The 452,730-nt window shown below is 71.7% G+C and carries 400 protein-coding genes, 2 tRNA genes, 13 pseudogenes, 2 CRISPR repeat arrays and 1 riboswitch (2 of these 418 only partly in view); of the genes and pseudogenes, 182 read left to right on the forward strand and 233 right to left on the reverse strand.

What is annotated here, in order from left to right; genetic code table 11:
* Nucleotides 1-602: the end of an NAD(P)-binding domain-containing protein gene (locus OG393_RS09125; protein ID WP_327374132.1), read on the forward strand. Its footprint begins 1,306 nt before the window's first position; 602 of the gene's 1,908 nt are visible here — the last part of the coding sequence; its start codon lies off the left edge, out of view; the stop codon is at nt 600-602.
* A 410-nt stretch (nt 603-1,012) separates the two neighbouring features.
* Nucleotides 1,013-1,618 (forward strand): response regulator transcription factor, encoded by a 606-nt coding sequence (locus OG393_RS09130; protein WP_327374133.1) that lies wholly within the window; start codon nt 1,013-1,015, stop codon nt 1,616-1,618.
* Between the two features lie 188 nt (nt 1,619-1,806).
* On the opposite strand, the gene OG393_RS09135 is transcribed toward OG393_RS09130, so the two are convergent.
* The 12 genes from OG393_RS09135 to OG393_RS09190 form a co-directional block, all read right to left on the reverse strand.
* On the reverse strand, nt 1,807-2,343 hold the full coding sequence (locus OG393_RS09135) for a hypothetical protein (RefSeq protein ID WP_327374134.1): 537 nt from the start codon (nt 2,341-2,343) through the stop codon (nt 1,807-1,809).
* A gap of 248 nt (nt 2,344-2,591) precedes the next feature.
* Nucleotides 2,592-3,800 (reverse strand): sensor histidine kinase, encoded by a 1,209-nt coding sequence (locus OG393_RS09140; RefSeq protein ID WP_327374135.1) that lies wholly within the window; start codon nt 3,798-3,800, stop codon nt 2,592-2,594.
* Nucleotides 3,801-3,946: 146 nt separating this feature from the next.
* Nucleotides 3,947-5,578 carry a SagB family peptide dehydrogenase gene (locus OG393_RS09145; RefSeq protein WP_327374136.1) on the reverse strand — a complete coding sequence of 544 codons (1,632 nt, stop codon included), beginning with the start codon at nt 5,576-5,578 and terminating at the stop codon, nt 3,947-3,949.
* Between the two features lie 30 nt (nt 5,579-5,608).
* Entirely contained in the window at nt 5,609-7,879 is a 2,271-nt protein-coding gene (locus tag OG393_RS09150; RefSeq protein ID WP_327374137.1) for a TOMM precursor leader peptide-binding protein, read from the reverse strand.
* Nucleotides 7,880-7,975: 96 nt separating this feature from the next.
* Complete coding sequence (locus OG393_RS09155) at nt 7,976-8,119, reverse strand: hypothetical protein (RefSeq protein ID WP_327374138.1); 144 nt, start codon at nt 8,117-8,119, stop codon at nt 7,976-7,978.
* Between the two features lie 126 nt (nt 8,120-8,245).
* Complete coding sequence (locus OG393_RS09160; protein WP_327378364.1) at nt 8,246-9,565, reverse strand: sulfate adenylyltransferase subunit 1; 1,320 nt, start codon at nt 9,563-9,565, stop codon at nt 8,246-8,248.
* Between the two features lie 8 nt (nt 9,566-9,573).
* A complete protein-coding gene (cysD, locus tag OG393_RS09165) occupies nt 9,574-10,533 on the reverse strand; it encodes a sulfate adenylyltransferase subunit CysD (protein ID WP_327374139.1) in 960 nt (319 codons plus the stop codon).
* Nucleotides 10,534-10,573: 40 nt separating this feature from the next.
* Nucleotides 10,574-11,161, reverse strand: a complete 588-nt coding sequence (cysC, locus tag OG393_RS09170) for an adenylyl-sulfate kinase (protein WP_327378365.1) — start codon at nt 11,159-11,161, stop codon at nt 10,574-10,576.
* A gap of 5 nt (nt 11,162-11,166) precedes the next feature.
* Complete coding sequence (locus OG393_RS09175) at nt 11,167-13,023, reverse strand: M20/M25/M40 family metallo-hydrolase (protein ID WP_327374140.1); 1,857 nt, start codon at nt 13,021-13,023, stop codon at nt 11,167-11,169.
* A 73-nt stretch (nt 13,024-13,096) separates the two neighbouring features.
* Nucleotides 13,097-13,867, reverse strand: a complete 771-nt coding sequence (locus OG393_RS09180; protein ID WP_327374141.1) for an SDR family NAD(P)-dependent oxidoreductase — start codon at nt 13,865-13,867, stop codon at nt 13,097-13,099.
* Nucleotides 13,864-14,904, reverse strand: coding sequence for a sulfotransferase (locus tag OG393_RS09185; RefSeq protein WP_327374142.1), 1,041 nt, complete (start codon nt 14,902-14,904; stop codon nt 13,864-13,866). Before OG393_RS09185 ends, OG393_RS09180 begins: the two co-directional genes overlap by 4 nt.
* Before the next feature lie 71 nt (nt 14,905-14,975).
* A complete protein-coding gene (locus tag OG393_RS09190; protein ID WP_327374143.1) occupies nt 14,976-15,869 on the reverse strand; it encodes a family 3 encapsulin nanocompartment shell protein in 894 nt (297 codons plus the stop codon).
* A 272-nt stretch (nt 15,870-16,141) separates the two neighbouring features.
* On the opposite strand from OG393_RS09190, the gene OG393_RS09195 reads away from it, so the two are divergent.
* The 8 genes from OG393_RS09195 to OG393_RS09230 all read left to right on the forward strand — a co-directional run bounded on the left by OG393_RS09195 (nt 16,142) and on the right by OG393_RS09230 (nt 24,210).
* Nucleotides 16,142-17,119, forward strand: coding sequence for a LysR family transcriptional regulator (locus OG393_RS09195; RefSeq protein WP_327374144.1), 978 nt, complete (start codon nt 16,142-16,144; stop codon nt 17,117-17,119).
* A gap of 185 nt (nt 17,120-17,304) precedes the next feature.
* Nucleotides 17,305-17,487, forward strand: a complete 183-nt coding sequence (locus OG393_RS09200) for a lysine biosynthesis protein LysW (protein WP_327374145.1) — start codon at nt 17,305-17,307, stop codon at nt 17,485-17,487.
* A gap of 44 nt (nt 17,488-17,531) precedes the next feature.
* Nucleotides 17,532-18,401, forward strand: coding sequence for a RimK family alpha-L-glutamate ligase (locus OG393_RS09205; protein WP_327374146.1), 870 nt, complete (start codon nt 17,532-17,534; stop codon nt 18,399-18,401).
* Nucleotides 18,398-19,423, forward strand: a complete 1,026-nt coding sequence (gene argC / locus OG393_RS09210; RefSeq protein ID WP_327374147.1) for an N-acetyl-gamma-glutamyl-phosphate reductase — start codon at nt 18,398-18,400, stop codon at nt 19,421-19,423. Before OG393_RS09205 ends, argC begins: the two co-directional genes overlap by 4 nt.
* 260 nt (nt 19,424-19,683) lie before the next feature.
* Nucleotides 19,684-20,454 carry a transketolase gene (locus tag OG393_RS09215; RefSeq protein ID WP_442817409.1) on the forward strand — a complete coding sequence of 257 codons (771 nt, stop codon included), beginning with the start codon at nt 19,684-19,686 and terminating at the stop codon, nt 20,452-20,454.
* Nucleotides 20,451-21,413, forward strand: a complete 963-nt coding sequence (locus OG393_RS09220) for a transketolase family protein (protein WP_327374149.1) — start codon at nt 20,451-20,453, stop codon at nt 21,411-21,413. Before OG393_RS09215 ends, OG393_RS09220 begins: the two co-directional genes overlap by 4 nt.
* The gene (locus OG393_RS09225; RefSeq protein ID WP_327374150.1) at nt 21,410-23,050 is read left to right on the forward strand and encodes an AMP-binding protein; all 1,641 of its coding nucleotides are present in this window, start codon (nt 21,410-21,412) and stop codon (nt 23,048-23,050) included. Before OG393_RS09220 ends, OG393_RS09225 begins: the two co-directional genes overlap by 4 nt.
* A complete protein-coding gene (locus tag OG393_RS09230) occupies nt 23,047-24,210 on the forward strand; it encodes an acyl-CoA dehydrogenase family protein (RefSeq protein ID WP_327374151.1) in 1,164 nt (387 codons plus the stop codon). The genes OG393_RS09225 and OG393_RS09230 overlap by 4 nt, the downstream gene beginning before the upstream one ends.
* 74 nt (nt 24,211-24,284) lie before the next feature.
* Here the strand turns inward: OG393_RS09230 and OG393_RS09235 are convergent, their stop codons facing one another.
* On the reverse strand, nt 24,285-24,875 hold the full coding sequence (locus OG393_RS09235) for a CGNR zinc finger domain-containing protein (protein ID WP_327374152.1): 591 nt from the start codon (nt 24,873-24,875) through the stop codon (nt 24,285-24,287).
* 125 nt (nt 24,876-25,000) lie between these two features.
* On the opposite strand from OG393_RS09235, the gene OG393_RS09240 reads away from it, so the two are divergent.
* Together OG393_RS09240 and OG393_RS09245 are read left to right on the forward strand one after the other, a co-directional pair.
* Nucleotides 25,001-26,470: an MFS transporter gene (locus OG393_RS09240; RefSeq protein ID WP_327374153.1), complete on the forward strand. Its 1,470-nt coding sequence runs from the start codon at nt 25,001-25,003 to the stop codon at nt 26,468-26,470.
* 200 nt (nt 26,471-26,670) lie between these two features.
* The gene (locus OG393_RS09245) at nt 26,671-27,900 is read left to right on the forward strand and encodes an FAD-dependent monooxygenase (protein ID WP_327374154.1); all 1,230 of its coding nucleotides are present in this window, start codon (nt 26,671-26,673) and stop codon (nt 27,898-27,900) included.
* Nucleotides 27,901-28,007: 107 nt separating this feature from the next.
* On the opposite strand, the pseudogene OG393_RS09250 reads toward OG393_RS09245, so the two are convergent.
* Nucleotides 28,008-28,922 (reverse strand): annotated as a pseudogene (locus OG393_RS09250) (helix-turn-helix transcriptional regulator); the annotation flags it as partial.
* Between the two features lie 90 nt (nt 28,923-29,012).
* Between OG393_RS09250 and OG393_RS09255 the strand changes: the two are divergent.
* Nucleotides 29,013-29,420 carry a VOC family protein gene (locus OG393_RS09255; RefSeq protein ID WP_327374155.1) on the forward strand — a complete coding sequence of 136 codons (408 nt, stop codon included), beginning with the start codon at nt 29,013-29,015 and terminating at the stop codon, nt 29,418-29,420.
* 299 nt (nt 29,421-29,719) lie between these two features.
* Here OG393_RS09255 and OG393_RS09260 read toward each other — a convergent pair whose 3' ends face one another.
* From OG393_RS09260 to OG393_RS35460, 13 genes and pseudogenes are all read right to left on the reverse strand, one after another.
* A complete protein-coding gene (locus OG393_RS09260) occupies nt 29,720-32,080 on the reverse strand; it encodes a non-ribosomal peptide synthetase (RefSeq protein ID WP_327374156.1) in 2,361 nt (786 codons plus the stop codon).
* Nucleotides 32,081-32,338: 258 nt separating this feature from the next.
* Nucleotides 32,339-33,445, reverse strand: coding sequence for a 3-deoxy-7-phosphoheptulonate synthase (locus OG393_RS09265; protein WP_327374157.1), 1,107 nt, complete (start codon nt 33,443-33,445; stop codon nt 32,339-32,341).
* Between the two features lie 51 nt (nt 33,446-33,496).
* Nucleotides 33,497-34,519 (reverse strand): ketoacyl-ACP synthase III family protein, encoded by a 1,023-nt coding sequence (locus tag OG393_RS09270; RefSeq protein WP_327374158.1) that lies wholly within the window; start codon nt 34,517-34,519, stop codon nt 33,497-33,499.
* An 80-nt stretch (nt 34,520-34,599) separates the two neighbouring features.
* A complete protein-coding gene (locus OG393_RS09275) occupies nt 34,600-36,564 on the reverse strand; it encodes an anthranilate synthase family protein (protein WP_327374160.1) in 1,965 nt (654 codons plus the stop codon).
* Nucleotides 36,561-37,223 (reverse strand): isochorismatase family protein, encoded by a 663-nt coding sequence (locus OG393_RS09280; RefSeq protein ID WP_327374161.1) that lies wholly within the window; start codon nt 37,221-37,223, stop codon nt 36,561-36,563. Before OG393_RS09280 ends, OG393_RS09275 begins: the two co-directional genes overlap by 4 nt.
* Before the next feature lie 131 nt (nt 37,224-37,354).
* Nucleotides 37,355-38,125 (reverse strand): 2,3-dihydro-2,3-dihydroxybenzoate dehydrogenase, encoded by a 771-nt coding sequence (locus OG393_RS09285; protein WP_327374162.1) that lies wholly within the window; start codon nt 38,123-38,125, stop codon nt 37,355-37,357.
* Complete coding sequence (locus OG393_RS09290; protein ID WP_327374163.1) at nt 38,122-39,666, reverse strand: amidohydrolase family protein; 1,545 nt, start codon at nt 39,664-39,666, stop codon at nt 38,122-38,124. Before OG393_RS09290 ends, OG393_RS09285 begins: the two co-directional genes overlap by 4 nt.
* Nucleotides 39,663-39,956: a phosphopantetheine-binding protein gene (locus OG393_RS09295; protein WP_327374164.1), complete on the reverse strand. Its 294-nt coding sequence runs from the start codon at nt 39,954-39,956 to the stop codon at nt 39,663-39,665. Before OG393_RS09295 ends, OG393_RS09290 begins: the two co-directional genes overlap by 4 nt.
* Before the next feature lie 6 nt (nt 39,957-39,962).
* Nucleotides 39,963-41,819, reverse strand: coding sequence for a (2,3-dihydroxybenzoyl)adenylate synthase (locus OG393_RS09300; RefSeq protein WP_327378366.1), 1,857 nt, complete (start codon nt 41,817-41,819; stop codon nt 39,963-39,965).
* Nucleotides 41,819-42,883 carry a ketoacyl-ACP synthase III family protein gene (locus OG393_RS09305; protein WP_442817280.1) on the reverse strand — a complete coding sequence of 355 codons (1,065 nt, stop codon included), beginning with the start codon at nt 42,881-42,883 and terminating at the stop codon, nt 41,819-41,821. The genes OG393_RS09300 and OG393_RS09305 overlap by 1 nt, the downstream gene beginning before the upstream one ends.
* Before the next feature lie 2 nt (nt 42,884-42,885).
* The gene (locus tag OG393_RS09310) at nt 42,886-44,232 is read right to left on the reverse strand and encodes a salicylate synthase (protein WP_327374166.1); all 1,347 of its coding nucleotides are present in this window, start codon (nt 44,230-44,232) and stop codon (nt 42,886-42,888) included.
* A gap of 216 nt (nt 44,233-44,448) precedes the next feature.
* Nucleotides 44,449-44,799, reverse strand: a pseudogene (locus OG393_RS35455) (M4 family metallopeptidase); the annotation flags it as partial.
* 84 nt (nt 44,800-44,883) lie between these two features.
* Nucleotides 44,884-45,228, reverse strand: a pseudogene (locus OG393_RS35460) (M4 family metallopeptidase); the annotation flags it as partial.
* A 160-nt stretch (nt 45,229-45,388) separates the two neighbouring features.
* On the opposite strand from OG393_RS35460, the gene OG393_RS09320 reads away from it, so the two are divergent.
* A complete protein-coding gene (locus OG393_RS09320; protein WP_327374168.1) occupies nt 45,389-46,201 on the forward strand; it encodes a hypothetical protein in 813 nt (270 codons plus the stop codon).
* Between the two features lie 178 nt (nt 46,202-46,379).
* Here the strand turns inward: OG393_RS09320 and ku are convergent, their stop codons facing one another.
* Nucleotides 46,380-47,477, reverse strand: coding sequence for a non-homologous end joining protein Ku (ku, locus tag OG393_RS09325; protein WP_327374169.1), 1,098 nt, complete (start codon nt 47,475-47,477; stop codon nt 46,380-46,382).
* Between the two features lie 58 nt (nt 47,478-47,535).
* Here ku and ligD point away from each other — a divergent pair, with 58 nt between their 5' ends.
* From ligD to OG393_RS09350, 5 genes are all read left to right on the forward strand, one after another.
* Nucleotides 47,536-48,420 (forward strand): non-homologous end-joining DNA ligase, encoded by an 885-nt coding sequence (ligD, locus tag OG393_RS09330; protein ID WP_327374170.1) that lies wholly within the window; start codon nt 47,536-47,538, stop codon nt 48,418-48,420.
* Nucleotides 48,417-49,316, forward strand: coding sequence for an ATP-dependent DNA ligase (locus tag OG393_RS09335; protein WP_327374171.1), 900 nt, complete (start codon nt 48,417-48,419; stop codon nt 49,314-49,316). Before ligD ends, OG393_RS09335 begins: the two co-directional genes overlap by 4 nt.
* A 673-nt stretch (nt 49,317-49,989) precedes the next feature.
* The gene (locus tag OG393_RS09340) at nt 49,990-52,092 is read left to right on the forward strand and encodes a PBS lyase (protein ID WP_327374172.1); all 2,103 of its coding nucleotides are present in this window, start codon (nt 49,990-49,992) and stop codon (nt 52,090-52,092) included.
* 197 nt (nt 52,093-52,289) lie between these two features.
* Nucleotides 52,290-53,669 carry an FtsW/RodA/SpoVE family cell cycle protein gene (locus OG393_RS09345; protein ID WP_327374173.1) on the forward strand — a complete coding sequence of 460 codons (1,380 nt, stop codon included), beginning with the start codon at nt 52,290-52,292 and terminating at the stop codon, nt 53,667-53,669.
* A complete protein-coding gene (locus tag OG393_RS09350) occupies nt 53,666-55,141 on the forward strand; it encodes a penicillin-binding transpeptidase domain-containing protein (RefSeq protein ID WP_327374174.1) in 1,476 nt (491 codons plus the stop codon). The genes OG393_RS09345 and OG393_RS09350 overlap by 4 nt, the downstream gene beginning before the upstream one ends.
* Nucleotides 55,142-55,227: 86 nt before the next feature.
* Here OG393_RS09350 and OG393_RS09355 read toward each other — a convergent pair whose 3' ends face one another.
* Nucleotides 55,228-55,662, reverse strand: a complete 435-nt coding sequence (locus OG393_RS09355) for a hypothetical protein (protein ID WP_327374175.1) — start codon at nt 55,660-55,662, stop codon at nt 55,228-55,230.
* 122 nt (nt 55,663-55,784) lie between these two features.
* The gene (locus OG393_RS09360; protein WP_327378367.1) at nt 55,785-63,587 is read right to left on the reverse strand and encodes a polymorphic toxin-type HINT domain-containing protein; all 7,803 of its coding nucleotides are present in this window, start codon (nt 63,585-63,587) and stop codon (nt 55,785-55,787) included.
* A gap of 643 nt (nt 63,588-64,230) precedes the next feature.
* Here OG393_RS09360 and OG393_RS09365 point away from each other — a divergent pair.
* A complete protein-coding gene (locus tag OG393_RS09365; protein WP_327374176.1) occupies nt 64,231-67,377 on the forward strand; it encodes a DNRLRE domain-containing protein in 3,147 nt (1,048 codons plus the stop codon).
* A 121-nt stretch (nt 67,378-67,498) separates the two neighbouring features.
* On the opposite strand, the gene OG393_RS09370 is transcribed toward OG393_RS09365, so the two are convergent.
* Nucleotides 67,499-68,335: a hypothetical protein gene (locus OG393_RS09370; RefSeq protein ID WP_327374177.1), complete on the reverse strand. Its 837-nt coding sequence runs from the start codon at nt 68,333-68,335 to the stop codon at nt 67,499-67,501.
* 104 nt (nt 68,336-68,439) lie between these two features.
* Nucleotides 68,440-69,549, reverse strand: coding sequence for a ferritin-like domain-containing protein (locus tag OG393_RS09375; RefSeq protein ID WP_327374178.1), 1,110 nt, complete (start codon nt 69,547-69,549; stop codon nt 68,440-68,442).
* A 185-nt stretch (nt 69,550-69,734) separates the two neighbouring features.
* On the opposite strand from OG393_RS09375, the gene OG393_RS09380 reads away from it, so the two are divergent.
* The 4 genes from OG393_RS09380 (at nt 69,735) to OG393_RS09395 (ending at nt 73,058) form a co-directional block, all read left to right on the forward strand.
* Entirely contained in the window at nt 69,735-70,670 is a 936-nt protein-coding gene (locus OG393_RS09380) for an AurF N-oxygenase family protein (RefSeq protein WP_327374179.1), read from the forward strand.
* A 73-nt stretch (nt 70,671-70,743) separates the two neighbouring features.
* Nucleotides 70,744-71,508: a TetR/AcrR family transcriptional regulator gene (locus tag OG393_RS09385; RefSeq protein ID WP_327374180.1), complete on the forward strand. Its 765-nt coding sequence runs from the start codon at nt 70,744-70,746 to the stop codon at nt 71,506-71,508.
* Nucleotides 71,509-71,518: 10 nt separating this feature from the next.
* On the forward strand, nt 71,519-71,818 hold the full coding sequence (locus OG393_RS09390; RefSeq protein ID WP_327374182.1) for a hypothetical protein: 300 nt from the start codon (nt 71,519-71,521) through the stop codon (nt 71,816-71,818).
* Between the two features lie 76 nt (nt 71,819-71,894).
* Nucleotides 71,895-73,058 (forward strand): C40 family peptidase, encoded by a 1,164-nt coding sequence (locus OG393_RS09395; protein ID WP_327374183.1) that lies wholly within the window; start codon nt 71,895-71,897, stop codon nt 73,056-73,058.
* A 105-nt stretch (nt 73,059-73,163) separates the two neighbouring features.
* Here the strand turns inward: OG393_RS09395 and OG393_RS09400 are convergent, their stop codons facing one another.
* The 5 genes from OG393_RS09400 to OG393_RS09420 are packed head-to-tail and all read right to left on the reverse strand — an operon-like array spanning nt 73,164 to nt 78,823.
* Nucleotides 73,164-74,399: a styrene monooxygenase/indole monooxygenase family protein gene (locus tag OG393_RS09400; protein WP_327374184.1), complete on the reverse strand. Its 1,236-nt coding sequence runs from the start codon at nt 74,397-74,399 to the stop codon at nt 73,164-73,166.
* A gap of 18 nt (nt 74,400-74,417) precedes the next feature.
* Nucleotides 74,418-75,101 carry a GTP-binding protein gene (locus OG393_RS09405; RefSeq protein ID WP_442817281.1) on the reverse strand — a complete coding sequence of 228 codons (684 nt, stop codon included), beginning with the start codon at nt 75,099-75,101 and terminating at the stop codon, nt 74,418-74,420.
* On the reverse strand, nt 75,082-75,501 hold the full coding sequence (locus OG393_RS09410; RefSeq protein WP_327374185.1) for a DUF742 domain-containing protein: 420 nt from the start codon (nt 75,499-75,501) through the stop codon (nt 75,082-75,084). The genes OG393_RS09405 and OG393_RS09410 overlap by 20 nt, the downstream gene beginning before the upstream one ends.
* Nucleotides 75,498-75,983 carry a roadblock/LC7 domain-containing protein gene (locus OG393_RS09415; protein ID WP_327374186.1) on the reverse strand — a complete coding sequence of 162 codons (486 nt, stop codon included), beginning with the start codon at nt 75,981-75,983 and terminating at the stop codon, nt 75,498-75,500. Before OG393_RS09415 ends, OG393_RS09410 begins: the two co-directional genes overlap by 4 nt.
* The gene (locus OG393_RS09420; RefSeq protein WP_327374187.1) at nt 75,980-78,823 is read right to left on the reverse strand and encodes a sensor histidine kinase; all 2,844 of its coding nucleotides are present in this window, start codon (nt 78,821-78,823) and stop codon (nt 75,980-75,982) included. Before OG393_RS09420 ends, OG393_RS09415 begins: the two co-directional genes overlap by 4 nt.
* 363 nt (nt 78,824-79,186) lie before the next feature.
* Between OG393_RS09420 and OG393_RS09425 the strand changes: the two genes are divergently transcribed.
* Complete coding sequence (locus OG393_RS09425) at nt 79,187-79,969, forward strand: hypothetical protein (RefSeq protein ID WP_327374188.1); 783 nt, start codon at nt 79,187-79,189, stop codon at nt 79,967-79,969.
* Between the two features lie 129 nt (nt 79,970-80,098).
* Here the strand turns inward: OG393_RS09425 and OG393_RS09430 are convergent, their stop codons facing one another.
* Complete coding sequence (locus OG393_RS09430; protein ID WP_327374189.1) at nt 80,099-80,581, reverse strand: MarR family winged helix-turn-helix transcriptional regulator; 483 nt, start codon at nt 80,579-80,581, stop codon at nt 80,099-80,101.
* 414 nt (nt 80,582-80,995) lie between these two features.
* On the opposite strand from OG393_RS09430, the gene OG393_RS09435 reads away from it, so the two are divergent.
* Nucleotides 80,996-81,871, forward strand: a complete 876-nt coding sequence (locus tag OG393_RS09435; RefSeq protein WP_327374191.1) for a lytic polysaccharide monooxygenase auxiliary activity family 9 protein — start codon at nt 80,996-80,998, stop codon at nt 81,869-81,871.
* 65 nt (nt 81,872-81,936) lie between these two features.
* On the opposite strand, the gene lon is transcribed toward OG393_RS09435, so the two are convergent.
* On the reverse strand, nt 81,937-84,348 hold the full coding sequence (lon, locus tag OG393_RS09440; protein ID WP_327374192.1) for an endopeptidase La: 2,412 nt from the start codon (nt 84,346-84,348) through the stop codon (nt 81,937-81,939).
* A 276-nt stretch (nt 84,349-84,624) separates the two neighbouring features.
* On the opposite strand from lon, the gene OG393_RS09445 reads away from it, so the two are divergent.
* From OG393_RS09445 to OG393_RS09480, 8 genes are all read left to right on the forward strand, one after another.
* Nucleotides 84,625-85,128, forward strand: a complete 504-nt coding sequence (locus OG393_RS09445) for a YfbM family protein (RefSeq protein ID WP_327374193.1) — start codon at nt 84,625-84,627, stop codon at nt 85,126-85,128.
* A gap of 132 nt (nt 85,129-85,260) precedes the next feature.
* Entirely contained in the window at nt 85,261-86,142 is an 882-nt protein-coding gene (locus OG393_RS09450; RefSeq protein ID WP_327374194.1) for an RNA polymerase sigma factor, read from the forward strand.
* Between the two features lie 130 nt (nt 86,143-86,272).
* A complete protein-coding gene (locus OG393_RS09455) occupies nt 86,273-86,524 on the forward strand; it encodes a zf-HC2 domain-containing protein (protein WP_327374195.1) in 252 nt (83 codons plus the stop codon).
* A gap of 16 nt (nt 86,525-86,540) precedes the next feature.
* Nucleotides 86,541-87,047, forward strand: a complete 507-nt coding sequence (locus OG393_RS09460) for a hypothetical protein (protein WP_327374196.1) — start codon at nt 86,541-86,543, stop codon at nt 87,045-87,047.
* Between the two features lie 131 nt (nt 87,048-87,178).
* Nucleotides 87,179-87,844 carry a spermidine synthase gene (locus OG393_RS09465; RefSeq protein ID WP_327374197.1) on the forward strand — a complete coding sequence of 222 codons (666 nt, stop codon included), beginning with the start codon at nt 87,179-87,181 and terminating at the stop codon, nt 87,842-87,844.
* Nucleotides 87,845-87,903: 59 nt separating this feature from the next.
* Nucleotides 87,904-88,641: a response regulator transcription factor gene (locus tag OG393_RS09470; protein WP_327374198.1), complete on the forward strand. Its 738-nt coding sequence runs from the start codon at nt 87,904-87,906 to the stop codon at nt 88,639-88,641.
* A complete protein-coding gene (locus OG393_RS09475; RefSeq protein WP_327374200.1) occupies nt 88,638-89,762 on the forward strand; it encodes a HAMP domain-containing sensor histidine kinase in 1,125 nt (374 codons plus the stop codon). The genes OG393_RS09470 and OG393_RS09475 overlap by 4 nt, the downstream gene beginning before the upstream one ends.
* Nucleotides 89,763-90,032: 270 nt before the next feature.
* Nucleotides 90,033-93,839, forward strand: coding sequence for a multifunctional oxoglutarate decarboxylase/oxoglutarate dehydrogenase thiamine pyrophosphate-binding subunit/dihydrolipoyllysine-residue succinyltransferase subunit (locus OG393_RS09480; protein ID WP_327374201.1), 3,807 nt, complete (start codon nt 90,033-90,035; stop codon nt 93,837-93,839).
* Between the two features lie 117 nt (nt 93,840-93,956).
* Here OG393_RS09480 and fxsT read toward each other — a convergent pair whose 3' ends face one another.
* The 7 genes from fxsT to OG393_RS09515 all read right to left on the reverse strand — a co-directional run bounded on the left by fxsT (nt 93,957) and on the right by OG393_RS09515 (nt 105,433).
* Complete coding sequence (gene fxsT / locus OG393_RS09485; RefSeq protein WP_327374202.1) at nt 93,957-96,980, reverse strand: FxSxx-COOH system tetratricopeptide repeat protein; 3,024 nt, start codon at nt 96,978-96,980, stop codon at nt 93,957-93,959.
* A 58-nt stretch (nt 96,981-97,038) separates the two neighbouring features.
* Nucleotides 97,039-98,319 carry an HEXXH motif domain-containing protein gene (locus OG393_RS09490; RefSeq protein ID WP_327374203.1) on the reverse strand — a complete coding sequence of 427 codons (1,281 nt, stop codon included), beginning with the start codon at nt 98,317-98,319 and terminating at the stop codon, nt 97,039-97,041.
* Between the two features lie 75 nt (nt 98,320-98,394).
* On the reverse strand, nt 98,395-98,604 hold the full coding sequence (locus OG393_RS09495) for a hypothetical protein (RefSeq protein WP_327374204.1): 210 nt from the start codon (nt 98,602-98,604) through the stop codon (nt 98,395-98,397).
* A gap of 138 nt (nt 98,605-98,742) precedes the next feature.
* On the reverse strand, nt 98,743-101,799 hold the full coding sequence (locus OG393_RS09500; protein ID WP_327374205.1) for an SAV_2336 N-terminal domain-related protein: 3,057 nt from the start codon (nt 101,797-101,799) through the stop codon (nt 98,743-98,745).
* Nucleotides 101,800-101,806: 7 nt separating this feature from the next.
* Complete coding sequence (locus tag OG393_RS09505) at nt 101,807-102,808, reverse strand: AAA family ATPase (RefSeq protein WP_327374206.1); 1,002 nt, start codon at nt 102,806-102,808, stop codon at nt 101,807-101,809.
* A 118-nt stretch (nt 102,809-102,926) separates the two neighbouring features.
* The gene (locus tag OG393_RS09510) at nt 102,927-104,975 is read right to left on the reverse strand and encodes a VMAP-C domain-containing protein (RefSeq protein WP_327374207.1); all 2,049 of its coding nucleotides are present in this window, start codon (nt 104,973-104,975) and stop codon (nt 102,927-102,929) included.
* Nucleotides 104,972-105,433: a CU044_2847 family protein gene (locus OG393_RS09515; protein ID WP_327374208.1), complete on the reverse strand. Its 462-nt coding sequence runs from the start codon at nt 105,431-105,433 to the stop codon at nt 104,972-104,974. Before OG393_RS09515 ends, OG393_RS09510 begins: the two co-directional genes overlap by 4 nt.
* 95 nt (nt 105,434-105,528) lie before the next feature.
* Between OG393_RS09515 and OG393_RS09520 the strand changes: the two genes are divergently transcribed.
* Nucleotides 105,529-105,711 carry a DUF6104 family protein gene (locus OG393_RS09520; protein ID WP_327374209.1) on the forward strand — a complete coding sequence of 61 codons (183 nt, stop codon included), beginning with the start codon at nt 105,529-105,531 and terminating at the stop codon, nt 105,709-105,711.
* Nucleotides 105,712-105,858: 147 nt separating this feature from the next.
* Here the strand turns inward: OG393_RS09520 and OG393_RS09525 are convergent, their stop codons facing one another.
* Nucleotides 105,859-106,719 carry a hypothetical protein gene (locus tag OG393_RS09525; protein ID WP_327374210.1) on the reverse strand — a complete coding sequence of 287 codons (861 nt, stop codon included), beginning with the start codon at nt 106,717-106,719 and terminating at the stop codon, nt 105,859-105,861.
* A 139-nt stretch (nt 106,720-106,858) separates the two neighbouring features.
* Here OG393_RS09525 and OG393_RS09530 point away from each other — a divergent pair, with 139 nt between their 5' ends.
* Together OG393_RS09530 and OG393_RS09535 are read left to right on the forward strand one after the other, a co-directional pair.
* A complete protein-coding gene (locus OG393_RS09530) occupies nt 106,859-107,725 on the forward strand; it encodes a DUF4097 family beta strand repeat-containing protein (RefSeq protein WP_327374211.1) in 867 nt (288 codons plus the stop codon).
* A gap of 1 nt (nt 107,726) precedes the next feature.
* A complete protein-coding gene (locus OG393_RS09535) occupies nt 107,727-108,665 on the forward strand; it encodes a PadR family transcriptional regulator (RefSeq protein WP_327374212.1) in 939 nt (312 codons plus the stop codon).
* Nucleotides 108,666-109,051: 386 nt separating this feature from the next.
* On the opposite strand, the gene OG393_RS09540 is transcribed toward OG393_RS09535, so the two are convergent.
* Both OG393_RS09540 and OG393_RS09545 read right to left on the reverse strand, forming a co-directional pair.
* The gene (locus OG393_RS09540) at nt 109,052-110,017 is read right to left on the reverse strand and encodes a zinc-binding dehydrogenase (protein WP_327374213.1); all 966 of its coding nucleotides are present in this window, start codon (nt 110,015-110,017) and stop codon (nt 109,052-109,054) included.
* Nucleotides 110,018-110,291: 274 nt separating this feature from the next.
* Complete coding sequence (locus tag OG393_RS09545) at nt 110,292-111,503, reverse strand: NAD(P)-dependent malic enzyme (RefSeq protein WP_327374214.1); 1,212 nt, start codon at nt 111,501-111,503, stop codon at nt 110,292-110,294.
* A 535-nt stretch (nt 111,504-112,038) separates the two neighbouring features.
* On the opposite strand from OG393_RS09545, the gene OG393_RS09550 reads away from it, so the two are divergent.
* Genes OG393_RS09550 through OG393_RS09560 form a run of 3 tightly spaced genes read left to right on the forward strand, consistent with a single transcriptional unit; the run spans nt 112,039 to nt 114,745 of the window.
* The gene (locus OG393_RS09550; protein WP_327374215.1) at nt 112,039-113,007 is read left to right on the forward strand and encodes an ABC transporter substrate-binding protein; all 969 of its coding nucleotides are present in this window, start codon (nt 112,039-112,041) and stop codon (nt 113,005-113,007) included.
* 29 nt (nt 113,008-113,036) lie between these two features.
* Nucleotides 113,037-113,981: an amino acid ABC transporter permease gene (locus OG393_RS09555; RefSeq protein WP_327374216.1), complete on the forward strand. Its 945-nt coding sequence runs from the start codon at nt 113,037-113,039 to the stop codon at nt 113,979-113,981.
* Nucleotides 113,978-114,745 carry an amino acid ABC transporter ATP-binding protein gene (locus tag OG393_RS09560; RefSeq protein ID WP_327374217.1) on the forward strand — a complete coding sequence of 256 codons (768 nt, stop codon included), beginning with the start codon at nt 113,978-113,980 and terminating at the stop codon, nt 114,743-114,745. Before OG393_RS09555 ends, OG393_RS09560 begins: the two co-directional genes overlap by 4 nt.
* Nucleotides 114,746-114,938: 193 nt before the next feature.
* Here the strand turns inward: OG393_RS09560 and OG393_RS09565 are convergent, their stop codons facing one another.
* A complete protein-coding gene (locus OG393_RS09565) occupies nt 114,939-115,700 on the reverse strand; it encodes a class I SAM-dependent methyltransferase (protein WP_327374218.1) in 762 nt (253 codons plus the stop codon).
* Nucleotides 115,701-115,794: 94 nt separating this feature from the next.
* Between OG393_RS09565 and OG393_RS09570 the strand changes: the two genes are divergently transcribed.
* On the forward strand, nt 115,795-116,442 hold the full coding sequence (locus OG393_RS09570) for a CGNR zinc finger domain-containing protein (RefSeq protein WP_327374219.1): 648 nt from the start codon (nt 115,795-115,797) through the stop codon (nt 116,440-116,442).
* Here the strand turns inward: OG393_RS09570 and sodX are convergent.
* Nucleotides 116,328-116,780 carry a nickel-type superoxide dismutase maturation protease gene (gene sodX / locus OG393_RS09575; protein ID WP_327378369.1) on the reverse strand — a complete coding sequence of 151 codons (453 nt, stop codon included), beginning with the start codon at nt 116,778-116,780 and terminating at the stop codon, nt 116,328-116,330. The genes OG393_RS09570 and sodX overlap by 115 nt on opposite strands.
* 142 nt (nt 116,781-116,922) lie before the next feature.
* Between sodX and sodN the strand changes: the two genes are divergently transcribed.
* On the forward strand, nt 116,923-117,318 hold the full coding sequence (gene sodN / locus OG393_RS09580; protein ID WP_327374220.1) for a superoxide dismutase, Ni: 396 nt from the start codon (nt 116,923-116,925) through the stop codon (nt 117,316-117,318).
* A gap of 155 nt (nt 117,319-117,473) precedes the next feature.
* On the opposite strand, the gene OG393_RS09585 is transcribed toward sodN, so the two are convergent.
* The 3 genes from OG393_RS09585 to OG393_RS09595 are packed head-to-tail and all read right to left on the reverse strand — an operon-like array spanning nt 117,474 to nt 119,166.
* On the reverse strand, nt 117,474-117,944 hold the full coding sequence (locus OG393_RS09585) for a GNAT family N-acetyltransferase (protein WP_327374222.1): 471 nt from the start codon (nt 117,942-117,944) through the stop codon (nt 117,474-117,476).
* Entirely contained in the window at nt 117,941-118,213 is a 273-nt protein-coding gene (locus tag OG393_RS09590; RefSeq protein ID WP_327374223.1) for a hypothetical protein, read from the reverse strand. The genes OG393_RS09585 and OG393_RS09590 overlap by 4 nt, the downstream gene beginning before the upstream one ends.
* A complete protein-coding gene (locus OG393_RS09595; protein WP_327374224.1) occupies nt 118,210-119,166 on the reverse strand; it encodes a LysR family transcriptional regulator in 957 nt (318 codons plus the stop codon). Before OG393_RS09595 ends, OG393_RS09590 begins: the two co-directional genes overlap by 4 nt.
* Nucleotides 119,167-119,353: 187 nt before the next feature.
* On the opposite strand from OG393_RS09595, the gene snpA reads away from it, so the two are divergent.
* Both snpA and OG393_RS09605 read left to right on the forward strand, forming a co-directional pair.
* Complete coding sequence (gene snpA / locus OG393_RS09600; protein WP_327374225.1) at nt 119,354-120,001, forward strand: snapalysin; 648 nt, start codon at nt 119,354-119,356, stop codon at nt 119,999-120,001.
* Nucleotides 120,002-120,378: 377 nt separating this feature from the next.
* Nucleotides 120,379-120,837, forward strand: a complete 459-nt coding sequence (locus OG393_RS09605; RefSeq protein ID WP_327374226.1) for a group II truncated hemoglobin — start codon at nt 120,379-120,381, stop codon at nt 120,835-120,837.
* Nucleotides 120,838-121,002: 165 nt separating this feature from the next.
* On the opposite strand, the gene OG393_RS09610 is transcribed toward OG393_RS09605, so the two are convergent.
* The 3 genes from OG393_RS09610 to OG393_RS09620 are packed head-to-tail and all read right to left on the reverse strand — an operon-like array spanning nt 121,003 to nt 122,400.
* A complete protein-coding gene (locus OG393_RS09610) occupies nt 121,003-121,431 on the reverse strand; it encodes a DUF6304 family protein (RefSeq protein WP_327374227.1) in 429 nt (142 codons plus the stop codon).
* Between the two features lie 42 nt (nt 121,432-121,473).
* Entirely contained in the window at nt 121,474-121,791 is a 318-nt protein-coding gene (locus OG393_RS09615; RefSeq protein ID WP_327374228.1) for a hypothetical protein, read from the reverse strand.
* 27 nt (nt 121,792-121,818) lie between these two features.
* Entirely contained in the window at nt 121,819-122,400 is a 582-nt protein-coding gene (locus OG393_RS09620; protein ID WP_327374229.1) for a dihydrofolate reductase family protein, read from the reverse strand.
* A 125-nt stretch (nt 122,401-122,525) separates the two neighbouring features.
* Between OG393_RS09620 and OG393_RS09625 the strand changes: the two genes are divergently transcribed.
* Nucleotides 122,526-123,101: a TetR/AcrR family transcriptional regulator gene (locus OG393_RS09625; protein ID WP_327374231.1), complete on the forward strand. Its 576-nt coding sequence runs from the start codon at nt 122,526-122,528 to the stop codon at nt 123,099-123,101.
* Between the two features lie 298 nt (nt 123,102-123,399).
* Here the strand turns inward: OG393_RS09625 and OG393_RS09630 are convergent, their stop codons facing one another.
* Entirely contained in the window at nt 123,400-124,443 is a 1,044-nt protein-coding gene (locus OG393_RS09630) for a family 2 encapsulin nanocompartment cargo protein polyprenyl transferase (protein ID WP_327378370.1), read from the reverse strand.
* 107 nt (nt 124,444-124,550) lie between these two features.
* A complete protein-coding gene (locus OG393_RS09635; protein WP_327374232.1) occupies nt 124,551-125,966 on the reverse strand; it encodes a family 2B encapsulin nanocompartment shell protein in 1,416 nt (471 codons plus the stop codon).
* A gap of 268 nt (nt 125,967-126,234) precedes the next feature.
* Here OG393_RS09635 and OG393_RS09640 point away from each other — a divergent pair, with 268 nt between their 5' ends.
* Both OG393_RS09640 and OG393_RS09645 read left to right on the forward strand, forming a co-directional pair.
* Entirely contained in the window at nt 126,235-126,834 is a 600-nt protein-coding gene (locus OG393_RS09640) for an N-acetylmuramoyl-L-alanine amidase (RefSeq protein WP_327374233.1), read from the forward strand.
* A 368-nt stretch (nt 126,835-127,202) separates the two neighbouring features.
* Entirely contained in the window at nt 127,203-128,147 is a 945-nt protein-coding gene (locus tag OG393_RS09645) for a 1-aminocyclopropane-1-carboxylate deaminase/D-cysteine desulfhydrase (RefSeq protein WP_327374234.1), read from the forward strand.
* On the opposite strand, the gene OG393_RS09650 is transcribed toward OG393_RS09645, so the two are convergent.
* Nucleotides 128,126-129,721: a Na+/H+ antiporter gene (locus tag OG393_RS09650; RefSeq protein WP_327374235.1), complete on the reverse strand. Its 1,596-nt coding sequence runs from the start codon at nt 129,719-129,721 to the stop codon at nt 128,126-128,128. The genes OG393_RS09645 and OG393_RS09650 overlap by 22 nt on opposite strands.
* 40 nt (nt 129,722-129,761) lie before the next feature.
* On the opposite strand from OG393_RS09650, the gene OG393_RS09655 reads away from it, so the two are divergent.
* The 3 genes from OG393_RS09655 to OG393_RS09665 all read left to right on the forward strand — a co-directional run bounded on the left by OG393_RS09655 (nt 129,762) and on the right by OG393_RS09665 (nt 131,701).
* Complete coding sequence (locus OG393_RS09655; RefSeq protein ID WP_327374236.1) at nt 129,762-130,022, forward strand: UBP-type zinc finger domain-containing protein; 261 nt, start codon at nt 129,762-129,764, stop codon at nt 130,020-130,022.
* 261 nt (nt 130,023-130,283) lie between these two features.
* On the forward strand, nt 130,284-130,697 hold the full coding sequence (locus OG393_RS09660) for an anti-sigma regulatory factor (RefSeq protein WP_123457481.1): 414 nt from the start codon (nt 130,284-130,286) through the stop codon (nt 130,695-130,697).
* Nucleotides 130,694-131,701 carry an RNA polymerase sigma factor SigF gene (locus tag OG393_RS09665; RefSeq protein ID WP_442817282.1) on the forward strand — a complete coding sequence of 336 codons (1,008 nt, stop codon included), beginning with the start codon at nt 130,694-130,696 and terminating at the stop codon, nt 131,699-131,701. The genes OG393_RS09660 and OG393_RS09665 overlap by 4 nt, the downstream gene beginning before the upstream one ends.
* 47 nt (nt 131,702-131,748) lie before the next feature.
* Here OG393_RS09665 and OG393_RS09670 read toward each other — a convergent pair whose 3' ends face one another.
* A complete protein-coding gene (locus OG393_RS09670; RefSeq protein ID WP_327374238.1) occupies nt 131,749-132,174 on the reverse strand; it encodes a hypothetical protein in 426 nt (141 codons plus the stop codon).
* A 90-nt stretch (nt 132,175-132,264) separates the two neighbouring features.
* On the opposite strand from OG393_RS09670, the gene OG393_RS09675 reads away from it, so the two are divergent.
* Together OG393_RS09675 and OG393_RS09680 are read left to right on the forward strand one after the other, a co-directional pair.
* Nucleotides 132,265-133,233: a diacylglycerol/lipid kinase family protein gene (locus OG393_RS09675; protein ID WP_327374239.1), complete on the forward strand. Its 969-nt coding sequence runs from the start codon at nt 132,265-132,267 to the stop codon at nt 133,231-133,233.
* A 316-nt stretch (nt 133,234-133,549) separates the two neighbouring features.
* On the forward strand, nt 133,550-133,807 hold the full coding sequence (locus OG393_RS09680) for a WhiB family transcriptional regulator (protein ID WP_003953983.1): 258 nt from the start codon (nt 133,550-133,552) through the stop codon (nt 133,805-133,807).
* A gap of 156 nt (nt 133,808-133,963) precedes the next feature.
* Here the strand turns inward: OG393_RS09680 and OG393_RS09685 are convergent, their stop codons facing one another.
* Entirely contained in the window at nt 133,964-135,430 is a 1,467-nt protein-coding gene (locus OG393_RS09685) for a sensor histidine kinase (protein ID WP_327378371.1), read from the reverse strand.
* A gap of 628 nt (nt 135,431-136,058) precedes the next feature.
* On the opposite strand from OG393_RS09685, the gene nagB reads away from it, so the two are divergent.
* The gene (gene nagB, locus OG393_RS09690) at nt 136,059-136,844 is read left to right on the forward strand and encodes a glucosamine-6-phosphate deaminase (RefSeq protein ID WP_327374240.1); all 786 of its coding nucleotides are present in this window, start codon (nt 136,059-136,061) and stop codon (nt 136,842-136,844) included.
* Between the two features lie 185 nt (nt 136,845-137,029).
* On the opposite strand, the gene OG393_RS09695 is transcribed toward nagB, so the two are convergent.
* The 4 genes from OG393_RS09695 to OG393_RS09710 form a co-directional block, all read right to left on the reverse strand.
* Nucleotides 137,030-138,547, reverse strand: coding sequence for a glycoside hydrolase family 3 protein (locus OG393_RS09695; protein WP_327374241.1), 1,518 nt, complete (start codon nt 138,545-138,547; stop codon nt 137,030-137,032).
* 8 nt (nt 138,548-138,555) lie between these two features.
* Nucleotides 138,556-139,410 (reverse strand): carbohydrate ABC transporter permease, encoded by an 855-nt coding sequence (locus OG393_RS09700; protein WP_327378372.1) that lies wholly within the window; start codon nt 139,408-139,410, stop codon nt 138,556-138,558.
* A gap of 23 nt (nt 139,411-139,433) precedes the next feature.
* A complete protein-coding gene (locus tag OG393_RS09705) occupies nt 139,434-140,429 on the reverse strand; it encodes a carbohydrate ABC transporter permease (RefSeq protein WP_327374242.1) in 996 nt (331 codons plus the stop codon).
* Nucleotides 140,430-140,509: 80 nt separating this feature from the next.
* Nucleotides 140,510-141,793, reverse strand: a complete 1,284-nt coding sequence (locus tag OG393_RS09710; RefSeq protein ID WP_327374243.1) for an extracellular solute-binding protein — start codon at nt 141,791-141,793, stop codon at nt 140,510-140,512.
* A gap of 285 nt (nt 141,794-142,078) precedes the next feature.
* Here OG393_RS09710 and OG393_RS09715 point away from each other — a divergent pair, with 285 nt between their 5' ends.
* From OG393_RS09715 to OG393_RS09750, 8 genes are all read left to right on the forward strand, one after another.
* Nucleotides 142,079-142,843, forward strand: coding sequence for a GntR family transcriptional regulator (locus OG393_RS09715; RefSeq protein WP_327378373.1), 765 nt, complete (start codon nt 142,079-142,081; stop codon nt 142,841-142,843).
* A 292-nt stretch (nt 142,844-143,135) separates the two neighbouring features.
* Nucleotides 143,136-143,387, forward strand: a complete 252-nt coding sequence (locus OG393_RS09720) for a DUF3311 domain-containing protein (protein WP_327374244.1) — start codon at nt 143,136-143,138, stop codon at nt 143,385-143,387.
* Nucleotides 143,384-145,003, forward strand: a complete 1,620-nt coding sequence (gene mctP / locus OG393_RS09725; RefSeq protein ID WP_327374245.1) for a monocarboxylate uptake permease MctP — start codon at nt 143,384-143,386, stop codon at nt 145,001-145,003. Before OG393_RS09720 ends, mctP begins: the two co-directional genes overlap by 4 nt.
* Before the next feature lie 134 nt (nt 145,004-145,137).
* Nucleotides 145,138-145,734: a hypothetical protein gene (locus OG393_RS09730; RefSeq protein WP_327374246.1), complete on the forward strand. Its 597-nt coding sequence runs from the start codon at nt 145,138-145,140 to the stop codon at nt 145,732-145,734.
* 38 nt (nt 145,735-145,772) lie between these two features.
* Nucleotides 145,773-146,261 (forward strand): GNAT family N-acetyltransferase, encoded by a 489-nt coding sequence (locus tag OG393_RS09735; RefSeq protein WP_442817283.1) that lies wholly within the window; start codon nt 145,773-145,775, stop codon nt 146,259-146,261.
* 53 nt (nt 146,262-146,314) lie between these two features.
* Nucleotides 146,315-146,439, forward strand: a riboswitch (cobalamin riboswitch).
* A 129-nt stretch (nt 146,440-146,568) separates the two neighbouring features.
* Nucleotides 146,569-148,938: a ribonucleoside-diphosphate reductase subunit alpha gene (locus OG393_RS09740; protein WP_327374247.1), complete on the forward strand. Its 2,370-nt coding sequence runs from the start codon at nt 146,569-146,571 to the stop codon at nt 148,936-148,938.
* Nucleotides 148,938-149,948, forward strand: coding sequence for a ribonucleotide-diphosphate reductase subunit beta (locus tag OG393_RS09745; RefSeq protein WP_327374249.1), 1,011 nt, complete (start codon nt 148,938-148,940; stop codon nt 149,946-149,948). Before OG393_RS09740 ends, OG393_RS09745 begins: the two co-directional genes overlap by 1 nt.
* The gene (locus OG393_RS09750) at nt 149,949-150,350 is read left to right on the forward strand and encodes a ribosomal maturation YjgA family protein (protein ID WP_327374250.1); all 402 of its coding nucleotides are present in this window, start codon (nt 149,949-149,951) and stop codon (nt 150,348-150,350) included. It begins immediately after the preceding gene.
* On the opposite strand, the gene def is transcribed toward OG393_RS09750, so the two are convergent.
* From def to OG393_RS09790, 8 genes are all read right to left on the reverse strand, one after another.
* A complete protein-coding gene (gene def, locus OG393_RS09755) occupies nt 150,326-150,955 on the reverse strand; it encodes a peptide deformylase (protein WP_327374251.1) in 630 nt (209 codons plus the stop codon). The two genes, OG393_RS09750 and def, sit on opposite strands and share 25 nt — an antisense overlap.
* Before the next feature lie 60 nt (nt 150,956-151,015).
* Nucleotides 151,016-151,996 (reverse strand): tetratricopeptide repeat protein, encoded by a 981-nt coding sequence (locus tag OG393_RS09760; RefSeq protein ID WP_327374252.1) that lies wholly within the window; start codon nt 151,994-151,996, stop codon nt 151,016-151,018.
* A 79-nt stretch (nt 151,997-152,075) separates the two neighbouring features.
* Nucleotides 152,076-153,389, reverse strand: coding sequence for an HD-GYP domain-containing protein (locus OG393_RS09765; protein ID WP_327374253.1), 1,314 nt, complete (start codon nt 153,387-153,389; stop codon nt 152,076-152,078).
* Nucleotides 153,386-154,963, reverse strand: coding sequence for an HD domain-containing phosphohydrolase (locus tag OG393_RS09770; protein ID WP_327374254.1), 1,578 nt, complete (start codon nt 154,961-154,963; stop codon nt 153,386-153,388). The genes OG393_RS09765 and OG393_RS09770 overlap by 4 nt, the downstream gene beginning before the upstream one ends.
* Nucleotides 154,964-155,108: 145 nt before the next feature.
* A complete protein-coding gene (gene rsrA / locus OG393_RS09775) occupies nt 155,109-155,408 on the reverse strand; it encodes a mycothiol system anti-sigma-R factor (RefSeq protein ID WP_327374255.1) in 300 nt (99 codons plus the stop codon).
* Nucleotides 155,405-156,061: a sigma-70 family RNA polymerase sigma factor gene (locus OG393_RS09780; RefSeq protein ID WP_327378375.1), complete on the reverse strand. Its 657-nt coding sequence runs from the start codon at nt 156,059-156,061 to the stop codon at nt 155,405-155,407. Before OG393_RS09780 ends, rsrA begins: the two co-directional genes overlap by 4 nt.
* A 228-nt stretch (nt 156,062-156,289) precedes the next feature.
* Nucleotides 156,290-156,925 (reverse strand): alpha/beta hydrolase family protein, encoded by a 636-nt coding sequence (locus OG393_RS09785; RefSeq protein ID WP_327374256.1) that lies wholly within the window; start codon nt 156,923-156,925, stop codon nt 156,290-156,292.
* A gap of 89 nt (nt 156,926-157,014) precedes the next feature.
* Nucleotides 157,015-157,830 (reverse strand): SOS response-associated peptidase, encoded by an 816-nt coding sequence (locus tag OG393_RS09790; RefSeq protein ID WP_327374257.1) that lies wholly within the window; start codon nt 157,828-157,830, stop codon nt 157,015-157,017.
* A 51-nt stretch (nt 157,831-157,881) separates the two neighbouring features.
* On the opposite strand from OG393_RS09790, the gene OG393_RS09795 reads away from it, so the two are divergent.
* From OG393_RS09795 to OG393_RS09810, 4 genes are all read left to right on the forward strand, one after another.
* Nucleotides 157,882-158,568, forward strand: coding sequence for a M50 family metallopeptidase (locus OG393_RS09795; protein ID WP_327374258.1), 687 nt, complete (start codon nt 157,882-157,884; stop codon nt 158,566-158,568).
* Nucleotides 158,569-158,630: 62 nt separating this feature from the next.
* Nucleotides 158,631-159,968, forward strand: coding sequence for a 3-phosphoshikimate 1-carboxyvinyltransferase (gene aroA, locus OG393_RS09800; RefSeq protein ID WP_327374259.1), 1,338 nt, complete (start codon nt 158,631-158,633; stop codon nt 159,966-159,968).
* Nucleotides 159,969-159,971: 3 nt separating this feature from the next.
* Nucleotides 159,972-160,985 (forward strand): ribosome small subunit-dependent GTPase A, encoded by a 1,014-nt coding sequence (gene rsgA / locus OG393_RS09805; RefSeq protein ID WP_327374260.1) that lies wholly within the window; start codon nt 159,972-159,974, stop codon nt 160,983-160,985.
* A gap of 104 nt (nt 160,986-161,089) precedes the next feature.
* On the forward strand, nt 161,090-161,413 hold the full coding sequence (locus OG393_RS09810) for a DMT family transporter (protein ID WP_327374261.1): 324 nt from the start codon (nt 161,090-161,092) through the stop codon (nt 161,411-161,413).
* Here the strand turns inward: OG393_RS09810 and OG393_RS09815 are convergent.
* A complete protein-coding gene (locus OG393_RS09815; RefSeq protein WP_327374263.1) occupies nt 161,379-161,972 on the reverse strand; it encodes a TetR/AcrR family transcriptional regulator in 594 nt (197 codons plus the stop codon). The genes OG393_RS09810 and OG393_RS09815 overlap by 35 nt on opposite strands.
* 108 nt (nt 161,973-162,080) lie before the next feature.
* Here OG393_RS09815 and hisN point away from each other — a divergent pair, with 108 nt between their 5' ends.
* Nucleotides 162,081-162,881 (forward strand): histidinol-phosphatase, encoded by an 801-nt coding sequence (gene hisN, locus OG393_RS09820; protein ID WP_327374264.1) that lies wholly within the window; start codon nt 162,081-162,083, stop codon nt 162,879-162,881.
* Between the two features lie 209 nt (nt 162,882-163,090).
* Complete coding sequence (locus OG393_RS09825) at nt 163,091-163,495, forward strand: CBS domain-containing protein (RefSeq protein ID WP_327374265.1); 405 nt, start codon at nt 163,091-163,093, stop codon at nt 163,493-163,495.
* 97 nt (nt 163,496-163,592) lie between these two features.
* On the opposite strand, the gene OG393_RS09830 is transcribed toward OG393_RS09825, so the two are convergent.
* Nucleotides 163,593-165,062, reverse strand: coding sequence for a catalase (locus tag OG393_RS09830; RefSeq protein ID WP_327374266.1), 1,470 nt, complete (start codon nt 165,060-165,062; stop codon nt 163,593-163,595).
* Nucleotides 165,063-165,211: 149 nt separating this feature from the next.
* On the opposite strand from OG393_RS09830, the gene OG393_RS09835 reads away from it, so the two are divergent.
* Nucleotides 165,212-165,631 (forward strand): Fur family transcriptional regulator, encoded by a 420-nt coding sequence (locus tag OG393_RS09835; protein ID WP_327374267.1) that lies wholly within the window; start codon nt 165,212-165,214, stop codon nt 165,629-165,631.
* Nucleotides 165,632-165,779: 148 nt separating this feature from the next.
* Here OG393_RS09835 and OG393_RS09840 read toward each other — a convergent pair.
* From OG393_RS09840 to OG393_RS09855, 4 genes are all read right to left on the reverse strand, one after another.
* A tRNA-Met gene (locus OG393_RS09840) sits at nt 165,780-165,853 on the reverse strand.
* A 224-nt stretch (nt 165,854-166,077) separates the two neighbouring features.
* A complete protein-coding gene (locus OG393_RS09845) occupies nt 166,078-168,039 on the reverse strand; it encodes a tetratricopeptide repeat protein (RefSeq protein WP_327374268.1) in 1,962 nt (653 codons plus the stop codon).
* 206 nt (nt 168,040-168,245) lie between these two features.
* Nucleotides 168,246-168,319 (reverse strand) — tRNA-Met (locus tag OG393_RS09850).
* Nucleotides 168,320-168,360: 41 nt separating this feature from the next.
* Nucleotides 168,361-171,333: a UPF0182 family membrane protein gene (locus OG393_RS09855; protein ID WP_327374269.1), complete on the reverse strand. Its 2,973-nt coding sequence runs from the start codon at nt 171,331-171,333 to the stop codon at nt 168,361-168,363.
* 135 nt (nt 171,334-171,468) lie between these two features.
* Here OG393_RS09855 and OG393_RS09860 point away from each other — a divergent pair, with 135 nt between their 5' ends.
* Nucleotides 171,469-172,023 carry a PPA1309 family protein gene (locus tag OG393_RS09860; protein WP_327374270.1) on the forward strand — a complete coding sequence of 185 codons (555 nt, stop codon included), beginning with the start codon at nt 171,469-171,471 and terminating at the stop codon, nt 172,021-172,023.
* A gap of 75 nt (nt 172,024-172,098) precedes the next feature.
* Here the strand turns inward: OG393_RS09860 and OG393_RS09865 are convergent, their stop codons facing one another.
* The 4 genes from OG393_RS09865 to OG393_RS09880 all read right to left on the reverse strand — a co-directional run bounded on the left by OG393_RS09865 (nt 172,099) and on the right by OG393_RS09880 (nt 175,320).
* A complete protein-coding gene (locus OG393_RS09865) occupies nt 172,099-173,187 on the reverse strand; it encodes a YlbL family protein (RefSeq protein WP_327374271.1) in 1,089 nt (362 codons plus the stop codon).
* A gap of 74 nt (nt 173,188-173,261) precedes the next feature.
* Nucleotides 173,262-173,567, reverse strand: a complete 306-nt coding sequence (locus OG393_RS09870; protein WP_327378628.1) for a hypothetical protein — start codon at nt 173,565-173,567, stop codon at nt 173,262-173,264.
* 81 nt (nt 173,568-173,648) lie between these two features.
* Nucleotides 173,649-174,110 carry a molybdenum cofactor biosynthesis protein MoaE gene (locus OG393_RS09875; RefSeq protein ID WP_327374272.1) on the reverse strand — a complete coding sequence of 154 codons (462 nt, stop codon included), beginning with the start codon at nt 174,108-174,110 and terminating at the stop codon, nt 173,649-173,651.
* 100 nt (nt 174,111-174,210) lie between these two features.
* Nucleotides 174,211-175,320, reverse strand: a complete 1,110-nt coding sequence (locus tag OG393_RS09880) for an SDR family oxidoreductase (protein ID WP_327374273.1) — start codon at nt 175,318-175,320, stop codon at nt 174,211-174,213.
* 191 nt (nt 175,321-175,511) lie between these two features.
* Here OG393_RS09880 and OG393_RS09885 point away from each other — a divergent pair, with 191 nt between their 5' ends.
* Entirely contained in the window at nt 175,512-176,969 is a 1,458-nt protein-coding gene (locus OG393_RS09885; RefSeq protein WP_327374274.1) for a zinc-dependent metalloprotease, read from the forward strand.
* Entirely contained in the window at nt 176,966-177,514 is a 549-nt protein-coding gene (locus OG393_RS09890; protein ID WP_327374275.1) for an NUDIX hydrolase, read from the forward strand. Before OG393_RS09885 ends, OG393_RS09890 begins: the two co-directional genes overlap by 4 nt.
* A gap of 112 nt (nt 177,515-177,626) precedes the next feature.
* Here OG393_RS09890 and OG393_RS09895 read toward each other — a convergent pair whose 3' ends face one another.
* The 4 genes from OG393_RS09895 to OG393_RS09910 all read right to left on the reverse strand — a co-directional run bounded on the left by OG393_RS09895 (nt 177,627) and on the right by OG393_RS09910 (nt 181,404).
* On the reverse strand, nt 177,627-178,382 hold the full coding sequence (locus OG393_RS09895) for an AIM24 family protein (RefSeq protein WP_327374276.1): 756 nt from the start codon (nt 178,380-178,382) through the stop codon (nt 177,627-177,629).
* A gap of 16 nt (nt 178,383-178,398) precedes the next feature.
* Complete coding sequence (locus OG393_RS09900) at nt 178,399-179,079, reverse strand: AIM24 family protein (protein WP_327374277.1); 681 nt, start codon at nt 179,077-179,079, stop codon at nt 178,399-178,401.
* A gap of 13 nt (nt 179,080-179,092) precedes the next feature.
* Nucleotides 179,093-180,709 carry a TerD family protein gene (locus OG393_RS09905; RefSeq protein ID WP_327374278.1) on the reverse strand — a complete coding sequence of 539 codons (1,617 nt, stop codon included), beginning with the start codon at nt 180,707-180,709 and terminating at the stop codon, nt 179,093-179,095.
* Between the two features lie 119 nt (nt 180,710-180,828).
* Nucleotides 180,829-181,404 carry a M48 metallopeptidase family protein gene (locus tag OG393_RS09910; protein ID WP_327374280.1) on the reverse strand — a complete coding sequence of 192 codons (576 nt, stop codon included), beginning with the start codon at nt 181,402-181,404 and terminating at the stop codon, nt 180,829-180,831.
* A gap of 220 nt (nt 181,405-181,624) precedes the next feature.
* Between OG393_RS09910 and OG393_RS09915 the strand changes: the two genes are divergently transcribed.
* Both OG393_RS09915 and OG393_RS09920 read left to right on the forward strand, forming a co-directional pair.
* Nucleotides 181,625-182,776, forward strand: coding sequence for a TOMM precursor leader peptide-binding protein (locus tag OG393_RS09915; RefSeq protein ID WP_327374281.1), 1,152 nt, complete (start codon nt 181,625-181,627; stop codon nt 182,774-182,776).
* 41 nt (nt 182,777-182,817) lie between these two features.
* The gene (locus OG393_RS09920) at nt 182,818-184,161 is read left to right on the forward strand and encodes an ABC1 kinase family protein (RefSeq protein ID WP_327374282.1); all 1,344 of its coding nucleotides are present in this window, start codon (nt 182,818-182,820) and stop codon (nt 184,159-184,161) included.
* An 8-nt stretch (nt 184,162-184,169) separates the two neighbouring features.
* On the opposite strand, the gene OG393_RS09925 is transcribed toward OG393_RS09920, so the two are convergent.
* The 5 genes from OG393_RS09925 to OG393_RS09945 all read right to left on the reverse strand — a co-directional run bounded on the left by OG393_RS09925 (nt 184,170) and on the right by OG393_RS09945 (nt 188,043).
* On the reverse strand, nt 184,170-184,349 hold the full coding sequence (locus tag OG393_RS09925; protein WP_327374283.1) for a hypothetical protein: 180 nt from the start codon (nt 184,347-184,349) through the stop codon (nt 184,170-184,172).
* A gap of 115 nt (nt 184,350-184,464) precedes the next feature.
* A complete protein-coding gene (locus tag OG393_RS09930) occupies nt 184,465-184,788 on the reverse strand; it encodes a hypothetical protein (protein WP_327374284.1) in 324 nt (107 codons plus the stop codon).
* Nucleotides 184,785-185,153 carry a WhiB family transcriptional regulator gene (locus OG393_RS09935; protein ID WP_327374285.1) on the reverse strand — a complete coding sequence of 123 codons (369 nt, stop codon included), beginning with the start codon at nt 185,151-185,153 and terminating at the stop codon, nt 184,785-184,787. The genes OG393_RS09930 and OG393_RS09935 overlap by 4 nt, the downstream gene beginning before the upstream one ends.
* A 174-nt stretch (nt 185,154-185,327) precedes the next feature.
* Nucleotides 185,328-185,702: a hypothetical protein gene (locus OG393_RS09940; RefSeq protein ID WP_327374286.1), complete on the reverse strand. Its 375-nt coding sequence runs from the start codon at nt 185,700-185,702 to the stop codon at nt 185,328-185,330.
* Nucleotides 185,703-185,871: 169 nt separating this feature from the next.
* Nucleotides 185,872-188,043 carry an ATP-dependent DNA helicase UvrD2 gene (locus OG393_RS09945; protein ID WP_327374287.1) on the reverse strand — a complete coding sequence of 724 codons (2,172 nt, stop codon included), beginning with the start codon at nt 188,041-188,043 and terminating at the stop codon, nt 185,872-185,874.
* 144 nt (nt 188,044-188,187) lie between these two features.
* Here OG393_RS09945 and OG393_RS09950 point away from each other — a divergent pair, with 144 nt between their 5' ends.
* Entirely contained in the window at nt 188,188-188,442 is a 255-nt protein-coding gene (locus tag OG393_RS09950) for a mycoredoxin (RefSeq protein ID WP_327374288.1), read from the forward strand.
* A 68-nt stretch (nt 188,443-188,510) separates the two neighbouring features.
* Here OG393_RS09950 and OG393_RS09955 read toward each other — a convergent pair.
* Nucleotides 188,511-189,179 (reverse strand): annotated as a pseudogene (locus OG393_RS09955) (XRE family transcriptional regulator).
* Nucleotides 189,180-189,324: 145 nt separating this feature from the next.
* On the opposite strand from OG393_RS09955, the pseudogene OG393_RS09960 reads away from it, so the two are divergent.
* A pseudogene (locus OG393_RS09960) lies at nt 189,325-189,420 on the forward strand (NrdH-redoxin); the annotation flags it as partial.
* Between the two features lie 29 nt (nt 189,421-189,449).
* Here the strand turns inward: OG393_RS09960 and nudC are convergent.
* From nudC to OG393_RS09985, 5 genes are all read right to left on the reverse strand, one after another.
* On the reverse strand, nt 189,450-190,397 hold the full coding sequence (gene nudC / locus OG393_RS09965; RefSeq protein WP_327374289.1) for an NAD(+) diphosphatase: 948 nt from the start codon (nt 190,395-190,397) through the stop codon (nt 189,450-189,452).
* A 41-nt stretch (nt 190,398-190,438) separates the two neighbouring features.
* Nucleotides 190,439-191,878 carry a dipeptidase gene (locus tag OG393_RS09970; RefSeq protein WP_327374291.1) on the reverse strand — a complete coding sequence of 480 codons (1,440 nt, stop codon included), beginning with the start codon at nt 191,876-191,878 and terminating at the stop codon, nt 190,439-190,441.
* Nucleotides 191,879-191,888: 10 nt separating this feature from the next.
* A complete protein-coding gene (locus tag OG393_RS09975; RefSeq protein WP_327374293.1) occupies nt 191,889-195,485 on the reverse strand; it encodes a UvrD-helicase domain-containing protein in 3,597 nt (1,198 codons plus the stop codon).
* Nucleotides 195,486-195,600: 115 nt separating this feature from the next.
* Entirely contained in the window at nt 195,601-198,996 is a 3,396-nt protein-coding gene (locus tag OG393_RS09980; RefSeq protein WP_327374294.1) for an ATP-dependent helicase, read from the reverse strand.
* A 153-nt stretch (nt 198,997-199,149) separates the two neighbouring features.
* Complete coding sequence (locus tag OG393_RS09985; protein WP_327374296.1) at nt 199,150-199,497, reverse strand: MGMT family protein; 348 nt, start codon at nt 199,495-199,497, stop codon at nt 199,150-199,152.
* 168 nt (nt 199,498-199,665) lie between these two features.
* Here OG393_RS09985 and OG393_RS09990 point away from each other — a divergent pair, with 168 nt between their 5' ends.
* The 3 genes from OG393_RS09990 to OG393_RS10000 all read left to right on the forward strand — a co-directional run bounded on the left by OG393_RS09990 (nt 199,666) and on the right by OG393_RS10000 (nt 205,843).
* Nucleotides 199,666-202,323, forward strand: coding sequence for a lysylphosphatidylglycerol synthase domain-containing protein (locus OG393_RS09990; protein WP_327378376.1), 2,658 nt, complete (start codon nt 199,666-199,668; stop codon nt 202,321-202,323).
* A gap of 132 nt (nt 202,324-202,455) precedes the next feature.
* Entirely contained in the window at nt 202,456-204,027 is a 1,572-nt protein-coding gene (locus tag OG393_RS09995; protein WP_327374297.1) for an alpha/beta hydrolase, read from the forward strand.
* Between the two features lie 280 nt (nt 204,028-204,307).
* The gene (locus OG393_RS10000) at nt 204,308-205,843 is read left to right on the forward strand and encodes an alpha/beta hydrolase (protein ID WP_327374298.1); all 1,536 of its coding nucleotides are present in this window, start codon (nt 204,308-204,310) and stop codon (nt 205,841-205,843) included.
* A gap of 108 nt (nt 205,844-205,951) precedes the next feature.
* On the opposite strand, the gene moeZ is transcribed toward OG393_RS10000, so the two are convergent.
* The 7 genes from moeZ to OG393_RS10035 form a co-directional block, all read right to left on the reverse strand.
* Nucleotides 205,952-207,130 (reverse strand): adenylyltransferase/sulfurtransferase MoeZ, encoded by a 1,179-nt coding sequence (gene moeZ, locus OG393_RS10005; RefSeq protein ID WP_327374299.1) that lies wholly within the window; start codon nt 207,128-207,130, stop codon nt 205,952-205,954.
* A gap of 63 nt (nt 207,131-207,193) precedes the next feature.
* Complete coding sequence (locus tag OG393_RS10010; protein WP_327374300.1) at nt 207,194-207,943, reverse strand: spherulation-specific family 4 protein; 750 nt, start codon at nt 207,941-207,943, stop codon at nt 207,194-207,196.
* Nucleotides 207,931-208,890, reverse strand: coding sequence for an NAD-dependent epimerase/dehydratase family protein (locus OG393_RS10015; RefSeq protein ID WP_327374301.1), 960 nt, complete (start codon nt 208,888-208,890; stop codon nt 207,931-207,933). The genes OG393_RS10010 and OG393_RS10015 overlap by 13 nt, the downstream gene beginning before the upstream one ends.
* Nucleotides 208,891-209,021: 131 nt before the next feature.
* Complete coding sequence (locus tag OG393_RS10020; protein WP_327374303.1) at nt 209,022-210,248, reverse strand: hypothetical protein; 1,227 nt, start codon at nt 210,246-210,248, stop codon at nt 209,022-209,024.
* Between the two features lie 13 nt (nt 210,249-210,261).
* Nucleotides 210,262-211,884, reverse strand: a complete 1,623-nt coding sequence (locus OG393_RS10025) for a DUF3492 domain-containing protein (protein ID WP_327378377.1) — start codon at nt 211,882-211,884, stop codon at nt 210,262-210,264.
* Between the two features lie 398 nt (nt 211,885-212,282).
* A complete protein-coding gene (locus OG393_RS10030; protein ID WP_327374304.1) occupies nt 212,283-213,356 on the reverse strand; it encodes a DUF3152 domain-containing protein in 1,074 nt (357 codons plus the stop codon).
* 326 nt (nt 213,357-213,682) lie between these two features.
* Nucleotides 213,683-214,696, reverse strand: a complete 1,014-nt coding sequence (locus tag OG393_RS10035; RefSeq protein WP_327374305.1) for an alpha/beta fold hydrolase — start codon at nt 214,694-214,696, stop codon at nt 213,683-213,685.
* 134 nt (nt 214,697-214,830) lie between these two features.
* On the opposite strand from OG393_RS10035, the gene OG393_RS10040 reads away from it, so the two are divergent.
* The 4 genes from OG393_RS10040 (at nt 214,831) to OG393_RS10055 (ending at nt 216,693) form a co-directional block, all read left to right on the forward strand.
* Nucleotides 214,831-215,046 (forward strand): hypothetical protein, encoded by a 216-nt coding sequence (locus tag OG393_RS10040; RefSeq protein WP_327374306.1) that lies wholly within the window; start codon nt 214,831-214,833, stop codon nt 215,044-215,046.
* A 148-nt stretch (nt 215,047-215,194) separates the two neighbouring features.
* Nucleotides 215,195-215,854, forward strand: coding sequence for a TetR/AcrR family transcriptional regulator (locus OG393_RS10045; RefSeq protein WP_327374307.1), 660 nt, complete (start codon nt 215,195-215,197; stop codon nt 215,852-215,854).
* Nucleotides 215,855-216,022: 168 nt separating this feature from the next.
* On the forward strand, nt 216,023-216,250 hold the full coding sequence (locus OG393_RS10050) for a DUF3107 domain-containing protein (protein ID WP_327374308.1): 228 nt from the start codon (nt 216,023-216,025) through the stop codon (nt 216,248-216,250).
* A 173-nt stretch (nt 216,251-216,423) separates the two neighbouring features.
* Complete coding sequence (locus OG393_RS10055) at nt 216,424-216,693, forward strand: hypothetical protein (RefSeq protein WP_327374309.1); 270 nt, start codon at nt 216,424-216,426, stop codon at nt 216,691-216,693.
* Between the two features lie 152 nt (nt 216,694-216,845).
* Here OG393_RS10055 and OG393_RS10060 read toward each other — a convergent pair whose 3' ends face one another.
* Nucleotides 216,846-217,613 (reverse strand): ferritin-like fold-containing protein, encoded by a 768-nt coding sequence (locus tag OG393_RS10060; RefSeq protein ID WP_327374310.1) that lies wholly within the window; start codon nt 217,611-217,613, stop codon nt 216,846-216,848.
* Between the two features lie 513 nt (nt 217,614-218,126).
* Between OG393_RS10060 and OG393_RS10065 the strand changes: the two genes are divergently transcribed.
* Together OG393_RS10065 and OG393_RS10070 are read left to right on the forward strand one after the other, a co-directional pair.
* Nucleotides 218,127-220,292: a DEAD/DEAH box helicase gene (locus OG393_RS10065; protein ID WP_327378378.1), complete on the forward strand. Its 2,166-nt coding sequence runs from the start codon at nt 218,127-218,129 to the stop codon at nt 220,290-220,292.
* 109 nt (nt 220,293-220,401) lie between these two features.
* Entirely contained in the window at nt 220,402-221,283 is an 882-nt protein-coding gene (locus OG393_RS10070) for an alpha/beta fold hydrolase (protein ID WP_327374311.1), read from the forward strand.
* Nucleotides 221,284-221,343: 60 nt separating this feature from the next.
* Here the strand turns inward: OG393_RS10070 and OG393_RS10075 are convergent, their stop codons facing one another.
* Complete coding sequence (locus OG393_RS10075; RefSeq protein ID WP_327374312.1) at nt 221,344-222,270, reverse strand: NYN domain-containing protein; 927 nt, start codon at nt 222,268-222,270, stop codon at nt 221,344-221,346.
* Between the two features lie 174 nt (nt 222,271-222,444).
* On the opposite strand from OG393_RS10075, the gene OG393_RS10080 reads away from it, so the two are divergent.
* Entirely contained in the window at nt 222,445-222,597 is a 153-nt protein-coding gene (locus tag OG393_RS10080; protein ID WP_318103221.1) for a hypothetical protein, read from the forward strand.
* A 148-nt stretch (nt 222,598-222,745) separates the two neighbouring features.
* On the opposite strand, the gene OG393_RS10085 is transcribed toward OG393_RS10080, so the two are convergent.
* The 3 genes from OG393_RS10085 to OG393_RS10095 form a co-directional block, all read right to left on the reverse strand.
* Nucleotides 222,746-223,351 (reverse strand): MarC family protein, encoded by a 606-nt coding sequence (locus OG393_RS10085; protein WP_327374313.1) that lies wholly within the window; start codon nt 223,349-223,351, stop codon nt 222,746-222,748.
* Between the two features lie 179 nt (nt 223,352-223,530).
* Nucleotides 223,531-224,391, reverse strand: a complete 861-nt coding sequence (locus OG393_RS10090; RefSeq protein WP_327374314.1) for a PHP domain-containing protein — start codon at nt 224,389-224,391, stop codon at nt 223,531-223,533.
* Nucleotides 224,392-224,546: 155 nt separating this feature from the next.
* Complete coding sequence (locus OG393_RS10095; protein ID WP_327374315.1) at nt 224,547-225,185, reverse strand: DUF6758 family protein; 639 nt, start codon at nt 225,183-225,185, stop codon at nt 224,547-224,549.
* Between the two features lie 182 nt (nt 225,186-225,367).
* On the opposite strand from OG393_RS10095, the gene OG393_RS10100 reads away from it, so the two are divergent.
* On the forward strand, nt 225,368-226,609 hold the full coding sequence (locus OG393_RS10100) for an MFS transporter (RefSeq protein ID WP_327374316.1): 1,242 nt from the start codon (nt 225,368-225,370) through the stop codon (nt 226,607-226,609).
* A 47-nt stretch (nt 226,610-226,656) separates the two neighbouring features.
* Here the strand turns inward: OG393_RS10100 and OG393_RS10105 are convergent, their stop codons facing one another.
* Complete coding sequence (locus OG393_RS10105) at nt 226,657-227,241, reverse strand: suppressor of fused domain protein (RefSeq protein WP_327374317.1); 585 nt, start codon at nt 227,239-227,241, stop codon at nt 226,657-226,659.
* 412 nt (nt 227,242-227,653) lie between these two features.
* Between OG393_RS10105 and OG393_RS10110 the strand changes: the two genes are divergently transcribed.
* Together OG393_RS10110 and OG393_RS10115 are read left to right on the forward strand one after the other, a co-directional pair.
* Nucleotides 227,654-228,781, forward strand: coding sequence for a magnesium and cobalt transport protein CorA (locus OG393_RS10110; RefSeq protein WP_327374318.1), 1,128 nt, complete (start codon nt 227,654-227,656; stop codon nt 228,779-228,781).
* A gap of 209 nt (nt 228,782-228,990) precedes the next feature.
* Nucleotides 228,991-229,500, forward strand: coding sequence for a hypothetical protein (locus OG393_RS10115; RefSeq protein WP_327374320.1), 510 nt, complete (start codon nt 228,991-228,993; stop codon nt 229,498-229,500).
* Between the two features lie 28 nt (nt 229,501-229,528).
* On the opposite strand, the gene OG393_RS10120 is transcribed toward OG393_RS10115, so the two are convergent.
* Nucleotides 229,529-230,293 carry a hypothetical protein gene (locus tag OG393_RS10120; RefSeq protein ID WP_327374321.1) on the reverse strand — a complete coding sequence of 255 codons (765 nt, stop codon included), beginning with the start codon at nt 230,291-230,293 and terminating at the stop codon, nt 229,529-229,531.
* 208 nt (nt 230,294-230,501) lie between these two features.
* On the opposite strand from OG393_RS10120, the gene OG393_RS10125 reads away from it, so the two are divergent.
* The 3 genes from OG393_RS10125 to OG393_RS10135 are packed head-to-tail and all read left to right on the forward strand — an operon-like array spanning nt 230,502 to nt 233,516.
* Nucleotides 230,502-231,785, forward strand: coding sequence for a magnesium transporter MgtE N-terminal domain-containing protein (locus OG393_RS10125; protein ID WP_327374322.1), 1,284 nt, complete (start codon nt 230,502-230,504; stop codon nt 231,783-231,785).
* Complete coding sequence (locus OG393_RS10130) at nt 231,775-232,338, forward strand: DUF1003 domain-containing protein (RefSeq protein ID WP_327374323.1); 564 nt, start codon at nt 231,775-231,777, stop codon at nt 232,336-232,338. Before OG393_RS10125 ends, OG393_RS10130 begins: the two co-directional genes overlap by 11 nt.
* Before the next feature lie 44 nt (nt 232,339-232,382).
* Nucleotides 232,383-233,516: an Mrp/NBP35 family ATP-binding protein gene (locus tag OG393_RS10135; RefSeq protein WP_327374324.1), complete on the forward strand. Its 1,134-nt coding sequence runs from the start codon at nt 232,383-232,385 to the stop codon at nt 233,514-233,516.
* 101 nt (nt 233,517-233,617) lie between these two features.
* Here OG393_RS10135 and OG393_RS10140 read toward each other — a convergent pair whose 3' ends face one another.
* The 5 genes from OG393_RS10140 to sigE all read right to left on the reverse strand — a co-directional run bounded on the left by OG393_RS10140 (nt 233,618) and on the right by sigE (nt 238,434).
* Nucleotides 233,618-234,247, reverse strand: a complete 630-nt coding sequence (locus OG393_RS10140; protein WP_327374325.1) for a hypothetical protein — start codon at nt 234,245-234,247, stop codon at nt 233,618-233,620.
* An 80-nt stretch (nt 234,248-234,327) separates the two neighbouring features.
* A complete protein-coding gene (locus OG393_RS10145) occupies nt 234,328-234,822 on the reverse strand; it encodes a sec-independent translocase (protein WP_327374326.1) in 495 nt (164 codons plus the stop codon).
* Between the two features lie 91 nt (nt 234,823-234,913).
* Nucleotides 234,914-236,620, reverse strand: a complete 1,707-nt coding sequence (locus tag OG393_RS10150) for a S1C family serine protease (protein ID WP_327374327.1) — start codon at nt 236,618-236,620, stop codon at nt 234,914-234,916.
* A gap of 75 nt (nt 236,621-236,695) precedes the next feature.
* Nucleotides 236,696-237,679, reverse strand: a complete 984-nt coding sequence (locus tag OG393_RS10155) for an anti-sigma factor family protein (RefSeq protein ID WP_327374328.1) — start codon at nt 237,677-237,679, stop codon at nt 236,696-236,698.
* Nucleotides 237,676-238,434 (reverse strand): RNA polymerase sigma factor SigE, encoded by a 759-nt coding sequence (sigE, locus tag OG393_RS10160; protein WP_327374329.1) that lies wholly within the window; start codon nt 238,432-238,434, stop codon nt 237,676-237,678. The genes OG393_RS10155 and sigE overlap by 4 nt, the downstream gene beginning before the upstream one ends.
* A gap of 141 nt (nt 238,435-238,575) precedes the next feature.
* On the opposite strand from sigE, the gene OG393_RS10165 reads away from it, so the two are divergent.
* A complete protein-coding gene (locus tag OG393_RS10165; protein ID WP_327374330.1) occupies nt 238,576-239,241 on the forward strand; it encodes an O-methyltransferase in 666 nt (221 codons plus the stop codon).
* A 106-nt stretch (nt 239,242-239,347) separates the two neighbouring features.
* Here the strand turns inward: OG393_RS10165 and OG393_RS10170 are convergent, their stop codons facing one another.
* Nucleotides 239,348-239,515, reverse strand: a complete 168-nt coding sequence (locus OG393_RS10170; RefSeq protein ID WP_073809075.1) for a DUF3117 domain-containing protein — start codon at nt 239,513-239,515, stop codon at nt 239,348-239,350.
* A gap of 290 nt (nt 239,516-239,805) precedes the next feature.
* Here OG393_RS10170 and OG393_RS10175 point away from each other — a divergent pair, with 290 nt between their 5' ends.
* Complete coding sequence (locus OG393_RS10175) at nt 239,806-240,609, forward strand: enoyl-CoA hydratase/isomerase family protein (RefSeq protein WP_327374331.1); 804 nt, start codon at nt 239,806-239,808, stop codon at nt 240,607-240,609.
* A 181-nt stretch (nt 240,610-240,790) separates the two neighbouring features.
* Here the strand turns inward: OG393_RS10175 and OG393_RS10180 are convergent, their stop codons facing one another.
* Nucleotides 240,791-241,372 carry a DNA-3-methyladenine glycosylase I gene (locus tag OG393_RS10180; protein WP_327374332.1) on the reverse strand — a complete coding sequence of 194 codons (582 nt, stop codon included), beginning with the start codon at nt 241,370-241,372 and terminating at the stop codon, nt 240,791-240,793.
* Nucleotides 241,369-241,785, reverse strand: coding sequence for a hypothetical protein (locus OG393_RS10185; RefSeq protein WP_327374333.1), 417 nt, complete (start codon nt 241,783-241,785; stop codon nt 241,369-241,371). The genes OG393_RS10180 and OG393_RS10185 overlap by 4 nt, the downstream gene beginning before the upstream one ends.
* A gap of 103 nt (nt 241,786-241,888) precedes the next feature.
* On the opposite strand from OG393_RS10185, the gene folP reads away from it, so the two are divergent.
* Nucleotides 241,889-242,749: a dihydropteroate synthase gene (gene folP / locus OG393_RS10190; RefSeq protein ID WP_327374334.1), complete on the forward strand. Its 861-nt coding sequence runs from the start codon at nt 241,889-241,891 to the stop codon at nt 242,747-242,749.
* A 101-nt stretch (nt 242,750-242,850) separates the two neighbouring features.
* Here folP and OG393_RS10195 read toward each other — a convergent pair whose 3' ends face one another.
* Nucleotides 242,851-243,600 carry a TIGR00730 family Rossman fold protein gene (locus tag OG393_RS10195; RefSeq protein ID WP_327374335.1) on the reverse strand — a complete coding sequence of 250 codons (750 nt, stop codon included), beginning with the start codon at nt 243,598-243,600 and terminating at the stop codon, nt 242,851-242,853.
* A gap of 89 nt (nt 243,601-243,689) precedes the next feature.
* The gene (gene dapE / locus OG393_RS10200) at nt 243,690-244,781 is read right to left on the reverse strand and encodes a succinyl-diaminopimelate desuccinylase (RefSeq protein ID WP_327374336.1); all 1,092 of its coding nucleotides are present in this window, start codon (nt 244,779-244,781) and stop codon (nt 243,690-243,692) included.
* 29 nt (nt 244,782-244,810) lie between these two features.
* Between dapE and OG393_RS10205 the strand changes: the two genes are divergently transcribed.
* Nucleotides 244,811-245,758, forward strand: coding sequence for a hypothetical protein (locus tag OG393_RS10205; protein ID WP_327374337.1), 948 nt, complete (start codon nt 244,811-244,813; stop codon nt 245,756-245,758).
* A 440-nt stretch (nt 245,759-246,198) separates the two neighbouring features.
* On the forward strand, nt 246,199-246,627 hold the full coding sequence (locus OG393_RS10210; RefSeq protein WP_327374338.1) for an ATP-binding protein: 429 nt from the start codon (nt 246,199-246,201) through the stop codon (nt 246,625-246,627).
* A 276-nt stretch (nt 246,628-246,903) separates the two neighbouring features.
* On the opposite strand, the gene dapC is transcribed toward OG393_RS10210, so the two are convergent.
* The gene (gene dapC / locus OG393_RS10215; protein ID WP_327374339.1) at nt 246,904-247,998 is read right to left on the reverse strand and encodes a succinyldiaminopimelate transaminase; all 1,095 of its coding nucleotides are present in this window, start codon (nt 247,996-247,998) and stop codon (nt 246,904-246,906) included.
* A 110-nt stretch (nt 247,999-248,108) separates the two neighbouring features.
* Complete coding sequence (gene fdxA / locus OG393_RS10220) at nt 248,109-248,429, reverse strand: ferredoxin (RefSeq protein WP_003985062.1); 321 nt, start codon at nt 248,427-248,429, stop codon at nt 248,109-248,111.
* Between the two features lie 112 nt (nt 248,430-248,541).
* On the opposite strand from fdxA, the gene OG393_RS10225 reads away from it, so the two are divergent.
* The 3 genes from OG393_RS10225 (at nt 248,542) to OG393_RS10235 (ending at nt 250,869) form a co-directional block, all read left to right on the forward strand.
* Nucleotides 248,542-249,552, forward strand: a complete 1,011-nt coding sequence (locus tag OG393_RS10225) for a GNAT family N-acetyltransferase (protein WP_327374340.1) — start codon at nt 248,542-248,544, stop codon at nt 249,550-249,552.
* Nucleotides 249,549-250,367 (forward strand): transglutaminase-like domain-containing protein, encoded by an 819-nt coding sequence (locus tag OG393_RS10230; RefSeq protein WP_327374341.1) that lies wholly within the window; start codon nt 249,549-249,551, stop codon nt 250,365-250,367. The genes OG393_RS10225 and OG393_RS10230 overlap by 4 nt, the downstream gene beginning before the upstream one ends.
* A gap of 292 nt (nt 250,368-250,659) precedes the next feature.
* Nucleotides 250,660-250,869 carry a hypothetical protein gene (locus OG393_RS10235; protein WP_327374342.1) on the forward strand — a complete coding sequence of 70 codons (210 nt, stop codon included), beginning with the start codon at nt 250,660-250,662 and terminating at the stop codon, nt 250,867-250,869.
* A 231-nt stretch (nt 250,870-251,100) separates the two neighbouring features.
* On the opposite strand, the gene OG393_RS10240 is transcribed toward OG393_RS10235, so the two are convergent.
* On the reverse strand, nt 251,101-251,268 hold the full coding sequence (locus tag OG393_RS10240) for a hypothetical protein (protein WP_327374343.1): 168 nt from the start codon (nt 251,266-251,268) through the stop codon (nt 251,101-251,103).
* 192 nt (nt 251,269-251,460) lie between these two features.
* Between OG393_RS10240 and OG393_RS10245 the strand changes: the two genes are divergently transcribed.
* Nucleotides 251,461-253,935 (forward strand): hypothetical protein, encoded by a 2,475-nt coding sequence (locus OG393_RS10245; protein WP_327374344.1) that lies wholly within the window; start codon nt 251,461-251,463, stop codon nt 253,933-253,935.
* A 54-nt stretch (nt 253,936-253,989) separates the two neighbouring features.
* On the opposite strand, the gene OG393_RS10250 is transcribed toward OG393_RS10245, so the two are convergent.
* The 4 genes from OG393_RS10250 to OG393_RS10265 form a co-directional block, all read right to left on the reverse strand.
* Nucleotides 253,990-256,029: a hypothetical protein gene (locus OG393_RS10250; RefSeq protein WP_442817284.1), complete on the reverse strand. Its 2,040-nt coding sequence runs from the start codon at nt 256,027-256,029 to the stop codon at nt 253,990-253,992.
* A gap of 173 nt (nt 256,030-256,202) precedes the next feature.
* Nucleotides 256,203-256,658 carry a DUF6113 family protein gene (locus OG393_RS10255; RefSeq protein WP_442817285.1) on the reverse strand — a complete coding sequence of 152 codons (456 nt, stop codon included), beginning with the start codon at nt 256,656-256,658 and terminating at the stop codon, nt 256,203-256,205.
* Nucleotides 256,655-257,563: an N-acetyl-1-D-myo-inositol-2-amino-2-deoxy-alpha-D-glucopyranoside deacetylase gene (gene mshB / locus OG393_RS10260; RefSeq protein ID WP_327374346.1), complete on the reverse strand. Its 909-nt coding sequence runs from the start codon at nt 257,561-257,563 to the stop codon at nt 256,655-256,657. Before mshB ends, OG393_RS10255 begins: the two co-directional genes overlap by 4 nt.
* A 41-nt stretch (nt 257,564-257,604) precedes the next feature.
* Nucleotides 257,605-257,799: a hypothetical protein gene (locus tag OG393_RS10265; RefSeq protein WP_137993529.1), complete on the reverse strand. Its 195-nt coding sequence runs from the start codon at nt 257,797-257,799 to the stop codon at nt 257,605-257,607.
* A gap of 164 nt (nt 257,800-257,963) precedes the next feature.
* On the opposite strand from OG393_RS10265, the gene OG393_RS10270 reads away from it, so the two are divergent.
* Entirely contained in the window at nt 257,964-260,168 is a 2,205-nt protein-coding gene (locus tag OG393_RS10270) for a S9 family peptidase (protein ID WP_327374347.1), read from the forward strand.
* Here OG393_RS10270 and OG393_RS10275 read toward each other — a convergent pair.
* The 13 genes from OG393_RS10275 to OG393_RS10335 form a co-directional block, all read right to left on the reverse strand.
* The gene (locus OG393_RS10275) at nt 260,145-261,083 is read right to left on the reverse strand and encodes a hypothetical protein (protein ID WP_327374348.1); all 939 of its coding nucleotides are present in this window, start codon (nt 261,081-261,083) and stop codon (nt 260,145-260,147) included. The genes OG393_RS10270 and OG393_RS10275 overlap by 24 nt on opposite strands.
* A 432-nt stretch (nt 261,084-261,515) precedes the next feature.
* Nucleotides 261,516-262,589 carry an ABC transporter ATP-binding protein gene (locus OG393_RS10280; protein WP_327374349.1) on the reverse strand — a complete coding sequence of 358 codons (1,074 nt, stop codon included), beginning with the start codon at nt 262,587-262,589 and terminating at the stop codon, nt 261,516-261,518.
* Nucleotides 262,582-263,565, reverse strand: a complete 984-nt coding sequence (locus tag OG393_RS10285; protein WP_327374350.1) for an ABC transporter ATP-binding protein — start codon at nt 263,563-263,565, stop codon at nt 262,582-262,584. The genes OG393_RS10280 and OG393_RS10285 overlap by 8 nt, the downstream gene beginning before the upstream one ends.
* 6 nt (nt 263,566-263,571) lie before the next feature.
* A complete protein-coding gene (locus tag OG393_RS10290; protein ID WP_327374351.1) occupies nt 263,572-264,570 on the reverse strand; it encodes an ABC transporter permease in 999 nt (332 codons plus the stop codon).
* Nucleotides 264,563-265,486, reverse strand: coding sequence for an ABC transporter permease (locus tag OG393_RS10295; RefSeq protein ID WP_327374352.1), 924 nt, complete (start codon nt 265,484-265,486; stop codon nt 264,563-264,565). Before OG393_RS10295 ends, OG393_RS10290 begins: the two co-directional genes overlap by 8 nt.
* 78 nt (nt 265,487-265,564) lie before the next feature.
* Complete coding sequence (locus OG393_RS10300) at nt 265,565-267,190, reverse strand: peptide ABC transporter substrate-binding protein (protein WP_327374353.1); 1,626 nt, start codon at nt 267,188-267,190, stop codon at nt 265,565-265,567.
* 192 nt (nt 267,191-267,382) lie between these two features.
* Complete coding sequence (locus tag OG393_RS10305; protein ID WP_327374354.1) at nt 267,383-268,513, reverse strand: ABC transporter ATP-binding protein; 1,131 nt, start codon at nt 268,511-268,513, stop codon at nt 267,383-267,385.
* On the reverse strand, nt 268,506-269,573 hold the full coding sequence (locus OG393_RS10310; protein WP_327374355.1) for an ABC transporter ATP-binding protein: 1,068 nt from the start codon (nt 269,571-269,573) through the stop codon (nt 268,506-268,508). Before OG393_RS10310 ends, OG393_RS10305 begins: the two co-directional genes overlap by 8 nt.
* 10 nt (nt 269,574-269,583) lie before the next feature.
* Nucleotides 269,584-270,543, reverse strand: a complete 960-nt coding sequence (locus OG393_RS10315; RefSeq protein ID WP_327374356.1) for an ABC transporter permease — start codon at nt 270,541-270,543, stop codon at nt 269,584-269,586.
* Nucleotides 270,536-271,468: an ABC transporter permease gene (locus tag OG393_RS10320; RefSeq protein ID WP_327378380.1), complete on the reverse strand. Its 933-nt coding sequence runs from the start codon at nt 271,466-271,468 to the stop codon at nt 270,536-270,538. The genes OG393_RS10315 and OG393_RS10320 overlap by 8 nt, the downstream gene beginning before the upstream one ends.
* Before the next feature lie 169 nt (nt 271,469-271,637).
* The gene (locus OG393_RS10325; RefSeq protein ID WP_327374357.1) at nt 271,638-273,278 is read right to left on the reverse strand and encodes a peptide ABC transporter substrate-binding protein; all 1,641 of its coding nucleotides are present in this window, start codon (nt 273,276-273,278) and stop codon (nt 271,638-271,640) included.
* Between the two features lie 462 nt (nt 273,279-273,740).
* Entirely contained in the window at nt 273,741-275,642 is a 1,902-nt protein-coding gene (gene typA / locus OG393_RS10330; protein ID WP_327374358.1) for a translational GTPase TypA, read from the reverse strand.
* A gap of 319 nt (nt 275,643-275,961) precedes the next feature.
* On the reverse strand, nt 275,962-278,379 hold the full coding sequence (locus OG393_RS10335) for an ABC transporter family substrate-binding protein (protein ID WP_327374359.1): 2,418 nt from the start codon (nt 278,377-278,379) through the stop codon (nt 275,962-275,964).
* A gap of 301 nt (nt 278,380-278,680) precedes the next feature.
* On the opposite strand from OG393_RS10335, the gene OG393_RS10340 reads away from it, so the two are divergent.
* The 5 genes from OG393_RS10340 (at nt 278,681) to OG393_RS10360 (ending at nt 284,279) form a co-directional block, all read left to right on the forward strand.
* On the forward strand, nt 278,681-278,908 hold the full coding sequence (locus OG393_RS10340; protein WP_327374360.1) for a hypothetical protein: 228 nt from the start codon (nt 278,681-278,683) through the stop codon (nt 278,906-278,908).
* 12 nt (nt 278,909-278,920) lie between these two features.
* Nucleotides 278,921-279,757, forward strand: a complete 837-nt coding sequence (locus OG393_RS10345) for a hypothetical protein (RefSeq protein ID WP_327374361.1) — start codon at nt 278,921-278,923, stop codon at nt 279,755-279,757.
* Nucleotide 279,758: 1 nt separating this feature from the next.
* Complete coding sequence (locus OG393_RS10350; protein WP_327374362.1) at nt 279,759-281,699, forward strand: fumarate reductase/succinate dehydrogenase flavoprotein subunit; 1,941 nt, start codon at nt 279,759-279,761, stop codon at nt 281,697-281,699.
* On the forward strand, nt 281,696-282,466 hold the full coding sequence (locus OG393_RS10355; protein WP_327374363.1) for a succinate dehydrogenase/fumarate reductase iron-sulfur subunit: 771 nt from the start codon (nt 281,696-281,698) through the stop codon (nt 282,464-282,466). Before OG393_RS10350 ends, OG393_RS10355 begins: the two co-directional genes overlap by 4 nt.
* A gap of 112 nt (nt 282,467-282,578) precedes the next feature.
* Entirely contained in the window at nt 282,579-284,279 is a 1,701-nt protein-coding gene (locus tag OG393_RS10360; RefSeq protein ID WP_327378381.1) for a TPM domain-containing protein, read from the forward strand.
* A 143-nt stretch (nt 284,280-284,422) separates the two neighbouring features.
* On the opposite strand, the gene OG393_RS10365 is transcribed toward OG393_RS10360, so the two are convergent.
* The 6 genes from OG393_RS10365 to OG393_RS10390 all read right to left on the reverse strand — a co-directional run bounded on the left by OG393_RS10365 (nt 284,423) and on the right by OG393_RS10390 (nt 289,817).
* Entirely contained in the window at nt 284,423-287,017 is a 2,595-nt protein-coding gene (locus OG393_RS10365) for a SpoIIE family protein phosphatase (RefSeq protein WP_327374364.1), read from the reverse strand.
* Between the two features lie 145 nt (nt 287,018-287,162).
* On the reverse strand, nt 287,163-287,585 hold the full coding sequence (locus tag OG393_RS10370; RefSeq protein ID WP_327374365.1) for an ATP-binding protein: 423 nt from the start codon (nt 287,583-287,585) through the stop codon (nt 287,163-287,165).
* A gap of 170 nt (nt 287,586-287,755) precedes the next feature.
* A complete protein-coding gene (locus OG393_RS10375) occupies nt 287,756-288,199 on the reverse strand; it encodes a (deoxy)nucleoside triphosphate pyrophosphohydrolase (protein ID WP_327374366.1) in 444 nt (147 codons plus the stop codon).
* Nucleotides 288,200-288,257: 58 nt separating this feature from the next.
* Nucleotides 288,258-288,437 carry an SPOR domain-containing protein gene (locus tag OG393_RS10380; protein WP_327374367.1) on the reverse strand — a complete coding sequence of 60 codons (180 nt, stop codon included), beginning with the start codon at nt 288,435-288,437 and terminating at the stop codon, nt 288,258-288,260.
* A 156-nt stretch (nt 288,438-288,593) separates the two neighbouring features.
* The gene (locus OG393_RS10385; protein WP_327374368.1) at nt 288,594-288,806 is read right to left on the reverse strand and encodes a hypothetical protein; all 213 of its coding nucleotides are present in this window, start codon (nt 288,804-288,806) and stop codon (nt 288,594-288,596) included.
* Nucleotides 288,807-289,064: 258 nt separating this feature from the next.
* Nucleotides 289,065-289,817: a GntR family transcriptional regulator gene (locus OG393_RS10390; RefSeq protein ID WP_327374369.1), complete on the reverse strand. Its 753-nt coding sequence runs from the start codon at nt 289,815-289,817 to the stop codon at nt 289,065-289,067.
* A gap of 213 nt (nt 289,818-290,030) precedes the next feature.
* Between OG393_RS10390 and OG393_RS10395 the strand changes: the two genes are divergently transcribed.
* Nucleotides 290,031-291,371 carry a glycoside hydrolase family 18 protein gene (locus tag OG393_RS10395; protein ID WP_327374370.1) on the forward strand — a complete coding sequence of 447 codons (1,341 nt, stop codon included), beginning with the start codon at nt 290,031-290,033 and terminating at the stop codon, nt 291,369-291,371.
* Between the two features lie 238 nt (nt 291,372-291,609).
* Here the strand turns inward: OG393_RS10395 and OG393_RS10400 are convergent, their stop codons facing one another.
* Together OG393_RS10400 and OG393_RS10405 are read right to left on the reverse strand one after the other, a co-directional pair.
* Nucleotides 291,610-292,959: a DUF4190 domain-containing protein gene (locus OG393_RS10400; RefSeq protein WP_327374371.1), complete on the reverse strand. Its 1,350-nt coding sequence runs from the start codon at nt 292,957-292,959 to the stop codon at nt 291,610-291,612.
* A 177-nt stretch (nt 292,960-293,136) separates the two neighbouring features.
* Nucleotides 293,137-294,711 (reverse strand): S8 family peptidase, encoded by a 1,575-nt coding sequence (locus OG393_RS10405; protein WP_327374372.1) that lies wholly within the window; start codon nt 294,709-294,711, stop codon nt 293,137-293,139.
* Nucleotides 294,712-294,891: 180 nt separating this feature from the next.
* Here OG393_RS10405 and OG393_RS10410 point away from each other — a divergent pair, with 180 nt between their 5' ends.
* Complete coding sequence (locus tag OG393_RS10410) at nt 294,892-296,118, forward strand: threonine synthase (RefSeq protein WP_442817286.1); 1,227 nt, start codon at nt 294,892-294,894, stop codon at nt 296,116-296,118.
* Nucleotides 296,119-296,285: 167 nt separating this feature from the next.
* Nucleotides 296,286-296,732, forward strand: coding sequence for an ester cyclase (locus tag OG393_RS10415; RefSeq protein WP_327374374.1), 447 nt, complete (start codon nt 296,286-296,288; stop codon nt 296,730-296,732).
* 124 nt (nt 296,733-296,856) lie between these two features.
* Here the strand turns inward: OG393_RS10415 and OG393_RS10420 are convergent, their stop codons facing one another.
* The 4 genes from OG393_RS10420 to OG393_RS10435 form a co-directional block, all read right to left on the reverse strand.
* Entirely contained in the window at nt 296,857-299,874 is a 3,018-nt protein-coding gene (locus OG393_RS10420) for an acyltransferase family protein (RefSeq protein ID WP_327378382.1), read from the reverse strand.
* Nucleotides 299,875-299,888: 14 nt separating this feature from the next.
* Nucleotides 299,889-301,628 (reverse strand): glycosyltransferase family 2 protein, encoded by a 1,740-nt coding sequence (locus OG393_RS10425; RefSeq protein ID WP_327374375.1) that lies wholly within the window; start codon nt 301,626-301,628, stop codon nt 299,889-299,891.
* 338 nt (nt 301,629-301,966) lie between these two features.
* Nucleotides 301,967-302,704: an excalibur calcium-binding domain-containing protein gene (locus OG393_RS10430; protein ID WP_327374376.1), complete on the reverse strand. Its 738-nt coding sequence runs from the start codon at nt 302,702-302,704 to the stop codon at nt 301,967-301,969.
* Nucleotides 302,705-303,016: 312 nt separating this feature from the next.
* Nucleotides 303,017-303,577 (reverse strand): hypothetical protein, encoded by a 561-nt coding sequence (locus OG393_RS10435; protein WP_327374377.1) that lies wholly within the window; start codon nt 303,575-303,577, stop codon nt 303,017-303,019.
* Between the two features lie 203 nt (nt 303,578-303,780).
* Here OG393_RS10435 and OG393_RS10440 point away from each other — a divergent pair, with 203 nt between their 5' ends.
* Both OG393_RS10440 and OG393_RS10445 read left to right on the forward strand, forming a co-directional pair.
* Entirely contained in the window at nt 303,781-304,440 is a 660-nt protein-coding gene (locus tag OG393_RS10440; protein ID WP_327374378.1) for a hypothetical protein, read from the forward strand.
* A gap of 415 nt (nt 304,441-304,855) precedes the next feature.
* Nucleotides 304,856-305,431, forward strand: a complete 576-nt coding sequence (locus OG393_RS10445) for an SMI1/KNR4 family protein (protein ID WP_327374379.1) — start codon at nt 304,856-304,858, stop codon at nt 305,429-305,431.
* Between the two features lie 411 nt (nt 305,432-305,842).
* Here OG393_RS10445 and ychF read toward each other — a convergent pair whose 3' ends face one another.
* Nucleotides 305,843-306,931: a redox-regulated ATPase YchF gene (gene ychF / locus OG393_RS10450; protein WP_327374380.1), complete on the reverse strand. Its 1,089-nt coding sequence runs from the start codon at nt 306,929-306,931 to the stop codon at nt 305,843-305,845.
* A gap of 183 nt (nt 306,932-307,114) precedes the next feature.
* On the opposite strand from ychF, the gene OG393_RS10455 reads away from it, so the two are divergent.
* Nucleotides 307,115-307,816 (forward strand): DUF6542 domain-containing protein, encoded by a 702-nt coding sequence (locus OG393_RS10455; RefSeq protein ID WP_442817287.1) that lies wholly within the window; start codon nt 307,115-307,117, stop codon nt 307,814-307,816.
* 70 nt (nt 307,817-307,886) lie between these two features.
* On the opposite strand, the gene ppgK is transcribed toward OG393_RS10455, so the two are convergent.
* Complete coding sequence (gene ppgK, locus OG393_RS10460; protein WP_327374381.1) at nt 307,887-308,630, reverse strand: polyphosphate--glucose phosphotransferase; 744 nt, start codon at nt 308,628-308,630, stop codon at nt 307,887-307,889.
* An 80-nt stretch (nt 308,631-308,710) separates the two neighbouring features.
* A complete protein-coding gene (locus tag OG393_RS10465; RefSeq protein WP_327374382.1) occupies nt 308,711-309,730 on the reverse strand; it encodes a 4-hydroxy-3-methylbut-2-enyl diphosphate reductase in 1,020 nt (339 codons plus the stop codon).
* 91 nt (nt 309,731-309,821) lie between these two features.
* Between OG393_RS10465 and OG393_RS10470 the strand changes: the two genes are divergently transcribed.
* The 4 genes from OG393_RS10470 (at nt 309,822) to OG393_RS10485 (ending at nt 313,468) form a co-directional block, all read left to right on the forward strand.
* Nucleotides 309,822-311,165: an APC family permease gene (locus OG393_RS10470; protein WP_327374383.1), complete on the forward strand. Its 1,344-nt coding sequence runs from the start codon at nt 309,822-309,824 to the stop codon at nt 311,163-311,165.
* Between the two features lie 81 nt (nt 311,166-311,246).
* Nucleotides 311,247-312,461, forward strand: coding sequence for an exodeoxyribonuclease VII large subunit (gene xseA, locus OG393_RS10475; RefSeq protein WP_327374384.1), 1,215 nt, complete (start codon nt 311,247-311,249; stop codon nt 312,459-312,461).
* Between the two features lie 34 nt (nt 312,462-312,495).
* Nucleotides 312,496-312,729 (forward strand): exodeoxyribonuclease VII small subunit, encoded by a 234-nt coding sequence (locus tag OG393_RS10480; RefSeq protein WP_327374385.1) that lies wholly within the window; start codon nt 312,496-312,498, stop codon nt 312,727-312,729.
* Nucleotides 312,730-312,877: 148 nt separating this feature from the next.
* Nucleotides 312,878-313,468, forward strand: coding sequence for a malonic semialdehyde reductase (locus OG393_RS10485; protein WP_327374386.1), 591 nt, complete (start codon nt 312,878-312,880; stop codon nt 313,466-313,468).
* 178 nt (nt 313,469-313,646) lie between these two features.
* Here OG393_RS10485 and OG393_RS10490 read toward each other — a convergent pair whose 3' ends face one another.
* On the reverse strand, nt 313,647-314,180 hold the full coding sequence (locus OG393_RS10490) for a DUF4245 domain-containing protein (protein ID WP_327374387.1): 534 nt from the start codon (nt 314,178-314,180) through the stop codon (nt 313,647-313,649).
* A gap of 118 nt (nt 314,181-314,298) precedes the next feature.
* Between OG393_RS10490 and glpX the strand changes: the two genes are divergently transcribed.
* A complete protein-coding gene (gene glpX / locus OG393_RS10495) occupies nt 314,299-315,330 on the forward strand; it encodes a class II fructose-bisphosphatase (protein ID WP_327374388.1) in 1,032 nt (343 codons plus the stop codon).
* 134 nt (nt 315,331-315,464) lie between these two features.
* Here the strand turns inward: glpX and OG393_RS10500 are convergent, their stop codons facing one another.
* Both OG393_RS10500 and OG393_RS10505 read right to left on the reverse strand, forming a co-directional pair.
* Complete coding sequence (locus OG393_RS10500; RefSeq protein WP_327374389.1) at nt 315,465-315,833, reverse strand: WhiB family transcriptional regulator; 369 nt, start codon at nt 315,831-315,833, stop codon at nt 315,465-315,467.
* Nucleotides 315,834-316,045: 212 nt separating this feature from the next.
* Entirely contained in the window at nt 316,046-316,741 is a 696-nt protein-coding gene (locus tag OG393_RS10505) for a DUF1707 SHOCT-like domain-containing protein (RefSeq protein WP_327374390.1), read from the reverse strand.
* Between the two features lie 215 nt (nt 316,742-316,956).
* Here OG393_RS10505 and OG393_RS10510 point away from each other — a divergent pair, with 215 nt between their 5' ends.
* The 4 genes from OG393_RS10510 to OG393_RS10525 all read left to right on the forward strand — a co-directional run bounded on the left by OG393_RS10510 (nt 316,957) and on the right by OG393_RS10525 (nt 320,542).
* Nucleotides 316,957-317,319 carry a DUF1304 domain-containing protein gene (locus OG393_RS10510; protein WP_327374391.1) on the forward strand — a complete coding sequence of 121 codons (363 nt, stop codon included), beginning with the start codon at nt 316,957-316,959 and terminating at the stop codon, nt 317,317-317,319.
* A complete protein-coding gene (locus tag OG393_RS10515) occupies nt 317,316-317,882 on the forward strand; it encodes a TetR/AcrR family transcriptional regulator (protein ID WP_327374392.1) in 567 nt (188 codons plus the stop codon). The genes OG393_RS10510 and OG393_RS10515 overlap by 4 nt, the downstream gene beginning before the upstream one ends.
* Before the next feature lie 174 nt (nt 317,883-318,056).
* Nucleotides 318,057-319,727: a fumarate hydratase gene (locus OG393_RS10520; protein WP_327374393.1), complete on the forward strand. Its 1,671-nt coding sequence runs from the start codon at nt 318,057-318,059 to the stop codon at nt 319,725-319,727.
* A gap of 164 nt (nt 319,728-319,891) precedes the next feature.
* Nucleotides 319,892-320,542 carry a lipoprotein gene (locus tag OG393_RS10525; protein WP_327374394.1) on the forward strand — a complete coding sequence of 217 codons (651 nt, stop codon included), beginning with the start codon at nt 319,892-319,894 and terminating at the stop codon, nt 320,540-320,542.
* Nucleotides 320,543-320,758: 216 nt separating this feature from the next.
* On the opposite strand, the gene OG393_RS10530 is transcribed toward OG393_RS10525, so the two are convergent.
* Nucleotides 320,759-322,297 (reverse strand): ricin-type beta-trefoil lectin domain protein, encoded by a 1,539-nt coding sequence (locus tag OG393_RS10530; RefSeq protein ID WP_327374395.1) that lies wholly within the window; start codon nt 322,295-322,297, stop codon nt 320,759-320,761.
* 106 nt (nt 322,298-322,403) lie between these two features.
* Here OG393_RS10530 and OG393_RS10535 point away from each other — a divergent pair, with 106 nt between their 5' ends.
* From OG393_RS10535 to OG393_RS10550, 4 genes are all read left to right on the forward strand, one after another.
* Complete coding sequence (locus tag OG393_RS10535; RefSeq protein WP_327374396.1) at nt 322,404-323,804, forward strand: class II fumarate hydratase; 1,401 nt, start codon at nt 322,404-322,406, stop codon at nt 323,802-323,804.
* Between the two features lie 297 nt (nt 323,805-324,101).
* Nucleotides 324,102-324,767, forward strand: coding sequence for a cytidylyl-2-hydroxypropylphosphonate hydrolase (gene fomD, locus OG393_RS10540; RefSeq protein ID WP_327374397.1), 666 nt, complete (start codon nt 324,102-324,104; stop codon nt 324,765-324,767).
* Nucleotides 324,768-325,057: 290 nt separating this feature from the next.
* A complete protein-coding gene (locus tag OG393_RS10545) occupies nt 325,058-327,061 on the forward strand; it encodes a SpoIIE family protein phosphatase (protein WP_327374398.1) in 2,004 nt (667 codons plus the stop codon).
* Nucleotides 327,062-327,220: 159 nt separating this feature from the next.
* Nucleotides 327,221-328,684 (forward strand): catalase, encoded by a 1,464-nt coding sequence (locus OG393_RS10550; protein WP_327374399.1) that lies wholly within the window; start codon nt 327,221-327,223, stop codon nt 328,682-328,684.
* Nucleotides 328,685-328,786: 102 nt separating this feature from the next.
* On the opposite strand, the gene OG393_RS10555 is transcribed toward OG393_RS10550, so the two are convergent.
* Nucleotides 328,787-330,982: a transglycosylase domain-containing protein gene (locus tag OG393_RS10555; RefSeq protein WP_327374400.1), complete on the reverse strand. Its 2,196-nt coding sequence runs from the start codon at nt 330,980-330,982 to the stop codon at nt 328,787-328,789.
* A 250-nt stretch (nt 330,983-331,232) separates the two neighbouring features.
* On the opposite strand from OG393_RS10555, the gene OG393_RS10560 reads away from it, so the two are divergent.
* The 3 genes and pseudogenes from OG393_RS10560 (at nt 331,233) to OG393_RS10570 (ending at nt 332,677) form a co-directional block, all read left to right on the forward strand.
* Entirely contained in the window at nt 331,233-331,757 is a 525-nt protein-coding gene (locus OG393_RS10560; RefSeq protein WP_327374401.1) for a PadR family transcriptional regulator, read from the forward strand.
* Nucleotides 331,754-332,102: pseudogene (locus OG393_RS10565) on the forward strand (ATP-binding cassette domain-containing protein); the annotation flags it as partial. The gene OG393_RS10560 and the pseudogene OG393_RS10565, both read left to right, overlap by 4 nt.
* A gap of 77 nt (nt 332,103-332,179) precedes the next feature.
* Complete coding sequence (locus OG393_RS10570; protein ID WP_442817288.1) at nt 332,180-332,677, forward strand: FtsX-like permease family protein; 498 nt, start codon at nt 332,180-332,182, stop codon at nt 332,675-332,677.
* A gap of 92 nt (nt 332,678-332,769) precedes the next feature.
* On the opposite strand, the gene OG393_RS10575 is transcribed toward OG393_RS10570, so the two are convergent.
* The gene (locus OG393_RS10575; RefSeq protein ID WP_327374402.1) at nt 332,770-333,732 is read right to left on the reverse strand and encodes a hydrogen peroxide-inducible genes activator; all 963 of its coding nucleotides are present in this window, start codon (nt 333,730-333,732) and stop codon (nt 332,770-332,772) included.
* 135 nt (nt 333,733-333,867) lie between these two features.
* Here OG393_RS10575 and OG393_RS10580 point away from each other — a divergent pair, with 135 nt between their 5' ends.
* Nucleotides 333,868-334,422, forward strand: coding sequence for a peroxiredoxin (locus tag OG393_RS10580; protein WP_327374403.1), 555 nt, complete (start codon nt 333,868-333,870; stop codon nt 334,420-334,422).
* A gap of 6 nt (nt 334,423-334,428) precedes the next feature.
* On the forward strand, nt 334,429-334,962 hold the full coding sequence (locus OG393_RS10585; RefSeq protein WP_327374404.1) for an alkyl hydroperoxide reductase: 534 nt from the start codon (nt 334,429-334,431) through the stop codon (nt 334,960-334,962).
* 154 nt (nt 334,963-335,116) lie between these two features.
* Here OG393_RS10585 and OG393_RS10590 read toward each other — a convergent pair whose 3' ends face one another.
* The 5 genes from OG393_RS10590 to OG393_RS10610 form a co-directional block, all read right to left on the reverse strand.
* Entirely contained in the window at nt 335,117-335,824 is a 708-nt protein-coding gene (locus OG393_RS10590) for a hypothetical protein (RefSeq protein WP_327374405.1), read from the reverse strand.
* On the reverse strand, nt 335,821-337,392 hold the full coding sequence (locus OG393_RS10595) for an AI-2E family transporter (protein ID WP_327374406.1): 1,572 nt from the start codon (nt 337,390-337,392) through the stop codon (nt 335,821-335,823). The genes OG393_RS10590 and OG393_RS10595 overlap by 4 nt, the downstream gene beginning before the upstream one ends.
* A 284-nt stretch (nt 337,393-337,676) precedes the next feature.
* Nucleotides 337,677-338,366 carry a transglycosylase SLT domain-containing protein gene (locus OG393_RS10600; protein WP_327374407.1) on the reverse strand — a complete coding sequence of 230 codons (690 nt, stop codon included), beginning with the start codon at nt 338,364-338,366 and terminating at the stop codon, nt 337,677-337,679.
* 386 nt (nt 338,367-338,752) lie between these two features.
* Nucleotides 338,753-340,075 carry a PhoH family protein gene (locus OG393_RS10605; RefSeq protein WP_327374408.1) on the reverse strand — a complete coding sequence of 441 codons (1,323 nt, stop codon included), beginning with the start codon at nt 340,073-340,075 and terminating at the stop codon, nt 338,753-338,755.
* A 306-nt stretch (nt 340,076-340,381) separates the two neighbouring features.
* Complete coding sequence (locus OG393_RS10610) at nt 340,382-341,143, reverse strand: isoprenyl transferase (protein WP_327374409.1); 762 nt, start codon at nt 341,141-341,143, stop codon at nt 340,382-340,384.
* 158 nt (nt 341,144-341,301) lie between these two features.
* On the opposite strand from OG393_RS10610, the pseudogene OG393_RS10615 reads away from it, so the two are divergent.
* From OG393_RS10615 to OG393_RS10625, 3 genes and pseudogenes are all read left to right on the forward strand, one after another.
* A pseudogene (locus tag OG393_RS10615) lies at nt 341,302-341,676 on the forward strand (aldo/keto reductase); the annotation flags it as partial.
* Between the two features lie 662 nt (nt 341,677-342,338).
* Complete coding sequence (gene ltrA, locus OG393_RS10620; RefSeq protein WP_327374410.1) at nt 342,339-344,159, forward strand: group II intron reverse transcriptase/maturase; 1,821 nt, start codon at nt 342,339-342,341, stop codon at nt 344,157-344,159.
* Nucleotides 344,160-344,167: 8 nt separating this feature from the next.
* Nucleotides 344,168-344,788: pseudogene (locus OG393_RS10625) on the forward strand (aldo/keto reductase); the annotation flags it as partial.
* Nucleotides 344,789-345,286: 498 nt separating this feature from the next.
* Here the strand turns inward: OG393_RS10625 and OG393_RS10630 are convergent.
* Complete coding sequence (locus OG393_RS10630) at nt 345,287-346,108, reverse strand: A24 family peptidase (RefSeq protein WP_327374411.1); 822 nt, start codon at nt 346,106-346,108, stop codon at nt 345,287-345,289.
* Nucleotides 346,109-346,148: 40 nt separating this feature from the next.
* Here OG393_RS10630 and OG393_RS10635 point away from each other — a divergent pair, with 40 nt between their 5' ends.
* A complete protein-coding gene (locus OG393_RS10635; RefSeq protein WP_327374412.1) occupies nt 346,149-346,517 on the forward strand; it encodes a DUF192 domain-containing protein in 369 nt (122 codons plus the stop codon).
* Here the strand turns inward: OG393_RS10635 and OG393_RS10640 are convergent.
* Together OG393_RS10640 and OG393_RS10645 are read right to left on the reverse strand one after the other, a co-directional pair.
* Nucleotides 346,489-347,625, reverse strand: coding sequence for a mannosyltransferase family protein (locus OG393_RS10640; protein ID WP_327374413.1), 1,137 nt, complete (start codon nt 347,623-347,625; stop codon nt 346,489-346,491). The two genes, OG393_RS10635 and OG393_RS10640, sit on opposite strands and share 29 nt — an antisense overlap.
* Before the next feature lie 193 nt (nt 347,626-347,818).
* Nucleotides 347,819-348,205: a hypothetical protein gene (locus OG393_RS10645; protein ID WP_327374414.1), complete on the reverse strand. Its 387-nt coding sequence runs from the start codon at nt 348,203-348,205 to the stop codon at nt 347,819-347,821.
* Nucleotides 348,206-348,574: 369 nt separating this feature from the next.
* Between OG393_RS10645 and OG393_RS10650 the strand changes: the two genes are divergently transcribed.
* From OG393_RS10650 to OG393_RS10660, 3 genes are read left to right on the forward strand one after another with little or no spacing between them, the layout of a single operon-like run.
* On the forward strand, nt 348,575-349,012 hold the full coding sequence (locus OG393_RS10650; RefSeq protein WP_327374415.1) for a hypothetical protein: 438 nt from the start codon (nt 348,575-348,577) through the stop codon (nt 349,010-349,012).
* A gap of 14 nt (nt 349,013-349,026) precedes the next feature.
* Complete coding sequence (locus OG393_RS10655; protein ID WP_327374416.1) at nt 349,027-351,378, forward strand: DUF6571 family protein; 2,352 nt, start codon at nt 349,027-349,029, stop codon at nt 351,376-351,378.
* A 25-nt stretch (nt 351,379-351,403) separates the two neighbouring features.
* On the forward strand, nt 351,404-352,048 hold the full coding sequence (locus tag OG393_RS10660) for a hypothetical protein (protein ID WP_327374417.1): 645 nt from the start codon (nt 351,404-351,406) through the stop codon (nt 352,046-352,048).
* 69 nt (nt 352,049-352,117) lie between these two features.
* Here OG393_RS10660 and OG393_RS10665 read toward each other — a convergent pair whose 3' ends face one another.
* The 15 genes from OG393_RS10665 to OG393_RS10735 all read right to left on the reverse strand — a co-directional run bounded on the left by OG393_RS10665 (nt 352,118) and on the right by OG393_RS10735 (nt 364,756).
* Complete coding sequence (locus OG393_RS10665) at nt 352,118-353,368, reverse strand: hypothetical protein (RefSeq protein WP_327374418.1); 1,251 nt, start codon at nt 353,366-353,368, stop codon at nt 352,118-352,120.
* 18 nt (nt 353,369-353,386) lie between these two features.
* Nucleotides 353,387-354,001, reverse strand: coding sequence for an OmpA family protein (locus OG393_RS10670; protein ID WP_327374419.1), 615 nt, complete (start codon nt 353,999-354,001; stop codon nt 353,387-353,389).
* A gap of 11 nt (nt 354,002-354,012) precedes the next feature.
* A complete protein-coding gene (locus OG393_RS10675) occupies nt 354,013-354,591 on the reverse strand; it encodes a hypothetical protein (protein WP_327374420.1) in 579 nt (192 codons plus the stop codon).
* A gap of 21 nt (nt 354,592-354,612) precedes the next feature.
* Nucleotides 354,613-355,221: a pilus assembly protein TadG-related protein gene (locus OG393_RS10680; RefSeq protein ID WP_442817289.1), complete on the reverse strand. Its 609-nt coding sequence runs from the start codon at nt 355,219-355,221 to the stop codon at nt 354,613-354,615.
* Nucleotides 355,222-355,277: 56 nt separating this feature from the next.
* Nucleotides 355,278-355,517, reverse strand: coding sequence for a Flp family type IVb pilin (locus OG393_RS10685; protein WP_327374421.1), 240 nt, complete (start codon nt 355,515-355,517; stop codon nt 355,278-355,280).
* Nucleotides 355,518-355,646: 129 nt separating this feature from the next.
* Nucleotides 355,647-356,345 (reverse strand): response regulator transcription factor, encoded by a 699-nt coding sequence (locus OG393_RS10690; RefSeq protein WP_327374422.1) that lies wholly within the window; start codon nt 356,343-356,345, stop codon nt 355,647-355,649.
* On the reverse strand, nt 356,342-357,574 hold the full coding sequence (locus OG393_RS10695) for a sensor histidine kinase (protein WP_327374423.1): 1,233 nt from the start codon (nt 357,572-357,574) through the stop codon (nt 356,342-356,344). The genes OG393_RS10690 and OG393_RS10695 overlap by 4 nt, the downstream gene beginning before the upstream one ends.
* A 5-nt stretch (nt 357,575-357,579) precedes the next feature.
* Complete coding sequence (locus OG393_RS10700) at nt 357,580-358,467, reverse strand: DUF5936 domain-containing protein (RefSeq protein WP_327374424.1); 888 nt, start codon at nt 358,465-358,467, stop codon at nt 357,580-357,582.
* 12 nt (nt 358,468-358,479) lie between these two features.
* Nucleotides 358,480-359,421: a type II secretion system F family protein gene (locus OG393_RS10705; protein ID WP_327374425.1), complete on the reverse strand. Its 942-nt coding sequence runs from the start codon at nt 359,419-359,421 to the stop codon at nt 358,480-358,482.
* Between the two features lie 9 nt (nt 359,422-359,430).
* A complete protein-coding gene (locus OG393_RS10710; protein ID WP_327374426.1) occupies nt 359,431-360,771 on the reverse strand; it encodes a CpaF family protein in 1,341 nt (446 codons plus the stop codon).
* Nucleotides 360,768-361,388, reverse strand: coding sequence for a TadE/TadG family type IV pilus assembly protein (locus OG393_RS10715; RefSeq protein ID WP_327374427.1), 621 nt, complete (start codon nt 361,386-361,388; stop codon nt 360,768-360,770). The genes OG393_RS10710 and OG393_RS10715 overlap by 4 nt, the downstream gene beginning before the upstream one ends.
* The gene (locus OG393_RS10720; protein WP_327374428.1) at nt 361,385-361,759 is read right to left on the reverse strand and encodes a TadE/TadG family type IV pilus assembly protein; all 375 of its coding nucleotides are present in this window, start codon (nt 361,757-361,759) and stop codon (nt 361,385-361,387) included. The genes OG393_RS10715 and OG393_RS10720 overlap by 4 nt, the downstream gene beginning before the upstream one ends.
* Nucleotides 361,756-363,027, reverse strand: coding sequence for an AAA family ATPase (locus OG393_RS10725; protein WP_327374429.1), 1,272 nt, complete (start codon nt 363,025-363,027; stop codon nt 361,756-361,758). The genes OG393_RS10720 and OG393_RS10725 overlap by 4 nt, the downstream gene beginning before the upstream one ends.
* A 7-nt stretch (nt 363,028-363,034) precedes the next feature.
* Nucleotides 363,035-363,742 carry a Flp pilus assembly protein CpaB gene (gene cpaB, locus OG393_RS10730; protein ID WP_327374430.1) on the reverse strand — a complete coding sequence of 236 codons (708 nt, stop codon included), beginning with the start codon at nt 363,740-363,742 and terminating at the stop codon, nt 363,035-363,037.
* A gap of 117 nt (nt 363,743-363,859) precedes the next feature.
* Nucleotides 363,860-364,756, reverse strand: coding sequence for a hypothetical protein (locus tag OG393_RS10735; protein ID WP_327374431.1), 897 nt, complete (start codon nt 364,754-364,756; stop codon nt 363,860-363,862).
* A gap of 374 nt (nt 364,757-365,130) precedes the next feature.
* Here OG393_RS10735 and OG393_RS10740 point away from each other — a divergent pair, with 374 nt between their 5' ends.
* A complete protein-coding gene (locus OG393_RS10740; protein ID WP_327374432.1) occupies nt 365,131-366,846 on the forward strand; it encodes a chitinase in 1,716 nt (571 codons plus the stop codon).
* Between the two features lie 307 nt (nt 366,847-367,153).
* A complete protein-coding gene (locus OG393_RS10745; protein ID WP_327374433.1) occupies nt 367,154-368,494 on the forward strand; it encodes a M14 family metallopeptidase in 1,341 nt (446 codons plus the stop codon).
* Between the two features lie 66 nt (nt 368,495-368,560).
* Here the strand turns inward: OG393_RS10745 and OG393_RS10750 are convergent, their stop codons facing one another.
* The 3 genes from OG393_RS10750 to OG393_RS10760 are packed head-to-tail and all read right to left on the reverse strand — an operon-like array spanning nt 368,561 to nt 370,841.
* Nucleotides 368,561-368,971, reverse strand: coding sequence for a RidA family protein (locus OG393_RS10750; RefSeq protein ID WP_327374434.1), 411 nt, complete (start codon nt 368,969-368,971; stop codon nt 368,561-368,563).
* A gap of 11 nt (nt 368,972-368,982) precedes the next feature.
* Nucleotides 368,983-369,735, reverse strand: coding sequence for an IclR family transcriptional regulator (locus tag OG393_RS10755; RefSeq protein ID WP_327374435.1), 753 nt, complete (start codon nt 369,733-369,735; stop codon nt 368,983-368,985).
* Nucleotides 369,732-370,841, reverse strand: a complete 1,110-nt coding sequence (locus OG393_RS10760) for a sugar kinase (RefSeq protein WP_442817410.1) — start codon at nt 370,839-370,841, stop codon at nt 369,732-369,734. Before OG393_RS10760 ends, OG393_RS10755 begins: the two co-directional genes overlap by 4 nt.
* A 150-nt stretch (nt 370,842-370,991) precedes the next feature.
* On the opposite strand from OG393_RS10760, the gene OG393_RS10765 reads away from it, so the two are divergent.
* Complete coding sequence (locus OG393_RS10765) at nt 370,992-372,497, forward strand: amino acid deaminase (RefSeq protein ID WP_327374437.1); 1,506 nt, start codon at nt 370,992-370,994, stop codon at nt 372,495-372,497.
* Nucleotides 372,498-372,513: 16 nt separating this feature from the next.
* Nucleotides 372,514-374,133: an N-acyl-D-amino-acid deacylase family protein gene (locus tag OG393_RS10770; RefSeq protein WP_327374438.1), complete on the forward strand. Its 1,620-nt coding sequence runs from the start codon at nt 372,514-372,516 to the stop codon at nt 374,131-374,133.
* Nucleotides 374,134-374,227: 94 nt separating this feature from the next.
* A CRISPR array of direct repeats spans nt 374,228-374,866; the repeat unit is 29 nt; unit sequence GGGACCATCCCCGCGTGCGCGGGGAGCAG.
* A 93-nt stretch (nt 374,867-374,959) separates the two neighbouring features.
* Here OG393_RS10770 and cas2e read toward each other — a convergent pair.
* The 10 genes from cas2e to OG393_RS10820 form a co-directional block, all read right to left on the reverse strand.
* Nucleotides 374,960-375,316 carry a type I-E CRISPR-associated endoribonuclease Cas2e gene (gene cas2e, locus OG393_RS10775; RefSeq protein ID WP_327374439.1) on the reverse strand — a complete coding sequence of 119 codons (357 nt, stop codon included), beginning with the start codon at nt 375,314-375,316 and terminating at the stop codon, nt 374,960-374,962.
* Complete coding sequence (cas1e, locus tag OG393_RS10780) at nt 375,313-376,275, reverse strand: type I-E CRISPR-associated endonuclease Cas1e (RefSeq protein ID WP_327374440.1); 963 nt, start codon at nt 376,273-376,275, stop codon at nt 375,313-375,315. Before cas1e ends, cas2e begins: the two co-directional genes overlap by 4 nt.
* Before the next feature lie 4 nt (nt 376,276-376,279).
* The gene (gene cas6e, locus OG393_RS10785; RefSeq protein ID WP_327374441.1) at nt 376,280-377,068 is read right to left on the reverse strand and encodes a type I-E CRISPR-associated protein Cas6/Cse3/CasE; all 789 of its coding nucleotides are present in this window, start codon (nt 377,066-377,068) and stop codon (nt 376,280-376,282) included.
* Complete coding sequence (gene cas5e, locus OG393_RS10790) at nt 377,068-377,790, reverse strand: type I-E CRISPR-associated protein Cas5/CasD (protein ID WP_327374442.1); 723 nt, start codon at nt 377,788-377,790, stop codon at nt 377,068-377,070. Before cas5e ends, cas6e begins: the two co-directional genes overlap by 1 nt.
* Nucleotides 377,787-378,980 (reverse strand): type I-E CRISPR-associated protein Cas7/Cse4/CasC, encoded by a 1,194-nt coding sequence (gene cas7e, locus OG393_RS10795; protein WP_327374443.1) that lies wholly within the window; start codon nt 378,978-378,980, stop codon nt 377,787-377,789. The genes cas5e and cas7e overlap by 4 nt, the downstream gene beginning before the upstream one ends.
* The gene (casB, locus tag OG393_RS10800) at nt 378,977-379,675 is read right to left on the reverse strand and encodes a type I-E CRISPR-associated protein Cse2/CasB (protein ID WP_327374444.1); all 699 of its coding nucleotides are present in this window, start codon (nt 379,673-379,675) and stop codon (nt 378,977-378,979) included. Before casB ends, cas7e begins: the two co-directional genes overlap by 4 nt.
* Nucleotides 379,672-381,366, reverse strand: a complete 1,695-nt coding sequence (gene casA, locus OG393_RS10805; RefSeq protein ID WP_327374445.1) for a type I-E CRISPR-associated protein Cse1/CasA — start codon at nt 381,364-381,366, stop codon at nt 379,672-379,674. The genes casB and casA overlap by 4 nt, the downstream gene beginning before the upstream one ends.
* Nucleotides 381,359-384,298 (reverse strand): CRISPR-associated helicase Cas3', encoded by a 2,940-nt coding sequence (gene cas3 / locus OG393_RS10810; RefSeq protein WP_442817290.1) that lies wholly within the window; start codon nt 384,296-384,298, stop codon nt 381,359-381,361. The genes casA and cas3 overlap by 8 nt, the downstream gene beginning before the upstream one ends.
* Before the next feature lie 242 nt (nt 384,299-384,540).
* Nucleotides 384,541-385,057: direct repeats of the CRISPR family, unit length 29 nt; unit sequence CTGCTCCCCGCACACGCGGGGATGGTCCC.
* Between the two features lie 52 nt (nt 385,058-385,109).
* Nucleotides 385,110-386,690, reverse strand: a complete 1,581-nt coding sequence (gene mptB / locus OG393_RS10815; RefSeq protein WP_327374446.1) for a polyprenol phosphomannose-dependent alpha 1,6 mannosyltransferase MptB — start codon at nt 386,688-386,690, stop codon at nt 385,110-385,112.
* A 143-nt stretch (nt 386,691-386,833) separates the two neighbouring features.
* A complete protein-coding gene (locus OG393_RS10820) occupies nt 386,834-387,283 on the reverse strand; it encodes a hypothetical protein (RefSeq protein ID WP_327374447.1) in 450 nt (149 codons plus the stop codon).
* Nucleotides 387,284-387,458: 175 nt separating this feature from the next.
* On the opposite strand from OG393_RS10820, the gene OG393_RS10825 reads away from it, so the two are divergent.
* Both OG393_RS10825 and OG393_RS10830 read left to right on the forward strand, forming a co-directional pair.
* Complete coding sequence (locus tag OG393_RS10825; protein WP_327374448.1) at nt 387,459-388,670, forward strand: pyridoxal phosphate-dependent aminotransferase; 1,212 nt, start codon at nt 387,459-387,461, stop codon at nt 388,668-388,670.
* Nucleotides 388,671-388,752: 82 nt separating this feature from the next.
* Nucleotides 388,753-389,127, forward strand: a complete 375-nt coding sequence (locus tag OG393_RS10830; protein ID WP_327378385.1) for an SCO4983 family protein — start codon at nt 388,753-388,755, stop codon at nt 389,125-389,127.
* 317 nt (nt 389,128-389,444) lie between these two features.
* Here OG393_RS10830 and OG393_RS10835 read toward each other — a convergent pair whose 3' ends face one another.
* The gene (locus OG393_RS10835) at nt 389,445-391,301 is read right to left on the reverse strand and encodes a phosphoenolpyruvate carboxykinase (GTP) (protein WP_327374449.1); all 1,857 of its coding nucleotides are present in this window, start codon (nt 391,299-391,301) and stop codon (nt 389,445-389,447) included.
* A gap of 217 nt (nt 391,302-391,518) precedes the next feature.
* Between OG393_RS10835 and trhA the strand changes: the two genes are divergently transcribed.
* Both trhA and OG393_RS10845 read left to right on the forward strand, forming a co-directional pair.
* On the forward strand, nt 391,519-392,214 hold the full coding sequence (gene trhA, locus OG393_RS10840) for a PAQR family membrane homeostasis protein TrhA (RefSeq protein ID WP_327374451.1): 696 nt from the start codon (nt 391,519-391,521) through the stop codon (nt 392,212-392,214).
* 79 nt (nt 392,215-392,293) lie between these two features.
* Complete coding sequence (locus OG393_RS10845) at nt 392,294-392,902, forward strand: acyl-CoA-like ligand-binding transcription factor (protein WP_327374452.1); 609 nt, start codon at nt 392,294-392,296, stop codon at nt 392,900-392,902.
* Between the two features lie 120 nt (nt 392,903-393,022).
* Here OG393_RS10845 and OG393_RS10850 read toward each other — a convergent pair whose 3' ends face one another.
* Genes OG393_RS10850 through OG393_RS10860 form a run of 3 tightly spaced genes read right to left on the reverse strand, consistent with a single transcriptional unit; the run spans nt 393,023 to nt 395,190 of the window.
* Nucleotides 393,023-394,021 carry a glycoside hydrolase family 26 protein gene (locus OG393_RS10850; RefSeq protein ID WP_327374453.1) on the reverse strand — a complete coding sequence of 333 codons (999 nt, stop codon included), beginning with the start codon at nt 394,019-394,021 and terminating at the stop codon, nt 393,023-393,025.
* A gap of 1 nt (nt 394,022) precedes the next feature.
* A complete protein-coding gene (locus tag OG393_RS10855) occupies nt 394,023-394,667 on the reverse strand; it encodes a vitamin K epoxide reductase family protein (RefSeq protein ID WP_327374454.1) in 645 nt (214 codons plus the stop codon).
* A 19-nt stretch (nt 394,668-394,686) separates the two neighbouring features.
* Nucleotides 394,687-395,190, reverse strand: coding sequence for a DUF5949 family protein (locus OG393_RS10860; protein ID WP_327374455.1), 504 nt, complete (start codon nt 395,188-395,190; stop codon nt 394,687-394,689).
* A 193-nt stretch (nt 395,191-395,383) separates the two neighbouring features.
* Here OG393_RS10860 and OG393_RS10865 point away from each other — a divergent pair, with 193 nt between their 5' ends.
* Both OG393_RS10865 and OG393_RS10870 read left to right on the forward strand, forming a co-directional pair.
* Complete coding sequence (locus OG393_RS10865; protein WP_327374456.1) at nt 395,384-395,833, forward strand: tyrosinase family oxidase copper chaperone; 450 nt, start codon at nt 395,384-395,386, stop codon at nt 395,831-395,833.
* A complete protein-coding gene (locus OG393_RS10870; protein ID WP_327374457.1) occupies nt 395,830-396,696 on the forward strand; it encodes a tyrosinase family protein in 867 nt (288 codons plus the stop codon). The genes OG393_RS10865 and OG393_RS10870 overlap by 4 nt, the downstream gene beginning before the upstream one ends.
* Before the next feature lie 55 nt (nt 396,697-396,751).
* Here the strand turns inward: OG393_RS10870 and OG393_RS10875 are convergent, their stop codons facing one another.
* The 5 genes from OG393_RS10875 to OG393_RS10895 form a co-directional block, all read right to left on the reverse strand.
* A complete protein-coding gene (locus OG393_RS10875) occupies nt 396,752-397,018 on the reverse strand; it encodes a chaplin (RefSeq protein ID WP_327374458.1) in 267 nt (88 codons plus the stop codon).
* A 309-nt stretch (nt 397,019-397,327) separates the two neighbouring features.
* Complete coding sequence (locus OG393_RS10880) at nt 397,328-397,798, reverse strand: hypothetical protein (RefSeq protein WP_327374459.1); 471 nt, start codon at nt 397,796-397,798, stop codon at nt 397,328-397,330.
* 384 nt (nt 397,799-398,182) lie between these two features.
* On the reverse strand, nt 398,183-398,449 hold the full coding sequence (locus OG393_RS10885) for a hypothetical protein (protein WP_327374460.1): 267 nt from the start codon (nt 398,447-398,449) through the stop codon (nt 398,183-398,185).
* A 247-nt stretch (nt 398,450-398,696) separates the two neighbouring features.
* On the reverse strand, nt 398,697-399,140 hold the full coding sequence (locus tag OG393_RS10890; protein ID WP_327374461.1) for a hypothetical protein: 444 nt from the start codon (nt 399,138-399,140) through the stop codon (nt 398,697-398,699).
* A gap of 259 nt (nt 399,141-399,399) precedes the next feature.
* Nucleotides 399,400-399,639 (reverse strand): chaplin, encoded by a 240-nt coding sequence (locus OG393_RS10895; protein WP_327374462.1) that lies wholly within the window; start codon nt 399,637-399,639, stop codon nt 399,400-399,402.
* A gap of 734 nt (nt 399,640-400,373) precedes the next feature.
* Here OG393_RS10895 and OG393_RS10900 point away from each other — a divergent pair.
* The 8 genes from OG393_RS10900 (at nt 400,374) to OG393_RS10935 (ending at nt 410,494) form a co-directional block, all read left to right on the forward strand.
* A complete protein-coding gene (locus OG393_RS10900) occupies nt 400,374-401,627 on the forward strand; it encodes a glycosyltransferase (RefSeq protein WP_327374463.1) in 1,254 nt (417 codons plus the stop codon).
* Nucleotides 401,624-403,078 (forward strand): sugar transferase, encoded by a 1,455-nt coding sequence (locus OG393_RS10905; RefSeq protein WP_327374464.1) that lies wholly within the window; start codon nt 401,624-401,626, stop codon nt 403,076-403,078. Before OG393_RS10900 ends, OG393_RS10905 begins: the two co-directional genes overlap by 4 nt.
* Nucleotide 403,079: 1 nt before the next feature.
* Nucleotides 403,080-404,435: an O-antigen ligase family protein gene (locus OG393_RS10910; protein WP_327374465.1), complete on the forward strand. Its 1,356-nt coding sequence runs from the start codon at nt 403,080-403,082 to the stop codon at nt 404,433-404,435.
* Between the two features lie 727 nt (nt 404,436-405,162).
* On the forward strand, nt 405,163-406,827 hold the full coding sequence (locus OG393_RS10915) for a lipid II flippase MurJ (protein ID WP_327374466.1): 1,665 nt from the start codon (nt 405,163-405,165) through the stop codon (nt 406,825-406,827).
* Entirely contained in the window at nt 406,724-407,524 is an 801-nt protein-coding gene (locus OG393_RS10920) for a polysaccharide deacetylase family protein (protein ID WP_327374467.1), read from the forward strand. Before OG393_RS10915 ends, OG393_RS10920 begins: the two co-directional genes overlap by 104 nt.
* On the forward strand, nt 407,521-408,666 hold the full coding sequence (locus OG393_RS10925) for a glycosyltransferase (protein ID WP_327374468.1): 1,146 nt from the start codon (nt 407,521-407,523) through the stop codon (nt 408,664-408,666). The genes OG393_RS10920 and OG393_RS10925 overlap by 4 nt, the downstream gene beginning before the upstream one ends.
* The gene (locus OG393_RS10930) at nt 408,663-409,349 is read left to right on the forward strand and encodes a lipopolysaccharide biosynthesis protein (RefSeq protein WP_327374469.1); all 687 of its coding nucleotides are present in this window, start codon (nt 408,663-408,665) and stop codon (nt 409,347-409,349) included. Before OG393_RS10925 ends, OG393_RS10930 begins: the two co-directional genes overlap by 4 nt.
* Nucleotides 409,346-410,494 carry a GNAT family N-acetyltransferase gene (locus tag OG393_RS10935; RefSeq protein ID WP_442817291.1) on the forward strand — a complete coding sequence of 383 codons (1,149 nt, stop codon included), beginning with the start codon at nt 409,346-409,348 and terminating at the stop codon, nt 410,492-410,494. The genes OG393_RS10930 and OG393_RS10935 overlap by 4 nt, the downstream gene beginning before the upstream one ends.
* Before the next feature lie 554 nt (nt 410,495-411,048).
* Here OG393_RS10935 and OG393_RS10940 read toward each other — a convergent pair.
* Nucleotides 411,049-412,254 (reverse strand): annotated as a pseudogene (locus tag OG393_RS10940) (glycoside hydrolase family 26 protein); the annotation flags it as partial.
* Nucleotides 412,255-412,411: 157 nt separating this feature from the next.
* On the opposite strand from OG393_RS10940, the gene OG393_RS10945 reads away from it, so the two are divergent.
* Nucleotides 412,412-413,764, forward strand: coding sequence for a carboxylate--amine ligase (locus OG393_RS10945; protein ID WP_327374470.1), 1,353 nt, complete (start codon nt 412,412-412,414; stop codon nt 413,762-413,764).
* Nucleotides 413,765-413,915: 151 nt separating this feature from the next.
* On the opposite strand, the gene OG393_RS10950 is transcribed toward OG393_RS10945, so the two are convergent.
* The 3 genes from OG393_RS10950 to OG393_RS10960 form a co-directional block, all read right to left on the reverse strand.
* Nucleotides 413,916-414,149: a chaplin gene (locus OG393_RS10950; protein WP_327374471.1), complete on the reverse strand. Its 234-nt coding sequence runs from the start codon at nt 414,147-414,149 to the stop codon at nt 413,916-413,918.
* Between the two features lie 261 nt (nt 414,150-414,410).
* The gene (locus OG393_RS10955; RefSeq protein WP_327374472.1) at nt 414,411-414,617 is read right to left on the reverse strand and encodes a hypothetical protein; all 207 of its coding nucleotides are present in this window, start codon (nt 414,615-414,617) and stop codon (nt 414,411-414,413) included.
* 139 nt (nt 414,618-414,756) lie between these two features.
* Nucleotides 414,757-416,790: a thioredoxin domain-containing protein gene (locus OG393_RS10960; RefSeq protein WP_327374473.1), complete on the reverse strand. Its 2,034-nt coding sequence runs from the start codon at nt 416,788-416,790 to the stop codon at nt 414,757-414,759.
* Between the two features lie 231 nt (nt 416,791-417,021).
* Here OG393_RS10960 and OG393_RS10965 point away from each other — a divergent pair, with 231 nt between their 5' ends.
* The gene (locus tag OG393_RS10965; protein ID WP_327374474.1) at nt 417,022-417,588 is read left to right on the forward strand and encodes a Uma2 family endonuclease; all 567 of its coding nucleotides are present in this window, start codon (nt 417,022-417,024) and stop codon (nt 417,586-417,588) included.
* A 233-nt stretch (nt 417,589-417,821) separates the two neighbouring features.
* Here the strand turns inward: OG393_RS10965 and OG393_RS10970 are convergent, their stop codons facing one another.
* From OG393_RS10970 to OG393_RS10990, 5 genes and pseudogenes are all read right to left on the reverse strand, one after another.
* Nucleotides 417,822-419,168: an SMODS domain-containing nucleotidyltransferase gene (locus tag OG393_RS10970; protein WP_327374475.1), complete on the reverse strand. Its 1,347-nt coding sequence runs from the start codon at nt 419,166-419,168 to the stop codon at nt 417,822-417,824.
* Nucleotides 419,165-420,367 carry an SAVED domain-containing protein gene (locus OG393_RS10975; protein WP_327374476.1) on the reverse strand — a complete coding sequence of 401 codons (1,203 nt, stop codon included), beginning with the start codon at nt 420,365-420,367 and terminating at the stop codon, nt 419,165-419,167. The genes OG393_RS10970 and OG393_RS10975 overlap by 4 nt, the downstream gene beginning before the upstream one ends.
* A gap of 255 nt (nt 420,368-420,622) precedes the next feature.
* Nucleotides 420,623-420,796, reverse strand: a complete 174-nt coding sequence (locus OG393_RS10980; RefSeq protein ID WP_327374477.1) for a hypothetical protein — start codon at nt 420,794-420,796, stop codon at nt 420,623-420,625.
* Between the two features lie 284 nt (nt 420,797-421,080).
* Nucleotides 421,081-421,230 (reverse strand): hypothetical protein, encoded by a 150-nt coding sequence (locus tag OG393_RS10985; protein ID WP_203665131.1) that lies wholly within the window; start codon nt 421,228-421,230, stop codon nt 421,081-421,083.
* A gap of 64 nt (nt 421,231-421,294) precedes the next feature.
* Nucleotides 421,295-421,444 (reverse strand): annotated as a pseudogene (locus OG393_RS10990) (DUF255 domain-containing protein); the annotation flags it as partial.
* Between the two features lie 208 nt (nt 421,445-421,652).
* On the opposite strand from OG393_RS10990, the gene OG393_RS10995 reads away from it, so the two are divergent.
* The 4 genes from OG393_RS10995 to OG393_RS11010 are packed head-to-tail and all read left to right on the forward strand — an operon-like array spanning nt 421,653 to nt 426,150.
* Complete coding sequence (locus tag OG393_RS10995) at nt 421,653-422,375, forward strand: NUDIX hydrolase (RefSeq protein ID WP_327374479.1); 723 nt, start codon at nt 421,653-421,655, stop codon at nt 422,373-422,375.
* Nucleotides 422,376-423,551 carry a 5'-methylthioadenosine/S-adenosylhomocysteine nucleosidase family protein gene (locus OG393_RS11000; RefSeq protein WP_327374480.1) on the forward strand — a complete coding sequence of 392 codons (1,176 nt, stop codon included), beginning with the start codon at nt 422,376-422,378 and terminating at the stop codon, nt 423,549-423,551.
* Nucleotides 423,548-425,590 (forward strand): hypothetical protein, encoded by a 2,043-nt coding sequence (locus OG393_RS11005; RefSeq protein WP_327374481.1) that lies wholly within the window; start codon nt 423,548-423,550, stop codon nt 425,588-425,590. The genes OG393_RS11000 and OG393_RS11005 overlap by 4 nt, the downstream gene beginning before the upstream one ends.
* Before the next feature lie 26 nt (nt 425,591-425,616).
* Nucleotides 425,617-426,150 (forward strand): hypothetical protein, encoded by a 534-nt coding sequence (locus tag OG393_RS11010; protein WP_233656990.1) that lies wholly within the window; start codon nt 425,617-425,619, stop codon nt 426,148-426,150.
* Nucleotides 426,151-426,669: 519 nt separating this feature from the next.
* Here the strand turns inward: OG393_RS11010 and OG393_RS11015 are convergent.
* Nucleotides 426,670-426,834: pseudogene (locus OG393_RS11015) on the reverse strand (DUF255 domain-containing protein); the annotation flags it as partial.
* 231 nt (nt 426,835-427,065) lie between these two features.
* On the opposite strand from OG393_RS11015, the gene OG393_RS11020 reads away from it, so the two are divergent.
* Together OG393_RS11020 and OG393_RS11025 are read left to right on the forward strand one after the other, a co-directional pair.
* On the forward strand, nt 427,066-427,632 hold the full coding sequence (locus tag OG393_RS11020) for a Uma2 family endonuclease (RefSeq protein WP_327374482.1): 567 nt from the start codon (nt 427,066-427,068) through the stop codon (nt 427,630-427,632).
* 87 nt (nt 427,633-427,719) lie between these two features.
* Nucleotides 427,720-427,845: pseudogene (locus OG393_RS11025) on the forward strand (LuxR C-terminal-related transcriptional regulator); the annotation flags it as partial.
* A gap of 147 nt (nt 427,846-427,992) precedes the next feature.
* On the opposite strand, the gene OG393_RS11030 reads toward OG393_RS11025, so the two are convergent.
* From OG393_RS11030 to mca, 3 genes are all read right to left on the reverse strand, one after another.
* Nucleotides 427,993-428,388, reverse strand: a complete 396-nt coding sequence (locus tag OG393_RS11030; protein ID WP_327374483.1) for a rodlin — start codon at nt 428,386-428,388, stop codon at nt 427,993-427,995.
* Nucleotides 428,389-429,004: 616 nt separating this feature from the next.
* A complete protein-coding gene (locus OG393_RS11035; RefSeq protein WP_327374484.1) occupies nt 429,005-429,241 on the reverse strand; it encodes a hypothetical protein in 237 nt (78 codons plus the stop codon).
* Nucleotides 429,234-430,115, reverse strand: coding sequence for a mycothiol conjugate amidase Mca (gene mca, locus OG393_RS11040; protein ID WP_327374485.1), 882 nt, complete (start codon nt 430,113-430,115; stop codon nt 429,234-429,236). Before mca ends, OG393_RS11035 begins: the two co-directional genes overlap by 8 nt.
* Nucleotides 430,116-430,214: 99 nt before the next feature.
* On the opposite strand from mca, the gene OG393_RS11045 reads away from it, so the two are divergent.
* Both OG393_RS11045 and greA read left to right on the forward strand, forming a co-directional pair.
* Nucleotides 430,215-430,616 (forward strand): DUF4307 domain-containing protein, encoded by a 402-nt coding sequence (locus OG393_RS11045; RefSeq protein ID WP_327378387.1) that lies wholly within the window; start codon nt 430,215-430,217, stop codon nt 430,614-430,616.
* A 190-nt stretch (nt 430,617-430,806) separates the two neighbouring features.
* Nucleotides 430,807-431,304 carry a transcription elongation factor GreA gene (greA, locus tag OG393_RS11050; protein WP_327374486.1) on the forward strand — a complete coding sequence of 166 codons (498 nt, stop codon included), beginning with the start codon at nt 430,807-430,809 and terminating at the stop codon, nt 431,302-431,304.
* Nucleotides 431,305-431,409: 105 nt separating this feature from the next.
* Here the strand turns inward: greA and OG393_RS11055 are convergent, their stop codons facing one another.
* The 3 genes from OG393_RS11055 to ilvA all read right to left on the reverse strand — a co-directional run bounded on the left by OG393_RS11055 (nt 431,410) and on the right by ilvA (nt 434,766).
* Nucleotides 431,410-432,264, reverse strand: a complete 855-nt coding sequence (locus OG393_RS11055) for an ABC transporter permease (protein ID WP_327374487.1) — start codon at nt 432,262-432,264, stop codon at nt 431,410-431,412.
* On the reverse strand, nt 432,261-433,292 hold the full coding sequence (locus OG393_RS11060; protein ID WP_327374488.1) for an ATP-binding cassette domain-containing protein: 1,032 nt from the start codon (nt 433,290-433,292) through the stop codon (nt 432,261-432,263). Before OG393_RS11060 ends, OG393_RS11055 begins: the two co-directional genes overlap by 4 nt.
* A 244-nt stretch (nt 433,293-433,536) precedes the next feature.
* Complete coding sequence (gene ilvA, locus OG393_RS11065; RefSeq protein WP_327374489.1) at nt 433,537-434,766, reverse strand: threonine ammonia-lyase; 1,230 nt, start codon at nt 434,764-434,766, stop codon at nt 433,537-433,539.
* A gap of 146 nt (nt 434,767-434,912) precedes the next feature.
* On the opposite strand from ilvA, the gene OG393_RS11070 reads away from it, so the two are divergent.
* The 3 genes from OG393_RS11070 to OG393_RS11080 are packed head-to-tail and all read left to right on the forward strand — an operon-like array spanning nt 434,913 to nt 436,166.
* On the forward strand, nt 434,913-435,428 hold the full coding sequence (locus OG393_RS11070) for a MarR family winged helix-turn-helix transcriptional regulator (RefSeq protein WP_327374490.1): 516 nt from the start codon (nt 434,913-434,915) through the stop codon (nt 435,426-435,428).
* Nucleotides 435,429-435,459: 31 nt separating this feature from the next.
* Nucleotides 435,460-435,921 (forward strand): sigma factor-like helix-turn-helix DNA-binding protein, encoded by a 462-nt coding sequence (locus tag OG393_RS11075; RefSeq protein WP_327374491.1) that lies wholly within the window; start codon nt 435,460-435,462, stop codon nt 435,919-435,921.
* The gene (locus OG393_RS11080; protein WP_327374492.1) at nt 435,918-436,166 is read left to right on the forward strand and encodes a hypothetical protein; all 249 of its coding nucleotides are present in this window, start codon (nt 435,918-435,920) and stop codon (nt 436,164-436,166) included. The genes OG393_RS11075 and OG393_RS11080 overlap by 4 nt, the downstream gene beginning before the upstream one ends.
* Nucleotides 436,167-436,219: 53 nt before the next feature.
* On the opposite strand, the gene OG393_RS11085 is transcribed toward OG393_RS11080, so the two are convergent.
* Nucleotides 436,220-437,374 (reverse strand): cystathionine gamma-synthase, encoded by a 1,155-nt coding sequence (locus OG393_RS11085; RefSeq protein ID WP_327374493.1) that lies wholly within the window; start codon nt 437,372-437,374, stop codon nt 436,220-436,222.
* A 130-nt stretch (nt 437,375-437,504) separates the two neighbouring features.
* Here OG393_RS11085 and OG393_RS11090 point away from each other — a divergent pair, with 130 nt between their 5' ends.
* From OG393_RS11090 to OG393_RS11135, 10 genes are all read left to right on the forward strand, one after another.
* Nucleotides 437,505-438,611 (forward strand): hypothetical protein, encoded by a 1,107-nt coding sequence (locus tag OG393_RS11090; protein WP_327374494.1) that lies wholly within the window; start codon nt 437,505-437,507, stop codon nt 438,609-438,611.
* A 178-nt stretch (nt 438,612-438,789) separates the two neighbouring features.
* Nucleotides 438,790-439,449: a peptide-methionine (S)-S-oxide reductase MsrA gene (gene msrA / locus OG393_RS11095; RefSeq protein WP_327374495.1), complete on the forward strand. Its 660-nt coding sequence runs from the start codon at nt 438,790-438,792 to the stop codon at nt 439,447-439,449.
* A 176-nt stretch (nt 439,450-439,625) separates the two neighbouring features.
* Nucleotides 439,626-440,312: an ATP-binding protein gene (locus OG393_RS11100; RefSeq protein WP_327374496.1), complete on the forward strand. Its 687-nt coding sequence runs from the start codon at nt 439,626-439,628 to the stop codon at nt 440,310-440,312.
* Nucleotides 440,313-440,509: 197 nt separating this feature from the next.
* The gene (locus tag OG393_RS11105; RefSeq protein WP_327374497.1) at nt 440,510-440,938 is read left to right on the forward strand and encodes a MarR family winged helix-turn-helix transcriptional regulator; all 429 of its coding nucleotides are present in this window, start codon (nt 440,510-440,512) and stop codon (nt 440,936-440,938) included.
* A 168-nt stretch (nt 440,939-441,106) separates the two neighbouring features.
* Nucleotides 441,107-441,313: a hypothetical protein gene (locus OG393_RS11110; RefSeq protein ID WP_060178883.1), complete on the forward strand. Its 207-nt coding sequence runs from the start codon at nt 441,107-441,109 to the stop codon at nt 441,311-441,313.
* The gene (locus OG393_RS11115) at nt 441,300-441,809 is read left to right on the forward strand and encodes a DUF6879 family protein (protein WP_327374498.1); all 510 of its coding nucleotides are present in this window, start codon (nt 441,300-441,302) and stop codon (nt 441,807-441,809) included. The genes OG393_RS11110 and OG393_RS11115 overlap by 14 nt, the downstream gene beginning before the upstream one ends.
* Before the next feature lie 23 nt (nt 441,810-441,832).
* A complete protein-coding gene (locus tag OG393_RS11120) occupies nt 441,833-442,639 on the forward strand; it encodes a helix-turn-helix domain-containing protein (RefSeq protein WP_327378388.1) in 807 nt (268 codons plus the stop codon).
* A gap of 268 nt (nt 442,640-442,907) precedes the next feature.
* Nucleotides 442,908-443,168, forward strand: a complete 261-nt coding sequence (locus OG393_RS11125) for a hypothetical protein (protein ID WP_327374499.1) — start codon at nt 442,908-442,910, stop codon at nt 443,166-443,168.
* Nucleotides 443,165-443,389: a DUF397 domain-containing protein gene (locus OG393_RS11130; protein ID WP_327374500.1), complete on the forward strand. Its 225-nt coding sequence runs from the start codon at nt 443,165-443,167 to the stop codon at nt 443,387-443,389. The genes OG393_RS11125 and OG393_RS11130 overlap by 4 nt, the downstream gene beginning before the upstream one ends.
* A gap of 80 nt (nt 443,390-443,469) precedes the next feature.
* Nucleotides 443,470-443,934, forward strand: a complete 465-nt coding sequence (locus OG393_RS11135; protein ID WP_327374501.1) for a hypothetical protein — start codon at nt 443,470-443,472, stop codon at nt 443,932-443,934.
* A 62-nt stretch (nt 443,935-443,996) separates the two neighbouring features.
* Here the strand turns inward: OG393_RS11135 and OG393_RS11140 are convergent, their stop codons facing one another.
* Together OG393_RS11140 and OG393_RS11145 are read right to left on the reverse strand one after the other, a co-directional pair.
* Entirely contained in the window at nt 443,997-444,827 is an 831-nt protein-coding gene (locus tag OG393_RS11140; protein ID WP_327374502.1) for a recombinase family protein, read from the reverse strand.
* A 976-nt stretch (nt 444,828-445,803) separates the two neighbouring features.
* Nucleotides 445,804-446,154: a hypothetical protein gene (locus OG393_RS11145; RefSeq protein ID WP_327374503.1), complete on the reverse strand. Its 351-nt coding sequence runs from the start codon at nt 446,152-446,154 to the stop codon at nt 445,804-445,806.
* 371 nt (nt 446,155-446,525) lie between these two features.
* On the opposite strand from OG393_RS11145, the gene OG393_RS11150 reads away from it, so the two are divergent.
* Nucleotides 446,526-446,675, forward strand: a complete 150-nt coding sequence (locus OG393_RS11150; RefSeq protein ID WP_327374504.1) for a hypothetical protein — start codon at nt 446,526-446,528, stop codon at nt 446,673-446,675.
* Between the two features lie 69 nt (nt 446,676-446,744).
* Here the strand turns inward: OG393_RS11150 and OG393_RS11155 are convergent, their stop codons facing one another.
* Nucleotides 446,745-448,229: a recombinase family protein gene (locus OG393_RS11155; RefSeq protein WP_327374505.1), complete on the reverse strand. Its 1,485-nt coding sequence runs from the start codon at nt 448,227-448,229 to the stop codon at nt 446,745-446,747.
* Nucleotides 448,230-448,277: 48 nt separating this feature from the next.
* On the opposite strand from OG393_RS11155, the pseudogene OG393_RS11160 reads away from it, so the two are divergent.
* Together OG393_RS11160 and OG393_RS11165 are read left to right on the forward strand one after the other, a co-directional pair.
* A pseudogene (locus OG393_RS11160) lies at nt 448,278-448,379 on the forward strand (peptide-methionine (S)-S-oxide reductase MsrA); the annotation flags it as partial.
* Nucleotides 448,376-448,744: a DUF3885 domain-containing protein gene (locus tag OG393_RS11165; RefSeq protein ID WP_327374506.1), complete on the forward strand. Its 369-nt coding sequence runs from the start codon at nt 448,376-448,378 to the stop codon at nt 448,742-448,744. The pseudogene OG393_RS11160 and the gene OG393_RS11165, both read left to right, overlap by 4 nt.
* Before the next feature lie 50 nt (nt 448,745-448,794).
* Here the strand turns inward: OG393_RS11165 and OG393_RS11170 are convergent, their stop codons facing one another.
* The 3 genes from OG393_RS11170 to OG393_RS11180 all read right to left on the reverse strand — a co-directional run bounded on the left by OG393_RS11170 (nt 448,795) and on the right by OG393_RS11180 (nt 451,272).
* Nucleotides 448,795-449,001 (reverse strand): hypothetical protein, encoded by a 207-nt coding sequence (locus OG393_RS11170; protein ID WP_327374507.1) that lies wholly within the window; start codon nt 448,999-449,001, stop codon nt 448,795-448,797.
* Nucleotides 449,002-449,204: 203 nt separating this feature from the next.
* Complete coding sequence (locus tag OG393_RS11175; protein ID WP_327374508.1) at nt 449,205-449,870, reverse strand: DUF4097 family beta strand repeat-containing protein; 666 nt, start codon at nt 449,868-449,870, stop codon at nt 449,205-449,207.
* Between the two features lie 358 nt (nt 449,871-450,228).
* On the reverse strand, nt 450,229-451,272 hold the full coding sequence (locus OG393_RS11180; protein ID WP_327374509.1) for an NAD(P)-dependent alcohol dehydrogenase: 1,044 nt from the start codon (nt 451,270-451,272) through the stop codon (nt 450,229-450,231).
* 131 nt (nt 451,273-451,403) lie between these two features.
* Between OG393_RS11180 and OG393_RS11185 the strand changes: the two genes are divergently transcribed.
* Nucleotides 451,404-452,261 carry a helix-turn-helix domain-containing protein gene (locus tag OG393_RS11185; RefSeq protein ID WP_327374510.1) on the forward strand — a complete coding sequence of 286 codons (858 nt, stop codon included), beginning with the start codon at nt 451,404-451,406 and terminating at the stop codon, nt 452,259-452,261.
* A 162-nt stretch (nt 452,262-452,423) separates the two neighbouring features.
* Here the strand turns inward: OG393_RS11185 and OG393_RS11190 are convergent, their stop codons facing one another.
* Nucleotides 452,424-452,730, reverse strand: the 3' end of a protein-coding gene (locus OG393_RS11190) for a L,D-transpeptidase (RefSeq protein WP_327374511.1). Its footprint extends 965 nt past the window's final position; the window shows 307 of its 1,272 coding nt (coding positions 966-1,272); its start codon lies off the right edge, out of view — the gene reads right to left on this strand; the stop codon is at nt 452,424-452,426.

The following is a 452,730-nucleotide window of genomic DNA, read 5'->3' on the forward strand; positions in this document are numbered from 1 at the left end:
CCCGGCTGGCGAGGAAGGCGGGCGGGGCCGGTGCGCGGCCGTCGCTCGCCGGCTACCGGCCGGAGGAGGTGTCGATCCGGATCGACGCCGCTCCCGAGGCCGTGTGGGACCTGATCAGCGACGTGACACGGATGGGGCAGTGGAGTCCCGAGTGCCGTCGCTGCTACTGGCGCGGCTCCCGGCGCGGGGTGGGCGCGCGGTTCATCGGGATCAACCGGCGCGGCCGGGTCTTCTGGATCACCTCGAACACGGTGGAGCGGGCCGAGCGGGGCAGGTCGTTCGCGTTCCACACCACGACCAACGGGGTCCGCTGGGGCTACCGGCTGGAGCGGGACGGTGACGGCACTCTGCTCACCGAGGTGTGGGACGTCTCCGGGCAGAACGAGGGCCAGCGCAAGCGCACGGCGTCCTTCGCCGAGATGATGCTCGGCGGCTACGAGAACCACACCGAGGAGCTGCGCGAGGGCATGCGCAGGACCCTGGAGCGGGTGAAGGCCGCGGCCGAGGAGCGGAACCTGCCGCTGAGCGCCGTACCGGGCACCGAGCGGTCCGTGGCGCCCGCCGGACGGGCCGCGGGGGTGAAGGTGGACACGGCCGCGTGAGGGCCGTGCACGAGGCTCCGCGCGGCACTGCGTGCGGCCCGCCCGGCGCCCCTCGGCCGGGCGACGCGTCGCCCTTGAGGTCCGCCCCCGCCGGGGCGACGCCCGCGTCCCCCGCCTCGCCCGCGCGGGCAGGGGGCCGCGGGCGCGCCGGGCGCGGTGAAGCCTCCGCGCCGGCGCCGGGAGACCGCCCCGCGGCGGGTCCGGAAGCCGCCCCCGCGGCGGGTTCCGGCCAGGGAAGGCGAGGGATGTGGCCACGCAGGAGGACCGTAACGCCGTGGTCTTCGTCCGGTCGGCGCTGTGACCTGGGGCAATGTGTTCGCCGGAGGTCGATTATCCGCCAATTCGCCCTTCTCCCAGTACGATTCACCTCGCCAACGGGCCTCACCGGGGGTCCGTGAGGGGGGAATGCTGTGATCCGAGTGTTGCTCGCGGACGACATGTTGATGCTGCGGCGGGCCCTGGTCTCGCTACTCGAACTGGAGGACGGCATCCAGGTGGTGGGCGAGGCGGACAACGGCGACCGGGTGCTTCCGGTCGCGCTGGAGACCCGCCCCGATGTGGCGGTCCTGGACATCGACATGCCGGGGATCGACGGCATCAGGGCCGCGGAGTTGCTCGGCCGGGAACTCCCGGCCTGCAGGACCATCATCCTGACCAGCCTCGGCAGGCCGGGGAACCTGCGTCGGGCGCTGGAGGCCAAGGTGTCCGGCTTCCTGCTGAAGGACGCGGACCCGACCCGGCTCGCCGCCGCGATCCGCCAGGTCGTCGCCGGGGAGCAGGTCGTGGACCCGCAGCTGGCGCTGGCGACGCTGCAGACCAGTGCCAGTCCGCTGAGCGCGCGGGAGAGCGAGGTGCTGCGGCTCGCCGCGCAGGGGCTGGACGCACCGGAGATCGCCCGGAAGCTGTTCTTGTCGGCCGGGACCGTACGCAACTACCTGACCACGGTGGTGACCAAGCTCAACGCCCGCAACCGGATGGACGCGGTGCGGATCGCCCGCGACGCCGGCTGGCTCTGAGCTCGCGGACTGTCCCGGCGGGTCACCCGGCTTGCTGATCCGCGGCTCTTCCCGGGACAGCCGGGCGGCCGTTCTCCACGCTTCGAGAGGTCTCGTCACGGAGCGTGGAGAACGGCCGCTGCTCATGCCGTTCCTGGGCCGTACGCCTACGACGCGCCTTCCCCGCCGGCATGGCACCGACGAGCTGGCTACTTGATCAAGGCATTCGCGAGGATGACCGCCAGGCCGATCAGCATGTCCATGCCTCCTGCCCGACACGCGGACGGCCATCCGTACCCGGCGGTGCGAGCGGCCCAGGCGCCCCAGCCGAACAAGGCAGCGGCGTTGAAGAGCAGGGCCGCGTCCACAGCCGTGGCCTCCGCCCACCAGCCGGCAACCGCGGCGAGCAGTATCCCGACCGTGGGCAGCACGGCGGCGACCAGTGGCCATTCGGCGAGCACCAACCGCAATCTGCTCACGGTGGCCGCCTTGTCGCCCGACGCACGCTGGGCGATGACGTGCGAGTATCCGTGAGCGGCACCCGACGCCAGCGCGGTGAGCAGTACCCACAGCGCGTCCGGGCCGGGATTGGCCTTCTCGCCCGCCGAGTCCAGCGCGGCCACCAGCGCGCTGGCCAGCACCAGTCCGTAGATGCCGCTGAACAGCGACGGAGCCGGGGGCCGGTACCGCGAGGTCCGCCGTGGTGCGGCGTTCTCGGGGGGAACCTGGTCGGCGTGTTCGGGCATCGCATCGCCTCGGTGCGGGAGGGGGAAGGGGGTCCCCACATACTCGACCGCGTGGCGGTGAGGGACACGACGCCACGCGGGACGTCTCCCTCCGGCCCGTCTTCGTCATCGGTCCTTGGGGAAGCACCGCCGACAGCCTCTGAGCCGAGCCCGTCGGGGCCTCGACCCCACCGCGCGCCGTCCGACGGGCACCCTGTCGGCCACGCCGCCACCGCCCGTCCGCCACTTCCGCCGACGGCTGACGGGCGTCAGCCGTCGGCGGAGGCGAGGTCGGAGCCCGCGTCGTCGGCCGTGGGGGGCGTGGCGGCGGCGGAGGCATTGTCCACCGGGTTGCCTCCGGTGGTGGGCCGGGCCGGGAGTTCCACGCCGAGTTCGAACCAGCCGTCGGGGCGGGCGCGGCACGAGAGCGTCCCGCCCAGGGCCTCGGCACGGATCGTGAGGCTGCGCAGACCCACTCCGCCGGTGACGTCCCCGCCCGTGGTGGGGCCGTGGTCGGCGCCCCGGTCGCGCAGGCCGTCGTTGGAGATGCACAGGCGGACGCTGTCGCCTTCGACGCTCGCCTCGATCACGCAGTTCTGCGCCTTGCTGTGACGCAGCAGGTTCGTCACGCCCTCGCGCAGCACCGTGGCGAGGACGGTGTCCACAGAGGCGTCCAGCGGTTCCTGCGTGACGCGGATGTCGGTACGGATGCCCACCGCCCGCAGCAGTGAGGCGGCGGACTCCACCTCGCGGTTGAGGTTCATCCGGACGTAACTGCTGGCCACCGACCGCACGTCGGACAGCGCCTGCCGCGCGGTCTGGACGATCTCGGTGATCTCCATCTCCGCCCGCTCCGGCTGCACCCGCACCAGACGGTGGGCGAGCTCGCATTTGAGGGTGATCGTGGACAGGCTGAAGCCGAGCAGGTCGTGCAGGTCGCGGGCGAAGCGGAGACGTTCCTGCGTGACGGCGAGACGGATCAGCTCCTCGCGTGCCGCCTGCACTTCGCGGATCAGCCCGGACAGCCGGCTCAGGCCGTACACGACCAGGCCGGTGAGCGCGGTCGCCACCGTGTTGTAGGCGAGGTGGCCGGCGTCGTACCCGACGGCGAACTGCACGACGCCGGTCGCGACGATGACCGCGGCGAAACCCGCCCAGCCCACGGCCGACCTCAGGACGAGGAGCGAGGAGGCGGCCAGGAAACCCGGCATGCCGAGCCAGGCGGCGCCGAACAACGTGAAGGGGGCGAAGGTGAGGACGGCCTGGGCGGCCAGGGTCGCCGTGCGGAACCGGGCGGCGCGCGGTATCCAGTCGGGGAAGGAGTGGCTGAGCTGGAGGAAGAGCAGCATCAGCATCAGCAGGCCGCAGAGGGCGAGTCCGGCGGCGCCGAACCCTCCGTCGACGGCGTAGGTGAGGGCGACGGCGAAGAAGCAGAGGATGACGACGACGGTGATGGTGCCCGCGACGCGCGGCGCCAAGTCACCCCCTTCGGCAGCCCGGTGGGTGAGAAAGGCGTCTGGATCGGTGGCGCGAGACCATCGCACAGGGGCTCCCTACTCGACTGCGTTTTCGCACAGGAGTGCAGCATAGGCGGAGTAGGGAGGTACCGGGACGGTATCGCCGCTCAAGGGCGTCTCGTGGCGGGTCCGCCGGACTCGGCCGAAACCGCACCGGTCGGCACCGCGGCCAGCACGAACTCGCCGACGCCGGACTCCGCGCGCCAGTCGAGCCGGAAGGCGCGGGCCGAGGTCGCGGTGTCGCCGAAGGCCAGGGCGCACGGACCGATGCCCATGGCGGTGGAGACCAGGTAGAGCGTCTGCTGGAGTGCGCCGACCTCCTTGAGCAGGACGCTGTAGGCGATGCCGGGGAAGGCGGAACTCATGCGCCGGAAACGCGCCGTCATGCTGATCAGTACGGGCGGCTCCTCGCTGAGTCCGGCGTTGACGCCCGCCTCGTCCAACAAGGCGTCGACCAGCACGGGTTCCGTGCGCAGCGGGAAGAGCGTGTGCGCGGCCGGATCGTAGTGGTAGCAGCCGCGGGCCAGCTCGGCGGAGCCGGCGACCGTGACGTACAACTCCAGCGGATAGACGGACCCGGCGCTCGGATAGGGGCGGCCGGCGGCCGGACGGGCGCGTGCGGCCCGGTACAGCAACTCCCCCAACTGGGCGAGGGACAGCGGGAGTCCGCCGTCCTGGCGGACGGAGCGGCGGGATTCCAGCACGGTGGTGAGCTGCGGGTCCCGGGTGAGGACCAGTTCGAGGTCGGGCACGGGCAGCGCGAGGGGCGTGGCGTCGGAGTCGGGGTGCTCGCGGGCGTCCTTGGGCGCCTCGGCCGAGCCGAGGCCCAGGCCGATCGGCTCGTCGTGCAGACCGGGCCTGCTGCGGTTGTGCAGCATCAGCTCGCGCGGGGACCAGTGCTCCAGCACGGGGTCGTGGTCCTCGGCGAAGGCCGGGGCGTACCGCCCCAGGCCCCAGGGTCCGTACAGGGCGAAGGAGCCGGGCCCGGACGGCAGGCCCGTGCCGGTGGCCGGTCCCGGGTCCGCGCCGGGAACACCCGTCGGGCCGCCGGACCGCGGGCGCGTACCGGAGGTCGGTCCCTTCCGGGAGCTCTCCGCGCGCAGGGCCGGGACCAGCATGCCGGACGCCTCCAGGTAGCCGACCGCCGTGCGCGCCACGTCGAGGGGCACGTCGAGCAGCCGGGCCGTGTCGCGGACGGACGCGGGGCGGACGTAGCAGCTGACCAGCCACATCGCCTGCGGGGTGTGCAGCAGCACGCGGTGCGCGCTGAGCGGTGATTCCAGCACCATGTCGCGGGGGCCGACGCGCAGGGCGGCGAAGCGGGACAGCCGGTGGACGCGGTCCGGGGCGGGCGGGCGCGGAGCGAAACGTGCCTCACGCACGATCGGCACCACGGACAGCTGTTCGGTGCCGTCGGCGAGGGCCAGGGTGCGGATCACGGAGTGCCGGACCGCCTCCAGGGTGGAGCGCAGCGCGGCGCGCCGTGGGTCGCCGGGCAGGGACCGGGTGTCGCTGAAGCCGGGGAGGACGTTGTCCAGCGACACCGGACCGTACGTCATGCGTTCGAGTGCGCGGGGGATCACCGGATCGGTCATCGGCAGCCTGATCTCGCCCCATCGGGTGCTGATCAGGCCGGTCCCGGGATCGTCCGTCGCCGTCTCCACCGTGGTGTCCTCACGGAGCGACCAGAGTTCGATCAGGCGGGTGTCCCGCGGTGCGGGCGGGGCGGAAGACTTCATGGACGGGACCTCACGGGTGGCGCGACGGTTTCACAGGAAGAGCGGGACCGGGTTGAGGTCCTCGTAGGGGGTCGGGGTGTCGAGGCGGCCCAGGTGTACCGGGACGTCGTACAGGCGACCGGGGGCGAAGCGGGTCCAGAAGGTGCGCAGTCCGGGCACGATCACCTTGACGACCGGCAGGCCGATGTCGGCTCTGGTCTGGTCGAGCACCAGGAGTTCGCTGCCGATTCCCCGGGCGAGTGCCTCGGCGGCGGCCACGTCGTCGGCCAGGTCGGCGCGCGGCGTGTACGGGAAGTCGTCGGGTGTGCGGTCGGGGCCGGCGGGTCTCAGATAGGACCGGCCGGCCGTGGTGGCGGTGCGCCACCAGTGCAGCGGCGCGGGGTCGTCGCAGGTGTAGCCGGTGCCGTCCGCTCTGACGCCGACGACCGGCGGCAGCATCTGGTTGACCTCGGCCACGGCCCGCCGCAGGGCGATCCGGGGGTCGAAGTGGGCGCCGAAGCCGAGGGTGATGTCCTCGGCGGGTTTGTCGGTGCGTCGGGACAGCGCGGCGAAGACGGGGATGCCGAGGTCGCTGGTGAGGTCGAGTGCCCACAGTTCCCGGTCGAGTTCGCCGTGCGCCGTTCTCGTCCGCTCGATCCACGGGTCGCCGAAGGACGCGAGGTCGACGCCGGGTTGCCGGGTGCGGTTGTACCACCACAGGGCGACCGCGTCGCGTTCGACGAGTTCGAGGAAGCCCTGGACGATGGCGTCCTCGCGGGAGCTGCCGGCCGCGGTGCCGTTGGAGTGCGCGGAGAAGAAGCCGGAGGGGCAGGGTGCGTCGTAGTAGAGCATCGAGGTGGGCAGCAGCCGGTGGCGGTCCGCGGTGAGCGACCAGACGGGCGTCCAGTCGACCGGGGTGTCCTCGTCGAAGGGGGCGCAGACGCGGTGGGCCGGGGTGTGTGCGGCGTTCCAGGCGTCCCGGTCGGGGAACTGCCGGGGGTGGAAGAGCTGCACGGTGTCGGGGTGGATGGCCCGGTCGGCTACTTCGCGGTAGGAGGCGAGCAGGGTGGGTTCGTCGCCCTGCCGGTAGCCGCTGTGCCGTTCGACGGCCTCACACAGGGCGCTGACCTGGGCCTGGAGCGGGGTGGTGCCCTTTCCGGAGCTGTGGCTGCGCAGCCCGGCGCGGACGGCCGCGAGCCCGGTGGGCGAGGTGGCCGGATTGTGCCCGGAGTGGAAGCAGTTGAGGAAGCCGGGGTCTCGCCGGTCGCGGCGTACCTCCTTGACCACGCCGGTCAGTTCGTCGACGAGGTGCCCGTAGCGTTCGAGCATCTCCTCGGGGGTGAGGGAGCGTTCGCCGGTGCCGGTGCCGGACTTGGCCTGGCTGACGGGCCGGATCGGGGCCCAGACCCGGCGGGCTGTGATCCCGGGGTCGCCACAGGACGGGCACTGGGGGCGCCGGCGGACGGGGTGGTGACGGCCGGACAGGGTGAGGGTGTCCATGGTCCACAGGGAGTTCTGTCCGGAGTGCCGGTGTCCGGCCATCCACTTGACGGCTTCGAGGCAGGCGAGGTGCAGTCCGACGGCGCGGCCGGCGGCCAGCCCCGAGGGGGGCACGCTGACCGGGCGGCCGAGGGCCTGGCCGAGGTACGTCTCCGCGGGCCGGTTGCGGCGCAGCGGTTCGGCCAGGCACTGCCAGCAGGGGCCTTCGTCGGGTCGGAACACCGGTCCGATCCAAGGCTGTTCGCCGGTGAGGCGCACGGGAAGCCAGGGGGTGCCGGCCGCGCGGTACGCGGTGTCCAGCCCGCCGAGCGCGGGGTCGAGGTAGCTGTCGCACAGGACGACGGCCAGTCCGGGTGCGTCGGTGCCGGTGTCGGTCCGGTGGATGCGCAGGCCCGCCGCGTCGAGGGCCGCGAGGAGTTCCTCGGTGCCGGCGCCCGCCTCGGCGCCCGTGCCGATACCGGCGACGGTGGCGCTGCCGGTGCGGCGGGCGGCTTCGTCGCCGTCCACTCCGGCCAGCTCCCAGAACGCCTCGCCCGAGCCGGGTACGGTGTCCGGGGTGCGGTGGGTGAGCAGTCCCGAGCCGATGAGCCGGGCGACGACCCGGCGTACCTGCTCGGCGGAGAGGTTCTCGGCGGCGTCGGCTACCAGCCGGTCGATCGTGCGGGTGCCGTCCAGCAGCGGGGCGAGCGTGGTGACGCTGGTTCCTCGGAGCGCGGTGACACCGCGCTCGGATATGAGGAACACGCCTTCCCCGGGGACGACTTCAGCCTTCAGATGAGGCTTGAACCCGAGACCGTTCGTGGTGCCGTGGCCATGTGCCACCGTTGTTTCCCCCTGTCTGGTGTGCGGCTGTCGACGGTTGGCCGGGTGCGGCTGCCCGAAGCGGTGGTGCGGGAGTTCGTGGAGCTCTGGAGCGGGCTACTCGCCGGTCAGCTCGCCCGTCCAGCAGATGCAGGTGCCGGGCTGGTACTGCTCGAAGGCCGCTGCGCCGAAGTCCTCGATGACCAGGTCCTCGACGACGGGGGCGGTGGTGGCGGCGGTGGTGGTGACGTTGAGGTTCATGTGTCGGCCCTTCCGGTGGGGTGCTGACCTGCTGACGGGGAAGAGTCTGCTGGTCGGAGGGGAAGGGCCGACAGTGCTGGCGTCACCGGGCCGGCATGAACTTCTCATGGTCATCCGGCGAGGACGTCACTTCCCCTCCCCGGTGGTCGGTCCGTCCGCCATGCCGGCGGTCAGGGTGGTGCCGTCGACGGGGTCGACGAGCAGGAAGGACCCGGTGCGCCGGAAGTCGGCGTAGCCGTCCAGGGCGATCGGCTCGGCGGTGCGCAGCACGACGCGGCCGATGTCGTTCATGCGGAGCGTGTCGGTGCCCGGTCGCTCCGAGAGGTCCTCCAGGTCGAGCCGCGAGGAGATCTCGGCGACGACGGCCCGGACGGTGCGGGTGGTGTGCCGGAGCAGCACCTGCCGTCCGGCGAACAGCGGCTGGTCGCCCAGGTGACAGACGGTGGCGGTCAGCCGCCGGACGGCACGGGGCGCGCCGGCGGCGGGGGCGATGAGGTCGCCGCGGGCGATGTCCAGGTCGTCGGCGAGACGTACGGTCACCGACTGGGGTGCCCAGGCGGTGTCGGTGGTGGCGCCGTCCAGGGTGTCGATGGCGGCTACGGTGCTGGCCCCGCCGGAGGGCAGGACGGTGATCCGGTCGCCGACCCGCAGTACACCGGAGGTGATCTGGCCGGCGTAGCCGCGGTAGTCGGGGTGGGCGGCGGTCTGCGGACGGATCACGTACTGGACGGGCAGGCGGGCCGCCTCGGTGCGCGGATCGGCACCGACGGGGACCGACTCCAGGTGTTCGAGGACGGTGGGTCCGGCGTACCAGTCCATGCGCTCGGAGGGGCGGACGACGTTGTCGCCGGCGAGGGCCGAGATGGGGATGGCGGTCACCCGCTCGATGCCGAGTGCGTCCGCACAGGCGGAGAACGCGGCGGCGGTGCGGGCGAACACCTCCTCGGAGCAGTCCACCAGGTCCATCTTGTTGACGACGAGGGTCACATGACGGATCCGCAGGAGTGCGGCGACGGCAAGGTGGCGGCGGGTTTGTTCGACGACGCCGTTGCGGGCGTCGACGAGGACGAGGGCGAGGTCGGCGGTGGAGGCGCCGGTGACCATGTTGCGGGTGTACTGCACGTGGCCGGGGGTGTCGGCGAGGATGAAGCGGCGTCGGCTGGTGGCGAAGTAGCGGTAGGCCACGTCGATGGTGATGCCCTGCTCGCGTTCGGCGCGCAGGCCGTCGGTGAGCAGTGCGAGGTCGGGGGTTTCCTGGCCGCGGGAGCGGGAGGCGTGTTCGACGGCTTCGAGCTGGTCGGTGAGGACCGATTTGGAGTCGTGGAGCAGGCGGCCGACGAGGGTGGACTTGCCGTCGTCGACGGAGCCGGCGGTCGCGAGGCGCAGGGTGTCGGCGGCGGTGCGGGGGCCGCTCGCGCGGGGGGCGCCGGTGGGCGCTTCGGTGATGTTCACGGTTAGAAGTACCCTTCGCGTTTGCGGTCTTCCATCGCGGCCTCGGACATCTTGTCGTCGGCGCGGGTGGCGCCGCGTTCGGTGAGGCGGGAGGCGGCGATCTCGGCGATCACGGCCTCGACGGTGGTGGCGTCGGAGTCGACGGCGCCGGTGCAGGACATGTCTCCGACGGTGCGGTAGCGCACCAGCCGCTTCTCCACCCGCTCGCCGTCCCTCGGACCGCCCCACGCTCCGGGGGCCAGCCACATCCCGTCACGGGCGAAGACCTCCCGCTCGTGCGCGAAGTAGATCCGGGGCAGGGCGATGTCCTCGCGCTGGATGTACTGCCACACGTCCAGCTCGGTCCAGTTCGACAACGGGAACACCCGCACGTGCTCACCCGGCGCGTGCCGCCCGTTGTACAGCTGCCACAGCTCGGGCCGCTGACGACGCGGGTCCCACTGCGAGAACTCGTCGCGCAGGGAGAACACCCGCTCCTTGGCCCGCGCCTTCTCCTCGTCACGCCGGCCGCCACCGAACACCGCGTCGAACCGGTGCTGACGGATCGCCTCCGTCAACGGCACCGTCTGCAACGGGTTACGCGTCCCGTCCGGGCGCTCCCGCAACCGGCCGTCGTCGATGTAGTCCTGCACGGAGGCGACATACAACCGCAGCCCGTGCGCGGCGACCGTCCGGTCCCGGTACTCCAGCACCTCGGGAAAGTTGTGCCCGGTGTCCACATGCAGCAACGTGAACGGCACCGGCGCCGGCGCGAACGCCTTCAACGCCAGATGCAGCATCACGATCGAGTCCTTACCACCGGAGAACAGGATCACCGGCCGCTCGAACTCACCCGCCACCTCACGGAAGATGTGCACCGCCTCCGACTCGACCGTGTCGAGATGGGAGAGCCCGAAGGCGTCGCCGGTGTGGACGGTGGGCAGCGACGGGGCTGCGAACGGGGTGACCGTCGTGGCGGTCATGTCGCGCTCCTTTCGTTTGCGGTGGCCGGGTCTGCGTCGCTCACAGCAGCCCCCTGGCGGAGAGCAGGACGAGCAGCTCCTGCGCGGAATCGGTGACGGTCTGGGTATGGGAGCGGACCCTCAGATCGGGATCGCGCGGCTCCTCGTAGGGGTCGTCGACACCGGTCAGGCCGCTGATCTCGCCGGCGGCCTGGCGGGCGTACAGTCCCTTGACGTCGCGCCGGGCGCACACCGACAGCGGGGCGGCGACATGGACCTCCAGGAAGGCGGTGCCGCTGTCGCGGTGCCAGGAGCGGACCAGGTCGCGGGACTCCGCATAGGGCGCGATGACCGGCACCAGGACCGTGATGCCGTTGCGGGCCAGGACCTGGGCGACCCGGCCGATGCGCTCGACGTTGCGGTGCCGGTCGGCGCGGGTGTATCCGAGGCCGGCCGAGAAGGTCCGGCGCAGTTCGTCGCCGTCGAGGACCTCCACCCGTCGGCCGCGGGCGCGCAGCAGGTCGGCGGTGGCGTTCGCGAGCGTGGTCTTGCCCGCGCTGGGCAGGCCGGTGAGCCAGAGGGTCGATCCGGGGTAGCAGGTGCAGTGCGTGGAGGGGGCCGCGAGGTCGTGCGCGGGGGCGGCCGTCAGGACGGTCACATCGAGCTCCATTCTCGGACGGCGGCGGTCAGCAGACGCTGGGCGCGCCGGAACTCGTCCGCGTGCAGGTGTTCGTCGGGGGTGTGGTCGAGCCTGGCGTCGCCGGGGCCGTAGGCGACCATGGGCACGCCGCGCCAGGTGGTGGCCAGCGTGTTCATGTCGCTGCTGCCCTTCTTCATGAGGTAGCGGGGTGTCACGCCCTCCTCGGAGAAAGCCCGTTGGAACGCCTTGACGAGCGGGCTGGTGCGTCGGGTGGTGACCCCGGGGGTGGCCCGCAGGACGTCGGCGCGGACCGGTCCCGAGGCGAGGGCGCGCAGGGCTGCGACGGTCTCGTCCGGGTCGAGGCCCGGGGGGACGCGGACGTCCACGACGGCCTCGCCGGACTGGGTGTCGCCCTGGTTGAGGGCGCTGACGCCGAGGACGGCGGTCAGGGCGTCCGGGTGGAGGGCCGCGACGGCGGCCGGGACCTTGGAGAGCACGTCGACCATGCGGTCGCCCGCGGTACGGACGCCTTCGCCGGCCGTGTGCCCGGTGGGTTCCCGCACGCTGAAGCGGACCTTGACCAGACCGTAGTAGCCGAGGGTGAGGGCCTCCGCGCCGCTGGGCTCGCCGACGACGACCGCGTCGGCCGGGTAGGCGTCGCGGACGTGGAAGGCGCCGGCGCCGGTGATCTCCTCCTCCACCGCGCCGACCACGCGCAGTTCCACGCCTTCGGGCGGGTCGTAGGAGGCCAGGGTCTGGAGGTACGTCACCAGGCTGCCCTTGGCGTCCACCGATCCGCGTCCGGAGAGCACCTCGCCGTCCCAGCGGACCGGCCAGCGGTGCGGGACGGTGTCCAGGTGGCCGAGCATCAGCAGCCGGCGGGAGCCCGCTCCCTTGGTGGCGACCAGGTTGTTCGCGGCGTCGATCTCGGCCTTGACGCCGTGGTCCGCGCACCATTCGGCGAGGAACTCGGCGATCTCCCGCTCGTCCCGGGAGACCGAGGACAGTTCCACGGTGCGGGCCAGCAGATCGAGGTCGGGGGCCGGGGCGGGTGCCCGCCAGAACCAGGTGGCGCCCGCCGCGGACAGCGTGTGCGGTCCGGTGATCGCGGTGTCCGAGGTGCCCCTCAGGGCGATCTCGGCGGCGCGTACCTTCTGCCGCATGCGGCCCTTGGCGTAGCGGCGGCCCTCGCCCTCGGTGAGGTGGCGCAGGCTGCTGGCGGGGTCGGCCGGGTCGGTGAGCAGTCCGGCGGTGCCGGTGACCAGCCGGAGGTGGTCGGCGTCCAGGGCCAGGGCCGCCTCGGCGGCGAGTACGTCGGCGTCGACGTTGAGCGGGGTGCCGCCTTCGGCGTCGGCGACCGGCGGGGAGAGGCAGACGACGTCGAAGGTGGACAGCAGGCCGGTGAGCCGGGGGACGTCGACGGAGCTGACCGTGCCGGCGCGGTGGTCCCGCACGAGCCGGGTCCGGCCGTCCTCCCGGACCCGCAACGGACCGTTGACGGTGGCCTTGACGAGGGCTCCGGTACGGGCGACCGCCGCGAAGACGGACAGTCCGCGCCTGGTGAGCTCCTCCTCCACCAGGGGCAGGGTGACCTCTTCGTACGCGGCGACGATGTGGCGCATCTCCGACGGGGGGCAGTAGCGGATCTCGTCGCCGTTGCGGGAGACCAGGGTGCGGATCTCGCGGCCGGTGCGCCGGTAGTGCTCGGCGATGCCGGCCGCTCCCCCGGCGATGACGAGCAGCCGCGCGCCGCGCCGGCTGAGTTCGAGCAGTTCGTCGAAGACCTGACTGTGGAGCAGCGTGGCGCTGCCCAGCTTGACCACGTACAGCGCGGCCTCGCGTGAGCTGGCGACTTCCCCGAGGGCTGGCATGGACGGAACTCCTTCGGCTGGTGACGGTGGGCGGGGTGCGGGCGGGCGGGGGTACGGGCGGGCGCGGGTGCGGTCAGCCGATGCCGCGGGAGTTGCCCCCGTCCGCGACCAGTACGGCTCCGGTGACGAACCCGGCCTGTTCGGCGGCGAGGAAGGCCACCAGGGCGCCCAGGTCCTCCGCGCGGCCGATCCGGCCGAGCGGGATCCCGGCCGCGACCTCGGCGAGGCGTTCCTCGACCTCGTCCCCGTACTGCACGTCGAGGATCGGGGTGCGGTGGAAGCCGGGCGCGAGGACGTTGACGGTCACCCCCGCCGGTCCGAAGGCGTCGACGAGGCCCCGGGCGAAGCCCAGGACGCCGAGCCTGGCCACCGAGGACAGCCCGCTGCCCGGGTGGGGCCGGCGCACGGACTCGGAGGTGATCATGACGATCCGTCCCCAGCCGGCCTCCCGCAGGTACGGCGCGGCGGCCAGCGACAGCGACACATGGGGCAGCAGGTTGCCGTTCACCGCCTCGCGGTACTCGGCGACCTCGAAGCTCTCCACGGGGCCGAAGGGCACCCCGCCGGAGTTGGTGACCAGTACGTGCAGGGCACCGAACTCCTCGGCGGTGTGCCGGACCCAGCCGGCCGCGGCGTCCTCGTCGCACAGGTCGACGACAGTGCTCAGCACCCGGCCCGGCCCGCAGGCGTCGACCTCCTTGTGGGCGCGGGCCAGCCGCTCGGGGTCACGGCCGCAGAGGGACACGTCGGCGCCCTCGGCCGCCAGCGCTCGGGCGATCGCGAGACCGATTCCGCTGCTGGACGCGGCCACCATGGCGGCCCGTCCGGCGAGACCGAGATTCACGTGGCCTCACCCCGCGAGGCGGCTCCGGTGACGGACGGTTCCGGCCGGCCGGCCGGTGTCGGGGTCCGCCGGGCGTCGGGCGCGTGGCCGGACCGGCCCGCCCGGGGCGGGCGGACGGGGGCGAGCGGGTAGCCGTAGCGGCTCAGCAGCGGGGCCGCCGCCGCCGTGGCCGCGGCGATGTCCGCGCCGGGCAGCGCGGTGCGCCAGCGTTCGTCGGGCCTGATCCGGGTGACGCCGCGGCGCAGCCGGTCCGGGTTGCCCGTGACGGTGTGGTTGGCGCCGAGCGGGATCCGGCCGTCGGCGTCCACCGGGGACGCGTCGTCGAGGCCGGCGAAGCGCAGGACCCGGGCCGTCACCTCGCGCGGGCCGCGCGCCAGATCCTCGTGCCGGACCCGCAGATAGCGCGGGCCGGCGGTCCGCCCGACGAGCTCGGAGGCGAGGTTGAACGCGGTCCAGTAGCCGCTGCTGCGGGCCGGGGACATGGGGTCGATGTAGTCCTTGGCGCTGCGGTAGGACAGGGCGGTGGCGCGCGGGTCGCGCACGATGTGCAGGACCCGGACGTCCAGGTCCCGCCGGCCGAGGAGGGCGGCGGCCTCCGCCGGGTACTTGGAACCGTCCACGATGAGCCGGTCGCCGCCGAGCGCGGCGACCTGCCGGTAGACGGACGCCGAGTGGTCCAGGAGTTCGGTCACACCGGGGGCGGTGGGCCGTTCGCCGCGTGCCTCGGCGAGTCGCGCCGGGGTGTGCCGGGTACGCAGCAGCGCCTGCTGGAGGACGGCGATCCGGTGCGCGGTGGCCTCGGTCGGGGCTTCGGGCAGCGCCGCGAGGACCCCGGACCAGAGCGGGCACGCGAGGACGGGCTGTCCGCAGCCGCAGACGGAGTTGGTGCCGGCGCCGAGCACGCCGTTGCGCCACAGGTAGTACAGCTCTCCGACGTGCCGGACGCCGGGAAGCTCGTTGAGGACGTTGCCGAGCAGGGTGCTGCCGCTGCGCATCCATCCGGTGATGTAGAGGACGCGCGGGGAGGGGCCTGTCATGGTGGTGGGGGTCCCTTCTGGGTGCGGCCCGTCGCGGTCGCCCGCGCGGGCGCGTCGGTCGCGGACCGCCGTCAGTCGCGGGTCAGCAGCAGGAAGTGCTGCGGCAGGTGGACGGCGAGACCGATCCGGCTGCTCGCCTCGACGAGGTCGGAGCCGTCAGGGCCCGCTCCGCGGAGCAGCGCCAGCGAGGCGACGCCCGGGACGAGGAGCGTGACGGCGGCCCGGAAGTCGCCGAGCAGGACCTGGCCGCGCGGGATCATGCGGGTGCGCGAGACGGTGATGCCCGCGGCGCCCAGCTGCCCGAGGACGCCGGCCCGGACGAGCTCCCAGTAGGTGAAGGGGTGGACGACGATCCCGTCGCAGGAGCCGCCGGTCTCCTCGACCTCGGCGGCGGCCTCGGTGATGGCCGCGTGGACGTCGTCACCGAGCGTGCCGCGGCGGATCTCGGGCAGGTTCAGCAGGCCGGTGACGGTCTTGTCCGCGCTGCCGTGCAGCAGCGTCTCGTTCTCCACCACGGACAGCCGGACGAGGACGCGGTAGTCGACGAAGGAGGCGAGGAGCGCCGGCTCGTCGAGGAGTCCGGCGGGCAGCGGCACCCGCACCGTCAGGTCGGTGAGTTCGGCCTGCTCCAGCCGGGGGGCGAACGCGCCTTCCGGGGTGGCCTGGTAGGAGGTCCCGGCGGCGGCCAGGCGGGCGGCCGGCGGCTCGTGCACGAAGGTCACCGGCGCGTCGGCGACCGAGGCGGTCTTCAGCAGGTGGCGGACCGCGTAGCGGGGGCGGGTCGCGAACAGCGGGAAGACGGCCGGGAGATGGGCGCGGAAGGGGACCACGTGGTCCTGGCCCGGTCCCGCGGTGCCCACGGACCAGGCGAACTCCTCCCCCGGGCTGCGGGTGGCCAGGTCCGGGTCCGCGAGCTGTATCCGGACTCCCTGCTGCACGGCGGAATCGGCGGTGGCTGCCAGCATGATGTCTCCCCAGGATTTCGGTGAAATGTTCGGTGGTCATTCACATTAGGCAGCGGCGGCCATCCGGGGGGAGTAAACCGATGGCGCCTTTTTATGGCTCGAATAAGTCGGGGTGATTCCCCCTTCTTGAGCAGCGCATGCCCGCCGTATGACGATGTCACATCGGGTCCGTGACGCCATCCGTGGCGCGGCCGAAAGAGGCCGCCCTAGGCTGAGCCGCAGACTTCACGGAACGTCCTTCTGACGATGTGGGTGGGAGAATGCATCACGACTTGCAGATAAACAGGCTGCGGACTCTGGTGGCCGTGGTGGAGCTCGGCGGCTTCCGGCGGGCGGCGGAGTCCCTGCACATCACCCAGCCCGCGGTCAGCCAGCAGATACGCCAGCTGAGCGGTCTCATACGGAGCCCGGTGTTCGCCTCGACGGGGCGCAACCTGCGGCTCAGCCCGCGGGGCGAGGAGCTCCTGCGGTACGCCCGTCGCATGGTGGCGCTCAACGACGAGGCGGTCGACCGGTTCGTCCCGCAGTCCGGCCAGATCATGGTGTCGATCGGCGTGACGAGCCAGCTCGGTGAGGTGCTGCCGGAGTTCCTGCGGCTGCTGAACCGGGGCATGCCGCAGGCCCAGCTGAGCGTACGGACCGGGGCGAGCGAGGAGCTCGAGGCGCAGCTGTCCAGCGGGCAGCTCGACGCGGCGCTGCTGCTCCAGGGCGATCCGTCGGCCGCCGGCACGCGGAGCCGGGAACTGGGCCGGATGCGGATGGCCTGGTTCGGGCGGCCGGCCCACGGCGAGCGTGACGCGCTGCCCCTGGCACTCTTCCCCGAACCGTGCACGCTGCGCGGCCGGGTTCGGGAGACGCTCGACGCCTCGGAGGTCGAGTGGCGGGTCGCGTACGAGAGCGGCGAGCTGATCGGCCTGCGCTCGGCCGCCAAGGCGGGTCTCGGTATGACCTGCCTGATCGCCAACGGGGACGAGCTGTGGGGGCTGACCCCGACGGTGCGTCCCGGCCTTCCGGCGCCACCCGGACCGCTGCCGGTGACCATGGCGCTGGCCCACGACGGCCTGCCGGACGAGTTCGTCGCCATCGCGGAGAAGGCGTTCCGACAGGCGCTGCGGGGCTACCCGCTGGTCCCGGCGGACGGTGCGGACGGGCCCGGCACCGGGCCGGGGGCCGGTCCGTCCCCGGTGGAGGCGGCCGGACCGCCGGCCGGCGACCCACGAGGCCCCGCCCTCGCGACGGCCGTGGCCTGACCGCCCCGGCCCCGCGCCCCACCCCCCCCCACCCCCCTCACCGCTCCCCGGCCCACCCCCCGCCCCATAAGCACGGACCGTCGTTCCGATCCAGATCCTTCATTGAAGCAGGACGAAACACCGGAATTACCGGACTAGAGTAATTCCCGATTCACCAACCCGCCGGAAGAATTGAGGAAATCGCCATGCAGGAAACCCTCGTAGCCCCCGCATGCCCGGAATGCGACGCCGAAGTCTCGCTGGGAACGGACGCCCGGGTCAGCGAAATAGTCGAGTGCCCGGAGTGCCGCCTGGAACTCGAAATCGAGTCCGTCGAGCCGCCGCTTCTGATTCTGGCCCCCGAGGTCGAGGAGGACTGGGGCGAGTAACGGGCCGGCCATCCCGACGAGAAGACGAGAAGGAGATTTCCCTGATGAGCTCTGCGGCAGCGCGCCTCGGTGTCCTCGCCTCCCGGGTGCGGTTCGAGGAGAAGAACATCCTGACCGCGCTGGAGAGGCGCGGCGTCGCTTGCGAACAGATCGACCCCCGCACCCTGTCCGTCCGGGCCGGTACGCCCTGGGACGGCCCGCAGACCGTGCTCAACCGCGAGGTGGGCCACTACCGGGCGCTCTACGCGGCGTCCGCACTGGAGTCGGCGGGCGTGACGGTGCTCAACACCGCCGCCGCGACGGCGGTCTGCGGGGACAAGTGGCAGACCTCGGCGACCCTGGTCGCCCGGGGCCTGCCCACCCCGGAGACCACGCTCGCCCTGACTCCCGAGGCGGCGCTCAAGGCACTCGAGGAACTGGGCTATCCCGCGGTGATCAAGCCGCTGGTCGGGTCCTGGGGGCGCCTGGTCACCCGCGTCACCGACCGGGCCATGGCCGAGGCCGTCCTGGAACACCTCGCCGCACTGCCCTCCCCGCAGTCGCACATCGTCTACGTCCAGCGCGAGATCGCCAAGGCGGACCGGGACATCCGGGTCCTCGTCGTGGGCGGCCGGGCGGTCGGGGCGACGTACCGCAGGAGCGAGGACTGGCGCACCAACGTGGCCAGGGGCGCGGTCAGCGAACGCTGCCCGCTGGAGCCGGAGCTGACCGCCCTCGCGGTGGCTGCGGCGGACACCGTCGGCGCCACGCTCGCCGGGGTGGACCTCCTGGAGGAGCCGGGCGGCCGGCTCACCGTCCTGGAGGTCAACGACCGGGTCGAGTTCCGGGGCCTGCAGTCGACGTACGGAACGGACCTCGATGTGGCGGAGACCATCGCCGCCCTCCTGACAGCGAAGGCAGGGGCACAGTCATGATCCGCGCAGCAGTGCTGGGAGCGGCCGGCTACATCGGCGGGGAGCTGCTGCGGCTGCTCGTCAACCACCCGCAGGTCGACGTGGTCGCCGCCACCTCGCGCACCCTCCAGGGACGCCAGATCGACGGCGTCCACCCGAACCTGCGCCACCGCACCAAGCTGGCCTTCTCCTCGGAGGACCAGCTCCCGCGCTGCGACGTGCTCTTCCTGGCGACCCCGCACCGCGAGACCATGCGCCGGATGCCGGAGTTCCTGGACAGGGCGGGCGTCGTCATCGACCTGTCCGGCGACTTCCGGCTGCGGGACACCGGCACGTACGAGGACTACTACGGCACACCGCACGAGGCACCCGGGCTCATCCCGACCTTCGTCCAGGGGCTGCCGGAGCACCACCGGCAGGCGCTGCGCACCGCGGACCGGATCTCCGTACCCGGCTGCATGGCCGCCGCGGGCATCCTGTCGCTGGTCCCGCTGGCCGAGGCCGGGCTCATCACCGGGGACATCACCGTGGACGCCCGGACCGGCTCCAGCGGTTCGGGCGCGAAGGCCGGAGCGGAGAACCTGCACGCCGAACGCAGCGGAGCGCTGCGGGTGTTCGCTCCGACCCGGCACCGGCACGAGGCGGAGATCGCCCAGGCCACCGGCCACACCGTACGGATGTCGGCGACCGGTGTGGAGGCTGTCCGGGGGGTCCAGCTCCTCAGCCGGGCGACACTGGCCGAGGGGGTCGACGAGCGGGCCATCCGCTCCGCCTACCGGTCCCGCTACGCCGACGAGCCGTTCATGCGCATCGTCGCGGCGCGGCGCGGACTGCACCGCTTCCCCGACGCCAAGATCCTCTCCGGTTCCAACTTCTGCGACATCGGGTTCGCCCTCGACCGCGGCGCCGCCACGGTCACCGTGATCGCGGCACTGGACAACCTCGTCAAGGGCGGCGCGGGCAACGCGGTGCAGTGCATGAACGTGCGCTTCGGCGAACCCGAGGAGCGCGGACTGGAGTTCACCGGCCTGCACCCCAACTGACCCGCCCGGCCGGACCCTCCCCCGCGGCCCCGCCGGGACCGCCGGACCCGTCCGGCCGGCTCCCTCCCACGGCCCCGCACCCGAGCCCCGCCCCACGTACCAGTCGAAAGGACCCAGCCATGAGCAGCCCACCTCTGCTGCGGGGCGCCCCCGCCCGCACCGACATCACCGGCACGGACGTCACCGGCCTCGACGCGCACGGACCCGACACGACGGAGCCGGCCGCCGTCACCCGCCGGATCAGGGAACACATCGTCGCCATGTGCGCCGGACCCGAGGGCGGCCACCTCGGCGGTTCGATGTCGCTCGTCGAGATCCTGTCCGTCCTCTACTTCCGGGTGATGCGGCACGACCCGCGCTTCCCGGGCCTGCCCGAGCGCGACGTGCTGCTGCTGAGCAAGGGCCACGGCGGCATCGCCCTGTTCGCGACGCTGTGCGAGGCCGGCTACTTCCCGGCCGAGGTACTCGACGAGTACGCCCGGCCCGGCAGCCACTTCATGGCCCACCCGCACCCGGAGATCCCTGGCGTGGAGATCGCCTCCGGCTCGCTCGGCCACGGGCTCGCACTCGGGGTCGGCTACGCGCTGGCCAACCGACTCGACGGCTCCGACCGGCGCTCCTTCGTGGTGATGGGCGACGGCGAGCTCCAGGAGGGCTCCGTCTGGGAGGCCGCCTCGGTCGCCTCCGCACACCGGCTGAACAGCCTCACCGCGATCGTCGACCGCAACGGCCTCCAGATCACCGGCGGCACCGAGAGCGTCAACTCCCTGGAGCCGCTGGCAGATCGCTGGCGGGCCTTCGGCTGGCGGGTGCTGGAGGCCGACGGGCACGACACCGAGGAGCTCACCCGCGCGCTGACCCTGCCGGCCGACCCGCAGGCGCCCACCGTGATCATCGCGCACACCGTCAAGGGCAAGGGCGTTCCCTTCGTGGAGGGCCAGGCACGGAGCCACTACGCGCGGCTGAACGGCCGGCAGCACCTGCGGGCGCTCAACGCGGTCCGCGCCTCGACGGGCGGTGAGCGCCGATGAGTACGGCCCCCGCCCCCGCCCGCGCCGCCCGCGAGGTCTACCGCGACACCGTCGCCGAACTCCTGCCCGGCGAGCCGCGCCTGGTCGTCCTGGACAGCGACACCGGACTGTTCGGAGGGGTGGACTTCGGTTCCGCCGCCGACCGGTACCTCAACCTCGGCATCGCCGAGCACACCCTGATGGGGACGGCCGCCGGCCTGGCCCGCGAAGGCCGCATCCCCCTGGTCAACACCATGGCCGCGTTCGCCTCCTCCCGCGCGGTGGAGGCCGTGAAGATCGACATCGCGATGGGGAACCTTCCGGTGCTGATCGCGGCCACCCACTCCGGGGTGTCGGCCGGGCACCTCGGCCCGACCCACCACGCCCTGGAGGACCTCGCGGTGATGCGGGCGCTGCCCCACATGACCGTGGTGGTCCCCGGCGACGCCGCCGGCACCGGGGAACTCCTGCGCCAGGCGCTCACCCTGGGCGGTCCGGTCTACTTCCGGCTCGGCCGGGGCGCCACCCCCGACCTGCCCGCCGGTCCGCCGCTGCGGCTCGGCAAGGCCCAGCAGCTGCGGCACGGCACGGACGTCACGCTCGCCGCGTGCGGCCCCTACCCGACGCTCGCCGCCCTGGAGGCGGCCGACCTCCTGGAGTGCGAGGGCATCACGGCGAACGTGCTGCACCTGCACACGGTCAAGCCGCTGGACACCCCGGCGCTGCTCAGCTCGCTGGGCGTCCGCGACACGGTGATCACCGTGGAGGAGCACTGGAGCTCCGGCGGGTTCGGCTCGGCGGTCGCCGAGGCGCTCAGCGCCGTGCGTCCGGTGCGGGTGCACCGGATGGCGCTGCCGGACGAGTTCGTCCCCGTCGCCGGCAGCCAGCGCTATCTGCTCGAACGCGGCGGGGTGAGCGCGCGGGCGATCGCCGAGCGTGCCCGCGACTCGCTCGTCTCGCGGTCGGGAGGCACCCGTTGACCGCCGCCGACGCCTATCGCGCCGCCGGCTGGTGGCGGGACGAGACGGTCCTGCACGACCTGCGCCGCTGGGCCCGGGAAAGGCCGGACCGGGCCGCCCTGGTCTGCTACCGGGGCACCGCCCACGAGTCGGTGAGCTACGCCGAACTGGCCCGCCGCGTCGACCGGCTCGCGGTCGGTCTGCTCCGCCTCGGGGTACGCCGCGGCGACGTGGTGACCCTGCAACTGCCCAACTCCTGGGAGCTGGTGGCGCTCTGCCTGGCCGCCGCCCGGGTCGGCGCGGTCCCGGGCCCGGTGGTCCCGGTCATGCGCCGCCGCGAGGTGGAGTTCATGACCCGGCTCACCGCGAGCCCCGTCTACATCGGCGCCTCTCAGACGCGCGGCTTCTCCTACGGGGAGATGAGCGCGGAGGTCGCCGGCGCCGTCCCCACCCTGCGCCACCGGGTGCTGCTGGGGGCGAGCACCGAGGACCTGGCCGGCGGCGCCCTGGACTTCGGGCGTGATCTCTACGCGCCGGAACCCGATCCGGAGCTGCTCGCCTCCCTGGACGCGATCGAGGCCGGGCCCGACGACGCCGGGCAGATCATGTTCACCTCGGGGACCACGGGAGAACCCAAGGGCGTCGTGCACAGCCACAACACGCTGTACTCGATGAACCGCGCGCAGGCCGACGTCCTCGGTCTGACCGGTGACGAGGTCACCGCCATGGGCTCGCCGACCACCCACCAGGCCGGTTTCACCTGGAACTTCGTGATGCCTCTGCTCCTCGGCGCGACCGCCGTGCAGGTGGACCGCTGGGACCCGCGGCTGATGCTGCGCACGCTCCAGGAGCAGCGGGTGACGTTCTTCATGGGCGCCCCCACCTTCCTTTCGGACCTGATCGACGCCCAGCGCGAGACCCCGCACGACCTCTCGGCGCTGCGCAGCTTCGCCACCGGCAGCGCGCCGATAGCGCCGCTGCTCGTGGAGGACGCCCGTGAGGTGCTCGGCTGCCGGGTCTACGCGCTGTGGGGCATGACCGAGAACGGCTGCGTCACCGTCACCCGGCCCGGACAGCCGGTGCTGCGCGCCGCCGAGAGCGACGGCACGCCCGTGCCCGGCATGGAGGTGCGGATCGTCGGGCGGAACGGCGAGCCGGTGGAGCCGGGTACGGCCGGGCTGCTCCAGGTGCGCGGCTCCGCCCAGTGCCTGGGCTACTTCCGGCGCCACGCGGTGTACGACGCCTGCGTCACCGCCGACGGCTGGTTCGACACCGGGGACCTGGCCCGGGACGACGGTCACGGCGGGATACGGATCACCGGCCGCGTCAAGGACGTGATCATGCGCGGCGCCGAGAACATCCCGGTCGTGGAGGTCGAGGGGGCCCTGCTGCGCCATCGCGCGGTCAAGGACGTCGCGGTGGTCGGTTACCCGGACGCCCGGCTCGGTGAACGCGCCTGCGCCTTCCTCGTCACCCAGGGCGCCGCCCCCGGCCTGGAGGACGTCCGAGCCCATCTGGCCGGACTCGGCATGGCCCGTACGTACTGGCCCGAGCGGCTGGAACTGGTGCCGGCCCTGCCGCGCACCCCCTCCGGAAAGATCCAGAAATTCGCGCTCCGGGACCGGCTCCGGGCCCAGGAAGGACGCACGGCCTCATGAACGACACCTTCGCCTCCCAGGACGCCTTCACCCCCCGCCAGGAAGAACTGGCCAAGCGGATCGAGGAGTTCGCCGCCGAGAAGATCGCGCCGCACCGTCAGGAGAACGACCGGCGCGGGGCGTACCGCCCGGGGCTGATCGAGGACCTGGCCGCGGCCGACCTGTTCGCGCTGCGGGTGCCGCCCGAGTACGGCGGCCTCGGTCTGGACGCCGTGAGCGCCGGCATCGCCCTGGAGAAGCTGGCGGCGGCCGACCTGTCGGTCTGCTTCCCGGTGCTGAACGCCGCGCTGATCGGCGGGGTGCTCGCCTCGCACGGGGACGCGGCCCAGCTGGAGCGCTGGCTGCCGCCGATCGCCCGCGGCGAGGCGGTGGTGGCGCTCGCGCTGACCGAGGCGGGGCACGGCACGGACGCGGCGGGCATCGAGATGCGCGCCGAGCCCGACGGCGACGGCTGGGTACTCACCGGCGAGAAGACCTCGATCATGGTGACGGCCTACGCCACGCACGCGCTGGTGTTCGCGCGCACCGGCGGCGAGGGCGCGCACGGCATCAGCGCCTTCTACGTGCCGCTGGACGGCGACCGGGTCCGCAAGGAGCGGCTGACCGACCTCGGCTGCCGCTCCGGCGGACGTGGCCGGCTGGTCTTCGACGGCCTGCGGGCCGGGCCGGAGGACCTGGTCGGGGCGCCCGGTGGCGGCTTCGCCGCGGTGATGCGCGGCTTCGCGGTCTCCCGGGCGTACATCGCGCTGATGGCGATAGCCGTCGGGAACGCGGCTCTGGCGGAGGCGTATACGCACGCGACCGGGCGGACCGCGTTCGGGCAGCCGATCAGCCGCTACCAGTCGGTCGTGTTCCCGCTCGTGGAGCACACCACGCTGCTGCACGCGGCGCGGCTCGTGTCCTTCGAGGCGCTGGGCAAGTCGGACCGCGGCGAGGACCCGCGGGTCCCGTCGAACATGGCCAAGTGGTGGGCCCCGAAGGCGGCCGTGGAGGCCGTGCACCAGGCACTGCTGACCATGGGTCACCTGGGCTGGAGCGAGGACGGACCGGTCGCCCAGCGACTGCGGGACGTCATCGGGCTGCAGCTCGCGGACGGCACCGCGGCGGCCACCAAGCTGACGGTGGCGCGGCTGCTGCTCGGCAAGGAGCACGCGCCGTGACGGCCCCGGTGGCCGAGAGTCCGGCGGGCGCCTTACGGTCGGCGGACGCCGTGCGGTCCGTGGCGGCCCTGCTGTCAGCGGGCGCCGGCGGGAGCGCGGAGCCCTTGGCGGTAGGTCTGCATCTTGGAGCGGGTGCCACAGACGGCCATGGAGCACCAGCGGCCGCTGCGGTTGCGGGCGCGGTCGTAGAAGGCCCACTCGCAGCGGTGCTCGCGGCATGCCTTGAGTCGCTGCCAGGACCCGTCGCCGGCCGCCTCGACGACGACGGCGAGGATCTGCCCGATCATGCCGCGGGTGCCGGTTCCGGCCGGCCGCAGACCGGGGGTCCCGGTCTCGTCGAAGGCCAGGACCAGGGGGCAGTCCGCCGCGGCACGGCCGACGGCCGGGCGGGCCTCCGGGTCGGCCGGGGCTCCGTTGTTCTCCCGCATGAGGGCGCGCAGCGCCTCGCGTACCTCGACCACCTCCCGGCGGTCGGACTCGGTGGTGCCCCGGAGGTCCGGGCGGAAGCCCTGCCGTTCCATCCACCGCGTCAGCCCGTCAAGGGACGCGAACTCGTCGGGTCCGAACTCGACGTTGACGCTGTTGACGAACGACTGCACCAGGGCGAGCCGGCCGGGGGCCACCTCACGGTCGCCGGGCTGTCGCACGCGCTTGGGTTCCGTCATCCCCCAGACCCTACCGGCGAATCACTTTCGCCGGTATCCCCCGCCGCCCGTCCCACCCCGTCCCCCCTGACACCCGAAATCCCCGTGAACCCCGTGAACCCCGTGAACCCCGTGAAAGGAAACTCATGACCAGCACCCACGGCACGGCCGCCGCCCGGCCGCCGCTTCTCCTGCTGTGCTCCGCGCAGTTCATGCTCGTCCTCGACTTCGCCATCGTGAACGTGGCGCTGGGCGCCATGCAGCGCGACCTCGGATTCACCGCCGGCGGACTCCAGTGGGTCGTCGGCGCCTACGCGCTCTTCTACGGCGGCTTCCTGCTGCTCGGCGGGCGTGCCGGTGACGTGTTCGGCCGCAAGCGGATGTTCGTGACCGGCCTGGGCGTCTTCACGCTCGCCTCGCTCGTCGGCGGCCTCGCCACCGAACCATGGCTCCTCGTCCTGGCGCGCGCGGTCCAGGGCCTGTCGGCCGCGGCCGTCTCCCCGGCGGTCCTGGCGATGATCGCCGGCGGCTTCCCCGAGGGTCCCGAGCGCGTGAAGGCGATGGGCATCTTCGGCGCGGTCTCCTCGGCCGGCTTCACCGGCGGTGTGGTGGCCGGCGGTCTGCTCACCGAGTACCTCACCTGGCGTGCGGTCATGCTGGTCAACGTGCCCGTCGGCATCGTGCTCGTGGCGCTGGCCGCCCGCCGGCTCGTCGCGGACCACCGCGCCACCCGCTCCGCCTCGCTGGACCTGCCCGGCGCGGTGCTCGTCACCTCGGCGATGTGCGCCCTCACCTACGGGCTGACCATGGCCTCCGACCGCGGCTGGGGCTCGACGCCGGTCCTCACCTCGCTGATCGGCGGCGCGGTCCTGCTGCTCGTCTTCCTGGTCGTGCAGACCAAGGTCTCCGAGCCGCTGGTGCCGCTGTCGATCTTCCGCAACCGCGCGCTCTCCTCGGGCAACGGGATCGCGTTCCTGTCCGGTGGCGTGATGTCGGTGTCGACCTTCTGCATCACCATGTACATGCAGCAGGTGCTCGGGTACTCCCCCCTCAAGGCGAGCATGGGCTTCTTCCCTCAGGCATTCGTGGTGTTCCTGGCGAGCCTGCCGGTCGTCAAGCTCACTCACCGGCTCGGCGCCCGCACGGTCCTGATCATCGGCGGAGTGCTGCTGGCCCTCGGTTCGGGCCTGCTGGCCCAGGTCACCGCGGACAGCTCCTACGCGCTGGGCGTGCTGCCCGGCGGTGTGCTGATCGGTCTCGGTGTCACGGTCATGATGATCTCCACCGCCATCGCCGGCACCAGCGGCGTCAGCGGACCGCAGATGGGTCTGGCCTCCGGTCTGTTCAACTCCAGCCGCCAGCTCGGCGTCGGTCTCTGCCTCGCTCTCGGCGTGGCCATCGCCGGTGTCGCGCACGGCGCCGGCGCGAAGATCCCGGTGAGCGGCTTCCAGGACGCCTTCTGGTTCACCACCGCCATCTCCGCGGCCATCGTCGTGGTGTCGGTCTTCGGGCTGCGGCGCACGGCCGTGGCCTCGGCCGCGACCGCCGCGCCGGCCGCCGGCGGGGAGCAGAAGGCCCCGGTCGCCGCGAACGGCGCCACGGCCGCGGCCCAGTAGGTCCCCGCTGTCGATGCCGGCGGCCGGCCCCGGAGCGACGGGGCCGGCCGCCGCATCGCATCCCCACGACCGGGACCGGCAGCCGGTCCCGGCACCACGACCCGCACGACCCGCACGGCCGGCACGGACCCACGGCCCCACAAGCCCCACCGACTCCACCGGCCCCACAAGCACCACGAACATCACGAGAGGAGCAGGCGATGACACACGTACTCGTCGCGGGCGGAGGGATCGGCGGGCTCGCCGCCGCTCTGGCGCAGGCCCGCGCAGGCCACCGAGTGACGGTCCTGGAGGGCCGGGCGGAGTTCTCGGAGATCGGCGCGGGCATCCAGCTGGCGCCCAACGCCTTCCACGCGCTCGGCGCACTGGGGGTGCGCGAGGCGGTGGCCGGGCGGGCCGACTTCATCGACGAACTGCGCTTCCTGGACGGCACCTCCGGACGAAAGGTCGCCGCCATGGAGCTGACCGGGGCCTACCGGGGCAGGTTCGGCGGCCCCTACGCCGTGGTCCACCGCGGCGATCTGCACCGGGCCCTGCTCGACGGCTGCCGGGACGCCGGGGTGCGGCTGCTGGCGGGTCACCGGGTGGCCGGCTACCGGCAGGCCCGGGACCGGGTGACGGCGCTGACCGACAGCGGGCGGCGCTTCGCCGCCGACGTGCTGCTGGGCGCGGACGGACTGCGCTCGGCGGTCCGGGCCCAGCTCGTCGGCGACGGCGGCCCCCGTATATCGGGACACACCATCTACCGTTCCGTGATCCCGATGTCAGAGGTCCCCGAGGAGCTGCGGTCGAAGTCCGTCACCCTCTGGGCGGGCCCCGGCTGGCACTTCGTGCACTACCCGATCGGTGGCGGCGCGTTCCTCAACCTCGCCGCGACCCGCGACGACGGCGCCGCGCGGGAGATCACCGGCGTCCCGGCGGACCGCGCTCATGTCCTGGGCGAGTTCCCCGGACTGTGCGCCGGGGCCCGGCGCCTCCTGGAGCTGGGCCGGGACTGGCGCATCTGGGTGTTGTGCGACCGCGATCCGGTGGACGGCTGGGTGGACGACCGGGTGGCGCTGCTCGGCGACGCCGCCCATCCGATGCTGCAGTACGCCGCGCAGGGCGCCTGCATGGCCCTGGAGGACGCGGTGGTGCTGGGCGGGCTGCTGCGCTGCCCGCCCGGAGAGCTTCCGGCGCGCCTGACCGAGTACAACGCGCTGCGTCGCGGCCGTACCGCGCGGACGACCCTGACCGCGCGGGAGATGGGCGAGCGGCTCTACCACGCGGCGGGCGCGGAACGACCGGCGCGGAACGCACTGCTGGCGGGGCTCTCCGCCGACGGACTGCGTGACGCGGTGGCCTGGCTGCACGGCTCCACCTCGTTCACCGAGGCCGCAGAAGCCCCCGGGGTCACCGGGAGGGCGCTCGCGGTGGCCGAGGTGCCGTGACCCTCGGCTCCGCCCGCGCGCCGGACGACGACCGCCGTACCCGCTCCGCCGGGGTGCGGCGGTCCGTGCTGTCGGCCCACACTCGCGTACCGCCCGGCGAGTTCGGCGCCTATCCGCGCCAGCTCGGCGCGCACGGAGCCGGGTTCGAGCACCTCGACAAGGGCACCCCAGCCGGCCAGGTTGCGGGCGACGTCCAGCGGTGTCGGCGCGGCGAGCCGGACGCGCGCCCGGCCGTCGGGATGGGTGCCGTCGGGATGGCAGTGGCGGCCGAACCGGTCGCGCAGCACCTTCAGGTACCGCTCCTCGACGAGGACGGTCGCCCAGGTGCGCGAGCGTCGCTCCTCCACGTCGCCGACGACCTCCCGCCACGCCTCGGCGAGCGCGAAGCCGTCCGGGCGCGCGGCCCGCTCGCCGGTCGGCTCGGCCGATCCGATCCGGTCGACCCGGAAGGTCCGCCGGCCCCGCTCGGTACCGGCGACGAGATACCAGGTGTCGTCCTTGTCGACCAGGCCCCAGGGGTCGACGATCCGCTCGGTCGTCTCCCGCGCGCCGTCGGTGTACGTCAGCCGGACCCGGTACCGGCGGATCACGGCCGCCTGGAGCCGGTCGACCATCGCGGGCCGGCCGCGGTCGCGCTCGCCCCACGGGGTGGGGTCGACCATGGTCGCGTCGGCGGCGGCCTCGGCGTCGGCGCGGAAGGTCGGCGGCAGCGCCCGCAGGAGTTTACGCAGCGCGGCCCTGGCCTCGGCGGAGACCGCCGCGGCCGGTCCGACGAGCAGGAACAGCGCCTCGGCCTCGCCGGCGGACAGTCCGGTCAGATCGGTGCGCGCCCCGCCGACCAGCGCCCAGCCGCCACCGCGGCCGGGTTGCGGGTACACCGGTATGCCGGCCGCGGCCATCGCCTCCAGGTCGCGGCGGGCGGTGGCCACGGACACCTCGAGCTCGCCGGCCAGCTCGGCGGCGGTGACCCGGCCCCGTCGCTGCAGGAGCAGGAGGCCGGCGACGAGTCGGTCAGCGCGCATGTTTCCAGCCTCTCTCGTAAAGTGCTCACTTGGTGAGCACTTTGGGTCGGAGGATGGTCACGGTTACGGAACGAAGGAAGGAACCACCCCATGCTGCGAGGACTTGCCACCGTCAACTTCTATGCGGACGACGTGGAAGCAGCCAAGAAGTGGTACGCGCAACTGCTCGGCGTCGAGCCGTACTTCGAGCGTCCGGGCGACGGCGAGCCGGCCGTCTACTACGAGTTCAGGATCGGTGACCACCAGACCGAACTCGGCCTGATCGACCGCCGCTACGCGCCTCCGGGCCTGCCCGAGACCCCCGGCGGGGCGATCGGCCACTGGCACGTCGACGACGTGGAGGCCACCCTCGAACGGCTGCTGGCGATGGGAGCCACGCCGTACACGCCGCTGACCGAGTACGGCCCCGGCTTCGTGACCGCGTCCGTGACGGACCCCTTCGGCAACGTCCTGGGCATCATGTACAACGAGCACTACCTGTCGATGTTGAGCGCCTGACCGTCCTCGGGCCCGTGTCACGCCGCCGCGCGCGCCGGCACCCGCGCGCACGGCGGTGGCCCCCACGTCGATCCGTGGGGGCCACCGTCACGCGTGGCGCCCGCCTTCCGGCCAGAGGTCATCCGGCGGGCTCTCGGAGCCTGCCGGATGGCCTTCGGCCGGAAGGCGGGCGCGGCATGGTGCGTGCGACTCCAAGGCGCCGGGAGGTCCTCGTAGCGGAGCTACTCGGACGTGTCGGCGACGCGGGAAGCGTGCGTGCCAGGTCGTGGCCGCCCGGCCAGAGGTGATCCGGCGGGCTCTCAGACGGCCACGTCCTTGCGGCCGACCAGCGCGGCCATCTTCTGGACGGTCGGTTCGTCGAAGAGGTCGACCAGTTCCAGTTCGACGCCGTGCTCCTCGCGGACCAGTTCGGTCAGCCGGGCCGCGCGCAGCGAGTCGCCGCCGAGGTCGAAGAAGTTGTCCAGGACCCCGACGCCGTCCAGTTCGAGGACCTTCGTCCACAGGCCGTGCAGCGACTTCTCGAGCGGGTCGGCGGGGGCCTGGTAGGCGGTGTCGACGTCGGGGCGGGAGCGCGGCGGCTCGGGCAGCGCGGCGCGGTCGATCTTGCCGTTGGTGCTGGTGGGCAGGCCGCCGACGACATAGGCCGCGGGGACCATGAAGGACGGCAGTCGTCGGCCGAGGCCGCGGCGGATCTCGCGCACCGAGGGCGTGGCGCCGGTGTCGGGCTCGATGTAGGCGGTCAGCTGCACGTCGCCCTGGCCGTCCTGGCGGGCGAGGACGGCGGCCTGCTGGACGCCGGGGAGGGTGGTGAGGACGACCTCGATCTCGCCGAGGTGGACGCGGTTGCCGCGCACCTTGACCTGGTTGTCGGTGCGGCCGACGATCTCGATGCTGCCGTCGGGCCAGTATCGGGCGAGGTCGCCGGTGCGGTACATGACCGGGTGCCGGGCGGGGTCGATCGGGTTGGTGATCCATTTCTCGGCGGTGGCCTGCGGCCGGCCGAGGTAGCCGGCCGAGAGGCTGACGCCGGCGATGCAGAGCTCGCCGACCAGACCGGGCGGCAACGGGCGGAGGTCCTCGTCGAGGACGTAGATGGTGACGTTGGTGGTGGGCCGGCCGATGGGCGGCAGCCTGCGGGCCCGGCCTTCCTCGCCGAGCCGCTCGCCCATCTCGCTGATGTCGCAGCTGGCGACGACGGTCGCCTCCGCGGAGCCGTAGAGGTTGATCAGCCGGAACGGCAGCCCGGCCGGCGGCCAGGACTGGATGCGCTCGCCGCAGACCCGGATGTTCTCCAGCGGGGTGTCCTCGGGCCATTCCAGCCGCCACAGGCGTTCGGCCATCGGCTTCATCAGGAGGGTGGTGGTGATGCCCTCGCGCAGGAACCACTCCTGGAGGCGGTACTCGGAGGCGACGACGGAGACGTCGGGGATGTGCACGGTGCCGCCGACGGCGAGGACCGGGAAGCACTCGACCTCGATCATCCCGTAGCCGGGGGCCGCGAGCCAGGTGCCCTGCGAGTCGCTGCTCATGCCGCACAGCCCGGCCATGCTGTGGATCAGGTTGCGGGCGGCGCCGAAGCGGACCATGACGGCCTTGGGGGCGCCGGTGGAGCCGGAGGTGTAGCAGATGTGGATGAGGTCGTCGGCGCCGACGGGTTCGCTGACCTCGGTGACCGGCTCGGTGTGCCAGTCGTCGGTGTCCAGCGCGAGGACCGGGGCGAGGCCCTCGACCTTGGACTCGTGGGCGGCCAGCGTCAGCACGGCGGCGGCGGACGCGTCCTCGATCATGTAGCGGATGCGGTCGGCCGGGAAGTCGCTGTCCAGCAGGATCGCCGCGCAGGCCAGCTTGAAACAGGCGAGCTGGGCGATCAGGCTCTCGGCACCGCGCGGGAAGCAGACGCCGATCCGGTCGCCGGGCCGTACGCCGCGCGCGGTCAGCCGGTGGGCGAGCTGGTTGGCCCGCTCGTCCAGCTCGCGGTAGGTCAGCCGGGCGCCGGGCAGGATCACGGCGAGGGCGTCGGGAGTGCTCCGGGCGTGTGCGGCGACCCGCTCGTGGAACCAGGGTTCCGGCACCGGTCCCGCGGTGTCGTTCCACTCCACCAGCGTGCGGTGGGTCTCCTCCGGCGTGAGCAGGGCGATGTCCCGCACGGTGCCCTCGGGTGCGGCGCTCAGCGCGGCGAGCACCCGCTCCAGGTGGCGGGCGTACTGGAGTGCCGCCTGCTCGTCGAACTCCTCACTGTCGAGAGCCAGTTCGAAGGAACCCTCGGCAGGCTGGACGGAGAGGGTCAGGGCGGCGGGTGCGGGACCGGCGGGCAGGGCCGCGGTGGTGACGGCGGCGTGCGCGGGGCGCCCTGACGGGACCTCGGCGGCGTCGGCGACGACGGCTTCGGCCGCGGCGCGCAGGAGCCGGGCCGCCGTGGTGTCGCCGGTCACCCGTATCGCGGCGGCCTGGCCGGAGCCGGACTGTCGCAGGCGTCCGATCAGCAGTTCCGTCTCACCCGTGTAGCGGTGTACGAGCGCGGCCAGGGCGGCCGTCGCGTACTCCTCGGGGTGGGCCGCGGCGGGGGCGGGGACGGCGAGGGTGTGTCGGTGCGGGGTGGCGGTCCGCGCGCCGTCGAGAACGCGGGCCAGGGGCAGGGTGGAACTCGTGTTGACTGCCACGGTGGTGATTCCTCTCGGGATGTTCACGGCATCGGAAGGGGCACGTGGGGGCGCCGCCGGGGTGGGACGGGATCGGGCCGGTCCGGGTGCCGGACGGGCCGGCGGCGAAGGACCTGCGGCGAAGGACGCGCACGCGGTACGAAGCGGCGCGGGGGGCCGGGGACACCGGGGCGCCGGACGCGGAGGGGGTGCGCGCGGCGGTGGGGGCCGGTGGTGGGGGTCCCCGGCGGTCCGGGGTGGGCGGCGAGCGGGTGGGGGTCAGTGCCGGGTGGGGGCGGTCCGCGTCGCCCGGCGGGTGGCGACGGCGTCGGCGAGTCCCTCGATCATCCGGGCCGTCTGCTGCCAGTCCACACAGGCGTCGGTGACGCTCTGTCCGTACGTGAGCAGGTCGGTCCGGCCGATCCGCAGGTCCTGACGGCCGGCGGCCAGGAAGCTCTCGATCATGACACCGGCGACGCCCCGCTCCCCGGCGGCGATCCGCGCGGCGATGTCGTCGACGACCAGCGGCTGACGCTCGTGGTCCTTGTTGCTGTTGCCGTGGCTGGCGTCGACGACCAGCCGCTCGGACAGCCCGGCGGCGGTGAGCTGTGCCAGCACCTCGGCGACCGGCTCGGCCCCGTAGTTGGGCCCCTGGCTGCCGCCGCGCAGCACCACGTGGCCGTCGGGGTTGCCCTCGGTGCTGATCACGGCCGCCCGTCCGTCGTCGCCGATGCCCGGGTAGACGTGCGGGTGCGAGGCGGAGACGATCGCGTCGACCGCGTCCTCGACGCTGCCGCCGGTGGCGTTCTTGAAGCCGATCGGCATGCCGAGGCCGCTGGTGACCTGGCGGTGCACCTGGCTCTGGACGGTGCGGGCGCCGACGCAGCCCCAGGAGACCGCGTCGGACAGGTAGTGCGGGACCAGCGGGTCGAGGAACTCGCAGGCGACCGGCAGCCCGGTGCCGGCGATCTGGGCCATCAGGCCGCGGGCGAGGCGCAGCCCGCTGGGCAGGTCCTGCGAGCCGTCCAGCCGGGGGTCGCTGAGCAGGCCCTTCCAGCCGACCCGGGTGCGCGGCTTCTCGACGTACACGCGCATGACCACGAGGAGCCGGTCCTGGAGTTCGGCGGCGAGCGCGGAGAGCCGTTCGGCATAGGTGAGGGCGGCGTCCGGGTCGTGCACGGAGCACGGGCCCGAGATGACCAGCAGGCGGTCGTCCTGGCCGGACAGGACCCGGGCGATCTCGCGGCGGGCTCTCTGGGTGGTCTTGCGGGCGAGCGGCGGGAGCGGGATCTCCTCGCGGAGCTCGGCGGGAGTGGGCAACCGGGCGGCGGCGGTGCCGGTGAAGGCCGTGGTGGGCGGGGTGGCCGGGGTGCGGACGATGCTCATCTGGGTGGGTCCCTTCGTGGGGCGGAAGTGGGTGCGGGCCGTGCGGGCGGGTCAGACGCCGTCGGCGGTGAGCACCGCGGCGGAGAAGGTGAAGCCCATTCCGGTGCCGATCACGAGGATGCGGTCGCCGGGGCTCAGCAGGTCGTTGCGCAGCAGGTGGTCGAGGCCGTACAGCTGGTCGCAGGGACCGAGGTGACCGATGGTCAGGCCCAGCTCGTGGAGGGAGTCGCGCGGAGTGATGTCGAGGTGCCGTACGAAGCTCTCGCGGTGCAGGGTCCGGCCGACGAAGGGCGTCACGAGCCAGTCGACGCCGTCGGGGGCGACGCCCGCCTCGTCGAGGGCGCGGCCGACGACGCTGCGGGTGCGCTCGACCGACCGGGTCTGCACGTCGCGCAGCGACACCTCTCCGGTGGCCAGGAACTCCCGGGTCCGGCGGCGCATGTCGGGCTGGTCCCCGGGCGCGGTACGGAAGGGCTCGGCGCCGCGGGACAGTCCTTCGAGGACGGTGTCGGTCTCGCTGACGAGAGACCGCAGGCGCAACCGGCCGGTGTCGCGGGTCACCACGGCGGCGGCGGCGCCGTCGCCGAAGACCATGCCGGGCGAGGTGTACCAGCGGTTGCTCGGCGGCGCGAAACGGTCCGCGAGGGTGATCAGGGCGGAGGGCACGTCGGGGCGGGCGATCAGGGTGGAGGCGGCGACGTCGAGTGAGGCGAGGGAGCCGTTGGACCAGGCGGCGACGGTCATCGGCATGCTGCGGAGGGTGGGGCCGAGCAGTTCGCGGGCGATCCAGCAGGCGGCGGGCCACATGTCGATGCCCTGGAAGTGGCCGTGGCTGTGCAGGACGAGGGAGTCGGCGTCGACGCGCGCGCCCTTCTCACCGGCGTCCTTGACGGCCTGGCGGCCGGCGGTGACCGCCATCTCCGGGGGCGCCTCGGTGGAGCGGGAGTAGCTGATCATGCCGGTGCTGGCGGCGGCATCGGCCGAGTAGGAACCGTCGGCCACCGCCTCGGCCACCGGCACGGCTTCACCGAGGGTGCCTCCGGTGCCGGCGATCCAGATGTTGTCGAAACGCATCGGACAGGTCCTTTCCTGGGTGGGGGCGGTGGGAGGGGCGGTGGCGGTGCGGGCCCGTACTTCCGTTACCAATAAAGACGTTATGCAGGTATCGCGGTCGGGACAACGGTCTCTCGATAACGCTCCGTTACCTCTCCGAGCAGTTCGGAGATCAGGCCGGCGAGCAACTCGCCGCCGCGGCGGGTCAGCACCGAGGCGGGGTGGAACTGGACCGAGGCGAAGCCGGGGCCGCGCAGGGCGTGCACCTCGCCGCTCTCCTCGCGGAACACCCGGACGCTCCCCGGGCGGGCCGGACAGTCGACGAGGTCGTGGGCGGAATGGGCGGCGAAGGTGTTGTAGAAGCCGACGGGCTCGTCCCGGCCGAAGCAGTCGATGTGCCGCTGGAGCCCCTGGGTGGGCATCGGGTGGCGCACGATCGGGAGCCCGAGGAGCGTGCCGAGCACCTGGTGGCCGAGGCAGACGGAGAGGAAGGGGATGCCCCGGTCGAGGAGTTCGCCCGTGACCCTGCGCATCCGGGCGATCTTCGGGTCGTCCGGGTCCCGCGGGTCACCGGGACCGGGGCCGACGATGACCAGGTCGTGGGCGTCGACCCGGAAGTCCTCGTCGTGCCGCTTCACGACGATCCGCAGGCCCTGGGCCTCCAGCAGGTGGCGGGCCATCGCGGTGAAGGTGTCCTCCGCGTCGATCACCAGCACCCGCCGGCCGGCGAGGGCGGGCACGGCGCGGGCGCGGTCCCCGGGTGGCCGGAACCAGAACTCGGCCAGCGGCTCGTTGCGGGCGGCCAGCGCCCTCGCCACCTCCGGGTGGGAGGCGAGCCCGTCCGCGCGACCCGCTCCCGCCGGGGCGACGCCCTCCGGGGACCGCAGTGCCTCGACGAGCCCGGCCGCCTTGGCCCGGGTCTCCGCCGCCTCACCCGCCGGGTCGGAGTCGCGCACCAGGGTGGCGCCGACCGGGATGCGGACCCGGCCGGCCGCGTCGATCTCCGCCGTACGGATGAGGATCGCCGAGTCCATGGCCCGGCGGCCGTGCGCGTCACGGCCGATCAGCGCGGCCACCCCCGCGTAGTAGCCGCGTCCCTCGGGTTCGTGACGGCTGATCACCTCGCAGGCGCTCTCCAGCGGGCCGCCGGTCACCGTGGGCGCGAACAGCGTCTCCCGCAGGATGTCACGTACGTCCAGGGAACTGGTGCCCTCGATGTGGTACTCGGTGTGGGCGAGACGGGCCATCTGCTTGAGGGCCGGACCGGTGACCCTTCCGCCCAGGTCGCAGACCCGGCCCATCATCTTCAGCTCCTCGTCGAGCACCATGTACAGCTCGTTGGCCTCCTTGGGGTCGGCGAGGAAGTCCAGCACCCCGGCCAGATCGGGCCCGTCCGCCGGATAGCGGTAGGTGCCGCTGATCGGGTTCATCACGACCTGCCCCGCGTCCAGGCTGATGTGCCTCTCCGGGGACGCCCCCACGAAGGTCCGGCCCCCGGTGTGGATGACGAACGTCCAGTATCCGCCGGGGTCGCGGCCGGCCAGCCTGCGGAAGAAGGACAGCGCGGTGCGCGCCGACCAGTCGGTGATCCGCGCGGTGAAGGACCGCTTGATCACGAAGTTCGCCCCGGCACCCCGGCCGATCTCCTCGGTGAGCACCCGGCGGACCCGCGCCGCGTACTCCTCGTCGTCGGCGTCGAAACAGGCGTCCGTCAGATCGATCGGCACGTCCGGCAGGGCGGCGAGGACCGCGTCGAACGGCAGGACCGCCTGGTCCTCGACGGTCATGGTCAGCAGGGGCGCCCCGTCGTCCGGGCAGGCGTAGCCGCGCTCGCGGATCTGCCGGTAGGGCAGCAGCGCCAGGACCTCGTGGCGGGCGGCCGGGCCCGGCCCGGGGTCGCCCGCGGGCGCGGGCGGCAGCGGAATGTCCGCGATCAGTTCACGCTCGGTGGTCGGGCCCACGAGCAGGTCGATCCGGTCGGGCCCGGTGGCGCCGGGCCGGTGGAGCAGGGCGAACGGCGGCGGATCCGCGCCGAGCACCCGGTCGAGCAGGGGGTGGCGGCTCATCGCGCACCTCCGTCCAGGGCGGTCAGCACCGCACGCGTGGAGACCGCGACCGAGCAGCGGGAGGAGACGTACTCCAGCGTCTCGCGGTGACGGTCGGCGGAGAAGTCGGCGATCGCGTCGCCGACCACGAAGGTCTGGATGTCGTGCGAGAAGCCCTCGTGTGCGGTCATCAGGATGCCGACGTGGGCGTAGACCCCGCAGATGACGAGCTGGTCGCGGCCGGTCCGGCGGAGCAGCGCGAGCAGATCGGTGCGGCAGAAGGCACTGGGCCGCCACTTGGTGAAGACCTGGTCGCCGGGGGCCGGCGCGATCCGCTCGGGGATGGCGCGGTGGGCCGGGTCGGCGCTCATGCCGGTGCCCCAGAAGTCCTTCAGCAGGCCGCGCTGCTCGTCCGTCATGCCGCCGGGCTGGGCGGTGTAGACGACGGGCGCCCCGGCTTCGGCGAAGGCGCCGCGCAGCGCCTCGGTGTGGTCCATCAGGTCGGTGAGCGGCTGGCGGCCCTCGTCCGGGCCGCCGTGGCCGAAGGGGCTGAGGAAGTAGTTCTGCAGGTCGTGGACGAGCAGGACCGCGCGGTCGGGGTCGACCGTCCAGGTCGCGGTGTTGCGCGGCAGTTCGTCCTCGGCCGGCATGGGATAGGAGTCGATCAGGGGGATCGCCATCGTGGCTCCAGGGATGCGGAGGGAAACACGGACAGGGAAGGAGAGGGCGGGTGGCGGGGAGGCCGGAAGGGGGCGGGGGCTCAGGGCCTGGCGGGCGGTCTTCGGCCGCCCAGAGGTCACCCGACAGGCGCTCAGGCACCGAGCGCCGCGCCGCCGTCCACCGTCAGGCCGTGCAGCGTGATGTGCGCGGCGCGGTCGGAGAGCAGGAAGAGCACCGCGTGCGCGACGTCCTCGGGCTGGGCGAGCCTCCCGAGCGGGATGCCCACCCGGTACGTGGCGGGCGAGCCCTCCACGGAGGGGCGGGTCGCGTCGCCGTCGCCGTACATGGTGGTGAGCATCGGTGTCTCGGTGGAGCCGGGGGCGACCACGTTGCAGCGGATGCCGTAGCGGGCCAGTTCGAGGCCGAGCGTCTTGGTGAGGCTGGTGGCCGCCGCCTTGGAGGCCGCGTAGGCCGCCATGTTCCAGCGCGGGATGCCCGCCGCGTTCGAGGCGACCGTGACGATCGCCCCGGAGCGGCGCGGCACCATCCGGTTGGCGACCGCGCGGCTGACGTGGAAGACGCCGGTCGCGTTGACCGCGAAGGTGGTGTCCCAGTCCTCGTCGCTGAATCCGGCGACCTCGCCGGTGCGCAGCACACCGGCGGCGTTCACCAGGTGGTCCAGCGGGCCGAGTTCGCGTTCGGTGCGGTCGACGGCGGCGTCGACCTCGCCGCTGGAGCGCACGTCCACGCCCAGCGCCAGGACCGCGGCGCCCTCCGTCCGCAGCTCCTTGGCCAGCGGTTCCAGCGCGGCCGGGTCGGCGTCGAGCAGCGCGACCCGCGCGCCGTCCGCGGCCAGCGCGCGGGCGACCGCCGCCCCGATCCCGCCCGCCGCCCCGGTGACCAGGGCCGTCTTCGGGTTCATCGCCGTTCCTTCCGGTGAGTGGGCGGCACCGTCAGGCCCGCGCGGGCGAGCCGTCGGGTCGCGAGGGCCTCGGTGCGCTGCCGCAGCCGGGCGGTGACGGCGTCGGCGTCGACGCCGAGGCAGCGCACGGTGAAGGAGCCGAGCGCCTCCAGGTAGTCGGCCTCCAGGACCTCCTCGTCGAGGCCGGTGGACCGGCCGTCCTCGACCAGGACCCGGCCGGCGACGACCACGGTGTCGACGTCCATGGAGCCGCCGAGGGCCAGGAAGCCCTCCAGCGGGCGGGGGTTGAGCAGGTAGCGCCAGTCGTCGGCCTTCACCAGCAGCAGGTCGGCCTGCTTGCCCGGTTCGAGGCTGCCGATCCGGTCCCCCTGGTCGAGTCCCCGGGCGGGCAGCCGGGTGGCCATCGCCAGCGCGTCGGTGGGCAGCACCTCGGTCGGGTCGGCGTACATCTCGTTGTAGATCTGCCAGGCCACCCTCATCGACTCGGCCATGCCGCCGATCGGCATGGCGGCGCCGTCGGTGGAGAGCGAGACGTCGAGTCCGGCCCGGCGGAACTCCGGGAACAGCCGGGTCTCGGTGAGGGACGCCTCCCCCGCGGGCCCGTACTTGGCCGGCGAGTGGCTGATGTGGGCGCCCGCGCCGATCAGCAGGGCCCGCTCGCCGGCGTCGGCGAAGGCGCAGTGCACCGCCATGAAACGGTCGGAGAGCAGCCCGAGGTCGGCGAAGCGGCGGACCGGGGTGGAGCCGTGGTACGCGAGCATCACCTCGGCCTCGTTGCGCAGCGCCCCGACGTGCGCGGCGAACGGCACGTCGAAACGGGCCACCAGCTCGGCGAATCCGGCGCCGAGTTCGTCGGTCATGTTGGTGCCGTAGACGGCGGTGGGCCAGGCCCGCACGAGCCCGTCGGGATCGTCCGAGCAGTCGATGAGGAGCTTCTCGATCCGCTGGAGTTCGCCGTCGGCGTCGCGGGTGCGGCGGAAGCGGCTGTCTCCGGGGGCGCAGACCGCGTCCGAGGCCCAGGTGCTCACCGTGAGGCGCATCCCGAGGTCGCGGGCGGCGCGGGCGAGCGCCTCCGGTTTGTTGAGGGAGCCGACATCGCCCAGGGCGGTGACCCCGGACCGCAGCTGGGTCCACATCGAGTACCGGGCGATGGCGAGCGCCTCGTCCGGTGTGAGCCGGTCGACCTGTCCGTGGAAGGAGTCGAAGATGACGGAGATCTGCGGGACGTCGCCGCCCAGGGCCATGAACACCGGTTTGTCGTCCCGGTCGGAGGCGTCGCGCAGGGCACCCTTGAAGGGGAAGCGCATCGCGAACATCTCGTGCCAGTGCGGGTTGACGAAGCCGGGCAGGATCATCCGGCCGCGGGCGTCGATGGTGCGCAGCCCGGCGCGTTGCTCGGGCCTGATCGCGGCCTCGACCTCCGCGACGGTGCCGACCGCGGTCAGCACGCCGTTCTCGGCGAGGACGGCGCCGTCGGGCACGACGCGGTCCGCGTCGTCGGCCGGGTAGAGGCAGCCGCCCTTGATCAGCAAGGCGTTCATCGGGCCACCTCCCCGTTCCGGGTGGTCCAGGCGTCGGTGAGGTGGTGGTGCCAGGCGTCGAGGGTGGGGGCGGCGGCGAGTTCGGCGAACTCGGCGGGCAGACCCTGGCGGCGCCAGCGGGTGGCGAGCCGCATCATCTCCAGGGAGCCGAGACCGAGGTGGACGAGGTGGTCGTCACCGGCGAGGGTGCCCGGCGGGACACCGAGCACGGCGGCGACCTCCTCCCGGAGTTCCTCGGCGGAGAGCGGTGTGGTGCGGGGTGCGGGGCGTGCGGCACGTATGCCGGCCATGGCGGTTCATCCTTTCCGGGCTGCGGTGCGGGCGGGCGGGGCCGCGACGGGTGCGGCGGTGACGGTGGCGACCTCCGGGGCGGGCAGGGCGGAAGGGGAGTCGACGGCGGCGGGGTCCCGGGCGAGGACGACGGTGCCGCCGGCCGTGAGGGAGCCGGGTTCGGGCAGGAGGGCCGCGGGTCCGGGCACGGGTGTCGCGGGTGCGGGCCGCTCGTCGCCGGAGGGGGCGGCGAGCTTCCAGTGGCGTGAGACGGCGGGGTCGGCGGCGGCTGCCGCGAGGACCTTCTTGTCGATCTTCCCGAGCGGGGTCAGCGGCAGGTCCGCCACGAACTCGGCCCGGTCCGGCAGCTTGTAGTCGGCGAGCCCGCGGGCGTGCAGCGCGGCCTTGAGCTCGGCCAGGGTGGGGCGTGCGCCGTGGTCGCGGGCGACCATGAAGGCGTAGATCCGTTCGCCGAGGAACTCGTCCGGCACGGGCACCACGGCCGCCGCCGCCACCCCGGGGCAGGCTTGCAGGTGGGCTTCGACCTCACCCGCGGCGATCTTGTCGCCGCCTCTGATGACGACGTCCTTGAGCCGTCCGCGCACGATCAGCCGGCCGTCCGCGGTGAGGGAGGCGAGGTCACCGGTGCGGTAGAAGCCGTCCTCGGTGAACGCCTTGGCGTTGTGCTCGGGTGCCCGGTAGTAGCCGCGCAGGGTGTACGGGCCCCGGGTGAGGAGCTCGCCGGTGACGCCCGCCGGGACCTCGGCCCCCCGCTCGTCGACGATCCGCAGCTCGTCGGCCGGGGACACCGGCCGGCCCTGGGTGTGCAGGACTGCGTCCGGGGCGTCGTCCGGGCGGGACATGGTCAGCAGCCCCTCCGCCATGCCGAAGACCTGCTGGAGGCGGCAGCCGAGCTCGGGGGTGACCCGGGCGGCCAGTTCGGGTTCGAGGCGGGCTCCGCCGATCTGGAGGACCTTCAGACTGGACAGGTCGGCGTCGGACCACTCCCGCTCGTCCAGCCAGAGCCGGGCCACGGTCGGCACCACCGAGGTCAGGGTGACGCGCTCCCGTTCGATGAGGCGGAAGCAGTCGTCGGCGGTGGGGTCCGGGGCGAGGACGACGGTGCCGCCGGCCGAGAGGGTGCCGACGACTCCGGGGCAGCCCCAGGTGAAGTTGAACTCCACGGGCAGGGCGGCCAGGTAGACGTCCTCGGTGGTGAGACCGGCCAGGGAGGCCACCGTGCGGGTCTGGTAGGCGTAGTCGTCGTGGGTGCGCGGGATCAGCTTGGGCAGCGCCGTCGTCCCTCCGGACAGCAGGAAGAAGGCCACGTCGGAGGGGTCGTTGGCGGGCAGCTCCAGCGGGTCGGCGTCGACCGTGTCCAGGGGGACGACCGCGGGCGAGTCGTACTCGCCCTGAGCGTAGATCCTGCGCAGGGCGGGCAGTTCGGCCGCCATCTCCAGGGCGAGCGCGGTGTGGTCGAAGCCGCGGAAGACGCCGGGGACGACGTAGCCGGACGCCCCGGACAGTTCGCACAGGTGGCGGATCTCGTTGGAGCGGTGCGAGGTGAGGGAGAACACCGGCTTCGCGCCGGCCCGGAAGAGCGCGAACGCCACCTCGACGAACTCGGGGACGTTGGGGAGTTGCAGCACGATCCGGTCGCCGGGCTCGACGCCCTGGCGGACGAATCCGGCGGCGGTGCGGTCCACCCGGTCGGCCAGTTCCCGGTAGCCGATCCGGCGTTCGCCGGAGACGAGCGCGGTGGCGTCGCCGTACCGCTCGGCCCAGGCCCGGGGCAGCGCGCCCAGGTCGGTGCCGTTCCACAGGCCCTCACGGCGGTAGCGCGCGGCCGTCTCGGCGGGCCGGGGGGTGCATCCTTCGAGCATCACAGGTCTTCCTCCTGTCGTGCGGTACCGGGCAGATAGGGGGCGGTGATCTCCACGACCGCGCAGGCGACCTCCATGCCGGGCCCGGCCGCGAGCAGCAGGACACGGTCCCCGGGGGCGATCTCGCCCCGTGTCCAGAGGCGTTCGAGTCCGATGAAGGGGTCGGCGGCGCCGACGTGCCCGATGCGCCGGGCGAACTCCCAGGTGCCGTCGGCGGCCTCGATCTCCAGCGGGTCGAGGTAGATGGTGTGCAGGGCTCCGTCGGCGTAGTTGGTGTGGCAGATCCGGGCGATCTCCTCCAGGCTGGTGTCCGCGTCCGCCAGGGCTCGGCCGACGGCCTCGGCGACGACGTCGCCGAGGTGGACCTTGGGCGGCGCGGCGCCCTCGGCCCACCGTCGGCGCCAGTGGTCGCTGCGCTCCTCGAAGTTGAGGGAGCGGCCGACGGTGATGCCGGGCGGGAAGAGGTCCTCGCCGCCGCGGTGCAGTTCCTCCATCGACGGGGCGGAGACCGAGCCGACGGACAGCAGCCGGGCGAAGCCCGCGCGCCGGGACAGCACGGCGGCGGCGCCGCCGTCGGCGAGCAGGAACAGCCGGGAGGAGTTCCAGCGGTCCACCAGCGGTGCGGAGAAGTTGTCGGCCGCCGTGAGCAGGACGGCGTCCTTGCCGTCGTCGGCGGCGAGCCGGTGGGCGGCCATCTCCAGGGCCGTCAGCATGCCGAGGCAGCCGGGGCCGACCTGGGCCGCGCCGATCGGACGGTCCAGGGTGCGGTGCAGGACGTAGTGCGGGGCGGACCAGCCGTCGGGTCCCTGGTGGTAGGTGGCGCAGTGCAGCAGGGCCCCGTAGTCGTCGGGGGCGAGGCCGGCGCGGGCGGCCCGGCGCAGGGCGGTGCGAGCGGCCCGTACCGCGATCTCGGGGGCCGGGAGGTCTCCGGCGACCCGGACGGCGAGCATCCCGGAGGCCGTACGGTCGGCGTCCTGGTACCAGCCGTGGGTCACGGCGTCGGCGGTGGTGACCTCCTCGGGCAGCCAGCTGCCGAGGCCGGCGAGGTGGAGCTCGGTGGTCACCCTCATCGTGTACCGCCCGCCCCGGCCGGGACGAGGAACCGGGCGACGCTGTCGAGCTTCTCGCAGGTCTCCTCGAACTCCCGCTCCGGCGTGGAGTGTCCGACGATCCCGGCGCCGGCCCGCAGCCAGGTGCGCCCGTCCTGGCGGTAGGCGCTGCGCAGCACCAGGGCCGCGTCCATCGCGCCGGTGTGGTCGACGGTCAGGACGGCGCCGCTGTAGAGACCGCGGGATTCCGGCTCGTGTCGGCGGATGGAGTCGTAGGCGGCGGACTTCGGGACGCCGGACGCGGTGACGGCGGGGAAGACCGCCCCGAAGGCGTCCCAGGCCGCGCGGCCGGGGGCGAGCTGTCCGGCGACGCGGGAGGCGAGGTGCTGGACGCTGCCGCGCTCGCGGATGGCCATGAACTCGGGGACCTCGACGGAGCCCTTGACGCAGACGTCGACCAGTTCGTCGGCGCCGACCTTGACGGAGATGGCGTGCTCGTAGACCTCCTTGGGGGAGCCGAACAGGTCGGCGCGCAGGGACTCGTCGGTGAGGAGGTCGCCGGTGAGGGCGCGGGTGCCGGCCAGCGGCTGGCTGACGACCCGGCCGTCCTCGGAGACCTGGACGACGATCTCCGGGCTGAAGCCGATGGCCTCCGTGCCGCCCAGGTTGAGCATGAAGGAGCGGGCCGGGTTGTTGCCGCGGCGGCCGGCCACGTAGGTGCCGGTCAGGTCGACGTCGTCGTCGACCTCGACGACGCGGGACAGGATCACCTTGTGCAGGGCGCCCGCGTTGATCTCGTCGACGGCGAGCCGGACCGCCTCGCGGTACTGGGGGCCGCCGGTGGCGTGCACGTCCAGCGGCCGGGGCTGTCCGGCGGTGGCCGGCGAGGCGCTGGAGACGGTGGTGAGCAGGGCGTCGAGGGTGGCCTGGTCGGCAGCGCGCAGCAGGGCGTGTCCGGCTTCGAAGCGGACCTCGGCGCGCGGCACGACAAGGTGCATCAGGCGTCCGTCGCCGATGCCGTCGAGGTTGCCGTCCTTGGCGTAGGACAGCTCGAAGGTGGCCCAGCCGTAGGCCCGCCAGTAGGGCACGGTGACGGTGTCGAGCAGTTCGGAGACCAGCCGCAGCGGCTGGTCGTCCCAGGGGCGGAAGACGTCCGGGACGTCCTCCTGGGTGAGCCGGGCGCCGGTGCGGTCCAGCGTCAGTTCGGCCCGCACGCCTCCGGCGTAGGCCCAGTCGCCGCCGTTCTCGTAGACGACGTACGAGTCGTGCAGTCCGGAGTCCGCGAGACGGGCGGCGACCAGCAGCGGGTCCTCGGTGAGCTGGAGCTGGGTCTCGAAGTAGTGGCGCGGGGCGATGGGGCTCATCGGGAGTTCCTCCTCCATAGCGGTTACCTTCAAAAACGATACGGAGGTAACAGCCTTCGCCCCAGGGTGTGTCGATTAGCCCTCCTGATCGAAGTGCGAACCCGGGCGCGGGCCACCGGCCGCCCGGCACGGCCCCCGAGACACGGCGAAGGGCCGCACGGCGACGCGTGGCCCTTCGGTGGTGCGGTGTGGGAGTGGTCCGGAGGTCCGGGTGGGCTACTTCACGTTGACCGCGGTCCAGGCGGCGGCGACCGCCGCGTACTCGGCGCCGCCCGTGCCGTAGAGGTCGCCGGCCGCCTCGAGGGTGGCGGTGCGGGCGCCCGCGTAGTCGGTGGAGGAGGTCATGTAGGTGGAGAGGGCCTTGTACCAGCTCTGGTATGCCTTGGTCCGGCCGATCCCGGTGACCGTCGAGCCGTCGGCGGTCGGCGAGTCGTAGCTGACGCCGTTGAGGGTCTTGGCGCCGCTTCCCTCGGAGAGCAGGTAGAAGAAGTGGTTCGCCGGCCCGGAGAAGTAGTGGACGTCCAGGCGGCCGACGCTCTTCGACCAGTAGTCGGCCGAGCTACCGTCGTAGTGGGCGTCGGCGGCGGCCGTGCCGGGCACGGCTGTCCGGGCACCGGTCGCCTTGGCGGTGGAGCGCGCGCCGCCCTTCCCGCGGTGCACGACGAGGTCGCCGCCGAGGACGGGCAGGTCCTCGCAGGTGCGCTCGTAGCGCGTGTGGACGGTGCCGTCCGCGCCCTTGACGACGTCGCGGACGACCAGGCCCTCCCGGCCGGACAGGCCGATCGCCCGCGCGGTCTGGGCGGCCTCGGCCTGGGCGCCCGTGATCGCGGCGGTGCGCTCGGCGGCCGGGAGGACCAGCGCGGTGGCGCCGTCCTCCCGCTCGGAGACGGCCCCGGCCGTTCCGCTCTGAACGCCCACGACGACCAGGGAGGCCGAGGCGAGCAGGGCGGCGGCACGCGAGGAGGGGCGGTGGTGCGAGGACTGCCGGCGGGTCACGCGGGCTCCTTCGCTGAAGCTGTGGGGGATGGCGCGGCGGTGAGCGTGGCAGCGAAAGAGCCTTGTCGACAGGTCTGCAACAAGGATTTGACCGTCAGTTGTCCGGAGGGCGATCAATCATGTCCGTTATGCGATCGGATCGACCTGCTTGGATACCTCGATGGAAAACCTTCTGTACGTCACCGACCTCGGCTACCAGGCGCGCGGCCGGCGCTACTGCGACGAGGACATCCACCTGAGCGGCCGACTGCGCGAGGAGTTCGGCGTCGCGCTCTGCCATCCGCGGGACGCGGCGGCGCTGATGGGCCGCTTCGACGCCGTCGTCGTGCGCAACAGCGGACCGGTCATCCACTACCAGGAGGCGTACGACGGTTTCCGTGCCGCGGCGCTCCGCGACGGTGTACGGGTGTTCAACTCCCTCGACGGGAAGGCCGACATGGCCGGGAAGGAGTACCTCCTCCAGCTGTCGAGGGAGGGCTTTCCGGTCATTCCCACGGCCGGACGACGCGAGGAGTTCCACCGGCTTCCGGAGGCCGGCACCTACGTCGTCAAGCCGCTGCTCGGCGCCGACTCGGTGGGCCTGCGCTTCGTGGAGCGGGCGGAACTCGACGACGTGGACCCCGCCGGAATGCTGGTTCAGCCGCGCGTCCCGTTCGTCTACGAGGTGTCGTTCTACTTCGTGGGGCGCGCCTTCCAGTACGCGCTGTACGCCCCCGACCCCGAGGCGCGCTGGCTGCTGCGGACCTACGAACCGACCGCCCGGGACCTGGAGTTCGCCCAGCGGTTCGCGGACTGGAACGAGCTGTCTCACGGAATCCAACGGGTGGACGCCTGCCGGGCACCCGACGGGGAACTCCTGCTCGTGGAGCTGGAGGACCTCAATCCCTACCTGTCGCTCGACCTGGCCGGGGAGGCGGAGCGGGAGGCGTTCGTCGCCGCGATGAAGAGCGCGCTACGGGAGCTGCTGGCGTAGCCGCCCGGAGGCGGAGGGGCGGTCCGGGGCGGAGGGGCGGTCCGGGGCGGAGGGGCGGTCCCGGCCGGGGCGCCGCCGGCAAGGGGGCGGGCGCGGCGACCAGGGGGCGGGGGCGGCGACCAGGGGGCGGGCGTGGCGAGGGCGCGGGCTTCACCCGCGCCCCTCCCCCGCGACGCCGTCAGGCGCTGCGCCTGCGCGGGGTCGCCTTCTTCTCCGGCCGCTTCCCGGCGGCACCCTTGGCGTTCCCCCCGGCCGCGCCCTTCGCCGACGAGGCGCTCTTCGTGGCAGCGGTCCCGCTCGCCGCGGTCTTCTTCGCGGAGGTCTTCTTCGCGGCCGTCTTCGCGGTGGACTTCCGCGCCGGCGCGGCCGTCTTCTTCGCCGTGGTCCTCGACGTGGACTTCTTGGCGTCCGTCTCCTTCGGGGCCGGCCGGGTCGGCCGTCCCGCCTCCTTGCGCGAGGTCAGCGCCGTGACCGACGCCTCCGCCGGCTCCTCGCCTCTGGCCTCCTTCGCCGCCCGGACGCTGTTCTCCAGTGCCGCCATCAGGTCGATGACCCGGCCGCCGTCCTCCGCCTCGGGCTCCGGGGGCGCGACCCCCTCGCCGCCTTCCGCCTTGGCCGCGACCATCCGTTCGACCGCCTCGCGGTAGTCGTCGTGCAGGGAGTCGAGGTCGACCTCGCCCAGTGTCGCCATCAAGGCGTCAGCCAGGTCGAGTTCGGCTTCCCGGACCGAGACGGGCGTTTCCGGGGCGACACCCTCGGGCGCGCGGATCTCGTCGGGCCACAGCAGCCCGTGCATGGCGATGACGTCGTCCACGACCCGTAGCATCCCGAGCCGTTCGCGCCCCCGCAGGGCGTACTTCGCCACCGCCACCCGGTCGCTGCGCTTGAGCGCCTCGCGCAGCAGCGTGTACGGCTTGGCCGCCGCGGCGCCGTTGGCCGAGAGATAGTACGCCGCGTCCATCTGGAGCGGATCGATCTCACCGGCGGGCACGAAGGACACGATCTCGATCGTCCGCGCCGTCGGTAGCGGCAGGGACGCCAGGTCCTCCTCGGTGATCGGGATCATGGTCCCGTCGGCATCCTCGTACGCCTTGCCGATCCCGGCCTGGGAGACCTCCTCCCCGTCCAGCTCGCAGACCTTGCGGTAGCGGATGCGCCCGCCGTCCTCGGTGTGGATCTGGCGGAAGGACACGGAGCGGCTCTCGGTGGCGTTGACCAGCTTGATCGGGATGCTGACCAAGCCGAAGGAAATGGCGCCGTTCCATATGGATCGCACGTTTATTCCCTTTCTTCGGGATTGAACGAGTCTGACCGTTTCGTGGGATTCTCATCGTATGACGCCGATCACGGAGGTGGAGGGGCGGCGCCTCGCGCTCAGCAATCTGCACAAGGTGCTCCACCCGGCCACCGGCACGACCAAGGGCGAGCTGCTGCACTACTACGCCACGGTCTCCGCCGCGATGCTGCCGCATCTGCGCGACCGGCCGGTGTCCTTCCTGCGCTATCCGGACGGGCCCGGCTGCCAGCTCTTCTTCACCAAGAACCCGCCGCCCGGCACGCCCGGCTGGGTGAGGACCACCCCCGTGCCGCGCTCCAAGGACCCCCGTGCCCGGCAGGTGATGATCCAGGACCTGCCCTCGCTGATGTGGGCGGCGAACCTGGTCGTGGAGTTCCACACGCCGCAGTGGCGGGCCGGTGCGCCCGCGGTCGCCGACCGGCTGGTCCTCGATCTCGACCCCGGGCCGCCGGCGACCGTGGTGGAGTGCTGCCGGGTGGCCCTGCGCCTGCGGGAGCGCCTCGCGGCCGACGGCCTGGAGGCGTTCGCGAAGACCTCCGGCGCCAAGGGCCTGCATCTGCTCGTACCCCTGGAGCCCACCCCCTCCGGAGAGGTCTCCGCGTACGCGAGGGAGCTGGCCGTGCGGGCCGAGGCGGAGCTTCCCTCGCTCGTCCTGCACCGGATGAACCGGGCCCTGCGGGCCGGCAAGGTGTTCGTCGACTTCAGCCAGAACGCCGCCGCCAAGACCACCGCGACGCCCTACACGCTGCGTGCCCGGGAGCGCCCCACCGTCTCCGCGCCGGTGACCTGGGAGGAGGTAGCGGCGTGCCAGAGCCCCGAGCGGCTGGTGCTGCTGATGGACGACATCGCGCCACGTCTGGAGCGGCACGGAGACCTCCTCGCCCCGCTCTTCGACCCCGGGCGGGCCGGGGCCCTGCCGTGAGCGGCGTCGTCCTGCGGCCCCCGGCCGGCGTGATGCGCCCCCGGGCGGCCGACGAGATCCCCGCGCGCGGCAGCGTGCCGGGCGGGCTGCAGTACTCCGTCAAGCTGGACGGCTTCCGGGCCCTCGCCTTCGTCCTGGAGGAAGGGCGGGTCTTCCTCCAGTCCCGCTCGGAGCGGGACCTGTCCCGCGAGTTCCCCGGGATCGCCGCGTGCCTGAGGGATCTGCTGCCGGCGGGCACCGTCCTGGACGGCGAGCTGTGCGCGTACCGCGAGGGACGGCTCAGCTTCGGCGACCTGCTGCGCTCGCCCGGGGACCGGGCGCGGCTGGGCGTCCCGGTCTCGTACATCGCCTTCGACCTGCTCGCCCTGCCCGGCCGGGACGTCCGCCCGCTGCCGCTGAGGGAGCGCTGGGACCTCCTCGGGAGCGCCCTGGCGGACGCCGCGCCGCCGCTCCAGCGGGTGCTGGCGACCGAGGACGAGGACACCGCCCGGGACTGGTTCCGCGACCTGCGGCCGGTGGGTGTCGAGGGCCTCGTGGCCAAGGCCCTGGACTCGGCGTACCGGCCCGGCGCGACCTGGTCGTGGCGCAAGATCCGGCACGCCGACACCCTGGACGGCGCCCTGCTCGGCGTCTTCGGCCCGGCCGACCGGCCCCGGGCACTCCTCGTCCGCCTCCCCGACGGCCGCGCCGTGGCGACCTCGCCCCGGCTGACCCCACCGCAGTCGCGCCAGGTCGCCGAACTCGTCCACAGCCGGCTCGGCGAGCCCGCGGCCGATCCGGACCACCCCGACCTGGGGGTGGTGCGCCCGCTGACCGACCCACTGGTCGTGGAACTGCGCCAGACGGCCGGCCGCCACGAGACGGCGCGCTTCGTGCGGTTCCGCGCGGAGGGATGACCCGGCGAGGGGGCGGCGCGGGGGCGTGGCGTGCGGAGGAGGACGGGCCCGGGGCGCGTACGGGGCGAGCCGGGGTGTGGGGCGAGCCGGGGTGTGGGGTGCGCCGGGGAGCCGTCCCGGGCCGGGGGTGTGGCGGGGGTCGGCTCTGAGCCGCATACCGGCCAACTGCCGTTCCCGCGAAAGGGACACGAGCGCCGCCCACGCGTCCGGGAACGCCGCGGCCTCCCCCGCCCGGCGCCGGGCTCGCGAAGAAACCACCCACGAGGCTTCGCGTGCGCGAAGTGTCAGGTCGGCTTCCGCTGACACCCGCCGCCAGGCCGGGAGCACCTGCCCCGCCCTGTCGGCCCGGAAGCCCTCTCACCACACCGCAGGCCGGTGGTACGGGGCGGGGTGAGCGGCGGGGCGACGCGCCGGTCACCACGATTCGGCGGGCCGTGGCGCGCGGGCCCGGGAAGCAGCGGCCGACGATGCGCGGGCAAAGGTTCGGGGCACGGCACACCCGGTGGCGGGGGCCAGGCCCGGGGATGCCGGGGACCCTCGTACCGCACTTGGCGCAAAGCGAGCGCCCCGGGCGCCCTTCCGTGAACGCGTCCGGTCAGCGGGTCCTCGTCTCCGTTGCCGTGGTGCACACTTGCTCCCTGGTACAGCGCTCACGGGGAAGGCGGCGGCCGGCATGCTGACGGGGATCGAGGAGGTCGACTGGGCGTCGCTGGGACATGCGTACGGTCCCGCGGACGACGTGCCGGAGCTGTTGCGGGGGCTGGCCTCGGCCGATCCCGCGGAACGGGAACTCGCCCTCGACGGGATGTACGGCTCGGTGCACCACCAGGGCGACGTGTACGACTCGACGCTCGCCTGCATCCCCTTCCTCCTCGAACTCGTCGCCGACCCGGAGGTCCAGGACCGCGGCGCGATCGTGGAACTCCTCACCAGCATCGGCGGGATCGACCTCGGCGGCGACGACGAACTGGACGCGCTCGACCCGGACGACGAGGAGTTCATCGGCGCGGCGAACTACGCGATGGCCTCGGCGGCGGTGGCGGCCGGGTCGGACGTCTTCCTCGGCCTGGCCGGCGACCCGGACCGGGAGGTGCGGCTGGCGGCGCCGTGCGCGCTCGCCTCCCTGCACCCCGAGCCCGGCCGCGTCCTGACCCTGCTGCGGGAGCGGCTCACGGTCGAACGCGACACGGAGGTGCGGCTCGCGCTGGTGGAAGGTGTCGGACGGATCGCGCGGCGGCACGAGTCGCTGCGCGCCGAGACCGTCGACTGGCTCGGCTGGCTCACGCGCGCGGCCCACGCGCCCGGACTGCGGCTCGCCGCGCTGGCCCAGCTCGCCCGGTGCGCGCCGGCGGAAGTCCCGGACGATGTCGTGGAGCGGGTGACCGGACTGCTGGAGGAGGTGCGGACCGCGCCGCCCGAGCCGACCGCCCACGACGGCGGGGCCCGGACCTGCCCGCCGTCCCTCGCGGGGCAGGTCAGCGAGTTCCTGGAGGAACACGCGGCCGACCGGTCGACGCCCTGGGCCGACGAACTGCTGCGCACCCTGCACACCGCGCTCGACGACCGCGTCGAGGACCGGATCGCCCTGGTGCTCGCCCAGTTGCGCAGCCCGAACCCCGGCCGGCGCGCGGACGCGATCTGGCTGTGCGGCGGTCTGATACGGATGTGGCGCGGCCCGTACGAGGAGGTGGTGCGGCTCGTCGGCGCGCAGCTCGTCGATCCCGATCCGCGGCTGCGTGACGCCGCGGCTTCCTTTCTGGAGCGGCTGTTCGAGCTGACCGCCCCGGCCGCCGACACCCTGGCGAAGTGGCTCGCCGTCGGCCCGCCGCGGCCGACGGGCGGAGCGCACGGCGAGCGTCCCGACCGGCGGGGGGCACTGCTCGCCCTCACCCGTTCCGGTGACGCGCGGGCCGTTCCGCTGCTCGCCCGCGCGCTGGCGGGACCCGAGGTGCCGCGCGAACTGCTGTACGCGCTCGACGCGCTGGGCCCGGCCGCCGTGCCGCTGACCCCGGCGCTACGCCGGCGGCTGGCCGCGGTCGCGCTCGACGAGCGCCTCTACGACAACGCCGCGCCACTGCTCTTCGCGCTGACCGCGGTCCGGGGCGTCCACGCCCTGCCCGAGGTGCTGCGCGTGCTGCGCGGGGCGCCGTCGAACCGGCGGGACTGGGTGCAGGAGGCGGCGCTGAAGGCGGTCGCGGCCTTCGGCCCGGCGGCCCGGGAGGCGGCGCCCGACCTGCTGCCCGACCTGCGGTCGCTGCTGGCGGGCGGCTCGGCGACGGTCGCCACGAAGGCGGCGCTCGCGCTGTGGTCGGTGGAGGGTGACGTCGCGGCGGTGTTGCCGGCACTGGAGGAGTGGCTACGGCCGGGAGTCTCCGATCCGGACCGCTGCGCGGCGGCCGGGGCGCTGGGCGCGATCGGCCCGGCGGCGGCCGGCGGCGCGCCCGCGCTGCGCCACGGCCTCACGGCGCGGGACCTGTGGGTACGGGTGGGAAGCGCGGCGGCCCTGTGGCGGGTGACCGGCGACGCGGAGGCTGCCCTTCCGGTGCTGCTCGCGGCCTGGGAGGAGAACCGGCACGCGCGGGTGGCCATCGCGGAGTGCCTGGCGGAGATGGGGCCCGCGGCGGCGGAGGCGGAGTGGGTGATCCGCTCGGAACTGGCGCGGAACCGCCGCCACAACGCCCGGGAGAACGGCTCCGGAAGTCATGACATCCACGAGGACGAGAAGCTCCTCACGTTCTGCCGGGCGGCCCTCGCCCGGATGGAACGGGGGCGCTGACCGGTCCCGGCGGGGCTCCGCCGACCACCAGGCGGAGAGAACCACACTCAAGAGGCAGAAAGGACCCGCCTCGGGACCCCGGGGCGAGACCGACCCCCCGGACGCGCGTGAGGAGCGTCCACGGGACTGACCCTCACCGGACGGCACACCGTCACACAAAAGGGACATAAGGCTTACTGCTTGCTACGTTGCGGACCATGACCGCAACACGAGCGGACGCTCCCCCGCCCGGGCTACGCACCCCGAAGCGCCGCGGCGTGGAACTCTCCCTCCTCGTCTGCGCCGTCCTCATCTCCGTCTTCGGCTACGCCGACGTGGGCCTCGCCAGGAACGGAGCCGTCCCCCCGGACGCCGCCCGCTACGGCGCCGGGCTCGGGCTCCTCGCGCTGCTCGCCCACCTCGCCGTACGCTTCCGCGCCCCGTACGCCGACCCGCTGCTCCTGCCGATCGCCGTGCTGCTCAACGGCCTGGGCCTGGTGCTGATCTACCGGCTCGACCTGGAGACCCCAGGCGACCCGGCCGCACCCACCCAGTTGGACTGGTCGACGCTCGGGGTCGGCCTGTTCATCACCGTGGTCGTCCTGCTGCGCGACCACCGGGTGCTCCAGCGGTACGCCTACCTCTCGGTGGCCGCCGCCCTGGCCCTGATGGTCGTGCCGATCTTCTTCCCGGCCGTGAACGGCGCCCGGATCTGGATCCGTGCCGGCGGACTGTCCTTCCAGCCCGGGGAGTTCGCCAAGATCCTGCTGGCCGTCTTCTTCGCCGCCTATCTCGCCGCCAACCGCCACGCGCTGGCGTACACCGGCCGCAGGATCTGGCGGCTGCGACTCCCCGCCGGCCGGGTACTCGGCCCGATCGTCGCGATCTGGGCGGTCAGCGTGGGCGTCCTGGTCCTGGAACGCGACCTGGGCACCTCACTGCTCTTCTTCGGACTCTTCGTGATCATGCTGTACGTGGCGACCGGCCGCACCGGCTGGATCGCGGTCGGCCTGCTGCTGGCGGCCGTGGGCGCGTTCGCGGTCGGCACCCTCGAACCGCATGTGCACGGCCGGGTCGAGGACTGGCTCGACCCCTACGCCTCCATCGAAGCGGGCGACGGCCCCGGTCAGCTCGCCCAGTCGCTGTTCTCCTTCGCCGCGGGCGGGACGCTCGGCACCGGGCTCGGCCTCGGGAACTCCATCCTCATCGGCTTCGCCGCCAAGTCAGACTTCATCCTCGCGACGGCGGGCGAGGAACTCGGGCTCGTCGGCCTGACCGCCCTGTTCCTGCTGTACGCGCTGCTCGTAGCCCGCGGCTACCGCGCCGGACTCGCCCTGCGCGACCCCTTCGGCCGACTGCTCGCGACAGGGCTCGCCTCGATCCTGGCGTTGCAGGTCTTCGTCATCGCGGGCGGGGTGATGGGTCTGATCCCGCTGACCGGTATGGCGATGCCGTTCCTGGCGCAGGGCGGCTCGTCCGTCGTGACCAACTGGGTGATCGTGGCGCTGCTCGTCCGGGTCAGCGACTCGGCCCGCACCCCGGACCCCGAGACGGTGGACGCCGGGGTCGCCGGCCCGATCCCGCAGGGGGCCCGGTGATCCCGTACATCCGCCGGGCCGCCGGCCTCTGCCTCGTCCTCCTGGCCGCGCTGCTGGTCAACGCCGTACGGGTGATGGTCGTCGAGGCCGACGCGCTGGACGGGAACCCGGCCAACCGGCGCCCCGCGATCGCCCGCTGGGCCCAGCCGCGCGGCACCATCAAGGTCGACGGCCGGCCGGTGACCGGCTCCCGTGACAGCGGCCAGCAGCTCCGCTACGAACGGACCTACACCCAGGGCCCGTTGTACGCGCCGGTGACCGGCTACGCCTCCCAGACGTACGGCACCACCCTGCTCGAACACGCCGAGGACGCGATCCTCTCCGGCACCGACCCGATGCTGGCGCCGCTGCCCTTCTGGAACGACATCAGCCGGGTCCGGAACCCGGGCGGCACCGTGCTGACGACGATCCGCGCCTCGATGCAGGAGGCGGCCTACCGGGGCCTGGCGGGAAAGCGGGGCGCGGTCGCCGCGATCGAGCCGTCGACCGGGAAGATCCTGACGCTGGTCAGCTCGCCGTCGTACGACCCGGGGGTGCTGTCCGGCACCGGAGAGCAGGTCAAGGATGCCTGGGCCAGGCTGAACTCCGCTCCGCAGCAGCCGATGCTGAACCGTGCCCTCCGCCAGACCTACCCGCCTGGCTCCACCTTCAAGATCGTGACGGCGGCGGCAGCCCTGGACGCGGGAGTGGTGACGGACGTCGACGCGCCGACGGACACTCCGGACCCGTTCGTCCTGCCGGGCACCCGCCAGGTACTCCCCAACGAGGCGAAGGGCTGCGAGGACGCGTCGCTCGCCTACGCGCTCCAGTGGTCGTGCAACACGGTGATGGCCGGCCTCGGGGTGAAGGTGGGACTCTCCGGCATGCTGGACACGGCGGGCGGCTTCGGCTTCAACGACACGGCGCTGCGGGTGCCCTCGTGGGTCGCGAAGTCGAACTTCGACCGGGAGATGAGCGACGACCAGCTGGCGCTGTCCTCGATCGGCCAGTTCGACACGACGGCGACCCCGCTCCAGATGGCGATGGTGGCGGCGGCGGTCGCGAACAACGGCGAGATCGCCGCCCCGCGCCTGGTGGACCGCACCACCACCTCGGGCGGCCGGACGGTCGGCACGACCGGTCGCGACAGCTACCGCCAGGCGATGCGCCCCTCGACCGCCAACCAGCTCCGGCGCCTGATGGTCAAGGCCGTCGAGGAGGGCACCGGCACGAACGCGGCGATCCCGGACGCCACCGTCGGCGGCAAGACGGGCACCGCCCAGCACGGCTTCGGCAACACCGGCACCCCGTACGCCTGGTTCATCGCCTGGGCCCAGGCGGACGACTCCGCCCAGCCGGCCGTGGCCCTCGCGGTCGTCATCGAGGACGCGGAGGCCAGCCGTACCGACATCAGCGGCGGAGGCAGCGCCGCCCCGATCGCCCGCGCGGTGATGGCGGAGGCACTGAGGCTGGAGGCGGCGGACAGGGGGTAGGACCAAAAGCCAGGGAGCCCCGACCGATGACACGGTCGGGGCTCCCTGGGCGCTGGTCCGGGCCGGCCCGGGAGGCCGGCTCGGACTCACACCTCGTGACTGTCGAGCCAGCGGCGTACCGCGGGGCTCAACGCCGGCTCATCCGGCTCGTCCATCGCTCCCTCCGCCACCCATGCGGCGAACCGTCGGAGGACGTGGGAACGATGCGGCGCCGTCAGCACCGAGGTACTGATGGCGTGCTCCCAGGTGGTCGCGAAGCAGAGCACGTCCCCGTCGAGCGAGAGCATGCGGAACTCAGGGCGGCAGGGCGCGCTTCCGAGTAGCCCGGCAGCGCCCCTCCCCATGATGTCCCACGAGCTCTGCAACTCGACACAGGCCCATCGAGAGGGGCCTTCCTCCTCGGGCGGGAGCGCGAGCAGGAACCTGCGGTCGGTCGCGGAGAAGAGTCCTCCTTCGAGCGACAACCGGTACCAGTCGGCGTTCGCCTTCTCGCACAGCAGCGGATCGCTGATGTCCAGCATGGCCTCGATGCGGCCTTCTTCAAAGGGGCAGCTCGGAGCCTGGCCGGCGATGAGGGGTGGAATGAGCCCTTCCGGCTCAGTCCACCCGTCCACCATCAGTAGACCCGCTGCGGCGAGAGAACTCATGAGTGTGCGTTCAACCAACTTTGCGGGGGTGCGTTGTGCCGGCCGGGCAATCGGCCAGCGTATCCGTACTCATGGATCTGATTGTAGTTGTGCCCCAATACGTACCCGACGACGCCGTCGGCTCTGACGAGCACACGCGTCAGGGTGGTGCCCGGGGTCGTTCTCCGCCCATCACCGGCGCCCGTGAAGATCGTGGCGCCATACCATGGATGGTTGGTGTTGAACGTGCCGTTGGGCCTGCGGGCATCGAACCAGTCAAGGCCGTTCGAGTTGACTCGCTGGGAAATCGCACCGCTCTCCACACCATTCACGGTGTGATGAACTTCCCTCGGGATCTCCGACCAGTTCTCAGCGTTCTCCTGCTGCCGCGCTTTGGTGTGCTCCTCCGAGTACGGGTCGCGCTCTGGGGTCCCTTCTCCTGCCGTCGGACAGGAGTCATTGTGGACAAGGAACGAGGTAGCCGCAGCCAGCACGTAGTACGTGTGCAGTTCGCTGACGGTGAGGTTGTGGACGGTGGCATCCTGGGCGGTCCAGCGCTCGATCGCGGCGATCTGGACGTAGGTGCCGGCATTGGTCTGGAGCCATTGGCCCGACTTCAGCTCGGTAGCCTTGATCCATTTGCCGAGCTCGGGGACCCAAACAGGGTGGCCGTCGGTCGCGGTGACCTCGGCGGTCTTCGTGCCCTTCTTGCCGTCGGTGTCGATGGTGATCTTGACGAGGTGCTTGAGGCCCTCACCCTTGATCTCGGCGGTGACGGTCTCGATCCGGCTTTCTCCGGTCTTCGGGTCGGTCGCGACGACCTTGTCGCCGGTCCTGACCTTCTCGATCGGCTTGCTCGTGCCGTCGGCCATCAGGACCTTCGTACCGGGCAGGAAGCTGTTGCAGCCAGCCTTTCCGGAACCACCGCTACCACTGGACCCGCCACTGCTGCGGGAGGAGCCGCCAGAGTTGCCACCGGGCTTGGTGGTGTTGGCCTTGCCACCTCCGGATCCCTTGGCCTGAGATGTGGCCTTCGGGGCAGCCTTGGCCTGGGCCTTCTTCTGAACCGGATTACCGGTCTTCTTCTTGGCCGCGGCCGCGGCGTCAGCCTTTCGCTTTGCAGCCTCGGCTGCCTTCTTCTTAGCTCGTTGTGCTGCTTCCTTCTTGGCCTTCTCGATGGCCGCCTTCTTGGCCTTCAGGGCTGCCGCTTCGGCGGCCTTGGCAGCCTTGAGGACGAGCGTGGCCGCCTTCTTCGCGGCCTTGAACGCCTGGATGGCGTTGATGGTGCGGTTGACTGCCTTCAGAACGGACGGGATCTTGCCGAGCTTGGTCCACGGGATGGCGCCGATGATCAGGCTGCCGCAGGACCACATGTCGCCGCCGAAGCAGGCCATGGCGTCGTTGATGCCGATGAAGTCCTTCAACGTCTCCCACGCGACAGCGAGGATGACGGAGGTGAGGGACTTGCCCTGCATCGCCTCTGCCTGGGCGACCTGCGCCGCCGACAGACCCGCACCCGCGAGGGCCGCAGCCCGCTCCGACGCGGTCAGGCTGATCGCCAGACCGGTCGGGTCGGAGTAGGTGACGGGGTTGTTGTGGGCATAGGTGTAACCGTTGGACTGAAGCGGGTCGTTCAGGTCGAGCAGCGGGTCGGCGGACAGGAAGCGCCCCACGACCGGGTCGTACAGCCGGGCACCCAACGGCTGGTAGCCGGAGGCGTCGTCCCGGGTCTTGCCGAGGAACCCCTTGTGGTTCTGCAGGTTGGCCAGTGCGGAACCGCGCTCGTTGCCGAAGGGATCCTGCTTGCGGATACGGACCGACATGCCGCCGTAGAGGGCGACCTCCGTGTACGCACTGCCCTGGTGGTCCCCGGTCTGGGCGACCAGGGTCTCCGAACCGGTGCCGTACGCGTAGCGCATGACCGCGCCACCGGGTGCGGCGTAGGTGCGCTGGGTGTTGACCAGGACGCCGCCCTGCTGGACGGTGACCTCGGTGTCTCCCAGGTGCAGCGTGGCCTGCTTCCCCTTGATGGTCAGCAGACGCTCACCGCCGGGCCCGTAGATGTGACGGGTGTCGTTCTGCGGCACCCACAGCTGCGCGGCGGAGCCGCCGCTGCAGGTGGCGAGGACGATCGCGGTGCCGGTGGCGGAGGTGCCGTCCTTGACCGCGACGCACAGGCCGGACGAGTGGGTCAGCTGACCGGCGGTGTTGCGCTTCAGCTCCTGTGCGGACGAACCGTCACACTTCTGGATCTGGAGCGCCGAGCCGGCCGTGCCCGCGGCGGGCTGCAGACACCAGTCGTCGTAGACCGACAGTGCGCCCTTGTCCGGGTCGGACTGACCTGGGGTGGGAGTGAACCGGAAGTTCTGCGCCGCGGTGTTGTTGCAGCCGTACAGCTGGATCGGCTGGCTCGCGACCGGCAGGCCGGACTTCAGGTCGAGGCACTTGTCGGCCAGGCCCACGTAAGGGGTCTTGCCGCCCGTGCCCTGGCCGGTGATCCGGTCGACCTTCCCGTCGTAGGTCCAGGACAGGCTCTGCTTGTCACCGTTCTCAATCGAAGTGACGGACTTGGTCTCACCCGTCAACTCGTACAGTCGTTCGGCTTCCGCCTTGACCTGCGCACCTGCGGGGGTGGTGTAGTTCTTGGTGACCTTGGTCAGGGTGTGCGGCTGGCTCTTGGCCGCGCCGACACCGTACTGATAGGTGGTGGTGGCGTCCTTGGCGGTCGCGCCGGTGAGATCCTTCTCGGTCAGCTTGGTTCGGTTGCCGAGGAGGTCGAACTCGTACTCCTGCCAGTAGCCGGAGCTGTCCTTGCCGGCGGCGACGTTCAGGGTGCCGTCGGTGTTCTTCGGGCTGGTACAGGCCCCCTGGTTCTTGGAGGTCCAGGCCGTCTTCAGCTGGCCGAGCGGGTCGTAGGCGAAGCACTGACGCTCCTCGATCCCGACGGACTTCTCCTGGATCGAGGTGACGTTGCCGGCCGGGTCGTAGGTGTAGGCCCGGTTGGAGACCAGGTTGCCACCGACCACGGAGGTGTCCGTGCCCGTACCCGACTTCTCCCGGTAGACCAGCTGGTCCTTCAGCTCACCGCTGGACTCGTCGAACGAGTTCTGCGTCCACACCCGGTAGGGCTGGGCGCCCAGCGTCGAGCGCAGGACCTGGCCGTAGGGCGAGTAGACGGTCTCCGAGCCGTACCAGTCCTTGCCGGATATGGAGAGCGGCTTGCCGTCCTTGTTGTACCGGACGACCAGCTTCTCCGCGTCGAACCGGCCGGCTGCCGGAAGCTGCGCTTCCTCCAGCATTCCGTTGTCGGAGAACTTGTAGTCGTAGGTGTAGTCCTTGGCCAGGCCCCAGGTGTCGGCCAGCGGCTGCGGCAGCGACAGCGTGGTCGAGGTCGGCTCGTAGTCCTTGGTGTAGCCGTTGACCTTCTGGGTGTACGCCTGGCCGTCAGTGTAGCGAGTGGCGGCGGCGGGCATGCCCTTGCCGCCGGCGACGGTGTCGTAGGTGAGGTCGGAGAGGACGTCACCGTTGGCGTCGTTCAGGCGCTGCTGCTTCGGCCGAGACAGTTCGTCATAGGCGTTCCACACCGTGACACCGCGCGCATTGGTGACGGTCAGCGGACGGTCGAAACCGTCGTACGTGGTCCGCGTGGTACCGGCATCCGGGTCGGTCGCCGTCTCCATCCGACCGCGGCGGTCATACGTCCACGTCCACGGGTGGGTCGGGTCGGCTGAACTGGTCGCCTTCACCAGTTGCCCGCGCGTGTCGTACTGGTAGCGGGTGGAGGTGAAGCCACCGGGCGCCGCAGGATTGAGGGTATCCGTCCGCGTGGTGCGGCCCAGAGCATCGGTGTAGACGCGGTAGGAGGAGTCCCCCTGCGGGTGGATGATCTTCGACCAGTCCTGGCCGTACTCGTACTTGGTGGCCCGTTCCGGATACGCCTTGGAGACGGATTCCTTGGTGACCGGGTCCTCGTACTTCATGTACGGGGTCTCCTCGGTCACGCGGCCGAGGCTGTCGTAGGTGTAGCGCGTGATGTTGGGGATGAGGGTGTCGGAGACCGGGACGAACAGCTCGCCGGGGGTGGCGTCCTCGGTGAGGTAGGCGTTGTTGGTCTGGTAGACCTCGCCGGAGCTGTCGTAAAGCGTGTCGGTGACGAGGTAGCCGGCGTTGTTGTCGGCCTCCTCGATGGACTGGCGCTCACGGCCGAGGCCGTCGTAGAGGGTGACCGACTTCTCGATCCGGTCCTCGTAGCCACGCGCGTACGTGGCGACGAACGGAGGCTTGCGGAGCTTGAGGTTCGGGTTGTCCGGGTCGGTCTCCTCAGCCGGGATGGTGTACTCGGCGCGGAAATCCGGCACCGAGGAACCCGAAGGAGTACGGCCGGGAGCCCAGGCTTCGGCGAGCCGGCCCAGCGGGTCGAACACCGCCTCGCTGGTGTGTCCGTTGGCGTCGGTCGTCTTCAGCGTGACCGCGCGGCCCGGCTCCAGCTCCTGGACCTGGGTGTGGCCGAGCGGGTTGGTCTGGGTGATCTTGAAGACCTGCCCGGTGGGCGGGTCGAAGCTAATAGTGGACGAACGCTGTTCGGCATCGGTGTGCCTGATGACACGGCCGATGGGGTCGAAGGTCACTACGCCACCGGACTGGAAACCGCTGCCGTCGCCCTTGAGCGACCAGGACTCGGTGGCCAGGCCACGGGTCGAGGCGGCGGGCGCGGTGCCGTAGGCGGCGCCGTCGTAGGCGGTGCGGGTGGCGCCGCTCAGGGTGGTGAGGTCGCTCCAGTTCGCGTTCGCGCACAGGGTGGGCGAGACGAGGACCTGCTTGGTCAGACCGATGATGTTCTTGGTGGTCTGGTGCAGGTACTCGGACTTGACGCAGGACTCGTCACCGGTCTTGCCGGTGTCACCCTCGGACTCCACCAGGGTCGGCAGACCGTAGGTCGACTCGTAGGTGGTCTTCGTCCGCACCTGGCGCAGCGTGCGGGTGTCGTCGCCGGTGCCCGAGGACTTGGTGTAGGCGATCTCCTCGGGTTCGGTGACCCGCCAGGACTTCAGCGGGGTGAGGCCGTCGCCGCGGTCACGCCGGGCGAGTTCGGTGGCCTGCAGCTTGCTGACGCTGCGCGACTGCCAGTTGGCGTCGCCGTCGGCCGCGCTGTCGTAGGTGAGTTCCTCGGCGACCCGACCGGCGAAGGGCTCTTCGTCCTTGGCGATCTCGGTGCCGGTGATGTCGTTGACCGGGACGGTGTCGCCCATGCCGCGGTAGTAGCGGGTGACGGCCTTGGACCGCTTCAGTCCGACGGACGGGTCCTCCGGGTCGTCCGCACCGGTGTACACCGTGGTCTGCTTGAAGCCCGCGAACTGCGAGTACGTGCGGGTCGACTTCTTGGAGAACTCGCCCTGGGCGAGCTTCCAGCCGGCGTCCTGGTACTCGTACGAGGTCTTCGTCGGGAACGCGCCGTCGATGTTGGAGAGTTCCTCGATGCTGGAGACCACGTACTTGTGGAACCAGTCGATGTCCTCGACCTCGGGGTCCGGGTTCCAGAACGACGGGTAGCAGAGCTCCGTGTTCGCCTTGAGCCCCGCCGTGTCCGTCTTGGACGGCAGGCCGGCACCGGTCTTGCACTTGTTCTTGATGGGCTGGTACGTGACGACGGTCTCGCCGCCGTACTCGTTGATCACACGGCCGATGCGCAGCCGGGAGAAGCCCGGACGCTCGGGGTGCACCGCCGTGACACGGTTGGGCATGTCATCGGGGTTGTGCTCGAAGCGGACCGAGTTCAGCGTGACCGAGTCGTCGGTCGAACCCTTGCGCGCGTAGCCGGTGCGCTGGATCGACTCCAGCCACAGGGCCGTGTTCGGTCCGGTCTCCAGCTCGGCGAAGCTCTGGGCGAGCTGGTACTCGTCGACGACCTGTCGGGCGGTGGTGTCCGTGCGTCGCTGGGCCGACGTGGTGATCTTGTCCAGGCGCTTGCGGGTCCAGAACGTCGGACCGGCGTTCCAGCACTTCTTGCCGGCCTCACAGCGCAGGTCGACGGGGGTGTCGAACCAGGGGCGGTACTTGCCCGGGTCCTTGGAGGTGAAGTTGGCCTCGGAGCAGTCGACCGTGCCGACGGTGTAGCAGCGCTCCTTGACCGAGAACCCGATGCGGGCCGGCGCGGTCGCGGAGAAGATGCTGTCCTTGCGCTGGCCGTAGTAGATGTGCGACAGGTAGCCGTCGCGGTGGTACTCGACCGGGGCCTTGAAGTTGAAGTTGCGCGCGTAGTGGTTCGTGTCGCGCTTCCACCACAGCGACATGGCGTTGCCGTGGATGTCCTCGACGTAGTCGAGGTTCCAGCGCCATGCCTGGTTGCAGTAGGAGTGGGCCCAGTCACCGGCCTTGTAGCAGGGCTCGCCCGGGTGGTTGCCGTAGACCGGCACCGCGAGGACCGAGTCCGTGTACGGGTCGTCGGCGGCACTGCCGTTGTCCGACCAGCCCGGCAGCTTGTTCAGGCCGAAGTGGTAGCGCGTGCCGTCCTTGGTGGTGACGACCCAGTACTCGCCGTCCGCGTCCTTCATCCCCGAGCGCGGGTCGGTCGACGTGTCCTTGATCCGCTCGATCTTCGAACCGTCACCGTTGGCGGTGAACCACTTGTTCTTCGACTCGTCCCAGACCAGCTCGGTCGTCATCCCGCCCAGCGACAGCGTGGCGTTCTCCGAGCCGTAGCACAGGTCCGCGGTCTTGTGCGTGGCGTTGTTCGAGCCGGACTTCTTGGAGTCCTGACGGCAGTTGACGTACGTACGGGTGATGGAGCCCGCGTTGTAGTCCCAGCCGTCACCGATCCAGGACGCCTGGTTGTTCGTCGACGAGGTACGGCCGTCCACCGACTGCGAGGAGTAGGACAGCGCGACCTTCGGCATCAGACCGCCGGCGGTCTCCGGGGTCTGCACCTGGTAGCCGTACGTGAACGCGCCCGAGGACGCGCCGGCCGACCAGGAACCCGCCGACAACAGCGGCGAAGCGGTGAAGTCACCCTGCACCGACGAACCGGTGTCGAGCAGACCGACCGCCGAACCGCCCGAGGAACCCGAGGCGGTGCGCAGCGACGCGGTCCGGGCCGAGGCGCCCGTGGCCGTGCCGGCGGTCTCGGTGGTGTCGGCCAGGAGCTTGGCCACCGGGACGGTGCCGGTCGTGACCTTGCGGGACTTGGCGCCCTTGGCGGCGGTGGTCCGCGTGGGGGCGTCCTTGGCGGGCACCACCTCGACGCTGCTGCTCAGCCGTTCGAAGGACTCCGGGTCCTTCTCGCCGGCCATCGTCGTCGTGCCGCCGTCGTCCGCGCACTCACCGGCCGTCGGGTCGTCGTAGACGCAGTCGGGCAGCAGGACCAGGCCGAAGCGGTCGGCGGCCTGCGGCCCGTAGAGGTCGGCGAAGCCGGTGGTGTCGACGCTCAGCGACACCTGCGCGGCCGGGTCGACCGTCGCGGGCGGCGTGACCTTCATGATCAGGCCCGACACACCGGCGTCCTGGGACGCCTCCGGGGCCGCCAGGCCGACCGTCCACTCGCCGGCGAGAGCCGCCGCGTCCTCCGGTTCGGTGCCTTCCGGCACGCCGATCGCGATCGGCAGGTTCTTGTCGAGCGGCACGGTGTCGCCGGGCTTGGCGTCCACCGGCAGCGTCGCCGTGCCGACATCGCCCACCCACGGAGTGGTGGCCTTCGGATCGTAGGGGTCGATCGGCACCTCCTCCGCGAGCGTCAGCCGCTTGTCGGCGGTGTTGTCGCCCTCGGCCTCCGACGCCTCGGGCAGATCAGGAAGCTCGACCTGGGCGTTGTCCTTCTCGCGGCTCATGCCCGGACCGGGCACGGCCAGCGCCTGCCCGCCCAGGCTCGTCACCGTCAACGTCGAGGACAGCAAGACAACGGTCGCGATGCGGCTTCGCCGCCGTCGCCGTCTTTGTGAATCCGTCATGGCTAGGCGTCCCCGCCCCAGCCATGACAGTGGACCTGAAGCACGCATGTGCGTCGACTCCCACCAGGCAGATCTATCGATGGACGAGGTGCGGAAACACCAAAGAGCACGCACCTGGCTCAGGCGCGTGCGAGCGCACTCTCTGTCATGAACGCCGCGCATTTCAACATCGAAAACGGCAGGCCGACGATCTTGGAGTGAACCGCCTCACGCCGTAGTTCACTCCAGACACCAGCACAAACGATCTTCCCGGCGGATGGGGCGAATCGGTTCATTAATCGCATTGAAGTTCGCCAAAAGGTCTACATCATGACAAATCTGACGCGGTTTCGAGAAGCGCACCATCCTGGGTAACGAATTCATCAAATTCTTATGTGTGGACCTTGTGTGCCAAGTGTGTGATCGTGTGCGCGCCTTGCCCCGCGGCCTGCCGTAGGGGCTTTCTGTGCTGCCCCCTATCCCCTGGTCCACACGGGAGTCGACCGCCGTGTCCGCGCCGCCACCTCGCCTTCTCAGCCCTTTCGTGCGCACGCGCACCCGGCTGTCACTGACGCTCGGCCTAGTTCTGGCCGCCCTCACCGCCGCCCTGTTGCCCTGGTGGCAACCCGATACCCCGCCCGCCGCCCACGGCGGTACGGCCATCGACACGAAGCGGGCCTCCACCGGCCCTCGTGACGAGGCCGCCGCCATGGCCGAGGCCCGGCGTTCCCACAAGAAGGTGCTCGTCGACACGGCGACCACCGCCACGGAACTGACCTGGGCGCTGCCGAACGGGCAGCTGCGCAGCCAGGTCCACGCGCTGCCGCAGCGCGCGAAGAACGCCAAGGGCCAGTGGGCCCCGATCGACAACAAGCTGACCCGGACGAAGTCGGCGCCCCGCGGCCTCGGTGTCGCGCCGGTCAACCCGGCCGTCCCGGTGCGCTTCTCCAGCGGCAGCGCGGACGGAAGCCGGGCGAACCGTTCGTTCGCCCGTGCCCCGCAGCCGGGCGAGACGGTGCTCGCCGAGGTCGAGCTCGGCGGCCACACCATCGCCTACACCTGGCCCGGCGCCCTGCCCGAGCCGGTCCTCGACGGTCCGCGTGCCCTCTACTCCGAGGTCATGCCGGGCGTCGACCTGCTGCTGGTGGCGCGTGAGGAGGGCGGCTTCGGTCAGCTCCTCGTCGTCAAGAACCGCGAGGCCGCGCAGAACGAGGCCGTCGCCACCGTGTCCTACGGGCTGCGCTCGGCGACCGCCACCTTCCGCCACGACACCAAGGCCAGCCGCGTCCAGGTCCTCGACAAGGACGGCAAGGAGATCGGCACGATCCCGACGCCGTTCGCCTGGGACTCCAGCGGCAGGGACCCCGAACTCCCCGCCGGCCGGCAGGAGCCCCGCACCTCCACGGCCACCCCGGAGGACGTGCTCAAGCTGTCCGGCCTGACCGGCATCGAGCCCGGCGCGCACTCGGCCCCGCTGCCGCTGCGCCTGGACGGTGAGGGAACCGGCTCCGCGCACCTGCGTCTGCGGGCCGCCGAGACCAAGCTGTTCACGGACGAGAACGTCCGCTTCCCGGTCTTCATCGACCCGCCGCTCAACAGCGGCTGGCAGGCATGGACGACCGCGTACAAGAAGTACCCGAACAGCAGCTTCTGGAACGGAACCAACTTCTCCAGCGGCACCTCAGACGCCCGCGTCGGCTACGAGTCGGACACCGGCGGCCTCGGCCGCTCCTTCTGGCGGATGGGCTTCTCCTCCAGCTACAAGGGCGCGACGTTCACCCGCGCGACCTTCAAGGTGCTCAACAACCACTCGTGGTCGTGCACCAAGCGGGAGTACAAGTTCTACCTGACCGGGTCCATCTCCTCCGGCACCACCTGGAACGCCCAGCCGAGCTGGTCGACGCTGCTGGAGAAGAAGTCCTTCGCGCACGGCTGGTCCTCCAGCTCCTGCCCGGACGCGTACGAGGCGTTCGACGTGAAGGCCGCCGCCCAGAAGGGCGCCGACAGCGGCTGGTCGAACATCACTTTCGGCATGCGGGCCACCAGCGAGAGCGACACGCAGACCTGGCGCAAGTTCCGCGCCACGTCCGCCGTCCTCGAGGGTGACTACAACCGGAAGCCGTCCGAGCCCACCAACGGCACGACCTCGCCCGGCGGCGACTGCGTCGTCGGCTCGCCGGGCCGTACCGTCGGCCGGACCAACCTGATCCTGAAGGCGAAGGGCACCGACCCCGACGGCAACCTGAAGGGCCTGCGCTTCCGCATCTGGGAGGCCGGCACCAGCGCCCCGACCGGCACCCTGGTCACCAACCTGTCCAGCGGCTACGCCTCGACGACGATCGTCCCGTCCTCCACGATGCTGGTCGACAAGAAGACCTACTACTGGGACGTCCGCTCCGAGGACACGGTCGGTGCCGTGTCCACCTTCTTCCCGCCCGGCACGACGCCGTGCGCCATCACCATCGACGGCTCCGGTCCGCCGGCGCCGACCGTCGACGAGGACACCACCCCCTTCAAGCGGGCCACGTCCGACGGCATGACCTGGGCGACGCTGAAGTTCGGCAAGACCGGTCCGATGTCCTTCTACTCGGAGGGCGCGGCGAAGTTCAGCTACTCCTTCGACGGTCTGAACATCAAGTACATCAACGCCGTCAACGGCTCGGCCACGGCGACCGATCTGACCCCGCCGCACGCCGGGCCGAACTGGCTGCAGCTGTACGCCTACGACACGCTGGGCAACCGCAGCGTCCGTGGCGACTACCTGACGTACGTCCCGCCGAAGGACAACGCCGACGGTCCCCATGACGTGGGCGGCGACGGCCAGCCCGACATCCTGGCCATCAACTCCAGCGGCAACCTGTTCTCCTACTCGGGCGGACCGGGCGGCGACCTGTACGGCAGCCTCGCCGGCTCGTACTCCGTCGCCCAGGGTACGAACGGCAAGCCCCGTCTGCACCCGGCCGGCCACTGGTACGACCCGGCGACCGGCCAGGCGGCGCTGATCGCCCACTACGGGGACGTGTACCCCGGTGACGGTACGACCGACCTGTTCGCCCGGACCCCGGACGGCGGCTTCTGGCTGTACCCGGGCGACGGCTACGGCAGCTTCAACGTCGACGACCGGATGAAGGTCCGCCTGCCGGCGAACGCCCCCGCGTCCTCGACCTGGACCCAGATCAAGGCGGTCGGCGACGTCACCGGCGACAAGCTGCCCGACCTCTTCCTGCGGGCCGGTGCCGAGTTCTGGGTGCTGTCCGGCTACACCGGTGCGACCTTCCAGACGGCGACCCTGATGAACTCCGACGCCTGGGAGCGGCGCGACATCGTCAACGTCGCCGACATCAACAAGGACTCCGTGCCGGACCTGCTCTGGCGGAACCTGGACAACGGCAACATGTACGTCCGCCACGGCAAGCCGGGCTCCGGGACCGACAGCGTCGACCTCACCTCGCTGAAGCTGGCGGCGAACTCCCTCAACGGGGACGTCAAGTACGGCACGAGCTGGACCGAGGCGAACGTTTCGACCGCGATCGGCATCCCCGACGTCAACAACGACGGCATCCCGGACATCTGGGCCCGATCGGGTGTCGACGGTCAGATGCGGGTGTACTACCCGTCGACGACCAACACCAACCCGCCGGCGATGAACGTCCTGTCGGTGGACTGGCGCAGCGTCAAGGCCCTGAGCTGACCGCTGCCCTGTGAGTGAGGGGGGAGCCCCCCGGCGCGCCGCGCCGGGGGGCTCCCCCGTTTCCGCCTCCGTCGCCCGCCGCCCGTGTGGGCGGCCGGGCCGCGAGCCGCCCGAGGGGCGCTCAGCCGCCGATGGGCCGGCGCATCTCGGCGCGTACCGCGGCCGTCTGACGGGCGAGGGCGGCCAGGTCGATCTTCTCCGGGGCGGTGGTGGCCGACTCGGCGGTGACGACGGCGACGAAGGAGGCGGTGTTGTCGTCGCCCCAGGCGCACATGGGCAGGGTGCCGCCACCCGTGGCGTCCTTGGCGCGCGTCACCTGGCAGGTGACGACCACGTCCGCGCCGGCCGGGCTGAAGTCCCGGGGCGGGACGACGAGAGTGGACCGCTTGTCGACGGCGCCCTTGAGGATGGCGGCACGGGTGACCTCGGGATGCTTGATCCGCCCGGAGAAACCGGAGACCACGAGCACGGCGCTCTCCTCGCCCGTGTACTGGGCGATGGCCGCCTTCGCGTCCTTCACGGTGGGATCGTAGGTCTCCTCGACCTCCTTGCCCTCGGTGCCGGACATGTCCTGGGTCAGCTTGAACTCGCCGTCCAGCAGGGTCTCGGTCACCACCAGCCGGTGCGTGGCCTCGGGAAAGGACCCGGTGACCCCGGCACCGGAGAGGAGCAGGCTGCCGGCGTAGCCGAGGGCGCCGACCACGGCCACCGAGCCGACGACGATGGCCACGACGGCTCCCGTCGGCATCTTCTTCTTCGGGGGCGGTCCCGTCGGCGGCTGCCCCCAGGCCCCCTGACCCGGCGGCGGCCCCAACGGCGGTTGTCCCGGGTACGGGTGCGGGTATCCCGGCTGGGCGGGCGGGCCGTAGGGGCCGGGCTGCTGCGGGGGCACCGCCGGTCCGGTGTACGGGTTGTACGACTGCGGCCGGGGTTCGGGCTGCGGAGGCGGCATGGTCATGACGGGCACGCTACGTCACCGCCGCGAGCGCCCGGGTCGCGGGTGGGGCTCGGGGCGGGGGTGGGGCTCCGGCGTCTTCGCGGGGTACGGAGGTCCGGCCCGGTCTACGTGTCGGCCGCGCCCCGGCCGATGGTCTCCGTGACCTCGCGCACCCGCTCCCGCTCCTCCGCCGCGAAGCGCTCCCGGTCCAGCCGCTCCGCGATCTCCTCGTCCTGGGTCATCAGCAGGTCCAGGTTCGAGTCCCCGAGGTCGAAGACGCCCATGTCGAGGTAGGCCCGCTGGAGTCGCGGTCCCCACAGGCCGATGTCCTTGACGCACGGGACGATCCGGCTGAAGAGCAGCTTGCGGAACAGGTGCAGGAACTCGCTCCGCTCGCTCAGCTCCTCGGCCTCCTTCCTCGGGATGCCGAAGTTCTCCAGGACCTCGACCCCGCGCAGCCGGTCCCGCATGAGGTGACAGCCCTCGATCACGAACTCCTCGCGTTCGCGGAGTTCGGCGTCCGACAACTGCCGGTAGTAGTCACGCAGCGCCATCCGGCCGAAGGCGACGTGCCGGGCCTCGTCCTGCATCACATAGGCCAGGATCTGCTTCGGCAGCGGCTTGTCCGTCGTGTCGCGGATCATGCCGAAGGCGGCGAGCGCGAGGCCCTCGATCAGCACCTGCATGCCGAGGTAGGGCATGTCCCAGCGGGAGTCCCGGAGGGTGTCGCCGAGCAGGCCCCGGAGATGGTCGTTGACCGGGTACAGCATGCCGATCTTCTCGTGCAGGAAGCGTCCGTAGACCTCCGCGTGCCGGGCCTCGTCCATCGCCTGCGTCGCGGAGTAGAACTTGGCGTCGAGGTCCGGCACGGACTCGACGATCCGGGCCGCGCAGATCATCGCCCCCTGCTCGCCGTGCAGGAACTGGCTGAACTGCCAGGCCGCGTAGTGCTTGCGCAACTCCCCCTTGTCCCGTTCCGTCATGCGGGCCCAGTGACGCGTGCCGTGGAGGGTCAGCACCTCGTCCGGGGTGCCCAGCGGGTCGCGGGGGTCGACCTCCAGGTGCCAGTCGACACGTGTGGCGCCGTCCCACTGCTTGTCCTTGCCCTTCTGGTAGAGCGCGAGCAGGCGGTCACGGCCGTCGGCGTACTCCCAGCCGAAGCGGGCCGAACCGGTCGCCGGCACCGTCCAGACGGGGTCTTCCGGGGCGCTCGTGTAAAGGCCGTACGTCGACACTGACGACTCCTTCGTTCGAACGGAGGGGGTTCTGTCCGGCAGGCTGACACCTTGGTAGACACACAGTCAACAAGTCGCGCACAAGGGATTGACGAGCTTGCTGACGAGTAGTCTCATACGGGGTGACCGCCGGTGATGACTTCCCGTCACACGACCGCGAGCCCACAGCGAGGTGCTCTCCCGCCATGACCGCCTTGACCGCACAGGACCTCAGCCTCCTCCGGGACGCCCTCGGTCCCCTCCGCGACCGGGAACAGGTCGCGGAACGGCTCCTCGAGTCCTCCCGCAAGCACTCCTTCGATCCCGACACCGAACTCGACTGGGAGGCGCCCCCCGAGGACGGCAAGTGGTTCTGGCCGCCGGAGCTGGTCTCCCTGTACGACACCCCGCTCTGGAGGCGGATGTCGGAGGAACAGCGGATGGACCTCGCCCGGCACGAGGCGGCCTCGCTCGCCTCGCTGGGCATCTGGTTCGAGATCATCCTCATGCAGCTGCTCGTCCGGCACATCTACGACAAGTCCGTGACCAGCAAGCACGTGCGCTACGCGCTCACGGAGATAGCGGACGAGTGCCGGCACTCCATGATGTTCGCCCGGATGATCGAGAAGGGCGGCACACCCAGCTATCCCGTGCCGAGGATCTACCACAACCTCGCCCGCGTCCTGAAGACCGTCTCGACGACGCCCGGGTCCTTCGCCTCCACCCTCCTCGGCGAAGAGATCCTCGACTGGATGCAGCGGCTGACCTTCCCCGACGAGCGGGTGCAGACGCTGGTGCGCGGGGTGACCCGCATCCACGTGGTCGAGGAGGCCCGGCACGTCCGGTACGCCCGCGAGGAACTGCGCCGCCAGATGGTGACCGCACCCCGCTGGGAGCAGGAGTTCACCCGGCTGAGCTGCGGGGAGGCCGCGCGCGTCTTCTCCGTCTGCTTCGTGAACCCCCGGGTGTACGAGAACGTCGGCCTGGACCGGCGGGAGGCGGTCGCCCAGGTCCGGGCGAGCGGCCACCGCCGTGAGGTCATGCAGTCGGGCGCGAGGCGCCTGACGGACTTCCTCGACGACATCGGCGTCCTGCGCGGGCCGGGGCGGCGGCTGTGGAAGTCCTCGGGACTCCTGGCCTGAGCGCCCGCCGGGCGGCCCGTGTCACGCCACCCGGCGGGCACCGGGGACCGCCTCGCGGAGTTACGCTGCGGGCATGACCAGGAGCCCCGTCCCGCCCGCGTCCCCCGCGTCGCCCGCCCCGGCGCCGCCGGGACCCGCGTATCGCCGGCTGAGCGTCGAGGAGCGCAGGACCCAGCTCCTCGGCGCCGCCCTCACACTCTTCGCGCACCGCGCGCCGGATGAGGTCTCCCTCGACGACGTCGCGGAGGCGGCGGGCGTCTCCCGGCCGCTCGTCTACCGCTACTTCCCCGGCGGCAAGCAGCAGCTGTACGAAGCGGCCCTGCGCTCCTCCGCCGACGCGCTGGAGCACTGCTTCACCGAGCCGCCCGCCGGCCCGCCGACCGAGCGCCTGGCCCGGGTACTGGACCGCTATCTGGCCTTCGTCGACCAGCACGACACCGGGTTCAGCGCACTGCTGCGCGGCGGGTGCGTCGCCGAGACCTCCCGGACCACCGCGATCGTCGACGAGGTGCGACGGGCCGCGGCGGAACAGATCCTCGTCCACCTGAGCGTCGCGCGGCCCGGAGCCCGGCTGCGCATGATGGTCCGGACGTGGATCGCCGCCGTCGAGGCCGCCTCGCTGATCTGGCTCGACGAGGAGAAGCAGCCGCCGGCGGACGAGCTGCGGGACTGGCTGGTCGACCACCTCGTCGCCCTGCTCGCCGCGACCGCCGCGACCGACGCGGAGACGGCGGAGGTGGTCGGACGCCTCCTGACGCTGGAGTCTCCCGAGGGCCCGGTGGGGTCGCTGGCCCGAAGAGTGACCCCCGTGGTGAGCGAGGCCGCACACCTCATATGAGACTGGTGGGGTGAGAAGCGAGAACACCCCCTTTCGCGGCGGCCCCCTGGACGGCCGGGTCCTGCCCGTCCTGACCGGTCCGACCGGACATCCGCCCAAGTGGTACGAAGTGCCCGTCCCGGACGGCGACGGCGGCCCGCCGACCCTGTACGCGTACCGCCGCGAGCCGGCCGGGCACACCAAGCGGCTCGGGCTCCCCCGCGGCTGGGTCTACGAGTACGACCCCGGGGGGCGCCCCAAGCCGAAGTGGCCGTGGTCCAAGCCGCAGCCCGGACCGGGCTCCGGGCAGGGAGCCCAGCCGGACGAGTGAGCCCGTTGCGCCATCTCGCCCTCTCGTCGGGTTGTCCGACGATGACACCCCGCATCATCTCGATGGAGGTGATGACGTGTCAGGAACGCTGCTGCGCACGGTCTGCACGGGGATGCTCGCGACGACGGCCCTGTCGGGGGTCCTGACCGGGACGGGGCCGGCTTCGGCCGGCACCGCCGCGACGACCACCGTCGACGCCGAGGACCTGCCGCCTTCCGGCGGGGACTCCGTGGCCACCCTGCTCACCCGGCTCCAGACGCTCTACCGGCAGGCCGAGGAGGCCACGGAGAGCTTCAACGCCGCCGAGGAGGCCCTGAAGGCCCAGACCGCCGACACCCGCAGGATCAGCGCCGCCCTCACGGCCGCGCGCCGGGCGCTGTCCCAGGGGCACGACGCGGCAGGACGGATGGCCCGGCAGCAGTACCAGGGACGTTCGGAGCTCTCCTCCTACCTGGAGCTGCTGCTCACCCGCGATCCCCAGCACGCCATGGACCAGGGCCGTCTGATGGCCCGTGCGGCACGCGAGCGGGCCACCGCCCTCACCAGGCTCGAGGAGGCGGAGAGGACGGCGGACGCGCTCGCGAGCGCCTCCCGCAAGGCCCTGGACCGGCAGCAGACCCTGGCCGAGCAGCAGCGGCTGCGGCGGAACGAGGTGCGGACCAGACTCGCGGAGGTCGAGCGGCTGCTGGCGACGCTCTCCGCGGACCAGCTGGCGGGCCTGGCCGAGCGGGAGCGGGCACAGACGGCCGGTGCCCAGCGCGAACTGCTCGGCTCCGGAGTCCTGGACGGCACCCGGACACCGTCGGCGGAGGGCGGCGAGGCACTGCGCTTCGCGGTCCGCCAGATCGGCAAGCCGTACCTGTGGGGCGCCGAGGGCCCGGAGGCGTACGACTGCTCGGGGCTCACCTCCCGGGCGTGGGCGAGCGCCGGCCGGGACATCCCCAGGACGAGCCAGGAGCAGTGGCGGACGCTGCCGAAGGTGCCGTTGAGTGAACTGCGGCCCGGGGACCTGGTCGTGTACTTCCCCGGAGCCACGCACGTGGCGCTCTATCTCGGGGGCGGCCTCGTCGTCCAGGCGCCGCGCCCGGGTGCCCGGGTCAAGGTCTCGCCGATCGCGGCGAACCCCCCGCTCGGCGCGGTCCGGCCGGACCCGTCGGGCGTCCCGCTCCCGGCGTTCACCCCGCCCGTGCTCCCGGCGGGTGCCACTGAGGGCTCCGACGAGGGCTTCGGCGGGCCCTGAGGACGTCCGGCCGCCCAGAGGGCCGCCTGCCGTTCGGAGGCCCACACCGAGACGGCGGGGTGGCTGTCGCCCCGGCGCGGGCGGTGCGCGGTGGGCGGTGCGCGGTCAGGCGCCGGAGACGGAGGCCAGATACGCCGTCGTCTTCTCGGGGTCGAAGAAGAAGTTCTCGAAGTCCGCCGGGTCGTCGAAGCCGTTCGCGAAGCGGTCCGCGACCGGCTGGAGCCCGCCCGCCGCGCCGATCAGCCCGAGGACGTGCTCGGGCGGGACACCCAGCATGGCGTTCGTCCACTTCGTGACGTGCCGCGCGGTGTCCCAGTAGCGGTCGAACGTGGCCTGCATCCAGCTCTCGTCGAAGGGCTTCTCACCGTTCTCGACGATGGCGGCGAGGTACGCGGCGGCGCACTTGGCGGCGGAGTTGGAGCCCTGGCCGGTGATCGGGTCGTTGGCCACGACCACGTCCGCGACGCCCAGGACCAGCCCGCCGCCGGGCAGGCGGCCGATCGGGGTGCGGACGGTCGGGGCGTAGCGCCCGGCCAGGGTGGCGTTGGCGTCGGTCAGTTCGACCTTGGTGGCACGGGAGTACTCCCACGGCGTGAACCGCTCCATCAGCTCCAGCGTCAGCGCCAGGTGCTCGGAGGGGTCCTTGACGCCCCGGAAGACGTCGAGCGGGCCGCCGGGGACACCCTCCCAGAAGAGGATGTCCGCCCGGCCGCTGATCGTCAGGGTCGGCATCACGAACAGCTCGCCGACGCCCGGGACGAGGTTGCAGCGCACCGCGTCGAAGTCCGGGTGCTCGGGGCGCGGTCCGAGACCGTGGACGTAGGCGACGGCCAGGGCGCGCTGCGGCTCGCTGAACGGGGAGCGGGCGGCGTCCCGGCCGAACATGGAGACCAGTTCGCCCTTGCCGGCCGCGATGAGCACCAGGTCGTAGCCGCGGGCGAAGTAGTCCAGGTCGGAGACGGCGGCGCCGTGTATCACGAGCTGACCGCCGCGCTGGGCGAAGGTCTCCATCCAGCCGGCCATCTTCACGCGCTGGTCGACGGACTGGGCGAATCCGTCGAGCCTGCCGACCCAGTCGACGGCCCGCGTGGAGTCGGGTGCGGCCACGGACACTCCGAGCCCCTCGATCCGCGGGGCCTGGGACTCCCAGAAGTCGATGCCGAGGTCGCGCTCGTGCTGGAGCGCGGTGTCGAACATGCACTGCGTGGACATGACCCGGCCGGACCGGATCTCGTCCGCCGTGCGGTTGGACATGAGGGTGACCTCGTACCCCTGCGACTGGAGTCCGAGGGCGAGCTGAAGACCGGACTGGCCGGCTCCGACGATGAGTATCTTCCGCATGGCGGCGTTCCTTACGGGTTATTCAGGGGTGGCTTCGAGCGCGTGGGAGACCATCGCGAGCAGGGACTCGACCACGCTGTACCGCTTGCGCGCGTCCATGATCACGACGGGTACGTGCGGGGGCACCGTCAGGGCCTCGCGGACGTCCTCGGCCTCGAACAGTTCGGTCCCCTCGAAGTGGTTCACGGCGACGATGTAGGGCAGCCCGCAGCTCTCGAAGTAGTCGAGGGCCGGGAAGCAGTCCGTCAGCCGCCGGGTGTCGGCCAGCACGATGGCCCCGATCGCCCCGCGCACCAGGTCGTCCCACATGAACCAGAAGCGCTGCTGTCCCGGTGTGCCGAAGACGTAGAGCACCAGGTCGTCGTCCAGGGTGACGCGGCCGAAGTCCATCGCCACCGTGGTGGTCAGTTTGTCGGGCGTCGCGGAGAGGTCGTCGGTCTCCTCGCTCGCCTGGGTCATCAGCGCCTCGGTCTGGAGCGGGGTGATCTCCGAGACGGCGCGGACGAAGGTGGTCTTGCCGACGCCGAAGCCGCCCGCCACGACGACCTTGGTCGCGATCGGGGCCCGGGTGTGGTCGAGCTGCCAGTCCTGGGAGCCCTCCTCGGCGGCCGGTTCCGGGCGGCCGGCATCGGGCTGGGCGGGTATCCCGGCGGTGGCCGGTGTTTCGGAGTCGGCGAGGACGTCAGAGACGGCGGAGTCCACTCAGCACCCTTTCGAGGAGCGCGCGGTCGGGCCGGCCGGTGCCGTGGCCGGTCCCGTACACACGGATCTTTCCCTGGTCTGCGAGGTCGCTCAGGAGGACCCGGACGACCCCCAGCGGCATCTTCAGGAGCGCCGAGATCTCCGCGACGGTACGCATCCGGCGGCAGATCTCGACGATGGCCCGCATCTCGGGCATGAGGCCGCGGGCGAGCCCGCCGTCCGTGAGCGCCCTGCGCTCGGGCGCCGCGTCGAGAGCGGCCACGAAGGTCTCGACGAGCAGGACGTGTCCGAAGCGGGTCCGGCCGCCGGTGACCGAGTACGGGCGGACCCGCGCGGGGCGCCGGGCCTCCCCACGGACCGGCAGCTTGTGCGCGTGGTACGCGGACGGCACGGACGTCACTGGGTGCTCTCCATCGATTTGCGCAGCTCACTGCGGAGTTCGGGGGTGAGTACGTGTCCGGCGCGGCCGACGAAGAGCGCCATGTGGTAGGCGACGACGCTCATGTCGCAGTCGGGTGTGGCGTGGACCCCGAGCAGCGAGCCGTCACTGATCGACATGACGAAGACGCTGCCCTCCTCCATGGCCACCATGGTCTGTTTGACGCCGCCGCCGTCCATCAGCCGGGCGGCGCCGATGGTCAGGCTGCCGATGCCGGAGACGATGGTCGCCAGGTCGGCGCTGGAGCCCCGGGGACCGCCGGGGCGCTCTCCCGGGGTGGCGGCGGGGCCCTGCGGGGTCGGGTCGGACGAGAGCAGCAGCAGCCCGTCGGACGAGACCACGGCGACGGAGCGGACCCCTGGCACCTCCTCGACGAGATTGCCCAGCAGCCAGTGCAGGTTGCGGGCTTCCGTGCTCAGTCCGAATGTTCCGGTCGCAGTCAACTGCGTGCCTCCTCGACGGTGTCCCCCGTCTTCTCCTCGGTACGTGCCGGCTGTGCGTCTTCGTGGGGGTCGGGCCGGACCCCGGTCAGGATCTCGGCCTCCACGTCCCGGCGGCCCTTCTCGGCACCCTGCTGGAATCCGCCGAGCCGTCTGCGAAGGACCTCGGCGTCGACGCCGCCCGTGCGGGGGGCGACAGGGGCGTCGGCCTGACGGACTATCTGCGGGGTCCGCTTCGGCAGGCCCTTGTCCGTGAGTCGCTGGGTCTGCCGCGCGGGCTGCGGCTCTTCGCCGATCCGCTCGTGGCCGTCGGGCTCGGCGGGCGGGTCGGGGAGCCGGACTTGAAGGGTCGTCTCGGCGACGGACTCGGTGGCTGCCGTGGCCTCGGGCTCCACCGGCGACACGCGCGCGGAAGCGGCCCCCGGCGCGGGCTCGGGCTCCGCGGGGGGCTCGGGCACCGGCGCGGGTCGGGCCTCGTCCGTGAACGGCGCGGCCTCCACCGGGACGTCCGGCACGTCCGCGGCTTCCGGGGCGGTCCGCGGGGCCGGGGGCGTTTCCGCGGCGGCGAGGGCGTGCTCCGCGGCCTCGACGAGCGGGTCCCTCACCCGGGACGGAAGCGCGTTCGAGTTCGCCTCGGCGACCGATCCCGGCAGGTTCAGGACGGGCGCGGCGCCACCGACCTGGACGGTCGGCGGGACGGTGGTCGGCGGGACCGTCGGCAGCAGGGCCGGCGGCAGCACGACCACGGCAGCGATACCGCCCTGCTTCTGCTCCCTCAGCTCCACGCGTACGCCGTGGCGGGCCGCGAGGAGGCCGGCGACCCGGAGGCCCAGGCCCTCCCCCTCGGTGTCGCCGGGGTCGGCCGCGGTGAGCCGGGCGTTGAGCTCGGCGAGCCGGGAGGCGGTCATGCCGATGCCCTCGTCCTGCACGGACAGCATCACCTCGCCGGACTCCAGGAGCCAGCCGGAGAGCTGGACCTGGGCGTCGGGCGGCGAGAACGAGGCGGCGTTCTCCAGGAGTTCGGCCACCAGATGGCTGAGGTCGTCCGCGGCGAAGCCGGCGACCTGCGCGTGCGGTGGCAGGGACTGGATGGCGACCCGCTCGTACCGCTCGATCTCGCTGACCGCGGCGCGCAGGACGTCGACCAGCGCGACCGGACCCGCGTGACCGTGGACGTGTTCGTGACCGGCGAGGACCAGGAGGTTCTCGCTGTGGCGGCGCATGACGGTCGCCATGTGGTCGAGCTTGAAGAGGGTGGCGAGCCGGTCAGGATCCTGTTCGCGCTCCTCCAGCTTCTCGATGACGCCGAGCTGGCGCTCGACCAGGCCGAGGCTGCGCAGGGAGAGGTTGACGAAGGTGTGCTGGACGCTGCGCCGGAGCCGTTCGAGTTCGGTGGCGAGCCGGGCGGTCCGTTCCCGGAGTTCGGCGCGCTCCTCGGCGAGCCCGCTGACGGCGGAGTCCCGGGCGCCGGCCAGGTCGGCGCGCTCGCTGTCGAGCCGGTCGGCGCGCCGGGCGAGCGCGACCAGCTTGCCCTGCAGCGTGTTGAGTGACCGTACGACCTGGGCGAACTCGTCGTTGCGGCCGGTGAAGCGGACCGGTTCCTCGGACTCCGGGGTGGCCGAGAGGCGGGCGGCGCCGAGGCGCAGCACGGCGAGCGGCCGGGTGAGGGTCCGGGCCACGAAGGTGGAGATGCCGACCGCGAGCAGCAGACAGCCGCCGAGGAAGGCGATCCGCACTTCGAGGTCGGTGACGTCGTCGTCCCGGAGCTGGGCGAGCCGTTCCACCTGCTGGGTGGCGAGGGCGGACTGGACACCGCGCATCTGCTCGATGCGTGCGGAGAGCGCGGCGTCCAGCTTCTCCGGGTCGGTCTTGAGCTCGGAGGCGCTCAGCTCGGGCTGGTCGGTGAGGCGGGCCAGGTAGCGCTCGGCGTTCTTGACGTCCGGGCCGGTGACGGTGGCGGCGAGGGAGTCGCGGGCGGGCGTGGCGGCGGCCTGGTCGAAGTCGGCGAGGGCGGCCTGTTCGCGGACCCGGGACTGCTGGGCGGCGGCGGTGAGGGCGTTGCGGACCCGCTCGGCCTCGGCGGAGCCCTCGGGCTCGATCGGCACGTAGGTGCCGGTGATCGGGTCGTAGCGGGTACCGGTGGGCTCGGGCCGGGGGACGGCGAGGGACGCCAGGAGCAGCCCGCGGCCGGCCGACGCCTGCTCGACGGCGCGGGCGAGGGCCGCGGGGGCGCGGGTCGCCGAGGCGGCGCGGGCGGGGGTCTTCTCGGCGAGCTCGTCGCCGAGGACCTGGAGCTTGGCGATGACGTCCGAGTACGCCTTGTGGGCCTCCAGCGCGGTGCCCTTGCCGGTGAGGGCGGCGCGGCGGAGGGAGGTCAGTCCGGCCAGGTCGCGGCGGAGTTCGTCGGGGGCGACGGGGCGGATCTCGTCGATCTGGCGGTCGACGCGGGCCGAGCGGGAGGCGGTGATCCGCCGCTTCTCCTCGTCGTCGCCGTCCTGTTCCTCCCGGCCGGCGGCGACGTAGGCGACGACCTCGTCGCGCTCGTCCGCGAGCGAGTGCGCGAGGGTGACGGCCTGACGGTCCAGTTCGGCGAGGGTGACCAGCCGCTGGGAGTCGGTCAGCTCGCCGGAGGCGGTGAGGACGGCGGGGGCTCCGGCGGCGAGGACGGTGACACCGACGAGGGCGACGCCCGCCACCAGGCGGTTGCGGACCCGCTTGGGGCGTCCCGCGGGGACGGCGCCGACGACCGCGGCGTCCTCACCCGTGGTCGGTGTGTCAGCAGGGGTCCGGCTCGGCGTGCCGTTCTTGGTCCGAGGCCGCTTCTTCTGCACCGGTGCTCGCATTCTCGACTCGTCCGCCCATGAAGCAGAGGTGACGACCGGTCATCACTGCAGAGCGCCCCCACCCCTGGTACGGCTCACGACCATTCCAGCGCTTCCGGTAGGGGGGCGTGCATCGACCGCTCCGCCACCCGAACGAGTGAACAACACTCACGAGTTGGCGAACAACTCCCCGCCGGGGCGGCCGGGGGCCGTCTCGGGGTGCCGGTTGGATCTTCCACGCGGGCTTTGGCAGGATGCCCGCCCGCAGCTTCTCGGAAGCCGCGGTTCCGTGCCCTGTCCGGGCGTCGCCGGGGGAACACCGGCCGGAATCCGGTGTTGGGAGGCACTGTGAAGAAGTGGTGCGGGCCGGGCAGACTGACGATCATGCGCACTGAAGTGGTCACTCTGCCCGGCAGTCCCGGTCGGCCCAACGAGGACTGGGCCGGAACAGCTCTGCCCGTCGTCGGCGGAGGCGGCGCGGTCGTGGTGCTGGACGGGGTGACGCCACCTGCGGACGGGGGCGGTTGTGCGCACGGCGTCCCCTGGTTCACGGCCCGCCTCGGCGGCGCTTTGACCGAACTGTGCGCTTCGCGGCCGGACGTGACGCTGATCGGAATCCTGTCCCTCGCAATCCGGCTCACCGCGGACGCCCACCGGGAAACCTGTGACCTTTCTCACGCGCGGACGCCTCAGGCGACCGTCGCCCTGGCCCGCTGGGGCGCGGCCGGGGTGGAGCACCTGGTCCTGTCCGACGCGGCACTCCTCCTGGAGGCGCCGGACGGAGCGGTACGCCCGGTACTCGACGGCCGTCTCGGCCGGGTCCCGCCCGAGATCCTGCGCTCGCCGGAGGCGACGGACCGGCTGCGCAACCAGGAGGGCGGCTTCTTCACCGCCGCGGCGGACCCGGCCGTCGCGGAGCGCGCGGTGTCCGGGACGACTCCCCGCTCGGGGGTGCGGGCGCTCGCCGCGCTGACGGACGGGGCCACCCGCTGGGTGGAGACGTTCGGGGAGGGCGACTGGACGGACTGCTTCGGGGTGCTGCGGCGGGAGGGTGCCGACGGGCTGATCCGGCGGGTCCGGGCGCGGGAGGCCGCGGACGCGGCGGCGGGCACCGCCCGGCGCGGGAAGCTCCACGACGACGCGACGGCCGTGTACGCGGTCCTGTAGGCGGCGGCCCCGGGGCGCTCCGGGCAGGGGCGGGGCGGCACGGGTGATCGGCGGCGTCCCGGGAGCGGTCCGGGCGATCGAGGGCCCCGGAGCACCACGGGGCGGCCCGGGGCGTCGCGGTGCGCCGGTTCAGCCCTCCGCCCGGTCGTTCAGCTGGTGGAGCAGGCGGGCCAGTTCGGCGACCTCGCCGCGGTCCCAGTCGGCCAGCTTGCGCACGTACCGGCCCCGCCGGGCGTCACGGACGTGGCGGAACCGGTCCCTCCCTTCCTCCGTCAGCCGGACCAGAGAGGCCCGCCCGTCGGCCGGGTCCGGGTCCCGGGCGACGAGGCCGAGGTCTTCCAGGGCGCGCAGCTGGCGGCTCATGGTCGCCTTGCCGACGCCGAAGTACCCGGCCAGATCGGTGGCGCGCTGAGGCCCGGTGTCGTCGAGCCGCACGAAGAGACCGTAGGCGGCGGGCTCCAGTCCGGGGTGGACCTCGCGGGCCATCTCGCCCGACTGCGCGCGGGCGCGCCGCAGGAAGACGGCAAGCTCGCGCTCCAGGGCGAGGAACTCCTGGTCCACATCGAATCCGGAGGCGATCTTGTCCTCGTTCCCCTTGCCGCTTCCGTGCACGTCAGCTGCCCCCTCGCGCGGGTTTCCCGTCGCTGAAAGTTTCTTCCCGCCACGGCCGTCGCCGCAGCTCCTCCAGTATTTCGCAGGCGGAGAGCAGCAGCAGCACCCGGACCCCCTTCCGCCGGAAGGGCCCCTCCGCGGCCCCACGAGGGACGCCGGGAACCCCGGCCCCCGGCAGATCCCGGACTCCGGCTCCGCCCGCCTGGACACGGGCCCCTCCGGCGCGGCGCGCGGTTCGACGGCGACCTCTCCCGGGCGCACCCGGGAGACTTCCCATGATTCCCCGCCGCCAGACCCTTGCTCATTGGTATGGACCAATGCCACCCTCTGGGCAGTGCGTGCGGCTTTCAACTTCCGTGCGCCGTCCGGTCGTTGCTCGGTCCGTACTCCCCCACGCACGAGAGAGAGCCCCGCATGACGTCCCTCCGCGCCCGTCGCCCCCGTCGCCTCGCCGCAGCCGGCGCCGTCCTGTCCGCCGCCGCGATCGTTCCCCTGACCCCGTCCGTGGCCGTCGCCCACGGTGCCGTCTTCAACCCGGTGAGCCGGGTGGCCGCCTGCTACGCGGAGGGGCCCGAGTCACCCAAGTCGCAGGTGTGCAAGGACCTCGTGGCCGATTCCGGCACCCAGCCGCTGTACGACTGGAACGAGGTCAACATCGCCAACGCCGCCGGTCAGCACCAGGCGCTGATCCCGGACGGCAAGCTCTGCTCGGCCAACCGCGAGAAGTACCGTGCCCTCGACTGGGCGCGCACCGACTGGCCGTCGACGGCGGTGGCCGCGGGCACCTTCGACTTCAAGGTCCGGGTGACGGCGCCGCACTCGGGCACGATGACGGTCTACCTCACCAAGGAGGGCTTCGACCCCACCCAGCCGCTGAAGTGGTCCGACCTGGACACGACGCCGGTGGCCACCTACGCCACCACGCGCTCCTCGGACAACGGCTACTACGACTTCACCGGGAACCTGCCCTCCCGCACCGGCCGCCACATCGTCTACAAGGTCTGGCAGCGCAACGACAGTCCGGAGGCGTTCTACAGCTGCTCCGACGTCACCTTCGGCGGCCCGGCGGCGGCCGTGGCCAAGGCTCCGACCGAGGCGAAGATCGCGGCCGGAGCCGACCTGTCGACGGTGAGCCACGCCGGCCACGGCGGCGACGAGCAGCCCCCGGCCCTGTCGGCCGAGACCGCCGCCACGCCCACCTCCCCGCTCCCGCCGGCGCTCGCGGGCGCGGGCGGCCTGGCGGCGTTCGCCGTCGGCGGCCTGTTCCTGTCGCGCCGCCGCGCTTCCTGACGACCGCGTCCCGGCGGCGGACGCCACGAGCGGGGTGCCCGCACCGGGCACCCCGCTCGCGCGGCTCACGCCGCCGCGCTCACCGACACCTCCGCCGGGGTCAGCGCGATCTCCAGGACCTGGCGGACGTCCGTCACCGGGTGGACCTCCAGCTTCTCCAGGATCTCGGCGGGGACGTCGTCCAGGTCGGCCTCGTTCCGCTTCGGGATCACGACCGTCGTCACGCCCGCCCGGTGCGCGGCCAGCAGCTTCTGCTTCAGGCCGCCGATCGGCAGCACCCGCCCGGTCAGCGACACCTCGCCGGTCATCGCCACGTCCGTGCGGACCAGCCGGCCGGACAGCAGCGAAGCCAGCGCGGTCGTCATGGTGATGCCCGCGCTCGGCCCGTCCTTGGGGACCGAGCCCGCCGGGAAGTGGATGTGCACGCCCCGGTCCTTCAGACCGGTCACGGGCAGCTCCAGCTCCGCGCCGTGCGAGCGGAGGAAGGAGAGCGCGATCCGCGCGGACTCCTTCATCACGTCACCCAGCTGTCCGGTCAGGGTCAGCCCCGCCGCGCCCGTTTCCGGATCGGCGAGCGACGCCTCCACGAAGAGCACGTCGCCGCCCGCGCCCGTCACGGCCAGACCGGTGGCCACACCGGGAACGGACGTACGGCGTTCGGCCGGGTCCTGAGCCGACTCCGGTACATGGTGCGGCCGCCCGATCAGGGCGCGCAGGTCCTTCGGCGTCAGGGTGAACGGCAGCTCCCGCTCGCCCAGTTCGTGCTGCGCGGCGACCTTCCGCAGCAGCCGGGCCACGGTCCGCTCCAGGGTGCGGACACCCGCCTCCCGGGTGTACTCGCCGGCCAGCTTCCGCAGGACCGCGTCCTCCAGAACGACCTCGCCCGGCTCCAGACCCGCCCGCTCCAGTTGCCGGGGCAGCAGATGGTCGCGGGCGATGACGACCTTCTCGTCCTCCGTGTACCCGTCGAGGCGCACCAGCTCCATCCGGTCGAGCAGCGCCTCCGGAATGGCCTCCAGGACGTTCGCCGTCGCCAGGAAGACGACGTCGGACAGGTCGAGTTCGACCTCCAGGTAGTGGTCCCGGAAGGTGTGGTTCTGCGCCGGGTCCAGGACTTCGAGTAGGGCCGCGGCCGGGTCGCCGCGGAAGTCGGAACCGACCTTGTCGATCTCGTCGAGCAGGACCACCGGATTCATGGACCCGGCCTCCTTGACCGCCCGGACGATCCGGCCGGGCAGCGCGCCCACGTACGTACGCCGGTGCCCGCGGATCTCCGCCTCGTCGCGCACCCCGCCGAGCGCGACCCGCACGAACTTCCTCCCCATCGCGTGCGCGACGGACTCACCCAGGGAGGTCTTGCCGACGCCGGGCGGACCGACCAGCGCGAGGACCGCGCCGCCGCGCCGGCCGCCGACCACGCCGAGGCCCCGCTCGGAACGCCGCTTGCGCACCGCCAGGTACTCGGTGATCCGCTCCTTGACGTCTTCCAGGCCCGCGTGCTCGGCGTCGAGGACCGCCTTGGCGCCCCGGACGTCGTACCGGTCCTCGGTCCGCTCGTTCCAGGGCAGTTCGAGGACGGTGTCGAGCCAGGTGCGGATCCAGGAACCCTCCGGCGACTGGTCGCTGGACCGCTCCAGCTTCGCGACCTCCTTGAGGGCGGCCTCCCGCACCTTCCCGGGCAGGTCGGCGGCCTCCACCCGGGCACGGTAGTCGTCGGACTCGTCGCCCTCGCCGTCGCCGTCCAGCTCGCGCAGTTCCCTGCGCACGGCGTCGAGCTGGCGGCGCAGCAGGAACTCTCGCTGCTGCTTGTCGACACCCTCCTGGACGTCCTTGGCGATGGTCTCGGCGACGTCCTGCTCCGCCAGATGCTCACGCAGCCAGACCGTGGCCAGCCTGAGGCGCGCGACCGGATCGGCCGTCTCCAGCAGCTCCACCTTCTGCTCGACCGTGAGGAACGGCGAGTACCCGGAGTTGTCGGCGAGCGCCGCGACACCGTCGATCTGCTGCACCCGGTCCACGACCTGCCAGGCACCGCGCTTCTTGAGCCAGCTGGTGGCCAGCGCCTTGTACTCCGTGACCAGCTCGGTCACGGCGCCGGGCAGCGGGTCCGGCAGGACCTCCTCGACGACGGCACCCTCGACCCACAGGGCGGCGCCGGGTCCGGTCGTGCCGGCGCCGATCCTCACCCGGTCCCGGCCGCGGATCAGCGCACCGGGATCACCGTCGGACAGCCGCCCGACCTGTTCGACGGTGCCGAGCACACCGGTTCCCGCGTAGGTCCCGTCGACGCGGGGCACCAGCAGCACCCGCGGCTTGCCACCACCCGGCCGGGCGGCGGCCTGGGCGGCCTCCACCGCGGCGCGTACGTCGTTGTCGGACAGGTCGAGCGGCACCACCATGCCGGGCAGCACGACCTCGTCGTCGAGCGGCAGCACGGGCAGGGTCAGCGTCGAGTACTCCGTGGACTCAGGAGCCATGATCTCCCCTTCGGCAGTCAAGTTGAGCTATGCCGACTCAATGCACATGAGCCCAGGAATGTTCCCCGGGGGGCGTTCGCTCTCGGCGATCACCCGGCGGTCGTCCTGTGACGGGGCGGTCCTGTGACGGGGCCGGCCCGCGCCGGCCCGCGCTCCACGAGGCCGTCGTACGCACCGATCCGCGTACCGAGCCGGCGAGGGCACGAGGCAGGTCCGCGGACCCTGGCGCGACGGCCCGTCGGCCTGCCTGTCAGTGCCTGCCCCTAGCATCCGGCCATGAGCATGATCGGAGAGTACGCGCGCCTCACTCCTGCCGAACTCGATCGCGCGGTCCGTGATCCGGACTGGGCGCGGGAGTTCGTCGACGAACTGGTCGAGACGGAGCTGGACGTACACCCCGAGCCGTCCGAAGCGCGCCTCCACGAAGTCGACAAGGCGTGGCACGCGCTCGACTTCCTGCTGCGCCGCGTCGACTTCCCCGTCGACGTCGTTCACGGCGAGGAAGAGATCCTCGGGGCCGAGGACTGGGGGTACGGACCGCCCCGCTTCCTCCGGCCGGAACGCGTGCGCATCGCGGCGAAGGCGCTCTCCGCCACCCCCCACGAAGCCCTGATCGAGGGTGTCCTCCCGGCGGAGCTCGCCGAGGCGGGCGTCTACCCCGCCGTCGTCTGGGAGCGCGGCGAGTCGCTCGACTACGTGACCGGCCACTACCAGGCGCTGGTTCCGTTCCTCCGAGCCGCGGCAGACACCGGGGACGCCCTGCTCATCTGGCTGGACTGACCGCCGGGGAACAGGGCTCACCCTCACGGTCGCACCGAGCTGACGCCCGCCGTTCGGCCGGGGGAAGCCCGGCCGCGCCGGAATCCTCGCCGGATCCGCAACCTCCGGTCGGCTCCGCGGCGTTCATTCCCCGTGACGAGCAGCTATCCCGGGTGCGGGCATTGCACAGAGGGCGGGCACCACCCCCCGGTCGGCCCCGCCGAGGCGACCGGCCCGGAGACGGCGAGCGGCGGAAACCGGGCGGGTGCCACGGGCACGCGGCGCGAGGCGGCCCCGGACCTCGTGCCCGGTGAGGGCCCGGCCCATGCCCCGGGTGCGCCCCGCCCGGCCGCACCCCACGCACCCGGCTCCGCCCCCTCCGCTGCGGACGCCACGGAGGACCCCTGCGACACCCGCCTGGTCCACGCGGTCGCCGACGGGGACAAGGACGCCCTGTCCCTGCTGTTCGCCCGGCACGCCGCCACGCTGTTCGCTCATCTCCTCAACCGCGGCTTCCCGGCACCGACCGTCGAGGACGCGGTGCAGGAGTCCTTTCTCACGGTGTGGAAGAGCGCCTCGGGCTTCCATGAGGGCAGCGTCCCGGCCTGGCTGCGCCGGATCGCGCTCTGCCGGGCCGTCGACCTCGAACGGGCCGCGAGCCGCCATCGCGCCCTCGCGGACCGGGCGCGCGAGCACACCCCCGCCTCGGCCGCCACGGCGCCCTCCGCCGAGGAGTGCCTGCTCGCGTCCTCCCCGCGCTACGCGGCGATCGCCGTCGCCCTGGCCGGCCTCCCCGGGCCGCAGCGCGAGGTGATCGAGCTGCGCTATCTCCGGCACCTCAGCGTCCGCGAGACGGCGGAACGGCTCGCGATACCCGAAGGCACGGTCAAGGCCCGTGCCGCCCGTGGCTGCGCCCGGCTGCGCGAGTGGATCGTGGCCCAGCGTGAGGCGGAGTCCTCAGCCGGCGCGCCGGAGGAGATCGCCCGCGAGGCGCAGCCCTCGCGCCGCCCCCGCGTGCCGCGTCCCCGCCCATGACGGCGATCGGGCTCCGCGGACGGCCCCGACGCCCCGCCCCGCACCCCACTCGCCCCGGGAGCACGACGTCCCCTGCCCGGACCCCGGCCCCGCCGCCCGCCCTCCCCCCGCACCCGAAGGCAGTCCTCGCATGACCGAGCTCTCTCCCCCCGTCCCCCGTCCGGCCCAGGCGTCCGGACCGGCCGGCGACCGGCATCTGCCGGGGCACCGGGTGGCCACGTACGCGCGCGGGGAACTCTCCCGTGAGCTCCTCGTCTCCGCCGAAGCCCACCTGGACTCCTGCCGCGACTGCGCCGAGGCCGTCGGCACGGCCGTACGCGGCGGGCCCTACGGTCCACGACTCGACGCGGTGCACCGCGCCCTGGTCAACCGGATCGGCTGAGGGCATGCTCGGGAGCATGGCGGACAGGAGCGGCGGAGGCGGACGGTACAGGGTGGGCCGATGGGGCGCGGCCGTGGCACTGGTGCCGCTGGTGGCGCTGGCCGGATGTGGGACGGACGGCACCAGCGGACCGTCCGAACCGGGGCGCGGCACCGCGAAGAACAGCGGGGAACCGGCTCCCCGGGAAGTCCTGGTCGACCTGGAGGTCAGCGGTGGCTTCGCCGGTGTCCGGAACCGGCTGGTCGTCCGCTACGACGGCTCGTACACCACCCGTTCCGGCACGAAGCCGCCACGCACCGGCCGGATGGAGCCCGCGGAGGTCGCGGAACTGCGCGCGGCGCTGGAGGACCCGGCGTTCGCCGCGGTGCCCGCCCGGCCGAGCGGGAAGACGGTCTACGACGGCTTCGAGTACGTCATCACGTACGGGTCCCGGGTGGTCGTCGCCACGGACGACGAGCGCCCGCCGGCGCTCCGGCGGGTCTTCGCGGCCCTTCCCGACGGCGGCCCGCCGACCAGCCCCTGACCGGAGGCCCGCCCGCCCCCGTGACCGCCCTCTCCGCGGCCCGCCACCCCCCGCGGTTTGTCCCGGCCGCCGGCCCACGGCGAGGATGGCCGGGTCGTTCCCGCGAGCCGAGAACCGGAGTGAGTGTCACCATGCCGACCCCCGTCACCCTCGACCGCCGCGAAGGCCCCTACGGGGAGGTGGTCCTCCGCCGGCGCGACGAGCATTTCGAGATCATCGCCAACGGCACGTTCCTGATGGACACGTCCGACGGACGCTCCGAGCGGCTGCTGATCGACGCGGCGAGGGACGCCCTCGGCGACCGCCTCGGCCCGTCCGTCCTGATCGGCGGCCTGGGAGTCGGCTTCTCCCTGGCGCACGCCGCCGCCGACCCGCGCTGGGCGCGGATCGTGGTGGCCGAGCGCGAGGAGGCGATCATCGACTGGCACCGGCGGGGGCCGCTGGCCGGGCTCTCCGGGGAGGCGCTCGGCGATCCGCGCTGCGTGATCCTGCACACGGACCTGGTGGAGTACCTCCGCGTCTCGTCCGACACCTACGACGCGCTCTGCCTGGACATCGACAACGGACCGGACTGGACCGTCACCGAGGACAACGAACACCTCTACTCCGCCTCGGGGTTGGCGCACTGCGCGGCCCGGCTCAACCCCGGCGGCGTGCTCGCCGTCTGGTCCGCGCGCCCCTCGGCCGATTTCGAAGAGTCATTGCGGAATGCCGGATTCAGCGAGGTACGGACGGAAGAGATCCCAGTTGCCCGGGGCGTCCCCGACGTGGTGCACCTCGGCATCCGGCCTGCGTAGCCGGGATGCTCCCACTGCCTCTAGGCTGCTGGCCGACCACCAGCGAGCGAGGCGGGGCGATGGAGCAGACACACACCACTCATCACGGTGCGGCGGCCACTCCGGGCGCTCAGCGACGGGTGCTGGTCGTGGAGGACGACACGACGATCGTCGACGCGATCGCCGCCCGACTGCGCGCGGAGGGCTTTCTCGTCCACACCGCGGCCGACGGGCCCGCGGCCGTGGACGCCGCCGAGGCGTGGCAACCCGACCTGATGGTCCTCGACGTGATGCTGCCGGGCTTCGACGGTCTGGAGGTGTGCCGCCGGGTCCAGGCCCGGCGGCCGGTGCCCGTCCTCATGCTCACGGCGCGTGACGACGAGACGGACATGCTCGTGGGCCTGGGCGTCGGCGCGGACGACTACATGACGAAGCCGTTCTCGATGCGCGAGCTGGCGGCGCGCGTCCACGTGCTGCTGCGCCGGGTGGAACGGGCCACGCTGGCCGCGGTGACCCCGCGCAGCGGAATCCTGCGCCTGGGCGACCTGGAGCTCGACCACGCCCAGCGCCGGGTCCGGGTGCGGGGCGAGGACGTCCACCTGACCCCGACCGAGTTCGACCTGCTGGTCTGCCTGGCGAACACCCCGCGGGCGGTCCTCTCCCGCGAACAGCTGCTGGCGGAGGTGTGGGACTGGGCCGACGCGTCCGGTACCCGGACCGTGGACAGCCACGTCAAGGCGCTCCGCAGGAAGATCGGGGCCGAGCGGATCCGCACCGTGCACGGGGTCGGCTACGCCCTGGAGAGCACGCTCTCATGAGCCCACGAGCGCCGCACGCCGGGCACACGGGGCACACCGGAGCGGGGTCCGGCGTCCGTCGGCGCAAGATCGCCATCTCCATCAAGACCAAGCTGGGCGCGCTGGTCGTCGGGGCGGTCCTGCTGACCTCGGGCCTGGCGCTGGTGGCGATCCGGACCTCCACGGAGTTCCGCTACATCACCATCTTCGCGATGATCGCGACCCTGCTGATCACCCAGTTCGTGGCGCAGTCGCTGACGGCACCGCTGGACGAGATGAACGCGGTGGCGGGGTCGATCTCACGCGGGGACTTCGGCCGGCGGGTGCGCGGCGCGGACCGGCGCGACGAGCTGGGCGACCTCGCCTCGACGATCAACCGCATGGCGGACGATCTGGAGGCCGTCGACCGGCACCGCAAGGAGCTGGTCGCCAACGTGTCGCACGAGCTGCGCACCCCCATCGCCGCGCTCCGCGCCGTGCTGGAGAACGTGGTGGACGGGGTCTCCGATGCGGACCCGGAGACCATGCGGACGGCGTTGCAGCAGACCGAGCGGCTCGGCCGGCTGGTGGAGACGCTGCTGGACCTGTCGCGTCTCGACAACGGTGTCACCACCTTGAAGGTGCGGCGTCTGGAGGTGTGGCCGTATTTGTCGGGGGTGCTCCGCGAGGCCAATCTGGCGGCGTCCCAGCGGGGCCTGTCGACCAGTTCGGGGCTGCACAACCGTACGGACGTCCATCTGCACCTGGACGTGTCGCCGCCCGATCTGGCGGCGTACGCGGACGCGGAGCGGCTGCACCAGGTGGTGGCGAACCTCATCGACAACGCGGTGAAGCACTCGCCCTCGCACGGCCGGGTGACGGTGCACGCGCGGCGCGGGCCGTGGCCGGACTCGCTGGAGCTGGAGGTCGAGGACGAGGGCCCCGGCATTCCGGAGGCGCTGCGGCACACGGTCTTCGAGCGGTTCAACCGGGGATCGGTGCCGTCACAGGCCGGTCCGGGCGCCGACGGCGGCACGGGTCTGGGCCTGGCGATCGCCCGCTGGGCGGTGGATCTGCACGGCGGCAGCATCGGAGTGGCCGAATCGTCACGCGGCTGCCGCATACATATCACTCTTCCGGGCAGCATTCCGGCACGGGCTTGACGTAGGGTTCGAACCGGAAGCACACGTTCTGCGTCTACCTGTACAGGACGTGATCAGGGATGCGGACCAAACCGGACCGCAGCCGCCTCCTCGCGTACCCGCGAGTGGGCAGAACCTCGCTTGTTTCCCGCCATTCCCTGCTCCGAAACACCCCTTCAAGTGTGACTTGCGCGACGTTGGAGTGCCCGGCCTGCACCTCTCGGCCAGGGAGGCGTAGCCTTTATTTCCGCTGTCCATCACCTTGTGAAGCGGAAGAGGGCGGTTACCGCCGTGTCGTCTCAGTCCCCCAGTAACTCGAGCTCCCCCAGCCTCCGGGCGGGTGGTACCCCCATCACGGGCCAAGACGGGCAGGGTCAGAACCCTGCGACCGCCTTCGGCGCCAATGAGTGGCTCGTCGACGAGATCTACCAGCAGTACCTCGAGGACCCTCATTCGGTCGATCGTGCCTGGTGGGACTTCTTCGCCGACTACAAGCCCGGCTCGTCGGAGACTCCCGCCGCCGCGGGGGCGGCCGGAGCCGCGCCGAGCTCCCCGGCCACTCCGAGCGCGCCGGCCGCTCCGCAGGCGGGTCCCGCACAGGCCGCGCCTGCGCCGACCCCGGCCCGGCCCGCCGCGGTCGCGCCGGCGCCCGCGAAGCCCGCCCCGGCTCCGGCCAAGGCTCCCGCTCCCGCTCCCGCTCCCGCCGCCAAGGCTCCGGCCGCCGCCACCGCCGGACCCGAGCTGATCACGCTGCGCGGCCCCGCCGCCGCGGTCGCGAAGAACATGAACGCCTCGCTGGAGGTGCCGACGGCCACGTCCGTCCGCGCCGTCCCGGTGAAGCTGCTCTTCGACAACCGGATCGTGATCAACAACCACCTCAAGCGCGCCCGGGGCGGGAAGATCTCCTTCACGCACCTGATCGGCTACGCGATGGTGCAGGCGATCAAGGCCATGCCGTCGATGAACCACTCCTTCGCGGAGAAGGACGGCAAGCCGACCCTGATCAAGCCGGAGCACGTGAACTTCGGTCTCGCGATCGACCTGGTGAAGCCGAACGGCGACCGCCAGCTCGTCGTCGCGGGCATCAAGAAGGCCGAGACGCTGAACTTCTTCGAGTTCTGGCAGGCATACGAGGACATCGTCAAGCGCGCCCGGGTCGGCAAGCTCACGATGGAGGACTTCTCCGGCGTCACGGTCTCGCTGACCAACCCCGGCGGCCTCGGCACCGTCCACTCCGTGCCCCGCCTGATGCCCGGACAGTCCGTGATCATGGGCGTCGGCTCGATGGACTACCCGGCCGAGTTCCAGGGCACTTCCCAGGACACCCTGAACAAGCTGGGCATCTCGAAGGTCATGACGCTGACCTCGACGTACGACCACCGGGTCATCCAGGGCGCCGCCTCCGGCGAGTTCCTGCGCGTCGTCGCCAACTTCCTCCTCGGCGAGAACGGCTTCTACGACGACATCTTCAAGGCCCTGCGCATCCCCTACGAGCCGGTGCGCTGGCTCAAGGACATCGACGCCTCGCACGACGACGACGTCACCAAGGCCGCCCGGGTCTTCGAGCTGATCCACTCCTACCGGGTCCGCGGCCACGTCATGGCCGACACCGACCCGCTGGAGTACCGCCAGCGCAAGCACCCCGATCTGGACATCACCGAGCACGGTCTCACCCTGTGGGACCTGGAGCGCGACTTCGCGGTGGGCGGTTTCGCCGGCAAGTCGATGATGAAGCTCCGCGACATCCTCGGCGTCCTGCGCGACTCGTACTGCCGCACCACCGGCGTCGAGTTCATGCACATCCAGGACCCGAAGCAGCGCAAGTGGATCCAGGACCGCGTCGAGCGCACGCACTCCAAGCCGGAGCGCGAGGAGCAGCTGCGTATCCTGCGCCGGCTGAACGCCGCGGAGGCATTCGAGACCTTCCTCCAGACCAAGTACGTCGGTCAGAAGCGGTTCTCGCTGGAGGGCGGCGAGTCCGTCATCCCGCTGCTCGACGCGGTCATCGACTCCGCCGCCGAGTCCCGGCTGGACGAGGTCGTCATCGGCATGGCCCACCGCGGCCGGCTGAACGTCCTCGCCAACATCGTCGGAAAGTCCTACGCGCAGATCTTCCGCGAGTTCGAGGGCAACCTCGACCCGAAGTCGATGCACGGCTCCGGCGACGTGAAGTACCACCTGGGCGCTTCGGGCACCTTCACGGGCCTGGACGGTGAGCAGATCAAGGTCTCGCTGGTCGCCAACCCCTCGCACCTGGAGGCCGTCGACCCGGTCCTGGAGGGTGTCGTCCGCGCCAAGCAGGACGTCATCAACAAGGGCGGCACGGACTTCACCGTCCTGCCCGTCGCCCTGCACGGCGACGCGGCCTTCGCCGGCCAGGGTGTGGTCGCCGAGACGCTGAACATGTCGCAGCTGCGCGGCTACCGCACCGGCGGCACGGTCCACATCGTCATCAACAACCAGGTCGGCTTCACCGCGGCCCCGGAATCCTCGCGTTCCTCGATGTACGCGACCGACGTGGCCCGCATGATCGAGGCGCCGATCTTCCACGTGAACGGCGACGACCCGGAGGCCGTGGTCCGTGTCGCGCGGCTCGCCTTCGAGTTCCGCCAGACGTTCAACAAGGACGTCGTGATCGACCTCATCTGCTACCGCCGCCGCGGTCACAACGAGGGCGACAACCCGCAGTTCACCAACCCGCAGATGTACAACCTGATCGACAAGAAGCGTTCGGTGCGCAAGCTGTACACCGAGTCGCTCATCGGTCGCGGCGACATCACGCTGGAAGAGGCGGAGCAGGCGCTCCAGGACTTCCAGGGCCAGCTGGAGAAGGTCTTCGCCGAGGTCCGCGAGGCCACCTCCGCGCCGGCCCCGGCGCACGTCCCGGACCCGCAGCCGGAGTTCCCGGTCACGGTCACCACCGCGGTCTCCCAGGAGGTCGTGAAGCGGATCGCCGAGTCCCAGGTCAACGTCCCGGAGCGGATCACGGTCCACCCGCGTCTGATGCCGCAGATGCAGCGTCGCGCGGCGTCCGTCGACGACGGCACGATCGACTGGGGCTTCGGCGAGACCCTCGCCATCGGCTCGCTGCTGATGGAGGGCACCCCGGTCCGGCTGTCCGGCCAGGACTCGCGCCGTGGCACCTTCGGCCAGCGCCACGCGGTCCTGGTGGACCAGGAGACCGGTGAGGACTACACCCCGCTGCTCTACCTGACCGACGACCAGGCCCACTACAACGTCTACGACTCGCTGCTCAGCGAGTACGCGGCGATGGGCTTCGAGTACGGCTACTCGCTGGCCCGCCCGGACTCCCTGGTCGTCTGGGAGGCCCAGTTCGGTGACTTCGTCAACGGCGCCCAGACCGTCGTCGACGAGTTCATCTCCTCGGCCGAGCAGAAGTGGGGCCAGACCTCCGGCGTCACGCTGCTCCTGCCGCACGGCTACGAGGGCCAGGGCCCGGACCACTCGTCCGCCCGCCCGGAGCGCTTCCTGCAGATGTGCGCGCAGGACAACATGACGGTCGCCATGCCGACCCTGCCGTCGAACTACTTCCACCTGCTGCGCTGGCAGGTCCACAACCCGCACCACAAGCCGCTCATCGTCTTCACGCCGAAGTCGATGCTGCGTCTGAAGGCCGCGGCGTCGAAGGTGGAGGAGTTCACCACTGGCGGCTTCCGCCCGGTGATCGGCGACGACTCGGTGAACCCGGCCGATGTCCGCAAGGTCGTCTTCTGCGCGGGCAAGGTCTACTACGACCTGGAGGCCGAGCGGCAGAAGCGCGGTGTCACGGACACGGCGATCATCCGTCTGGAGCGCCTGTACCCGCTGCCGGGTGCCGAGGTCCAGGCCGAGATCGCCAAGTACCCGAACGCCGAGAAGTACCTGTGGGCGCAGGAGGAGCCGGCGAACCAGGGTGCCTGGCCGTTCATCGCGCTCAACCTGATCGACCACCTGGACCTGGCGGTCGGCGCCGACATCCCGCAGGGCGAGCGCCTGCGCCGGATCTCGCGTCCGCACTCCTCGTCCCCGGCGGTCGGTTCGGCCAAGCGTCACCAGGCCGAGCAGCAGCAGCTGGCCAACGAGGTCTTCGACGCCTGATCCGCTGCCCGTCCCGGCACGGAAGGAGGCCCGGCACCCTCGCGGGTGCCGGGCCTCCGGCGTGCCGTGGCGCGGTCAGAGCCTGTCGACCGAAGGCCGCCCGACAGGCTCTCAGTCTCAGCCGAGGTTGGCCTCGAAGTCCCAGTAGGGGCGGTTGCGCTGGCGGGCGGAGAGCGTGTGCGGGTGCTGCGCGCCGAGCGTCCGGGTGAGGGTGAGCAGCGCGTCCTCCTCGATCTTCGCGGCCTCCTCGACCTCGCGCAGGCCGCGGAGGTCGGTGGCGAGCGCGACCTGGCAGGAGAGGGTGAGGGGGTGCTCGTTGCCCAGGGCGTGCCGGGCGCGCCGGAGGGTGTCCCGGCTGAGTTCGGCGGCGTCCGCCACCCGGCCGTTGAAGTTGCGGGCGGCGGTGGCGTTGAGCGCGCAGCCCAGGACCCAGGGATGGTCGGGGCCCAGGGTGGCGGTCAGCCCGGCGAGCGCGCCCTCCATCATCACCATGGCGTCGGCGCGTTCTCCGGCCGCCTGCATGACGAGGGCGGTGTTGGCGAGGACGCCGGTGGCCACGGGGTGGGCGGGGCCGAGGAGGGCGCGGTAGCCGGCCTCGGCCTCGTTGCTGAGTTCGCGGGCGTGGTCGAGGTCGCCGTGCTCGCGGAGGTAGTTGGCGTAGTTGTTGATGGAGGACAGGGTCACGTAGTGGCCGCGGCCGTGGACCTGTTCCAGTTGTTCGAGCAGGCTCGCCATGGTGGCGCCGAGGTCCTGCTGGAAGCCGCCCTCACGGCGGCGGCACAGGGCGAGTTGGGAGCGGGCGTACAGGGTCTGGAGGTGCTGGGCGCCGAGGACCTGGACGTGGACCCGGACGTTGGCCTCCTGGCGAGCCAGGGCCTCACGGTAGCGGCCGAGCAGCCGGAGGTCCTGGGCGACGGCGTTGCTGGAGTTGAGGCTGTGGGCGTGGCGGGCGCGTAGCAGGCTCTCGCTGCGGGACAGCGATTCGACGTCCTCGTCGTACGCCTCCTGGTAGCGGCCGAGCATCCGCAGGACGACGCCCAGGTTGTGGCGGGCGACGAGGGTGAGGAACTCGGTCTCGCCGAGGAGGCGCCGCGACTCGGCGAGGCAGGCGCGCTGGATGCGTTCGGACTCGCGGTACTGGCCGAGGAAGCGCAGGTCGCTGGCGATGGCGACGGTGGAGCGCAGCGAGCCGAGTTCGTCGCGGTCGGGGGCCGCGTCGAGCCGTCGGCGCAGGGCGAGGTCGAGTTCGTAGGCGTCCCGGAAGCGACCGTGGGAGCGCAGGATGTTGCCTTCCTGCGTGGTCAGCTCCAGCATGGCGGGGGCGAGCGGTTCCATGAAGGTGGACCAGTGCTCCCGGATCTTCTCGGCGAGGCGGACGCCGGCGCGGAACTCGGCGCTGCGGAAGCAGTAGCGGAGGCAGTTGAGGACGGCGGACTGGATGCGCGGGGCCCGGCTGGAGAGTGCGCCGGAGGGCTCCAGGTGCGGGAGGAGTTCGGCGTAGCGGGGCCAGTGGCGGCTGTCCATGGGGTTGCCGGGATCGGCCTCGGCGATCAGGGTGCGGACGGCCCTGCGGTGCGCGTCGCGGTGCTCGCCGTCGGTGAGGCGGGCGACGATGTCGTGGACGAGCCGGTGCATGTGCACGGACTCCTGGTGAGGTTCCATCTCGACGCTGGTGGCGGGTCCGCGGGACTCGCGGGTGAGCACCGAGTAGTTGACCAGGGTGTCCAGGGCCCGGGTCCAGGCGGGCAGGTCGGTGGCCATCCAGCGCAGGTCCTCGGGCAGTTCGGCCTGGGGGTAGGCGCGGACGATGCCGAGCGGGATCCGGCCGGGGGCGAAGGAGGCGCACAGGCTGAGGACGTCGATGGCCTGGGGCTGGGAGCGGCGGAGCCGGTTGATCAGTATCGACCAGGAGGTCAGCGAGGCGTGGGGGAAGCCGTCGCCGGCGGAGGGTTCGTCCACCGTGGACAGCCGGCCGTCGCGGACCATGCGCAGGTACTCGGGGACCTCCATGCCGGACTCGCCGAGCCAGGAGGCGGCCTGGACGAGCGGGAGCGGGACGTCGCCGAACTCGGCGGCGACCTCGTCGGCCTGGGGCGCGGTGATGTGGGGTGCGCGGCGCATCAGGTAGGCGGTGGACTCGGCGCGGTCGAAGCCGGGGACCTCGACGACGTCGGTGTGGTCGCCCCAGGCGCGGTTGCGTGAGGTGATCAGGACGTGGCCGGGGCCGTGCGGCAGCAGTACGGGCGCGCCGTCGGTGTCGTCCCATCCGTCGAAGACGACGAGCCAGCGGGCGTGCGGGTCGCCGCGGCGCAGGGCCTCGCGGACCGCCCGGATGCGTTCGCCGGGCTCGTTGCCGCTGGCCAGGCGGAGTTCGGCGGCGAGTTCGCCGAAGCGGTCGCGCTGGACGTTGCGGTCGTCGGAGTTGACCCACCAGATCACGTCGTAGTCGGGGCTGAAGCGGTGGGCGTACTCGGCGGCGATCTGGGTCTTGCCGATGCCGGACATGCCGAGGAGGGTGCAGGCCGCGTTGCCGCGTTCGGCGTCCATGAGCCGTTCCTGGAGGGTGGTCAGGAGATCGTCGCGGCCGGTGAAGCGGGAGTTGCGGCGCGGGACCTCGCCCCAGACCTCGGGTGGGGTGTCGGGGTAGCGGACCTTCGCGCCGGACGGCAGGCGGCGGGCGGCGGAGCGGCGGGGTTCGATGCCGAGCCTGCTGAACAGCCGTGCCTCGGCCTCGTCCTCCCCGACGCCCCAGAGGCTGACCGGCTCGAGGACGGCGGTGGCGGGGAGGAGGGGCCTGTTGGTGAGGTTGACGGCCGCGAAGCGGTCGGCGTGTGCGGCGACGAAGCCGCGCAGCACGTCGTTCCACTCGCCCGCGGGGCGGGGGCCGATGTCGAAGAACCAGTCGTTGAGGACCAGGAGGACACGGCCCCGGGCGAGCAGCAGGTCGCCGAGCGAGTCCTCCAGCGCCACCTCGCGGGGCGGGTCCCAACGTTGGAGGGTGACGCGGACGCCCTGTGCTTCGAGGCGCTGGCCGAGCCAGGCCGCCCACGGTCGGTGGTAGCCGGGGAAGACCACGAGGACGTGTTCGGGGGCGGCCCTGCCGCTGTCCACCGCTCCACCGCCCGGCCGTTGTTCCGCCATCTCTCCGTCTCCCGTCCCACTCCCGCGCAACGCAGTGTGATCTGCCCTGGGCACAGTGTCACCCAGAGGCCCTGGGGGCCGCGCCGAGGCTCGCGTGGTGCCCCGCCATTTGTCGGGCGAACTCCCTTCCCTCATTGGTCAGTTCATCGGATTCAAGCAGGATCGCCAATGCCTCGCCCACCTGATCGTGGATATCGTCGAACTGCTGCCCGGCATGGGTGCGCCAGGGCGCCGGCACCTGTGTGGCGGTCGCGGTGCGGCGCCAGAGGTCGGCCAGGGCCAGGTGCGCGTAGGCGCCCTGGAACACCCCGGCGACCGGGCGCGGATCGGGACGCCAGCCGACCCGGTGCAGGGCGGCCCGCCCGGGCCGGTACAGCGGGACGGCTTCGTGCAGGGTGGCGAGTTTGCCGTGGTGGATCTCGTGCACCAGGGTCTCCGCCAGATCGGGCCCCCCGGCGGCCGGGGAGGACAGTACGGCGCCGGGTGCGGCGCTCAGGGTGGCGCCGACGGACCGCGGTCCGTTCGGGGTGAGCGGGACGAGGAGGCGTACGGCCCGGCGGGTCTCGGCCGCCCGGTCGCTGTCCGTCCGCGCGAGCAGTTCGTGGGCGTCCCGCCAGTGGGCCACCCAGCCGGGCCGGTCGGTGTCGGTGTGGTCGGCCGCCCTGCGGAGCGGGTCGCCGAATCCGCCGGGCGGCACCCGGTAGGGGTCCAGGTCGTCCAGGCGCGCGGTGGACCCGGGCAGCAGGGGCAGCCCGGTCCAGGCGGGACCGCGCCCGACGAGGGTGCCGGCGCGGCGGTCGGTGAGGAGCAGGACGGTGGGGGCGGCCGGGCTTCCGCCCTCGGCGTGCAGCCGGACCACGCGGGACCGCGCCCGGATGCGGACCGGGCCCGCGCTCGGCAGCCGCAGGCGCCCCACGCCGGGCAGCGAGAGCAGGCCGTCCGGTGCCTCGACGGCCAGGTCGAGGGGGCGACCCGCACGGAGCGCGCCGGTCACGGCGAGGACCTCCAGCCGGTCGAGGTGCCGGTCGAAGGCGGGACCGGTCGGTCCGGCGAGCGCCACGGCCAGCCACACGCCGGTCGTGGGGTAGTCGAGCAGGTCCCGGACGACGCCGGGGTGGCGCCGCTCGGTCTGTTCGAGCAGATGCCAGGACGTCTCGAACCGGCGGAGGACGGTGGGGTCGACGGCGTCGCGGTCCCGCCGGGCACGGACCAGCAGGGACTTGAGGAGCACCAGGCGGCGGGCGCGCAGGGCGGAGCGCAGCAGCGCGGTCCCCTCCGATGCGGGCCGAGTGCGGGCGAGTGCGCCGAGTACGGCGGAGGACGGCGGGGGAAGCCTCATTCCGGCCCCCCTGTCACGACGGCCGGGCGCCGACCGGATCTGACCGGAAAACGCCGGTCGGACCGGGGCCCGCGGTCAGGAGTGGTGGTGGTTGCCGCCCGCCCCCTCGGCCCAGAACTCCACGAGTTCGCCGGAGCGCAGCAGGACGCGGCGGACGGCTGCCTCCAGGTCCGGATCCTCGGTACGGCGCAAGGTTCGCAGGTCGAAGGCCGCGAGATCGGGAAGCTGCGGAGATCCCGCGGCATCCCGGTCGGTACCGGTCGCCCACTCCGTGCGCTGCAACACCCTCGGTTCCTCCTCACCGACCCTTGTCCCCCACGGTCGTAGCGGCGCAGCGGTTCTTCCCGACGCCGGTGAGGCAGAAACCCGTTCGACTCAACTGCGCCCATTCACGCCCCTGTTGTCCAGCCGTCTCCGTGGCGCCTATCCGGCGCCCCCGTTCCAGGTCCACCAGGGCGGAGCGGTCCGGCGGCGTTCGTCGGCGGAGAGCCGCACCGGACGGGCGGCCTGCTGTGCCGTCACCTCCGCGAGCAGGCTCAGGGTCCGCTCGACGTCGCCCCGGTCGACCTCCACCAGGGCGGCCACCAGCCGCCGCCACCGCTCGGCCGCGGCCCGCAGCACCGCCTCCGCCCGCGCGGTGCGGCCCATGAGCCGCAGGACCGCGCCCTCGGCGTGCAGGGCGCGCGCTCCGGTGACCGCGCCCGGGGTGTCGCCGTGGGCGGAGCGGGCGTCCTCGGAGCAGCGCTGGTAGGCGGTGAGCGCGTCACCGAGCACCCCGTCCCGGGACGTCTCGCTCAGTTCCAGTCTCACTCTGGCGAGTTGCAGCCACGCCTCGCAGCTCAGCGCGGGTTCCCCCGTCGTCCGTACGGCCTGTTCCAGGAGGTGGCGGCTTTCGAACAGGTCGGGCAGGAATCCGGCCCGGTGAAAGCGCAGGGCCAGCACGCTGCCGATCAGGATGCGGGCCTTGTGCCGCTCGGTCGCGTCGGCGGGCAGCGCGGTGAGTGCCTCGCGCAGCACCCCTTCGGCCCGGTCGACGGACGGGGTGCCGCCGTCGGTCGCGGCACGTCGCAGCAGCGATTCGCCCCAGGCCATCAGGAGCCGGCCGCGCCGCGCGCTGTCGGCGGGCGCCAGCAGGGTGGCCTGTTCGTAGGCAGCGTCGGTGGCCGGTCCGTCGCCGACGGAGTCGTGGAGCCGGGCCCAGGCGGTGGTCCAGCGCAGACGCAGGGCGCCCCCTTCGCCGACCAGCGGTTCGGCACGGTCCAGCACGGAGGCGATCCGGGCGGGTTCGCCGCCCGCGAGACGGAGGGCGTCGGCCAGGTCGAGGAGGGCGGGGCCGGTCTCCCCGGTCGCGAGGGCGGCGCTCAGCGCGGCGACCGCACCGGGTCCGTCGCCGCGAGCCAGCAGGAGCCGGCCGCGCCGGAGGTGAAGGGAGTGGTGGTGGTCTTCGGGCCATTCCGCCGGGTCCCCCGTCAGGGCGCGGAGCGCGGCGTCCAGGTGGGCGGCGTCGCCGGTGTGCCGCCACAGGGCGTGGCGGGCGGCGGCCAGTTCGAGACGGGCCTGCGCCCCCTCCTCCTCGCCGCTGCCGGTCAGCTCCGCCGCGCCGTCCAGTGCGGCCGCCGCGCGCCGCAGCAGCTCGCCACGCCGTGCGGTGGCGCGGCCGGCCGCGGTGCCCGCCTCGGCGTACAGCACCCGTCCGAGGAGCACGCGGGCGCGGACGGGGTCCTCGGCGAGCGCCGCCTCGGCCCGCTCGCGGGCGACGCTCAGCAAGGAGGGGTCGGACTGGCCGCGCCACCGGTCGAGCAGCCGACGCGCCTCGGTGAGCGGTTCCGGGGTGACGAGGTCGGGGTGGTAGAAGCGGAGCACGCGCGCGGGGATGCGGGCGAACAGTTCGGGCTCGGGGCCCACCGGGCCTGTCGGCTCGTCCGTCTCCTCGGGCGGCGGCGCGTCGTCCTCGGTGGTCTGTCCGGCGAGACGGGCCGCGGCCAGGGCCGGGAAGTTCCGCATGCCGTGGCCGAAGTTGCGCTCCACGTAGGCGGAGCAGTGTTTGAGGACGAGGGCGGCCGCGCCGCGGTCCAGGGAGCCGAGGAGCTGCCGCTGCACGCCGGGCGGGTAGCTGTAGCAGGGGTACGGCGTGGGGCCGGGCAGTTGGCGCAGGAGTCCGCTCAGGAGCACTTCGGCGAGTTCCATGGGGCCGGTGTCGGGCAGCATCGCGCGCTGGACGAGCTGCATGACGGGAAGGGTCAGCGGGGCGGCGGCGAGATGGACGGCGAGGCGCAGGGCGCCCGGGGAGGCGCCGGCGCGGAACACGCGCAGCAGGTCCTCGTCGCGCGGGGGCCGGGCCGGCGTGCCCGCCGCCGGGGCCTCGGTCCGCGCGGGTCCGGGGCCGATCCGGGCGGCCCACCCCCGGACGGCACCCGTGCCCTGGCCGCTGAACAGCCGGGCCCAGGAGGCGAAGGCTTCCGGGGTCGGGGTGAGGACGGGCACGGCTCGGGCGTCGTCGGGAGCGGGCTCCCAGGGTTCCTCGTCGGGCTGGAAGAGGGTGCGTCCGCCGGGACCGGTGGCGCGGGACAGGGTGCCGGGTTCGACGGTCAGGGCGGTGCGCGCCCACAGCCTCGGGGGCAGCGGCTGGACGACGGCGAGCGGGGAGCTGCGGGGCCACTGGTGGATGAGCCGCTGGGCCGCGCCGCGCCGCCAGAGCGGGCCGACGCAGTCACTCACGAGGAGGGTGAGGCAGCGGCCGGTGGGGTCGTGGAGCTGGTCGCCGGGACGCAGCCGGGGGTGGCCGTCGGCTCCGGTGGTGGTGGTGACCAGGGGTGGACCGGCGCCGGTGTCGTACAGCCGGTGGACCCGGACGTCGCGGAAGGCGCCGGACTGCTGGCAGGCCTGGCGCAGTTCCTCCACCATCCGGGTCCAGACGACCATGGCGGGGCCGGTGTCCATGAGGAGCTGGATGTCCGGGCGGCGCCCGGCGGCCGGGCGGAGGACCGGGGTGAGGACGCCGGCGGCGGCGCTGCGGTCGGCGGTCGCCTCCTCGTCAAGGGTTCCTTCGCCGGGGCGCGGCGGGAACAGGGCGTAGTGGCGGAGCGGTCGGAGGGCCTTCTGGAGTCCGAGGAGTCCGGGCAGGGCGTTGGCGCCGGGGGCGCGGACGCGCAGGGCGGCGCGGCCTTCCGTGCCGCCGTCGGCAGGGCGGGCGCCGCCGTGCGGTGTGTGGAGGGCGACGGTCTCCGGGGCGGGTGGCGGGGGGCCGGGGTCGGAGACGTCGTCACCCGCGGTGCCGGGTGACTCCCGGCCGTCCGGGTCGTCGCCCTTCCCGGGGGGCGGGGCGGCGGCCGGGCCGCCCGCCCGGCCCGCCGCCGGGTCCGGCGGGCCGGCCGGGAGCCACTGGGCGAGCCAGACGGCGTCCGCGAGTTCCTCGGCGGTGGGGTGCCGGCCGCCGGCCCGGAGCCGGCGCGTGAGTTCTTCCAGATGCATCCGGTGCATCCGGCCATCACCTCGGCTGATCGAGCGGCTGCATGAGCATGTCCGCGATGCGTTCCCTGGTCACCCGCTCGGTGCGCGGGGCGTGCTGGGTCAGGTAGAGGGCGTTGAGGAGCTGGTCGGTGGCGATGACCTCGCCGGGCTCGCGGTTCAGGAAGCGGCTGACGAGGCTCTGTTCGCCGGTCGCGGCGTCCGTGCCGAGATGGGCCTCGATCATGGCGCGCACCTGCTCCTCGCCGGGCGGTTCCAGTTCGAGCCGGATGCAGCGGCGCAACAGGGCGGCGGGAAAGTCCCGTTCGCCGTTGGAGGTGAGCACGATGAACGGAAAGGTGGTGCAGCGGATCCGTCCGCCGCGCACCGGGACCTTGCGGCCGTCGTCGGTGAGTACCTCGACGACGGGTTCGCGGTCGGCGAGCCGTTCCAGCTCCGGGAGGGCGAACTCGCCTTCCTCCAGGGCGTTCAGCAGGTCGTTGGGCAGGTCGAGGTCGCTCTTGTCGAGTTCGTCGATGAGTAGGACGCGGGGCTGTTCGGAGGGGAGCAGCGCGGTGCCGAGCGGGCCCAGGCGGATGTACGAGCCGATACCGGCGGCGGCCGGGCCGGGTGCGCCGGTCTGGGCGCGTTCCAGCTGGACGTCCTGGAGGCGGCCGATGGCGTCGTAGCGGTAGAGCCCGTCCTGGAGGGTGGAGCGGCTGACGATCGGCCAGCGCAGGACACGGCCCAGTCCGAGTTCGTGGGCGACGGCGTGGGCGAGCGTGGACTTCCCGGTTCCGGGGTTGCCGGTGACCAGGAGCGGGCGGCGCAGATAGAGGGCGGCGTTGACGGCGTCGGTCTCGGCGGGGCGGGGGTGGTGGTTGCGGACGAGCCGCCGGCGTACGCCGAGCCGCCGGTCGGAGCCGGCCAGGGTGTCGTCGGCGGCGCCGGCCGAGAAGTCACGCCAGGGCGGGGGCGGGGGGAGCCGTCTGATCTCGTCGTGCGGGTGGCCGGCACCACGGTAGATCCGCCAATCGTTCACGAGGGGCTCCTCCTGGCTGTGGTGGGGTGGCCGGTCCCGTCGGCGGTTCCGTCCGGGCGGGCTGGGGGCGTCCGGCGTGGGGCGGTTCTTCGGGGCGGGTGTCGCGGCGGGTGTCCGGTCATGGGGCGGCCTCTTCGCCCAGCAGGAGGGGACCCTGGAGCGGCGGGGCGTGCGGTGGCCGGTCGGGCGGGTCCGTCAGGACGGCGAGATGCTCGGCCCAGGCGTCGGCGGACCGTTCCCCGGGGTCGGCTTCGTCGTCACCCGCCCTGATCCGCAGGGTGCGGACCGGCCGGTGCAGCCCGCCGGCCCGCCCCGCCTCCGCGAGCAGCCGGTTCGCCCGCTCGTGGAAGTCGGCGCAGTCCTCGTGCGGGTGCGTGCCGGTCCGCCACAGGGCGAGGGGGTGGCCCGCTGCGAGCGCGGCGGCCATGGCGCGGCGGCCCTCGTCGGCGCCGACCCGCCCGCAGTAGACCGGAACGGCTCCCTCCTCGGCGTCGAGGAGCCGGGCGAACGACTGCCGTGGGGTCTCCCGGCGCAGGTGTGGGGCGTGGGCGTCGGTTCCGGCCGCGGCCACCTCGGCGCGCAGCGGGACCGCGCGGAGCGGTCCGTGTTCGGCGGCCCGCCAGCGTTTGAGCCACTCGTGCGACGGCGGTCCGGCCCGGCGGCCGGCGTGCCGGATGACGACGGTGCGTTGCTGTCCCAGGGTGAGCGCGTACGGGCCGAGGAGTTCGTCATCGGGTGTGAGCCGCCAGGCGTCGACGGGCAGGTCGAAGAGGTCGAGGGGCAGCACCGCCTCGACGGCCGCCAGGTGTTCGCCGCTGTCGCCGTGGCTGAGCGCGTCGGCGAGCGGCCCGCGCAGGGTCTCCTCCAGCCTGTCACGCTCCACGCCGTGGTCGTCGTGGTGCAGCGGGCTGATCGTGCGCCCGTCGAAGAGGAGCTTGATCCGCCAGGGAAAGCGGGTGCCGTAGTGCGGGGTGTCGATCTCCACGAGGACGTCGGCGCGGGCCCGGGACTCCCGTACGGCGGAGGCCGCGTCCGGTCCCGGGGCGAGGAGCCGGGCGATCTCCTGCCGGATGGCGGGGTGCGCCTCGACCGCCTCGTCGCCGGTCCAGCGGGCCAGGCTCCGCAGGGCGGGGCTGTCGCCGTGCCGGGCGGTGACGTGCCGGGCGACCAGGGCGGCGTAGAGGAACACGGCGTCGAGGCCGAGGTCCTGCTGTGCCTCCTGCGCGGGGTCGCGTAGTTCGTGGAGGAGGCCGACCCCTTCCCGCCAGGTGCGCGGGTCCGCTTCGAGGACCGACTGGAAGTCGTCGTGCAGGACGCGTCGTTTGACCTCGTCGACGAGGTGCATGACCTCGCCGGGTCCGGCGGGCGGGGGCAGTTCGGCGAGGCGCCCGTACAGGTGGACGCGGCGGCCGGGTCCGACGCCCTGAGTGGTGGGGGGCCGGAGCCGTATCTGTGCCCGTGTCCAGTCGGGCGCCCCGGCGAGGGAACGGTAGCGGCCGAGGTGGTGGCGGTCGTGGTCGCGCATCACCTGGTGGAGGATCTCGCCGCCGGGGGCGTCGTGCAGTGCGCGCAGGGCGGTGATCGGGACGGCCGCGCCCTCGTCCCGGCCGCGGCCCTTGTTGAGTCCGATGACGGTGCCCCGGGCGAGGTCGACGACCGGGCCCCCGGAGAGCCCCTCCACGGGCAGGGTCCAGCGCAGCAGCAGCGCGCCGCCGTCGACGGCGTGCGCCTCGCCGACGGCCTGGCGGATGCCGACCCTTCCGGTCTGCCGGGACCAGCCGTGCAGGCTGACCGGGATGGGTTTCGTGATGACGGGCGGTCGTTCGCTCAGCCGGACGCAGGAGACGTCCCGGGCTTCGGGAACCCGGACGAGGGCGAGGTCCGGGAAGTCCCAGTGGGTGAGGTCCCGGCCGGGCCGTTCGGGGCGCGGTTCGGCGAGGACCACCTCGCCGGTGGCGGCCCTGTCCTGCCAGCTGAGGCCGACGGCCCGCTCGTGTCTCCACACCGCGCTTCCCCCCTTGGCCACGACGTGGGCACAGGTCAGGACCCAGCCGGGGGCGATGAAGAAGCCGCTGCCCCAGTACCGGTCGCCGTGCGGGTCATACCCGTCTCCGGGGGCGGCGATGCGCACGAGCGCGGGGCGCACGAGCGCGTCCAGGGCGCTCATGCGGAGCCGTCGGCCGCCGGGGGGTGGGGCGGGCCGGTATCGGGGGCGGGGCCGGGGGTGTGGGGTGCGGGGATCGGCGCGCCGGCCGTCGCGGGTCCGGGGGCGGCTGGCGGTGCCGTGCCGGGGACGGGGCCCGGCTCGGTCCAGGTCAGCGAGACCGAGACGGAGGCGGTGCCGCCACCGTCGGCGAGGACGCCGATCACCTTTCCCGCCTGCGCGGACAGTTCGACGCCGAAGCTGACGGCGACCTCCATGGGGGCCCGCGCGTCGAGGCCGGCCCGCAGCGAGCCGACGACGCCGCGTACCACGTCCGTGAGTCCCCCGGCCATCGAGACCACCCGGTCGCCGATGCCGGTGTCCTGGAAGCCGCCGCCCCGGTCGAGTTCGTCCGCCCCGCTGATCCGGGCCCAGACGGGTGTGCCGTCGTCCAGTCGGATCCGAGCGATCCCGTGCGCCACAGCGGCCCCCGCTCCCCGAAACGATGATGGGGAAGGCTAGTCCCTGCCGGGAGGGAGCGCGAGGGGACACGGAGGCCACGGCCTATCCTGATCGCATGTACTTCACTGACCGTGGCATCGAGGAACTGGAGAAGCGGCGGGGCGAGGAGGAGGTCTCCTTCGAGTGGCTCGCCGAGCAGTTGCGCACGTTCGTCGATCTCCATCCCGACTTCGAGGTGCCGGTCGAACGGCTCGCGACCTGGCTGGCCAGGCTCGACGACGAGGACGAGGACGAGTAGGACCGCGCGGGGCCGGCTCCGGGGTCCGTCCCGGGGCGGAGCCCGCCGGGGCGCCCCCGATGGCAGAGGCGCCCGGCTGAGAGCCTGTCGGGTGACCTTCGCCCGGTCAGAGGCCACCCGACAGGCTCTGACCGGGGCGGCCTGGCGTCACGGGGCGGTGACGCGGTCCGGGCCGGACAGCGGTCCGTCCGTCGCGCCGGACCGCAGCCGGTCGTAGGCGAGACCCAGCGCACCGCACACGACGAGGAGGGCGCCGGCGGTGACCCAGCCCCCGCGGCGACGGCCGATCCCCCACACGAGCATCGGCAGCCCCGCCCCCAGCTGGAGCGCCGCGGACATCCGGGCGTGGGGCCCGAGCAGGTAGGGGCCGGCCCGGCTGCCCTCGACGACGTGGAGTTCGGCCCGGACCGCCTCCCGCCACCCTGACCATTCGAGCTGTTCGGCGCCTTGGGCGAGGGCGACCGAGCGGAGCCGGTCGGCACTGTCACCGGGGGTGAGTCCGCCGGGCAGCGCGAGTCCGACACGGGCGAGGACGGCGACGAGACCGACGAGCCGGGCGTGGGCGTCGGCGTCCCGGTCCGGTGCGGTGAGCACTCCCAGGGACTGCACGTCCAGGACGGGATCGAGGGCGAGCCGGGCCGCGAAGGTGCGCATGGCCTCTTCCTCGCCGGCCGGGGTGCCGTCCGCGAGCCAGGTGTAGCCGACGGTACGGCGGAATCCCGCGGCGAGGATGAATCCGGCCCGGTCGGCGTCCCACCACAGCGCGAGGACGGGCCAGGTGGCGGCGGAGACCGCCAGCGCGGTGGCCCAGCCGGTGACGACGCGGTCGACCGGCTCGCCGCCGTGCAGCCAGGGCTTCCCCTCGGGGACGAGAACGCTCCAGCCGGCTCCCGCCGGGACGAGGAGAAGCTGTTCGCGGAGCAGCTGGGCGTGCGGGCGCACGGCCGAGGGCTCGGCACGGCAGAGCAGCAGCGCCCCGGCGGGCCTCGATCCGGATGTCGCGTTCATAGGCCACACGCTAGGTCAATTTGCCCGATTTCGATGAGGAATGCACCCGTCGGGCGGGGTTGACTTCACCAGACCGCGATATATCGTGTCTATCGAGAAGACGCGATATGTTGCGTCACCGACACGGGAGGTCAGCACGATGACAGAGTGGTCCGTCGCCGAGCCCAGGAAACTCACGCTGACCGAGCCCGTCACCCACCTCCGGGTCCGCCTCGTCAACGGGACCGTGAACGTCGTCGGCACCGACGAACCCGCCACCCGCCTGGAGGTCTCCGCGATCGACGGTCCCCCGCTGATCGTGACCCAGGAAGGCTCGACCCTGACCGTCAGCTACGAGGACCTGCACTGGAAGGGCTTCCTCAAGTGGTTCGACCGCAAGGGCCACCACCGCACGGCCGTCGTCTCGCTGGCCGTCCCGGCCTCCGCGGACGTCGAGGTGGGCGCGGTCGGCGCGGGCACGGTGATCTCCGGCATCAAGGGGCGTACCCACGTCCGCGGCGTCTCGGGTGACACCACGCTCCTCGGCCTGTCCGGCCCGGTCCACGCGGAGAGCGTCTCCGGCGACCTGGAGGCCCACTCCGTCACCGGTGCCCTGCGGGTCAACTCCGTCACCGGCGACGTCACGGTGATCGAGGGCTCCGGCGGCTCCGTGAAGGCGGAGACGGTCAGCGGCGACATGGTCATCGACCTCGACACCCCGGACCCGGACGCGCCCTCCACGGACATCCGGCTGTCCAGCGTGTCCGGCGAGGTCGCCGTACGGCTGCCGCACCCGACGGACGCCCGGGTGGAGGCGAACACGACCAGTGGCGCCCTCTCCAACGCCTTCGCGGACCTGCGGGTCCATGGCCAGTGGGGCACCAAGAGCATCACCGGCACCCTGGGCGACGGCCGGGGCACGCTCAGGGCGACCACCGTGTCCGGTTCGATCGCCCTACTGCGCCGCCCCGAAACGACCGACGACGACATCGACACCACCCCCTCCGCGTCCGGAAAGGTGCTCTGACATGCCGCCCGTCTTCGCCCACGGCAGACTGCGCCTCTATCTGCTCAAACTCCTCGACGAGGCCCCGCGCCACGGTTACGAGGTGATCCGGCTCCTGGAGGAACGCTTCCAGGGGCTCTACGCGCCCTCGGCGGGCACGGTCTACCCGAGGCTGGCGAAGCTGGAGGTCGAGGGCCTGGTCACCCACGCCACCGAAGGAGGCCGCAAGGTCTACTCGATCACCGACGCCGGCCGGGCGGAACTGGCCGGGCGCGAAGGTGAACTGGCCGACCTGGAAGTGGAGATCCGCGAGTCGGTCTCCGAACTGGCGGCGGAGATCAGGGACGACGTGCGCGGCGCGGCGGGCAAGCTGCGCAGCGAGATGCGCGCCGCGGCGAGCGAGACCCGCACACGGGGCTCGTCCTTCGCCGATGCCAAGGAGGAGATGCGCCGCGCCAGGCAGGAGTGGCGGGAGCAGACCCGTCAGGCCCGCGCGGAGGCCCAGTCGGCGCGCCGCGAGGCCAGGGAGTTCCAACGGATCGCCCAGCAGGTGCAGGAGCAGGTCCAGGAGCACTTCACCCGCGGCGACTGGCCCACCGGCGTCCGCGAGGGCCTGTCCGAACTCAGCACCCAGATCGGCGGCCTGGTCGGCGGGGGCACCTCGACCCGCACCCCTTCCGGGCAGTCCGAGAAGGCCGGGACGCCCGGAACAGCCAGGGCAGCCGGGAAGTCCACAACGGTCGGGGCGGACCCGGAATGGGCCGAGGACACCGGCTCCACCGGAGACCCCGCGCGCGACCTGGACCGCCTCCTGGACCGCTTCCGGGACGAGATCCGCGACGCGGCCCGCGACCACGGGGTGACACCGGCCCAACTCGCGGAGACCCGCCGCCACCTCTCCGCGACGGCGGCCCGCGTCACCGCGCTGCTCCGCCCGGGGGACGAGAAGCGGAGCCGCTGACCCACCGGCCGGGGCGCGGAGTCCCGGCCACAGGACGCGAGGCCCCGGGAGAGGCCCCGCCGCGCCGCGGGGCGCCTCCCCCTCGGGGCCCGGCCGAAGGAGGCAGGGGCGCCACGGCAGAAGAGGTCCCTCCGCGGCAGGGAACTGTGGGGCGGCCCCACTCCCCCACGAGCCCGGCCCCGTACTCCTCCGGGAGCGGCGCCGCCGCTCCCTGCCCGGGTCCCCTCCCCCTCGGGGCCGCGGGCAGGGACGGTGCGGGGCCGCGGGCAGGGCGAGGAGCACGGCGGCGACGGCGCCCGCCGCGAGGATCGTTCGCGACACAGGAGACCTCCGGTATGACGACCACGCGCGGCGCCGGAGATCCCATCAGCGGACCCGGCGAGCCATCACGAGGGAGTCAGGACGATCTTCCCGAAGAGGTCGCCCGAGGCCAGCTTCTCGAAACCCTCGCGGGCGCGGTCCAGCGGCAGAGTCTCGTCGATGACCGGCCGGACGCCGGTGGTCGCGCAGAAGGCCAGCAGGTCCTCCAGCTCGTCCTTGGAACCCATGGTCGAGCCGACGACCTTCAGTTCGAGGAAGAAGATCCGGGTCAGTTCGGCGTGCGAGGGACGGTCGCCGCTGGTCGCGCCCGAGATGACGAGCGTGCCGCCGGGGCGCAGCGACTTGACCGAGTGCGACCAGGTGGCGGCGCCGACGGTCTCGATGACCGCGTCCACGCGCCGCGGCAGCCGGGCGCCCGGCTCGTACGCGTCCAGCGCGCCCAGCTCGATGGCCCGCTTGCGCTTGGCCTCGTCACGGCTGGTGGCGAAGACCCGTAGCCCGGCGGCCTTGCCGAGGGCGATCGCGGCGGTGGCGACCCCGCCTCCCGCACCCTGTACGAGGACCGAGTCACCGGGCCGGACGCCCGCGTTGGTGAAGAGCATGCGGTACGCGGTGAGCCAGGCCGTCGGAAGGCAGGCGGCCTCCTCGAAGGAGAGCTCCCGGGGCTTGGGCAGGACGTTCCAGGAGGGCACCGTGACCCGCTCGGCGAACGTGCCCTGGTAGCGCTCGGTCAGGATGGACCGGGGTTCGTCGGGCCCGACGCCGTGGCCGGTCTGGCCGATCACGGAGTGCAGCACGACCTCGTTGCCGTGTTCGTCGATGCCGGCGGCGTCGCAGCCGAGGATCATCGGCAGCTTCTCCTCGGGCAGTCCGACCCCGCGCAGCGACCAGAGGTCGTGGTGGTTCAGCGAGGCGGCCTTGACGGTGACGGTGGTCCAGCCGGGACGCACCTCGGGCTCGGGGCGCTCGCCGAGTTCGAGGCCGTCGAGGGGCCGGTCGCGGTCGATTCGGGCGGCGTAGGCAGCGAACATGGCCCTGACATTAAGGGCCGCGCTTGCGTGGCGGAACCACGCACTCGTGTGACGCATGTCCCTCGGCGGCCGGCCCCCGGGAAGCGGGGCGGCGGGCCCGCGGGGGCTCGGAGCGACCGGGCCGACAGGGGGCTCGGGCGACCGCCGGCACGGGCGGGCCGGGCGGCGCCGCGCCCTCCCGTACGGCGACACGCCCGCCCACACGCGTGAGGGCCCGCCTCCGATGGGAGTGAACCGGGGGCGGGCCCTCAGGTGACGCTGTGCGCCGGCCGGGTCAGCGGCGGGCGACGCCCTCGGCGCGCGCGGCGGCGGCGACCGCGACGGTGACCGCCGGGGCGACACGCTCGTCGAACGGCGACGGGATGACGTAGTCGGCGGCGAGCTGATCGCCGACGACGTCCGCCAGCGCGTTCGCGGCGGCGATCTTCATGCCCTCGGTGATCCGGGAGGCCCGGACCTGGAGGGCGCCCGCGAAGATGCCGGGGAAGGCGAGGACGTTGTTGATCTGGTTCGGGTAGTCCGAACGGCCGGTCGCCACGACGGCCGCGTACTTGTGCGCGACGTCGGGGTGGACCTCGGGGTTCGGGTTGGCCATGGCGAAGACGAAGGCGTCCGGCGCCATCGAGGCCACCGCCGCCTCCGGCACCGTGCCGCCGGAGACGCCGATGAAGACGTCCGCACCGGCCAGCGCGGCCTCCAGCGAACCGGTGAGGCCCGCCTTGTTGGTGAGCTCCGCGAGCTCCCGCTTCACCGGGGTCAGGTCGTCACGGTCCAGGCTGACGATGCCCTTGCGGTCCGCGACGGCCACGTCGCCGAGCCCGGCCTCCAGCAGGAACTTCGCGATGGCGACCCCGGCCGCCCCGGCGCCGGAGATGACTCCGCGCAGGTCGCCGAGGGTGCGGCCGGTCAGCTTCGCCGCGTTGCGGAGTGCGGCGAGGGTGACCACGGCCGTGCCGTGCTGGTCGTCGTGGAAGACCGGGATGTCGAGGCGCTCCTGGAGCTTGCGCTCGATCTCGAAGCACCGCGGGGCCGAGATGTCCTCGAGGTTCACCCCGCCGAACGAGGGAGCGAGGCGGACGACGGTCTCCACGATCTCGTCGGCGTCGGTGGTGGCGAGCGCGATCGGCACCGCGTCCACGCCACCGAACTGCTTGAAGAGGATGGCCTTCCCCTCCATGACCGGAAGCGATGCCTCCGGGCCGATGTCGCCCAGTCCGAGAACCGCCGTTCCGTCGGTCACGACCGCGACGACCTGGGACTTCCAGGTGTAGTCGTGGACCAGCTCCGGCTGCTCGGCGATCGCGGTGCACACCTTGGCGACGCCGGGCGTGTACGCGAGGGACAGGTCGTCCTTGTCGCGCAGCGGCACCGTGGCCGAAATGGCCATCTTGCCGCCGCGGTGGAGCGCGAACGCCGGATCGAAGGGCTCCTCCGAAGCCCCGTCCGTACCGCTCTCGCTGCGAGGATTGACGATCTCCGCTGCCATTGGGTTGACCCCTTAAGTCTTCTTCGTCTGAGGGTGGCCCCTCCTGGTTAAGGAGGGGTAGGCGGAACCCGCGGCCGCCGTGTCTGGCAGCCGCGCGGGCGCGCCGCACAACGCGCCCTGAGCCCCGGATGAGGGGTGTAAGGATCCTTCTTACCGGACGAACAGCACCGCCGACGAGTCCATTCTGGCGCGGTGATGCGACTCATATGGACGCAGGGGCGCCCACTTGATATGCCGCACACCACTTGATTTCCGGACAAGTCCGACTACGCACCGGATCAGGTCGTTCGTGTCGTCCGTATGGCGAGACCTGCCGGAGATTTTCCGGCGGGAAAGAGGTATCCCTGAAGAAGGTCCGGCCCCGAAGGACCGGCCTGTCGGGATTCGGGGGTCACCCGTTACCCGATTTTGACATGAAGGGCAGCCTGTTTCTGGCAGTCCGAATGGCAAGATGCCGTAATCACACGAGGTCGCGACACTCGAAGGTGCGTGCGCGACCTATGGCAACTCCCTCACACGCCGGAGGATCCCGACCATGACCGCACGCTCCACGCGCCGCACGACCATCGCCAAGACCCGTACCTCCCGTCTTGCCGCGGTCGCCGCCATCGCGGTCGCCGGCTCCATGCTGCTGACCGCCTGTGGTGACCAGACCGACAGCGGGTCCACGCCCGAGGGCGGCACCAAGTCCGACGCGGCCTCCAACGCCCCGCTCTTCTCGAAACTGCCCGCGGACATCCAGAAGGCCGGCGTCATCAAGGTCGGTACGGACGCCACGTACGCCCCGATGGAGTTCACCGAGGGCGGCAAGATCGTCGGCGTCGACCCCGACATCGCCGAGGCACTCAGCAAGCAGCTCGGTGTGAAGCTCGAGTTCACCTCGGGCACCTTCGACGGCCTGATCACCTCGATCTACACCGGCCGCCAGGACCTGGTCATGTCCTCGATGACGGACAACAAGAAGCGTCAGGAGGGCCTGGACGACGACGGGAAGAAGATCGGCAAGGGCATCGACTTCGTCGACTACTTCAGCTCCGGCGTCTCCCTGCTGGTCAAGAAGGGCAACCCGCAGGGCATCAACTCGCTCGACGACCTGTGCGGCAAGACCGTCGCCGTCCAGCGGGGCACCATCTACGAGGACACCTTCAAGGCCCAGGCCACGAAGTGCGGCGACAAGAAGCTGACCATCCAGGCGTTCGACACCGACGCCGAGGCGCAGACTCGCGTCAAGGCCGGCGGTGCCGTGGCGGACCTGAACGACTACCCGGTGGCCGCGTACATCGCGAAGACCTCGGGTGGCGGTAACGACTTCGAGGTCGTCGGCAGCCAGAGCGACGTCGGCCTCTTCGGTATCGGGGTCGCCAAGGAGAACACCCAGCTGCGCGACGCCGTCAAGGAAGCGCTGGACGCGATCATCAAGGACGGCACCTACACCGAGGCCCTGAAGAAGTGGAACGTCGAGGGAAGTGCCGTCCAGTCGGCAACGATCAACGCCGGCAACTGACCTCCTCGCTCCACTGAAGGGCAGTCGTCATGACTGACAAGATCTCCAAGGACCCGGCCGACGCTCCGGGCTCCGCGCCCTCGGGCACCCCGTACGAGGCGATCAAGGCCATTCCGGTACGGCACTACGGCCGCTGGGTGAGCGCCGTCGTGGTCATCGTGCTCCTCGGCTGGCTGCTGTACGCCTTCTCCCAGGGCAACATCATCTGGGACACCGTGTGGGACAAGCTGTTCGCTCCGTCGGTCCTGAGCGGCCTGTGGAGCACGGTGGTCATCAGCGTCGCTTCGATGGCCCTCGGTCTGGTCCTCGGAATCCTCTTCGCCGTCATGCGGCTCTCGAAGAATCCCGTCACCGGCGCCGTGGCCTGGCTCTACATCTGGTTCTTCCGCGGCACGCCCGTGTACGTGCAGCTGCTGGTGTGGTTCAACCTGTCGCTGATCTTCCAGTACATCAACCTCGGGCCGATCTACAAGAACGAGACCGTCGACGTCATGACGCCGTTCATGGTCGCCCTCCTCGGCCTCGGCCTCAACGAGGGCGCCTACATGGCGGAGATCGTCCGCGCCGGCATCCAGTCGGTCGACGAGGGACAGACGGAGGCCGCGCACGCCCTCGGCATGTCCCAGACCAAGACCATGCGCCGGATCGTCCTGCCGCAGGCCATGCGCGTCATCGTGCCCCCGACGGGCAATGAGTTCATCAACATGCTCAAGACCTCGTCCTTGGTCTCGGCAGTGCAGTACACCGAACTCCTTCGCGCCTCGTCGAACATCGGCAGCACGGCGGGCGCGGTCATGGAGATGCTGTTCGTCGCGTCCATCTGGTACCTGGCTCTGACCAGCGTCTTCAGCGTGGGCCAGTACTACCTGGAGCGCCGCTTCGCCCGCGGCTCCATTCGCACCCTGCCGCCCACGCCCTGGCAGCGGATCCGGTCAAACCTGACCATGTTCAAGCGTTCGGAGGTGTCGGGATGACCGGCGAGCCCATGGTCAAGGCGGAAGGCGTCCACAAGTCCTACGGGCCGGCGCACATCCTCCGCGGCATCGATCTGGAGGTCCAGAACGGTGAGGTGTTCTGCCTGGTCGGCCCGTCGGGCTCAGGCAAGTCGACCTTCCTGCGCTGCATCAACCACCTCGAGCGCATCGACGGCGGCCGCCTCTCGGTGGACGGCAACCTCGTCGGCTACCGCCAGAAGGGCGACAAGCTGTACGAGCTGAAGGACGGCGAGGTCGCGGCCCAGCGCCGGGACATCGGCATGGTCTTCCAGCGCTTCAACCTGTTCCCGCACATGACGGCTCTGGGCAACGTCATGGAGGCGCCGATCCAGGTCAAGGGCGACACTCGGGCGGTGGCGCGCGAGCGCGCCGAGCGCCTGCTCGACCGTGTCGGCCTGGGCGACAAGATGGGCAACTACCCCTCCCAGCTCTCCGGCGGCCAGCAGCAGCGCGTCGCCATCGCCCGTGCCCTGGCGATGGAGCCGAAGCTGATGCTGTTCGACGAGCCGACCTCGGCCCTCGACCCGGAGCTCGTGGGTGACGTCCTGGACGTCATGCGGGACCTCGCCGAGTCGGGCATGACCATGATCGTCGTCACCCACGAGATGGGCTTCGCCCGCGAGGTGGGCGACTCGCTGGTGTTCATGGACGGCGGTGTCGTGGTCGAGTCCGGGCACCCCCGGGAGGTCCTGGGGAACCCGCAGCACGACCGGACGAAGGCGTTCCTGTCCAAGGTGCTGTGACTTCTGCCGAAAACCCCCGGCACCTGTCAGGTGCCCGCCGCTCATGCGGCGGGCACCTGCCTGCTTTCCGGCTCACCTCCGGGAACGGGCACCGAGCCCGCACGCACGGGCGCGGCGGTACCGAGGCGCCGGAGACGTCGGCCCGCGCGGCCGGCGGCGGCTCCCGAACAGGGCCGCCACCGTCTTCTCGGGTCTACCTGACCGCGAGGACCATCGTGTCCGACGGCGAGGCCCAGACCGGCCGCGCCTCGGCGAAGCCGGACGCGCGCAGGATCTCCGCGTGGCGGCGCGAGGAGGGCATGTCGCCGTCCGCGTGCTCGCCGTAGATCTCGAAACGACGGGCGGTGGGCTCGGCGAGCACCGGGTCCTGCGCGGCCACGGCCCACCAGTCTGCCCAGTCCAGGGCTCCGGCCGCCTTGGCGCGGTCCATGGCGGCGTGCCGGTGGGCGCGCTCGGCGGCGTTGATCCGGGGAGTGGTCTCGTCGATCATGTGGTCGGCGTTCATGAAGACACCGCCGTCACGGACCAGTCCGGCGAGCTGCGCGTAGAGCGTGGTGAGCGGGCCGGTGTGGAGCCAGTGGAGTGCGGTGGCGGTGAGCACGGCGTCGTACACGGTGTAAGGAAGCCCCGCCGCCCATTCCGGGTCCTTGAGATCGGCGGTCACGAAGGTGACGCGCCCGTCGCCGGCGAAGTAGCCCTTGGCGATGGCGAGAAGCGCGGGGTCGAGGTCCACCCCGACGCTCGTCGCTTTCGGGAACCGCCTGAGCAGCCGGTCCGTGATACTCCCCGTACCGCAGGCCAGGTCGAGGATGCGGGGCTCCGGCCCCACCACGGCCTCGACCATGTCGAGCATCACGCGGAACCTCTCCTCCCGGTCCGGCATGTACCACTCCTGCTGCCGGTCCCAGCTCCGCTGCCAGGCCGCCCAGTCGGTTCCGGTCGCCGCGTCCGTCATCGCCGTCCCTCACCCTCGTTGTAATACCCTTCAAGGGGAAACAGCCGTTACCCCTCGCGCTCACGACCCTAGACCGCCTGAGTAAGGACTACAAGTGGAACTGGCCTATTACTCGGACTACGCCGTGCGTCTGGTCAACACGGAGGAGCCCGCCCGCAACAAGGACTCCCTGACATCGGTCGAGGCGATCCGCGAGCTCTTCGGCTCGGCCTCCCAGATGGCCCGGCGGGCCACGGACGCCGACGTGACACGGCTCCGCTCGGTTCGCACCCGGCTGCGGGCGGTCTTCACCGCGGCCGACGAGGGCGACCACACCCACGCAGTGGACCTGCTGAACTCCCTGCTCCTGGAGTTCCCGGTCAGCCCGCAGATCTCCGGGCACGACTACCTCGACGAGGAGGGGCACCCGCGCTGGCACATGCATCTCGCGGACCACCCCTCGAACGCGACCGCGGGGTACGCGGCCATCGGGGCGATGGGCCTCGCCTTCCATCTGACGGAGTTCGGCGCCGACCGGCTGGGCCTGTGCCAGGCGCCGCCCTGCCGCAACGCCTACCTGGACACGTCGACGAACCGCTCGCGGCGCTACTGCTCGGACCGCTGCGCGACCCGCGCCAACGTGGCCGCCTACCGGGCGCGCAAGCGCCTGGAAGCCGAGGACGCCGAGCGTGCTGAGCGCACCGACCTCACCGGTCGCACCGAGGAGAAGAGCCAGGAGAACAGCACGGCCACCGAGCGCTGACGCCCCGGGGTCACGGGCCGGTAGCGCGCCCGCACCCGCCCGAGCACCAACTCGAAGGGGACGGCCCCGAAGACCCGGCTGTCGCCCTCGGTGTCCCGGTTGTCACCCAGCACCCACCAGCCGGCGGGCTGTCGCTCCACCAGACGCTTCACGACGAGCAGATCCTGCTGCAGCGGATGACGCAGCACGGCGACGTCCCCCGGCCGCAGCCGGGCACCGTAGCGCACCAGCAAGCGGTCGCCGTGGAGCAGCGTGGGCACCATGGACACCCCCGTCACCTCGGCGATCCCGAACAGGGCACCGGACTCCCGCTCCGCTCCCCGCCCCGACTCCGTCATCCGGTACCTCCCGGTCCGATCGTCCACGAGTCCCATGGTGACCCTGGACTTTTGTCCTAAGCCCCAGGGGGCGCTCGCGAAAACAGGCTTCTCACGGAGTAATGTCCCACCTGAGAAGACGATCACGAGGAAGGACAGCTCAATGCTCTCCCGCCTGTTTGCCCCCAAGGTGAAGGTCAGCGCCCACTGCGACCTCCCCTGCGGTGTCTACGACCCGGCCCAGGCCCGGATCGAGGCCGAGTCGGTCAAGGCCGTCCAGGAGAAGTACCAGGCCAACGAGGACGCGCACTTCCGCGCCCGCGCCACGGTCATCAAGGAGCAGCGCGCGGAGCTCGCCAAGCACCACATCTCGGTGCTGTGGAGCGACTACTTCAAGCCCCCGCACTTCGAGAAGTTCCCGGAGCTGCACCAGCTCATCAACGACACCCTGAAGGCCTTGTCGGCCGCCAAGGCGTCGACGGACCCGAAGACGGGCGAGAAGGCGCTGGAGCTCATCGCCGAGGTCGACCGCATCTTCTGGGAGACGAAGAAGGCATGATCTCCCTCTAAGCGGCCTGACCTGCACCTTCGCGGGTCACGCCGCTTAGCTGTCCGCACCCGGTCCGCAGTCCGCCGAGCACGGCGTCCACCACGGCCTGGGTGCGGTCTTGTTCCGGGCCGCAGGTACGCATGGAGCCGCAGCGGCGGACGGCGTCACGGGGACTCGTCGACGGGGAGGAAGTAGCGGAGCTTCTCCCGGGCCGTGGCGCCCAGGCGGTCGTAGAAGCGGATCGCGCCCTCGTTCCAGGCCGGGGTCTGCCACTGGATCTCGGTCAGGCCGAGTGTCCGGGCCTCCTCCCTCAGCGCGGCGACGAAGAGCGGGCCGAGGCCCATGCCGCGGTGTGCGGCGGAGAGGTAGAGGCAGTCCATGTGGAGGTACTCGGCGGCGTCCCAGGTGGAGAGCACCGGGGAGCAGGTGGCGTAGCCGGCCAGGGTGCCGTCGGGGAGTTCGGCGACCAGGCAGCGCAGGCGCGTGGGCCCGGGGCCGAACAAAAGGGGGGTGAGCCGGTCCGCGAGGCCGGGTGCGGGGGGCGCGGACTTCTCGTACGCGGCGTGCTCCGCCGCCAGTTCGGCCACGCGCTCCAGGTCTTCCGGGGTGGCGTGGCGGACACGTGGGGCGCTCAACGGACTTCTCCCTCGGTGACGTCGCCGGCCGAGGCCCTCACACGTCCCGCGGCCGTCCTGGTGCCGTGCGGGACCTGCCGCGCGAAGGCGTCCCGCTCGTGTCGCGCCCGCTCCGTCCCCGCCTCGCCGATCGTGCTGCCCGGGGCGTCGATCGCGCACGCCCGCACGAGGTGGCCGCCCGCATCCCGGGTCCCCCCGGCGGGTACGGTGCGGGCGAGATGCTCCCGCGACAGCTTCGTGAGCGTGGCCTCGTCCACCAGATCCGTCATGCGCTCATCATGCACGGCCCCACCGGCATGCCGTTCCGCCGGAGCCATTCCCGGTACGGCGCGGCCCGTAAGGCCGCCTCCTGGTAGGCCACCGCGAGGTCCTCGTACAGCGCGTCAAGCGGCACTCCGGCACGGGCGTACAGCAGCAGGCGGACGCCCAACGGGTCGTCGCGCAGCGGGCGGATCGCCATGTCCTCACGTGCGACGGAGGTCGGCTGACAGGGTGCCACGGCCTCGCCGAGGACGATCAGCGCGGCGGCGGTGTGATAGTCCCCGTGCAGCAGGGGCGGATCGATCCCGGCCTCGCTCAGGACGCGGCGCAGCCCGTCCCACTCGCCGTCCACCGTCGGATCGACCATCCAGCGGTCCTCGGCGAGTTCGGCCAGGTCCACGACGGGCCGGCGGGCGGCCGGGTGGTCCCGGGCCATCGAGACGAACTGCGGTTCACGGTCGACCAGGACCCTCGCCTGGAGGCCCTGGGGGACACGGAGCGGGCAGCCCTCGACCTCGTGGACGAAGGCCACGTCCAGGTGCCCGGCAGCGAGCGAGCGCAGCAGGGCGTTGGCGGAGACGTCCATGCGGAGGGCGATGTCCGCGCCGGGACGGCTCTGGCGCAGCCGGCGCAGCCAGCCGGGCAGCGCGCGGCTGGCGGTGGAGCCCACCCGCAGGCAGCGGCCGTCGCCGCCGGATGCCGCGGCCCTGGTCTCGGTGATCAGTGTGGCCATCTGGTCGATCAGTGGCCGGGCCCTGCTGAGGACGGCGTGGCCGAGTGGGGTGGGGCGGCAGCCGGTGCGGCCGCGCGCGAACAGCTCGGCGCCCAGGGCGTTCTCGATCCGACGCAGCTGGGTCGTCACCGAGGGCTGGGTCATGCCCAGGTACCGCGCCGCCTTGTGCACACTGCCCGTGTCCGCGATGGCGCAGAGCACGCGCAGATGCCTCACCTCCAGTTCCATACATCGAGCGTAGGACGGCCCTGTGGGTCGCACCAGATACTCATGTCGCCCCAATTCCCCTCCATTCGCAGAGAGTTGGGCACAGGTTTTCGTGAAGGTGATGTGTTCGCGCTATCCCCTGCTGGCATCATCCGCTCACCCCCGGGCTCCCTCCAGACTCTCCTCAACCCCACAGGAGGAGCCCCCCATGACACACCCCAAGGTCCTCAAGTCCGCCCTGGCCGCCACCGTCGGCCTCGGTCTCGCCCTCGCGCTCGGAGTCGCCCCCACCGCCTCCGCCGCCTCCGCCGCGCCGACGTCCGGCTACACCGCCTACGCCGGCTCCCAGGCGGAGGCCAAGGCGAACAAGGCCTTCTACGAGGCCGTCATGAAGTCGGTGGCGGAGAAGCGGGCCGCCAACCCGGGCGTGGCCGCCGTCACCGTCGTCTACTCGGCCTCCTACGCCCCGTCGTTCCGTACCCAGATCGCCCAGAGCACCCAGATATGGAACAGCTCGGTGAGCAACGTGCGGCTGGTGGAGGGCAGCAACCCCGACTTCCGCTACTACGAGGGCAACGACTCCCGCGGTTCGTACGCCAGCACCGACGGCCACGGGCGCGGCTACATCTTCCTCGACTACCGTCAGAACCAGCAGTACAACTCCACTCGCGTCACCGCCCATGAGACCGGGCACGTCCTCGGCCTGCCGGACCACTACAGCGGCCCGTGCAGCGAGCTGATGTCCGGTGGCGGTCCGGGCACCTCCTGCACGAACGCCTGGCCCAACACGCAGGAGCGGTCGCGCGTGAACCAGCTGTGGCGCTACGGGATCACCTCGGCCTTCAAGACCTCCTGATCCCCGCATCACCCCACCACGAGCCGGGGGCCGTCGACAGCAGCGACCGCTGTCGGCGGCCCCCGGCGTTTCCCGTCGGGCCGGTCAGGGGCCAGGTCAGGGGCCGGTCACCGAGGCGTCCGGCCCGGCCGACGGGGCACACCGCGGGCGTCCGCGCCCCCGCGCGAGGTACGGGGAAGGGCACGGGCGGCGCGGCGGGGACGGGCAGCGCGGCGAGGGCCGTCACGGGTACGGGACGGAGTCGGCCCTCCGGGCCGGATGCCCCGAAGAAAGCCTCGCTGGGGGCGAACATCCTTGGATGTGGCGGGAGTTGGGTGTTTCCTGGCGGAGCGGGCCGTACCGGCACGCTCACCGCACCCCGATCCCGGAGGCGTCCGATGGCCGCTCGACCCGAGAAGTCCCTGTACGAGGCGGTGGGCGGCGCCGACGCCCTGCGCCGGCTCTCCGGCACCTTCTACGAGGCGGTGCTCGCCGACCCGCTCCTCGCGCCGGTGTTCGCCGGCTTCACCCCGGCCCATGTCGACCACGTCGCCGTCTGGCTGGCGGAAGTCTTCTCCGGGCCCGCGGGCTTCACGGCGAGACTCGGCGGGCACCAGGCCCTGCTGCGGGCCCATCTGGGGCTCGCCATCAGCGAGGAGCAGCGACTGCGCTGGATGGAACTGATGACCGCGGCCGTGGAGAAGGAGCTGCCGGACGACGCGCCGCTGCGTCGCCGGGTGGTGGCGTACTTCGACTGGGGCACCCGGATCGCCAAGGACGTGTCGGCCTCGGAGCCGGGCACCGATCTGGGTGAACCGGGTCCCACCCCGCGCTGGGGGTGGGACGGCCTGGTCTGACGGGCCCGGCGGGCGGGCACGCGAAGACGGTCCGCCACTGCCGCCGGTGCCGGCAGCGGCGGACGGCGGGAAGGGGCGGAGCGGGCCCGAGGTCGCGGGCCTGAGTGGTCCGGCCCACAGCGGTCGACTCGGAGACTGTCGGCCGAAGCCCCACCCGACAGGCTCTCAGGCGGTCGGGAGGAGACGCCGGGCGAACGCGGCCCCGGCCGGGAGCTGTCGCCTGACGCGGTCGAGGGCCTCGTCGAAGTCACCCCCGGCGATGCCCGAAGCGAAGGCGGCGCCGCCGTAGTGGAGCGTCAGACTCAGGTCGGCGCGCTCCCCGAGCGTCAACAGGCAGCTGAGGGTGGCCTGTTGGGTGACACCGTCAGCGAGGACGGGGAGCGGCAGATCCCACTCCAGGACACAGCCGGCGAGGACTTCGCCTGCCTCGCCGTCCGCGCCGGTCACGCGCAGGGCGTCGAAGGACGCGCCCGCGTACTCGTTCCCCCTGATGCGGGTGGACACCCGGCGGCCGTCCGCCGTGATGACGATCGCTTCCGCGCCGCTGCGGTCCCGGTACCAGCCGGTCCAGACTTCCGTCGACTCCGATGACATGCGCGGACTGTAGCGGTATGACCGGCTCCGCCGCGCGGCCGGTCACCCTGTGGCCGGACTTCTCCCGGTCTCGCCGTTCTTGCCGGTCACGTGCGTGGTAGTGGCTTCCGCACCCCCAGGCTCGCCGGCCTCGGGCCCGGGGGCGGCGGGGTTCTCGGTCACGGCGCGACCGTCACGCCCGGCTGTGGCGCCCTCGTAGAGCTCGCAGTCGGGATTCTGGCACGGCCGCGCCCCCCAGATCGGCACCCAGGCCCCGAGGACCTTGTGGCGTCTGGCGACGACACCGAGGGTGCTGCCACAGGCCGGGCAGACCACCGCGGCCTGCGGGTCGTGGGTGGTGCGACGCGCTTCGCTGCCCATACCTCCCAGGGTAGGACGCCCGCCGTGTCACCGCTTCCTGGTGTACGTGCGGACCAGCACCCCGTTGTCGAAGGTGAGCACCTCGCCGAGCGTGAAGTCACGGAGCGCGAAGCCGGCACCGAACATCGGCATACCGGAACCGTAGACCTGCGGGTAGGTCTTGATCACCAGTTCGTCGATCTCGTCGACGAGGGCACCGGCGATCGTGGAGCCGCCGCAGAGCCAGATCCCCAGCGGACCGTCCTCGGCCTTGAGGGCGCGGACGCGGCCGACCAGGTCCTCGGCGATCAGTTCGACGTTCGGGTCGGGCGACCCGGCCGGGGTACGGGTCGCGACGAACTCGCGCAGATGGGCGTACGGGCTGGTGACGCCGACGTCCAGGGCCAGTCGGTAGGAGTTCATGCCCTGCACGACGGTGTCGAAGTGCCGGTGGGGGGCGTCCACGCCGAGCGCGTCCCGCAGATGCGAGGGGATCGTCTCCGGGTACGCGCCGGCCATCCACGCCAGGTAGGGCTCGTCCGTGAACGCGTAGAGGGATGAGGCGTCGCCCCCGGGGTCGCCGATGAATCCGTCGATGGTGCAGGCGATGTAGTACGTGAGCTTGCGCAAACCGGTCCTCGATTCTTCTCCCGGGCATGGCCACCGTCGCAACCACGACCGATATAGTGCTTCAGGTGTAGTGGTTGCGCAAGCCCTATCGTCGACGGGCGCGAACGACACGGATGGAGAGCGAAGTGGCGAGAAACCCGGAGCGCCGTGCGGCACTGCTCGACGCGGCGATCGAGGTGCTGGCGGACGAAGGAGCCCGGGGGCTGACCTTCCGGGCGGTCGACGCCCGTGCCGGCGTCCCGACGGGCACCGCGTCCAACTACTTCACCGACCGGGACCGGTTGCTCGCCGAGGTCAGCGAGCGGATCTTCGTCCGGCTGGCCCCCGAGCCGGACACCCTGGACACCGACCGCTGGCCCCCGCCCAGCCGGGAACTGGTCCTGGAGCTCATGCGCGCGCTCACCCGGAGGCTCACGGCCGAGCGCAGCTGCTATCTGGGGCTCGTCGAACTCCGCCTGGAAGCCACTCGCCGCCCCGGACTGCGCGCCCGGCTCACCGAGGTGCTGCGCGGCGATCTCGACGAGAACATCCGGCTCCACCTCGCCGCCGGCATGCCCGGCGACGCGGACACGGTGCTGCTGCTCTACTTCGCCCTCACCGGACTGCTCGTCGACCACCTCACCGTGCCCGGCCTCCACGACGCAAGGGAGCTGGACTCCCTCGTCGAGACCGTGGTCGACCGCGTCCTCCCGCCGGCCTGACCCCGCGGCCCCGCGGGTCCCGGCCCCCCCACGACCTTTCCGGGGCCCCCGTCCTCGGCCCCCGGCCCGTTCGAGACCCCGGCCACCTCCCGACGCCGGCGCGAGCGCCCGGCCCCGGTCGGACCTCTCAGAGCCTGTCGGGCGGCCTTCGGCCGACGGGCGGACGCGGTCTGGTGCGCGCGATTCCAAGGCGCCGGGATGCCGCTGTAGCGGAGCCACCGGGGCATCCCGGCAACGCCGGCAGCGCGCGTGCCAGGGTGTGAACACCCGGCCAGAGGCCAACCGCCAGGCTCTCAGCTCAGCGGGTGCGGCGGGTCACGAACTCCGCGAGGGACAGCAGATCCCCCGCGGCCGTCAGGTCCGGCACCGCCAGGGAGAGTTGGTGCACGGCCCTGGCCATCCGGTCGGCCGCCTCGGCCTGTGCCCAGTCGCGGCCGCCCGCCCGCTCGACCGCGTCCGCCGCCGCCCGGACGGCGGACGCGTCGAGCACCGGACGGCGGTACAGCGTGGCCAGCTCCTCGCCCGCCGCCGTACCCGAGGCGAGCGCCGCCACCACCGGCAAGGACTTCTTGTGGGCGACGAGGTCGGCGCCCGCCGGTTTGCCGGTCCGGTCGGGATCACCCCAGATCCCGATCAGATCGTCGATCAGCTGGAAGGCGAGACCCGCCTCCCGGCCGAACGCGTCCATCGCGGCGACCTCCTCCTCCCCGGCGCCCGCGTACAGCGCGCCCACCGCGCACGCACAGCCCAGCAGGGCGCCCGTCTTGGCGGTGGCCATGGCGAGGCACTCCTCCAGGGACACCTCGTGCGGAGCCCGCTCCTCGAAGGCGCAGTCGGCCTGCTGGCCCGCGCAGATCTCGATCACGCAGGCGGCGAGCCGGGCCGAGGAGGCGGCGGCCCGGGGATCACCCTCCTCGGCGAGCAGTCGGAGGGACAGCGCGAGCATCGCGTCGCCCGCGAGCAGGGCGTCCGGGATGCCGAACACCGTCCAGGCGGTGGGCCGGTGCCGACGGATCGGGTCCTCGTCGAGGATGTCGTCGTGGAGCAGCGTGAAGTTGTGCACCAGTTCCACCGCGGCGGCGGCACGCACCGCGGGGGCCGTCTCGCCGCCGAGCGCGCGCGTCGCGGCGAGGACGAGAGCGGGCCGGATGGCCTTGCCGGCCGGGCCCGCGGCCGGTGAGCCGTCGGCCTGCTCCCAGCCGAAGTGGTACATCGCCACCCGGCGGACGGAAAGGGGCAGCGACTCGACGGTCGATCGCAGCTGGGGGTTGACGACGGTGCGTGTCTGGTCGAGCAGTGCCACGGCGCCCAGGCCGTCGGTCGCGGCACCCGCGCTGGTCATGGTCACGGTCACCTCATGGTTCGTGGGGCTCGGTGCCCGGGGGAGCCGGCGGTGCGGACGGGCCGCGGCGGGGGCCGGTTCGGGGCCCCCGCCGCCACCCGGACCGGTCAGCGCCAGCGACTGACCTCGACGTTCTCCAGCACGCCCAGCGCGTCCGGGACGAGCACGGCCGCCGAGTAGTAGGCGGTGACGAGATAGGAGATGATCGCCTGCTCGTCGATGCCCATGAAGCGCACGGACAGGCTCGGCTCGATCTCGTCCGGGAGGCCGGTCTGGTGGAGGCCGATCACTCCCTGGTCGGCCTCGCCGGTACGCATGCAGATGATCGAGGTGGTGCGGGCGTCCGAGACGGGGATCTTGTTGCACGGGAAGATGGGCACACCCCGCCAGGCGGGAATCCGGTTGCCGTTGAAGTCGATGGACTCGGGCACCAGTCCGCGCTTGTTGCACTCGCGCCCGAAGGCGGCGATGGCCCGCGGGTGGGCGAGGAACATCTTGGAGCCGCGGCGCCGCGAGAGCAGCTCGTCCATGTCGTCCGGGCTGGGCACCCCGTCGTGAGGCTGCAGCCGCTGCCCGTAGTCACAGTTCGCCAGGAGGCCGAACTCGCGGTTGTTGACCAGCTCGTGTTCCTGGCGCTCGCGCAGCGCCTCGACCGTGAGGCGCAACTGCTGCTCGGTCTGGTTCATCGGCTGGTTGTACAGGTCGGCGACCCTGCTGTGGACCTTCAGCACGGTCTGGGCGACGGAGAGCTCGTACTCGCGCGGCGCGGCGTCGTAGTCGACGTAGGTGTGCGGGACGACCGCCTCGCCGACGTGTCCGGCCGAGAGGTCGATCTCCGCCTCGCCGTACTTGTTGGTGCGCTGGTGGGGCAGCGCGGCCACGCTCTCGAGGTGCGCGGCGAGGGAGCCGGCCCGCTCGGCGAGGTTGCGCACGTCGTCGCGGGTGAGTTCGAGGACGGTGCAGGCGGTGGCCGCCCGGCTGGTCCACGCCCACGTGGCGTCCGCGCAGGTGAGCGCGTCGTCGCCGAAGTACGCCCCGTCGGCGAGCACGCCGATGACCGCCTCGTCGCCGTACGGGCCCTCGCCGAGCTGCTCGACCTTGCCATGGGCCAGGAGATAGACCCGGTCGGCCGGCTCGCCCGCCGTGGCGATCACCTCGCCCGGCGCGAACTCGCGCTGCCGGCAGCGCTGCGCCAGCTCCGTGAGCGCGTGCTCGTCCTCGTATCCGCGCAGGGCGGGAAGTTCGCCGAGTTCGGCGGGGATCACCGTGACTCGCTCACCGGTCTGGACGAAGGTGACACGGCCGTCACCCACGCTGTAGCTGAGCCTCCGGTTCACCCGGTAGGTACCGCCCTGGACCTGCACCCACGGCAGCATCCGCAGCAGCCACCGTGAGGTGATCTCCTGCATCTGCGGCGCCGACTTGGTGGTGGTCGCCAGGTTCCGGGCGGCGGCGGTACCGAGACTCTGCTGCGGACCTGCCTGTTCCGCGCGGACCTCGTCGCCAACCGAACCAACGGACATGGAACTCCCTCTCGATATGACTGGACTGCGAGAGGAAGCCTTTCAGCACGGAGAGTGCGTCCGCCATTACACAAATGAGTGGGAGTAGATCGCCCGCGCCTGGGCATGTCGCTCGATCTCCACTCGAACAGCCCACACCCCTCGGCTATCCGGCGCCATGGCCTGATCGGCTCGCACAAGCCCCGAACAGCGGTCCGGGCATCGGGACACTCCTCTTCCCGAGCGGTTTCCGTCTCTCTTCCGTTCCGCCTATTCGAAGGAGTCGGTCGTGTCCTCACCCATGTCCGCGAGCAGGTTCCTCGGCGCATTGCGCGGCGAGGGCCTTTCGGTCGTACAGGTCGGCAACTGGCCTGTGCACAACCGCAATCACAAGGGCCCGTGGGGGCCCGTCCACGGTGTGATGATCCATCACACCGTCACCAAGGGCACCGCGAGCACCGTCCGTATCTGCCGCGACGGCTACGCCTCCCTGCCCGGCCCGCTCTGCCACGGCGTGATCGCCAAGGACGGCCGGGTCCATCTGGTCGGCTACGGCCGCGCCAACCACGCGGGGCGGGGCGACGACGACGTCCTGCGGGCGGTCATCGCCGAGCACCGCCTCCCGCCAGACGACGAGGCGACCACGGACGGCAACCGGCACTTCTACGGATTCGAGTGCGAGAACCTCGGCGACGGCAGGGACCCGTGGCCGAAGGCGCAGCTGGACGCCATCGCGAAGGCCGCGGCGGCGGTGTGCCGGGTGCACGGCTGGACGCACCGTTCGGTGATCGGCCATCTGGAGTGGCAGCCGGGGAAGATCGACCCGCGCGGCTTCACCATGGCCTCGATGCGGGGCCGGATCGCCGAGCAGCTACGCGGCCGGCCCTGAGGTCCCCGGACCGGCGGACCGCACTCGCGACGGCCACCGGGCCGGTGCCGCGCGGCGGGCCCGTGCGCGCGCCTCGGCCGGGCGCGGCACCACGATCCCGTCGCGCGGCACCACGATCCCGTCGCGGGCCCCGCCGGACGGGCGCGAGGGCGGGCCCCCTCCGCCCCCGGGGTCCGCGGCGGACTCCGGACGCCGTCGGGCGTCCGGACACCGTCCGGGGCCTCGTCGAGCGGTACGGCGGGCCCCGGACGGCGCTCCCCGGCATGCCTCTCCCGGGCGCGCAGGTCCCCGCCCCGTGCGCGTCGCGTGGCCGGTCGTCCGAACCCACCCCCGTGCGCCGGGCTACGGCCGCCCCCGACAATGGGCGAGTGAACGCGTTCGACCTCGCCCGCCTGCGGCCCCGGCTCCCGTCCCCCCTGGAGACGGTCGAGGACGAGCGCATGACCCGGCGGGGTCTGCGGCTGCTGCTCAAGCGCGACGACCTGATCCATCCGGAGCTGCCGGGCAACAAGTGGCGCAAGCTCGCCCTCAACCTGCGGGCGGCGGACGGTCGCCCGATGCTGACCTTCGGCGGCGCGTACTCCCACCACCTGCGGGCCACCGCCGCCGCGGGCCGACTGCTCGGCTTCGAGACGATCGGGGTCGTCCGTGGCGACGAACTCGCGCACCGGCCTCTGAACCCCTCGTTGCGCCGGTGCGCGCAGGACGGCATGCGGCTGGTGTTCGTCGACCGCGCGGCGTACCGCGCGAAGGGTGACCCGGAGGTCCTGGCGGGACTGCTCGGCTCCTGCCCGCCCGGGACGTACGTGGTCCCCGAGGGCGGCAGCAACGCGCTCGCGGTCCGGGGATGCGTGGATCTGGGCCGTGAACTGTCCGGCGCGGCGGACGTCGTCGCCGTCGCCTGCGGCACGGGCGGCACCCTCGCGGGCCTGGCGGCCGGCCTCGGGGGCGGCGGGCGGGCGCTGGGAGTGCCGGTCCTCAAGGGCGGCTTCCTGGGCGCGGAGGTCCGGACGCTGCAGTCGGCGGCCTTCGGCGGCCCGCGGGGCGACTGGAGCCTCGACGAGCGGTTCCACGGCGGGGGCTACGCCCGTTCGACCGCCGCCCTGGACGCGTTCGCACGGGACTTCGAAGCGCGGCATGAACTCGCCATCGAGCGGTTGTATGTAGCCAAAATGCTCTTCGGGCTGTTCACCCTCGCGCAGGAGGGCGCGTTCGCCCCCGGGACCACGCTCGCGGCGGTGATCACGGGCGGGCCGACTGACCCGCCCGGTCAGAGGCGTCCGGCAGGCTCTCAGCCCGCGTCCTCGCGGTAGGCCGCGGCCTCCTCCAGGTCCAGCCGCCGCAGCAGGGTGCGCAGCATCTCGTCGTCGATCCGGCGTTCGTCGCGGAGCCGGACGAAGACCTCGCGCTCGGCGTCGATCATCTCGCCCGCCAGCCGGCGATAGGTGTCGTCGGCCGTCTCGCCGGTGACCTCGTCGACCGCGCCGAGCCGCTCCCACACCGCGTTGCGGCGCCGCTCCAGGACGGTGCGCAGCCGGTCCGCCAGCGGCGGCGGCAGGGTGTTGCGCTCGTCGTCCAGGAGGTCCCGCAGGCGCTCCTCCGCCGCCCGGGACGCCTCGCTCTGCGCCTGCGCCTCGGCGAGGGTCTCGGCGTACCTGTCGCGTCCGGGCAGTTTCAGCAGGCGGATCAGCGGCGGGAGCGTCAGGCCCTGCACCACCAGGGTGCCGATCACGGTGGTGAAGGTGAGGAAGAGCACCAGGTTGCGCGCCGGGAACTCCACGCCGTCCGTGACCACCGGGATCGAGAAGGCGATGGCGAGGGAGACCACGCCCCGCATGCCGGCCCAGCCCACGATCAGCGGTGCCCGCCAGTCGACGCCGGGCTCCCGCCGCCGGACGCGGCCCGACAGGCGGCGCGGGACGAAGGTCGCGGGGTAGACCCAGACGAAGCGGACCACCACCACGGCCACGAAGACCCCCACCGCGTACCAGACGGCCTCGGCCATCGCGTACTGCCCGAGGCCCTGGACGACGTACGGGAGCTGGAGTCCGATCAGCGCGAACACGGACGACTCCAGGATGAAGGCCACCATCTTCCACACCGCCTCCTCCTGGAGCCGGGTCGCGAAGTCGACCTGCCAGTTCCGGTGCCCGAGGAAGAGGCCGACGACGACCACGGCGAGCACCCCGGAGGCGCCGACCGCCTCGGCGGCCGCGTAGGCGGCGAAGGGGATCAGCAGGGAGAGGGTGTTCTGGAGCAGGGCCTCGCCCAGGTGACGGCGGAGCCAGTGGATGGGGACCATGAGCACCACGCCGACGCCGATCCCGCCGGCCGCGGCGAGCGTGAACTCCCCGATCCCGCCGGCCCAGCTCACCCCCTCCCCGACCGCGGCGGCGAGCGCGACCTTGTACGCGGTGATGGCGGTGGCGTCGTTCACCAGGGATTCCCCCTGGAGGATCGTGGTGATCCGGTGCGGCAGGCCGAGTCTGCGGGCGATCGCCGTGGCCGCGACGGCGTCCGGCGGGGCGACCACCGCGCCGAGCACCAGGGCCGCGGTCAGCGGCAGGTCGGGGACGAGCAGGTGGGCGAGCCAGCCGACCGCGACCGTCGCGAAGAGGACGTAGCCGACCGAGAGCAGCGCGACGGGCCGGATGTTGGCCCGCAGGTCCAGGTAGGAGGACTCCACGGCGGCCGTGTAGAGGAGCGGCGGCAGGATCAGCGGCAGCACGATGTGCGGGTCGAGGGTGTAGTCGGGGACACCGGGGACGTACGAGGCCGCCAGCCCGGCCGCGACGAGGAGCAGCGGCGCCGGCACCGGTGTCCTGCGGGCCGCGCCCGCCACCGCGGCGCTCGCCGCGACCAGTCCCACCAGTTGCAGCGCGTCCATGACAGGTCCCCGTCTCGTTCCACCACGTAGCCTGGCCATCATGACCGAGTGCCCGCACCTCGCAGCAACGCCACGGCCCGAACCCGCGCCGCTCACCGAGACCTGCCCGGACTGTCTGGCCGGAGGGACGCATCCGGTACAGCTACGGCTCTGCCTCACCTGCGGGCACGTGGGCTGTTGCGACTCCTCGGCGGGGCGGCACGCCACCGGCCACTTCTCGGCCACCGGCCACCCGGTGATGCGGACCTTCGAGCCGAACGAGCGCTGGCGCTGGTGCTTCGTGGACGGTTCGATCGTCTGACAGTTGGGTACGTCAACCCTCCGCGGCCAATCGACCGCCCGTCGCTCTTCATTGGGCCCCACAGCCCCCTAGCCACTGCGTGCGCTCATGGCCTTACCATGAGTGACAGGCGCGGGAAGGGGCGCCGCCGGGGCCCGCGGCGACATGGCGGCGTGGATCGCGGTAGCGTCACGGCGGACTGCGCAACCGACTGCGCACCGCCCGGTTCGGGGGCCTTCTCCCCCGGGCCCCGAACGAGCTTGTGCCACCTTGGAGGTGAGGGTGTCCCAGATCGCAGGCGAGCCCGGGACCCAGGACTTCGTGGAAGTCCGGCTGCCCGCTGCGGGTGCCTACCTGTCCGTGCTGCGTACGGCCACGGCCGGCCTCGCGGCGCGCTTGGACTTCACCCTCGACGAGATCGAGGACTTGCGGATCGCGGTCGACGAGGCCTGCGCGATCCTGCTCCAGCAGGCCGTACCGGGGTCCGTCCTCAGTTGCGTGTTCCGCTTGATCGACGATTCGCTCGACGTGACCGTCTCCGCCCCGACCACGGACGGGCGGGCACCGGAGCGGGACACCTTCGCGTGGACGGTGCTGTCCGCGCTGGCCGGGAAGGTCGAGTCGTCCGTGGCGGAGGACCGCACGGTCTCCATCAGCCTGTACAAACAGCGCGGCGCGGGGCCAGGCCCGGCGTGAGGAGCGGGGACGCGACGGCCGGCATCCCTGAACAGCAGGCGAGGCCGCATCCGGAGGTCGGGGTAGAGGTCGCTACGGAGCAGGCGGTCCACATGAGCGAGTACGAGCAGCACAACGCGGTTCCCGGTGTGGCCGATGCCACCGGGGAGGTGCCGGGCGCCGAGGGACCGGGGGCGGTGGCCGCCGGCGAGACCCCGGAGGTCCACGAGACGGCCGCCGACGAGGCCGAGCCGCGCGAGGCGCCGGATCCGCACGACCGGAGCGGGGCGCGCGCCCTCTTCGTCAAGCTGCGCGAGCTGCCGGAGGGCTCCCCCGAGAAGGCGGAGCTGCGCAACCGTCTGGTCCGGATGCACCTGCCGCTCGTGGAGCACCTGGCCCGGCGTTTCCGCAACCGCGGCGAGCCGCTCGACGACCTGACGCAGGTCGCCACGATCGGCCTGATCAAGTCGGTGGACCGCTTCGACCCTGAGCGCGGGGTGGAGTTCTCCACATACGCGACCCCGACGGTCGTGGGCGAGATCAAGCGCCATTTCCGTGACAAGGGCTGGGCGGTGCGGGTGCCGCGCCGCCTCCAGGAGCTGCGGCTCTCGCTGACGACGGCGACGGCGGAGCTGTCCCAGCAGCACGGCCGTTCACCGACCGTGCACGAGCTCGCGGAGCGGCTCGGGATCTCCGAGGAGGAGGTCCTGGAGGGGCTGGAGTCGGCGAACGCCTACTCGACCCTCTCCCTGGACGTCCCCGACACGGACGACGAGTCCCCCGCGGTGGCGGACACGCTGGGCGCGGAGGACGAGGCGCTGGAGGGCGTGGAGTACCGCGAGTCCCTGAAGCCGCTCCTGGAGGACCTCCCGCCGCGGGAGAAGCGGATCCTGCTGCTGCGCTTCTTCGGGAACATGACCCAGTCGCAGATCGCGCAGGAGGTCGGCATCTCGCAGATGCACGTCTCACGGCTGCTGGCCCGCACGCTGGCCCAGCTGCGGGAGAAGCTGCTCGTCGAGGAGTAGGGGTACGCAAGGGCCGCCCCGTCCCGGGGTGGCCGTCCGCGCCGGGGCTACGCGTCGCCCGGCCGCCGGATGCCGAGGGCCTGTGTCGTCTCCGGGTTCACCAGGAGCACCAGGCCCGTCACGGCGAGCACCGCGAGGGCGACACCGGCCGGGATCATCACGCTGTCCGCCTGGAGCAGCTGCCAGGCGACCGGCAGCGCCAGGATCTGGGTGATGATCGCCGGACCGCGGCTCCAGGCCCGGCGCCGCAGCAGTCCGCGTGCCGCCGCCCCGGGGATCAGGCCGAGCACGATCAGCGTGGCCCCGCCCATCACCGCCTGGGTCAGGTCGTCGGGGCTGCCCGTGAGCCCGGTCACGAGCACGTACAGGCCCCCGGCCATCAGGCCAAGCGCCTCGATCCCGGCCACCGTCGCCGCGGCGGTCAGCCGTCCGGGGCGGGCGGTCTGCTCAGCGGTCTGCTCCGTGCTGCTCATATCCGGCAGGGTAGCCGGGGCGGGCCCCGGCACTGTCCGCCAGGTGGCCGGGACTGCGCCCGGTACCGCCGGGTAGGTACCCTGGCGGCCATGCGCGCACTTCTCGTGGTCAATCCGGCAGCAACCACCACCAGTGCCCGCACCCGTGACGTGCTCATCCACGCCCTCGCCAGTGAGATGAAGCTGGAGGCCGTCACCACCGAGTACCGCGGTCACGCCCGTGACCTGGCCAGACGGGCCGCCCAGTCCGAGGACGTCGAGCTGGTCGTCGCCCTCGGCGGCGACGGCACCGTCAACGAGGTCGTCAACGGGCTGCTCCACGACGGCCCCGATCCGGACCGGCTGCCGGGCCTGGCGGTGGTCCCCGGTGGTTCGACGAACGTCTTCGCGCGCGCCCTCGGGCTGCCGAACGACGCGGTGGAGGCGACGGGCGCGCTCCTCGACGCGCTGCGTGAACACCGCGCACGCACAGTGAGCCTCGGGCGGGCGTCCGGCGCCCCCGGCACCGAGGACGAGTCGGTGCCGGCCCGCTGGTTCACCTTCTGCGCGGGCTTCGGCTTCGACGCGGGAGTCATCGGCCGGGTCGAACAGCAGCGGGAGCGGGGCAGGCGTTCGACGCACGCGCTCTATCTGCGCCAGGTGTTCCGTCAGTTCCTCGGGGAGCCGCACCGCCGGCATGGCGTGATCACCCTGGAGCGGCCCGGCGAGGCCCCGGTGCCGGACCTGGTGCTGTCGATAATCTGCAACACCTCCCCCTGGACCTACCTGGGCAATCGCCCGGTGTACGCGTCTCCGGAGGCATCCTTCGACACCGCGCTGGACGTCCTCGGCCTGAGCCGTCTCTCCACGTCGGCGGTGGCCCGGTACGCCACCCAGCTGCTCACGTCGACGCCCGAACGCGGCCCGCGCGGCAAGCACGCGCTGACCCTGCACGACCTGACCGACTTCACCTTGCATTCGAAGGTTCCGCTGCCCCTACAGATGGACGGCGACCACCTCGGACTGCGTACGAGCGTGGCGTTCACAGGCGTACGCCGTGCACTGCGTGTGATTGTGTGAGTGGAAGGGCCTAAAGTCCTTTCACTCGAACGTTTAGGCTGCCATCCACCCCTTAGAAGTACGGCTGTGACCTAGCCGACACCGAGGAATCAAAAAAAACTTTCCTGAAGGGGTTGTATCCGCCGCCGAGGTTTGCGAATCTCTTCATGGCGATCGGGACGGCCCGCAAGACCGGCCTCCACTGAAAGCCAGAACCCCTCCTCAGTCCAAGGACCACGCCAGTTCATCTGGCTGTCGGCCCTTCCCTTGCGGGGGGATTCGTGAAAGCGTTCACATTCACAAGCACCCGCATGTAACACCAAGAGAGGTAGCAGCCATGGACTGGCGTCACAACGCCGTTTGTCGTGAGGAAGACCCCGAGCTGTTCTTCCCCATCGGCAACACCGGTCCTGCCCTGCTGCAGATCGAGGAAGCCAAGGCCGTCTGCCGCCGCTGCCCCGTCATGGAGCAGTGCCTGCAGTGGGCGCTCGAGTCCGGCCAGGACTCCGGCGTCTGGGGTGGCCTCAGCGAGGACGAGCGTCGCGCGATGAAGCGCCGTGCCGCTCGCAACCGGGCGCGCAACGCCAGCGCCTGACGCCACCCGCGACGAGCCTCAGGCAAGCGGCGCGTACATCGCGTACGCACTCACCGCCCCCGAGCCGCAGCGCGCAGCAGTAACCCACAGCATTCGAGCCCCGGACCGATTCCCTTCGGTCCGGGGCTCGCTGCTGTACCGCGCCGCCGCGCCGGGTTACTTCTGCGGCCGGACAGGGACGTCGAGGACGACCTTCGTGCCGCGCCCGGCGCCGGGCCGCATGTCGAACGTGCCCCCCAACTCCCCCTCCACCAAGGTCCGTACGATCTGCAGACCGAGGTTTCCGGCCCGCTGCGGGTCGAACCCCTCGGGCAGCCCGCGGCCGTCGTCCTGAACCGTGATCAGAAGCCGTGCGTCCGCGCGGGGTTCGCCGCACACGGCCGCGACCTCGACCGTGCCCTGCTCGCCCGGGGCGAAGGCGTGCTCCAGTGCGTTCTGGAGCACCTCGGTGAGGACCATGGAGAGCGGGGTGGCGACCTCGGCGTCGAGGATGCCGAAGCGGCCGACGCGCCGGCAGGTGACCCTGCCCGGGGAGATCTCGGCGACCATCGCGATCACCCGGTCGGCGATCTCGTCGAACTCGACACGCTCGTCCAGATTCTGGGACAGCGTCTCATGGACGATGGCGATCGAACCGACCCGCCGCACCGCCTCGTTGAGCGCCTCACGGCCGCGGTCGGAGTCCATCCGCCGGGCCTGCAGCCGCAACAGCGCCGCCACGGTCTGGAGGTTGTTCTTCACCCGGTGGTGGATCTCCCGGATAGTGGCGTCCTTGGTGATCAACTCACGCTCACGGCGACGCAGTTCGGTGACGTCACGGAGCAGGACGAGCGACCCGATACGGGGGCCCTTGGGCTTGAGCGGGATCGCCCGCAACTGGATGACGCCGCCGTTGCCCTCGACCTCGGCCTCACGCGGGGCGTAGCCGGAGGCGAGTTTGACCAGGGCCTCGTCGACGGGACCGCGGGAGGGGGCGAGTTCGGCGGTGATCTGGCCGAGGTGCTGGCCGACCAGGTCGGCGGCGAGCCCGAGCCGGTGGTAGGCGGAGAGGGCGTTGGGCGAGGCGTACTGGACGATGCCGTCGGCGTCGAGACGGATCAGGCCGTCGCCGGCGCGCGGCGAGGAGTCCATGTCGACCACCTCGCCGGCGAAGGGGAAGGCCCCCGCGGCGATCATCTGGGCCAGGTCGGAGGCGGACTGGAGGTAGGTGAGCTCCAGCCTGCTGGGGGTCCGCACCGTCAGCAGGTTGGTGTTGCGGGCGATGACTCCGAGCACCCTGCCCTCGCGCCGCACCGGGATGGACTCCACACGTACGGGCACCTCCTCGCGCCACTCGGGGTCGCCCTCGCGGACGATGCGTCCCTCGTCGAGGGCCGCGTCGAGCAGGGGCCGCCGGCCGCGTGGGACGAGGTGGCCGACCATGTCGTCCTGGTAGGAGGTGGGGCCGGTGTTGGGCCGCATCTGGGCGACGGAGACGTACCGGGTGCCGTCCAGGGTGGGCACCCAGAGCACCAGGTCGGCGAAGGAGAGGTCGGAGAGCAGCTGCCACTCCGAGACCAGCAGATGGAGCCACTCGAGGTCGGACTCACTCAGAGCGGTGTGCTGGCGTACGAGGTCGTTCATGGAGGGCACAGGTGCGAGCGTACCCGTGGATTTCGGGGGTGATGAACCTGGATCTCGGGGCGTTCGTGTTGGAGGATGGGCCCGGAAACACCCTGCCGATATGGATGGACAGACCAGAATGGTCTAGTCCACAATGGCAGGGCAGCATCATCAAGCCTCCACTCTCCCCGCACAGGAGGGTGGAACGAGGTACCCGGCGCTCTCTGCCCTGACTGCGCCGAGACCTCCCCACGGCCGAGGGACCGCACACCCCCGGCCGAGCGACTCCGGGCTGCGGTGCCGGACGGGTTGAGGGTCCCGTCAGGCGCCGCGGCCCGCGGGTTTTCCCGGACTGTCGAGTCATACGGACGCGAGGGCGGTCCCGCTCAACGCGCGGCCGGCGTTTCCTCCCCGGACCGCGTTCCGCACCCCCGGCCCGCCCCCTCCCCACCCGCGCCGGCCACGCCCGCCCTCACCCGCACCGACGGGACGGCGCGCGGTTCCCGCCGGGTGGCCCGGCCGTCGGCGGCGACCGACCATGAGAGAGAGTCCGCCCCGCGGACGAGGCCGAGGCCGAGGCTCCCGCTCTGCTAGATTGGACCCGATTGGTCTATACCACCGGCCCTCTCTCCAGATCGGCAGGCACAGCGTGGAAGTTGTCATCGTCCCGGACGCCAAGGCAGGCGGCGAGCTCATCGCCGACTCCATCGCGGAGCTCCTGCGCCGCAAGCCCGACGCGTTGCTCGGCGTGGCCACCGGCTCGACCCCGCTGCCCATCTACGAGGCCCTCCTCACCCGGGTCTCGGCCGGTTCCGTGGACGCCTCGCGTGCCCGGATCGCGCAGCTGGACGAGTACGTCGGACTCCCGGCGGGCCACCCCGAGTCGTACCGCTCCACCGTGCTCCGGCAGGTCGTCGAGCCGCTCGGACTGCCCGCGGACGCCTTCCTGGGCCCCGACGGCTCCGCCGAGGACGTCCAGGCCGCCTGCCACGCCTACGACCAGGCGCTGGCCGACGCCGGCGGTGTGGACCTCCAGATCCTGGGCATCGGCACGGACGGGCACATCGGCTTCAACGAGCCCTGCTCCTCGCTGGCCTCCCGCACCCGGATCAAGACGCTCACCCAGCAGACCCGGGTGGACAACGCGCGCTTCTTCGACGACGACATCGAGCAGGTGCCGCACCACGTCATCACCCAGGGCATCGGCACCATCCTGGAGGCCCGCCACCTGGTGCTGCTGGCCACCGGCGAGGGCAAGGCTGACGCCGTGGCGCAGACCGTCGAGGGTCCGGTCGCCGCGGTCGTGCCGGCCTCGGCGCTCCAGCTGCACGCGCACGCCACCGTCGTCGTCGACGAGGCCGCCGCGTCCAAGCTGAAGCTCGCGGACTACTTCCGCCACACCTTCGCCGAGAAGCCCTCCTGGCAGGGCATCTGATCCTGTCCCGGCGCCCGTGCGGGAACCGGAGAAGCGTTTCGTGGGACCGGACCGGAGGGTCCGGTCCCACGGCCGTTCCGGGACCGGACCCGGGCGCGCGGGACCCGGACGGCACGACGCACGGGAGGGCCGGCACCCCGGGTTCGGGATGCCGGCCCTCCCGTACGATCCGGGCGCCCGAGCGCTCACACGCCGGCGATGACCTCCGCCGCCGCCCGGCCGCAGACGCGTGCCGCGCCGTGCGTCGCGATGTGGAGGGCCCCCAGGGGCTTCGCCTGGTTCAGCCCCATCTCCACCACGACGGTGTCCGGACGGGCCGCGAGAAGGGCTTCCAGAGCCTCGGTCATCCAGGGGTGCCGATGGGCGTCGCGCACGACGGCGACGATCCCCCGCTCCCCCGCCGCGGCGAGGAGCGCGTCCACGGACGGCTCCGCGTACGAACCCGTCCCGGTGCCCGGCAGCAGCCGCTCCAGCTCGGCCGCGACCCCCCAGGGCGTCTCGTCGCCGACCGCGAAGTTGGCGGCCGACGCGAAGGAGGCGACATAGGGAGCACGCGTCATCGGCGTGTACGCCCGCTCCCCCGTCGTCACCACCAGGGCCCGGCGGGCCGCGACGAGTCCGATGTCGGTGCCGGGCGCGGTCCCCTCCTGCACTTCCGCGCCCGGCCCCGAAACAGCCCCCCTGACCCGATGCGCCCGCGTCCAGGACGCCAGGGCGCGTACCCGCGCCGCGGCGTCGGCCAGCCGCTCCTCGGGCAGTTCGCCGGTCCGTACCGCACCGACCAGGGCGTCGCGCAGCGCGAGGACGGTGTCCTCGTCGGCCAGCCCGCCGCCGACACAGATGGCGTCGGCGCCCGCGGCGATCGCGAGGACGGAGCCGCGCTCGATGCCGTACGTCGACGCGATGGCCTGCATCTCCACGCCGTCGGTGACGATCAGCCCGTCGAAGCCCAGCTCCCGGCGCAGCAGACCGGTCAGGATCTGCGGGCTCAGGGTCGCCGGACGGTGCGGGTCGAGCGCGGGAAGCAGAATATGCGCGCTCATGACCGCTTTGGAACCCGCCGCGATCGCGGCGCGGAAAGGTACCAGGTCACGGGCGTGCAGTGTGGCGAGGTCCACATCGATCCGGGGCAGCGCGTGGTGGGAGTCCACGTTGGTGTCGCCGTGACCGGGGAAGTGCTTGGTGCAGGCGGCGACGCCGGCGGCCTGGAGACCCTCGATGTAGGCCACGGTGTGACGCGCCACCAGGCCCGGGTCGGACCCGAAGGCCCGGACTCCGATGACCGGGTTGTCGGCGTTGGCGTTCACGTCCGCGGAGGGGGCCCAGTTGAGGTCCACCCCGCACGCGGCGAGCCTGCGGCCGAGCTCCTGGGCGACGGCCCGGGTCAGGTCCACGTCGTCGACGGAGCCGAGGGCGTAGCTGCCGGGAAAGGAGGAGCCCTGGCGGACCTCGAGGCGGGTGACGTCCCCGCCCTCCTCGTCGATGGCGACCAGGACGTCGTCCCGCTCGGCGCGCAGCTGGGCCGTGAGGGCGGCGAGCTGCTCGGGTGTCTCGATGTTCCGGCCGAACAGGCCGACCGAGGAGAGTCCCTCCCCGATACGGCGCAGCAGCCAGTCGGGTGCGGTGGTGCCGACGAAGCCCGGCTGGAGCACGGTGAGTGCGTCGCGGGTCAGGGTGTCGGCGCCGCGTACAAGTGTCGTCATGGGGCGGCTTATCCCTTCACGGCGCCGGCCGTCAGACCCGCGGCCATCTTGCGCTGGACAAGGAGGAAGAGGATCACGATGGGAACGGCCATCATGGTGGAGCCCGCCATCATCGGGGCGTACTCGGTGCCGTTCTTCGTGATGAAGTTGCCGAGCCAGACGGTGGCCGTCTGGTTCTGCTGGCTCATCAGCATCAGCGCGTAGAGGTACTCGTTCCACGCCTGGATGAAGCCGTAGACGGAGGTGGCGACCATGCCCGGGGCGAGCAGCGGGAAGACCACCCGGACGAAGGCGCCGGTGCGGGTGCAGCCGTCGACCTGCGCCGCCTCCTCCAGCTCCTTGGGGATGTTGACGATGAAGCCGCGCAGGGTCCACACCGTGAACGGGAGGATGAAGGTCAGGTACGTGATGATCAGACCGCTGAGCCGGTCGTACTGCCCGAGGTCGTTGAGCATCAGGAAGACCGGAATGATCATGGCGACGAGCGGGACCATCTGGACGGCGAGGATGCCGACGATCACGATCTTGCGGCCACGGAAGGCGAAGCGTGAGATCGCGAGCGCCGCCAGCATGCCGACCGTGATGCCGATCACGACGACGACCATCGACACCACGAGGCTGCGGCCGACCGGTCCCCAGAAGTCCGCGATGTCCAGGGCTCGCCGGAAGTTCTCCAGCGTGAAGGTGGAGGGGAAGAAGTGCGGGTCGGGGTCGATGGCGTCCTTGGCCGGCTTGAAGGCCGTGTTCACCATCCAGTAGACCGGGAAGCCGGCCGTGACGAAGACGAGCAGCCCGAGCAGGTTCCAGCCGAACTTGGACGTGCGGGGCCGCCTGCGGACGGGGGCCGCGGCGGGCTTGGACACGCCTGCCTCTGCGGTGGCGGAGCTCACTCCACTTCTCCGATCTTCAGCATCTGGCGCATGTACACGGCGACCACGCCGAGCAGCAGGACGACGGTGACGAGCGCGATCGCCGATCCGGTGCCGTAGTCGTTGACGACGAATGCCTTGTCGAACGAGTACGTGGTGAGGACCTGGAACTCGGCCTCGGGGTGGCCGTTGCGCATGACGTAGACCTGCGGGAAGACACCCATGTCCCAGATCACCGAGAGCGTCGTGAGCATGACGATGATCGGCTTGAGGATCGGCAGGGTGACGAAGCGGAAGACTCCCCAGGCCCCCGCGCCGTCGAGCCGGGCCGCCTCCTCGAGCTCCTTGGGCACCTGCGTGAGGCCGGCGCTGAGCGTGATCACGACGAAGGGAACGGCGCCCCAGACGACGAGGAGCACGATCACGGCGAGGCCCTGCGGGCCGCTGGCGAACCAGTTGTGGCCGATCATGTCGACGCCGGGCAGCTTGTCGATCAGCCAGTTCAGCACGCCGTAGTCGGCGTCGAAGAGCCACTTGAAGATGGCGGTAGCGACGATGATGGGCATGCCCCAGCTCGCCACCAGGACGATGTTGATGAGGAACTTGACCCAGCCGGAGACCCTCTGGAGCAGCAGCGCGATCAGCATGCCGAGGACCATGGTGAGCACCACGGCGCCGACCATGAAGACCACGGTGCGCAGGACGACGGTCCAGAACTCGCTGTCACCGAGGATCTTCGTGAAGTTGGCGAAGCCTGCCGACTCCGCCTCCTCGAAGCCCCAGAGCTGTGCCTGGCCGAATTTCTGGAAGGAGAGGGTGACCAGGCGTACGAGCGGGTACCCCAGCACGAGCAGCAGGACGAGCAGGCATGGCGCGAGCAGGAGCCACGGCACTCCCGCCCCGGTCGAGGTCCCCTTCTTCCCCGGTTTCCCGGGCGTACCGGCTGTGGAGCCGGATGGTGGCGATTGCCGCACCGGCGGCACCTTCGCGGTGGTTGTCTCTGCGGCACTCATCCCGTGCTCCTCAGCGATCCCTCTCCTGCGTACGGGCGGCAGGGCCCCGTCGACCAAGGTGACGGGGCCCTGCCCTCAGGTCACTTGGTGTTGATGACCTTGTCGATGGCCGCGTCCGCTTCCTGAGCGGCCAGCTCCACCGACTTCTTGCCGTTGGCGATGTCGACGAGCATCGTCTTGAGGATCTGCGCCTTCTCGACCTGACCCCAGCCCGGGGCGGTCGGGACGAACCAGCTGGACTCGGCCGCGGTGGCGGCGACCGTGGTGGCCGGGTCGCTCTTCAGCGGGGCGAGGTCCGCCTTGTTGTTGGGCAGGTTGCCCTTGGCGATGAGGCCCTTCTGGCCCTCGGCGCCGGTGAAGGCGGCGATCCACTCGGCGGCGACGCCCTGCGCCTTGGACTTGACCGGGATGGCCAGGTCCGAGCCGCCGAGGAAGACCGGGAGGTTCTTGCCGGACGGGCCGGGCATGACGAAGTTCTCGAGCTTGTCGGCGAGGCCGCCGACCTTGTCGTTCTCCGGGCCCGCCGCGACGGAGCCCTCCCAGCCGGCGGCGAAGATCGCCGCGGACTTGCCCTGACCGAAGACGACGGGACGGTCGGACTCGTCCTTCGTCTTGTCACCGTGCATGTACTTGTCGACGATGTTCTTGTACTCGGTGAGGCCCTTGACGGACTCCGGCGAGGACAGGTTCGCCTTCCAGGTCTCGCCCTCCTGCTTGGCGATCGAGCCGCCCTGCTCGTAGACGAAGGACATGGCCGCGTACCAGTCCGGCGAGGGCTGGTACCAGGCGCTGAACTTGTCGCCCTTCTTCTTCTGGATGGCGTCCAGGGCGGCGGTCAGCTCGGCCCAGGTCTTCGGGGCCTCCTTCACGCCCGCCTCGGCGGCGATGTCCTTGCGCCAGGTGCCCACCCGGCCACCGGCGTAGTAGGGGACGCCGTAGGTCTTGCCGTTGTAGGTGACCGAGTCCTTGAGCGCGTCGAGCCACTTGTCGGAGTTCTCGAACTTCGACGGGTCGACCGTGGCGAAGGCACCCTTGGCCATGTAGCTGATCATCTCGGAGTTGCCCATTTCGACAACGTCCGGGGCCTTGTCCGTGGCGAGCACCGCGTCGAGCTTGGTGTTCTTGTCCGGCCAGCCGTAGTACTCGTGCTTGATCTTGATGCCGGGGTGCTTCTCGGCCACCGCGTCATCGGCGGCCTTGACCAGATCCGGCCAGTTGTTCTGGGCGTCGACCGTCAGCCAGACGGTGAGCTCCTTGACCTCGCTGCCGGCCTTGTCTCCGCCCTTGTCGTCGGAGCCACCACACGCGGCAATGCTGACCATCATGCCCGCGACGCCGATCGCCGCGATGAGCTTGCGCTTCACGCCACCCTCCTCAGGGATGCCTGCAACCCCTGCCCACCGCGCGAAGACATACGTCGGGTAGTGCTCGTGGGGCTGGGACCTGGTCTTTAATGGTTTAGACCAGTACCCGGAGCTTGGCCTAGACCTTTAGGGGTGTCAAGGGTGTATAAGAAGGGCAGTCGGGTCCGTTATCGGACCGACACCTGAGGGAGGGCGACGACCCGTGACCGGTCCGTGCCACCATGTGAGCCGCTATAGACGGAGGAGCCGGTGACGGCAGCAACACAGGAGTCGGGAAGGCAGGCCATGGCCACGGACGCGGGCAGTACGGAGACAGAGGGCGGCGCCGCCACCCGCACCGCGCGCGTGCCCAAGTACTACCGACTGAAGCGACACTTGCTCGACATGACGGAGACCTTGCCACCCGGAACCCCGGTTCCGCCAGAGCGCACCCTCGCCGCCGAGTTCGACACCTCGCGTACGACCGTACGCCAGGCCCTTCAGGAACTGGTAGTCGAGGGCCGCCTGGAGCGGATCCAGGGCAAGGGCACCTTCGTGGCCAAGCCCAAGGTCTCGCAGGCACTCCAGCTCACCTCGTACACCGAGGACATGCGGGCACAGGGCCTGGAACCCACCTCGCAACTGCTCGACATCGGGTACGTGACGGCCGACGACACGCTGGCCGGCCTACTCGACATCACCACGGGCGGGCGCGTACTGCGGATCGAGCGCCTGCGCCTGGCCAGCGGGGAGCCGATGGCGATCGAGACCACCCATCTTTCGGCCAAGCGTTTCCCCGCGCTGCGCCGGTCGCTGGTGAAGTACACCTCGCTCTACACCGCGCTCGCCGAGGTCTACGACGTCCATCTGGCCGAGGCCGAGGAGACCATCGAGACCTCGCTCGCCAGCCCGCGGGAGGCCGGTCTGCTCGGCACGGACGTCGGACTGCCGATGCTCATGCTCTCGCGCCACTCGCTGGACGCCCAGGGCGAGCCGGTCGAATGGGTGCGCTCGGTGTACCGCGGCGACCGGTACAAGTTCGTCGCGAGACTCAAGCGTCCGAACGGCTGATTCCGGCCACGTCCCCCCGCCGCCGGCCCGGCCCGCCGCACTGCCGGTCACCGACCGGGCCGACCGGCGGCGGGCGGCGGGGAATCCGCCACATCGGCGTGAACCAGTGCCCCGGCACATCCGTGAGGAGTGTCGGGGCACTGCCGCACCTCCGCGTCGCGCCACCCCGCCGCATCCGGCGGTTTCCGCCCGTCATCCGGGCAGGGGTTTCGCGGAGCGAGACGGTCCCCTAGATTGCACGCGCGATTACCCAGGTGATCAATGGTGTTCAGCGAGGGGACGGAGTCGCCAGATGTCGGAAGTGACGCAGGACAAACCACCGGTCGTGACACCCCTACGGGTGGTCGTGGCCCTCTGTCTGCTCGCGCCCTTCGTGGCGATGCTCTGGGTGAGCTCGTACGCGAGGATCGAGCCGACCTTCGCCGGCATCCCGTTCTTCTACTGGTACCAGATGTCCTGGGTGGTCGTCTCCACCGTGCTGACGGTCATCGCGTACAAGCTGTGGCAGCGTGACCAGCGCGCCCGCAAGGGGGGTTCCCGATGAAGGACGGCGTGAACGGTGTCGCCCTCGGCGTCTTCGTCTTCTTCTTCGTGGCCGTCACGGTCATGGGCTTCCTCGCCGCGCGCTGGCGCAAGGCCGAGAACGAGCACAGCCTCGACGAGTGGGGCCTGGGCGGCCGTTCGTTCGGCACCTGGGTGACCTGGTTCCTGCTGGGCGGCGACCTCTACACCGCGTACACCTTCGTCGCCGTCCCGGCCGCCATCTACGCGGCGGGCGCGGCCGGCTTCTTCGCCGTGCCGTACACGATCCTCGTCTACCCGCTGATCTTCACCTTCCTGCCCCGCCTGTGGTCGGTGTCCCACAAGCACGGCTACGTCACCACATCGGACTTCGTCCGCGGCCGGTTCGGCTCCAAGGGCCTGTCGCTGGCGGTCGCCCTCACCGGCATCCTCGCCACCATGCCCTACATCGCGCTCCAGCTGGTCGGCATCCAGGCCGTCCTGGACGTGATGGGCGTGGGCGGCGAGACCACGCACTGGTTCGTCAAGGACCTTCCGCTGCTCATCGCCTTCGGTGTCCTCGCGGCGTACACCTACTCCTCGGGCCTGCGCGCCCCAGCGTTGATCGCCTTCGTCAAGGACACGCTGATCTACATCGTCATCGCGGTGGCGATCATCTACATCCCGATCAAGCTGGGCGGCTTCGGCGAGATCTTCGCCAGGGCCGGCGAGACGTACGCCACGGTCAACCCCGTCACGGGCAAACCGCGCGGCGCGCTGGTACCGGGCGAGATGGGCCAGTGGGGCTACGCGACGCTGGCGCTCGGCTCGGCGCTGGCGCTCTTCATGTACCCGCACTCGATCACGGCGACGCTCTCCTCGCGCAGCCGTGACGTCATCCGCCGCAACACCACGATCCTGCCGCTCTACTCGCTGATGCTGGGGCTGCTCGCGCTGCTCGGCTTCATGGCGATCGCGGCGGGCGTCAAGGTCGGCAACGCCCAGCTGGCCATCCCGCAGCTCTTCGAGAACATGTTCCCCGACTGGTTCGCGGGCGTCGCCTTCGCCGCCATCGGCATCGGCGCGCTGGTGCCGGCGGCGATCATGTCGATCGCCGCGGCCAATCTCTTCACCCGCAACATCTACAAGGACTTCCTGAAACCGGACGCCACGCCACAGCAGCAGACCAAGGTGTCCAAGCTGGTGTCGCTGCTGGTCAAGGTCGGCGCGCTGGTCTTCGTCCTGACCATGGACAAGACCGTGGCGATCAACTTCCAGCTGCTCGGCGGCATCTGGATCCTCCAGACCCTGCCGGCACTGGTCGGCGGCCTGTTCACCCGCTGGTTCCACCGCTGGGCCCTGCTGGCGGGCTGGGCGGTCGGCATGGTGTACGGCACGGCGGCGGCCTACGGCGTGGCGAGTCCGACACAGAAGCACTTCGGCGGCTCCTCCGCCGAGATCCCCGGCATCGGCGAGATCGGCTACATCGGCCTCACCGCCTTCGTGCTCAACGTGGTGGTGACCGTCGTCCTGACCTTCGTCCTCAAGGCGGTCAAGGCTCCCGAGGGCGTGGACGAGACCTCTCCCTCGGACTACACCGCGGACGCCGGCGAGCCGGGCGTGCGGGCCGAACTGGCGAAGGCCGGCCCCGGCCGCTGACCCGCGCCGTCGCCCGCGAGGCGCCGGAGGCCGCCGCGATCCCCCACGGAATCACGCGGCGGCCTTCGTCACGCACAGACATACGCACAGGCACGCGCATACGCATACGCATACGCATACGCAAGGATGTTCGCATGAGAACCGTCCCGCGCCTCGCCCACCTCGCCGTGGCACCCCTCGCGCTCGCCCTCACCGGCTGTGGTACGGAGCGCCTCGGCGCCTCGCCCCCCGACCACGCTGAACTCGTGGCACGCGCCTCGGCGGCCCAGACCCGTGTCGAGCACGTGTACGTCACCGAGGCGGAGGGATTCACCCTCGCACGGCAGTCGGCGGGAGTCATCGGCGACGACGGCTTCCGGCTCACGTACGTCGCGAAGGACGGAGCGCGGCTCACCCTGTCCGCGGAGCGGCAGCCGTTCACCGACAAGGACTGCTCCGCTCCGTCCCAGGGCGAGACCTGCGCGCGGGAGGACGGGAGCTGGTACCGCCACTCCGCGTACGGACACACCTACGTGCGCAACGAGGGCGCGCTTCGCATCACGCTCGGCGCGCCGCTCTCGGTGTCCAGGGAGACACTGCGTGAGACCGCCGCGCGGGCCCACCGCGCCGACGACGCCGAACTGGACGCCGTGCTGCCCGAGGAGACCGGCCCCCGGATACCCGTCGAACGCGGAGACCTGCCGCCCGAGGGCGACGGGGCGCCGGACAACTCGGTGGGCGTGGGCGGGTGACGGACATCGGACCACACCGATGGGACATCAGGATCCGAGTGGCACGGCCCGAGGAGTACGAGGCTCTGGGCGAGCTCACCGCGCGGGCCTGTCTCGACGACGGGCACCTCGACTTCGGTGTGCACGACGCGTACCTCGATGTGCTGAGGGACGTGCCCCGGCGGGCCGCCGAGGCCGAGGTGCTGGTCGCACTGGACGGCGCGGGCCGGCCGGCCGGGGGCGTGACCTTCGTCTCGGGCCCCACCAGTCCGTGGGCCGACATCGCCCGGGAGGGCGAGGCGGAGTTCCGGATGCTCGCCGTCTCCGCGGACGCCCGTGGCCGGGGCGTCGGAGAGTCGCTCGTTCGGGCCTGTGTGGAGCGGGCGCGGGCGACACCGGGATGCCGACGCGTGGTGCTCTCCACCCAGCCGGGCATGACCTCCGCGCACCGCGTGTACGAGCGGCTGGGCTTCGTCCGCACCCCCGGACGGGACTGGGAGCCGATCCCGGGACTGGTGGAACTGCGCACTTACGCCCTGGAGCTGTGAACAGGTAGCGACACAACATGTGGGGGGTGTCCTGCGGGGCGCCCCCCACATGTATGCTCATGCTCGCTGTCGCCGCAGGGGAATCCGGTGGAAGTCCGGAACTGTCCCGCAACGGTGTGCTTTTGGCGCTTTCGTCCGCCAGGTGAGTCCGAAGACCTGCCGACAGCGCACCCGGTCCGTCCGTTCCGGGTGCCACAGACGTCCGGGCCTCGCGGAGTGGGCCGGCGGCGGCACACCCCTGCCCGTGGGTGCCCGTCTGCCCGCCTTCCCCCCGTCGGCCCCGAGCCGAGCGAGGGAGAGCCCCCACGTGACCATCGCGCCCGCCGATCCGGCCACAGCGATCGAGAGCGACGGACCCGGGACCGTGCTGCTGCGGACCCTGACCGACCTCACCGCCGATCTCCCCGACGCCGACCCCGGCAGAATCGCCGCCGCGGCGCTGCGCGGCCGGAACGCCGGTTCGGACGAGGCGGAACTGCGCGAGCTGGCCACCGAGGCGGCCGCCGGCCTGATCGCCGAGGACCCCTCCTACTCCCGGCTCGCCGCCCGGCTCCTGACGATCACCATCGCCGACGAGGCGGCCGGCCAGGGGGCGGTGTGCTTCTCCGCGTCCGTCGCCGTCGGCCACCGCGAGGGCCTGATCGCCGACCGCACGGCCGCGTTCGTCCGGTCGCACGCCGGGCGGCTCGACGCGGCCCTGGACCGCTCCGCCGACGACCGCTTCGGCTACTTCGGCCTGCGGACCCTCTACTCGCGCTACCTGCTGCGCCACCCGATCACCCGCAAGGTCATCGAGACCCCGCAGCACTTCATGCTGCGGGTGGCCGCCGGACTGGCCGAGGACGGCTCGGAGCGGGCGCTGGACGAGGTCACGTCGCTCTACGGGCTGATGAGCCGGCTCGACTACCTGCCCTCCTCGCCCACGCTGTTCAACTCCGGCACCCGTCACCCGCAGATGTCGTCCTGCTACCTGCTCGACTCGCCGCAGGACGAGCTGGACTCGATCTACGACCGCTACCACCAGGTGGCGCGCCTGTCGAAGCACGCCGGCGGCATCGGTCTGTCGTACTCGCGCGTCCGCGCCCGCGGTTCGCTGATCCGCGGCACCAACGGGCACTCGAACGGCATCGTGCCGTTCCTGAAGACCCTGGACGCCTCCGTCGCGGCCGTGAACCAGGGCGGCCGGCGCAAGGGCGCCGCCGCCGTCTACCTGGAGACCTGGCACGCGGACATCGAGGAGTTCCTGGAGCTGCGCGACAACACCGGTGAGGACGCCCGGCGTACGCACAACCTGAACCTGGCGCACTGGATCCCGGACGAGTTCATGCGGCGCGTCGACGCCGACGCCGAGTGGTCGCTGTTCTCCCCGGCCGACGTGCCCGAACTGGTCGACCTGTGGGGCGAGGAGTTCGACGCCGCGTACCGCCGCGCGGAGGCCGCGGGCCTGGCTCGCAAGACCATGCCGGCCCGTGACCTGTACGGCCGGATGATGCGGACCCTGGCCCAGACCGGCAACGGCTGGATGACCTTCAAGGACGCGTCGAACCGCACCGCCAACCAGACGGCGGAGCCGGGCCACACGGTCCACTCCTCCAACCTCTGCACGGAGATCCTGGAGGTCACGGACGACGGCGAGACGGCGGTCTGCAACCTGGGCTCGGTCAACCTCGGCGCCTTCGTGGACCTGAGGTCAGGCGACATCGACTGGGAGCGGCTCGACGAGACCGTCCGTACCGCCGTCACCTTCCTCGACCGCGTGGTGGACATCAACTTCTACCCGACCGAGCAGGCCGGCCGGTCCAACGCCCGCTGGCGGCCCGTCGGGCTGGGCGCGATGGGCCTCCAGGACGTCTTCTTCAAGCTGCGGCTGCCCTTCGACTCCACCGAGGCCCGTGCGCTGTCGACGAGGATCGCCGAGCGCATCATGCTCGCCGCCTACGAGGCCTCAGCCGACCTCGCCGAGCGCAACGGCCCCCTGCCCGCCTGGGACAAGACCCGGGCCGCCCGGGGGGTGCTGCACCCGGACCACTACGACGTGCGGCCGAACTGGCCGGAGCGCTGGACCGCGCTGCGCGAGCGCGTCGCCGCGGTCGGGATGCGCAACTCGCTGCTGCTGGCCATCGCGCCGACGGCGACCATCGCCTCGATCGCGGGCGTGTACGAGTGCATCGAGCCGCAGGTCTCCAACCTGTTCAAGCGCGAGACGCTGTCCGGCGAGTTCCTCCAGGTCAACTCCTACCTGGTCGACGAGCTGAAGCGGCTCGGCGTGTGGGACGCGCAGACCCGTGAGGCGCTGCGCGAGTCCAACGGGTCGGTGGCCGGCTTCGGCTGGGTCCCGGACGAGGTGCGCGAGCTGTACCGGACGGCCTGGGAGATCCCGCAGCGCGGTCTGATCGACATGGCGGCGGCCCGGACCCCGTTCCTCGACCAGTCGCAGTCGCTGAACCTGTTCCTGGAGACGCCGACGATCGGCAAGCTGTCGTCGATGTACGCGTACGCCTGGAAGCAGGGTCTGAAGACCACCTACTACCTGCGGTCCCGTCCGGCGACCCGCATCGCCCGCGCCGCCCAGGCGTCGGCGGCCGCGTCCGCCCCCATCCCCGTCCAGCAGGCCGCCGACCCCGACGCGGTCGCCTGCTCCCTGGAAAACCCCGAGTCCTGCGAGGCCTGCCAGTGATGTCTTCCCAGAAGAACCTTCTCGACCCGGGCTTCGAGCTGACGCTGCGGCCCATGCGGTACCCGGACTTCTACGAGCGCTACCGGGACGCGATCAAGAACACGTGGACGGTGGAGGAGGTCGACCTCCACTCCGACGTCGCCGATCTCGCCAAGCTCACGCCGGGCGAGCAGCACATGATCGGCCGGCTGGTGGCGTTCTTCGCGACCGGCGACTCGATCGTCGCGAACAACCTGGTGCTGACGCTGTACAAGCACATCAACTCCCCCGAGGCGCGGCTGTACCTGTCGCGGCAGCTCTTCGAGGAGGCCGTGCACGTCCAGTTCTACCTGACGCTGCTCGACACCTACCTGCCCGACCCGGAGGACCGTTCCGCCGCGTTCGACGCCGTCGAGAACATCCCGTCCATCCGCGAGAAGGCGCAGTTCTGCTTCAAGTGGATGGACTCGGTCGAGACGATCGACCGCCTGGAGACGCGTGCCGACCGCCGGCGCTTCCTGCTCAACCTGATCTGTTTCGCCGCCTGCATCGAGGGCCTGTTCTTCTACGGCGCCTTCGCCTACGTGTACTGGTTCCGGTCCCGCGGTCTGCTGCACGGCCTGGCCACCGGCACCAACTGGGTGTTCCGCGACGAGACGATGCACATGAACTTCGCCTTCGAGGTCGTGGACACCGTCCGCAAGGAGGAGCCGGAGCTGTTCGACGACGAACTGCGTCAGCAGGTCACCGACATGCTGAAGGAGGCCGTCGAGGCCGAGCTCCAGTTCGGCCGGGACCTGTGCGGTGAGGGCCTGCCGGGCATGAACACCGAGTCCATGCGCGCGTACCTCCAGTGCGTCGCCGACCAGCGTCTGACACGCCTCGGCTTCGCCCCGGTGTACGGCTCGGAGAACCCCTTCGGGTTCATGGAGCTCCAGGGTGTCCAGGAGCTGACGAACTTCTTCGAGCGCCGGCCGTCGGCGTACCAGGTCGCGGTCGAGGGCTCGGTGGACCTCGACGAGGACTTCTGAGTGGTCCGCACGAGGGTGGCGGCCGGCACGGCCGCCCTGCTCACCGTCGCCGCCGGCCTGGGCATCAGGTCGGCGGCGACGGGCGTCGTCGCCAAGTACGCCGGGGACGCGCTCTACACCGTGCTGGTCATGACGCTGGTGGTGCTGATCACGCCCCGCGTCCGACCGGCGGTGGCGGCGAGCCTCGCACTGGCGTTCAGCGTGGCGGTCGAGCTCTTCCAGCTGACGGGGGTACCGGCGGCGGCGTCCGCCCGCTCCGCGCTCGCCCGGCTGGTGCTCGGCACCTCCTTCAACGCGCCCGATCTGCTCTGGTACGCGATCGGCGCGGCGGCCGGCTGGGCCGTCCACCGCGCCGTGCGCTCGCGTGCCGCCGCGGATCAGTCGTTGGGGACGACCGGGTAGCGCGGGGTGCCCTCGTCCATCTGCCGCAGAGCGTCCTTGCGGTCGCGCTTGGAGAGCCGGTCGATGTACAGGTAGCCGTACAGGTGGTCCGTCTCGTGCTGGAGGCAGCGCGCGAAGTAGCCGGTGCCGCGGACCTTGATCGGGTTGCCCTGGGCGTCCTGGCCGCTGACCACCGCGTAGTCGGGGCGGGCGAGTTCGGCGTAGGCGGTGGGGACGGACAGGCAGCCCTCGTTGGACTCGTCAAGGACGCGCAGTTCGGCCGGGAGCTCCTCCAGGACCGGGTTGCAGACGACCCCGACGTGACGGCGGCCCTCGTCGTCCATGCAGTCGTAGACGAAGACCTTGAGGTCCACGCCGATCTGGTTGGCGGCCAGTCCGACGCCCTCGGCGGCGCGCTGGCTGGCGAACATGTCGTCGATCAGTGCCGCGAGCGAGTCGTCGAACGCGGTGACGTCCTTGCACTCCTTGTGGAGCACGGGGTTGCCCACGACCGTGATCGGACGCGACGTCCCCCGCTCGCGGTGAGCGAGCTCACGGGCCTCGCAGTCCTCGGTGTCGACGACGAACCCGTCGTTGATCTGCTCGTCAGTCTCCTGCTGCGCCATTCCGCCGCACGCCTTCCTCAGAACCCCAGTCGATGGTCGCGTACAGCCTAAGGGCAGTGGTCAGCAGACTTCTTCGAGATCCCGCCACTCACGGCTGCCGGGGCTGTCGGCGACCCAGCCGTCGAGGAGGCCGCGGACCAGCCCGGCGGGCGCCGCGATGCCGCACTCGCGCTCGGGGACCCACAGTTCGCCCGGCGAGCGGTGGCCGAGGGGCCCGGGGTGCCCGGGTTCGCTGTGGTCGTGGGGGTCGAGGTGTTCGCCCTCGCCCTCCGCGCTGGGCATGGACGACTCGGAGCAGGCGCGGCACAGCAGCCGCACCGACGAGGACCAGTCCTCGGCGGCGAAGCCGGCGTCGGCGGCGAGCCGCTCCAGGGCGTCCCGGTCGTCCTCGGTGGCGGCTTCCAGGAGGACCACCCAGGTGGGGACGGGTGAGGGGGCCCACAGCTCGATCTCGTCGAAGACCGGATAGGCGGGCCCTGCGCTGGTGGTCCGCTCACCGTTGGGGACACCGTCGTGCAGGACGACCTCGCCCCAGCGCCGGCCGGAGGACGGCAAGGGGACGGACAGGACCTCGATGCGGGCCGGATCGAGCCGGCGGCCCCACACGACCTCGGCCTCGCCCTCGGGCGAGAGGCGTACGGCCGCGCTGCCCAGGTCCATCCCGGTGGGCTCGCCTGTGCCGGCGGAGGCCCCGGGCACCTTCAGTCCGTACGCCTGCCAGGCGCGGCGCGCGAGCGGCCAGTCCTGGAGGGCCGTGGCGGCGATGCCGACGTTCCACCAGTCGGGAGCGCCGGCCTCCTTGTCCAGCAGCGCGACGGCCCGCAGCCCGGCGGCGCGGGCCTGCTCCCAGTCGTGCCGGAACTTGTGCAGCAGCGCGAGGTTGAACCAGGACTCGGAGAGCCACGGCTCCAGATCCGCCGCGCGTGTCAGCAGCGCGCCCGCGTCCTCGTACCGGCCGTCGCCGATCAGCGTGAACGCGCGGTCGGTGGCCTGCCGCCACGAGGCGGAGGGCCGATGCCGTACCTTCCCGAAGATCCTCACGATTCCCGCCTGCCGGTCGCTTCACCCTCTTGTTCGCATCCAACCATGCCCGGTTGCACGCGCGCTCATTACCCATGGGTTACCCAGGAGGAGCAGGGGTGACGCCGCCGCGTGCGAGGACTCTGGCGAGGGACTCGACGACCTCGGGGTGGTGATCGCGGGTGCTGCCCAGGCGGAGGCGTTCGAGGGCTCCGAGAGCACCGAGCGGGCCCGACCCGGCGAGGTCGTCGTAGGCGTTGACGGTGCGGACGATGCGGGCGGGCAGCGGCTGGTCCCGGTAGGGGTCGGCCTGGCGCTCGACGACGACGGCCACGGCGTCCGGGACGCCGGTGCGGCGGACGACGGCGCCGCCGAGAAGCGCGATGCGGCGCTGCTCCTCCGGCGGCAGGCGGGTGGTGGCGCCGTCCGGGACGGGGTCGACGAGGGAGAGCTGTCCGATGTCGTGCATCAGTGCGGCGTACTCCAGAACGGTCAGCTCGGCGTCGGACAGGCCCAGCTCCCGCCCGACGGCTCCGCTCAACGTCGCGACGCGCCGGGCATGCCCCGGTGGGGTGTATCCGGCGATCTCGGTGGAGCGGGCGAGGGAGGCGATCGTCTGCCGGTTGGCGGCCCGCACGGCGGCGTACCGGCGGAAGGACAGCTGGGTGAGGAGCAGGGGCACGCAGAGGACGGGCAGTGCCCAGAGCCCGGCCACGGCCACGCCGAGGGCGATCACGGCGCCGGTGGCGCACACCGCTGAGCCGATGCCGAGCAGGGCGCGCAGCTCCTCGCGGAGCAGGGGGCCGAACGGGACGGGGGTGGCGGCCGGGCACGGGGCGCCGCGCGGGACCGTGCGGGCGCGGAGCAGCAGTGTGGCCAGCACGGCGTCGCACAGGGCGGTGAGGCCGAGCAGGAGCAGCAGGAACAGGGCGTGGAGCGGGCCCTCGCCGAGCCGGCGGGTGACCTCGCCGGCGTGGTGGAGGGGCTGGAAGCAGACCGCGGCGAATCCGACGGTGAGGACGCGCCGGGCCAGGTGGTCGAGATCGGGCCGGCATCCGGCTGCCAGGTGCGGCGCGAGCCCGGCGAGCCCGCCGGCCACGACGACGGCGACGACCTGGAGGACACCGTGGGTCGTGGGGTGTCCGGCGTCCGCCCCGAGCAGGGCGTAGGCGAGGGCCCCGGCGGCGGCGAGCGGTGCCGGTTCCCTGTCCTGGCGTTCCCCTGGTGCCGACGAGGTCCCGGCGGCCGTCCCGGTGCTCCGGCGGGCGAGCGCGCCGAGCGCGACGAGGCCGCCGAAGACGAGGGCGTGGACGGGTTCGTCGACCCCGTTCCGGAGGGTGGCGGCGATCCCGGCGACGGCGAGCAGGGCCGCCGCCCCGCGTACCGCCGCGACGGTGACGGCGCCGGGCCTCATCCGCCGCCCCGCCGCCGGGCGAGCGCCCCGGAGTCACCGGCCGCTCGCCGAGCGACTCCGGGGGGATCGGTGGTGCCGGGGGGATCGGTGGTGCCGGGGGGATCGGTGGTGCCGGGGGAATCGGTGGTGCCGGGGGAATCGGTGGTGCCGGGGGAATCGGTGGTGCCGGGGGAATCGGTGGCTCCGGCGGGATCGGTGGCTCCGGCGGGTCTGGGCCGGGGCACGCTCTCGACGGACGGTGTCGCCTCGTCCGCGGGGACCACGGTCTGCCAGCCGTGCCGGTCCAGCGCCCGGGTCAGCGCCCGGACCATCCGCGGATCGAACTGCGAGCCCGAGCAGCGCCGCAGTTCCGCGAGCGCGCTCCGCACCGGCCGCGCCCGGCTGTAGGACCGCGTCGAGGTCATCGCGTCGAACGCGTCCGCGACCGCCACCACACGGGCGAACTCGGGAATCTGGCGGCCCCGGAGTCCGTACGGGTAGCCGCTTCCGTCCATCCGTTCGTGGTGGTGCAGGATCGCCGACCGCGCCTCCCTGAGGAAGCCGATGCCCCGGACCATCTCGTGGCCGTACTCCGGATGCAGTTCGATGACCCGGCGCTCCTCCGGGGTCAGCGGTCCCTCCTTGCGTAGCACCCGGGTCGGCACGCCCAGCTTTCCCACGTCGTGCAGGATGCCCGCGAACCGCACGATCTTCAGCCGCTCCTCCCCCATGCCCAGCTCACGGGCGATCAGCACGGAGGCCCGGCCCACTCGTTCGCTGTGCCCCCGGGTGTAGCGGTCCTTGAGGTCGACGGCCTGGACGAGGGCCCGGACGGTCGCCTGGTGCGCGGCGCGTTCGCGGTGGTACTGGGCGAAGACCCAGCAGGAGAGGTACATCGGCACCAGCACGAAGAGCGCGGCGACCGGCCCGTAGGTACTGCGCCAGAACACCGCCGTCATCAGTCCGGCGAGGCCGTGGACCGTGTGCGGGGCCAGCGTCCGGCCGAGCAGGCCCCGCCAGGCGGTGCGGGGCGCCCCGTCGCCCTTGAACGTGACCGCTGGCACGCCCGTCGCGGCGGCCCGGATGCCGCCGTCGAGGGCGCTCGTCACCAGGCAGAAGGTAAGCGCCGAGGCGCAGGCGGGGAGCAGGACGGAGGGGAAGTCGGGAGCGTGCCCGCCCCGCCCGAGCGCGGAGTCGGCGCCCAGCACCCGCGCCACCAGACCGGCGGCTCCGACGGCGATCACCAGCCGGGCCGCTCGCCAGGCCCGGTGCGGTCCGGCGGGGCGCTGCTCCACCCGGGCGAGCAGGGCGCCGGGGAGCGCGGTGAGCGCGGCGGCGGAGGCCGGCAACAGCAGGGCCGCGGCCAGCAGCACGGGGAGGAAGCAGCCGGTACTCCGCGGGAGGGAGTCGCCGAGCGCGCGGCCGAGCAGGCGGCACCGGGTGGGCAGTTCGCACCCGGTGTACAGAGCGGCGAGCATCGCGACGGTGTTCCAGGGTGTCCGTGCGCCGGGCAGCAGCGCCGGCAGGAGACAGGCGGCGGCGACGGGCACGGCGCAGCCGACGTACACGCGGGCCGCTCGCGGAGTCACCGTCACGCCCGTCACGCTAGCGAGTCGGGTGGGGTGCACGGGCCCACGCCCGATGATTCGCACGAACGGGTGATACCAGCGGATTTAAGGACAAGGTCGGCGCCGGCCCGCCATGCCCGCCGTGGTCCTCAGCTTCCCGCTCCCGGGGAAGCTATTCCTGGGCGCCGGCCGTCACGTCGTGCTCGGGAACCGCCTGGCCCGAGCGGATCAGGTCGATCCGGCCCATCACCTTGGCCCGCAGGTCGGTAGGCACGTCGTCACTGCCGCAGCAGCGCTTGACGAGCTTCTTCACCGCCTGTTCCAGGCCGTACTTCTCCAGGCACGGGGAGCACTCCTCGAAGTGCACCTGGAACTTCGTGCAGTCACTGTCGGGCATCTCGTGGTCGAGGAACTCGTAGAGATGATCCAGGACCTCTGAGCAGTCCGTCTCGTGCGGCTCTCCGCAGCTCATGAGCCCGAGCCTTTCAGATCGTTCGACGACTCTCCGGCGCCCGCGGGTACCAGTCCGCGATCGCGGGCGTAGTCCTCGAGCATGCCGCGCAACTGGCGGCGACCCCGGTGCAGTCGGGACATCACCGTACCGATGGGTGTACCCATGATGTCCGCGATCTCCTTGTACGCAAAGCCCTCTACATCGGCGAGATAGACGGCGATGCGGAACTCCTCGGGGATCGCCTGCAGCGCCGCCTTCACGTCGGAGTCCGGGAGGTGGTCGAGAGCCTGCGACTCGGCGGACCGCAGACCGGTCGACATGTGCGACTCGGCGCGGGCGAGCTGCCAGTCCTCGATCTCCTCGGCGGCGCTGCGCTGGGGCTCCCGCTGCTTCTTGCGGTACGAGTTGATGAAGGTGTTGGTCAGGATGCGGTACAGCCATGCCTTCAGGTTCGTACCCTCGCGGAACTGGTGGAACGATCCGTACGCCTTGGCGTAGGTCTCCTGCACCAGGTCTTCGGCGTCCGCGGGATTGCGCGTCATGCGGAGGGCGGCGGAGTACATCTGGTCGAGGAATCCGAGGGCGTCCCGCTCGAAGCGCGCGTTGCGCTCCTCGGTCGTCTCCTCGGGGCCGTCGTCGGTCCCTGTGTCGGTCCCAGTGACCGGACCCACCTCCTCCAGCGCTGCGGCGAACCCGAATGCGGACCCGCTCGTTTCGGAGGATAGACGAGGAACCCCTCCGCCCGCCGCCCGAATTGCGGCGCCCTTGGGCGCGGGCAGCACTGTCCAGTCGAGGTCAGCGGCCTGCGCACGCTCGGGGCAGATGGTCGAACCCATGCGACGGACTCCCTCTTCCTTGCTCTCACACCGACGTCCGTCACAACCACCGTCGAGGGTGCGTCATTCCCGAAGTGACGTGAGCCACGCGGAGACTTCACGGGCGAGGAGTGTGAGGGCCTCGCCCTGGCCTAGCGGCGCGCGCTTGGGCACCGCGAAGCCGTGGTCGGCGTAGGGGACCTCGGCCATGGTGTACGGCCCGGCGGGGAACTCGCCCGGCCCGCCGAAGGGGTCGTTGCCACCCTGGACGACGAGGGTGGGCAGTCCGGTCGCGAGGAGTTCGGCGGCCCGGGACTTCTCGGGGCGGCCGGGCGGGTGGAGCGGGAAGCCGAGGGCGAGCACGGCGGAGGCTCCGAGTTCCCGGCCGGTCCGGCAGGCGACCCGCGCCCCGGCGCTGCGGCCCCCGGCGATCACCGGGTGTCCGGGGGCGGCGAGGGCGGGCCAGATCCCGCGCCATCCGGCGTCCAGGGTCTTCGGCGCGGGCGCCAGCTTCTTCCCGGCCACCCGCCAGGGCTGCTCGACGAGCGCCACGGTCACTCCGCGGGCGGGCAGCACGTCGGCCAGTTCCCGCAGGTCGCGCGCCTCGATCCCGCCACCGGCGCCGTGTCCGAGGGCCAGCACGGTCCACGGTTTCGTCCCGGGGTGCCAGGTGATCCGCGCCTCGCCCGCTCCGGTCTCCACGGTCTCGCTCTTCGTCACCCCTCCATCCTGCCGCGTGTCGGGCCCCGGGCCGCGGAACCGGGGCCGGACACGAGGCACCGGCACCGGGACCGACGGCGGGGGTCGGGTCAGAACAGGGTGGCGATCTCGGGTGCCGCCAGTTCCTCCGCCAGCTCCGGGCCGTTGTTGCGGACGTTGCTCACCGAAGTCGCCACCGGGTAGGCCCGCATCAGGCCCTCCGGCGGAGCGGCCAGCAGGCTCTTCAACTCCTCCGGCTCGGTCCGGGCCGGGTCCAGCCAGGCGTCCCACCGGTCGGGGGTCAGCATCAGCGGCATCCTCGGGTGGATGTCCGCCAGCGAACGGGGGCCTTCCGCGGGTGCCACTCCGAGGGGCCCGGTCTCGGCCTCGGCCGTGATGACGGAGCACGTCACCCACCACGCCGACGGATGGTCGTCGGGCAGGGTCCGGTCACGCCAGAACTCGTACAGCCCCGCCATGGCGAAGACCGACCCGTCCGCGGGGGTGACGAAGTACGGCTGCTTCCGCGGCCTCTTCTTCTTGCCCTCGACCTCCAGGTCCCGCTCGGCCGTGCCGGTCACCCACTCGTAATAGCCGTCCGCCGGCAGGATGCAGCGCCGGGCCGCGAACGCGCGCCGGAACGAAGGCTTCTCGTGGACCGTCTCGGCCCTGGCGTTGATCATCCGGGCCGCGCCCTCGGGGGATTTCGCCCAGGCCGGCACCAGGCCCCACCGGAGCGCCCGCATCTGGCGAACCGAGTGGCGTGATTCCGCGTCTTTGGAAGGACGCTCCAGAATCGCGTACACCTCCTTCGTCGGGGCGACGTTCCAGTCCGGGGCCAGGGTCTCCTCGGGTTCCCACTTCTCGACCTCGAAGATCCCCACCAGGTCCTCGGGCCGACGACTCGCTGCATACCGTCCGCACATACGTGCCACACTGCCACGATCCATCCCCCATCCGAGGAGTCGGAGCCGAAAATGACCGAAGTCCTCGGCCCCCAGAGCGCCCCCGACCAGTGGCTGGTGATCGCGACCGCGATAGCCGCCCTGGCCGTCGTCGTCCCCCGCCCGCTCTGGCGGCTCTCCCGCAACGCGATCACCATCGCCCACGAGGGCGGCCACGGTCTGATCGCGCTCCTCACCGGCCGCCGGCTCCAGTCCATCCGGCTGCACTCCGACACCAGTGGCCTCACCGTCTCCCGCGGCCGGCCCACCGGCCTGGGCATGATCCTGACGGCCGCCGCCGGCTACACCGCCGCCCCGCTGCTGGGCCTGGGCGGCGCCTGGCTGCTCACGGCGGACCGGATCACGCTGCTGTTGTGGATCGCCACCGCACTGCTCCTCGTCATGCTGGTGATGGTGCGCAACGCCTACGGGATCTTCACCGTGCTCCTCACGGGCGCCGTCTTCCTCCTGATCTCCTGGCTCACCGGACCCGACGTCCAGGCGGCGTTCGCCTACTCCGTCGTCTGGTTCCTGCTCCTCGGCGGCGTCCGCCCGGTCTTCGAACTGCAGGGCAAGCGGCGCCACGGCGGCGCGCCGGACTCCGACGCCGACCAGCTCGCCCGGCTCACCCATGTGCCTCCGGTGCTCTGGCTGTTCCTCTTCCACGCCGTGTCGGTCTGCTCCCTGATCGGCGGCGGACGCTGGCTGCTGGGCCTCTGACCGGTCCGACCCGACCCGCGCGGGAGGACCGGGGCACCGCGTGCCCCACTAAAGTGAGGGGCATGACCGAAAGCTCCGCGCGCTCCGAGCACACCGTCCCGACCTCCGGCCTCTGGCCCGCTCCGTACGCGGACGGAGCCGTCGACGCGACCGTCACCGTGCCCGGATCCAAGTCGGTCACCAATCGAGGTCTCGTCCTCGCCGCGCTCGCCGCCGAACCGGGCTGGCTCCGCCGCCCGCTGCGCTCGCGCGACACCCTCCTGATGGCCGAGGCACTGCGCACCCTGGGCGTGAAGATCGATGAGGGAGTGGGCCCGGACGGCACGGGCGAGGCATGGCGGATCATCCCCGCCGGGCTCCGCGGCCCGGCGTCCGTCGAGGTGGGCAACGCCGGCACCGTCATGCGCTTCCTGCCCCCGGTCGCCACCCTCGCCCACGGCCCGGTCCACTTCGACGGCGACCCCCGCTCCCACGAACGCCCGCTGCACGGCGTCATCGACGCGCTGCGTGCCCTCGGCGCCCGCGTCGACGACGACGGACGCGGCGCGCTGCCGATGACCGTGCACGGCGGCGGCGGCCTGGAGGGCGGGACGGTGGAGATCGACGCTTCCTCGTCCTCCCAGTTCGTCAGCGCCCTGCTGCTGTCGGCGCCCCGGTTCAACCAGGGCGTGGAGGTGCGACACGTCGGCGCGAAGCTGCCGTCGCTGCCGCACATCCGGATGACCGTCGACATGCTGCGGGTGGTGGGCGCACAGGTCGACGAACCGGAGACCGGCGGCGAGCCGAACGTCTGGCGGGTGGCCCCCTCCGCCCTGCTCGGCCGGGACCTGACCGTGGAGCCGGACCTGTCCAACGCCCAGCCGTTCCTGGCCGCCGCGCTGATCACCGGTGGGCGGGTCACCGTCCCGGACTGGCCGGCCCGCACCACCCAGCCCGGCGACGCGCTCCGCGAGATCTTCACCGAGATGGGTGGTTCCTGCGAGCTGACGGAGGCCGGTCTCACGTTCACCGGCACCGGCCGGATCCACGGCATCGACGTCGACCTGAGCGAGGTCGGAGAACTGACCCCGGGCATCGCCGCGGTCGCCGCACTCGCCGACTCGCCGTCCACACTGCGCGGCGTGGCGCATCTGCGGCTGCACGAGACGGACCGCCTGGCGGCCCTCACCCGGGAGATCAACGGGCTCGGCGGCGACGTGACCGAGACCGAGGACGGGCTGGTCATCCGGCCGCGCCCGCTGCGCGGCGGCGTCTTCCACACGTACCACGACCACCGGATGGCGACGGCCGGGGCGGTCATCGGCCTCGCGGTGGAAGGCGTGCGGATCGAGAACGTCGCGACGACGGCCAAGACCCTTCCGGACTTCCCGCTGATGTGGACCGAAATGCTCGGAGCCTGAGTCATGCGGCGTTACGGGAAGAACACCGACGAGGACGACATCCGCCAGCGTCCCCACCGCAAGGGCAACCGCCCCCGGACGAACATCCGGCCCAAGCACGAGGACGCGGTCGAGGGCATGGTCCTCACCGTGGACCGGGGCCGACTCACCTGTCTCGTGGACGACCGGGTGATCATCGCGATGAAGGCGCGGGAGCTGGGCCGTAAGGCCGCCGTCGTCGGCGACCGCGTCTCGATCGTCGGCGACCTGTCCGGAGAGAAGGACACGCTGGCCCGGATCGTCCGGATCGGTGAGCGCAGTTCGGTGCTCCGGCGCACGGCCGACGACGACGATCCCTTCGAACGGGTGGTGGTCGCCAACGCCGACCAGTTGGCGATCGTCACCGCGCTGGCCGATCCCGAGCCGCGCCCCCGGCTGATCGACCGCTGCCTGGTCGCGGCCTACGACGGCGGGCTCTCCCCACTGCTCGTACTGACCAAGTCGGACCTGGCGTCGCCGGATCAGCTGCTGGAGATGTACGGGGCGCTGGGCGTCCCCCACGTGGTGACCACGCGCGACGAGTTCGTGGACGGCGCCGCCGCCGAGCGGGTCCACGAGCACCTCACGGGACGGACCACCGCCTTCGTCGGGCACTCCGGTGTCGGCAAGACGACCCTGGTCAACGCCCTGGTCCCGGAGGACCGCCGGCGGACCACGGGGCACGTCAACGCGGTGACCGGACGCGGCCGGCACACCACCACCTCCGCGCTCGCCCTCCCGCTGGACGCGAAGGAGGGCGGCTGGGTCATCGACACTCCCGGTGTACGTTCCTTCGGCCTGCACCACGTCGATCCGTCCCGGGTGATCCTCGCCTTCCCCGATCTCGTCCCCGGCACGGAGAACTGCCCCCGGGCGTGCGGCCACGACGAGCCGGACTGCGCGCTGGACGCCTGGGTGTCCGACGGGCACGCCGATCCGGCCCGGCTGTACTCGCTGCGCCGGCTGCTGGCCACCCGCGAGCGGCGCGAGGGCGACTGAGCCGCGCACGTTTGCCGTCGGCCGCCACCGGCAAGGGCATAATCGCACCGAGTGAGACGAAGCGGTCGCACGAGCAGTCACCGACGGCGTGGGAGGCACTGACGATGGCGTGGCTGCTGGTGGTGGTCGCCGGGATCCTGGAGACGGGGTTCGCGGTCTGCCTGAAGCTGTCTCACGGTTTCACCCGGCTGTGGCCGACCGTCGCCTTCGCGGCCTTCGCCCTGGGAAGCTTCGGTCTGCTGACGCTCGCCCTGCGCAAACTGGACGTCGGCCCCGCGTACGCGGTGTGGACCGGGATCGGGGCGGCGGGGACGGCCATCTACGGAATGGTCTTCCTCGGCGACGTCGTGTCGACGCTGAAGATCGTCTCGATCACGTTGGTGATCGCGGGGGTCATCGGCCTCCAGCTGTCGGGTTCGGCGCACTGAGCCTCCCGCCCAGCGCCCCGCGCACCAGGCCGCCGACGCCCCGCGGGTCGGCGGCGAGCAGGTGCGAGAGGGCCAGTCGCACGGTGAGTTCGCAGGTGCCGGCCCATCGCACGTCCACGCATACGAGGGTCGCCGCGATCAGTTCGCCGGGCGTCGGCGGCCCGGCGTCGGCGCGCCGCTGGGCGGGCACACCGGAGCCCTGCGTGCCGGTCCGCGCGGGGCGCGGCGCGGGGAGGCGGCCGCCCCAGCAGCCGGTGAGGAGCGCGCGCAGGAGAGGGCGGTCGCGGGCCTCCGCGACGATCCACTCGGCGGTGCCGGCCAGCCGGTCGGGCATGGCGGCGGGGCCGGCGAGACGCCGGGCCACGCCCGCGAGATAGGCGTCGGCCTCGCGTCGCAGGAGGGCGCGGGCCAGGCCGTCCTTGCTGCCGAACTCGTTGTAGAGGGTCTGCCGGGACACTCGTGCGTCGGCGGCGACGTCGACCATCCGGACGGCGGACCAGGGCAGCCTCGCCACGGCCGCGAGCGCGGCGTCGAGGAGGGCCTCACGGGCAGCGGGCATCGTCGCCTCCCGGCCAGACGGCGGTACATCGCACAGAGTCGTCGAGCGGGCACCCTCTGTCAAGAAACTCGCACGGGAGGCCGATACCCGGGGGATAGAGTTCCGACCATGGCCGATTACCACGATGACCTCCATCTCGCCCATGTCCTCGCGGATGCCGCGGACGCGGCCACCATGGAGCGCTTCCGGGCGCTCGACCTGAAGGTCGAGACGAAGCCGGACATGACACCGGTGAGCGAGGCGGACAAGGCCGCGGAGGAGCTCATCCGCGGCGGGCTCCAGCGGGCCCGACCCCGGGACGCGATCCTCGGCGAGGAGTACGGCCTGGAGGGCAGCGGTGCGCGCCGCTGGGTGGTGGACCCGATCGACGGGACGAAGAACTACGTGCGCGGAGTGCCCGTCTGGGCGACCCTGATCGCACTCATGGAGGCAGGCGACACCGGCTTCCAGCCGGTGGTGGGCGTGGTCTCGGCCCCCGCGCTCGGGCGCCGGTGGTGGGCGGCGAAGGGTTCGGGCGCGTTCACCGGCCGGAGCCTGACCTCGGCCACCCGGATCGGGGTCTCGAAGGTGTCGGAGCTGTCCGACGCCTCCTTCGCGTACTCCTCGCTCGACGGCTGGGAACAGCAGGGACGTCTCGACGGATTCCTCGACCTGACGCGCGCCTGCTGGCGCACCAGGGCGTACGGCGACTTCTGGCCGTACATGATGGTCGCCGAGGGTTCGGTGGACCTCTGCGCGGAGCCGGAGCTGTCCCTGTGGGACATGGCGGCGGTGGCGGTCGTCGTCCAGGAGGCGGGCGGCACGTTCACGGACCTGGCCGGGCAGCACGGCCCGCACGGCGGCAACGCGGCGGCTTCCAACGGCCTGCTCCACGGCGAGCTGCTGAGCTATCTGAACCAGCGGAGCTGACGCCCGCGCGCGGTGCCGGACCCGTCGCCCGCGCGGGGCCGGGTCCGGCACCGCGCGCGAGGGTGGCGGGACCACTCCCGGTCGTACCTCGCGCGCCCCCTTGTCGCACCCGGGCCCGGATGCGAATCTAGGAATCCCCCCACTTGTGAACTTGTGAATGCCTTCTCGTTGAAGGCGGGACGGTATTCCCCAAGGAGGTGGCTCCATCCATGCTCGTCCGTGACGCCATGAGCACGCTTGCCCTCACCATCGGACCCGCCCACACCCTCCGGCAGGCCGCCGGACTGATGTCGGCGCGCCACGTCGGCGCGGCCGTCGTCCTGGACGCCGACCACAGCGGCCTCGGCATCATCACCGAACGCGACATCCTCAACTCGATCGGCGCGGGCCAGAACCCGGACCACGAGACCGCCGGCGCCCACACCACCACGCACGTCGTCTTCGCCGCACCCACCTGGACCCTGGAGGAGGCCGCGGAGGCCATGACACACGGCGGCTTCCGCCATCTCGTCGTCCTCGACGGCGCGGGTCCGATCGGCATCGTCTCCGTACGCGACATCATCCGCTGCTGGACCCCGGCCCACCGCCGCTCGGCGGCCCCGGCCGGGCACTGAGCCCCGACCGGGTCACGCGCGCACGCCGAAGTCCGGCCGCCCCCACGGCGGCCGGGCCTCCTCCCGGAGGCCCGGCCGCAGGTCGCCCGACAGGCCCTCAGCCGCGCAGGGCCCGGACGGCGGCGTCGAGCCGCTTGCCGAAGTCGCCGTCCGCCTGACGGAAGTTGCCGATGGCCCGCTCGGCGATGTCATCGCGCGAGACCTTGGCGATGAAGCCCGCCAGGTTCTCGACGAGGCGGCTCCTCTCGTCCTCGGACATCAGGCGGTAGAGGTCGCCCGCCTGGACGAAGTCGTCGTCCTCGGCGTGCACCGGGGCGGCATGGTCGCCGGTGCCGCCGGTGACCGGGGTGGACTGCCACAGCGGCCGGCCGGTCTGGGCCGGACCGCCGAAGGAGTTCGGCTCGTAGTTCTTCGCGCCCCGGTGACGGCCGTCGTAGAGGAAGCCGTCACGCGCGTGGGTGCGCGCCTCGGTGGCGTGCGGCCGGTTCACCGGCAGGTGGTCGGCGTTGACGCCGACGCGGTACCGGTGGGCGTCTCCGTAGGCGAAGAGACGACCCTGGAGCATCTTGTCCGGGGACGGGCCGATACCGGGCACGAAGTGGGCCGGACTGAAGACGGACTGTTCGACCTCCGCGAAGACGTTCTCCGGGTTCCGGTTGAGTTCCAGCGTGCCGATCTCGATCGGCGGGTAGTCCTCGTGCGGCCACACCTTGGTGAGGTCGAAGGGGTTGAAGCGGTAGGTCGCCGCGTCGGCCGCCGGCATGATCTGGACCTGCACGGTCCAGGTGGGGAAGTCCCCGCGCTCGATGGCCTGGCGCAGGTCGCGCTGATGACTGTCCGGGTCCTCGCCGGCGAGCCGGTTGGCCTCGTCCTGGGTGAGGTTCCGGATGCCCTGGTCGGTCTTGAAGTGGTACTTGACCCAGAAGACCTCGCCGGCCTCGTTGTTCCACTGGAAGGTGTGCGAGCCGTAGCCGTTCATGTGGCGATACGAGGCGGGTATGCCCCGGTCGCCGAAGAGCCAGGTGACCTGGTGCGTCGACTCGGGCGACAGGCCCCAGAAGTCCCAGACGTTGTCGGCTTCCTGTGAGCCGGTGTACGGGTCGCGCTTCTGGGTGTGGATGAAGTCGGGGAACTTGATGGCGTCCCTGACGAAGAACACGGGGGTGTTGTTTCCGACAAGGTCGTAGTTGCCCTCCTCGGTGTAGAACTTCAGCGCCCAGCCACGCGGATCGCGGACGGCGTCGGCCGCGCCGAGGTTGCCCGCGACGGTGGAGAAGCGCAGGAACGTCTCGGTCCGCTTGCCGACCTCGGAGAGGAACGCGGCGCGCGTCCACCGCGAGACGTCGTGGGTCACCGTGAAGGTGCCGTAGGCGCCCGCGCCCCGCGCGTGGACCACGCGCTCCGGGATGCGTTCCCGGTTGAAGTGGGCGAGCTTCTCCAGGAGGAGCTGGTCCTGGACGAGGACGGGACCGCCGACGCCCGCCGTCTCGCTGTTCTGGTTGTCGGCGACCGGCGCGCCGGCCTCCGTGGTGAGCGGTCCCTGCGTCACGTACGCCTCCTGCGTCATTTCCTGCGTGTCCTGTCCTGTGGGCCGCGGCCTGTCCGGGCGTCGACCTACGCCTGAATCGATCCTACGATAGACAATGTCTAAGTCAAGTAAGGATCTAAAGTCACACCCGTTCGGGACACCGAGTCCCCACTGTTAGGCTGACCCTCATGAGCGACCTGTTGGAACGACTGCGCGGCCGTGGCTGGCGGATGACCGCGCAGCGGCGTGTCGTGGCCGAGGTCCTCGACGGGGACCACGTCCACCTGACGGCCGACGAGGTCCACGCCGCCGCCGTGGAGCGGCTCCCCGAGATCTCCCGGGCGACCGTCTACAACACGCTCGGCGAGATGGTCACACTCGGCGAGGTCATGGAGGTCGCGACGGACGGCCGCGCCAAGCGGTACGACCCGAACGCGCACCGCCCGCACCAGCACCTCGTCTGCGGTCGCTGCGGCGCCATCCGCGACGTCCACCCGGCGGGCGACCCGATGGCGGACCTCCCGGACGCCGAGCGCTACGGCTTCACCATCTCCGACGTCGAGGTCACCTATCGCGGCCTCTGCCCGTCCTGCGCGTCGACCGCCTGATCCGCACCCCGGACCCTTCTGCCCCGCGCGAGGCCCCCGCTCCTGGTCACCCAGGCCGGGGGCCTCGCGCGTACCCCCGGCCCGCAGGCACCGGAAACACGACGAAGGCCCGGATCCTGAGGGATCCGGGCCTTCGTTCGCTACTGAGTAGCGGGGACAGGATTTGAACCTGCGACCTCTGGGTTATGAGCCCAGCGAGCTACCGAGCTGCTCCACCCCGCGTCGGTGAACCCAACCTTACGGGACCCCCTCCACCAGCGCAAATCCCGTCCTCCCGGTCCACTCCGGCCCCGGGTCGCCGCCTCTCCCCACCGCCCGGCGGGACACGACCAGGCGCTGGGTCCGGCGTGTGCGATCGCACGCGGGGGCCGGAACCGCCGCCGGCCGGGAGGCCCCGCGACGGGACACCCCCGGACCGTGACGGACCGCGCCCGGCCCGGCGGGCACTACGCGGTGAGCTCCTGGTGCAGTGCCTCGCTCAGCCGCGCGGCCCGCTCGGCCACCTCCGCCGGGCCCAGTTCCACGGCGCGCGCGCACCAGCGCCGCCCCTCGGCCAGCTCGCCCCGGCGGGCCGCGAGCAGCGCCAGCCGGAGCGCCGCCCGGCCGTGTCCGGCGTGGGCGGCTCGGGTCCACCACAGGGCCGCCTCACGCTCACTGCCCTCACGGGCGAGCAGCAGCCCGAGGTTGAAGGCGCCGTTGCGGCTGCCCGCCTCGGCGGCCTCCCGGTACCAGCGGGCGGCGTCGGCGGTGTCACCGCGGGCGGCGGCGAGCATGCCGACCCGCACCTGCGCCCGGCGGTGCCCCTGCTCGGCGGCGCGCTCGTACCACTCCTCACACTCGCTCTTCTCCTCCCGCGGGGCCCCGAGGGCGGGCGGGGCGGGCTCCGGCCGGCGCGCGTCAAGGACGGTGGCGAGGCGGAACGCCGCCTCGGCGCTGCCGCCGCCCGCGGCGCACCGCAGATGCCGCTCCGCGGCCTGCTCGTCCCCGTCGCGCAGGGCGGCGATCCCGACCTGCAGGGCGGCCTCGGTGTGCCCGGCCGCCGCGGCGCGCTCGTACCAGCCGAGCGCCGCGCGGTCGTCGTCCCGGCCGGCGTAGAGGATGCCGAGGTTGAACGCGGCGTCGACGCTGCCGGCTTCCGCGGCCTTGGAGAACCAGGGCTCGGCGCCGTTGGCGTCGCCGGCCTGCAGGAGCAGGACGGCGAGCGCGTTGGCGGCCTCCCGGTGACCGGCGTAGGCGGCGCGGCGGTACCACTGTTCGGCCTGCGGGGTGCGGTCCTGGGCGGCACAGAGCAGGCCCAGGTTGTACGCCCCGTTGACGTCGCCCGCGTCCATGGCGGCGCGGTACCAGCGCTCGGCGGTCTGCTGCTCGCCGCGGGCCGCGTGCAGGGCGCCGAGCGCGTTGGCCGCGTTGCCGTCCCCGTCCTGGGCGGCGCGCAGCCACCACACGGCGGCGCTCTCCTCGTCGCCGGCGTCACGCAGCAGGAAACCGAGCGCGCAGGCGGCCTTGGCCTCGCCCTCCTTGGCCGAACTGAGGTACCAGCGGCCGGCCTCCTTCAGCTCGCCCCGCTGTTCCAGGATCGCGCCGAGGTACAGGGCGGCCCGCCGGTGTCCGCGCGCGGCGGCCTGCCGGTACCACTGCTCGGCCTCGCCCGGCTCCCCGGTGGGCGTCGTCGCCGTCCCGGTGACGAGCGCGGGGCCGGCCCCGCCGACGGCTCCCGTGACATCCGCCGGCGCCTCGTGGAGGGAGCGCGACCGGGTGCCGGCGTCGTGGAACGAGGCAGGACCGCGCTCCGACTCGGCGGCCCGCTTCGCCAGGGCCCGGGCGAGCCGGTAGGCGGCCTCGCGGTGCCCCTGCTCCGCGGCGGCGCGCAGCCAGCGCTCGGCACCGACGTCGCTGCGGTGTTCCAGCAGGTCGGCCAGGGCGTAGGCCCCGAGGGCGTGGCCCTGCTCGGCGGACTGGCGCAGCCAGTACTCGGCGGCGGGCTCGTCCCCTCGCTCACGATGGTGGCGGCCGAGCGCGTGGGCGGCCGGCGCGGAGCCCGCGACGGCGGCGACCCGCCACCAGCCCGCGGCCTCGTCGGCGTAGCCGCGCTGGTGCAGCAGCACGCCCAGGTTGTTGGCCGCGGCGCGGTCCCCCTCCGCCGCGGCGGCGCGCAGGTGCGACTCGGCTCCGGTCAGGTCGCCGCGGCGCAGCAGCAGGGCGCCCAGCATGCTCATCGACGCGGCCTCGCCGCGCTCGGCGGCGCGCCGGTGGCGCGCCTCGGTCTCGGTCTCGCTCTCGGCAGTGGTGTCGACGGTCGCATCGACGGCCACCACGGCCTCGATGATGTCATCTGCGGCATTTTTGGCATGCCGCTGCACAAACCGCCCTGTCTCCAACAGAGTTGCCCTGTCCCCCATATATTCCATCGTCGCACCACCCGCAACGCGCGTACACCTGGTATACCGCAGCCAGTGAGGTCACTTCAGCGTTTTGTCGACATGCCCACAGAGAGATAAGTCAAACACGTCCGGGCCCAACTCACCGCCCTCGAAGCGTTCTTCGGGTGCGGCCACACGGCCCGTGACACACGTCAAGGGCCCGGATCCTGATGGATCCGGGCCCTTGACTTCAGTAGCGGGGACAGGATTTGAACCTGCGACCTCTGGGTTATGAGCCCAGCGAGCTACCGAGCTGCTCCACCCCGCGTCGTTGTGATGTAACCGTACCACGACGCGGGGTGGGTTCCGTCAGCCGCTCGGCGGGCTCGCGCTGGTGGACGGGGTCGTCCCCGGCTTGGGCGTGTTTCCGGCCGGCTTCTCGTCCGCCGGCTTCTGGTCGGCCTGCAGCTTGGCCCCGGCCTCCGCGGCCCGCTGGAGCGCGTCCTGCAGGGCCTCCTGGGCCTTGCCGTAGGCGGTCCAGTCGCCCTTCTGCAGCGCGGCCTGACCGTCGTCGTACGCCTTCTGGGCGTCGGCGATGGCCGCCTTCAGGGTGGCGTCGTTGGTGCTCGGTGTCGTCGGCGGCGTCGTGCCCGGCTGCTCCGGCCGCGGCGGCGTCGCTGCGTCCACACCGAAGACCGCGTTGAGCGCCTCGGTGAGGTTGTTCTTGAACACCGTGACGTCCTTGGTGGTGTCACCGTCCGGCTGGTCCGCGTCCACGTACGAGACGGCGACCTTCTTCAGCAGCGGGTAGAGCGCGTTACGGCCCTGGGCGTAGACCGGCTCGACGTAGAGGAAGCCGCCGTCCAGCGGCACCGTGAGCAGGTTTCCGTACTGGATGTCGGAGTCCGCGCCCTTCATGTCCCGGACGAACTGGGCGACGTCCGGGAGACCGTTCAGCTTGCTCTGCACCTGCGCGGGACCGGGCACGTCGGAGGTCACGCGCAGCAGGTCTATCCGGCCGTAGTCCTTGCTGGTCGCGTCCGCGTCGACCGCCATGAAGCCGCCCAGGTTCGGGCGCCCGTTCGGCGTGAACGTCGTCGTGAGCGAGAACCGCTGCTGGGTGTCCCCGGGCATCTTCATGCTCAGGTAGTACGGCGGAACCGCGTTGCCGTCCTTGTTCGTCGGGTCGTCCGGCACCTGCCAGGCGTCGGAACCGCTGTAGAACTGGGCCGGGTTCGTGACGTGGTAGCGGGTCAGGAGCTCACGCTGGACCTTGAACATGTCCTGCGGGTAGCGCAGGTGCTGCAGGAGGCCCGGCTTGATGGCCTCACGCGGCTGCACGGTGTCCGGGAACGCCTTCATCCACGTCTTGAGGACCGGGTCCTCCTTGTCCCACTGGTACAGGGTCACCGAGCCGTCGTAGGCGTCGACGGTGGCCTTGACCGAGTTGCGGATGTAGTTGACCTGGTTCTGCTGGGCGACCACCGCGCGCTGCTGGTTGCCCACGGTCAGGGAGTCGGCCGTGGTGTCGCCGAGCGTGGTGCGCGAGGCGTACGGGTAGCCGTTCGTGGTCGTGTACGCGTCGACGATCCACTGGATCTTGCCGTCGATGACGGCCGGGTAGGCGTCGCCGTCGATGGTCAGCCAGGGCGCGACGGCCTCGACACGCTCCTTGGGGGTGCGGTTGTAGAGGATCCGCGAGCCCTCGCCGATGGCTCCCGAGTAGAGGATCTGCGGCTCGCTGAACGTGACCGCGTAGGCGGCGCGGTTGAAGGCGCTGGAGAGGTTGACCCCGCTCCTGCCCTCGAAGCTGGTGATCTTCTCGCCGTTGTCCTCGTAGTCCAGCTCCTTCTGCGGGCCGCCGACGATCGAGTACTGATCGGTCTTCTCGCCGTAGTAGATCCGCTGCTGGTACGGGCCGAGCATGCCGGTGGTCGGCAGGCCCGCCTCGCTGAAGACGGGGGACCCGTTGGCGTCCGTCTGCGTCCCCTTGGCCATGATCGCGCCGTAGCCGTGGGTGTAGGTGAAGTGGTCGTTGATCCAGTTCCGCTTCGGGATGCCCTTGATGTTGAGCTCACGCAGGCCCACGACGGTGTCCTGGCCGGCGTAGCGGTCCACGTCGAGCGTCGTCGGGAACTGGTAGTACTTCCGCTTCTGCTCCAGCTGCTGGAACGTCGGCGAGACGATGTTCGGGTCGAGCAGACGGTAGCTGGCCGCCGTGTCGGCGTTGGTCCGCAGCTGCTCCTTGTTCTTGACCGTCGACTTGCCGGAGTAGTTCTCCGGCTTGGTGCCGTCGATCGCGTACGCCTGGCGGGTCGCGTCGATGTTCTTCTGGATGTACGGCGCTTCCTTGGCCTGCTCGTTCGGCTGAACCTGGAACTTCTGCACGATGGCCGGGTACAGGCCGCCGATCAGGATGGCCGAGAGGACCATCAGGCCGAAACCGATCACCGGCAGCTGCCAGGTGCGGCGCCACAGGGTCGCGAAGAACAGCACCGCGCAGATCGCGGCGATGCAGAAGAGGATCGTCTTCGCGGGCAGGTAGGCGTTGGCGTCGACGTACCGCAGACCCGTCCAGTTGCCGGCCGCCTTGAAATCGCTGGACTTCACGGCCAGGCCGTACCGGTCGAGCCAGTAGGCCACGGCCTTCAACGAGACGAAGACGCCCAGCAGCACCGACAGGTGACCGGTCGCCGCGGCGGTGGCGCGGGCACCCGGGCTGGTGACACGCAGCCCGCCGTACAGGTAGTGGGTCAGCGCGGCGGCGATCAGCGAGAGCACCGTGGCGGCGAAGCCGAAGCCCAGCAGGAAGCGGTACCACGGCAGGTCGAAGGCGTAGAAGGACACGTCCAGCTGGAACTGCGGGTCCTTCTGTCCGAACGGGACACCGTTGACCCACATCAGCCAGGTGCGCCACTGGCCGGAGGCCGAGGCACCGGCGATCAGGCCCACCAGGGCGGTGATCGCGAGCAGCACCCACTTCTTGTACGGCGCCAGGCCCATCCGGTAGCGGTCGAGGCTCTGCTGCTCCAGCGACATCGCGCTCAGCGGCGGCCTCAGCCGGTGCGCCAGCCAGACGTTCAGGCCGACGGCGACAGCCATGAGCAGACCGAAGACGAGGAACAGCCCGATCTTGGTCCACAGGGTGGTGGTGAACACGGACGAGTACTTGACCGAGCGGTACCAGAGCCAGTCGGTCCAGAACCCGGCGAACATGACGAACACCATGGCAAGGACGGCCAGCACGCCCAGGGTCATGAGCAGCGTGCGGGCCCGCCGGGACGGCCGGCCGACTCTGATCCTTGGCCCGGTCGGGCCCCCGCCGCCTCCGCGGTCCGGCATCTGGAAAGCCAACGTTCGCCCCTCGAGGTTGATGCGTCGTAAAGCAGGCCCCGCGATCGTAGAGCCCACTGGTGCAACTTACTGAGGCTTTACCTAGTTCCCGCCTCCGGGGGATGAGGGGGCAGGATGTTGTCCATGTCCAACGTTTCCCCCTCCGGTCCCCCGATGGCCGCGAACCCCCTCACCCGCGCGGTGCTCGAGATCGACGAGTACGCCTCCGGCCTCGGCTGGGACCGTCCGGCCCGGCTCTTCGCCCTGGTCGACACCGCCCGTCTGCGCGCCCAGGAACCGGGGCTCGTGTCCCAGCTGGGCCTGGAAGACGGCGAGGAAGCCGCCTTCACCCCTATCGAGCAGGAGGAGCTGCCCGCCGGCAAACCCCTCGACGAGTTCCTCGGCAGGATCGCCTGGCCCGACGCGGTCGCCGGCTGCGCGCTGACGGTGGAGCGGCTGATGCTGCCGCCGTCGGCCGAGTCGTCCGTGCCGGAAGGGCTGGACGAGGCCGGCCTGGCCGGGTGGGTGGCCCGCCACCCGGACCGCCAGGAGGTCCGGATGACCGTGGCCGTGCTGCGCGACGGCGCCCGCGAGGCGGCCATCAGGCTCCGCGCCAAGGACTCTCCGAACGAGGTGCTGACCGGCGCCGACCTGGTGCCCGGGCTCGCGGAGGCCCTGGCGGCGACCTTCGCCGCCTGACCCACGCGTAGGAGGGGCCGCCCCGGCCGGGGCGGCCCCTCCTACGCTTCGGTGCGTCTGCTCACCCAGAGACTCTCAGCCCTTGGCGCAGGCGGGCAGCGAAGCCGTGTCGCCCCCGCGGAGCTTCGCCAGCGCCTTCGTCGCGTCGTCGATGGTGTCCACCTTGATCAGAGTGAGTCCGGCGGGGGTGTCGGCGGCGGCGGCCTCGCAGTTGTCCGCCGGCGTGAGGAAGTACCGGGCTCCGGCGTCGCGGGCTCCGACCAGCTTCATCTCGATGCCCCCGATCGGGCCGACCTCGCCCTTCTCGTCGATGGTGCCCGTCCCGGCGATGAACTTGCCGTCGGTGAGGCTCTCCGGTGTCAGCTTGTCGACGATGCCGAGCGCGAACATCAGGCCGGCGCTGGGGCCGCCGACGTCGTCGAGCTTGATGTCGATGGTGAACGGGAAGACGTGGTCCGTGCCGGCCTGGATGCCGACGACGGCCCGGTCGCCCTCCGGGGACTTCACGGTGGTGATGTCGACCGTACGGGTGGTCGTGGGTTCCTTGCCGGCCTTCTCGGCCGCCGCGGCCTCCTCGGCCGGGACGATCGTGAACGCGACCTTCTCCCCCGGCTCGCGTTTGGTCACCCGCTCGGCGACGTCGCCGGGCTCCACGACGGGCACGCCGTCGACGGCCTTGATGACGTCCCCGGCGTGCAGGGTTCCCTCGGCGGGGCTGTCCTTCACGACGGAGGCGACGACCACCCGGGTGGTCACCGGGATGCCCAGCTCACCCAGCGCGGCGACCTTGGCCGCCTCCTGGGACTGGCTGAACTCCTCGGCGTTCTCCTGGGTCGACTCCTCCTCGGTCTTGCCGTCCGGGTAGATCGTCTCCCTCGGCACCACCAGGCTGTCGTGGGTCAGCCAGCCGTAGACGGCCTCGACGGCGTTCATGCGGTAGTCCGCGCCGGTGACGCGGACCGTCGTCATGTTGAGGTGCCCGGAGGTGGGGTACGTCCGGTGACCGGAGACCTGGAGCACGGGCTCACCACGGGCCTCACCGAGGGTGTTGAAGGTGGGGCCGGGGCCCATCCGCGCGTACGGCACCGGGAGGAGGACGCCCACACAGAGCAGAGTGATCAGGACCAGGGTGGAGGCGAGCATCGTCACAGTGCGGCGTGGCATGGAACGACAGTACGGGACGAGGCTGTGAGCGCACCCGCGGGGCGGGTCCGTACGAGGCGGTCGGCGGGCGGGGCTCAGCCGGAGACTTGGCTACTGCGTACGGCCGAGGACGGCGCCGTGGGCGCCATCTCGCGCTCGGCTCCGTCGGTAGTGGAGTGGGATCGCTCCATCGCGTCGCGGAAACGGGCGTAGCCGGCCAGTTCGGCGACATCGCCGATGGTCTTGTTCCTCGAAGCCCAGCTTCCCCATATCGCCGCGCCGACGACTGCGAAAAGCGGAATCAGCAACCAGGCGAGCACTGCCATCCCGACCTCCCATCCCCAATGAGCGACCGCAACCGACCGGATCCGGCCGATCAGCAGACTAACGATCTGCAGCAACAACGCTGCTGCCAGGGTCGCGGTTACGCAAATCGGGGCGTTCGACTACAGGACGTCGGCGCGTCGCTGGACACGAGCGGTTCAGCAGGATCCCACCCACTCCTCGGTACCGTCCGAGAAGGTCTGGTGCTTCCAGATGGGGACCTCGTGCTTGAGGTCGTCGATGAGGCGGCGGCAGGCGTCGAACGCCTCGCCGCGGTGCGGGCAGGAGACGGCCACGACGACCGCGATGTCCCCCACGCGCAGATCGCCCACCCGGTGGACGGCGGCCAGGGCGCGGACCGGATGGTCGGCGACGACCTTCTCGGCCACCCGCCGCAGCTCCGCCTCGGCGGAGGGATGGCAGGAGTAGCCGAGCGCGTCCACGTCGGCGCCGCCGTCGTGGTTGCGCACGGTGCCGACGAAGAGGGTGGTGCCCCCGGAGGCGTCGTCGCCGACGGCCCGGAAGACCTCGTCGACGGAGAGCGGGGTGTCGCGGATGGCCAGCAGCTTGATCGGGTCGGCTGCGGCCCGCTCGCCGGGATGGTCGTGGGTGGATGCCATGGTGCCCATGGTGCCGTACACCACCGGCATCCCGGAATAGCGGTTTCGACCGGCCGTACGCGGCCCTTCTCGGAGAGTCGTACGAGCCCGCCCGTCGCGCCTAGAGGCCGCGCCGCTTCCGCATCTGCCGCACCAGAGCGGCGGTGCCCAGCAGCGCCACCGTCGCGCCGGCCGCACCCGCCGCGGTCGCGTCCTTGCGGCCCAGGCGACGGCCCGCGACCGTGTGGCGGCCCTCCACCTCCTCCAGGAGCGATGCGAGCACCTCCTCGTTCGTCCACCGGGGCCGCCAGCCCGCGTCGTGCAGCCGCCCGACGCTGACGACCCACGGGTGCATGGTGTACGCGAGATCGCCCGCCGGGGACGGCGTGAGCCCGATGCGGTGCAACCGGGCCGCCGCGCCCAGGGCGACCGCGGAGGGCAGCTCCATGCGCCGGATCCCGGAGAGCTCCTCGACCTCCTCCTGTTCCAGCCAGCCGTCGCAGCCCACCGCGAACTCCCCGTCGACCTTGCCGAGGGCGGCGTACTCCAGCGCGCTGACCAGGTCCTCCACGTGGCAGAACTGCCAGGTCGGCCGTGATCCGGCGACCACCAGCAGCCGCGGGGACTCGAAGTACCGGGTCAGTGCCGTGTCCGTCCCGCCGACCAGTACGGCGGGACGCACCACGGTCACGTGCAGGCCCGGATGGGCGCGCGGGGCACGGCGGCCCAGCCGCTCGATCTCCAGCATGTCGCCGACGCCCGTGGCCTCGGCGGTCGCCCGCAGCTCCGCGTCCTCGGACAGCGGGATGTCGTTGTCGGGCAGGGCTCCGTAGACCATGGCGGAGGTGCAGAGCACCACCCGGTGCACGCCGGCCGCGGCGGCGGCCGTCAGGACGGTCTGGGTGCCGCGCACGTTGTAGGCCGTCCGGGCGGCGGCGTCCGACTCCAGGTCCAGGTCGACGGCGAGGTGCACGACCACGTCGACGCCCCGCAGTTTCTCCGCGATCGCGGGATCGCGGACGTCCAGGATGTGCCACTGCGCCTCGGAGGTCTCGCCGCGGCGCTCGTCGATCGCGATGACCTGCTTGATCTCATCCGAGGCGGCGAGGCGCCTGGCCAGCAGGTCGCCGACGCCGGACGCGGCACCGGTGACCGCGACCACGGGGCCGCGCCCGGCGGACCGGGACGATGGGTTTCGCGCTGCGCGAACCTGAGGATCTGGGGAACTCACCGGGCGTCTCCAGCGGTTGTCTTCAGTACGTGCACGAATGACGCGTACGTACCAGGTGGCGTCCATCCTGCCGCAGGGCACGGCCCGGCGGAGCACCGAGCCCATATCCGGCCCGGATGTCTACGCTGGTGGTGTGCAGCGGGCAGCCGCCGTCGGCAGGAAGCCGGCGGCCCTACGAGCCGAGGAAACCTGTGAGTGACACCCCATTCGGATTCGGCCTTCCGCCGGAGGAGCCGGAGAACGGCGACGAGGGCAAGAAGAAGGACCCCGCAGGAGGTGGCCAGGGGGCCGGTGACCAGGGCGGCGGCAATCCGTTCGGTGCCAATCCGTTCGGATTCGGAGGTCTGCCCGGTGGCCCCGGCGGTGCGGACAACCCCTTCGCCGCGATGTTCGGTTCGCTGAACCCCAACGACCTGGGCGCCGCCTTCCAACAGCTCGGCCAGATGCTCTCCTACGAGGGTGGGCCGGTGAACTGGGACATGGCCAAGCAGATCGCGCGCCAGGTCGTCGCGCAGGGCACGGCCGACGGGACCAAGGACTCCAGCGTGGGCCCGGCCGAGCGGACCGCGGTCGAGGAGGCCATGCGCCTGGCCGACCTGTGGCTGGACGGCGTGACCTCGCTGCCCTCGGGCGCGAACACGGCCGTGGCGTGGAGCCGCGCCGAGTGGGTCGAGGCGACTCTGCCCGCGTGGCAGCAGCTGGTCGACCCGGTCGCGGAGCGGGTCGGGACGGCGATGGGCGATGTGCTGCCCGAGGAGATGCAGGCCATGGCGGGCCCGCTGATCGGCATGATGCGGTCCATGGGCGGCGCGATGTTCGGCCAGCAGATCGGCCAGGCCGTGGGCGCGCTCGCGGGCGAGGTCGTCGGCTCGACGGACGTCGGTCTCCCGCTCGGTCCGGCCGGACGGGCCGCGCTGCTGCCGTTGAACATCGAGAACTTCGGCAAGGACCTGGGCGTCCCGAGGGACGAGGTGCGGCTCTACCTGGCCCTGCGCGAGGCCGCCCACCAGCGGCTGTTCGCCCATGTGCCGTGGCTGCGTTCGCACCTGTTCGGCGCGGTCGAGGGGTACGCCCGCGGGATCAAGGTCGACACGTCCAAGCTGGAGGAAGCCGTCGGCCGGCTCGACCCCACGCATCCGGAGCAGCTGCAGGAAGCGTTGCAGCAGGGCATGTTCCAGCCCGAGGACACGCCGGAGCAGAAGGCGGCCCTGGCACGGCTGGAGACGGCGCTCGCGCTGGTCGAGGGCTGGGTCGACGCGGTCGTACACGAGGCCGCCAAGCCTCGCCTGACCTCGGCGGACGCGCTGCGCGAGACGCTGCGGCGGCGCCGGGCCAGCGGCGGGCCCGCGGAGCAGACCTTCGCCACCCTGATCGGTCTCGAACTGCGTCCGCGACGCCTGCGCGACGCCTCCCGGCTGTGGGCCTCGCTCACCGACGCGCGCGGCGTCGACGGCCGGGACCACCTGTGGGAGCACCCCGACATGCTGCCGACGGCGTCCGACCTGGACGACCCGGACGGCTTCGTCCACCGAGAGCAGCTCGACTTCTCCGAGCTGGACAAGATGCTGGGCGAGGCGGCCGACGGCCGGGAGCGTCCCGCCGGGTCCGGCGAGGGCGACGAGACCGGCAAGGACGACGACGCCACATGAGTCTGCGGGACGACGCCGTTCTCGTACTGAAGGCGTACGTGGCGGAGACAGAGGCCCAGGAAGAGCTGCGCCGGACGTATCTGGACCACCTCGCGGCGCATCGGGACGCCATGTGGAAGGCGTGCGGAGCCGGACATCTGACGGCCAGCGCCCTGCTCGTCGATCCGAAGCGCGACCGTGTGCTGCTGACACTGCACCGGAAGCTCGGTATGTGGCTCCAGATGGGCGGTCACTGTGAGCCGGGCGACGCGACGCTGGCCGCGGCGGCACTGCGGGAGGCGACCGAGGAGTCCGGCATCCCGGGTCTGGCGCTGCTTCCGGGCGGACCGGTGCGCCTGGACCGGCATCCGATCCCGGCGCCCTGTCACCGGCACCTGGACGTGCAGTACGCGGCACTGGCCCCGAGCGGTGCCGTGGAGGCGATCAGCGGCGAGTCCCTGGACCTTCGCTGGTACGCGTTCGACGAGGTGGCGGAGGTCGCCGACGCCTCGGTGGTGCGGCTGGTCGAGAGCACGCGCGAGCGCCTGGAGCGGGTCGCGCCGTAGGCCGGGACGGGCGCCGAGGCCGCCGGAGCGGGTGAGGGGCCCGACGCCTGGTGTCGGTCCCCTCACCCGCTCCGGCGGCGGTTCCGGGTGACGGTGGTCTCCCGGACCGTGCTCAGCTCCAGGCGTTGTGCTGGTTCTGCGCGTGCGAGCCGTGCTGGCCGGCGCCGAACTGGGCGGCGAGGCCCGGCCCGATGGCGGCGTTCTGCGGGGGCATGACCTCGCTGGGCTGGACCAGGGCGAAGCCCTGTCCGAGAAAGCTCAGCTCCCAGCCCTCACCGGTGTTCCCGCGGCGGCGACCGACGCCGGAGCTGTGGGTCTGTGCCTGCATCTGCACGCGCAGCCCGGTCGACCAGGCGACGATGGCGTCCGCGTCGGCACTCACGTACTTCTCGGGCGTGACCTGCATCATCAGCGGCTGGCCCGAGGTCATGAGGGCGACCTTGCCGCGGCCGGAGATGTTGAGCTGGTACTTGCCGGTGCCGGAGACGCCGTACTGGCTGTCCACGGCGATGACCTCGGTGTGCAGGGTCGAGTCCAGCGCCAGCACGTAGGAGCTGTCGACGGTCACGCCCTCCTGCTCGACGTCCAGGACATGGACGTGCTGGGCGAGGTTGGCGAAGTAGACCGTGCCCTGCCCGGAGCAGCGCATCAGGTCGAGGCCCTCGCCGGTCCGGCGGCGGGCCTGCCGCTGGCCGGCGGTCTGGTACTCGCCGTCGAAATCGACGAGTCCCTGGTAGGCCACCATCGCGCCCTTGCGGGCGAGTACGTCGTCCTGGCCGGTGAGCGCCACCCGCAGCAGCTGCGGGTTCTGGACGGCGTACCGTTCCTGGCTCTGCTGCTCGGCGTAGTTGAAAAGCGGGCTCTGCATGATGTTCTCGCTCCCCTCAGCCCCGGGCCCGCAGGCGGTCGGTGCTGTCCTCGCTCGGCTGTACGACGACGATGCCCTGGCCGGAGAAGGCCATCTGGTATGCCTCACCGCTGCCCCTTCCGATCAGGGCGCCGGCCTTGAAGCTGCGCTTGCCCTTGACCTTGAGCGTCGGCGACCAGGCGACGAGCGCGTCCGGGTCGACGTAGGTCTCGTCCTCGCCGCTGCCGGAGTCGACGACGATCGGCCTGCCCCGCGAGGTCAGGGCGACCCAGCCGGTGCCGGAGACCTGGACGTTGAACAGGCCCTGTCCGGCGAACTTGGCGAGGCCCTTGACCCGTTCGACGCCCCACTGGAGCTGTGCGTCGAAGGCGAGGAGGTTGGTGCCGTTGACGGACAGCGCTTCGTTCTCGAGCCGGATGACGACCACGTCCGCGCCGTAGTCGGCGAGGTAGAGCAGCCCGTCCCCGGAGCACTTCATGACGGGCGCGCCCTCGCCGGTGAGCCATGCCTGCGCGACCTGACGGACGGCGGGCGGGTTGGGCTCGTAGGTGATGAAGCCCTCGTAGGCGACCATCGAGCCCGTCCGTGCGTACAGGTCCTGGCCGGCGGCCATGGCGACCTTCAGCATGGAGGGACCGTGGTTCTCCATCCGGGCCGCCATCGGAGTCGGGGCGTAGCCCGCGAGTTGCTGGTTCATGGTTCGGGCTCCCTCAGACCTCGTACGGCTGGACGACGATGAAGTTCCCGGGGGCTCCCCGGAACTGGAGGTTCACCGTCTCCCCGCTGTGTCCGGGGTACGCGTTGCGGCGCAGCCGGACCTGGCTGGAGAGGATCACCTGGGACGCTGCCGACCAGGCGACGACGGCGTTGGAGTCGGCGAAGGTGGTGGGCGTGACGGGCAGGACCACCGGGACGCCGTGCGTCTTGACGACGACTGTGCCCGTGCCCTGGAAGAGCATGGTGAAGAGGGCTCCACCGGGGATGCCGTGGCCCTCGATGCGGCGGACCTCGTACTGCAGCGACTCGTCGAAGGCGAGCACATTCTCGGCGGATACGCAGATGCCGTCGCCCTGCAGCTCGATCGGATGCAGGTGGGTGCCCGACTCGGCGAGGAAGACCTGGCCGCGTCCGGTGCAGCGCATCAGCTGCATCTCCTGGCCGGTGGCGTTGCCGACGATCCGGCCGGCGAACCCCGCGCCCTTGTAGCCGAACTCGACCTTGCCCTGGTACATCACCATGCTGCCCTGGCGGGCGAGCACGGGGCTGCCGCCCATGGCCAGGTCGACCCGCATGAGCTGCTGGTTCTGCGGGGTCCAGCGGGCCCCGGTGGCGGTCTCCTTGTACGGCTGGAGCGCGGCGGCGAGTCCGGCGCCGGTGGGCGGTGCGCCCTGCGGGACGCCCATCGCGCCCGGCATGCCGGGGGGTGTGCCGAAGTGCGGCTGCCCGTAGGGGGCGGGCGCGGGGGTGCCGTAGGGCGGGGGCGTCGCGCCGCCGGGAGCCTGCGCCGGTCCGGGAACCTGCCCGTACTGAGGCGGCTGCGGCGGCTGCGGTGCCTGCGGCGGCAGGCCGTAGGGCGCGGCGGGCGGGGCCAGGGGCGCGGCCATCGTGGGAGCCGAGTGCATCGGGTGGACCGGCGCCGGCGGGGTCGGCGGGCCGGGCGGGGTGCCGAACGCCGGGGCGGGCTGGGGGGCTTGGGGCGCGGCGGGCGGCGCGGCGAAGGCAGGTGGCTCGGCCGCCCGCGGGGGCGGCGCGAAACCGGGCACCGCCTGGGTGGGCGGGGCCTGCGCCTCGGGCTCTTCCTCGGCGACCTCGCCGCCGAAGTTCTTCAGCAGGGCCTCGAGGCCGCCGTCGAATCCCTGGCCGACGGCGGCGAAGCGCCATACGTCCTTGAGGTAGAAGTCGCCGAGCATCACCGCCCGCTCGGTGGAGAACTCCGAGCCGGTGAAGGCGTACCGGACGACTTCCTCGCCGCCCGCGACGATCCGGATGTAGCCGGGTCCGATCTGCGACATGCGGCCGGCGCCGTCGATGGTCGCGGTGAAGGACAGTTTGTGGATGTCCGCCGGGACGCGGTCGAGCGTGACACGGAAGGACTCCGTGTCGCCGGACTGCGCGCCGAGCAACTGGACGGACTCCTCCGGCGTCTTCGGCTGGTTGAAGAAGACGAAGTACCGGTCGTCCGAGAGCTGCTCGTTCGCGTCGAGGCCGAAACAGCTGATGTCGAAGGTCAGCCCGGGGGCCGCGATCTGCACACCGACGTACAGATCCGTTCCCGGTGTCAGATCACTGATCTTGGCCTTGTGGCCGCGTTGGAATTCCCTGGCCATGCGTACCGACCGTCCCCCATCCCGAATGTGAATGCGTCGCGCCAGGCTAACGGCTGGTTCCGGCGACGCGGCAAGCAGGTACGCGTTCGGTACAAGGCTGAAAAGATCGGGACGCGCGCTCATGCCTCGCGGGCGGCCGGCAGGTGGGGCAGCCGGTCCGCGGCGACCACGCCCTCCAGGTATCCACGGGCCCTTTCGGTCCGCGGATAGGCGTCCAGGAGCCGCCAGAACCGGGGGCCGTGCCCCGGCACCAGCAAATGCGCCAGTTCGTGGACGAGGACGTAGTCCACGACGTACTCGGGCATGCCCTGGAGCCGGTGGGAGAGCCGGATGCTGCCTTCGGAGGGGGTGCAGGAGCCCCAGCGGGTGTTCTGGTTCGTCACCCAGCGCACCGACGCGGGCCGGGCCCGGCCGCCGAGGTACTGGGCGGACAGGCGCTCGGCGCGCGCGTTCAGCTCGGTGTCGCCGAGGACGCGCCGGTTCTCCTGAGCGGCGAGCTTGTCCAGCATGACGGTCACCCAGCGTTGCTCCTCCGCCTCGGACATCCGGGCCGGGATGAGCACGATGGTGCGGTCGCCCTCGCGGTAGGCGGAGACGGTTCTGCGGCGCCGGGCGCTCCTGCGGACCTCGACCGCACTCGTCCCCGAGCCGCGGGGCGGCTTCCTCGTCACGCTGCGCTGTGGATCGGCGGGCACGCGCCCGACGTTACCCGCTGCCGGTGGGGGAAGTCCCGCCTCCAGGGGCGGTTCCCGCGTGATCCCTCCACCGCACCGCATTCGAATGATCAGCACACCGCCGTTGTGGACAACTTTTCGCGGCGGACTCGGCATCGGGGCAATCTGACAAGGGTTCAGGAAGGAGATCCCGGACCGAAGTAGATCGAATACGGGATTCACGGATCGACGGGGGACGGAAATGCATCCGATGGTGAAACCGGCGCTGCGGCGTGCCTGGCGGAATCTGCAGCTCGTTCAGTTCGGGGCCACACCGGCCCACGCGGTGGTCCTGGGGCCGGTCGACACGGCCACCGGGAGCCTGCTCGGGCTGCTGGACGGCACCCGCGGCGTGGAGTTGCTGCGCGCCGAGGCACGGGCGCTGGGGCTGCCCGAGGGCAGGCTGGAGAAGCTGCTCGGGCGACTCGCCGAGGCGGGGCTGCTGGCGGACGCCTCGGCGCTCCGGCCCGGGAAGGCGGGGGCGTCGGGACGGACGGATCCGGCGCTGGACCCGCTCCGCGCAGACCTGTCCTCACTCTCCGTGGCGTGTCCGGAGCCCGACGGCGCCTCGCGGCGGCTGGACGCCCGGCGCGTCCTGCGCGTCCAGGTGCGCGGCGCCGGCCGGGTCGGCGCGACGGTGGCGTCGCTGCTCTCGGCCGCCGGAGTGGGAGGTGTCGAGGTGTTGGACTCCGGCACGGTCGAGCCGTGGGAGACCTCGCCGGGCGGACTGCCGGCCGAGGCCGTCGGGCAGCGCAGGGCGGTGGCGGCGCGCCGGGCGGTGGGCCGCGCGGCGCCCGGCGGGCGAGTGCCGCGCGAGGCGCGCGCCGGTCCGGGTGACGGCGGGAGCGAGCCCGGTGTCTCACTCGTCGTGATGACTCCGAGGGACGGCCTCGGCGCCTACATCCCCGACCCCTTGCCGGCCCACCGCTGGATCGAGACCGGCGTCCCACATCTGTACGCGGGCGTCCTGGAGGCCACGGGCGTGGTCGGGCCACTGGTCCTGCCCGGCGGGACGGCCTGCGCGGGCTGTCTGCAGGAGGAGCGGACGGACCGGGAGCCGTACTGGCCGCGGATGCTCGCGCAGTGGCGTTCCGGCCCGCCGCCCGCCGTGCCGGCCTGTGACGTGGCCCTCGCCACGGCGGTGGCCGGGCTGGCGGCCGCGCACGCGCTGGCCTTCCTGGACGGGGAACTGCCGGCGAGCACCGAGGCCCGGTGGGAGACCTCGCTCCCGCTGCTGGAGTGGCGGACGGAACGCCTGCGAGCGCATCCGGCGTGCCCGTGTGGTGCGGTCGGCCGGGAAGAGGGGGAGCATGCCTCGGGGGTCACCGCCCCGCAGGACACAATGGCGGGGTAACGGCCCTGCGCGGCACGGCAGTCTGGGAACTGGAGGGGCTCATGTCTGATCTTCCCCGGAAGGCGGTCACTCGGACCGCCAAGTTGGCCGCGTTGCCGTTGGGCTTCGCGGGCCGGGCCACCTGGGGCCTGGGCAGACGGATCGGCGGGAAGTCCGCCGAGATCGTCGCCCGCGAGCTGCAACAGCGGACCGCGGAACAGCTGTTCAAGGTTCTCGGTGAGCTGAAGGGCGGGGCGATGAAGTTCGGGCAGGCCCTGTCCGTCTTCGAGTCCGCGCTGCCGGAGGAGGTGGCGGGCCCGTATCGCGCGGCGCTCACCAGACTCCAGGAGGCCGCTCCGCCGATGCCGACGAGCACGGTCCACACGGTCCTGGCGGAGCGGCTCGGAGCCGGATGGCGGGAACTCTTCCTCGAGTTCGAGGACAAGCCGGCCGCGGCGGCGTCGATCGGGCAGGTGCACCGGGCCGTGTGGCATGACGGGCGCGAGGTCGCCGTGAAGGTCCAGTACCCGGGCGCGGGTGAGGCGCTGCTGTCCGATCTGACTCAGCTGAGCCGTTTCGCGCGGCTGCTCGGCCCGCTCGTCCCGGGCATGGACGTCAAGCCACTGATCTCCGAAATGCGCGAGCGGGTCGCCGAGGAACTCGACTACGCGCTGGAGGCGCGCGCCCAGCGGGAGCACGCGCGGGAGTTCGCGGACGACCTTCATGTGGTGGTGCCCGCGGTGGTGCACCAGTCGGAGCAGGTGCTGGTGACGGAGTGGATCGATGGCGTCCCGCTGTCGGAGGTGATCGCGGACGGCACCGAGGAGCAACGCGACCGGGCCGGTCAGCTCCTGGCCCGCTTCCTGTTCTCCGGTCCGGCCCGCACGGGACTGCTGCACGCCGATCCGCATCCGGGGAACTTCCGGCTGCTGCCGGGGCCGGATGCCTCGCGCGGGCCGGAGGACTGGCGGCTCGGAGTGCTCGACTTCGGCACGGTGGACCGGCTGCCGAGCGGGCTGCCCGAGACCATCGGTACCTGTCTGCGCATGACCCTGGAGGGCGATGCCGAGGGGGTCTACGGGCTGCTGTGCGAGGAGGGCTTCGTCAAGGACTCGATCGATCTGGACCCCGACGCGGTCCTCGCGTACCTGCTGCCGATCATCGAACCCGCGGAGGCGGACTCCTTCGACTTCAGTCGCGGGTGGATCCGGACCCAAGCCGCCCGCATCGCGGACCCGCGATCCCCTGCCCACCAGCTCGGCAAGCAGCTCAATCTGCCGCCCTCGTACCTGCTGATCCATCGTGTGACGCTGAGCACGATCGGCGTGTTGTGCCAGCTGAACGCGACGGTTCGGCTGCGCGACGAGCTGGAGGAGTGGCTGCCGGGGTTCGTCGCGGCCGACTGACCGAGCCGTCACCACCAGGTGGAGTCGAGACGCCCTTCGATGGAACGGATGTTCTCGCGGGCGCAGACGTCGCAGACGTAGTACCGGCTGCCGTTCTCCACGGAGCAGGTCCAGGTCACCGGAAGTTCCTCGGCGGTCTTGCCGCAGCGCGCGCACACGACGGGCTCTTCGGGTCGGGCGTCATTCACTCTGGTGACGATAGTCCGGCGGGGGGCCGTCCGCAGGACAACGCACCGCGGGGGCCGGTCCGTTCGGACCGGCCCCCGCGAGGGTTCACCGGGAGGAACCCGTGCCCTGGGGCACTCAGTGCATGACGGCCATGGCGAGGGCGCGGCGGGCGCGCAGGGACACTCGCTCGGCACGCCGCTGCATCCGTCGGGCGGCGACCAGGCGCAGGGCCTGGCGTTCCGCGTCGGCTTCACGCAGACGCTCGTGCATATGGGCACGAGCCATGGCTTCTGGGATGAGTTGCATTTCGCGGGTCCTGTTCTGACGCGAGGCGTGCGCACCGGTGGTGTGCATGTCCGGGGTCGCGGAGCCGGAGGGCTCCCGGGTGGAAGAGGTCATCGGGGCCAGCTTCTGGGGATCGTGCGTGAGGGGTCGGTCGATGGTTCCGGTGATGTTCATGCCGAGACCGGGTTCTTGCGCGGGCGGCCACGGGGCCGCTTGCGGGCGACGACGACGCCCTGGACGAACAGCTCGCCACCCCAGACGCCCCACGGCTCACGCCGCTCCTGGGCGCCGGCGAGGCAGGCCGCCACCAGCGGGCAGCTTCGGCAGAGCGACTTGGCGTACTCGACGTCCGCCGGGGACTCGGCGAAGAAGACCTCCGGGTCGTACGAACGGCAGGGGACGGCTACACCGAGGTTGTCGATCGCTTCGTCGAGCGCGGTGAGCGTCGTGAGGGGGGTCAAGGGGGTGTCCTCCGTGAGGCCGGGCGGGGGGATCGTTTCGGAAGGCGGTACGGACGGGGCGTGCGCTTCGAGTTGCACGGTGGTCGTTCCTCGTCTGGTTGTTCCGGCCTGTTGGCCGGGGTTTCGGCTGGTACCGGGTTCTTGCTTGTCCCGAGGCTCCTTCGTTCCGTCCTCCCCGTTCGGGGACAAACAGAAGGGCCGCGGATCCCGGGTGGGGTTCCGCGGCCCTGAAGGCGCCGGCCTGATCGAAGATCAGACTGGATCGCTCCAGGGTTCGAGCCCACGGATGGCCCACATCGTGTAGTGCTTCGTCGTCTGCTGCTCGGTTTCGGCACCGGTCGCCGCAATGGCATGGGCCGAGGCCTTGCATGCCGCTACTCCTGCTTCCAGTGCCTCGGTCGGTCGCTCATCGCGCTCCATGACGGGCTGACCCGTCAGGACGGCCGCCGGCCGCAGGGAAGCGAAACCGGGCATGCTGGTACCCGGGGTACCGGCGCCGAAGAGACCGTTGCCCGCGAACGCCGAGCCGGAGAGGCCGAGCGAGCAGGTGGAGACGACCGAGCGACCGGTCATTTTGTCCATGCCGACGAAGCGGATGCTGCTGTTGCTGTCGGTGTAGCTGATCACTGGAATCGCCTCCTCTCGGCGTCTCGGAGGGCTCGGCGTGAACCGGACCCTCAGGTATGCGGACAAGTACAGCACGGGGACAGGGCTTCGAAGAAGCCGCCGTTTCCGTGGTTAAGAACCTATGGGGCTTGACGGGGAAGGCGCAAACTATTTTTCCGACGAGTTTTCCTCAGGGGGTCTCGTCGGCTCCGCCAGGCTCCTCGCCTGCGCAGATGGCCAGGACATCGGCCCCGAACCGGTCCAGCTTGCGGGCCCCGACACCGGAGATCCCGGCGAGCTCGCCGTCGCTGGAGGGCACGCACTCCGCGATCGCCATGAGCGTCTTGTCGGTGAAGACGCAGTAGGCCGGCTGCCCGAGTTCCCTGGCCTGTTCGGAGCGCCACTCCCGCAGCCGCTCGTACAGCGCCTCGTCCATGTCCGACGGGCAGTCCTCGCAGCGCATCAGCTTCATCTCGCCGGCCTCCGTGAGCGTGGAACCGCACACCCGGCAGAGCACCGGGCCGCGGCGCTTGCGCCGGCCGCCGCCCCGCTCGACGGAGCCGCCTCCCCCGGCCCCCGCGGCGCCCAGGGAGCCGGAGCCGGGTCGCAGCCCCTTGAGGAAGCGGGTCGGCCGCCGGGAGGCACGACCTCCCGGCGAGCGGGAGAGCGCCCAGGACAGGGAGAGGTGGAACCGGGCCCGGGTGACCCCGACGTAGAGCAGCCGACGCTCCTCTTCGACCTGCTCGTCGGTCTTGGCGTAGGTGATCGGCATCATGCCCTCGGTGAGCCCGACCAGGAAGACGGCGTCCCACTCCAGCCCCTTGGCGGCGTGCAGGGAGGCGAGCGTGACGCCCTGGACCGTCGGCGCGTGCTGGGCTGCCGCCCGCTCGTCGAGCTCGGCGACGAGGTCGGACAGAGTGGCCCCGGGCTTGGCACGGGCGAAGTCCTCGGCGAGGCGGACCAGGGCGGCGAGGGACTCCCAGCGGTCTCGGACGGCGCCGGAGCCGGCGGGCGGCTCGGTCGTCCAGCCCTTGGTGGAAAGCACCGCGCGGACCTGCGCCGGGAGGTCCTCGGCGTCGTCGAGCAGGGAGTCGTTGCCTCCGGCGCGCGCGGCGCCGCGCAGGGCGACTCCGGCCTCGCGCACCTCCTGGCGTTCGAAGAAGCGCTCGGCGCCGCGGAGCTGGTAGGGCACTCCGGCGTCGGCGAGGGCTTGCTCGTAGACCTCGGACTGGGCGTTCACGCGGTACAGCACGGCGATCTCGCCGGCCGGGACCCCGGAGGCGATCAGGTCGCGGATGCGGCGGGCGGTGCCTTCCGCCTCGGCGGGCTCGTCGGCGTACTCGGTGTAGGCGGGGTCGGGGCCGGGGTCACGCTGGGACACCAGCTCGAGACGGTGCTCGGCGGCCCGGCCGCGGGCCTGGCTGAGCAGCCCGTTCGCGAGGTGGACGACCTGAGGCGTGGAGCGGTAGTCGCGCACCAGCTTCACCACCGTGGCGTTCGGGTGCCGGGTGCGGAAGTTCAGCAGGTGGTCGGGGGTGGCACCGGTGAAGGAGTAGATCGTCTGGCTGGCGTCCCCGACGACGCACAGACTGTCCCGGTCGCCGAGCCACAGGTCGAGCAGACGCTGCTGGAGCGGGGAGACGTCCTGGTACTCGTCCACGACGAAGTGCTGGTACTGCCCGCGGATCTGGTCGGCGATGTCGTGACGGTCCTGGAGGATGCCGACCGCGAGCAGCAGCACGTCCTCGAAGTCGATCACCGAGCGATCCCGCTTGAGCTGCTCGTACATCGCGTAGATCTGGCCGATCTCGGCCGGGTCGCGCGGTGCGTCGCGGACCGACTTGGCCACGGCCGCCGGGTAGTCGGCGGGGACGGTCTGGGTGACCTTCGCCCACTCGATCTCGCTGGTGACGTCGCGCAGCTCGTTCCGGTCGAGGCGGACGCGGCAGCGTGCGGCGGCCTCGGCGACGAGCTGGATCTTGCGCTCCAGGAGCCGGGGAAGCTCACCACCGACGACTTTCGGCCAGAAATACTGGAGCTGGCGCAGGGCCGCGGAGTGGAAGGTGCGGGCCTGGACTCCGCCCGCGCCGAGCTCGCGGAGCCGTCCGCGCATCTCGCCGGCCGCCCGGTTCGTGAAGGTGACGGCCAGCACACTGGCCGGCTGGAGTATCCCCGCCCGCACCCCGTAGGCGATGCGGTGCGTGATGGCCCGGGTCTTGCCCGTGCCGGCTCCCGCCAGCACGCACACCGGGCCGTGCAGGGCGAGGGCCACCTCGCGCTGCTCGGGGTCGAGCCCGTCGAGCACCGCGTCGGCCGACTCGGGTACCCGCGGGAAAAGAGAGGAGTGCGTTGCTGCTGTCACCCCGCCATGCTGCCAGGTTCACGGGGGTGGATGCGGCGGCTTGTCCACAGGCCCCGGTCACCGGTCGTACGAACACGGGAATGGTGGGGGCGGGTCCCGCGTTCTTCCCTCGGCAGCCACCAGCGAACGAAGGAGCTCCAGGCCATGCAGGGCACTGTGACGATGTACAGCACCACGTGGTGCGGCTACTGCCGTCGGCTGAAGAGCCAGATGGACCGCGAGGGCATCGCGTACACGGAGATCAACATCGAGCAGGACCCGGACTCGGCCGCGTTCGTCGAGAAGGCCAACGGAGGCAACCAGACGGTTCCGACGGTGTTGGCAATTTCCCCCTCTGGCGCCGAGTCGGTCATGACGAACCCGAGCCTGGCGCAGGTCAAGCAGGCCCTCGCCGTCTGACCCTCCCGATCCCCCGTAGATACGACAGGGCCCCTGCTTCGGCAGGGGCCCTGCTCACGTCCCAGAGATCACTGAGGGGCGCGGGAGTACTGCTCCAAGATCGCTTTCGATGTGGACCTATCCACAGGTCGTAGCTCCCACGGTCCCGTGTTCACGTCAAAGTCCTCGCCGAACCCGACCCACTTCCCGGCCATCCTCCGGCCAGTCGGCTCGAACAGGAGCTGAACGGCTCCGTGGTATCGGGCACCGTTGTAGTAGCCATCGGCGGCCGTCTGCTCGACCCACGAACCGGTGACGACGTTCCGATCTACGGTGAGGTCGAGGGTCGGCGGACTGTCCGGGTTGCTCGACGCCCCCCGGGAGGCTCTGAGCGGTCAGCCGGTTCCCGTGCTGCACGATCACCACGTAGTGCTTGCCCTCGTACGCGTCGCCCCGACTGGACGAGGAGAACTCGTACCTGCTCAGCCACACCCCCGAATACTCCCCATCGGCCTGTGCTGCCGTGTGGGCGCTGACGGCGGCGGAGGTGACCCCGCCCTGTCCTGCGTCCATGTCATGCCCTCCTGTCCCGTCTGCATGAACCCTGGCCATCGGTACCGGCAGGGTGAACCCCAGAGCCTCCACGGGACGCCCCGTAACCCTCTCCAGGGCACGCGCGTACACACCCCGGGGGGCTTGCTCGTCCCCGGCTCCCAGCGCTGCACCAACCGCTTGGAAGCCTCGTTCGGCTCTCCCACATCCCGCCCCGGGACTACGAGCCGGACGAGTGGGAGGCGCGGTTGAAGGAAGTCGGGTTCGTGGACGTACAGGCCCGGATCATCGCCCCGCCGATGGGGCGCCGAACGGGCACGCTCCTGGTGACCGGAGACAAGCCACAGCCGCAAGACCGTGCCGACGGTGCAGATCCTGCCCGCCGCCGGTGGCTCCGAGGTCGTCCTGACCAACCCGAGCCTCGCCCAGGTCAAGCAGGCGCCCGGTGGGGGCCCTCCCCTGTCCCGGCGCCGTGGTCACACGACGTCGCCCGGCTTCGGCAGCGGTCTGCCGTACCAGCGCTCGATCAGCCGGGAGGCGATCGAGATGCCGTACGGCGGCAGCACCTCGCCCGACTCGAAGGCCGCGGTCAGGTCCTCCCGGGAGAACCAGCGGGCCTCGTGGATCTCCTCGCCGTCCACGTTGATCTCCGAGGAGGTGGCGCGGGCCATGAAACCGAGCATGAGGCTGGAGGGGAAGGGCCAGGGCTGGCTGGCCACGTAGGTCACCTCGCCGACCGTGACACCCGCCTCCTCGAAGACCTCACGGACCACGGACTGCTCCACCGACTCACCGGGCTCGACGAAGCCCGCGAGAGTGGAGAAGCGGCCCTCCGGCCAGTGCACCTGCCGGCCGAGGAGGGCACGGTCCAGCTCGTCCGTGACCAGCATGATCACGGCGGGGTCGGTGCGCGGGTAGTGCTCGGCACCGCACGCCTGGCAGCGGCGGATGTGACCGGCCGCGGCGATGACGGAGCGCTCGCCGCAGCGGGAGCAGAAGCGGTGGAGCCGCTGCCAGTTCTCCAGGGCGACGGCGTGTGCCATGAGGCCCGCGTCCCTCGGCGACAGCAGCAGTCCGGCCTCGCGCAGTCCGGCCGGACGGGCGGACTGGTCCATGCGGCCGGGCAGCGCGTCCTTCTGGAGGGCGAAGTAGGAGACGCCCTCGGCGTCGGTGCCCAGGAAGTAGCGGTGGGTCTCGGTGACCGGGGCCTCGAAGGTCGGGGTCATGACGAGCTCGGTCCGGCCGTCGGGAGTGTCGTCGATCAGCGCCTGGCCGCCGGAGACCACGAAGACGAGGGTGCTGGGGTGGCTCCAGGCCGCCGCCAGCCATGCCTCGTCCAGACGGTGGTGGGCCGCGCGGTCGATGCCGCTCGGGGCGGTGAGCCCGATCGGTCGTTCCGCGGTCTCGTTGCTCTTGGTGCTCACAGGTGCTTCCAACTCCCCCGGATCGGTGATGGGTGCGGCGTTCAGCGCTGCGGGGCGGCTGCCGGAAGGGCGGCGGACAGCTCGCCCCACAGATGGGCGGTGGTCTCGACGCCCTTCATGAGCAGGCCGAGCTCGACCTTCTCGTTCGGGGCGTGCCAGCCGTCGGACGGTACCGAGATGCCGAGGAAGAGGACGGGGGCGTCCAGGACGTCCTGGAGGTCGGCGGCCGGGCCCGATCCGCCTTCGCGGGTGAAGCGGACCGGGGCGCCGTCGAAGGCGGTGCTCATGGCACGGGCGACGGACCGCAGCGCCGGGTGGTCGAGCGGGGTCAGGCAGGGCCGGGTCGGGGCGCCGAAGGTGATCTCGTACCGGATGCCCGGCGGGACCTGGGCCGCGAGCCAGTCCCGGACCGCGAGTTCGATCTTGGCCGGGTCCTGGCCCGCGACCAGGCGGAAGGAGAGCTTGAGCTGCGCGGAGGCCGGGACGATCGTCTTGCCGCCGGGGCCCTGGTAGCCGCCGCCGATGCCGTTGACCTCGGCGGTGGGGCGGGCCCAGACCCGCTCCAGGGTGGAGAAGCCGGCCTCGCCGAGAGTGCCGTGGGACTTGGCGGTGCGCAGCCACGCGGACTCGTCGAAGGGCAGCTCGGCGATGAGCGCGCGCTCGGCGTCGCCGAGTTCGGTGACGCCCTCGTAGAAGCCGGGCACGGCGACGTGCTCGTCCTCGTCGTGCAGGGCGGCGACGATCCGCCCGGCGACGGTGACCGGGTTGGGGACCGCGCCGCCGAACGAGCCGGAGTGGATGTCCTGGTCGGGGCCGTACAGCTCGATCTGGCAGTCGGCGACACCGCGCATGCCGGTGCACACGGTCGGGGTGTCCTCGGACCACATGCCGGTGTCGGAGACGACGACGGCGTCGGCGGCGAGCCGGTCGGCGTGGGCCTCGACCAGGGCGCGGAAGTGCGGGGAACCGGACTCCTCCTCGCCCTCGACGAGCAGCTTGAGGTTGACCGCCGGCGCGGTGCGGCCGGTGGCGGCGAGGTGGGCCCGCACACCGAGGGTGTGGAAGAAGACCTGGCCCTTGTCGTCGGCGGCGCCGCGGGCGTACATCCGCCCGTCGGCGACGTGCGGCTCGAAGGGGTCGGTGTGCCAGCCGTCCTCGCGGGCGGCGGGCTGCACGTCGTGGTGGCCGTAGACCAGCACGGTAGGGGCGTCGGCGTCACCGGACGGCCATTCGGCGAAGACGGCGGGGAGGCCGTCGGTCTCCCAGACCTCGACCGTCTCGAAGCCCGTCTCGGTGAGTTTGGCGGCGAGCCACTCGGCGCTGCGCCGCACGTCCGCGGCCCGGTCGGGCTGCGCCGAGACGGACGGGATGCGCAGCCAGTCCGCGAGGTCGTCGAGGAAGGCGGCGCGGTGCTGCTCGATGTACGTGCGCACCGCCCGCGTACGTGCGGTCTGGACGGCGCTGTCCGGTGTGTCGCTCATGGTCCCGAGCCTATCCGGCGCCCGGTGCGGGTCTGTCCGGGGCCGGTGCGCTCGCGGGCGCGTGGCCGGGCGCCGCGCCCAGCAGGATCTCCTCGAGTCCGGCGCGGCCGGGCAGGCCGGCGGGGCGGACCACGTCACCGGTCCGCACGTAGACGAAGCAGGCCGCGACGTCCTCCGCGGCGAGGCCGTGCCGCTCGGCCCAGGCGAGACGGTAGAGGGCGAGCTGGAGGGGGTCGGCGGTGCGCAGGTGGCTGGTCTTCCAGTCGACGATCTCGAACGCCCCGGTCTCCGCGTCCCGGTAGACGGCGTCGATCCGGCCGCGGACCACGCGTCCGGCCAGGGTGAGGTGCACGGGGACCTCGACGCGGTACGGGGTGCGGTGGGCGTACGGGGTGAGGGCGAAGGCGTCCTTGAGCGCGTCCAGGTCGCGTTCGTCGGCGATCTCGGGTTCGCCGGCGAAGTCCTCACCGCCGGGGAGTTCGTCGGGCCCGAGCAGGGGGAGCGGGAGTTCCTCAAAGCGGGACTCGACCCAGGCGTGGAAGCGGGTGCCGCGCCGCGCGGCGGGCTGCGGCGGGCGGGGCATCGGGCGGGCCAGGTCCCGGGCGAAGCCGTCGGGGTCAGCGGCGAGCCGGAGCACCTGGGAGGCGGAGAGGTACGCGGGCAGGACGACGTCACGGGTGGTGGCGCGGGCGCGGCGGAGTTCGGTGGTGAGGGAGGTGAGGTCACGGTCCCAGGAGGCGAGGGTCCGGGCCTCCTCGGGGGTGAGCTCCGGAGCGTGGTCGCGGGCCTCCTCGAGGGTCGCGCCGTGCGCGGGGCGCTCGGGGTCCCGGGGGGTGGGGACACGGCCGCCCGGCCGGTCCTGGGGGCCGGGGGCGGCCGGCGCGGACTCGTGCGCCGGTCCGCGGCGGGGAGCCTCGGCGGTCGGCGGACCGGACGCGCCGTCCTGCCACGGTTCGTCGGACCACGGCTCCTCGTCCGGCCAGGGCTCGTCCTCCGGCCAGGGCGGTTCCTCCTCGGGCCACGGCGCCTCGGCGGCGACGTCCGCGGCGACTTCGTCCGGCGCTCCGGCGGGGAAGGGGCCGGGCCCGTCGGTGTCCGGGGCGTCCCCGGTGGACCCGCCGGCGCGCAGGGCCGCCCTGACCTGTTCCGCCGCCCTGCGGCGACGGCCGAGACCGACCGGGTCCAATGGGAGCGGCCAGGACTCGTCCGGACGGCGCTCGCTGAGCGAGGGGTTCTCGGCGTCCTTCTCCGGTTCGGCGGCCCACGCCTCGATCTCGCCGAAGCCCGCGGCGCAGTGGTCGTGGAGTCGCAGGAGGAACGCGGACGGCCCCCGGGGCTTCTTCTGCGCGGGGCCCCACCAGTGGGCGGAGCCGAGCAGCAGGGAGCGGGGCCGGGTGAAGGTCACGTAGCCGAGACGGAGCTCCTCGGTGTGCTGGTGCTCCCGCATGGCGTCCTTGAACGACGTGAGGGACCTGGCGTCCCAGCCGTCGATCGCCGGGAGGGTGGCGGCGTCGCCGCGCAGGGCGTGCGGCAACACCTGGGGCTGTGACGTCCACGCCTCGCGGGCGCGGGTGCTGGGGAACTGGGAGGTGACGAGACCGGGCACCGCGACCACGTCCCACTCCAGCCCCTTGGACTTGTGGGCGGTGAGGACCTTGACGGTGTTCTCGCCGCCCGGCAGGGCGTTGTCGAGGCCCTTCTCGTACTGGGCGGCGGTGCGCAGGAAGCCGAGGAAGGCCAGCAGGGTCGCCTCGCCGTCCAGGGAGGCGAAGCCGGCCGCGATGTCCAGGAAGTGGGAGAGCGTCTCACGGCGGCGGGCGGCCAGGGCGTGCGGCGAGGCGGACAGCTCGACCTCCAGGCCGGTGGCGGCCAGTACCCGGTGCAGCACGTCCATCAGAGGGTCCGCGAGGGAGGAACGCAGGGACCGCAGCTCGGTGGCGAGGCGCGCGAAGCGGACCCGGGCGGCGGCGGAGAACGGCAGCCCGTCGTCCTCTCCGCCGGACTCCAGGAAGGTGTCGAGCGCGTCTGCGAGCGAGACGACCTCGGCCGGGTCGACGCCCTCGACCGCCGCCGCGAGCCGTTCGTCGGCGTCGCCGCCGTCGGCGTCCCCCCCGCGGTGCACCAGGAGCCGGGCGCGGCGCCCGAGGAGGGCCAGGTCGCGGGGGCCGATGCGCCAGCGGGGGCCGGTGAGGAGGCGGACGAGCGAGGCGTTGGCGCCCGGGTCCTGGAGGACTTCGCAGACGGCCACGAGGTCGGCGATCTCCGGCAGGTGCAGCAGCCCGGACAGGCCGACGACCTCCACAGGCACGTCCCGCGCGACGAGCGCGGCCTGGATGGCGGGGAAGTCGGTGGCCGTACGGCACAGGACGGCGATCTCGCCCGGTTCCCTGCCGGTGCGGACGAGGTGGGCCAGGGAGTCCGCGAGCCAGTCGATCTCCTCGGCATGGGTGGGGAGCAGGGCGATCCGGACCGCGCCGTCCCGTTCCGCGCCGGGTGCCGGACGCAGCGCCTCCACGCCCTCGTGCATGGCGCGCAGGGGTGCGGCGAGTCCGTTGGCGAGGTCGAGCAGGCGACCGCCGCTGCGCCGGTTCTCGGAGAGTGCGAAGCGGGTGGCGGGGCGGCCGTCCCGGAAGGGGAAGTGGGCCGGGAAGTCGTCGAGGTTGGCGACGGAGGCACCGCGCCAGCCGTAGATCGCCTGGCAGGGGTCGCCGACGGCGGTCACGGCGTGCCCCGTGCCCTGGCCGAAGAGACCGGAGAGCAGCAGTCGCTGGGCGACGGAGGTGTCCTGGTACTCGTCGAGGAGGACGACCCGGAACTCGTCCCGCAGGAGGGCGCCGACTTCGGGCCGGGTGGTGGCGAGCTCGGCGGAGAGGGCGATCTGGTCGCCGAAGTCGAGGAGGTCGCGGGAGCGCTTGGCCGCGCGGTAGCGGACCACGAGGTCGAGCAGTTCGCGGCGGGCCGCGACGGTGTCGGGGACCTTGCGCAGGTCGGCGTTGGTGAGCTTGGCGCCGGCCAGCGTGGCGAGGAGGCCGCTGTCGTACGCCGCCAGCTCGGCGGGGCGCACGAGGTGCTCGGCGAGCTCGGCGTCGAGGGCGAGCAGGTCGCCGACCAGGTTCGGGAAGGACCGGGTCAGCGCGGGGTACGGGCCGGGCGCCTCGCGCAGGACGCGGGCGGCCAGCTGGTAGCGGGTGGCGTCGGCGAGCAGGCGGGAGGTCGGCTCCAGCCCGATGCGCAGGCCGTGGTCGGTGAGCAGCTGTCCGGCGAAGGCGTGGTAGGTGGAGATGCGCGGCTCGCCCGGCGGGTCGTCGGGGCCGGTCGTGTCCGGGTCGGTGACCCCGGCCCGGACGAGCGCGGTGCGGACCCGTTCGGCGAGTTCGCCGGCGGCCTTGTTGGTGAAGGTCAGCCCGAGGACCTGATCGGGAGCGACCTGGCCCGTGCCGACCAGCCACACCACCCGGGCGGCCATCACCGTCGTCTTGCCGGAGCCGGCTCCGGCCACGATGACCTGCGGGGTGGGCGGCGCGATGATGCAGGCCGTCTGCTCCGGGGTGAACGGGATGCCGAGGAGCTCCTTGAGCTGCTCGGGGTCGGTGAGGTGGGAGGTCACCCCAGAGAGGCTAACGGTGACGGCCGACAGCTCCGTCCGCGGTGCGCGGTGTCGGGGCGGGCGGGGCCGCCGGGGCACCCTCCCCGGGGAGGGCAGGTACGGCGGGGCCCCGCCGTCACTCCACGATGTGCCGGCCCTCCGGCTGGGCTCCGCAGGAGGCCCGGAAAGTGCACCGGGCGCAGTGCTGGCCGGTGCTGGGAGTGAAGCGTTCGTCGAGGACCCGGCCCGCCGCCGTGGCCAGCAGGTCGCCGACCCACTCTCCCGCGAGCGGCTCCTGCGCCTGGACCTTCGGGTACGCGTCCCCGCCCTCGCGGACCGCGGCGGGGCGGCGCAGCTGGACGAGTTCGGCGCCGCCTGGTTCGGGGCGGTGTCCGTCGAAGACCTCGTCGAGCGCTCCCTCGCGCACGGCGAGCTGGTAGACGGCGAGCTGCGGGTGGTGGGCGACCTCGTCGCGGGTCGGGGCGTTCTTGCCGGTCTTGAAGTCGACGACGTAGGCGCGGCCGTGCTCGTCGGCCTCGACACGGTCCATGGACCCGCGGACGCGAACCTCGTACCCGCCGGCTTCGAGGGTCACGTCGAAGTCGTGCTCGGTGGCCTTCGGGGTCCGGCCGCCGCGGTCCGTGACGTGCCAGTGGAGGAAGCGTTCCAGCGCGACGCGCGCGTGTTCCTTCTCCTGGGCGGACTTCCACGGGGCGTCGAAGGCGAGGGCGTCCCAGACGGAGTCCAGGCGGGCCATGAGCACGTCGAGGTCGGCCGGGGTACGGCCGGAGGCGACCTCGTCCGCGAGCACGTGGACGACGTTACCGAAGCCCTGGGCGGCGGTGGCGGGGGTGTCGGCCTTGACCTCGCGGCCCAGGAACCACTGGAGGGCGCAGGTGTTGGCCAGTTGGTCGAGGGCGGAGCCGGAGAGCGCGACGGGGTGGTCCCGGTCGCGGAGGGGAACGGCGCTGCGGGTGGGCTCGTACAGACCCCACCAGCGGTCCGGGTGGGCGGCGGGGACGAGCGGCTGTCCCTCGTCGTCGGTGAGCGCGGCGAGCCGGGCGAGGCGCTGGGCGGCTGCCTCGCGGAGCGCCTCGGACGCCTCGGGGTCGACGGTGGTGGCGCGCAGTTCGGCGACGAGCGCGGCGACGGCGAGGGGGCGGCGGGGGCGGCCGGTGACGTCCTCGGGCGCCGGGCCGAGTTCGGCGAGGAAACGGGAGGGCTGGTCGCCGTCGTCGGCGGGGGCCTTGACGGCGGTGACGACGAGGCGGTCGCGGGCCCGGGTGGCGGCGACGTAGAAGAGGCGGCGTTCCTCGGTGAGGAGGGCGCCGGGGGTGAGCGGTTCGGCGAGTCCGTCGCGGCCGATGCGGTCCGCCTCGAGGAGGGAGCCCCGGCGGCGGAGGTCGGGCCACAGGCCCTCCTGGACGCCGCAGAGCACGACCAGGCTCCATTCGAGGCCCTTGGACCGGTGGGCGGTCATGAGGCGGACGGCGTCGGGGGCGGCCTGACGCTTGGAGAGGGTGTCGGCGGCGATGTCCTGCGCGTCGAGCTCTTCGAGGAAGTTGCGGACACCCCGGCCGCCGACTCGGTCCTCGGCGCGCGCGGCGCTCTCGAAGAGGGCGCAGAGCGCGTCGAGGTCGCGGTCGGCGTTGCGGCCGGCGGCGCCCCCGCGCAGGGCGGCGCGTTCCAGGCGGCCGGGCCAGGGGGTGCCGTTCCACAGCAGCCAGAGGGCCTCCTCGGCCGTTCCGCCGGCGGCGAGGCGGGCCCGGGTCTGCCGGAGCAGCTCACCGAGCCGCCGGGCGCCGCGGGCGTACGACCGGTCGTGCGCGACGAGCCGTTCGGGTTCGGCCAGGGCCCGGGTGAGCAGGACGTCCGAGGGGGGCGGCACCTTGTTCCCGCCGGCTCGTTCCTCGTCCCGCAGGGCCCGGCCGAGCCGTCGCAGGTCGGCGGGGTCCATGCCGGCGAGAGGCGAGGCGAGCAGCGCGAGGGCGGTCCCGGTGTCGAGCCAGGCCGGCTCCGGCGCGTCGACGGTCCGCGAGGCGTCCGGCGGTCGGGGCGTCCGCGCCGGTCGGGACCGCTCCGGCGCGCCGGGGTCGCCGGGCCCGATCGTGGGTGCGGTGTCCGCGCCGTCGTCCGGTGCGGCGGGCGCGGGCGGCTCGTCCTCCGTCGTCTCGCCGGTCTGGGTCGCGGCCGCCCGCAGCGCCAGCAGGAGGGGGGCCACCGCAGGTTCGTGGCGCAGCGGAGTGTCGGCGGTGTCCGTCTCGAGCGGGACGCCGGCGGAGGTGAGCGCACGGCGCAGGACCGGTATCGGTGTGCCGGAGCGGACCAGGACGGCCATGGCGTGCCAGGGGACGCCGTCCTCCAGGTGGGCGCGGCGCAGGAGGTCGGCGATGTTGTCGAGTTCCGTGGAGGCCGTCGGGTAGGTGTACGTCTCCACCCGGCCGCCGCCGCGGACCGCCGCGAGCTCGCGGTGGGCGCGCACCTTGTCGGCCGGCAGCCGGTTCAGCGGCATCCGCTGGGTGAGGCGCCGAGTGGCTTCCAGGAGGCGGGCGCCGGAACGGCGGGAGGCCGTCAGGACCCGGACGTCGGCCGGCCCGCCGTCGGCCTGCCGGAACGCGTCGGGGAAGTCGAGGATGCCGTTGACGTCGGCACCGCGGAACGCGTAGATCGACTGGTCGGGGTCGCCGAACGCGACCAGGGCGCGGCCCCCGCCCGCCAGCGCCTTCAGCAGTCGGACCTGCGCGGGGTCGGTGTCCTGGTACTCGTCCACGAAGACCGCGTCGTACGCGGGGAGGGTCACGCTCTCGGCGAGCAGCACCGCGCGGTGTACGAGCTCGGTGTAGTCGAGGACGCCCTGGAGATCGAGGACGTCCAGGTACTCGGCGAGGAACCCGGCCGCGGCCTTCCAGTCCGGGCGGCCGACCCGCTGGGCGAAGTCGGCGAGTGCCCGGGGTCCCAGGCCGAGCTCCCGGGAGCGGGCCAGCACGGCGCGGACCTCGTCGGCGAAGCCACGCGTGGTGAGACAGGCGCGCAGTTCGTCGGGCCAGCGGACCGAGCCGAGTCCGGACCGCTCCAGGTCGATCTGGCCGGCGAGCAGCTCGCGTACGGCCAGGTCCTGCTCGGGTCCGGACAGCAGCCGCAGGGGCTCGGCGAAGAGTTCCGCGTCCTGGTGGGCGCGGATCAGGGCGTAGCAGTAGGAGTGGAAGGTCGTCGCCTGGGGCGGGCGCACCCCGCCGAGGCGCGTCGCCATCCGGTCGCGCAGTTCCACCGCGGCCTTGCGGCTGAAGGTCAGCACGAGGAGCCGCTCGGGGTCGGCGCCCTTCTCGATCCGGGCCGCGACCGCCTCGACGAGGGTCGTCGTCTTCCCGGTGCCCGGTCCGGCCAGTACGAGCAGCGGTCCGCCGGTGTGCTCAACCACCTCCCGCTGTGCTGCGTCCAGCACAGGGGGATCCACCGGAACCGGCGCGGTACGCACCAGTCGGTACGCGCCGGTGGTCCGTCGCGCCGTTCTGGTGGTGGAGGAGGTACTCACGTGGATCGCCGGTCCTGGTGGAGGGTGTGCTGGTGCGGGGGCCGGGGCGCGCCGCTCCGGACGGACGTCGACGTTACGGGAAGCGGGCGGTGCCCGGGACGTACTCCGTACGGTCGTCGTGCCGCTCCCCCGGTCCTGCCATGGCCGAAGCTGTCAGGTGTGAGTTCCGCCATCCCACCGTGCCCTGCGCATGTCGATCCTCGGCACGTGCCCCTGGGCGGTGCGTCCCGCCTCGCGCAGCGGGGTGCCCTCGTCGCGGTAGTGACCGAGGGCACGCGGTTCGTGTCCCGGCAGCGGACAGCCGTCGGCACGCACCACACGCCACCACGGCACGGCACCGCCGTACAGGGCCATCACCCGGCCGACCTGACGCGGCCCGCCCTCGCCCAGCCATTCGGCCACGTCCCCGTAGGTCATCACGTGGCCTGGGGGAATCAGCTCGGCGACCTCCAGCACCCGCTCCGCGTACGCGGGAAGCTCCTCCACGCTCATCCGGCCCATCCTGCCTCACCCCACCGACAACCCTCTGATGCCTCCGCGAGGCGCCGCTTCGTGCCACCATCGTGCGGGCGGTGACTGGTGATACGAGATCAAGAGCGACAAGAACATCACGACGGACGAGACAGACTAGACGGACGAGCGGTACCAGTGGCACAGGCAGAGACGGACATGGTGATGGGGCCCGACGCTCAGCCTCCCGGGGCGGGGGCCGGCCCAGGCGTGCCCGGCGCGCCGGAGCCCGAGCGGGTCTCCGGCGACGAGCCGCTGCTCGCCGCCCGCGTCCACCGGCCCTCGGACCTGATGCGGCTCCTGGTCGGCCTCCTCGCGATCGCCGTCGTCATCGCCATCGCCGCCTTCGCGCACGGCACCACCTCCGGCCTGGAGCAGGACATCAACAAGGGCGCCGGCGGTGCCCCGGACGTCTTCGTCAAGATCGCCGGCCTGGTCTCCAGCATCGCCGTGCTGCTCGTCCCGGTCGCCTTCGCCATCGAACGCCTGATCAAACGGGACGGTCTGCGGATCGCCGACGGCGTCCTCGCCGCCGTCCTCGCCCACGGCGTCACCCTCGCCACCGACCTGTGGGTCGCCAAGGCCGCGCCCGGCACCATCCAGGACGCGCTGACGCAGCCGCAGTCCGGAGGCGGACTCACCGACCCGGTGCACAACTACCTCGCGCCGGTCATCGCGTACATGACCGCCGTGGGCATGGCACGCAGACCCCGCTGGCGGGTGGTCCTGTGGGTGGTGCTGCTGCTCGACGCGTTCACCATGCTGGTGGCGGGCTACACCACCGCGTTCTCGATCATCCTGACCGTGCTGATCGGCTGGACCGTCGCCTACGGGACGCTCTACGCGGTCGGCTCCCCCAACGTCCGTCCCACCGGCCAGACCCTCCTCGCCGGTCTACGCAAGGTGGGATTCCGCCCGGTCACCGCGCTGCGCGCCGAGGGCGTGCCCGACTCCGCCGACAGCGGCGACCGCGGCCGCCGGTACCTGGTGACGCTGGAGGACGGGCCGCCTCTGGACGTCACGGTCGTCGACCGCGAACAGCAGGCCCACGGGTTCTTCTACCGCGCGTGGCGCCGCATCACCCTGCGCGCCATCACCACCCGCCGCTCCATCGTCTCCCTGCGCCAGGCCCTGGAGCAGGAGGCGCTGCTCGCGTACGCGGCGATCGCCGCCGGCGCGAACGCCCCGAAACTGATCGCCACCTCCGACCTCGGCCCGGACGCCGTGATGCTGGTCTACGAGCACCTGGGGGGCCGGACCCTGGACTCGCTGGGCGACGACGAGGTCACCGACGACGTGGTGCGCGGCGCCTGGCGTCAGGTGCGGGCGCTCCAGTCGCGCCGCATCGCGCACCGCAGACTCGCCGGCGACGCGATCCTGGTGGATCGTTCCGGCAAAGTGATCCTCACCGATCTGCGGGGCGGCGAGATCGCCGCCGGTGATCTGGTGCTGCGGATGGACATCGCGCAGCTGCTGACCGAGCTCGGACTGCGGGTGGGCGCCGAGCGGGCGGTCTCCGTCGCCGTCGAGGTCCTCGGCCCGGACGCGATCGCCGACTGTCTCCCCCTCCTGCAGCCGATCGCGCTCAGCCGCTCCACCCGGGCGACCCTGCGACGGCAGGCCCGGGAGCGTTCGAAGCGGGAGCGCGAGGCCGTGCTGGAAGCCTCGGAGGCCGGCAAGCGCGCCCGCGCCGAGGACGCCGTCCCCACCCCGGACGGCAAGGCGGACCGCAAGTCCGACCGCAGGATCGAGAAGGCGGAGAAGCAGGCCGAGAAGCGGGCCCTGGACGAGGCCCTGGACGAGGCGCGCGAAGAGGACCTGCTGGCCCAGATCCGCCGCCAGGTCCTGCTGATCCGACCGCAGGCACCCGTCGAACCGGTCCGCCTGGAGCGGATCAAGCCGCGCACGCTCGTCAGCCTGATCGCGGGCGCCGTCGCCGCGTACTTCCTGCTCTCCCAGGTCGCGAGCACCCCGCTGTCCACGATCAGCGAGGCCGACTGGCGGTGGGTCGCCGCGGCGGTGCTGTTCTCCGCGCTGAGCTACGTGGCCGCCGCGATGAGCCTGCTCGGCTTCGTCCCGGAGCGGGTCGGCTTCGGGCGGACGGTGATCGCCCAGGTCGCCGGGTCCTTCGTGAAGATCGTCGCTCCGGCGGCGGTCGGCGGTGTCGCGCTGAACACCCGCTTCCTCCAGCGCTCGGGCGTCCGACCCGGTCTCGCGGTGGCCAGCGTCGGCGCCTCTCAGCTCTTCGGCCTCGGCGCCCACATCGTGCTGCTGCTGTCCTTCGGCTATCTGACGGGTACCGAGAAGTCGCAGTCCCTCACCCCGTCCAGGACGGTCATCGCGGGACTGCTGACGGTGGCCGTGCTGGTCCTCGTGGTGACCGCGATCCCCTTCATGCGGAAGTTCGTCTCCACCCGGCTGCGCTCGCTGTTCGCGGGCGTGGTGCCGCGCATGCTGGACGTGCTCCAGCGGCCGGTGAAACTGCTCACCGGCATCAGCGGCATGCTGCTGCTGACCGTCGTGTTCGTGCTCTGCCTGGACGCGTCGATCCGTGCGTTCGGCCACGGCCACCAGGGGATCAGCTACGCGAGTGTGGCCGTGGTCTTCCTCGCGGGCAACGCGCTCGGCTCGGCGGCGCCGACCCCCGGCGGTGTCGGGGCGGTCGAGGGCGCGCTGACCTTCGGCCTGGTGGCGGTCGGACTCCCGCTGGAAGTGGCGACCCCGGCGGTGCTGCTCTACCGCCTGCTGACGCTGTGGCTGCCGGTGCTGCCCGGCTGGCTCTGCTTCAACTGGCTGACCCGGCGCGGCGCGCTCTGAGCGCCTCCCGGCCGGGAGGGAAGGACCGGCCCCGGGCGCGCCCGCGCCCCCGCACGGAAACGGCGGGCACCGTGCCACCCGCATGGCCCACCCGCCCGCGCGGGGGTGCGCCGGACGGACCACCATGGCGCTATGCCGATCTCCGCCACGCAGCGCGCCGCCCTGCTCACCGCGACCACCGTGCTGCTCGTCGCCGGGTGTTCGGACGGTGACGACCCGGCGTCCGGGCCGGCGACGCCGACGGGGTCCGGGCTCGCCGGACTCGCCTCGCAGCGGCTGGAATGGGCCCCCTGCCCTCCGCCGTCCGCGGCCGAGGGGGGCGGCCCCGCGCCCTCGCCGCTGCCCGGCGGGACACCGTGGGAGTGCACGTTCATGGAGGCCCCCCTCGACTACGCCGACCCCGACGGCGAGACCGTCGAACTCGCCCTCATCCGCGCGCCCGCACGCGACCGGGACCGCCGGATCGGTTCCCTCATCTACAACTTCGGCGGCCCCGGAGGCTCCGGCGTCACCGGGCTGCCCGCCTTCGCCGCCGACTACGAGTCGCTCCGCTCCCGCTACGACCTGGTCTCCTTCGACCCCCGGGGCGTCGGCCGCAGCGAGGGCGTCGTCTGCGCGACGGACAAGGAGCTGGACGCCTACTACGCACTCGACTTCACCCCCGACGACGCGGAGGAGGAGCGGGCGCTGTCCGAGGCGCAGAAGGCGTACGCGAGGGGCTGCGAGACCGAGTCGGGAACGGTCCTCCCCCACGTCGGCACCGAGAACGCCGCGCGCGACCTGGACCTGATGCGCCAGGTCCTCGGCGACGACAAGCTCCACTACTTCGGCATCTCCTACGGCACCGAACTGGGCGGCGTGTACGCCCACCTGTTCCCGGAGAACGTCGGCCGCGCCGTGCTCGACGCCGTCGTCGACCCCGGCGCGGGCACCGAGGCCGGGGCGCTGGGCCAGGCCCGCGGCTTCCAGCTCGCGCTCGACAACTTCGCCGCCGACTGCGTGGCCCGCGGCGACGAGTGCGCGCTGCCCGGCTCGACGGTCGCCGAGATCGAGGACTTCATCCTCGGGCTGCTCGCCGGCCTCGACGAGAAGCCGATCCCCGGCATCGGCGACCGCGAGCTCACCCAGACACAGGCCATCGGCGGCATCGCGCAGACGCTGTACTCCAAGGAGTACTGGCAGTACCTGGAGCAGGGCCTGGACGCGGCCGACGGCGGCGACGGCGGCCTGCTGCTCGCCCTGTCCGACTCGCTGAACGGTCGCGACGAGAACGGCGGCTACAGCAACATCCAGGCGGCGAACGCGGCCATCAACTGCGTCGACTTCAAGGAGCGCTACACGCTGGGGCAGGCCAAGGAGCGGCTCCCGGAGTTCCGTGAGGCGTCCGCCGTTTTCGGCGACTACCTGGGCTGGGCCCTGGCGAGCTGCGCCGACTGGCCGGTCCCCGGCACCTGGGACCACCCGGACGTCTCCGCGCCCGGCTCCGCCCCGATCCTGGTGGTCGGCACCACCGGCGATCCCGCGACCCCGTACGAGGGTGCCAAGGCGATGGCCGACGCGCTCGGCGAGGGCGTCGGCGTGGAGGTGACGTACGAGGGCGAGGGGCACGGCGCCTACAACGGCGGCAGCGCCTGCGTGAAGAAGACGGTCGACGCCTATCTCCTGGAGGGGAAGGTGCCGGTCTCCGGGACCGTCTGCACGTGACGCCGGCCACGCGTCGACGATCCCGCGGCACATGACGCCCCGATGCGGGGTGAGTTGCCGCGTCAGGCGACCACCAGTGCCGGATCAGGTAATGCTCGCCCGTCGAGGAGCGGCGTCCGGTGCGGTGGATCGCGGGCGCCGGATCGACCTGGTGGGGAGCCTGCTCGGTCGATGCGGCAACACCCGAGTCGCCGTGCCGGGCGCCGCGACCGGGCGAAGGCCGCCTGACGCGGCACTAGCATGACGGTTTCCGGCCGGATCACGGGGAGTCACGTCACAGATGTCGCTACGCATACGGGCCGCGGCCCTGGCCGTCACCACCCTGCTGCTCGCCGGGTGTTCGCACCCGGCGGCCCCGGACGGCCCGCCCCGCACGAGGGCGCCGCAGGACGACACCAAGGCGCCGGACGCGTCCGGACTGCCGCGGGCGCTGCTCTCCCAGCGGCCCGACTGGACGACCTGTCCGGCACCGCGGGGCGGCGAGAAGCCGGGCCACGCGTGGCGGTGCGCGACCGTCGACGTGCCCCTCGACTACAGCAGGCCGTACGAGGAGACGATCCCGGTCGCGCTGATCCGCAAGGAAGCGCGCGACAAGGAGAAGCGGATCGGCTCGCTGCTCTTCGACTTCGGCGGACCCGGCGCCTCCGGCGTGGACATCCTGCCTCGCGCCGCCACCGCTTACGCCACCCTCGGCGACCGTTACGACCTGGTCGGTTTCGACCCGCGCGGGGTCCAGCGCAGCGCCGGCGTGCGCTGCCGGGAGGACGCGGAACTGGCCGCCTCCGAGGCCCGTACGGACCTGACGCCGGACACCCCTGCCGAGGAGGCCGCCTACCTGGAGGACAGCGCCGCGTTCGGCGCGGGCTGCGCCCGCCACTCGGGCGGTGTCATCCCGCACACCACGACCACCAACACGGCGCGCGATCTGGACCTGATCCGCCACGTCCTGGGCGACGCGAAGCTCCACTACTTCGGAATCTCCTACGGGACCCAGCTCGGCGGCACCTACGCCCATCTGTTCCCGGGGAACGTCGGCCGTACGGTGCTCGACGCCGTCGTGGACCCGACCGCCGACTCCGTCGGACACGCCCGCAACCAGGCGATCGGCTTCCAGCGCGCCCTGGACAACTACCTGAAGAGCACCGGCACCACCCCGGAGGCCGGCACCGAGCGCATCGTCCGGCTGCTGGCGAAGCTGGACCGCGAGCCGCTGCGGGTGGGCGGACGTCGGCTGACCGAGAGTCTGGCGCTGACCGGCATGGCGATCACCCTGTACGCACGGACCACCTGGCCGATGCTCACCTCCGCGCTCCGGCAGGCCGAGAAGGGTGACGGCTCGGAGCTGCTGCGTCTCGCCGACTGGTACAACGACCGCGACGAGAGCGGGCACTACAGCACCCAGGCGCAGTCGCAGCGGGCCATCTCCTGTGCCGACTCCTCTGCCCGGCCGACGGCCGCGGAGGCGAAGGCGCTGCTGCCGGAGTTCCGGTCGCTCTCCCCGGTTTTCGGCGCCTTCCTGGCCTGGGACACGGCCGGCTGGTGCGCGGACTGGCCGGTGAAGGGCGAGTCGGCGAGGTTCGCGGCCAGCGCTCCGGGCGCGGGTCCCGTCCTGGTGATCGGCACCACCGGCGACCCGGCGACCCCCTACGAGGGCGCCGAGCGGATGGCCCGGACGCTGGGCCAGGGCGTCGGCGTCCTGATCACCAACAAGGGCGAGGGCCACGGCGCGTACGGCGAGTCGTCCTGCGTGACGCGGACCGTCGACGCGTACCTGCTGGACGGCAAGGTCCCGGCCTACGGGACCAGCTGCGGCTGAAGGGCCGTCCTCCGCAGGCCCGCCCCGTACGCGCGGGCGAGGGCCCGGACCCCGGCTCGTGCTCCCGGGTCCGGGCCCTCGCCCGTGCGTCGTCGCCTGAGAGCCTGGCTAGTAGACCGGCTTCTCTGGCTCGATCTGGTTGACCCAGCCGATCACGCCGCCGCCGACGTGCACCGCGTCCGCGAAGCCCGCGGACTTGAGTACGGCGAGGACTTCCGCACTACGGACACCCGTCTTGCAGTGCAAGACGATGCGCCGGTCCTGCGGCAGGTCCTGGAGGGCGCCGCCCATCAGGAACTCGTTCTTCGGGATCAGCTTGGCGCCCGGGATCGAGACGATCTCGTACTCGTTCTGCTCACGGACGTCGATGATCTCGATCTTCTCGTCCGCGTCGATCCACTCCTTGAGCTGCAGGGGAGTGATCGTGGAGCCGAGAGCCGCCTCCTGCGCCTCCTCGGACACGACGCCGCAGAATGCCTCGTAGTCGATGAGCTCGGTGACGGTGGGGTTCTCGCCGCAGACCGCGCAGCCGGGGTCCTTGCGGACCTTGACCTGGCGGTACTGCATCTCCAGGGCGTCGTAGATCATCAGTCGGCCGACCAGCGGGTCACCCACACCGGCCAGGACCTTGATCGCCTCGGTGACCTGGATGGAGCCGATGGACGCGCAGAGCACGCCGAGGACGCCGCCTTCGGCGCAGGAGGGGACCATGCCCGGCGGCGGGGGCTCCGGGTAGAGGCAGCGGTAGCAGGGACCGTACTCGGACCAGAAGACGGACGCCTGACCGTCGAAGCGGTAGATCGAGCCCCATACGTACGGCTTGTTCAGCAGCACACAGGCGTCGTTGACGAGGTAGCGCGTGGCGAAGTTGTCCGTGCCGTCGACGATCAGGTCGTACTGGCTGAAGATGTCCATCACGTTCTCGGCCTCGAGCCGCTCTTCGTGGAGGATCACGTTCACGTACGGGTTGATGCCGAGGACCGAGTCCTTGGCGGACTCGGCCTTCGAGCGGCCGATGTCCGACTGGCTGTGGATGATCTGGCGCTGCAGGTTCGACTCGTCGACCTCGTCGAACTCCACGATGCCGAGCGTGCCCACACCGGCCGCGGCCAGGTACATCAGGGCCGGCGAGCCGAGGCCGCCGGCGCCCACGCACAGCACCTTCGCGTTCTTCAGCCGCTTCTGTCCGTCCATCCCGACATCCGGGATGATCAGGTGGCGGGAGTACCTGCGGACCTCGTCTACGGTGAGCTCGGCAGCCGGCTCGACCAGGGGTGGCAGCGACACGGGGGCTCCGTTGGTCGGTATGTCAGTACGGTTGTTCTCCCCGTAACACTGCCACGCCCCTTCTCATTCCGAGACACCCGGTCCAATGCGCGAGACGATTTCGTCCCAGTAGCCGGGCAGTGTGTGGAATGGATCGTTTTGCCCCGAGCGGCCCCCGCGGTCCGTGAAGAAGATCGTCCCCGCACCCTGCCAGCGGGCGATCCGCATGGCCTCCTCCAGGTGGTTGCGCGGCACTCCGTGGACCAGGTGGACGAACTTCCGGGGCGGGTGGTCCGCGGTCCACTCCGCCACCTGGGACCAGCGGTAGTCGGTCCAGGGACCGGAGAAGGTGACCAGCTGGTCGGCCGTGTCGGCGTACCCCTGGTACGGGTGGGTGCCGTGGCCGAGGACGAGGTGGGCCTCGCCGTCCAGCATCGCTTCCAGGGTCGCCGTGACCCGTCGCACCGCGGACAGGCCGGCGCGGTCCGCGGGGCAGCGGTCGAGGTAGAAGCCGCCGACCCGGTACCAGTCCAGGAAGCGGTCGGCCTCCGCGACGATCTCTCCGAAGCCGCGCGAACCGTGGCACAGGTCCAGATGCCCGAGGACCCTGACACCGGCGTCCCGCAGGCGGCCGGACGCCTCCATGCAGTGCGGGTCGGGCCGGGTCCCCGGCCCGTCGGCGACGTTGAGCACCGCCCAGTGCAGCGGGGTGCCGGGACGGGTCAGCTCGGCCCACTCGACCGGGGCGAGCAGCGGGTGGGCGTAACCGGGAACGCCGAAGCCCATCTCCCGGACGGCTCCACCGGTGCCGGTGGCCGCGGTCAGATGCGACATGCCGCCTCCATCCAGATGTCGGCGAGGGACTCCTCGAGGTTGATCCGGGGACGCCAGCCGAGCCGGTCGCGAGCGGTGCGGACGTCGGCCTGCTGCCAGCCGCCGCAGCCGTCGGGGTACGGGTAGGGCGCGGCGGCCATCTGCTCGGCGACGGTCTCGCCGCGCGGGGCCCCGATGACCGGCCGCTGCGGCGGGCCGTCGATCTCGTTCAGGGAGCCGGCGTATCCGGCGACCCGGGTGAGTACGGCGGCGGCGTCGCGGAGCCTCACGGCGCGGCCGGTGCCGATGTTGACCACGCCCTGGGCGGCGGAGAGCGAAGCGGCGTGCACGGCACGGGCCACGTCCCGTACGTCGACGAAGTCGCGCTGGACGCCGAGTCCGGCGAGTTTGAGCTCTCCGTCACCGGACTGGATGGCCCGGCGCATGGCCTCGGCGAGACGGCCCAGCGGTGACCCGGCGGGGGTGCCGGGGCCCACCGGGGAGAACACCCGCAGGACCACCGCGTCCAGCCCGGAGCCGAGGACGAGTTCGGTCGCGGCGAGCTTGGAGACGCCGTACGGGCCGCCGGGGCGGGGCACGGCGTCCTCGGCTGTGGAGGAGCCGGGCTGGGAAGGCCCGTACTCGGACGCGCAGCCGACCTGGACCAGCCGGGCGCCACAACCGCTGCGGCGCAGGGCCTCGCAGACGGTGGCGACGGCGACGGTGTTGTGGCGGGTCAGCTCGCGGGCGCCGCCGCGGGTGGCGCCCGCGCAGTTCACGACGACGCCCGGGTGGACGGCGTCCAGGAAGCGGGTCAGCGCGCCGGGGCTGCCGCCCGCGAGGTCGAACCGCACGTCGGCGTCGTCGCCCCGGCCGAGGGCGGTGAGATGCACGGCCGGGTCGGCGAGCAGCCGGTCGGCGACGAAGCGGCCGATGAATCCGTTGGCTCCGAGCAGCAGCACCCTCATCGTGCGGCCCCTGCGTGCCGACCGGCCGGTGCTGTGGAGGGGGAGGTCATGTCTCTTTCGTCTCCTTGGGATGGTGTTCTGCGGGTGGACACGCCCGAGGCGTCGGCTCCGCGGGTGTGCCCGGGGTGGCTTCAGGTGGTGGTGTGGGCCGAGGCCCGGGAGAGGGCGGCGGTGGCGTGGGCCAGCAGGCCCAGCGCCCCGGCACCGCAGACGAAGGTGGTGACGGCCCCGGGGCCCCAACTGTCGGCCAGGGCGCGGACGGGGTACGCGAGGAGGTCGCACCCGGGAAGCCGGGCGGCGAGGACGGTGGCGAGGGCGAGGACCTGGGCCGCGCAGACACCCGCGAGGGTGTCGGAGGCGGTCTCGGCGAAGCCGTGGGCGGTCAGCAGACGGGCCGTCAGCAGCAGGACGCCGAGGGCGAGGGCACCCGGGGCGAAGCCGGTCAGGGCGAGCAGTCCGGCGAGGACGGCGGTGTGCGCCGCGACGGTTACCAGGAGCAGGGGCCGGGTCCCCGTGGCGAAGTCCCGCAGGCTCCGGCTCGCGGCGAGCCGGCGGCGGGCGTGCCGGGAGAACAGTCGGGCGCACCAGGCGGCGGGGGCGACGGCGAGCGCGAGCGCGAGGAGGGGGCCGGGGGTGAGCGGCCACGCCCCGTCGGGTCCCCCGGCCAGCAGCCCCGCGAGCAGACCGTCCCCGCCGAGCGCGTACGCGAGGAGCCAGAGGGTCCAGAGGCGGGCGGCGGGGACGGGACGGCCGGCGGCGCGCAGGGGCCCGCGCCGGACGGCGAGCGGGAGCGCGAGGGCCAGTCCGAGCACTCCGGCCACGCCGACGGCGAGGCGCGGGGACCCCTCCGTGAGGGTGAGTCCGGCGGCGGTGAGCGCGGCGACGGCCCCGGGTGCCAGGGCGGACAGCGTCCACCCCGCCCATCCGGTGTGCCTCGGGTCGCCGCCGACGGGGCGCGCGGCCGTCCAGGTGCCGTGCGGCACGCGGGCGTACAGCTCCTCGGCGAGCGAGAAGACGTCCCGGTGCCGGAACCGCGCGGCTGTCCTGTCGGTGACACCGTGGGCCTCGAGTCCGGCCGCGATCTCCAGCGCGTCGACGGCTCGTTCGCACAGTTCCCGGTGCCGGTGCATCAGTGCCTTGACCGGGTCGGCGGGACCGCGTCGAACCGACCGGACCACGGGGGCGGCCGGGGTGCAGGCGTCGGCGTCGGCCGGTGGGGCGGGGTGGCCGGATTCCGGCGCGGCCACGGTGTCCGTACCGGTCGGGACCGGGCCCGCCGTGCGGGCGTCGGTCTCCAGGAGCGCCTCGGAGCGGGTGTTCCAGGGGCCGGGGCTGGTCGGGGCGGCGGGGCCGCGCATGGGGGTGCCTCCTTCAGGCATCGGGGCCTCCCGTTCCACCGACGGCGCTCACCGGCCGGCCGGCCCAGCTGCCGGGGACGTGGGACTCCGCCGGGTGGCCGAAGGGCACGCCGTCGGCGGCGCGGCGGCGGACCGGGGAGCGGGAGAGGAGTTCGAGGTAGATGCCGCGGAACGCGGCGATGTTCTGTTCGGCCGTGAAGAGTTCGAGCGCGCGGGCGCGGGCGGCGGCGCCCAGTCGGTGCCGGCGGTCGGGGTCGCGCAGCAGTGCCAGGCAGGCGTCGGCGAGTGCCCTCGGATTACGCGGGGGGACGACGAGGCCGGTGCCGCCGATGACCTCGACCACCGCGCCGACGTCCGTGGAGACGGTCGCCCGCGCGCAGAACATGGACTCGACGAGGCTGATCGGGAAGCCCTCGACGACGCTGGAGAGGACGACGACGGCGCCGGCCGCGTACGCCTCCGCGAGGGTCGGGGCCTCGGGCCCGCCCAGCGCCTCGAAGGAGACCGGGTTCTCGCCGATGTCGTGCGCTCCGGCGGCCTCGTCGGGGAAGAGCTGGGCCGCGAGAGACCGGCAGTGCGCGAGGTACGCCTCGGCGCCTGGTTCGCGCACCGGAGCGGTGATGATCCGCAGCCGCACGTCGGGCTGCGCCTTGCGGACCTCGGCGAAGGCGTGCAGCAGGGCGATCAGGTCCTTGGCCGGATCGACCCGGCCGACCCAGACCAGCGTGGCGGGGTCGCCGCTCTCCTCGTCCTCGCCGGTCTCGGCGAACCGGGCGGACTCCATGCCCGGATAGACCGTGCGGATCCTGGACCGCTCCGCTCCGCACCGCTCCTGCCAGCGGCGGGTGTGGGTGTTGCCGGGGGTGAGGAGCTCGGCCTGCCGGTAGACCTCGGCGGCCAGCCGGCCGTGGAAGGCGGCGAGCAGGGCGCGTACGGGGGCGGAGAGAGTCGCCTCGGCGGCGGAGAGGTAGTGGGCGCGCAGGCCCACGCCGTACTCGGTGACCAGCAGCGGCGTGCCGAAGAAGCGTTTGGCCAGTAGTCCGGGCAGGGCCGTGCATCCGCCAGAGGTGGCGTGGCAGAGGTCGGCGGCGCCGAGGGTGTCGTCCCCGTACCAGTCGAGCGACAGGGGGCGCAGCGCCTGTTCCAGCCGGTCGGCGAAGACGAGGTAGTCGGGGACGCCGGTGGCGGCCACGCCCCGCCGTGCGCCGGGGGCGCGGCAGGCGGATTCGAGTGCGCGAAGGGCGGGTTCGGACCGGAGTGCGGCGTGCGGTCCGCCGCGTTCGCGGGCGAGTTCGGCCAGTCCGTAGAGTCCCTCGGCGAAGGACTCGCGGCCGGTCGCGTCCGATGCGGCGCAGATGCCGTGCGCCAGGGTCCGGACGTGGTCGGCGAAGCGGTGCCGGTCGCGTCGCCCGTAGGCGCGGCCGTCGTCCTCGGGACCCCGGAGCGGGGCGGTCCGGACGCCTCGGACGTGCGACGGCGGGGCGGCCCGGCCGCCGCCGTCCTCCCGGGTGGTCGGGCTGAGGGCGTAGACGTCGAACTCGTGCGGGGCGAGCCCGCGCACGAGCCGGTCGCACCAGAGCCCGGACTCACCCGTGGCGTACGGGTAGCCACCCTCCGTTACCAGTCCGATCCGCACGAGCACACCCCCCGATCTCCCTTGACGGCAGCCGGCGTCCGTCCGGCTCTTCGCAGCGGGAAAAACGTAAGCGGACATGGCGGTGGCACGACGGACGGTTGTCCGTCGCGCCACCGGAAGGGGTGAATGCTCGTAACTTTCCCAGCCCGGTCGCGTTCCGTCGCGGTACGAGCTGTTTCGCACACGGAGGGTCAGAGCCTGTCGGGCGGCTCGCCGACCGGAGGCGGGGGCGGTCCGGTGCGTGCGACGCCCCGGCACCGGGGCGTCCCCGGAACGGAGCTACCGGGGCGGTCCGGCACCAGCGGAAGCGTGCGTGCCGGGGCGCGACCGCCCGGCCGACTGCGGCCGGTCCGCGTGCCGGGTGGCCCGCGGGCGGGCACTCCTCGCGCCCGGGGTGCTCAATTGCCGGGATACACCCAGGGGTTGGGGCGGCACTCGATGCCGTCGATCTTCAGGGTCTTCGTCTGCTGCTGCATCACCGGCGCGGGCGCGCCGGGCGTTCGGCAGTTGCTGTGACTGTGCCCGAGGCGGTGCCCGATCTCGTGGTTGATGAGCATCTGGCGGTAGGCGAGCATCGCCTTGGGGCCGAAGGTCTCCGCCCCCTGCGCCCAGCGGAAGGCGTTGATCATCACCCGGGGCGTGTTGGCGGAGTCGCAGGACACGTTCTGGACGGTGACGTCCAGCCTGGACTTCGCGCACCAGACGCCGGTGGTCCCGGGGCTGGCCAGCGTGATCACGAACTGCGGCTCTCCGCTGGAGATCCGCTCGAAGGTCATGTCCCCCTTGCCCGCCCAGCTCCGCCTGTCGTTGAGGGTCTCCTGCACGGCCCGCGTGAAGAGCTTCGCGTCGAGCGGGAGGCCCTTCTCCACGTCCACCCGGTAGCGGATCTTCCGCCCCTTGCCCGGCGCCTTGTCGAGACCGGGCACGGCCTCGAACTCGCCCGAACCCTTCAGTCCGGGGTCGATGGGGAACTGCCGGGTCATCAGCTGCTCGTACGTGGGCGGCGCCGGGGCCTGGGTGGGTGCCGCCGGTGCGGTGCGCTCGTCGGAACGCGAGGGCGAACCGTCGTCCCCGGTCCGCGCGGCGGACTCGTCGACGGCCCGCGCGAGGGGGCCGTCGGACTCCCCCTCGGTGACCTGACCGGCCACGACGACGGCGAGAACGGTGGTGACGGCCGCCGCGGCGATGCCGGTGAAGGTACGCCCCATGCCGACCTTGGCGGCGGCCGGCGTCGGCGTGTCCGTCGGCGCGGACTCCGTCCCGGCCGGCGTGGCGAGCGGGTCGGGGGCCCCGGTGTCCGGGGCGGTCTCCCGCCTCGGACCGGGGATGAAGGGAGTCTGCGGGGCCGCCCGGGAGGTGTCGTCCCGCCGGTCGCCGTGGGCCACGGGCCAGGACCCCGTATCGAAGGGGTCGGGGTGACCGCCGCGCACGGACGTGTCGAAGGGTTCGGGGAAGACCGGCGTGCCGTGCATCGGCGTGTCCCACACCGGCCGGCCGGACCCGCCCTGCCGCGGCCCCTGGCCCGCGGCAGGCCCCGGGTACCGGTCCCGTTCGTCCGGGGACCGTCGGTACGGGTCCGGCCCGGGGGCGACACCGCCCCGCGGGCCCCCTGACCGGGGTGCCTCGCGGTACGGCCCCTCACCGTAGGAGGTCTCGCGGAACGGCTCCCCGCCGTGCCCGCCCTGCTCCGGGGCCCGCCTGCGGCGCCCGCTCCCCGCCCCGGTGTCCCGGGGCCGTCCCGTACCGCCCGCGGGTGCGGGCGCGGGCCCCTTGCGGCTATGTCGTCCCACGCCCCGGATCAGCTCCCGCCGCCGTCGTCTGCCGTGCTTTCGGTGTCCGCGCCGCGCGCGGCCTGCTCACTGTCCCCGATCAGCTCCCGCACGGCCTGGGCGACCGTGTCCGGGTACTCCATCATGGCCACGTGTCCGGCGTCCGGAAGCGTCAGCAGCCGTGCGCCGCGGAAGGCGGCGGCTGCCTTGCGCGCCATCCGGTAGGAGACGAGGCGGTCCCGGCCACCGTAGACGAGGAGCGTGGGCGCGAGGACCCGTTCGGCCTGCCTCCACAACCCGTGCTGGCCGCCGAGGGTGTACGCGTCGACGATGCCGCGCGAGGAGCGGGCCATGGCGTCCCAGAAGTAGGGGAGTTCCAGGCGCCGCTCCATCTCCTCCACGGCGTGCCGAAGACCCTCGTCGGTGACCCGGCCGGGATCTCCGTAACAGAGGGAGAGGACGCCGCGGACCCGCTGCTCCGGCGTCCACTCCCTGGTGAGCCGGGAGAAGAGGGGGGCGACACCCGGCAGCGCGAGGAGCGCGGTGGGCCACGCGGTGCGCTGGGCACGCAGTTCGGGCAGGGCCGGGGAGACCAGTGTGAGGGTGCGCACCAGGTCGGGCCGGACGGCGGCGACCCGGGTGGAGACCGCGCCGCCGAGCGAGTTGCCGATCAGGTGGACCGGGCCTCGTCCGGCCGCGTCCAGCAGTCGGATGACGGCGCGGGCGTGTCCGGTGACCGAGTAGTCGCCGTCGTCCGGGGGCGGGGAGTCGCCGAAGCCGGGCAGATCGAGCGCCTCGCCGTCGACAAGGCCCGCGAGCAGCGGCATGAGGGCCGACCAGTTCTGGGAGGAGCCGCCCAGTCCGTGGACGTAGAGCGCCGGCGCGAGGCCGGGCGTGTCGCCGGGCCGGGCACGGACGGTGAGTGTGAGTCCGGGCAGCGCCACGGAGCGCAACTCCTCGCCGTCGGCGACCCGTACGGCACGGGTACGCGGCGCGGCGGGGGGCGCGGCGGTCCTGGTTTCCGGGAGTTCGGTCGAGGACATGGCCGCAATATTACGAGACGATCACGCGGCGGGACGTGTGTGGGGCGTCACAGGCTCGGGTGCGCCGCGTGAGGTGTGCTCCTACGCTCGTAGGGAGGGCCATCGGAGAGGACCCGCATGCCGGAAGGAACCGCATGACTGTCGATCCGACCGAGCCGGACACATTCACCGAGGAAGAGGACGTCGTGCTCGACCAGGAAACCCCGGAGGCCGACGCGGCCGAGCAGCACACCGAACTCCAGGAGCGGGAGGACGCCCCGCGCACCCACGTCGAACAGGACTCGGCGAACGAGGCGGACTCCTCCGAACAGGCCCGGGTGGTCACTCTGGACGAAGACGACTACCGCTGATTTGTTCGCTTTAATCTTGAAACGTCTATCGCCAGGCGCGTCCGGTCCGTGAAATTCTGCGTCCGCACCGCGCACAGCCGGGTTACCCAAAAGTACGATGGCGGCGCGGCGCCACAGCGCGCGCATGGATCGATTCTTGGGAGGCGGCGTGACAGCCATCGAGCAGACAGAGGCAGCACGCCCTCGGGGCACGCGCCTGCCGCGCCGAGCCCGACGGAACCAGCTCCTGGGCGCGGCCCAGGAGGTGTTCGTCGCACAGGGTTACCACTCCGCCGCGATGGACGACATCGCCGAGCGGGCGGGCGTCAGCAAGCCGGTGCTCTACCAGCACTTCCCGGGGAAACTGGAGCTCTACCTGGCGCTTCTCGACCAGCACTGCGAGGCGCTGCTCCAGGCCGTGCGCACCGCTCTGGCCTCGACCTCGGACAACAAACTCCGCGTCGCGGCGACCATGGACGCCTATTTCGCGTACGTGGAGGACGAGGGCGGCGCCTTCCGCCTCGTCTTCGAGTCCGACCTCACCAACGAACCGGCCGTGCGCGAACGCGTGGACCGGGTCAGCCTGCAGTGCGCCGAGGCGATCTCCGACGTGATCGCGGAGGACACCGACCTGTCCAAGGAGGAGTCGATGCTGCTGGCCGTCGGCCTCGGCGGAGTCTCCCAGGTCGTCGCCCGCTACTGGCTCTCCAGCGAGTCGGCCATCCCCCGCGACACGGCCGTGGCCCTGCTGACCTCGCTGGCCTGGCGCGGCATCGCCGGCTTCCCCCTGCACCCGGCGGACGGACAGCCCGGCGCCGAGAGCCACTGAGAGCCTGTCGGGTGGCCTCCCGCCCGGACCGAGGCCGCCGCCGGGGTTCCGGGGCCTGTTCGCTCCTGGCGTTCCGCCACAGCGCCGTGCGCGTCCCCTCACCGGGCTAATGTGTGCAGCGTACGGCGCGGTGAACGCGCAACGCTGACCGTTCGGAGGGACATAGCCGTGGAGGTCAAGATCGGCGTGCAGCACGCACCCCGGGAGATCGTTCTGGAGAGCGGGCAGTCCGCCGAGGAGGTCGAGAGCGCCGTGGCCGACGCGCTGGCCGGCAAGGCGCAGCTGCTCAGCCTCACGGACGAGAAGGGCCGCAAGGTCCTGGTTCCGGCCGATAAGATCGCGTACGTCGAGCTCGGTGAGCCGGCCGTGCGCCGGGTGGGCTTCGGCGCACTCTGATACCCACGTCCTCGTGACGACGAAAGGCCCGGTTCGCCGGGCCTTTCGTGCGTCCCGGGGCCGGGCCCCGGTCCACGGGTGGGCGCAGGGTCAGGGTTGCTTTCGGGACGGCACGGGTAGGACCGCCTCAGACCGATTTGCCCGCCCCGCCCCCGCACGCGAGGTGATTCGCCGTGTTCCTGGAAGCCCTCGGCTCCGCCCTGCTCGGACTCGCCCTGGCCTGGGCCGCCGTGCACCGGTTTCCCGACCGCCTTCCCGCGCGCGGGGGCGTCCTCGTCACGGGGGCGCTCGGTGCCGTCTTCGGCGCCCTGGTGACGCGCGGGGCTCTCGGCCCCGGCCACGTCCTGGCCACCCTGATCGGCGCGGTGGCCGTCGCGACGGTCCTGCTCTCGTTGCTGATCCGCCCGGCCCGGCGCCGGCTCCGCCGATCAGCGGCGGCGTGACGCCACGAGGCGGCGTCGCTGTCCGTGGACGACCGGACGGTCGCGGGGCTCCGCCTCGTGCGCACGGCTCCCGAGGCTCGGCCCCCCGCGCGCCCCGGCCGCCACGACGGCTCCAGTCCGGGTCCGGGACAAGGGTCCGGCGGGCCGGGTGATCAGGCCGCCAGTCCCAGCGCGGCCATCCGCTTGGTGTGAGCCTCGGTGATCCGCGAGAACATCCGGCCGACCTCGGCCAGGTCGAATCCCGCGGCCATGCCGTCGACCCCGCCGACCAGCATCGTCGACAGCGCGTCCCGCTCGGCCACCACGCGCTGGGCCTGGGAGAGCGCCTCGCCCATCAGCCGGCGTGCCCACAGTGCGAGCCGCCCGCCGACCCGCGGGTCGGCGTCGATCGCGGCGCGGACCTTCTCCACCGCGAAGTTCCCGTGGCCGGTGTCGTCGAGCACCGACAGGACGAGACGGCGCGTGTCCGTGTCCAGTCGGGCCGCGACCTCCCGGTAGAAGTCACTCGCGATCGAGTCGCCGACGTACGCCTTGACCAGGCCCTCCAGCCAGTCCGACGGGGCGGTCTGGCGGTGGAAGTCGTCGAGCGCCTTGGCGAAGGGCTCCATCGCGCTGGTGGGCTCGGCGTCCACCGCGGCGAGGCGGTCCCTGAGCTGCTCGAAGTGGTGGAACTCGGCGGAGGCCATCTTCGCCAGTTCGGCCTTGTCCCCGAGGCTCGGGGCGAGCTTGGCGTCCTCGGCGAGGCGCTCGAAGGCGGCCAGTTCGCCGTAGGCCAGCGCGCCGAGCAGATCGACGACCGCGGCGCGGTACTGCGGCACGGCGGACGCCGTGGCCCAGTCCTGGGCGGCGATCCCGGTGGGTTCCGCGGCGGTGTTCTCGGTGCCGTTCACGGCGTCCGTGGCGTTGTCAGGCGTCTCCATGAAGCGCACAATAGCCCGCCCTCCGGACCGCGTAAGGCCCTGGTCAGTCAGTGTGACCGTGCACTCATCGCGTTTTTCCCCAACACACATGCGCGATTCCGGGGTACAGTGGTAATGCGCCTGCCGAGTATGCGGACATGCTTTCGTACGTTCGGACGTACCCGGTGGGCCATCTCATGAATGAGGATGCCCGGTCGGTGGCCCGATCGGCTCCGACCTGACAGCCCTCCCCGCGCACCCGCGGGAGGGTCCCTCAGCGGCATGACGCTCGAGCGACGGCAGTGGTCCCGCGCCACCCGGCTGTGATCGTTGCGATCCGGGATCTCCACGGTCCGGGATCTCGATCCGGCCGGAAGTGACCCGGCCCGGTACGACCCCCTTCGTTCGCCTCGTGCCGCGTCTCACAGAAGAGGCAGCACCCTGACTACGACTTTCCGAGAGCTCGGAATTCTTCCCGAGACGGCCGAGGCGCTCGAAGCCGTCGGCATCGTGAACCCCTTTCCCATCCAGGAGATGACCCTGCCGGTCGCCCTCTCGGGCACCGACGTCATCGGCCAGGCGAAGACCGGCACCGGCAAGACGCTCGGTTTCGGGCTGCCGCTCCTGGAGCGCGTCATCGTCCCCGCGGACGTCGAGGCAGGCCGGGCCAGGCCCGAGCAGGTCACGAACACGCCGCAGGCGCTGGTCGTCGTCCCCACCCGTGAGCTGTGCACCCAGGTCACCAATGACCTGCTGACCGCCGGCAAGGTGCGCAACGTCCGCGTGCTCGCCATCTACGGCGGCCGCGCGTACGAGCCCCAGGTCGAGGCACTGAGGAAGGGCGTCGACGTCGTCGTCGGCACCCCGGGCCGCCTGCTCGACCTGGCCGGTCAGCGGAAGCTCGACCTCTCCCACGTCAAGGCCCTGGTGCTCGACGAGGCGGACGAGATGCTCGACCTGGGCTTCCTGCCCGACGTCGAGAAGATCATCAACATGCTTCCGGCGAAGCGACAGACGATGCTGTTCTCGGCGACCATGCCGGGCGCCGTCATCGGTCTGGCCCGCCGCTACATGTCGCAGCCCACGCACATCCGCGCCACCTCGCCGGACGACGAGGGCGCGACCGTCGCCAACATCACGCAGCGCGTCTACCGCGCCCACTCCATGGACAAGCCGGAGCTGGTCTCGCGAATCCTCCAGGCCAACGGCCGCGGGCTGGCGATGATCTTCTGCCGGACCAAGCGCACGGCGGCCGACATCGCCGAGCAGCTGGAGCGCCGCGGCTTCGCGTCCGGCGCCGTCCACGGCGACCTGGGCCAGGGCGCCCGGGAACAGGCACTGCGCGCCTTCCGTAACGGCAAGGTGGACGTCCTCGTCTGCACCGACGTCGCCGCGCGCGGCATCGACGTCGAGGGTGTCACGCACGTCATCAACTACCAGTCGCCGGAGGACGAGAAGACCTTCCTCCACCGTGTGGGCCGCACCGGCCGCGCGGGCGCGAAGGGCATCGCGGTCACGCTGGTCGACTGGGACGACATCCCGCGTTGGCAGCTGATCAACAAGGCGCTCGGCCTGGACTTCCACGACCCGGTCGAGACCTACTCCACGTCCTCGCACCTCTTCGAGGAACTGGACATCCCGTCCGGTACCAAGGGTGTCCTGCCGCGAGCCGAGCGGACCCGCGCGGGTCTGGGCGCGGAGGACCTGGAGGACCTGGGCGAGCCCGGCGGGCGTCGCGGCAGGAAGACGGCCGCCCCGGCCGTCGAGGAGCCGGCCCGGACACGTACCCCGCGCCAGCGGCGGCGCACACGGGGCGGGAGCACGGTCGACGAGACCGCGGCCACGGGCGCCCCCGCTGCCGCGCCGGCGGCTCAGGAGCAGCCGGTGGAGACGCGCACGCCGCGTCGCCGTCGCCGTACCCGCTCGGGCGCTTCCCCCTCCGCACCGGTGTCCGTACCCGCCGCCACGCAGTCGGCGCCCGCGCCGGTCGCGCAGACCGCGCCGGTGGAGACGGTCGCGGACGAGGACGCCCCGCGGGCTCCGCGTCGCCGCCGTCCCCGTATCGTCCGCCCGGAGGCGGAGATGGTGACCTTCCAGACCCCGGAGACCGCGGCTGCTGCCGCGGCGGCGTCCTCGGTGACCGTCGAAGCGCCGGTGGCCGTCGAGGACGCACCCAAGGTCCCGCGCCGCCGCACGGCCAGGAAGACCGTCACCGCCGAAACCCCGGCCACCACCGACACGGCCGAGACCGTCGAAGCGCCGGTGGCCGTCGAAGACGCACCCAAGGTCCCGCGCCGCCGCACGGCCAGGAAGACCGTCACCGCCGAAACCCCGGCCACCACCGACACGGCCGAGACCGTCGAAGCGCCGGTGGCCGTCGAAGACGCACCCAAGGCCCCGCGCCGCCGCACGGCCAGGAAGACCGTCACCGCCGAAACCCCGGCCACCACCGACACGGCCGAGACCGTCGAAGCGCCGGTGACCGTCGAAGACGCACCCAAGGCCCCGCGCCGCCGCACGGCCAGGAAGACCGTCACCGAGGCGCCCGACGCCTCGGAGCCGAAGGCCGCCCCGCGTCGTCGGGCGGCCAAGAAGACCGTCGCGGCGGACACCGTCGCGACGGCCGAGCCGGCCGAGGCCCCCAAGGCCCCGCGCCGCCGCACGACGAAGAAGGCCGCGGCGGCGCAGCCGGAGAGCTGACGCCCGCGGTACCGCGTAGGCAAGCGGCCCGTTCCCGTTCCGGGAGCGGGCCGCTTCGTCGTCGTGGCCACCGGCCGGCACCGCTCCGGCCTGCGGCTACGCTCGCCCCATGAGCAAGCCCCGGTCCCTGGTCCTGCCACCCCGCACCCGTGCCTATCGGCTGCGCACCGCGCGCGGTGAGTTCGCCGTCCTGGACACCGTCCCGGAGGGGACGGTGCGCGGCACCGCGCTGTTGCTGCCGGGCTTCACCGGCAGCAAGGAGGACTTCCTGGCGCTCCTCGGGCCGTTGAGCGGCGCCGGGTACCGGGCGGTGGCGATCGACGGACGCGGGCAGCACGAGAGCCACGGGCCACGGCACCGGGCCGCGTACACCCGGCGGGCGCTGGCGCTCGACGCCGTCGCGCAGGCGGTGGCGCTGGAGGACGGTCCGGTCCATCTGCTCGGGCACTCCTTCGGCGGTCTGGTGGCACGCGCCGCCGCCTGGCTGGCGCCGGAGGCGTTCCGTTCGCTGACCTTGCTGTCGTCGGGGCCCGGCCGGGTGGCCCGGTCGCAGCGCGTCCGGGTACGGGCGTTGCGGGCGGCGCTGGCGCTGCTGCCCAAGGAGCGGGTCTGGCGGGCGACGCGCCGGCTGGACAGTCGTGGCGAGGAGCCGGGCGCGGGCGATCCTCCGGAGATCGTGAGCTTCCTACGGCGGCGCTGGATGCGTACGAAGGTCGCCCAGCTCTCGTCGACCGGGCGGCTGCTGAACCGCGACCCCGACGGGACGCCCCAACTCGCGCGTCTCGCGGTGCCGTTGCACATCGCCTACGGCGACGAGGAGACGGTCTGGCCGGTGGCCGAGCTCGCCTCCGCGGCGCGGCGTACGGGCGCCCACCACACGGTGGTGCGGGGCGCGGGCCACTCCCCCAACGTCTCGCACCCACAGGAGCTGGCGGCCCGCCTGACGTCCTTCTGGGATCGCTGTCCCGCCGTGCCCGGGGAGGGGCCGTAGCGCGCCGCGGGCGTGGGGTCGGCCCCCGGCGCGGCGGCCGACGGCATCCCGGGCCGCGGATCAGTACTGGGCCTGGAGGTGCTGCCAGAAGCCGTCGCGCAGTGCCCGGCGCAGTGACGCGTGCCCGCGCAGGGAGCGGCTCAGCAGTTTCTCCGCCTCGATGAGCAGGTCCTGGTCGACCGGGCCCGGCAGGTACGGCTGTCCCGGCAGCAGCTCGGCGAGCGAGTCCCGGCCCCGTTCGGCGAGCCAGGTGGCGGCGATCTGCGCACCGACGAAGCGGACCTCGTCGCGTGACGGGGGCGGCTCACCCTCGTTCTCGTAGGTGGTGACGGGCCGCCGGGTGACGTAGGGGCGCCAGAAGTCGAGGTCGAAGGTGCGCTGGCTGTCGACCTCCCACAGCAGGGGTTCGGCCTGGTTGCGTCCCTCGGCGGCCTCGATGCCCCAGAGGTGGACGCGGGCGCCGTAGCCCTGGGCCGCCTCGACGGCGGAGACCAGGTCCTCGTCGCCTCCGACGAGGGCGGCGTCGCTGATGGCGCGGTGGCGGGCGAGCGACTCCAGGTCGGAGCGGATGAGGGAGTCGACGCCCTTCTGCTGGTTGTTGGCGTTGAGGTTGCCGAGCCGCACCTTGACGTCCGGCAGCTCGGCGATGGACTGCTGTTCCGGGGTGTGGATGCGGCGTCGGGCACCGTCGTACCAGTACACGCGGAGCAGGCGGCTGTCCGCGAAGATCGTGCGGGCCTTGTCGATGAACGCCTCGATCAGGCCCTCGGCGTCGAGGTCGAAGGAGCGCCGGTCCTCGGTGCCCGCCACCAGCAACCCGGCCGCAGCATAGACGTAACCCGCGTCGACGAAGATGGCATGGGTGGAAGGGGTCTTGGCCACTTCGGCCAGCATCCGCTGCAGGAGTTCATTGGTGCGCTCCAGGCGGGCTGAGAGTGCGCGGACCGGGTCGCCGGACGGCGTGTGAGGGTTCTCTGCGTCGTTCATACGGGCCTCATTCTCCGCTGGTCCCGTCCCTCCCGCCAACGTCCCGTACCAGCCAGTAGTTAGGCATTCGAAAAATTTCCTTAGCGTAGGGAATGTTTGCAGGGTGCATCTCGTTGGACCCCTTGTAACGCAGTTCTCCACCAGGAGGATCAACTCAGACGAAGGGAGAAGCCCGTGCGCTTCGAAATCCTGCGACTTGACGACATCGACGGCACGCCCGTCGACCGCACCGTCGTGGACGCCGCCTCCGTCAACCGGATCGTGCAGCAGGCCGCTTCGATCGGCCAGCGCATCTGGATCCGCCCGGCCGACACCACGGCGTCGTGACGCCGTAGGTCCGTGAGGCCGCTGGGCACTCACCCACGCACCGCGCCCCCGCATGGACTCCGTCGAGACGGAATCCATACGGGGGCGCAGTGGCGTCCGGGCGGCTCGGCGACGTCCGGGCGGGGCCGAGCAGAGGCGGGGCGGGGGCTCAGGACCCCTGGATCACCTGGGTGACGCCGTTGATGATCTGCTGGACGGCGATGGCCGAGAGCATCATGCCCGCGAGGCGGGTCACCAGGACGACGCCACCGTCCTTGATGACGCGGATGATCAGCAGCGAGTACCGCATCGTCAGCCAGAGCACGACGTGCATGGCGGCGATGGCGGCCCAGACGGAGACCTGTGCGCCGACACCGTCGGCGTGCTGCACGGCGAGGATCACGGAGACGATGGCGCCGGGCCCGGCGAGCAGCGGCATGCCGAGCGGGACGAGCGCGACGTTGACGTCCTTGGTCTGCTGGGGTTCGTCGGTCTTGCCGGTGAGCAGGTCGAGCGCGATCAGGAGCAGCAGCAGGCCACCCGCGATCATCAGTGCGGGAACGGACACGTGGAGATAGGCGAGGATCTGCTGCCCGAGGATGCCGAAGACGGTGATCACGCCGAAGGCGACGGCGACGGCCTGCCAGGCCATGCGGCGCTGGACCTTGGCGGGACGGCCGGAGGTGAGGGCGAGGAAGATCGGGGTGATCCCGGGGGGATCCATGATCACAAAAAGGGTCAGAAAGAGCGAGCCGAAGACGGCGACGTCGAACACGGTGAGCCTTGCGAGTCGGGAGGTACGAGGGGTGTGGGGGTGACAGCGGACGCGGGGCGGCACGGCGCGGCGGAGCCCTCGCGCGGACGGGCGGGCGTGAGCTGACGCCGGCAGGAGAACCGGACGGGCGGGCCCGGAGTGGGCCGACCCGTCGATGCGCCCCTACAGGGGGTGGCGGATCAGGCGCGTCCCCCGGCGCCCGGAACCGGGAAGGCCCCGGCCGCGCGGCGGGTGATCTCGCCGTAGATCTCGGGGTCGGTGGTGTACTCGCCGAGCCGGCAGGTCTTGCGGCTGCCGTGATAGTCGCTGGAGCCGGTGGCCAGCAGCCCCAGCTCCCGGGCGAGACCTCGCAGACGGGCGCGCGTGGCGTCGTCGTGGTCCATGTGGTCGACCTCGATCCCGTCGAGGCCGGCCGCGGCGAGCCGGGCGATGGCGGCCTCGGGCAGGACCTCGCCGCGCTTGACGGCGAGCGGGTGCGCGAAGACCGTGACGCCGCCGGCCGCCTTGACCAGGCGGATCGCGTCGAACGGGTCCAGTTCGTGCTTCTCCACGTACGCGCGACCGCCGTCGGCGAGCCACTGCGGTGTGAAGGCGCCGGACACGTCCGGGACGACGCCGAGTTCGACGAGGGCCTCGGCGATGTGCGGGCGGCCGACCGAGCCGTCCCCGGCGATGCGGGCGACCTGCTCCCAGGTGACGGGCACGCCCAGTTCCCGGAGCTTGCCGACCATCGCCTGCGCCCGGGGCACCCGGTCGTCCCGGACCAGCTCACGCTCGGCGGCGAGCCCGGGCTCCTCGGGGTCGAAGAGGTACGCCAGCATGTGCAGACCGACCCCGTCGATCCGGCAGGAGAGTTCGGCCCCGGTGACCAGGGTCAGCCCCTCGGGCAGTGCGGCGACCGCCTCGGCGTACCCACGGGTGGTGTCGTGGTCGGTCAGCGCGACCACGTCGAGCCCGGCCGCGGCGGCGTTGCGGACCAGCTCGGCGGGGGTGTCCGTACCGTCCGACGCCGTGGAGTGGGTGTGCAGATCGATGCGCACGACGCGGTACTCCAAGGGCTCGGGGCGGACAGAGGGGCCGCTCCAGCATAACGGGCGCATCGAACACCGGGTCCCGGTCACGCACACCGGCGGACCGGAGCGCCGGGCCCTCGCGCGGCCAGGCGGCGCCGGGCGCCCGAACGGGCGGGAAAGCCCTAGGCGAGCAGACGTGGCGTCAGCGCCCCGCAGGGCAGCAGTTCCACCTCCGAGCCGGCGTCGCGGAGGTCGGTCAGGACCAGTTCGTCGTACATCAGCAGGCCGGACTGCTCCGGCCAGACGATCGCCCAGAGCCACAGCCCGCGCGCCTCGCCCGCGAAGACTGCGCGGTCGTGCGGCGTGCCGTTGACATGCCAGAGCGGGGCGGGCCGGCCGGCGGCGAGGACCTTGGTCTGCGCCGGTTTGTCGATGGCCATGCCGGCTCCGGGGTCGGGCCCGTCGATCCCGGCGTACCGCGCGCCGAGGCCGACCCCGAGCTCCTCGGCGATCAGCAGCAGTTCACCGATGCCGCCGAGTGGTCCGGGCCCCGAACAGGCGACGGCCGTGGCACGCCCGCCGCTGCGGTCGTCTCCGGCGTAGGCGACTCCGGTGAACAGCCAGCCCACGGGCAGCGGCCACGGCATCCACACCGGCACCTGGGAGCGGTGCACGACGACACCGAGGGCTTCGACACTGGGCGGGATCACGGGTTGCAGCGGGTGCACCGAGCCGTGCACATCGCACTGCCAGGAGTCGGCAAAGAGTCCGGGCGCCCTGACCCGGCCACCACACTTCGGGCAACTGGGTTCGCCCCTCATAGTGCCCAACGGTCCTACCCCCGCGGGCTCGCGTCAAGGACGATCACCCGTCCGGCCCGGCCGATTCACCCGGAACGTTAGATGCATCTTGAATTCATTAGTCCGCCTAACTTACTCTGTGTATCGCGCAATCACCCTGTCGGACACCGCGACGCGACGCGGACTCGGAGAGAGGGACATCCGTGGAAAGAGACGACCCCTTCGACACGGGCACGAGCCACGTCGGCGGCCTCCTGCGCCAGCCCCCGGCGGTCTGGGCCACGGCCGGCGCCTCCGTGGTCGCCTTCATGGGCATCGGCCTGGTCGACCCGATCCTGCCGTCCATCGCCCAGGGGCTGCGGGCCACCCCCAGCCAGGTCTCCCTGCTCTTCACCTCCTACTTCCTGATCACGGCCGTCGCGATGCTGGTCACCGGCTTCGTCTCCAGCCGCATCGGCGGGCGCCGGACGCTGCTCGCCGGCCTCGCCCTCGTCGTGGTCTTCGCCGGACTCGCCGGCACCTCCGGCTCCGTCGCCCGGCTGGTCGGCTTCCGCGCGGGCTGGGGGCTGGGCAACGCGCTCTTCGTCTCGACGTCCCTGGCCGTGATCGTCGGCGCGGCGGCCGGCGGCAGCGCGGCGGCGATCCTGCTCTACGAGTCCGCGCTCGGACTCGGCATGGCGTGCGGGCCGCTGCTCGGCGCGGTCCTCGGCGACGCGAACTGGCGCTACCCCTTCTTCGGCACGGCCGCGCTGATGGCGATCGGCTTCCTGTGCATCGCGGTCTTCCTGAGGGAACAGCCGAAACCCGCGCGCAGGACCTCGCTGCTCGATCCGGTCAGGGCGCTGGGGCACGGCGGGCTCGCCTCCGCCGCGGCCGCCGCGTTCTTCTACAACTACGCGTTCTTCACGGTGCTCGCGTTCACGCCGTTCGCGCTGAACATGACCCCGTACGGGTCCGGCGCGGTCTTCTTCGCCTGGGGCGTGCTGCTCGCCGTCTTCTCCGTCCTGGTCGCCCCGCGGCTCCAGCGCCGCTTCGGCTCGCTGAGGGTACTGGGCGGCTCACTGGTCCTGCTCGCGGCCGACGTCGTCGTACTCGGCTACGGCGACCACGCCACGGCGACCGTCTGCACGGTTCTGTCGGGCGCGTTCATCGGCGTCAGCAACACGGTCTTCACGGAACTGGCGCTCGGCGTCTCCGACGCTCCCCGCCCGGTGGCGAGCGCGGGCTACAACTTCGTCCGCTGGTTCGCCGCGGCGGCGGCCCCGTTCCTCGCGCCGAGGATCGAGGAGTGGAGCGACGTCCACATGCCGTTCGTGGTCGCCGGCGGCGCGGCCGTCCTCGGCGCGGCCGTCGTCTGGACACGACGGGCCTCGCTCACCCACGAGGCGGCGGTGTCGGCACCGCGGCACGCCACGGAGGACGAGTTCTCGGCCTTCGCGAGCTGAGACCGGCGAAGCGCCGAGCGTCGGCGCTCGGCGCCTGTCAGGTGACCTCAGGCCAGCGGAACGGACCCTCGCCGGGGATCGCGCAGGTCCGTGCCCGCGGCCAGCCAGCGCTCCTCCAGCGCCTGGGCGCCGTGCACCCGCTTCCAGGCCGCCTCGTTGGGCGTCATCGGCAGCAGCGGCAGGAAGCGGACCGGGTCCATCGGCGCGTCCAGTTCCAGGTCCTCCACCAGCCCGCCCGGCTCCGCGACCAGCACCGAGGTGAACGGGGCTCCGGGCCACAGGGGTTCACCGACGTCCAGCGAGGCACCGGCCGCCACCACGACACCCTCGACCTGCGGCGTCGAGGCGAGCACCGCGAGCGGGCGCAGTACCTTGTCGGTGTCGGCGAGCCCACCGCGCACCGACAGCACGAGTTCCGCGCGCGGGCCCTTCACGGGGTCCGCGAGCGCGGCCGTCGGGTCGGCCATCGGCAGCGCCGCCATGCCGAGCGTGGCGTAGCGGACCACATCCCCGTCGACGAAGCGGAGGACCTCGATCCGATCCGTACCGAGAAAGGTCACCGCCGCGCGCGCGTCCGGTTCACCGAGCGCCGTACGCAAGCGGGCTTCGACCAGAGCAAGAACTTCTCCCATGCAGTGAGCATAAAGCGCGTATGGAACGGGCAAAGTAAGGGATTGACCCTCAGTCGGCTGATAGTCTTGGCCGCTGGTCGGGCTTCCCGATCACTCGTCATCCCCCACGGGGGACCGGCTGGAGGAGGTGGGGCTGCGTGGATCGAAGTCGGTCGGGCAGTACCAACCGCTCTTCCGCCCCGCGCCCCGGCCCGGCGCGCTTTCTCCGGTGACCTGAGGAACCCTCCCGTCCCCGTCACCCGGCAGCTCGCACGACGGAAGAGCATCTCGCCTTTGCCTGTCTGTAGCGAACGCCGTCACCGCGATCCCGCGGTGCCGCCCGCTTTGCGGACGTAGGACGTCAGGTCCGTCACGTCCCCATTCCGGGCTGTGCCACGTCTCGCCGACGGCTCTCCGTGAAGGAGCATGCCGAATGTCGATGATCCGTGACCTGCGCGCCGCGGTCCGCCCCACCCTGCGCTCCGGTCTGCGCAAGACCGCCACCGTCTACACCGCGTACGACCCCACCCGTGACCCCTCCGCGTCCAGCGCCGTCGTCGACTGCGCCGTGTACCGCGACGGCGGCCGGGTGGACGACCGCCACTGCCTGACCCCGCGCGGCGCCATGCAGGAGGTACGCCGGAACGGCGGCTTCGCCTGGATCGGGCTGCACGAGCCGACCGAGGCCGAATTCGCCGGTATCGCGGCCGAGTTCGGGCTCCACCCGCTGGCCGTCGAGGATGCCGTCCACGCCCACCAGCGGCCCAAGCTGGAGCGCTACGACGACACCCTGTTCACCGTCTTCAAGACGATCCACTACGGCGAGCACGCCGAACTCACCGCGACCAGCGAGGTCGTGGAGACCGGCGAGGTGATGTGCTTCACCGGGCCGGACTTCGTGATCACCGTCCGGCACGGCGGTCAGGGCTCGCTACGCAACCTCCGCCACCGCCTCCAGGGCGAGCCGGAGCTGCTGGGCAAGGGCCCCTCGTCGGTCCTGCACGCCATCGCCGACCACGTCGTCGACGGGTACATCGCGGTCGCCGACGCCGTCGAACTCGACATCGACCAGATCGAGATCGACGTCTTCTCCCCGCCCGCCAAAGGGTCGACGCGGGGCGCCGACACCGGCCGGATCTACCAGCTCAAGCGCGAGGTCCTGGAGTTCAAGCGGGCGGTCACCCCCCTGCTGCGCCCGATGCAGCTGCTGAGCGAGCGCCCGATGCGGCTGGTCGACCCGGACATCCAGAAGTACTTCCGTGACGTCGCCGACCACCTGGCACGCGTACAGGAGCAGGTCGTCGGCTTCGACGAGCTGCTCAACTCCATCCTCCAGGCCAACCTCGCGCAGGCGACGGTCGCGCAGAACGAGGACATGCGCAAGATCACCTCCTGGGCGGCGATCGTGGCCGTCCCCACGGCGGTCTGCGGGGTCTACGGCATGAACTTCGAGCACATGCCGGAACTGCACTGGAGGTACGGCTACCCGATGGTGCTGGCCGGCATCACCGCGATCTGTTTCACCATCCACCGCACGCTGAAGCGCAACGGCTGGCTTTGACGTCCTCGCCCCCCTGCGGGAGGCGCGGTTCCCGTCGGCCCCGCGACGGCGCCGCCCGGCGTGGTGTGTCCGCGCCGCGTCGGACTCGCGGACCAAGCGGTCCAGAGAGGCCGCGAACGTCAGGCGTGTCGGTCACGGCGGGAGAGCTCGCGGCGCTCATCGGCCACCCGTTCATGAGCGCGGGTGAGACGAAGCAATAGGCTGCGCCCATGACGGAATCGCAGCTCGACCCCGCTCTCGTCGAGGAGGCCACCAAGAAGTCCGGCCTCGTCTGGGTCCGGGGTGACGCCCCGGCCGCGCGGGCCCTGTGGCACGTCTGGCACGACGGCGCCGCGCTCCTGGTGGGCGACGGCCCCGGCGAGCAGCCGCTGCCCGGTCTGGCGGACGGCGGCACGGCCGAGGTGACCGTCCGCAGCAAGGACAAGGGCGGCAGGATCCTGTCCTGGACGGCCGCCGTGCGCGAACTGGCCGCCGGTTCACCGGGGTGGGAGGCGGCGGTCGCCGAACTGAAGGGCAAGCGCCTGAACGCGCCGGACGGCGAGGCCGTGCCCGAGCGGTGGGCGCGGGAGTGCCGGGTACTGCGCCTGGAGCCGGTCGACTCGACGACACGGCTGCCGGAAGGGTCCCTGGCCGCCGTGCCGCGGCCCTCGGACGCGATCACCCGGCGTCCGGTCCCGGCCGCGCTGCCCCGGCTGCTGCTCAAGCGGCGCAAGCGCTGACGGTCCGGGCGGCCCCGGCCCCCCGGCGTCAGGTGCGGGGCAGCTGTTTGCCGTAGTCCAGGATCTGCCCCTTGGCGGGAGCGTCCAGCGGGAAGTCCTTGTCCCACTCCGAGAGCACCACCACGCCTCCGCCGCCGCCCCGGGCGAAGCGGAGCGGGAAGGGAGTGCCCTCGAGGGAGACGTCCAGGGTGCCTCCCTCGCCGTCCTCGCCGCCCTTGACCTTGACCGTGCGCAGGCCGCCGATCTTGTCCCGGTCCCCCTTGACGAGCCGGCCGTGCAGCCCGGTCAGCCCGTCGAGGAGCACACCCATCTCGGTGAAGCCGCGCAGCTGCTTGTACGAGGGGTCGTCCTGCGGAACCTTCACGTACATGTCGTCGAGGGTGTCGGCGGCAGCGGTGTCGGCATCCGCCTCGCCCTGCTTCCCGGAACCCTCGTCCTCGTGCGACCAGAAACCCGCGTCGGCCTTGAGATAGAGCGTGTCGTCGATCCGGAGCAGCTCGAAGGTGCTGTTCTTCGTCACGACCGAGCCGCTCGCGCCGTTCTCCTTGAGCCGCATGTTCAGCTTGTACGTGCCGTCCTTGCTGACGAGCGTGCCCGCCAGCCGGACCGCCTGGGCCGCGTCCGCCGCCGACCGGGCCTCCTCCTCGATGGCGGTGGCAGACAGCTTGCCGACCCCGTTCGTCCCCTCGTCCGGGTCCGAGGCACAGCCGGTGAGCCCGGCCGCGAGCCCGGCGCAGAGTGCCACGGGCAGGACGACCCTGCGGATACGCGATGCCGGAGAAGGAACGGTCACCTGCGCTGCCTCTCGTGTACTTCGGGCCGGTGGGGGCGGCCTCGTCGGTGGGGGGACGGCAGCTCGCAGCGTACCCGGGGCGGCCGTGGCCCCCGACAGGCAGCCGTACGGGCGCTCTGTCGAAGCGGCACGCAAGGGCACGGGCTAGCCTGAACCCGGCATACCTCAGCAATGACCCGTATCGAGCGGCACCGAGGAGGCGCGTGGCATGGCGGCAGGCGCCTCCCGGATCTTCGTCTCGCATCTCGCCGGAGTCCCCGTCTTCGACCCCAACGGCGACCAGGTCGGCCGGGTCGGCGATCTCGTCGCCATGCTCCGGGTGGGAGGCCGTCCGCCGCGGCTGCTCGGGATGGTCGTCGAGATCATGCTCAGCCGCCGCCGGATCTTCCTGCCGATGACGCGGGTCACCGGGGTCGAGTCCGGACAGGTCATCACCACGGGCGTGGTCAACATGCGCCGCTTCGAGCAGCGGCCCACCGAGCGGCTGGTCCTCGGCGAACTCCTCGACCGCCGGGTGCGGCTGGTGGGGCAGGACGGGCAGAGCGAGGAGGTCACCGTCCTCGACGTGGCGATCCAGCAGCTGCCGGCCCGCCGCGACTGGGAGATCGACAAGGTCTTCGTGCGGCGCGGCAAGGGAGGCGCGCTGCGCCGCAAGGGCGAGGCGCTGACCGTCGAGTGGTCCGCGGTGACGGGGTTCTCCCTGGAGGAGCACGGGCAGGGCGCCGAGAGTCTGGTCGCCACCTTCGAACGGCTGCGCCCGGCCGACCTGGCGAACGTGCTGCACCACCTCTCCCCCAAGCGGCGGTCGGAGGTCGCCGCCGCCCTCGACGACGACCGGCTCGCGGACGTCCTGGAGGAGCTGCCGGAGGACGACCGGATCGAGATCCTCGGAAAGCTGAAGGAGGAGCGGGCGGCCGACGTCCTGGAGGCGATGGACCCGGACGACGCCGCCGACCTGCTCTCGGAGCTGCCCGAGGAGGACAAGGAGCGCCTCCTCACCCTGATGCAGCCCGACGACGCCGCCGACGTCCGGCGGCTGATGTCGTACGAGGAGCGGACCGCGGGCGGTCTGATGACCACCGAGCCGATCGTGCTGCGGCCCGACGCCACGGTCGCGGACGCGCTGGCCCGGGTCCGCCAGCAGGACCTCTCCCCCGCGCTGGCGGCGCAGGTGTACGTGTGCCGCCCTCCGGACGAGACGCCGACCGGCAAGTACCTGGGCACGGTGCACTTCCAACGGCTGCTGCGCGACCCGCCGTTCACCCTGGTCAGCTCGCTGGTGGACAGCGATCTGCCGCCGCTCGCGCCGGACACCCCCCTGCCGGCCGTCACCAGCTACCTCGCCGCGTACAACATGGTCGCCGCTCCCGTGGTCGACGAGAGCGGCTCGCTGCTCGGCGCGGTGACCGTGGACGACGTGCTGGACCACCTGCTGCCGGAGGACTGGCGCGAGACCGAGTTCCACGTGGAGGGGGCGCCGGATGCCGGCTGAGCGCGCGCAGGAGCGCGAGCGGTCCGCCGCCCGCATCCGGCTCGACGTCCCGCGTGAACGGCGAGCCAGGCTCCTCCCCGAGTACGACCCTGAGGCATTCGGCAGACTGTCGGAGCGGATCGCCCGCTTCCTGGGAACCGGTCGTTTCCTCGTCTGGATGACGCTGACGATCATCGTCTGGGTGCTGTGGAACGTCTTCGCGCCGCCCGCGCTGCGCTTCGACGAGTACCCGTTCATCTTCCTGACCCTCGTGCTCTCGCTCCAGGCCTCGTACGCGGCGCCGCTGATCCTCCTCGCCCAGAACCGGCAGGACGACCGGGACCGCGTCAACCTCGAACAGGACCGGAAGCAGAACGAGCGGTCGATCGCGGACACCGAGTACCTGACCCGTGAGGTCGCCGCGCTGCGGATGGGGCTCGGTGAGGTGGCGACCCGCGACTGGATCCGCTCCGAGCTGCAGGACCTCACGAAGGAGCTGGAGGAGCGCCTGGACGGGCACCGGGGCCCGCTTCCCGCGGGCGGCGAACGCAGAAGTGACGTACCCGACCGCTGACAGGGCTTTCCGGGGCCGGTGGTCGGCGCCGTACCATCATCGGTATGGCTACGGAAGACGCGGTGCGCGAAGCACTGGCGACGGTGAACGACCCCGAGATCAACAAACCGATCACTGAGCTCGGCATGGTCAAGTCGGTGGAGATCGAGTCCGACGGCAGGGTGGCCGTCACGGTCTATCTCACCGTCTCCGGCTGTCCCATGCGCGACACGATCACCCAGCGCGTCACCGAGGCCGTCTCGCGGGTCGACGGCGTGACGGGGGTCGACGTCACGCTCGACGTGATGAGCGACGAACAGCGCAAGGAACTGGCCACCGCGCTGCGCGGCACCACCGCCGAGCGCGAGGTGCCCTTCGCCAAGCCCGGTTCGCTGACCCGTGTGTACGCGGTCGCCTCCGGCAAGGGCGGTGTCGGCAAGTCCTCCGTCACCGTCAACCTGGCCGCCGCGATGGCCGCCGACGGGCTGAAGGTCGGCGTCGTCGACGCCGACATCTACGGCCACAGCGTGCCGCGCATGCTGGGTGCCGACGGGCGTCCGACCCAGGTCGAGAACATGATCATGCCGCCGTCGGCGAACGGCGTGAAGGTCATCTCGATCGGCATGTTCACCCCGGGCAACGCCCCGGTCGTGTGGCGCGGCCCGATGCTGCACCGCGCGCTCCAGCAGTTCCTCGCCGACGTGTACTGGGGCGACCTGGACGTCCTGCTCCTCGACCTGCCGCCGGGCACCGGCGACATCGCGATCTCAGTGGCCCAGCTGGTGCCGAACGCCGAGATCCTGGTCGTCACCACCCCGCAGCAGGCTGCGGCCGAGGTCGCCGAGCGGGCCGGCTCGATCGCCGTGCAGACCCACCAGAAGATCGTCGGCGTCGTCGAGAACATGTCGGGGCTGCCGTGTCCGCACTGCGACGAGATGGTCGACGTGTTCGGCACGGGCGGCGGCCAGAGGGTCGCCGACGGTCTGACGAAGACCACGGGCGCCGCCGTCCCGGTCCTCGGCTCGATCCCGATCGACGTCCGCCTGCGCGAGGGCGGCGACGAGGGCAGGCCGGTCGTCCTGACCGACCCCGACTCCCCGGCGGGCGCCGCGCTGCGGTCCATCGCAGGCAAGCTCGGCGGCCGGGCCAGGGGCCTGTCCGGCATGAGTCTGGGGATCACCCCGCGCAACAAGTTCTGAGACTGAGAGCCCGTACGTGACGGAGGGCGCCCCCGCGCGGGGGCGCCCTCCGTCGTTCGCGCCGTGGCCGGGATGTCGGCCGGGCCGCCGGGAACGGGCCGCTACGCGTACACCTCGAGGTCCTGGACCGCGCGGAACGCGAGGCCGTAGGCGCTCATGCCCCGGCCGTAGGCGCCGAGGTGCACGCCGGCCGCCGTGGCTCCGGCGAGCACCCAGCCGAACTCGGACTCCCGGTAGTGGAACGGCATCGGCACACCGTCGACCGGCAACGACAGCGTCGACCACGCGGGCCCGGCCAGGTCGTCGGCCAGCTCGAACGCGGTCTCCGTCTGCTGGTCCAGCCATTCGTTGCGCAGCGCGTGGTCCAGCTGCGCCGGCCACGTGTACGCGAGCAGACCCGACCCGGCGAGCCAGGCGGCGGAGGAGACCGTGGTGGCGTCGAGCACCCCGGTGCCGTCGCCCGTGCGCCGTACCGGGCTCGCCGCGACCGTCACCACGACGGCGAAGCGCTCCTTCTCGGCGCCGCTCGCGTCGGACTTTATGGACGGCTCGTCGCCGTGTCCCATCGATCCGTGCTGGACGGTCCCGTCCGCGGCCGTGCCGACCTGCATCAGCCAGCGCGGCCCGGTGAACGCCTCGTCAAGGCCGTACCAGGCGAAGGACGCCGCCCGGTATCCCTCAACGGTGCGCCGGGCCACGGGAACCCCGTCCGCCCGACTCGTCGTCTCCATCTCGGCCGCCTCCTCGATCCGTCATGCCCGCGTCGGCGGACAACAGATGGAGGATAGCCACCGGTTCGTGCCCGGTGTGGTCAGGTCGCGTCGGAGTCGTACGGGACGCGCTCGGCGCGGGCCGGCGCCTCCCGCTTCTTCAGCAGGTCGGGCGTGCCTCCGCCACTCTCGGCCCCGGCGGTGCCGCCGACGGCCGCCGGAACGGACGACGCGGCGGTCTCGTGCGCCGGCGCGGAGGGCACCGTCTCGCGGCCGTGGACCGCGTCGGCGACCTCGTTCATCTCCTTCTTGAGGTCGAAGCTGCTGCGCAGCTCCTTGAGCTCCTTGAAGTCCTCGTTGCCTTCGAGCTGCTTGCGCAGGAAGGTCTTCGGGTTGAGGTCCTCGAACTCGAAGTCCTTGAACTCCGGTCCCAGCTCCGTGCGGATGTCCTGCTTCGCGCCCTCGGAGAACTCACGGATCCTGCGGATGAAGCGCGAGACGTCCTGGATGACCTTCGGCAGCTTGTCCGGGCCGAAGATGAGGACGGCGAGGACCACGAGCGTCACGAGCTCGAGTATGCCGACGTCGTTGAACACCTTGCTGCTCCTCACACCGGGTCCGGGGCCCGCTCCACGGTACCCGCCGAAACCGCCGGGCGGGTACCTCGCGGTGTCCCCACTGTGGCGCTCAGGCGCCCTCCGAGGAACCGAGCGTCAAGGTCTTGGCCTGCTCTTTGCCCGCGCGCGTCACGGTCAGCTCCAGCCGGTCGCCCGGCCGGTGGGCGCGGATCTTCACGATCAGCTCCTCGCCGTTGTGGACCCGTTGGCCGTCGACCTTGGTGATCACGTCGCCGGGACGGATGCCCGCCTTGGCGGCCGGTCCGCCGGGGGTGACCGAGGCGGAGCCGTCCCTGCCCTTGTCACCGACGCGGGCGCCGTCGCCGCTGAACTGCATGTCGAGGCTCACCCCGATGACGGGGTGGGTCGCCTTGCCGGTGTTGATGAGTTCCTCGGCGACGCGCTTGCCCTGGTTGATCGGGATGGCGAAACCGAGACCGATGGAGCCGGGCTGGCCGCCGCCCGACCCGGCCGAACCGCTGTCGGCAGCGCGGATGGCGCTGTTGATGCCGATGACCCGGGCCTGGGAGTCGACCAGCGGTCCGCCCGAGTTGCCGGGGTTTATCGGGGCGTCCGTCTGGAGGGCGTCGACGTAGCTGACGTCGCTGCCGTCGCCCTTCTCACCGCCGGCCGTGATGGGTCGCTCCTTGGCGCTGATGATGCCGGAGGTGACGGTGTTCTGGAGGTCGAAGGGGGCTCCGATGGCGACCACCGGGTCCCCGACCCGCACGTCGTCGGAGTTCCCGAGCGGCAGCGGCTTGAGGCGCGAGACGCCGGTGACCTGGACGACGGCGAGGTCGTATCCGGTGTCCCGGCCGATGAGCTTCGCGGCGGCGGTCTCGCCGCCGCTGAAGGTGACCGTGATGTCCCCGGAGGAGGCGGCCGAGTCGACCACGTGGTTGTTCGTCAGGATGTGGCCCCGGGTGTCCAGGACGAAGCCGGTGCCGGTGCCGGAGGAACCGCCGCCGCTGACGTGGATCGTGACGACGCTGGGCAGGGCGCTGGCGGCGATCCCGGCGACGCTGTCGGGGGCGCGGCCGGTGTTCCCGGCGTCGGCCTGCGGCAGCTCGATCGTGGTGAGGCCGCCGTTGCGCTCGACGTAGGCGCCGACCGCGCCACCGAGGACACCGGTGACGAGGGCGAAGGCCAGGGCGCCGGCGAGCGCCAGCCCGCGCCGGGACCCGCGCGGGGTCCGGGAGCGCTCGGCGGCGCGGCCGGCCGGGGCGGCGGCGTGCACGGTCCACGGGTCGTACTGCGTCCAGGGGGCCGGCGGCGTGTACGGCCCGGTGTCCGGTACGGGGCCGTGCGGCGGGGCCGGGGGCTGCTGCCGGGTGTCCTGGAGTACGGACGGCGGACCGGGGGTGCCGGGCGCGGCGGGGTGCTGTACCGGCGGGGCGGGCGCCCAGGGGCCGGGGCCGCCGTAGGGCGGGGTCCGGTACTCGTCGGGTTCGTGCAGGGACCGCGCCGGGCCCGGGTACGCGTCGGGCGGGGGCGGTGAGGTGCCCGGTCCCGGCGGGGTGACGGGCAGCTCGGCCGTCTCCGCGGCGTCGGTGGCCGGGGCCGCCCCATGGGGCACGGCGTCCCTGGTGGCCGCGGGTGCGGTGGCCGACTCCGTCGGCGGGGTGCTCACCGCCGCGGGCGCGGCGAGGGTGAAGTCCCCCTCGCCGTCGGCCGGGCCGGGGGACGCGTCCGGTGCGGCCGGCCCGGCCGCCCCCGGGGGGCTCGCAGGCCGGCTCCACCACATGGGCTTCCGGCCGGTGGACTTCCCGTCGTTCATGCTCTCCCCGCCACAGCTGACCTGTCCGCGCCCCTGGGTCGGGCGCCCCTTCCCAGGATTCAACCAGGTCCGGGGTCAGCGGTGTGCGGCGAGCGGGGTCGCCGGCGGGCTCGGGGGCGCGAGCGTGGTCGGGGCGGGGGTGGACGGCGTCCCGCTCGACTGTCCGGTTCCGGGCCCGAAGGACAGCCGGAGCGTCGTCCCCGTGGGCCGTATGAACGGGGAGAGTTCCGTCAGCGACTGGGTGGCCGGAACGGGACGCTGGGGGGACACGGCGGGCGGTCCGGACGGGAGCGCCAGGGCTCCCGGGACCAGCGGACCCGTGACGACGGTGCCGGGCGTCGTGGTCACCACGCCCGCCGTCGCGAGCGTCGAGGGGCCGGAGCGCTCGCCGGAGCGCTCACCCCACCGCGCGCCGCGCCCGGTGGGCGTTCCCACGTTCGTCGCGGTGCCGGTGCCGGCGGGCGTGCCGGTGCCGCCGGTGGCCGCGGAGCGGAGCGGGGTCACGTTGTTTCCCGTGCCGTCGCCGCGCGCGCCCGCGTTCACGGCCGCCTCCAGCGGGAGGGCTCCGCCGAGGGCGATGGCGGCGAAGGAGACCGCGCTGGCCGCGGCGAAGGCGAAGCGCCGCCCCCGCCAGGGAGACCGGTCGTGTTCGGGCCGCCCGCCCACCGGGTGGATGCGGAATCCGGACTGCGGGGAGACGGGCGAGGCCGTGGCGAAGCCGTCGGACTTCACCGCGCCGATGCCGCCGCCGAGGTCGAAGAGGCCGTCGAAGGGGCCCCCACGGCCGCCGCCGTCACCCCCTGGGTCGCCAGGGCCCCCGGGCAGCCCCTGGAGCCGGGCCAGGAGCCCCTCCGAGGGAGGAGGGGGCGCGGTGGAGGCGAAGACGTTCTTCAGGGTGCGCTGGGCGTCGGCCTCCGCCTTGCACCTGGCGCAGGTCGCGAGGTGGGCGAGGACCCGTTCGCGGGCGTCGTGACCCAGCTCGCCGTCCACCAGGGCGGCGAGGCGGTCCCCGAGGTGGTGTTCCGCGGGGGTCGGGCCGGCGGGACTGGTGCCGCTCACGCCGTACCTCCCTCCCATCCGACGGCCGCCAGCGCGCGCTCCGCCCGCGCCTCGGGCGAACGGTGCTTCAGCGCCTTGCGCAGGTGCGAACGTCCTCGGTGGATGCGGCTGCGGACGGTGCCGAGCTTCACGCCGAGCGTCGCGGCGATTTCCTCGTACGAGAGTCCCTCGATGTCACAGAGCACGACGGCGGCCCGGAACTCGGGCGCGAGGGTGTCGAGGGCCTGCTGGACGTCGGCGTCGAAGTGGGTGTCGTTGAACACCTGCTGCGGCGAGGGCTCGCGGCTGGGCAGCCGCTCGGCCGCGTCGTCGCCGAGCGCGTCGAACCGGATCCGCTGCTTGCGGCGGACCATGTCCAGGAAGAGGTTGGTGGTGATGCGGTGCAGCCAGCCCTCGAAGGTGCCGGGTGTGTAGGTCGACAGCGAGCGGAAGACGCGGACGAAGACCTCCTGGGTGAGGTCCTCGGCGTCGTGCTGGTTGCCGGTCAGCCGGTAGGCGAGGCGGTACACCCGGGCGCTGTGCGTGCTGACGATCTCCTCCCAGGTGGGCGGAGTCCACGCCTGCGATTCCGCATCCGATGCGAAGGTCGCCGTGGCGGGTGCGGTGTCGGTGGTGTGGAAACGGTCAGCGGTGTCGGTCACGGATTTCGGCTCACCCGCCGACCTGAGAAGACGCCGAAGCACTCCTCCCCGATCCACAGGCGCAGCCGCACCTCCCCTGTCGGCTCTGGTGGTGTCCAGTGGAGCCCCTACCATAGCCACCTCGCCCGTTAGCTCCGGATAAGAATCTTTACGCGAATTTGGGGCCGGCCCACCCGTCGTCGCGTGTCGCCCCGCACCCCTTCTGAACGCCCGGTCCCATCTGCGGGTTCCCGTGCGCAGCGGATACAGTCACCGTTGCGCCAACTATGGGGACAGGAGAGGGCCATTACCGCCAACCGGCAGACGAGCTGGGCGTTCGCCGACGCCTTTGTCGCCGAGGACGAAGCGCTGCGCTGGGCCAGGGACCGGGCCCGGGACGCGGGGTTGCCCTCGGTGGCACCGGGCACCGGCGCCGCACTGCGCCTGTTGGCCGCCACGGCGGACGCGAAGGCGGTGGCGGAGATCGGTACCGGCACCGGCGTGTCCGGCATCTATCTGCTGTACGGGATGCGGCCGGACGGGGTCCTGACCACCGTGGACCTGGAACCGGAGCGCCAGCAGTTCGCGAAGACGGCCTTCCGCGCCGCGGGTTTCGCCGGGAACCGGGCGCGTTTCATCCCCGGCCGGGCCTTGGACGTCCTGCCGCGGCTCGCGGACGGCGGATACGACCTCGTCTTCTGCGACGGTGATCCGCTGGAGTCCCTGGACTACCTCGCTGAATCGTTGCGTCTGCTGCGACCGGGAGGGCTGGTCTGCTTCGAGGGCGTCTTCGCGGACGGCCGCACGGTCGACTCGGCGGCACAGCCCTCGGAGGTGCTGCGGACACGCGAGCTGCTGCGGACGGTACGGGAGAGCCAGGAGCTGCTTCCGTCACTGCTGCCGGTGGGCGACGGCCTGCTGTGCGCGGTGCGCCGGGGCTGACGGCGCCCGCCCTTGCCCGCGCGGGACCCCGCCGGGGCCGAGGACACCTCTGCCCCGGCACGGAGTGCACCGTGCCGGGGCAGAGGCGGAAAACCGGATGGTCGTGTCAGCCGACTACCTGCTTCAGGGCGTCGCCGAGGGCTTGGGCCTCGTCCGGGGTCAGCTCGACGACAAGCCGACCGCCGCCTTCGAGCGGAACGCGCATGACAATGCCCCGCCCCTCCTTGGTCACCTCGAGCGGGCCGTCGCCCGTCCGCGGCTTCATGGCCGCCATGCTCGTTCCCCTTCCTGAAACCAGCTCATCGTCAGCCGACGGCCCCTGATGAGGAGCACACGTCACCGGCATCGAACACATTGCTTCCAGGTCATTATCCCGCATCACAGGACCCGATGACCAACATCGGACTGCATCGCTTCCGCAACGCGCATTCGCAAAACACCCCATTTCGGCGATCGGCCTGCGATACTCCGCCGCCACTCTTTGATGCAGGTCACATGTGCGCAGGGGGTGATCTCCGCCATGCTGAGCGGGTCAACGACGCAAAGACGCGAAGGGAAGCCGTGATGGCCGACACCGTGCTGTACGAGGTGAGCGACGGACTCGCCACGATCACGCTCAACCGGCCCGAGGCCATGAACGCGATGAACGTCGAGGCGAAGGTCGCTCTGCGGGACGCGGCGGAGGCGGCAGCGGCGGACCCCGCCGTCCGTGCGGTGCTGTTGACGGCGGCCGGCGACCGGGCGTTCTGCGTGGGCCAGGACCTCAAGGAGCACGTGGGCCTGCTGATGTCGGACAAGGAGTCCGGCACCCAGGCGACGATGAACACCGTCCGCGACCACTACAACCCGATCGTCCGGGCCCTGACGGGCATGCGGAAGCCGGTCGTGGCGGCGGTCAACGGTGTCGCGGCGGGAGCCGGTTTCGGCTTCGCGTTGGCGGCGGACTACCGGGTGGCCGCCGACACGGCCGCCTTCAACACCTCGTTCGCCGGGGTCGCGCTGACCTCGGACTCGGGCATGTCCTGGACGCTGCCGCGGCTGATCGGGGCGAGCCGGGCGTCCGATCTGCTGCTGTTCCCGCGGTCCGTCGGCGCGCGGGAGGCGTACGAGCTGGGCATCGTGAATCGACTGGTCCCGGCGGCCGACCTCGCAAAGGAGGCCACCAAGGTGGCCCGCGCGCTCGCCGAGGGTCCGACGGTGGCGTACGCGGCGCTGAAGGAGTCCCTGGCCTACGGGGCGGCTCACTCGCTCGGCGAGGCCCTGGAGAAGGAGGACGAACTCCAGACGAAGGCGGGCGCCTCGGAGGACCACACGATCGCGGTCCGGGCGTTCCTCGCGAAGGAGCGGCCGAAGTACGTCGGCCGCTGAGAGCCTGTCGGGCGGCCTCGGGCCGGTCGGGACCGGGCCCCGAGTACGGTCCCCCACCGGGCCGGTGACGGCCCGGTGGGGGACCGGGGCGCTCCGGCCGAGGGTGCGCCCCCGCGGGGCGGTGCCCCGCGCCCGGCGGGGCCCGTCCGGACGTCGCCGGGGCGCCGCGGGGCGGGCCGGTTCAGGCGCCGCGGGCCACGCAGCCCTGGACGTGGTCGTCGACCAGGCCGCACGCCTGCATCAGGGCGTACGCGGTGGTCGGGCCGATGAAGCGCAGGCCCCGCTTCTTCAGCGTCTTGGACAGCGCCGTGGACTCGTCCGTGACGGCCGGGACGTCCGCCGTGGTCCGCGGAGCCGGGCGGGACGCCGGGTCGGGCGCGAAGGACCAGATCAAGGCGTCCAGTTCGCCCGGCTCCCACGCCGCGAGGACCTTCGCGTTGGCCATCGTCGCGTCGACCTTCGCGCGATTGCGGATGATCCCCTCGTCGGCGAGCAGCCGCTCCCGGTCCGCCTCCGCGAACCGGGCCACCTCGGCGATCTCGAACCCCGCGAACGCCGCCCGGAATCCCTCGCGGCGGCGCAGGATGGTGATCCAGGACAGCCCGGACTGGAACGCCTCCAGGCTCAGCCGCTCGAAGAGCGCGTCGTCGCCGTGGACCGGCCGCCCCCACTCCTCGTCGTGATAGGCGACGTAGTCCTCCGTCGACAGGCCCCACGGGCAGCGTGGCCGGCCGTCCGGCCCCGGGATCGCCCCGCCGCTCATCGGTCCTCGTCCTTCCGCGGGGAAGGCCCGGTGGGACCACCGGTGGGCCCGTCTGCTCCGGTGTCGGCTCCGGTGGGACCGAAAGCGCGCGTGGCCCCGGTGCTCCCGGCGCGTTCCTCGGTCATGACGGCGAGCTGGGCGTGCAGCCGTGCGATCCGCTCGTCGCGCTCCGCGAGCTCCGCGCCCAGCCTTCCCAGGACGTCGTCCACGTCGGACATGCGGTAGCCCCGCACCGTGACCGGCAGCCGGAGCGCCTCGACATCGGCCTGCCCGACCCGGCGGGTCGTCGGCAGGGGGTCGGTCGGCTGCTCGGGTGCCACCTCCGGCAGCACCTCACTGTCACCACCGCCGACCACCGCCAGGGTGACCGCCGCGACGACCACGACCATCGCGATCAGCAAAAACCAGAACACCAGCGCGCCTCTTCCAGGAGTGGGAAACGTCCCGTGCCGATCGTGCCACGTGCCGCCGACGGTTAGGGTCGCAGGCGACCGCACGCGAGGGAGGACATCAGGGATGCTGCGCTTGGGACGGCGTGAATTCGGGCGGCACGAACCGGTGATCATGGCGATCGTCAACCGAACCCCGGACTCCTTCTACGACCAGGGCGCCACCTTTCGTGACGAACCCGCGCTCGCCCGCGTCGAGCAGGCGGTGTCCGAGGGCGCCGAGATCATCGACATCGGCGGCGTCAAGGCCGGTCCCGGCGAGGAGGTGACGGCCGAGGAGGAGGCGCGCCGCACGGTCGGCTTCGTGGCGGAGGTACGGCGCCGCCATCCGGACGTCGTCATCAGTGTCGACACCTGGCGCGCCGACGTGGGCGAGGCGGTCTGCGAGGCCGGCGCGGACGTGCTGAACGACGCGTGGGGCGGTGTGGACCCGCGGCTCGCGGAGGTCGCCGCCCGCTACGGAGCCGGGCTGGTGTGCACCCACGCGGGCGGCGCGGAGCCGCGGACGAGGCCGCACCGGGTGGCGTACGAGGACGTGATGGCGGACATCCTGCGGGTGACCGTGGGGCTGGCCGAGCGCGCGGTGTCGCTGGGTGTGCGCCGCGACGGGATCATGATCGACCCCGGACACGACTTCGGCAAGAACACCCGGCACAGCCTGGAGGCGACCCGTCGGCTCGGGGAGATGACGGAGACGGGCTGGCCGGTGCTGGTGTCCCTGTCCAACAAGGACTTCGTCGGGGAGACGCTGGACCGGCCGGTCAAGGAACGGGTGCTCGGGACGCTGGCGACGACCGCGGTCTCGGCCTGGCTCGGGGCGCGGGTGTACCGGGTGCACGAGGTGGCGGAGACCCGCCAGGTGCTCGACATGGTGGCCTCCATCGCCGGTCACCGGCCACCGGCGGTGGCCCGCCGCGGACTGGCGTAGGGCCTTGCCCGGTGCGGGGAGGCCGGGCGCCGACGGCGCACAGGATCGACGAGTGCGCCGCGGGCGCGGGACGCGGGGCGCCCCGCGCCGGCACCCGTGCCCTAGCGGCCGACCTCCTTGGTGACCAGCGCCACCGCCTCGTCCACGTCGTCCGTCACGTGGAACAGCAGCAGGTCCTGCTCCGCCGCCTTGCCGCCCGCCACCACCGAGTCGCGGAGCCAGTCGACCAGCCCCCGCCAGTACTCCGTGCCGAACAGCACGATCGGGAAGCGGGTCACCTTGCGCGTCTGGACCAGGGTCAGTGCCTCGAACAGCTCGTCCAGCGTGCCGAGGCCGCCCGGCAGGACCACGAAGCCCTGCGCGTACTTCACGAACATCGTCTTGCGGACGAAGAAGTAGCGGAAGTTCACGCCGATGTCGACGTGCGGATTGAGTCCCTGCTCGAAGGGGAGCTCGATTCCCAGACCCACGGAGACGCCGTCGGCCTCCCGCGCGCCCTTGTTGGCCGCCTCCATGGCGCCGGGCCCGCCGCCCGTGATCACCGCGAAGCCCGCTTCGACCAGCGCCCGGCCGAGCCGCACCCCCGCCTCGTACTCCGGCGAGTCGGGCTTGGTGCGGGCCGAGCCGAAGACGCTGATCGCGCTCGGCAGTTCGGCCAGCGCGCCGAAGCCCTCGACGAACTCGGACTGGATGCGCATGACCCGCCAGGGGTCGGTGTGTACCCACTCCGAATCGCCCTCGGAGTCCAGCAGACGCTGATCCGTGGTGCCCGGCTGGACCTGGTCCCGCCTCCTGAGCACCGGGCCGAGCCGCTGCTCCTCCGGCTTCGCCACTCCCTCGGGGATACCCATGGTCTGCTCCCTCCACCGACGGTCATCGATCCGACGATCGATCTTCCAGTCCGGTCAGGGTAGGTCCCCGCGGGTGACAACAAGCGAAATTACGGCTGTCCGTCAGTGAGCCAGTCCCGCAGACGTGCCTCGCAGCGGCGGATGCGCTCGACGACCACGTGCTCGTCGCGCTTGTGCGCGTACAGCGGGTCACCCGGGCCGTAGTTGACGGCGGGCACGCCCAGCGCGCTGAAGCGGGCGACGTCGGTCCAGCCGAACTTCGGCCGGGCGAGGCCGCCGACCGCCTTCATGAAGGCCGCGGCGGCCGGGTGGGAGAGGCCCGGCAGCGCGCCGGGCGAGTGGTCGTCGACGACGAACCGGGAGACCCCGCAGTCGGCGAAGACCTCACGCACGTGCGCCTCGGCCTCCTCGGCGGTGCGGTCGGGGGCGTAGCGGAAGTTGACCACGACGGTGCAGGCGTCGGGGATGACGTTGTTCGCGACGCCGCCCTCGATCCGCACGGCGTTGAGGCCCTCGTGGTACTCCAGGCCGTCGATCACCGGCTTGCGCGGCTGGTAGGCGGCGAGCCTGGCGAGGATCGGCGCGGCGGCGTGGACGGCGTTGGCACCCATCCAGGAGCGCGCGGAGTGGGAGCGCTCGCCCTCCGTGTGCAACAGGACCCGCAGGGTTCCCTGGCAGCCGCCCTCGACCTCGGCGTTGGAGCCTTCGAGCAGGATGGCGAAGTCGCCCTCCAGCCACTCGGGGTGGGCTTCGGCCACCTTGCCGAGACCGTTCAGGTGCGCGGCGACCTCCTCGTTGTCGTAGAAGACGAAGGTGAGGTCGCGGTTGGGCGCGGGGACGGTGGCCGCGATGCGCAGCTGGACGGCGACGCCGGACTTCATGTCGGAGGTTCCACAGCCCCACAGGACGCCGTCGTCGTCGAGGCGTGAGGGGACGTTGTCGGCGATCGGCACGGTGTCGATATGGCCGGCGAGGACGACCCGCTCGGAGTGGCCCAGGTGCGTGCGGGCGACGATGTTGTTCCCGTACCGGTCGACCGTGAGGTGCGGCAGGAGCCGCAGCGCCTGCTCGATCGCGTCGGCGAGCGGCTTCTCGCTCCCGCTGACGGAGGGGAAGTCGACGAGCGCGGCGGTGAGCGCGGGCCCGTCCATCGTGAGGTCCAGGGGAGCGTGGTCAGCCATGTGCCGACCCTAACCCGGCCTCCAGTACGGTGGGCCCCGTGTCCGAGTCCGCCTCTTCTCCCGGTCGAGACCGCCGCCGACGACGGCGTGGTCGTCCCTCCCGCTTCGCGGCTGGTTTCGCCGCGCTGCTCGGGCTGGCCGCCTACGTCGCCGTGCACCACGCGACGGGCAGTCGTGGCACGCCCGTGTGCAGTGTGGGCAGTGGGGAGACGGTCTACACGTTCACACCGGAGCAGTTGTCGAACGCGGCCACCATCGCCGCCGTGGGCACCACCCGGGGCATGCCGGAACGCGCCGTCACCATCGCGCTCGCGACGGCCCTCCAGGAGTCGGCGCTGCGCAACATCAAGCACGGCGACCGCGACTCCCTTGGCCTCTTCCAGCAGCGCCCCTCGCAGGGCTGGGGCAGTCCGGAGGAGATCCTCGACCCGCTGCACTCCTCGCGGAAGTTCTACGAGGGGCTGGCGGAGGTGCCGGGGTACTCGCGGCTGCCGCTGACGGTGGCGGCGCAGAAGGTGCAGCGCAGCGGCTTCCCGCAGGCGTACGCGAAGCACGAGCCGGACGCGGCGGCGCTGGCGGCCGCCCTCACCGGCCGCGCGCCCGCCTCCCTCTCGTGCGCGGCGAACCCGGTGAGCGGGGCGGACGGGGACGGGTCCGGCGATCCGGCCGAGGTCCGGGCGGAGCTGGTCCGGGCCTTCGGCCCCGGGGTCGCCCCGGAGGCGGTCACGGGCGGCAGCGCCGGGGCGCGGGCCGGCGGCGCGCCGTCGCTGGTCGTGCCGGTCCGGGCGACCACCGGGACGGACGCGCAGCGCGGCTGGGAGCTCGCGCACTGGGCGGTGGCACGGTCCCAGGGCCTGCGGATCGAGGAGGTCTCGTTCGCGGACCAGGTCTGGCGGGCGGACGGCACCGGAGGCTGGCGGACGGCGCGGACACCGGCGGACGAGAGCAGTGTCCGTATCCGGCTCGCACGCCACTGACGGTACCGGCCGATGCCGGAGGCCCTCGGCGCCGGGGCCGTCGTCCCGCCGGTTCGCGGGGCCTTTCTCACCCCCTCGGCACTGCCCCCGCTCCGCGTCGTGCGCACGGCCGGCCGCACGGGCGCCGCGGGCCGGGCATCCGTGCGGGAGGTCACTCGGCCGGGGCGTGTGCCGGGGAGCGCGGGCGGGCGGCCCCGGCAGCGCTCGGCCGGTCGATCACCGGGGCGTTCCACTCGCGATTCCCTTGCGGAACAGGTGAAGTGACGGTTCGCCTCATACCTCCCGGAGGGCCTGTCCGCCCGATTTTCTCCCCACCCGACAATACGACGCGTGACCAACTCTTTACCTGGGGTCGCCGCAACCTCTCCCGCCCCCCGGCCGGTTGTCACTGCGTCCGGACAACGGACACCGCCCCACGTCCTCTCCGCCGAAGGAGCACCATGTCCCTCCCTCTGACCCGCCGGATCGCCCGCGCCGCTCTGCTCGTCGCGGCCGGCGCAGCCCCCGTGGTCGGCGCGGCCGGCTCCGCGAGCGCCATGGACCACGGCCTGGTCCCGACCGGCACGCTCCCCGGCCTGTCCACCCTCGACGGAGCCGGTCTCGGCGACGCCGTCGACAGTGCCTCGCAGACCGCCACGGGCGTCGCGGGCGACACCGGCGGCAAGGCCGTCGGCAAGGCGGTCCCGGCCGCGGGCAAGACCGTCGGCAAGGCCGGCAAGACCGCGGCACCGGCCGCCGAGAAGGCCACGGGCGGCGCGGGCGAGGTGCTCGGCAAGGCCGCGGGCGCGGCCACCGAGAGCGCCGAGGGCCCGGCCGCCGGCATGCTCGGCGGGCTGCCGCTCGCGGGTGGCCTGCCGCTCGGCGGCTGAGGGCCTGTCGGGTGGCCTTCGACCGACAGGCGGGCGCGGTCCCGCACGTGCGATTCCCAGGCGCCGGGATGCCGCTGTAGCGGAGCTACCGGGACATGTCGGCAACGCCGGCAGCGTGCGTGCCAGGGCGTGACCGCCCGTTCAGAGGTCACCCGACAGGCTCTGCGATCCTGCCGGGTGACCTCTGACCGCCGAGGAGTACGCGGGAGGGCCCGGGAGCGGGGCGACGGCCGGTGGTCGTCGCGGGTGCTCCCGGGCCCTTTCGCGTGCGGGGTGTCAGCCGAGCCGCTTGACCGCCGCCTCGACCCTCTCGTCGGTGGCGGTGAACGCCACGCGCACGAAGCTCTCACCCGCCGTCCCGTAGAAGTCTCCGGGCGCCACCAGGACCCCCAGCTGCGCCAGGTACGCGACCGTGTCCCAGCACGGCTCGTCCCGGGTCGCCCACAGGTAGAGGCTCGCCTCGCTGTGCTCGATGCGGAAGCCGTGGGCCTCCAGCGCCGTCCGCAGGGCCGCGCGCCGGGCGGCGTAGCGCTCCCGCTGCGCGGCCACGTGCGTGTCGTCTCCGAGTGCGGCGACCGTGGCGGCCTGCACCGGCGCGGGCGTCATCATGCCGCCGTGCTTGCGGATCAGCAGCAGCTCCCCGAGGACGGCCTCGTCGCCCGCGACGAAGGCGGCCCGGTAGCCGGCCAGGTTGGAACGCTTGGAGAGCGAGTGGACGGCGACGAGGCCCTCGGGGGAGCCGCCACAGACGTCCGGGTGGAGCACGGACACCGGCTCGGCCTCCCAGCCCAGCTCCAGGTAGCACTCGTCGGAGAGGACGAGGACGTCGTGCTCGCGCGCCCAGGCCACGATCCGGGTCAGTTCGTCCTTGCCGAGGACCCTGCCGGTCGGGTTGGACGGGGAGTTCAGCCAGAGCAGCCGCAGCCCCGCCGGGTCCAGCTCGGTCGGGTCGTCGTAGACGACGGGCTCGGCCCCACAGAGCCGGGCGCCGACCTCGTACGTCGGGTAGGCGAGCCGCGGGTAGGCGACACGGTCCCCGGCGCCGAGCCCCAGCTGGGTCGGCAGCCAGGCCACGAGCTCCTTGGAGCCGACGACCGGAAGGACGTTGCGGTGGGTGAGGCCGACCGCGCCCAGGCGCCGCTCGCACCAGCCCGTGAGCGCGTCACGCAGCTCGGTGGTGCCCCACACCGTGGGGTAGCCCGGCGAGTCGGCCGCCGCGACCAGCGCCCGCTGGACCAGCTCCGGCACCGGGTCGACCGGTGTGCCCACGGACAGGTCCACGATGCCGTCCGGGTGGGCGGCGGCCGTCCGCTTGAACGGCTCCAGGCGGTCCCAGGGGAAGACGGGCAGGCGCGAAGAGACTGCGCTCACGAGTTGGCTCACTTCCTCGTACGTACGGGGCGGCACGTCGGGCGAACGCGCCGTGCGAACGCGTCGGTCCCGCACGGCGCCGAGGCCGTACGGGACCGAGAGCGGTTCGATCAGCCGTTCTGCGGCGGCAGAGCGGCGATGAAGGGGTGGTCACGCTCGATCAGGCCGAGCTTGGAGGCGCCACCGGGCGAACCGAGCTCGTCGAAGAACTCGACGTTCGCCTTGTAGTAGTCCTTCCACTCCTCCGGGGTGTCGTCCTCGTAGAAGATGGCCTCGACCGGGCAGACCGGCTCACAAGCACCACAGTCGACGCATTCGTCCGGGTGGATGTACAAGGACCGGGAGCCCTCGTAGATGCAGTCGACGGGGCACTCCTCGATGCATGCCTTGTCCTTGACGTCGACACAAGGCTGCGCGATGACGTAGGTCACGCTGTCGTTCCTCCTCGGTAGGGCTGGTCTGCGCGGGAGCGCGGCGTCGTCGATGCCCGCCCCTAGTATCTCCGTTCTTGGGGACGATCCGAACAGGAGGGGCGCAGAAGCTGTGGAATTCACCGCCGGAGGGCGCCTTGAGGTCCGAATCACCCGCGCTGACGTGGGAAAACGTGTATCGGTTCGATACCTGACGGGATCCGACAGAGCAAGCGAGAAGTTCACCGACGCGGTCGGCGTTCTCACATCATGGGATTCGGGTGTGGTGTTGATCACAACGAGAACGGGTCAGAGCGTCCGGATCGCGGAATCCGCACTGGTCGCGGGCAAGCCCGTCCCCGCGGCGCCGGCCCGCCGACGCGGCCCGGCCGCCTCCTTCGACGAGCTGACGCGCGTCGCCTCACGGGCCTGGGAGCCGGTGGAGAGCGAGCCGCTCGGCGAGTGGACGCTGCGCGCGGCGGCGGGCTTCACCCGGCGGGCCAACTCGGTGCTGCCGCTCGGCGATCCGGGCCTCCCGCTCGACGAGGCGCTGGCGCGGGTGCGGCAGTGGTACACGGCGCGCGGCCTCCCTGCGTACGTCCAGGCGGCGACCGGCGCCGAGGGCGCGCAGGAGCTCCTGTGCGCGGACCTGGAACGGCGCGGATGGCGCCGCGAGGTCTCGGCGGAGGTGCGGACCGCGGGCCTGGCGCCGCTCGCGGACCTGGACGCGGACGTCGAGCCGGTCCTGCTGACGGGTTCGGCGGACGAGGCGTGGTTGCGGCGCTACCAGCGGTCGGGCGCGCCCTCTCCGGACGTGCTCGCGGTGCTGGGCAGCGGCCCCCGTGTGTGGTTCGCCTCGATAGCGGGCACGGGAGACGTACCGGCGGCGATCGGCCGTTGCGTGGTCGACGGCCGCTGGGCCGGGTTCATGGCGGTGGAGGTCGATCCCGCGCACCGGCGCCGGGGCATGGCCACGGCCGTCATGACGGCGCTGGCACGGCGGGCGCTCGACGAGGGCGCCTCGGCGGCCTGGCTCCAGGTGGAGACGGACAACGACGCCGCACGGGCCCTGTACGAGGCGATGGGCTTCGCGGTCCACCACCACTACCACCACTACCGGCACCACGGATCGGCGGAGGCGTGACCGACTGGCGGCAGGAGTTCGCGGAGGAGGCCCGGACACCACGACCGGACCTCGCCCGGCTCTGTCTGCTGATCGGCGCGGAGGCGGACCCGGCGGTGACGCAGCACGATCTGGACGCGGCGGAGATCGAGCTGGACCGACTGGCCGGGCTCCTGCCGTACGGCATCCAGGGTGCCGGTGCCTGGCGGGCGGCGCTCGGGGAGCTGCTGGGCCGCCGGGAGGGCTTCCAGGGTGTCCCGGCCGACTACCAGCGGTTGGAGTCCTCGCTGCTGCACGAGGTCCTGCGGCGTCGGCGCGGCCTGCCGATCCTGTTGTCGGTCGTCTGGATGGAGGTGGCCCGCCGGGCCGGGGCACCGGTCTACGGCCTGGGACTGCCGGGCCACTTCGTGATCGGCTTCGGCGACCCCACGGAGCAGGTCTTCGCCGATCCCTTCGCCGGCGGCCGGCCGATGACGAGCGCGGACGCGGACCTGGTGGTGGTCGGCGCGACGGGAGAACACCTCGACCCCTCGATGCTGCGCCCCACGAGCCCGCCGGAGATCGTGCTGCGGGTCCTGAACAACATCCGGGCGTGGGCGACGCCCCGGCCGGAGCGCTCGGCGGTGGCCCTGTGGGCGGTCGAACTGTCCCTGCTCCTGCCCTCACACCCCGCCCGACTACGCTACGAGCACGCGGAACTACTGGTCCAGCGCGGCGAGTTCCTGACGGGGGCGGCCGAGATGGAGGCGTACGCCTCCGTGGTGGCGGCGGTGGAACCGAGCGCCGCGGCGACCATCCGCCACCGCGCTCAGGCGGCCCGGTCCCTGCTGAACTGACGGCCCGGTCCCTGGCGAACCGACGGGACGGCGCACCGTCCGCTCCGCGCCCGCCTCCCGGCCGTCGGCATCACCCCCGCAGGACGGTGGCGGCCCGGCGACGGCGGCACGCACGACAAACCCCTCGGCCACACCGGGCGGGATACGGGACGGCCCGCGACCGCCGGCGTGACCCGCTCCCCCGCACGCCGGCCCGGTGCCGGTCACGCCTGGCCCCCACGAGCCCCTACCGGGCGTAACGTGACCCACGCCACTGTGTGACTGCTTCCCCGCACAGAGCGAAAGGCGCGCCATGGAGTCCCCGTACCGCCCTGGCGGTTTCCTCGCCCCCACGGGCACCGACATCCGCGGCCGTGGCAGGGACGGCGCGCTCCGGCGGGTACGCCCCGCGCGCCGCGTCGCCGCGATCCGCTTCGGCGGCCCGCGGGCCGCCCCACCCGGCCGGACCCGGGAGATCCGGGACCGGCCGCGCGCGAACCGGCGGTACGGAGGCGCGCGGTGATGACGCTGCGTGTGTCGCGCGACGGCGGGCGGACCTGGACCCCGCCGCTGACCTACCGGCCCGGTCGCGGGACGGCGCCGAGCCGGTCCGCGCTGCGTTATCCGCCCTGCGCCTGCGCCCGGTGCGCGCCCCCGCCGGTCGGGACCGTCACCTGACGTCACCGCGGGAACCACGCGACGGCGGTGCGGTGGACGAGGAACGGCTTCCGGGACACGGCCGGTGGGCCGGGGGTCATGAGGAGAGACGGTCCAGGAGCCAGGCGGTGACGGCACGGGCGATACCGGAGGCGGCACCGCCCAGCGTGGCGCGGGCGAGGGCCGGCCGGCCGCGGGCGGCGTCGCGTCCGCCGTTCGCGTGGCGGGAGCGGGCGGGGCGGGTGGTGCGGCGTGCGCGTGACATGGGACCTCCGCGGACGAGGGTGGTGGACGAGTGGCCGGCCGGACCGCCGTCCACATTCCGCCCCTCGCGGAGATCGACTCCGAGTTGCGACGGCCTGGCGGCTCCCGCTCGCGTCCCTCCGGTTCGGGCCCCTTCCGGGTGGCGTGGGGAGGAGGATGGTGCGACGAGTCGCGACGGGGAGGGCCGTACGGGATGCCGCGAGTGGTGGAGCGGGCGCGGGTGGGCTGGCCCCGCGCGCTGCGCGAGCTGAAGGACCTGCTCTACGAGGCGTACCTGGCGGCGGGCGCCCCGAGTCTGGACACGATCGCGCGGGACGTCGCCCGCGCCGACGCCGAGGACCGCGCGATCACGGGGACGCCGAGCAGGGACACCGTCCGTCGCTGTCTCGGCGACCCCGCCCTCCCGCCCGACCGGGCCGACGCGGTCTCCATCGCCGTCGTGCTGGCCCGCCGCGCCGCGTGGGACGAGGGAGACCTGGCGGCGCGCGTGGGACGGCTGTGGGTCGAGGCCCTGCGGGCCGAAGGAGCGGGGCGGCGGATCGCCGACTACGACGACCGGCTCGTCCTGGCCGATCTGGAGGTCCACCCGGCGGTCGACGCCGGTGGCGCGCGTGAGACGCTCGGCGCTCTGCCCGCCTATCTCTCGCGGGAGTTCGACACACGCCTGGGCGAGGTCGTCGCCGCGGCGACGTCCGGACGGAGCGGTGTAGCCGTCCTGGTCGGCGGGTCCTCCACGGGCAAGACCCGCGCGCTGTGGGAGGCGGTCCGGACGCTGCCGGACGGCTGGCGACTGTGGCATCCCCTCAGCCCCACTCGCCCCGACGCGACCCTGGCCCACCTGGCCGACATCGCACCGCGGACCGTGGTGTGGCTGAACGAGGCACAGCACTATCTGGCGCCCGCCCCCCTCGGGGAGCGGCTCGCCGCGAGCCTGCGCAGTCTGCTGTGCGATCCGGCGCGCGGCCCGGTGCTGGTGCTGGCCACCCTGTGGCCGGAGCACTGGGAGACGCTCACCGCAGCCCCCGGGGACCGGCACGCCCACGCCCGCCTGCTGTTGAGCGGGCAGGAGATCGACGTGCCGGACGCCTTCACGCCCGCCGACCTGGCGGGCCTGGCGGACAGGGCCTCCGCCGATCCACGGCTGGCCGAGGCCGCCGAGCACGCGAAGGACCACCGTGTCACGCAGTACCTGGCGGGGGTGCCCGTCCTCCTCAGCCGCTACCGCACGGCCCGGGGTGCCACCTTGGCGCTGATCCACGCCGCCATGGACGCCCGCCGACTCGGCGCCGGCCCGCACATCCCGCTCACGTGGCTGGCCGAGGCCGCCCCCGGCTACCTCACCGACACCGAGTGGGACCAGAGCGACGACGACTGGCTCGAGCGGGCCCTCGCCTACGTCATGGCACCCTGCAACGGCATCCCGGGCATCCTCACCCCGGTCAGGACCGGTACTCCCCGCAACCGGCGCACCCGCGGCGCGGGCACCGGCACGGGCGTCGGCGCACGGAACGGCACGCGGGCGCCGCGGGGTCCGTCGTACCGGCTGGCCGACTACCTCGACCAGCACGGACGCCGCCACCGCGCCGAGGTGATCCCGCCCGTGGACTTCTGGACCTCGGCCGCCGTCCATGCCTCCTCCTCCGACCTGGCCACGCTCGGCAACGCCGCCTGGGACCGTGGCCTGTGCCAGGACGCCGCCCGGCTGCTCCGGCGCGCTGTCGTCCACGGCAGCCCGCATGCCGCGACGGCCCTCGTCACCCACCTGCACGGTCTCCATCCCAACGACCACCGCGCCGCCCGGTGGGCCGCCGCCCACATCACCCTCGACGATCCGGGTGCCGTGGGGCGGCTGTTGAAGGAGCTGCGGCGGGCCGGGGCGGAGGAACAGGCCGCCGCGCTGCTGGCCCGCGACCCCGCCGCCCACGTCGCCCTCACCAACGCCGGCACCGTGGCCGCGCTGTCGAGGGTGCTGCGGTCGGCCGGGGCGGAGGAACAGGCCGCCGCTCTCTCGGCCCGCGATCCCGCCCACACCAGCCTCGACGACCCCTGGGCCGTCGCCGCGCTGCTCAACCGGCTACGGAAGGCGGGAGCGTCCGAGCAGGCCGCCGCCCTGGCCTCGCGGGCCGCCGCCCACGCCGCCGTCTGCCCCTGGGGCGTCGCCGCGCTCCTGGAAGCGCTCCGCAAGGCGGGAGCGTGCGAGCAGGTCGCCGCCCTGGCCTCGCGGGCCGCCGCCCACGTCGCCCTCGACGACGCGCGAGCCGTGGCCACGCTCCTGGAAGCACTCCGCGAGGCCGAAGCGTCCGAGCAGGCCGCCGCCCTCCTGGCCCGCGACCCCGCCGCCCACGTCGCCCTCACCGACGCCGACGCCGTGGCCGCCCTGCTGAACGAACTACTGGAGGCCGAAGCGTCCGAGCAGGCCGCCGCCCTCCTGGCCCGCGACCCTGCCGCCCACGTCCCTCTTGTCGGCGCGCACGGCGTCGCTCCGTTCCTGGAGGCGCTGCGCGCGGCAGGGTCGCGCGAACAGGCCGCCGTGCTGTGCGCACGGCTGCCCGCCGCCGGTCACTTCGGTCTGTTCGCCGAGATCGGTGATCATCGGGAGCGCTTCCGGTTCGGGCGCGAGCCCGACGGGAGCGCCGCCCTTCCGTGGGCATGGGACGACCTGGACTGACCCGCCGGGGCACTCGGGTGCGCAACCGGGCGGGGCCCGAGCGAGCCGGCGGGATCAGCCCTCGCCGTCGAGGGCGATCTCCTGGGTGCGCTCGGCCGGGGTCTTGCCGAGCAGGGCGTCGCGCATCGCGAAGGCCACGTCGTCGGCGGAGACCTGGTGCTTCGTGCCGTCCCCCTTGGTGATCATGATCCCGTCGAAGACGCCGTCGAGGAGCTCCTCGATCGCCTTCTTGTCGTAGACCTCCACCAGGCGGCCGTCGACCGCCTTCATGGAGAGGATCTTCGGCAGGGAGCGCGCCGGACCGAAGTCGATCTGCTTCGGTCCGGCCTTGATCGTGATCAGGCCGGACATCGCGGGCTCGGCGAACTCCCTCATCGCCCGGTCCAGCTCGGCCTTGGTGATCCTGGGCTCGCGAGTGACGACCGGCAGCTCGACGACGGACGCCTTGCCCGTCTGCACCTGGGCACGGTAGGCGTCCCGGACGAAGATCATCGAGCGGGCGACGTCCAGGCCCTTGCCCGGTTCGCCCTCCACCGCGGTGACCTTGCCCGGCGCGAACACGATGGTGCCCTCGGTCACCGAGCCGGAGGTGCCGGCCACGTCGGCGAGGGCGGCGGCCAGCTTCTCCTCGTCGATCGGGAGCCTCGGTTCCGCGACCCGCTCGCCGCCGAACAGGGAACCGATCACGGAGACGGGGTTGTAGTCGCTGCCCGCCGCACCGCGCACGGTCTCCTGGCTGTCGAGGGAGAGGCCCGCCTTGTCCGGGGCCAGCTCGACCTCCTTGCCGTCGACACTGAGCTTGAGAGGGGCGTGGGCGCGCTTGCCGAGGGTGGCTTCCAGCGCGCTGACAGCCTCTTCCTTCGTGCCGCCGCCGATGTCGACACCGAGCACCGTGGTGCCCTTGGGAACCTCGGAGTGGTTGAGGAGCAGGCCGGCACCGTAGGCGACGCCGACGAGGCAGAAGACGCCGACGCCCGCGAGGACGAGCTTGGAGCGGCCCTTCTTCGCCGGAGCGGTGGGCGCGGGCCGCGGGGCGGGGCCCCGGTCGGGGGCGGTCCGCTCCGGGGACCTGGGCGTGAGGCCCGGACCCGGGGGCACGACGGGGATGCCGCTGGTGAGGGTGTCCCCCGAGACGTGCGCACCGTCCCCCGCGGCGGGGACGGGCGCGGGGGTCTGCGGCGTCAGGATCGCGGTGTCGTCGGACATGCGGGGGGCGGGGGCGCCGCCGAACGGGTCACCGCCGGGGGGCGGCCCCCCGAAGGGATCGCCGGCCAGTGGGTTCCCCGCCAGCGGGTTCCCGGCCACCGGGCCGCCGCCCATCGGGCCGGGTACTTCGGGACCGTTGGCGGGAGCGCCGCCGACCGGGCTGTTGCCCGTGACGGGGCCGCCGGTCGGGCCGGCGGGCTGCTTGGGTCCGCGCGGCGAGAACGGGTCCCCGTCGGGGCCGTAGGCGTCCTCGTCCTGCGGCGTGCTGAGGAACATCGGCGTACCGCCCGCGGGGGTCGCCGAGATCGAGGGTCCGGCGACCGTCGGGATCGAGCCGGTCGCGGGACCGGCGAAACCGGAGCCCCGGGCCGGGGACGACGGGCGCGCGGCGGACGGAGCCTGGGGCCCGCCCGCGGCGGGCGCTCCCGCGGGACCCGAAGGCGAGGGAGCGGAAGGTGCGGAAGCCGCCGCCTTGCGCGGGGCGAACCAGTCGCTGGTCCGCTCCTCCGCGCGCGGAGGCTCCGGCGCGGCGACCGGCTCGGGTTCCGGGGCCGGCTGGGGCTCCGCCTGCTGGTCGGGGGCGGAGGCGGCGGTCGCGGGCGTCGCGGACTCCCCCACCGGCTTGCGGACCACGACCGGCGGGATCGGCCGCGAACCCGGAATGTTGATCCGGATCCGGGTCGTCAGCGTGGTCTCGGTCTTGGGCTCCTCCGGCAGCGGCGGCTGCTGCGCGGCGGGCACGGCACCCTCCGGCGCGTCCTGCGTGGGGTGGAGCGACGGATACTGGCGGGATCCGTACGGCGGTGTACCCGAGGGGTACGCGGCTCCACCGCGCCCCTGGGCGCCGGAGGACGAACTGTCAGTCTCTCGACCAGTTTCACGACTCAAAGCAGGTTCTCCCGGTTGGCTCCACCGCCCGCTCTTGCTGGTGCTCGTGTACCGGGCGGCTCGGCGGCGCGCACCACCATACTGGCCGTCGCCCGCTCATACCCGATCGCCGGTGGCATCGTGATGGGCATTCCGGCCGAAGTCCGGTCAGCGCTCCGCCCCAGTGGGCCTGTTCACGGGGCCGGAGGCAGCAGTCGGGACAGCGTGGCACAGATCACAGCGAGCGCCATGCCTCCGAGCAGGTAGACCATCTCCGCGAATCCGCCCCCGAACGCGACGTCTCCTTCCGGTCGTCCGAAGCTGAGGAACACGATCGCGCCGAGCCAGCCCGCCCCGGCGGCGACGACGCCGAACTGCGTGCCGGTCGCGCGCAGACCGCCGTAGAACACCCCCGCGGAGGCCAGCAGCGCGAGGACCAACCCGCCGGGCACCCAGGTGCTTTGGGCGAGTGAGCCGGCCGCCCCGACCAGTGCCCCGAGGACGAGAAGGAGTACGTACCAGAAGGTGCCGGCGTTCAGCGGACCGCCACCGGAAGCGGGGGCCTCGCCGCCCGCGGAGCCGGCCGCCCCGCCACTGACGGAACGGGAGGTCCGGCCGGCTCCGGAACGGCTGTCGGGACGCTGGTTCACGCGGTCACCACCCCTGCGAACAGGTCGTCCTCGCGCTCGCCCCGGGGTGCGCCGGAGGAGCCCGCGGCCAACTGGTAGTACTCCGTGGTGAGGATCGGCTGGCCGAGACCGTTCGAGAGGGCGAAGTAGGGTCCGGCGACGGCGACCTGTGTGGCGTGCGCCCTCATGGCGGCGGTCTTGCGCGCCGCCCAGACCGTCCCGCCGTCGATCGCGGCGGTGATCAGGGACGCGTCGACCACGCCCGGCACGTCACCGATGTCCGCGATGCCCGGGAAGTCGGCCCCCTCGGCGCGCAGTCGGGCGAAGCCGGACTCCGCGACCGGCCGCGGGACGCGGTTCCAGTAGATCTTGTCGATGTGGTGCGCGGGGCCCAGTTCGGGCCGGTAGTCCGCGTCGGCGGCCAGCCCCGCGGCGCGCATGGCGACGCGATGGGCCTGGATGTGGTCGGGGTGGCCGTAGCCGCCGTCCGGATCGTAGGTGACGAGGACCTGCGGGCGGATCTCCCGGATCACCGCGACGAGGTGGGGCGCGGCGTCGTCGACGTCGGTGCTCCAGAAGGCACCCGCGCGCCGGTTCTGCTCCGCGCCCATCATCCCGGAGTCGCGGAAGCGTCCCGGACCGCCGAGGAAGCGGTGGTCGGTGACGCCGAGCTCCTTCATCGCGTCCGCGAGCTCACCGACGCGATGGCCCCCGAGCCGGTCCTCCCGGTCGGGTGCGAGATGGGCGAGTTCGGGCGGAATGACCTCACCCTCCTCGCCGAGGGTGCAGGTCACCAGGGTGACCTGGGCGCCCTCCGCCGCGTACCGGGCCATGGTGGCGCCGTTGTTGATCGACTCGTCGTCGGGGTGCGCGTGCACCAGCAGCAGACGACGGGCGGGGCGGTCCGTCGCGGGGAGATCGGTCATGGCCCCACCCTACGAGGCGGGGCCCTGGTCGGATCGGGAGGTCAGAACTTGAGTCCGCCGATCATGCCCGCCACGTTCGTGGTGAGCGTGCTGATCGACGGGGCGATGGACGAGCTCGCCAGGTAGAACCCCAGGAGCGCGCAGACCGCCGCATGTCCAGCCTTCAGCCCGGATTTCCGGATCAGCAGGAAGACGACGATCGCCAGCAGCACCACCGCCGAAATCGAGAGTGCCACGGCGGTTCACCTCCATACTTCTCGGTTGGATATTCGGACGGTCAGTTCGACGAGCATGTGCAGGTGTCCCTTACCCACCTAGCGCTACGGATCATAACTATGTGTGGCTCCGCATCGATGGTGTACGGGGGCACAGGGGGGCGCACAGCGCTAGGTTCGCTTGCATGACCTCCAGGCAACAGCGGTCGCTGCCGCTCTCGTTTCCTCGTCAGTACGCCCGGACGCAGCGCTTCACCCTGGGTGTTCCGCGCGCCTTCACGGTCTCCCCGGACGGCGGGCGGGTGGTGTTCCTGCGCTCCGCCTCCGGCACGGAACTGTCGCACGCGCTGTGGGTGCTGGACCTGGACATGCCCGCCGGGGAGGCGCGCGAGCGTCTGGCGGCCGATCCCGGGACGCTTCTGGCGGGCGCCGCGGAGGAGTTGTCGGCCGAGGAGCGGGCGCGGCGGGAGCGCAGCCGCGAGGGATCGGGCGGAATCGTGGGCTACGCGGTGGACGGGGCCGTGGAGTTGGCGGCGTTCGCGCTGTCGGGGCGGCTGTTCGCCGCGGAGCTGCGGGCCGGGACCGCTCGGGAACTCCCGGTGCCGGGGCCGGTGATCGACCCCCGGCCGTCGCCGGACGGCCGTCGCATCGCCTACGTGGCGCGTGGAGCGCTGCGGGTCACCGGGGCGGGCGGGGAGGGCGACCGGGCGCTCGCGGAGCCGGAGGACGGGCACACGACGTACGGGCTGGCGGAGTTCGTGGCGGCGGAGGAGATGGGGCGCAGCCGCGGTTTCTGGTGGTCGCCGGAGTCGGACCGGCTGCTGGTGGCTCGTGCGGACGACCGGCCGGTGCGGCGGTGGTGGATCTCCGATCCGGCGCATCCGGACCGGGAGCCCCGGCCGGTGGCGTATCCGGCGGCGGGAACGCCGAACGCGGACGTCCGGCTGTACGTGGTGGATCTGGACGGCCGGCGGACGGAGGTCGGCTGGGACCGGGAGCGCTTTCCGTATCTGGCCCGGGTGCACTGGTCGGCGGGCGGGGCTCCGCTGCTGCTCGTCCAGGCCCGCGATCAGCGGACCCAGCTGCATCTGGCGGTGGATCCGGGGACGGGGGCGACCCGTACGGTGCACACGGATGAGGACCCGGTGTGGCTGGAGTTGCTTCCCGGGGTTCCGGCGTGGGCGCCGGACGGCCGGCTGGTGCGGATCGCGGACGTGGACGGGGGCGGGGACGGGGCGTCCGGGGGCGTCGGGGCGCGCGTGCTGATGGCCGGGGAAAGGGCGCTGACAGGGGCGCGGCTGCAAGTCAGGGCCGTGCTGGACGTCGGGGACGGCGACGTCCTGGTGTCGGCGTCCGCGGGCGAGGCGGCGGAGTTCCCGGAGACCGGTGAGATCCATGTGTACCGGGTCGGCGAGCATGGGGTGGAGCGAGTCTCGGAGGGCACCGGAATTCACTCGGCCGTGCGTTGCGGCGCGGTGACGGTGCTGTCCTCGGCCCGCCCGGAGGCGCCGGGGAACGTGACGCGGGTGCTGCGGGCGGGCCGGCAAGTCGCGGTGATCGCCTCGCACGCGCAGACGCCGGTGCTGTCCGCGCGGGTGCGTCTGAGAGAGGGGGGCGCACGGCGTGTTCCGTGCGCCGTGCTGCTCCCGTCGGGCTACGAGGAAGGTGACGGACTTCTCCCGGTGCTCATGGATCCGTACGGCGGCCCGCACGGGCAGCGGGTGGTCGCCGCGCACAACCCGCATCTGACGTCCCAGTGGTTCGCCGACCAGGGCTTCGCGGTGATCGTGGCCGACGGCCGGGGGACGCCGGGCCGGTCGCCCGCCTGGGAGAAGGCGATCGCAGGCGATCTGACGCCGACGCTGGACGACCAGGTCGAGGCGTTGCACGCGCTGGCCGGGGAGTTCCCGCTGGACCTGGGGCGGGTGGCGATCCGGGGCTGGTCGTACGGCGGGTATCTGGCCGCGCTCGGGGTCCTGCGGCGCCCCGATGTCTTCCACGCGGCGGTGGCGGGGGCTCCGGTGACGGACTTCCGGCTGTACGACACCCACTACACGGAGCGGTATCTGGGGACGCCGCAGGACGACCCCGAGGTGTACGCGGCGAACTCGCTCGTCACGGACGACGGGCTGTCGGCGGCACGGGGCCCGGCCCGGCCGCTGATGATCGTTCACGGGCTGGCCGACGACAACGTGGTGATGGCGCACACCTTGCGGTTGTCTTCGGCACTGCTCGCCGCGGGCCGGCCGCATGAGGTGCTGCCGCTGACGGGCGTGACCCACATGACGCCGCAGGAGCGTGTGGCGGAGAACCTGCTGTTGCTCCAGGTCGACTTCCTGCGGCGTGCGCTGGGCGTCGCAGAGGTGTCACCAGCCGCGGGGCCGCGGTGACGGCGGCGCGGGAGGACGGGAGGGGAGGGGGACCGTTCCGGCGGGGTGGGGTTCGCCCCGACCGGCGAGTGCGACGAGCACGGCGACTCCGCCTGCCAGGTCGAACAGTGCCGACGCGAGAGTGAGCGGCTCGGCGGCCTCGGGTCCGGCGAGCGCGCCGAGCGTGTCGTGACGGAGGACTGTCGCCAGAACGGTCAGGCCCCAGCCCGCCATCAGCGCGCCGGCGGCCACGCCAAGGGGCCGGGAGCCGGGGGGCCGGGCGATCGCTCCGGCCGCCGCGGTCAGCAGGAGCAGGACGAGGGCGGCGACCAGCCAGCCGGGCGGGGGTGCGAGCAGCGGTGCGGGGGCGAACCGGCCTCCGGTGTAGCGGCCCACGACGAGCTCGGTGGGGAAGTCACGCACCAGGCGGATCTCCTGCGCGACCCGCAGGAGGGCGGCGAGGGCCAGCAGGACGGCGGCGATGACGGCGGGCCGGGTGCGGGGGCGGGCCGGGGCGGGTTCGTGGGCGGAGCGGACGGGCCGGCGGCCCGCGGCGGCGGTGAGCAGGAGCGCGCCGCCGAGCGCGAGGAGGAGCAGGGTGGTGACCAGTGCGATTCCGCCCGAGGCCGTCCAGAGTCCCGGGAGGCGCACGCCGACCGTGACGGCCCCGGCGGTGGCGAGCGCGGACAGGGCGGCCGGTGAGCGCAGGGCGGCCACGGCGGTGCCGGTGTAGAGCAGGAACAGGACGGGGTCGAGTGCGAAGGTGGCGACCCGGTCCCGGAGCGCGGGGCGGCGGTCGCCGGTCCAGTGACCGAGGAGGTCGGCGAGTGATCCGTCGGCCAGGGCCAGGTCCCTCAGCATCCAGCCGACGGTGACGAGCGCGAGGGCGCCGGCGAGGGCGGCCCCGGTGAGTCGTGCGGCGCGCGTGGCTGTCACGGAGCCGATACTCACGGTCGCGACCAAGCGAAACAAGCGATTCCGCCCTAGTTTCCCGAGAGTTCGGCAAGTCCGTCCCCACTCGTCCTCCGAGCGGCCCGAACACGTCACGGCGTGATCGAACCGAAGCCCTACGGACACCCGCCCCCACCCGGGCGAGCGAGCCGAAGGCACGCGAAGGCACGCGCCGGGGGAACCGACCCGAACCGAGCCACAAGAAGAAGGCCGTGTGCCGGAGGCGAACCGAGCCACGAAAGAAAAGGACAGAAGGAAAAGGCCGGCCGGGACGACATGACGCGTCCCGGCCGGCCTACGGCACCCGCACGGCCGTACGTCGTCGAGTCTGTCGTGTGGGTATATCGGAGCGGAGTCGGGCGAGTTGCTTGCGCGTTAACATGGTTGGTGATGATTTGTCCGTGCGTCAGGGGGCTCTCATCCCGGCTCTTGGCCGGTGGTGTCGTCGGTGGTGTCGGTGTCGTCCTCGCCGGGGACGACGTGTTTCTCCTCGGCGAAGTGGCAGGCCGAGTCGTGTGCGGCCGGGGTGTCCGTCAGTCGGAAGACGGCGGGTACGGCGAGTTCGGGGACTTCCAGGGTGCAGCGTTCCTGGGCTTTCCAGCAGCGGGTGCGGAAGCGGCAGCCGGAGGGGATGTTGGCCGGGGAGGGGACGTCTCCGGTGAGGATGATGCGTTCGCGGTGGGCGCGCGCCTGGGGGTCGGGGACGGGGACTGCGGAGAGCAGGGCCTGGGTGTAGGGGTGGGTCGGGTGGTCGTAGATCTGTGCGTCGGTGCCGATCTCCACGATCCGGCCGAGGTACATGACGCCGACGCGGTCGGAGATGTGCCGGACGATGGACAGGTCGTGGGCGATGAAGACGTAGGAGAGGGAGAATTCCGCCTGGAGCCGGTCGAGGAGGTTGACGACCTGGGCCTGTACGGAGACATCGAGGGCGGAGACGGGTTCGTCGGCGACGATGATCTCGGGCTGGAGGGCGAGGCCGCGGGCGATGCCGATGCGCTGGCGCTGGCCGCCGGAGAACTGGTGCGGGTAGCGGTTGATGTATTCCGGGTTGAGGCCGACGACGTCGAGAAGGTCCTGGACCTTCCGGCGCCGATCGCCCTTCGGGGCCACCTCGGGGTGGATCTCGTAGGGTTCGCCGATGATGTCGCCGACGGTCATCCGCGGGTTGAGTGAGGTGTACGGGTCCTGGAAGACCATCTGGATGTTGCGGCGGACGGTGCGCAGGCCCTTGGCGGACATCTTGGTGATGTCCTCGCCCTTGTAGGCGATGGAGCCGGCGGTGGGGCGTTCCAGGTTGACGAGCATCTTCGCGACGGTGGACTTGCCGCAGCCGGATTCGCCGACGATGCCGAGGGTCTCTCCGGCGGCGAGGTCGAAGGAGACGCCGTCGACGGCCTTGACGGCGCCCACCTGCTTCTTGATCAGGATGCCTTGGGTCAGGGGGTAGTGCTTGACCAGGTCCCGGACTTCGAGAATCGCCTCAGGCATGCAGGCACTCCTTCCAGAAGTGGCAGGCGCTGGTTCGTGGTACCGGTGACTCGGTCACGTCGTAGAGGGGTGGTACGTCGGTGCGGCACACGTCCTGGGCCATCGGGCAGCGCGGGTTGAAGGCGCAGCCGGGCGGGATGGCGAGGAGGTTGGGCGGCAGGCCCTTGATCGCGTACAGCTCCTGGCCCTTCTGGTCGAGGCGCGGGATGGAGTCGAGCAGTCCCCGGGTGTAGGGGTGGGCGGGTGCTTTGTAGATCTCGTGGACGGGGGCGGCTTCGACGATCCGGCCGGCGTACATGACGGCGATCTTGTCGGCGACGTCGGCGACGACGCCGAGGTCGTGGGTGATGAGGATGAGCCCCATGTGGAGTTCTCGCTGGAGTTCGGCGAGGAGATCCATGACCTGGGCCTGGACGGTGACGTCGAGGGCGGTGGTGGGTTCGTCGGCGATGATCAGCTCGGGTTCGAGGGCGAGCGCCATCGCGATCATGATGCGTTGGCGCATGCCGCCGGAGAACTGGTGCGGATACTGGCCGACGCGTTCCCTGGCGGCCGGGATGCGGACCCGGTCCATGAGTTCGACGGCTTTGGTCCGGGCGTCCTTCCTGGACATGCCCTGGTGGACCTGGAACATCTCGCCGAGCTGGTCGCCGACGCTGATGACCGGGTTGAGGGAGGACAGCGCGTCCTGGAAGATCATGGCCATCTTGGCGCCGCGGATCCTGCGCCGCTCCTCCTCCTTCAGTTTCAGCAGGTCCTGGCCCTGGAAGAGGATCTCGCCGCCGGCGATCCTGCCGGGGGGTGTGTCGAGGATGCCCATGACGGCCTGGGCGGTGACGGATTTGCCGGAGCCGGATTCGCCGAGCACGGCGAGGGTCTCGCCGGCGTCCACCGCGTAGTTGACCCCGTTGACCGCCTTGGCCACGCCTTCCCTGGTGTGGAACTCCACGTGCAGATCGCGCACTTCGAGCAGCATGGGCGGCTACCTCAGCTTCGGGTCGAGGGCGTCGCGCACCGCGTCGCCGAGCATGATGAACGCGAGGACGGTGATGGCGAGGGCTCCGGCCGGCCAGAGCAGCATGTGGGGGGCGTTGCGGATGTACTGGGAGGCCGAGGAGATGTCGATGCCCCAGGACACGGTGGGGGGCTTCAGTCCGACGCCGAGGTAGGACAGGGTCGCTTCCAGGGAGATGTACGTGCCGAGTGCGATGGTCGCGACGACGATGACCGGGGCGACGGCGTTCGGCGTGATGTGACGGAGCAGCATCCGGGAGTTGGAGGCGCCGAGGGCGCGGGCGGCCTGGACGTAGTCGTTCTGTTTGGCGGTGATGACGGAGCCTCGGGCGATGCGGGAGATCTGTGGCCAGCCGAGGAGCACCATGAAGCCGATGACCGGCCAGACGGTGTTGCTGGTGACGACGGAGAGCAGGACGAGGCCGCCGAGGATGACGGGGATGGCGAAGAAGACGTCGGTGACCCGGGAGAGGACCGCGTCCGAGCCGCCCCCGAAGAATCCGGCGAGGCCGCCGAGGACGGAGCCGAGGAAGGCGACGCCGAGGGTGGCGAGGACGCCGACGGCGACCGAGGTCCTGGCGCCGTAGACGGTGCGGGTGTAGACGTCGCAGCCCTGGCCGTTGAAGCCGAAGGGGTGGCCGGGCTGGGAGCCTTCCTGGGCCTTGGAGAGGTCGCAGTCGAGGGGGTCTCCGGTGGCGATCAGCTGGGGCCAGATGGAGATGACGACGAGGAAGAGGATCACCAGCGCGGAGATGATGAAGACGGGGTTGCGGCGGAGGTCGCGCCACGCGTCGGACCACAGGGAGCGGGGTTTGCCCTGGGGTCCCGTGCCGAGGGGGCCACCGGGGGTCTTCTCCAGCGTCTCGCCCTCGTCCATGGCGAGGTCCGTTCCGCCGCCCGCGCCGGTGTGGTTGATGGCGCGACCGTCGTCGTACGGCTCGTGCGGCTCAGGCTGCTGCTCAGGCATAGCGGATCCTCGGGTCAAGGACGGCGTACAGGAGGTCGACGAGCAGGTTGGCGAAGAGGAAGACCAGGACGAGGACGGTCACGAAGCCGACGACCGTCTGGGTGTTCTGGCGGAGGATGCCCTGGTAGAGCTGATAGCCGACGCCGTGGATGTTGAAGATCCGTTCGGTGACGATGGCACCGCCCATGAGGGCGCCGATGTCGGTGCCGATGAAGGTGACCACCGGGATGAGCGAGTTGCGCAGCAGGTGGCGGGTGATGACCCGGCGGCGGGGCAGGCCCTTGGCGACGGCGGTGCGGACGTAGTCGGCGCGTTTGTTCTCGGCGATCGAGGTCCGGGTGAGCCGGGTGACGTAGGCCAGGGACACGGAGGCGAGGACGAGGCCGGGGACGATCAGTTCGCCGAAGGGGGCCTCGGGTGAGACGGCGGGTTTGATCCAGCCCCATTCGACGCCGAGGAGGAGCTGGAGGAGCAGGCCGGTGACGAAGGTGGGGACGGAGATCACGACGAGGGTCAGCAGCAGCACGCTGGTGTCGACGGGCCGGCCGCGGCGCAGGCCGGTGACGACGCCGAGGGTGATGCCGATGACGATCTCGAAGAGGATGGCGACGATGGTGAGCCGGATCGTGACGGGGAAGGCGCTGGCCATCAGCTCGGTGACCGGCTGACCGTTGAACGCCGTGCCGAAGTCTCCGGTGAAGACGTTGCCCATGTAGGTCAGGTATTGCTGCCAGACGGGCTTGTCGAGGCCGAACTCCTTCTCCAGCTGGGCGGCGGTCGCCGGGTCGCAGGCGCGGTCGCCGCACAGGCCGGCGATGGGGTCGCCCATCACGTTCACCATCAGGAAGATCAGCAGGGTGGCGCCGAAGAAGACGGGGATCATCTGCAGCAGACGCCGGATCACATAACGGCCCATGGGGTGCTCCGGGGGTGTGGGGGAAGGCGTACGACCCGGCGCCGGGAGGGACGCCGGGCCGTACGTCGCCGGCCTGCGTCAGTTGACCTTGATCTCGTTGTAGACGGGGACGCTGAACGGGTTGAGCGACACGTTGGAGATGCGCGCGGAGTATCCGGCGCTGCCGTTCTGGTACCAGAGCGGGATGGCGCCCATGTCGTCCCGCAGGACTTCCTCGGCCTGCTGGAAGGTGCCGACGGCCTTCGCGGTGTCCGTCTCGGCGTTGGCCTCGTTGACGAGCTTGTCGAAATCGGGGTTGGTCCACTTGCCGTCGTTGGACGAGGCGTTGGTGAAGTACAGCGGCTGGAGGAAGTTCTGGATGAGCGGGTAGTCCATCTGCCAGCCGGCGCGGAAGGGGCCGGTCATCTTCTGGGTGGTGATCTGGTTGCGGTAGTCGGCGAAGGTGCCGATCGGGTTACCGACGCAGGCCGTGTTGTTGCCCAGCGCGTTGTTGATGGAGTTGCACACGGCGTCCACCCACTCCTTGTGGGAGCCGGTGTCGGCGTTGTACGAGATCTTCATCGTGCCGCCGGGGATGCCGCCGCCCTCGGCGACCAGTTTCTTCGCCTCTTCCGCGTTGTAGGTGCAGAAGTCGCCGCAGATGTCCTTGAAACCGCCGTCCTCACCGAGGACCGGGGAGGTCCAGTCGACGGCGGGGGTGCGGGTCTTCTGGAAGATGGTGTCGGTGATCTGCTCGCGGTTGATGGCCATCGAGAGGCCCTGCCGGAGCTTCTCCTGGCCCGGCTTGTTCCAGGCCGGGTCGTAGAACGGGAAGGACAGGGTCTGGATGATGCCGGCGGGGGTGTTGATGTACCGGCCGTCGAGGTCCGCCGAGACGTTCTTGAGCTGGGAGGCGGGCACGTCGTCGACGAGGTCGAGGTTTCCGGCCGTCAGGTCGGTGTAGGCGGTGTTGTTGTCGGTGTAGACCTTGAGGGTGACGCCGCCGTTCTGGGCCTTGTCGTCGCCGGGGTAGTCGTCCCACCGCTTCAGGGCCATCTGGGAGCCCTTGCTGTAGGAGTCGATGGTGTAGGGCCCGTTGCCGACGGGCTTGGAGAGCCAGGCGTCGTGGTCGCTGAAGAAGGACTGGGGCAGCGGGACGTAGGCGGAGTAGCCGAGGGTGTCGGGGAAGGTGGAGAACTTCTGGGTCAGTTTGACCGTGAAGGTCATGTCGTCGACGACCTTGAGGCCGGACATGGTCGTGGCGGTGGGGTCGCCCGACTCGGGATGGACCTGGTCGTAGCCCTCGATGTAGCCGAAGAAGTAGGCGTTCTTCTGGTTGTTCTTGAGGTCGGCGCCGTAGTTCCAGGCGTCCACGAAGGACTTGGCGGTGACCTGCTCGCCGTTGGAGAAGGTCCAGCCGTCCTTGACGGTGATCGTGAAGTTGACCGAGTCGCTCGTCTCGATCTTCTCGGCGAGCATGTCGGTGGCCGCGCCGGTCTTCGGGTCGTACTTCTTGAGGCCGCGGAAGATCATGTCGAGGACCTTGCCGCCCTGGACCTCGTTGGTGTTCGCGGGCTCGAGCGGGTTCTGCGGATCGCCCCAGGAAGAGGTCACGATGCCGTCGGCGCCACCGCCTCCGCTGTCGTCTCCGCCGCCGCAGGCGGTCGCCGCGAGGGCGACGGCCGCGGCCAGTGCGGTCCACTTGGCGTGCGTGGCTCCGCGCATGAGGTGCCTCCCGAATATCCCGATTCTCTAGTTAGCCCCCAATATCACCTCACATATCCTCATATGCACGTTCTTGGCGTCCGTACGGAGGGGCTGGTGTCGCCCCGGCGGCACCACGGACTCCCTCCGACGCACGAAGCCCCCGGTCGCCCTCGCGGGCGCCCGGGGGCACGTCGTCACTCGTTCAGCGGATCAGCCGACGAGAACCGACCGCTCCTCGGCGAAGTGGCACGCCGACTCGTGCGCGGCCGGGGTGTCCTGACCGGAGAACACCTCGGGGACCGCGAGCAGCGGCGTCTCGGTGGAGCACCTGTCCTGCGCCTTCCAGCACCGGGTGCGGAAGCGGCAGCCCGACGGCGGGTTGGCCGGCGAGGGGACGTCACCGGTGAGGATGATCCGCTCGCGGGCCTCGCGGACCTCCGGGTCCGGAACCGGGACCGCCGACAGCAGCGCCTGGGTGTAGGGGTGCGTCGGGTGGTCGTAGATCTGCGTGTCCGTACCGATCTCGGCCATCTTGCCGAGGTACATCACGCCGACCCGGTCGGAGATGTGCCGGACGATCGACAGGTCATGGGCGATGAAGAGATAGGAGAGCTCGAACTCCTCCTGCAGCTTCGCCATCAGGTTGATGACCTGCGCCTGGACGGACACGTCCAGGGCCGAGACCGGCTCGTCGCAGATGATGATCTCCGGGTTGAGCGCCAGGCCGCGGGCGATGCCGATGCGCTGGCGCTGGCCGCCGGAGAACTGGTGCGGGTAGCGGTTGATGTACTCGGGGTTCAGACCGACCACATCGAGCAGCTCCTGCACCTTGCGGCGCCGGTCGCCCTTCGGGGCCACCTCGGGGTGGATGTCGAAGGGCTCGCCGATGATGTCGCCCACGGTCATCCGCGGGTTGAGGGAGGTGTACGGGTCCTGGAACACCATCTGGATGTTCCGGCGGACGGCCTTCAGCGCGCGCCCGGACAGCTTGGTGATGTCGTGGCCCTTGTAGAAGACCTCGCCCGCGGTGGCGCGCTCCAGGTTCATCAGGAGCTTGGCGACCGTGGACTTGCCACAGCCGGACTCGCCGACGATGCCGAGGGTCTCGCCACGGTAGAGGTCGAAGGAGACCCCGTCCACGGCCTTGACCGCACCGACCTGCTTCTTGAACAGGATGCCCTGGGTCAGCGGGAAGTGCTTGACCAGGTTGCGCACCTGGAGGATCGGCTCCCCGCGGTCGACGGGCGCCTCGACGGCGGCCACGGCCGCCGCCTCGCTCGCCGCGTCGGTCGCGTTCGGAGTCGCGTCCGCGGCGTCGTCCTTCTTGCTGAGCTCAGCCATGGATCGTCTCCTTCCAGAAGTGGCACGCGCTGCCCCGACCGGGCAGCTCGGTGCCGTCCTGCTCGGTGACCGGCGCGAGCGCCGGGATCTCCGTACGGCAGATGTCGTCGGCCTTCGGGCAGCGCGGGTTGAAGGCGCAACCGGTGGGGACCCTGAGCAGGTTGGGCGGCAGGCCCTTGATCGCGTACAGCTCCTGGCCCTTCTGGTCCAGGCGCGGGATCGAGTCGAGCAGACCCCGGGTGTACGGGTGCGCGGGGCGCTTGTACAGCTCGTGCACCGGCGCCGTCTCGACGATCCGGCCCGCGTACATGACCGCGATCTTGTCCGCGACGTCGGCGACGACGCCGAGGTCGTGGGTGATCAGGATCAGACCCATGTTGTATTCGCGCTGGAGCTCCGCGAGGAGGTCCATGACCTGGGCCTGCACCGTCACGTCGAGCGCGGTGGTGGGCTCGTCCGCGATGATCAGGTCCGGCTCCAGGGCCAGCGCCATGGCGATCATGATGCGCTGGCGCATACCGCCGGAGAACTGGTGGGGGTAGTCGGAGACCCGCGCCTTGGCGGCGGGGATCTTGACCCGGTCCATCAGCTCGACGGCCTTGGCCGTGGCCTCCTTCTTGGAGAGGCCGTGGTGCACGCGGAACATCTCGCCGAGCTGGTAGCCGACGGTGAGGACCGGGTTCAGGGAGGACAGCGCGTCCTGGAAGATCATCGCGATCTTCCGGCCGCGGATCTTCCGGCGCTCCTCGTAGGACATCTTGAGCATGTCCTCGCCGCGGAAGAGGATCTCGCCCCGCGGGATCTTGCCGGGCGGCATGTCGAGGATGCCCATGATGGCCTGGGCGGTGACGGACTTGCCCGAGCCGGACTCGCCGAGCACGGCGAGGGTCTCGCCGGCGTCCACCGAGTAGTTGACGCCGTTGACCGCCTGGGCCACACCTTCACGGGTGTGGAACTCGACGTGCAGGTCACGGACTTCGAGCAGCGGGCCGGTGTGGTCGCCACCGTCGCGCGGCGCGGGGACGGCCGCGGTCTTGCCGGTGTTGTCGATGGTCGTCATTACGCCCTCCTCAGCGCAGCTTCGGGTCGAGGGCGTTGCGTACGGCTTCGCCGAGCATGATGAACGCCAGAACGGTGATGCTCAGCATGATCGAGGGCCACAGCAGGATGTGCTGCGCGACCCGGATCTGCTGGACACCGGCGGAGACGTCGACACCCCAGGAGACGATGGGGGACGACAGACCCAGGCCCAGGTAGGACAGGGTCGCCTCGGCCGAGATGTAGCCGCCGAGCGCGATGGTCGCGACGACGATCACCGGGGCCATGGCGTTCGGCAGGATGTGCCGGAACAGGATGCGGACCGTGCCGGCCCCCAGCGCCTTGGCGGCGTGGACGTAGTCCGCCTGCTTGACCGTGATCACGGCACCGCGCATGACACGGGTGATCTGGGTCCAGCCCAGGAACGCCAGGGCGAAGACGACCACCCAGATGGTGCGGTCGGTGAAGGACTGCAGGACGACCATGGCGCCGAGCAGGAACGGGATGCCGAAGAAGACGTCCGTGACCCGGGAGAGGATCGCGTCCGTGATGCCGCCGAAGTAGCCGGCGATCATGCCCATGACGCCGCCGACGACGGTGACGATCGCGGTGACGGCGATGCCGACGACGACCGAGGCGCGGGTTCCGTGGATCACGCGGGCGTACACGGAACGGCCCTGGCCGTCGTAGCCCAGCCAGCCCTCGGAACCGATGTCACCGAGCTGCGGCTTGCCCAGGTAGTGGTGCACCAGGTCACCGCGGACGGGCGAGGCGCCGGTGAACAGGGTCGGGAAGGCGGCGATCAGCAGCAGGAAGAAGATCAGCACCGAGGAGACGAGGAAGTACGGGTTGCGGCGCAGGTCCCGCCAGGCGTCGCCCCACAGGCTGCGCGCCTTCTCCGGCTTGCCCTCCGGGGCCGGTGCCGTCACCGGGGGGGTGGCGACGGCGTCCGCGGCGGCTGCGGTCTCTGCGGTCTTGGTCACGTCAGGCATAACGGATCCTCGGGTCCAGGACCGCGTACAGCAGGTCGATGAGCAGGCTGGTGACGAGGTAGACGAGCACCAGGATGGTGACGAGGCCGACGATCGTCGTACCCTCACGCCGGGTGATCGACTCGTAGATGAGCCCACCGACACCCTTGACGTTGAAGATGCCTTCGGTCACGACCGCACCGCCCATGAGGGCGCCGATGTCAGTGCCGAGGAAGGTGACGACGGGGATCATCGAGTTGCGCATCAGGTGGACGCCGATGACACGGCGCTTCGGCAGGCCCTTGGCGACGGCCGTGCGCATGTAGTCGGCGCGCAGGTTCTCCGCCATGGACGTACGCGTGAGCCGCGCGACGTACGCGAGCGAGAGTCCGCCGAGCACGATGGCCGGAGCGATCAGCTCGGACAGCCGCTGCTCGGTGCTGACGTTGGGCGCGATCCAGTCCAGCTGGAAGGCGAAGACCATCTTGATGATGAAGCCGAGCACGAAGACCGGGATCGAGATGATCAGCAGGGTGAAGATCAGGATGACGTTGTCGGCCAGGCGACCGGCCTTCAGGCCGGCGATGACACCGAGAGCGATGCCGAAGAAGAGCTCGAACGCGAAGGCGAGTGCCGCGAGTTGGAGCGTGACAGGGAACGCGTCGCCCAGCACGTCGGTGACCGGGCGACCATTGCGGATCTGGTTGCCGAAGTCGAAGTGCAGGATGATGCCGGTCATGTAGTCGTAGTACTGCTTGAGCAGCGGCTGGTCGAGTCCGAGCTCGTGCTTGATCTTCGCCAGGGTCGCCGGGTCCACGCCCTTGTCACCGAACAGCCCCGCCACGGGGTCGCCGGGCAGGGTGTAGACCATGAAGAAGATCAGCAGGGTTGTCCCGATGAAGACCGGGATCATCTGGAGCAGTCGTCGTGCGACATAGCGCCCCATCATGCCTCCGTGAGATGTGACAGCCGCAGCCGGACGGGCCCTTCCTCGGCATCCGCGTCCCAGTGGGCACGCGGATGTCACGGAAGGGCCCCCCGGCCGCTGCGTAAGGCACCGGGTGGGGCTGACGCTCCGTCAGCCCCACGCCGGCGTGCGGACTACGCTTGGGTGGTTACTTCTTGACCTCGACGCCGGTCAGGATCGGGTCGCCGTCCTGACCGTACTGAACGCCGGAGACCTTCTCCGAGTAGCCCGCGTTGACCTTGTAGTACCAGAGCGGGATGGACGGCATGTAGTTGACCAGGTCCTTCTCGATGGCCTGGAACTGCTTCACCGACTCGTCCAGCGTCGGCGCGGAGTCGGCGGCCGCGATCTTCGCGTCCAGCTCCTTGTTGCCGAAGCCACCCTGGTTGCCCGCAGCGGTGGTGCGGAACAGGTCACTGATGAAGTTGGCGTTGACGGGGTAGTCGAGCACCCAGCCGGACCGGTAGATGGCCTTGACCTGCTTGTTCTTACGAGCAGTCAGGTCGGCCTGGAAGTCCGGCTTGCTGTCGCCGACACACTTGACGCCGGTCGCGTTCGTGATGCTGTTGCAGACCGCGTCGACCCACTCCTTGTGACCGCCATCCGCGTTGAACTGGATGGAGATCTCATTGTTGGGAACGCCGCCGCCGGCCTGGATGAGCTCCTTGGCCTTGGCGGGGTCGAACTTGGTGACGTCGCCGGCCGCGTTCTCCTGGTAGCCCTGGACGCCCTTGGCGACCCAGCCCGTGGCGGGCTCGCGGGTACCCTGCAGCACCGTCTTGGTGATGGTGGCACGGTCGATGGCCATGGACAGGCCCTGGAGGACCTTCGGGTCGATCGCCTTCGGCTTCGACCACTTGTCCGCGTAGAACGCGATGGCCAGCGTCTGGATCGCCGAGTACGGCTGGTCCACGGCGCGGTCACCGAGGTCGGCGCGGTAGACCGGGAGGTCCTTCGGGCCGATCTGACGCAGGACGTCGACGTTGCCGGACTTCAGGTCCTCGTAGGCGGCCTCGAGGGTGGTGTAGTTCTTGAAGACCACACCGCCGTTCTTCGCCTTGTTGGGGCCCTGGTAGTCGTCGTAGCGGACGATCTTGATCTGCTTCTTGTGGTCCCAGGACTCGAACTTGTAGGGACCGTTGCCGACCGGCTTCTGACCCGCGGCCTTGGTGTCCTTGTAGAAGGAGTCCGGCAGCGGCGCGAAGACGATGTACGCCAGCTTGTGACCGAAGTACGGGACGACGTTCTTCAGCTCGATGGTGAAGGTGCTGTCGTCGACGACCTTCAGGCCCTCCATCGTTTCGGCGGTGGGCTTGGCGCCCTCCTCCTCCGGGTGGACGGCGTCGTAGCCCTTGATGTCCGCGAACCAGGACGCCAGGCCCTGCGCGTTGTCGATGTTGGCGTTCCAGTTCCACGCGTCCACGTAGGACTTCGCGGTCACCGGGGTGCCGTCGTGGAACTTCCAGCCCTGCTTGAGCTTGACGGTCCACGTCTTGGAGTCGGTCGTGGTGACCGACTCGGCGTTGATCATCTCCAGCGAGCCGTCGGCCTTGTAGTCGACCAGGGTCGAAAACAGGCCGGCCATGACCGCGGAGCCGTTGGACTCCATCGTGTCACCGGTGTACAGGGGCTTCTCCGGCTCACCGAGCTCGATCGAGAAGATCCCGTTCGGGTCAACAGCGCCCTTGGCGTCGCTGCCACCGTCGCTCTTACCCCCGCCACAGGCGGTTGCTGCCAGGGCGACGATGGTCGCGCCCACTACCCACTTGGCGCTCTTGGCACCGCGCATGGGTTCCTCCTCATGAGTCCACTTGTCACTACAAGAGGGGTACTTCGAGTTCTGCCGACACCCCTGACGGCGTTGGACCCAAGTACCCCGAGTGTGCTCGTGAGTCGGCACTCCCCACAGTGCGTGACCCATTGACCCGAGCTCAATGGAGCCAACTATTAAGTACGTGAGGGCTGTAAACCACACTTAAGCGGTCTCGTTTTGACAACATCACCGCGACCTCGGAGACCGAAATCCGGACAAACTGATCACAGACAGACACCCCCGAAACGGACCGTTAACACACGTTCCGGAGAGCGACGGCCGATATCCGGACAGGGGGTCCGGCAAATGAGCTTGACGAAAGGCCCGGACCCCCACGGTGTCCGTGGGGGTCCGGGCCCTGTCTCCGAAGCCGTTTCAGGCCGCCGCCGCGCGGATCACGGGCAGGCCCTCGACGGGACGGTCGTGAACAGGACGGCCTCAGCCGTTCTTGGCGCGCGAGGCGGAACGCCCGCGCTCCTTCTGGTCGAGGACGACCTTGCGGATGCGCACGGCCTCCGGGGTCACCTCGACGCACTCGTCGTCGCGGCAGAACTCCAGGGACTGCTCCAGGGAGAGCTTGCGCGGCGGCACGATCGCCTCGAAGGAGTCGGCCGAGGAGGAGCGCATGTTGGTGAGCTTCTTCTCCTTGGTGATGTTCACGTCCATGTCGTCGGAGCGCGAGTTCTCGCCGACGATCATGCCCTCGTACACCTCGGTACCCGGGTCGACGAAGAGCACACCGCGCTCCTGGAGGTTGGTCATCGCGAATCCGGTGACCGCGCCGGCGCGGTCGGCGACCAGCGAACCGTTGTTGCGGGTCGACAGCGCGCCGAACCACGGCTCGTGGCCCTCGTGGATCGAGTGGGCGATGCCCGTGCCGCGGGTGTTGGTCAGGAACTCCGTGCGGAATCCGATCAGGCCACGGGACGGAACGACGAACTCCATGCGGACCCAGCCGGAGCCGTGGTTCGACATGTTGTCCATGCGGCCCTTGCGGATACCCATGAGCTGCGTGACCGCGCCCATGTGCTCCTCCGGCACGTCGACCGTCAGACGCTCGACCGGCTCGTGCACCTTGCCGTCGACGTCCTTGGTCACGACCTGCGGCTTGCCGATGGTGAGCTCGAAGCCCTCGCGGCGCATCTGCTCGACCAGGATGGCGAGCGCGAGCTCACCACGGCCCTGGACCTCCCAGGCGTCCGGGCGCTCGGTGTCGAGGACGCGGAGCGAGACGTTGCCGATCAGTTCCCGGTCCAGGCGGTCCTTCACCTGGCGGGCGGTGACCTTGCGGTCCTTGACCGCGGCCTTGGCGTCCGCGCCCTTGCCGGTGCCACCGCGGCCGACGAGCGGCGAGGTGTTCGTACCGATGGTCATGGAGATCGCGGGCTGGTCGACCGTGATCAGCGGCAGCGCGATCGGGTTCTCCGGGTCGGCCAGCGTCTCGCCGATCATGATGTCGGGGATACCGGCGACGGCGCAGATGTCACCGGGGCCGGCGACCTCGGCCGGCTTGCGGGTGAGCGCCTCGGTCATCATCAGCTCGGTGATGCGGACGTTGGAGATCGTGCCGTCACGCTTGATCCACGCGACCGTCTGGCCCTTGCGCAGCTCGCCCTGCTCGACGCGGAGCAGCGCGATGCGTCCGAGGAAGTTGTCGGCGTCGAGGTTGGTGACGTGGGCCTGGAGCGGCGCCTCCTCCTCGTACGTCGGGGCCGGCACGTGCGCCAGGATCGTGGAGAAGAACGGCTCCAGGCTGTCGCTGTCGGCCGGGACGGTGCCGTCCTCCGGCTTGGTCAGCGAGGCGACGCCGTCACGGCCGCAGGCGTAGACGATCGGGAACTCGATCTGGTCCTCGTCCGCGTCCAGGTCGAGGAAGAGGTCGTAGGTCTCGTTGACGACCTCGTCGATCCGGGAGTCCGGGCGGTCCGTCTTGTTGATGCAGAGGATGACGGGCATCCGGGCCTGCAGGGCCTTGCGGAGCACGAAACGAGTCTGCGGAAGCGGGCCCTCGGAGGCGTCGACGAGCAGGACGACCGCGTCCACCATCGACAGACCGCGCTCGACCTCGCCACCGAAGTCGGCGTGGCCGGGGGTGTCGATGATGTTGATCGTGATCGGGGCCCCGCCGTCCTTGGGGTGGTACTTCACCGCCGTGTTCTTGGCGAGGATCGTGATGCCCTTCTCACGCTCCAGGTCGTTCGAGTCCATCATGCGGTCGTCGAGGTGCTGGTGGGCGGCGAAGGCACCGGCCTGCTTGAGCATGGCGTCGACGATGGTCGTCTTGCCATGGTCGACGTGGGCGACGATGGCGACGTTACGGATGTCGTGGCGCGTGGGCATGGGTGCTTGCGCTTCTCTCGGATCGTGGGATGCGGCGTCAGTTCCTCTTACGCCCGCCGGGCGGACGCGCCACGGCTATCTCCCATGGTACGGGGCTGCCGCGCAAGGGGCTTCCCCGCCCGGATTCGAGAGGGTTTACTCAGAGGTTTCGAGACTGCCTCTGCGGGGACAGGGGCACTCGGGTGGTACGGATGCTGCGGGATTGCGCTGGGGTGCGGAGCAGGGCCGGGTCAAGGGGGCCGGGGGTGATCCTGCCCGCCGGGATCACCGACGGGCAAGGAACTTGAGCGTGATCTGAGGTTGCGGATCGCCCTTTCGGCTATTTCTTGGTGTTGCGCTCCGCGCCCTTGGAGGTTCCGGGCTTCTTCCACCCGATGTCCTGGTAGCGCGGGGCCTCGAAGCCCCAGGCGCCGGCGTTCAGCAGGGTGGACCTGGCGGCCACCAGTTGGGGGCGCTGATAGAGAGGAATCGATCCGGCAGCGGCCCAGATCCGTGCGTCGGCCTGACGCACCAGGGCCCGGGCCTCCTCCTCGTCGAGGGTGGCCACCGCCTGATCGAACAACTGATCGATACGGTCGGTGCCGACCCTGGCGTAGTTCTGTTCGACGAGCAGGGAACCGTCGGACGCGGGCTCGGGCTTGGCGAAGATCGGCCGGGCGTCGGTCGCGGGGAAGGCGGAGGCGGGCCAGGAGTAGAGGGCCAGGTCGTATTCGCCGGAGGCGATGTGGTCCTTGAAGAAGCTGTCGTCCGCGACCTTGGTGACGGTGGTCCGGATTCCCACCGCGTCGAGCATCCGGACGATCTTCTCGCCGACCGCCCGCAGCGACTCCGAGCCGGGGCCCGAGGGCAGTACGAAGCGGAGGTCGAGCGCCTTGCCGTCCTTGCCGAGGGCCTGCGGGGCGGCGGCGGGTCCGGGCGGGGCGGCGGTGCCGATCGGGGCGTAGGCGCCGGCGACCCCCTTGCCGGGCTTGGCGGCGGTGCGCCCCTTGTCCTCCGCGGCGGAGTCCGCGGCGGCCTCCAGGGCCTCCGCCTGACGCAACAGCGCCACGCCGTGGAGAGCCGCGGCGGGCGCCGGAGCGAGAACGGTGCCGTTCTCCTGGCCGCCGGGCTTGTCGTCGCCGACGATGTAGAGCCCCTCGTCCGAGGCCACATCGGCCTGCGGCCCCGAGGACCCCGCCTTCGCGGCCTCGTCCTTCTTCTCCTCGTCCTTCTTCTCCTCGTCCTTCTTCTCCGCGTCGTCCTTCTTCTCCGCGTCCTTCTTCTCCGCGTCCTTCTTCTCCGCGTCCTTCTTCTCCGCGTCCTCCCCCGGCTCGCTGCCGGCCTTCGTCCCGGCCGGCTTCTTGTTCGCGCCTCCCGGCACCCATCCGGCGTCCGCGAGCAACGCCCGCGCCTCCTTGGCGTCCTGGTCGCCGAGCGCGTCACTGCTGTCCGCGTACGCCGCCTGGCCGGCCAGCGCGAGGTGGCTGCCCGGGGGCTTCGCGGGCAGTCCCAGCGGCTTGAGCACGGTTTCGGCCAGCTCCTGCCGGTCCAGGGCGCGGGCCACGGCACGCCGCACGCGCTCGTCGGCGAGCGGCCCGGACTCGCCGTTGAGCGACAGCTGGGTGTAGGCGGGCTCCAGGGACTTGCGGACGACGAACTTCCCGAGCGCGTTCTGCTCGGCCGCGTACCGCGCGATGGCCTGCTGGTTCTTCTCCCGCGCCGCCTGGACGACCTCGGCCTGCTCCTCGTCGGAGCCGTGTGCCAGAGCCCAGGACTTGAGGGCCGCGGCGGGCGTGATACCCGCGCCCGGACCGTGGGTGAGCGGCTGACCGCCCTGCCCGGAACGGGCGTCACGCACCGCGAGCGCGATGCGGTCGGCCACCGACCGGTCGATCTCGGCCAGATCGAGCTTGCCTGCGGACAGTGCCGTGATCCGCTCGGTCCGGGGAACCGCCTTCAGGATCAGCGAGTCGAGCTTGGCGGACCGCCCCCACCAGCGGGCGCTGCGCACCAGGGTGATCTCGCCCGCTTTGCCGTCGATCTTCTTGAGCTCGAACGGCCCCGCGGTCGCCTTCAGGGTGGTGCGCGCGCCGTCGTTGAAGCTGTTCGGGGAGCCCATCACCTGCTTGGGGTAGAGCGGGGTGAAGAGGGCCTTCCAGTCGGCGTAGGGCTTGGCGAAGGTGACCCGCACCTCCAGGTCGTTCTTGCCGCGCTCGATCCGCTCGATCCGCTCGTAGCCGGCGTTGCGGGCGGTCCAGTACGCGGTGTCCCGGCCACTCAGGGCACGCCATTGCGCGACGAAGTCGGGGGCGCCGATCTCCCGGCCGTCGCTCCACACCGCCTGCTGGTTGAGCTTGTAGAGCACGACCTGCTTCGGTTCCGTCTCCACCACCTTCGCCGACTCCAGGTAGTCCGGGTTGAGACGCGGCCGGCCGCGTGCGTCGAGGGTGTAGAGGGAGGGCAGCAACGCTCCGGCGAGACGGGAGGTGGCTCCGTCGGCGTCGGCCTGGAAGGCGTTGAGCGTCGTGGGCATCGCGTCCACCGCCCAGCGCAGGGTGCCGCCGTCGGCGACCTTGTCGCGCGCCGCGGGGGCGTTGTCCTGTGCGGCGGCCGGGGCCTGCTCGGCCTCCTCGTCGGAACTACAGCCGGCCAGGACGGACACCGCGAGGACCGCGCTGCTGAGGGTGGCGACGGAGCGGAGCGTGCGGGAGCGGGGGCTCCTGGAGCATGTCCCGCGAGGGGCGCCGACTTGGGACATGACTTGTACCCCTTCGTCCAGGTTTATTCCATTTGGAGATGATCACATCTATGACGCATCCACTGAAGGGGACGGACCGGACCCGGCCACGGCAACACGGCGACAGCGGGGCCGAACCCCACTCGTGCGGCCCAATGACCGATCCGCCCACCGGGCCGGCCTCCGCCCGCCGGGCGGCCCCGCCGGGCCGCCGTCGCGGCGAGCGGATCGGTGCACACGCCTTCCCAACGCGGGATGTGGCGCGCGACACTCTCAGGGCCTCTCAGGCGCGTGTACCCGCTATCGCGGAAGTGAGGGCTCCATGTCCCTGCACGACGATCTGGCGGCCGTGAAGCGCTGCCTCGACGACCTGGTCCGCACGGTCGGACATCTGGAACGCCGCCTCACGGCGGAACGGGGCGGTGCCCCCGGAACCACCGCCTTACGCACCGAGCCCCTCGTCCCCGTGCCGGACACCCCGTACCGCAGCGAGCTGTGGACGGACGTGGACGACGAGGGCCTGGGCGCCCGCGGCCGGCACGCGCCGTAGGAAGGGGACCACGTGGTCACCGGAACCGAACCCCCCTCCCCTGACACGGGGGCGCCCGCCACCGGCGTGCACTCCCCCACCCGCGCGGCCGTCGGCGTCCGCCACCTGCGTACCGACCGGTGGTGGGCGGCGCCCGCCGTCACCGCTGCCGGACTGCTCGCCTTCGTCGTCTACTCGACCTGGCGGGCCTTCGCCGGCAGCGACTACTACGCGGCCCCCTACGTCTCGCCGTTCTACTCGCCCTGCCTGGCGCAGAACTGCGTGCCCATGAGGGGCGGGCCGAACTGGGACCTCCTCGGCAGCTGGTGGGTCCTGTCCCCGGCGCTGGTCATCCTGGTCTTCCCGCTCGGCTTCCGGCTGACCTGCTACTACTACCGCAAGGCGTACTACCGGGCCTTCTGGGCCTCGCCACCCGCCTGCGCGGTGGCCGAACCGCACCGTGCCTACACGGGGGAGACCCGCTTCCCGCTCCTCCTGCAGAACGCCCACCGGTACTTCTTCTACGCGGCCCTGCCGGTCGCCGCGATCCTCACGTACGACACCGTGCTGACCTTCCGGGACGCCTCCTACGCCTGGGGCCACGCGGGACTCGGGACGCTCGTCTTCCTCGTCAACACCGTGCTGATCTGGGCCTACACGCTGTCCTGTCACTCCTGCCGGCACATCGTCGGCGGCCGGCTGCGGCACTTCTCCGCCCATCCGGTGCGCTATCGCCTGTGGACCTGGGCAGGACGTCTCAACGCCCGTCACATGCTGCTCGCCTGGGCCTCCCTGATCAGCGTCGCCCTCTGCGACCTGTACGTGTACCTGCTGGCCACCGGCACCTTCGACGACCCGAGGATCTTCTGACATGACACAGGTCGCACGGCAGGAGTGGGATGTGGTCGTGGTCGGCGCGGGCGGCGCCGGTCTGCGCGCCGCGATCGAGGCCCGCGAACGCGGCGCCCGTACCGTCGTGGTCTGCAAATCCCTCTTCGGCAAGGCCCACACGGTCATGGCGGAAGGCGGCATCGCCGCCTCCATGGCCAACGTCAACGCCCACGACAACTGGCAGGTCCACTTCCGCGACACCATGCGGGGCGGCAAGTTCCTCAACCAGTGGCGGATGGCGGAGCTGCACGCCCGCGAGGCCCCCGAGCGGGTGTGGGAGCTGGAGACCTGGGGGGCGCTCTTCGACCGCACCGCGGACGGCCGGATCTCGCAGCGCAACTTCGGCGGTCACGAGTACCCGCGCCTCGCACACGTCGGAGACCGGACGGGACTGGAGCTGATCCGCACACTGCAGCAGAAGGTGGTGGCGCTCCAGCAGCAGGACCACAAGGAGACGGGCGACTACGAGGCCCGGCTGCGGATCCTCCAGGAGTGCACCGTCACCCGGGTCCTCAAGGACGGCTCCGGGCAGGTGGCGGGGACCTTCTGCTACGAACGGGAGACCGGCCGCTTCTTCGTCCTGGAGGCGCCGTCGGTGGTGCTGGCCACCGGCGGGATCGGCAAGTCCTTCAAGGTGACGTCGAACTCCTGGGAGTACACCGGTGACGGGCACGCGCTGGCACTGATGGCGGGCGCGCCGCTGGTGAACATGGAGTTCGTGCAGTTCCATCCGACCGGGATGGTCTGGCCCCCGTCGGTGAAGGGCATCCTGGTCACCGAGTCGGTGCGCGGCGACGGGGGCGTGCTGCGCGACTCCGCGGGCCGGCGGTTCATGTTCGACTACGTCCCCGAGGTCTTCAAGGAGAAGTACGCGCGGACGGAGGAGGAGGCCGACCGCTGGTACGAGAACCCCGAGGACAACCGGCGCCCGCCGGAACTGCTGCCGCGCGACGAGGTGGCGCGGGCCATCAACGCCGAGGTGAAGGCGGGACGCGGCTCCCCGCACGGCGGCGTCTTCCTCGACGTGTCCACCCGGATGCCGGCGGAGGTGATCCGGCGACGGCTCCCGTCGATGTACCACCAGTTCAAGGAGCTGGCGGACGTGGACATCACGGCCGAGGCCATGGAGGTCGGGCCGACCTGCCACTACGTCATGGGCGGCGTCGCCGTCGACTCGGACTCGGCGGCGGCGCTCGGCGTGCCGGGGCTCTTCGCCGCCGGTGAGGTCGCCGGCGGCATGCACGGCTCCAACCGGCTGGGCGGCAACTCGCTCTCGGACCTGCTGGTGTTCGGCCGGCGGGCCGGGCTGCACGCCGCCGCGTACGCCGCCGCGTACACGGCCCGGACCGGGAGGGTGTCCGCCCCGGAGAGCGAGGTCGCCTCGGCCGCCTCGGCGGCGCTCGCCCCGTTCGGTGCCGCGGACGGGGTGCCGGAGGCGGACGGGGGGCGGGGCGGGCCCGCGGAGAACCCGTACACCCTCCATCAGGAACTCCAGCAGACGATGAACGACCTGGTCGGCATCATCCGGCGGGAGGCCGAGAGGGCCGAGGCCCTGAAGCGGATCGCCGGACTGCGGGCGCGGGCCCGGCGGGCCGGGGTCGAAGGGCACCGGCAGTTCAACCCCGGCTGGCACCTGGCCCTGGACCTGCGGAACATGCTGCTGGTCAGCGAGTGCGTGGCCCGGTCGGCGCTGGAACGGACCGAGAGCCGGGGCGGACACACCCGGGAGGACCGGCCGTCGATGGAACGACGGTGGCGACCGGTGAACCTGCTGTGCCGCGCGGTGGCCGACGACGGCCCCGGAGAGGCGGCGGTCACTCTGGAACGGACGCGTACCGAACCCATCCGTCCGGACCTGCTCGCCCTCTTCGAGAAGGATGAGCTGGTCAAGTACCTCGCCGAGGAGGAGCTCGACACATGAGCGGCTATGACGCCCGGTTCCGGGTGTGGCGGGGCGACGCCCGCGGCGGAGAGCTGACCGACTTCACGGTGGAGGCGCACGAGGGAGAGGTCGTGCTGGACATCATCCACCGGCTCCAGGCGACCCAGGCACCGGACCTCGCCGTGCGCTGGAACTGCAAGGCGGGCAAGTGCGGCTCCTGCTCGGCCGAGGTCAACGGCCGGCCGAGGCTGATGTGCATGACCCGGATGTCGCTCTTCGACCGTTCGGAGACCCTCACCGTGACCCCGCTGCGGGCCTTCCCCATCGTGCGCGACCTGGTGACGGACGTGTCCTTCAACTACGCGAAGGCGCGCGAGGTCCCGGCCTTCATGCCGCCCGCGGACGTCGCTCCGGGCGCCTACCGGATGCGGCAGCAGGACGTGGAGCGCTCCCAGGAGTTCCGCAAGTGCATCGAGTGCTTCCTGTGCCAGGACACCTGCCATGTGGTCCGTGACCACGAGGAGAACAAGGCGGCGTTCGCGGGCCCCCGCTTCCTGATGCGGGTGGCGGAACTGGACATGCATCCGCTGGACGCGGCGCGGGAGGAGGGCCTGGACCGTCGGCGCGCCGCGCAGGAGGAACACGGGCTGGGCTACTGCAACATCACGAAGTGCTGCACGGAGGTGTGCCCGGAGGGCATCCGGATCACCGACAACGCGCTGATCCCGCTGAAGGAGCGGGTCGTGGACCGCACGTACGACCCCCTGGTGTGGCTGGGCGCGCGGATCGGGCGACGGAAGTCCTGAGACGGCGCGGCGGCGGGGTGGGGGCCGGTGAACGGCTGGTCCGGGTGCGACGCCCCGGACCAGGACATAGCCTCCCCCTGTGACGCGAACCGCCGCCCGAGTCCTTCTCGCGATGCTGGTGGCGACGTGGTGGCCGGCGGTGCCCGCCGCGCACGGCGCCCGGGCCGACGACCGCGCAGCGGTGTCCCGCGAGGGAGGGATCACCGACCGGGTGGGGGCGCTGGAGGACCGCCGCGCCCCGGTCGGCCATGCCCCGGACCGGCTCTACGACGGCCCGGGGGCGGCTGCCGACGGAGGCGCATCGGCCACGGATCTGGTACTGCCGGTGGTCCTGATCGGCGGGGCGGGGACGGTGGCGGCCTACGCGTACGCCCGGCGGCGCCGCTCCGGCACCCGGAGGGTTCCCCCGACGGGCGGCCGGGCCTGGGGCCCGCCGAAGACACCCGAAGCGAAGCCGCCGGCCGAGCTGGACGGCCTGGCCCGCGGGGCGCTGGTCGCCACCGACGACGCCGTCCACACCAGCCAGGAGGAACTGGGCTTCGCTGAGGCACGGTTCGGCGGGGAAGCGGTGGAACGGTTCACCAAGGCGGTGGCCTTCGCCGAGTCGGAGCTGACGGCGGCGTTCCGGCTTCGCCGGCGACTCGACGACGGCTTCCCCGGAGACGACGCGACCCGCCGTTCCCTGCTCGCCGAGATCGTCACGCGCTGCGGACAGGCCAACGCCCGGCTGGACGCGGAGTCGGCGGACTTCGACCGGCTGCGGGCCCTGGAAGCCGAGGCCGGGGAGGCGCTGGAAGCGGCCACGGCGGCCTGCCGGGAGGAGACCGGCCGGGCCGCCACGGCCGAGGCGACGCTGGCGGCGATGCGGGAGCGGTACGCCGAGTCGGCGGTCTCCGCCGTCGCCGCCGACGTCGAGCAGGCCAAGGACCGGCTGGCGTTCGCGGGGACCCGCCTCGACCTGGCCCGGCAGGCCGTGGGGTCCGGCGACAACGGCGCCGCGGCCGTGCACATCCGGGCCGCCGAGGGTGGCATCGACCAGGCGGCCCGGCTCGGCCGGGCCGTGGACCGGCGGGCGCGGGAACTCGCCGAGGCCGTGGGCAGCCTGCCGCACGCCCTGACCGGGACCGAGGCCGATCTCGCCGAGGCCCGCGGGCTGCTCCGGGGCGCGGGCGGGGGCATGGTCGCCGCCGGGCTTCAGGGGCGGGCCGCCCGGGCGGAGTCCGTCCTCGCGGAGGTGCGCCGGACCGTGGAAGCGGGCCGGTACGACCCTCTCGACGCACTGCGCCGGATCGAGGAGGCCGGCACGGGGCTCGACGAGGTGCTGGAGGGGGCCCGCGATCGTGTGTCGCTGACGCATCGGGCCCGGATGCTGCTCGACCGGTCGATGCTGACGGCCCGTTCGGCGACCGGTGCGGCCGTCGACTACGTGACCACGCATCGCGGCGCGGTGGGCAGCGAGGCCCGTACCCGGTTGGCGGAGGCCCGGCGTCGCCTGGAGGAGGCCCGGCTGCTCGCCGACGGGGACCCCCGGGGCGCGCTGGACGAGGCGCGGCAGGCGGACACGCTGGCGCGGCAGGCGCAGAACCTCGCCGAACAGGACGTCCGCGCCTACGGGAACCCGTACCGCCCGGCCGGTTCGGCGGGGGCCGGCGGCGGGAACGGCGGAGCGGTGCTCGGCGGCATCATCCTCGGCGGGGGCGCCCGCGGCACCGGCGGGGGCTCGGGGGACTTCGGGGGCGGCGCCGGAAGCGGGCCGGGCAGCTTCGGCGGCGGGGACACCCGGGGCCGGCTGGGCGGCGGACGGCGCCCCTGATCCGTACGGCGGCCCCAGGCCGCGGCCCGGTTCGCCGCGCCCGGGGGACAGCTCCGCTCCCGCGGACCGGGCGGGCCCTCCCTACGGGAGGCGTGGCCCCGGGCCGGACGGGGAGTGCCGTGCGGCCCGGGGGGTGCCGCGGATCAGAACATGCTCAGCAGTTGCTCCACGGTCGGCTCGGCGACGCCCTCGGCGTCCGGCAGGGGCAGTTCGAACCAGACGGTCTTCCCGCGCGGGGTGCGCCGCGAGCCCCAGGTCTCGCTGAGCAGCCCGACCAGTTGCAGCCCGCGCCCGCCCTCGTCGGTGTCGCGGGCGCGGCGGCGCCGGGGCTGGACCAGGCCGGCGTCCCAGACCTCGCAGACCAGGGTGCGATCCCTCAGCAGTCGCAGCCGGATCTCGCCTTCGCCGTAGCGCAGGGCATTGGTGACCAGCTCGCTGACGAGCAGCTCGACGGTGTCCACCAGCGCTTCCAGGTCCCAGGCCGTCAGCTGGGCCCGCGCCAGTTCGCGGGCCCTGCCGACCGAGCGCGGTTCCCGTGGCAGCCGCCAGTCCCCCACCGCGTCGCTCGGCAGCCCCTGGATCCGGGCCATCAGCAGGGCGATGTCGTCCTCGCCGTGCCGGGTGTCGAGGGTGGTCAGGACGTGGTCGCACACGTCCTCCAGCGAATGCGAGGGCGGTGTGGTCGCGACGGCGGGTGACGGCGTGGCGGGCTCGGCGAGCGCGTCGCGGAAGGCGTGGAGCCCCTCGTCGAGCGGGTGGTCGCGGGATTCGACGAGCCCGTCGGTGTAGAGGGCGAGGAGCGCGCCCTCGGGCAGTTCGACCTCGACCTCCTCGAAGGGCTCACCGCCGACGCCGAGCGGCATCCCCGGGGGAACGTCGAGCAGTCTGGCCTCCTCGCCGGGGACGACCAGGACCGGCGGCAGGTGGCCCGCGTTGGCGAAGGCACAGCGCCGGGTGACGGGGTCGTAGACCGCGTAGACGCAGGTGGCGAGGTAGACCTCGGAGAGTTCGGGTCCGCGTGCCTTGTGGGCGCGGGCGCTCTGCTGGGCGCCGGCGGGGGCGCCGAGACCGCGGGCGATCTCGTCGAGGTGGGAGAGCACTTCGGCCGGCTCCAGGTCGAGCTGGGCCAGGGTGCGTACCGCGGTGCGCAGTTCGCCCATGGCCACGGCGGCGCGCAGCCCGCGGCCCATGACGTCGCCGATGACCAGGGCGGTGCGGTGGCCGGGGAGTTCGATGACGTCGAACCAGTCGCCGCCGACCTCGGTGGCGGTGGTGCCGGGGAGGTAGCGGCAGGCGATGTCGAGTCCGGCGGCCTCGGGGTCGCCGGGCGGGAGCAGGCTGCGCTGGAGGATGAGGGCGCGCTCGTGCTCCCGCCGGTAGAGGCGGGCGTTGTCGATGCAGACCGCGGCGCGGGCGGCGAGTTCGACGGCGAGTGCCCGGTCCCGCTCGCCGAAGGGCTCGCTGCCCTTGGTGCGGGAGAACTGCACGAGTCCGACGAGCACGTCGTGGGCGACCATCGGGACCACGAGGGTGGACTGGACGAGGCTGCCGTCGCCGCCGGCCATGGTGCGCGCCCTGCCGGTGCGCAGGGCTCCGGCGCAGGGCGAGTTGAAGGGGTAGCGGTGGACGGAGCCGACCTCGACGGGGCCCGCGCCGCCGTCGCCGGTCTCCTGGCCGGTGCGCAGCGGGGTGTCGGAGACGGCGCTGGCGAAGGCGACCCGGCGCAGTTCGGCGCTGCCCGCTCCGTAGCCCACGTCGTGGGAGCTGCCCCAGCGTCCCGGCGGGGCCTCGTCGCCGGTGAGGAGGCCCTGGTAGAGGTCGACGGAGGCGAGGTCGCAGAAGCCGGGGACGGCGACGTCGAGGAGCTCGCGGGCGGTCGTCTCCAGGTCGAGCGAGTTCCCGATGCGGGCACCGGCCTCGTTGAGGAGGGCGAGGTTGCGTCGGGCGTTGGCCGCCTCGCGGGCCGCGTTGTGGCGGCGGGTCACGTCGATGCCGAGTCCCGCGACGCCGATGGGCAGGCCGGAGCCGCTGTGCACGCGGTACAGGTTGACCGACCAGTGACGCCGGTCGGTGGTGCCCGGGACGGCGCCGACGATCTGGAGTTCGGTGACGGACTCGCCGGTGTCCAGGACGCGACGGAGCGCTTCCGTCATCCGGTCGGCTTCGGGGCGGGAGAGGTAGTCGTGCACGGTCCGGCCCCGGTGGTCCTCGGCCGAGCCGCCGAAGACGGTGGCGAAGCGCTGGTTGGCCCGCGTCACCGTGAGGTCGGTACCGAAGAGCAGAAACCCGAAGGGAGATTGGCCGAAAATGGCCTGCGCGGCGGCGAGGTCGGTCTCGATGTGCCGCAAGGCCCGGACATCGACGACGAGGCACAGCGCGGCCCGCTCCCCGGTGGGGGTCTCACTGGGCATGACGTACATCTCGGCGATGCCCTGGCGGCGGTTCTGCCCGGGCACGCGGAAGGGGACCAGACCGGTCCACTCCTTGCCGTCGAGGATCTCCGCCACTCGCTGGTAGCCACGTTCACGCACTTCGGAGGGCATGAACGCCTCGACGGGGTCCTTGCCCATCGCTTCCTCGGCGGGCACCCCGAAGAGATCGGCCGCCCGGCGGCTCCACTGGTCGACGAGCCCGTCGGGCCCGATCGAGAAGGAGGCGACCCGGATGTAGTCATAGATCGAGCCGGGCGGGCTGCTCTGCCACACGACGCCGCTCGCCGTCTCGGATATCTCGCTCACGCGACCGTCCCCTCCAGCTCACCGCACCGGACCGGCCATGCCCGCAGTATTCAGCACTACGGCCCCCGGCGGCACGACGTTCACGATCACAGGGTGGTCTCGTTCGTTTCGAGCCGGACCCCCCGGTGATCGCCCCTACTCCTTCTTACTCACCAGGCAGAGCCAGCTCGAACCACACGGTCTTGCCCGTCCTTCCCTTACGGGTGCCCCAGCGACGAGCAGAACAGGCCACGAGTTGGAGTCCGCGCCCGCCTTCGTCGTCGGGGCCGGCGGGGCGTTCGGTGGGCGGGTCCGGAAGCGGATCGGAGACCTCGACGAGGAGGGCGGTGTGGCGTGAGGGCGCGACGCCGTCGCCGAGGAGCCGGACCAGGCGGACCCCGATGGGGCCCGAGGCGTGGCGCAGCGAGTTCGTGACCAGTTCGCTCACCAGGAGGACGGTGACGTCACCGACCCCCGTGTCGATGTCCCAGGTCCGCAGGGCGTCGCGGACGACATGACGTGCGGTGCGCACGGCATCGGCCTCCGCCGGAAAGCTCCATTCGACGCAGTCACCTTCGGTGTCGATCACGCCCGATCACTTCCCCAGCCATCACCAGAAGGAAGGCCCACGTCCTTTTGGGGGTCAATCTGGGACATACCCGATATTCGGGGCGTGATAGCGCGGTGAACGCGGGAGGGGGTACGCGATAGTGCGAACGGCGTAGGACCGCGGAGACCGTGGGGCCGTCCGGCCGGAGGTCACCCGGCGGACTCCCGTTCGTTCCCGCCCGCCGGAGAGGCGGGCAGCCGCCGCCCGGCCTCCGCGACGGCCGGCCGGTCCTGGTCGAGCCAGTCGACGGCGTCCAGCTCGTGGCGCGCCAGCCAGCGGAGTTCGTCGTGGTCCTCCAACGGGCGGGGTTCACCGGCCAGCAGCCGGGCGGTCCACACCCGGAGGACGTAGCCGGGCTTCAGCGGCCACTCGCCCGGGATGCGCTCGCCGGGCTCCGCCTCGACTCCCAGCTCCTCACGCAGCTCCCTGACCAGGGCCTCCTCGGGAGTCTCCCCCGGCTCCAGCTTCCCGCCGGGCAGTTCCCAGCGGCCCGCGAGCTCGGCCGGGGCGCTGCGCCGGGCGGCCAGCAGGCACCCCCGGTGATACAAGGCGGCCGCGACCACGAGCACACGTCCGCCACTGCGATCCGTCATGGCCGGGAGTCTAAGGTCTCGCGGCAGGTCGTGGTCAGGGGTCGCGACGGGGGCGGGGTCAGACGGCCGGCTGGCCGACGCGCTCCACCCAGTAGAGCTGCTTGTGGCCACGGTCGTCGAGACTGTCGGCGATCTTCTGCGCCTCGTCCCGGGTCGCGTAGCGTCCGACGCGATAGCGGTTGCCGTTGTCGTCCTGCCGTATGACCAGCCAGGGAAGGACAGGGCCACTGTCGGTCATCGGGCATCCCCCTCCATCGGGCGGGCCGTCTCTGACGATCTCCGGGAAACCGCAATCAGCATATGCCTGAGCTTACGCCTGACCTTCACACAGCGGATACGGGTTTTCACAAGGAGACACGAATCCGGCCGGGAACCGACGGAGGGAGGCCGAACGTCACACCCCGGGGCCCGACTTGGGGACGGACGGCACGGGCATCAGGACCGGACCGGCCGCCCGGTGCCGGCCACTGTCGACGGCGACCAGCGCCGCCGCAAGGAGTGCGGGGCGCGCAGCGCGGCGAGCAGCCCTCGCGTCCGCGGCCATCCTGACGCAGCCGCGACGGGGCAGAGGGGCGGGGGTGGTGTCGCGCGGGACCCTGTCCGCCATGAGGGTTCCAGTCGTCCGGCGGCCGGGGTGGCGGACACGGACGGGGAAGGCAGGCACCGGGCATGACGGTTCGTCACGGCGGGCGACCGTCTGGCGGTTACGGAACGCGGGGCGCCGTCGACTCGTGGTCACGGCGCTCGGACGGTGCCGTCCGCCCAGTGGACACCCGGTGCCGGCGCGGGCCGTCGGACGGGACCGCCGCGATCCGGAACGCGCCCCGGCCGGGCCGCCACCGGGCGACCGGTCACCGCACGCCCGTCACCGCACGGGCAGGTGGTAGGCGATGCGGTAACGGTCGGCCGGGACCACCACGTCGGCGGTCTCCACCGCCCGCCCCGAGGCGTAGTACGTCCGCTCGACGACCATCACCACATGACCGGGTACGCCGCCGAGCGCCAGCAGCTCCTCGGCGAGCCCCGGGCGCGCACCGACCTCTTCGACCACGTTGTCCACGACCACGTCGATGGCCGCCATCCGCTCGACGACCCCACAGCCGCCCAGCGGCCCCTCCTCGGGCAGCATCACGGGAGTCCGGCCGGTGACCGCCAGCGGCTCCCAGGACGTGGAGAGCATCATCGGCTCGCCTCCTTCGCGGAAGACGTACCCCGTGCGCATCACCCGCTCTCCGGGCTCGATGCCGAGCCGCCCGGCCACGACGACGCTCGCCGGAACCTGTGCGCTGCCGGACTCCCAGGTGCCGCGCGCGCCGTCGAGCGCCTGCTCCTGCCGGAAGGGGCTGGCCCCGGACGGCGGCCGGTACCCCGAGCGGGCGATCCGTCGCGGAACGGGCCTCTCGCGCACGTACGTCCCCGAGCCCGAACGGCCCTCGACGAGGCCCTCGGCCATCAGCACCTTGCGGGCCTCCAGTGCCACGGTGTCCGAGACCCCGTACTCCTCGCGGATGCGTGCCTGCGAGGGAAGCCGGGTACGCGGCGGAAGCGAGCCGTTGGCGATCTTCTCCCGGAGATCGCTCGCCACCCGCAGATAGGCGGGCTGCTCACCGAATGTCACTGGACACTCCCCTCAGGTTGACGGACAGCTACAGACTGACAACCCTCGGTGTCCAGCCGCAAGCATGGGCCAGAGTTTCACTCGAAGTGATGATTCGCCTTTACGTCTGCGTTTACCGCGGGTATGGGCGCCGAACCCTTGACCTCAATGGTCCAGACCAATACCTTCCTGTCTGCACCGCTCCCTTCCGGCACTCGCACAGGAACGAGCCTCATGCGTCGACGAACCCTCTCCCGGCTGACGATCGCCGCCGCCTCCCTCGCGCTGCTCGCCGCACTCTCCCCCGCGGCGGGCGCGAGCACCCCCGCCCACCACCCCGTACCGGACGAGTCCGCGTACAAGCGGGTCGGCTACTTCACCCAATGGGGCGTCTACGGAAGGGACTTCCAGGTCAAGGACCTCGACACCAGCGGCACCGCGGCCAAGCTGACGCACATCAACTACGCCTTCGGGAACGTGAACGCGGACGGCGAGTGCTTCACCGGCAACGTGCCCGGAGAGGCCGACGCCTGGGCCGACTACGTCCGCCCGCTGGACGCGGCCGGGTCGGTGGACGGCGTCGCCGACACCGCGGACCAGCCGCTGGCAGGGAACTTCAACCAGCTGCGCGAGCTCAAGGCGAAGCACCCGGGACTCAAGGTCATGATCTCGCTGGGTGGTTGGGGCTGGTCCACGCACTTCTCGGACGCGGCCCGCACCCCGGCCTCCCGCAAGGCCCTCGTCGCCTCCTGCCTCGATCTCTACATCAAGGGCAATCTGCCCGCCGACGGCGCCCGTGGCGGTGCGGGAGCCGCGGCCGGACTCTTCGACGGCATCGACATCGACTGGGAGTGGCCGGGGTCGGCGGGTGACACCGACACCGTCTACCGCCCGGAGGACAAGCGGAACTTCACCGCGCTGGTCCGGGAGTTCCGCACCCAGCTCGACGCCTACGCCAAGACGCGGAAGGACCGGCGGAAGCACTACGAGCTGACGGCGTTCGTCCCCACCGCGCCTGCCAAGATCGACGCGGGCTTCGAGGTCCGCAAGATCATGCGTGACCTGGACTTCGTCAACCTCCAGGGCTACGACTTCCACGGCTCCTGGGAGACCACCACCGCCCAGCAGTCCGCCCTCTTCGCCCGGAACGACTTCAGCGTCGACCAGACCGTCCGCGACTGGCTGCGGCGCGGCGCCCCGGCCCGCAAGCTGGTGGTCGGCATGCCCTTCTACGGCCAGGGCTGGACGGGGGTCACCGGGGGCGGCGACGGCCTCGGCCGGCCGGCGACCGGTCCGGCACCGGCCACCTGGGCGAACGGCTCCGAGGACTACGAGGCCCTCAAGAAGCTGGCGGACTCCGGGCGGTTCACCGTGCACCGGGACCGGCTCAACGGCCACGCCTGGCTCTTCGACGGGACGACCCTGTGGACCTACGACGACCCGCGGGTCCTGTGGACCAAGTCGGTGTACGTACGGGCCAAGGGACTCGGCGGAGCGATGTTCTGGTCACTGGACGGGGACACCCCGGACGGTGAACTGATCACCGCCGTCGACCGGGGCCTCGGCCACCGGTGACGCACCTACGCCGAGGGCCCCGGCCCCCGGTGTAGGTTCCGCGAGGACACCGTCCTGCGCGGCGCGGCACTCCCTCGTCGTGCCGCCGCGGAACCGCGGGCCGACCCGCCATCGACGGTGTGGTCCGCAACGGCGGTCGGTCACGGGCCGTCGCCACCGGTGCGCCGTCACCGGCCCGCGGACGACGGGGCCGGACCTCTCCGGAGGTCCGGCCCCGTCCGTTCCCCGACGGCCGCCCTCAGCTCAGGCGGGAGCCGTCCGTGCCCGTCTCCGGCTCCGGGGCGGCCAGTCCCAGTTCCTCCCGCGCGGCGGACTCCGCCTTCCAGGCGGTCAGCGCGTACGCCGCGTCGTAGTGCGCCCAGTAGGCGCCCGCGTCGGCGGCCCCGGCCAGTCGCCGCCACTCCTTCGCCGCCACGTCGAGCTCCTCGACCAGCGCGGCGACCGGCTTCTTCCGGGCGCCGGCCCAGGAGTGGGCCGTCAGCTCGCGGCTCGCCCCGGTGAGGGCTGCGTGGACCCGCGACGCCCATGCCCTGTTGGCCGCGAGGTCCTCGTCCGCGTCGTCCTCCGGCTCGGAGTTCAGGGCGTCGACGACCGGGTTCATGTGCGTGAGGAAGACGACCTGGCCGGCGTCGAGCGTGGTCTCGTCCCTCCGCAGCGAACCCTTCAACGGCTCACCGCCGTCGACTATGAAGGTGCAGGTCACGTTGCGGTCACCGGTCCGCCAACTGGCCCTGCTGGGGTAGTAGTAGAACGACCAGACCCGGTCCGGGACGGCCCAGTAGTCCAGCGTGTACGTGTAGCTGATCTCCTCGCAGCGGTCGGTCGCGATCCGGTCGATCGCGTCGTCGCCCGGCCACTTCGCCAGTCCGGAGAGCGGGAAGTTGCCGGTGACCTCACCCTCGTGAGCGCGCGCGCAGTCGACGACCTCGATGTCCGAGGTGACCGCCTCCGGGTCGCCGTCGACGTCGTAACACTGGCCCGTGCGCAGCGCGAAGGCGGTCTGCGAGCGGCCGGCCTCGTCCACGGCCTTCCTGAAGCCGTCCCACACGTCGCCGAAGGAGCCGCTCACCAGGCCCGAGACGACCAGCAGGCAACTCACCGCGGAGAGGACGATGCCCGAGACCGCCAGTCCCTTGCCCGACTGGCCCTTCTTCTTGATCTGCGCCAGCGCGACCAGGCCGAGCACCAGCCCGAGCGGCGGCAGGCAGCAGACGACACCGGCGACGAGCGAAGCCACGGCCGGGCCGTTGGTGGAGCGCTGCGGCGTTCCGTAGGGGCCGGGAAGGACGGCGCCGGGACCGCCGGGGCCCGCCGGGCCGTAGGGACCGTACGGGCCGGGGCTGTACGGGCCGGGGCTGTACGGGCCGGGCGTGCCGTAGGGCGTCCCGGACGCGGGAGACGCACCGCCCGGTGGCTCCGACGGCACCGACGGCGGCTCGGACCGCTCGGGCTCCGGCTCGGACCGCTCCGGCGCCGGTTCGGACGGCGCCGGTGGCCGTGCCGGCTCCGGTCGGTCCGACGACTCCGGGACCGGTCGCCCCCGCTGGGGCGGCTGACGGTCCTGCGGCTGCTGGGAGGGCTGCTCCACGAGTTCGGTGCTCCTGAGGGCGGACGATGCGAACAGACGATCGGCCGCGCATCGTACGCGGTGCCGGGGCGGGGACCGCACGCGGGGAGGGGGCGGTCGCCCGCCGGCGACCGCCCCCTCGTTCATGTCCTCCCGCACCTCAGGACGGCAGGTTCAGGACCGCCACGCCCTGGAGCCTCAGAACTGGAGGGCCCAGGAGTCGATCTTCCCGGTGTCCCAGTAGGCGTTGTCGCTGACCCGGAGCTTCCACGTGCCGTTCGCGACCTCCGAGGAGGCGTCCACGGTGTAGGTGGTGTTGATGTTGTCCGAGCTGCCACCGGTGCCGTACCCCTTGAGCGTGTAGACCGTGCCGTCGGGGGCGACGAGCTGGATCCTGAGGTCACCGATGTAGGTGTGGACGATGTTCACCGGGACCTGGAGCGCGGAGGGGGCGTTGCCCGCGATACCGCTCACGGTGACCGGGGACTCCACGGTCGAGTTGTCGTTGATCGCGTAGTCGGTGGTGTTCTCGAACCTGTCGCCGGTGGGCGGCGGCGGGGTGGTGCCGCCACCGACGTAGAGCAGACGGTTCGGGGAGCCGCTGCCCGGGTTGCCGACGACGTTCGGGGTCGCGGCGGTCGTCAGCGCCGTCGAGACCTGAGAAGGCGTCGCCGTCGGGTGGTCACCCAGGTAGACCGCGGCGGCGCCGGCCACGTGCGGGGCCGCCATCGAGGTGCCGGAGATGGTGTTGGTGGCGCTGTCGCTGGAGTTCCAGGACGAGGTGATGGACGAGCCGGGGGCGAAGACGTCCAGCACGCTGCCGTAGTTGGAGAAGCTGGAGCGGGCGTCGCTGCTGGTCGTCGAGCCGACGGTGATGGCCTCGGAGACACGTGCCGGCGAGTAGTTGGAGGCGTTGGAGCTGTCGTTGCCCGCGGCCACCGCGTAGGTGACGCCCGAGGCGATGGAGTTGCGCACCGCCGCGTCGAGGGCGGTGTCGACGCCTCCGCCGAGGCTCATGTTGGCGACGGCCGGCTTCACGGCGTTCTGCGTCACCCAGTCGATGCCGGCGACGACCTGCGCCGTGGTGCCGGAACCCTGGTTGTTGAGGACGCGGACGCCGACGATCTTGGCCTTCTTGGCCACGCCGTAGGAGGAACCCGCGACGGTCCCGGCGACGTGCGTGCCGTGGCCGTGGCCGTCCTGCGCGGTGTTGTCGTTGTCCACGGCGTCGTAGCCGTAGGAGGCACGGCCGCCGAAGTCGTTGTGGGTGATACGGACGCCGGTGTCGATGATGTACGCCGTCACGCCCTGCCCCGCGCTGTCCGGGTAGGTGTAACTCTGGTTCAGCGGAAGGGCCTTCTGGTCGATCCGGTCCAGGCCCCAGGACGGCGGGGAGGGCTGGGTGCCATTGACCTTGAAGACACGATTCTGCACGACGGAGGTGACCGCCGGGTCGGCGGCGAGCTTCTTCGCCTGCGCCTCGGAAAGCTCGACGGAGTAGCCGTTGAGCGCCGAGGTGTACGTCTTCTTGATCTTCGCGCCGTAATGGGCCGCGACCGCCCGGCCTCTCGCCGTCTCCGCCTGCGCGGACTCGTCGAGGGTGACGATGTAGCTGTTCGCGACCGTACCGGGGGCGCCGGCGTTCTGGATCACGCCTTCCGGCGCCGGGGCCGCGACGGCCGGCAGGGCGGAGACGGTGCCGAGCGCCAGGGCCGCGACGGCCATGGCACCGACGGCGGCGAGTCCGCGCCGTGAATCACGCATCACTGACATGTGAGGGGTCCTCCTCATAGGTGGTGCGTCGCTGTGGGGGTATGGCAGGGACATGTCAAGTCGTCAACCAAAGGACACCGCGCAGTGCCCGCGGACCCGGCACATCCGTCCACCGAGCGAAAGGTTGACGGATCCATAGGAATCCCACAAGGGTCCCGGACGCCGGGAAACACGGCTGCCATGCTGGCGTTCATGACGACCTACGTGTGTCCCCGCTGCCAGGCGCACGCCCCGGCTGACGCTCTCACCTGGTGTTGTCCGAAGTGCCGCGGCCCCTGGGACCTGGAATTCTCCAGTGCCCCTGTGCCCCTCTCGTCACTTGCGTCACGTGTGAATTCCCTCTGGCGCTATGCGGAGACCTTGCCGCTGGCAACCGAGATCCCTCATGTGACGCTCGGCGAGGGGCGCACCCCGCTCGTCCCGCTGACCGAAGCGGGCACGGTGCCGGACACGGAACCGGGCACGGTGCCGGACAGACCGTCCGCCGACCGCGTCGCCGGCCCGGTCATGGCCAAGCTCGACTTCCTCATGCCGACGTTGTCGTTCAAGGACCGCGGCGCGGTGATGCTGGTCGAACTCGCCCGCCGGCTCACCCGCAACGGCGACGTGCGGCGGGTGCTCGCCGACAGCAGCGGCAACGCCGGGACGGCCGTCGCCGCCTACTGCGCGCGGGCCGGGCTCGACTGCGTCGTGTACGTACCGGAGGGCACGTCACCCAAGAAGCTGGAGCAGATCAGGGCCCACGGAGCCCGTCTCACCGTCGTCCCCGGTGACCGCGCCTCGACGGCGCGGGCCGCACGCGCGGCAGCCGACGCGCCCGGCACCTTCTACGCCTCGCACGCCTACAACCCGCACTTCCTGCACGGGACGAAGACCTACGTGTACGAGATCTGGGAGGAACTCGGCGGCAGGCTGCCCGACACGCTCGTCGTGCCGGTCGGCAACGGCACCCTGCTGCTGGGCGCCGCGCTGGCGGTGGCGGAGCTGTACGGACACGGCCTCGTCGACACCCGTCCGGCCCTGGTCGCCGTCCAGGCCGAGGCGGTCGCCCCGCTGGCCACGGCCTTCCACGCGGGCGCGGAGGATCTCTCCGCCCCGGCCGCGCCACGCCCCACCCTGGCGGAGGGCATCGCCGTCCCGGATCCGCCCCGGGCCCGCGCGATCCTGCGGGCCGTACGCGAGACGGGCGGCACCTTCCTGACGGTGACGGACGGTCAGATCCGTTCCGCCCAGATCGACCTGGCCCGGCGCGGACTCTTCGTGGAGCCGACGGGGGTCGCGTGCTGGGCGGCCGTGCGCGCGGCCCCGCGACCGGGCCTGTCCGTCGTCCCGCTGTGCGGCGCCGGCGCGAAGACGGGTCTCGCGGACGGTGCGGCACCTCGTCCGGCACCCTCCCCCGGCCCCTGACGCTTCCCCTCCCCGTCCCCCCGGCAGCCTCGCCGTACTCGCCGCCCGCCCCGCCCCCGGCGTCGTCCCCCGACCTCGCCGGGCGGTCCGGCATGGCGGGCGGTCCGGTGGGAAAATGGGAGGACGAATGGGTTCAGCCCCCCGGATACGCACCCAGGAGGTCGATCATGGGAGAGGCACGCGCGGTGATGGACCGTTTCACCGAGGCGGTCACCACGAACCCGGACCTCAAGGTCGTCGCCGACCTCTTCGCCGTGAACGCGGTCGCGCTCACCCCGGACGCCGGCGAGCTCCACGGCAGAGAGGCGATCGTCGCCTACTGGCGCACGATGACGGAGGCCGTTCCGGGCGCCCGGTTCACGTCCTCGGAGTCGTACGAGATCGGTGACACGGCGATCGACGAGGGCGTCTACACCGGCCGGAACACCGGGCCGATCCGGCTCCCGGACGGTGAGACCATTCCGGCCACCGGCAAGGAGGTGGAAATCCGCGGGGTCGACATCGCCCAGGTCGCCGACGGGCGGATCGTCAGCTACCGGCTCTACTTCGACCAGCTGGAATTCCTGAGCGGGCTGGGTCTGCTCCCCGAGGAGGGGCAGCCCGCGAAGCCCTGACCACGACGGAGCGACGCCCCGGCGGGAACGGCCGGGGCGTCGAGGACCGGCGGGAAGCCCGTCCGGCGTGGCCGGGGGAGCCCGGCGGGCCACGCCCGACGGCTCCAGGTGCCTCCCCCGCGCGTTACCGGTCCGGGCCTTCCCGGGTCGAGACCGTGACGTGGTCGACCCGCATCGGATGCCCCGGTTCGGTGGCCGGGCCCGCGGTCGCCCCGTCGGCGAGCGGCAGGTTGCCGCCGACGGCCACGTTGAGGATCAGGAACCAGCCGTGGTCCACCGTCCGCTTCCAGGTCGCGGGGTCCATCCGGTCCGCTGTCACCCGGTGGTACACGCGGCCGTCCAGGTACCAGCGCACCTCCTCCGCGCCGGGGGTGCGGTCGACCTCGACCGCGTAGGTGTGGAAAGCCGTGCGGCAGCCAGAGCACGGCTGCGGGCCGGATGTCAGACCCACGGGTTCGAGGCACGGGCCGCCGTCGAGGACACCGCAGTGCAGGGTGCCGAAGACCGTGTCCCGCCCGTTGACGGACTCCATGACGTCCAGCTCCCCCACGCCCGGCCATCCGGTGTAGCCGTCGCGCAGTCCTTCTCCGAGGGCCCAGAACGCCGGCCAGTATCCCGCCGCTTTCGTCCCCGTCACGTCCGGCAGCGCGATCGACGCCTCGATCCGCAGGACCCCGCCGGGCGGTGGCGCGAAGTCGGCGCGCCTGGTCTCGATGCGCCCCGAGTTCCACGTGCCGTCCTTCCGGGTGGGCACGATCTCCAGCGCGCCCTTCCCGTCGAGTCGGACGTTGTCGGTCGAGTCGGTCATGGTCTCGATCTCACCGGTTCCCCACCGCGGCGCGGGACAGCCGGGATAGCAGGTGCCGATGTCGTGGATCCAGTGGGTGGCGGAGGGAGGGCTCCCGGCCGGTCCGTCGAAGTCGTCGCGCAGCAGGCGGGTCCACCCGTCCGCCCGAGGGGTCCCGGCGGCCGTCGTGGCGGGCAGCGCGCCGGACGAGGCGAGCAGTCGTTCGAGCCGTGGCGTGAGGACGACGGCCGCCGCGTTGGTCAGGTGGGCGTCGTCCCGGTAGAGCAGGATCCGGTCCAGCACGGCCGGGCAGGTCGGGCCGGTGCCGGGGCACAGCACCTCGTTCACGCTGACGCTCGAGACACCGGGCAGCGCACCGGAGGCGATCAGCCGCGCCAGCGGATCGGGGTGCCGGGCGTCCTCGCGGCTGAACGCGCAGGCCGCGAGGGAGTCCTGGTTGCCGGACACGCACGCCGGGATGTCGATGCCGGGTACGGGTGTGTCCTCGATGTAGACGATCGGGGCGCCGAGTGCCCGCAGCGGCTCCAGCGTCCTCCGCCACGCTTCGCCGAGGAGCTCGACGTCGGCGGTGTACCGGTTGAGGGAGGCGATCACGATCAGGCGGGGCTTGGGCTGCTGCCGGAGCCGCTCCAGGCTGTCCGCCCGCCAGGTGTCGCATTCCCGGTAGCCACGGCCGAGCTGGGGATTGTCCACGGCCAGCTCGGGCAGCGGGCAGCCCTGCTTGACCAACTCCTGCAGGGCCCAGCCGCGTTGGGAGGCGAGTGCCAGCATCGGGGAGAACCACTGTCCGGCGTGCGAGTCGCCGAGGAGCACGATCCGGTCCGGGCTGTCCACCGCTCCGAACAGGCAGTCCGGGCTGCGGGTCTCCGAGGGGGCGACCTCGCAGGGGCCGTCCGGCGGGAAGTCCGCGCGGGCCTGGGCCGGCCCCGGTACCACCGGCCCGTCCGGGAGCGGCATGCCGGGCGTCCGCGCGAGCAGGTGCGGCCCGGATGCCGCGCCCGGAGGCAGCCCCTGCGGGTCGACCGGTGTGGCCGGGCCCAGCAGGTTCAGTGCCGTGGTCCCCACCAGCAGCGCGAGGACGACCGGGAAGACGATGGAGGAGACGCCGACCGACAGGCCGCGCCGAGGGTGTTCGCTGACGGTACGGCTCCGGCGCAGCGGTCGCTCGACCCAGCGCATCGTGGCGAGGGCGGGGAGGACGGCCGCCAGTGTGAGCGCGGCCTTCACGGGCCAGTCGAGCGTGCCGAAGCGGGCCTCGGCCAGGACGATCACCGGCCAGTGCCACAGGTACAGGTTGTAGGAGAGCCTCCCGATCGCCCGGGGAGCCCGTCCCGCCAGCAGCCGTCCCACCCCGTAGGTGCCTTCGACGTACCGCTCGCCCCGGCCTGGTATCGCGGCGAGGATGACGGCGGCGGTGGCCAGTGTCGGCAGGAGTGCCGCGTAGCCGGGGTAGGGCGTCGAGGCGTCGTACGACACGACGCACCAGACGATGGCCGCGGCCCCGGCCCAGCCGCACAGCAGGCGCAGCACCCGCGGGCCGCGCATCAGGTGCCAGGGCAGCAGGGCCAGCAGCGCGCCGATGCCGAACTGCCAGACCCGGGAGGGCGATCCGAGGTAGGCGAGGGATGCGGAGTGGTCCGTCCAGCGCAGGGAAAGGGCGAACGAGCCGAGTGTCAGCAGGGCGGTGAGCAGCGCGACGACGGAGCGCACGGCCCGGCCGCGGCGCGCCGCGCGGGCCACGCACAGCGCGGTCACCGCGAGGAGCGGGGCCCAGACGAGGTAGAACTGCTCCTCGACGGCCAGCGACCAGAAGTGCAGCAGGGGACTCTGGTCGTGGCCGGCGGCGAGGTAGTCGGTCTGCTGTGCGATGAAGCGCCAGTTCGCGACGGACAGCGCCGCCGCGACGACGTCGTACTCCAGGTCGGTGCGGCTCAGCGGGACGGTGAGCCAGGCGCCGGCCACCGCGACCGCGCCGAGCACCACGGCGGCGGAGGGCAGCAGACGCCGGGCCCGGCGGGAGAAGAAGTCGCCGAGTCCGATGCGGCCGGTGGTGATGGCCTCCCGCACCAGGAGGCCGGTGATCAGATAGCCGGAGATGACGAAGAAGACGTCCACGCCGACGAATCCGCCCGCCGTGAACGGTATTCCGGCGTGGAAGGCGAGGACCGCGAGGACGGCGACCGCGCGCAGCCCCTCGATGTCGGGGCGGAAGGCGGACCGGTGGGGGCTGGGGCCGGACTCGCCGCCGGAGCGGGGGCCGCCGGCGGGGGGTTCGGGCGGCTCGGTGGTGGGCTTGCGACGGGAGCGCAGGCCGGGCGCCATGAGGAACTGCATGGTGATGGTCTCTTTCAACTCAGCCAGGGAAGCATCGGGTTGACCCACCCGGACGCCAGCAGGCCGATGAGCAGAAGGGCCGCGGAGGCGGCGAGGGTCTCGGGCCAGCGGCGGGGCAGCATGCCGGTGTGGGGCACGAGGAGCCGCGGACGGATACCCGCCGGCCGGGGCGTGTCCGCGACGGGCTCGGTCCCGGGGTCCGCGGCGGTGACGGCGCGCCGGGCCGCGGACGCCGGGCGGATCTCGGCCAGCAGGTCACGGATGAGCGGGACGTTGATCTGACACTGCACCAGGAGATACAGCAGAAGGCCCCAGTTGGGCTCCCAGCCGTTGCGTGCCACGGCCAGCGCGAGGCCCACGGCGGCGGCTCCGTTGGAGAGGACGAGCCAGACCAGCGACACCCCCACCACGCGCCGCGCCATCTCGCCCTTGGCCGGCGCGCTCCTCGCGCCGGTGGGCACCCAGGCGGCGCTGCGGCCCCGGATCGTGTGCAGGAAGGCGGTCGCGGCGGCGACGCTCGTCAGGACGTTCGCCCGGATGACCTCGACCCGCCAGCGGGTCCGGCTGATCCTGGGAAGCAGCACATGCCAGAGCCAGAGCGGGGCCAGCAGCGGCAGCACGTGCCAGGGCCGGATGTGGTCCGGATACCAGAACATCATGACCAGGGGCGGCAGTGGTGCCGCGAAGGTGTTCACGGCCGTGGTCAGGTATCCGACGATGCCCTCGTAGAAGCACAGGCGCATCCGCCAGGGCGCGCCCATCCGCTTCAGCACGGGGGTGCCGATCAGGTGGAGGTTGCCCATCGCCCACCGGTACTGCTGGTTGACGAAGGCGGTCACGTGGTCGGGCGAGGTGCCCTTCGCGACGAGCACGGGGACGTACTGGGTGCGGAACCCCTGCTCGTGCAGGGCGAGTCCGGTGTACAGGTCCTCGCTGTGGTCGAGCCGGGCGAAGCCGCGGGCGAGGTCGATCGCGCTGCGCCGGTAGACGGCGTTGCTTCCGCAGCAGATGGCGGCGTCGCTCGCGTCCCGGGACGGCTGGATCCAGCGGAAGAACCACTCCTGGGCCGCGCCCGCGGCGCGTTGGACCCAGCTCATCGTCTCGTCGGTGTCGAAGCACTGGGGGCTCTGCACGATGCCCACGGCGGGGTCGGCCAGGTACGGGACGAGGTGGCGCAGGAAGTCCGGCCGGGGCGCGAAGTCGGCGTCCAGGATCGCGATGAACTCGGCTTCGCTCAGGGTGAGCGCGTGGTTGAGGTTGCCGGCCTTCTTCAGGTGCCCGCGGTCGGGGCGGACGACGTACTCGTAGCCGTACGAGGCGGCCATGGCGGCGACGTCGGGCCGGTCCGCGTCGTCCAGGACCCAGACGGTCAGCGCGTCGGGCCAGTCGACGGCCGCGACCGCGCGGTAGGCGTTGGCCAGTACGGGGAGCGGTTCGCCGCAGGTCGGAAGGTAGAGGTCGACGGTCGGCAGTTCGGGGGGCCGCCACGCGTGGACGAGCACCTCGTGCGACTGCCGGGTCAGCCGGCGCTGGCGCAGGCTGTTGACGGAGGAGAGGACGAGGGCCACGACATTGAGGCCGAGGACGGCGAGGAAGGCCCACAGGGCCGGAGTCCGCAGGGCGAAGGTGAGCATGGTCGCCGCCGTGAACACGAAGGCGATCGAGGTACTGACGAGGACCCAGCGCCGTTGCGGACCGAAGTACCAGTACAGCTCTTCGTCGGACGGTGGTTGCGGAAGATGATGAACAGTCATAAAGCCCCCCACAGCTGTGTTTCTGCCCTTTTCAGGTGGCCCAGCCTAACGGCAAAGGTATAGACCATTCGCCATTCGGGCCCCGAGAGGCCCGAATGAGACACGTGATTGGCGCGACATCAGTGGTCCAGACCTCTACCCCTACAGCATCCGACTGCGGATGCCCGCCCAGCCCGGGAAGGCGCAGGCCACGCGCAGGTGAACAGTCCCGAAAGCCTTGCCGGGCACGACCGGGCGGCCGGTCGGAGAGGGCGCGCGAGGCGCATCGCGGGCGGCGGGCGGCGGGGATCAGGTGCCACGAGCCAGGCTGCCGTGGACAGGCGGCCCCGGTCGGTGACTCACTCGGGCTCGCAACCGATGCCGTCACCGTCGCGGTCGAGGCGATGCGGGTCGGAGGGGCCGACGACGACGGGGCCGGGAAGATCCGAGCAGTCGACGTCGGGCACGCCCGGCGGCGGCCCCGGCGGATAGGACTCGCGGGCGTCCCCCTGCCTCGTCGGCACGACGCCTTCGGGCGTCTCGGGCGTGGGCTCCACCGACCGCACGTCAGCGCCGACGATGACCCCGCCCCTGACCGTGTACGTGCCGGCGAAGGAGCGTACGGTCCCGTCCGCCTGCAGGGCGTCGAGCACGACCGTAACCTTGCCGTCACGGACGTCGACGAGCCGGACGGTGTCCCGGACGGTGTCGGCGAAGCCCGCCCGGAAGGACTCGTAGGAGCCGCCGAGGTTCCTGCCCCCGAGCTCCCACGCCCGCCGGTAGTCACGGGCGTTGATCGCCGCGAAGTACGCCTCGACCGTGGAGGCCGCGTCAGCGGGGCGGGGCGCGGACGGCCTGGACGGGTTGCTCTCGGGCGGCGTGGGCTTCGACGACGGGGACGGCGGCAGGGAGGACGGGGTGGTCCGGGACGGGGTCGGCACGGTCGGCGGCTCCGCCGTGACGGTCCGGGTGGCGGTGACGATCGCCCCGGTCTCCCCCGCGCCGTCCGCACCGGAGGAACCGCAGCCGCTCACCCCCGCGGCCACCGACCCCAGAGCCAGGACGAGGGCACAACCGCTACGGAGCACACGACTCATCGGCACCACCTGAGGGAGTGGATCGCACCACCCCAGTGTGCGCCGCCCGGCACGACACCGCAGCAGCCCGCGCAGGCGCCCGGCCCGCGGCAGAGCACCCCCCAGCGGCCTGAACAGGCGATTCTCCGGTGGAGAGTGGGGATTTCGACGGGTCACTCACGGCCGTGCCGCGGAGTGTCCGCGACACGCGCCGCAGGGCCACCGGCCACCCCGCCTCGGCATCCGGTCCGGTGGCGACGGCTGATTCGCGCCCACGGCGCATCGGTCAACGGCACGCGCGGACCCGCGAGCGGCCGGTCCCGACGAAGCCGCTCAGGAGTCCGACGAGTCCCCTGAGCTCAGTCCGGCGCCCGTGTCCGACGACTCGCCGGGGCAATCACTCGGCAACAGGGCGAGCCCCCAGAGGCCACCGGCCAACCAGCTGACCGTCATCCACGCTCCCCAGCCCAAGCCCGACGTCACGACGAAGGCGACGACCGATGCCGTGAGCCCGGCCACGGCGGCACGCCGCAGGCCGGCACCGGCCGCCCACTCACGGCGCAGCACGCCGGAACGCCGCCAGATTATCCAGAGGACGACGCCGACGACCATCGCCTGCACCACGAGCAACCAGGCGGGCATCGGAGGCAGACCGTCCGGCCCCGCCTCGCCGTGCCACAGGTCCACGAGCCCGCCGACCAGGACGGCCGGACCGACCAGAGCGAACATCCCGGCCAGCAAGCGGAAGAAGCCGACACCCACGACCGGCACGCCGCCGCCGAACGGCGTGACAGCGTGGGACAAGGCGTGGAATCGATGGGCGGCTCCCCGGAAGTCCGTCGCGACGACCCAGCCCCAGGCCGTCGCCAACACCCCCCAGGCCACCATGAACATCCCGCCTCTCCCCTCCCTTCGCATCCCGCCCCGGCCGACACCGGCGCCTCCTCGCCCGTCACGGTATGCCTGCGTCGTGCGCACTCGGCATGCCGGAGTCCGGCAGGGTACGTGCGCGCCGGGTGCCGGATGTCCGACGTCACCGGCGGGTCCGCACGACCGCCGCCGACTCACTTGTCAGTGGCGGCTGCTTCGATGGCGCCATGAGTACCGCGCACGAGACCGCCGCCCTCCTCCCCGACCCCGTCCGGCTCCGTGCGCATCTGCGCGCACTGGCCGTCCTGGACCAGGCGATCGGCGACGATCCGCGGTTCTGCGAGTACACCTTCGATGCCACCTGGGGGCCCGGCGTGGAGGCAGCCCTGATGGAGAACGGCTCGGGAGACGACTTCTCCGTCCTCTTCGCTCCTGCGGGTGTGCTCATACGCGGCTTCGACCACGAATCCGAGATGACCCCGTACGGGACGGACGACGAGCAGGTCTGGCCCGGCGTCATCGACGACGTGCCCGCCGTGCTGCGTCCGCTCCTGGACGTGCCCGCCTTCCGCGACGAGGGCGTCGACGCCCTTCGGGTCACCGTCTGCCTGTGGCGGGAGACAGACGACACCGCCTGGCGCACCGGCTCGACCATCGCCTTCCCCGCCGGCAGCGAGGACCCGGACGGCTCCGGTTTCCTCTTCGACCTCCTCACGAACCGCTCCCCCGAGGCCGTCCAGGCCCACTTCGAGGACTACTACGAACGCCCCGTCCCGCTCGGCGCCGTCCGCCACGTCCTCGCCGGACACCCCCTCACCCCCGCGGTCGCCCGGACCCTCGCCCCGGCCGTCCTCCGACGTGCGGTGGAATCACAGTCAACGACCTGACCAGGTTTCCCCGTTGGCATGTGTCGGGCTCCGACTGTCGCCTACGCGTCTCCGCGGACTCTTCGCGGACCGCTCCCAGCCGCCCCGCCCCCATCCTTCCCGTGCCCGGCCGAAGCGACCGGTGCACGCCGGAACGCCTCCATGGATGAGCCGTACCGCGCCTCCCCATGGCCCAAGGGCCCACCTCCGAGGAGACGGACCCTTCCTGCCCGCAGGCTTGCCCAGCGAGCGACGTGGTGCCGATCCACACGACCACCCTCTGACAACAGCGCAGATCCGCGCTCCGGCACAGGTCACCCCTATCTTGAGAAACGATTCCTCCCGGGCGTGAACGTGGCCCGGAGTTCCTCGCTTAGATACCACTGAAAGGCACCGGATCGTAATGAATGAGACAGTCCAAGCATGGAGCCGCATCGTGGGGTGGCTTGAGGAACACGCCCCGGTCAACCACCGCGCTCTCAACGGGCCGGCGAGCGAGGAGGAGATCACCGCAGCCGAGGAGCAGCTCGGCGTGCGGCTCCCCGATCAGCTGCGCGCGTACCTGAAGGTCAACAACGGGACCGTGACCCAGCTGGATGACTCGAATGGGCTGACGGGGTCATGCCCGGAGGGTGGGTTTCTCTCCAACTGCTGGGCGCTGCTGCCGCTGTCGACGATCGTGCGGCTCCATCACCAGATGATGCCGGGTCCGAACGAGGACGCCGCCTACTGGGAGCGGGAGTGGATTCCCTTCGCTGCCGAGCCCTATGAGTGCGGCGAGATGTACGGGTATTTCGTCGACGCGATTACCGGTTCTGTCGGGAGTTGGGGGGACTACGGCGAGAGAGACGCCCGCGCCTGTCCTTCTCTCCGGGATCTATTCGATGACGAATTCCGGCACATAGGTAGGCTCGTGCATGAGGGAGACCACTACGAGGTCAAGCCCATCAGCGAGCGTACCCCGGACGACCCGCCAGGCCGTGTCCTAAACGGTTCCATAGAATGGGATTAGAGAAAAGCGAACGCCCCCGTGGACGCCATGGGACCCCGCGAGGTCCCTACGTGGCGCTCTCGTCGGTGAAGGCCAATGAACGCGCCTGCCGCGCGCCTGCCGACTTCGGCAAGCCCCAGCTTGAGGGCGGCCTACCACGCGTCCCCTTCACACCCCCGCACCCCCTATCAACAACCGGACCGGCCAAGCGGTGACCACGCTCCCACCACTCTACGATCTTGACCTTGGAATCCGGCGTGAACAGACGGCGGCAGCGAGGCTGGTTCTTCCCCACGCCCTTCCATGACAAGCCCCCTGGGACGAGTCCCGGGATAGCCGAAGAGGCCGGAACGAAGCATCCCGGCCTCGCTCGGCTACGTGTACTTTCGTGTCGAAATCCACCACATCAGCGACGTGGTGGTTTGTCAGCCGTTACACGTTGAAGCGGAACTCCACCACGTCGCCGTCCTGCATCACGTATTCCTTGCCCTCCATGCGCGCCTTGCCGGCCGCGCGGGCCTCGGCGACCGAGCCCGTCTCGATCAGGTCGGCGAAGGAGATGACCTCGGCCTTGATGAAGCCCTTCTGGAAGTCGGTGTGGATGACACCGGCCGCCTCCGGTGCCGTCGCGCCCTTCTTGATCGTCCAGGCGCGGGCCTCCTTCGGGCCTGCCGTGAGGTAGGTCTGGAGGCCCAGGGTGTCGAAGCCGACGCGGGCCAGGGTGGCGAGGCCCGGCTCCTCGGCGCCGACGGACTGGAGGAGCTCCATGGCGTCCTCCTCGTCCAGCTCGGCGAGGTCCGCCTCCAGCTTGGCGTTCAGGAAGATCGCCTCGGCGGGGGCGACCAGCGCGCGCTGCTCGTCCTTGAAGGTCTCGTCGGTCAGCTCGTCCTCGTCCACGTTGAAGACGTAGAGGAAGGGCTTCGTGGTCAGCAGGTGCAGGTCGTGCAGGGGCTCGGCCTTCTCGGAGCCCTGGAGGATGCCCTGCGAAGAGAGGGTGTCACCGCGCTCGAGGATCTCCTTCGCCGCTTCGACGGCCGCGACCTTCGGAGCCACGTCCTTCTTGATCCGAGCCTCCTTGGCCAGGCGCGGCAGGACCTTCTCGATGGTCTGGAGGTCGGCCAGGATCAGCTCGGTGTTGATCGTCTCGATGTCGTCCTTCGGCGAGACCTTGCCGTCGACGTGCACGACGTTCTCGTCCTTGAAGGCACGGATGACCTGGCAGATGGCGTCCGACTCACGGATGTTCGCGAGGAACTTGTTACCCAGGCCCTCGCCCTCGCTCGCGCCGCGGACGATGCCGGCGATGTCGACGAAGTCGACCGTGGCCGGCAGCTGCCGCTGGGAGGAGAAGACCTCGGCCAGCTTGCCGAGGCGCGGGTCGGGGACACCGACGACGCCGACGTTGGGCTCGATCGTGGCGAACGGGTAGTTGGCCGCCAGCACGTCGTTCTTGGTCAGGGCGTTGAACAGGGTCGACTTGCCGACATTCGGCAGACCGACGATTCCGATCGTGAGCGACACGTTGGCGACTTCCCTAGCGGTGTGGAGGCGGTGTGGGGCGTACGGATGATGGGCCGATCCCCCAGTTTACGGGCGTGCGGAACCGGCCCGCGACGACGGCCTTCGGCCGAACACGGCGGCAAGGTCACCCGAAGGGCGTGTCCTGCGACGGTGACCCGGCCCCTCGCGACCTACGTTGGTGCAGTGGAGCAGCACAGGACAAGTCAGCCGCGTGACCGTCGACGGCCGCAGACGCCCGTCCCCCCGCCCGGTGCGCTGGTGGAAGGGGCGGCCGTCTACCGGGTCACCCCTCCTACCGGGGAGCGTGCGGGGCGGCCGCGGGTCGAACGGGACGCGCCGACGGTGCGACGGCCCGCGCCGCCGGTCGTCGTCGCCCTGCGACGCTTCCCCCGTCCCCGGCTGACCGGCCTGGGCGCCGGGCTGTTCGCGTCGGCCGCGATGCTGGTGATCGGTTTCCTCGACTGGCTGCTGTTCGACGGAGCGCCGGCCGTGTTCGGTCTGCTGTTCCTGCCGGTCAGCGCCCTGACCGCGTTGTGGGTCCGGAGAGCCGACCTCGTCACCGCGCCGATCAGTGTGCCCATCGCCTTCGCCGTCGGCGTCGTCCCCATCGCCGGTGGCTCCGGCGGGTTCGGCGGGCAGGCGATGGCGCTGGTCACCGCGCTGGCGGTGCACGCAGGGTGGCTGTACGGCGGGACGCTCGTCGCGGGGCTGATCACCAGCATCCGGAAGGTACGGGACATGGGCCGCCGCCAGCGGGCCGCGGCGGTCGCACGGTCGGCCGTCGCCCCGGGAACGGGCGCGGGACCCGGGCCCGGGGCGACGCAGGCCGCGAAGGCGGGAGCGAGGCCGGGCGCGGGCACGGGCCCCCGGCGCCCCGCACCGTAGGCACCCGCACCGTAGGCACCCGCGCCGCGACACCCCGGACCGGACCCCGAACCCGGCATCCGACGGCCGGTCAGCGGCCTGCCGCCGCCATCGCCGCGCCGACGATGCCCGCGTTGTTCTCCAACTCCGCGGGGACGATCTCCGCCGTGATGCCGTCGAGCAGCGGCAGGAACTTGTCCGCCTTGCGGCTCACGCCGCCGCCGATGATGAACAGTTCCGGTGAGAACAGCATCTCCACGTGGGCGAGGTACTTCTGGAGGCGCTTGGTGGCCCAGTGCTCCCAGCTGAGGTCCTCGTCCTCCTTGGCCTTGGTCGAGGCGCGCTTCTCCGCGTCGTGGCCCTTCAGCTCCAGGTGGCCCAGCTCCGTGTTCGGTACCAGGCGGCCGTCGACGAAGAGGGCCGAGCCGATGCCGGTGCCCAGCGTCAGCAGGATCACGGTGCCCTTGTGGCCGCGCCCCGCGCCGAAGGTCATCTCGGCGACGCCGGCCGCGTCCGCGTCGTTCAGGACCGTGACCGGCACACCCCCGAGGCGGTCGCCGAGCAGTTCGCCCGCGTCCACGCCCACCCACGCCTTGTCGACATTGGCGGCCGTACGGATCGTGGAGCCCGTGACGACGCCCGGGAAGGTCACGCCGACCGGTCCCGTCCAGCCGAAGTTCGCCACGACCTCCGCGACGCACCCCGCCACGTGGTCGGGTGTGGCGGGGTGCGGGGTCAGTACCTTGTGGCGCGGCTCGGCCGGCTCGCCACGCTCCAGATCGACGGGAGCGCCCTTGATGCCCGAGCCGCCGATGTCCACTCCGAAGACGTTCATGAACCCAACGTTAGGGGCAGCGGCCGGAATTGTGGCCGCCCGACGCCCGTTCCGGTGACCCGGTGCCGGTCACGGCCGGGTCACTCCTGGCAGGCGCGCTCCTGGAGGAGGGCTTCCGCCTCGGCCCGCAGGTCCTTGTTGCGGAGCTCCTTCGGCAGCGAGAAGGTCAGCGACTCGTCGGCCGTCTTGACGATCTCGACGTCCGCGTAGCCACGCTCGGAGAGCCAGACCAGGACCTCCTCGACGAGGACGTCCGGTACCGAGGCGCCCGAGGAGAGGCCGACGGTGGAGACGCCCTCCAGCCACGCCTCGTCGATCTCGCGGGCGAAGTCGACCAGGTACGCGGCGGGGACACCCGCCTGCTTGGCGACCTCGACCATCCGAATCGAGTTCGAGGAGTTCTTCGAGCCGACGACGATCACCAGCTCGGCCTGGCCGGCCAGTTCCTTGATCGCGGTCTGGCGGTTCTGCGTCGCATAGCAGATGTCGCTCGACGGCGGGGAGATCAGCTGGGGGAACTTCGCCTGGAGGGCGTCCACGGTCTCCATGGTCTCGTCGACCGAGAGCGTGGTCTGGGACAGCCAGACGACCTTGGAGGGGTCGCGGACCTCGACCTCGGCCACGTCCTCCGGGCCGTCGACCAGCTGGATGTGCTCGGGGGCCTCGCCGGAGGTGCCGATGACCTCCTCGTGGCCCTCGTGGCCGATGAGCAGGATGTCGAAGTCCGCCTCGGCGTAGCGGACGGCCTCCTTGTGCACCTTGGTGACCAGCGGGCAGGTGGCGTCGATGGTGGCGAGCCGGCCCTGCCGGGCCTCCTCGTGGACGCTCGGGGCCACCCCGTGCGCGGAGAACATCACGATGTTGCCCGGCGGGACCTCCGTCGCCTGGTCGACGAAGATGGCGCCCTTCCGCTCCAGGGTCTGCACGACGTACTTGTTGTGCACGATCTCGTGGCGGACGTAGATCGGCGACCCGTACTGCTCCAGGGCCTTCTCGACGGCGATCACGGCACGGTCGACGCCCGCGCAGTAGCCACGGGGAGCGGCGAGCAGGACGCGCTTGGGGCGGTGGGTCGCGGGCGTAGCAGTCATGCCCCCCATCGTAAGGCCGCCCGGAATGCGGGCCGCCTCGCAGGACCGGCTCCGGCCGCGTCGCCGGGGCCTGGCCGGCGGGGTGCCCGAGACTGGGCGCATGGCCGAGGAAGCACGGGTGGCAGCGCACACCGGACTGCGTCGGAATCTCGGGTTCCGCGACCTTGTCGTCTACGGGCTGCTGTTCATCGCGCCGATGGCCCCCGTCGGTGTCTTCGGCACACTCGACGCGAAGTCGAACGGCGCGGTGGCGCTGGTGTACCTGGTGGCGACGGTCGCGATGGCGTTCACCGCGTTCAGCTACGCGCAGATGGTGCGAGTGGCCCCGCAGGCCGGTTCGGTCTTCGCGTACGCCCGCAAGGGACTCGGCGAGGGGCCGGGCTTCGTCGCGGGCTGGATGGCGCTCCTCGACTACCTGCTGATCCCGGCCGTGGCCTATCTCTTCGCGGGTATCGCGATGGAGGCGCTGGTGCCGGCGGTGGACCGGTGGGTGTGGACCGGCGTCGCGGTGGTGATCACGACCCTGCTCAACCTGTGGGGGGTCCGGGCGGCGGCACGGGCCGGCTTCGCGGTGCTCACCCTGGAGGTGGTGGTGCTGCTGGTCTTCGTGGTGGCCGCGGTGACCGCTCTGGTGCGGGACGGGGCGCGACGCGACTGGTGGTCGCCGCTGACCGGGGACGCGGGTTTCTCGCTCACCGCGGTGTTCGGGGCGGTGTCGGTGGCGGTGCTGTCGTACCTGGGATTCGACGCGATCGCCTCGTTCGCCGAGGAGGTGACCGGCGGGTCGGAGAAGGTGGCGCGGGCGGTGCTGTTCTGTCTGGTGCTCGCGGGCGCCCTGTTCGTCGTCCAGACGTACCTGGTGGCGCTGCTCGAACCGCTGTCCTCGGCGGAGCTGGCGGCCGAGCCGGCGAAGCAGGGGTCGGCGTTCTACGACGCGGTGGACGCGTCCGTCGGGACCTGGCTGCACGATCTGGTGGCGGTGAGCAAGGCGATCGGCGCGGCCTTCGCGGCACTGGCGGGCCAGGCGGCGGCCGGGCGGCTGCTGTTCGCGATGGCCCGGGAGCGGCGGCTGCCGCGTCCGCTGGCCCGGACGGACTCCGGCGTACCGCGGGTGGCCCTGCTGCTCTCGGCGGCGGTGACGATGGTGGCGGCGGTGGGGGCGGCCCGGCTGGACGACGGGCTCGACCATCTGGTGTCGGTGGTGGACGTCGGGGCGCTCACGGCGTTCGTGCTGCTGCACGCGAGTGTGGTGGGCTGGTTCGCGGTGCGGCGGATGGCGGGGCCGCCGCGGTGGTGGCGGCACGTGGTGGCACCGGTGGCGGGTGCGGGAATCCTGACGGCGGTGCTCGTGGAGGCCTCGGTGTCGGCCCAGTTGGTGGGTGTGGTGTGGCTGGGTGTCGGGATGGTGGTCCTCGCGGTCCAGGGTGGGGCCCACCGGAAGTAGGAAGGACCTCGCCTGAGCCGAGGTCAAAGAACAAGCCGAGAGCCTCTCGGGTGCCGCGTCAGCCGGCACTAGTCTCGGCGCATGGCTCTGAACACGTCCGCGGAAGCGCCGCTGCCCGTAGGTGAGGTGTCCCGCCTCATCGGGGGATGGATCGACCGGCTGGGGGCGGTGTGGGTGGAGGGGCAGATCACGCAGCTCTCCCGGCGCCCGGGCGCCGGGGTGGTGTTCCTGACGTTGCGGGACCCCTCGTACGACATCTCCATCGGTGTCACCTGCTACCGGCAGGTGTTCGACGCCGTCGCGGACGTCGTCTCGGAGGGCGCCCGGGTCGTCGTGCACGCGAAGCCCGAGTGGTACGCGCCGCGCGGGCAGCTCTCGTTGCGGGCCGTGGAGATCAAGCCGGTCGGTATCGGCGAGCTGCTGGCCCGGCTGGAGCAGCTGAAGAGGAGCCTGGGCGCCGAGGGGCTCTTCGCCCTCGACCGCAAGAAGCCGCTGCCGTTCCTCCCCCAGCTGATCGGTCTCGTCTGCGGACGGGCGTCCGCGGCCGAGCGGGACGTCCTGGAGAACGCGCGGCGCCGCTGGCCCGCCGTGCGGTTCGAGGTGCGCAACGTCGCCGTGCAGGGCGTGAAGGCCGTGCCGCAGGTCATCCAGGCCGTGCGGGAGCTGGACGCGCACGAGGGGGTGGACGTGATCGTCGTGGCCCGGGGCGGCGGCAGCGTGGAGGACCTGTTGCCGTTCTCCGACGAGCAGCTCGTGCGGGCCGTCGCGGGCTGCCGGACGCCGGTGGTCTCCGCGATCGGCCACGAACCGGACTCGCCGCTGCTCGACCTGGTCGCCGATCTGCGGGCCTCCACGCCCACCGACGCCGCGAAGAAGGTCGTCCCGGACGTCGGCGAGGAACTGGAGCGGGTGCGGGGGCTGCGCGACCGGGCCCTGCGGAGCGTGCGGGGCCTGCTGGAGCGCGAGGAGCGTGGGCTCGCGCACGCCCTGGCGCGCCCGGTCATGGAGCATCCGCGGCGGATGGTGGAGGTACGCGAGGACGAGCTGGACGCGGTGCTCGCGCGCGGCCGGCGGACGCTGCGGCATCTGCTGGACCGCGCCGACTCCGAGCTGTCGCACACCCGCGCGCGGGTCCGGGCGCTCTCCCCGGCGGCCACGCTGGAGCGGGGGTACGCGGTGCTCCAGCGCGCGGACGGCGCGGTCGTCCGCGACCCGTCGGAGGCGACGGTCGGGGAGGAACTGAGGGCTCGGGTCGCCGCCGGCGAGTTCCCGGTACGCCGCGTCGACGGGACATGATCTCGTGTCGGATCGCACGCATAGGGTGGTAGCCATGGCAGGCACGACGGAAGAGGCCGCGCTCGGATACGAGCAGGCGCGGGACGAGCTGATCGAGGTCGTACGGCGTCTCGAGGCGGGTGGGACGACGCTGGAGGAGTCCCTCGCGCTCTGGGAACGCGGGGAGGAGCTGGCGAAGGTGTGCCGCCGCTGGCTGGAGGGAGCGCGGGCGCGGCTCGACGCCTCCCTCGCGGCGGAGGAGGAGCCGGGGGTGAGCCAGAAGGAGTAGCGCGGGGTGTGTCGGGCGCGGCCGTGACCAGCGGAAACCTGTGAAGCGGATCACTATCCGCATTGTTTAGTTGAAAATTAACCAATCGCGGGCGTACCGTCGTGGACATCACCTCAACCCCCCTTTGCTCGCCCGGAAGGTACGCACCATGTCTCTCGTTCTCGACCGCGCCGCCCAGGACCTCCTCTTCCGCGAGGCCCGCACCGCCAACACGTTCTCCGAGGAGCCGGTGACCGACGAGCAGGTCCAGGCGATCTACGACCTGGTGAAGTTCGGCCCGACGGCGTTCAACCAGACCCCGCTGCGCGTCACGCTGGTCCGCTCCCCCGAGGCCCGCGAGCGCCTCGTCGCGCACATGGCCGAGGGCAACCGGCCGAAGACCGCCGCCGCCCCGCTGGTCGCCATCCTCTCCGCCGACAACGAGTTCCACGAGGAGCTCCCGGCGCTGCTCCCGCACTTCCCGCAGGCCAAGGACATGTTCTTCGCCGAGCGTCCGGCCCGTGAGGGGTCCGCCCTGCTGAACGCGGCCCTGCAGGCCGCGTACTTCATCATCGGCGTGCGCGCCGCGGGCCTGGCCGCCGGCCCGATGACCGGTCTCGACTTCGCGGGCGTCCAGAAGGAGTTCCTGGACGACGACCACACCCCGCTGATGGTGGTCAACATCGGCAAGCCGGGCGAGGACGCCTGGTTCCCGCGCTCCCCGCGCCTGGACTACGACGCGGTCGTCACCACGGTCTGACCCTCCCTGACGGGTCCGGACCGGACCCGCCCGGACACGCGGAACGGGGCCCCCGCACGGTGCGGGGGCCCCGTTCCGCGTGTCCGGGGCGCTGCCGTCCGGAGCCGGGCCGGCCTCCGGGGTCCCTACCGTCGCGGGCGGCGAACCGGTGCGGGCGCGGCGGCGCCGGGCCGTCCGCTCACGCCGCGTCCGACCGGAGCGCGCCGGCCATCTCCGCGAGGCGGTCGAAGGAAGCGGTGCCCGTGACCACGGTCGTCGAATCGCCGTCCGTGCGCACCAGGGCGTCGTACTTCGGCCCCTCCCAGCGCTGCCAGACCTGGCCGGCCACGGTCTGCGTCCTGCCGGAGTCCTCGGCCCGCTGCGTCACCTCGGGGACGAAGTCCTCGGGGGCGGCCGTCGACTGGTGGAGGGACACGTACTGGGTGTCCGGGTCGAGGAAACCCAGGTGCCAGGCATTGTCCTGGTCGCGCTTGTACGAGACGACCGTCGCCTTCCAGTCCTCGCCGAGACCCTGCGGAGCGAGCACCGGATAGGGTGCCGCCCGCTGGGCCGTCAGCAGCTCGACCCGGTAGTCCTTGGTCTTGACCGGGGACTTCGTCTCGTCGTGCGGGATGAAGAGATACATCACGCCCGCGGCGGCCATGATCACCGCCAGGGACTGGAACATCCCGCGTACCGTCTGCCTGCCTCGCATACCTGCCACGCCCCCCATGGTCGCATCATGGTGTTGTGCTCATACGTGGGCCCCTCTGCTCAATTTGTCGACGTACCGATAGAGTCGCAGCACCCTCTTTACTTCCGGCCGTCGCCGTACAGAAAGGTGCGCTCCGATGACCGAGCATCATCTGCCGTCCGAGCTCGAGGTCTCCCCCGAGGCCCCCGACCGCAACCTCGCCCTGGAGTTGGTGCGGGTCACCGAGGCCGCCGCCATGGCCGCCGGCCGCTGGGTCGGCCGGGGCGACAAGATCGGTGCCGACGGCGCGGCGGTCAACGCCATGCGGACCCTCGTCTCCACCGTCTCGATGAACGGCGTCGTCGTCATCGGCGAGGGCGAGAAGGACGAAGCCCCCATGCTCTACAACGGGGAGCGCATCGGCGACGGCACCGGCGCCGAGGTCGACATCGCGGTCGACCCGATCGACGGCACCACCCTGAACGCCAAGGGCATGCCGAACGCGATCGCCGTCCTCGCCGCCGCCGACCGCGGCACGATGTTCGACCCGTCCGCCGTGTTCTACATGGACAAGCTGGTCACCGGCCCGGAGGCGTCCGACTTCGTCGACATCAACGCCCCGGTCTCGGTCAACATTCGCCGGGTCGCCAAGGCCAAGTCCATGGCCCCCGAAGACGTCACGGTCGTCATCCTGGACCGCCCCCGCCACGAGGGCATCGTCAAGGAGATCCGCGAGACCGGCGCCCGGATCAAGTTCATCTCGGACGGCGACGTCGCCGGCTCGATCATGGCCGTGCGCGAGGGCACCGGCGTCGACCTGTTGCTGGGCATCGGTGGTACGCCCGAGGGCATCATCTCGGCGTGCGCCATCAAGTGCCTGGGCGGTGTCATCCAGGGCAAGCTGTGGCCCAAGGACGAGGCCGAACGTCAGAAGGCGGTCGACGCGGGCCACGACCTGGACCGCGTGCTCTCCACGAACGACCTGGTCAGCGGCGACAACGTGTTCTTCGTCGCCACCGGCATCACGGACGGGGAGCTGCTGCGCGGTGTCCGCTACCGCTCCGAGACCGCGACCACGTCCTCGCTGGTGATGCGCTCGAAGTCCGGCACGATCCGCCAGATCGACTCCACGCACCGGCTGTCGAAGCTGCGCGCCTACAGCAAGATCGACTTCGACCGCGCCAAGTAGCGGCACCCGGCGGTCACGGACCCCTGCGGCCCGCGGGCCGACCGGCGCGAGGATGAGGGGCGCCCCCCATGTGCGGTGGGGGCGCCCCTTCGCGTGCGGAGGAACCCCGGAGGGACCGGCCGTCGACCTTCGCCTCAGCCCGCCGCGGCGATCCGCTCCGGCGCCGCCTTCGTGAGCTCCACCTCGCGCCGCCGACGCCGGGCGAGCACCACCCGGCGCTCGGCCGCGGTCAGCCCGCCCCACACGCCGTACGGTTCCGGCTGGAGCAGCGCGTGCTCCCGGCACTCGACCATCACCGGGCACCGGGCACAGACCCGTTTGGCGGCCTCCTCCCGCGAGAGCCGGGAAGCGGTCGGTTCCTTCGACGGGGCGAAGAACAGTCCCGCTTCGTCCCGGCGGCACACCGCCTCCGCGTGCCAGGGGCCGTCCTCGTCCTCCCGCGCGGGGACGCGTGGAAGAGGAACGGCGGCGACCTGGAGGGGCTGATGCGGCGGATGCGGCACGGTCTACTCCTGACGACGGCTTCGCGAGCGAGAGACGATGCAGCAGCCCTACCCGCTGTACGCGTGCCTATGCACTGCGTGCCGTCAACTTCCGGAGTGCGGAACCTCAGGGGCGGATTCCGGTCAACCCCGCCCCCGAGACCGGCCGCCGCCCGGGGTTCCCGCACGCCCCGGGACGCCCGCGGGGGCGCTCACGGTCACCCGGCGTGCTCTCAGTCGTCGAGGTGCTTGCGCATCCGCTTCTGCACGTGGTTCTGGAGGTCGGTGATCCACTTTCCCCGCTTGGGCTTGGCCTCGACGTTGCCGAAGACCGAGTACCCGTTGACGACGACCACCGGCGCCTGCGGGTCGGCACCCTCCAGGGTCGCGACGTCGAAGTTGCCGAAGAACCCGGAGCCGCTTCCCCGCAGGCTGATGTTCTCGGGGACCCGCACCTCGACGTTGCCGAAGATCGAGGTGGCGGTGACGGTCGTCAGCCGCTGTGCGAAGAGCGCCTCGGTGAGGTCGATCTCGATGTTGCCGAAGAGCGCGAACGCGTTGGTGCGGCGGCCCACCCGCCAGCGGCCCTTGCGGGTGGTGCTGGAGAAGATCGCGACGAGGTTGTCCGCGGGGCCCGAGGTCTCGTCGGGGCCGTAGCCGTAGTCGCGCTCGGGCTCCCGGCGCGGCCGGGCACCGGCGGGCAGGTCCCGGACGATCGGCTCCAGCTCGCCCAGCGTCTTGGCGCGGTAGACGGCGTCGATCCGCTCCGAATGCTCCTCGGCGTCGAGCCGCCCCTCGGCGAGGGCGTCACGGAGGATGTCCGCGATCCGGTCCCGGTCCGCGTCCGAGGCCCTCAACGCGTCCTCGGGCGCGACGGGGGGCGGCTCGGCAGGGGCGACCGGCTTCTGGGGCTGCTTTTCGAGGTCCACGGACCCAGGTTAGCGAAACGCGATAGATCGCGACTAGGGGGCGCGGCGCCGTGACCGCCTCCGGCCCGGTCCGACCGCGCCCGGAATCGCCCGCCCGCCGGCCGGTTTCGCGCGCCGCCTCGCGCCCCGGCAGCCGCGCCCGCCGGGGTGCGAGGCCCGGGCACCCTCACCCCGGCGTGACACTTCATGGACACTTGCCCATGTATCCTGGACAGGTGTCCATTATTGCGAACGTCCTCGTCGGCCTCGTCGCCGCCCTGCACGCCTACATCCTGGTCCTGGAGATGTTCCTCTGGGAGCGCCCGCCCGGCCGCGACCTCTCCGGCTTCGACGCCACGATGGCCCGCGCGACGGCACCTCTCGCCGCCAACCAGGGGCTCTACAACGGCTTCCTCGCGGCCGGCCTGGTCTGGGGCCTGATCGCCGACGACCCGACCGGCCATCAGGTACGCGTCTTCTTCCTCTCCTGCGTGGTGATCGCCGGGATCTACGGCGGCCTCACCGCCAACCGCCGCATCCTGCTCGCCCAGGCCGCGCCCGGGGCCCTCGCACTGCTCGCCGTACTGTGGGCCGGGTGACGAGCACGACCGAGGACCCCCGTACCGCCCGGACCCGCGCCAGGCTGCGCGCCGCCCTCCTGGAGGAGTGCGCCACGCGTCCCCTCGACGAGGTCGGCGTCGCCGCGCTGGCCCGCCGGGCCGGGGTCGGCCGGGCCACCTTCTACCTGCACTACCCCGATCTGCGGGCACTCGCCGTCGACGCCTGCGCCGATGTCGTGCGCGAGGCGGTCGACGCCCTGCACGCCTGGCGCGGCACGCCCGACCCGGCCGCCCCGCCGCCCGCGCTGCCCGCCTTCTTCACCGGGCTCGCCCCGCACGCCCCGCTCTACCGGGGTCTGCTGCGGCCAGGGGGCGGCGGTCCCCTCGGCGATCTGCTCCACCGCGAACTGCGGGCCTACAGCCGGCGCGAACGCGAGCTGGCCGGGGCCCCGGAACCGGACCTGGTCGCCTCCGCGGTCTCGGCGGCCTTCGCGGGGCTGCTCGCGGACTGGCTCCACGGCCTGATCGACGCCTCCCCCACCCAGATCGCGGGCCGCACCTGGCGCCTGCTCATCGCCCTGCACCGCACGCCCCTGCCCTGATACCCACCCGACCCGCGCACCGCCCGCTTCCCGAGGCCGCCGCCCGCCCCGGACCGGCCGCGCACGGCAAGTGAGCCTTACCTCACAGGATCGGGGCCTCCGACGCGCTCTACGCTGGATGACGCGCCGCCAAGGGAGGCGGTGCGCTGTCTTGCCGAGTGAGGAATGGCCGCCATGCCAGAGTTTGCGTACTCCGATCTGCTCCCCCTGGGAGAGGACACCACGCCCTACCGCCTGGTGACCTCCGAAGGTGTCTCCACCTTCGAGGCCGACGGCCGTACGTTCCTCAAGGTCGATCCGGCGGCGCTGCGCACCCTCGCCGCCGAGGCGATCCACGACATCCAGCACTACCTGCGCCCGGCCCACCTGGCCCAGCTGCGGCGGATCATCGACGACCCGGAGGCGTCGGGCAACGACAAGTTCGTCGCCCTGGACCTGCTGAAGAACGCGAACATCGCCGCCGCGGGCGTCCTCCCCATGTGCCAGGACACCGGCACGGCGATCGTCATGGGCAAGCGCGGCCAGAACGTCCTCACCGAGGGCGGCGACGAGGAAGCGCTGAGCCGCGGCGTCTACGACGCGTACACCAAGCTCAACCTGCGGTACTCGCAGATGGCCCCGCTGACCATGTGGGAGGAGAAGAACACCGGTTCGAACCTGCCCGCGCAGATCGAGCTGTACGCGACCGACGGCGGCGCCTACAAGTTCCTCTTCATGGCCAAGGGCGGCGGCTCCGCCAACAAGTCCTTCCTCTACCAGGAGACGAAGGCCGTCCTCAATGAGGCGAGCATGATGCGCTTCCTGGAGGAGAAGATCCGCTCGCTCGGTACGGCCGCCTGCCCGCCGTACCACCTGGCGATCGTCGTCGGCGGCACCTCCGCCGAGTTCGCCCTCAAGACCGCCAAGTACGCGTCCGCGCACTACCTGGACGAGCTGCCCGCCGAGGGGTCGGAGCTCGGCCACGGCTTCCGCGACAAGGAGCTGGAGGACAAGGTCTTCGAGCTGACCCAGAGGATCGGCATCGGCGCGCAGTTCGGCGGCAAGTACTTCTGCCACGACGTCCGCGTGGTGCGGCTCCCGCGCCACGGCGCCTCGCTGCCCGTCGCGATCGCCGTCTCCTGCTCCGCCGACCGCCAGGCCGTCGCGAAGATCACCGCCGAGGGTGTCTTCCTGGAGCAGCTGGAGACCGACCCGGCCCGCTTCCTGCCGGAGACCACCGACGAGCACCTCGACGAGTCCTCCGACGTCGTCCGCGTCGACCTGAACCAGCCGATGGACGAGATCCTCGCCGAGCTGACCAAGTACCCGGTCAAGACCCGGCTCTCGCTGACCGGCCCGCTGGTCGTGGCGCGCGACATCGCACACGCCAAGATCAAGGAGCGGCTGGACGCGGGCGAGGAGATGCCGCGGTACCTGAGGGACCACCCGGTGTACTACGCCGGTCCGGCCAAGACCCCCGAGGGGTACGCCTCCGGCTCCTTCGGCCCGACGACGGCCGGCCGGATGGACTCCTACGTCGAGCAGTTCCAGGCGGCGGGCGGCTCCAGGATCATGCTCGCCAAGGGCAACCGGAGCAAGCAGGTCACGGACGCCTGCGGCAGCCACGGCGGCTTCTACCTGGGCTCGATCGGGGGCCCGGCGGCCCGGCTGGCGCAGGACTGCATCAAGAAGGTGGAGGTCGTCGAGTACGAGGAGCTCGGCATGGAGGCGGTCTGGAAGATCGAGGTCGAGGACTTCCCCGCGTTCATCGTGGTGGACGACAAGGGCAACGACTTCTTCACCTCGCAGGAGCCCGCCCAGCCGACCTTCACCTCCATCCCGGTCCGCGGCCCGGGTCTCGGCTGATCCGAGTCCCCGCACACGGGAGGGGCAGGTGTCACGGGCCGGAGGCCGGACTCGCCGGGGCGGCGCGACGGGGCGGGGTGGCGCGACGGCCGGGGCGGACGTCGGAGATCATGGGCGCGTACCGGAGCGGACACCACGAGAAGAACAGAACGGGACGGACACACGTGAGACGAGAGATACGGGTGCGAGCCCTGGGCCGCGCGCTCGCCGTGACGGTGGCGGCGGGGCTGACCCTGACCGCCTGCGGCGCCGCCGTGACCGAGCCTCAGCAGGTGCGCGAGGCCGACGTGCCGCGGCCGGTGAAGTCCCCTGAGCCGGTGGCCGCCGCGGCGAAGGGCTCGCTCGGCGGGCCGGGAACGGCGTGCGCACTGCCCGTCTCCTTCGGGCTGGCCGCGGCGTGGAAGCCGGAGGCCGTCGAGGTGGGCGACGACGAACTCTCCGCCGCGCTCGGCCGGCAGGGGCCGGCGACCATGGTCTGTGAGATCGACGCGAAGCCCGCCGGGAACATCGGCTTCCTGCGTGTCTGGAGCGCCGGGAAGGGGAAGCCCCGGACCGTGCTCGAGGGCTTCGTGAGGGCCGAGGAGAACGCCTCCGGAGCCGCCTACAAGGAGACCCGGGCGGGGGAGCTGGCCGCCGTCGAGGTGACGTACACCGTGCGCGGCGAGCTGATGGACGAGTCCAAGGAGGAGCGTGCCTTCGCCGTCTCCACGCCGAAGGGGACCGTGATCGTCCACCTGGGCGGGATGGACACCGAGGAACACCGGGAGATGCTCCCGGCGTACGAACTGGCCCGCACCAGCCTCAAGGCCCTGTGAACGCTCCCGGCCCCGCCGTGCGGACGAGGCCCCGGCGCCCGCCGCGCCGGGCGGGTGCCGGGGCCTCGCCGTCCGCCGGAGACCGCGGGCCCGGGAGCGTCCTCGCCGGGGGCGTGCCCTGGGCGGGCCGGCCCTCGCGGCCCCGGGACGGTGGGGCGGTGTCCCGGCCGCAGGTGGGCCTGAGAGCCTGTCGGCCGAAGGCCACCCGGCAGGTTCTCAGGCCACCCGGAACCGCTGGTTCGCCGAGCCGTCGCAGTTCTGGAGCCGCAACGGCTGCCTCGTGGCGGCCTGGGTCAGGCACAGACCGGTCGCCGAGGCCGGACGGACGGTGTCGCCGTCACGGACGAACCTCTGGTTGGCCGCGCCGGAGCAGTTCCAGATGATGAGCGCGGCCCCGGCCTGGTAGCGGGCGCCCGGCACGTCGAGGCAGCGGTCCTGGGTGAGCTCCGTGTGGAAGGTCCGCCGGGCGGAGTCGTACCACCAGCCCTGGTTGCGTCCGCCGTGGCAGTCCCAGCCGAGCACGGGTGTCTCGTTGGCGCTGGACGAGCCGCTGACGTCGACGCAGTCGCCGGTCGCCGCGTTCTCGACCGGTCGGTAGGCGTCGTCCCAGGCGAGCGGGAAGAGCGTCGGGGTGCCGGCGGAGCCGATGTCGGCGCAGCTCGCCTCGCGCAGGCCCGAGCCGTAGAGCTGCGTGAGACAGGACGCGAAGGCGGCGTGGCCGCGGGCGTTGGGGTGGAAGGACTGCCGGACCGAGTTCTCGTCCGGGGTGCCGGGCTTGGACAGGTCGATGTAGAGGCCCCGGGCCCAGGCGTCCTCCGAGCAGACCTCGTGGCCGTGGAAGAGCCGGGAGTTGTCGAGGAAGGTGGCCCCGGTGTTCGCGGCGGCGCGTCGCACGCCCCGTTCGAAGGCGGGGACGGCGGTGTTGCGGCCCCAGACGGTGTCCGAGTCGTATCCCAGGCCGCCGCAGATCAGCTTGCCGGGGAACTTCGGGTTGTCGCGGAAGTCGGGCCCGATGGGGCTGGGGTAGCCCATGACGACGAGCTCGTAGTCGCCGTCGGCGTATCCGGCGTCGCGCATCACCGTCCTGAGGTCGCGCACGGTCTGCTCGACCTTGGGGACGAGTCCGTCGACGCGGGCCTGCCAGCCGGGGGCGTACTTGGGCTCGCAGGCGCCCTGCAGGGTCACGTACCGGACGACGCAGTCCGTCATCACCGGGCCGAACTGCAGGTCGTCGTTGGCGCCCGCCACCAGGAGCACCATCTTGATGCGGGTGTTGCGCGCCTTGATGGCGAGGTTGTCGCTCTGGACGAGTTCGTCGGCGTACTGCTTGGAGCCGCCGATCCGGATGTTGCCGCTGTAGGCGCCGGAGCAGGCCACGTTGAAGGTGAGGTCCGCGGGGATTCCGGTGCGGTGGATCGCGGCGTCGGGAGAGCGGTGGCACCAGTTGTCGGGGCCGTTGGTGGGCGGCTCGTAGGTGCCCACACCCTCGCCCGAGATCTCGCTGTCGCCGAGCGAGATCAGTCCGGTCCTGCGCTCGGCGAGCGGGCGCTCCGCCGGGTCTCCGTAGATCCTGGTGGCCTCGGCGGCGCGGAGGGCCTCCAGCTCGGGCGGAAGCGGGACGGAGGCGACGCGGACAGTGCCGTCGCTCGTGTCGGCCGCGCCGGCGGAGGTCGCGGCTGCCATGGTGCCGAAGGCCGCCGCGAAGGCGGCCGTGGCGGCGATCGTCCAGCGGAATCTGTGCCTGGTGCGCGTCATTGCGCCTCCTGGAAGTGGGGTTACCCACGGTTTCTACTGGCCGGTACGCGCCTTGGGAATAGCCGGAACAAGACAACTGCTCAACTTTTACAGGAGGTTGAGGAACATGACCGAGTACGACGAACACCGGATCGAGCACGACTCGATGGGTGAGGTGCGCGTCCCCGCCCACGCCAAGTGGCGCGCCCAGACCCAGCGCGCGGTGGAGAACTTCCCCGTGTCCGGCCGACGCCTGGAACGCGCCCACATCGAGGCGCTCGCCCGGATCAAGGCCGCCGCGGCCCGGGTCAACGCCGATCTCGGCGTCGTCGACGCGGACCTGGCACTGGCGATCGAGGAGGCCGCGGGCGAGGTGGCCGACGGCCGCTGGGACGACCATTTCCCCGTCGACGTCTTCCAGACCGGCTCGGGCACCTCGTCCAACATGAACACCAACGAGGTCATCGCCACCCTTGCCGACGAGCGGCTCCCCACCGGGCGGACGGTCCACCCCAACGACCACGTCAACGCGTCCCAGTCGTCCAACGACGTCTTCCCCTCCTCCATCCACATCGCCGCCACCGCCGCCGTCACCCATGACCTGATCCCCGCCCTCGAACACCTGGCCGACTCGCTGGGGCGGAAATCAGCCGAATTCGCGGACGTGGTGAAGTCCGGCCGCACCCACCTGATGGACGCCACCCCGGTCACCCTGGGCCAGGAGTTCGGCGGCTACGCCTCCCAGGTCCGGTACGGCGTCGAACGCCTGCGCTCGGCCCTCCCCCGGCTCGCCGAACTCCCCCTGGGCGGAACGGCGGTGGGTACCGGCATCAACACACCGCCCGGCTTCTCCGCCGCCGTGATCGCCGAGGTCGCGCGGACCACCGGCCTGCCCCTGACCGAGGCCCGTGACCACTTCGAGGCCCAGGGCGCCCGCGACGCACTGGTCGAGACCTCCGGCCAGCTCAGGACCATCGCCGTCTCCCTCACGAAGATCTGCAACGACCTGCGCTGGATGGCCTCGGGCCCGCGCACCGGGCTCGGCGAGATCAACCTCCCGGACCTCCAGCCCGGGTCCTCGATCATGCCCGGCAAGGTGAACCCGGTGGTGCCCGAGGCCGTACTGATGGTCGCCGCACAGGTGACCGGAAACGACACCACCGTGGCGGTGGCGGGCGCGGCGGGGAACTTCGAACTGAACGTCATGCTTCCGGTGATCGCCAGGAACCTCCTCGAATCCATCCGCCTGCTGGCCAACGCCTCCCGGCTGCTCGCCGACCGCACCGTCGACGGCGTCACCGCCAACGCCGAGCGCGCCCGGGAGTACGCCGAGTCCTCGCCGTCCGTCGTCACCCCGCTGAACCGGTACCTCGGCTACGAGGAGGCCGCGAAGGTCGCCAAGAAGGCGCTGACCGAGCGGAAGACGATCCGCGAGGTGGTGCTGGAGTCCGGCTACGTCGAACGCGGCGCGCTCACGGCCGGCCAGCTCGACGAGGCACTGGACGTGCTGCGCATGACCCGCCCCTGAAAGCCTGTCGGCCGAAGGCCACCCGACAGTCGCCGAGGATCGTCCCGCGCCCCCGGTGGATCAGCGCGCGGCGTCGGGCGCGGCGCGTCGCACGGCGGGGGGCGCCCCCATACGGGGGCATTCGGGCGACATACGAGGGTATTCGGGCGTCATGGCGACACGGCGAGGGGCAACGGCCGTCGCCGCGCGCCCGCCGGGGACGGTGGGACAGCCCTCGGCCGGCGCGACGCGCCGACGGCTGACTCATCCGTGACCCGTGTCGCGGCGATGACGGGGACACCCCCCTAGGATCTGCGCATGACAGGATCGGGCGGCCCTCAGCACTGGGCACCGGGGGAGCACATCCTCTGGCGCTACCGCGGCAACGGCTCCGGCACCGTGCACATCTGCCGGCCGGTGACCGTCGTCGAGGACACCCCCGACATGCTCGCCGTCTGGATGGCGCCCGGTACCGAGTGCGTACGCCCGGTGCTCGCCGACGGCACGCCCGTGCACGAGGAACCGCTCGCCACCCGCTACACCGCGCCACGTACCACCGCCCGCGGCCCCTGGTTCGGCACGGGCGTGCTGAAACTCGCCCGGCCCGGAGAGCCCTGGTCGGTCTGGCTGTTCTGGGAGCGCGGCTGGAGCTTCCGCAGCTGGTACGTGAACCTGGAGGAGCCCCGCACCCGCTGGTCCGGCGGGGTCGACTCGGAGGACCACTTCCTCGACATCTCGGTCTACCCGGACCAGAGCTGGCTGTGGCGGGACGAGGACGAGTTCGCCCAGGCACAGCGTTCCGGCCTGATGGACGCGGCGCAGGCCGCGCGGGTGCGTGACGCGGGCCGCGCGGCCGTCGGAGTGATCCGGTCGTGGGGCGCGCCGTTCTGCGACGGCTGGGAGGACTGGCGGCCCGATCCGGCCTGGAGCGTGCCCGAGCTGCCGAGAGACTGGGATCGCACTCCGGCCCACACGGCACCGTGAGACCCTTGATGTGCCCCCGGGGTGCAAACGTAGGATCGTCCTCCGCAAGTCCGTGATCCAACGAACGTCGCGTCAACCACTCGGCACAGTGCAGGACCTGACCGCAAGTCATCCATGAGGGGGAGAACAGTGCCGGACCTGCGCCCGGGTGTTTCCACCCCCGCCGTAGCCGCTGCTCGCGGGGCATTCACATCCATCGCGTGCCGGGGGTTTATCCCCGCCGAAGGCGCGGCATCGGCGAGAAGAGCGAGTGCATCGCACCACCGGCCCGGACGGACGGAACCCCACGCGTGACGGAGCATCCCACCTCCCACGAAGGCCGGCAGCCGCTGACTGCCCGGCCGCAGGAGCGCACCCGCCCCCGCCAGGAGGCGGTCCCGGCGAGCGCGGCCGCCCCGGGACCGGCCCCGGACGGCGGTCCGCCCTCGCAGCGGAACGGCCCGGGCGGGCCCGCCGGCGAGGAGCGACGACGGCCCGCGCCCGACGCCGAGCACACCGCCTCCACGGCGGCGGGCGGGCCCGTGCCCGCCCAGGCCGGACCGCCCGCGGCGGCGGTCGCCGTGACACCGTCGGCCGGCGGAACCATCCAGGACGTCGCCACCTCGCGCCGTGAGGGCGACCGGCTGCGCTTCGTGGGGGCGGCGACCCGGCGGATCGCGCGCGGCATCGACCTCGACGAGATCGTGCTCGGCCTGTGCCGGGCCACGGTGCCCACGTTCTCCGACGCCATCCTGGTCTATCTCCGCGACCCGCTGCCGGTCGGCGACGAGCGGCCGGTCTCGCCGTTCGTGTTGCGGCTGCGCCGCACGGACCGGCTGCGGTTAACGGACCTGGAGGGCGAGGAGCTGCTTCTCGTCCCCGACCCGGACCCCACGCCGGCCGCCGAGCTGTGCGAGGTCCGCTCCGGCGGTGCGCTCTCCGAGGTGCTGCGCGGGGTGCGCCCGGTCTTCGGCGACTCCACCGCCGCCCGGGCCGCGCTGCCCGAGCTGCTCGGTCCCGACCATCCGGTGCCCGGCGGCCACCGGGCGATACTGGCCCCGCTGCGCGGGCGGCGCCGGGTCATCGGCGCCGCCGTCTTCCTCCGTCGCCCCGAACGCCCCGGCTTCGTGCCCGACGACCTGCTGGTCGCGGCGCAGCTGGCGACCCACACCGCGCTCGGCATCGACAAGGCCGTGCTCTACGGCCGCGAGGCGTACATCGCCGACGAGCTGCAGCGCACCATGCTGCCGGACTCGCTGCCGCAGCCGACCGGCGTCCGGCTGGCCTCGCGCTACCTGCCGGCCGCCGAGACCGCCCGGGTGGGCGGGGACTGGTACGACGCGATCCCGCTGCCGGGCAGCCGCGTGGCGCTGGTCGTCGGCGACGTGATGGGCCACTCCATGACGTCCGCGGCGATCATGGGGCAGCTGCGCACCACCGCGCAGACCCTGGCGGGCCTCGACCTGCCCCCGCAGGAGGTCCTGCACCACCTGGACGAGCAGGCCCAGCGGCTCGGCCAGGACCGGATGGCGACCTGCATGTACGCGGTCTACGACCCGGTCTCGCACCGGATCACCATCGCCAACGCGGGGCACCCGCCGCCGATACTGCTGCACCTGGGCGGCCGGGCGGAGGTCCTGCGGGTGCCACCGGGCGCCCCCATCGGCGTCGGCGGGGTGGATTTCGAGGCGGTCGAGCTGGACGCCCCGGCCGGAGCGACGCTGCTGCTGTACACGGACGGTCTGGTGGAGTCCCGGCTGCGGGACGTGTGGACCGGCATCGAGCAGCTGCGCGAACGTCTCGCCGCGACGGCCCAGCTGACCGGGCCCGACCACTCGCCGCCGCTGGAGGCGCTGTGTGACGACGTCCTCGACATGCTCGGTCCGGGTGACCGGGACGACGACATCGCGCTGCTCGCGGCCCGCTTCGACGGCATCGCGCCAAGTGACGTGGCGTACTGGTTCCTCGAACCGGAGGACGCGGCCCCGGGGCGGGCGCGCCGGCTCGCCCGGCGGGCGCTGGCCCGCTGGGACCTGGAGGAGCTGTCGGACTCGGTCGAGCTGCTGATCAGCGAGGTCGTGACCAACGCCGTGCGGTACGCGGAGCGACCGGTGACCCTGCGGCTGCTGAAGACCGACGTGCTGCGCTGCGAGGTCGGCGACGACTCCCCGCAGCTGCCCCGGCAGCGGCGGGCGCGGGACACCGACGAGGGCGGGCGCGGCCTGTTCCTGGTGAACCGGCTGGCCCGACGGTGGGGGGCGACCCGGCTGTCGGGCGGCAAGGTGGTCTGGTTCGAACTGGCGACCCGCGTGTAAGAGCCTGTCGGGTGGCCCGGAGTGCCGGCCGGGGCGGATCGCGGTCACCGGCGGGCGGCCGGACCGGGTCGAGATGTTGCCGACCTCCCGTCGGCGGAGTTGACTTTCGTGGTGGACGAGGCGACCCGACCCTGTTCCCCCACCGACGGGAGGACGCTCGTGTCCGAGGCAGCACGCAACACGCCCCCCACCACCGACAACGCCGGAATCCCGGTCGAGAGCGACGAACACTCGCTGACGGTCGGACCCGACGGCCCGATCCTGCTCCAGGACCACTATCTGATCGAGAAGATGGCCCAGTTCAACCGGGAACGGGTCCCCGAGCGGGTGGTGCACGCCAAGGGGTCGGGCGCCTACGGCTTCTTCGAGGTCACCAACGACGTCAGCGCGTTCACCCGGGCCGACGTCTTCCAGCCGGGCCGGCGCACGGACATGCTGGCCCGTTTCTCCACCGTCGCGGGCGAGCAGGGCTCTCCCGACACCTGGCGGGACCCGCGTGGCTTCGCGCTGAAGTTCTACACCGGGCACGGCAACTACGACCTGGTCGGCAACAACACGCCGGTCTTCTTCGTCCGGGACACGATCAAGTTCCAGGACTTCATCCGCTCGCAGAAGCGCCATCCGGTGACCGGGCTGCGCGACCACGACATGCAGTGGGACTTCTGGACCCTTTCCCCCGAGTCGGCCCACCAGGTCACGTGGCTGATGGGCGACCGGGGCATCCCGAGGTCGTACCGGCACATGAACGGCTACGGTTCCCACACGTTCATGTGGATCAACGCGGGTGGCGAGCGGTTCTGGGTGAAGTACCACTTCACGACGGACCAGGGCATCGAGTTCCTCACCCAGGCGGAGGCCGACGAACTTGCCGGTTCCGACCCGGACCTGCACCGCCGCGACCTGCACGAGTCCATCGCGCGGGGGAACGCGCCCTCGTGGTCCCTGAAGGTGCAGATCATGCCCTTCGAGGACGCGGCGGACTACCGATTCAACCCGTTCGACCTGACCAAGGTCTGGCCGCACGGCGACTACCCGCTGACCGAGGTCGGCCGGATGACCCTGAACAGGAATCCGGAGGACTTCTTCGTCCACGTCGAGCAGGCCGCCTTCGAGCCGTCGAGCATGGTGCCGGGCATCGGCCCGTCGCCGGACAAGATGCTGCTCGGCCGGCTGTTCTCCTACCCGGACACCCACCGGTACCGGATCGGCCCGAACTACGCGCAGCTGCCGCCGAACCGGCCGCAAGCCCCGGTCCACAGCTACGCCAAGGACGGGCCGATGCGGTACGAGGCGTCGAGCGCCGCCAGGCCGTACGCGCCGAACTCCTACGGCGGACCGGCGGCCGACCCCCGGCGGTTCGGTGATCCCGCCGGCTGGGCGGCGGCGGGCGAGCTGGTCCGCGAGGCGTACCGGCCGCACCGGGAGGACGACGACTGGGGCCAGCCGGGGACGCTGGTCCGCGAGGTCATGGACGACGCGGCCCGCGACCGGCTGGTGTCGAACGTGGCCGGGCACCTGCGGGCGGGTGTCAGCGCGCCCGTCGTCGAGCGGGCGCTCGCGTACTGGCGGAAGATCGACCAGGAGGTGGGCGACCGGGTCGCCAGGCAGCTGGCCGGGGGCTGAGAGCCTGTCGGGTGCCGCGCCACCCGGCCGCGACAGGCGGACGGCACGAGGACGGCCGGGCCCCTTCCGGGCCCGGCCGTCCTCGTGTCCACATGCGGCTCGTCAGCGCTCCGGAGCCACGCCCTGGGGGCGGTTGGCGTTGCCGCCGTCGCCGTCCACGGGCGGTTCGATCGTCGGGTCCGTCGTCTTGCTCGGAATCGGCGGCGTCGGGATCGTGGGGGTGTCCGTCGGCTGCGGCGGCGTCGTCGCGGTCGAGGTGGGCGGCGGCGTCGACTCGGGGGAATCGGTCGGCGTCGGCGCGCTGGGGACCGGGGACTCGGTGGTCTCCGAAGGCGTCGGCGAGGGTTCGACGATGACGCTCTCGTCGGCCTCCAGGTCGAACCGCTCGTCCGAGCCGCCGCCCAGCGCCCGGGTCGTGTAGGCGCCCCAGATCTCGGCCGGGGTGCCGCCGCCGTTGGCGCGGCCCGCGTTGATCGTGTTGGTCAGGGTGACCTGGTTGCCCTTGGGGTCCTCGCCGAAGAGGCCGACGGCGGTGACCAGTTCGGGGGTGTAGCCGACGAACCAGGCGGAGCGGTTGTTCTCCGAGGTACCCGTCTTGCCGGCTGCCGCGTAGTCGCCCGCCGCCCGTCGGCCGGAGCCGTTGCGCACGACACCGGTCATCGCCTTGGTGACGGTGTCGGCGGCCTCGCGGGTGACGACCTGTTCGCCGATGGACCGCACGGGGTCGATCTCGCGCACCTTGTGCTCGGCGGACTTCACGATGGTCGCGGTGACCTTCTTGCCGTGGTTGTCCAGCGTCGCGTAGGCAGCGGCCATGTCCCACGTGGAGGCGCCCATCGTGCCGAGCGACATCGCGGGCCGCTCGCCGAAGTCGGCGCCGTCCCTGAGGCCGAGGTCGAGGGCGGTCTTCTTCACCTTGCCGGGTCCGACGTCCACGATCATCTGGGCGTAGACCGAGTTGATCGAGCTGTTGGTGGCCTTCTGGACGGTGACCGGGCCGTAGTCCCGGTCGTCCTCGTTCTCCGGGCTGAAGGGCACGTCGCTGCCGACCACGGGCCGCTTGCTGGTGCCGTCGTAGATCGTACCGAGGCCGATCGGCCTGCCGTCCTGGGTCTTGGAGCCGTTCTCCAGGGCGGAGGCCAGCACGATGGGCTTGAAGGTCGAGGCGGGCTGGTAGTCGCGGCGGGTGGCGTTGGACAGCCAGTGCTCGGTGGCCCCGATGCCGCCGTACATCGCGAGGACCCGGCCGGTCTTCGGGTCGACCGAGGTGGCGCCGGCCTGGACGGTGGCGTCCTTCGCGTCCTTGTCCCGGTCGAGCTTGGCCTCCAGCTGCTCCTCGACCGACCTGACGAGCGACTTCTGCTTCTTCTCGTCGATGTTGAGAGTGATCGTCCAGCCGCCGGCCTTGATGTCCTCCTCGCTGATGCCCTGGCGCGTCAGCTCCTGGTTGGCGGCCTCGACCAGATAGCCGGTCTGCCCTCCCATGCCGGGGGCCGCCTTGGGCTTCTGCGGGACGGGGAAGGTGAGGCCGGTGCGCTTGCCCGCGTCGAGCCAGCCCTCCTCCACCATGTTGTCCAGGGTGTAGTTCCAGCGCGCCTCGACCAGCTTGCGGCCGGTCGGGGTGGCCGAGGTCCAGTCGTACTGGCTGGGGGCCTGGAGCAGCGAGGCGAGGTAGGCGCCCTGGGCGACGTCCAGCCTGGAGGCGTCGACACCGTAGTAGGCCTGCGCGGCGGCCTGGATGCCGTAGGCGCTGCGGCCGTAGTAGCTGGTGTTGATGTAGCCGGCCAGGATCTCGCTCTTCTTCGACTGCCGGTCGACCTTGAGCGCGATCACCATCTCCTTGAGCTTGCGGGTGACCGTCTGGTCCTGGTCCAGGTAGTAGTTCTTGACGTACTGCTGGGTGATGGTCGAGCCACCCTGCTTGCCCTTGCCGGTGACGGTGTTCAGCGCGCCGCGGAGGGTGCCCTTGATGTCGACGCCGTTGTCCTTGTAGAAGGTCTTGTTCTCGGCGGCGACGAAGGCGTTCTGCACCTCCCTGGGGATCTCCTCCAGGCCGACGATCTCACGGTTGATCTCGCCGGTGCGGGCGAGGATCTTGCCGTTGGAGTACTTGTAGACGTTGCTCTCCATGGTCGCCTGAGCGTTGGCGACGGGCACCGGGACCATGAGGTAGACGACGTAGAACGCGCCCATGACGAGCAGGCAGCCGACGAGGAACGTACCCAGGAGTTTCTTCCAGGTGAAGAGGCGGCGTATGCGCCCGCCGCCCTTCGCCCGGCGCGTATCCGCTCGGCTCATCGCTTCGTCGCTCCGCTCGTCGTCGTGGTGACCGGGTGCCGGCCCGCTGCCCGCGCCGGATCAGCTCAGCAAGCTAACACCGACGATGCAGACAAAGGGCCTGGATACCGGCCTTTCCGGGCGTGACAATCAGCACCCGTCTCCCTGGGAACCGACGCTCCAGAGACCGGGATGGTTGTGCGGCACCGGTCACATTCGGCCCCGACCTCGGCTATACACCTTGCGTATACACACGGTGTAGAGTGGCGGCATGTCAATCGGTCACACCCTCCTCGGGCTCCTGGAGTCCGGACCCCGCCACGGCTACGACCTCAAGCGCGCCTTCGACGAGAAGTTCGGCCACGACCGGCCGCTGCACTACGGGCAGGTCTACTCGACCATGTCCCGGCTGTTGAAGAACGGCCTGATCGAGGTGGACGGCGTCGAGGCCGGCGGAGGCCCCGAACGCAAGCGGTACGCGATCACCGAAGCCGGCGTCACCGACGTCGAGAGTTGGCTGGCCCGGCCCGAGAAGCCGGAGCCGTACCTGCAGTCCACGCTCTACACCAAGGTCGTGCTCGCCCTGCTGACCGGACGCCCGGCGGCCGAGCTGCTCGACCTGCAGCGCGCGGCGCATCTGCGGCTGATGCGGGAACTGACCCGGCGCAAGAAGGACGGCGACCTCGCCGACCAGCTGATCTGCGACCACGCGCTCTTCCACCTCGAGGCCGATCTCCGGTGGCTGGAGCTCACCGCCGCACGGCTCGACCGGCTCGCCGAGGAGATCCGCCGATGACCACCCCCGCCCTGCTCCGGGCCGACGGCGTCACCAAGGCGGACGGGACGACCCCCGCGCTCTCGGCGCGGACTTCGCCATCCGGGCGGGCGAGGTCATCGCCGTGATGGGCCCCTCCGCTCCGGCAAGTCCACCCTGCTGCACTGCCTGGCCGGGATCGTCCGGCCCGACGCCGGCACCGTCACCTACGACGGGCGCACGCTCACCTCGCTGTCCGACGGCGAGCGCAGCGCCCTGCGCCGTTCCGACTTCGGCCTCGTCTTCCAGTTCGGCCGGCTCCTTCCCGAACTGACCTGCGTCGAGAACGTCGCCCCGCCGCTGCGGCTGAACGGCGAGCGGCGCAGGAACACCGGTCCGGAATCCTGGCCACCCCCGCCGCCTTCGACGCGCCGCGGCTGGACGCGCCGGACGCCAACGCTCTGGTGCGGATCGACCCCGACGTGCCCGGCGCCGCGGAGCACGTCCGGAACACGGCCGCCGGATTCGGCCCGCTGACCTGGGTCCGCACGCTCCAGGAGGTCGAGGTCGACCGGCAGTTCGGCAGCGTCCGCACCGGCATCCCCGTCGGCGCGGCCCTGACCGTGCTGCTGGTGGCGGCCTCACTGCCGGTCACCACCGTGGAACAGCCGCGGGAGCGCAGGCGGCCGCTTTCCACGCTGGTCGCCTTCGGCACCCGGCGCACCGCCCTGGGCCTGTCCGTGCCGTGGCAGACGGCCGTCCCGATCACGCTCGCGCTCGCGGTGGCGGCCGGGCTGGGGCTCGGCATGGCGCTGCTGCGGATGATCGGCAAGCGGGTCGTGAACTGGTGGGTCTTCCTGCCGATGGTCGGCGTGGGTGCCGGGCTGATCGCGGTCGTGACCCTGCTGAGTCTGCCGCCGCTGTGGCGGCTGATGCGGGCCGACGGCCTGCGGACCGAATAGCCGCCTGAAGAGCGGCCCGAAAGCGGCCCGCGACCGCGTCCGCAGGGGGACGCGGTCGCGGGCGCGGGGGCGGTTCGAGTACCGGGGCCGGTTCAGGTACCGGCGCCCACCACGCGTACCGGAAGGCGTCGCAGGGCTCCGCGCAGCGCCTCGGCCAGCTCCTCGAACTCGCCGTGCCGGGCCGCTCCCGTCCGCATCGCCAGCGCGACTCGCCGGGAGGGCGCCGGATCCAGGAAACTCCCGGTGAACAAGGCGGCGTTGCGGGCCGTCTCCACCCTGACCGCGGTACGCGGGAGCAGGGTCACGCCGAGCCCTCCCGCCACCAGCTGGACCAGGGTGGACAAGCCGGCCGCGGTCGTGGTGACCGGCGCGCCCTCCGTGCGTCCCGCCTCCCGGCAGATGTCCAGGGCCTGGTCACGCAGGCAGTGGCCCTCGTCCAGGAGCAGCAGCCTGAGTTCCTTCAGGGCCGTGCGCGGGAGGTCGTCGCGGCCGGCCAGCGGATGCCCCTCCGGGGTGACGAGCACGAAGTCCTCGTCGAAGAGGGGGAGCTCGGTGACTCCGGGGACACCGAGCGGGACGGCGAGCAGCAGCAGGTCGAGCCGCCCCGCGGCCAGCCCCTCCAGCAGGGAGGAGGTCTGCTCCTCGTGCACCTGGAGGTCGAGTTCCGGATACCGCCGGTGGACGAGGCGCAGCACCGTCGGCAGCAGATAGGGGGCGACCGTCGGGATCACGCCGAGCCGGAGCACGCCGGTGAACGGTGCCTGCGCCGCCTCCGCCTCCTCCATCAGCTCCGCGACCGCGTCCAGGACGGCCCGGGCGCGGACCGCGAGCCGCTCGCCGGCGGGCGAGAGCAGCACCCTGCGCGTCGTACGCTCGAGGAGCTGGACACCGAGTGCCTCTTCGAGAGCCGAAACCGCGCCCGAGAGCGCCGGCTGGCTCATGCCGATCGCCGCCGCCGCGTCCCGGAAGTGCAGATGGTCCGCGACCGCGGCGAATGCTCTGAGCTGCGAAAGGCTCGGCTGCTTGCCACGGGACGAGCCGTACGGGGATGCCACTGATAACCACCTTCGATCAACACGACCCAGTCTAGCTATTTCACTGATCAATGCACCCCGTGCCATGCTGAGGCGACGTCCAACCCCCCTCACGGAAGCCCCCACGAAGGGCTTCCGTCATTGCAAGGAGAGCGCGTGCTCACTGTCGGTGACCAGTTCCCCACCTACGACCTGACCGCCTGCGTGTCGCTGGAGAGCGGCAAGGAGTTCGAGCAGATCGACCACAAGACCTACGAGGGCAAGTGGCGCGTGGTGTTCTTCTGGCCGAAGGACTTCACCTTCGTCTGCCCCACAGAGATCGCCGCCTTCGGCAAGCTGAACGACGAGTTCGCGGACCGCGACGCGCAGATCCTCGGCGTCTCCGGCGACTCCGAGTTCGTGCACCACGCCTGGCGCAAGGACCACGCCGACCTGCGTGACCTGCCCTTCCCGATGCTCGCCGACTCCAAGCACGAGCTCATGCGCGACTGCGGCGTCGAGGGCGAGGACGGCTTCGCCCAGCGTGCCGTGTTCATCGTGGACCCGAACAACGAGATCCAGTTCACCATGGTGACCGCCGGCTCCGTGGGCCGTAACCCCAAGGAGGTCCTGCGGGTCCTGGACGCCCTGCAGACCGACGAGCTGTGCCCGTGCAACTGGAACAAGGGCGAGACCACCCTCGACGCGGCCACGCTTCTGTCGGGCGAGTGATCTGACGTGGCTCTCGACGAACTCAAGTCCGCCCTGCCGGACTTCGCCAAGGACCTGAAGCTGAACCTCGGTTCGGTGATCGGCAACAGCGAGCTCCCGCAGCAGCAGCTCTGGGGAACGGTCCTGGCCTGCGCGATCGCCTCACGCTCGCCGAAGGTCCTCGCCGAGCTGGAGCCGGAGGCCAGGTCCAACCTCAAGCCCGAGGCGTACACGGCGGCCAAGTCCGCCGCCGCGATCATGGCGATGAACAACGTCTTCTACCGGACCCGGCACCTGCTGTCGGACCCCGAGTACGGGACGATGCGTGCCGGGCTCCGGATGAACGTCATCGGCAACCCGGGCGTGGAGAAGGTCGACTTCGAGCTGTGGTCGCTCGCCGTCTCGGCGATCAACGGCTGCGGCCAGTGCCTGGACTCGCACGAGCAGGTGCTGCGCAAGGCCGGCGTGGACCGCGAGACGATCCAGGAGGCGGTCAAGATCGCCTCGGTGATCCAGGCGGTCGGCGTGACGCTGGACGCGGAAGCGCTGCTCGTCGAGTAGCACCGCAGGACGGACGGGCCCCGGGGTGCTTGGTTTCCAGGGGTCGTCGCAACACCACTTGGTTCTGGGTGGTGAGCAGATCACGCAGACGCTCGGCCGGGGTATCCCGGCCGAGCGTCTCGCGTGGACGGCCGCCGGAGGTGCCCGGGGGCTTTCACGGCTTCTTCAGCTCGGCCATCAGGGTCCGCAGGTCCTGGGCGAGCAGGGCGTCGACACCCGAGAGGTCGACCTTCCGGGTCCGCGGCACGGCCTCGTTCGTCTCCCTGTCCCAGACCTGCCGGAGCTGGAGGGATATCTCGGCCTCCGCGTACCCGTCGAGCACTCGCATCCAGGCGCCGGACTGCTCCTCCTCCAGCTGGAAGAACGCCTGCTCGCCGAGGCCCTGGACCGGCTCGGCCTCGAAGTCCGGGTCTCCGAAGAGGGCGGCGAACTCGGGTCCGGGGTCGGTCACCCTGTGCAGGTCGAAGGAGACGTTGACGCCGTATCCGGTGTCCGGGGACCCCAGCGTGCCCGAGCAGGTGTACCGGTCCAGGGCGGGGTTCTCCCGCCCGGACCCCGTGTGGTCCACCGCGAGCGGGCCGAGCTCGGCCGCGAGCGCCTTCAGCCGCACCTTGGCACAGAGGTCCTCGACACGGTGGTACCCGCCGAGGTCGGGGCCGCGGCCCGCCTCGTGTCGCTGGTACGCGTAGAGACCGGCGGCCCAGACCGCCGAGGCCACGACGGCACCACCGAGCGCCCACAGCCAGGGGCGCCCGGGCGCCGGGCGTTCCGGTGGTCCGGGCGGTCCGAGGTCGAGGAGTGTCGTGGGCGGCCCGGCCCCGGGGAATCCGGCCCCGCCCGTCAGCTCCGGTTCGGAGATCACAGCCGGCTCCGGTCGGGCGACCCCGGCGCCTGGGTCGGGGCGATCTCGTACGCGGTCGCCCCGCGCGGCTCGGGCGTCGACAACAGCGCCTGTTCGTGGCTGTAGGCGCGGAGGTAGCCGACCACCGTGTTGGTGACCGCGACCAGCGGCACCGCCACCACCGCGCCGCCGATGCCCGCGGTCAGTCCGCCGGCCGCGACCGCGAGCACCACGGCCAGCGGGTGGACCCGTACCGCCCGGCCCAGGATGAACGGCTGGAGCACATGGCCCTCGATCTGCTGCACGGCCAGCACCACGACGAGCACCATCAGCGCGGTGAACACCCCGTTGGTGACGAGGGCGACGACGACCGCGAGCGCGCCGGAGATGACGGCGCCGACCAGCGGGATGAACGCGAACAGGAAGATGAAGACGGCGAGCGGGACGGCCATCGGCACGTCCAGGAAGTACAGGCCGAGACCGATGAAGACGGCGTCGATCAGGGCGACGAGCACCGTGCCGCGCACATAGGCGGTCAGCGTCCGCCAGGCGCGGGGTCCCGCCCCGGCGACGCCCGGCCGCGCCTGCGCGGGCACCAGACTCAGCGTCCAGTTCCACACCCTCTTCCCGTCGTACAGCAGGAAGAGGGTGGAGAACATCGCGAGGAGGATGCCGGTCATCGCCTCGACGACCACGGTCACGCCCTGGAGTCCGGCCGAGGTGATCTGCTCGGTGTTCGCGCCGATGGTGTCGCTGAGGTTCTCGGCGATGTCGTTGATCTGCTGTTCGGTCACGTGGAACGGGCTGTCGAGGAGCCAGCGTTTGAGCTCTTCGATGCCGTCCCGGACCCGGTCGGAGAGGTTGTCGATGTTGTCCATGACCTGCCAGACCACGAACCAGCCGACCAGCCCCATGATCACGAAGCCGGAGACGGCCGTGACCGCGGTGGCGAGCCCGCGGGGCAGTCCGCTCTTCCGCAGCCGGGCCACGGTGGGCTGGAGCAACGCGGTGATGAGCAGAGCCGCGACGAAGGCGAGCACGACCAGCTGTACCGAGCTGATCACCTTCATCAGCACCCAGACGGTGCCGGCCAGGACGAGCAGCCGCCAGCCCGCCTCGGCCGCGACCCGCATGCCCCAGGGAATGGCGTCGATCGGCTCGGGCCGGGCGGCGACGGCCGGGGCGTAGTCGGGCGGGGCGGGCACGGCGGTCCGGTCGACGGTGCCCGGGGCGCGTCGGCCGGGCCAGCGGCCGGCGGCCTCCTCGTCGGACCGGGGCGCGCCCGCGTCGAGGGGGCTCCCGGCGTCCGGCGTGTCCCCGGAGCCCGGAGCACCGGGGGCACTCTCGACGCCCGGCGGCCCGGCCGGTGCGGTCGCACCGCGGCGGGGGTCTGCGAGAAGGGCTCCGGACGTCGCGTCGGCGCCCGTGCCGGGCGGGTCGTACAGGGCGCCGGGCCCGGGCTCCGGAAGGTCGGGGGGCGTGCCGAAACCGTCGCGCGCCTCGGCCTCGGCGCGACGCTCCTCCAGGCGTTCGCCCATGTGGCTCAGCCCGGCACCGATCCGGTTCAGCCATCCTGGCAGTCTCGACATCCTCTTCCCTCTCCCCCGCTGTCACTCCCCGAGCGCCGGTGGGCGTCCTGAACCTACACGCGTGGAGCCTCCCACCGTAGGACGGTGGGAGGCTCCACGAAGTTGAGCGTGCCGGGGGTCGCCACGCGGCGAGCGCCGCAGGGCGCGGGACGAGGCCGAGGACTCGCCCGGTCCGGCGGGCCGGTCCCGCCGGGCGGCGCCGCTTCAGCGGCGCCCTCTCCACGGGGCGGGCCTCGGCCGGGGCGGTACCCGTGCCTCGTCGGGCACGGGTACCGCGGCAAGCCCTAGTACCAGCGGTTGGCCGTCCAGAAGGACCAGGCACCACAGGGGCTGCCGTAGCGGCTGTTCATGTAGTTCAGCCCCCACTTGATCTGGGTGGCCGGGTTGGTCTGCCAGTCGGCGCCGGCCGACGACATCTTCGTACCCGGCAGGGCCTGGACGAGACCGTAGGCGCCCGAGGAGGCGTTGACCGCGCGGTAGTTCCAGCCGGACTCGTGGTCCACGATGTTGCTGAAGCACTGGAACTGCGCGGCGGGGACCATCTGGCGGGCGATCGCCTTCACCTCGGCGATGCTGTAGGAGCCCTGGGCGGAGAAGCTCGACGCGTCGCGCACAGCGGAGCGGTTGGCGCGCTCGGCGGCCTCCTTGCGCTCCTCCTCGGCCTTGTCGGCCGCCTTCTTCCTCGCCTGGGCGTCCTTGGCTGCCTGGAGGCGGGCGGCTTCCTCGGCGGACTTCTTCGCGGCGGTGTCCGCGGCGGCGGCCTGCACGTCCGCCTGCTCGGCGAGCGAGGAGACCTGCACCTGGGCCTGCCGGCCGGCGGGAATGTCCGCGAGCAGCGTGGTGTCGGCCGCGGTGGCCTCGAAGTTGTCGTCCACGGGCTGGGTGTTGCCCGAGGCAACACCGACGACGGCGCCGACAGTGGTGACCGCAGTGGCCGAAGCCACCGCGAATCCCCGGACCGAGATCCGGCTCACACGGTTTCCTTCCAGCATCGCCCACACCGGTGACCAAGCGGGCGAAATCGTGCCCCTTGCGCTGGTCTCCGATACTGCTGGGTCACAGAAGACACGGGCCCGTGATGCTGTGGGCGGCATACGGCGAACAGTTGTTGAGTTGTGTGGTGCCACACCCCGGAGGGTGCACGTGTGCCGTATGCGGGGCCTGACGGAAGCAAGACTCTGCCGGACGGCGACGCCGCAAGGCAATTCCACGTTGCGTGTGAAAGCTCACACCCCTCCGGTCCCCCGACATTTGGCCGATAGGGCGGACAGCGCGGCGCCGCCCGGCTAAGCTCCTCCGCTTCGCCGGGCGGCGCCAACTCACGTACGGCTACGAGAGTGTACGAATCCGTCTCTTCGGTTCAGATCTGCCCGTCCTCCAGCATTTCGGTCACGAGTGCCGCGATCTGCGAACGCTCGGAGCGGGTGAGCGTGACGTGGGCGAAGAGCGGATGCCCCTTCAACTTCTCCACCACGGCGACGACTCCGTCGTACCGGCCGACCCGGAGGTTGTCGCGCTGGGCCACGTCATGGGTCAGCACCACGCGCGAATTCGACCCGATCCGGGACAGAACGGTCAGCAGGACGTTCCGTTCCAGTGACTGCGCCTCGTCGACGATGACGAAGGCGTCGTGCAGGGAGCGGCCCCGGATGTGGGTGAGCGGCAGGACCTCCAGCATCCCGCGGCCCAGGACCTCCTCGATGACCTCCCGGCCCGCCACCGAGGAGAGGGTGTCGAAGACCGCCTGGGCCCACGGGCTCATCTTCTCGGCCTCGCTGCCCGGGAGGTACCCGAGCTCCTGGCCGCCGACCGCGTACAGCGGACGGAACACCATCACCTTCTGGTGCTGCCGGCGCTCCAGGACCGCTTCCAGGCCCGCGCAGAGCGCCAACGCCGACTTGCCGGTACCGGCCCGGCCGCCCATCGAGACGATCCCGACGTCCGGATCGAGCAGCAGGTCGAGCGCGATCCGCTGCTCGGCGCTGCGCCCGCGGATCCCGAACACCTCCCGGTCGCCGCGCACCAGCCGGATGTTGCCGTCGGGGGTGACCCGGCCGAGCGCCTTGCCCCGCTCGGACTGGAGGACCAGCCCGGTGTGTACCGGAAGGTCCGCGGCCTCCGGGACGTACAGCCTCTCCTGGTCGTAGAGGATGTCCACCTGATCGGCGGAGAGCCCCAGCTCCGACATGCCGGTCCAGCCCGAGTCGGTGATGGCGAGCTCGGCGCGGTACTCCTCCGCGAGGAGGCCCACCGAGGACGCCTTGATCCGCAGCGGCAGGTCCTTGGAGACGACCGTGACGTCGAAACCCTCGGCCTGCAGGTTGCGGGCGACCGCCAGGATCCGTGAGTCGTTGTCCCCCAGCCGGTAGCCGGCCGGGAGGACACCGGGGTCCGAATGGTTCAGCTCGACCCGCAGCGTGCCGCCCAGCTCCCCGATGGGGAGCGGGGCGTCCAGCCGCCCGTACCGGACCCGGAAGTCGTCCAGGAGGCGCAGCGCCGCCCGGGCGAAGTAGCCGAGCTCGGGGTGGTGCCGTTTGGCCTCCAACTCGGTGACCACGACGATCGGGAGCACGACCTCGTGCTCCTCGAAGCGGGACACGGCATTGGGGTCGGCCAGCAGCACGCTGGTGTCGAGAACATAGGTGCGCCTGTCGGACAAGCGGCGCTTCGTACTGGTCACCACGGAAGGACAGACCCCCTTTGACGACCCCTGTGAGGTCGGGGCGCGACAGAACCGGCGTCGCTGCGGGATGGGACCGGGCTCTGGCCACGACGCGCGGGCCGAGCTCCGGCCCTCCGCGTCGTCCGTACACGTCCTGCACGGTCGTCCTGGTGCAACGGGCCTCCCGGGTGGCGGTCTCCGTGCCGCTCACTCTGGAAGGGGTATTCCCTCGAACGCCCGCCGCCATGCGCAGGCATATGACGACGCGTTCATGAACGCCCGGTGACCCGCCCCGGTCCGCCGCCGGGTGATCCGGTGACGCGGCCGTCAGGAGCCGTAGCGCCGGTGGCGGGCCGCGTAGTCGCGCAGGGCCCGCAGGAAGTCGACCTTGCGGAAGGCGGGCCAGTGCACTTCACAGAAGTAGTACTCGGAATGGGCGCTCTGCCACAGCATGAAACCGGACAGTCGCTGCTCGCCGCTGGTGCGGATCACCAGATCCGGGTCGGGCTGACCGCGCGTGTAGAGGTGCTCGGAGATGTGCTCGACGTCCACGGTCTCGGCGAGCTCCTCGAAGCTCGTCCCCTTCTCCGCGTGCTCCAGGAGCAGCGAGCGGACCGCGTCGGCGATCTCCTGCCGGCCGCCGTAGCCCACCGCGACGTTGACGAGTATCCCCGTGTTGTCGTGGGTGGCCTGCTCGGCCTCCTTCAGGACCGACTGGGTCCTGGCCGGCAGCAGGTCGAGCGTGCCGACGTGGTGCACCCGCCAGCGGCCGTCGGACGCCAGCGAGCGGACGGCGTTCTCGATGATGCCGAGCAGCGGGACCAGCTGCTCCTCGGGCCGGTTCAGGTTGTCCGTGGAGAGCATCCAGAGTGTGACGACCTCGACGTCGGTCTCGGCACACCAGCCGAGCAACTCCCGGATCTTGTCCGCACCCGCCTTGTGGCCCTGCTCGGGGGTCCCGCCGGACGCCTTGGCCCAGCGCCTGTTGCCGTCGAGGATGACACCGATGTGCTTGGGCACCTGGGCGTGATCGAGGCGGCCCTCCACCCGGCGTGCGTAGAGCCCGTACACCAGGTCGCGCAGGTTCACTGTTCTTAACCCCTCCATGCCGCAGTGGTCCCCGAAGCCGCCACATTACTGCGCACGGGTCAATCGCTCCCAGCCCGGGACTGTCACAAGTCCGTGATAAGCAGAGATACGTGACTGATTCCTCCCCGTACCGCGCCTCCGCGGACCGCTACGACTCCATGGAGTATCGGCGTGCCGGCCGCAGCGGGCTCAAACTCCCCGCCGTCTCGCTCGGCCTGTGGCACAACTTCGGCGACGACCGCACGCTCGACTCGCAGCGCGCGATCCTGCGCCGCGCCTTCGACCTGGGCGTGACCCACTTCGACCTGGCGAACAACTACGGGCCGCCGCCCGGCTCCGCCGAGCTGAACTTCGGCAAGGTCTTCGCCCAGGACTTCGCGCCCTACCGGGACGAGCTGGTCGTCTCGACGAAGGCCGGCTATCTGATGCACCCCGGGCCCTACGGCGAGTGGGGCTCCCGCAAGTACCTGATGTCCTCGCTCGACGCCTCCCTGAAGCGTATGGGGCTCGACCACGTCGACATCTTCTACTCGCAGTGCGGCTAGAAGCCGCACAATCAAGGGCCTGCCCGGAAGGAGATAAGGGCAGGCCGGTCCTGTGACCAACGGACCGTCCCCCGCTCGGCATGCATCAGGAGTAATCCTTTTGCGTGAAGCCCGAGTACGCGATCAAAGGCTGACGCGTCCACTGCGTCGGTACGGGTCCGGGGGAAGTTCGGACGGGTGAACGAAAGTGAATCGTCGCCGAGGTCTCGTGAAGAACGAACCGCCCTAGTGGGAAGTAATCGGGCGGAAAAGGAGCAGAGGGTGAGACTCCCTCACACGATCCGCCAAGCCGGCTGTGAAGGCGCGGATAGGTCACCGTGGCTCCCGGGATAGAGACGGCACCCACCCCGAGCGCGACTTGATTGTGTGGAACTAGACAACCCCGTAGAGGTCCCCCGACCGGGGGTAGGCCGGAGGCAACGAAGGCACAGACCCTCTGCGGGCGCAGGATGGTCCGAGAAGCAAATGCCACTGGGGCGAAAGCCCGGGGGAAAGGCTGGATAAAGGGGCTCCACCCTCCAGCTATAACCCGGTGGATACCGGCCGTATGGCCGGACCCGAAAGGGGGCCCACGCGGACCAGGTTCGTCCTTGAAGTACCAATAAACCAACGCCGACTTAACGACGGTGCACGTTAGACAGGGAGGACTGATGGACGAGAACACGGGACGGAAGTCCTTCTGGAACGAAACCGGCGACGACGCCGAAGCCTGGCACAGCATTGACTGGAGCCGGGTGGACGCGGAGGTACGAAGGCTGAGGCAGAGGATCTTCAAGGCTGCTCAGGAATACGACATGCCGAAGGTCAGAAACCTCCAGAAACTCATGCTGCGATCAACAGCGAACACTCTGCTGAGCGTTCGCCGAGTAACGCAGGTGAGCCGGGGAAGGAAGACGGCCGGCGTGGACGGTGACACGGCACTTACTCCTCAGGAAAGGGGCCTCCTGGCGAGGCACCTCATCGCGGAGAAGAATGTGAAGCCATCACCGGTAAAGCGTGTATACATTCCGAAGGCCAATGGCAAGACCAGGCCGCTGGGCATCCCGGTCATTCGTGACCGGGTACAGCAGGCCAGGGTGAAGAACGCCCTGGAGCCCGAGTGGGAGGCCCGGTTCGAGGCGCGAAGCTACGGCTTCCGCCCTGGACGGGGCTGCCACGACGCGATGGCGGCGATCCACCAGATCGTCGGCAAGAAGCAGGCTCACAGGGTGTGGGTGCTGGACGCCGACCTCTCGGCGGCGTTCGACCGCATCAGCCACGAGCACCTGATGGCATCCATCGGAAAGTTCCCCGGCAGGGAAATGATCCAGGGATGGCTGAAGGCGGGGGTGATGGAGAAGGGAAGATTCGCGCCCACCACGGAGGGAACTCCGCAGGGTGGCGTGCTCAGTCCTCTTCTCCTGAATATCGCCCTCCATGGGATGGAGAAGGCAGCAGGAGTGGTCTACCGGAAGAAGGGCGCCCACAGGGCCGTCAAGGAGGACTCGCCTGCACTGGTGAGATACGCGGACGACTTCGTGGTCATGTGCCACACGGAGGAGCAGGCGTATGAGTCCAAGCGTCGGCTGGCGGAATGGTTCAAACCGAGGGGGGTGGCCTTCGACGAGGAGAATACGCGAGTCGTACACCTCACCGATGGCTTTGACTTCCTGGGGGGCAACGTCCGCCGGTACAGCAACGGGACCACTCTCATCAGGCCGAGCAAGGATGCCATGAAGAGAGCCGCGGAACGTATCAGGGAAATCGTCCGGGAAAACCGAGGGAGCGAGACCAAGCGTCTGATTGGTCACGTGAACTCGTTCATCCGGGGATGGACCGCGTACTACCGTCCGTGGAGCTCGAAGGATGCCTTCAACCACCTCGACTGGATTCTGTTCAACCAGCTTTGGCAGTGGGCGAACAGAAACCATCGCAGGAAGGGAAGGCTCTGGATCGCCAACCACTACTGGAAGCAGCGGATTCCGGGAAGCCGGAACCGCTGGGTCTTCGGGGACGACACGGGGTTCATCATCCCGGCCGCCCGCACGAAGATCGTCCGTCACGTCCCGGTCATGGACTCATATTCGAAGGACGACCCGGCACTGACGCAGTACTGGACGGACAGGGCCAGCAAGCGGAGCAAGTTGGAGACGGAGAGAAAGTTCCTCCAGTCCCTGGCGGCAAAGCAGAAGGGTCTCTGCCCGGAATGCGGTCTGGATCTTGTAGAAGGTGCGGAATTCGAACCGGACAACGTCCATGACTGGATTGCCTGGTTCGATGCCCGCCGCAAGACCCTGAACGTGCATCACAAGATCTACCGGGTGCACGGCGGGACGAACGACTACAAGAATCCGGTGCTCTTGCACACGCACTGCCATCACCAGCGCCACGCCCAGGAGGGCACGGCGCAGAGCAGCCCACAGGACGTGCTTGAGCCGGGTGCGGTGAAAGCCGCACGCCCGGTTCTGAGGGGGCCGGGGGTTCAGCAATGATCCCCGGCTACCCGACCCGCTTCGACCCCCACACCCCGCTGGAGGAGACGATGGGGGCGCTGGCCTCCGCCGTCCACCAGGGCAAGGCGCTGTACGTCGGTGTCTCCTCTTACACCAGTGAGCAGACCGCCGCGGCCGCCGGCATCCTCAGGGAGATGGGCGTCCCCGCCCTCATCCACCAGCCCTCGTACTCGATGATCAACCGCTGGACGGAGGAGGACGGCCTCCTCGACACGCTGGAGACGGCCGGCATGGGCTGCATCTCCTTCGTGCCGCTCGCCCAGGGGCTGCTGACCAACAAGTACCTCAAGGGCATCCCGGAGGGTTCGCGGGCCACGCAGGGCAAGTCCCTCGACCCGGAGCTGCTCTCCGAGGAGGTGCTGCGCCGACTGCGCGGCCTCGCGGCCATCGCCGAGCGACGCGGTCAGTCGCTGGCGCAACTGGCGCTGTCGTGGGTGCTGCGCGACGAGCGGATGACCTCCGCGCTGATCGGCGCGTCCAGCGTGACGCAGCTGGAGGAGAACGTGGCCGCGCCGGCCACGGCGCCGCTGACCGCGGAGGAGCTGGAGGAGATCGACTCCTTCGCGGTGGACACCGAGGGCACCAACATTTGGGCCGGACGGAACTGAGCCGCCGGACACGGCGGTGGGGCGATCGGGCGCGACGGGCGGCAGGGCACTCGGGGGCACGACCTCCGAGTGCCCGGCTCGGGCCACGCAGGTGCCCGCGGCACGGGCTTGGAGACGTGGCCGCGGGCCGGGGATGACGCCACGCGGGGGACACCCCCGGAACCGGGGTGTCGGGCGGCTGGGGGCGGGGACGTGGTGCGCCGGCGCGTCGGCGGCGCGTGTCCCGGCGCGTGTGGTGCCGAACAAAGAAAACGGGCCGGTCCGTGGGGGGGATACGGACCGGCCCGAGGGGGGGTTTCCACCATAACCCTTCATTAGTGCCGACGCGCGCCACGTGCGCCGACCGGTGTGATGCGGAATCCCCGGATCCCAGTAGGGACAAGGGCTCTGGGGTCCGATGGCGGGTTTGCGCCTCGGCGTGGCGGCGGGTTTCGTCCCTCCCAGGAGGGACCCCCGGTGACGGCCCTCCGGTTGACGCCGGGCTCCGGGGCGGCGCCCTCAGGGGGTCGTGGAGAGTCCTCCGAGGAGCAGCCCCAGGAGGGCGCCGCCGAGCATGAAGGGCCCGAAGGGGATGGCGGACTCTCGGCCGGCGCGCCGGGTGAGGACCAGCCCGAGCCCGTACACCGCGCCGGACAGGAACCCGGCGAAGGTCCCGGCGAAGAGGACGCCCCAGCCGTACCAGCCGAGCGCCGCGCCCACCGAGAGGGCGAGCTTCACGTCGCCGAAGCCCATGCCGCCCGGATGGATCAGGAACAGCGCGAGGTATCCGCAGCCCAGGGCGAGACCGCCGAGCAGCGCGTGGAGCCAGGAGCCGGCACTGTGCGGAAGGAGCCCGGCGCCGCCCAAGAGCAGCGGAACCGCCCCGGCGAGCGGCAGGGTGAGCCGGTCGGGCAACCGGTGGACGCGGGCGTCGACACTGGCGAGCAGCATCCCGAACGGCGTGACGAGCAGCCAGACGGCGAGTTCGGGACGAGGGCCGGTGGCCGCGGCGAGCACCGCACAGGCGAACGCGGTGAGAAGGGGCGCCGCGAACCGGTGCCGGAACACGGCGGCGGCCGGCAGGACCCGGGCGGGGACCGGCCCGGCGGTGGCTTCCGGTGGACCCGGCGACACCGGCACCCGTACCGGCTCCGCGGCGCAGGCGCGGCAGCCGGGCGGACCGAGCCACCCGCCCGCCGGCCCGACGAAGACATGCCCCGCGGGGCAGCCGGTCCGCCGGTCCTCCCCGGGTGCGACGGAGAGCCGGTACGCGGCGCGTGGCACGAGCAGTCCGGTGGCGGCTCCCCACAGGGCGGCGGCGACGATCGGCAGGACGTCCACGCGCGGCACCCTACCCATCCGCGCCACTACCGTCTCCCCCATGCGGAGACAGCCGAAATGGCGTGACGGCACCGGAACACTGACCGCTCCCGGGGCGACGGTCGGACTGGAGATCGCGGCCTCCTACCGGGCCCGGCGGCGGGGCCTGCTCGGCCGGGACGGGGTCCGGGGCGCGCTGCTCCTCACCCCCGCCAACAGCATCCACACCTTCCGTATGCGGTTCGCCATCGACGTCGCCTATCTGGACCGTTCCCTGCGTGTCCTGGACGTCGTGACCATGCGGCCGGGACGCCTGGGCATGATCAGGCTCCGCGCCCGGCATGTACTGGAGGCGGAGGCCGGTGCGATGGCCGCGTGGGGACTGTGCCGAGGGGTCCGGGTCACGGCGGTCCCGGACCGAGCAGGGTGAACGCGCCGTAGACCGCGGAGGCGAGCGCCGGCACGGCCAGCACGAGGACCCGTCCGCGTAGCCGGAGCCGTACGAGCGCCACCGCGGCGGGAAGGAGAAGGCCGAACGCGGGCATCATCAGACGCGGCCGGGAGCCGAAGTACGCGGCGCCGACGAGGGACACCACGACCACGCCGATCGTGTAGACGAGCAGCGGCAGTGGCTGCCGTTGCCGGACGCACAGCGCCACCAGCCCACCGAGCAGTGCGAGCGCCGCGCACAGACCGAGCGCGGCGGGCAGCGGAAGACCGGCGATGAACCGGGCGAGGGCGACCCCGCCGTCGACGGAGTTGCCCCAGGCGGCCTGGACGTCGAAGTAGGCCGTGGCACTGCCCTGCCGCACGGCGACGTAGACGATGTACCCGAGCCAGCCGAGCGGCGCCAGGCATACCCCCGCCGCCATGCGTACCGGCAGCCGGCGCTCGCGGACGACCGTCACCAGCGCGGTGATCCCGATCGCGGCGATGAGGGCGACGGCGGTCGGCCGGGTCAGCCCGGCGCACAGGCACAGCACGCCCGCCAGGACCCAGCGCCCGCGCAGCACGGCGAGGACCGACCAGGCGGCGAAGGCGGTGAAGAGGGTCTCGGTGTACGCCATCGACTGGACGAAGGCCGTCGGGTACACGCCCCACAGCACGGCGAGGCAGACTCCCGCCGGATGCCCCGCGACCTGGGCACCGCACCGGTAGACACCCCAGGCGGCGGCGAGCGAGGCGGTCCAGGCGACCACGAGTCCGGCGGTGGCCGCGTCGACGGACAGGATGGCCGCGAGGGCTCGTTCCAGCGCCGGGAACAGGGGAAAGAAGGCGAGGTCGGAGTGGACGCCGCCGTCGGGCAGGGCGACCTCGTAGCCGTACCCGTGTTCGGCGATACGGACGTACCAGACCGAGTCCCACCGGCCGCTCAGCCGGTGCAGCCCGTCTTTGCCGGTGACGGCGGAGCCGACAGCGAGCGCCACCAGTCCGAGGACACGGGTGACGGCGTACCCGCCGAGCGCCTGCCAGGGCACGGCCGCGAGGACGGACCGGAAGACGGACCGCCGGACAGCGACGGGCTGAGCTGTGGACATGCGCTCGATTATGTCCGGCACTCGAACGCCCCGGTCACGGCAGGTCGGGCCGGGTGCGCGGGATCACAGCGGCGGCAGGGGCCGTCCGGAACAGGGACCGGGACAGTGACCGGGACTGCGGAGCAACGGCGACGGACGCCCGGGGCGCCGAGTACGGGGACCCGGCCATGCGCGGGCCGATGCCGCCGGGGTGTCAGCCGCCGGGACGAATCCTGCCGAACTTCGCCGCCATCACCGGGCCCAGCTGCTCGACGATGCCGTGTCCCGGCTCGTGCGGGTACGGCAGGTCGTTGAGGAACGAGGTGACGATGACCTCGTCCACGCCGAGGACGCCCCGGGTGCTCTGCTCCTCCAGGAAGTCGAGGGTCCGGCGCCAGTCCGCCGCCTGCGGGTCCTCGCCCAGGAAGGACCGGACGGTGCCCTGGACGACGTCCCAGAAGAAGACATGCGGCAGCACGCCACCCTCACTGAGCACGTGCGTGTCGTACACCTCCTGGAACGCCGGTACACGGGCGACGAGTTCGCCGACCAACCGCACGCCCTCCTGCCTGACCGTCATCATCCGACCAGGATGCGGCATGAGGCCGAGCCTATCCACTGATATGCGCAAGCGATGCGAAAAGTCCCTCATACGAGGATCGTTCGAGCGTCGGGGTCCGGCGGAAGCCCGTGCCGCCGGAGCGGTTTACTGTTCCGCCGTGGCCAGCCCCGGAAGAGCATCCGCAGGCCGGGGGACGAGAGCCCCGTTCCCCCCCCTTCTCTCGCCTCCTGCCCGATTGGCCGGGACACGCTCCTCAAGGTGAGGGCCACAGGTCCCGGTCGCTAGGGTCGCGAGCGAATAAGCCGACCCGCCCGGCCGTGCCCGGACGCGGGAGACTTCGGACGCGGAAGAGCTCGGACGCGGAAGAGCTCGGGGCGAGACAGACGAACCGTCGCTACGGGGGAGAACATGTCGTTCGACGACGAGTGGAGCGAACTCAAGAGGGAAGTGTCCCGCGAGTCGCCTCACACGCGGCTCCATCAGGTCGCGTCGGGAGGCTCCGGCCTCGGCGGCGACGCGAACCTCGCGAACCTCAGTGTCAATCAAGACAAACTCGGAGCGATCGGCAACGCGGCCTACGCGCTGCGCGGTCGCCTCGTGAAGGACGGGATCCACGCGCGGACGACCACCGAGGAAGCGGCAACCTCGATGTCCGGCCACGGATTCCGCACCGGAGCAGCGATGACGACGGTCCAGGAGACGTGGGGCTCCCAGCTGAGCACGCTACTGGACGCGTGCGCGCACGTCTCCAATCACCTGGACTACAGCGCGGCCCGGCACGCACAGGACGAGGAAGACATCAGGACCGCTCTCACCACCGGCGCGATCAGCGGCCACTTCACATAGGTCGGGAGTGAATCGTGCTGACTTTCGACGATGTGTACCGGGCCCCGCTCGGGAAGATGAAGGCCGCGGCCGACGACTGGTCGGAGATGAAGGGGAAGCTGGACAAGCTGGCCGACGACGCCCGAACGACGATGGCCGCCAAGGCCAAGGACGACTACTGGCGGGGAGTGAACGCCGAGGTCACCAAACCGTTCGTGGACAAGACCGCGAAGGAGTTCGACGACGCGGCCAAGGCCGCCGACGGGATCCACCGGATCCTTCAGGACGGCTACGACAGCTTCAAGAAGGCCCAGGACGACCTCAAGAAGATCGTCGAGACCGAGGCGCCCGCACAGGGGCTGGTCGTGACGTCGAACGGGACGGTAGAGGCGCGGAACCCGGTCACGCTGATCAAGGACCCGGGGGTTCGGCACGACCCCGACTATCCCGACCTGGTGCGCCGGGAGCGGGCGGCGATCAACGCGATGAAGCAGCGGATCGACGCCGTCGTCGAGACCTGCGACGACGCCGACCTGGCCTGCTCCAACGCGCTCAAGGCCGACATCACGAGCGACAAACACGACTTCAGCGGGCCGAGGTACGGCAGCCTGGACGCCGAAGAGGCACAGCGCGCTCTCGATCTGGCCGAGAAGGGCCGGGACATCTCCCATGCGGACCTCGAGCGGCTGAACGAACTCCTCAAGAAGAACAGCGGCTCGAAGGAGTTCTCACGGACCTTCTACGAGGGTCTCGGGCCGAAGGGCGCGCTGGAGTTCTTCGGACGGCTCTCCACCGACACGTACGGCAACTCGGGCCCCGAACCGGACAAGCAGCGACTGGAAGACGTCCAGGCCCTGCAGCGGAACCTTGGCCTCACCCTCGCCACGGCCACTCGCGGCGGCGACACCTGGACCGAGAACTGGTCCACCGAGATGCGGAAACTGGGCACCGAACGTGTTCCGCTCACCAGTCATCACTACAACCCGCCGTTCGGGTACCAGCTACTCGGCGGCATCATGCGCTACGGCCACTACGACCCCAAGTTCCTGGTTCCCATCGCCGAGCATGTGACACAGCTGCACGCCAAGGACCCTTACCTGTTCGGCGGCAGCAAGAGCCTCGACAGCGGCTGGCTGAAGAACGCGTACAACCCGTCCGGCGTCAACGGCGCAGGCTTCGACCCGATGATCCCGGTGCTGGAGGCACTCGGCCACAGCCCCGAGGCCGCGAAGCAGTTCTTCTCCGCCACACCGACGCCCTACAACGAGGACGGCACCATCGGCGGGACGGTCGACCTGGACCCGAAGACGAAGGACACTCAGGAGACCAGTTACCTGGACTTCTTCGCCAACGAGAAATACGAGTTCTTCCCCGACGTCGAGGGCCACGCCCCGGACGCCCGCACGAAGACCATGGACTTCATGCCCGACGCGCTCGGCCACGCACTGGAGGCCGCGACCCTCGGTCACGCGTGGGACGATCCGCAGCCGCAACTCGTCCGGGACGAGAAGACGGCCGACATCATGCACGAGGTCGTCGAGAAGTACGGAGGAGACGCCGAGTTCCTCAAGAAGTACCAGTCCGGCCTCGCGGACAGCCTCGGCAACATGGGCGCCGGCTACATCGACGATCTCAACTGGGCTCTGAACAAGAACGACTGGGAGAGCCCGTACGCACCTACGGACAACAGCACGAAATCTGCTCACCCGGAGTTCGGACGGGAACAGACAATCAGGTTCTTGAGCACTCTGGGCCAGCATCCGGACGCGTACGCCACGGTCTCCACGGCGGAGCGCATCTACACCACCAGCGTGCTGGAGGCGCAGGTCGGACCGGACGGCGAGATCAACGTAGGGCGGGCCCGTGGTGCGGTGTACACCGGGGCAAATCTTCAGGGGCTACTGGACGAGTCACGCGCCGCTCAGGTCGAGGCGGAAGGCATGAAGGTGCATGAGGACTACGAGAAGGCACAGGCCAAGAAAGCCGCATGGGTGGAGTTCGGCACCACGGCCGCCATCGCGGCCGGTGTCGCCTTCCTGCCCGCTACCGCCGCCGCCGCGGGAGCCGCAGCCATCCTCGTACCACTCGCGGTCGAGACGGGTAGCGGAGCCATGGGGCAGCTGGCTGGACAGGTGATCGGCGACTGGTCCGACAAGACCCTCGATGACCACAAGGAAACCACCGAGGGGAAGATTCACGAGGACAAGGCCGTCCTCTACATGGCGGGAAGGTACAGCGCCGAGTCGCCCATGGAGCGATTCGTCATGATGCACCGCGCCGAGGTGAGCGACGAGGTCAAGCAGGACCTCATCCAGGCGGTCGACGGCGGCTATCTGTTGGGCAATGCCCACGCGAGGCAGACCGGCAACGCACCGGAGACTGGCTGATCAACCAATGGTTACGAGGATCGTCATGAGAAGAACGATCGGGCCCATCACCTTCGGACTGGTCGCCTGTACCCTCCTGTCCGCCTGTGGAAGGGGCGAGGAGAAGAGTCGCGAACTACGCGTCACCGCCGCACAGCAGTGCGAAGGCACGCTCTCACCTGTGGCTGCCAAGGCTCTGACCACGGCCTTGAGAGCGGAGAGATTCAAGAACAGGGAGGCGGGCGGCCTTGAGCGCACTGTGCGGCAGTTGGCATCAGACTACGAGAAGGGGGAACGCTGGTCGTTTCATCCCGACATGTGCGAAGTCAAGGCGCAGACGGGTACCACCGGTCTCGATGTCCACTTCGGCCTCTACGACCCGAGCGATCTCATCGGCGACGGACGCGTGATCAACATGCACCCCTATCAAATGGGGCGTGAGGCGCACACGGGGTTCAAGAGGGCCTACCTGTTCCTGGAATGCACCAGCCCCCGGCTCGAAGGCTCCGCGAAGGCACCGGCCCGCATCCAGGGGACACTCGACCTCGACAAACCCTATCCGCCCGACACCGTCCCCATCCGCGAGGCCAACCTCACCATCCTCCACTCCGTGGCCTTGGCCGTGGTCAAGGAGCTGGGCTGCAAGAACAACGCGGGTCTCACCGAAAAGCCGATACTCGAAGCAAAGTGAGCGATCCGCCCTCCTCGGGGCCCTGTCGACAACCTGTCGCGACTGCACCGAAGGCAAAGGGGTGGTCGGCTACGCCGCAGGACCGGTCCCCGGGCCGGACACGGGGCGGGTCGACATCCCGCGTCGGCTCGCGGCCGACCAGGCCACCAGGCCGAGGACCAGTGCCGTACCCAGGCCGATCCCGCCGATCCCCACGGCCAGCATCGAGCGGCGGTGGTCCGTGCCGTGGGTGGCGAGGCCGAACACGGTGGCGTCTGCTTCTCCCGCGTACTCCGGGCCCGGCTGGGGTGCTCCCCGGACCGAGACGTCCAGCTCCAGCGGGACGGCTTCGGGGACGCGGCGGTCGAGGGTGAGCTGAAGGTAGTACGCACCCTGGAAGCGCATCGCCCGTACGGCGCCGGAGGAGCCCTGGGTCCGGTTCGCGTACGCGGCGGGCGCGGTGAGGAGGGAGACGGTCGTGGGCCGGCCGGTGTAGAGGGCCTTGCGTTCCTCGACGGCGCCGCGGGCCGGGTTGTAGAGCGCGACCCGCAGTCCGTCCGCTGTGACGGTGCCTTCCGGCGATGCCGAGTTGGCGAACCGGGCGGTGACGCCGAGCTGTTGCCCCCAGGCGAGGGGGACCCGGTAGAAACGGCTCTCCCCGGGCCGAAGGGTGTCGCGCCAGCCGCCGTCACCGAGAAGGGGTGCGTCGTTGAACCCCGTTCCCCCGCCTACCTGTCGCGCGGGGCCGCTCACGAGCGGGGGTGCCGTGGTGCTCCACCCGGTCGGCGCGGGTGGTGGTGTCGCGTCGTTCCTGAGCCCGGGTTCGACGACGTACTTCAGCTCGACCGGCATCCTGGTCGCTGTGACGCTGTCCTGCTCGCGGCCCACGCCTTCGACGGCGAACAGGTAGTCGCCGGGTTGTTGGCAGTCGCGCCCGGCTTCGATGCGGCGGCTGACGTAGTCGGCGATCGGGCGGGCGGACTCGCCGTAGAAGCGAAGGTCGTTCAGTCCGCCGCAGGCGATGCCGGAGGCCGTCGTCAGGGACAGTGTGATGCCGTCGACCACGCCGACGGTGCCGCCCGGCGGCGGGGCGAGTACGGCGGAGAGGAAGACGTTGGAGACACCGTCGAGATGGACCCGGTAGAACTTCTTCTCGCCCTTCGCGATCACATCGGTATAGGTACCCGGCCCTGGAAGCAGCGGCCCCCGGTCGCCGGCTGCCGCACCCGCGACGGGCTTCGCGGCCCGGTCCGTTCGGTAGGGGGGCAGCGGCGCGACCGGCGCCGTGTCGCCAGGGGACGGCGCCGGCGGGGCGAGCACGAGGGCGAGAGCGGCTGACACCGCGGCGCCTCCCAACATCTATCCGCCCGTCGTCCGGGGGAAGGACACCTCGACGCGACGGTTCTTCTTCCGGCCTTCCTCGGTGCGGTTGTCTGCGATGGGATAGTCCTCGCTGTAACCGCGGATGTCGAAGGTCTTCCCAGGGCCGAGACTCCTGGCCAGCTCCTGCTGAACGGCGTCGGCGCGCTGCTTGGAGAGCGTGAGGCCGTGTTCGTACGAGCCGAGGTTGTCGGTGAACCCGAAGACCCGGACCCTGCCGGAGTTCTGTTTGTTGATCTCTGCGGCGATGGCGGCGATCCGGGCAGTGGCGGAGCTGCTCAGCTTGGCACTGTCCTTGCCGAAGAGCACCTCGGCCTGGAGCGCGAAGGTGATGTCGACGTTGGTGTCCTCGCGGCGCTGCTCACCACCCTCCTCCTCGACAACCTGCTTGATGTCGAGGATCTTGGCGGGCGCGAGGGTCGCCCCGTCGGGAAGCATGAGTTCCGGCGCGTTCGTGTCGATCTCGGGTGGTGGCGACGCGGACGCGGCAGACCCGGGGGGATCGTCGGCACGCGCGGGGCCGACGGTGAGGGTGCACGCCGCGAGGAGCGTGGCGGTGGCGAGAACCGCGAAGCGGTGGGGGGTGGTGGTCATGGCGGCAGCCCTCAGGAGAGTTTGATGGTGCCGGGGTCGAAGGTGGGAAGCTGAAGCATTACCTCGGTGGTGCCGGCGGGAGGGGCGGGAAACTGCATGAAGACGGCAGCGGATTCCCCGGCGCCGATCAGGCTCAGACCAGTTGTCGTCAGCGGACGTCCATCTGTGTCACGCAGGACGTAGTAGCGCTTCTTCTCGCGGGAGTCCACGAGGCTCGCTCCACCAAAGGAGCTTCCGTGCTTCAGCACTTCCGTCTCGTTTCCCTGAACCCCCACGGGGACGGCGCGCCCCTTGCCCGAAGCGTTCTTCAGCAAGCCCTTGACTGTGACAAAACCACCCGCGTCACGGCGCGCCGAGTTGATGACCAACTCGAAACCTTCCGGCCCTTTGAGGATGGCCAGCACTTCGGCAGGCTCTTCGGTCTGTGCTCCCTTGCCGCCTGCAGTGGGCTTAGGGTCGGCTGTGCTCGCGGATGCCTTGCCTCTGGGGGCTTCGTCCTCGCTGCCGCAGCCGGCCACGCTGAGGACGAGAGCCGCTAGGACGACGGCGATCGTCCCCTTGCGGATCTGCGTTGCGTACCGAGCGCTCATGGGTCGCGGTTCCTTCGTTTGTCAGTCGGCCAGTCGAACGGTGAAGAGATCGGCTGCGCTCGGCAGTCTGGGGGCCTCAGGATCGATCTCCCAAACGATTCCGTGACAGGTGAGGCCGAGAATGGGGCTGGGCTCCGTCAGGGTAGGCGTAGGTATCGGGCCCGGACTGGACGGGTCCGGCGAAGGCTCTTCGGAGTCTGGCGCGGGCTCGGTCGCCTCGAAGATGCAGCGGGGTTCGATGACCGCAGAAGCCGTTGCCGCGGCGTGTTGCTTCTCCGTGCCGGGTACAACGGACGCGCCCACGGCGTTCAGGGTGCGCACCTCCACCATGAAGCCTTCCTGCCCGGAAAGCGGCACACAGCCGTCTCCAGAGAGTGTCGCCTGATTCTTGGCTGCGAAGGAGGCCGCACTGAGGCAGGCGGCCCCTTCGTCGTAGGCTCTGCCGTCGACGAAGTCATCCCACCGAGAAGGATCGAGAATGACATCTAGCCAGCCATCTCTGAGCTGGTCGCGCGCGTCCTGAGCTGCCGCGAGCGCGGCGGCATCAGCAGCTGTCTGGGCTCCGTTGCGCGTGGACGCTGCCTGGCCTACGACGAAATAGGCGAACGCGAGGAAGAGCAGACCCGCCACCACCACGATGTAGATGGGGAACGCCTGCCCTGAGTCTCCTCGTGCACCGTGGAGCGCTAGTTGCCGGTGAGCTCCGCGATCTTGTTGGTGATCGCGCCCTTGATCGTCTGCCCGATGTCCGTCCCCGTGATCGCCACCACGATCGCCACCACGACCACGATGATCCCCAGGTACTCGACCGCCGTCTGCCCCCGGTCCCCGCGAAGTCGCCGGTTCCGGTCCCGGGACGTTTCGCGTGCCCAGCTCGACAGGTGAACCTTGGCCTTGGTCACGGCCCTCAGTAGCGCGTCGTTCATCCTGACCCCCTCTGGGTTCCTGCTCCTTCGCGCCGATGTCGGCACCGGCACGGTATGCCCGGGGTCCGGGGAGGGAACAGGGTCCAGGGACCCAAAGGCGGCCGTGCCCGTGGTGGTCGGTCGGGGTGGTCATGATGCCGTCCTCGTGCCCAGCCAGGCCGCTATCGCTTCGCTTCGCGTGCGGCTGTGGAGCTTCGCGAAGATGCGGTTGATGTGGTTCTTGACCGTTTTCTCGCTGATGAAGCAGGTGTCGGCGATCTGACGGTTGCTCATGCCCGACGCGATCAGGTCCATCACCTCCGCCTCCCTCACACTCAGTCCAAACTGTGCCACATTCCGTTGCGCTTGCGAAGACATAAGACCAAACTTCAATGAACTCAAGAGGCTTGGCGCCGAATATTCATGTGCAGTCGCACCTCTCACTACGCCAAGGAGTGCGTTCGCCGCCGTCGGGGTGAAGTGGGCGCGGCCCGCTCGGACGTCGCGTACGGCGGTGACCAGCTCCTCGGCCGTGAACTCACCGTGGACCAGGTAGCCGCCCGCTCCCAGGCGCAGTGCCTCGCGGACCACGGTGCTCTCGCCGGTGTAGGTCAGCATCATCACCGGGGCCAGCCGGACCAGGCTCGGCAGGGCCGCCAGGCCGTCGAGTTCGGGCATGCGGACGTCGAGGAGGATCACGTCCGGGCGCAGCCGTTCCGCGCCCTCGAGCGCTGTACGGCCGTTGGTCGCCTCCGCCACCACCTCGATGTCGGGGTGTCCGCCGAGCAGGGCCGACAGACCCGCTCGTACGACCGGGTTGTCGTCCGCGACCAGCACCCTGAGTGTCATACGCCGACCGTCCTCCCCACGGGAAGCTCCAGGCGGACCTCCGTGCCCGTCGCGCCCGCGCCCTTTCCGATCCGGATGCGCGCACCGACGCCCGCGGCCCGTTCCACCATTCCCACCAGGCCGAAGTGGCCGGTCCCGCGCAGGCCGTCCAGCGTCGTGTCCGGGGGCAGTCCGCGGCCGTCGTCGCGGACCGTGATGCGCAGCAGACCCGCGAAGACTCCGGCGGAGACGTCGACCCGGGTCGGGTGGGCGTGGCGGCCGGCGTTCTCCATGGCTTCGGTGGCGATGGTCAGCAGGTGGCGTGCCACGGAGTAGGGGACAGGGGGTACGGCTTCGTCCCCGACCCGCCGGTAGGCGGCGGTGATGCCGGAGCGGTGGCCGAAGTCGGCTACTCGTAGAGCCAGTTCCGCTGGTACGTCGACGTCGGCCGTTCCGTCGCCGCCGTACGCCCGGCGGCGCAGGTCAGCGAGGAGTTCGCGTGATTCGGCCGCCGCCCGGCGGGCGGAGCGGGCCACGAGCGCGGCCTGGTCGCGGACGGTCGGGGGGCCGTCGGTGGCGGCGAGTCCGTCGGCCGCGAGGGCGAGGCCATGCAGGGTGGTGGCGACCGAGTCATGCATCTCGCGGGCGAGGCGGGCGCGTTCCTCCTCCACGGCCTGGGCGGCGGCGAGGCGGGCGCGGGTGTCGGTGAGGGCCTGGCTGGCCGCGCCGAAGCGGAGCAGCAGGCCGCCGAGGGTGACGCCGAGGGCACCGGTGACGACGCAGAGGCCGGGCAGTTGGGTGGCTTCGCCGAGTCCCATGCGCGGGTGGCGCGGGTCGGCGGCGTGGACGGCGAGCAGGATCAGCGACTGGAGACTCGCGAAGAACGCGGCACCGCGCCAGCCGTAGCCGAGGCCGGCGAGGAGAGGGGTGCAGACACTGACGTAGCCGAGGGTGCTCTGGGGGCCGGCGGTGACGAGGAGCAGCGAGCCGAAGAGGGTGTCGGCGGCGAGGAGGGCGGGGTGTCGCAGGAGGAGCGGCCCGAAGCGTTCCCAGTCCCTGAACAGGACGTACGAGCCCATGAAGGTGACGAGGACGGCGGCGCCGACGAGTTTCCGGGGGAGGCCGGGGGCGGCGTTGAGGAGAGCGGCGGGGGTGGCGAGGGCGATCATGGCGAGGCGGAAGCCGAAGACCTGGCGGCACAGCGCCTGGAGGGCGTTGACCTGCAGGGTCGTGGTGGATGCCGCTCTCATGGCTGTCACTCGCCGGTGATCGAGCCGAAGTTCGTGCCCGTTCCGAGGAACAGGCCCGCACCGAGCAGGATCATGGTCGCCGGGACCATCAGGGTCGTGATCACCATGGTGGCCTTCGGGACGGCCTTCGCGGCCTTCCTCCGGGCGTTCTGCGCGTCGGTGCGCCGCATGTCGTTGGCGATCTGGATGAGGGTGTCCACGATCGGGGCGCCGAGTTCCTCGCCTTGCTGGAGGGCGGTGACGAACTGGGCGACCTGTTCGCTGTCGTTGCGGCGGCGCAGTTCGTCGAATGCCTGGCGGCGGCTGACGCCCATGTCCATCTGACGGAGGGTGATGCGGAGTTCGTCGGCCCAGGGGCCTTCGTACTTGTCGGCGACGCGGTCGAGCGCCTGCCGGAAGCCGAGCCCGGCGGAGACGACGACGGCGAGGACGTCGAGGAAGTCGGGCAGGGTGCGTTCGATCTGGTCCTTCCGGATGCGGACGGCGGACCAGATGCCGACCTCGGTCCAGAACGCGGCGAAGGCGAACAGCAGCAGGGCGACGAGTACGTCTCCGTTGAAAAGCATGATCAGGCCGCCGAGACCGCCGAGGAAGCCGTAGACGGCGCGCCGTGCCCCGTAGCGGTCGATGGTCAGGCCGCCGGGGTTTCCCGCGAGGTCGATCCGGCGGCGGACGGCGTTGACCCGCTTGGGGCCCATGAGCCGCAGCACGGTGGCCGAGTAGCGCATGCCGAGGCGGTCGACGAGGGAGTCGACGGCGCCGGTGCGGGTGGCGCCGACCTCCAGGGCCAGCCGGAGGTCGTCGGGGAGTCTCGCGTCGGCACGGTAGAGGCGGATGCCGTAGAAGGCTCCGGCGACGGCCAGGCCGGCGAGGAAGGCGAGCAGCAGGTCCACGAGGTCCTCCCCTCAGACGTCGATCTTCGAGAAGCGGCGGATGACGGCGAAGCCGACGACGTACAGGGCGAAGGCGGCCACGACGGCGGCCTGGCCGAGTCCGGAGCCGGTCATCCGGTCCAAGGCGCCGGGCTGCATGTTGTCGATGAGCAGGAGGGAGCCGATGCCGATGACGGGGACGGCGTAGGCGGTCATGCTGACCTGGGACAACTGGGTGCGGACCTCGCGCCGTGTCTCCTTGCGTTCCTCCAGCGTCTCGGTCAGGTTGCGCAGGGAGGAGACGACGGTGCCGCCGGCCTTGTTGGCGAGGACGAGCGTGGTGACGAGGACGACGAGTTCGCGGGACGGCAGGCGTTCGGCGAGCTCGCCGAGGGCGTCGTCGAGGGAGGTGCCGACGGCGAGCTGCTGGGCGACCTTCTCCAGTTCGTCGCCGGCCGGTGCCTCCAGCTCGTCGGCGGCCATGCTGAGGGCCATGCGCAGGGCGAGTCCGGCCTGGGTGGCGTTGGCGAGGATGCGGGAGAGTTCGGGGAGCTGGTTGATGAACTTCTCGATGCGTTTCTGGCGCTGCCAGCCGAGGAAGCCCAGAGCGATCCACAGGCCGAGGAATCCGCAGAGGGGACCGAAGAACGGGGAGAGCAGGGCCTGTCCGATCATCCACAGGGCGGCGACGGTCGCGGCCATCGCGACGAGGAACTCGCCGGGCGTCAGGTCGAGGCCGGTGGCGGAGATCCGGAGTTCGAGCCGGCGGCCGAAGCGGGTGCGGCGGACGCGCCGGTCGATGCCGCGGAAGCGGCGGCGGCGCCGGCCGGTGGCCTCGGGCGGGCCGGTGTCGGTGAGCCGGGCGACGAGGGCCGCGCGCTGGGCGGCTCCGCTCGCGTACATCCGTACGCCGATCACGCCGAGGAGGCAGGCGAGCAGCGTGACGCCGATCGTCAGCGGGGTCGGGTCGTTCATCGTCGCTTCCTACTTCGCTTCTCGGGTGGCGAGCTGGTCGTCCGACGTGGCGACGCCGAACGCCTGCGGGATGGGCTGGCCCGCCATGTAGAGCCGTTCGGCGACGCGGCGCGGGAGCGGGTGGTAAGCGAACTCGCCGTGGACGCGGCCGTCGGCGGCGATCGGCCGGGCCCGGAATCGGCAGACGGTGGCGAGGGTGAACCGTTCGCGTCCGTGGGAGGCGAGGAGGGCGATCTCGGTGATCCGGCGGGTGCCGTCGGGGTGCCGGGTGAGTTGGACGAGGACGTCGACGGCGCTGTTGATCTGGTCGCGGAGGGCCTCGAAGGGGACGCGGACCTCGGACATGGACGCGAGGGTCTGCAGCCGAGTCAGGGCGTCCTCAGCGGAGTTGGCGTGCACGGTGGCGAGGGAGCCGTCGTGGCCGGTGGACATGGCCTGGAGCATGTCGAGGGTCTCGCCGCCGCGGACCTCGCCGACGATGATGCGGTCGGGGCGCATGCGCAGGGAGTTGCGGACGAGGTCCCGGATGCTGACCTGGCCGCGCCCCTCGATGTTCGGGGGCCGGCTTTCGAGGCGGATGACGTGGGACTGCTGGAGCTGGAGTTCGGCGGAGTCCTCGATGGTGATGACCCGTTCGCCCTCGGGGATGAGTCCGGAGAGGGCGTTGAGGAGGGTGGTCTTCCCGGTGCCGGTGGCGCCGGAGACGATGATGTTGAACTTGGCCTGGACGAGTCCGGAGAGCAGGAACAGCATCTGGTCGTCGAGCGAGCCGAGGGCGGTCATCTCGTGGAGGGTGTAGGCGCGGGGGAAGCGGCGGATCGTGAGTGTCGCCCCGGTCAGTGACAGGGGCGGGATGACGACGTTGACGCGTTCGCCCGTGGGCAGCCGGGCGTCGACCATCGGGTTCGACTCGTCCACGCGGCGGTTGACGGTGGAGACGATCCGCTCGATGGTCTGCATGAGCTGCTCGTGGGAGGCGAAGCGCAGCGGGAGCAGTTCGACGCGGCCGGCCCGTTCGATGAAGATCTGGTCGGGGCCGTTGACCATGATCTCGGTGATGGAGGCGTCTTCGAGGAGAGGTTCGAGGACGCCGAGGCCGAGTGCCTCGTCGACGACGCGGCGGATGAGTTGGGCCCGTTCCACGGTGGAGAGGACGGGGCCTTCGCGGCTGATGATGTGCCCGAGGACGCGTTCGAGGCGGGTCCGGCGTTCCGCCGCGGCGAGCGCGGACATCTCGGTGAGGTCGATCTCTTCGAGGAGTTTGGCGCGGAAGGTGGCGACGAGGTGGCCGTCTTCCCTGCCGCCGGGCCCGTTCTCCTCGGGGGCGCTGATGCGGGACCGCAGGCTCACGGAGCGTCCTCCTGGGGCAGTGGCATGGTCGCGGACTTGCTCACGTCGCCGAAGTCCCAGAAGGGGACGACGGACGGGACACCCACGGTGACGGTGGCGACGGCCTCGTTTCCGCTCTCGACGACGGCGACGTCGCTGCGCTCGGCGATCCAGTCGCTCATCGCGGACCGGCCGGCCGTGCGGGGGTCGAGGGGGAAGTCGTGCCGGGTGGCGGCGCGTGCCGCGGCGCGGGCGCCGGTCCCGGCCTGCTGGGCCGCGTAGGAGGCGAGTCCGAGCTGGATGCCGGCGAGCGCGACGAGCAGCAGCACCGGCAGGAAGCCCAGGTACTCGACGGCCACCTGTCCGCGGTCACGGGCGGGGCGGGTGCGTGGGCCGCCGGGAGCGGTGCCACGGGGCGAGGGCCGGGCTTCGCGATGCGCTGCGGGGCGGATGCCCGTACGGCCGGGAGAGCCGCCACGGGGCGGGGTGGGCGTGGTGCCGTCGCCGTGGCGGTCCCGGGCGGCGCGGTCCCGGGCGCGGCCCCGGGCGGCGGTGTCGCGGTCCCGGTCGTGCCGGCCGGCGTCGGGGGGCGGGGTGGGTGTGCCGCGGGGCGGGCGTCGTGTGGTGTGCCGGGTCACGGTCGCCTCCGGTCTTCCCGTACGGCTCCGGCCTCGGCGTCGACCGTGAAGGGAAAGCTGATCGCGCCCGGGAAGAGGACCGGGACCCGGAGGGACACCGTCGCGTGCACCATCTCCCCGTCGCCGCTGCAGGCCACCGCGCCGGACGACCAGGCCCCGTCCAGGTTCCGTCTTCCCGCCGCCACGCAGTCGTCGCCGACCGCCGCCGCCCGTGCCGCCTCGTCCGCTGCGTTCCCGGCGAGCGTGAAGGTGTAGCCGACCAGGACGCACTGCCACAGCAGCACCAGGGTCAGCAGGATGAGCGGCACCATGCCGAGGAACTCGATCGCCACCTGCCCCTGGTCGTCCCGGAACCGTCCGGCCACGGTCATCGCCCTCCGCCCCGTCGGCGCAGCCCCAGCGCGCCGCGGTCGCTTCCCCGGGCGACCCGGGCGAGCTGCTTGCCCGGGTGGGCTCCCGTGTCGCCGGGCGCGTGCACCAGGCCGAGTTCTCCGGCCAGTGACCACAGGGCCTGTTTCACGGTGGAGCGGGCGTCGAGGTCGTGCATCCGGCCGGAGTCGACGACCGCCTGGAGTTCCTTGAAGCCGGCGGGGACGGCGATGCCCGCCAGGCGCGCTCCGGTGATCTTCTGGATGAGGGCGGGCTGGATCTCGGTGGAGCGGTGGTAGCGGTTGACCAGGCAGATGCTCTCCTCGGCCTTGCGGATCCGGAGTCGCTCCCACATCCGTACCGTGCGCTTCGCGGCCCGCACCGCGACCACGTCGGGGGTGGTGACCAGCAGGGCGGTGTCGGCCATCTCGACGGCGACGGCACCGGCTCCGGTCAGGTACGTCCCGCAGTCGACGACCACGACCTCGTGGCGGGAGCGGAGGGCCCCGAGGATCTGCCGGGCGGCGCGGTCGGTGACCTCCTCGCCGCGCTCGCCGTCGCCGGGGGCGAGGAGCAGGGCGAGTCCGGTCTCGTGGTCGTAGACGGCGTCCTGGAGGACGCGCGGCGAGATGTCGTCGACGGCCGCGAGGTCGGCGAGGGAGCGGCGGAACTGTACGTCGAGGTAGGAGGCGATGTCGCCGCCCTGGAGGTCCATGTCGACGAGGGCGACGCTGCGGCCGGAGGCGCGGGCGGCGAGGGCGAGCTGGACGGCGGTGACGGTGGTGCCCACCCCGCCCTTGGCGCCGCTGACGGTGACGACGGTGCCGCCGGGACCGTCGTGGACCTCGGCCACGCCGCCGAGGTGGCGGCGGACGCCGGCGGACCACTGGGCGGCGGCCTGGACGCGGCTGGCGAGTTCCTCGTGGCCGAGGGGCAGGGTGACCAGGCCGCGGGCGCCGGAGTCCATGGCGGCCGAGAAGAGGACGGGGCTCGCGTCGGCGGTGATGAGGACGACTCCGACGACGGGGAAGCGGAGGGCGACCTCGCGGACGAGGTCCAGTGCCGGTAGGGGGCCGATCCGTTCGTGGACCAGGACCACCTCGGGCAGCCGGTCCACGGATTCGGCGGCGAGCCGGGCGAGGGTGTCGACGAGGCGGGTGGAGTCGCCGACCGGTGGGGCCGCTTCGGTGTCGGGGAGTCGGCCGAGCAGGGCGGTGACCGACCGGGCGTCGTCGGCGTCGCCCACGGCCGGCAGGATCCTGGTGGTCATACCGGCCTCACTTGTCCTTGTCGAGCGTGTAGGTGCGGTCGCCGGGGGTGACCGTGTTCTCGCCGCCGGGTGCCACGAGTGCGAGCCGCACGTGCTCGGCGAAGGACTCGGCGTAGGCGACGCGTTGGGTGTCGAGGGTGGAGAGGGCGAAGGTGATCGGTACGGCCTCGGTGGCCTGGCTGCCGCGCTCGTCGCGGCCGGCGGTGATCGGGGTGAGGGTGCCCACGTCGAGGACGCGGGCGTTGCTGACGATGACCTTGGACTGGGCGGGGGCGCCGCCCCGCTCGCCGGCGAAGGTGGCGTAGATGTTGACGGTCGCGCCGGGGGTGATCTTGCCGGCCACTCCGGTGGCGGCGTCGATCATGATGGCGATCTCCTGCTGGCCGGGCCGGAGCGCCGGGCGGCGGACGATCATGTCGCTCTGGAGGAGGGAGCCCTTCCGGAGCGTGGTGACGGCGATCTTGCCGCGGATCTGGGCGAGGTCGGTGACGGCGGTGGCCGAGAGCCACCGTTCGGGCATCGAGACCTTCTCGAACTGGGCCGCCTCCAGCGCGGTGTAGGGCGCCACGTCCTTCCTGATCCGGTACGCGGTCACTTCGGGGCCGACCTTGGCGTTCGCGTCGCTGATCACGGAGAGGACGCCGGCGAAGGCGCCGAGGGCGCACAGGACGGACAGCAGGAGCAGGAGGACGCCGCGACGCTGGCGGGAGTTCATGGCCGGACTACCTCGATCGTGGACGTGTGACGCGGCGGACGGGGGCGCGGTGCGGGAGCGCCGGGGGCGTGGGACGGGCGCGGTGCGGTCGGCAGGCGTGGCGGGAGGGACGCGGGGTCACGGGACGCGGGCCGCCGGGCCGCGGTGGCGGGGCGCGGGGGCCGTGGCCGGGGCGACGGTGCGCGCGGGCGACGCCGTGCGAAGGGGGGCGGAGCAGAAGCCGCAGCGGTCGCCGATGAGTTCCATCCGGCACCAGTGACAGGTCTCCCGCCTTACGGAGGAGACGAGTTGGTGCAGGACGGCGATGTCGGGCAGGTAGGCGGCGAACTCGACGAGGCGGCCGGTTCCCCACCAGCGGGGCGACTCGGTCGGCAGCGGGGCCTCCTGCACTCCCTGGACCTGCCATCGGGGGACGAGGGTGGTGGCGGGCCAGTCGGTGTGGAGCTGGCCGCGGGCCAGCAGCAGCTGGGTGGCGAACTCGGGGCCGGTCGGCGGCGGGGTGTCGGCGGTGATCCTGGCGAGCTGGGGAACGGGTCCGGCGAGGACGGCGAACTGGGACCCCGGCAGCCAGCCTTTGACGTGGGACTTGAGCGTGACCGGCACCCGGTCGAGCCGGGCGACGGAGCCCAGGACGGCGCCCGCGTAGATGTAGTGGGCGAGCAGCCGGGCGGCGGTGGCCACCACCCCGGGGGTGAAGTCGCAGGCGGACAACTGCCGTAGCTGCCTTGCCAGGACGGCGACGCCGAGCGGCGGGAGATCGGACTTGACCAGGGCGATCCGGTCGCTCTCCAGCAGGGAGCGCACGGCGTGCAGGCGCTGTGTGCTCGCGGCGGGCGCCGAGGAGGGGCAGACGACGATCACGTGTCCGTACCGGTCGAGCAGGAGCTGGAAGTCGGCGACGGAGGAGGCGAGCGGCTGGGTTTCCGGGGCGGGCAGGACCGCGGCCTCGGGGGTCCGCTGGTCGGTCGGCGGCAGCACCAGGCCGGCGCTGGTGACCGCGATCGCTGTCGGCACGTCAGACCCCCTGTCGTCACTCTGCGTTCACCGCGTCATCGCGCAGCGCGGTTGCCTCTGCACTGTATCCACGAGGCGCGGGGTGGTGAACACACAATCCGCTAAGCGGGGGTGAGTTTCTTGGGTCCAGATGGGTCCGCGGTGGGTCCGGGCCGGACCCACTCCGGGCCCGGCCCCGCGTCCCGGCCTGGGCCCTTCCCTGGGCCCCCGGCTGGGCCCGGGGGCCCATGCGCCAACACCGTTTCCCGCCAGAGGTCTTGACAACTCAATTGGTCTGGACCAACTTGTTCCTCCAGCGGTGGCCACCGTTCCGTACACCCTCCCCCGCATGACGTACGGCCCTCCATCCCCGACTCCCCCACCGGAGGCTCCCAGTGGACCGCACCACCACACGCTCCCGCGCCCGACGGCGCCAAGGGGTCGGCGGCGTCCTCGCGCTCGCCGTCGGCTCCGGGCTCGTACTCGTCGGCGGCGCCGGCACCGCCCAGGCCGCGGACGTCAACGTGGCCAAGAACGCGGGATTCGAGGCCGGACTCACCAACTGGTCCTGTTCCGCGGGCAGCGGGGCGGCCGTCTCCTCGCCGGTACGGACCGGGGCGGGCGCCCTGCGGGCCACCCCGGCCGGTCTCGACAACGCCAAGTGCACGCAGACCGTGGCCGTGAAACCCGGCTCCACGTACACGCTGAGCGCCTGGGTCCAGGGGGGCTACGCCTACCTCGGGGCGAGCGGAACCGGGACCACCGACGTCTCCACCTGGACGCCCGACAGCGGCTCCTGGAAGCACCTCAGCACCACCTTCACCACCGGCTCGAACACCACGTCCGTGCAGATCTACACCCACGGCTGGTACGGCACCGCCGCCTACTCGGTCGACGACGTGAGCGTCTTCGGCCCCGACGGGGGCGGCGGCCAGGACCCCGACCCGGTCGTCCCGGGCACCCCGGCCGGCCTCGCCGCGGGCACGGTCACCTCGTCCTCCGTCGCCCTGAACTGGGGCGCGGTCTCCGGCGCCACCGGTTACAACGTCTACCGCGACGGCTCCAAGGTGCTCTCCGTGAACGGGGCGTCGGCCACGGTCACCGGGCTTGCCGCGAACACCACCTACCAGTTCCGGGTGTCCGCGACGAACTCCGCGGGCGAGTCCGCCAAGTCGGCCACCGTCTCCGCGAAGACGAGCGAGGTCACCGACCCGGGTCCCGGCCCGGCCGTGCCCAAGCACGCGCTGACCGGCTACTGGCAGAACTTCGACAACGGCGCGACCGTCCAGAAGCTGCGGGACGTGCAGGCACAGTACGACATCATCGCCGTCTCCTTCGCCGAGTCGACGACCACGCCGGGGCGGATCACCTTCGCCCTCGACCCGGCCGTCGGCTACGCCTCGGTCACCGACTTCAAGGCGGACGTCGCGGCCAAGAAGGCGGCCGGCAAGTCCGTGATCCTCTCGGTCGGCGGCGAGAAGGGGAACGTCACCATCAACAGTGACGCCTCCGCGACCGCCTTCGCCGACAGCGCCTACGCCCTGATGCAGGAGTACGGCTTCAACGGCGTCGACATCGACCTCGAGCACGGCATCAACTCCACCTACCTGACCAAGGCGCTGCGTCAGCTGTCGGCCAAGGCCGGCTCCTCCATGGTCCTGACAATGGCCCCGCAGACCATCGACATGCAGTCGACCGGCACCGAGTACTTCAAGACGGCGCTGGCCGTGAAGGACATCCTCACGGTCGTCAACATGCAGTACTACAACAGCGGTTCGATGCTCGGCTGTGACGGCAAGGTCTACAGCCAGGGCTCGGTGGACTTCCTCACCGCGCTCGCCTGCATCCAGCTCCAGGGTGGTCTCGACGCCTCGCAGATCGGCCTGGGCGTACCCGCCTCGACCCGCGGCGCCGGCAGTGGCTACGTCTCCCCGACGGTGGTCAGGAACGCGCTGGACTGCCTGTCCCGCGGAACCGGCTGCGGCACCTTCAAGCCCACGCGGACCTGGCCGGACCTGCGCGGCGCGATGACCTGGTCGACCAACTGGGACGCGACGGCGGGCAACGCCTGGTCCGACGCGGTCGGCCCGCACGTCCACAACCTCCCCTGAGGATCGGCCGGGTGACCTTCACCCGGCCGGACCACCTGGCGGGCTCCCCGCCGGGACGTACCACCGCGCAGCGCCGCCGCTCCCCCGGCGGCGCTGTTCGCGTGCGCCCGCGAGCGCCCGCCCGGACGGCCCCGGGAGCCCCGCCGCTCTCTCGCGTCCCCCGCCTCCCCGCCTCCCCGGCGCCCCCGCGCGATGCCGTATGGCCGAAGTCCATGCTTGACCGGTGCATGCCATAGCTTCACCATGTGCCCGGAGACCCGCAACCGGATCCGTCGCACACCCCCACACTCCCCACCCAGGAGACAGCATGCGACTTCGACTTCGCGGACGAAGGCCCGTCACCCTCGCGGCCCTGCTGGCGCTCGCCCTCGCGGCGCCGCTCTCCGTCAACGCGACTCCCGCCGGGGCCGACCCGGCGCCGACCGCCGCCGCCACCGAAGAAGTCATCCGTCAGTACGAGATCGCCGGCCCCTCCACCCCCGCCGCCCGCACCGCGCTGGCGGCCACCGGCGTCTCCGTCGACGAGGTCGACGCCCGCTCGGTCGTGGTCAGCGCCGACGCCGGGCAACTGCGCCGGCTCAAGGCGCTGGGCTACGACCCCGAGGCGCTCCCCGGCCCGCCGGCGCGCACCGTCGAGGGCCTCGCCGCCGGCCCGTACGACTTCCCCTCGGCCGACTCGCGCTACCACAACTACGCGGAGATGAACGCGGAGATCGACCAGCGCGTCGCCCAGTACCCGGGCATCATGAACAAGCGGGTCATCGGCCGGACGTACCAGGGCCGGGACATCGTCGCCGTCAAGATCAGCGACAACGTGGGCACGGACGAGGACGAGCCCGAGGTCCTCTTCACCCACCACCAGCACGCCCGCGAGCACCTCACCGTCGAGATGGCCCTCTACCTGCTGCGCGAGCTGGGCGCCGGCTACGGCACCGACCCGCGGGTCACCGCGGCGGTCGACGGCCGCGAGATCTGGATCGTGCCGGACCTCAACCCGGACGGCGGCGAGTACGACATCGCCACCGGCTCCTACCGCGGCTGGCGGAAGAACCGTCAGCCCAACTCCGGCTCCCGCTACGTCGGCACCGACCTGAACCGCAACTGGGACTACAAGTGGGGCTGCTGCGGGGGCTCCTCGGGCTCCAGGAGCTCCGAGACGTACCGGGGCACCGCCCCCGAGTCCGCCCCCGAGGTGAAGGTCGTCGCCGACTTCGTCCGTTCCCGGGTGATCGGCGGTGAGCAGCAGATCAAGGCCGGCATCGACTTCCACACCTACAGCGAGCTGGTGCTCTGGCCGTTCGGCTGGACCGGGGCGGACACCGCCCCGGGCATGACCCGGGACGACCGCGACGCCTTCGCCGCCGTCGGCAGGGCGATGGCCGCGAGCAACGGCTACACCGCCGAGCAGTCCAGCGACCTGTACATCACCGACGGCTCGATCGACGACTACCTGTGGGGCGCGCAGCGGATCTTCGGGTACACCTTCGAGATGTACCCGACCTCCTCCTGGAACGGCGGCTTCTACCCGCCCGACGAGGTGATCGAGCGGGAGACGAGCCGCAACCGGGACGCGGTGCTCCGGCTGCTGGAGAACGCCGACTGCATGTACCGCTCCATCGGCAAGCAGGACCAGTACTGCGCGAGCTGACCTCGCCGGCACGGCGCGGCGGGCCCGCGACGGCCGCGGACCCGCCGCGCACCGCCCCGCGCACGGTCAGCCGAGGACGGCCAGGGCGTCGATCTCGATGAGGAGCCCCGGGGGCAGGCCGACGTAGACGGTGGTCCGGGCCGCGGGCGGGGCCTTGAGGTCCTGCTCCTCGAAGTACGCGTCGTAGATCTCGTTCATCTCGGCGAAGTGGCCGACGTCGGTGAGGTAGACGCGCATCATCATCACGTCGTCCCAGCTCGCTCCGCCCTCCTCCAGGACCGCCCGGACGTTCGCGAAGGTCTGGAGGGTCTGCTCGCGCAGGGTGGGGCCGGCCGGGGCCGGGGCGCGGCCCGGGACCGCGGGCGGGAAGCCGACCTGGCCGGCGACCTGGAGGAGGCCGCCCTTCCGCACGCCGTGCGAGAACCTCGCCGGCGGGGCGGTGTGGGTGGCGGGGGTGATCGCGGTCTTCTCGGTCATCGGAGGCTTCCTCAGGAGGGATGGGGCCGGCCGGAGTAGTCCCGGCTGACGGCGTCCGCGGCGCCGCGGACCAGGGGGAGCAGGGCGAGGAGTTCCTCTGCGGTCACGATCACGTTGGGTGCCGAGACCGACATGGCGGCGACGACCCGCCCGTCCGCGCCGCGGACGGGTGCCCCGACGCAGTTGATGGACTCCTCGTGGCCGCCGAGGTCGGTGGCCCAGCCCTGTTCGCGCACGGTCGCCAGCTCCTTGAGGAAGGCGGTGGCGTTCGGGGTCGAACGGGGCGTGTACATGGGGTAGTCGAGCTTGGCGGCGAAGGCGCGGCGCTCGGTTTCGGGGAGGTCGGCGAGCAGCAGCTTGGCGACGGCGGCGACGGTGATCGCGACGGGCTTGCCGATGCGCGAGTACATCCGGACCGGGTAGCGGCTCTCGACCTTGTCGATGTAGAGGACCTCGCCCTCCTCCATGACCGCGAGGTGGACGGTGTGGCCGATCCGCTCGCCGAGCGCGACGAGATGGGGGTGGGCGATCTCGCGGACGTCGAGGTTCTCGACGGCTTCCTGGGCGAGGGCGATGAGACGGGCGCCGAGGCGGTAGCGCTGGTCCTGCTGTCGGTGGACGAGTCCGTGCTCGTGCAGGGTGCGCAGCAGACGCAGGGCCGTGGACTTGTGCACCCCGAGCCGGTCGGCGACCTGCCCGAGGTCGGCGGGCCCCTGGGCGAGCAGCGGCAGGATGCTCAGCGCGCGGTCGACGGTCTGGCTCATGGACGTACCTCCTGGTCCTCCCCGGTCCAGCCGGGGCCGAGGTGCAGTGTCTCCCAGGCCGCGTCGTCGAGGGCGACGAGCCGGTCGGCGTGGGTACGGCGGGGTGGCGCGGCGAGGTCTCCGGGGACGGTGAGCGCGGCGGCGGCCATCAGGTGTCCGTAGCGGACGCGTTCGCGTGGGCCGAGCCCACGGAGGGTCGCGGAGAGGAATCCGGCGGCGAAGCCGTCTCCGGCGCCGACGGGGGCGACGACCTCGACGACGGGCGCGGGGACGGCGGTGACGGTGTCCTGCGCCGGGACCGACCCGGGGCCACCGGCGGGCGCCGGGGAGGCGGCTGCCACGGACGGGAGAGCCGCGGACGAGGGGGACGAGGCGGTGTCCCCGGCGGGGGCGGGCACGGCCGCGGCCCCGGCGTGCCGGGGGCCGGGGGCGCGTGCGAAGACGACCGCACCCGCCGCACCGCGCTTCACGACCAGGACCGCCGGTTCCGGCAGGGCCGCGCGGATGGCGGTCGGTCCGCTCAGGCCCCAGACCTGCCGCGCCTCGTCCTCACCGACGAAGACCAGGTCCGCGCCGCGGGCGAGTTCCAGGAGCACCCCGGCACCCGGCACCCCGCGCCAGAGCGCCGGCCGGTGGTTGACGTCGAAGGAGACCAGCGGACGGGCCGGACGGGGCGCCGTGAGAGTACGCATCAGCGCGAGGCAGTCCGCCGAGAGGGCGGCGGTGATGCCGGACAGGTGCAGGATCCGGCCCCCGGCGACGGAGTCGTACGGCACGGTCAGCGGCGACATCGCCGAGGCCGCGGAGCCCGCCCGGTAGTAGGCGACCTCGTGCGTGTCGTTCGCCCGGTCCGTCGCCGTGCGGAAGTAGATCCCGGTCGGGCGCGCCGCGTCCCGCCGCACCGCCGACACGTCCACGCCGTAGGCGGCGATCGCGTCGACCAGGTGGTCCCCGAAACCGTCCCGGCCGACCCGGCCGACCCACCTGGCCCGGTGGCCGGCGGCGGCCAGGACGCAGGCCACGTTGGACTCGGCACCGCCGATGGCGCGGGCGAAGGCCGGAACGTCGGCGAGGCGGCCCGGCCGCGAGGGCAGGAAGGTGACCATGGACTCGCCGAGGCACACCACGTCCACGGGCGCCTCCGCGAGCGGGGTTCCGGTCACACGCGGCTCCTCGTCGGGTCGCGCGGGTCCATTGACCCGCCACTGGCCCGGATGTTAGACAGCACCAAGCGATATACGCAACGATCGTTGCGCATGACGCAACAGCTACCTGTCATCGACGGAGGAGGCCCCGTGCCCGCCGAGCAGACGGCCGACCAGACCGCCCACCAGGCCGCCGGACCGGCCGGGGCCGGAGGCGAAGCCAGGGACGAGAGCCGGGACGAGAGCCGCGGCGCGGGCGTGGGCCCGGCAGCCGCGCCGGAGCCGCCGGCGCAGGGCCGGCCGGCCGGCGATCCGGCCGTCACGCGGGCCGTCGCGCGGGCCGTCCGTGCCGCGAAGTCGCTGTCGGAGGAGCGGGTCGACCACCGCTTCAAGTCGCTGCCCCCCGATGCCGAGGGCCTGACGGTCGGCGCCCTGGCCGCCCAGCGCCGCAACCTCTTCACCGGCGGTTTCACCACCCCCGTCCTCGCACTGTCCGCCGAGTCCCTGGAGCACAACCTGAGACTCCTGGAGACCTACGCCGAGCGCCACGGCCTCGCGTTCGCGCCGCACGGCAAGACCTCGATGGCTCCCGAGCTCTTCGCCCGGCAGCTGGAGCACGGCGCCTGGGGCATCACCGCCGCCGTCCCGCACCAGGCGCATGTCTACCGCGCGTACGGCATCTCCCGGATCTTCCTCGCCAACGAACTGGTGGACGCCGTCGCCCTGCGCCGGCTCGCGGCCGACCTCGACGCCGACCCCGACTTCCGCTTCCTCTGCTACGTCGACTCCGTGCGAGGCGTCGAACTGATGGACGCGGCCCTCACCGAGGCCGGCGCCCGCCGCCCCGTCGACGTGGTCGTCGAGCTCGGAGCCGGCGAAGGCGCCCGGACCGGAGCCCGGACCGAGGACGACTGCGCCGCCGTCGCCGACGCGGTGGCCGCCACCCGCACCCTGCGCCTGGCGGGTGTCGCCGGCTACGAGGGAGAGGTCCCGCGCGCCGACGCCGCACGGGTGCGGGAGTGGCTGGACCGCCTCGTCGCCCTCGCCGTGGCCTTCGACGAGACCGGCCGCTTCGCCCCGGAGCTCGAGGAGATCGTGGTCAGCGCGGGCGGCAGCGCGTGGTTCGACACCGTGGCCGACGCCTTCGCCGGCATCCCCGCGCTCTCCCGGCCCGTACTGAAGCTGCTGCGCTCGGGCGCGTACGTCTCGCACGACGACGGCCACTACCGCCGCCTCACCCCTTTCAACCGGATCCCCGGGGACGGCGCGCTGGAACCCGCCTTCCGGCTCTGGTCGCAGGTCGTCTCCCGCCCCGCCCCGGATCAGGCATTCACCAACGCGGGCAAGCGCGACGCCGCCTACGACCTCGGCCTGCCCGAGGCCCAGGTGGTCCGCTCGGCGCGCGACGGCTCCGTGCGCCCGGCCGACGGCATCACCGTCACCGGACTGTCCGACCAGCACAGCTGGCTCAGGACGGAACCGGAGGCCGAACTGGAGGTCGGCGACTGGGTCGGCATGGGCCTGTCCCATCCGTGCACGTCCTTCGACAAGTGGCAGCTGATCCCACTGGTCGAGGCCGACGGCACCGTCGTCGACTACCTCCGCACCTTCTTCTAGGCCCGGGGAGCCCCAGATGGACCTCGTCTTCCGCGACGCGCGGGTCGTCGACGGCGGCGGCGGCCCGTCCTTCCGTGCCGACGTGGCCGTCGACGGCGGCCGGATCGTCGCCGTCGTCGAGGAGGGCACGGGCACCCGGCGCCCGACCGCACGGCGCGTCGTGGACGCCGGGGGCCTCGCCCTGTCCCCCGGCTTCATCGACATGCACGCCCACAGCGACCTCGCGCTGCTCCGCGATCCGGACCACAGCGCCAAGGCCGCGCAGGGCGTGACCCTGGAAGTCCTCGGCCAGGACGGCCTGTCCTACGCGCCGGTCGACGACCGCACGCTCGCCGAGGTCCGCCGGACGGTCGCGGGCTGGAACGGCGACGGCGACGACATCGACTTCGACTGGCGCACGGTCGGCGAGTACCTGGACCGGCTCGACCGCTCGCACGGCGGACGGGGCATCGCCGTGAACGCGGCCTACCTCGTCCCGCAGGGAACGGTCCGGATGCACGTCGTCGGCTGGGAGAACCGCCCGGCCACCGCCGCCGAACTCGACCGGATGCGCCGGCTCGTCGCGCGGGGCATGGAACAGGGCGCGGTCGGCATGTCCTCCGGTCTCACCTACACCCCGGGCATGTACGCGGCCGACGCCGAGCTGACCGAACTGTGCCGGGTGGTGGCCCGGTACGGCGGCTACTACTGCCCGCACCACCGTTCGTACGGCGCCGGGGCGCTCCGGGCGTACGAGGAGATGCTCGCCCTGACCAGCGCCGCCGGCTGCGCCCTCCACCTGGCCCACGCCACGATGAACTTCGGCGTGAACGAGGGGCGGGCGCCCGAGCTGCTGGCCCTCCTCGACGCGGCCCTCGACGCGGGCGCGGACATCAGCCTGGACTCGTACCCGTACACCGCCGGCTGCACGACGCTCGCCGCGCTGCTGCCCGGCTGGGCGCACGAGGGTGGCCCGGAGGCGGTCCTGGCCCGGCTGCGGGACGACGAGACGGCGGAGCTCATCCGCCGTCACCTGGAGGAGACCGGCTCGGACGGCTGCCACGGCGTGCCCGTGGACTGGGACACGATCGAGGTCTCGGGCGTGGGCGATCCCGCCTTCGCCGACCGTGTGGGCAGGACGGTCCGGCAGTCCGCGGACCCGCGGGGCGAGACCCCGTGGGCGACGGCGCGACGGCTGCTGCTCGGCGACCGGCTCGGGACGACGATCCTCCAGCACGTCGGTCACGAGGAGAACGTGCGGACGATCATGCGCCACCGGGTGCACACGGGCGGTTCCGACGGCATCCTCCACGGCGTCAAACCGCATCCGCGGGCGTACGGCACCTTCCCGAGGTTCCTCGGCCGGTACGTGCGTGAGCTGGGCGTCCTGTCGCTGGAGGAGTGCGTGGCCCGGCTGACCTCCCGTCCGGCGGCCCGGCTACGACTGCCGGACCGCGGTCTCGTGCGCGAGGGCCACCGGGCGGACCTGGTGCTCTTCGACCCCTCGACGGTCGCCGAGGGGTCGACGTACGCGGCCCCGCGCACCCTCCCGGTAGGCATCCCGCACGTACTGATCGACGGCAGGTTCGTCATCGAGGACGGCCGGCGGACGGACGTACTGACCGGCCGCACGGTACGGCGCACGCCCACCTCCTGACCCGCCCCGGCCACCGGAACCGGGGCGGGGCGGGGCGGACAGGGGCGGGCGGACAGGGGCGGGCGGGTCCGGTGTACCCGCCGACCGGACCGCGGGACCATCCCCCGCGTGCGCGGGGAGCAGTCCCGGAGCGCCTGGTCCAGGACCCGCTGTTGGGGACCATCCCCGCGTGCGCGGGGAGCAGATCGCCTTCTGCACCGCGGGCAACCACTTCCGGGGACCATCCCCGCGTGCGCGGGGAGCAGTCATTGCGTTCCCCGTTGTGTCGTTGGGTCTCGGGACCATCCCCGCGTGCGCGGGGAGCAGCCCTTCGCTGTGCGCGGGGGTTAGTGGCGGCGGGGACCATCCCCGCGTGCGCGGGGAGCAGGGCACGTGAGGGATGCTCACCCCGGGGACCCGGGGACCATCCCCGCGTGCGCGGGGAGCAGGTCACCCTCGCCAGAGGGTGACCCCGGGGCCTGGGACCATCCCCGCGTGCGCGGGGAGCAGAGGGCGCCCCAGACCCTGCCTGCGCCGAGCGAGGGACCATCCCCGCGTGCGCGGGGAGCAGGACCGGAGGACCGGCGGCGCCCGTCGCGCCCCCGGACCATCCCCGCGTGCGCGGGGAGCAGAAAACGTTCCGGGCGACCGGCAGAGCAATATGAGGACCATCCCCGCGTGCGCGGGGAGCAGCTTCCGACGATCCGGCGGTTTTCGAAAGCATCGGGACCATCCCCGCGTGCGCGGGGAGCAGACTGCGCGACCTGCGGGTTTACCGAGGCCGGACGCGGTTCTGGAGCACTTTCATTGAATTAGACATATGACACCAAACATCCCATAAGGCGTCCTACGTGCGCCCGAAGCGGCGGCGCTTCGACGCCTTGCTCCAGCCGCGTGGTGGAGCAGCCGCACCGGCAGGCTCGTCGGGTTTGGGGTTCGGTCGGCGGATCAGGGTGACGCCCTCGTGGTCGACGGGGTGCCAGTTGTGGTCGTGAGTGCGGAAGGTGAAGCCTTGTTCGTTGTTCGTCGTGTGGGCGAGTAGCGCGCGGCCCTGGTCGGCGTACTGCTGGACCTCGTTCCACAACACCTCGCGGATACGTGCTGACGGGTTGCCGATGAATACACCGGCGGATATCTCGAGGAGCCAGCGGGTGAGGAATCCGCGGAGGCCGGCTGGACAGTTGGTGAGGACGATGACGGTCACCAGGTCGTCTCCTCGTCCGGGCCGCCGTAGTTGCGTCCGGCGGCGACGTCGTGGCCTCCGTCGCTCTGGAGTGTGACGACGTCCTGCTCGGCTCCCGGTGCGGTGGCGGATGCGGGATCGGCCAGGAGGAGGCGTTTGACGTCGTCGACGCAACGGTCGAGGAGCGACGTCTCGTTGATACGGTCGCGCAGTGCGCGTCGGGTGCGAGGGCCGACATCCTGATCGTCGTCCGCGGCGACGTCGAAGGCCAGCGGGATGCCGATCTCGGTCTTGTAGAGGTCGGCGATGTCGAGGACGAAGGACAGTTCGTGGCCGGAGTGGACGAAGCCGAGTGCCGGGCTGCAGCCAAGTGATGCGACGACCGCGTGTGCGACGCCGTACATGCACTGGGCGGCGGCCGTGACCGCCTGGTTGACCGCGTCACCGCTGGTGAAGTCGCCGGGGGTGTAGTTCCGGCCACGCCAGGTGATGCCGGTGCGTGCGGCCTGGGCCTTGTAGCAGTCCTTGACGCGCCGCCCTTCGCGGCCGAGGAGTTCGTGGCGGCTGAGGCCGGCCGGGTCCTCGTCGGGGAAGCGCAGCCTGTACATGGCGCGGGCGACGGCGAGGCGTCTGCGGGGGTTGGCCCACTGGTGGGCTTGTGCCTCCATGAGGGCTGCGGAGCGGCTCAGGGCGCGACCGCCGGCGTAGTAGCGCACGCCGTGCTCTCCTACCCAGCACACGGCGGCGCCGGTCTCCCCCAGCACGCTCATCGCCTGGTGGGTGATACGGGTGCCGGGGCCGAGCAGGAGGGTGCCGATGGTCGCCGAGGGGATATGGGTGGTGCCTGCGGCGTCCTCGGCGGTGATGGCGTTGGCGTCCCGGTGCACTGTGCACCGCTCCAGGTAGACGAAGGAGAGCCGTTCGCCGGTGCGGGTCAGGTGCCGTGGGGTGAGCGCGCTGCGGCGGGAGATCGTGGTCATCGTCCTACCCGGCCGTGCCGAGGGGGGCCAGGGTGATCAAGCCGCAGCCGTACGCCTTGGCCTTGCCGATCCCTTGCGTGAGGGTGCGGCGCAGGAGTCGGGGGTCGGTGACTTCCAGCCTGCCGTCGAAAGTGGCGATGACGAGGGTGACGGGCGGCTTGCGGCCGATCGGGGCGCCTGCGGTACGGGACTTGTCGAAGGCGAGCGTGCGCTTGTCGTGGACGGCCAGTTCGTACCGGTCGCCGTGGTGGGGTTGCCTGGTGTGGGTGGTACCGCTGGGCAAAAGTCGCTGGGCGTCGGGCTTCTCGAGGACGCGGAAGCCACACGCTTCCTGTCTCTCGAGAAGCCAGCCCATCTGGTGCAGCGGTGTGAGGTGCGCGGTGCGCTTGGTCGGTTCGCCGTCCTTGCGGCGGGCGTGGTGGACCGGGTTGGCGGTGAGACGGAACGCCCACCGGTGACCGGTGGCCAGCCGGTCGAGAAACGGGCTGTAGGGCCTGCTCTGCCATCCGGGTGTCGCGGGGTCGGCGGATGCGGCTGCGGCTGCGGGCCAGCCTGCCTGCTCGACAAGGTGGGTCAGGTCAGGCTGTTGAGGGCTGACCACGTACAGCATGACCTCGGCTCGTGCCGTCTGGTCCAGTCGCCACAGCACGCGCGGCGCGTCGGGGGTGGGGGTGTCGGTGGGCAGCAGTGCGGGGAAGGACGACATGACGGCGGCGTGCATGGCCTGCGGCGAGGAGAGGAGACGGCGGGCCCCGGGGCGCGCGGTGTTCACGCGGAAGCGGGTGAGGAACATCAGGCGCTCTCTTCGTCCAGGGCGTCGAAGGGGTCGTGCCGGGGCAGCTGCCGGGCAGGGGGGCGGGGGATGCGTACCGGGTCGCTGACCCGGGTGCGCAGGGCGTGGCGGCGGTGTTCGGCGGCGAAGCTGAGTGGCTGGTCGCGTTGGACGTCGGCTGTGTGCTGTTCGACTTCGTCGGCCTCGCGCAGCACGGTCAGTTCGATGTGGTCGCGGCCGGGGTACTGCCTGCGGTACCAGGCGGATGCCTGCCACGGCACCTGGCGCAGTATGTCCATGAGGGCGCCTTCGTCGTGGAGTGAGAGCTCGATGGGCAGGGAGGGCGGGCAGGAGCGGCGGCCCAGGAACGGCGTGTACACGGGGGTGCCGAGTGCGGTGTGCAGGGTGGTGAGGAGCGTTCGGTCGCCTTCGAGAGCGGCGACGAAGACGGCGTCGGCGAGGTAGAAGCGTTCGGACAGGGGCATGGACTTGCCGCTGATGCCGTGGTGCGCGGTGTGGAAGTCCCGCAGCCGGGTGCCAGGCTGGTCGATCCGTACGCCGAACTTCAGCGCGGCCAGAGGCGCGAGCCTGTCGTCGTCGCCCCGCTCGATGCCGGCCGCGGCGGCGAGCATGCCGATGACGCCGCTTTTGGTCGGCGCGGACTCGGTGGTACGGCGGGTGAACCGGGCGGATGCCCCCCAGGACTGCAGGGGGCCGGCGAGCCGGAGGGTGAGCACGCTCATGCCGGCTTCTCCAGGCGTTGGGCGACGGCCTGACCGACTGCGGCGACGAGCTCGCCGATGCTCTGCGACTCCGTACCTACCCCGGCGAGCTTCTGTGTGTTCGGGCCGACGCGAAGCACCCAGGTGAGAGTGGAGTCCTCGTCACCGTACGCCCGCTCGATGTCGGGAATGTACTCGGCCAGTCGCTCGGACGCCTCGCGGACGTGGCCGCCCGTCTCTCCACGGACCGGGGCCTCGAACGCGGCGACGAAGCTGACGGGCCGGGTGGTCCGCAGCTTGACGATCACGGCGTCGGGCAGTGTGTGGTGCCCAAAAGTGTTGATCTTCCCCGTGGGAAGTGAGGCGACGAAGCCGTGGACGAATGCCTCGACAGCCCGGCGGACGGGATCGGTACGCGGCTCGTCCTCCCGCAGGCCCTGGCCGAGGGTGGCGGCAAGCTGGTGCACGTTCACCGCGGCGTAGCGGTAGAGGGTTGCGGAGTTGAAATCGACGGTGCCGATCATTCCTGCACCGGTTTCGGCGTCGGTGATCTCGTCGTCGACGGCGGTGAAGTAGTCCGACTCGTTCTCGACCCGGTTCACGCTGATGGCGTGGGCGACCTGGACGGCGGCGTCGACGTTGATATCCGGGGCGTCGGCGACCATCCGGCCGAAGAGCGCGATGTCGACGGAGTGCCGGCTGTCGGCGAGCTCCCTGGCTCTGTCCTTGTTCTTCTTCTCCTTCAGGAAGGCTGTGATGTCGGCCATCCCGTCGACGGCGAGCCGGGCCAGGGCGTCGAGCTGGCGGGCGCTGAGGAACACGAGGTACTTCGCCTCGGGTGCCGGGGCCGGTTCGCCCTCCTTGGCGGCGTCGGCCTTGCGCTTGGGAACCTCGGTCTTCAGTCCGGCGGCGTTCACGGTCGCGTCCGCGATCCGCAACGCGGTCTCCCCGGCGAGGGAGGGGTCGAGGGCGGTGACCCGATCGGCGACCGCCTCCACGATCTTCTTGGTCCGCACCCCCAGTTCGCTGGTGTCCAGCAGCTGCTCGCGCTTGAAGTACGTGCGGGTGGCCCGCTTCCACGCCTGGCTGGAGACACGGGCGCGGGGCACTCCCCCGTAGACCGCCGTCTTCGGTGCGCCGGTGTCGTCGCGGTTGAGGTTGCTGGGCGGGACGGTCTGCAGGGCGTGCACGTCGAGGAAGATGCGGTTCACGAGGCGTCCTTGTCGGTGTCCGTGGAACGGGTGGCGTCGGTGTCTGCGGCCACGCCTGCGCCGGGAGACTCGCTTCCTTGGCGCTTGTCGTGCCAGGCGTGGAAGGAACGGCCCCACTCCCTGCGGACGGTGTCCGCTCCGCCGGGTCGCTGCCAGACGTGGAGCTGCCCGGCCAGCAGGGCGTAGTCGAGCTCGAAACCTTCGCGGCGCAGCAGAACGACGATGTCCCGGAGCCGCTGGGAGAGGGTCGTGAGGTCGGGGGCGGTGCCGGCACGGACCAGGCGTTTACGCAGAGAGTCGTCGATCTCGCCGGGCTTCATCATCCGGCGTACGGCGGCCCCCAGGCCCCGGCGCCGGCCTGGACTGTCGGCCTGGTGCATGCCGGTGGAGCGGGACTGCTGATGCAGGGCATAGAGGGTGAGCGCCACGTGCAGGGCGTCCTCGGCACGGATGAGTTCCTTCTCGCTCATCGGCCGAGCACCGTCCGGGGTGTGGTGCAGAGGACTGGTGTCGACGAGGGTCCACAGGTCGGGCAGTTGTCCGGCGTCCCGCCCGGCGCCGCGCCGGAGCCGGGCCAGGGCCGAGACGGCGGGGGGCCGGTCGGCGAGGTAGCCGCGCTGCAGGGTCTCGATGTGGTCGGAGGCGAGCCGGGCGACCCGTTGGCGCTCGGTGACAGGTGCGGTGACGGTGCTCATGCGGGTGCCTTCGTGGTGGTATCGGAGGCCGGCACCGCGTCCTTGCCCGGAGGCGTGCCGGTGGAGTCGGGACGACCCAGGACCCGGTGCAGAGACGCGCGGAACCACTTGCCGGCGAGGGCGGAGTTGAGCCACTCGGTGCCGTGCTTGAGCTGCGCGGTCCGACCTTGCCAGGCCGCGTCCCCGGCCGCGGCCGTCAGCCGGTCGCCGAGCCGGCCGACGACCTCGTACACCTGCTGCTGCCATGCGGTGCGCTGCGCGTACGGGTCTTCGGTGTCCGCGAGATGGGCGAGCCATGTGCGGTAGGAGGTCTCAAGAAGCCCGTACGCGAGATCGCGAGCGGTGGAGCGGGGCCCCTCGCTCTCGGTGCCGGCCGCGCGGGCCAGGTTCGTGGCCAGGTCGCCCACGGCGTTGACCGCGAAGTCGGCGTCGGCGACGGCTGCGACCGCCTGCTCGGCGTAGCGCCGGTCCTGCCGGTGGAGCAGGACGACAGCCATCGAGACGTGGTCGTCGACGATCTCGTCGATCACGGACTGCTGCGTGCCGTAGCTCGCACCGACGACACGGGCCCGGACGAGGAAGCCGCGGTTCAGCTGCCCTTCGGTCACCAGGCGGGCCACCCACTCCAGGATCACCGGCCGCAGGTAGGCAGCCGCTTCCGGGCCCTGAGCCCTGCCGACCTCGCCTGCGACCAGTGAAGCGATCCCGCGCCACGCGGAGCGCTCGGGAGCATGCTCGCGCGGCAGATAGACCGGACTTCTCTTGAGCTTCCTCTCCTGGGGCTTGCTGCGACGCCAGGCGGTCATCGGCTCCCGGCGCTGGCGGTCGCGCGCGGCGAGCGGGTCGCCGTAGCCGAGAACGACACCATGGACTCCGGTCTCATCGAAGTGGAGGCGCAGGCGCCGCGTCTGCCAGGTGTACAGGTCGCGTACGCCGGTCGGGGCGCGCTCGGCACCGGAGGGGCCACACGGCTCCTTGCGCCAGGTGGGGGCGTCCTGGTCGTCGATCTCCAGGTTGGAGGTGTCGGCGGCAACCAGGTTCAGCAGCAGGGTCTCGCGCAGGGTGGAACCTTCGACGAAGACGCCGCCGAGATTCCCGGCCCAGCCGACGCCGAGCGGATAGACCTTGCCGCCCTTGGCTCGTTCGTCGCCCTCCACACCGGTCTTGATGCCGGAGGTGTCATAGGCGTGCGTGTGGACGGTCCAGCGTGCCGCCTCGGCGAACGTGAGCCGTTCCACGGTGGGCATGCGGGCGGTGAAGAACGGCTCACCGTTGGGAACGTCGGCCACGATCCGGTTGAGGGAGAACACCTCGCCCTTCGCCGTGCGCAGCCCGGCGGACTGAAAGAACGGGACGTCACGGTCAAGCAGGTCGAACCGCCCGCGATGCTTGTCGAGATACGGCCCGACCGGAGCGAAACAATCCTCATCGGCCCACAGTTCCGACCACGCGTCGATGTCCTGCGGACCGTCCAGGGCATCGTGAGCGACAGCGAGGAGCAGACGCACCAGAGCGAACTCCTGGGTCGGCAGGTCACCGACCAGCCGACGAAGGCCGTGCGCCTGCTCGAACACCTCACGCAGTGACAACTCGTCCTGTGTGCCGTCGCGTCTGAGCACGGGGATCCACGGCCGGGTGGTGAGATCGAAGGACAGCGTGCTGTCGGCGCTGCTCTGGTCGGATTCAGGCACGGGTCACCTCGATGCCATCGCTCTTGCTGTAGCGGAGAGTGAAGCCCGCCAGCCGGGTCTGGCCGTTCTCGTCGAGCGGCAGGATCAACTGGCCGGCCAGCCAGTGACTGTTCTTCGCCTGCCAAGCAGGCACGTACATTTCCTCGAGCTCTGTGAGAGCCCGGTCCATGACCTCTCGGTGGCTGAACTGAATCGGTAGCCGCAGCCCGCAACTCGCCGCGGTGCGCGCCGCCAGGCCGGCCGGCACCTGGTCGGTCGGCAGTCCCAGCCCCGCCAGCGCGCGGCCCCTGCGGTCTGGGAGCAGCCACGGCACGGTAGCCAGGGTGCCATCAGCCCGTTGCTGCACGACGACGACCTCGAGGCTCTCGCGGCTGTCACGGACCTGGGCTCTGCCGGCAGGGGTGTCGTCCGCATCGCCGACGCCTGCCGCAAGCCAGCCGAACAGCGGCCTGCCGGGCCTGAAGACCGCGTCGAGCCTGAAGGTCGCGGCCCGCTCGGCGAGGTCCGCGCGGTGTTCCTCGTGCCGTGCGCGAGCGGCTTCGAGCGCCGTGGCCCACGCAGCGGGGCCGTCGGGACCGTCGGCATACGCCCGCTGCACCAGCGGACTGATGTCAGTCGGCAGCCGCACCGGCGGCACCTCGACGCCACGACCGACGTCGAGGTGTCCTCGTAGGGCGGCTGCCGAACGCAGCAACGCGTACGTCCCGTACACGGCAACCGAACCGCGCACCGGTCCGGGAACGTCCTCGCTCCAGTCGACGCCGGTGACCAGGCAGCGCGCGGCGCGGAGATGCTCGGGCCGTTCGACCTGCTTCGCACCACCGCGCAGGTGGCGGTGGAGACGCCCCATACGCTGCAGCATGAGGTCGACCGGGGCGAGGTCGGTGACCAGCAGGTCGAAGTCGACGTCGAGGGACTGTTCGGCGACCTGGCTGGCGACAACGACGTGTGCTCCCTGCGGCCGCCCTTCGGCTTTGCCTGGTGGCCCGAAGCGCCGGAGCAGGTCGGCGTCCTTCGCCGCCCGGTCGATGTCGATGAAACAGGAATGGGCGACGGTCACGTTCGCGTCGCCGAACGTCCGCCGCAGCACGGCGGCCGTTTCGAGGACACGGCGAACGGTGTTACGCACGACGAGGCCGCAGCCGCCTCCTGCGAGTTCGTTCTCAAGCCGGTCGGCCAGGACGCCAAGGTCGTCCTCGATGCGTTCCAGTTCGACGTCGAGGGTGCGGCCGGATGCTGCCGGGCTCCGCATCACAGGCACACCTCCGGGGATCACAGCCGTCAGGAGCGGGTAGTCGTCGGCCTCGGCGACAGCATCAAAACCAGCCACAGCCTCACCGCTCGCCTTGCCCGCATACGCCTCTGCCAGCTCCCGCCGCCGACCTGCGGGCAGCGTCGCGGACAGCACCACCACGGGTACCCGGTAGGCGCCGAGCCACGACAGCACCCGGTCGAGGTAGACACTCATGTACGTGTCGTAGGCATGAGCCTCGTCGATGATGACGACTTTCCCGGCAATGGCCAGGTGACGTAGGGCCAGGTGACGACTCTTGAGCCCGGCGAAGAGCAACTGGTCGATGGTGCCCGCCACGAACGACGACAGCATCGCCTTCTTCCGTCCACGCAGCCACGCGTGGGCGACGAGTTCGGCCGGGGCGGCACGCGTGCTGCACGACGGCCGTGGCAGGTCGGCCTGCGGAGCGTCGATGTCGACGGCGATCACACGGCCGCTGCTGCGCATGAGGTCGGCGAAGTCCTCGTTGAGGGCAGCCTTCGAATGGGCAAGAAGAACGGAATGGCGAGTCCCACGCTCAGCGGGGAGCCGCTCCAGCCAGTCCAGCAGACGGGGGAACATCGCGTTGCCGGTGGCCATCGTCGGCAGCGCGAAGAACACACCGCCCCCACCGGCGCGAGCGGCGAGGATCTCGGCGGCGGCCAGCGCCGCCTCCGTCTTTCCCTCCCCCATCGGCGCCTCGATCACCATCAGCCCCGGTTCGTCCATCGTCCGTGCCAGATCGAAGGCCGCCTCCTGGACCGGGCGGACCTTCGCCCCGGGCGGCAGCTCGAAACGGGACATGAACAGCTCCTGCGCATCCCCGGCCGGCGCCTCTGGACGCCAGGGTCCGGGCAGGTCCAACCCGCGCCAAGCCGCAGCGATGCGCTCCTCCCCCGTGCGGGGCACATCCTGCGGGAAGTACGGGAACAGGTCCGGGTTGCTGGCGATCCAGTCGGAGACGATCACCAGGGCGGTGAGCAACACCTGCACGGGCTGGGGCAGTTTCACGTTCTGCCAGGCACCGAGTCGCTCCCGTACACCGAACTCCTCAGCACACGCCTCGAGCAGCTCCTCCTGCACGCGCTGCCACGCCCGTCGACTCGTACCGGGCGCCCTCAACAGATGAGGATGACTGTCGACCGCGTTGATCTGGCCGTGCTCCGGCGGCACTCCGTGGTGTCCGCCCACCACCACGGCGAACTGACCGGTCTGCTTTGCCGTCCAGCCGTGCCGCTCCTCCAACCACTCCGCCAGCAAACACTGTCCGGCCAGCCCATGCGGCGCGAGTCGCCGGTCCGGCCCCATCGCCGACTGAGACCGCATCTCCAGACCGTGATCCCTCATGACCTGCGCCAACGAGTCGACCTGACAGGCGAAGGCCGGCGTCGCCTTGCCGATGTCATGCACACCGGCAAGCCACACTGCTAACCGCCGAGCGTCCGCTTCCCCTTCAGGCAAGGCATCTGCAACCAGCCTCCGTACGCTTGCAGGCAACCATTCGTCCCACAGTCGCCTTGCCACGGCAGCACTGTCCTCCATATGTCGCCACAGCGGCAACCACCCGTCGGAGTCCCGGTCATGCTTGGCCCACACGGTCAGCACCGGTCCGTCGAGCCTGGCTCGCAGCCCCGTTCGGACGCCCCCGTCGCCTGTCATGTCAGATGAATACAGGCTCGGGACGGCTCATGAGAGCCGCACAGAAAAAACAGGGACGATCCCTTGCCGATCGCGCGACAACCGCCGCACGCGGTCGGCGCAGCACATATGGTGGATTGTTTAGACCGGTAGCGGCGCGTCCACCCAGAAGGGGGAAATCGCAATAGATGCACCCTTTGACGGTTTCCGCGAAAGTGTGTGAAAACACGGCCTCGCAGTGATAAACCAGCAGGTCACGCAGTCTGCTCCCCGCACACGCGGGGATGGTCCCGGCGGGAACATCGACTGGAAAATCACATGGACCTGCTCCCCGCACACGCGGGGATGGTCCCACCGCCCTTACGGTTCATCACGACGTGGACTCCTGCTCCCCGCACACGCGGGGATGGTCCCTCAGCCTGGAGCTGGAGGACCGACGGCACCCGCTGCTCCCCGCACACGCGGGGATGGTCCCCTCAAGGAGAAGGTGGACATCAAGTACCGGGACTGCTCCCCGCACACGCGGGGATGGTCCCGACATCACTGTCTCCCGCCGCGACGGGTCCGACTGCTCCCCGCACACGCGGGGATGGTCCCGCGGCCTGCTGCACGGGCCGGTAGGCGTCGTGCTGCTCCCCGCACACGCGGGGATGGTCCCCCGGCCTGGTACAGCGATGTCGACGCCACACCCTGCTCCCCGCACACGCGGGGATGGTCCCGCGAGGTTGCGGATGTAGGAGCCGACGCGGGTCTGCTCCCCGCACACGCGGGGATGCCTCCATCGGTCCGCCTGCAGCGCACAGCCGGTCTTCGTGATTGCGGCTGAGCGGGTCTACGCGCCCGCCCCGGTCGCCGCGGGGCCGTCGGGTACGGCCCCGCCCGGCATGACGGATTCACCCGGCGCGGACCCGTCCGCCGTCACCGGGGGTGGCGGCCAGGGTTCCCGCCGCATCCACATCAGACCCAGGGCGAGTGCCGCCCCGGCGAGGACGAAGCCGTGGGCGGGGGTGTGTCCCGAGGGCTGGGTCTCGAAGGTGAGTGCCCCCGCGAGCACGGCGAGGAAGCGGCCGAGGCCGGTGTGCCAGGCGACCGGGGCGAGGACCACGACGCCCCACAGCAGGTACCAGGGCTGCACCATGGGCGAGAGGGCGACCAGGGCCAGCAGGGCGAGCCCGAGGCCGAGGACCGGGTCGGTCCGCCCCCGCAGGACCCGGACGGCCAGGGCCGCGATGACGGCCAGGGCGAGGAGCAGTCCCAGGTTCCGCACGACGCCCTGCACCGGTTCCGGATCGTCCGCGAGGAGCAGCCCGAGGCCGAGGCCGAGGTCGCTGGTGACCGACAGGGCGGTGTGGATGGTCCCGGCGACGCTCTGGGTGCGCAGCCAGCCGAAGCCGGTTCCCGCGGCGAGCGTCGCCCCGGCGGCCACCGCGGCGGCGACCAGGCCCGGCAGGAGGAGGCCCTTGACCAGGGCGCGGGCGCCGCCGCCCCGGGCCATCGCGACACCGATGAAGAGCAGGGCCACCGCCGCCGGCGACTTGATCATCATGGCGAGTCCGACCAGGACGCTGCCCGGCACCCAGCGACCGCGGGTCGCGAGGACGACGCCGCCGAGCATCAGGCCGATCATGAGGCCGTCGTTGTGCAGGCCGCCGACGACATGGATCAGGAGCAGCGGATTGAGCACGGCCAGCCACAGCGCGCCGGCGGTCCGGTCCTCGCCGGCGCGCCGGGCACGGGTTTCCGGACGGTCGGGGGCCCCGGCGCCGGTGTGGGGGCAGGGGGCGTCCTCGGCGCCGGTACCGGCGCGCCCCGCACCGCGCGCCGCGGCCGTCACGGCCCAGGCGATCAGCGCGACCGTGCCGAGCGCGACGAGCCGCAGGGTCAGGACGGCCGGCACGATCTCCCCGCCCGTCAGCGCCACCACGCCCCGGGCGAGGACGAGGAAGGCCGGGCCGTAGGGGGCGGGGGTGTCGGTCCAGTGGCCGCCGACGCTCGCCGCCGCGTCCGCGCCGAGGTCTCCGGGGCCGAGGACGGACGGACCGCCTCCGTAGACGTCGTGACCTTCGAGGACCATCGCGCCCTGGGCGAGGTAGCTGTACACGTCGGCGCTGTACAGCGGCGGGGCGAGCAGCAGGGGCGCGGCCCAGGCGGCCAGCGTCCCGAGGGCCCACCGGGTGCCGGGCGCGGCACCGCGGGCGAGCAGTCGTCCGTACTGCCACCAGGCGCCCAGCAGGAGGGTGAGCCCGAGGAGGGCCAGGACGGTGCCCGCCGTGGTGGGCGCGGCTCCCCGCGGCTCCCACAGGCCCCATCCTCCGCGCACGGGCAGTGTCCCGGCCGTCCAGCCGCCGACGGCGACCGCGAGCGACCCGACGGTGCCGAGCCATCGGGTTCCGGACGCGCTGAAGACCCACATGACGGGCCAACCTATCCTGGCGCCGCCGGCCGGGCCGTAGAGCCTGTCGGGTGGCCTTCGACCGGGCGGTCGAAGGCCGCCCGACAGGCTCTGAGCCGAGGGCCCTCGGGCGTCCGGGACGGGGCCGCGGGCGGGCCGGACGCCTAACGGGGACGCTTCGACGCCCCGGGCGCGGAGCCCGATCTGCCGGGCCGCTCGTCGGAGCGGGAGCCGGTCGAGGTGGGCGCCGGGCGGGAGGCCGGGGTCGGCGGGGCGGAGGTGGCCGGGTGGGCGGCGGACGCCGATGCCGATGTCGGGGGGCTGTCGGATCCGTGCCGACCGGGGGACTCCGTGCCCGCCGGGTCCGTGCCGTCCTCGTCGGCGTCCGACACGTCGGGCTGGATGAGGGACGGCGCGCCGGGGCGGTCGCCGGCCGGGGTGTGGGGCCCGCCCGCCGGCGCGGAGCGGAAGGCTCCCGAGACGACCGCGCCGATCAGCCCGAGACCGAGGACGGCGCCGCCGCCGATCACCCAACGGGCGCCGGGGCCCCTCTGTGCCGACGCGTGACGGCCACGGGGTCTCCGGGCGCCGTCGCCGCGGGTGTCCTTGCTCATGACGGCGGATTCTAGTGCCGGGCGGGGCGCGCCCCGCCCGGCCCGGCAGGAGGGAGCGGGGCCGTCGGGAGCGAGCCGGGACGTGGCCCGGACTCCGCCCCCGCCGTGCGCCCGGATCGCCCGACGTGTCCCAGAACACGAGGCGCCGGGACGCGCGCCGCCGTAAGCTCTCCGCATGCAGGTGATCCAGTCCACGAAGCTCGCCAACGTCTGTTACGAGATCCGGGGCCCGGTGCTCGAAGAGGCGATGCGGCTGGAGGCGGCCGGTCATCGCATCCTCAAGCTGAACACGGGCAACCCGGCCGCCTTCGGCTTCGAGTGCCCTCCCGCGATCCTCGAGGACGTGCTGCGCAACCTCGCCGACGCCCACGGCTACGGCGACGCGAAGGGCCTGCTGTCGGCCCGGCGCGCGGTGATGAGCCACTACGAGACCAAGGGCGTCCCGCTGTCCGTCGAGGACGTCTACCTCGGCAACGGCGTCTCCGAGCTGATCCAGATGTCGATGCAGGCGCTGCTCGACGACGGTGACGAGGTGCTCGTCCCGGCGCCGGACTATCCGCTGTGGACCGCGTCCGTCTCGCTCGCCGGGGGCACGGCCGTGCACTACCGCTGCGACGAGCAGGCGGACTGGATGCCGGATCTCGCCGACATCGAGCGGAAGATCACCGACCGCACCAAGGCGATCGTGATCATCAACCCGAACAACCCCACGGGCGCCGTCTACGACGACGAGATGCTCCGGTCTCTCACCGAGATCGCCCGGCGCCACAACCTGGTGGTCTGTTCCGACGAGATCTACGACAAGATCCTCTACGACGGGGCGACGCACACCCCGACCGCCGCGATCGCCCCGGACCTGCTCGTCCTGACCTTCAACGGCATGAGCAAGAACTACCGGGTGGCGGGCTTCCGCTCCGGCTGGCTCGCGGTCTGCGGCCCCAAGGCCCACGCCTCCTCGTACATCGAGGGCCTGACCATCCTCGCCAACATGCGGCTGTGCGCCAACATGCCGGCGCAGCACGCGGTGGCCGCGGCCCTCCAGGGCAGGCAGTCGATCGAGGATCTGGTGCTGCCCGGGGGGCGGCTGCTGGAGCAGCGCGACACCGCGTACGAACTGCTCACCCGCATCCCGGGCGTGACGTGCGTGAAGCCCAAGGGCGCCCTGTACCTCTTCCCGCGACTGGACCCGAGCGTCTACAAGATCAAGGACGACCGCCAGATGGTGCTCGACCTGCTGCGGACCGAGAAGATCATGGTGGTGCACGGCAGTGGCTTCAACTGGCCCGAGCCGGATCACTTCCGGATCGTCACGCTGCCCGCGGCCACGGACCTGGCGGACGCGGTGACCCGGATCGGCACCTTCCTGGACGGTTACGGACAGCCCTGACCGACCACTCTTCGGACACAGCTCAACTTTAGACGGATTCCAAGCTAGGATGGCTCCAGAGCTACCGCAGGAGGCCGTCGCCATGTACGAACCGATCCGCACCAAGTCGGTCCACCGGACGAACGACTCCGCGCCCGCGTACCCGCACCGTTCCCGCGGGGAGGAGCTGGACATCCAGCTCGCCGGGCACCTCGCCGCGCTGCTCGCCGTCACGGACGAGCTGGGCGACACCGTGGCGGGCGACCTCGTCGCCGCGCAGGTCGCCCGACTGCGCGGAGCGCCGCCGGCCCGCCACGCGAGCCTGAGCGGCTCGTCCGTCGCGGCGCTGCACCGGCGGGCTCACGCCCTCGCGGGCCGCGCCCTGGTGGTCGCCGCCTCCCGGGCCGACACGGCCGCCGCGATCCTCGCCGCCGGACGCATGGACGCGCACACCGCGGCGCTGGTCGGCTCGCCCTGACGGCCCCGGTCCGCGCGCTCCGGAAGCCCGCGGACCGGGTGCCACCCATCCGTCACGGGTGTCGGCAGCTTCCGGCGCCCGCCCCCGAGGGGGTACGGGACCGCCGCCCACCTCTTCCGGCACCCGCCCCCGACGGCGTACGCGTCCGATGACGGCCCCCGCGCCTCGCCCGCGTCCACTGCTCCGCCGGCGCCGGACGAAACCGGCCCCCGAAGCCGTGAGGGGGCTTCGGGGGCCGGTATGCATCGTGGTGAGCCGTTCGTGACCCCACTGGTCAGGGCGGCGTTCGGGGCGACCCACCACGAGTCTTCGGGGGATCAGCCCAGTCGCTCGACCAGCGCGCGATACTCGTCCCACAGCTCCTTCGGCGCGTGGTCGCCGAAGGTGTTCAGGTGCTCGGGGACCAGGGCGGCCTCCTCGCGCCAGACGTCACGGTCGACCTTGAGCAGGAACTCCAGGTCCGCGTCCGCGAGCTCCAGGCCCTCGGTGTCCAGGGACTCCTTCGTCGGCAGGATGCCGATCGGGGTCTCGACACCCTCCGCCTTGCCCTGGAGGCGCTCCACGATCCACTTCAGGACGCGGCTGTTCTCGCCGAAGCCGGGCCAGACGAACGAGCCCGCGTCGTTCTTGCGGAACCAGTTGACGTAGTAGATCTTCGGCAGCTTCGCGGCGTCGGCGGCGGCACCGACCTTGACCCAGTGCGCCATGTAGTCGCCCATGTTGTAGCCGCAGAACGGCAGCATGGCGAACGGGTCGCGGCGCAGCTCGCCGACCTTGCCCTCGGCCGCGGCGGTCTTCTCGGAGGCGACGTTCGCGCCGAGGAAGACGCCGTGGTTCCAGTCGAAGGACTCGGTCACCAGCGGGACGGCGGAGGCGCGGCGCCCGCCGAAGAGGATCGCCGAGATCGGCACGCCCTTCGGGTCCTCCCACTCGGGCGCGGCGATCGGGCACTGCGAGGCGGGGACGGTGAACCGGGCGTTCGGGTGGGCGGCCGGGGTCTCCGAGTCCGGCGTCCAGTCGTTGCCCTTCCAGTCCGTCAGGTGCTTGGGCGCCTCCGCGGTCATGCCCTCCCACCAGACGTCGCCGTCGTCGGTGAGCGCGACGTTGGTGAAGACCGCGTTGCCCCAGAGGGTCTTCATGGCGTTGGCGTTGGTGTGCTCGCCGGTGCCGGGCGCGACGCCGAAGAAGCCGGCCTCGGGGTTGATCGCGTAGAGGCGGCCGTCCTCGCCGAAGCGCATCCAGGCGATGTCGTCACCGATGGTCTCGACCGTCCAGCCGGGAACCGTGGGCTCCAGCATGGCGAGGTTGGTCTTGCCGCACGCGGACGGGAAGGCGGCGGCGACGTACACCGCCTCGCCGCGCGGCGGGGTGAGCTTGAGGATCAGCATGTGCTCGGCCAGCCAGCCCTCGTCGCGCGCCATGACGGAGGCGATGCGCAGGGCGTAGCACTTCTTGCCGAGCAGGGCGTTGCCGCCGTAGCCGGAGCCGTAGGACCAGATCTCGCGGGTCTCGGGGAAGTGCGAGATGTACTTGGTGCTGTTGCAGGGCCACGGCACGTCGGCCTCGCCCTCGGCGAGCGGCGCCCCGAGGGTGTGGACGGCCTTGACGAAGAAGCCGTCGGTGCCGAGCTCGTCCAGCACGGCCTGGCCCATGCGGGTCATGGTCCGCATCGAGACGGCGACGTAGGCGGAGTCGGTGATCTCGACGCCGATCGCGGACAGCGAGGAGCCGAGCGGGCCCATGCAGAAGGGCACGACGTACATCGTGCGGCCCTTCATGGAGCCGTGGAAGATACCCCCGGAGCCTTCGGCCGGGGAGGCGCCCGCGGCGGGCTCACCGGTGAAGATCTCCTTCATCTCGGCCGGGGCCTTCCAGTGGTTGGTCGGGCCCGCGTCCTCCTCCTTCTCGGAGCAGATGAAGGTCCGGTCCTCGACGCGGGCGACGTCGGAGGGGTCGGAGGCGGCGTAGTACGAGTTCGGGCGCTTGACCGGGTCGAGCTTCTTGAAGGTCCCCTTGGCGACGAGCTCCCCGCACAGGCGCTCGTACTCGGCCTCGGACCCGTCGCACCAGACGATGTCGTCCGGCTGCGTGATCGCCGCGATCTCGTTCACCCAGGAGACGAGTTCCTGGTGCTGGGTGGGGACGGTGGTGGGAGCCGCGTTGTCGCGCGCCACGATTGCTCCTTGATGAGGGGTTTTTGAATATATGCCCCTTGGGGGCTGCGACCCGGATGCTTCAGGGGATGACCCTTGTGCCACGCGTCCGCTCATCCGGTGCCGACCGCACTCATTTGATCATCCGACGGATGCGCCCATATGTCCAGAGGGCCGCACACGTGAGCATCGCCACTCTCATCCGGGACCTACGGGGGCGTAGGTACCATGCGTTCTCATGACTGCAGCCACGCCGGAAGCGAACCGGACAGAGCCCGCGGCACCGACGGCGACCCTTCCCCTGAAGCCCCGGCTCAGGGGCTGGCTGCACGCGGGCATGTTCCCCGCCGTGATCGTCGCGGGGCTCGTCCTGGTCGCCCTCGCGGACTCGCCCCGCGCCCGGATCGCCTGCGGCGTCTACGTCCTCACCGCCTGCCTCCTGTTCGGCATCAGCGCGCTCTACCACCGCGGCACCTGGGGTCCGCGCGCCGAGGCCGTCCTGCGCCGGCTGGACCACGCGAACATCTTCCTGATCATCGCGGGTACCTACACCCCGCTCACCCTGCTCCTGCTGCCCGACTCCACCGGGCAGCCCCTCATGTGGGCGGTCTGGGCCGCCGCCGCGGCCGGCATCGCCTTCCGGGTCTTCTGGGTGGGCGCGCCGCGCTGGCTCTACACGCCGTGCTACATCGCGATGGGCTGGGCCGCCGTCTTCTTCCTGCCCGACTTCATGAGGACCGGCGGCATCGCGGTCCTCGTCCTGGTCATCGTCGGCGGCCTGCTCTACAGCGCGGGCGGTGTGATCTACGGCATGAAGCGCCCCGATCCGTCCCCGCGCTGGTTCGGCTTCCACGAGGTCTTCCACTCGCTGACGCTGGCGGCCTTCATCGTCCACTACGTCGGCATCTCGCTGGTGGCCTACCAGCACTCCTGAGCTCGTGCGGGGGAATCACGGTGCCGCTTCCCCGCACGGCCCGGGGAGAGCCGTTGGATCATGGCCGACAATGACGGCCATGACCGCCGATCCGACCCCCGCGCCCCGGCCCGACCTGCGTGCCCGCAAGAAGCAGCGCACCCGCGCGGCGATCCGGAAGGCGACGTGTCGGCTCGCCGCCGAGCAGGGCTGGGGCTCGGTCACGACCGAGCGGATCGCGTCCGCGGCCGAGGTCTCCCCCTCGACGGTCGTCCGCTACTTCCCGGTCCGGGAGGACATCCTCCTCGGCGACGGGAACGACTCCCTGCTGGAAGCCCGGCTGCGGGCCCGCCCCACCGACGAGCAGCCGCTGGAGTCACTGCGGGCCGTCCTCCTCGACGCCGTCCGCACGGCGCAGGCCGACGAACCGGAGGACACCCGGCTGCGGGCCCGTCTCGCGGCGGAGATCCCCTCCGTACGGGCCCGGCTCACCGAGACCACGGCGGAGACCTCCCGGCGGCTCGCGCACGCCCTGGCCGCCCGCACCGGCCGGGACGCCGACGACCTGGAGGTGCGGGTCCTCACCGCGGCGGTGCTGGCCTCGGTACGGGAGGCCACCGCCCTCTGGGCGGAGCGTGGCGGGCGGGACGCCCTGCTCCCGCTGCTCGACCGCGCCGTCGACACCCTCAGGGACGGGCTGTCCCTCTGAGCCGAGAGCCTGCCGGGTGGTCTTCGGCCGACAGGCTCTGAGCGCCGACGGCGGTGCGCACGGCGGCACGCGGCCCCCGGGTGAGCCGGGACCCGGCCCGCCCGGGGCAGGACCGGACCCTCACAGTCCCGCCCGGACCACCTCGGCGGACTCCGGGTTGTCCGGACACTGCCACACCCCGTGCGGGCAGTAGTCCGTGAACGTCTGGTAGGCGGGCCGGTGCCGGGCGAACCAGTCGAACATCCCGCGGACGTACTCCGGGTTGTCGCCGTTGCGGAAGAGCCCCCACTCCGGATACGACACGGGCTTGCCGTGCGCCGCCGCGAACCGCACGTGGTCCGCGAGCCCGAGCTCCTCCGTCACCTGCCCGTCGAAGCCCAGACCCGCCGGCTGGTCGTAGGCGTCCATCCCGATGATGTCGACGTACCCGTCGCCCGGGTAGCAGCGGGGCCACTCCACCGCGTCCCTGCCCCGACTCACGGTGAAGTCGAAGCGGAAGCGCTGCCCGGGCACCGCCCGCAGCACGTCGACGACCCGCCGCCAGTACCGCTGCCAGGTCTCCGGGTCCGGTCCGCAGCGGTGGCTGTAGGTGGTGCCGTTCATCTCCCAGCCCAGGACCAGGATCGCGTCGCCCAGCCGGTGCGCGACGAGCCGCTCCCCCAGGACCCGGAAGTGCCGGTCGAACTCCCCGGCGGCACCGCGGCCCAGTGCGGCCCGCACCTCCTCGTCGGGCAGGGATTCCTCGCTGCGGTCGAGCAGCGGCACGTTCAGCACGAACAGGCGCCCCGGCCGCTCCTCCTTCCACCGCGCCCACGGCTCGAACAGTTCGGCGTGGCCCTCGATGTTGGACCAGCGGTCGCCCGGCAAATAGGTGTGACCGACGGTCAGGGACGCTCCGCCCAGCCAGCGCTGGAGGTCGGCGAGCCGCCCCACCCCCTTCTCGTCGGAGCCGGTGAACACCCCGGACGGGACGTCCACCGGACCGGACACGGCCCGCCCACCGGTGCCGGACGGGCCGGGCTCCCCCCGGTCCCGCAGGACCAGGACGGTGAGGGCCACGACGACGGCCGCGAGCAGCACCAGCGCGGATGCGGCTCGCGGCCGGAGGAGAGGGGGCACGTCAGCTGGTCCAGAAGTCCCACCAGCGGGTCAGGATGAGCATCCCGATGATCCCGGCGTGCAGGACGGGCGGCGCGAAGGCGAAGTCCTCGAAGAACCCCTTCACGGCGGCGGGGGCGGGCAGCACGCCCGCACGGACGTTGTGCGCGGTCACATACCAGAACATGACGAGGGTGGCGGTCCAGGCGAGGCAGCACCACAGGCAGAGCGCGCCGATCTCGTACAGCGACTGGTACATCAGCCAGGTGCAGAACCCGACGCCGAAGAGCATCCCGGCGTTCAGCCCGAGCCAGAACCAGCCGCGGTAGCGGGCACCGGCCAGCAGCCCGGCGCCCACGGCGACGACCACCCCGTACGCCACGAGCCCGAGCATCGGGTTCGGGAAGCCGAACACCGACGCCTGCTCGCTCTTCATGATGTTGCCGCAGGAGACGACCGGGTTGAGGCTGCACCCCGGAGTGAAGTCCGGGTCCTCCAGCAGCTTGAACTTGTCGATCGTGATGACCCAGCCCGCCAGCACTCCAGCCGCGCCGGTGACCATCAGCAGCCAGGCCAGACCGCGCCCCGCGCCGATCGCCCCGCCGCTCTCCGGGGACCCTTCCCGCCGCCGGGTGGACCGTGCCCCGCGTACCTCGACCGTGGCCATCACGCCACCCCCTCTCCGCTCAGCCCTGGAGTCGTCGCACCGGCAGCCGGACGTGCGCCGCGGAGGCCACGACCTCGTCGTCGGTGACGAAGTCCCGCAGCCGCTCCGCCGCGACCGCCTCGCCGGGCGCCGCGTCCGGCCAAGGCCGCACGGGGACGATGAGGTAGGCGCAGCCGTGCTCGTGGGCCGCCGCCTCCCAATCCGCCGGCACCGGGCACTGCGCCTTCATGAAGGGCAGGGTGAGCACGGCCCGCTGGGCCTCCACGAGCAGATGCGCGCCGGTGCCGCGCTCCTCCGCCGCGTCGACCACCCGGTCCCCGAGGGGCAGGCCCATGTCGTCCAGGGCGGCCCGGAGCGCCGCTTCGCCCGCCTCGGGTCCGTCGCTGCCGTCGCCGAGCGAGTACACCATCAGGAAGGGCATGGCGGGCATGTCGTCGGTGGGCCCGGTGGTCCACGGTACGACGGTGAGCGTTCCGAAAGGAGAGGCACTGCGCGCCGGGGAATCGACGTGGGGTGTGGTCATGAACCGGGATGCTAGTGGCCCAACCCCCCTTGCCAGCAGCGCCGTTCACCCGATCGGCCGATGGTGGAGCGCGAGTGAGCCGATGCGCCCCTCCAGAACGTCTGTGCGGCGCGACCAATCGCCGCCCGGCTCGTTGAGCCCACAGGGCCTTCTCCGGCCCGCGCCGATTCAGCCGACCCAAGGGAGTTCACCCGTGATCGCCGACGAGCCGGTCACCCGCCCCGCACGCCGGACCGCACTGCGCGCCCTGTTCACCGTGGCCGTCGCCGCCCTCACCGGCGGCGCGCTCGCACGGATCGCCAGCACACCCGCCGCACCGCGTCGCCCGGTCGGCGGGGCCGAGGAGGCGAGCCGGGCCGGAGGGTTCGCCGAGTCGCTCGCCTTCGACGAGATGTACCGCGGACGCCACATCCAGGCCAGGCGGATCCCGCGGAACGGGCCGGTCGAGGTACTGGTCGACGGCCGGCCGCTCCACCTCATGCGGCGCGCCGACGGCAGCTACCTCAGCGCCGTCGACCACTACGAGTCCTGCACGACGCCGCTGGCGGCCACCCGCACCGCCGTGGACCAGTCGGGCACCGCCCCGCTGTCCCGGTACGCCGCCACCCACGGCACGCACCCGGGCGGGAGGGAGTCCGCGTGACCCACGTGCGCAAGAACCAGCGCGATCTGAGCGGCGCCGAGCGGCGGAGGTTCGTCGCCGCCGTCCTGGAGCTCAAACGTCTCGGCACCTACGACGACTTCGTCCGCACCCACATCGAGTACTACTCGGCCGACGGCGACACCCGCCTCCGTCTGGCGCACATGGCCCCGAGCTTCCTGCCCTGGCACCGCAAGTTCCTGCTGGAGTTCGAGCGGGCGCTGCGCCGGATCGACCCGACGGTGAGCGTGCCGTACTGGGACTGGACCGTGGACGACACCCCGGCCGCCTCCCTCTGGGGCGAGGACTTCATGGGCGGCAACGGCCGGCGCGGCGACCTCCAGGTCACGACCGGGCCGTTCGCCTACTCCGGCGGGCGCTGGACGGTGACCCACGCGATGACCGAGGCACGCTTCCTGACCCGGGACTTCGGCCGTCCGCAGAGCCCGATCACGCTCCCCACCCGGGGGGAGCTGGACGAGGTCATGCGGGAGACGGTGTACGACGCGGCGCCCTGGAACTCCACGAGCCGCTCGGGCTTCCGCAACGCGCTGGAGGGCTGGGGCCCGGGACGGGGCAACGAACGCTTCCGGATCCACAACCGGGTGCACCGCTGGGTCGGCGGCCTGATGCTGGGCGGGGCCTCCGTCAACGACCCGGTGTTCTGGCTCCACCACTCCTTCGTCGATCTGATCTGGTCGCGCTGGCAGAAGCTCCACCCGCGGGCCGGCTATCTCCCCCTGGAGCCGCCGCCCTTGGGCGATCCGCAGTACCGACGGATCGCGGCCCGCGACGAGAAGATGGGCCCCTGGGGCGTCACCCCCGGCTCACTGCTCGACCACAGCGGGCTCTACCGCTACGCATGACGCGAACGTCCCCCCGACCGGTGGCCGGGGGGACGTTCCTTGGAGGCGGGGTGGCTCAGCCGCCGTAGCCACCGTCGTGGTGGTCGATGTTCGCGCAGTGGTTGCCGAACGTCGGGTTGAGCAGCCCGATCACGTTCACGGTGTTGCCGCAGACGTTGACCGGCACGTGGACCGGAAGCTGCAGAACGTTGCCGGAGGCGACACCGGGCGAGTGGGCGGCGGCGGCCTGGGCACCCGAGTCGGCGACGGCCATGCCGGCTCCGCTGAGGGCAACGGCACCCGTGCCGGCGAGGACAGCGGCAGCCTTCGCGATGCGAGACATCAAGAACTCCTTGGAGTGGAAAGCCGGCCGCGAGAATCACGGCCGTCGTTCCCTTCAACGCCACTCGCGCCCCCGGGTCACGGCTGTTACGCCGGATGATGCGGACCGCGCCGAAGGAGGCGGGCGCCCATGGGAAAGCCCGCAGAACCGGCGGTCCACTCCACCGCCGGCTGCGGCGGGGTGAACCTTCGGTGCTGCGGGCATCGGCCATGCGACAAGCCTTCTGCTGTAACGAACAACGACCCTTCGGGTGGCGGGGAAGAATCGTGTCTTCACCCGCCGGGGCATCGGTCGTACAGAGAGCCGGTGTCAGGCCCCGGGCTGCGCCAGGCCCAGCTGGGAGTCCAGCGCCCCGGTGGCCGCGGGTGCCAGCACACCGATCTGGGGCACCGTCAGGTCCGGCAGGCCGAGGTGTTCGCCGCGCGGAGCGAGGACCGGATTACCCACCGTGGCTCCGGGGGTGGCGGCGGCCACCTCGGAGCGCGAGGTGGTGAACAGCGCCTTCCCCGGCTCGCTGCCGTCCAGGACCTCGGGCAGCGGGGCCGCGACGACGGTCTCGGGGAGCGTGCTGCCGAGCGGGACACGCGGCAGGCTGACGTCCGGGAGTCCACCGCCCTTCTGGAAGCCGGTGGGCGCGCCCGGCACCGGCAGCGGGACGCCGGTCGCCAGTGTGGGGGCGTCCATGGGGATCACCGGCTCCAGACCCTGGAGCGGGACGACCACGGGTGCGTCGGCCGCCGCGGCCGGGGAGGCCATGGCGGCGGAGGCGAGAGCGGTCATGAGAATTCCCAAGCCGGCATGAGATCGCAGGTTCATTACTGCGTACGCCCTTCAGAGCAAGTGGAGACAGTGCGGTGATGCGGTGTGTCGGACAAACGAGCCCCACGGAAGGGACGTCGCGAAGTTCGCCTGAATGCAGGAAGGTCAAGCATTACGACGGGTGATTCCCGTGAGGTCCGCTCGACGTCGCCCGGAGCGGGCCCGCCGACGGCGGCAGGTGTTCCGACGGCCGCGCGGTCGGAGCCGTCGGACCGTCAGGCCGTACGACGGGATCGCGTGGCCGACCGCCGCGAGCGGTGTTCCCGTGGTCGGGTGCCACGCCGGGGAGTCGGGAGGGTGGGCACCAGGGCGCGACCGCCCGGTCGGAAGTCTCCCGGCAGGCTCTCAGCCGCCCAGCGGGAGGCCGCCCAGCAGGGGGGCGACCTGGCTGGTCTCGTTCAGCTGGTTCGCGGTGTCCTGAACGGTCTTGACGACGGAACCGTCCGTCGTGCTGCTCAGCGCGTCCGTCTTCAGACCCTGGCTGGTGAGCGCCCCGAGGCCACCGTCGAGGCTGGTGGGCGTCGCCATCGGTTCGGCGGCCATGGCGGGGGCCGCGGCACCCAGCGCCATCACGGAACCGGCGACGACCGCGGCAACCTTGGTGGGCTTCATGAAGAGAGTCCTTCCTGAGTCTTCGTCACAGAGTGAACAAGTCATCTGCCGTGCAGGGCTCTTGGCCGATTCCCGCACGTCGTACCGCTTTCTGTAACGAGAGGTCCGCGTCCCGGAAACTCCGGGAGGGGGGATTTCTCGACACTGCACCCGAATGATGGGAGCCGGTGCGATCTACCGATCGAATGCACGGAACCGTGCCGGTGCGGCGACGACCGGACCGGCACGGCGGAGCCGTGGTGCGGGGTCACCGGAGAGGCGGCGCCGCGACGGCGGGCAACTCCGACGGGGTCACCGAAAGCGGCACGGGCGGCACGGGAACCTGCGGCACCGGCGGGAGGGCGGGCAGGTCCGGCACCGCGACCGGCGGGAGGGCGGGCAGGTCCGGCACGGAGAGTCCGTCCAGGGCATCGGCCACGAGCTGGTCGACCAGGGTCGTCAGCGTCATGGTGACCTGCGGGACGAGTCCGACGGCGCCACCCGAGGCGACCGCCGCCAACAGGTCGGCGACCATCTCCTCGACGGCGGCGAGGGGGGCGGCGGACCGGGCGTCGGCGAGCGGGGCTCGGGCGGCGACGGGGGCCGCGGGGGACATCGGGTACGCGTCGGCGTGGGCGGGCTCCGGTACGCCGAGCGAGACGGCGGCGGATATCGCCAGGGTCACGAGGTGGCGTGATGACAAGGGACGCATATGTGTTCCTTTTCCTTATGCGTCGGACAACTTCGCCCTCAACGTGCCTGCGGTGATGGCGCTCCGCAACTGCGAAGCTACGCAGCGACATCCCTCCATTCGAGTGAATCGGACCTGGTGGCCTGCCCCTGCGAGGGGCGTACGCCGTTGCACCGGACGGCGTACAGGGAGTGCGCCGAACGAGCAGAAGGCCGGCGCGCCGCACCCTGGGAAGGGGCGACGCACCGGCCTCGGAAGGACCGCGATCCGGCGTGCGAGATCAGGCGTTGACGCAGGCGTTGCCGAAGGCCGGGTTCAGGGCGCCGATGACGCTGACGGTGTTGCCGCAGAGGTTGACCGGCACGTGGACCGGGACCTGCACGAGGTTGCCGGACAGGACGCCGGGGGACTTCACGGCCGCGCCCTCGGCGAGGGAGTCGGCGGAGGCGATGCCGGTCGCACCCGCGACGGACGCGGCGACACCGACGGTCAGGACTACAGCCTTCGCGATACGGGACATGGAGAAGCACTCCTCGATTGATTTCAATCCACTTGGACCGGACGGTCGCTGCGGGCGGGTTCACCCGACTCCCTCAACAACGCGATCCCCTTTCAATGGTTGCTCTCCCGAACGGGTGATGCGCGTCCCGCCTTCGGGCCACCGGAGAGTCCTCGGAGCAAGTGGGCGGGAAAAGGCGCAACACGCCCAACGAGGAACCGGCCGCACAGATACGGGAGTTCGCGTTTACGAGCATCTAATGCTTAGTATCGCCCGGCGTTGGGGTTATAACGGTCTCGAACGCCGCTCCCGGCCAGGTAGCGCCGACAACATCGATTTCGCATGGTCCACCCCTCCCTCTTCCCCGGTCATCACGGGTGCCTTGCTTCTCTCATCAAAACGGAGAACCTGTATGCGGAATTCAGCCGTTCACGCTGTGTGCCGCGGCCTGTCGCGCGCTCCGAACCATTTCCCCCCGTCCGGCCCGGCGGCCTCCCTCGCGCTCCCGCGTCGCCCGGCCGGACCGGTCCGCGTGCTCGCACCCGCCGGCGCCCCGGGAACTCCCGGTGATTTCCCGGCGGTGGATCCGGAACGGACGCACAACCCCTCGCGGTCCGAATACGCCCGTTCCCCGGACGACGTGATGAACTCCAGCATCACCGAATTCGGCGGCGGTCGAAGCACGCGACCGACCTCCCGTCAGAACACCCTGGGGTACGACTCCGACGTCTTCGAACCGGGGGGTGCGCCGCACCATGGAGCAGTCCGAGTCCACGTCCGCTCCGGCACCCGGCGGGACACCCTCCGGCGCCGCACGCCCCTGCGCCACCCGGACGTCCGGCGCTGAGGTGCGGCCCCCACGGGACACGTCTCCCCTCTCCTCCACCGTCCTGCACGTGGTCCAGCCCGGCGAGGGCGGGGTGGCCCGGGTCGTGACCGACCTGGTCCGCGGCCAGCTCGACGCGGGGCTCCGGGTCGCCGTCGCCTGCCCGCCCGGTACACCGCTCGCCGCGGCCGTACGGGCCGAGGGCGTGCCGGTGCACCCCTGGCGGGCCGGCCGGGACCCCGGACCGGGCCTGGTACGCGAACTCCGCGAACTCGCCCGGCTGATCCGTGCCGTGCGCCCGGACCTCGTCCACGCGCACAGCGCCAAGGCCGGGCTGTGCGCCCGGCTGACGCTGCGGGGTCGCGTGCCGACGGTGTACCAGCCGCACGCCTGGTCCTTCGAGGCGGCGGACGGGCCGGTCGGGGCCCTGGCGCGGCACTGGGAACGCTGGGCCGCCCGCTGGACGGCCCGCGTCGTCTGCGTGAGCGAGGCCGAGCGCCGGACCGGCGAGCGCGCCGGTGTCCGCGCACCCTGGTCGATCGTTCACAACGGTGTGGACGTCGCCAGGTTCACGGCCGGAGAACCCGGCAGGACCGACGTGCCCGCCACCCGGGAGACCCCCGGGCCCACCGTCGTCTGCGTCGGCCGGCTCTGCCGCCAGAAGGGACAGGACACCCTGCTCGCCGCCTGGCCCGCCATCCTGTCCGAAGCGCCCACCGCGCGGCTGGTGCTGGTCGGTGACGGTCCGGACGCCGCACGGCTGCGGGCCGACGCGCCCCCTTCGGTGCGGTTCGCCGGAGCCGTCGAGGACACCGCGCCGTGGTACCGGGCCGCCGATCTCGTCGTCCTGCCCTCCAGATGGGAGGGCATGGCCCTGGCACCGCTGGAGGCCATGGCGAGCGGCCGGCCGGTCGTGGTCAGCGATGTGGACGGCGCGCGCGAAAGCCTCCCCCCGGGCCACGCCCCCCTGTGCCTGGTCCCGCCCGAGGACCCGGCCGCCCTCGCCGCCGCCGTCGGCCGCCTTCTGGGCCGGCCGGGGCTGCGGCGTTCCCTGGGCCGCGAGGCCCAGGATCACGTACTGACCAGATTCGATGTGCGGCGCACCGGCGCGGCCGTCGCGGACCTGTACCGCGAGCTGGCCGGAGTGCGGTGCACCGAGCACAGAGAGCCGATGTCGCAGTGACCACGGAAAGCACCAGCATCCCGTCCACGCCGGGCCCCTGGACCGCCGCGGGCCAGGGCTCCGCCCCCGGTCTCGCCTCCCTCGCCCCGCCGCGCGGCACACCGGGCCGCACGGCCTCGCCGCCGCGCCGGGCCCCACGGCCGCCCCGCCCCGTCGCTCCGCTCCTCGCGGCCGACGGGCTGGCCGTCCTGCTCGCCGCCTGCCTGGTGCCGGACCCGCACCGCGGGCCCCTGCTGTTCCTGCTGGTCGCCGGCTGCGTGTGCGTGTTCCACGCCCACGCGGGGCTCTACCGGCCGGGCCCGCGGGCCTCCGCCCTGGACGAGCTGCCCGCGCTGGCCGCCCGCGCCGGCTTCGCCTGGTGCCTGGCCGCCGCCGTCTTCGCGGCGTACGGCCCCACCGCGATCGGTCCCGGTCCGCTCGGTGCCGCCTACGCCGCGCACCTCACCGCCGGGTGTCTGCTCCGCGGCCTGGTGCACGCCCACGGGCGGCGGACGCACCGGTCGCGTCCGCGTTCGGCGCTGGTGATCGGCGGGGCCGGCGCGGCGCACCGGTTCGCGTCGGCGGTCGGCCGGCACCCGGAGTACGGCCTGCGGCCGGTGGGGATCGTCGGCCCCCGGGCGGACATCGGATCACCCCAGCCGGGCGCGGAGCCCGGTCTTCCGGTGCTGAGCACGACGGAGGAGATCCACCGGGCCGTCATCCAGAACGCGGTGCGCGACGCGGTGTTCCTGTCGGATGACGCCGCCCTGGTGACGCTCTTCCAGCAGTACGGATGCACGACCTGGCGGGTGGGCGACGGGCGGCACGGCGGTCCTATGAGTGACCATCTGTGGGGCTACGGCTTCCGGCGGCTGGTCCCGCCCGCCGAGCGGCGCGGCCGGACCGCGAAACGGGTGCTGGACCTGGCCGTGGGCGTCCCCGCACTGATGACGGTGCTGCCGCTGCTGCTCGGGTGCGCGCTCGCGGTGCGGCTCTCCGACGGTCCCGGGGTCCTCTTCCGGCAGGAGCGGGTGGGCCAGAACGGACGACTGTTCACCCTGCTGAAGTTCCGCACCCTGCGCCCCAGCGACGAGACGGAGTCGGCGACGCGGTGGAGCGTCGCCGACGACCGGCGGATGAGCCCGGTCGGCAGCTTCCTGCGGCGTTCCTCGCTGGACGAGCTGCCGCAGCTGTGGAACGTGCTGCGCGGGGACATGAGCCTGGTCGGACCCCGCCCCGAACGGCCCTACTTCGTAGCCCGGTTCAGCAGGATCCACCCGGGCTACGCGGCCCGGCACCGGATGCCCGTAGGGCTCACCGGGCTGGCCCAGGTGCACGGGCTGCGCGGCGACACCTCGATCGAGGACCGCTGCCGCTTCGACAACCACTACATCGACCACTGGTCGCTCTGGCAGGACGTCCGCATCCTGCTGCGGACCGCGGCCGGGCTCGTCCGACCGGCGGGGAGCTGAGATGACGACGGCGGTGACGCCCCGGTCCGGGCCCACCGGTCCGGTGACCCGGCCGGCGGCCCGGCACGCGGCGCCTCCGCCCACGGTGCGCGAGGTGGCACGGCGGGCCGGACGGCTGTCCCCGGTCCTCGCCGTGGTCGCGCTGCTGCTCGTCCCGGGCGGTGGTGGCGCGGACGGCGGCACCGGCGGCACCGGCACGCTCGCGGACGCGGCCTCCGGACTGCTCGTCCTGATCTGTCTGGTCCGGGTCGTACGCGACGGCGCCCGGCCGTTGACCTGGACGGCCGCGCTGGTGCTCGGGCTTCCGGTCCTGGGGATCTGTCTGGCCGCGATCACGGCCCACGACCCGGCCGCCGGTCTGCCGGGGGTCCCCCGCTACCTCCAGGTCTTCGTCCTCGTCCCGGCGGCCGTGTTCCTGACGATCCGTGACCGCCGGGACTTCGCCGTCGTCGCCTGGGCACTGGTCGTGCTGGCTCTGCTCCAGGGCGCCGTCGGGGTGGCGCAGTTCCTGACCGGTACCGGCGCCTCGTACCAGGGCGAGGACATCCGCGCGGTGGGCACCTTCGGGCCGACCGACGTGATGGGGATGGCGACCGTCGTCTCGTACGGGCTCGTCGTCGCCACCGGCATCGCGCTCGGCAGCGCGGGCGGGCGGGCGCGGACGGCGGCGCTGGTCTGCGCGGGGCTGCTCTTCGTCCCGCTGATGCTGTCGTTCAGCCGGGGCGCCTGGATCGCGACCGTACTGGCGTGCCTCGTCCAGCTGCTGCTGTCCGGGCTGCGGCGGGCGGGCCGGGTGACGCTCGTGCTGGGCGCGCTGGCCGTGGTGCTCGTCGGCGGGTTCGGGGTCGGCTCGGACATGGTGCGGGAGCGGCTCTCCAGCATCACGCGGGTGACCGCCGCCCCGGACCAGTCGGTGACGGACCGGTACACCATGTGGGCGGCGGCCGGGGAGATGTGGCGCGCGGACCCGGTGACCGGTGTGGGTCTGAAGGGCTTCCCCCAGTACCGCGACGCGAACGCCTCGCTCGCGCTGTCCTCGGGCAGTGACACCGCGGGCGCCGGCGCCGGGTTCCGGCGGCAGCCGCTGCTCTCCCCGCACAACATGTACCTGCTGGTGCTGAGCGAGCAGGGGCTGTTCGGGCTGCTCACCCTGGCGGGCAGCTGGGTGGCGCTGCTGGCCGGCGCGCTGCGCCGACGCGGGCGGGCCGCGGACTGCGCGCTGGTGGCGGTCGGCCTGACGGCCTGGCAGCTCATCGACTTCTTCTACGCGGACATCGGCGGTCCCTCCACGGTCCTGATGTCGGTCGTTCTCGGGCTCGCGGCCTGGTGGTCGCTGGCGGAGGTGACGCGTGCGTGACCCCTGGGGCGGGGAGCCGGAGGCCACGGACGGCGTTCCGGGGCCGTGGCCGACGCGCGCCGGGACGGCGGACGGCGGCCTCTCGGCCGACGCACGCGACCCGTGGGCGGCGCCGGGTCCCGGGCAGGGCGCCGCGGACCCCGTCTGGCCGCCGACGGACGCGGGCCGGGCGCCGTGGCGCTGGGCCGGTACCTCGGCGGCGGCGCCCGGCGACACGCCGTCGGCCCCGGACGGGCCGGGCACCCGCCGGGAGCCGTCGGACGGCGCACCCGCGCCGGGGCCGGTGCCGAGGGCCGTGGCGTGGCCGCCGGCCGCTCCACGGCAGCCGGCCGGTCCCCGGGAACACGCCGGGCCGCCGGCCGATCCGGCGTATGGCTCCCGGGCGGGCCGCCCCGTCGGCGAGCATCGTCCGCAGACCGGTCCGCCCGGGGGCGGCCGGGCCGTCGCCGTGCCGGCGCACGCTCCGTGCGCCGGTTCGGGGGCGGCCGGGTGCGGGCCGGCCGGGTCCTGTGGCGAGCGCTGCCCCGTGCACGGCGGCAGGTCCCGGGGCGGGCCGTTCGACACCACGGGCACCACGGAGACGTCCCGCCCCGGACCGGCACCCGCCCCGGCCGAGCACCGGCGCCGGGCCGGCTCCCGCACCTGCGGGCGCGGCGGTCGCGGGCGCCCGGCCGGGAACGCGGCGCGCGGGGGTCCCGGGCGCCGCCGGCGCCCCGCGCACGCCAGGGTGGCGCGCCCCTCGCCGTCCTCGGGCCGGTTCCTCGCGCGGGCCGCCGCCGTCACCGCGGGCCTGACCGCCGCCGGGGCGCTGCTCGGTCTGGTACGCGACCAGATCCTGGCGCGGTTCTTCGGGGCCGGGGCCGAGACCGACGCGTTCCTGGTCGCCTGGACGGTGCCGGAGTTCGCCTCGACACTCCTGATCGAGGACGCGATGGCCCTGATCCTGGTGCCGGCGTTCAGCCGGGCCCTCGCGCGGCGCGGCGGATCTCTGTCACCCGACCCCGTCAGCGGCCTCGTGCGTGCCACGCTGCCTCGGCTCGCGTTCGTCGTGTGCGCGGTGTCGGTCCTGCTGGTCCTCTCCGCGCCACTGCTCGTCGGCGCGCTCGCGCCCGGGCTGCCCGACCCGTCGCTCGCCGTCGACTGCACCCGGCTGACGGCCACCTGTGTCCTGAGCTTCGCGCTCGCCGGCTACTGCTCCGCCGCGCTGCGCGCCCACGGGTCCTTCCTGCCGCCGGCCGCCATCTACGCCGCGTACAACGTCGGCATCATCGGCACGGTCCTGGTGCTGCACGAACCGCTCGGTGTGCGCTCCGCGGCTGCCGGGGTAGCCGTCGGCGGCGTGTTCATGGTGCTGGTCCAGGCACCCTCGCTGATCCGGGAGCTGCGCCGCCGTCCGCTGCCGCAGGAGCCGGTGACGGCCGTCTCCGGCGACGGACGGCTGCTCGTCGTGGGCCTCATCGCCCCGGTCGTGCTCTTCGCCCTCACCCGCCAGTCCCAGATCCTGGTGGAGCGGTTCCTCGCCTCGCCGCTGCCCGCCGGCGCCATCTCGCATCTGAACTACGCGCAGAAGGTGGCGCAGATGCCGATGATCCTCTCCCTGATGCTGTGCACGGTCAGCTTCCCCGTCGTGGCCCGTGCGATGGCAGCGGGCGACGTCGAGGGGGCGCGGCGCCGTGTCGAGCGGGATCTGCTGCTCGCCGCCGTCGTCGTCCTCGCCGGCTCCTCGGTGGTGGTCGCCGCCGCCCCGCAGATCATCGAGATCCTGTTCCAGCGCGGTGCCTTCGACCACACCGACACCACCGCGACCGCCTCGGTGATGCGGGTGTACGCCCTGGGGCTGCTCGGCCAGACGATGGTCGGCGCGCTGGCCCGCTGCTACTTCTCGGCCGCCCGGCCGCTCTGGTACCCGGCCGCCGCCATGGCCGCGGGCCTGTGCGTCACGGCGCTCGCCGGTGTCCCCGGCGCCCGGCTGTGGGGTGCCGTCGGGATCGCCGCCGCCAACGCCCTGGGCATCACCCTGACCGCCCTGCTGCTGCTGTGCGGCGCGCGCCGCCAGTCCATCCCGGTACGGATCCGGCCGCTCGGCCGGGGACTCCTGCTGCTGGCGGTGGCCGCGGCGGCGGCCACCGGGGCCGGCCGGCTGGCCTCGCTGCCCTTCGAGTCGGCCGTCGTCGCCCTCCTCGTCGCGGGCGTGGTCGCCGCCGCCGTGTTCCTGCTTCTCCTCGCCGGCGTCCCCCAGGCGCCGGACATCCCCCCCCTCACCCGCACCGCATCACGAAGGGTCGCCCATGCCCGCTGCCACGGCACCCCGCACCGCCGCGATTCGTCGTCTGCTGCCGAACCCGCCTCCGTGGGTGGCGATGTACCACTCGATCGCGGACGCCCCGGATGACCCCTACCGGGTCACCGTCTCCCCCGTGCGTTTCGCCCGGCAGCTGCGCTGGCTGGACGACCGGGGGCTTCGCGGTGTCTCGGTGCGCGAGCTGCTCGCCGCGACCGCCGCGGGGCGGGCGAAGGGTCTGGTCGGACTGACCTTCGACGACGGGTACGCCGACTTCGTCGAGTCGGCCGTCCCCCTGCTGCGCCGCCACCGCTTCACCGCGACGGTGTACGTCCTGCCCGGCCGTCTCGGCGGCGAGAACGGCTGGGACGCCGAAGGCCCGCGCAAGCCGCTGCTGACCGAGGACGGCATCCGGCGGGCGGCCGAGGCCGGCATGGAGATCGGCTCGCACGGACTGCGCCATGTATCCCTGACGACCGCCGACGACCGGACCCTCGCCGAGGAGACCCGGCACAGCCGGGAACGCGTCGAGGAGATCACCGGCACCCCGGTGGAGGGGTTCTGCTACCCCTACGGCCGGGTCGACGCCCGCGTGGTGCGCGCCGTACGGGAGGCGGGCTACCGCTACGCCTGCGCGATCGACCCCGGCCCGCTCAGCAGCACCCACGCCCTGCCCCGCGTCCACATCGGCGAACAGGACACGTCCTGGCGGCTGGCCGCGAAGCGCGTGCTGCACCCGCTGCGCCGCCGTGGTCCCGCCGATCCGCCGCGGCCACTGGTCCGGCCGACGGAGGCGGGCGTCCGATGAGGGTCCTGCACGTCATCACCGGTCTGGGGATCGGCGGCGCGGAGCAGCAACTGCGTCTGCTGCTCCGCCATCTGCCGGTGACCAGCGAGGTCGTCACGCTCACCAACCCGGGCGCGGTCGCCCGCGGCATCGAGGCCGACGGCATCCCGGTCACTCCTCTGGGCATGGCAGGGAACCGTGACCTCGGCGCCCTGCCGCGCCTGGTCCGGCTGATGCGCCGGGGCCGCTACGACCTCGTCCACACCCATCTGTACCGGGCCTGCGTGTACGGCAGGTTCGCCGCCCGCCTCGCCGGGGTCCGGGCGGTCGTCGCCACCGAGCACTCGCTCGGCGAGCACCAGATCGAGGGACGTCGCCTGACGGCCGGTACCCGCGCCCTGTATCTCGCCGGGGAACGCCTCGGCACCGCCACGGTCGCCGTCTCGCCCAGCGTCGCCCGCAGACTGGAACGGTGGGGGGTGGCGGCGTCCCGGATCAGGGTCGTGCCCAACGGCATCGAGACGGACCGCTTCCGGTACACCGAGGACGCGCGTCGTCTGACCCGGAAACTGCTCGGTCTGCCCGGGGACGCCTTCGTCGTCGGCGGGGTGGGGCGGCTGACGCCCGGAAAACGCTTCGACCGGCTCGTCCGGGCCGTGGCGGCCGTACCGGAGGCCCGGCTGCTGCTCGTCGGCGAGGGCGGCGAGCGCGAGCGGCTGCTGCGGACGGCGCTCGGGGAGGGGGCGGCCGGCCGCGTCGTCCTGCACGGCGCCTGCGAGGACCCGCCGACCGCGGACTCCGGCGCACCGGACCTGCCCTCGCTCCTGGCCGCGATGGACGTCTTCGTCTCCACCTCTCCGGACGAGACCTTCGGGCTCGCCGCCGTCGAGGCACTGGCCGCGGGACTGCCGGTGCTCCACGTGGCCTGCCCCGCGATCGACGACCTGCCGCCGGAAGCTGCTCCCGGGGCCCGGCGGATCGGCGGCTCCGTACCCGAAGTGATCTCCGCGCTGCGGGACGTCCGGGACGCACCGGCCGCCCGGTTCCCGCAGCCCGAGGCGGCCCGGCGCTACGACATCGCGCACAGCGCCCGGCAGTTGATGTCCCTCTACGAACAGGCCGTCCACGGCACCCCTCTTCCGCACGAAGTGAGACACCCATGAGCCGACTCAGCCCACGCACGCCGTCCGCGCGGCGCCGCCCTCTGCCGGCGGTGCTGCGCACACCCCGCCGCTGGTGGGTGCTGCCCGCCTCCGTCCTTCTCGGGGCGGCCCTCGGCGGCGGTTACGGCGCGTTGAAGACCCCTCAGTACGCGGCCACGAGCTACGTGATCGTGGTCCCGGCCGAGAAGTCCGACCCGGCCGCCGCGGTCGGCTTCGCCCAGGCGTACGGCAGGGTCGCCACGGACATCGCGGTGACCGGCGACGCCCAGGTCTGGGCGGGCGTCTCCGCGGCCACCCTGCGCGCCGGGGTGGAGACCGCGACCTCCCCCGACGCCCCGATGATCTCCATCACGGCCCGTTCGGACCGGTCGGCCAAGGCGGTGTCGATGGCCGACGGTGTCGCCCGCGCGCTGATCCTCAACAGCGCGCAGGTCTCGTCGAGTACCGGTGTGAAGGTCGTACAGTTCTCCCGGGCGACCAAGCCGACCGCCCCCGTGTCCCCTTCCGCCCCGCTGTCCGCGCTGGTCGGCGGCTGCGGGGGCGGGCTGCTGGGGGGACTGGCGCTGCTGGTCCGGCCGCGGCGCGACGGCGCGACGGCGGAGGCGCGCCACTCACGGCAGCCCGCGGCGCCCGTCCCGGGGCCCGCGGCCGGGGCCCACCAGCCGGAACCGGAGTCGGTGTGAGGGCGGGACGCCGGGACGTCCTGTGGAGCGAGACCTGCCGGGACGGCGAGGAGTTCGGCCGTCTCGGCGCCCGCTGGACGTCGCTGTACACGCGCTGCTCGACGGCGACACCGTTCCAGTCCCACTCCTGGTTGCATTCCTGGTGGGTGTCGTACGGCGGGCCCGGCGCCCTGCGCGTGGTGCTCGTACGGCGGGAGGACGGCGAACTCGTCGCGGCGGCGCCCCTGATGCGCGCGCACGGGCCGTTCCCGGTCCTCGCTCCACTCGGCGGCTCGATCACCGACTTCTCCGACGTCCTCCTCGACGACACCTGCCCGGGGGCCGCGCCCGCGCTGGCACGGGCGCTGGCGCGGGCGGCCCGCGGGGCGGTCGTCGATCTGCGCGAGGTGCGCCCGGGGGCGGCGGCCGAACGGCTGTACGCCTGTTGGCGCGGTCCTCGCCGGCGGCTCGCGGACTCGCTGTGTCTGGAGCTGCCGGCCGTGCCGATGGACGCCCTGCTGGAACGGATTCCCTCGGGCAAGGCCCAGCGGGTCCGGGCGAAGCTGCGCAAGCTGGACGCGCTCGGCATCGACGAGCACATCGTGTCCGGCGAGGAGGTACCGGCCGCGCTGGAAAGGCTGCTGAGGCTGCATCAGTTGCAGTGGCAGGGGCGGGGTGTGACCGTCGAGCACACCAGCGCCCGGTTCGCCGAGCACCTCTCCCGGGCCGTGCGGCCGATGGTCGAGCGCGGTGACGCGCGGGTGACGGAGTTCCGGCTCGGCGGGGACGTGGTCGCGGCCGACCTGACCCTGATGTCGCCGCGGCTCGCGGGCGGCTACCTGTACGGCGCCGATCCCGTGCTCCGGGCCCGGAAGGTCGACGTCGCGACGATGCTGCTGCGCCACGGGGCGCGCGAGACGAGCGCGAGCGGGCGGGCCACGCTGAGCATGCTCCGGGGCACCGAGCCGTACAAGCGGCACTGGCGGCCGGAGACCGTGCCCAACCAGCGGCTGATGCTGGCCGGGCCGGGGGCGGCACCCCTGCTGTGGCTGCGGGCGGGCGCGGCGGACGCACGCCGCTGGGCGGCCCGGCAGGCACGGGAGCGGGCTTGGGCGGGGCGGCTGCTCGCCCGGGTGCGGGACCGGACGAACGGCGGCGGAGGATGAGCTCCTCCGCCGCCGGAATGTCGCCGGGCTGATCAGAACGGCCAGACGTCGTTCAGGATGCCCGCCCATCCCCCCTCGTCGCGCTCGCTCTTCGCGAGACCCTTGGGAACGCAGACGGGCCCCCCGATCCAGCTCTCCACCCAGGAACCGAGGTTCACCGTCCAGCACGTCGGCTCGGGCACGGGCTGGGGCGGCACCTCCGGCTTCGGCTCCGGCTTCGGCTCCGGCTTGGGCTCCGGCTTCGGCTTCGGCTCCGGCTTCGGCTGAGGCGGCACCTCCGGGCTGGGCTCCGGCTTCGGCTGAGGCGGCACCTCCGGGCTGGGCTCCGGCTCCGGCTGAGGCGGCACCTCCGGCTTGGGCTCCGGCCTCGGCTCCGGCTGAGGCGGCACCTCCGGCTTGGGCTCCGGCTCCGGCTCCGGCTGAGGCGGCACCTCGGGGATCTCCGGGATCTCCGGGATCTCCGGGATCTCCGGGATCTCCGGGATCTCCGGGATCTCCGGGATCTCCGGATCCGTCGGAACTCCCGGCACCTCCGGCAGTTCGGGCTCCGTCGGCTCCGTCGGCTCCGTCGGCTCCGTCGGCTCCGTCGGCTCCGTCGGCTCCGTCGGCTCCGTCGGCTCCGTCGGCTCCGTCGGCTCCGTCGGCTCCGTCGGCTCCGTCGGCTCCGTCGGCAGCTCGGGGACCTGCGGCTCGGCGCCGTACAGCATCGTCCGGAACACCTGTGACGAGCGCGGGTTGTCGTCACACTGCCAGACGCCGTGCGGGCAGTAGTCGGTGATGGTGTGATACAGCGGTTTGTGCTGTTCGATCCATTCCAGCATGCGCCGCATGTACTCGGCGTTGTCCCCGTTCCGGAAGAGACCCCATTCCGGGTAGGAGATCTCCTTGCCGTGCTCGGCGGCGAAATCCACCTGCTTCTGCAGCCCGTACGGCTCGGTGATGTGCCGGTCGAAAGAGGCTCCCGAAGGCTGGTCGTATGAATCCATTCCGATGATGTCGACGACGTCGTCACCGGGATAGCATTCCGTCCATGGAACGGCGTCTCTCCCGCGGCTCGGGTTGAAGTCGAACCGGAAGTCCTGTCCGGGTACGGAACGCATCGCGGCGACGATCCGGTTCCAGTACTTCTTCCAGGAGTCCGGGTCCGGCGCGCACCGGTGCGTGTAGGTGGTGCCGTTCATCTCCCAGCCGAGGACGATGACGGTGTCGGTCGCCTCCAGGTCGACCAGCCGTTCGGCGAGTCGCCGGAAGTGATGGTCGTAGTTGCCCGCCGCGCCGAGCCGGAGCTGGCGGCGGACCTCGGCGTCGGAGACCCCGGCCTCGTTCCGCTCCAGCATCGGTACGTTCAGGACGAACAGCCGGTCCTCGCGCTCGTTGCGCCAGTCCGCCCAGGCGTCCAGGAATCCAGGGGGGCTCTCGATGTTCGACCAGAGGTCTCCCGGGAGGTAGGTGTGCCCGACGCGCAGTTCCCGTCCGCCGAGCCACCGCTCCAGCTGGGCGATCCGGCCCACTCCGACGGGGCCGGACTCGAGGAAGGCGCCCAGGGCGGTCGCCGCCGCGGTCGCCGGTGCCGACTCCGGTCCCGCCGCGGGCGCCGGGGCCGGTGTCGACGTCGTGGACAGAGCCGGCGCCGGGTCCGGGGTCGTTACGGATTCGGCGGCGTGAGCAGGAGAGGACAGCACGACCGAACCTGAGGCAAGGAGCCCTGCGGTGAACACCCCCAGCCAGGCACTCGATGTCTTCCGATCGCGGTGGGCCATAGCCACTCCTTCACTTCTCGCGCCACTTGATGGTCCGTCAATCTGATACTCCGAAAGTATTCCTAATAAGCCGACCGTGAACGTCGTCGCACTCTGCTCTGTAGTCCATTCGTGTAATTCATCGCCCAGTTGGGGCACCCGAGATGAAGGATTCGCCGTGCCGAGCTTTGACACCCGCGTGCCCGCGCTCCTCGTGCGGCTCGACCGGAACCCCTTCCATCACGGCACGCTCGGTGCCGCCCGCTCGCTGGGACGGGCGGGAATTCCGGTGCACGCGCTGATCGAGTCGCTCGACAGCCCGGTCTCCCGCTCCCGGCACGTCCGCCGCGTCCATCTTCGACCCGCCGACCCGTCCCCCGGAGCGCTGGTCGGCCGGCTGCTCACGCTCTCCGAGGAGTTGCCGACCCCCACCCTGCTCGTCCCGCTGGACGACGTCAGCGCCCTCACCCTCGCGCGCCACCGCACCGAACTGACCGGCCGCTACCTCCTACCGCGGCAGTCGGCCGAAGGTCTGCACCGGGTCGCCGACAAGGCGGCGCTGGCCGAGACCTGTCGCGCCCTGTCACTCCCCCACCCGCGCACCGAGGTCCCCGGGAGTGCCGACGAGGCGGCCTCGGCCGCCTGGTCACTCGGCCTGCCGGTGGTCGCCAAGTGGAGCCGCCCCTGGCTCCTGCCGCCGGGCACCGGACTACGCAGCACGGCGATCCTCCACTCGCTCGCCGAGGTGCGGGAGCTGTTCGCCCGCACACCCCGGGCGGGCAGCAGGCTCCTGCTCCAGGAGTTGCTGCCCGCCGGGCACGGCCTCGACTGGTTCTTCCACGGGTACGTGGACTCCGCGGGCCGCTGCCGGATCGGCGCGACCGGACGCAAGGAACGTTCGTGGCCGGACGGTGCCGGGCTCACGGCGACCGGACGGTGGTCACGGAACCCGGAGGTCGAACGGGCCGCCCGCGAGATCCTGGCCGTGCTCGGCTACCGGGGCGTGTGCGACCTGGACTTCCGGCTCGACCGCTCGACCGGCGCGTACCACCTGCTCGACTTCAATCCGCGTCCGGGTGCCCAGTTCCGGCTCTTCACGGACACCTCGGGCCTCGATGTCGTACGGGCCCTGCACCTGGACCTGACGGGTCGCCCGGTACCGGACCACTCCCCCGCGTACGGCCGGCGGTTCGTGGTCGAGAACTACGCGGCCCTGTCCATGCTCTCCTCCCCGGCCCGCCGTGGTCCGTCGCGTCCCGGGCGCCACCGGACCGAGGCCGCGTGGTTCGCCGTGGACGACCCGGCGCCCGCGGTCGCGATGGCGCGCGCGTGGCTCTCCCATGTGGTGCCCAAGGGACTGTCGGCGCTCGGAGGGCTCCTGCGGGCGGGCCGCACCCGCGGGAGGGCCCCCGGGTCCCCGCCGGCGGCGCGCCGCCCCCTGCCGGCGGCCGGCCCCGCGGTGGCGGCGGAAGCCGCCCCGGACGCCGGGCTGCCGGGCATCGGCCCCACGGGGCCCGCCCGGACCGGCTGACCGACACCGGCCGCCGCCCCGGGACTCCGTCCGTGCGGTGCGAGCTGGCCCGGTGCGGGCCGGGACGAACGAAGGCCGGTCCCGCGGGGCGTACGGGACACCCCACGGGACCGGCTCAGGACGAAGGCGCCCCCTGCGGGACGCGGCCGCGTCAGTAGTTGGCGCAGTAGTTGCCGAACGCCGGGTTCAGGAGACCGATGACGTTGATGCTGTTGCCACAGGCGTTGACCGGAATGTGGATCGGAACCTGGACCACGTTGCCCGACAGCACGCCCGGCGAACCGATGGCCGCACCCTGAGCGTCCGCGTCGGCCATCGCGGGAGATGCGGCGCCCAGGGCCATGACCAGTCCGGCGACGACGACCGCAGCCTTCTTGCACTTCATTTCGTCTGGATCCTTTCTGCGGCGGAAGACTATTCACGGATTTCGTGATGCGCGGGCGCACTTGCCCCGGCCTCCGCTGCACACATCACAACGACCATGCCGCGAAAAGGAAACCGACTGATCGTCTGACCGGCGGTAATCACTCTATTGCGCCTGTCGCGTTCGGCCGGCAGCGCGCATTTCCGTACATGCGGGGGAGGGGCCGCCCTGCTGGGCGGCCCCTCCCCCGCATCCGTCGGCGCACCGGTGAACCGGTGTCGTTCAGCGCGGCCAGATCGGCGTCTTGGTCAGCCGTTCCCACTCCAGGTCCGGGACTCCCGGCACCGTGCGTCCGGCACTGGCCCAGCGCTGGGCCAGTGAGGAATAGAGGGGAATGGGTCCGTGCTCGGCAGGTGTCGGCGGGTCCGCCACATAACGGCTCTTCGGAATGAAGGCCATCCGCTCCCATTTCCCGGGATCGGGTGCCATCTCTTCCCTCCCATCCACTGCGGTTCCCGCATCATTCCACAGTCGGGGCGGCGGCGTGATTGCCTCCGCCCACGTCGCACCCCGTACTGGCGTGCGACATGTGCGAGGTAATTCCGCGGTGCGGCGGGAGGTTTTCGGGTCAGCGGGAGAGTTTCCGGGCCAGTTCCGCGGGGTCCGTCGTCGGGGCCTCGCAGGTGAAGTGCCGGCAGACGTAGGCGGCGGGGGAGCCGTCGACGAGGGGCCGGTCGCGCAGCAGCGGGAACTCGTCGCCGTCGGGGGTGCCGAAGGCGAGGACCGCGCCGGGTGCGCTGCCGAGCAGAGCGGTCCGGCGCAGTGCGCGGGCGGCGTCGTCGTCCGGCGCGCCGACGACCGCTACCTCGCGTGGTCCGTCGAGCAGGGCCTCCGCGGTGGCCAGGCCCCAGCCGATGAAACGGGGCGCGCGGGGACCGAGCGCCGCGACCACCCCCAGCGCGCCCTCGGCGCCGGCGCGGTGGGCGGCGGAGCCGGTCTGGGCGGCGTACGAGAGCAGCGCGCCGGCGGCGGCCGTCCAGCCGGACGGGGTCGCGCTGTCGGTGGGGTCCTGCGGGCGGCGGATCAGCGTCTCCGCGTCGTGGGCGGTGTCGTAGAGTTCGCCGCCCTCTCCGGTGAACTTGTCGAGGACGAGGTCCAGCAGGAAGCCGGCGAACTCCAGCCAGACACCCTCTCCCGTGACACCGGCAAGCGCGAGAAAGCCCTCGGCGACGTCGGCGTAGTCCTCCAGGACCCCGGAGTTGGCACCGGCCCGGCCGTCCCTCGACGTGCGGGTGAGCCGCGCGCCCCCGTCCATGTGCAGGCGTACCAGCAGGTCGGCGGCCTCCGTCGCGCGCTCCACCAGGTCCGGCCGGTCGAAGTAGGCGCCGGTCTCGGCGAGGGCCGCGATCGTGAGCCCGTTCCAGGCGGCGACGACCTTGTCGTCCCGGGCGGGGCGCTCGCGCCGGTCGCGCGCGGCGAGCAGCCGGGTCCGGATCGAGGCGATCCGCCCGGCGTCCGCCACACCGGGGCCCTGCGCGAGCATCAGCACGGAGGAACCCTCCTCGAAGGTGCCCTCCTCCGTCACACCGAAGTGGGCGGCGGCGTGACGGGCGTCCTCCTCGCCGAGGGCCTCGACGAGCTGCCCCGGAGTCCAGACGTAGTACGCCCCCTCGACGTGGCGTCCACCGCCGTCGTCGGAGTCCGCGTCGAGCGCCGAGGCGAAGCCGCCCTCGGACGTGCGCAGTTCGCGGACGATGAAGTCGGCGGTCTCCAGCGCGACCCGGCGGGCCTGGTCGCTGCCGGTCTCCCGCCACAGGTGCGCGTACGCCCGGCACAGCAGGGCGTTGTCGTAGAGCATCTTCTCGAAGTGGGGTACCAGCGTGCCTTCGGGGCGTGGCAGCAGCACGTAGCGGTGGAACCCGCCTCCCACCTGGTCGTACAGGCTCGACCGGGCCATCGCACCGCACAGACCCTCGGCCATCTCGCGGGCGGCCACCGAGCCGGTCCGGGCGTGGTGGCGCAGCAGGAACTCGACCACCATCGACGGCGGGAACTTCGTGTCACCCTTGAACCAGCCGGTGGCGGGGTCGATGTCACGGGTCAGCTGGAGCAGGGCCTGCGCCTGCGTCTCCTCCGTCGGCAGTCCGGCGGCGGAGGGTGTGAGGACCCGCTCGGCGAGATCCCGCGTGATCTTCGCGGCGACCTCGGACACCTCGTCGCGACGGCCCTCCCAGGCGGTCCGCACCCCGTCGAGCACCTCCAAGAAGGAGGGCGTCCCGTGCCGGGGCTCGGGCGGGAAGTAGGTGCCGAAGTAGAACGGCTTCGCGTCCGGCGTCATGAACACCGTCATCGGCCAGCCGCCCTGCCCGGTGGCGGCCTGGACCGCGTCCATGTAGACGGAGTCGACGTCCGGCCGCTCCTCGCGGTCCACCTTGATGCTCACGAAGTGCTCGTTCAGGTACGCGGCGGTCGTGTCGTCCTCGAAGGACTCGTGCGCCATGACGTGGCACCAGTGGCACGCGGAGTATCCGACCGACAGCAGAACGGGTACATCGCGCCGTTTCGCTTCCTCGAACGCCTCGGGTCCCCACGGCCACCAGTCGACCGGGTTGTCAGCGTGCTGAAGCAGATACGGCGAGGTCACGCCAGCCAACCGGTTCATACGGCCCAGCCTCTCACGCCGACACGGTCCTGCCGGTTCGACCCGGAAGCCTCCGCCCTACTTGGCTGATTTGCGCTCATGCGCCATCACGTGGTGTATACGGATCGCCCCTTTTGCACCCAGGTCGCCCTGCGGACGCCGGAGGTTCCGCCCCGACCCGAAGCCGGTGCCCGACTGGAGGCGGGCAGTACGCTGAGTCGAGCAGCACCGCATCCTCGAAGGAGGTACTTCATGACCGCCGAGATGGTGGCGCCCGCGTGGATGCACACGCAGATCAGCGCGGAACAGTACGACTCCTGGTCCGAGGAGCAGTGCGCCGGCATCGAGATCGTGGACGGGATGGTCGTCGTGAGCCCGAGCGCCTCCAAGCGGCACAAGCGGCTGGCTCGGCTCTTGGCCAATGCCCTGGACGCCGCCGCGGGCCCGGACTGGAACGCCGACACGGACTTCGACGTCCGCCTGCAGGACGTGCCGCTCACCAACCGCCGACCGGACGTCACCGTGTACCGGGCGGAGACCATCGACCTCACGCCCACCCGCCCCGAGCACGTACTCCTGGTCGTCGAAGTCGTGTCGCCCGGTTCGGAGACCACCGACCGGATCGTGAAGGTGGACCAGTACGCCAAAGCCTGCATCCCCTTCTACTGGCGCATCGAGCAGTCCGCCACCGGCGTTCCGATCGTCTACACCTACGTCCTCGACCCAGCCACCAGGGCCTACCGGGACGGCGAGGTGTTCACCGGCACCGTGAAGGCCACCGCGCCATTCCCTGTCACGGTCGACCTCGGGGCCCTGTGAGCAACGAGGAATCGCCCGCGCCCTCGGCGCCTCCGACGCCCTGTGGGCTGAGACATGTCCGCAACCGGGGACCTCTGGGCATCGGCCCCCAGCTCGGCCCGGACCCGTCGTAGGCGGTCCGGAGGGAAGCTGGACAGCTTCAACCAGGTGCCGACCTGTGCGTTCTCGCCGGGGACGAGCCGCGTGGGGAGCCACCCCCGCTTCATGCCCGTCACCCTGATGGCGTGGCGTCGTCAGCGGATCACTACGTCGTGGTGATCACTGGCGACGACCTTGCCGTCCTTGACGATCCATACCTCCACGTAATGCCGACCCCGATACCTGGTGCGCTCATGGATCCGTGGTCCGCGCCCTGGCGTGATCTGACCACGTAGGCCGTGGGCATTCTCGGCGTCCGGTCCGTAGTTGCGGACCTTCCACCAGATGTCGTATGGCTGCGGGGCGTCGGTGCTCACCGTGAAGTACATGTCCCGGCCGACGGGGGCGAAGCCGGTACGGCGCAGGTCCGCGGACCCGGTGCCGATGGGGTTCGCGACACGGGCTTCGATCCGGGCCCAGCGTCCACCCGCCCACTGCACACCCATCTCCTCGATGAACCTCTCCGACGGCGCCCGGGTGACCCCTTCCGCCGAGGCCGGCTGCCCGGCCTTGGCGAGGGAGGCCGCTGCCGTCGTGGCGGGTGACCTGAACCCGTCACCGAAGAGTTGCTGCCAGAGCTTGACGCTCTTGTCCTTGTCCTGCTCGTCCAGGGCCGTACGCATCCGGGTCGCATACGACTGAATGTGCTTGGCGAAGTTGGCGTACCGGTCCTGGTCCCAGCGGTGGTTGAAGCTGGTCTGCGGGCAACTCGGGTCGACGGTCACGGGCATTAGTGGGTTGAGGGCCAGCCACGCGGCGAGGTCCTCGATGAGGTGGACCAGAGTGGTGGGCACCCCGCTGTAGCGGTTGCCCGTGTCGTAGACCTGGACCCGTTCGCCGAGCAAGGCTGTCAGGATCACCGAGGGGATGCGGAAGGTGTCCTTGGAGTCCCGCAGGTACTTCACCAGGCGAATCACCTTGCGCAGGTTGCCGCCGGTCAGCGAGTCCTTCTCCTTCATCCACGCGGTGTAGCCCTCGGGGTTGGTCTCCTCGAACTCCTCTACCTCCGAGTTGACGATCACCTGCCGACCGTCGGGCAGGATGAGGTGGGGGACGATGTCGACGTGGCAGTCGCCCGCATAGTTGATCCGCACGCAGCGGTTTTTCTTCACCACCATCGACTTGTAAGTGTTGCTGCGCTTGAGCGCGGCGAACAGAGTGTTCAGGTACTCCGACGGCGTCGTTTCCCATGCCTCAACGACGGTCAGGTTGAGCAGGAAGTCGGCGTCGAACTCGTCGTTCTTGCCGGCCACTGGCTTGATGATGGTGCGATGGGCCCAGGAGCCTTGTCTGGTGGTACCGAGGATCAGTGGGCCGATAACCGAGTCGCTGGCCAGGAAGTTCAAGATGGCCGTCACCCGGGTGTCCAGCTGATCCAGCCTGGTCTGGTTGAGGTTGACCGTCCCCTTGAGCAGGGTGTCGAAGTGCCCGTTCAGTTTCACTTGATCTCCAGCGCAGGGCGGTAGCCGCCGTCGGTGCGGTCGTAGATCGTCAGACTGGGGTGGACCTGGCGGTCGTGGACACGGCCCAGACTCACTGCGGCGGACAGCGGTACAGCGGGCAGGATGTGCAGGCGGCGGATGGCCTTCGCGTTCGCCTCGATGTCGGCGAACAGGGCACGAAGGTTCTCTTGAAAGCGGGCGAGGCTGTCGTGGTGGCGCATGATGTCCGGGGCAGCCGCCGCGTCCGCCGGACTGATCCGGTAGCGCCGCAGCCCGGCCAGCTGAGGGGGCAGTTCCCCGGGCTGGATGGTGCCGGAGATGTTGAGCACCAGGACGGCTTCGTCAGCGGGCGGCACGTCCAAGTCGAGGTGGGTCGCGAAGGCGACGACCGGTCCGTCCTCGCTCCATGTCCAGGTCTCATCGTGGCGGTGGCGCTGGTAGATATCGGTGGGCACCGTGTCATCCAGACGCGATCCCAGGTAGACGAGGAGCGGGATGCGGGCGAATCCGAAAACGCTGAGATGGGCCACCTGGTCGCGGGAGATGCCCTCGTTGAGCTTGTTGTCGACCACGTTGTCGATCACGGCCTTCGCCTGGCTGTAGTACTCGCCGTTGGTCCCGTCCTCCCCGGGGACGTCGCGGAGGTCGATCGTGGCTTCGCCCAGTACATGGCGGAGCTCGATCTCAATTCCATGGCGGGAGTAGGACTCCAGGAAGAGAGGGACGCGGTCGCCCGAGATGAGGACGGCGGACGAGGCTGTCTGTCGGGTCAGTTCGACTTGCTGCCCCCGGACCTGACCGATCATCCGCAGCACAGTGGTCGTACGGTCTGGTGCGATGCCGGTGACGTGCTTGATCCGGTCTTCGTGGGCGTGCTTGAGCGCGAGCAGCTTCTCGACGGTGAAGACGTCGAGGTTCTCCGGCGCGTCGATCTCGTCGTGCTCGTCGGCGCAGACCAGCATCACGTTGTCCGCGGTGTCGCGCTCGACGAGATCGTTTTGCCCCCGGGGAGAGCCCGCTGTGTTCTGCTGGCCGACGATGTGGGCGAGCTCGCCGAGGCGGATGGTCTTGTTGGCCAGAGCCCCATCCAGAAGGTAGCGGTTGCAGATCGCGCATCGGCCCCCGCTGCGGACCCAGACCTCGAACCTGACCGGCTGGGGCAGGGCCTTCCGCTTATAGCCGCTCTTCTTCGTCGCCAACTGAACCTCGCAGGACGCCAAGTCGCTTGCAGGGGCAGGGAATCCTGCGCCGTGAGAGAACGGTACGCCCCTGGTCTGACACTTCGCGCGACCTCGCATGCCGCAACTCCAGGCACACCCGCCTCGTGCTGCTGGGGTCGGGGCTACGTTGTGGACCGGACCAGTAGCGGGCCAGCCGGATGAGACCGCCGAGACGCCGCCGGTGGCCACCAGGCGGTCGGGACGGCCTCTACGGCCAGCTGCGGCTTCCGCAGATCAACACGCGTGGCTCGCCCAAGTCCGCACCCATTCCCTCTGCGTGCGTGGCCAGTTGAAGACGAGTGCGCAGAAGCCGTTGCGGATGCTGGTCAGCAACTCGCAGTCGCGGGTGCAGTAGAGCTTGTTGGTCAGCAAGAGGGCCCAGGTCCCGAGTTTGGGCGGGATGCACATGCCAGTGCGATGAAGCCGCAGTGCACCCAGATACGGTCGGCCGCCCCGGCGCCTGGGTCTACCCCGGCCGCGCCGTAGCTGATCACCCTCGGCGCACCCGCCCTGTAGTCCTCACACTCGACCACGGGCGGCGGGTGCTGACCGCTCCCGTCACCGCCACTCTGACCCCACGGGGCTGCGGCCGGATCGGGAGACCTGTCGCAGCCCCGTGGCGGCCCACCCCCCGCCACTCCGCCACGTAATCCTGACTGTGGCGTGGGCCGCAGACTGCGGCTCCGCGCCCCCTACTCCTCAGCGGCGACAGCGGGTGCGCTGCCCTCCAAGCACTGGCGGATACTGGCGATCTTCTCAGGCCCCCACTCGGGCGAAGCGGCCAGTTCGGCCTCCACCCAGGCGTCGATACTTGCGTTCAGATCCTCATCGTACGTATCCACGCGACTCCCGCCCCTGACACACCCCAGGCCATGACTGCCTGGCCACTCACACGCCCTGCCGCTAGTGACACGCAGAGTATCCAACTGGCGGCAGAACGGGAACATCGTGCCGTTTCGCTTCCTCGAACGCCTCGGGTCCCCACGGCCACCAGTCGACCGGGTTGTCAGCGTGCTGAAGCCGATATGGCGAGGTCGCACCAGCCAACCGGTTCATGCGGGTCAGCCTCCCACAGGGTCTGCCGCGAGCACCGAAACCCGCCCGAGCCCGCCACGCTCGGCCGGGTCGGGGTCCCACTGCCCCGGAACCGCCGGCTGGACCGCCGGCCATTCAGCCACGCCAGGGCCCTTGGGGACGAGTGGTGCGTCGATCGCGCCGTCCGACTTCTTGTGCAAGTGACAGTATCTGAAGTACCTTGCAAAGCATGCCAGATGACGCATGGTCACCACCTTCCGTCCTGCTGACAGTCGATCTCGTGATCCTGACGCTGCGGGAGAGTCGTCTGCACGTGCTCTTGGTGGAACGGGGCGAAGAACCCTTCCAGGGCGCCCTCGCGCTGCCGGGAGGATTTCTGAACCACGATGACGAGGAGATCCTCGACGCCGCCCACCGCGAGCTGAGCGAGGAAACGGCACTGACCTCCGGCTGGGTGCACCTTGAGCAACTGGCCGTGTACGGAAGTCCGGGCCGCGACCCGCGGGGACGAGTCGTCTCCGTAGCTCACCTGGCGATCGCACCGGGGCTGCCCGATCCCGTCGCGGGGACGGATGCCACCGAGGCCGCGTGGATTCCCGCGGACGCCGTCCTGTCCGGCGAGACCGCTCTCGCGTTCGACCACCGTCGCATCGCCGAAGACGGGATCGAACGCGCGCGCGCCAAGATCGAGTTCTCGGCGCTGGCCACCGCTTTCTGCAGGGAGAGCTTCACCATCGCGGAGCTCCAGCAGGTGTACGAGGCCGTCTGGGGCACTCCGCTCGACACCCGCAACTTCTACCGGAAGGTCCAGGCCGCGAAGGGATTCATCGTTCCCACCGGCGCGGACCGCAAGGCCACAGGGGGGCGGCCCGCGCGGCTGTACCGGGCCGGGCCGAACACCGTGCTGTTCCCACCGCTGATCCGACCCCACACGACAGGGGAAGAGGAGTAGATGTCGAAAGACCTGGTGGTGATTCTCACCGCCCTCAATCTTGAGTATCAGTCCGTGCGCGAGAGGCTGGTGGATCTTCGATTACATCTCCACAAGAGTGGTACCCGGTTCGAAGTGGGCGTCGTGAAGGGCACGTCGTGCCGTGTCGCGCTCGGGCTGACGAGCAAGGGAAACCAGTCCTCCGCGGTGATCGCGGAACGCGCGATCCAGGAGTTCTCGCCCGTGGCCGTGCTGTTCGTCGGGGTCGCCGGCGCCCTGTGGGATGCCACGAGGCTGGGTGACGTGGTGGTGGCGTCGCATGTGTACGCCTACCACGGCGGCACCAGCGAGGACGATGGGCTCAAAGCCCGCCCTCGGGTGTGGGAAGCGCCGCACGGCATCAGCCAGCTCGCCTCGCACCTGGCCCGTCTGGACGAGTGGGCGGATCCCCCGCCTGGTCACGAGGACCGACCGCAGGTGCGTTTCGGGGCTGTCGCCGCCGGCGAGATCGTCCAGAACTCGAGGATCTCGGCCGAGGCGAAGTGGATCCGGCAGCACTACAACGATGCGCTCGCCATCGAGATGGAGGCCGCCGGTGTGGCCCAGGCCGGCCATCTCAGCGGAGCTCCCGTGGCCATCGTCCGGGGAATAAGCGACCGGGCGGACGGCACGAAGAACAGTTCGGACGACCGCAACTGGCAGCCTCGGGCCGCGGCGAACGCGGCGGCTTTCGCCGTCCGCCTGGCAGTGGAACTGGTGAACGAGCAGGGGGAGTCCGCCATGCAGTCCGCAATGGCCCAGGACGACAGGGACCGTTCGGTCGAGCGATTAGACCGGGGGGTCATCAACACCGCTCACAACAGCACCGTCGGCATCATGGCCAGCTCGGTCACGGGCAGCAGTGTCCACATGGGCACGGCCCCGAAGGCATCCGGTCCGACGGACCTGGTCACGGAGCTGAACGGGTTCCGCGACCAGCTGAGGTGGCACCGCGCCGAGGGCGTGCTCGACGAGGACAGTTACCAGGCGGCCCTGACCGATCTGGAATCCTCCCTCCGGTCGGCCGGAGAGCGTGCCCCTGGGTCGTCGAAGCAGACCGTCCTTGCGCTCAAGAGGCTGCGTGGGCTGGTCGCGGAATGCCCCGCGCTGGTAGCCGCGTTGGCACCCCTGGTCGATGCGGCCGGTGGCCTGGCATGAGCCGCGACGACAGTGCCGCGTACAGCTCGGATTCGTACAACTCGGCCGCATACTCCACCGTCGGGATTCAGGCCGAGACCGTCCACGACTCCCACGTCTACATCGTCCACCCGGACGCCTCGCCGCAGGAGAAGTACCGGGTCGGCGTGCGACTCCTGGAGGACGGCGTCCCCAGTCGCGCCCGGGAAATGATCACTGATGCGATCGCCCACGGCCACGACGGCACGGAGGTGCGCTTCCATTGGGTGCTGGCCATGCTCAGCGCACGTACCCACCACGACCTGAGCGACGAAGAGGTTCAGCGGCTGCGCTACACCGCCGGGCGCGTGCGGGACTACGCCGAGGACGAGTGGACGGAAGCCCTACGCGTCACCTTCGACCTGTTGGCGGCGCTCAGCACGGCCGGCAGCGAGACCGGACCCGTGCTGAAGCAGTTGCAGGACCTGCCGCACCGCCAGCACGACGCGATCCTCCGCCACCTCGACCTCATGCTCACCGGAGGCCTGAAGGACTACCTGTGGGCGGAAACCCTTGAACGGGCCAAGGCAGAACGCTTCGCCAACGACCGGGGCCAGCGGGTCTGGACCTACTTCGCACCCACCCCCATCGGGGCACGGGCCGTTCCGCCCCGCCCGAGCGCCGCTGCCGCCGCCAAGGCGGCCCTCCCCCTCCGCGCGATCCTGTTCGTCGTCAGCAGTGCGCTCCTCTGGGCCCTGGCACTGATCACGGATCCGGCCCAGGCGATCGTCGAGTTACCGGTGGCACTCGGCGCGGGCCTGACCGCGGCCCGCTTCGGCGTCCGGTGGTGGGGCCGGTGGCCCGGGCCGGGCCTCGCGGCCGGGGCGCGCGTCCCCCACCCACGCGATCCTGCCTCCGACTCCGCACCCGGCCCGGACTCCGGACCCGACTCCGGCCCGGACTCCGCCGAGGGTAGGTTCACCAAGCGCGTCCGCCATTCGTTCGATCACTACTTCAGCAGGCGCAGGCCCCACGGGTTCACCTCGGACGCCTGGCTCGCCCACACGGATCAGATCCGCAGCGGCCTCGCCGCCGAGATCGCGGATCTCTACCGGGAGAGCCGGATCGGTGTGGAGCGGGTCGAATGGCTGATCCGGTACCTCGCCGAGGATGCCCGGAATCGCTACAACAGCGGCACCCTGTTCGATCAGCACCACCAGGACCGGACTCCGGGCAGGACGAAGGCCCTGACCGTGGCAGCCCTCGCCGTTCTCGGCACGGCGGCTCTGGCCGCGTTCGCCACGGCGGTCACCGATGCCGCCCAGCAGCAGGTTCTGTGGGCGTTCCTGGCCGTGCTCGGTGCGGCCTGGTCCGGGCACGCAGCCGCTTCCCGTTGGCTGGAGGTCCGGCGTGAGGAGCACCGACTGGACCGGGAGAGTCGGGAGTACCTGGAACAACTGGCCGCACGGCAGAGCGCCTACCAGCGCTGGCAGTCCTTCCTGGACGACAAGCGGCCCAGCGAACAGGAGATGGAGACTTGGCTCGCCTGCGACAAGACGTCGTTCGTCGACGAGGCGCTCCAACACCACCGGCTCACCTGGCGCGACCTGATCACTCACACCATCCTGGTGGCCCCGGCTCCCTCCTACAAACGGGGCCGGGTCCGCGGCGGCCCATGGCGGTACTCGCACTACGTCTTCCGACTGTTCCTGTTCACCCAGGACGGCATCCGCGAGATCAGCTCCGAGTTCGACTTCTCCGACGCGACGCGCAGGAACGAGCAGCGGAACAACTACCGGTTCGACGCCCTGACCTCCGTGCAGGTGACGGAGAACGCCGACGTCGGCTACGACCTGGAGCTTCTCCTCGCCAACGGACCAGCCAGGAAGATCCGCGTCAAGGACGCCGAAGCCCGTCAGCTGGCGCCGACCGAGAATCCCCAGGAAATCTCCGAGATCAGCCTCAGCGCGGCCGGCTCCACCCACACCTTCCGCCTCCTGGAGGGGATAGCGGCGGACGGGAAGAGCTGGATCGAACGGCACGGCCCCGACAGCCTGGCGCCCTTCCAGATCGCCGGCTGATCCTGAACTCGAGCCGAGGAGCACCTGTGACCTGCACGGACGACGTCACCGAGAGCAAGGTCCTGCTTGCCGAGTACGACCGTCTCAAGGAGGAACAGAAGACCCGCATAGGGTTTCGCGACAACCTGCTCTACTTCACGCTCGCCGCAGCCACCGCGGTCGTGGCGATCACCGCCCAGAGCGGACAGTCCCGGCTGCTGCTCTTCGTTCCGGCGATCTGTCTGATCCTGGGCTGGACCTACCTGGCCAACGACGAGAAGATCTCGGCGATCGGCGACTATGTCCGCGACCGGCTGGGACCCCGCCTGGGGGAGCTCACCTCCGCCGACGGCGCGGTGTTCGGCTGGGAGGTCTACCACCGCGACGTCGCGGGCCACACCGTGCGCAAGCGGCTTCAGAGCGCAGTGGACCTGTTCACGTACCTGGTCCTGCCCATGGTCTGCACGACCGCGTTCTGGTGCTCTCCCGTCGTTCAGCCCCTGCTCCTGCTCGCGTCTCTCGGACAGACGCTCGCCCTGGCCGTACTGGGCTTGCAGTTCCTGCGCCGTACGGAGCGGTAGCACCACAGGCCTCGACAGGAACGCGTACGGCACCCCCGGCCGCGGGGCGCGAGTCGAACTCCGCCGTAGAGTCAGCAGGCGTCCGACTCGGGCTCGCGGACCAGCCGAGCAGTAGGTCCTGGCAAGCGACAACAGCGTCGGGATGGGAAATGAAGCGTTCCCGGGGGATGCCGAGGCTGCCTCGGATCGACCAATAGGACGTGTGTGGGAAACGGGGCACCTTACGCAGACCCGACTCCTTGTATCGCTTCGCTGGCGCGTGCGGCACATGCTCTGCGGCCAGCACCGACGTCAAACGTGCGAGGCGTTTCCGGACTCAAGCCATCTCTACTCGCCGGCAGCGAGAGTGCCTCCCTCCAGGTGCTGGCGGATGCTGACGTACTGCTCGGGCGTCCACTTGGGAGAGGCCGCTAACTGATCTTCGACCCAGCGCCTATGTCTCCATCTAGCCGCTCACCGAACGTGTCCATACCTGCCACTCCTTGGAAACGCCCCAGGTCAGAACTACCTGGTTGTTCACATGCACTGGCACCAGTGGCACGCGGAGTATCCGACCGACAGCAGAACGGGTACATCGCGCCGTTTCGCTTCCTCGAACGCCTCGGGTCCCCACGGCCACCAGTCGACCGGATTGTCGGCGTGCTGAAGCAGATAAGGCGAGGTCATACCAGCCAACCGGTTCATACGACCCAGCCTCTCACGCCGACACGGCCCTGCCGGTTCGGCCCGCAAGCCCCCGCCCTACTTGGCCGATTTACACTCATGCGCCATCACGTGGTCAATGCGGATCACCCCTTTTGCACCCCGGTCGCCCTGCGGACGCTGAAGGTTCTGACCCGACCCAAAGCCGGTGCCCGACTGGAAGCGGGCAGTACGCTGAGTCGAGCAGCACCGCATCCTCGAAGGAGGTACTTCATGACCGCCGAGATGGTGGCGCCCGCGTGGATGCACACGCAGATCAGCGCGGAACAGTACGACTCCTGGTCCGAGGAGCAGTGCGCCGGCATCGAGATCGTGGACGGGATGGTCGTCGTGAGCCCGAGCGCCTCCAAGCGGCACAAGCGGCTGGCTCGGCTCTTGGCCAATGCCCTGGACGCCGCCGCGGGCCCGGACTGGAACGCCGACACGGACTTCGACGTCCGCCTGCAGGACGTGCCGCTCACCAACCGCCGCCCGGACGTCACCGTGTACCGGGCGGAGACCATCGACCTCACACCCACCCGCCCCGAGCACGTGCTCCTGGTCGTCGAGGTCGTGTCCCCAGGGTCAGAAACCACCGACCGGATCGTGAAGGTGGACCAGTACGCCAAGGCCGACATCCCCTTCTACTGGCGCATCGAGCAGGCCGCCACCGGTGTCCCGATCGTCTACACCTACGTCCTCGATCTCGCCACCAGGGCCTACGGGGACGGCGAGATGTTCACCGGCACCGTGAAAACCACCGCGCCCTTCCCTGTCACGGTCGACCTCGGGGTCCTGTAAGGAACGGAGAAGTCGCCCCCTATGCGGCGACGTGCGGGAAGGAGTCGGCGATAGCCACCTTCGTCGGCGCCGCCGACGGGCGCCGAGGAGATCGCCGAACGGGCGACCCTGGCCCCGGGCACCGTAGGCGACTACCTGTCGGCCGTCACGACGAAACTCCGGGTGGAGAACCGCCACGCGGCAGCGCATCTCGCCCGGCAGCGGGGCTGGATCCGACCGGAGCCCGCCTCCTGGAGCACCTCCGACACCACTTCCGGCGCTCCGTCCGGTGTGGGGCCGCCCCCCGGCACAACGGGAAGCGGTCCCGTTCCTCGCGCCGGTTGGGCGAGGAACGGGACCGCTTCCGTGGAACGGGTGGCGTCAGCCGCCGACGTTGCCGTTCTGGGAGAGAACCTCGCCCAGGATGTGCGACAGGGCGTCGTCGCCCTTCTGCTGCACGGAGTTCTGGGTGCAGGTCTGGTTCGACATCGGGTTGCCGAGCACGTCCTGGACGGCGATCGGGACACCGATGAGGGCGCCGACCGGCACCTGCGCCTGGATCTTCTGGATGTCGAAGCAGTGCAGGACGCCACCGTTGACGAGGCCGAAGTTCGGGCTCATGTAGCCACCGGTGTGGTTGCTGCCGATCGACTGGTGCGACGTGTTGCCGATGATGTTGGCGCTGCCGCCGTCGTTGCCGGCCGCCATCGCGGTGGACGCAGACATGCCGGCGACCGAGGCCGCAACTGCCGCCGTAGCAAGAACCTTCTTGATCACGAGTTTTCCTTCTTGAGCTGGTGGGCCCTGGAACGCTCCGTTACCGAAGCATCCTGATCAACTGCGGGGAACAGGATTGGTTCCGGGGGGTCACCCGGACGCGGTATTCAGCAGATGAACGCCATCGGACGCAAGGTCGACGGCCAGCCGTTCGGCCCGCTCCGGACCCCTTGCGGGGCCTGGTGACGCCCGGCCGGCGCCATCGGTCCCTCGCGTCGGCGCACCTCTCGCAGCACACGTGTTCCCGGCGACCGGAAGCTCTCAGGGAGCCTGCCGGGTGGCCTTCGACCGACAGGCGGACGCGAACCGCACGCGGACCGGACCTCCTGCGCCCGCGCGAACGTGGCCTACCCGCTGCCGACCTGGGCCGCTGAGGCCCCTTCCCCCTGTCGGCCGAAGACCGCGCGCGCTGGCCTTCCGGGCGGTCCCGGCCTCACCGCCGGCGACCCGCACCTGTGTCGGACGCGTCATCGGTCGATGTCCTGTGGAAGCGGTCCGGGAGAACGAGTCCCTGTACGCCGGGCGTGGGCGGGGGAGACGCGGGTCCGACCGGTCGTCCGGGTACGGCGACGCGGACCCGCGCCTCCGGGGAGGCGGGGCCCGCGTCGGCCGTCGTCTACTTCCGCGGGGCGGTGGTGTCCCGCTCGGCGGTCGCCGGGGCGGCCGGGGACTCGTCGAAGGAGACCTTGCCCATGTGGCGGTTCATCGACTTCATCAGCATCCAGACGGCGAGGGCCATCACGGCGAAGACGACGAAGCCGAGGACGCCGGGGGTCACCTTGTTCTTGTCCAGCTCTTCGGCGGCGAAGGGGACAAGCTGGGTCAGTGCCAGGTGTGCGCTCATGTCAGGCATTGTCGCGGATGCCCGCGAAGAGGTCGCTCTCGGGGAGGGAGGTGTCCACCAGCGACTTGCTGAGCTCGTACTCCTCCGTCGGCCAGACCTCCTTCTGGATGTCCATCGGGACCCGGAACCAGCCACCGTCCGGATCGATCTGGGTGCGGTGGGCGATGAGCGCCTTGTCGCGGGTCTCGAAGAACTCCGCGCACGGCACGTAGGTGGTCAGGGTCCGCTCGGCCCGCATGAACTCCTTCCAGCGCTCCAGCCACTCGCCGTACGGGGAGTCCATGCCCCGGTCGAGCAACGCCTGGTGCAGGGCGAGCGTGCGGGGACGGTTGAAGCCCTGGTTGTAATAGAGCTTCTGCGGCTGGAAGGCCGGGCCGAACTCGGCCTCCGGGTACCTCTCGGTGTCCGCCGCCGCGTCGAAGGCCACCATCGTGATCTTGTGGGTCATGATGTGGTCGGGGTGCGGGTAGCCGCCGTTCTCGTCGTAGGTCGTGATGACCTGCGGACGGAAGGCGCGGATCTTGCGGACCAGCTCGCCGGCCGCCACGTCCACGTCCTCCAGGGCGAAGCAGCCCTCGGGGAGCGGGGGCAGCGGGTCGCCCTCCGGGAGTCCGGAGTCGACGAAGCCGAGCCACTCCTGGCCGACTCCGAGGATCTCGCGGGCCTCGTCCATCTCCTTGCGGCGCACCTCGTGGATGTTCGCCTCGATGTAGGCGTCGCCCTGGAGCTGGGGATTGAGGATGGAGCCGCGCTCGCCGCCCGTGCAGGTCACCACCAGGACGTCCACCCCCTCGGACACGTACTTGGCCATCGTCGCCGCGCCCTTGCTCGACTCGTCGTCGGGGTGGGCGTGCACGGCCATCAGTCGCAGCTGCTCAGTCAAGACTCGATCCTCAGTGATTGGTCGCGGAGGCAGGTCTCTATAGTGACGGAACCGGGGGGCCGAAAATTCCGGGGACCCCCGGCGTCGAGAGGAACGATGATGAGCGCGGTCCAGGGCCGGCTGCCCGACGGGCGCTACGGACGCCCGGCGGACGAGCGCGCCGACCGCGGGCTCAGGATCGTGGGCGTCGTGCTCGGCGTGCTGTTCCTCGGCCTGCTGGGCTGGTTCGGCTGGTACTACGTCGTCGACAACAAGATCAGCGCAGAGATGATCAAGTTCGACGTCGTCAGCGACACCGAGGTCCAGGTGCATCTGGAGGTCCGCAAGGACGCCGGCGTCCAAGGGGTCTGCACGCTGCGGACGCGCGCCGAGGACGGGGCCGAGGTGGGCCGCAAGGACGTGCGGGTCGACGGGACGGCCGGCCGCGTCGACCGCGTCTGGTCGGTCCGCACGACCGCTCGCGCGACCAGTGCCGAGCTCGTGGGATGTACCGCCCGGTAGCAGCGGGTGGGGAGGGCCCGGCGGGTCGGCCCGCGATTTCCGCGCCGACCTGGGGTGACGTCATCCTTATGGTTTTTGTCCTCCCCCTTCTCGCCACTAATTGTTAGGCTCGTGGTTTCGCCCATCCAGGAAGGACCATCCTTCTGGGTAGGGCGATGCTTTGTATTCCCAGTACCTACGAGGAGCACCTGTGACCCAGACCAGCGACAACGTCACCTGGCTCACCCAGGAGGCGTACAACCAGCTCAAAGCCGAGCTGGAGTACCTGTCTGGTCCCGCGCGAACCGAGATCGCCGCCAAGATCGCCGCGGCGCGCGAGGAGGGCGACCTGCGCGAGAACGGCGGGTACCACGCGGCCAAGGAGGAGCAGGGCAAGCAGGAACTCCGGGTGCGCCAGCTCACCCAGCTCCTGGAGCAGGCCAAGGTCGGCGAGTCTCCCGCGGATGACGGCGTCGTCGAGCCCGGCATGGTCGTCACGATCGCCTTCGACGGCGACGAGGACGACACCATGACCTTCCTGCTGGCCTCGCGCGAGTACGCGAGCGGTGACATCGAGACGTACTCGCCGCAGTCCCCGCTCGGCGTGGGCGTCAGCGGCAAGAAGGCCGGCGACGACGCCGAGTACGAACTGCCGAACGGAAAGAAGGCCACGGTGAAGGTCATCAGCGCCAAGCCGTACACCGGCTGATCCGTCCCGCGCGCCCGCACCGCGCGGAGGGCCGGTCCCCGGGAAGTTCCCCGGAGACCGGCCCTCCGCCATGTCCGGGCCCTCGGCACGCCGTGGGCGCCGGCGTCACCCGGTGGCCGAGCGGTACTTCCTGACCGCGAGCGTCCGGAACACCACGATGATCACCACCGACCAGAGGACCGAGGCCCACACCGGGTGCTGCATCGGCCAGGCGTCGGAGGTCGAGACGCCGGGGTTGCCGAAGAGCACCCGGCACGCCTGGACGGTCGCGCTGAACGGGTTCCACTCCGCGATCGGCTGGAGCCAGGACGCCATCTGGCTGGAGTCCACGAACGCGATCGAGATGAACGTGACCGGGAAGAGCCAGATGAGCCCGCCCGAGGTCGCTGCCTCCGGGGTCCGGACGGACAGCCCGATGAGGGCACCGATCCAGGAGAAGGCGTAGCCGAGCAGGAGCAGCAGGGCGAAGGCCCCCAGCGCCTTGGGGACGCCCTCGTGGATGCGCCAGCCGACCAGGAGGGCGACGACCGCGAGAACGACGACCGTGAGGGCGGTCTGGACGAGATCGGCCAGGGTTCGTCCGGTGAGGACCGCGCCGCGGGCCATCGGCAGTGAGCGGAAGCGGTCGATCAGACCCTTGTGCATGTCGTCGGCGATGCCGGCGCCCGCGCCGGCGGTGGCGAAGGTGACGGTCTGGGCGAAGATGCCGGCCATCAGGAACTCACGGTAGACGGCCGGGGCGTTGGTACCGCCGATGGTCATGGAGCCGCCGAAGACGTAGCTGAACAGCACCACGAACATGATCGGCTGGATGAGCCCGAAGATGACCATCTCGGGAATTCGGTACATTCTTGTCAAATTACGTCGCGCGATGACGAGCGAGTCTCCGGCGGACTGTGCGATCCCGCCCCGCGTACGGGGGGTGATCGGGCGGTCCGCCGCTTCCTGGACAGTGGTCACCCTGCCGTCTCCTTCCTGGTCTGCCCGCGACCCTTCGTCGCGGTGTCCCCGCCGTTCTCCTCGTCCTCGGCCTGCTCGGCCGCGTGGCCGGTCAGCGAGATGAAGACGTCGTCCAGGGTGGGGCGGCGCAGGCCGATGTCGTCGATCTCGACACCCCGGGTGTCCAGCTCCCGGATCACCTCCGCGAGCAGCTTCGCGCCGCCGGAGACGGGGACGGTCAGCCGCCGCATGTGGGGCTCCACGGACACCTCGACGCTCCCCCGGCCGTCCAGTCCGTAGTGGGAGAGGACCTCCCGCGCGCCGGGGATCATCTCCGGCTCGTGGACGACGACCTCGACGCGTTCGCCGCCGGTCTGCGCCTTGAGCTGGTCGGACGTGCCGCGCGCGATCACCTTTCCGTGGTCGATGACGCAGATGTCGTGGGCGAGGTGGTCGGCCTCCTCCAGGTACTGGGTCGTCAGGAGCAGGGTCGTGCCGCCGGCGACGAGTTCCTGGATCACCTCCCAGAGCGCCTGGCGGTTGCGCGGGTCGAGGCCGGTCGTCGGCTCGTCCATGAACATCACGGGCGGAGAGACGACGAGGGCCGCGGCGAGGTCGAGGCGGCGGCGCATGCCCCCGGAGTAGGTCTTGGCCGTGCGGTCGGCCGCGTCGGCGAGGCCGAACCGCTCGAGCAGCTCGTCGGCCCGCGCCTTCGCCTCCCTGCCGCCCATCTGGTAGAGCCGGCCGACCATCTGGAGGTTCTCGCGACCGGTCAGGTACTCGTCGACGGCCGCGAACTGCCCGGAGAGGCCGATCGCGCGGCGGACCCGGTCGGGATGCCTGACCACGTCGATCCCGGCCACGAAGGCCCGGCCGCTGTCCGGCCTGAGCAGCGTCGTCAGCACGCGCACCGCGGTCGTCTTTCCCGCGCCGTTCGGGCCGAGCAGGCCCAGGACCGTGCCCTCGGGGACGTCGAGGTCGACGCCGTCCAGGGCTCGTACGTCGCCGAAGGTCCTCACCAGACCTTCGGCGTGGATCGCGCCTGGCATAGGGGTCTCCCAGGGGATATGGGCGTTTTCCACCCAAGCTTAGGGACGAAGGAGGAGCGACGCCCAGCGAATATGCGACAGGGGCCACAAGGTAACGCGATACATCGCGATAGACAACCATCGGGGCACCGGCACGGAGACGGCGGGCGCCGGGAACCCCACGGTCCCCGGCGCCCGCCGTCCGGAACGCCCGTCGCCCGCCCCGGTCCCCGTCCCGCGCACGGGACGGGGACCGGGAACGACGTCAGCCGAGTACCACGTAGCCCGCCTCCCGCAGCGCCTCCTCCACCTCCGCGCAGTGCTCCGGGCCCTTCGTCTCCAGATGCAGCTCGACCTCCGCCTCCGTCAGCCCCAGCCGCGGATCGGTCCGCACATGCCCCACGTCGAGCACGTTCGCGTCGACCACCGTCAGGACCGCCAGCAGCGTCGCCAGCGCCCCCGGCCGGTCCGTCACACGCAACCGCAGACTCAGGTAGCGGCCCCCGGCCGCCATGCCGTGGCGCAGGATCCGCTGCATCAGCAGCGGATCGACGTTGCCGCCGGACAGCACCGCCACCACCGGCCCCCGGAACGCCGCCGGATCGCCGAGCAGCGCCGCCACCGGACTCGCGCCGGCCGGTTCCACCACGAGCTTCGCCCGCTCCAGGCACAGCAGCAGCGCCGAGGCCAGCGCGTCCTCGGACACCGTGCGGACCTCGTCGACGTACTCCCGGACGAGCGCGAACGGCACATCGCCCGGCCGCCCCACCCGGATTCCGTCCGCCATCGTCGTCGGCGCACCGATCGCCACCGGATGCCCGGCGGCGAGCGACGGCGGATAGGCCGCCGCCCCCTCCGCCTGGACACCGATCACCTTCACGTCCGGGCGCAGCGACTTCACCGCCAGCCCCACCCCGGCCGCCAGCCCCCCACCGCCCACGCCGACCAGGATCGTGCGCACCTCCGGGCACTGCTCCAGGATCTCCAGGCCCACCGTGCCCTGCCCCGCGATGATGTCCGGGTGGTCGAACGGGTGGATGAAGACCGCGCCGGTCTCCGCGGCGTACCGCTCCGCCGCCGCCAGCGTCTCGTCCACGACATGGCCTTCCAGCCGCACGTCCGCCCCGTACTCCCGGGTCGCCGCGACCTTCGGCAGCGGTGCGCCGACCGGCATGAACACCGTGGAACGCACCCCCAGCAACGCGGAGGCCAGCGCGACGCCCTGCGCGTGGTTCCCGGCCGAGGCGGCCACCACACCGGCGGCCCGCTGCTCGGGCCGCAGCCCGGAGATCCGTACGTACGCGCCCCGCAGCTTGAACGAACCCGTCCGCTGCAGGTTCTCGCACTTCAGGTGAACCGGGGACCCCACCAGGGACGACAGGTGGCGGCTCCCCTCCATCGCGGTCATCCGCGCCACACCGGCGAGCATCTTCTGCGCCCCACGCACGTCGTCGAGGATCAGGGAGTGCAAGGGGCGAGTCGTACGGAAGCTCATGACGGCAAGTCTCGCAGCTCACGGGGCACGTGGCCGCCCGGAGCCTCCGCGCTGTACCAGGATTGCGCAGCGCGGGCACGGACCGGCGCCCGTCCGCGTACTCTGTCCCCCACCAACCGACCACCGGACGAGAGAGCCCCACAGCCATGCCCCCTTCTCAGGACATGACGACAGAGCTTGACCCCGGTCTCCTCGATGCCCTCCAGCACCAGGTGGCCGTCTTCGCCCGCCGGGCGGAACAGACCCGCCTCGGCGGCACCGGTCAGCTCCGCAACTCGATGGACCGCGCCGCCTACCTCCTGCTGAACCGCCTGGACCAGGAAGGCCCCATGGGCGTCAAGGCGCTCGCGGCCGGGATGGGCATCGACTCCTCCACCGTCACCCGCCAGGTCGCCCCGCTCGTCGACACCGGCCTGGTCAAACGCACCTCCCACCCGGAGGACGGACGGGCGGTCGTCCTGCAGCTCTCCCCGCGCGGGCTGACCCGCCTCGAAGAGGTCCGCTCCTCCCGCCGCGAGCTGATGGCCGAGGTCACGGACGGCTGGACCGAGGAGGAACGCGTCTCCTTCTGCACCCTGCTCACCCGTTTCAATTCGGCGCTGTCCGCCCGCCAGTCGGGCCTGCCGCCCGCCACCGACACGGAGTCCGGCCCCACCTCTTGACCCAGGGCGTCCTCTGTCCTCATATGAGGACGTGGGAGACCGGCAGCACGTCCACACGGGCGAACGGAGCCGCCGAACCCGGCAGTTCGAGGCGTTCGTCGCGGGGGCAGCCGGGCGGCTGCTGCATGTCGCGACCCTGCTCACCGCCGAGACCCGTGCCCGCAACCCCCACGCCCAGGACCTGCTGACCGCCGCCCTGGCCCACACCTACGCCGAGTGGGACCGGATGCGCGACGAGGACCCGTACGAACGCACGCGTGCCGACCTGGCGGCCCGCTTCGCCCGCGCCGCCTGGCGCCACCGCCACGGCCGGGGCGGCGTCCTGTCGCCGCTCACCCCGCAGGAGCGTCTCGTCGTGGTGCTGCGACTCCACGAGGGCGTGGCCGAGGAACAGGCCGCGGCCCTGCTCGGACTCCCCGAGGAACGCGTCCGGGCCGTCTGCGCCCGTTCCGTCTACGCCCTGCGGCCCCGGACCGGGAGGAACGCGTCATGACCCGGCACGAACGCAAGGAGGACGAGGTCCGGCGCATGCTGGACTCCCCGCATCCGCAGGTCCCCGGCGACCTGGCCACCCGGGCCGTCGAACGCGGCACCCGGCTGCTGCACCGGGACCGGGTGCTCCGCCGGGCCCTGTGGGCCCTGCTGGCGGCGGCCGTCGTCGCGTTCGTGGTGTGGGCCTCGGTCGTACGGCCCTGGGTGGTGCCGCCCGGGACGACACCACCGCTCGAAGGCTGGTGAACCGGCGTCCGGAGAACACCGGCTCACCGGGTGCCCGGCACGGGTCAGCCAGGTCAGCCGAGCGCCTGACGCAGGTCCGCCAGCAGGTCGTCGACGTTCTCGATGCCCACCGAGATCCGGACCAGGTCCGCCGGCACCTCCAGGGCCGAGCCCGCGACGCTGGCGTGGGTCATCCGGCCCGGGTGCTCGATCAGCGACTCGACACCGCCCAGGGACTCACCCAGCGTGAAGAGCTTCGCGCGGTCGCAGACCGCGACGGCGGCCTCCTCGCCGCCCTCGACGCGGAAGGAGACCATGCCGCCGAACGCCTTCATCTGCTTCGCGGCGATCTCGTGGCCCGGGTGCTCGGGCAGGCCAGGGTAGAGGACCTGGGTGACCTTCGGGTGCTGGGACAGCATCTCGACGATCTGCGCGGCGTTCTCACTGTGCCGGTCCATGCGGACGGCGAGCGTCTTGACGCCCCGCAGCACGATCCACGAGTCGAAGGGACCCGCGACCGCGCCCATCGCGTTCTGGTGGTAGGCCAGTTCCTCGCCGAGCGCCTCGTCGGCCGTCACCAGCGCGCCGCCGACGACGTCCGAGTGCCCGCCCATGTACTTGGTCAGCGAGTGCACGACGACGTCCGCGCCCAGCGACAGCGGCTGCTGGAGATAGGGGCTCGCGAAGGTGTTGTCGACGACCAGCTTCGCGCCGGCCGTGCGGGCCACGTCGGCGACCGCCGCGATGTCGGTGATGCCGAGCAGCGGGTTGGACGGGGTCTCGACCCAGATCGCCTTCGTCCGGTCGTTGACCGCGGCCCGCACCGACTCCAGGTCCGAGGTGTCGGCGACGGAGAAGTCCACGCCCCAGCGCCGCACGACCTTCGCGAAGAGGCGGAAGGTGCCGCCGTAGGCGTCGTTGGGGATGACCACGTGGTCGCCCGGGGCCAGCAGCGTGCGCAGCAGGCAGTCCTCGGCGGCGAGGCCGGAGGCGAAGGCGAGTCCGCGCCGGCCGCCCTCCAGGGCCGCGAGGTTCTCCTCCAGCGCGGTACGGGTCGGATTGGCGCTGCGGCTGTACTCGTAGCCGCCGCGGAGCCCACCGACGCCGTCCTGCTTGTAGGTGGACACCTGGTAGATGGGCGGCACGACCGCGCCGGTCAGCGGGTCGGCGGTGTTGCCCGCATGGATGGCGCGGGTCTCGAAGCTCTGATGGGTGTGCTGGTCGCTCATGAGGCAGGAGCGTAGTCCGGAGCACGGCCCGGTGCCGCACGAGTCCCGCGCGGCGTCACCCGGCGAGCGTGCCGTGCGGCGGCTCCCTCCGGCCACGGTGTCCCGCGGGGCGTACGGGACAATGGGCCGCATGGAGATTCTCTGGTTCCTGTTCGCGACGGGCCTGCTGCTCGCGGTCGTCGCCTCGTTCGTGCGACGCCGCCGGGGCGCCGGCATCCAGCAGGTCGCGCCGGGCTCGCCGGACGCCGCGGACCCGGAGGCATACGGCTTCGTGCGTCAGGAGGAACTGGACGTGCGGATGCCCGGCCCGGACCGCGACCTGCTCGACGTCCTCGACGTGGTGCGGGCCACCGGGGACTGGCGGGCCGCCTCGCAGCTGCTCGCCGGCACGGAGAAGGAGGGCGAGATCCGCTGGCAGCGGGTCCAGGCGTTCGCGGGATCGGCCTCCCTGGAACTCCAGCAGCGGCCCGGCGTCGGCGGCGCGTGGCTGCGGGCCTGGCGCGCGGACGCGCCCAAGGACGCGGGCGCGGCGGCCGTGTACGCGGAGTTCCTGGTGCAGCAGGCGTGGCGCTCGTCGGCCGCGGGCAGCGACGAGTTCCGCATCATCCTCGAAGAGGCACGCAAGGTCTGCGGGGAGGCGGCGCTGCTCGCCCCCGGCGATCCCGTGCCGTACATCGTGGAGCTGGCCGTCGCCCGGGGACTCGGCGACAGCCACGATCAGTTCGACCGCGTCTGGGCCCAGGTCATCGACCGGGCGCCGCAGCACATGGGCGCGCACCTGGCCGCGCTGCACTACTGGTGCGAGAAGTGGCACGGCTCCCGCGCGGACGCCGACCGGTTCGCGACCACGGCAGCGGCCCGTGCGCCGCGGGGTTCGCTGCTCGCCGCGCTGCCGCTCTTCGCGGTGTTCGAGCACCTTCCCGAGGTCGCGCTCGTCCAGGACTTCTACCGGACCGCGGTGGTCTCCCGGGCGATGGAGGGCGCGCTGTACGCGGTCCACTCGGCCCGCCCGGACGACCCGATGCTCGCGCACGTCCGCCACCTGCTGATCCACTTCCTGATCGGCGCGCAGCGGTGGACGGAGGCCATGCGGCAGCTGGTGGAGGTCGACGGGCACGTCGGCGCGCTGCCCTGGACGCTCAGCGAGGACCCGGCGGCGCGGTACACCCTGTCCCGGAACCTCGCCGTGGCGGCGTACGAGGCGAACGGCGGGAACCCGGCGACGCTGTCGCGCTGAGAGCCTGTCGGTACCGGGGCGGGCGGCGGGTCCGGGGCGGATGTCGCGGCCGGGTTCGGGAGGCGGTTCGGCGGCCGGGTCTCACGGGACACGGGGTCACGAACCGTCCGGGGGCCGGGGAATCCCTCCCGGCCCCCGGACGTTGTGGGTAGGGCCCCGACCGTCGAGGAGACGCCGCATGTTCCTGTCACGCACCCCCGTCCTCCCCACGCCCGAGCAGGCGCTGAAGGGCCGCACAACGCCCGAGTTCGCCGTCCCGGAGCGCCACACCGTCCTCGGCACCCCGCTGCTCGGCCCGTACCCGGAGGGGTTCGAGGTCGCCGACTTCGGGCTGGGCTGTTTCTGGGGCGCGGAGCGCAAGTTCTGGCAGGTTGAGGGCGTCTGGACGACCCTGGTGGGCTATCAAGGCGGTCTGACCCCGAACCCGGCCTACGAGGAGGTCTGCTCCGGCCTCACCGGCCACACCGAGGCCGTCCGCGTGGTCTTCGACCCGCGGAAGGTGACGTACGCGCGGCTGCTGAAGCTGTTCTGGGAGTCGCACAACCCGACCCAGGGCTTCCGCCAGGGCAACGACGTGGGCACCCAGTACCGATCGGCGATCTACACCCACTCCCCCGCCCAGGCGCAGGTCGCCGACGCGTCGCGCGCGGCGTACCAGCAGGTCCTGACCGGCTCGGGGCACGGCACGATCACCACGGAGATCCTCCCGGCCGAGGGCCGCGCCTTCTACCCCGCCGAGGGATACCACCAGCAGTACCTCGACCGCAACATTAACGGCTACTGCGGCATCGGTGGCACGGGCGTGGCCTGCCCGATCGGCGTCGCCGAGGCTGACTGATTCGCCAGGCGGTTACGGGGTCGGCGGCTGTCGCCGCCGGCCCTTGCGAGCACCCGCCGCACTGCGCGCGCACCTCGTACATGAACGCCTGGCCTGAGCGCCTCGGTCGCACCTTCCCCACGCTGACACCCAGCCAGCATATGATTGACCGTCACCACGACTGTTGGGGGAGTATCTTGGACTTCTGGCTGAGCCTCGGCTTCAAGGGAAACCCCTACGTCGTGAAGCCACTCCCTGGCAGCGAGGACGGACGCGAGCTACTGGTCGGCCGCGATAGGGAACTTCGCGCCCTGCTCCGGCGTGTCCGCGAAAGTGACATGCACGTCGTCCTGGAAGGCCCGAACGGCGTCGGCAAGACGAGCCTGGTTTCTGTCGCCACATGGGTGGCAAGCGAAGACTATAGGCAAGGGCGAAGCCAGCAACTCTACCTGCCCCTACCCGAACCACTACAGATCAAGGAAGACGCGGAGGAGTTCATCAGCTCCTGCTATTTTGCCATTGCCCGCGCCTTTCTGGAACACGAAGACACACTCAAGCGGGCAGGCCGCACCGTACCGCGTACCAAAGATTTGAACCTTTGGCTCAATTCCCCGGTCCTCAGGAGTCGCGCCGGCGGAATAACGAGCCCATTCGGAGGCTTCTCCGCAGCCGTCGGGGCCTCCGCCAACACATCACAAGGATTCACACAGGCGGGATTCAGGGCAGCCTGCAAGAAATGGCTCTCTGAAGCATTTCCAGATGGCTCGGGCGGCTTCATTGGCCTGATCGACAACCTGGAACTAATCGATGTATCAAGTGACGCCCAGCGCGTAATCGAAGAGATCCGAACCCCGTCCTCCAACTTCCAGGAACTCGCTGGGTAATTTGCGGAGCTCGCGGAATCGCACGCTCTGTCGCTGCCACTCCACGCCTTAACGGCGTCCTTTCGGACCCGATCGACATCGCCCCAGTTCCCGACGCTTTCATTCCAGAGCTGATCGAGGCGAGGTTGAAGCACTACAGCACGGGTCCGGAAACCTCAGCCCCTGTTTCCTCTCGCTCCTTCGAGCACATATACGATGTGAGTCACCAGAATCTGCGCGACTCACTAGGTTACGCGCAGGATTTCTCCTTCGACTTCGAGCCTGAATTCTTCAGCGACAGCACTTCGGATCAAATCGACGATGCAGCCAGGAAATGGCTCGCCGAGCTTGCCATGAAATATGAGCGAGACATCCACTTGCAGCCGCGCATGTGGAGACTGCTTGAGGACCTCGCCGGAATTGGTGGCACATGCTCCCCCGGGGATCATCAAACACTCGGGTTTAATGACCGGACCCACATGAGGAAGAATGTTGTGGATCTGGAGCGGTTCAAGCTGGTGACGAGCAGCCGGGATGAAACTGACCAGCGACGCAGATCGATCGAAATGACATCGAAGGGGTGGCTGGTCTATTACTCCCGCTCCCAGGGACTCATCAACCCCACACTACCTGGATTCTCCACCTGAGAGGTGACGTGGAAACAGCTCCTTAGCCACGAGCCGAGGAGCTTCATGCCCGCCAACTCCCCGAGGGGCGACTCTTTCCTGTTCTGGAAAGAACCGGCACTTGACCTTGCCCCAAGCATCTAGGGAGCATCGAACGCGACAGGCGTACGCCGACATGTGGGGGCGAGGATGCTGCGGAAGCTGTCCGGTGACCCGGAGTGCAGGAACGGAACGTGCCCGACGCTGTGGGGTACTGAGGACGCCAAGGACTACGTAGTGCAGGGTTACGTCATCACCGACCCCGAGCGGCTGGCGCAGCTCGACCTGCCTGAGGGCGAGACCGCCGTCGTTGTCCCGGCCGCGGTGCTGGAGGAGTACTTCCGTGCTCAACGGTGAGGAGTTGGGCCGTCTCTTCGAGACGTTCGAGCGGACCGCCTTCCGCTTGGAGACGCTCTCCGTCTACAACGTGGAGGACGAGCGCGAGGAGTTCGAACGCTTCCTGGCCGGCGGGGACATGGGCCCCACCTGGGACGACAACCCATGGGTACGGTCGATGACCGACAAGGGCAAGCAGGTCTCACGCGTCCACATCCTTCGGTCTCCACTGACCGACTACCTGCGGTACGAACTGGCCGCCTATCCGGGCAACATCGCGGCCGGCGAGACCATCGGAATCCTCGACTTGTCAGAGCAGGCCGTGACCGGCCTGCCCGATCACGACTTCTGGTTGTTCGATGACCAGGACGTGTACCGGATGCACTACACGCCCGAAGGTGCGTTCATCGGCGCCGACCTGCTTGCTGCCCACCGCCTTGCCGAGTATCAGGACTACCGAGACCGCGCGTTGGCCGAAGCGGTGCCGTTCTCGGACTACTGGGAGCGGCACCACTGACTGCCGACTCGATCGGGAAAGCCCTGCGGGCGCTGCGCGACGCATCCGGACTCACGGGTGACTCGGTGGCCCGCAGGGCTTCCATGTCTGCCGGGAAGCTCTCGAAGATCGAGACGGGCAAGGTACGACCGACCGTCCAGGACATAGACCTGGTACTCACTGCCATAGGCGTGAGCGAGGACGTCAAGGAAGAGTTCCTGGCAGCCGCCCGCGCTGAAGCTACCGAGGCCACAGCATGGCGCCTGCTGCGCCGCACGGGCCCGTGGAAGCACCAGAAGACCATCCGGGCCATCGAGGCCGGCACGACCACACTCAGGCTCTTTCAGGGGCAGCTCATTCCCGGCCTCCTCCAGACGCCCGAGTACGCCTACGCCGTCTTCTCCCTGCCTCCGTCCCTGCCGGAGGAGACCAGGACCAAGACCGTGGCTGCCCGTCTCGAACGGCAATCCGTCCTGTACGAACCGGGCAGGTCATTCCGCTTCCTGATCTGCGAACACGTACTCCGGTGGCGCATCAGCGAGCCCGTGGTCATGGCGCTCCAGCTCGACCGGCTCGTATCCGTGTCCCGTCTGCCCAACGTCTCGCTGGGTGTCGTCCCGTCCGACCGCCGGATGCCCGACTTCCCCATGACCTGCTTCAGCCTCCACGACGACCGTCTCGTCATCGTGGAGACGTTCCACTCCGAGGTCACCACCCGCGACCCGAAGGACGTCCAGGTCTACCTCGACACCTTCGAACGGTTCGCCGCCGTGGCGGTCTACGGCGATGCCATGAGAGCCCTGGTCGAGGGCATCCGGGACGGATTCTTGCCCCAACAGGAAAGGTCCTAGAAGGAGCTGCTCAGCGGGTGAAGCATCAGCGGTGCCGACATCCGAGGGAGGGAATCCCAGTGAGCAGCCCCAGCACCACGATGGACCCACCGGTTCAACTGTCCCTCCCCCGCACACCGCCTGCGCCTGCGCCGGGTTGCGGTGTTTGCGCTGCCCTTGCGAAGCAACGCACAGCGGCGTACGGCGCCGGGGACCTGTCCGCCGTCTCGGACTGCAACGTCGAGCTGGCCGCACACCCCAAGAAGCACTCTGGGGAGCGGTAGTGGACATGCAGACCTGGAGAGACGGACGTACAGCAGCTCTGAGCGCCTCCGATGCCATGCGCGAGGTGCTCGCCTCCCTGGGCCTGCCGGAGAGCGCCTACGCGGCGATACGCCCACAGGTGACTCCCCGAGGCGAGCCGCTCGTGCACCTGGGCTCGATCCCCGCTGCTCACGTCGAGCAGATCGCAGAGGCGCTGCGAGGCACCGGACACTCCCCGAGCGGGACAGCGGTGCCCTTCCCATCTGAATCAAGGAGGACCAGATGACCGACCTGTACGGACTCGACATCACCGGAGCCCACTTCAGCAAGGCGTGTGGAGGCAACACCCACCCGGACGGCGAGGCGTGCGTGACCCTCGCGAAGATCGGGCCGGACGCGTGGGCGATGGGCGACAGCAAGCGCCCGGACGCCGAGCCGCTGCGCTTCACCACGGCCGAGCTGGACGCGGCGGGCATCGACCCCACCCGCTTCGACCTCTCCGCCTGATCCACAGCACCACCTGAACTGACGGCCCCGCCCTCACGCCGACGGGCGGGGCCGTCGTCATCTCTCGGAACGGAGCAGCGGTGCACCACCACGGTTACGCATGGGTGGGGGAGAAGAAGACGTTCGACAAGGAGAGCATCCGCAGACCGGCCGGACAGTCCCCGACCGCGAGCAGCGAGATGGAGGTACATGACCGGTACCGAGAAGCCGTGGCCGTGTTCCCGAACACCGACGTGCCCCCGATCCAGACGGCGCATTGGCTCATGAAACCGCCCTCGATGATCCGAGGGACATGGGAGGAACCCAAGGAAGCCGGCGAATGGCTGGGCCTTCAGCTCGCAGAGTTCGCTCCCCGGTTCGCCTCCGAGCAGGATCGGGAGGTGACCAGACTGGCCCTCCTGGTGAAGGGTGCAGTCGAGCGGCTGGCGTGGGGAGGAGACGTGGCCCTCGGCCACTACCTCAAGGGCACTGTCTTCCACTCTGTCGCCCTTGTGACGTGCACGCCGAACCGCGCTGCTCCCGACCTGCCCTGTCCCGCCAGGTAGGTCCGCGCATGACAGCGGCCCCCGCGTATGCCGAGGGCCAGTCGCGTCCGTGTGCGCCTGTCTCAGCTCTCTCCGAGGTGGCGGTACAACGTGGCGCGGCCGATTCCCAGGGCCTTGGCGATGGCTGTGACGCTGTCTCCCTTGGCGTGCCGGGCACGGGCCACGGCGAGCTTGTCATCGTCCACGACAGAGGGACGCCCACCGACGTTGCCCTTACGGGCCGCAGCCTCCAACCCCTCCAACGTCTTCTCCCGGATGCCTTCCCGTTCCACCTCTGCACTGACGGCGAGCACGGCGAACACGATGGCACCTGCCCCGTTCGGGTCGTACACCCCCTGAAGCGGACCGGACAGGAGTTCCAGTTGGATGCCGTCCGCTTGCAGGGTGGCGGACAACGTCATGAGTTCCGCCGCACTGCGGGCAAGACGCTTCATCTCGACCACGGTCAGGATGACCGGCTGATTCGGCGCGGCTGCCTTGATCTCCCGCGCCAGCGCGAGCGCCTTCTCAAGCTCCGGCCGCTCCTTCACACGGGTACTGATCCTCTCCGAGAACACGCGGGTGCAGTCGGCACGGGCAAGCATGTCCAACTGGGACTGGAGCTCCTGTCCAACAGTGCTGCACCGGGCGTAGCCCAGTCGGATCGCTGCGCCCGGTATCGCGTCGGACACCTGTGTGACGGGCGTGCCTTCCGTCCACGCCTTGCCGGGGTTGCGGTCGGCCGGAGTCTTCACGGTCAGTTCCGCCTTGAGCGCGGGCACCAGGGCGAAACGGCCCGTGTGGTAGTTCGCTGCAACCTTGCCCGTGGTCGTACGGCAGGGGCTACCGGCGGGGGCATCGCACTTCGGGCAGGCGTGACGCTCGACCTGATCGGCCGGAGTGTTCGTGGTCATGGACGAGACCGTCTCACAAACGTGTCCCGAAAGCCAGCCTCAAGGGAGACGTTTCGGGACGGGTTACGAGACGTCTGGGTGTGGGCGAAACGGACACGCCCCGAGCCTGGTCCGCCCGTCCCGAAAACGAAGGTTTACGAGACGCCCCCTCGTGGACGGTCGTGGTTCTCGTGCTCGCCGCCTCGGATGGCGGGGCGCTGGTGCGCCCGTCTCAGGCTTGCCCTCTGCCCTGACCTTCTGCCCTGTCGAGCGGCTGCGTGCCGTCTGCCAGCCTGCCGCTTCGCTCTCGCCCCTTGTGAGGCTTGCGGCCTGTCGGCCGTGCGCAGAGCCGTACGCCTGGCGACGGCGAAGGAAAAGGCAGGGACTCACGCCTACCCAAGGGCAACGGCGGGGGGTGGGGGCATGACCCCCCGAAGGGTCTTTGCTCGACCGCCATGTCTTGGCCGCGCAGATCCTGCCACGGTTTCAAGGCTCGCCAGCGCCGCGACGCAATAGAACAGCGGCGGAGGAACGCCAGCTCAGGGCGCCACGGCAGCCTCTGACCAGCGGTCGAAGACCGCACAAGAGTGACGCCTCGCGGGCACTGGCCAAGCAGCTTCGCCATGCGGCCGCGTACGCGACCCAGCCCGGTTGGGTTACCTGACTTGGCTCTGCCGGCCCCTGCGGGGCCGCCCCTTCGTCATGGCCTCGGACTGTGGCGGCCGGACGGCCGCCCTTTGCTCCTCACCCTTTCGCCGCTGCCTCAACACCAAGTGGGCGCTGCCGCGCCCCTGCTTTCCTTCGCCGCTGACGTACGCCGCCTCGGACTGTCGGCCCCTCCGGGGCCGCACTTGTGACCACGCAGGATCGGGGCCGAAGGCCCTCATTCCGTGATGGCTATAAGGAGATAAAGAAGCAGCGAAGGTTTCCGCAGCTCAGAGCCTGTGCCGGTAGGCGCTCCACGTGTACGCGGTACTCATTCCACGCCTACCCCCGGTCAGGCTGCTCGGTGGATGCCATGCACCTTGCAGGACAGGGAACCTCTGGCCGTGTCGTACAGGTGGCCAGGGAGCACGAGACACCGCGCATCGGATGAGGGGCTGACCAAGCCGAGATCCTTGGCCGACTTGATCGCGCGACTTACGCCCTGCTTCGGCTGAGGCTGGCCGTCCTTGCGGGTGAGGATCGCCGCGAGTTCCCCGGACGCCAACTCGGCGTGGCCCAACTGGTTGGCCTTCCCAAGGGCGGCGAAGTGAACGCGGAACGCGAGGTCGAAGCGGGTGTCACGGGCCATGCGCCGGTACTCCGGGCGCGAGATGGCGGCCCACTCCTTGAGCTTGATGGGCAAGCGAGAGTCCTCCTTGTGAGGCGCGTGAGCGCCCTCCATCCCCGTCGAGCGGGGGTCATGTGCTCCTCTCTGCACGGGGTGGACGGGTCGACCAGGGGGCACGACCGTCATCACAGGAGTGTGCCCGGCTACGTCGCGCCGGGCCGAACACAGCCTATCGGATGTACCCGTGCCGCTCTTGGGCAGATCCGATGCGAACATCACGGCGGGATTCTGCCTCGGATCAGCGGGGGATCATCTCAGGAACAAGTCAATGACCCCCAAATCCCTTGCAGATTCACGGGATTCCATATTTCAAATACGCGCGCGCGAAGGTAGAATTGAACGTTGCTCTCGCCGCGCAACATATAGCCCAGGGGAAGGACTTCCGTTTGACCAACATCACTGCTCGCGAGTGGGGTCGCCTTCAGGCTGCCAAGGCTCCGGCCTGGAGCGAAGAACGATGGCAGCGCGTTTCCACCATACTCGGCTTGGAGTTCGAGCATCAGAACTCGGCCAAGGCCACGCGCAAGCAGCGGTAGTCCAGACCCGCAACACGAACGAAGGGGCACCAGCCGGATGGCTGTGCCCCTTTCCGTTTTAGCTCGCCGTCAGTCACGCCACTTCGGGACCAGCAGGTCAGGGTTGAAGGGGCGTCGGCCTCCGCCGCCTACCGGCAGGACGATCACCGCATGCAGTGCCTCCCTGATCAGGGCGCGCTTCTGCGCCAGGTCCAGCCTGCCGGAGTTCCAGCGCTCGCGTACGTCGCCGGTAACCTCGGCTGCACGCTGCTGGTTGAGGACATGACGCGTCCGGTCCGCACGTAGTTCCTTGACCCGGGATTCCATCCTCTGGTTCTCAGGGAAGAACAACTCATCCGAGATCTGGTCCTCCTGCCAAGCCTGGAGCAGCTTGCGCTGCTTCCGCGTCAAGCGGTTCAGCTCGTCTTCCCCTGCCCATTTCCCGTCCACATGCGCCGTCCTGGCTGCCCGTTCCTCCAGCTTCGCCAGCACTGCTTCCGTGATGAATTCGTCAATCTTGGCGCCATTGCGGCCCGTGCCACCGCAACCTCCCATTTCCTTGCTGGGACACTGATACAGGTAGCCGCCGGAGAGATCCGGTCGCATGGCCGCGCGGAGGGGCGAGTTGCAGATCCGGCCGTCCGCACCGGGCTTTCCGCATCGGAGGATGCCGGTCAGCAGGTACGAGGGGGTGCGGTAGTCCGTGACCGTTCCGTCAGACTTCACGTTGGGACCGACACGGGCCGAGAAGACGGCGTCGATGGCCATCCACTGCTTCGGGGTGATGATCGGCTCCCAGCGGCCCACCACCGGCACACCGTTGGCATCACGGACCAGTTCTCCGTTGTGCTTCCGCCACCCGCACAGCCGCGGGTTCCACAGCGCGAGCTTGAGGGAGCGGCTCGCCCACTCCTTGTCGTTGATCGTGCGGACGCCGGCCTCCCGCCACTCTCGGAGGATCGAATGCATGGACTTGCCCGCGATCACCTCACGGGCGCCCTTCGCCAGCCACGCCGCTTCCTCAGGCTCCAGCGTGAGCTTGTCGTCCTTCCAACCAAACGGACGCTTGCCGCCCACCGGGATGCCCAGCTCGGCACGGGCACGGTGCGAGCGGCGCGCACGCCGCTGCATCTTGCGCACCTCCATCTTGGAAATGACGACGCCGAAGAGGCCCATGGACTCCACGTCCTCGCTGTAGAGGTTCTTCGACCCCTTGGCGTCGGCGTAGAGCCGCCCTTCCTCGTACGTGAGCGCGTCCACGAACCGCTCGTAGTCTCCGGCTCTGCGTGTGAGCCGGTCGTCCGCAACGGCGATGACGCCTCGCACCAGCTGCCCGTCAGGCAAGTGGCCGGCCTTGAGCGCCTTCACCATGGTCTCGAAGTCCGGGCGCACCACACCCGCCTTCGCCGCCGACAGGTCGTTGTCGGTGTAGCGGTGCACGATCGTCCAGCCGAGACGGGCCGCCGTCTCGCCGTTCACCTTGTGCTGGTCCTCGACGCCGTGGCCGTCCCTGGCCGTGTCGGCGGAGATACGCGCGTACGAGACAACCGGGATCACCGGTGCCGCTTCGTTCACTTCCCACCCCTTTACGAAGAGTCACTAATTCTACGCAAAGAGAAGTGGTACCACCAGCAGTACCTCGACAAGAACCCCGACGGCTACTGCGGCATCGGCGGCACGGGGGTGGCCTGCCCCATCGGCATCGCCGAGGCGCCGGGGGAGTGACCGCCCCGGTCGTCGACCCCGCCCATGTGCGGCTGACCCGGCTCTGGCGGGACCGGACACCTGCTGGGCCGCTGCTTCCGCGTGAGCTGAAGACGGCGTACGCCGAGGGGTGGGTGCGCTTCCACAGCCTGCCGGAGTCGAAGCGCTACGCGGAGAACGAAGCCGAGTACGCGGTTCTCCTCGACCGGTACAACACGGTCCTCGACGAGCTCTTCGCGGGCGGCGAGGTGTACGTGACCACCGACTGGGCCGACCCGTCCGAACCGACGGACTGGTCAGCCCACCGCGCCGCCCTCCACCCGGAGGGCACGCTGTGGACCACCCTGGACGACACCACCGATCCGGACACGGCCGGGCATGCGTGAACCCGGCCTCCGGACGCGCGGGAGGCCGGGTGCGGGCGGCCGGTGTGACGTCAGTGGGTACCGCGGTCGAGGGCGGCGACCTCGCGTACCGACTCGGCGACGGCATCGAAGTCCTTCTTGAGGATCGCGCCGTGGTTGGCGGCGACCTTCGCACCGATGCGGATGTACGGGTTTCGCGCGGTCACCGCGTCCAGGCCGGCACGGACGCTCTCCTGCTCGTCGCCACGGCTCCCGAAGGACGTCCCGGAGGTGACCACGTACCGCCCGGGGACGGTGATGCCGTCTCTTCCCGCTCGGTCGTGTGAGGCTTCGGGTAGGGCGTGCGGGCGGCCACTCGGGGTGGACGACCGACCCCGCAGGGGTGTCCGTCTCAGGGGTGGCGTGCCGTGCGGGTGCCTGCCGTGCGCGGGTCGCGGGGAGGGAATCGGGCGCGGTGAGCGGCCGGGGGTCCCGCGCGTGTTCAGAGACTGCGGGCGGTGATGTCCCCGCGGGAGGTGGTGGCGCGGATGTCGAGTTCGGCGGTGCCGTCGTTCCGGAGAGCGTTGCCGACGCGGCCGTGGTCGCTGCCGGCGTCCAGGGTGGCCGAGACGCCCGCGGCGGCGGCGACCGAGATGTCGCCGGACCGGGTCCGGAGCACGACCGTGCCGCGCTCGGCCTCGGCGATCCGGATGTCGCCTCTCGCCGTACCGATCTCCGCGGAGCCGCCCAGCCGGCCGATCTCGACGTCACCGTCGACCACGACGAGACGGGCGCTCGCGGCCTCGTCGATCTTGACCCGGCGGTAGGCGCCGTCGAAGGCGACATGACCGAGGCGCCCGACGCCGCGGAGTTCGGCGGCGTCGGCCTTGGCCTCGACACGGGAGCCGGCCGGCAGCCGGACCGTGACCTCCAGGGACCCGGAGGAGCCGAGGAGCCGGTTGTCGGGCCGCGGGGCCGTGACCCGCAGGATGCCGTCGGCGTAGGTGACGGTGGTCCGCTCGGCGCTCTTGGTGTCGCGGCTCTTGGAGGGGTCGGCGGGCCGGACCTCGACGATGGTGTCGACGCGGTCCGCGGCGATGATCTGGACCCGTCCGGCGGGGATGTCCAGGACGGCGGAGATTGGGGCGGGGGTGTCGAACTTCTGCATCGCGTTCTCCCTGCGATCGACTTTTCCAACACAGGAAACGCTACGTTGCTTTCCAAAATCCATCAACACCAATATTGCAACCACCTCACGTTTTAGCAGCTAGATGCAGCAAAAGCGTTGCAACAGCCTCAATGGGAATGCAACGAACAAGCATCATTCCGTTGCATTGGGAAGGCGTTAACGCTACGACGCGACAGCGGGGACGCCACGCGCCGGCCGGCCGCGTCCTCCACGCCCCACGCGGGCCGGACGAACAAACCGCCCGCCCGCCCGTGGGGCGGACGGGCGGCGGGGTGAGCGGCGGTGAGCGGTGGGCGGACGGGTAGGCGGGTGGGTAGGCGGGTGGGCGACCGGCGGATCAGATCGTCGACACGTCGATGACGAAGCGGTAGCGGACGTCGCTCGCGAGCACCCGCTGGTACGCCTCGTTGATCCGGCCGGCGGGGATGAGTTCGATCTCTGCGCCCAGACCGTGTGCGGCGCAGAAGTCGAGCATCTCCTGGGTCTCGGCGATGCCTCCGATCATCGAGCCGGCGAGCGTCTTGCGGCCTCCGATGAGGGAGAAGAGGTTGAGCGAGACCGGTTCTTCGGGGGCCCCGACGTTCACCAGTGCACCGTCGGTCTTGACCAGGCCGAGGTAGGCGCCGAAGTCGAGCGGGGCGGAGACCGTGGAGACGATCAGGTCGAAGGTCCCGGCGAGCCGGGCGAAGGTCTCGGGGTCGCTGGTGGCGTAGTAGTGGTCGGCGCCGAGCCGGAGGCCGTCCTCCTGCTTCTTGAGGGACTGGCTGAGCACCGTCACCTCCGCTCCCAGCGCGTGGGCGATCTTGACGCCCATGTGCCCCAGGCCGCCGAGCCCGACGATCGCGACCTTCTTGCCGGGGCCGGCCTTCCAGTGGGTGAGCGGCGAGTAGAGCGTGATGCCGGCGCAGAGCAGCGGGGCGGCCTCGTCGAGGGCCAGCCCGTCCGGGATGCGCAGGGTGAACGCCTCGTCCACCACGATGTGCGTGGAGTAGCCGCCGTAGGTCGGCTCGCCGTTCTTGTCGAGGGCGTTGTAGGTGCCGGTGCCGCCCTTGACGCAGTACTGCTCCAGGCCCTGCGCGCAGTACTCGCACGCGCGGCAGGAGTCGACGAAGCAGCCGACGCCGACGCGGTCGCCGACCCGGTGGCGGGTGACACCGGGGCCGATCTCGGTCACGATTCCGGCGATCTCGTGGCCGGGCACCATGGGGAAGATGCCCTCGCCCCACCCGTCGCGTGCCTGGTGGATGTCGGAGTGGCAGATGCCGGCGTACTTGATCTCGATGAGGACGTCGCGATCGCCGACCGCGCGGCGCGGCACGGTGGTGCGCTCCAGGGGGGCATGGGCGGCGGGGGCGGCGTAGGCGGAAACGTTCGTGGTCATGGTGCCCAAGCGTGCCCCGTGACGCCGGGTTCACCCAGGTCTCTGCCGTGCCTACGCCCAGCGTGCCTACCACTGGCAGGGACAGGCACGCCCGTCCGTCCGGGTCGTCCGGCCTGGGATAATCGGGCTGCATGGACCTCAGTGCCGAACTCAGCGAATTCCTGCGCTCGCGGCGGGCCCGGCTGAAGCCCGAGGACGTGGGCCTGCCGTCGTTCGGTCGTCATCGGCGGGTTCCGGGGCTGCGCCGCGAGGAGCTGGCGCAGTTGGCCGGGGTGTCCGTGGCGTACTACACACGGCTCGAACAGGGCAACGGACGCAATGTGTCCCTGGAGGTGCTGGACTCGATCGCGCGGGCGCTGCGGCTGAGTGACACGGAGCGGGCCCATCTGACGCATCTGGCGAAGCCGACGGCGAAGAAGAAGCAGCGGGCTTCGATCACGCGTCCCCAACAGGTACGGCCGGGGCTGCAGCATCTGCTCGACGCGATGGACGCGGTGCCCGCGGTCGTCCTGGGGCGGCGGCTGGACGTCCTGGCGTGGAACCGGATGGCGCGGGCGCTGCTGGGCGATCTGGCGGCCATGGAGCCGCAGGAGCGGAACATGGCGCGGATGGTCTTCCTCGACCCGAACGCGCGCGATCTCTACCTCGACTGGGAGTGCAAGGCGACCGAGGTGGTGAGCGTGCTGCGGCTGTACGCGGGCTGCTACCCGGACGACGCGCAGCTGCTCGCCCTGGTCGGTGAGCTGTCGGTCAGGTCGGAGGAGTTCCGCTCGCTGTGGGCGGCGCACACGGTGGCCGACAAGGGGCACGGGACGAAGCGGCTGCGGCACCCGCTGGTGGGCGAGTTGACGCTGGGATACGAGGCGTTGAAGGTGTCCGGCGGGGACCCGGACCTGATTCTGACGACGTACCAGGCGGAGCCGGGTACGTCCTCGGCTGACGCGCTGCGGCTGCTCGCCAACTGGGGCGTGGAGGAAGCCGTACGGTGACGCGGAGCACGGCGGCCCCCTCGCTTGGAGGGGGCCGCCGTTCCGGTCTGCGTCGTCAGGGCCGTGCGCCTTCAGGACCGTGGACCGCCGGTGACGCGGGCGGTCAGGGCCGCGGATACGGTGCCGCGCGCGTGCCGTCGGGGTGGCGTCGGGTGGGAAGGATCAGAGGGCCGATCCGGCCTTCCAGGCCGCCCAGTTCAGGTTCCAGCCGTTGAGGCCGTTGTCGGGCGCGATCGTCTTGTCCTTCGAGTTCTTGACGATCACGACGTCGCCGATCAGCGAGTGGTCGTAGAGCCAGGCGGCCATCTGGTTCGGGTCGCCGGCGCCCTTGACGTCGTTCAGACCCACGCAGCCGTGGCTGGTGTTGACGTTGCCGAAGACGGAGTCGGCACCCCAGTAGTTGCCGTGGATGAACGTGCCGGAGGTGGACAGCCGCATGGCGTGCGGGACGTCCTTGATGTCGTACTCG

The organism is Streptomyces sp. NBC_01216, assembly GCF_035994945.1.
Taxonomy (GTDB): Bacteria; Actinomycetota; Actinomycetes; order Streptomycetales; family Streptomycetaceae; genus Streptomyces.

What these genes read in the sequence shown, in the direction of transcription:
- OG393_RS10285 (WP_327374350.1), bottom strand. Translation starts at nt 263,565, where the DNA reads ATGCTGCTCGAAGTGCGCGATCTGCACGTGGAGTTCCACACCAGGGAA.
- OG393_RS09565 (WP_327374218.1), bottom strand. Translation starts at nt 115,700, where the DNA reads ATGACGGACGCGGCGACCGGAACCGACTGGGCGGCCTGGCAGCGGAGC.
- OG393_RS09685 (WP_327378371.1), bottom strand. Translation starts at nt 135,430, where the DNA reads ATGAACGACCTCGTACGCCAGCACACCGCTCTGAGTGAGTCCGACCTC.
- OG393_RS10420 (WP_327378382.1), bottom strand. Translation starts at nt 299,874, where the DNA reads ATGCAGTTCCTCATGGCGCCCGGCCTGCGCTCCCGTCGCAAGCCCACC.
- OG393_RS09745 (WP_327374249.1), top strand. Translation starts at nt 148,938, where the DNA reads ATGTCTTCCCAGAAGAACCTTCTCGACCCGGGCTTCGAGCTGACGCTG.
- rsrA (WP_327374255.1), bottom strand. Translation starts at nt 155,408, where the DNA reads ATGAGCTGCGGAGAGCCGCACGAGACGGACTGCTCAGAGGTCCTGGAT.
- OG393_RS11185 (WP_327374510.1), top strand. Translation starts at nt 451,404, where the DNA reads ATGGACCTCAGTGCCGAACTCAGCGAATTCCTGCGCTCGCGGCGGGCC.
- OG393_RS10320 (WP_327378380.1), bottom strand. Translation starts at nt 271,468, where the DNA reads ATGGGGCGCTATGTCGCACGACGACTGCTCCAGATGATCCCGGTCTTC.
- OG393_RS10490 (WP_327374387.1), bottom strand. Translation starts at nt 314,180, where the DNA reads ATGGGGGGCGTGGCAGGTATGCGAGGCAGGCAGACGGTACGCGGGATG.
- OG393_RS09310 (WP_327374166.1), bottom strand. Translation starts at nt 44,232, where the DNA reads ATGAGCCCCATCGCCCCGCGCCACTACTTCGAGACCCAGCTCCAGCTC.
- fxsT (WP_327374202.1), bottom strand. Translation starts at nt 96,980, where the DNA reads ATGGCGGAACAACGGCCGGGCGGTGGAGCGGTGGACAGCGGCAGGGCC.
- OG393_RS10950 (WP_327374471.1), bottom strand. Translation starts at nt 414,149, where the DNA reads ATGAAGTGCAAGAAGGCTGCGGTCGTCGTCGCCGGACTGGTCATGGCC.
- mshB (WP_327374346.1), bottom strand. Translation starts at nt 257,563, where the DNA reads ATGACCGATCTCCCCGCGACGGACCGCCCCGCCCGTCGTCTGCTGCTG.
- OG393_RS10135 (WP_327374324.1), top strand. Translation starts at nt 232,383, where the DNA reads ATGGCTACGGAAGACGCGGTGCGCGAAGCACTGGCGACGGTGAACGAC.
- OG393_RS09215 (WP_442817409.1), top strand. Translation starts at nt 19,684, where the DNA reads ATGTGCGCCGGACCCGAGGGCGGCCACCTCGGCGGTTCGATGTCGCTC.
- OG393_RS09455 (WP_327374195.1), top strand. Translation starts at nt 86,273, where the DNA reads ATGACCGAGCTCTCTCCCCCCGTCCCCCGTCCGGCCCAGGCGTCCGGA.
- OG393_RS09435 (WP_327374191.1), top strand. Translation starts at nt 80,996, where the DNA reads ATGACGTCCCTCCGCGCCCGTCGCCCCCGTCGCCTCGCCGCAGCCGGC.
- OG393_RS09995 (WP_327374297.1), top strand. Translation starts at nt 202,456, where the DNA reads ATGCCGATCTCCGCCACGCAGCGCGCCGCCCTGCTCACCGCGACCACC.
- OG393_RS11005 (WP_327374481.1), top strand. Translation starts at nt 423,548, where the DNA reads ATGAGCCGCGACGACAGTGCCGCGTACAGCTCGGATTCGTACAACTCG.
- OG393_RS10070 (WP_327374311.1), top strand. Translation starts at nt 220,402, where the DNA reads ATGAGCAAGCCCCGGTCCCTGGTCCTGCCACCCCGCACCCGTGCCTAT.
- OG393_RS10290 (WP_327374351.1), bottom strand. Translation starts at nt 264,570, where the DNA reads ATGCCTGAGCAGCAGCCTGAGCCGCACGAGCCGTACGACGACGGTCGC.
- cas1e (WP_327374440.1), bottom strand. Translation starts at nt 376,275, where the DNA reads ATGACCACGATCTCCCGCCGCAGCGCGCTCACCCCACGGCACCTGACC.
- OG393_RS10335 (WP_327374359.1), bottom strand. Translation starts at nt 278,379, where the DNA reads ATGTCCCAAGTCGGCGCCCCTCGCGGGACATGCTCCAGGAGCCCCCGC.
- OG393_RS10825 (WP_327374448.1), top strand. Translation starts at nt 387,459, where the DNA reads ATGCAGGTGATCCAGTCCACGAAGCTCGCCAACGTCTGTTACGAGATC.
- OG393_RS09810 (WP_327374261.1), top strand. Translation starts at nt 161,090, where the DNA reads ATGGCGTGGCTGCTGGTGGTGGTCGCCGGGATCCTGGAGACGGGGTTC.
- OG393_RS09275 (WP_327374160.1), bottom strand. Translation starts at nt 36,564, where the DNA reads ATGAGCCGCCACCCCCTGCTCGACCGGGTGCTCGGCGCGGATCCGCCG.
- OG393_RS09595 (WP_327374224.1), bottom strand. Translation starts at nt 119,166, where the DNA reads ATGGAACTGGAGGTGAGGCATCTGCGCGTGCTCTGCGCCATCGCGGAC.
- OG393_RS09950 (WP_327374288.1), top strand. Translation starts at nt 188,188, where the DNA reads ATGCAGGGCACTGTGACGATGTACAGCACCACGTGGTGCGGCTACTGC.
- OG393_RS09245 (WP_327374154.1), top strand. Translation starts at nt 26,671, where the DNA reads ATGACACACGTACTCGTCGCGGGCGGAGGGATCGGCGGGCTCGCCGCC.
- OG393_RS10240 (WP_327374343.1), bottom strand. Translation starts at nt 251,268, where the DNA reads ATGTCACGCGCACGCCGCACCACCCGCCCCGCCCGCTCCCGCCACGCG.
- OG393_RS10095 (WP_327374315.1), bottom strand. Translation starts at nt 225,185, where the DNA reads ATGAGGGGCGAACCCAGTTGCCCGAAGTGTGGTGGCCGGGTCAGGGCG.
- OG393_RS10695 (WP_327374423.1), bottom strand. Translation starts at nt 357,574, where the DNA reads ATGAGAGCGGCATCCACCACGACCCTGCAGGTCAACGCCCTCCAGGCG.
- OG393_RS10820 (WP_327374447.1), bottom strand. Translation starts at nt 387,283, where the DNA reads ATGAGCAAGGACACCCGCGGCGACGGCGCCCGGAGACCCCGTGGCCGT.
- OG393_RS09230 (WP_327374151.1), top strand. Translation starts at nt 23,047, where the DNA reads ATGAACGACACCTTCGCCTCCCAGGACGCCTTCACCCCCCGCCAGGAA.
- OG393_RS09510 (WP_327374207.1), bottom strand. Translation starts at nt 104,975, where the DNA reads ATGAGCGCCCTGGACGCGCTCGTGCGCCCCGCGCTCGTGCGCATCGCC.
- OG393_RS11020 (WP_327374482.1), top strand. Translation starts at nt 427,066, where the DNA reads ATGACCGCCGAGATGGTGGCGCCCGCGTGGATGCACACGCAGATCAGC.
- ppgK (WP_327374381.1), bottom strand. Translation starts at nt 308,630, where the DNA reads ATGAACGTCTTCGGAGTGGACATCGGCGGCTCGGGCATCAAGGGCGCT.
- OG393_RS10355 (WP_327374363.1), top strand. Translation starts at nt 281,696, where the DNA reads ATGAGCGGCTATGACGCCCGGTTCCGGGTGTGGCGGGGCGACGCCCGC.
- OG393_RS09300 (WP_327378366.1), bottom strand. Translation starts at nt 41,819, where the DNA reads ATGCTCGAAGGATGCACCCCCCGGCCCGCCGAGACGGCCGCGCGCTAC.
- OG393_RS10245 (WP_327374344.1), top strand. Translation starts at nt 251,461, where the DNA reads ATGCCGCGAGTGGTGGAGCGGGCGCGGGTGGGCTGGCCCCGCGCGCTG.
- OG393_RS09420 (WP_327374187.1), bottom strand. Translation starts at nt 78,823, where the DNA reads ATGCGAGCACCGGTGCAGAAGAAGCGGCCTCGGACCAAGAACGGCACG.
- OG393_RS09285 (WP_327374162.1), bottom strand. Translation starts at nt 38,125, where the DNA reads ATGAACCCGAAGACGGCCCTGGTCACCGGGGCGGCGGGCGGGATCGGG.
- OG393_RS10890 (WP_327374461.1), bottom strand. Translation starts at nt 399,140, where the DNA reads ATGCGTCCCTTGTCATCACGCCACCTCGTGACCCTGGCGATATCCGCC.
- OG393_RS10770 (WP_327374438.1), top strand. Translation starts at nt 372,514, where the DNA reads ATGGACCTCGTCTTCCGCGACGCGCGGGTCGTCGACGGCGGCGGCGGC.
- xseA (WP_327374384.1), top strand. Translation starts at nt 311,247, where the DNA reads ATGGCTCTGAACACGTCCGCGGAAGCGCCGCTGCCCGTAGGTGAGGTG.
- ltrA (WP_327374410.1), top strand. Translation starts at nt 342,339, where the DNA reads ATGGACGAGAACACGGGACGGAAGTCCTTCTGGAACGAAACCGGCGAC.
- OG393_RS09360 (WP_327378367.1), bottom strand. Translation starts at nt 63,587, where the DNA reads ATGAGCCGCGAGAAGGACAACGCCCAGGTCGAGCTTCCTGATCTGCCC.
- OG393_RS10360 (WP_327378381.1), top strand. Translation starts at nt 282,579, where the DNA reads ATGCTGGTGGCGACGTGGTGGCCGGCGGTGCCCGCCGCGCACGGCGCC.
- OG393_RS09675 (WP_327374239.1), top strand. Translation starts at nt 132,265, where the DNA reads ATGCGCGCACTTCTCGTGGTCAATCCGGCAGCAACCACCACCAGTGCC.
- OG393_RS09355 (WP_327374175.1), bottom strand. Translation starts at nt 55,662, where the DNA reads ATGCTGGACATCAGCGATCCGCTGCTGTGCGAGAAGGCGAACGCCGAC.
- mptB (WP_327374446.1), bottom strand. Translation starts at nt 386,690, where the DNA reads ATGTGGGTCTTCAGCGCGTCCGGAACCCGATGGCTCGGCACCGTCGGG.
- OG393_RS10595 (WP_327374406.1), bottom strand. Translation starts at nt 337,392, where the DNA reads ATGTCGAGACTGCCAGGATGGCTGAACCGGATCGGTGCCGGGCTGAGC.
- OG393_RS09460 (WP_327374196.1), top strand. Translation starts at nt 86,541, where the DNA reads ATGGCGGACAGGAGCGGCGGAGGCGGACGGTACAGGGTGGGCCGATGG.
- OG393_RS10020 (WP_327374303.1), bottom strand. Translation starts at nt 210,248, where the DNA reads ATGCGCGGCCCCGCCGCCCCGACCAGCCCCGGCCCCTGGAACACCCGC.
- OG393_RS09185 (WP_327374142.1), bottom strand. Translation starts at nt 14,904, where the DNA reads ATGACAGGCCCCTCCCCGCGCGTCCTCTACATCACCGGATGGATGCGC.
- OG393_RS09630 (WP_327378370.1), bottom strand. Translation starts at nt 124,443, where the DNA reads ATGACCAGCGCGGGTGCCGCGACCGACGGCCTGGGCGCCGTGGCACTG.
- OG393_RS10180 (WP_327374332.1), bottom strand. Translation starts at nt 241,372, where the DNA reads ATGAGCGGCGGGGCGATCCCGGGGCCGGACGGCCGGCCACGCTGCCCG.
- OG393_RS10315 (WP_327374356.1), bottom strand. Translation starts at nt 270,543, where the DNA reads ATGCCTGACGTGACCAAGACCGCAGAGACCGCAGCCGCCGCGGACGCC.
- OG393_RS09470 (WP_327374198.1), top strand. Translation starts at nt 87,904, where the DNA reads ATGGAGCAGACACACACCACTCATCACGGTGCGGCGGCCACTCCGGGC.
- OG393_RS09205 (WP_327374146.1), top strand. Translation starts at nt 17,532, where the DNA reads ATGAGCTCTGCGGCAGCGCGCCTCGGTGTCCTCGCCTCCCGGGTGCGG.
- OG393_RS11045 (WP_327378387.1), top strand. Translation starts at nt 430,215, where the DNA reads ATGAGCGCGGTCCAGGGCCGGCTGCCCGACGGGCGCTACGGACGCCCG.
- OG393_RS09265 (WP_327374157.1), bottom strand. Translation starts at nt 33,445, where the DNA reads ATGAGCATCGTCCGCACCCCGGCCACCCCGCCCACCACGGCCTTCACC.
- OG393_RS10555 (WP_327374400.1), bottom strand. Translation starts at nt 330,982, where the DNA reads ATGAGCCGAGCGGATACGCGCCGGGCGAAGGGCGGCGGGCGCATACGC.
- OG393_RS09530 (WP_327374211.1), top strand. Translation starts at nt 106,859, where the DNA reads ATGACAGAGTGGTCCGTCGCCGAGCCCAGGAAACTCACGCTGACCGAG.
- cysD (WP_327374139.1), bottom strand. Translation starts at nt 10,533, where the DNA reads ATGACCGCCACGACGGTCACCCCGTTCGCAGCCCCGTCGCTGCCCACC.
- OG393_RS09370 (WP_327374177.1), bottom strand. Translation starts at nt 68,335, where the DNA reads ATGACCATGCCGCCTCCGCAGCCCGAACCCCGGCCGCAGTCGTACAAC.
- OG393_RS10470 (WP_327374383.1), top strand. Translation starts at nt 309,822, where the DNA reads ATGGCCGAGGAAGCACGGGTGGCAGCGCACACCGGACTGCGTCGGAAT.
- OG393_RS09655 (WP_327374236.1), top strand. Translation starts at nt 129,762, where the DNA reads ATGACCGAGTGCCCGCACCTCGCAGCAACGCCACGGCCCGAACCCGCG.
- OG393_RS10670 (WP_327374419.1), bottom strand. Translation starts at nt 354,001, where the DNA reads ATGACCACCACCCCCCACCGCTTCGCGGTTCTCGCCACCGCCACGCTC.
- OG393_RS09875 (WP_327374272.1), bottom strand. Translation starts at nt 174,110, where the DNA reads ATGGCATCCACCCACGACCATCCCGGCGAGCGGGCCGCAGCCGACCCG.
- OG393_RS10430 (WP_327374376.1), bottom strand. Translation starts at nt 302,704, where the DNA reads ATGAGTCGTGTGCTCCGTAGCGGTTGTGCCCTCGTCCTGGCTCTGGGG.
- folP (WP_327374334.1), top strand. Translation starts at nt 241,889, where the DNA reads ATGCTGCGCTTGGGACGGCGTGAATTCGGGCGGCACGAACCGGTGATC.
- OG393_RS10440 (WP_327374378.1), top strand. Translation starts at nt 303,781, where the DNA reads ATGAGTACCGCGCACGAGACCGCCGCCCTCCTCCCCGACCCCGTCCGG.
- OG393_RS10030 (WP_327374304.1), bottom strand. Translation starts at nt 213,356, where the DNA reads ATGCACGGCACGCCGGTCTTCCCCGAACCCTTCGACACGTCCGTGCGC.
- OG393_RS09280 (WP_327374161.1), bottom strand. Translation starts at nt 37,223, where the DNA reads ATGGCGATCCCCCTGATCGACTCCTATCCCATGCCGGCCGAGGACGAA.
- OG393_RS09680 (WP_003953983.1), top strand. Translation starts at nt 133,550, where the DNA reads ATGGACTGGCGTCACAACGCCGTTTGTCGTGAGGAAGACCCCGAGCTG.
- OG393_RS10880 (WP_327374459.1), bottom strand. Translation starts at nt 397,798, where the DNA reads ATGACCGCTCTCGCCTCCGCCGCCATGGCCTCCCCGGCCGCGGCGGCC.
- OG393_RS09555 (WP_327374216.1), top strand. Translation starts at nt 113,037, where the DNA reads ATGACTGACAAGATCTCCAAGGACCCGGCCGACGCTCCGGGCTCCGCG.
- OG393_RS09345 (WP_327374173.1), top strand. Translation starts at nt 52,290, where the DNA reads ATGACCGCAACACGAGCGGACGCTCCCCCGCCCGGGCTACGCACCCCG.
- OG393_RS09930 (WP_327374284.1), bottom strand. Translation starts at nt 184,788, where the DNA reads ATGAACATCACCGGAACCATCGACCGACCCCTCACGCACGATCCCCAG.
- OG393_RS09235 (WP_327374152.1), bottom strand. Translation starts at nt 24,875, where the DNA reads ATGACGGAACCCAAGCGCGTGCGACAGCCCGGCGACCGTGAGGTGGCC.
- OG393_RS11060 (WP_327374488.1), bottom strand. Translation starts at nt 433,292, where the DNA reads ATGCCAGGCGCGATCCACGCCGAAGGTCTGGTGAGGACCTTCGGCGAC.
- OG393_RS10755 (WP_327374435.1), bottom strand. Translation starts at nt 369,735, where the DNA reads ATGAGCCAGACCGTCGACCGCGCGCTGAGCATCCTGCCGCTGCTCGCC.
- OG393_RS09340 (WP_327374172.1), top strand. Translation starts at nt 49,990, where the DNA reads ATGCTGACGGGGATCGAGGAGGTCGACTGGGCGTCGCTGGGACATGCG.
- cas5e (WP_327374442.1), bottom strand. Translation starts at nt 377,790, where the DNA reads ATGAGCGTGCTCACCCTCCGGCTCGCCGGCCCCCTGCAGTCCTGGGGG.
- OG393_RS09135 (WP_327374134.1), bottom strand. Translation starts at nt 2,343, where the DNA reads ATGCCCGAACACGCCGACCAGGTTCCCCCCGAGAACGCCGCACCACGG.
- OG393_RS10175 (WP_327374331.1), top strand. Translation starts at nt 239,806, where the DNA reads ATGGCCGACACCGTGCTGTACGAGGTGAGCGACGGACTCGCCACGATC.
- OG393_RS10705 (WP_327374425.1), bottom strand. Translation starts at nt 359,421, where the DNA reads ATGAACGACCCGACCCCGCTGACGATCGGCGTCACGCTGCTCGCCTGC.
- OG393_RS09705 (WP_327374242.1), bottom strand. Translation starts at nt 140,429, where the DNA reads ATGAGTGCCGCAGAGACAACCACCGCGAAGGTGCCGCCGGTGCGGCAA.
- OG393_RS10060 (WP_327374310.1), bottom strand. Translation starts at nt 217,613, where the DNA reads ATGGAGACGCCTGACAACGCCACGGACGCCGTGAACGGCACCGAGAAC.
- OG393_RS09790 (WP_327374257.1), bottom strand. Translation starts at nt 157,830, where the DNA reads ATGTGCGGACGGTATGCAGCGAGTCGTCGGCCCGAGGACCTGGTGGGG.
- OG393_RS10065 (WP_327378378.1), top strand. Translation starts at nt 218,127, where the DNA reads ATGACCCTGCCGGTCGCCCTCTCGGGCACCGACGTCATCGGCCAGGCG.
- OG393_RS10035 (WP_327374305.1), bottom strand. Translation starts at nt 214,696, where the DNA reads ATGTCCTCGACCGAACTCCCGGAAACCAGGACCGCCGCGCCCCCCGCC.
- OG393_RS10340 (WP_327374360.1), top strand. Translation starts at nt 278,681, where the DNA reads ATGTCCCTGCACGACGATCTGGCGGCCGTGAAGCGCTGCCTCGACGAC.
- OG393_RS10760 (WP_442817410.1), bottom strand. Translation starts at nt 370,841, where the DNA reads ATGGTCACCTTCCTGCCCTCGCGGCCGGGCCGCCTCGCCGACGTTCCG.
- OG393_RS10650 (WP_327374415.1), top strand. Translation starts at nt 348,575, where the DNA reads ATGTCGTTCGACGACGAGTGGAGCGAACTCAAGAGGGAAGTGTCCCGC.
- OG393_RS09385 (WP_327374180.1), top strand. Translation starts at nt 70,744, where the DNA reads ATGACCAGGAGCCCCGTCCCGCCCGCGTCCCCCGCGTCGCCCGCCCCG.
- OG393_RS11090 (WP_327374494.1), top strand. Translation starts at nt 437,505, where the DNA reads ATGGAGATTCTCTGGTTCCTGTTCGCGACGGGCCTGCTGCTCGCGGTC.
- OG393_RS11035 (WP_327374484.1), bottom strand. Translation starts at nt 429,241, where the DNA reads ATGCCTGACATGAGCGCACACCTGGCACTGACCCAGCTTGTCCCCTTC.
- OG393_RS10980 (WP_327374477.1), bottom strand. Translation starts at nt 420,796, where the DNA reads ATGTGCATCCCGCCCAAACTCGGGACCTGGGCCCTCTTGCTGACCAAC.
- OG393_RS10465 (WP_327374382.1), bottom strand. Translation starts at nt 309,730, where the DNA reads ATGGGGGGCATGACTGCTACGCCCGCGACCCACCGCCCCAAGCGCGTC.
- OG393_RS10415 (WP_327374374.1), top strand. Translation starts at nt 296,286, where the DNA reads ATGGGAGAGGCACGCGCGGTGATGGACCGTTTCACCGAGGCGGTCACC.
- OG393_RS09400 (WP_327374184.1), bottom strand. Translation starts at nt 74,399, where the DNA reads ATGCGGAAGATACTCATCGTCGGAGCCGGCCAGTCCGGTCTTCAGCTC.
- aroA (WP_327374259.1), top strand. Translation starts at nt 158,631, where the DNA reads ATGACCGAAAGCTCCGCGCGCTCCGAGCACACCGTCCCGACCTCCGGC.
- msrA (WP_327374495.1), top strand. Translation starts at nt 438,790, where the DNA reads ATGTTCCTGTCACGCACCCCCGTCCTCCCCACGCCCGAGCAGGCGCTG.
- OG393_RS10235 (WP_327374342.1), top strand. Translation starts at nt 250,660, where the DNA reads ATGGAGTCCCCGTACCGCCCTGGCGGTTTCCTCGCCCCCACGGGCACC.
- OG393_RS11180 (WP_327374509.1), bottom strand. Translation starts at nt 451,272, where the DNA reads ATGACCACGAACGTTTCCGCCTACGCCGCCCCCGCCGCCCATGCCCCC.
- OG393_RS10895 (WP_327374462.1), bottom strand. Translation starts at nt 399,639, where the DNA reads ATGTCCCGTATCGCGAAGGCTGTAGTCCTGACCGTCGGTGTCGCCGCG.
- OG393_RS10910 (WP_327374465.1), top strand. Translation starts at nt 403,080, where the DNA reads ATGACGACGGCGGTGACGCCCCGGTCCGGGCCCACCGGTCCGGTGACC.
- OG393_RS10900 (WP_327374463.1), top strand. Translation starts at nt 400,374, where the DNA reads ATGGAGCAGTCCGAGTCCACGTCCGCTCCGGCACCCGGCGGGACACCC.
- OG393_RS09590 (WP_327374223.1), bottom strand. Translation starts at nt 118,213, where the DNA reads ATGACGGATCTGGTGGACGAGGCCACGCTCACGAAGCTGTCGCGGGAG.
- OG393_RS09720 (WP_327374244.1), top strand. Translation starts at nt 143,136, where the DNA reads ATGTCGGAAGTGACGCAGGACAAACCACCGGTCGTGACACCCCTACGG.
- OG393_RS10295 (WP_327374352.1), bottom strand. Translation starts at nt 265,486, where the DNA reads ATGGGCCGTTATGTGATCCGGCGTCTGCTGCAGATGATCCCCGTCTTC.
- OG393_RS09715 (WP_327378373.1), top strand. Translation starts at nt 142,079, where the DNA reads ATGGCCACGGACGCGGGCAGTACGGAGACAGAGGGCGGCGCCGCCACC.
- OG393_RS10040 (WP_327374306.1), top strand. Translation starts at nt 214,831, where the DNA reads ATGACTGTCGATCCGACCGAGCCGGACACATTCACCGAGGAAGAGGAC.
- OG393_RS09550 (WP_327374215.1), top strand. Translation starts at nt 112,039, where the DNA reads ATGACCGCACGCTCCACGCGCCGCACGACCATCGCCAAGACCCGTACC.
- OG393_RS09200 (WP_327374145.1), top strand. Translation starts at nt 17,305, where the DNA reads ATGCAGGAAACCCTCGTAGCCCCCGCATGCCCGGAATGCGACGCCGAA.
- OG393_RS10830 (WP_327378385.1), top strand. Translation starts at nt 388,753, where the DNA reads ATGTACGAACCGATCCGCACCAAGTCGGTCCACCGGACGAACGACTCC.
- OG393_RS10110 (WP_327374318.1), top strand. Translation starts at nt 227,654, where the DNA reads ATGTCGATGATCCGTGACCTGCGCGCCGCGGTCCGCCCCACCCTGCGC.
- OG393_RS09270 (WP_327374158.1), bottom strand. Translation starts at nt 34,519, where the DNA reads ATGCGTTTCGACAACATCTGGATCGCCGGCACCGGAGGCACCCTCGGT.
- OG393_RS09990 (WP_327378376.1), top strand. Translation starts at nt 199,666, where the DNA reads ATGGTGATGGGGCCCGACGCTCAGCCTCCCGGGGCGGGGGCCGGCCCA.
- OG393_RS10325 (WP_327374357.1), bottom strand. Translation starts at nt 273,278, where the DNA reads ATGCGCGGTGCCAAGAGCGCCAAGTGGGTAGTGGGCGCGACCATCGTC.
- rsgA (WP_327374260.1), top strand. Translation starts at nt 159,972, where the DNA reads ATGCGGCGTTACGGGAAGAACACCGACGAGGACGACATCCGCCAGCGT.
- OG393_RS10720 (WP_327374428.1), bottom strand. Translation starts at nt 361,759, where the DNA reads ATGACCGTGGCCGGACGGTTCCGGGACGACCAGGGGCAGGTGGCGATC.
- OG393_RS10385 (WP_327374368.1), bottom strand. Translation starts at nt 288,806, where the DNA reads ATGGCGGACAGGGTCCCGCGCGACACCACCCCCGCCCCTCTGCCCCGT.
- OG393_RS10995 (WP_327374479.1), top strand. Translation starts at nt 421,653, where the DNA reads ATGCCAGATGACGCATGGTCACCACCTTCCGTCCTGCTGACAGTCGAT.
- OG393_RS10860 (WP_327374455.1), bottom strand. Translation starts at nt 395,190, where the DNA reads ATGACCACACCCCACGTCGATTCCCCGGCGCGCAGTGCCTCTCCTTTC.
- OG393_RS10300 (WP_327374353.1), bottom strand. Translation starts at nt 267,190, where the DNA reads ATGCGCGGAGCCACGCACGCCAAGTGGACCGCACTGGCCGCGGCCGTC.
- OG393_RS10745 (WP_327374433.1), top strand. Translation starts at nt 367,154, where the DNA reads ATGCGACTTCGACTTCGCGGACGAAGGCCCGTCACCCTCGCGGCCCTG.
- OG393_RS10485 (WP_327374386.1), top strand. Translation starts at nt 312,878, where the DNA reads ATGTCTCTCGTTCTCGACCGCGCCGCCCAGGACCTCCTCTTCCGCGAG.
- OG393_RS11070 (WP_327374490.1), top strand. Translation starts at nt 434,913, where the DNA reads ATGCCCCCTTCTCAGGACATGACGACAGAGCTTGACCCCGGTCTCCTC.
- cas3 (WP_442817290.1), bottom strand. Translation starts at nt 384,298, where the DNA reads ATGACAGGCGACGGGGGCGTCCGAACGGGGCTGCGAGCCAGGCTCGAC.
- OG393_RS11140 (WP_327374502.1), bottom strand. Translation starts at nt 444,827, where the DNA reads ATGACCACGAACACTCCGGCCGATCAGGTCGAGCGTCACGCCTGCCCG.
- OG393_RS10535 (WP_327374396.1), top strand. Translation starts at nt 322,404, where the DNA reads ATGACCGAGTACGACGAACACCGGATCGAGCACGACTCGATGGGTGAG.
- argC (WP_327374147.1), top strand. Translation starts at nt 18,398, where the DNA reads ATGATCCGCGCAGCAGTGCTGGGAGCGGCCGGCTACATCGGCGGGGAG.
- hisN (WP_327374264.1), top strand. Translation starts at nt 162,081, where the DNA reads ATGGCCGATTACCACGATGACCTCCATCTCGCCCATGTCCTCGCGGAT.
- OG393_RS10930 (WP_327374469.1), top strand. Translation starts at nt 408,663, where the DNA reads ATGAGCCGACTCAGCCCACGCACGCCGTCCGCGCGGCGCCGCCCTCTG.
- OG393_RS10955 (WP_327374472.1), bottom strand. Translation starts at nt 414,617, where the DNA reads ATGGCACCCGATCCCGGGAAATGGGAGCGGATGGCCTTCATTCCGAAG.
- OG393_RS10380 (WP_327374367.1), bottom strand. Translation starts at nt 288,437, where the DNA reads ATGACCGACAGTGGCCCTGTCCTTCCCTGGCTGGTCATACGGCAGGAC.
- OG393_RS10640 (WP_327374413.1), bottom strand. Translation starts at nt 347,625, where the DNA reads ATGTCCACAGCTCAGCCCGTCGCTGTCCGGCGGTCCGTCTTCCGGTCC.
- OG393_RS10920 (WP_327374467.1), top strand. Translation starts at nt 406,724, where the DNA reads ATGCCCGCTGCCACGGCACCCCGCACCGCCGCGATTCGTCGTCTGCTG.
- OG393_RS09915 (WP_327374281.1), top strand. Translation starts at nt 181,625, where the DNA reads ATGCATCCGATGGTGAAACCGGCGCTGCGGCGTGCCTGGCGGAATCTG.
- OG393_RS10685 (WP_327374421.1), bottom strand. Translation starts at nt 355,517, where the DNA reads ATGAACGACGCGCTACTGAGGGCCGTGACCAAGGCCAAGGTTCACCTG.
- OG393_RS10075 (WP_327374312.1), bottom strand. Translation starts at nt 222,270, where the DNA reads ATGAACGACGCAGAGAACCCTCACACGCCGTCCGGCGACCCGGTCCGC.
- OG393_RS10855 (WP_327374454.1), bottom strand. Translation starts at nt 394,667, where the DNA reads ATGGCCACGGTCGAGGTACGCGGGGCACGGTCCACCCGGCGGCGGGAA.
- OG393_RS09290 (WP_327374163.1), bottom strand. Translation starts at nt 39,666, where the DNA reads ATGAACGCCTTGCTGATCAAGGGCGGCTGCCTCTACCCGGCCGACGAC.
- casB (WP_327374444.1), bottom strand. Translation starts at nt 379,675, where the DNA reads ATGAGCACCGTCACCGCACCTGTCACCGAGCGCCAACGGGTCGCCCGG.
- OG393_RS10170 (WP_073809075.1), bottom strand. Translation starts at nt 239,515, where the DNA reads ATGGCGGCCATGAAGCCGCGGACGGGCGACGGCCCGCTCGAGGTGACC.
- OG393_RS10015 (WP_327374301.1), bottom strand. Translation starts at nt 208,890, where the DNA reads ATGAGGGTGCTGCTGCTCGGAGCCAACGGATTCATCGGCCGCTTCGTC.
- OG393_RS09815 (WP_327374263.1), bottom strand. Translation starts at nt 161,972, where the DNA reads ATGCCCGCTGCCCGTGAGGCCCTCCTCGACGCCGCGCTCGCGGCCGTG.
- OG393_RS09520 (WP_327374209.1), top strand. Translation starts at nt 105,529, where the DNA reads ATGTACTTCACTGACCGTGGCATCGAGGAACTGGAGAAGCGGCGGGGC.
- OG393_RS09545 (WP_327374214.1), bottom strand. Translation starts at nt 111,503, where the DNA reads ATGGCAGCGGAGATCGTCAATCCTCGCAGCGAGAGCGGTACGGACGGG.
- OG393_RS09540 (WP_327374213.1), bottom strand. Translation starts at nt 110,017, where the DNA reads ATGTTCGCTGCCTACGCCGCCCGAATCGACCGCGACCGGCCCCTCGAC.
- OG393_RS09670 (WP_327374238.1), bottom strand. Translation starts at nt 132,174, where the DNA reads ATGAGCAGCACGGAGCAGACCGCTGAGCAGACCGCCCGCCCCGGACGG.
- OG393_RS10660 (WP_327374417.1), top strand. Translation starts at nt 351,404, where the DNA reads ATGAGAAGAACGATCGGGCCCATCACCTTCGGACTGGTCGCCTGTACC.
- cas6e (WP_327374441.1), bottom strand. Translation starts at nt 377,068, where the DNA reads ATGTTCCTCACCCGCTTCCGCGTGAACACCGCGCGCCCCGGGGCCCGC.
- OG393_RS10875 (WP_327374458.1), bottom strand. Translation starts at nt 397,018, where the DNA reads ATGTCTCGCATCGCGAAGGCTGCCGCTGTCCTCGCCGGCACGGGTGCC.
- dapE (WP_327374336.1), bottom strand. Translation starts at nt 244,781, where the DNA reads ATGGCTGACCACGCTCCCCTGGACCTCACGATGGACGGGCCCGCGCTC.
- OG393_RS09320 (WP_327374168.1), top strand. Translation starts at nt 45,389, where the DNA reads ATGGAAAACCTTCTGTACGTCACCGACCTCGGCTACCAGGCGCGCGGC.
- OG393_RS10965 (WP_327374474.1), top strand. Translation starts at nt 417,022, where the DNA reads ATGACCGCCGAGATGGTGGCGCCCGCGTGGATGCACACGCAGATCAGC.
- OG393_RS09860 (WP_327374270.1), top strand. Translation starts at nt 171,469, where the DNA reads ATGTCCAACGTTTCCCCCTCCGGTCCCCCGATGGCCGCGAACCCCCTC.
- OG393_RS09905 (WP_327374278.1), bottom strand. Translation starts at nt 180,709, where the DNA reads ATGGCCAGGGAATTCCAACGCGGCCACAAGGCCAAGATCAGTGATCTG.
- OG393_RS10270 (WP_327374347.1), top strand. Translation starts at nt 257,964, where the DNA reads ATGACCTCCAGGCAACAGCGGTCGCTGCCGCTCTCGTTTCCTCGTCAG.
- OG393_RS10140 (WP_327374325.1), bottom strand. Translation starts at nt 234,247, where the DNA reads ATGGAGACGACGAGTCGGGCGGACGGGGTTCCCGTGGCCCGGCGCACC.
- OG393_RS10560 (WP_327374401.1), top strand. Translation starts at nt 331,233, where the DNA reads ATGTCAATCGGTCACACCCTCCTCGGGCTCCTGGAGTCCGGACCCCGC.
- lon (WP_327374192.1), bottom strand. Translation starts at nt 84,348, where the DNA reads ATGGCTCCTGAGTCCACGGAGTACTCGACGCTGACCCTGCCCGTGCTG.
- OG393_RS10635 (WP_327374412.1), top strand. Translation starts at nt 346,149, where the DNA reads ATGCGGAGACAGCCGAAATGGCGTGACGGCACCGGAACACTGACCGCT.
- OG393_RS10960 (WP_327374473.1), bottom strand. Translation starts at nt 416,790, where the DNA reads ATGAACCGGTTGGCTGGCGTGACCTCGCCGTATCTGCTTCAGCACGCT.
- OG393_RS11125 (WP_327374499.1), top strand. Translation starts at nt 442,908, where the DNA reads ATGCAGACCTGGAGAGACGGACGTACAGCAGCTCTGAGCGCCTCCGAT.
- OG393_RS10280 (WP_327374349.1), bottom strand. Translation starts at nt 262,589, where the DNA reads ATGCCTGAGGCGATTCTCGAAGTCCGGGACCTGGTCAAGCACTACCCC.
- OG393_RS10105 (WP_327374317.1), bottom strand. Translation starts at nt 227,241, where the DNA reads ATGGGAGAAGTTCTTGCTCTGGTCGAAGCCCGCTTGCGTACGGCGCTC.
- OG393_RS09605 (WP_327374226.1), top strand. Translation starts at nt 120,379, where the DNA reads ATGGCCGCTCGACCCGAGAAGTCCCTGTACGAGGCGGTGGGCGGCGCC.
- OG393_RS09970 (WP_327374291.1), bottom strand. Translation starts at nt 191,878, where the DNA reads ATGAGCGACACACCGGACAGCGCCGTCCAGACCGCACGTACGCGGGCG.
- OG393_RS09295 (WP_327374164.1), bottom strand. Translation starts at nt 39,956, where the DNA reads ATGGCCGGCATACGTGCCGCACGCCCCGCACCCCGCACCACACCGCTC.
- OG393_RS09145 (WP_327374136.1), bottom strand. Translation starts at nt 5,578, where the DNA reads ATGAAGTCTTCCGCCCCGCCCGCACCGCGGGACACCCGCCTGATCGAA.
- OG393_RS10725 (WP_327374429.1), bottom strand. Translation starts at nt 363,027, where the DNA reads ATGACCACCAGGATCCTGCCGGCCGTGGGCGACGCCGACGACGCCCGG.
- OG393_RS10375 (WP_327374366.1), bottom strand. Translation starts at nt 288,199, where the DNA reads ATGACGGATCGCAGTGGCGGACGTGTGCTCGTGGTCGCGGCCGCCTTG.
- OG393_RS10435 (WP_327374377.1), bottom strand. Translation starts at nt 303,577, where the DNA reads ATGTTCATGGTGGCCTGGGGGGTGTTGGCGACGGCCTGGGGCTGGGTC.
- OG393_RS09475 (WP_327374200.1), top strand. Translation starts at nt 88,638, where the DNA reads ATGAGCCCACGAGCGCCGCACGCCGGGCACACGGGGCACACCGGAGCG.
- OG393_RS11080 (WP_327374492.1), top strand. Translation starts at nt 435,918, where the DNA reads ATGACCCGGCACGAACGCAAGGAGGACGAGGTCCGGCGCATGCTGGAC.
- OG393_RS09535 (WP_327374212.1), top strand. Translation starts at nt 107,727, where the DNA reads ATGCCGCCCGTCTTCGCCCACGGCAGACTGCGCCTCTATCTGCTCAAA.
- sodN (WP_327374220.1), top strand. Translation starts at nt 116,923, where the DNA reads ATGCTCTCCCGCCTGTTTGCCCCCAAGGTGAAGGTCAGCGCCCACTGC.
- OG393_RS10530 (WP_327374395.1), bottom strand. Translation starts at nt 322,297, where the DNA reads ATGACGCGCACCAGGCACAGATTCCGCTGGACGATCGCCGCCACGGCC.
- OG393_RS09650 (WP_327374235.1), bottom strand. Translation starts at nt 129,721, where the DNA reads ATGGACGCGCTGCAACTGGTGGGACTGGTCGCGGCGAGCGCCGCGGTG.
- OG393_RS09220 (WP_327374149.1), top strand. Translation starts at nt 20,451, where the DNA reads ATGAGTACGGCCCCCGCCCCCGCCCGCGCCGCCCGCGAGGTCTACCGC.
- OG393_RS10520 (WP_327374393.1), top strand. Translation starts at nt 318,057, where the DNA reads ATGCCAGAGTTTGCGTACTCCGATCTGCTCCCCCTGGGAGAGGACACC.
- OG393_RS09765 (WP_327374253.1), bottom strand. Translation starts at nt 153,389, where the DNA reads ATGAGGCCCGGCGCCGTCACCGTCGCGGCGGTACGCGGGGCGGCGGCC.
- fomD (WP_327374397.1), top strand. Translation starts at nt 324,102, where the DNA reads ATGACAGGATCGGGCGGCCCTCAGCACTGGGCACCGGGGGAGCACATC.
- OG393_RS09830 (WP_327374266.1), bottom strand. Translation starts at nt 165,062, where the DNA reads ATGACGCAGGAGGCGTACGTGACGCAGGGACCGCTCACCACGGAGGCC.
- OG393_RS09155 (WP_327374138.1), bottom strand. Translation starts at nt 8,119, where the DNA reads ATGAACCTCAACGTCACCACCACCGCCGCCACCACCGCCCCCGTCGTC.
- OG393_RS10690 (WP_327374422.1), bottom strand. Translation starts at nt 356,345, where the DNA reads ATGACACTCAGGGTGCTGGTCGCGGACGACAACCCGGTCGTACGAGCG.
- cpaB (WP_327374430.1), bottom strand. Translation starts at nt 363,742, where the DNA reads ATGAACTCCCGCCAGCGTCGCGGCGTCCTCCTGCTCCTGCTGTCCGTC.
- OG393_RS09190 (WP_327374143.1), bottom strand. Translation starts at nt 15,869, where the DNA reads ATGCTGGCAGCCACCGCCGATTCCGCCGTGCAGCAGGGAGTCCGGATA.
- OG393_RS09890 (WP_327374275.1), top strand. Translation starts at nt 176,966, where the DNA reads ATGAGTCTGCGGGACGACGCCGTTCTCGTACTGAAGGCGTACGTGGCG.
- OG393_RS10305 (WP_327374354.1), bottom strand. Translation starts at nt 268,513, where the DNA reads ATGGCTGAGCTCAGCAAGAAGGACGACGCCGCGGACGCGACTCCGAAC.
- OG393_RS10765 (WP_327374437.1), top strand. Translation starts at nt 370,992, where the DNA reads ATGACGCAACAGCTACCTGTCATCGACGGAGGAGGCCCCGTGCCCGCC.
- OG393_RS09240 (WP_327374153.1), top strand. Translation starts at nt 25,001, where the DNA reads ATGACCAGCACCCACGGCACGGCCGCCGCCCGGCCGCCGCTTCTCCTG.
- typA (WP_327374358.1), bottom strand. Translation starts at nt 275,642, where the DNA reads ATGCCCACGCGCCACGACATCCGTAACGTCGCCATCGTCGCCCACGTC.
- OG393_RS09985 (WP_327374296.1), bottom strand. Translation starts at nt 199,497, where the DNA reads ATGGGCCGGATGAGCGTGGAGGAGCTTCCCGCGTACGCGGAGCGGGTG.
- OG393_RS10425 (WP_327374375.1), bottom strand. Translation starts at nt 301,628, where the DNA reads ATGACTGTTCATCATCTTCCGCAACCACCGTCCGACGAAGAGCTGTAC.
- OG393_RS09425 (WP_327374188.1), top strand. Translation starts at nt 79,187, where the DNA reads ATGCGCACTGAAGTGGTCACTCTGCCCGGCAGTCCCGGTCGGCCCAAC.
- sigE (WP_327374329.1), bottom strand. Translation starts at nt 238,434, where the DNA reads ATGGTAGGGGCTCCACTGGACACCACCAGAGCCGACAGGGGAGGTGCG.
- trhA (WP_327374451.1), top strand. Translation starts at nt 391,519, where the DNA reads ATGACTGCAGCCACGCCGGAAGCGAACCGGACAGAGCCCGCGGCACCG.
- OG393_RS10750 (WP_327374434.1), bottom strand. Translation starts at nt 368,971, where the DNA reads ATGACCGAGAAGACCGCGATCACCCCCGCCACCCACACCGCCCCGCCG.
- OG393_RS09175 (WP_327374140.1), bottom strand. Translation starts at nt 13,023, where the DNA reads ATGCCAGCCCTCGGGGAAGTCGCCAGCTCACGCGAGGCCGCGCTGTAC.
- OG393_RS10675 (WP_327374420.1), bottom strand. Translation starts at nt 354,591, where the DNA reads ATGAGCGCTCGGTACGCAACGCAGATCCGCAAGGGGACGATCGCCGTC.
- OG393_RS10405 (WP_327374372.1), bottom strand. Translation starts at nt 294,711, where the DNA reads ATGTCAGTGATGCGTGATTCACGGCGCGGACTCGCCGCCGTCGGTGCC.
- glpX (WP_327374388.1), top strand. Translation starts at nt 314,299, where the DNA reads ATGACCGAGCATCATCTGCCGTCCGAGCTCGAGGTCTCCCCCGAGGCC.
- OG393_RS10885 (WP_327374460.1), bottom strand. Translation starts at nt 398,449, where the DNA reads ATGAAGCCCACCAAGGTTGCCGCGGTCGTCGCCGGTTCCGTGATGGCG.
- OG393_RS11085 (WP_327374493.1), bottom strand. Translation starts at nt 437,374, where the DNA reads ATGAGCGACCAGCACACCCATCAGAGCTTCGAGACCCGCGCCATCCAT.
- OG393_RS10410 (WP_442817286.1), top strand. Translation starts at nt 294,892, where the DNA reads ATGCTGGCGTTCATGACGACCTACGTGTGTCCCCGCTGCCAGGCGCAC.
- OG393_RS09465 (WP_327374197.1), top strand. Translation starts at nt 87,179, where the DNA reads ATGCCGACCCCCGTCACCCTCGACCGCCGCGAAGGCCCCTACGGGGAG.
- OG393_RS09255 (WP_327374155.1), top strand. Translation starts at nt 29,013, where the DNA reads ATGCTGCGAGGACTTGCCACCGTCAACTTCTATGCGGACGACGTGGAA.
- OG393_RS09730 (WP_327374246.1), top strand. Translation starts at nt 145,138, where the DNA reads ATGAGAACCGTCCCGCGCCTCGCCCACCTCGCCGTGGCACCCCTCGCG.
- OG393_RS09380 (WP_327374179.1), top strand. Translation starts at nt 69,735, where the DNA reads ATGACCGCCTTGACCGCACAGGACCTCAGCCTCCTCCGGGACGCCCTC.
- OG393_RS09855 (WP_327374269.1), bottom strand. Translation starts at nt 171,333, where the DNA reads ATGCCGGACCGCGGAGGCGGCGGGGGCCCGACCGGGCCAAGGATCAGA.
- OG393_RS09835 (WP_327374267.1), top strand. Translation starts at nt 165,212, where the DNA reads ATGAGCGACCTGTTGGAACGACTGCGCGGCCGTGGCTGGCGGATGACC.
- OG393_RS10130 (WP_327374323.1), top strand. Translation starts at nt 231,775, where the DNA reads ATGCCGGCTGAGCGCGCGCAGGAGCGCGAGCGGTCCGCCGCCCGCATC.
- def (WP_327374251.1), bottom strand. Translation starts at nt 150,955, where the DNA reads ATGGCGCAGCAGGAGACTGACGAGCAGATCAACGACGGGTTCGTCGTC.
- ilvA (WP_327374489.1), bottom strand. Translation starts at nt 434,766, where the DNA reads ATGAGCTTCCGTACGACTCGCCCCTTGCACTCCCTGATCCTCGACGAC.
- OG393_RS09895 (WP_327374276.1), bottom strand. Translation starts at nt 178,382, where the DNA reads ATGCAGAGCCCGCTTTTCAACTACGCCGAGCAGCAGAGCCAGGAACGG.
- sodX (WP_327378369.1), bottom strand. Translation starts at nt 116,780, where the DNA reads ATGACGGAGTCGGGGCGGGGAGCGGAGCGGGAGTCCGGTGCCCTGTTC.
- OG393_RS10310 (WP_327374355.1), bottom strand. Translation starts at nt 269,573, where the DNA reads ATGACGACCATCGACAACACCGGCAAGACCGCGGCCGTCCCCGCGCCG.
- OG393_RS10010 (WP_327374300.1), bottom strand. Translation starts at nt 207,943, where the DNA reads ATGTCGCATCTGACCGCGGCCACCGGCACCGGTGGAGCCGTCCGGGAG.
- OG393_RS10125 (WP_327374322.1), top strand. Translation starts at nt 230,502, where the DNA reads ATGGCGGCAGGCGCCTCCCGGATCTTCGTCTCGCATCTCGCCGGAGTC.
- OG393_RS09610 (WP_327374227.1), bottom strand. Translation starts at nt 121,431, where the DNA reads ATGTCATCGGAGTCGACGGAAGTCTGGACCGGCTGGTACCGGGACCGC.
- OG393_RS09795 (WP_327374258.1), top strand. Translation starts at nt 157,882, where the DNA reads ATGACCGAAGTCCTCGGCCCCCAGAGCGCCCCCGACCAGTGGCTGGTG.
- OG393_RS09445 (WP_327374193.1), top strand. Translation starts at nt 84,625, where the DNA reads ATGAGCATGATCGGAGAGTACGCGCGCCTCACTCCTGCCGAACTCGAT.
- OG393_RS09825 (WP_327374265.1), top strand. Translation starts at nt 163,091, where the DNA reads ATGCTCGTCCGTGACGCCATGAGCACGCTTGCCCTCACCATCGGACCC.
- OG393_RS10210 (WP_327374338.1), top strand. Translation starts at nt 246,199, where the DNA reads ATGTCCCTCCCTCTGACCCGCCGGATCGCCCGCGCCGCTCTGCTCGTC.
- OG393_RS11000 (WP_327374480.1), top strand. Translation starts at nt 422,376, where the DNA reads ATGTCGAAAGACCTGGTGGTGATTCTCACCGCCCTCAATCTTGAGTAT.
- OG393_RS09500 (WP_327374205.1), bottom strand. Translation starts at nt 101,799, where the DNA reads ATGCACCGGATGCATCTGGAAGAACTCACGCGCCGGCTCCGGGCCGGC.
- OG393_RS10480 (WP_327374385.1), top strand. Translation starts at nt 312,496, where the DNA reads ATGGCAGGCACGACGGAAGAGGCCGCGCTCGGATACGAGCAGGCGCGG.
- OG393_RS11130 (WP_327374500.1), top strand. Translation starts at nt 443,165, where the DNA reads ATGACCGACCTGTACGGACTCGACATCACCGGAGCCCACTTCAGCAAG.
- OG393_RS09525 (WP_327374210.1), bottom strand. Translation starts at nt 106,719, where the DNA reads ATGAACGCGACATCCGGATCGAGGCCCGCCGGGGCGCTGCTGCTCTGC.
- OG393_RS10150 (WP_327374327.1), bottom strand. Translation starts at nt 236,620, where the DNA reads ATGAACGACGGGAAGTCCACCGGCCGGAAGCCCATGTGGTGGAGCCGG.
- OG393_RS10395 (WP_327374370.1), top strand. Translation starts at nt 290,031, where the DNA reads ATGCGTCGACGAACCCTCTCCCGGCTGACGATCGCCGCCGCCTCCCTC.
- OG393_RS09865 (WP_327374271.1), bottom strand. Translation starts at nt 173,187, where the DNA reads ATGCCACGCCGCACTGTGACGATGCTCGCCTCCACCCTGGTCCTGATC.
- OG393_RS10115 (WP_327374320.1), top strand. Translation starts at nt 228,991, where the DNA reads ATGACGGAATCGCAGCTCGACCCCGCTCTCGTCGAGGAGGCCACCAAG.
- OG393_RS09845 (WP_327374268.1), bottom strand. Translation starts at nt 168,039, where the DNA reads ATGGAATATATGGGGGACAGGGCAACTCTGTTGGAGACAGGGCGGTTT.
- OG393_RS09900 (WP_327374277.1), bottom strand. Translation starts at nt 179,079, where the DNA reads ATGAACCAGCAACTCGCGGGCTACGCCCCGACTCCGATGGCGGCCCGG.
- OG393_RS09920 (WP_327374282.1), top strand. Translation starts at nt 182,818, where the DNA reads ATGTCTGATCTTCCCCGGAAGGCGGTCACTCGGACCGCCAAGTTGGCC.
- OG393_RS09615 (WP_327374228.1), bottom strand. Translation starts at nt 121,791, where the DNA reads ATGGGCAGCGAAGCGCGTCGCACCACCCACGACCCGCAGGCCGCGGTG.
- OG393_RS09490 (WP_327374203.1), bottom strand. Translation starts at nt 98,319, where the DNA reads ATGAGGCTTCCCCCGCCGTCCTCCGCCGTACTCGGCGCACTCGCCCGC.
- OG393_RS10195 (WP_327374335.1), bottom strand. Translation starts at nt 243,600, where the DNA reads ATGGGTATCCCCGAGGGAGTGGCGAAGCCGGAGGAGCAGCGGCTCGGC.
- ligD (WP_327374170.1), top strand. Translation starts at nt 47,536, where the DNA reads ATGACGCCGATCACGGAGGTGGAGGGGCGGCGCCTCGCGCTCAGCAAT.
- OG393_RS09560 (WP_327374217.1), top strand. Translation starts at nt 113,978, where the DNA reads ATGACCGGCGAGCCCATGGTCAAGGCGGAAGGCGTCCACAAGTCCTAC.
- OG393_RS11110 (WP_060178883.1), top strand. Translation starts at nt 441,107, where the DNA reads ATGCTGCGGAAGCTGTCCGGTGACCCGGAGTGCAGGAACGGAACGTGC.
- OG393_RS10645 (WP_327374414.1), bottom strand. Translation starts at nt 348,205, where the DNA reads ATGCCGCATCCTGGTCGGATGATGACGGTCAGGCAGGAGGGCGTGCGG.
- OG393_RS10000 (WP_327374298.1), top strand. Translation starts at nt 204,308, where the DNA reads ATGTCGCTACGCATACGGGCCGCGGCCCTGGCCGTCACCACCCTGCTG.
- OG393_RS10350 (WP_327374362.1), top strand. Translation starts at nt 279,759, where the DNA reads ATGACACAGGTCGCACGGCAGGAGTGGGATGTGGTCGTGGTCGGCGCG.
- OG393_RS09635 (WP_327374232.1), bottom strand. Translation starts at nt 125,966, where the DNA reads ATGTCCGTTGGTTCGGTTGGCGACGAGGTCCGCGCGGAACAGGCAGGT.
- mctP (WP_327374245.1), top strand. Translation starts at nt 143,384, where the DNA reads ATGAAGGACGGCGTGAACGGTGTCGCCCTCGGCGTCTTCGTCTTCTTC.
- snpA (WP_327374225.1), top strand. Translation starts at nt 119,354, where the DNA reads ATGACACACCCCAAGGTCCTCAAGTCCGCCCTGGCCGCCACCGTCGGC.
- OG393_RS09695 (WP_327374241.1), bottom strand. Translation starts at nt 138,547, where the DNA reads ATGACGACACTTGTACGCGGCGCCGACACCCTGACCCGCGACGCACTC.
- OG393_RS11175 (WP_327374508.1), bottom strand. Translation starts at nt 449,870, where the DNA reads ATGCAGAAGTTCGACACCCCCGCCCCAATCTCCGCCGTCCTGGACATC.
- OG393_RS10845 (WP_327374452.1), top strand. Translation starts at nt 392,294, where the DNA reads ATGACCGCCGATCCGACCCCCGCGCCCCGGCCCGACCTGCGTGCCCGC.
- OG393_RS10925 (WP_327374468.1), top strand. Translation starts at nt 407,521, where the DNA reads ATGAGGGTCCTGCACGTCATCACCGGTCTGGGGATCGGCGGCGCGGAG.